This window comes from Achromobacter sp. SLBN-14 (assembly GCF_006715415.1).
In the GTDB taxonomy this organism is placed as follows: domain Bacteria; phylum Pseudomonadota; class Gammaproteobacteria; order Burkholderiales; family Burkholderiaceae_B; genus Achromobacter; species Achromobacter mucicolens.
Genome location: NZ_VFNE01000001.1, coordinates 4215543 through 4665719 on the forward strand (window position 1 = coordinate 4215543; position 450177 = coordinate 4665719).

The window sequence follows — 450177 nt, forward strand, 5'->3', positions numbered from 1 at the left end:
AGCGTCTGCATGGCCTGCTGACGCATCCGCTCTTGCGTGACCACACTGATCGACTGCGGAATCTGGCGTTGCGTGAGCGGCGTCTTGGAGCCCACCGTGGTCGGCGGGTTGTAGCGTTCGGCGGCCGAGTCGCCCGTCACCGTGACGGGGGCCAGCGTGCTGACCGACGGTGCAGCGGGCCGGATGACGAAGTGGCGTTCGCCCGTCTGTTCGGCGACCAGGCCGCTGCCCGCCAGCAGCGCCGCAAAGCCCTCGGCGATGGCGTAGGGCCCGCGCAGCGCCGGCGCCTGCCGGCCCGTGGTGAGCGACGGATCGAACGACAGGGTCACCCGCGCCGACGCGGCGTACTGGTTCAAGGCGGTCTCAAGCGGCGCGGCGGCCTGTTCGACCGTCACGCGCGCGGACTGGGCATGAACGGCGGGGGCAAGCGCCAGCGCGGCGCACAACGGAAGCAGGCGCAGAAGGCGCGTCGGGGTGGGGCGGGCAGAGCGGGACATGACGTAGGCGATCCTGGTTCAAACGGGGGTTGTCATTCCCTATGTCGAACGAGGACGCCAAAACCCGTAAACGAAATCGCCAAAAAGTTGTAACGGCATTCAGGCGGGCAGTACGCGGGTCCACAGGCCCGCGTAGCGCTCGATCCGCGTGGGCAGCGCGCGGGACAGCGTATTGAGCGCGCCCGGCAGGTCGTCCAGCAGGAAGACGCCCGACACCCGCAGATCGGCCACGGCGGGATCGCAGCTGATCCAGCCGCGCTGATAACGCGACAGTTCCTGCAGGAAGTCCGCGAGCCGCATGCCGCGCACGGTCAGCACGCCGTCGGCCCAGCTATCGGCGTCAAACGGCGCGGCGGGTTCGCGCCGTGCATCGCGGTCCGTCACGCGGTAGCGCCCGCCGGGTTCGGCGCGCGATTCCGCGCCGTGCAAGGGGGCAATGCGCAAGTCGCCGCGCTGCATGTCCAGCAGCGTGGCGTCTTCGATCGTGCGCAGCAGAAAGCGCGCCTGCGTGGCGGTGAAACGCGCCTGGCGCGTGCGCACTTCCCACGGGGCGGGCGCCGCGCCCGTGTCCATGCGCAGCTCGCCGGCCAGCAGGGTAAGGCGCCGGCCGCCCGGGTCGGTCCGCACGGCGCTGCCCGTGTTCAGCCACAGTTCGGCCCCGCCCTCCAGCGCGAACCGCCGGCGCTCGCCGACGCCGCTGCGGTAGTCGGCGGTCATGCGATCCCAGGCGCCGTCGCGCCACGCCAGTGTCGCGCCAGCGCCCACCGTTCCCAACGCCAGCATGGCAAGGACGCGGCGGCGGCCGCGGGCGGGGGCGGCGCGCAGCGCGGACGCCGCCGCAGAGCCGGACACCGTGCGCAGATCCGTCTCGATCGCCTGCAACTGGCGCCAGACCCGTTCGTGCTCGGCGTCGGCCTCGCGCCAGCGGCGGCAGGCCTCGTGCTCGGCGGCATCGGCGTGGCCCGAGTTCAGGCGCACCGCAAAGGAAATGGCGCGATCCAGCACCACGGTGCGATCAGCCATAGCGCAGCTCGTAGCAATGACGGATGGCGGCGGCCATGTATTTTTCGACGGAGCTCACCGACACGCGCAAGGTTGCCGCGATGTCGGGATAGGTCATGCCGTCCAACCGGGACATCAGGAACGCCGCCTTCGCCTTGGCGTTCAGGCCGTCCAGCATGCGGTCGATGCGCACCAGGGTTTCGAGCAGCAGGGCGCGGGTTTCGGGAGAAGGGGCCTGGGCTTCTGGCAGCAGGGCCAGCTCGTCGAGGTAGGCCCGCTCCAGCTTGCGCCGGCGGATGTGGTCCACGGCCAGACCGTGCGCCAGCGTCGTCAGGTAGGCGCGCGGCTCTTGCAGGCCGCGGGCGCGCTCGGGCGCGGCCAACAGCCGATGAAAGGTGTCTTGCGCGATATCCGCGGCGTCAAAGCCGCACCCCAGCTTTCTGCGCAGCCAGTTCACCAGCCAGCGGTGATGGTCCACATAGAGTGCGCCCACATGATGGTGATCCGGCGCCAGGCTGCGAGTCATGGAAGTGCGGCGAAAGGGGAGACGTTGGCAATCCCGGACGGAAGGTGTCGAGATTGAGAATGGTTCTTATTGTATCAGCGGTTTGCGGGGGGCGGCATCAGGGAATCCGAGGGGGGGCAGGTGTCAGGCGGGACGCTGGCTTTCCAGCTCGTGCTCGATGCCCGCTTTCAGCGCCAGCAGATCCGGGGCATGCCGCTGCGCCACCGCGGACGGCGCGTCGTCGGTGGTGAGGCTGATGTTCAGCGCCATTGCCGGGCCGCCCAGCGGGCGTAGCGGCGTGGACAGCGCCACCACGCCCGGCTGCCACGACGCCACGCAATATCCGCGCGCCGTCACCTTGGCGATGGCGCTGTCGATGTCCGCGCGGATCGGCTTCCAGGTGGCGCTGCGATAGCCCCGCCGGATCTGGTCCAGCAGGGCGTCGCGCGTGTCGGCGTCCAGCGTCGCCAGGTAGGCGCGGCCCAGCGACGTCAGCTCGATCGGAACCCGCTGGCCCGCAACGATGGTGCGCAGGGACGCCTTGCGGTTGTAGCGGATGGATTCCAGGTAGACCATGTCGGCCCGGTCGGCGCTGGCCAGGCCCACGTTCAGGCGCTGCTTGACGGACACCTCGCGCATCAGCGGCGTGGCCGCGCGCAGCACCGGAGACGAGGCGTGCATGGCGTGTCCCAGGCTGAGCACCGGCGCGGCCAGGCGATAGGCGCGCGCGCGCCGGTCGTGTTCCAGAAAGCCGCTGGTCACGAGGGTCTGCGTCAGCCTGCTGATCGTTGCCGCCGACAGGCCCGTGCGTTCGGCCAGATCGCCATTGCCCAGCAGGTCCGTGCCCGGCTTGAACGCGCGAAGGATCTCCAGGCCGCGTTCCAGCGAGCGGTTCTGGCTGACGCCGGTGAAGCGGCGGCTGGCGGCGGTAGCGGATTCGGTTGCGGCGGGCATGGTTGAAGCAATTCCACTAGATGGAAATAGGGCGGTGCATTTGCACACTGTAGCGCCTACCTTGTCGGTGTTGCCAGCCCGGCAGCCGTTGTGGATTCCGGGGCTGGCCCCGGAAACGACGGAGCACGGAAATGGCTGACTACGAATTCATCAGACTGCAGACGCGGGACGGCGTGGCGACGCTGACACTGAACCGCCCCGACAAGCGCAACGCGATCAGCGACGCAATGCGCAGCGAATTGATCCAGGCGCTGGAGCACGTCGCACAGGACCGCGCGATCCGCGCGCTGGTGCTGACGGGCGAGGGCAAGGGATTCTGCGCGGGCGGCGACATCGCGGGCATGCAGCGCAGGATGGACGCGCCGGCGGGCGAGGTCGGATTCAACGGATGGTCGCGCCAGCAGCGCGTGCACCACGCACAAGGGCTGCTGTTCAACATGCCCAAGCCGACGATCGCGGCGGTGAACGGCGCGGCGGCGGGCCTGGGGGCGGATACGGCGCTCAGTTGCGACTTCATCGTGGCGTCCGACAGCGCCTCGTTCACGTGGAGCTACATTGCGCGCGGCCTGATCCCGGACGGTGGCGGCATGTATTTCCTGCCGCGCCGCGTCGGCCTGGCGCGCGCGAAGGAATTGATTTATTCCGGGCGCAAGGTGGCGGCACAGGAGGCCCTGCAACTGGGCATCGCCGACCGGCTCGTGCCGGCCGGCACCGAAGTGGAGGCGGCCCAGGCGTGGGCGGCGGAATTGAGCCAGGGCTCGGCCACGGCGCTGGCGCTGGGCAAGTCGATCCTGGACCAGACGTTCGAACTGACGGCCGACCAGGTGTTTGCCATGGGCAGCCAGGCGCAAGGCATCTGCTACACCAGCGCCGAGCACCGCGACGCCGTGGCCGCGTTTCTGAAAAAGATGGCGCAGGCGCAGGCGGCCCGCGTTCAGGGAGAGAAGCCGTGAGCGCCCTGGACAAGCTGCTGCGGCCCCGCAGCGTGGCAGTGGTCGGGGCGTCGGCCGACCCCGCCAAGACCTCGGGCCGGCCCGTGGCCTACCTGCGCAAGCACGGGTTTCAGGGCAGCATCTACCCCGTCAATCCGAAGGCGTCCGAGATCGACGGATTGCGTTGCTACCCCGACATCCGCTCGCTGCCGCAGGCGCCCGACGTCGCCATCGTGGTGCTGGGCGCCGAGCGCACGCAGCAGGCCGTCCGCGAGCTGTCCGCCATCGGCACGGGCGCGGCCATCGTGCTGGCAAGCGGATACTCGGAAAGCGGCGAGGAGGGCGCGCGCCGCCAGCAAGCGCTGCGCGAGGCCGCTGGCGCCATGCGCATTCTGGGACCGAACACCATCGGCCTGGTCAACCTGACCGACCGGGTCACGCTGTCGGCCAGCGGCGCCCTGGAAATCGACGACCTGCAGCCCGGCGCGGTGGGGCTCGTCTCGCAAAGCGGCGGCATCCTGGGGGCGCTGCTGTCGCGCGCCGCCGCCCGCGGCGTGGGCCTGTCCAAGCTGATTTCGACCAGCAACGAGGCCGACCTGGAACTGGCCGACTTCGTGGACGCGCTGGCCGACGACCCCGCCACGCGCGTCATCGCGCTGTACGTCGAGAGCATTCGCCATCCCGCCAAGTTCCGCGCCGCCGCGCGCAAGGCGCGGGCCGCCGGTAAACCGGTGGTGGCGTTCAAGATCGGGCGTTCGGAATCGGGTGCGCGTGCGGCGGCGTCGCACACCGGGGCGCTGGCCGGCGCCGACGCCATGTACGACGCGCTTTTCGAGGATGCGGGCGTCATCCGGGCGCAGACATTCTCGGGCCTACTGGATATTCCGGCTGCGCTGGCGCACGCACGCAAGCTCCCCGGACGCCGCGTTGCGATCCTGACATCGACGGGCGGCGCCGGCACGCTGGTGGCGGACTGCCTGGGCCTCGCGGGGTTCGAGCTGCCGGCGCCTGACGACGCCACCGGCGCGGCGCTGCGCGCCCTGCAACCCGGCACGCCCGCCGCGCTGGACCGCAATCCCATCGACGTCACGCTGGCGGGCCTGCAGCCCGAACTGCTGCGCGGCGCCATCCGCATTCTGCTCGACAGCGGCAGCTATGACGCGCTGGTGGTGATCGTCGGTTCGTCCGGCGTGGCGCAGCCCGAACTGATGGCAGGCGCGTTGAAGGACACGTTGGCTGGCGCCACCAAGCCCGTGATGGCCTACATCAGCCCGCACGCGCCCCGCGCCGCCGAGGTGCTTGGCCGCTACGGCATACCGGCGTTTCACACGCCCGAAGGCGTCAGCGCGGCCATTGCGGCGATGTGGCAGGCACAGGCGCGCGTCGAGGCGGACAACACGGCGCTGCCGAACGCCGGGTTGCCGGACGGCCTGGAACTTGGGGAAGGCGGATCGCTCGACGAGGCGCAGGCCAAGGCGCTCTTTGCCCGGTTCGGGGTGCCTGGCGTCAAGGAAATCGTCGTGCAGGACGAGGCACAGGCCTCGCAGGCCGCGGCCGCGCTGGGCCCGCGGGTCGTGCTCAAGCTGCTGTCGCGCGACATCACGCATAAGAGCGACGTGGGCGGCGTAGCCGTGAACGTGGCGCAGGAGGACGTGCCCGCACGGCTGCGGCAGATGCGCGAGGACGTCCTGCGCCATACCGGCGAAGCGCCTCGCGCCTTCCTGGTCCAGGAGATGGTGACCGGCGCGGCGGAAGTGATCGTCGGCCTGCATCGGGATCCCCTGGGGTCGGCCATCCTGCTCGGCATGGGAGGCGTTGTCGCCGAACTGGTCCGGGATACGACGCTCTTGATGCTGCCCGAAGACGGGACCGGCCTGTCGCCGGCGCAGGTGATGGCCGGGCTGCGGCGGCTCAAGACCTGGCCCTTGCTGGACGGCTACCGCGGGCGCGAGCGCGCCGACGTGCCGGCGTTGGTCGCCGCCGTCGTCGCGTTCTCACGCATGGCGGGCGCGTTGGGAGACGTCCTCGTCGAAGCCGAAATCAATCCGCTCTTCGTTCGGCCTGCGGGCCAGGGCGTTTGCGCGGCGGACGGCGTGGCCGTCCTGCAAAGCCGCTTGAACTAGTTCAGGCGGGTGGATAAAAACAGGAGACAACCATGAAACAGCAAAACTTCTTCACGCGTGGCGGCATCGCCATGGCCGCGGCGGTACTGGCGCTGGGCGCATTGGCCGCGCCGCAGGCGCGCGCGGCCTACCCCGACAGGCCCTTGCGCATCGTCGTGCCGTTCACGCCGGGCGGCGGCACGGATCTGATCGCGCGCCAGTTGGCCAAGGGCCTGACGCAGGAATTGGGCCAGACGGTGGTGGTGGAAAACCGCCCGGGCGGCAGCACCATCATCGGCACGGAGAACGTGGCCAAGAGTCCGCCTGACGGCTACACCTTGCTGATGGCCACGTTTGCTCATGCGGTGAACCCGGCCATTCACAAGAAGCTGCCCTACGATACCGAGCGGGCCTTCGCGCCGGTCGCGATGATCGGCAAATCGCCCAACGTGCTGGTGGTGCCGCCGAACTCGCCGTTCAAGAGCGTGCAGGAGATCCTTACCTATGCGCGCGCCCATCCCGGCAAGCTGACGTTTGGATCCTATGGCAACGGCACCTCGGCCCATCTGGCGGGCGAGCTCTTCAAGAGCCTGGGCAAGGTGGACATCCTGCACGTGCCCTACAAGGGCGCCGGTCCCGGCATCAACGACCTGATCGGCGGGCAGATCGACATGATCTTCTCGACCTCGGCCAGCGTCAGCGGCCACATCAAGAGCGGCCAGCTGCGCGCACTGGCCGTGACCACGAAGCAGCGTTCGCCGGCCTATCCCGATGTGCCGACCGTCGCGGAAGCGGGCGAGGCGGGATACTTCGTGGATAGCTGGTATGGCGTGTTCGTGCCGAACGGCACGCCGCCCGCCGTCATCGACACGTTGAACGCGGCAATCAGGAAGGCGTCCGGCGACCCGGATTTCCGCGCGGCGCTGGAGCTGGAAGGCCTGGCGCCCGATGTGGGCACGCCCGCCGCGCTGGGCGAGTACGTGAAGGAGGAAGAGGCGCGCTGGAGCCGGATCATCCAGGACGCCGGAATCACGGATAAGCCCTGAGCGGGCCTGCCCGGTGTTCGCGGGCGTGCGTTCAATGCAGCTGGTCGGACCCTTCCGGCTGCAATTCCGACAGCGCCTTCCAGTCCGGATCCTGGAACATGCGCAATTGAATCGGATACACGGGATGCCCCGCCAGGCACTTGTTGAACGCATCCAGAAACGCCTCGACATTCGGCGTGTAGTAGCGCCACTCTTTCTGATGATTGCCCGTCAGGCAAGCCACCTGCACGCCGGCGTCCGAATTCTCGAAGCCCTGCTCGACGGCCTCTTCGAAACGGTTGGTGCGCTGCTTGTCTTCATCATTGGGCATGCCCGATTCGATGCCCTCGTACGGCCACGTGATGATGATCAGGTTCTCGTTGATCGGGCGGTCGGCCTCGGCCGGCAGACCGGTGCGAAAGCGGATGACGACCGGCAGTCCGTTGACGCGGGCTTCGCCCACCGCCCAAAGATCGCCTGGAAAAATGCTGGGCATTGCTTGAACTCCTTTTCACTACTTCGTCGAAACAGGCCACGAGTCTATCGCATGCGGTCCAGACGGGCCGCGGAGCCCTTGCAGCGGCCCTGCGAAGGGGCCCAGGGGATGTTGACGATTGTCAATTTCGGGGTTTCTGGCCGATCTATGCTGGCGCTGCGCAGGCGTTGCGCGCAGTGAATCTTGTGCAATTGGCAATCGGGTGGAGATCGATCATGAACATGAAGACTGCGGCCATTGCCGCGATGCTTGCCTTGTCGGCCCCTGGCCTGGCGCTTGCCGCGCCGCCCACCGACGCGCCCGCGCGCCCGGCCCAGCCGGCCTCGCCGGGCGGCAATGTCCAGGACTTCGACAAGCAGGCTGCGCAAGTCAGGGAGAATCTGGAAAACATGCAAAAGCAGATGGATGCGATCCAGAAGACCACCGATCCGGATGCGCGGCAGAAGCTCATGCTTGAGCACCGGCAGCTCATGCAGAACACCATGGGCATGATGCGCCAGATGTGGACGGGCGGCATGGGACCTTGCTGCGCGCAGGGTGGCGGCGGCCCCCATCATCGGGGAGGCCCGATGATGGGGTGGAACGCCATGAGAGGCAATTACTCCGGACTGACGCCTGAGCAGGTCCGGGAACATCAATACATGCGCGACCAATACATGGGAATGCAGCAGCGGATGATGGAGCAGATGCTGCAGCAGCAACTCAATTCGGCCACGCCACAACGGTGACCGCCGCGGTGGGCGCGTGCGCCTGGCAGCGGCGACGCCAGTCGCGTCGCCGCGTTATCGAGCGGCCCCGCATGGCAGCGCGCCTGCCGCGCTCAGCGGCCGGCCCAGCGGCCGCAGTCCTCGCGCCACCGGCCACACCGTCACCGCGGCCAGCAGTGCCGCCGCCCATTCCCGGAGGCCCAGCGGGCCGAATTCGAACAGCCCGCGCAGGGCAGGCCATTGCAGCGTCAGGGCCAGCAGCGCCAGCGTCGCCGCGACCGCCAGCCGGGTGGCGCCGTCCCAAGTGCCGGCGTGCCGCTGATGTGGCGAGCGGTTGTTGACCATCAAGGTCAGATTGCCCAGCACCAGCGCACAGAAGGCGGTGGCGCGCGCGGTATCCGCGGGCGTCTGGGTCTGCTGCAGCCAGGCGTAGAGAACGCCGGCGGATGCCAACAGCGCCAGCCCCTGGGCCAGGCCAATCAGGAAGGTTCGTAGTGAAAACAGCGGCTTCTCGACGGGCAGGGGAGGGCGGCGCATCAGGTCCGGCTCTGCCGCGACGGACTCGAAAGCCAGTCCGCACAGGGGGCCGATGACGATCTCCAGGAACGCCACATGGGCCGGGCGCAGCAGTTCCGGCCAGCCAAAGAGCAGTGGCAGGATCACCAGCCCGGCGATCGGCACATGCGCCGCGACGATGTAGACGATTGCCTTGGACAGGTTGTCGAACAGGCGGCGGCTTTGCCGGACCGCGTTCAAGATGTCCGAGAAATCGTCGCGGGTCAGGACCAGGTCGGCGGCTTCGCGCGCGACATCGGTGCCACGCGCGCCCATGGCGATGCCGACGTGGGCCGCTCGCAATGCGGGGGCGTCGTTGACGCCGTCTCCCGTCATTGCAACGATGGCGCCTTGCCGCTTGAGCATCTTGACCAGGCGCAGCTTCTGTTCCGGCTTTACGCGCGCGTAAACGCAGGTGCGGCCGACCAGTTCGGCCAGATGCTCGCCGCCTTCCCGCGCCAGCACATCGCCTTCAGCCACGTAGTCCGCCGGAATGCCCGCCTGGCGGGCAATGGCGCGGGCCGTCTCCGGATGATCGCCCGTCAGCATCAGCACGCGTATGCCCGCCGCATCGCACGCGGCGACCGACTCGGCCACGCCTTCCTTCAGCGGATTTTCGAGGCCCACCAAGCCCGCGAACTGCAGCGGCAGGTCGTCGGGCTGATCGGGAAGCCGCCCGTTCGGCCAGCGCCCGGTGGCGGCCGCCAACACCCTCAGCCCCGCCGCGGCCATGCGCTGGACCTCGGCCTGCAGCTGCGCCGTGCGCGCCGGCGACAGCTGGCAAAGCTTGAACACCGCCTCCGGCGCGCCCTTGCACGCGAGACGGGCGTCATCCGCTTGCGCCGTAGTCCAGACGTGGATCACAGCCAACCGTGCGGACGAGAAGGCATAGGCTTTAACCAAGGCAAGACCGCCCGCCGGCGGATGCCTGCCAAGCGACGCGGCAAAAATGCGAAAGGCGTCCTCCATTGCATCCCCGGAATCGGGCACGCTCGCCAGCGCAAGCGTTTCGGCCAAGGTCCTGGCCTCGGCCGCGCTATCCGCCGCCGTCGCGCCCGCGAGATCGGCGGCATCGATGCGCACTGAGCTAGCGTAAAGCGCGCGAACGACCATGGTGTTTGTCGTCATGGTGCCCGTCTTGTCGGCGCACAACACGGTGGTCTTGCCCAGGGTTTCGACCACGCTCAGCTTGCGGACAAGCACGCCTTCGCCCGCGATGCGCCGGGCTTCCAGCGCGGAGAAGATGGTCACGATGACGGGGAAATCCTGCGGAAGCAGACTCATCGCCAACGCGATGCCCGCCAGCATCCCTTCGAACCATCCTCCCCGCATGTAGACGTACAGGGCCCAGGTGGCCAGCGACAGGAAGAACCCCACCCACATGAACCGCAGGATGAAATGGCGGGTCTGCAATTCCAGGGGCGCGCGTTCCGGCGTCAGTTGCCGCATCGACTGCCCTAGCGCGCCCAACCGCGTGTCGTCTCCCACGGCAAGAACGCGCAGGGTGCCGGTTCCCGACAGCACCAGCGTCCCGCTCAGCACCTCGGCATCGCCCTCAACCGTGCCCGATGGCCGCTTGTAAACGGGCTGGAACTCGCCGGTAAGCGGCGACTCGTCCACCAGCAGACCCTCGCCGTCCGTCAACCGGCCGTCCGCGGGGACGCGGTTGCCTTCGGCAAGCAGCACCGCATCGCCCGGCTTCAGTTCGGCCGACGGCACCCAGTGCCGCTTGCCGTCGCGCAGCAGCAGGGCGCGGGGCGCCGCCAGACGATCCAATGCGTCAAGGGCGCGTGCGGTACGTAATGACTGCGCCACCGTCAGCGCAAAAATGACCAGTACAAAAAGCAGCAATAGCGCCGCTTCCTGCCAGGCGCCCAGAAGCGTGTACAGGCCGCCGCCGGCCAGCAGCAACGCGAACATCGGATCCTTGACCAGATCCAGGCTGATCGAGGCCAGGGTGCGTTGATGGTCCGGCGAAGGCATGGCGCATCGGCCTAGGTGATCAGCACCACCGGAATGTGAACTGTGTGCAGCACCTTCAGCGTGGTCGATCCCAGAAACAGGCTGCCGGCCGCGCCCAGTCCTCGCGACCCCATGACGATATGGTCGCAACCCTGCTCGGTGGCGTGGGCCTTGATGCATTCGGCAATGTTGCCCACCCGCGTCGCCTTTTGATAGACGATGCCCGAGCGGTCCAGCAAGGCCTCCGACTCCGCGAGGGCGGCCTTGGCTTCGTCCTCATAGAATTCCTCGATGGCATCCGGCTCAAAGAACGCCAATATCGTGCCGGAAGCAATGGGCGGCTGCACATTCAGCAGGTGGATGGCGCAAGGGCCATGTTCGCGGACCTGGTCGACCACATAGCGCACGGCGCGCAGGGAATTGCCCGATCCGTCAACGGGGATAAGCACGTTTTTCACGACCCCTCCGATAGCAGTGTCTGCCCGGGCCGCATGGCTCGGGCGTGATGCCATCATCGCGCCGATGCGGTCGTGGAAGTTGACGTCAGTCAAGCTTTCGCCCGATCGCGTGGGCGAGCGCGGCCAGGCCTGCGCGGGACCCGACGTTTGTCCCCGATTTCTCCATGACAAAGGTCAATTTGGCGATTTCAGACGGGGGCAACATGGAGAGGCGGGCGAGCCTCCCGCGTCTCATCCTCACGAAAAGGAGATAGCCATGTCGCGCTTGACGCAATACAGCCCATTTTCGAGCGAACCCTTCGCGGACGTTTTCCAGGCGTTCCTGCGGCCGATCCGGCAGAACGGGGAGGATCAGGCCCCCCGGATGGACATCGATGTCACCGAGGCAGGCGACAAGTACGTCCTGAAGGCCGACGTGCCCGGGATCGACAAGAAGGACATCACCGTGCAGATCGATGGCAACACGGTGATGATCTCGGCCAACAAGGAAAAGCACAGTGAAACGAAAGAGGCGGGAAACGTCATCCGCCGGGAGCGTTTCTGGGGCCAGGTTCAACGCTCCGTGTCGCTGGCCAGCCCCATCGATGAAGCGGCCGCCAAGGCGGTCTGCGAGAACGGCGTCCTGACCCTGACACTACCCAAATCGGCCGGAAGCCGGAACAAGACGCTGCAGATCGAATGACGGCGGTTTACAGCCATGTCCCTGTATAGACGGATCCTCATTCCCATCGACGGCAGCCAGACCGCCGAACTGGGGCTGGACGAAGCCATGCGTCTGGCCGTGTGCAACGGCGCCCGCATTCGATTGATCTGCGTGGTCGGGGAACTGCCCTTGTCCTCGCGGATCGGCGCGGATTGCTATTCCCCAAAAGAGGTGCGCATGCTGTCGCGCGAGCTTGGCGTTCAAGTGCTGCGCAACGCCGCGCGCCGGGTGCGCGCACGTTGCATCCCGGTCGATAGCGCGCTGTTCGAGGCAGGCGAACAATCCTTCGAGGAGCGCGTGGCCCAGGAGGCCGACGCGTGGGGCGCGGATCTGATCGTCATGGGCGCTCGCGGGGGCGACGGCTTTAACGCCATCCCCCGGGGCGCCGGGGCCAGGAGCGCCCGCCGCGCCGCGCCCATGCTGCTGGTGCACGAATCGGCGCGAAAAGCGCAACGCCTCTCAGTGCACGGCGGGCGTCAGGCCGAAATCGCCTCTAGGCTTGCGTATCGCGTCGACTCGTCTTGAATCCACCAGGCAGGCGAATCGGACTGCTCAATCAATGTGCGGCAGCGCGCGCCGGCACGGTCCAGCCCGGCCGGCTCTCGCGTTCGGTGTCGACGATGATCAGATAGCGTCCGGCGCCATCGGCGCGCGTCCTGCCGGGTTGCAGCACCCACGGCCGTGCAATCAGATCGGCCGCGAGCTCGTAGTCGGCGTCCAGCAATCCGTAGCTGTCGAGCAAGCGGTTCAGGGTTGCCGGAATGCGGATGCAGCCTTTGGATTGCGGCGTTCCCAGCTTGGACTCCAGCAGGACGGGATCGGTCGCGTGCATCTGCAGGCGCATCGTGCTGACGCCGCCATTGCCCCATCCCCGCAATGCCTGCTGCCAGCCGAAGTCATAGACCCGCATGCCCTTGGCGCCGTAGCCCAGGATGCCATTCGCGTTCTTCGTGCCCTGGGCGCGGAAGTCCGGATTGGCCAAGGTATGCGGGTACACGCCCGTGGGCGTTTCAAAGTGATCGAACTGGCCGATCCTGCCGGTAGACACCGGCGCCGCGCCCACATGGACGGGCATGCCGATGGCGGGCAGCCAAAAGAGGAAGACCGCCTGTACCTTTGGATTGCGGTCGACCACGAGGGCGTACTGGGGGCCCAATAGGCCGAGCCCCGCTTCCTTGAGCATCCCCAGCGCCAGGCTTGCATAGCGGATCTGCTCGTCGGCCGGAACCGTCAGCGCGGGCGCCACGCGCAGCGCAAAGGTCTGCATGACGTCCTGCGGCGTGACCTGGGCCGGTACCGGGCTGGTCATCATCGCCGACAGGACGGCGCACCACACGGCAGCCCGCGCGGTGGCGGGGCCATGGCCCGATCCCTCCACGGAACTCGGCTTGTTTTTCATGGTGTCTCCGGCGCTTTCGCGTACCAGGCCGCGGGCCTGGCCATGCAAGCATGATCGCGCGGCTGCCGCGGACGCGATTGACGCCGGTCAATCTCTCTTCCAATTGCGGCGTGCGTGCCGGCCAGGATGCGGCACGCGTGCGAAGGATCGTTCGACCAAGCCCCACCGCAAGGGCCGCCGGTCAGCGTCGAATTCGTGATTTTGGTCAACAAGCGCTTGCCAGACAGGTTCAAGATGAAACCCATGAAGACAAGCGTCCTCGCCGTGTTGCTTCACCTGATTCTGGCTCTGCTGCCGGCTAGCGCCGCGCTCGGACAGCCGGCGGATTCGTTGATGCCGGTACCGCCCGGCCTGTTGAACCGCGTTGATCAGGAAGCCGAGGCCACGCTGTCGCGGCTCTATCGTCTGTCGCCCGCGGCCAAGGCGCTGGTTGGCCGGTCATTTGGCGTGCTGGTCGTGCCGGCCTTGCACGCCGACGGAAGCATCCTGGGGATGGCCTATGGGCGCGGTGTACTGATCGACGCCGCCGAGGGGCGCTATTACTACAACGTCATCGCCAGTCCGCCGGGCTCGGTGCTTGGGCTGAACGACAAGGCGCTGATCCTGGTCTTCTCGTCCTATGCGGCCCTGCGCGGGTTCCAGGCCGGGCCTGGGTGGGAAGAGGGCGCCAGCGGAACCATCCAGATCCTGGACGAAACCGCCATGGCCGCGCGCGAGCTGGTCGTCGAACCGATCGCGGGCTTCATCCTGTCGGCAACCGAACTGGTTCGAGGCCTGTCGCTCCAGGGCATGCTGTTCGTCAAGGTCCCGGTTTACATGTGCGCCGATGAAGCCGATGCCTGCCACGGAAAAACCGGAATTCCCTTCCAACCTTGATGCTCTCGGCCATGTATAGACGGATTCTCATACCGATTGACGGCAGCTCGACCTCTGAATCGGGGTTGGATGAGGCAATACGCCTGGCCTTTCTCCATGACGGTGTCATTCGGCTGATCTGTATCGTCCAGCCTCGGCCGTCGTCCGGCGCGCTAGGCGCAAATTGCTATTTCCCGGCGGAAATTCAGGCGCTATTGTTTGAGCATGCCGCCGAACTGCTGCGCAATGCGGCAACAAAGGTGCGCGCCAACTGCATTGCCGTCGATAGCGCGCTCGTCGAAGCAGGCGAACGCTCGTTCGAGGAATGCCTGGCGGCCGAGGCCCGGGCCTGGGAGGCCGATCTGATCGTGATCGGGGCGCACCGGTCGCGCGACGTGCGCAGGATGCCGATGGCCAGCCCGGCTCCGAATCTGCCGCGCGGCGTGGCCGTCCCCTTGCTGCTCGTGCGCGAGGCTGCGCCAAAGGCCGTTCAACCACTCGTCAACAGTTGGAGGTAGGGCATGAATACCACCATGAAAGCAGTCGTCTTTGCCAGCCCGGGCCGCATTGAAATACGCGAAAAACGCATTCCGGACGTCGGGCCCAATGACGCGTTGATCAAGATCACCACCACCACCATTTGCGGCACGGATATCCACATTCTCAAGGGCGAGTATCCGGTGCAGCCGGGCCTGACGATCGGCCATGAACCCGTCGGCGTCATCGAAAAGCTGGGAAGCGCCGTGACGGGTTATTCCGAGGGCCAGCGCGTGATCGCCGGCGCGATTTGCCCGAATTTCAATTCCTACGCCGCGCAGGATGGTGCGCCTTCGCAGGACGGCAGCTATCTGGTGGCCAGTGGCATGTGCGGATGTCACGGCTACCGCGCCACCGCGGGGTGGCGCTTCGGCAACATGATCGATGGCGCCCAAGCCGAATACCTGCTGGTTCCCGACGCGCAGGCCAATCTCGCGCCCGTGCCAGACGGCCTGAGCGACGAGCAGGTGCTGATGTGCCCGGACATCATGTCCACCGGATTCAAGGGCGCCGAAAACGCCAACATCCGCATTGGCGACACGGTCGCCGTGTTTGCGCAGGGCCCGATCGGACTGTGCGCGGCGGCGGGTGCCCGGTTGCTGGGCGCCACCACGGTCATCGGCGTGGACGGCAATGCGCGGCGTCTGGAAATATCTCGCCAGTGGGGCGCCGATATCGTCCTGAACTTCCATGATTGCGACGTCGTCGAGGAAATCCTGCGTCTCACTGGCGGCAAGGGCGTGGACTCGGCCATCGAAGCGCTGGGCCAGCAAAGCACCTTTGAATCTGCCCTGCGCGTATTGAAGCCGGGAGGCACGTTGTCCAGTCTGGGCGTCTATTCCGCCGACTTGAAGATCCCGGTATCCGCGTTTGCCGCCGGTCTGGGCGACCACAAGATCAACACGGCGCTCTGCCCGGGCGGCAAAGAGCGCATGCGCCGGCTGATGAACGTGTTGCAGTCGGGCCGCCTGGATCTCGCAAAAATGGTCACGCATCGCTTTGCGCTGGACCAGATCGAGGACGCGTACGACCTGTTCGCCAATCAGCGGGATAACGTGCTGAAGGTTGCGATCCGGCCGGGGGCCTGATTCCTCTACAAGCAGCCCCGGCGGCGCCGTGGCGCGCCTGGGCGGCCGTCGTGGCGGGCCGCATCCTCGGCTGGCCTGGCCAGGTGCTGGTTGTGCGCGCACTTCAACGTAAACGCCAACCCACGGAAAATTCGCAGCAACTTTCCGCCAGTTCGGCCACGCTCTCGCAAAACGCCACGTCCGCATCCCGGCGGAACATCGCGCTGTACACCGATTGCGGCGGCGCCACGCTGGTGCGCGCAATGACGAGCTGCCGCGTGCTGACCATCTCGGCAAAATAGTCGCGCGGCAGGCAGCTCACGCCAAAGCCCGCGGCGGTCAACCCGGCCATCGCGATCAAGCTGTTGATGGTGAAAATGTTGCTTTGCGCCGTGTGGGGGCGCAGCCATTCGTCATAGATCATGTTCAGGCCGGACTCGCGGCTCTGACGCAGCAGCGGCAGGCGGGCGATGTCGGCCGGCGTGTAGACGTGGCTCGTGTCGATCAGGTCGGGACTGCCCATCCACGCAAATTCCAGGCGCTGCAACGCCACGACCTGCAGGTTCGGCTCGGCGAATTCGCCGTGCAGAAAGGCCATGTCCAGCTGCCCGGCCAGCAGCCGCTTGTGCAGGTCGCCGCCCAGATCGATATGGGGCTCCAGCGTGATGCGCGGATAGTGGACGCGCAGCAGACGGATGAGCGCGGGAAGCCAGGTCATCGCGGTGATCTCCGTGATGCCGAAGCGGAAGGTGCCCGTCAGGGTGTGCTGCCCCTTCAGGCGCGCCAGCAGGCGGTCGCGGTGACCCAGCATCTGCTCGGCCAGCGCGTAGATCTCGTGACCCCGGGCCGTCAGCTCGGCACGGTGGCCCGACCGGTCAAAGAGCGCGATGTCGAAATCGGCTTCCAGCTCCTGGATGCGCTTGGTGATTGCCGATTGCGTGGTGTGCAGCTTCTGCGCAGACGCGGAAAACGTGCCTAGCCGCACCGTCCAATACAGCGCCTCGATTTGCTTGAAAGTCAGCATGCGGTGCCCGTGAGATCGGTAGAGTTCATTCCGAATTTTCCCTTAAGGGGTAACCCCTATATTCTGAAAAGTGATGAAGTTCGCTGAAATTTAATCCCTTTTTCGGAATCGCAAAAGCTCGCACCATTCGCTCTGACTTAATTCCTGCCGACCGGATCCGCTTCAAAAAGCCGGAGAACGAGCGGCCTTCGATTCAGGACAAGCAGATCGTCATGGCTACCATTTCCACCGGCGCACGCATACTGCCGGCATCTCCCGTCGCGCCCGCCGCCATCCTGCAAGCGCTTGCAGGCATCGTCACGCCGCATCTGAGCGACAACCTTGCGCGGCGCGAGGGCATCACCGGGCTGCGGCGCTACAACCGAGCGGGCAAGCTCGTGGGCACGGCGCTGACCGTCAAGACCCGCCCCGGCGACAACCTCATGATCTACAAGGCCATGCTGCAGATCCAGCCGGGCCACGTACTGGTGGTGGACGCCGGCGGCGATCTGTCCAACGCCGTGCTCGGCGAAATCATGAAGCGCTATCTGCAGATCCACGGCTGCGCGGGCGTGGTCGTCGACGGCGCCATCCGCGACGTGGCAGCGTTCGAAGCCGACAGTTTCCCTTGCTACGCGCGCGGCCACATCCACCGCGGTCCCTACAAAGACGGTCCCGGCGAAGTCAATGTGCCCGTCTCGATCGGCGGTCAGGTCATCAATCCCGGCGATATCCTGGTGGGCGACGAAGATGGGCTGGTCAGCTTTGCCGCGTCGGACGCCGACGCGCTGATTGCCGCGGCCCATGCGCACGCCGACAAGGAAGCGCGCATCATGGCCGAAATCGCCACCGGCGAGAAAACGCAGAGCTGGATGCAGGCCGCGTTTGCGGCAAAGGGGCTGGCATGAACGCCGTCACCCCCGAATTCCTGGCGCAACGCGCGCGCGCCATCAAGCCTTCGCCCAGCATGATGGCCAAGAGCCGCGTGGATCAACTACGCGCTCAGGGCCGCGACATCATCGATTTCACGGTGGGCGAGCCGGATCTGCCCACACCTGCCCACATCGTGCAGGCCGGCATCGACGCGCTGAACAGCGGCGACATCCGCTACACCGCGTCGGTCGGCGCCAAGCCGCTGCTTGAAGCGGTGCGCGCCAAGTTCCGCCACGAAAACGGTCTGGACTACGGCCTGGATGAACTGATCGTCGGCGTGGGCGCCAAGCAATTGATCTTCACCGCGCTGGCCGCCACTGTGCAGGCCGGCGACGAAGTCATCATTCCGGCGCCGTACTGGGTGTCCTATCCCGATATGGTCCTGGTCAACGACGGCACGCCGGTCGTGGTGGCCTGCCCGGAGGCCGACGGATTCAAGCTGACCCCCGACGCGCTCGAGCGCGTCATCACGCCGCGCACCAAGTGGCTGCTGTTGAACACGCCCAGCAATCCGACTGGCGCGATGTACGGCGCCGACGAGCTGCGCGCGTTGGCGCAGGTGCTGGCGCGTCATCCGCAGGTCTGGCTCCTGACCGACGAAATCTACGAGCACCTGGCCTATGGCGGCGAGGGCCACGCGTCGCCCGCGGCCGTCGAGCCGGCGTTGGCCGCGCGCACGTTGACGATCAACGGCGTCTCCAAAGCCTACGCAATGACGGGCTGGCGCCTGGGGTACGCAGGCGGCCCGAAGGCGTTGATCAAGGCCATGGCCACCCTGATTTCGCAGAGCACCAGCTGCGTCAGCGCCATCAGCCAGTCGGCCGCGCGTGTTGCGCTGACGGCCGACCAGCAATGCGTGCGCGATGCCGCGGCCCTGTTCCACGACCGGCGCGACCGCATTGTGGCGCTGCTCAACGAGGTGCCCGGCATCCGTTGCCCGGTTCCCCAAGGCGCGTTCTACGTATATCCGTCGGTCGAAGGCCTGCTTGGCAAGACGACGCCCAACGGCCGCAAGCTGGAAAGCGACCTGGACGTCGTGATGTTCCTGCTGGACGAGGCCGGCGTCGCGGGCCTGGACGGCGCGGCCTACGGACTGTCGCCTTACCTGCGGCTCAGTTTCGCGACGTCGATGGAAAACATCGAAGAAGGCTGCCGCCGCATCCGCGAAGCCTGCGCCCGGCTGGCCTGAAAACCGGATTTTTAAGTAGCACCCATACCTACACATCAAGGGAATCCCATGAAGACGTTCATCTCCTCCTTCGTTGCCATCGTCGGCCTGGCGGCCACGCTGGCGCCCGCCGCCAATGCCGACACGCTGCAGGACATCAAGGCCCGCGGCAAATTCATCTGCGGCACCATGGGCACCGCCGAGCCGTTCAGCTTCCAGGATCCCAAAACGCGCGGCATCGTCGGCTACGAAGTGGATGTCTGCCAGGCGCTGGCCGACAGCCTGGGCGTGCCGCTGGAGCTCAAGCTGATCGCCGTCGAGGCGCGCATTCCCGAACTGATCGCCGGCCGTGTGGACGTCGTGGCCGCCAACCTGGGGTGGTCGCCCGAACGCGCCAAGCAGATCGATTACTCGCACCAGCACTTCGTGAGCCCGCAGAAGATCCTGTCGCGCGAGTCGGACAAGGACCTGAAGGCGCCGGCCGACCTGGCGGGCAAGCGGGTCAGCGCGGTGCGCGGATCGTCATCGGAGCAAGGTGCGCGCAAGAACATCCCGAACGTCGATCCCGTGACGTTCAAGGATCCCAGCGGCGCGTTCCTGGCGCTGCAGCAGGGCAAGGTGAGCGGCTTTGTCGGGTCCGAACTGATGCTGGTCAAGCTGCAACACCAGGCCGCATCCAGCGCGGTGCCCGTCAAGATCCTGGAGCCGGCGCTGTTCATCGAACCGTGGGGCGTCGGTGTGCGCAAGGGCGACACGGCGATGCTGAACCAGGTGAACAAGGTGCTGGACGGCATGGAGGCGTCCGGACAGGCCGCCAAGACCTTCGACAAGTGGTTTGGCCCCGGCACGCAGTTCAACATCAAGCGCGACTTCCGCATCGAAGAAATCAAGGGTTGACGCGCCAAGCGTCCTGGAGCCTGGTTCGATGCACTACATCTTCGACTTTGGCGCCATTTTCCAGGGTGAGTATCCTGACTGGCTGCTCAGGGGGTTGATCACCACCCTGGCGCTGGCCGGGCTTGCCTGGATCCTGGCGTTCGTTGTGGGCAGCCTGTTGGCGGTGATCCGCCTGACGGGCTCGCCCATTGCCAATGGGTTGATCGCGACGTATGTCGCGTTCCACCGCAACGTGCCCATGCTGGTGCACATCCTGTTCTGGTATTTCGGTGTGCCGGCCTTGCTGCCGGCGCCTGTCACGGATTGGCTCAACAGCCACGGCAGCGAATTCATCCTGTCGTGCATCGCGATCGGGCTGGTGATGTCCGCGTATGTCTGCGAAGACCTGCGCAGTGCGGTGCGCGGCATTCCGCCCGGCCAGGTCGAGGCCGCGCGCGCGCTGGGCCTGAGTTTTCTGAAGACCATGCGCAAAGTCGTGCTGCCCCAGGCTTTTCGCATCGCCATTCCCCCACTCTTGAATCAGACCCTGCTGCTGCTCAAGAACACCAGCCTGGCGATGGCCATCGGCGTCACCGAACTGACGGCGGCCGCGCGCGAGATCGAGAACAACACGTTCCGCACGTTCGAGGCCTACGCGGTCGTGACGGTGATCTACCTCTTGCTCTCGTTCGTCATCATGGGCGGGGGCGCAATGCTGCAACGACGCTATCGTCCGCTGGGAGTCCGCTGACATGTGGGACATACTCAAAGACAATTGGCTGCTGCTTCTGATCGGCCAATATCCGCATGGACCCATCGGCGGGCTGGTGGCCACTCTGGGCCTGGCCGCGATCAGTCTTGCCTTGGCGCTGCCGTGCGGCGTGCTGCTGGCGCTGGGCCGCATCAGCCCCTATCGCATCTTTTATTGGCCTTCGTCGGCCGTGGTCTACCTGGTACGCGGCCTGCCGCTGCTGATGTTCATCTTCTGGGCGTATTTCTTCGTGCCCCTGATCATCGGCCGTCCCGTGGCGGGCACGACCACCATGGTGGTCGCGCTTGTCTGCTACGAAAGCGCCTATCTGGCCGAGATTATCCGCGCCGGCATCCAGGCGCTGCCGCCCGGCCAGCAGGAAGCCAGCCGCGCGCTGGGCTTGTCCTACATGCAGACGATGCGCCGGGTCATCCTGCCGCAGGCGCTCTACAACATGCTGCCCAGCATGCTGAGCCAGTTCGTGTCCACGGTAAAGGAGACGTCGTTGGCCTACGTGATCAGCGTGCAAGAGCTGACCTACGCCGCCAACCAGATCAACAGCGTCCTGCTGACCAAGCCCTTTGAAGTCTTCGGGCTGCTTGCGCTGACCTATTTCGTCCTGAATTTTGGCCTGAGTCTTTTGGTGCACCTGACCGAACGCCGCATTGGCCGCCGGCGCGCCGGACCTGCGCCTACCCAGAAAGTGGTGCCCACATGATCCGATTTTCCGAAGTGCAGAAGTGGTATGGCGATTATCAGGCGCTGGCCGACGTGACCGCGCAGGTCGCCCGGGGCGAGGTCGTGGTGGTGTGCGGACCCTCCGGGTCCGGCAAGTCCACGCTGATCCGCACCGTCAATCGGCTCGAGCCCATCCAGAAAGGGGTGATCGAAGTCGACGGCAAGGACATCTACGGCAAGGACGTGCACCTGGACGCACTGCGCAGCCATATCGGTTTTGTGTTCCAGCAGTTCAATCTCTTCCCGCATCTGTCCGTGATGGAAAACCTGATGCTGGCGCCGCTGCAACTGAAGCGCGCCCGCCGCCCAGAAGCGCGCGAGCGCGCGATGCAACTGCTGGAACGCGTGGGCCTTGCGCACAAGGCCGATGCCTTCCCCGCGCATTTGTCCGGCGGCCAGCAGCAGCGCGTCGCCATTGCGCGTGCCCTGGCCATGAGCCCGCCCGTCATGCTGTTTGACGAGCCCACCAGCGCGCTCGACCCGGAAATGGTGGGCGAAGTGCTGCAGGTGATGAAAGGCTTGGCAAAGGACGGCATGACGATGGTCTGCGTGACGCACGAGATGGGCTTCGCCCGGGAAGTGGCCGATCGCGTCTGGTTCATGGACGCCGGCCGCATCGTCGAAACCGGCACCCCGGACGCGTTCTTCAACCGGCCGCAAACGGCCCGGGCGCAGAAATTCCTGGCGGAAATCCGGCACTGAAGCCTGAGGTTGCCGTGCGGCGGGCGTTACTATCGCCAGACCACAAGCCGCAAGGAAGGGAATGAATCAGAAGCCGCGCACGACCAAACGCCGCCGCATTCCGCGCATGGTCTGGGCCCCGGGTCTGGCCATCGCCGCAGGCGCGGCGGTTTATGCCTGGAATGAATCCCCGCTGGGTCCGGGCCTGACCGAAAGCAAGATACACAAGATCCTGGTCGACGCCATGGCGACGCCCACCAATGCGCCTGACAGCGCCTGCGTCAACGTGGTGGGCGTGCGTCCCTTGCCGACGGATGTCTATACCGTCTTCCTGCAAGAGCAGGACAAGATCGTGCAAGGGCTGATCAAACACCAGCTCATCACGGTCAAGCGCGTCAGCGCCGACGGCGACGGTTCACCGCCCAAACCGGGCGAGAAACCCGAAGACGCCACCAGCCACATGACGCTGACCGAAAAAGGCCGCGCGTACTACACGGACGGAGAGGCTCACATCGGTTCCAAAGTGCTCTACACCGCGAAGTTCTGCGCGCCCGGCCTGCAAGTGGGCAAGATCCTCAACTACACCAAGCCGGGCAAGAATCCGTTCGACGACAACCCCAATGCGGTTTCGGCGGTCAAGTTCGAATGGCGGCTGGATCGCGCCACCGCGGATTGGGCGGCGGACCCCGCCTTCTATCCTCAGATAAGCGGCTTTCCCCCCAAGGACCAGCCGGACGAATGGCAGACCCGCCACATCATGCTGGAACGAAAAGACGGCGTATGGGGGCTGGGAGACAGGCCCTACACGATTCGCTGGTAAGCGGGCCGGCACCCAGGGCGGGGCGGCCTATTGACGTGCCAGCAGCCTTGGCAAGCACGCTTGCCTTCAGGCGGCAGACAACGTTTTCGCTTTAAGGTGTCGTTTGCAAGCCATTAAGGAGGCCATGCCATGACACCCGCAACAGACACCGCAATCGCCATCGTTGGTCCAGGCGCCATCGGCACAACGGTTGCCGCCGCGCTGCATCAGGCCGGCCGTACGCCGCTCTTGTGCGGCCGCACGCCCCGGGACCGGCTGACGCTCCTGGATGGCGATCGCCGCGTTGACGTTCCCGGCCCTGTACTGACGGATCCAGGTCAGGCCGGCCGCAAGATGGACCTCGTTTTCCTCGCGGTCAAGGCGACGCAGACCGAGGCTGCATCGGGATGGCTCGCGGCATTGTGCCGGCCAGATACCGTGGTCTGCGTGTTGCAGAATGGCGTCGAGCAATTGGAAGCGGTTGCAACGCATGCGCCACCCGCGCGGATCATCCCCGCTGTGGTGTGGTTCCCCGCTCAGGCGCAAGCCGACGGCTCGGTACGCTTGCGCGGGGATGCGCGCCTGAGCCTGCCCGACATGCCGGCCGCTCACGTGGTGGCCGAGGCGCTGCAGGGGACTCAGTGCGCAGTGGATATCAGCGACGATTTCCAGTCTGTGGCTTGGCGCAAGCTGCTGCAAAACGCAGTCGCTGGCCTCACGGCCCTCACGCATCGCCGCGCGGGCATGTTTGCCCGGCCGGACATCGCCAAGCTCTCCTTGGCGTATTTGCAAGAGTGCCTGTCTGTCGCGCGCGCGGAAGGCGCAAAACTGGGGGACGAGGTCCCGCAGGAAATCCTCGCCAAGTTTCAAGCCGCGTCCCCCGACCTGAGCACGTCCATCCTGACGGACCGCGAAGCCGGCCGGCAACTGGAATGGGAGATACGAAACGGCGTGATCTCGCGTCGTGCACAGGCCAATGGCCTATCCACGCCGATCAGCGACATCATCGTGCCCTTGCTGGCTGCGGCGAGCGACGGGCCGGGTTGAACGTGGCCTGGGCGGCCAGAGTTCGCGCCAACGATCAACGCGGTCCGAGACTTTCGCGAATGTCCGACGACGCTGTAGACCAGCGCATTCCCATACCACGCCACTCGCCACGGTGTTCATGCCGTCAGTTTGCGCTGCTGCGAGCGGGAAAAAGGAAGCGCGAGTCAGGTGTACGGCGCGCGGCTTTCGCGGCTCGGTCGAGTTCACGGCCATGCGCTTCATCCGTGCTGCTACGCGCTTTCGCGGCTGCGGCGACGGGGCCGACCCTGTCCGGCGCAACGAATGCGGCTGCGCTCATCTGCTCTGCAACGACCGGCGGGACGCCCGCCGCGTACCGGTACGCTTGCTGAGGCAACAGGCCCTGTATCGTGCCGAGGTCATTGGCCGCGTTCGTGCGCGCCTGCTGTTTGGACATTTCTTCTTGGGCGGCCCGGTTTGCCGCCTGCGCATGCGCCACTTGCCTGGCCTGCTGCGCGTGATAGGCCTCGATGGCGAGTTTCAGGCAATGCGCCGTGTACGCCTCGCCCAGCGGATTGATGGCAGAGCGAGTCTTGGTAACGGGTTCGATGGGCAGCTTGGGGGTTGAGGCTATAGCCTCCGATGCGGCGTTACGCACGGCCGGTAGCGGTATGAACCGCGGCGCCTGTGATCGCGCCGCACGCTCTGTGTGCGTCTGGGCGCGCAGGCGCTCAACACGGTAAGGATCGCTGGCGTCGTCGGCGCGGGCCGGCGCCAGCGGGTTTAGGGCAGCTAAGCGCAAGAGAGCTCCTGGTTCAGGCGTCTTAAAGTGCATTGGTGGTTGGGACGGCTACGACCGCTGTCCGAGGACGCGCCGCTGCGATCGAATCCAGATCAACTGGGACACGGCCCCCACGACAAATACAGCCAGCCATCCCGCCAGCGCACTGCGAACCAAGTGAGATTGCGGCCCGTCGGCAAGCGGATGGGACACGGGAAGTCGCGTCAACGTTTCCGCGATTCCTGGGACCCACAGCAGGAAGAAACTGAATGAGTACCCCAATTGCGACAGATAAGGCCGCGCACGCAAAAGCAATGACGTGCGCGAGATGAGCAGGGCGGCTGACACCGACAGCAGGGCCAGGATGCCGAGCGCATGTCCGGCGTTGAACCCGCCGGAGCTGGACAGCCCAAATGATGTCAGGACGGCGGCCACCAAGCCGCCTAGATATAGCTTGCCGGCGCGAGTGGCTGCATTGATTTCGCGATAGCGTGCAAAGCTGTACAGCCCGGCTATAGCGGCTGCCAGACTGATAAGGGTGTGGGTGACGCCGAGCGCGGAAATGGGGTGTGGCATGGCAATGGTCCTTGTGGTTTATGGATGAGGGTTCATCACGAGACAGGCTGCATGGCTGCGGCAGCATTGGGCGAATGAACCAACTAGTTGGTCGGTTATGGGCGCAAAAAAAGGGCACACACCGGGGTGCGCGCCATGGTTGTGTCAGGGGGAGTTGGTCAGTTGACGGAGGGCAGCCCGCGAAATGGCCGCGAATGCCTGGGGGTCTCCACACGCTCGCGCAGTCAGCATGGCGCCGTACACGGTGGACATGAAGGCTTGGGCTTCGGCCTGCACGTTGTCACGGAGCTGAAATTGCCCTTTTGCCGCGCCGCTCTCGAGCACTGCCGCGATCCAGGCGGCCAACTCACCGAAATAAGCGCGCACCTCGTCCGCGATCGTCGTGGGAATCATGGGCAGTTCCGCCGCCAGCATCGCGCAGATACAAAGGGGCATCGTGCCCTCGCGGATGCACTGGGCCCAATACTCGGTGTAGGCCGTCAAGCGGCCGAGCGGATCAAGAACCCGCTGGTCCAGTGCCGCCAAGCCTTCTCGCGACTGACTTCGGTGCTGGACAACGACGGTGAGGACCAGGTCCGCCTTGCTGGGGAAGTGGTGGTGAATACTGGGTTTGCCAATGCGGACCCGTTCGGATATGTCGGCATAGCTAAACCCGTGGTAACCCCCCGCAGCAAGCAGTTGCTTGGCCTGTTCGACGATTTCGGCGGCACGTGGGGACAGCTCGAGGCTCATTTGGGTGGGACCTTGAAAAGGACGGCGTGCAGGGTGAAAGAGGCGCGTCCTTGGACGACTGCCGACCAATCTACTAGTTGGACGGTAGAGTGTCAAGATTTCGTTGGCCAGCCCATTGAGAGAAGGTATTCCGCGTCCAGCTCAATGGCCGCAGGAAGCGTTCAAGGCGTGGGAATGATGGAATTCGATAGCATCGCGTCGGCGATATCCAGCATTACCCGCAAGCGATCCATGTGGCGCAGGTCCTGGTGGTAGCCAACCCATATATCCCGCGTAGGCGGCTGATCCGGCGTGTCCAGCCGCTGCAATCCGGAAACTGCATCGCCCAGCGGCCTTGGCAGTACGGCGATGCCTACGCCCCGCAAGCACATCTGCGCCTGCACCGAGCGATTCGTGCTGGTAAACGCGCGCCGGCAGTGCGGAAACCTTTCCAGCACCCAAGCCACATCGGGGAAATGCGACTGTGCGGTGTTCATCAGAATGACACCCACGGATGCGGGGTTGTCCTGCAAGGCCTGGGCGGTCGCCGCCGACGCATACACCCCGTATGACATGCGCATCAGACGGCGCTGGACGATATCCGGTTCGCTGAACGGCACGATGCGAAAGGCCACGTCGGCCTCCCGCCGTGAGAGATCGAGCAAGCGATGGCTGGCAATCACTTCCGGCACGACAGCGGGATGGCGGTGTGTCAACTCGACCAGGACCGGCGCCAGGACATAGCCGGCGAACCAATCCGCTGAAGAGATTCGCAGGATGCCTTCAAGACGCTGGTCGTTGCCGGTCAGACGCCTTTCCATGGATAGCGCGGAATCCTCCATGGACTCCGCCAGCGCCCGCACAGTGTCACCGGCATCCGTGAGCACCAGGCCATCCTTTGTTCTCCGAAAGAGCGCCTGCTTGGCTTCCTCCTCAAGCACCTTGATTCGGCGACCCACTGTCGGATGACTCACGTTCAGCGCACGGGCTGCGCCGCCCAAGGATCCGCTGCGAGCGACCGCTAGAAAGATGCGAACGTCGTTCCAATCCATGCCCGTCCCACCGTACAAAAATGTACGGAAAATATACATTGATGTCAGTGGTGGAACAATATTGTTCAGAGCATCATGCGCTTCATGAAATGTCCTGGCGAACCTTCGCGCCCACGCTCAGGCACATCTGATTTGGAGCCTCAAGCTATGAATGTTCAACCCCGGCACGTCGCAGGCGCGCTCGAAGCCGCGCTGGCGTCATCCGAACACGCCGCTGGGAAACCAGCCCCTGACCCCCGTCGCTGGCTCGCTTTGGCCGTCCTGTTGACCGGCACACTGCTGCCACCTTTGGACTTCTTCGTGGTCAACGTGGCGCTACCTGCGATCAGGACGGACCTGCAAGCTTCTTCCGACGTCTCGCAATTGGTGATATCGGTGTATGCCGCTGCCTACGCCGTCACATTGATCTTGGGCGGTCGTCTGGGTGATCTGTATGGCCGCAAGCGGGTATTTATCGCTGGCATGCTCGGATTTGGCGTCGCGTCGGCGTTGTGCGGCCTGGCGCCGTCACCGGGCGTGCTTGTCACCGGCCGGCTGCTGCAAGGGATATCTGCAGCGGTCATGGCGCCGCAATCGTTGGCATCGATCCACGCCATGTTTCCGCCAAGTGAGAAGAATCGCGCGCTCAGCCGATACGGCGCGACCTTTGGCTTGGCCTCCGTGGGCGGCCAATTGCTCGGCGGAGTGCTGGTTTCCACCAGTCCTTGGGGATTGGGGTGGCGCAGTGTGTTCTTGATCAACCTTCCGATCATCATCGTTGCCATTCCAGCCGCAACAAAGTTGCTGCGCGAAAGTCGCGCCGAACATTCGCCCCGCTTGGACGTACGGGGGGCGGTGCTGCTCGCGATGGGCTTGCTGGCGCTCGTGGTGCCACTGATCGAAGGGCAGCAACATCGATGGCCGTGGTGGTGCATCGTGCCGCTGGCGTTGAGCATGCCGTTGTTATGGCGCTTCTGGCGGCACGAAAAGGCAGAGGAGAGCGCCGGCAGAACGCCGCTGGTTCTGCCATCGCTTCTTGCCGGGCGCGGGTTGCGACGCAGTCTGGCATCCACGTTCCTCTTCTATGCGCTCGCCGCGTTCTTCCTGGTATTCGCCGTGTACGAACACGCCGGCCTGGGGCACGATGCGTTGACAGCCGGCCTGGCCATCCTGCCGCTTGGCGTCGGGTTTTTCCTTGGCCCTTTTTGCAGCCCGCACATCGCTCGGCGAATGGGCTCACGAACCGCCGGCATTGGCATGGTCATGGAGGTGCTCGGTCTGGTCATGGTCGCAGCGCTGGCGTTGGCCGGTGCGTCGTCGTGGTTGACGTTGCCCTTGTTTCTGATTGGCGCAGGACAAGGTATCGCCCTACCTGCGCTCGTGCGCCTGAACGTGGACCATGTGGAAACACGCTGGGCCGGTCTGGCCTCGGGTTTGGTAAACGCCACCTTGCAGATCAGCGCCGCAGTGAGTGTTGCCTTGTTCGGTGGCCTATTCATCGCGATCGCCCCGGATGGGGCAAGCGCTCAGGACGTTCAGCGTGGGTTTGCCGTGGCTTCATTGGCGATAGGCGCGTCGCTGGCGCTGGCCGCAGCACTAATTTGGAGACGCCAAGAACCATGAGAATTCGACATTCCTTTTGCATCGTGGATGCATGCTTTCAAGAGAACACGCCGTCATGAACAATACCTTGAAAAATCCCTTGCCTGGTCTCGCCCATAAACGCGCGCTTGTAACGGGCGCGGCGCGTGGCATCGGCGCGGCCATCGCGCTCAAGCTGGCCGAAGAAGGCGCGGACATTGCTATCACGTACGAAAAATCGGTTGAGAAGGCCGAGGCGCTGGTTGCCGAAATTCGCGCCCTCGGCCGCGAAGCTATCGCCATCCAAGCCGATGCGGCAAGCCCCGATGCCGTGAAGGCCGCGGTTGCGCGCACCGCGGAAGAACTTGGAGGGCTGGACATCCTTGTCAACAACGCTGGCGTTTTGATCTCAGGCCCATTCTCCGAACAATCGCTCGAGCAGATAAGCCGGCAACTGAACGTCAACGTGCGAGGCGTATTCATGACCACCCAGGCCGCGCTGAAATATCTTCCCGATGGCGGCCGCATCATCACGATTGGCAGCAATGCCGGCCTGTCTGTGCCATTCGCGGGCATCGCGGTCTATGCGGCGACCAAGTCGGCGATGGAGAGCTTCACCCGTGGGCTGGCGCGTGAGCTGGGTCACCGTCACATCACCGTTAACCTGGTTCGTCCTGGCCCCATCGACACGGACATGAACCCCGCCGAAGGTCATCTCGCCGCCTCCATCCTGCCAAGTCTGTCTATTGCCCGCTACGGAAAGACCCGAGAGGTCGCCGAAGCCGTCGCCTTCCTGGCGGGACCTGGCGCTGCTTATGTCACCGGGTCGGGAATCCTCGTCGATGGCGGCATAAGCGCGTGATACGGAAGATCTTGACTGGCGAGCTTGCCCGCCGAGGCCGGATAACGCTCTGGGGGTGACGCTTGTTCGAGTCATCACTTTAGCCGCGATGCCGAGGTCAGGCTCAGTCGTGTAGGCCTACACACGCGATGTTGTCCGGACGCGCCGCTTGTCTGGCGATATCGAGGCGGCATGATGCTCTTGAACGCCGGCTCGGTTGGCACCGCTTCTGTGCCTTTCGGCGGCGTCAAGCATTCAGGCTACGGTCGCGAGGGTGGGCTCGGCGCTATAGTAGCGTCGCGTCAACGTAAGACTCTCACTGCCATGGCCCGCCGCGATCTACTTCCGCCACTGAATCCCGCCCGAGCGTTCGAAGCCACTGGACGCCTGCTTAGCGTATCCAAGGCAGCCGATGAATTGTGCGTGACGCCTGCGGCGGTCAGCAGGCAGGTGCGTGCGCTGGAAAGCTATCTGGGCACGCCGCTGCTTTTACGCATACGCGGCCGCCTGGAGTTGACGCCGGCGGGCGCACGTTATCTGTCGGACTTGATTCCGTTGTTCGCAACCTTGCGCGAAGCCACGCAGGCGGTTTCCGGCAGCAACGTGGGCCGGGATACCTTGCGCATCAGGTCGCCCGCCACCTTTGCCGTACGATGGCTCATCCCGCGACTGGCGAGTTTTCATCAGAAGCATAAAGACATCGACGTTCAAGTCATGACCTCGTTCGCACCACTGGATTTCCAGCGCGAAGACATCGACGCAGGCATACAGCTGGGCGATGGCCGCTGGCCGGGGATGCGCACCCTGCAGCTTGTGCGCAACGAGTTGGTTGCTGTGGTGGCGCCCACGCTTCGGCTGTCGCAAAGGAAACAACTGGCGACGCAAACCTTGCTGCATTCGATGGCCCGGCCCGACGATTGGATGCTATGGCTGCGCGCCGCAGGTTTGCGCAACGTCAACCCCGCGCAAGGCATGAAGTACGAAACCTCCTTGCTTGCCTACCAGGCAGCCATCGAAGGTCATGGCGTTGCCATTGCCCAAAAGGCCCTGATCGAGAAAGAGCTGACAGACGGGACTTTGGTGGCGCCGCTGGATCGCGTTCTGGATCGTGAGGATTACACGTATTACTTCGCGTGGCCTACGGGCAAGCCCCAATCCAGGGCGTTGCGTCTATTCCGCGATTGGCTGGTCACCCTCGTCGCCCTCTGAACCGCGCGCGCCTGCACTGACCTCTTTACAAAAAGTCAAAGCGTCCTGCCGATAAAGTCGTTTGCCGGCTAGATCGGCCCTGCCTATTCTGCCCGCATGACAAGTGATCACGACCACCTATCAGGCCGTGTCGCGCAGGAGCCAGGATATGTTCAAACGCAGCTTGCAAGGTGTGCGAGTCGTGGATTTCTCGCACGTACTCGCGGGGCCCGTCTGCACCATGATGCTCGCAGATATGGGTGCGGAAGTAATCAAAATCGAGCCGCCGGGCGGGGAACTTGGGCGGCAGATCGGCCCTCCCTGGATCGCGGGAGAAAGCGCCGTCTATTTGAGCGTGAATCGCAACAAGCGCGGCATGGCGCTGGATCTGAAGTCCGACGGCGGCCGAGAAGTCGCCCGTCGCTTGATCAACCGTGCGGACGTGGTGGTCGAAAACTACCGGCCGGGCGTCATGCAATCGTTTGGGCTGGACTACGACACGCTGGCCGACAGCAACCGCGGATTGGTGTACTGCTCGATCTCCGCGTATGGCCAAACCGGCCCGCTGCGAGGCCGGCCTGGTGTGGATGGCATCATCCAGGCCGCCAGCGGCTTGATGAGCACCTTGGGCATCGCGGGCGGAGAGCCGGTAAAAGTCGCAACGCCCGTCGCCGACATGGTCACTGCCTATATCGCGACGATTGCGATTCTGGCGGCGTGCAACGCGGCACAGCGCAGCGGCCAAGGCGAATACCTGGACATCAGCCTCTACAACGCTACGCTGATGCTGCAGCAGATCGGGTACGCATCGTTCTTCGCCTCGGACGCTGTACCCGCCAAGGCTGGCAGCGCCGCTCCCTACGCCGCACCCAATGAGGCCTACCAGACCCTCGATGGATGGATCATGGTGGCCGCCTACCATCCCCAGCGCTGGCAGGCGCTGTGCGCCGCCTTGGGGGCGGCCGAGCTGGAACATGATCCGCGCTTTGCCAGTAATGAGTGCCGTGTCGCGCATCGCGAAGAACTGCGCCGGGTGCTGACGCCGTTGTTTCGGCAGCGAGCCACCGAAGCGTGGGTAAGTCGGCTGTCCGGACTGGACATCCTGTGTGCGCCGGTAGCGAACTACGACGATGTCGTCCGCTCGCAGGAATACGCCGCTAGCGGAATCGACAGTTGGGTTGACCATCCTGTTGCTGGAAAAGTGCGCATGCCGGGCTTTGCGCCTGGGCCTGCTCACGCGGCAAGCGCGCACGACCCCATCACCGCCGCGCCAACGCTGGGCCAGCACAGCCGCCAAATCCTGAATGAATGCGGCTATGACACAGCCGAGATAGACGCCATGTTCAGTAGCGGCGTGCTGGGTAAGCCCGAACGATTTTCTACATAAGCCAAGGAGACACCGATGAAAACCAATGAATCCAGCGTCTCGGGAAGTGCCTGCGTCCCGGGTGATGTGCTGATCCGGCAAGATGTCGCCGACGGCGTTCTCACATTGAGCCTTAATGACCCGGACTCAGGCAATGTCATGTCGGTGCGCATGGCTGAGGCCATTGCCGAGGCACTGGAGCAGGCCAATACGCTGCCAGACGTTCACTGCGTATTGCTGCGCGCCAATGGCAAGTACTTCTGCACGGGCGGCAATGTGAAAGACATGGCTCGAGGATCCGACTTGATGCAGGGGTCGGTCACAGAGCTACGCGCCCGGCTGAAATCGACGCTGCATCGAATCACGCATGCAATGCAAGCACTGCAGGTGCCGTCCATTGCCGCGGTCAACGGCGCCGCGGTTGGAGCCGGCTGCGACCTGGCGCTCATGTGCGACCTGCGTGTGGCCAGCGAACGCGCGACGTTTGCCGAGAGCTTCCTGCGGCTCGGCCTGGTATCCGGCATCGGCGGCGCCTGGTTCTTGACGCGCATCGTGGGGAGGGCAAAGGCGTTGGAGCTAACGCTGACCAGCGAGTTCATCGATGCCCAGACCGCGCTGCAATTAGGCATGGTTTCCCGTGTCGTGGCACCGGAAGAGCTGGACGAGACAAGCGCCGCCTTGGGCCGCCGCATCGCATCGAACCCACCCCAGGCCTTGCGCATGGCCAAGCGCCTGGTATTGGATGCCGCCGAATCCACCTTGCCGATGGCGCTGGAGGCTGCAGCCGCCATGCAGGCGATTTTGCTCTGCGGCGATGAACACAAGACCGTCGTGCGCGAGTTTCTGGCAAAACGCGCCCGACGCGATCTCCAGCCGAAACCCGCTGGCGTGCGTTGACAGCGCAACCGCGGACGGTGGCATACGCAACGTGCGGGTCCTCGACGCCGGCACGGACAAATCACAGGAGACAAAAATCATGATCCGCATTACTGCTTTTATGATCCGCGTGGCGGCGTCGTTGTCGGCCGCCCTCGGTCTGGCCTGGGCCGTATCGGCGCAAGCGGCTGATTACCCTGCAAAACCCCTGACGTTTGTCGTTCCCTTCGGCGCGGGCAGCGCGACCGATTTGCTGGCACGCGCATTGTCAGCGTCGCTGACGCAACAAACGGGGCAGGCTGTCGTCGTGGAGAACCGACCCGGCGCGAGCGGCATGATCGCCGCGCAGCATGTTGCCCGAGCTACCCCCGACGGCTATACGGTGTTAATCACCAGCAATACGACGCAAGCCGCCAATCCGCACCTCTTCAAGAAGCTCCCCTATGACCCGGTGGGGGATTTCACGCCGCTGACAGGATTGGGACGGGGCGGCCAGATTCTGGTGGTGAAAGCCGATTCTCCGTATCGCACCGCCGATGAGTTGATTCGCGCGGCACGGCAAGCCCCGGGAAAATTGAGCTTCGGCAGCGGGAATTCGTCCAGCCGCATGGCAGGCGAAATGCTCAAGCAACTGACCGGCACCGATATCGTCTGGGTCGGCTACAACAGCAATCCCAATGCGCTCAACGATCTGCTGGGTGGTCACATCGACATGATGGTGATTGACACCGTGACGGGCTTGTCGCAGATCGAAGCGGGCAAACTGCGTCCGCTCGGCGCGTCAACCCTTGAACGCCTGCCTCAACTTCCAGAGTTGCCCACGCTGAACGAGGCCGGCATCAAAGGTTATGACATGGGCTATTGGTTCGCCGCCTACGTACCGACCGGCACACCCGCGCCGGTGGCAGCGACGCTTAGACAGCTACTGGTCAAGGCGGTCGGGAGCGACGGCGCGCAGACGTTCTTTCGGAACTCGGCAACCCAGGCGTGGACGACGACCCCCGACGGGTTGCGACAGTTTCAGGCTGCCGAGATTCAAAAATGGGGCAATGTCATCAAGGCGGCTGGAATCGAGCCGGAATGAGCTGCCACTCCAACCCAATTGCCCAGCCCCGCGCTTGCGGGGTGGGCGGGATGCTGCATTAGTCGATGCGGGCGCCGGAGATCTTGACCGCCTCGGCCCACTTCGCAATTTCCTTCTGCACGAAGGCCTGGAACTGTTCCGGCGTGCTAGGCGTGAACTCGCTACCGGCGGCGATCATCTTTTCCTTCGCCTTCGGGTCGGACATCGCTTCGCGTATGTCCGCCGAGATCTTCTCCACGAGCGGCTTGGGCGTGCCCTTGGGTGCAAAGAAGCCAGACCAGGGCGGCGCGGCATAGCCCGCAAAGCCCTGCCCAGCAACGGTTGGGTAGTCTGGGGCGCTTGCAAAACGCTCAGCCGTGGTCAGCGCCACGATCTTCAGCTTGCCGCTCTTCGCGTAGGCTTGCACGGCGGGCAGGCCGGTGATGCCTACCTGGATCTGACCGCCCAGCAGGTCGGTCACCATAGGCGCACTGCCGCGATAGGGAATGTGCGAGAGCTCGAACTTGCCCTGGCTCTTGATCAGCTCCATCCCCAGGTGCGAAGCGGTGCCGTTGCCGTCGGAGCCATAGGAATAGTGCGCATCGGGCTTTTTCAGCAGTGCGATGAGTTCTTGCAGGTTGTTGGCCGGCACGTCATTGTTGACGATGATGGCATTGGGATAGAGCGTGGCTTGCGTGATGGCTTCGAAATCCTTGATCGGGTCGTAGCGCATGTTCTTGTAGAGCGAGGTGTTGATGCCGTGTGACCCCGTAACGCCCAGCACAAGGGTGTAGCCATCGGGCGCTGCGCGCGCGACGTATTCCGAGCCAACGTTGCCGCCCGCGCCCGGCTTATTCTCGACGACGACGGATTGCCCCCATTTTTTGGACAGACCTTCGGCTACCAGGCGCGCGGTAAGATCAGTGGCGCCGCCGGCCGGGAACGGCACCACGATCGTGACCGGTCGCGTTGGAAAGTTGTCAGTACCCTGCGCAAAGGCAGGGGCGGCGACAAGCCCGACGGACCCGGCAAGCGTGACCAGCAGGCCCAGGGCTCTGCGGCGCGACATGCGCGTGTGCGTTGCGGAAGTAATCGAGTGCGTCATGATTCAAGCCCCTTGTTATGTGGTGTAAGCACTGCGTGAATAAGACGGTGACCGCGCTACTGCGCGGTGTAGCCGCCGTCGGCACGAATGTCCGTGCCGGTGATGAACGAGGCATCCTCGCTGATCAGAAAAACTGCGGTCCTTGCAATCTCTTCCGCGGTGCCAAGCCGCCCGACCGGATACTTGGTGGCTAACGCGGCGGTGGCAGCGTGTTCGCCCCCGTAGCGATCCACTAAACGGCTGGTCAATACCGCGCCGGGCGACAAGCTCAGCGCACGGACTCCGTCGGCGGCATGGTCCACGGCAATGGCGCGCGCCAGCGCGATCATGCCTGCCTTGCTCGCGCCATAGGCGCCGCGCCCTGGCGCGGCCACGCTTCCTAATTGCGAAGCAATGTTCAGCACGACGCCGCCGCCATTGCGCGCCATATGCGCAATCGCCCACTTGCTCATCAGCCATGCGCCGGTCAGGTTCACGTCCAGCGCGAGCCGCCATTGTTCAGGTGTCAGGTCAGCGACCTTCGCGCCTGGCGTGACCGTGGCGGCGTTGTTTACCAGCGTGTCGATGGCGCCCCAGTGCGTAGCGACGCGTTCCACGGCCGAACGCGAGGCGTTGGCGTCCGCGACGTCGCAGCGCAGGGCCAAGATTCGGGATGGCGCGACGGCCAACGTCCGGCAGCATTGCGCCAGCATGTCCTCATCCCGATCCAGCAAGGCCACGCGGGCGCCGGCATCCAGACAATGCTTGGCGATAGCTTGGCCTAGCCCGCCGGCGGCGCCGGTCACAATCACGATCTTTCCGTCCAGCACGAGTGCGTTCGCTGTTGTCATGCCGTCATTGCCCCCAACGAGGCGCCGCCGCAGACGTAGAGCGTCTGCCCTGTGATAGCTCCCGCCTCGTCGCTCAGAAAGAAGGCGATGGTCGCGGCAACTTCGCGCGCGTCAATCAGGCGGCCCAGCGGCAGGTCCACACTCGGCGCGGCCCCGCGCTTGGGATCATTCAGCATGGGGGTGTCCACCGCGCCGGGCGCGACGACATTGACCGTAATGCCGCGCCCGACGAGCTCCGCTGCCAGGCTTCGGGCCATGCCAATCTGTGCGGATTTGGTGGCGGCATACGCCAAGCGGTGCGCGCGACCCAGCACGGCGCGGCTGGACACCAGCACGACGCGGCCGCGGCGGTCTGGGAGTTGCGGCGCCAAGGCCTGGACCAGCGCCATCGGCGCTGCGCCATGCAGGCGCCAGAGCAGCGCTGCGTCCTCCGGTCGCGTGTCCAGCGCGCCGCCCGTGCGCACCAGGCCGGCGCAGTGCACCAGCGCAGTCGGGGCGCAATCGCCCAGACCCGCGCACAGGGCGTGCAGCGCGGCCGGGTCGGACAGGTCGCAAACGTGGTGGCAGTACTGGGCGTTGTCGTGGACGGCGGCGGGCGCAATGTCCACGCCGGTCACCCGCCAGCCCGCCGCCAGAAGCCGCTCGGTCAACGCAAGACCGATGCCGGATGCCGCGCCTGTCAGGACGCAATGCGCCGACGCGCTACGCTCGATCATGTCAGTGCCTGATTAGTTGTCCAGCGTCGTCAGGCGCTTTTCCATCGCGCGCATCTGCTCGTAGCCCATCAGTTGCATGATGTCTTCGATGCCGACCAGCAAATCGGGGCGATCCGCGGGTTCGCCCGTGGTGATCACACCTTGCATGACCTGCAGGGCCTGGCGCATGCCGTAGATGGCGGCAGCGGGCAACATGCGCGGAAGGCTGATGCGCTTGACGCCGATCTCCTTCAGGCGCGGCAGCGGAATCAGCGGCGTGGTGGGGCGGTTGCGGATGCCGAAGCCCATGTTGATGCTGACGGGGATGCCCGCGGCGTCGACAAGCCGCTTGATGTCGTCTTCGGTGCGGACCGCATCGGGGAACAACATGTCCGCGCCCGCCTGGGCGTAAGCGCGGGCACGCTTGACTGCGCCTTCAATGCCCTCGATGGCGAGCGAGTCCGTGCGGGCGATGATGACGAAATCGTCGTCACGTCGTGCGAGGCAGGCAGCCTCGATCTTCTTGACCATCTCGGCCTGGCTGACGACGTCTTTGCCGGGCATGTGACCGCAGCGCTTGGGGCTGACCTGGTCTTCAAGGTTGATGCCTGCAACGCCGGCTTCCTCGAACATCTGCACGGTGTGGTAGACATTGACGGGGTTGCCGTAGCCGGTATCCGCGTCGGCAGTAAGGGGGATGGAGACGGACCTTGCCAGGTGGCGGCAGTGGGTAACGTTTTCGGCCAGGCCCATTACGCCGATATCGGCGATGCCAAGCAGCGCATTCGACACGGCCGCGCCGCTGGTGCAGGCGGTCTTGAAGCCCGCAGCTTCAACCAGGCGAACGCTGTATCCATCGTAGACACCGGGGGACACGAGAAAAGGTTCGTTCTTCAGCAATTGCCGGAACTGGTGGCGCGGGTTGTTCATGTCGTGCTGCTCCAAAGGGCGTTATGCGGCCGAGACGGGATGTCCGGCGATGCCGGATGCCCCTTCTGCCAGGTGTTCAAAAAGGTGTTGTGCTGCGCGTTCGATGTGAGAGCGCATGAGCGACTCAGCCAGCTCAGGATCGCGCGCGCGGATGGCGCGCAAGATCTGCCAGTGTTCGGCGTAAGCGTCGTCCTTGCGTTCGAGCACGGTGCCCGAGTGCCGGCGATAGACGCGCAACAGGTGATAGAGGTCGCCGCACAGGGCATTGATGATGCGGTTGTTTCCGCTGGCCAGCACGATGCGCTCGTGAAAGTCGAAGACACGCGGAGCGGGCGCGCCGCCGCTGGCCGCGGCCAGGCGGCGCTGCCGGTCCTGTTCCAGTTCGGCGAGCAACTGCGCGATTTCCTCGTCGCTCATTCGGCGAGTGGCCAGGTTGCAGGCTACGCCTTCCAGCGCCATCCGCATTTGGAACAGTTCCAGCGCGGACTCCGCGGACAGGGTCACCACGCGCGCCTTGATGTAGGGCTCGCGCGTGACGAGTTGAATGCCTTGCAGGCGCCGCACCGCTTCACGAACCGGGCCGCGGCTGACGCCGAACTCCTGCGCCAGCGCCACCTCGTTGATGACGCTGCCCGGCGCAAGCCGGCCTTGGTAGATCGCTTCCAGCACTCGGTCAAACACCACGTCGGCCAACGGGCCGGAGGCGTCTTCCTTGGGAGTGATGGGGGCCGTGGAGATGGTCATAGTGTTAACAGCCTATCAAGGGAGTTATAAAAGTGTCAACTCTTTTGAATGAACAATCGGTTGATTAAATTCCGGGTTGGCGGGGTATTTCTACAGCGATCAGAGGATTTTACGCTTATTTATCAGGGTCTTCCCTAGGTGGGAAACAACGGATCGGATGTTGGCACTTTCGATGGGGGGTGATCGTCGCACTATTAAGCTTGCTGACGCTTTGCGTATTCTCGGCGCTAGTGTTGACACTATTGTTTTCGAGGCCGTAAGATGGCTTCAATTGATATTCTCGCGATTACGATTGCCATGATCCAGTCTTTCTCCTGTAGCGGCAGGGTGCTGCGCTACGCGGATCTGTCCGTTGCCGCCCAATCGGAAGGGCGCGACATCCAGACGTATCCTTATGTCATCCGCGTGCTGCTGGAGAATCTTCTGCGGCACCGAGCCTGGGGCGCGGCCGTATCGGATGCGGAAATCCGCAGGCTGTGGAATTGGGGAACGCACCCTGGGGCGGATTTGCCGCTGCATGTGGCCCGCGTGATCCTGCCGGACTCCAGCGGGCTGCCGGTATTGCAAGACCTGGCGGCGCTGCGCGACGCGGTCGCCCAGGCTGGCGGAGATGCCTCGCAGGTCGACACGCGAATTCCGGTGGATCTGATCGTGGATCATTCGCTTCAGGTCGACTATTGGGGCGAGTCGGGGGCGATGCAACGCAATCTGCGCCGCGAATTCGAACGTAACGACGAACGCTACCGGTTCCTGAAGTGGGCGCAGCAGGCCTTCAAGGGACTGCGCGTCATCACGCCTGGCATCGGGATCATTCATCAGGTCAACCTCGAGTATTTGGCGCCGGTGGTCGCGCGTCAGTCACGACAGGACGGCGAATGGGTCTACCCGGATTTCGTGATCGGCGGCGATTCCCACACGCCCATGGTCAACGCGCTGGGCGTGTTGGGTTGGGGCGTGGGCGGCATCGACGCCGAGGCGGCCCTGTTGGGCCATGCCTACACCTTTCCCATTCCGGAGGTGGTTGGGGTGCGGCTGCACGGCGCCATTGAGGCGCCAGCCCTCACGACGGATGCCGCGCTGCTGGTGACACAGCGACTTCGCGCCGCAGGCGTGGTGGGCAGCATGGTCGAATTCTTCGGCCCCGCGGTGGCGGCGCTCAGTGTGCCCGAGCGAGCCACGATCGCCAACATGGCGCCCGAGTATGGCGCCACCTGTGGCTTCTTTCCGATCGACGCGCGCACGCTGGAATACGCGCGCATGACCGGGCGCAATGAAGAACAACTCGCGCTGATCGAAGCCTACGCGCGCGTCAACCTGTTGTGGGGTGACGCGTCGCAAGCGGCGCCCGCCTATAGCCGGGTGATCGACATCGACTTGTCGGCGGCCCGCCCAAGCCTGGCTGGTCCGCGCCGCCCGCAGGACCGCATGGATGTGTCGAATGTTGCCGCAGACTTCCTAAGCCGTCTGAGCGTGCCGCAGTCGGAAGGCGGGTTCAATGTGACCACGGACGCCGCGCGTCCGGCGAGCCGGGACGTCGTCGGCCATGGCTCGGTGGCGCTGGCGGCGATTACCTCTTGCACCAATACCTCCAACCCCAGCGTGATGCTGGCGGCCGGGCTGATCGCACAGAAGGCGCTGGCGCTTGGCCTGACGCCGCCCGCCTGGGTCAAGCGATCGCTGGCGCCCGGCTCGCGTGCAGTTACCCGCTACCTGGAAGCCGCAGGGTTGCTGACGGCGCTGCAAGCCCAAGGCTTTCATGTGATCGGCTACGGCTGCACGACTTGCGGCGGCAAGTCAGGCCCCCTGGATTCCGCGGTGGCAGACGCTATTGTCGAACGCGGCCTGGTCGCCGCCGCCGTGCTGTCAGGAAATCGGAATTTCGAAGGTCGCATCCACAAGCTGCTTCGCGCCAACTACATCGGGTCGCCGGCGATGGTGGTGCTGTACGCGCTGGCGGGCCGCATCGACCTGGATTTCGAGCACGAGCCGCTGGGGCCGGGCGCGGACGGTGCACCGGTCTATCTGCGCGATGTCTGGCCCAGCCAGGAAGAGATCGCGGCCTTGATGCCATTTGCTTCGGCCCCTTCGCTGTTTGCCGAAGTCTATGATCCCGCCAGCCTGGACAGCGCGATCTGGCAAGACTTGTCCGCGCCGGCCGGCTTACGTTTTCCCTGGGACCCAGACTCGCAATACCTGGTCGAGCCTCCATTCTTCAAAACCGAACCGGGCCGCGACGCGCTGGACGACTTGGCGTGCGCCTTGGCGCGCGGACGGGTGCTGGCGGCGTTCGGCGATTCGTTGACCACCGACCATATTTCGCCCAGCGGTGAAATTCCCGCCGACACGCCCGCGGGCATGTACTTGATCGGCAAGGGCGTTGCGCCGCGCGATTTCAACACCTATGTGGCGCGCCGCTGCAATCATCACGTCATGACGCGGGGCACCTTCGCCAACATCCGCATCAAGAACGCGCTGACGCCGGGCGTGGAAGGCGGCGTCACCCGCCACTATCCCAGCGGCAAGCTCATGCCGATTGTCGATGCCGCGACGGCCTACCGCGATGCCGGCGAGGCCTGCGTCATCCTGGGCGGCAAAGACTACGGCATGGGAAGCAGCCGGGATTGGGCTGCGAAGGGCTCGGCGCTGTTGGGCGTGCGCGCGGTGATCGCGGAGTCGTTTGAACGCATCCATCGCGCCAATCTGGTGGGCATGGGGGTGCTGCCGCTGGCGTTCGCCCACGGCCAAGGCTGGCGTGCGTTGGGGCTGACCGGCGCGGAGACGCTGCGCTTGCAGAATGTGGCGGATGGCGTATTGAAGGGGGAACCCATCGACGTGATCGCCGAGGACGGGGATCGCCAGGTGCGCTTCCAGGCCTATGCCCAGGTGCTTACGCACGCCGAACGCAAACTCATCACGGAAGGCGGCATCCCCGCCAGCGTCCTCAACGCATTCTTGACCGACACGGCGGCCGCCGACACGGCCCATTGCTGACAACGCGCATCACTCAGGAAACTCGACATCATGCTGGACCTCTTACTGACCAATGCAAGGCTGCTGCTGCCGCAGCAAGGCCTGACCGAGGGCGTGCTGGGCGTCATTGACGGCCGCATCGCCATAATCGCCGAACCAGGCGCGCCGCTCGAGGCCCGTGAAACGATCGATTGCCAGGGACTGTGGGTGCTGCCAGGCCTGATCGATCCTCACGTTCACTTCGGCTTCGGGTCTCCGGAGACCGACTTCGAGACCGAGTCGCGCTTCGCCGCGCTTGGCGGCACCACGACAGTGCTGTCGTTCCATCGTTCCGCCGACATCCGTGAATCTTTTGAAAAGGTGCGCGACCGCGCGCTGTCGCAAAGCTGTGTCGACTTCGGCTTCCATTTCGGCATCACCAGCAATCTGCATGTGGATACGCTCGAGGAAACCTCTCGCCGATTCGGCGTGTCATCCTACAAGCTCTACATGATGTACAAAGGGGCGGCCGGACTGTCCAAGGGATTTACCGACATCGACGACGGCCTGCTGTATTCGGCCTTGCGCGCCACGGCCGCCATCCCCGGCGCAATCATGGGCGTGCACTGCGAAAACGTCGAGGTCATCCCTGTCCTGAGAGACCCCCTGCGCGCGGCAGGCCGTGACGACTTGAAGGCCTGGAACGAGCAGAGCCCGGACTTCCTGGAAGCCGAGAACGTACATCGCGTGTGCTATTTCGCGGCGAAGACGGGCGCTGCGGTCAATATTGTGCACCTGAGCAGCCGCGAAGCGCTGGACGAGGCGCGGCGCCATCGCCGCACGCCTGGCGCACCGCCCATTTACGTCGAGACCTGCCCGCACTACCTCTTCCTGAACGATGAATCGCCCGCCGGGACTTATGCGAAGGTCAACCCGCCGGTGCGAGGCCAAAGCGATGTGGAAGCCATGTGGGAAGGCGTGCTGGACGGCTCCATCACCACGATAGGCACCGACCACGTGCCCCGCAAGCGGGCCACCAAGGACACCGACATCTGGGCGGCCAGCAATGGGTTCCCGGGCACCGGCCTGATGTTGCCGATCTTGCTGCACGAAGGCTATCACCGCCGTGGCGTCCCGCTGGAAACGCTGATGAAGGTCAGTGCCGAGAGCGCGGCACGCATCTATCGCATGCCGGGCAAGGGCAGCATCGAGATCGGCAAGGACGCGGACCTGGTGATCGTCGACCCCGACCTGCAACGCACGGTCGATGCGGCCACCCTGGAATCGAACTCCGACTATTCGCCTTACGAGGGCATGACCCTGAAAGGCTGGCCCATACGCACGCTGGTGCGCGGGCGCACCGTGGCGCAGGACGGCCGCATCACGGACGCGGCCCGCGCCAATCCTGGCGGCCGCTATCTCAAGCGTCTTTGAACTGAATCCATCTCCCTTCTGACGGAAATCATTATGAGCGACACCAAGCGAATCTGGGACGACTTCCTTACCGAACGCGACAAGCAAGTGCTGGCTCAGGCCGGCTACGGCAAGCGTGGCGGCTTCGGCAAGCGCCCCGCGCTGTTCATCATCGACGTGCAATACAACTTTTGCGGCGACACGCCTCAAGACATCCTGGAAGGCCTGAAGCAATATCGCACCCATTGCGGCCGCGAGGCCTGGGACGCGGTCGCGCATATTGTCCCGTTGCTGGAACTGGCGCGCGACAAGAATATCCCCGTCTTCTATACCGAAAGCGGCCGGCGCGCCGACCTGTTGGATAGTGGCGTGCAGGTAGGCAAGAACCACCGCGGCGGTGAAAAGACCGTGCTGGCAAACACCCATGCGACGCAAACCGTGGAGCCGCTGGCGCCGCGTCCGCAAGACATTCGCATCACCAAGCAGAAGCCATCCTGCTTCTTCGGCACGATCTTCATGAGCCACCTGAATTTTCTTGACGTGGACACGCTGATCCTGGTGGGATGCACGTCGTCAGGATGCCTGCGCGCCACCACGGTTGACGCCTACTCCTACAATTTCAAGGTAATCATTCCCGAAGAGGCGGCGTTCGACCGCTTCCAGGCCAGCCACGCCATGAGCTTGTTCGATCTGAATTGCAAGTATGCGGACGTGATTCCCTCTCGCGAGGTGCAGGACTATCTGCGCGGCCTGCCCGCGCCCGCCGACGCGGCCCGTGAATGATCCGGAGAAGGATGCCGACGCCATGGCCAGCAATGCCGGACCGATTCCCGTCTACCTATTGACCGGCTTCCTGGGAAGCGGCAAGACCACACTGTTGTCGCGTCTGGTGCGCAGCCCGCGCTTTGCCGATACGGCGGTGGTCATCAACGAGTTCGGCGAGATCGGCCTGGATCATATGCTGGTCGGCAAGGCGGATGACACCGATGTCGTGCTGCTGGATTCCGGCTGCCTCTGCTGCGCGGCGACAAGCTCGCTGCAAGACACGCTTGAGTCGCTGTACTACCGTCGCCAGCGCGGTGAAATTCCGCAATTTGAGCGGGTGGTGGTAGAGACCTCAGGGCTGGCCGACCCGTGTCCGGTCATCAACACGCTATCTGCCGACCCCCTGATCGCCCGCCATTACCGGTTCGGCGGCGTTGTGGCGACGGCGGATGCGCTGCACGGGATGGCGACGCTGGACGCCTATCGCGAAGCCAGCACCCAGGTCGCCATCGCCGACCGCATTGCGCTGACCAAGGTGGATCTGGCCGGGGATGGCGCGATTCAGGCGGTAAAGGCAGCGCTAAGGGGATACAACGCCAATGCGCCAATCCGCGCTGTGTCGCCTGGCACGGTGGACGAGGACGCGCCCGCGCTGTTTGACGGCCTGCGTCCAGAACATCTGGACGCGGCTGTGTTAAAGGAGGCAGCGCCAGCCGCCTTCAAGCCGGTGGCACATGTGTTGCGCTACGGCATTGTGTCCTATGCATTCCGGCAGCATACGCCCGTAACCTGGGAAGCCTATGCGAACTGGACCCGGCACATGCAACGCCATGTCGGAGAGCGCCTGTTAAGGGCCAAGGGCGTGCTGCGTTGGGACGACGGCAGTCTGCGCGCCGCGCATGGCGTGCGGCTCGTATTCGCCACGCCCGAGCCGATTGCCGAGCCGGAAGGCGCTGCACGGGCGACGGGCGCCATGGTCGTGATCGTGCAAGACCTTTCCGCAGATGAAGTTGAGCAAGCAATGCAGCCGCTAGGCATGTGAGGTCCGGGAAGCGCTTCCCCGGATGCGTGTCTGATACCAGGCACGGGTTCGGCTGGCAGCAGCGCCAGGCAAGCAGGGCATTTCGGCCCTGGCTGAATGACAATCCCGCCTCAAAGCGGCGTCAACAGCGGTTCGCCCGCATACAGCCGGCGCGTATTTTCCAGGAATTTATCCACCATCAATTGCATGGCCTCAGGCGACCAGCCGGCAATGTGGGGGGTGAGCACCAAGTTGGTCAGGTCGGCCAAAGCCGCTGGCAGTTCGGGTTCGCCCTCATAAACGTCCAGTGCCGCGCCGGCGATGGTCCGCTGGCGCAGGGCGCGTTCCAAGGCAACGGTGTCCACGACACTGCCGCGCGCGATGTTGATCAGGTAGCCGTTGGGGCCGAGCTGGTCCAGGATGGCGCCATCGATCAGATGGTGGGTTGAATCGCCACCTGGGATGGCGACGAGCAGCACGTCGGACCACCCGGCCAGTTCGCCTACGGAAGGAAAGTAGCGGTGCGGCGACCCCGGGCGCGGGCGGCGGTTGTGGTAACCGATCTGCATCTCGAACGCCTGCGCGCGCAGCGCCACTTTTTCGCCGATACCGCCCAGGCCGATGATGCCCAGCTTTTTTCCGGAGACGTTGGGCGGCAGGGGCAGCTGCGTGCGCCAGACGCCTTGCCGCGTGAGCTGGTCCAGGCGGGGAATGCCGCGGATGACGGCGATCATCAGGCCCATGGCGTGGTCGGCGACGCAGCTGTCGTTGGTGCCCGCGCCGTTGGCGACCTTGACGCCGCGCCGCCTGGCGTAATCCAGGTCGATCTTTTCGTAGCCGGCTCCCATCGAGTAGATCAGCTTCAGGTTGGGCAGCGCGTCGATCTGGCCTGCAGTCAGGCCAATCGCGCCGATGGTCATGACCACTTCGACGCGCGGCGCGTGCTCGGCGACGGCTTGCGCATACCGCTCCGGCGTCGGGGCGAAGACGACTTCGAAGTGACGGGCGATCTGGTCCCGGTCGGCCTGCGTGACCGGGTTCATGATGATGAGCAGAGGCTTGGGGGTGGGGAATGACATGCGGATAAAGGGAGGCAGTTAAATCTGGGTGTGGCGGGCGACCAAGCCAACGCGCACGTTGCAGAGGTGCGCCTGCATCGCGGCGCGCGCGGCGTCGGGGTTGCGATCCAGGATGGCCTGCAGGACGGCCATGTGCTCGTCGCAGCCCGGAATCAGCCGTTCGGGCGCGCCGTTCTGGTCGAAGCAGCGGGCCTTGATGCGCAGGTCGTGGATGGTCTGTGCCATCAGCCGGTTGCCGCTGGCCTGCGCGATGCTGTCGTGCAGCAGGTTGTCGACCCGATGGTTCTCCTCGTGGGTGGTTTCGTTGCGGCGCCGGATCTCGCTGACTTGCTCCAGGAGGGCTGCGGCCTCCTCCGGCGCCATGCGGGTGGCGGCGGCCGCGGCGGCGTCGCCTTCCAGCAGCACGCGCATCTGGAAGATCTCCAGGTATTGCCGCAACGAAGGTTCGGGCACGATGAGCTGCCCGCGCGCCGTGCGCATGGCGAATCCGGCACCGATCAGGCGGCTCATCGCCTCGCGCAGCGGGGTGCGCGACACGCCCAGCGCGCTGGCCAGGTTGCGTTCCTGCAGCGGTTGGTTGATGGGCAACTGGCCCAGCTGGATCATGCCCAGCATGGTCGAGTAGGCCTCGTCGACCAGGTCGCGCGCGTCGTCGGCGGCCGGGGCGGCGGCCGTGGCGTTGAGCAAGGGGCTTTCCATGGCATGAATGATGGACATAGGAATCATGGAAACAGTAAGGGGAAGATGGCAAAGTTCGGGTCTGCGCGCAGGTCGTCTTCGCGGGCGTGGACCCATTCCGTGTAATCGCGCCAGCGCTGCACGGCCTGCGCCAGGTCCAGGGCTTCGAACCGTAGCGGCTGGCCCGGGCGGATCTGGGCAAGACGAGGCAGGTCGGCCGAGATGACGGTGGCGATCTTGGGGTAGCCGCCGGTGGTCTGGCGGTCGTTCATGGCAATGAGGGGTTGTCCCGCGCCTGGGATCTGGATGCTGCCCGCGGCGATGGGATCGGTGATGATGTCGGCGCCCCGGGCGTGCGCAATGGCCGGCCCATCCAGACGCAGGCCCATGCGGTCGGACTGCGGCGCCAGGCGATAGGTGGCGCCGAGAAAACGGTCGATCTCGGCGGGCGCGAAGTGATCCTGCTGCGGACCGAGGACGACACCGATGGGCGCATCCCGATAGAACCAGCCGGTGTCGCGGGCGGCCAGCCAGCGACGCAGCGAACGGCGCCGGCCGTCGCCGGTGGCAAGCACGTCGCCGCGCGCCAGCGCACGGCCGTCCAGGCCGCCCAGGCCGGCACGCGTCAGGGTGGACGCACTGCCCAGCACCGGCGCCACGGCGATGCCGCCACCGACTGCCAGATATCCGCGGACGCCGCGTTCCAGCGGCCCGATCGTCAAGGTGGCGCCCGCCGGCAAGCGGTGGGATTGCCACGGGCTCAGTGACCGCGCGGGCGAGGCGGCCGTGGCGCTGGCGTGCAGCAAGGCGTCGCCGGCGAAGGCGACGGTGCAATCCGCATCCAGCACCTGCAACGCGCCGCCCAGCAGGGTGAATTCCAGTGCGGCCAGGCCGGGTGCGTTGCCGACCAGTCCATTGGCGATGCGCAGCGCGCCGGGATCCATGGCGCCCGACGGCGGCACGCCCATGTGTTCATAGCCCGGGCGGCCCAGGTCCTGCACCGTGGTCAGCAAGCCGGCCTTTTCGACGCGAAGGCGCGCGCTCATGGGCCGTCTCCTGGCAGCGGTCGCGGCCGGCGGGCGGGGTCGTCCTGCAAGGCGGCAAGGCGTTCGAACTCGTCTTCGTCGATGGGGGTGAACACGATCTCGTCGCCGGCCTCGAATAGAAATGGATTTTCGTGGCGCAGATCGAAGCTGCGCCACGGCGTGCGCCCGATCAGGTGCCAGCCGCTGGGTCCGGGCACGGAGGCGATGGCCGTCTGCTGGCCGCCGATGTTGATGCTGCCGGCGGGCGTGTGCGCGCGAGGCATGGCGCGGCGGGGCGTGTGCAGCGCGGGATCCAGGCCGCCCAGATACGCGAAGCCCGGCAGGAATCCCACCATGTAGATCCGGTAGACCGGCGCGATGTGCCGGGCGATGACCCGCGCGGGATCAAGCCGATGCTGATCCGCCAGCGCCTGCAGGTCCATGCCGTGGGCGCCGCCATAGCAGACCGGGACTTGCCAGCGGCGCGGTGCGGGGACAGGCGCCAAGGCGCTGGCTTGCAGGCTGCGGCCGATCAGCTCGCCAATGGCGTCGTGCCCGATCAGTAGCGGATCGAAGCTCACCGCGAGCGAACGGTACGCCGGCACCACGCTCAGGAGTCCGCGGACCTTGCGCAGGCTGCCTCGCAACGCTTTCGATAGCGCGAGCACGCGCGCATTGGTCTCGGCGTCGATGCGGTCGGGAAACTCGACCAGCAGCGTGCGATCGCCCGCCGCCACGATGCGCGGCGCGGCAGTCCCGCAAGAAGTTGGCGCGTCGGTCGTCATGCTGCGTTGGCAAATTCCATGGCGTCGTCCGGATGAAAGCCCCACGTGACCGCCTGTCCGGGTGTGCGTTGGGCTGAGTCCACGTCCAGCGGCGCGTAGGCCAGGATCACCTTGTCGAAGGCTTCGATGAAGACTTTCCAGTGCACGCCGCAGAACGTCGACGCCACGACCTTGCCCGGGTGGCGCTGATCGGCGCCGGCCAGGCGGCTGCCCAGGCGCAGGTGCTCGGGGCGCACGCCCAGCACGCCGTCGTTGGCGGGCAGGAAATTGCATTCGCCCAGGAAGCCGGCGACAAAAGCGCTGGCGGGCTTGCGGTACAGGCTTTCCGGCGAGCCGGCCTCGACGATGCGGCCCTGTTCCAGGATGACGATGCGGTCCGACAGGTTCATGGCCTCTTCCTGGTCATGCGTGACGAAGACCACGGTCAGCCCCAGTTCCTGGTGCAGCCGGCGCAGCTGCAGCTGAATGGATTGCCGCAGATTCTTGTCCAGCGCGCCCAGCGGCTCGTCCATCAGCAGGATGTCGGGCGTGAACACCAGGGCGCGCGCCAGCGCGACGCGCTGCTGCTGGCCGCCGGACAGCGCGCCGGGCTTGCGGTCCTTCAGCGGCGCCAGGCTCACCAGGTCCAGCGCGTCAAATACGCGGCGGCGGATGTCCTCTTCGTTCAGGCGCCGCATGCGCAGCGCGAACGCGACGTTCTCGAACACGCTCATGTGCGGAAACAGGGCGTAGTTCTGGAACACCATGCCGATGTTGCGGTCCGCGATCGGCGTATGCGTGACGTCGCGCCCGCCGATCTTCACCACGCCGGCGTCCGGCGATTCGAAGCCGGCGATAATCTTGAGCAGCGTGGTCTTGCCGGAGCCGGACGCGCCCAGCAGCGTGCAGAACTCGCCGCGCGCCACGGTCAGGTCGACGTCGGGCAGCGCAATCGAATCGCCGTAGCGCTTGTGGATGCCGGCAAGCGTCAGCTCCTTGCCCTGGCGTTCCGGCGGGCGTTGCGGGAGGATGTCGTTGGCGATATGCATGTCAGTGTTCCTTCTTCCTGCTGATCAGCAGGTTTGCAAGCAGGATCAGCGCCGTCGCCCCGACCAGCAGGCAGGAGGCGGAGATCACGGTGGGATCGAAGTCGTTGGCCAGGCCCTCGAACATCAGCTTGGGCAAGGTGCGGTTGCGGATGGTGGTCAGGAACAGCGCCATGACCACGTCGTCGAACGAGCTGACGAAGGCAAAGACGGCGCCGCCGATCAGGCTGGGGATCAGGGCCGGTAGCATGACCAGCCGGAACATCGTCGGCCAGGAAGCGCCCATGCTCAGCGCGGCCAATTCCAGGCTGGGGTCCAGGCTGCGCAGCGCCGCCCGCATGGTGATGTAGACGTAGGGCGCGGCAAGCACGGTGTGGCCCAGAATGACCGCCATGGAATTGGCGACCCAGCCGATGGGCGCGAACAGGTAGTACAGCGCGACCGCCGTGACGATGGCCGGCACCGACATCGGGACGATGAAGAAGGCATCCAGCCAGCCTTGGTGGCGCTTTGCCAGCCGGCTGACGCCCAGCGCGGCGGCGGTGCCCAGGACCGTGGCCAGCAGCGTCACCACGACGGCGATCCGCGTACTGGAGGCCAGCGCGGCCAGCCATTTGCCGTCCGTGAAGAAGTTCTCGTACCAGCGCAGCCCGTAGCTGGGCGGCGGGAAGATGGGGAAGTCGGTGGTGCCGAAGCTCATCGGAATGACGACGACGATGGGCAGCAGCAGGAACACCGCGCACGCCACGCCCAGGAAGGCCGACATCCGGCCGCCCGGCGTGCGGCGATACCCGCTGGTGTTGCTGCCTTTGCCGGAACTGGCGCTGATCAGGCTGTTCAGGCCGAACAGCCGGTTGAACAGCCACAGCGACAGCAGCACGGTGGCCAGCAGCACGCCTGCTAGCGCCGACGCCAATCCCCAGTTCAGCTCTTCGGTGATGTTGTGCGAAATGAGTTCGGCGGCCATGCGCTGGGCGGGACCGCCCATCAGCGACGGGGTGATGTAGTAGCCCACCGCATTCATGAAGACAATGATGCCGCCGGCGACCGCGCCCGGACTGGTAAGCGGCAGGATGACCCGGCTGAAAATGCCCGCGGATCCCGCGCCCAGGCCTTGCGCGGCCTGCACCAGGCTGCCGTCCAGGGACCGGAACGACGCATACAGCGGCAGCACCACGAAGGGCATCAGCACGTGCGTCATGCCCACCATCACGCCGGTAAAGTTGTAGAGAAACGCCATGGGCTGGTCGAGGATGCCCACGGTCGTCAGCAAGGTGTTCAACGGCCCGTTCTTGCCCAGCAGCGCGATCCAGGCCGATGTGCGGACCAGCGCGCTGGACCAGAAGGGAAGGAGCACCGCGAAGAACACCACGCGCGCCACGGTCGGCGATACGGTCGCCATCAGGTAGGCGAGCGGATAGCTCAACACCACGCAGGCCACCGTGACGGCTGCGGCAATGGTGAACGTGTTGACCAGCACGATCCGGTAGATCGGCGTGTCCAGCAGGTGGCGGTAATGGTCCAGCGTCAGGCTGCCGTCCTCGCCCTTGAAGCCGTTGCCCAGCAAACCCGCAATCGGGCCGGCGAAAAACAGCAGAAGAAACAGCAGCAGCGGCAATGCAGCAAGGGCCGCGACGCGGCCGCGCCGGGAAGCGGCGGCCGGGCGCACGCTGGCGACGGGCAGGGGAAGGGCGTCGGTGCTCGTGGTCATGGCATTGGGGCGCCGGCGCACGCGCCGGCGTCTGAGTAAGGAAGCAGAAGGATCAGCGGGCGCGGACCTGGTTGTAGCGCTCGGTGATGGCGGGGCCGTGGGTATCCCAGAACTCCGAGTTCAGGAAGATGCTTTTCTTCAGGCGCTCGGTGGTCGAAGGCAGGCGCTCAAGCCGCTTGGCGTCGATCAGGGGCAGGGCCTGCTCGGTGGTCGGACCGTAGGCGATGTATTTGCTGAATTCAGCCTGGTGCTTGGGCTGGATCATGTAGTTCAGCAGCTTGATCGCCGCGTCGCGGTTGGGCGAGCCCTTCACGATGGCGAAGTAGCCGACCTGGGCGATGCTGTCGCCCCAGCCCATGGCGATGGGCAGGCCCGAGTCGATGCCGGCCTGGAAGCGGCCGTTCCAGCCCAGCGCCATCACGACTTCGCCGGTTCCCAGCGCGTTGACGGGTTCGGCGCCGCTCTTCCACCAGCGGGCGACGTGGGGCTTGATCTCTTCGATCTTCTTGAACGCGCGGTCAAGGCCCTCGGGCGTGGCCAGCACCTTGTACACATCGGCGGGCGGGACGCCGTCGGCGATGAGCGCCGCCTCGATCACCGTGGCGGGATCGTCCTGCAGGGTCCGCTTGCCGGGGAATTTCTTCACGTCCCAGAAGTCGGCGAAGGTGCTGGGTTGCGGCTTGCCGGCGGGGAAGGCCTGGGTCGAGAAGCCGATGTTGGTCGAGAAGATTTCCGACGGCACGCCATAGTCGTTGCGGGCACTGGGGATTACGTGGTCCTGGTTGACCATCTCCGGCGTGATCTTCTCGAAGACGCCCAGCTTGATGCCGCGCGTCAGGCGGGCGCTGTTCTCGGTAACCACATCCCATGTGACCGACTTGGTGTCGATCATGGCGCGGATCTTGGCGACCTGCGGATCGGTGTCTTCGTGGACGGTAATGCCGGTTTCCTTGGAGAAGGGCTTGAGCCAGGCGTCGCGGATCGCGCCCTGGTAGTTGCCGCCCCAGCTGGCGAAATTGAGTTCTGCCGCTTGCGCCACGCCAGTCGCCATCGCCAATGCTGCGGCCACGGCGCATGTGGCGTTCTTCCATTTGAAATTCATTGCTTGGACTCCGTTCATTAAAAAAACGCGGTGGGCAGACCTGCCCCGATCCTGGGCATATCGCCTCAGCAAGTCCTTGGCATGCAAATTGCATGCCAACGGTATGCCAAACATTGAATTTCGTTTTTTTCGGAGTCCTTCAGATGCGCGACGTAGACCTCAATTCCGACCTGGGAGAGAGCTTCGGCCACTACAAGATTGGTGCGGACGAGGCCATGCTGGACCTCATCACGTCGGCCAACGTGGCTTGCGGTTTTCACGGTGGTGATGCATCGGTCATGCACCAAACTGCGGCATCCGCGCTAAAGCGGGGCATCGATGTGGGCGCCCATCCGGGGTTCAACGACCTGTGGGGATTCGGCCGGCGCAAGATCGTCGGCGACAGCCCCCAGGCCATCGGCGACATGCTCGCGTACCAGATCGCCGCGATGCAGGGCATGGCCCGCGCGGCGGGCCATCGCGTGACGCATGTGAAGGTGCACGGCGCGCTGGCCACGCTGGCCTTTGAAGACCGGGCGCTGTCAGAGGCGCTGACCTGGGCCATGCGCACGCTCGATCCGGAGTTGGTGCTGGTCTGCACGCCGCACAACGAGACCGAGCGCGCCGCGCGCCGGGCCGGCATCCGCGTGGCCTGCGAGGTGTTTGCCGACAGGCTCTATGGCGACAATGGCCTGACGCTGCCGCGCAGCGAGCCCGGGGCGGTGATTCACGATCCGGCCGCGGCCGCCGCGCAGGCGGTGCGCATGGTGCGCGAGCAGGCGATCCGCACGGTGGGCGGCAAGGTGGTCGCCATGCCGGTGCACACGATCTGCGTGCATGGCGACAATCCGCAGGGCGTCGATATCGCGCGGGCCGTGCGCCAGGCGCTGCTGGAAGAGGGCGTGCGCCTGCGGCCGATCTCGCAGATGGACTTTCAGTAGGGCGCGTCTTTTTGCGCCTGCCGGATCAGCGTCTTCAGCACGGTCGCAAAGCGCTTGGCGGTGCTCGATAGCGGGCTGCTGGCCGAATGCAGCAGATGGATGGCGTGGCTCAGGGCGGGTTCGGTGGGAAGCAGCACGAAGTCTTTGCCGAAGCTGGGGTGATAGCCGAACGATTCGATCAGCGCCACGCCCACGCCTTGGCGCACGAGCGCCAGCGCCTCGGGCGTCGAGCGGATTTCGATCTGCGGTTGCACCGGCGCGGGGCCGGAGTTCAGAAAGCGGCTGGCAAGCCGCCCGAAGGGGGTGTCGGCGCCATAGCCGATCAGCAGATGACCTTGCAGGTCTTCGGCGCGAACGCGCCTGCGCACCGCCAGCGGATGGCCGCGCGGCACCGCGCAGCCCAGCCAGCCCTGGCCGATCTCTTCGCTGACGATATTGGCGTTGACCGGTGGCGGCATCGACGCGATGCCGAAATCGGCCTGTCCCAGCAGCAGATGCGGCAGCAGCGCGTCAAAAGCCAGCGGCCGGTAGCGGATGGGCGTGTCGGGATGCCGCTCGCGGAACTTCTGGATGGCGTGCGGGATGAGCCATTCGCTGAAGCTGGGACTGGACACCAGGCTGACCGTGCCTGCCGAGCCTGCGCCCAACGCGCCCGCCAGGGCATTGAACCGGTTGACGCGGCCGAAGATCTCTTCGGCCTCGACAAACAGGCGCCGGGCCTCCGGAGTGGGGTGCAGCCGCCCCTTGACGCGTTCGAACAGCCGATAGCGCAGCCGGTTCTCGGCCGAGGCCAGCACGCGGCTCACGGCGGGCTGCGTGACGGACAGCATGCGGCCCGCCTCGCTGAGCGAGCCGGTCAGCATCACGGCGTGGAAGACCTCGATCTGGCGAAGCGTCAGCGCTCCGGGCGCCGAGGGAAGGGGGCCGGCCATAGGGAAGGGGGCGTAAGTGGAAGGGATGTCAGCGCCAGCCATTTTATGGCCTGCAGGCCGGCGCGGCGTGCGCGCCACACGGGTGCCATGACGTTTTGCGCGCAGCCCATTACTAAATGCACAGTCCCGCGGCCGGCTGGAGCCTTGTCCGGCGGCGGCAAACCCTTTGTTTTCAAGGGTTGCGGGCCCGTTTTACGGCTCGCCGCGATCCGCGTCCCGCCTGGCGGACGGTCTTCCCGCGGCCGGGCGCGCACGTCATGCTGGCGTCGGATATCGCTCACACAACCCAGGATTACCACATGTCCCGCATCGTCACCGTCGCTGCCGCCCAATTGGGTCCGATTCAACGTTCCGAAGGGCGCGACGTGGCGATCGGCCGCATGGTCCGGCTGATGGAGCGCGCGCATCAACGCGGCGCCCAGGTCGTGGTGTTTCCGGAACTTGCGCTGACGACCTTCTTTCCGCGCTGGTACTGCGAGGACCTTGACGAGGCGGATGCCTGGTTTGAGCCCAGCCTGCCGTCGCCCGCCACGCAGCCGCTGTTCGACGCCATCAAGCGCTACGGCCTGATGGTGTACCTGGGATACGCGGAACTGGCCTGGGAACCGGACGAACGGGGCATCGTGCGCAAGCGCCGGTTCAATACGTCGGTTGTCATCGCGCCCAACGGCGAGATCGTGCTGAAGTACCGCAAGGTTCATCTGCCGGGGCACGCCGAGTTCGCCGAGCATCGCCAGGTCCAGCATCTGGAGAAGCGCTACTTCGAAGTGGGCAACCTGGGATTCCCGGTGGTGCGCGCGCCCGTTGCGCCCGGCGTGGACGCGAACCTGGGCATGCTCATCTGCAACGACCGGCGCTGGCCCGAGGCCTGGCGCGTGCTGGGCCTGCAGCAAGTCGAACTCGTCATGCTGGGCTACAACACGCCCAGCCGCAACCAGGATAACCGCGGCTTCGAGGCGCATCACCTGCGCGTGTTGCACTCGCACTTGTCCATCCAGGCGGGCTGCTACCAGAACGCCACCTTTGCCGCGGCCGTTGCCAAGGCCGGCACTGAGGACGGCCATGAACTGTTGGGCCATTCCATCATCGTCAACCCCCAGGGCGAAATCATCGCCATGGCCGCGACCTGGGACGATGAGCTGATCGTCGCCGATTGCGACCTGGACCTGTGCGAATTGGGCCGCAGCACCGTCTTCAATTTCGCCAAGCATCGCCGTCCCGAGGCCTACGGCCGCCTGGTCGAGCAGACCGGCAGCGTCGCGCCCGCCGTCTGGACGCCTTCGGCCTGACCCGTCCGAATTTCCCTACCTTGCTGGATAGCCTCATGACCGCGATGCTTCTGCCTCCGACCATCGAACACGAAATGCTCGGCACCCTGCGCGTGCCGCAATACGCCGACGTGACCGCCGCCGCCGAGCGCCTGGCGCCCTACGTGCGGCGCACCATGCTGTTGCGCTCGCCGGCCCTGGACGAACGGGCGCAGGCGCCCATCTGGCTGAAGCTGGAAAACCTGCAGGTGACGGGCTCCTTCAAGGCTCGTGGCGCATTCAACGCTCTGCTGAACATGGGCCCGGCGCAGCGCGAGCGCGGCGTGGTGGCCTATTCCACCGGCAATCATGGCCAGGCCGTTGCCTGGGCCAGCCGCTGCCTGGGCGTGCCGGCCACCATCGTGATGCCGGTGGATGCGCCGGAAAACAAGGTCGAGAAGGCGCTGCGCCACGGCGCCAAGGTTGTGCGCTACGACCGCACGCGCGAAAGCCGCGAAGAGATCGGGATGCGCCTGCTGGCCGAGACCGGCGCCACGCTGCTGCCGCCTGGCGACCATCCTGACGTGCTGGCTGCACAGGGCACGCTGGCCCTGGAGGCGTTGCAGGATCTGCCGGCCGCGGCGCGGGCCAACCTTGGGCTCTTTGCCACGCCTTGCGGCGGCGGCGGCATGGCGGCGGGCTGCTCGCTGGTGCTGCGCGAGCTGGCGCCGCAGGCGCGGATGGTCGCGGTGGAACCGCACGAATTCGACGACACGGTGAGGTCCCTGGCCTCCGGCAAGCGCGAAACCAACCCCGCAGGCGCCAAGACCTTGTGCGATGCGTTGCAGGCTGCGACGCCGGCGGAACTGCCTTACGCGATCAACAGTCGCTGCCTGAGCGCGGCCGTGTCGGTGAGCGATGACGAAGTCGCCAGCGCCATCCGCTTTGCGCTGGACGAATTGCGCCTGGTGGTCGAGCCGGGCGGCGCGGTGGCGCTGGCCGCGCTGCTGGCGGGAAAGCTGTCTGCCGAAGGCCGCGACGCGGTCATCGTGCTGTCGGGCGGAAACATCGATCTGCCGCTGTTGCGTCAGATCGCACTGGACTGAGCGTTCGCGCGACCGTCCAGGCCGGCGGGGCCGCAAGCCCCGCCGCGTAGTACCGGCGTCGTTCAGGCGCCGTGCAAGATCCGCGGGGGACGCAGAGCCCGCGCGGCTACACCTATAACAGTCCAAGGAAGAAAACCATGTCCACGTTCCAAAGCAGCGCCAAGCGCTGGCTCGCGGCCGCGAGCGCAGTGATGAGCCTGACCGCGGTGTCCGCCGCCCAGGCCGCCTATCCCGAGCATCCCGTGACGATCGTGGTGCCGTTCAATACCGGCACCACGCCCGACCTTGTATCGCGCCTGCTGGCCGCCGAAATGGCCAAGCAGACCGGCGGCAACTTCGTCGTGCAGAACCGCACCGGCGCATCCGGCATCATCGGCACGCAGGCGGTGGCCAATGCCGCGCCCGACGGCTACACCATCGGCTTTGCCAATGTGGCCACGCTGGCGATCAACCAAAGCCTGTACGCGAAGCTGCAGTACGACGCCGACAAGCAATTGGCGCCGGTCGCGCTGACCGGTTCCGTGCAGAACCTGCTGGCCGTGCGTCCGGGCCTGAACGTCAAAAGCGTCGCCGAGCTGATCGCCCTGGCCAAGAAGGAACCGGGCAAGCTGGTGGTGTCGTCGGGCGGCAACGGCACGACGGGCCATCTGAGCGCGGCGATGTTCGGCGCGATGGCGGGCGTGGAGTTCATGCACGTGCCTTACAAGGGCGGCGTTGAGGCGGACCTGGCCGTGCTGCGCGGCGAAGCCGACCTGGTGTTCGACAATATTTCGTCCATCGCCGCGTTCGTGGACCAGGGCAAGGTCGTGCCGCTTGCCGTGACCGACCTGCAGCGCGATCCGTCCATGCCCAATCTGGCGACGCTGGACGAGCAGGGGTTGAAGGGCTATCGCGCCGTGGCCTGGACGGGCTATGTCGCGCCCGCCGGCACCGACCCCAAGGTGCTGGACTACCTGAACGGCGCAATCAATAAGGCGCTGCAGTCGCCTGACGTTCAGGAAAAGCTCAAGACGCTGTCCTATGTGCCGAACATCGGCCCGCGCCAGCAGCTGTTTGACCGCGCACACGCCGAGCGTCCAGTCTGGGCGCAGGTGATCAAGCAAGCCAACGTCAAGATCGACTGAGCCTTATGAATCACGAACGCTACGATCTGCTGATCCGTGGAGGCACGGTGATCGACGGGACGGGCGCCGACCGCGTCCGGGCCGACGTGGGCGTGCGCGACGGCCGCATTGCGGCCATCGGCGACCTGGCGGGCGCCGTGGCCGACCAGGTGCTGGCGGCGGACGGCCGCATCGTGTCGCCCGGCTTCATCGATACGCACACCCACGACGACCGCTACCTGTCGATCGATCCCGGCATGCCCGCCAAGCTGAGCCAGGGCGTCACCACGGTGGTGACCGGCAACTGCGGCATCAGCCAGGCGCCGTGGCGTTCGGGCTGGCGCAGCGAGGTGCCTGCGCCTGTCAATCTGCTGGGCAACGACGCCGGCGATTTTCCGTACGAGACGTTCCGCGCCTATCTGGAAAACCTGGATCGCCACCCGCCCGCCGTGAACGCGGCCTGCCTGGTGGGACACACCTCGCTGCGCGCCGCCGCGATGGACGACCTGGACCGGCCGGCAACCGCCGCCGAGATCGAGTACATGCAGGCGCTATTGCACGAGGCCATGCAGAGCGGCGCCATCGGGCTGTCCACCGGCACCGCGTATCCGGCCGCCATGCCGGCGACGCTGGATGAACTGATGGCGGTGGCCAGCGTGCTGCGCGAGTATGGGGGGCTGTACGCCAGCCATATCCGCGATGAAGGCGATCGCATCTTCGCGGCGCTGGATGAAGCGTTTGCGGTGGGGGCGGCGGGCGGCGCGCCCGTGCTGATCTCGCACCACAAGCTGATCGGACCACGCAACCATGGGCGTTCGGTGCAGACGCTGGCGCACATCGGCCAGGCCAGCCAGCGCCAGGAGGTGGCGCTGGATTGCTATCCCTACGTGGCCGGATCCACGATCCTGCGCAAGGACCGCCTGGCGGTATCCAGCCGGGTCATCGTGACCAAGTCCGTCCCGTATCCGCAGTACGCGGGGCGGGATCTGGACGATATTGCCCGCGACATGGGGCTGAGTCCGGAAGATGCAGTGGATGCGCTGCAGCCGGCGGGCGCCATCTACTTCATCATGGACGAGGCCGACGTCGAACGGATTCTTGCGTACCCGGGCACGATGATCGGTTCGGACGGCATGCCTCACGATCCCGCGCCGCACCCGCGTCTGTGGGGCACTTTTCCGCGGGTGCTGGGCCACTATTGCCGCGACGTCGGGCTGTTCACGCTGGAACAGGCGGTGCAAAAGATGACCGGCAAGCCGGCCGCGTATTTCCGGCTTCCCGCGCGAGGGCGCATCGCCGAGGGTTTCGCGGCCGACATCGTGGTCTTCGACGCGGATGCCATTGCGGACACCGCCACCTGGGACGCGCCCACCCGCCAGGCGCAGGGTATCGATCACGTATTGGTCAACGGGCGCTTGGCGTGGAGCTTTGGCGCCAGCACGGGCACACATGCTGGCAGTGTCATACGACCGAAGGCGTGACGGAACGGCCCGCGCGCCTAGCCGATGACAGAGGACTTGCCGCGCACATTCACCGGGGATCCCGGCTCCCCGGTGAATTCCACTTCGATTCGGCAGGGCATGCCCATGTCCTCGCCTTGCAGGATGACGATTTCGCCATGCGCTTTGCGGCCCAGGTCGCGCAGCATGCCGGCAAAGGCCGCGGCGGCCGCGCCGGTTGCCGGGTCTTCCAGGACGCCGCCAATGGCGAACGCGTTGCGCGCGTGGAACAGGGTATCGGTCTCGCTGAACACGAACGCGATGGTTCCGATGCGGTGGGTTTGCATGAAGCGGCGTCCTTGGTCGAGGTCGTAATTCATGCGCGCCAGCGCGGCGCGTGAAATGAGCGGGACAATCAAGTGGTCGATCCCCGCGTTGGCCATGCAGGGCGCGAGCGTGGGATCCAGGTCGTCCATGGCGTAGCCGAAGAGTTCGAGCGCCTCGGTCAACAACCCTGGGCTGGCGAGTGCGCTGCGCGTCGGCGGCGAGCGCAGCACGCTTACCCATTCGCCATCCTGGATTCCAGCCGACACTTCAATTTGGGCGTTTGCCAGGGCCAGCGGATACCGGGCCGGCCCAAAGGTCTGACCGAGCACCGCGCCTAGCGCGATGGTCGCATGCCCGCAAAAGGCGACTTCGGCTTCGGGCGAGTAGTACCGGGTGCGCCACGAGCCATCGCCGTTTGGACAGGAGAAGACCGTTTCCGAATAGCCGACCTCGGCCGCCACCCTTTGCATTTCCTCGGGCGAGGGCAGTTGATCCGCAAGAACGACGCCGGCGGGGTTTCCGCCTTGACCGTGGCTGGTGAATGCAGCGATCCGGTTAATGTGCATAAGGATTTCTCTTTTGTCCTGAGGTGGCTATTGGGTATGGGGGGTAAGAATAAGGCAATGTGTCGATGTTCCGCCGGGCGGTTTCAGGCGCAGGCCAGGCACAAGCCCAAGCCCAAGCCCAGAATGGCCGCCATCGCGGCCAGCGTCCGGAGCCGCCGTGGCGCATAGCTGAGCGTGAGGGTGGTCAGGATCGCGCCGCACGACAGCATGCCCAGCCAGACCAGCGCCGCCACCGCGATGCCCCAGGCCTGCAGGCAGGCGGCCATCGCGGCAAGCGCCAGCAGCGCGGCGCTCAGACGCAAGCCGCACGTGATCCCGAAGGTTATGGTTTCGTGACCGGTTGCCTGTTCATGATGCCGGTCCATTGCCAGCGCCAGGCAGGCAAAGGTGGCAAAGGCCAGCGCCAGCGCGGCCAGGGCTGCGATCGTGGTGCTCATGCAATCCCCATCGCCCAAGCCAGCGCTGCCAGCACGGCAATGCCGGTCAGCAGCCAACGCCACGCATCCTGCGCCGCGAACACCCACAGCGCCGCCACCGTGTAGATCAGAAAGCTCAGCAGGCTGGCCACGACCACCCCGATCGCGGGGCTGACAAGGCCGCCCAGCGGCAGGATTTGAGCCAGGACGATCGCGCTCACCGTCGCCAGCGTGTAGCCGCCAAACACCGCGCAGAGCACGCGCGCCAGCACACGCCAGCGATGGCCGCGCGGCGCGGCCGTCACGCGCGCCTGCCGGGGGGAGGTCCAGTTCCCCGCCCGCAGGCGCCACGCCAGCAGGGTGAACAGGCCGCCAAGCACCACGATGGTGGACTCCACCATTGCCGCCTGCCAATTGCCGCGACGCACATAGGCCAGCGCATGTTCCCCGGTGGTCAGCACGTTGGTCACGGGCAGCAAGAGGCACAGCAGCGCGGTGCAGGCAACCTGCTCGACCCAGGCGCGCCGCACCGGCCGCACGCAGGCATGCGCCAGGCTCAACAGCCAAACCAGGAAAAAGCCCCTGATCTCCCAGGCGTCGCGGCCGGGCAGCGCTGCCGGGAGCAGGCGGTTGGCGTGGAAGTAGGCGATGCAGGCCAGACTGGCTCCCGCAATCGCCGCCACGTTGAGTGCTTCGGCAATGCGGTAGAACGCTGGCGTGGCGGCGCCGAATTCGCTTTGGCCCTTGTTGCGCCGCTTGATGGTGTAGAGGACCGCTCCCGTCGCCATCATCAGCGTGCCCGCCAGTCCGCAGACGAAGTACAGCCACTTGATCGTCCAGCCTCCATACGAGGCCACATGCAGGCGCTCCATCACTTCATGTGCGGCGTCGCCCGCTTGCCGGCCAGCGGCGGGATGCAGGGCGGAGAACGCGCCGCTGGCGCCGTCGAACACGGCGCGTCCCGCAGGGCTGGTGAGATCGCGTATCGTGGCCGCGGAATCCGGCCGGCCATACACGCTGATGCGCTCCCGCGGCTGACCCGGACGCTCCACCATGATCATGCGGGCTGGGCTTGCCAGTGCCGTCTGGGCCGCTTGCAGCAGGGCACCCAATTGCTGGCGCGCCGGCAGGCCGCCGTCCAGCTGAGGGCGTGAGGGCAACGTGGCGGCCCCGGCTTGCGGGGCCCGCTGGGCAAGCTCTGCCTGCCAGCGCGCCGCCCCTTGCTCGCCATAGACCGCGCGGAGCGGGCCTGGCATGTAGCTGGTGTAGAAGATTGCCAGCCCGGTATAGGCGATCATCAGCTGGAACGGCAGCGTGAGTACGGCCGATGCGTTGTGGCCGTCAAGCCAGGCGCGCTGGCCGCGCCCCGGACGAAAGGTGAAGAAATCCTTGAAGATGCGCTTGTGAACAACGATGCCCGACAGCAGCGCTACCAGCATACCTATCGTCAGCCAGCCCACCAGCCAGAAGCCGAACGTGCCGGCATGCAGGCTGTAGTGCAGCGTCATGAAATGGCGACCGCCTTCGCTCTTGCGTCCCCAAGGCTGGGGCAGCAGGGAGCCGTCACGCGGATCCATCGCGGCCTCGTGCGTGACGCCCGCGTTGGTGCGCCACACCAGCCGCATCGCCTGCGCCGCCGCTTCGGGCAGCTCGATGCGCCAGAAACGCGCGTCGCCTTCCTGGTCAGCCAGAAAGCGCGAGGCCGCCGCCAGCACCGCCTCCTGCGGCAGCACGTGCGTCGCGGGCGGCAAGGCGGGTTCGGCCGTCATCCAGCGCGTAATCGGCTCCCGGAACACGCTGATGGTGCCCGCCAGGAAGATCAGGCACAGCAGCCACGCGCACACCAGTCCGCACCAGGTGTGCAGCCAGCTCATGCGCTGGCGCAGACCGGTCTTCATTGTCAGAACGTGCCCCGCAGCGTCAGCATGGCATTGCGGGGATCGCCGTAATGCACGCCGTTGACCAGGTTGCCGACGGCGCTGTAGTACGTCTTGTCGAAGATGTTGTTGAGGTTGACCGTGGCGGCCCAATTGCGGTTGATCTGATACTTCGCGTAGGCGCTCCACACCGCGCGTCCGCTGGCGTGCACGGTGGTGGCGCCGATCTGGCGCGACTGCCCGCTCTGCACATTGACGCCGCCGCCCACCGTGAAGGCGTTCAAGTCGCCAGGCAATTGATACGTGGTCCAGAGCCGGAAGATGTGCTTGGGCGTGTACCACGCGAACGCCTGGCCTTCGCTGTCCTGGTCCTTCAGGTACTTGGTCGTGTTGAAGGTGTAGCCGGCAAAGAGGTTCCAGCCAGGGGTCAGCTCGCCGCTGATCTCCGCGTCAAAGCCCTGGCTGCGCACCTTGCCCGCATCGGTGTAGCAAAAATAGCCGGCAGCGCAGGTCGGGCTGGTGTTGAAATCGACCTGGGCGCGGTTGTTCTGGTTGATCCGAAAGAGCGCGAACGCGGCATTGACGCGGCCGTCCAGCAACTCGCCCTTCAAGCCCAGTTCGTAGCTTTCTCCAACGATCGGCTTTAGCGACTCACCCGCGGCGTTCACCTCGCTTTGCGGCTGGAAGATGTCGGTGTAGCTCACATACGTCGTCCATTGCGGCGACAGGTCCAGCATCAGGCCGGCATAAGGCGTGAAGTGGGTGTTGGCCTGCTTGGTCTGACCGTTGACGAGCTCGCCGGCGGTCGTCGTGTCGGTCGTCCAGACCCGGTTGGAACGGCTGAAGCGGCCGCCCAGCACCAGCTTCAGGGGATCGGCCAGTTGCAGGCGCGTGGTGCCGTAAAAGCCCAGTTCGCGGTTTGAGCCGATGCGCGCCTCGTCAGTGCCTGCGCGTATCTCGGCCGTGGTGGGCTCGGGCAGGTCCGGATTGAAGTTGAACGCGTTGAAGGTCGCGTAGTTGACCAGGTAGGCGTAGGACGTGTCGATCTTGGTGTGTCCGTAGTTGGCGCCCACCACCACCTCGTGGGTGCGGCCGAACGCACGGAACTTGCCGGTCAGATTCGCGTCCACGCCCGAGGTGTCGATGTCGGCCACCGTCCTGGCCACGCTGACTGTCGCCATCTGCGTTACGGGGTTCACCGCCCGGCTCGACGCGGTGTATTTCAGATACTGACTTTCCTGCACGTAGGCGCCGGTCATCTTGAAGCGCCAGTCGTCATTGAACGCATGCGTGAAGTCGGCGTAGAAGCCCTGGTTCGAGGTCTCCTGGCGGTTCCAGTTTGCGCCGAAGCTGGTGGACCGCTTGAAACCGACCTCTTCACCGTTGCTGTAGCGCGGCAGGCCCGACATCGAAGGGCGGCCTCGCAGGTCTTCGTAGCTGTAGCCCAGATTCACCTGCGTGCGCGGCGAGAAGTCGTATTCGACCGTGGCGTAGACGGTGGTGTTCTTCAGGTTCACCCGGTCCACGAATGAGTGTTCGTCCTGGCGGTCGATCAGGGCGCGGCCACGCAGGCTGCCGTCTTCGTTCAGCAACGCGCTGCCGTCGAGCTGCATGCCGTAGCGGTCCCAGCTTCCGGCCTGGGTCTCGACCATGAAACGGTCTTCCTGCAACGGCCGCTTGCGCACCAGGTTCACCGCGCCGCCAGGCGAACCGGAACCTTGCAGCAGGCCGGCCGCGCCGCGCAGCACTTCGACGCGGTCATAAAACGCGGTGCCGCCCGAGTAGTTGCTGGCTCGGCCATACATGCTGCGTTCCAGCGGCACGCCGTCGTACTGGATCACGCTGTTGTTAAAGCCGCGGGAATAGATGTATTTGCCGCCCTGCGGGCTCTGTTGCAAGGTCACGCCAGTGGTGTTTTCCAGCGCGTCATACACCGAGGTCAGGTTTTGCTCGTCCAGGCGTTGGCGGGTCACCACGCTGACCGACTGCGGAATGTCGCGCAGCTGCTGTTCTCCCTTGCCGATGGTGGCCGCCGACGTGGTGTAGGAGCCGGTGCCTTCGGTCATGAGGCGGTACTCCTGCCCCGTCACGGTGACCGGTTCGAGCATGGCAGCGCCGCCGCCGGGCAGGCGCCGCACGGCATAGCCACCGCTGGAAAGCCTGACCCCCTCGAATCCGGTACGGGACAGCAATGCGCTCAAGCCGCGCCCGGCGCTCCAGCGTCCTTGCAGACCCTCGGTTCGCAGCCCGCTCACCTGCGCGGCATCGAACGACACATTCACGCCGGCGGCGCGGGCAAACTGGTTCAGCGCCGGCTCCAGCGGCCCGGCGTCGATGGCGAAGGTGTATTCCGTTTCCTGCGCGGCAACACCGGCCTGCGCCTGGACAGCGGGGGCAATGAAGCCTAGGGCGGCGGCGCATAGCAGGCCGGAAAGAACGGTGGACAACACGGTCGGGACGGGCGTCAGGCGCGCCGTCCTGGAGGTACGAGCGAGGGTCATTGCGAAATCTTGATAGGCCAGGTTGAAAGATGTCTTTCCCTGTAGGCCGGTCGAAAACGCAAATCCCCTCACTTTTCATGAAAAAAAATCGTGGCAGCCGAAAAACCGGGCGGGCAAGGGCTTCACGCGGGCCCGACGGCAACCCAGTAGCGGGTCCTGTAGCGCAGCCGGATCGGCAATGTCTGGGCCAGGAACGCAAGCGTCCGATCGGTGTCGTTCACATGATAGGTGCCCGATACGCGCAGATCGGCGACCTCCGGCGCGCAACTGATGCGGCCATGGCGGTATCGCGACAATTCGGCCAGCAGGTCCGCCAGCCTCATGTCCGTGCCCTCGATCGCGCCGTCCAGCCAGGCATCGGCCACCATGGCAGGCTTGCTCGTCAGCCGTGCGCCCAGGCGGTCCAGCTGGGCGGTCTGGCCTGTCTCGGCGATCACCGGGGCGGCGCCGTCGGCGGGCCGCAGCGCAACCGCATGCTGCTGCACGCTGACCCGGGCGCAATCGTCGTCCAGTCGCACCACGAATCGTGTGCCCAGCGCCTGGACCGCGCCGTACGGCGTCTGCACGCGGAACGGCCGCTTGATGGGTGACAACGCATCGGCGCCGGTCTGGATCGAGATCTCGCCGCGATAGAGCACGAGCACGCGGTTGTCGCCTTCCATCCGGACACTCACCGCGCTGTCGGTGTTCAGCGCGAGGATGGTGCCGTCCTCCAGTGTCAGGCGGTCGCGCACGCCCACGCCGGTGCTCACGTCCGCCAGCATGCGCTGCCATGGGGTGTGCTCGCGCACGGCCCAGCCCGTGCCCGTCAGCCCGCCCAGCAGCAGCATGCCCTTGACCAGGGCACGGCGCTGCTGCCGCCGCGCGTCGTGCGCCGTTCCCATGGCGATGAGCGTGTCCAGCGCCAGCCCCTGCGGCACTGCGGTGAAATCGGCATTCAGCGCCTGCATGCGCAACCAGGCCCGTTCATGCAGGGGCGCCGCGCGGCGCCAGCGCTCGAAGGCGGCACAGGTGTCAGGATCCGGTGAGCCGAAGTTCAGCTTGACCGACCAGGCGATGGCCTCATCGACCACGGCGGCAGGAATCGCGGCAGCCTCGCTCACGCGTCACCAAACCGGTAGGCATAGCATTGGCGCAAGCCCGCCGCCACGTAGCGCTCGGCGGTGGCAAGGGACACGCCCAGACGTTCGGCGATCTGTGGGCAGCGCATGCCCTCCAGTTGCGCCCACAAAAAGGCCTGGCGCACCTTCGGCTTAAGGGAGTCCAGCATTTGATCGATCTTGATGAGCGCCTCAAGCACCAGCATCCGGTTCTCGGGCGACGGCGCCAGTTCTTCGGGCGTGCGCGCCAGCACCGCGAGCCAGGTCCGCTCGAGCTCGCGGCGGCGCCAGTGGTCCACCAGCAGCCCGCGCGCGATCGTACTGAGATAGGCGCGCGGCTCGCGCGTCTCGATCACCGCCGGCCGGCCCAGCAAGCGCAGGAAAACGTCGTGAGCCAGGTCGGCGGCGTCGGAGGAATTACCTAGTTGCTTGCGTATCCAGCCCCGCAGCCATCCGTGGTGGTCCGCATAGAGCGTCTCGACTTGGGCCTGCTTGGTAGGGGACATCGCATACGTTTGCAAATGATAATTATTATTTATTGTAGAGAACTGCCGAGGCGCAGGCAAGGCGGGAAGGGCGGGTGAACCGCGCCCCGCGGCGCTATGGTTCCGAGCCCCGGGACTTTGCGTGCCGCGCCGCAATCCATGACAAGGTGCCGACGTCGGCCCCTCCAGACTCGATGACGGTGGTGCCGGCCATCATCAATCCGTAACCGTGTTCCTCCTCCCAGGCGCAGCGGAAGTCCAGGCCGATATAAGGCCCGCCTGCGACAGGATGGAGCGTGATGCTGTGCAGACGGATCAGTTTCCGCAAGGCTTGGCCATCCCAGTGCTGCGGCAGGCGGAAGGCGTCATCGTCCAGAACGATGCCATCCTGCTCGGCGCGCAGGCGCGGCAGATCCGCCAGCATCGCCTTCATCACCGCCTGGTAGAACGCCTCGTCATGGTCCAGCAGCCAGCGCGCCGCCTCGATCATCGTTGACGCCGGCGCTTCGCCGGAGCCATCGTCATTTTCAAACAAAGCGATGACCTCCCCGGCTTGTGCGATCGCGTCGTCGCGCGCGTAGCCCTTTGAAGCGGGAAGGGCATCGGCGCCGCGCAATCGCGACGTTGCGGGCAGTGGCAACGCGGTGATCCAGACGCACCACGCGCCTTTCGGCCCATAGAGCGTGGGCAGTCCCGCTACCGAAAGCGGCACATAGTCTGATGGAATCTGGCCGGTATTCATTGAATCGCTCCTTGAATCTTTGTCGAGGCGACGCCAGCCTCAATCGCCGGTCGTGGCTGCCGCCAGGGCCGTCAGCGCCGCCAGCAACGCCGTGTCGGCACCATCAGGCGCGGAGGCTACCGCCGCGCGCACCCGTTGCGCCAAAGCGCTGTTGAAATCGGCCGCGATGTCGGTGCGCAGTGTGACCCGCCGGCCGGTCTTGTCCAGAAGCATGTCCGGCGCCACCCCCACCGAGTCCAACCGCGCGCCATCGGCGCGGTGGACGCGGGCGGTGGTGATCACCAACGCGCCCTGGTTACCGGGCAGGGACCGCACGGTCTGGATCGTGCCCGCGCCCAGGGTTGCCGTGCCGATCAGCAAGGCACGGCCGTGGTCCTGCAGCGCGGCCGCCACGATCTCCGCGCCGGCGCCCGTGCGGTGATCGACGAGCACCACTACCGGAACCCCCTGCGGCACGAGGGGGGCGCGGGCGCGCAAGGTGCGCGCATTATCAGGCGTGCGACCGCGCAAGCTGCCGATCCCGGATCCTTCGGGCAACACCATGCCGGCGACTTGTTCGGCTGCGTCGAGCAGCCCGCCGGCGTTGCCGCGCAGGTCCAGCACCAGTCCCGTCAGCGGCGCTTTGGCATGCGCGGACGCTGCGTCGAGCGCATCTTTCAACTGGCGGCCCGTTCGGCTGTCGAAAGCGGAGATCCGGATCACCGCAAGCGCGCCATCCAGGTCCCAACGTACCGTGGGAGGCGCCTGTACGGGTCCGCGCACGGGCTGCGCCGTGATCGCGCTGACCGAACTCGGCCGCAGCAGGGTGAGCGTGACGCGGGTGCCTGCCGTGCCGCGCAGCAATGCGACGGCTTCTGGCAAGGGCAGGCCTGCGGTGGCACGGTCGTCCACGTGGGTCACGATGTCGCCGGCCTGGACGCCGGCGCGTTCGCCCGGGCTGCCGGGCAGGGGCCGCACGACGGTCAGGGCACCGTCCCGGATCGACAGCTCCAGGCCGACGGATGCCGGCGGGGCTGCCAGTTCGGCGCGCGTTGCGACGCGGCTGTAGGGGTCCAGACCCGCCATCATGCCGCGCAGGGCCGCGTCCAGCGCCATCTCGCGCGGTGTGCCGTCGGCAAAACGCAGGATCTCGTCGGTCAGGATGCGGATCTGCGGTGACATGCCTTCCGTCCGATGCCCGGTCAGGACGGCCTGTTCGATCGCGGCCTTGCGCGATGGATCTTCAGCGCCTGGCAGCGCCTTGAGCGCGCTCAGGCCGTTCGCCACAAGGACACGTGAATCCAGGGGATCAACGTACTGGTTTACAACCTGAGTCATGGCAGCCGCGAGCGTGGCTTCGATTTCCTGGCGCGTCATGGCGGCGGCAGACGCGTGCACGATGGTGCACGCCCACAGCAGGGCGCAAAGCGATTGTCGCAGCGAGCACCCGTGCCCGGCGTTCGATGCCTGCTTTTTCACGGGCGCCGGCCCCGTCCCGCTCGAAGGCGGCGATCGTAAGGGCGCGCAGAGGGCGGTCCGGAACGCTTCAGCCCAAAAGGCAAAGGAAAGTTTCGTCATCCTGCGGAATGCGCCGCTTGCGCGTCGAATTTCTGAGTGCGCTGATGTTAGCAGCCATGAAAACATCGCCAATTTGCGGTGCGAGTGTCGGGTCCGGGCTGCCTGCGCCTGGGGATCGCGCAGGCAGACAGTATGACAACCACTGCTGCGCGTCGCCGCAGGCCTGGTCTCAAAGACGGTCGAGTTGATCTCGCGGGTGAAACTCGGCGTCGTCTTTGCCGTCCAGCATCGCGTCCACCATGGCGTCGAATGCGCCAGCGGCATTCCCGAACGCATCGGAAGCCAGAAACTCGGATCCGCCTATTCCGTCCAGTCCAAGCGCAGCAACGGTTTCCCGTTCGCCTTCCTCGCCCCAGATGTAATCGTGAACCACCGCAAGGCCTCGACCATCCGCCTCGAAAAAATCGGCCGCGCCACGCGCTACCGTCAGAAAAACGATGAGGTCGTAGAGATTTTCGGAATAGGTCAGCGACCCTGCAACGAAGTGCGTTTCCGAAGAATCGTAGGCCGCAACCTTGATGTTGTCGGCCTCGGCGGATTGCAGGATGGCCCGCAGCGCCGCGCGATTGTCCGAATGGCGAGCCAGCATGGCGTCGCATTCCGAAATAAGCTTGCCCAAATCCTGATCGCTGGAGGCAGCCAAATCCTTGCCTTCCGACAGATGCCACTGCCCGCCGATGGTGCGCCAATCCGACCATCTTGATGCCGCCGGCACAGGGGCAGCGAGCCATCTGGATAGATTCTCGCGGGACATCTGGAGTTTGAGAAAGGCGGAATAGGGTTCGGACATGGCAGCTATCGATCCTCAGGTGCTCAGCAACTTTGCTTTTATCAAAATGACGGTGCAAATTCTACGGTTGCGTCTTCAGCACGGCCTGCCGCAGGATGTCGTAGACCGACAGGCCCGGAAGCCGCGAGAAGAAGGTGTTCCTATCGGCGGAAGCTGTCCACGCAGACCACAGCGTCAGCACGGAAAGCTGGCCATGCTTCCATGCGACGAGCGCCTCGATGTCGCCCGCGTCGCGGCCCTTCTTGTCTTCGACGGAAAACCGGAAGGTACGCGCGGCAAACCCCTGGTCCGCCAACGCATTGTCCTCTTCGCTCGACAGCAGCACGGGCGACCGCGCGTCGGATGTCTGCTTGACGAAGTAATCCTTCACGAGCGCGGCACCGGCTGTTTCGAGGTCGGGCTTCTCCTTCATGTTTTGAACAAAGAGCCAAACCAACCCGACATCCTTTCCGTTCTTACGCCTGACCATGTGCAGCTCGGCGGGAAGTGGTCCGTGAAAATCGTTGATGGGAACGTCCCATCCTTTCGGGATGCTAATCCGGTGTTCCACGCTGCCGATACGAAGCGGGATCTCCTGCATTTCCCGTCCGAAGCTCGATTGCCGCCCATTGGCCCATGAAAGGCTGTCAATGAGCGCAGTGGCGTATCGATCGGCTTTATGCACCAGGTTGTTCGCAGCATCCATGCTGGCGGCACGGCTCACGTCGACGATGAAGAAAACGCCCACGGCCTGTTTTTCGCGGACAAAGCAATAACTGATAGCGGCGCTCTTTGGCTTGCCGTTGTCGGCTTTCTGGGCGAGAAGTCCCACTTCTGTCTGGTCATCCGAGCTTTTGGATATTCGCGGTACATACCCGAGTGCTTCCACTTCGAAAGTGCAGAGTCGCCATGCCGTGGCGGGCGCCGGGAGGTTGTAGCCCAAAATGCTGGTTTCGATTTCCGGATTGTTTATATCCGACGTGATTTTTCCAATCACCTTCACGTTGCCGATGGTGTCCTGCGGATTGGGCTCCATGGGCGCGGTCTGCACGTTCGCATCTCGTGGAACGGTGCTTTCGAAATTTAAGGCAGGTGCTGAAAAATCGAATTGCCGGGTTACCCATGGCTCACCATCAGGCGATGTGTCATTGCCTAGAGCGAAAGCCGATCCCGTGGTAGACAGCGCCAAAATTGGCACCGTGAGGATCGTGTTGGCAAGGCGAAAGTACATCTTCTTGCTGCTCACTTGCGTTTCTCGATTAGGCGGTGATGATCCAGTTGGTACCGTCGCTTGTCTCCGATCGCTGGCGGGGGCTATCACCGAAGGCGCTGAGCTGCCTTTCCCTACCGTATGCGTCTGGGCAGTTGCAGACCTTGGTGGCCGTCTGCTTGCGGCCCATTGCGGCCGTTCGCGCTCTATCGCCCCCCGTCTAGCTGGCAGCGTTACCGTCGGTTGTGCTGCCAATCTGTTAAATCCAGTTTTCTACGGCATTCCGGTCACTCGAGGTCATTGAGCGTATGTCTCCGCATGTCACTGTCCCATTGAAAGATGCAGCTTGATCAACAAGTCAGTCTTGATTCGACAGTAGAACTGCGGTGGGTGAAAGCCAGGCATTGCCGCCCGGAGGGCGTCAAGCGTGACGGGTATTTTCAATTTCTTTGAGCCAGATAGAGCCATTGCTGACGCTACAACTGCCCCGTCAAAGTAGCTCATGAACTCGGACTTGCTAAGGCCCGAGACAGGCCCATACTTTCGCCAAACGGTGCTCGGTGCGGCCGAATATGTGGTCCCCACCGTCGCAAAGCCAACCACTGCTCCAACAGGCTTTTTTACGTAGAACCAAATGGTCGAGCCTGGCTCAACATGCATGGTTCTGCGCCTGAGCTCCACTTGCTTAGTACCTGCGAGAATGTTGGTTGCATGGCGCTTGTCGAGTGAAATGAGCACATGCTGGATTGGTTGCATCAAAGACCTTTGTCTAGGATTGCCTGAACCTGCTCGGAAGACAGTCGTTGGCTGGTGATAAGTTGATGAGCTTCGCCGCATCCTATGCGTCTAAGTTCAGCCAGCGGTACAGGTCTCGGCAAGCGCAGCACGTTGTCAAAGACAGTGATGGTCTTGGTCTTCGAGACCCCAATGGTCGCAAGTTGGCTGCTGTCTAACACGGAAGGGGCCAAGTCGCCAGCCTGCATGGCAGACTCATCACGAAGGTAGGCTCGCAGTACACGTCCAACTGCAATGACCGCGCCTGCACCTTTGTTCTTCACAGACTCGTAGAAGAACAACAGATCGCCCCGAGCAAAGTTCTTCATTGCTTTCTTGTCACTTAGGTAATGGCGTAAAGGAGCTAGTTGGGCCTTTCCCCGAGGAAGGAAAGTGTCCTGCGGTGAATCCGCCAAGAGGTGCTCTTCAAATTGCTTGCGAATGGGGACCATCACACCTTGGCGCCCCGGCAAACACAAGAGCATTGGGGCCAGCAGGGACTCCAACTTGAACAGAGAGACCAAGACCTTTTGGCTATCCGGTCGGACGACTGAAATTTGCTGATCGATATGTCGGAACATGGGGGGCGTGTCGGGAAAACCGAGTTTACCCACAGCGGCCAGCGAGTCACGGCTGGCAGCCCAATTACGTTCAGTTAAACGACCCTTGGCGACGATCTTCTGTAAGTCGTTTGATATTGACGTGGATGCTACATAGCCAAACGTGGCGGCGACTTCCCGAAGCGAGGCTTGACGCGGGGGGCAGCTCAACCGTATACGGTCGACCTCGCCGGGCCTCACGATGCCCAGAACGTGTCTCAGCAAGGACTGTGCAATTTCATAAGCATCCTTCTGGTGTTCGTCGACGGCGGCATAGGCGCGAATCTCAATGCCTTGAATGTTTGCTGGCAATACAAGGTAGCCTGCAACGACGCCGTTAAGAAGCACCACGTGACGGAGGCAAGCCGAGCTACCTGAGTCCGTTGCAGCCCACTCGTTGACTTGGGTTGCTGTATCGATGCCCAAGGCAGTCAGCAGCCCCCGAACGGCCGCCGTATGAGCACCTGATGCTGCTTGTACCTCAATTATGTCGGTACTATGCGCCTCGTGAGCTACTGTGCCCGCCGTGTGGACTGGCTCCACTTGAAACAACTCTGGCGATATGGCGTCCACGCCAAACTGCTGCCTAAGCTCAGGCGCTCGATCCAAAATTCGTCCGTCGCTCGTGATAAGACCTGGAAGACCGTGGTGAATTGCGGTTGCAAGATGCATCAGATCAGACCGGTCGTTGTCTGATAGTGAGCCCGAGGCGTGGCGCTCGGGGAACACTAACGTGGCAAGTATTGGCATTAGGCGTGCCCACTCATCAGTTGGCGGCCTAGAAAACTTCGCAAGTGTTCCTACGAAAGAGAGCATTGGATCTGTCTTGCCGTCGTGGACGGTGCGGTTCAACTCCGTCTCTATCTCGCTGCTGACGGCGAGCGAACAGGCCTGCATTCTCTCGGCTCTAAAGACGCTCATGGCCAGTTCATGGCGGGGTCGACGAGGCCCTAGGTCAAAGAACACGTTCAGATCCAGCAAATAGAGTGGTTTGCCTCCTCCCCCCACGGCATCCAACCCGAGCGGGTCAGCGGCGCTGATTCCACTGGAACAAAAGAGTTGAGGAGTGTCTAGCTCATGAGCTCGTACCACTATCATCCGATTGCGGCTGGCCCCTCCTGCCTCCACCCGTTGGGCGTAAAACCCCTGTGCCTCCCAGAATATGTTGGCATCTCTTAGGTCTTCAGCGACGCGGGCATGAATTGAAATGAACTGCCCTTCGATCAGCATGCTCTTCATCGCGGCTAGCAGCTTCCGTCCGACATTCCGCCCTCGATGCGTCTTGGGCACATAAATCTGCCGCACATGCGCCTTGGGAAAACGAAGATCGAACAGCAAGTGACCTGCATAGACCTCGCCACTACTGCAGGATTCCCGCGCCACGAACAATTGTCCCCTTCGGCAGAAGCCTCCATAAACGCTGCGGGGAAAGAAACCAAGGGCATCCCTGTCGCTGTCTGCAGCGTGCACCACCGAGTCCAAAAATTCCGAGGCGGAGCTTGGCTCCGTTAGCACCTTGATCAAGCCGTCGTTGGTTGCCATAACTTTGTCTGATAATTTTTATAAATGTTACAGCAGGTGTGAGTGAGCCTGCCAAGTGAAAGAGGGCCGGTGTATTGATTTGAGTAGGCTCGCGGAATTGAGTGCTCACCGTAAGTGTTGCGGCGGTGTTGGGGCAGTCCTGCTTTCCACCGCCGACCTTTGGCTTTACCCACAGCCGACTGCCCCCCGACCGGTCCCATAGCCCCTAATGCAGTCATTCCGCATTGAAAGAATCCTTTGCTCTCATAAAAAATCGTGCTCCCTACGAATCGCGCTGGTTGACTATGTGATCCCCATCCGTTACCTTATGATACATTCAGGAGGATCACGGCAGATGGACGATAAGACAAAGGGGGCTTGGGTCATTCACCATGCGCGCAAACTCCAGGAGACTCTTAGTCAAGACTTCGACGCAATAGGCTTTGCTGGTAAGAGTGGGGCCCTACTTTCCGCTATTTCGGCGGAAAAGCAACTTCAAATTCCTCAGCGTCGGCTCGACGCGCTAGCGAAAGCCAACCACATCAGCCCTAAGACCGAACTGCCAACCATCCTCGCAGAACTGGCTCGTCAACGCCTGATCCTCCCCGGCACTGGCGCTATCGAAGTCATGGGCCTAACCGGACAAGGTGTGCTCGAATCAACCGCGCGCATCTTCAACGAGAATACCCACGAAAAGCACGAAGAGATTGTTATTGCAGTTTCTGACGCGGCTTCGGAGAATCCCCTGACGGACAAGTCGGCAGTCGAGACTCTGTCGGATGAATTCAAGCTGCCGAGCAAAGAGGTTCTAGACACCCTCCAACTGGGGTGCAATATCGGTTTTTTCGACTCAGAGGCAATTTCCTCGACCGAGAAGCTTCTATTCAATGGCAACTTGTTCCGCAGAGAGGACGCGCGCAAGATCAATGGTGTATTAAGTACCCTTGGGATGGCCGAAGCCGCCAAGTTGAATGAACTAACTGCAAGGTTGCAAGCTTCGGGCTGCCTGCCACTCCGAACCGCGACGGACATACTCGGACAAGATCTGTTTGACCGCCTGCATTCCATCGCCATGTTTGACGTCAACGTGGTCGGCAATGACCAGGGCAGGAACTACTTTGTGACGAGGCCTGCCGCCTTCTCAAAGTTCAGCGACTCTATTGCCGACGACGCTCTGGACCTCGCTAAGGCCCTTGTTTCATCGTTGACCTATGGCATGACTATCAGCAGCTATTATCGCGGCCGCATCCAGATGGTATCGGCTCTCATGAACAAGTTGATTGCTGGCGGCACAGTAGGTCCGGCGACGGCCATCGGTAACGACTATCAGGCTCTTGAATTCAAGGGGGTGCTCGAAGTGAGGCCAGCACGCGAGGGGATGTTCAACATGCGCCTACTGAAGCCTGAGGTCGGTCGATTGGCCCTCGCAGTGATCCAGCAGGGAGACATCACGGCGGAAGCTGTCGCTAATCTCCCGGGGGCCAAGGTGACTGAATACTTGGGGCCTGAAGCGACGCGTGAGGTGAAGCGCAAGCATTCCACCGAGGCAGTAAAACTAAAGGCAAGGAACCTTCTGCAAGAAATCAGAACGGGGGGACTGCGCTAATGGTCGAACAGATTCCCAAGGGGCCGGCTGCGGAAGAGGCTCTGCGCAACTACTTCTTGAATATTGGCTACTTTGTGGTTCGCGGTTGTAAGTTCACGTATAACCGCTTCGATGTGACGGACGTAGATCTTTGGTTGTACGCCCGAAACTCTCCATTGAGCCGCGAGCGGGTTAGTGTGGATATTAAAAACAAAAAGACGCCGCAGGCTCTTGAACGTATCTTTTGGGCCAAAGGATTACAAACGGTCTTAGGACTAGACGCATGTGTTGTCGCCACCACCGACAGCAGGCCCGATGTGCGTGACTTCGGGCTCCAACATGACGTGAAGGTCTTAGACGGAAAATTTCTGGCACGTCTAACTAAGAGCGCTAAGAGCCAGCAAGAGCGGATCAGCGAAGAAGCGTTTTTGCTCGCCTTGGACGATGGGTCCCTTGGACGCCTCGGTGGCGACTGGCGCGGAAGGTACGAGCTTGGAAAGTCTCGACTCCTTCATTCGCTGAACTTCGACGGCTGCAATGCTTGGTTAGAAGATATCGGCCTGCTGTTGTCCGATATCGGGGCTGGCGCGCAACGATGGAGGCTTCTCTACGTCACTTGCGCACACCTGCTAATCGCCGTCGACTTTATCCTTAGAGAGTACGTTACTTCGGATCACGATCAACGGAAGGCCATCATTGATGCTGGTATACGCTTCGGCCAATCCGGTGAGGCCTTCACGGAGAAAGTCAGTCGAATGGCGGCATCATTGATTGAAAGCGTGGCGGCGCAGCCGGGCCTAGCAAAAACGGTGAGGCAAGAGATTGAGGATCAAGCATCGCAAGTCAAGGCGGAAATTTTGGCTGAGTTCTTCGCGAAGAACACCACGGGCTTCTTCGATATCGCATTGAAGCTCGAGGCCGCTGCATTTGCTCCAGCTTTACCGCTCCCAAGCACGCTCCCAGCAACTTGTCAGGGGGTTATCGGTGTGCTGGCTGACTTTTGTAGCGTCGATCGGAAGCTAGCGATTCAATAGAAAACTTCCTGATGGCAAGCTTATGGAGTCGTAATCTTGGTGACCTGCCGAATCTACGTCCGTGGTGTCACTACAAAGGGTATGGCATGGTCATGCTCTGTGAATGGATGCTTCAAAGTTGATGGCGGGAATAGCACACTGACAATCGATATGTGATCGAGATTGAGGTTTGGCCGTGTTGCACGCGGACGTTAGTAGCCGTCCGCGCCTGGCCGGCAAGCGACAGCTTGCCGGCCAGGATGCAGCAAACCTCTGTTTTTTCAGCCATCTCAAGAGCGTGGTCGATCTCGACGCTAAGGTAGCGAACTGTGCTTTCCAGCTTCGTATGCCCAAGCAGCAGCTGTACCGCCCGAAGATTCTGCGTCCGGCGGTAGATCAGCGAGGCTTTTGTACGGCGCATAGTGTGGGTGCCATGTGCGGTATCGTCGAGGCCAATCGATGCGACCCAGCGATGCACAATCCGGGCGTACTGTCGCGTCGACAGATGCGGCGACGTATGCAAGCGGCTCGGAACAGAAAATCCGCCTTTAGTCCTCGCGCCTCGATCCATTCTTCAACGCTCTCACGGGTTTGCTCCGTTATCTCGAATTGAACCGGACGCTGAGTCTTTTGTTGCATGACGGTGGCTCTCGCGGCCACATGGCTTCCGTGACGGACGTCCTGCACCTGCAACCGAGTGGGATCGCACGCTCGAAACTTGCTATCGATTGCGAGATTGAACATCGCGAGTTCCCGGACGTTCGACGCAATCTGCAGTCTCGTTCGGATTGCCCAAATTTCTCCTAGCTTTAAAGGTGGCTTATGCCCGTTGAGTATGCCTTGTTCCATGGCACACGTCGGCCAACGGTGACATTCGCGAATTCCATGACAATCTCCTTTTGCGTAAAGGGAGATTCAGTGTGCTCCTACGGACGGTCGCTACCCGCCCCTGAGCAGCCGTTCAGCTTGACGCTCCAAAGCCGTCATTCAGCCATGATGGCCAGAAAAACTTCGATTTCCAGCTGCCCCATGTCTCGTGGATGCCGCACGCCGTGCCATTTCACGAACATGCGCATCCATTGCACGTAGGCTTGCTCAATGCGTAGGCTATAGTATTTGTAACGGATTCGCTCACGGACCTGGTCCGGCATCCGTGCGGCGCGCAACACAGCAGGAGACGCGGGTTTCATGGCTGAGTTTAGTACTGTATTTTCATGCGGTACTCCCGCCTTCAAGCCAAGCACAAAGCCTTTCCGCGTCTTGTTGTGCCGTTTTAACCGCAAGCGCCAGGTATGGTCTTCGGATTTGAGCGGTCTACCTTACGTCAGGCGCCATGAATCCCATCGAGTGGCTTGAGCAGGCAGCACCCGGCTTCAGAGATCTTCCAGAAGAAGATCGTCGGGCAATTCTCCACTTCGCCCTCCTGTGGAGCCTCTTCGAGGCCAAGGGGTTGAAAACACGCGCATCAGCGCAAGCCATCCTGGCACTTGTCCACGAGCGAAAAGCAGGAGGCCGGCTTGATGCAGCCGCTTTTCAGTCTAGCTTGGCCTACTTTCAGCAGAGATATTTCGTTGAGGGGCAGTTCACTGAGCACTTCTACGGCCTAAACCTTCGGAACAATGACAACCCAACGTTGGTGAAGCAGGTCTTAAGTGGAAGCAACAGCGATCCGGGAGATTCCGTAGCCGCATTGCTCATTGTCATCTACCGTTTGAGAAACAATCTCTTCCACGGCGTGAAGTGGGCCTACGGCATTCAAGGGCAGCGTAGCAACTTCGAGCAAGCGAACAACGCCCTGATCTGTGGTCTCACACAGTTGGTGCCCAATGGAGCCTAATCCTTCCATCGAGAGAATTTCGCCCGGCAAGCCGGTCGCCACCTTTCATGTCAACGTCAGAACTCACCATCACCATATGCCTGCACATCTCAGACATTCGTTTCCGCCGAATGTGATCAGCAAAGTCGCTGAACGCGCCGCCTACCTCTGCAGCAATCCGGAATGCCATCGGGTGACGATTGGCCCCGACAGCGCAGCAGCGCACAAGTCCATCAAGACAGGAGAAGCTGCACACATATGCGCCGCCAGTCCGGGTGGACCTCGATACGACATGTCGCAGCTCCAGTCAGAACGAAGGGGGATCGGAAACGCCATCTGGCTTTGTGCAGCATGCGCCGACCTGATTGACAAGAATAGTGGCCACAGCTATCCGGTAGAACATCTTCGAAAGTGGAAACGCGACCACGAAATACTCATGAAGGAGTGCGTTGAAGGCGGCAAACGGATCGTCCTCCAGTTCCTGCCTCACAGGCCAGATGAAGGCATCGCGCTACAGCTGATCCACATCTTGGAAGACAAGGGCGCTCTGTATCAGCCCTACGATCAAGAAGATCCGAAGCGGGTCGCGGAATCTCTTAAAGAACTTCGGACGACCCTCACGGCCCTGCGTGCCCAAGTCGCACCGGACTCACCGCTAGACGTCATCCTTGAATCCATTGCTCGGGCATGTCGCCACTACATGAACACCACGCCCGATCATCCAGATATGAAGGAACTCAGCTTTTCTTTGGGTTCAGTCCGTAAGGTGATTGGGCTTAATGTCGGTGAGCTACTGAAGCATTACAAGCTGCAAGCGAGCCCGCAACTCAAATCAATCGTCCCGCAGTAAATTCTGACCCTTCCATCGAGAGGACGTGTCCCGGCAAGCCGGGCTATGCCTCTCATGTCAAACGTCGAATGTCTGCTTCTTGATTTCATCAGCGGCGGCTCATGGCCGAGAGCGACCACTGACCACGGGAGCACGGGGGGCTTCCATGCAAGGCACGACTTTTCTCTCGTACGCTCCCAAGGTGTAGCCGAGTGCCTCGAGATATCCGTGCGCCCTCCGCAATGCCCGTATGCGCATCCCCCGAATCCGCGGGCTTAGACTCTTGCGCGAAGTTGGCCGTCTACAACTGCAAGCCCTCCGTTCGCACAGAACGAGAAGTCGCCCGCGCAATGGCGGGCATTACCACGCAAAGCCAAAAAACCGAACACCATTCCCCCCGCCCCAGGTTTCCCCTAATCAAATTCCCCTTGCGGAAAATCAATGCTCTATAGGACACTTTGTGTCATAGCGCCGCGACGGCGCATACAAGGGGAATGGCATGAAGGTCTTGGGCATGGTGGCAGCGTTGGCGATGACGGCGGGATTGGCGGGGCACGCGCAGGCGGCGTTTCCGGAGCGGCCGATCCGGCTGGTGGTGCCGTTTGGCGCCGGCGGCATCACGGATATCGTGGCGCGGCAGGTGGGCAAGGGAATGGGGGACGTGTTGGGGCAGGGGATCGTGATCGAGAACCGGCCCGGCGCGGGCGGCGTGATCGCGGCGCAGGTGGCGGCGACGGCGCCGGCCGATGGGTACACGATATTCATGGGGACAGTGGGCACGCAGGTCGTGAACCCGTTGATCTACGCCAAGCTCAGCTATGACGCGGACAAGTTTGCGCCGGTGGGCATGGTGTCCGGGTCGCCCTATTTGCTGGCCGTGCGGTCGGGTTTGCCCGCGGCGTCGTTCGCTGAGTTCGTCAAGTATGCCAAGGCCAATCCCGCCAAGCTGAATTTCGGCTCGGCCGGCAACGCCAGCTCGCCGCACCTGGGCCTGGAGCTCTTGAAGCTGACGGCGGGCGTGGACATCGTGCATGTGCCGTTCAAGAGCGGCAGCGAAGCCGTGAATGCGGCGATCGGCGAGCAGGTGGATGTGGTGATGGACGCCAGTCCGGTCATCATGCCGCACGTCGCGTCGGGCAAGTTGCGGGCGCTGGCGGTGGCGTCGGACAAGCGGCTGCCGTCTGCGCCCGCAGTGCCAACCAGCGTCGAGGCGGGCGATGCGGGCCTGCAGATCAGTTCGTGGAATGCGTTCTTTGCACCCGCCGGCACGCCGCCGGACGTGGTGGCTGCGTTGAGCGCGGCCTTGCAAAAGACGCTGGCCTTGCCCGACTTGAAGGAACGGCTGGCCGCGCAGGGCACGCAGCTCTACACGGGTACGCCCGAGGAATATCAGCGCTTCATCGGCGGCGAAAAGACCAAGTGGGCAGAAATCGTGAAGCGCGCCAATATCAAGATGGAATAGGAGACACGCAAATGGAAAGGAGCTACGCATGAATACCGGGGCGTCCCACCCGCTGGCGGGCAAGCCGCTGGAACTGGCCGATACGCTGCGGTCGGGCAACGCATGGAAGATCCGGCTGGCCTGCGGGCTGATGGGTCTGCCGCTCAAGCGGCGCACGTTCGACATCGTTCAGGGCGACCTGGAGACCGAGGCGTTCGCGCGCATCAATCCGTGGCGGCAGGTGCCGGCGCTGTTGACGCCGGAAGGGCAGTGGCTGGCGGAGTCGCAGGCGATCCTGTGGTATCTGGGCATGGGCACGTCGTGGCTGCCCGAGGACCGGCTGGCGCAGGCGCAGGTGTCGAGCTGGTTGAGTTTCGAGCAGACCCAGCACATGCACGCGTTTGCGCAGCCGCGCCTCTTGATCCACCTGCGCCAGACCGCCAAGACGGACGATCCTGACATGGTGGCGTGGCGCGCGGCGGGCATGAAGGCCGCCGCGCTGATGGACGCTCACCTGGCCGGTCGCGAGTTTCTGGTGGGCGCCTCGCCCACCATCGCGGACATCGCGCTGTACCCCTACACGAGCATGGCGGGCGAGGGCGGTTACGACCTGTCCGGCTTTGCGAACCTCACTGCCTGGCTGGCCCGCATGCGCGCCTTGCCGGGATTTACGCCGTTGATGGAAACGGCATGACGGAGACATGATGGCCGATACGATGCACCTGGGAAAGGACGAACTGATTGCGCGCGCGCAGGCCGAGATGCAGCGCCAGTTCGACACCCCGCAATGGACATTGCGCGAGCGGCTGGCGCTGACCTGCCGCATCCTCTTTGACGGCGGGCATGATTCGGGCCTGGCGGGCCAGATCACGGCGCGCGCCGACGCGCCCGACCGCTATTTCACGCAGCGTTTGGGGTTGGGCTTCGATGAGATCACGGCCAGCAACCTGCTGCTGGTGGACGAAGACCTGCGCGTGCAGGAAGGCGGCGGCATGCCCAATCCGGCAAACCGCTTTCATTCGTGGATCTACCGCGCGCGGCCCGACGTGAACTGCATCATCCACACGCATCCGCTGCACGTGGCGTCGCTGTCGATGCTTGAGGTTCCGCTTGAGGTCTCGCACATGGACAACTGCCCGCTCTACGGCGACGTGGCGTTCCTGAAGGACTGGCCGGGCGTGCCGGTGGGCAACGAGGAAGGCGAAATCATTTCCAAGGCGCTGGGTTCCAAGCGCGCCATCCTGTTGTCGCATCACGGCATGCTGATTGCGGCCGGGTCGGTGGAAGAAGCCTGCGTGCTGGCGCTGCAGTTCGAGCGTGCCGCCCGGATGCAGCTGCTGGCGATGGCCGCGGGCAAGATCCAGCCGATTCCGCCGGAACTGGGCCGCGAGGCGCACGACTGGATTCTGACGCCCAAGCGGTCGCAGGTGGGGTTCTCGTACTACGCTCGCCGCGCCCTGCGGGCGCACCCTGATGTGCTGAGCTAGGCGAAGCAGGGCGGGGCGGCTCGACGGCGGCGGGCTTTTGGGGCATTCTTGCCGGTTGTATTTGCGCCTTCCCCGCCCATGATCGACCTGCCGCACCGCCTACGCACCCTGCGCCGCCAGCAAACCCTGTCCCTGGAACAGCTGGCGCAGCGCACGGGATTGACCAAAAGCTATCTCTCCAAACTGGAGCGGGGCCTGAGCGAGCCGTCGATTTCCACGGTGCTGCGCCTGGCCGAGGCCTATGGCGTGGGCGTGTCCCAACTGGTCGGGGACGACGGCGCCGCGCAAGACGAAGTGGTCAGCGTGGTGCGCGTGGCCGACCGGGAGGCCCTGCAGCGGCGCGGCCTGGGCAGCGAGTACCATTACGAGTCGCTGGCGGGGCGGCGCAAGGTCAAGGCGATGGAGCCTTTCGTTGTGCATCCGCCGCGCGAATTTCCGGACGCCGCTGCGGTGTTTCCGCATCCGGGCGAGGAATTCCTGCTGGTGCTCAAAGGCGCCATCGAGGTCCACGTGGGCGAACGCCAGTTCCGCCTGGAAACCGGCGATTCCGTCTATTTCGACTCTGAATTGCCGCACCGCATGCGCACGGTCAGCCGGGCCATGGCCGAGGTGCTGGTGGTGGCGGCGCACTGAACGCCCGGGGCCGGCGCACTGACTCGCTATTGAAAGACACAGGATCAACCATGAAAAACGATCAATCGCGGCTTGTCCGCATCGATGCCGGCCCGATGAAGAACCCGGTGCCCGGCAAGCCGCGCCGCCCGATTTCGGGCGATGCCGCGTTTCGTACCGTGACCGCCTTTGAAGGCAACGCGGGCAAGGCCGAGGCCGGCGTGTGGGAAAGCACGGCGGGCTCGTTCCAGTCCAACACCACCGGCTACATCGAATTCGGCTATATCGTCGAAGGCGCCGCGCGTCTGGTGGACCCGGACGGCACGGTGCACGAGCTGACCGTGGGCGAAGCCTTTGTCATGCCCGAAGGCTATACGGGCCGCTGGGAAGTCGACCACTTCGTCAAGAAGATTTATTTCATCACCCGCATGGGCTGACTCGCTCGTCTACACCCCGTCCACACCCCGGAGCAATCCTCATGACCGCAATTCCCGCTGCCCCCATGCAGGGCGCAGCGCTGCCCGCCCGCACCGCGCAGGTGGATGTCGTCTCGATCCAGTCCCAGGTCGTCTACGGCTATGTCGGCAACAACGCCGCCATGCCGGTGTTCCGCAAGGCGGGGCTGCGCGCGATTGCGCTGCCCACCGTCATCCTCAGCAATACGCCGCACTATCCCACGCTGCACGGCGGCGCGGTGCCGCTGGACTGGTTCGAAGGCTTGCTGCAAGGATTGGTTGAGCGTCGCGTGAGCCAGGTGGCGCGCGCGGTGGTCTGCGGATATCTGGGGCAGCCGGGGCAGGCCGGATTGCTGGCGCGATGGCTGTCGGCCGTGCGGGCCTCGCGTCCTGAGCTGCGGGTGTTCATCGACCCGGTGATGGGCGATCGCAATGACGGGCTCTACGTGGACGAGGGGCTCGTCGCGCAGTATCGCGATCTGCTGGTGCCGCTGGCCGAGGGCATGACGCCCAATCATTTCGAGCTGGAATTGCTGGTGGGTCGCACGCTGTCGTCGGTCGACGAAGTGGTGACTGCCGCCCGTGAGTTGATCGCGCGCGGGCCGCAGTGGATCGTCGCGACCAGCGCCGCGCCGATGACGGCGGCGCCCGGCACGTTGCAATTGGTGGTGGTCACGCAGGACGACGTCACGGTGGTGACCCACCCCGAGATCGCCATTCCACCGTCGGTGCACGGCACGGGCGACGTGTTCATGGCGGGCGTGTCGTCGCGATTGCTGAACGGCCTGACGCTGGTTCAGGCGGTGCGCGAAGCGGCAGCCCAGGTCACGGTGACGCTGCAGCGCACCCGCGAACTGGGCTGGGAAGAACTGGCCGCCGAGGGCTAACCGCAGGCGCGGCCCGCCCCGCCTGGCGCGCCTTTAGTACGTCTTGTACGGCAGGAACTTGCCGCTCATCACGATCTGCACGCGGTCGCCCTTGGGGTCGGCCTCGCGCGACAGATCCATCTTGAAGTCAATGGCGCTCATGATGCCGTCGCCAAACTCTTCGTTGATCAGCGCCTTGAAGGTGGTGCCGTAGACGTTGATCAGTTCATAGAAGCGGTAAATCAGCGGATCGGTGGGCACGGTGCTGGGCAGCGAACCCTTGTAGGGCACGACCTGCAACTGCACGACGGCGTCAGCCGGCAGGTCCAGCACGCGGGCGGCGGCCTGCGCCTGTTCCTCGGTCATGGTCATCTGGCCCAGCAGCGCGGCGGTGGTCCATTCCTTGCTCTGGCCGACGGCTTCGGCGATGGCGCCCCACGAGAGCTTTTTTTCGAGCTTGCGGGTGACGACGAGTTCGGTGACTTCAGCGCGGGACATCATGGTGGTTCACTCCTTGTGGATGGCCTTGTCGACCAGGAAGTCGACGAGATGGTTTCGGATGTCGTAATAGCGGGGTTCGTGATGCAGGCTGGCGCGCGTGCGGTCGCGCGGCAGGTCCACGGTGACGGATTCGGCGATGCGGGCGTAGGGACCGGCGCTCATGAGCAGGATGCGGTCCGACAGCAGGATGGCCTCGTCGACGTCGTGCGTGATCATGAAGACGGTCTGGCGGGTTTCCTGGACGATGGCGCGCAGCTCGTCCTGGATGGCGCCGCGGGTCAGCGCGTCCAGCGCGCCAAAGGGCTCGTCCAGCAGCAGCATCTTGGGCTGGATCGCAAAGGCGCGGGCGATGCCCACGCGCTGCTTCATGCCGCCGGACAGTTCGCAGGGCTTCTTGCCGGCGGCGTGGCCCAGCCCGACCATGTCGAGGTAACGCTGACTGTGCGCGCGCACTTGTTCGCGGCTGTAGGCCGGCCAGCGCGAACGCACGCCGAATTCCACATTTTGAAGCGCCGTCAGCCACGGCAAGAGCGCGTGGGCCTGGAAGACGACGCCGCGTTCCAGCGACGGCCCCGCGATCTGACGGCCGTCCATGATGACGATGCCTTCGTTGCTATCGTCGATGCCGGCCAGCACGTTCAGGATGGTGGTCTTGCCGCAGCCTGAGTGGCCGATGACGCAGACGAACTGGCCCTTGTCGATCTGGAAATCGATGTTCTCGAAGACGGGCGGCTGCGGACGGCCATCGCGCCCCGGGTAGCGCTTGCCCAGCCCTTGGACCTGCAGGAAAGATTGGCTCATGCGCGTTACTCCCGATAGCTCACCAGCCGCGCGGCGCGCGCCAGCAGGTTGTCCAGCAGCATGCCGATCAGGCCAATGAAGACGATGGCGCAGATGATGTTGGAGATGGACAGGTTGTTCCATTCGTTCCAGACGAAGTAGCCGATGCCGGTGCCGCCGATCAGCATTTCGGCGGCGACAATCACCAGCCACGCGATGCCGACCGAGATGCGCATGCCGGTCATGATGGTGGGTGCGGCAGCGGGCAGGATGACCTGCAGCGCGGTCCGCAGCCGCGACACTTCCAGCGTGCGCGCCACGTTCAGCCAGTCCTGCCGCACGGCGCCCACGCCGAACGCGGTGTTCACCAGCATGGGCCACAGCGAGCAGATGAAGATCACGAAGACGGCGGAAGTGTTGGCGTCCTTGATGGTGTAGAGCGCCAACGGCATCCACGCCAGTGGCGAGATCGGCTTGAGCACCTGGATGAAGGGATCGAACGCGCGGTACACCGTGCGCGACATGCCGATCAAAAATCCAAGCGGTATTGCCACCAGCGCGGCCAGGCCGAAGCCCGTCAGCACCCGCGCCACGGAGTAGCCCAGCTGGATGCCGATGCCCTTGTCGTTCGGTCCGCGGTCGTAGAACGGATCCTTCAAGTGCTGCCACAGCTGCGCGCCGACTTCGGCGGGGCCGGGGAACGGCGTCTTGGAACCGCTGGCCGCGGCGTTGCCGACCAGCGCCGCATAGGCCGGGTCCACCGTCGCCTCGCCCGCATCGGGGCGGGTGGCGGCGTGCCAGAGCAACAGGAACGCCAGGAACAGGGCGATGGACAGGAATGTGGCCCGCCAGTGTTGCACGGACCCCATCAGGTCCTCCGGATCTTGAAGCTGGCGAGGTAGGCCTCGGGCTGGCTGGGGTCGAAGGGCTTGCCCATGACGCTGAAGGTCTTGCCGGTTTCGGCGGGCGGAGTGAGGCCCGCTTCGCGCATCAGGCGCACGGCGTCGGTCGCCAGGAAGACGTCGCTTGCGACCTTCTGATAATCGACGTCGCCCTTGACCTGGCCCCAGCGCTTCATCTGCGTCAGGATCCAGACGGCGAACGACTGCCAGGGCATGGGATCGAAGTCGATGCGGTTGGGATCGGTCAGCACCTTGCCCAGGCCGTCGGCGTAGGTGCCGGTCAGCACCTGCTCGACCACGGTGACGGGCTGGTTCAGGTAGTTGGGCGCGGCGATGGCGGTGGCGATTTCCTTGCGGTTGGCGGGATTGCGGGCGTAGGCGGTGGCCTCGATGATGGCTTTCAGCAGGGCCTGATAGGTGTTGGGCATGGTGGTGACGAACTCCTTGCTGGCGGAGAACGCGCAGCAGGGGTGGCCGTCCCAGATGGCCTTGGACAAGGTGTGGATGAAGCCCACGCCGTCGTACACGGCGCGCTGGTTGACGGGATCGGGCGCCAGGAAGCCGTCGATGTTGTCGGCGCGCAGGTTGGCCACCATTTCGGGCGGCGGCACGGAGCGGATCTGCACGTCGGTGTCGGGATCCAGGCCGTGTTCGGCCAGGTAGTAGCGCAACAGGTAGTTGTGCATGGAGTAGTCGAAGGGGACGGCGAACTTGAAGCCCTTCCAGTCCTTCGGGTCGCGCCGGTCCTTGTGCTTCATGGACAGCGTGATGGCCTGGCCGTTGATGTTCTCGACGGCGGGCATGGTCCACGGCACGGCGCGGCTGGCGCCGACGCCCATCGAGATGGCGAGCGGCATGGGCGACAGCATGTGGGCGGCGTCATACTCGCCGGACATGGCCTTGTCGCGGATGAGCGCCCAGCCGGCGGTCTTGACGACTTCGACGTCCAGGCCCTGTTTGCCGTAAAAGCCCATGGGGTGCGCCATGATGATGGGCGTGGCGCAGGTGATGGGGATGAAGCCGACCTTGAGCTTCTGTTTTTCCAGCGGGCCGGCGGTCTGCGCGAAGGCTTCCTTGGCGGCGGCCAACGGGAAGATCGACGCGATGGCGGCCATGGCGGTGCCGCTGCCGACGGCGCGCAGGAAGCGGCGGCGCAGCGCATCCTGCGGGAACAGGGCGCGCATGACGGCCTGTTCGACGGCGCTGCCGGCGGCGTCGCCCTGCAAGACGGCTTGCGTGGCGCGCTCGTGTTCGGCCTGCGAGGCGTGGCGTCCGCAGCCGCATGCCAGGCGGCTGTTGGCGTCAAACGGGTTGCTGAAAAGGGACATGGTGGCTCCTTCGGTCGGGAATGGAGCCATCATGGGGCTGGCCGGCGGCGGCCGGTATCGCCGGTTCAACGATACGCGTGTAGGGGCCTTACTACGTGGTGCGCGGGTTGCGCCGGGATAGTGCGGCAGGCGCTCAGATCGCACCCAACTGGTGCGTGTTGGCGTAGGCGACCAATTCCACCAGCGTGCGGACGTTGAGCTTTTCGAAGATGCGGCTGCGGTAGGTGGAGATGGTGTTGACGGACAGGGCAAGCTGTTCGCCAATGGCCGAGACGGAGCGGCCGGCCACCAGCAGCTGCAACACCTGGAATTCGCGGTTGGACAGCAATTCGTGGGGCGGGCGGGAGCTGTCCTGGCGCACGGTGTGGGCGAGCAGTTCGGCGACAGTGGGCGTGACGTACATCTTGCCGGCGGCGGCGTTGGTCAGGGCGGCAAGCAGTTCTTCAGGCTCGCACCCTTTGTTCAGATACGCATGGGCGCCGGCGCGCAGGGCGCGGACGGCGAACTGGGATTCGGGGTAGACGGAGAGCATGACGACGCCCAATCCCGGATGATCGGCGCGCACGCTTTTCAGTACATCCAGCCCGTCGCGCTCGCCAAGGGCAACGTCCAGGACGATGGCGTCGTAGTGGGCCTGGCGCAGGGCGCGCAGGGCGGCGGGGCCGTCGGCGGCTTCGTGGACAAGGGCGACGCGCGGATCTTCTTCAAGGATGCGGGCGAGGCCGCGGCGGATGATGAGGTGGTCGTCGACGATGAGCAGGTTCAGGGGCATGGCGCGGTTTCCTTCAAGCAGCCAGCGGGTTCAGGCGCAGGCGGGCGCGCATGCCGGCGCCGGGGGCGCTGTCCAGTGCAAGATCGCCGCCAATGGCGCGGGCACGCTCGCGCATGCCAAGGATGCCGAAGGTGTGGCGGTCTTCGGGCAGTTGCATGCCGACGCCGTCGTCTTCGACGGTGAGCACCAGGCCGTCGGCGCCCCAGACGGCGCTGACGCTGACGCTGCGGGCGCGGGCATGCCGCTGCACGTTGGTTAGCAGTTCCTGGACGATGCGGTAGATGGCGATTTCGGCGTTGCGGTCCAGGCGCAGGCTTTCGGTGTCGGGCGGGCAAAGGTAGCGGCACTGCAGGCCGCTGCGGGTCTGCAGGTCCTGCAGCAGGGCTTCAAGGGCGGCCCAGAGGCCAAGGTGGTCGAGGACGACGGGGCGCAGGTCGTTAAGGATGCGGCGGGTGGCGCCCATGGCGGTCTGGGTGACTTCGAGCATGCGGTCAAGGTGCGCCTGGAGGTCGGGCGCGGCGCTGAGCTGGCGGCGCAGCCAGTTCAGGTCGAGCTGCAAGGCGGTGAATGAGGCGCCAAGATCGTCGTGGATGTTGCGGGCGATGTGGGCGCGTTCTTCTTCGCGCAGGGTGCTCAGGTGCGAGGACAGGCGGCGCAGGGATTCGTGGGCAGCGCTGAGTTCGGCGGTGCGTTCGCCGACGCGGCGTTCGAGCAAGGCCTGCGTGCTTTGGAGTTCGCGCTCGATCTGTTTGCGGGCGGTGATGTCCGAGAAAGTGACGACGGCGCCGACGACTTCCTGGTCGTTGCGGATGGGGTAAGAGGCGTACTGAGCATCAAAGCAGGTGCCGTCGCGGCGCCAGAGCACTTCGTCGTCGGCGCGTTCGCCACGGCCGTCTCGGAAGGCTTTGAAGATGCGGCAGTCGTGGACGGGCATCAAGGTGCGGTTGGCGTGGGAGTGATGGATGAGGTAGTGCATGTTGCGGCCTACCAGTTCATCGGGGGTGTAGCCGAGCATGTCGGCGCCGGCGCTGTTGATGAAGATGCAGCGGCCGCGCAGGTCGATGCCGTAGATGCCTTCGCCGGCGGATTCGAGCAGCATTTCAAGCTGGCGGCGCCAGGCGGCGTGGTGCGAGAGGTGCTTCAGGTCGGCGAACATGAATGGCTTTGCTTGTGCTTTATCTGTCCGGGGCTAGCGGCCCGGATCCCCTTGGTGCGCGGTGTTTTTGGGTGCGCTTTGGGGCGGAGTTTACGGGACGGGGTTGGAGTTTCGGGGGGATTGAGGGAAATCCCTTTGTTGGTTTTCTCTGGTGGTTCTTGCGGGGTCTGGGGCGGGCTTGGTGCGGGTTCTTGAGACGCCCGGCACGGCGGCGGCCTGGGTGCGCGGGGCTACGATTGCGGTCCGGAGCCTTCGCTCCGGACTGCCCCGTCGTCATCGTCGTTGTCGCCTTCGGCGACTGCCTTCCGATTCCCTCGGGCGCATCTACACGCCCCGCGCACCCAGGCCGCCGCCGCGCCGGGCTGCGTCGTAAAAGGTCGGGCGGCCGTTGGGGAGGGTGGCTTGCTTGACCTTTTTCTACAGGTCTGTTCGGGTTCGGAAGATCTTGCGGGGCTGCCAGATGTCGGCCGCGCGGGCGGCCTTATCTGGCGTTCGGGTGTCTTGCGTCGGCGCTCGATAGCGAGGTGTCTGACACCCGTTGAATTGCGGCGGCGTTCTATAGCAAGGTGTCTGACACCCGTTGAATTGCCGTCACGGGCTGACGCCCCTCTCTCCCGGGTGTCTGACACCGTCTCGCCAACAGAGATAGACCCCAAACGCGCGCCCAAAGTAAATCGCCGGCGTTTCAAGCCGGCGATTTTCATTCAACGATTCCGTGCCGCTTTAAGCCCTTACGGAATCAGCGACAGGCCCACGCGGAACTGGCTTTCGTTGCGCTGGTTGTAGCCCAGCAGCGTTTCGCCGTAGCCGTTGAAGTACTGCAGGTGCAGGTAGCCGTTCCAGTTCAGGAACGTGCGTTGCAGCGGCCAGGCGAAGTCCAGTTGGGTGGTGCGGCGGCGTTGGTCGCCCTGGCGGTACATGGCGGTGACGACCGCGCCGTTGTCCTGGGCCCAGCGCAGTTGCCAGTCGACGTGGCCGGCGTAGGCGGAGTAGTCGCTGTTCTCGTTGGCGACGGCGAAGTAGGCCTTGACCTTGGGGGCGAAGGTGAGGGTGCTGCCGCCGTCGAAGCGGTAGTGGAAGCGCGGTTCGATGTAGCCGTCGTTCAGGGAGCGCGAGTCTTCGCCGTCCTTGCCGTTGGAGGCATGTTCGACGCCGACGTTCATGCCGATGCGCCAGTTCTGGTTTTCGGATTTCCAGACGTCGTCGGATAGCCAGAAGACGCTGGGGTTGAAGGTGGTGTCGATGAAGGGCTTGGAGTCGCTTTCCAGGTCCCAGAGCGAGGTCTGGGTGTAGCCCAGGTAGAAGTCGTCGTGCCAGGTGTCTGCGCTGCCGCGGGGGCTGATGAGGCGGTATTTGGCGCTGATCTGGAAGCGGGCAGTGGTCAGGCCGCGGGTGCCGACGGCGAAGTAGACGGGTTTGTAGGCCGAGAAGGCGCTGCGGAATTTGTCGAAGGCGGCCTGTTCGACGGTCTGTTCGACGGCGGCGGCGGGGGCGGGGCCGGCTTCGGGCGAGGCACCTGCCGCGGCGACGGCGGCGGGCGGGACGGGCTGGCCGCTGCGGGCGTCGACGACGGGGGTTTGGGCGGGCGTGGTGGCCAGGGTGCCACTATCGCGGCCGGTGGCGTCCAGCGCCATCATGGACGGTTGGCCTTCGATGGAGACGGCTTGCAGGCCGCGCGCGGTGGCGGGCACTTCGGCGGTCCAGGACATGCGGGCGAAGTTGTTGACGGGCACGCCGTAGTTGTCGCGGCCGCTTTTCAGTTTGGCCAGGCTGCGCACGATCTGGCCGTTGGGGCTGCGCCACTGGAGGACGAGTTCAGGCGGGGCCTGCCAGTCCACGCGCGAGCCCCCTTCGTTGAAGAACACGGCCTCGATGGTGACGGTTTCGCCGGGCGCCGCGGAGGGGCGGTCCAGCCGGTAAGACACGCCTGCCGCGGCGGAGCCGGCCGCGCCCAGGGCCAGGATGGCGGCGATGAGGCGGGAAGTGGGAGAGCGATGAAAGGGACGGCTGGAGGTCATTGAGGACGTGTATGGTTTTTGTGATGAGGCAATGTAGCATCGTCCCCGGCAACAGTTTGTAAGTCAGGCTAATTGGTTGTATGGGCTGTAAGCAATGCGAAAACCCCGCGCATTGTCGACAATGCGCGGGGCTTGGAGAGAGGTGTTGCGCGAAGGCGCTGCGCGGCGGATCCGGCGGGCCTTGCGGCACGATGATCGGCGGTTATTCGCCGAACTTGATGCCTTGGGCCAGCGGCAGGTTGCGCGAGTAGTTGATGGTGTTGGTGGCGCGGCGCATGTAGTTGCGCCAGGCGTCGGAACCGGACTCGCGGCCGCCGCCGGTTTCCTTTTCGCCGCCGAAGGCGCCGCCGATTTCGGCGCCAGAGGTGCCGATGTTGACGTTGGCGATGCCGCAGTCGGAGCCGGCGGCCGACAGGAAGGTTTCGGCTTCGCGCAGGTCGTTGGTGAAGATGGCGGACGACAGGCCTTGCGGCACGCCGTTCTGCATGGCGAGCGCGTCGTTGAAGTCCTTGTAGCGCATCACGTAGAGGATGGGCGCGAAGGTTTCATGGCAGACGACGTCGGTCTGGCCAGGCATTTCGGCGATGGCGGGGCGCACGTACCAGGCGTCGGGGTATTGGTCGGCCAGCACGCGTTCGCCGCCGGCGACCTTGCCGCCTTGTTCGCGTGCGGCGGTCAGGGCAGCCTGCATGGCGTCGAAGGAGGCGCGGTCGATCAGGGGGCCGACCAGGTTGCCGCTGTCGAGCGGGTTGCCGATGGGGGCGCTGGCATAGGCCTTGTGCAGGCGCTGGACCAGTTCGTCGGCAATGCTTTCGTGAACGATGAGGCGGCGGGTGGTGGTGCAGCGCTGGCCAGCGGTGCCGATGGCGCCGAAGACGATGCCGCGCGCGGCCATGTCCAGGTCGGCCGTGGGGCCGACGATGATGGCGTTGTTGCCGCCCAGTTCCAGCAGGACGCGGCCGAAGCGCTGCGCGACGCGCGGTCCGACCTGGCGGCCCATGCGGGTGGAGCCGGTGGCGGACACCAGTGCGACCGTGTGCGAGTCGACCAAGGCTTCGCCGACTTCGCGGCCGCCGATCAGGACTTCGGACAGGCCGGCGGGGGCGTCGCCAAAGCGTTGCACGGCTTGCGCGAAGAGGGCCTGGCAGGCGAGGGCCGTGAGCGGCGTCTTTTCCGACGGCTTCCAGACGACGGCGTTGCCGCAAACCATCGCCAGCGCGGCGTTCCAGGACCAGACGGCGACGGGGAAGTTGAAGGCGCTGATGACGCCGACGACGCCCAGCGGATGCCAGGTTTCCATCATGCGGTGGCCGGGGCGTTCGGAGGCGATGGTCAGGCCGTAGAGCTGACGCGACAGGCCGACGGCGAAGTCGCAGATGTCGATCATTTCCTGCACTTCGCCTTCGCCCTCGGCAACGATCTTGCCGGCTTCCAGGCTGACCAGGCGGCCGAGTTCCTGCTTGTGCTGGCGCAGGGTCTCGCCAAATAGGCGGATCAGCTCGCCTCGGCGGGGGGCGGGGACGTCGCGCCATGCCAGGCTGGCTTGGCGGGCGCGGGTGATAGCGGCGTGGGCCTGGGCCACCGTGTGCTCATGCACCTGCGCCAGCTCGGCGCCGTCGATCGGGCTGCGGGCGATCAGGGTGCCGCCGGTGAGCGCGCTGGAGTTGAGTCCAAGATTGCGCAGGATGTCTTGAGGAGTGTCCATGCCGGTTCCTTCAATGCCTAGCGAAGTCAGCGTCTTCGCTTAAGGGTTATGCCTAAGTGGCGATTCTGGAAAAAAATTTACTATACGAAACTATGACGTGAAATGCGAAATATTTTTGAGGTGCACTGCACCTGAAGGTGAATTCGTGGCCGAACCCTTGCTCGTAGTTCAGGCAGTCAGAAAGACCTATCAGCGCGACGGGCATCCCCCGCATCTGGCGTTGGACGGCATCGATTGCCAGCTCGAACGCGGCGAGGTGATGGTGGTGGTGGGTCCATCCGGCTCGGGCAAGAGCACGTTGCTGCGCACCTTGAACGGCCTGGAAAGCATCGACAGCGGCAGCATCCGCGTCAACGGCGTGTCGCTTACGGACCCGGCCACCGACGTCAACCGCTGGCGCACCGACGTGGGCATGGTGTTCCAGCACTTCAACCTGTTCCAGCACCGTACTGCGCTCGACAACGTGGCGCTACCCCAGCGCGTGGTGCGCGGGCGCAGCCGCGCCGACGCCGAGCGCTACGCCCGCGAGCTTTTGGGCCGCGTCGGCATGGCGGAATTCGGCGATCGCTATCCCAGCCAGTTGTCTGGCGGTCAGCAGCAGCGTGTGGCCATTGCACGCGCGCTGGCGATGGACCCGCAACTGATGCTGTTCGACGAAGCCACGTCGGCGCTCGATCCCGAGACGGTGGGCGGCATTCTTGAATTGATGCGCGCACTGGCGCGCGACGGCATGACGATGGCGGTTGTGACGCACGAAATGGGGTTTGCCCGCGACGTGGGCGACCGCGCGCTCTTCATGGATGCCGGCCGCATCGTGGAAATGGGCACGCCCGACGAAGTGTTCGGCCACCCCAAAGAGGCGCGCACCCGCGCTTTCCTGGAAAAGATTCTGTAGTCCCGCCGGTCCGGCTTATCCGGGCGCTGCCGGCGCGATGTGCCTTGCCCGGAACGATATGGGTCCAATCACCAAAGGGGTTAGAAATGCTGAAGATCAAACAATGGCTGGGCGTGGCCAGCGTCGCCCTGGCGGCCGCCACCGTGGCCCTGCCGGCACAGGCGGACGAACTTTCCGACATCATCAAGCGCGGTGAATTGCGCGTGGCGGTGCAGACTTCCGGGCCGCTGATGAGCTTCATGGACAAGTCGGGCAAGCGCACGGGGCTGGCAGTGGAAGTGGCCAAGCGCATGGCGGACGACCTGGGCGTGAAGCTGGTGCTGCAGGATTATGAATGGAAGGGCCTGTTGCCTGCGCTGCTGTCGGGCAAGGCCGACATGGTGGCCGCGGACATGACGCCCACGCCGCAGCGCGCCGCGCAGGTGCTGTTCTCGCTGCCCATGTTCTACGCCGACACCGTCGCCGTGGTGCCCAAGGATTCCCCGTACAAGAACTTCACCGAACTGAACAAGTCCGGCGTCACCGTCGGCGCGCTGGGCGCCAGTACCTATGCCGAAGTCGGCAAGAAGATGCTGCCGTCGGCCACGCTGAAGGAGTTCTCGGGCGGCAGCGCCCCGGTCGGCCAGGCGCTGTCCAGCGGCCGGCTGGACGCGGGGATCATGTCGCTGTCCACCGCCAACCAGTTCCTCGTGGACTTCGGCAACCTGCGCGTGCTGGAAGGCGTCATGGTGCGCGAGCCGCTGGCGTTCGCCGTCGGCCCCAACGCATTCCGCCTGAAGTTCTGGCTGGACAACTGGCAGACGCTGAAGACCGCCGACAACTCGCTGCCGGAGCTGGTGCAGTACTGGTACTCGACCGATTGGAAGAAAGACCACTGATCGGAGACGGGACCGCCCATGGACTGGCTGATCGATTTCTATAACTGGCGCATCGTCAGCCAGTACACGGGCCAATTCGCCGAAGGCCTGGCCAATACGCTGATTGCCGCGGGCGCAAGCCTCGTGCTGTCGGTGCTGGCCGGGGTGCCGCTGGCGCTTGCCCATATGTCGTCCCGCGGCGCGGTGTGGCGCCCGGTGGCGGCCTATGTGCAATTCGTGCGCTCCACGCCGCTGCTCGTGCAGATCTACCTGGTCTATTACGCGGTGCCGTACCTGGTGCCCGGCGCCAAGGGTTGGAGCGAGATGGTGCTGGGCATCATCGCCATGACCGTGCACCATGCGGCCTACATGAGCGAAATCATCCGCGTCGGCATCGAGTCCGTGCCGCGTGGCCAGATCGAAGGCGCCAAGGCCTGCGGCATGAACTACCACCAGCGCCTGCGCTACGTGGTGCTGCCGCAAGCCTTCGCCAATACGCTGCCGCCGCTGTTGGGCCAGACCGCCGTGCTGATCAAGGACACCTCGCTGCTGTCGCTGATCACGGTGTTTGAACTGGTGGCCGCCGGCGTGCAGATGAACAGCGAACGCATCGTGCCCAACGAAGCCTTCCTGACCATCGCCGCAGGCTATCTGCTGATCTACTGCGTCATGCTGCTGCTGTCCAAGGGCGTAAGCCTGTGGCTGGCCGGCCCGGCCTGGAACGCGAGGTAACCATGCTGGAATCCTATCTCTCCACCGCCGGCGTCGTCTTGCCCTTTCTGCTCAAGGGCTTCTGGGAAACGCTGAAGATCTCCTTCGTAGCCATCATCGCGGGGTCGCTGCTGGGCTTTGTCATCGGCGTGATCCGCAGCTACCGCATTCGCGGCGTGCACCAGATCCTGGGTCTATACATCCACATCCTGCGCGGCACGCCATTCCTGGTGCAGCTCTACATCTTCTACTTCGTGCTGCCCAGCTCCGGCATTGAAATGCTGCACTGGGATTCCGGCACGGCGGCCTTCGTGGCGCTGTCGGTCTACACGTCCTGCTACGTGGCGGAAATTGTCATGGGCGCCATCCAGGCCGTGCCGCGCGGCCAGACCGAAGGCGCGATGACGCTGGGACTGCGACCGCTGCAGATCCTGTGGCTGGTCATCCTGCCGCAGGCCATGCGCCTGATCGTGCAGCCCATGAGCGGCGTCTACGTGATGCTGATCAAAAGCACCGCCATCCTGTCGGTCGTCGGCATCACCGAACTGACCCGCCAGGGCGAAGTCTTCATCATCACGTTCCCGGCGAAATCGCTTTTCATCTACGGCATGATCGCCGCCATCTACTTCATCTACTGCTACCCGCTCCTGCGCCTGGCCAACTGGCTGGAAAAGCGCCTGACCGGGGGCCTGCAAGGCGCGGGCCTGCACTGAGCGGACACCATGGTCTCCGAGTACATCGACACCTACTACAAGCGCACGCTCGCCGACAGCGAAACCTACTATCCGCCGCTGGCGGGTGCGGCCAGCGCCGACGTCTGCGTGATCGGGGCGGGCCTGGCGGGCCTGTCCACCGCGCTGGAACTGGCCCGGCGCGGCCGTAACGTCACCCTGCTGGAGGCGCGGCGCATTGCCTGGGGGGCGTCGGGCAGAAACGGCGGCTCGGTGTCGCCGGCCTTTTCGGCCGGCGCCGATGCCATCCGCAAGCACGTCGACGAAGACCACTACCGCCAGCTTTACCGGCTGTCGATGGAAGGCGTCGAGATCATCCGCAACAACATCCGCGATCTGCGAATCGCCGACGCCCACAAGGTGGACGGTCGCCTGCGCGTCGTGCGCTACGAGGCGACCGACGCGCTGCGCCAGTGGTGTGACAGCCAGCAGCGCGACTTCGGGCGCGACGTGCGGCTGCTCTCGCGCAGCGAGGTCCGCGAACGGCTGGTGTCGGACGTCTACTTCCAGGGGATAGAAGACCCGTCGTCCTTTCACTTCCATCCGCTGAACTACGCCCGCGCGCTGGCCCGCGAGTGCGTCCGGCTGGGCGTTCGCATCCATGAAGACTCGCCGGTCGTGCACGCCACGCTCGACGGCGCGGTCAAGCACCTGAAGACCGAACAAGGGCAGATCGACGCCGCCAACGTCGTGCTGGCCACCGGCGGCTACACCGGCGACGTCGTGCCCGCCTTGCGGCGCGCCATGCTGCCCATCGCCACCTACATCATGCTGACCGAACCGCTGGGCGACCGCGTCCGCGAAGCCATCCGCAGCAACGCCGCCATCGGCGACGACCGGCGCGCCGGCAACTATTACCGCGTCCTCGATGGCGGCCGCATCGGCTGGGGCAGTAGAATCACCACCCGTGTCGACGACCCGCCCGATCTGGCCGAGTCCCTGCGCCGCGAATTGCTTGGCGTCTACCCGCAATTACAGGGGGTGCGCGTTGAGGCGGCGTGGTCGGGACGCATGGCCTACGCGCGGCACCTGATGCCGCAGATCGGGCTGCTGGGCCCGGGCGTCTGGTACTGCACGGCGTTTGGCGGCCACGGCATGAACACCACCTCCATAGGCGGACGCGTCGTGGCCGAGGGGATCACCGGCGACACGCAGCGCTACAAGCTCTTCGAACCGTTCGGGTTGGCCTGGAATGGCGGGAGCCTGGGCACGGCGGCGGTTCAGCTGACTTATTGGTCTTACCAGGCGCGCGATTGGTGGCGTGAACGTCAATCGCGGGGCTGATTATTGCGGGCCTGATTATTCAGGCCCGACTACTGCGGGCATGACAGGGTGTAGAGAATGCAAGGCAACAAACAGAGCGCATTGGCACAACGGCTGCGAGCCTTGCGCCAGGCGCGCGCGTGGACGCTGAAGCAGGCGGCCGAGGCCACCGGCGTGTCCGCGTCGACCCTGTCAAAGATCGAGAACAGCCTGCTGTCCCCCACCTATGACAACCTGATCAAGATCGCCGCCGGCCTGGACCTGGACGTCGCCGAACTCTTCACCGCGTCCGACGCCCACATGGGCACCGGCCGCCGCAGCCTCAGCCGCCAGGGCGAAGGCCGCCAATACGAAACCCCGTACTACGACCACCGCCTGCTGTGCACCGCGCTGTCCCACAAGCGCATGATGCCGTTCCACACGCGCGTCAAGGCCCGCTCCTTCGACGAATTCCAGGACTGGAGCCGCCATGGGGGAGAGGAATTTGTCTATGTGCTGGAGGGAGAGGTGCAGCTCTATACGGAGTTCTATGAGCCCGCGCGGTTGAAGGCGGGAGAGAGCTTCTATATAGACAGCCGCATGGGGCACCGGGTGATCAGCCTGAGCCCGGAGGATGCGATCGTGCTGTGGGTGTCCACGCATACGGACATTGGCGAGGAGTAGGGGGCGCCTGGCATAGGGCGCCCAGCTAGGGGCGCCACGCGTGGGGGCGACAAACTTTTTTCCGCAACAGGGTAAAATGCGCGGCCCGGACAGGTTCCGGGCGTCTTCACACCGCGCGGCAGTAGCTCAGCTGGATAGAGCACGGGCCTTCTAAGCCTGAGGTCGGGGGTTCGAGCCCCTCCTGCCGCGCCAGAAATAATAATTAAATAAATTGGTCGTGTCGGTGTTGGGGGGCGGGCGCTTACGCCCACATAGCGGCATTGAAGTCGGCAGTATTCCAAAAGCTCGCGGATAATCGAGCCTGCGCACGGCCCCAATTTCTTTACGAGGGGTAACACGCATCCGTTCGCTCCGGCTTTTCCCTCCCGGTGGTGGGGTTCCCCCGCATCCCGCATGTGCCGCCAGCCGGGATCAATTAAACGCGGCGGATGTCACGCAGTATCGAGCGGGGAACGCGGACTATGATGCCGTACAAGTAGGGTCAGGTGTTTGTTCATGACAGTCATTTCACTCAACCCGGCTCCACTAAACCACTGTGCTATAGCAGGTATTTAGCCTGGGGATGCCAATAGTGATGTGTAAACGCTATTAACTCTACCTGAGAATGTGAATTCGCAACGTCGCCGGCACTTGGAACACGTTGCCATTATCGTCGCGCAGGTTGAACCAATGTCTCAGCTGGACGATGCCTTCGTTGCGGGAATTGGCAATGGAGACTTCTCTAGGCGGTAGGTAGATATTGTTGTGGTAGATGCCGCGGCTATTTGCTCGAACGGGAAACGATCCCCCAAGAATTCTATTGAATCTGGTAACTGGAGATATAGGCGTTCCGTCCAGTAGTACCCATTGTGCATCCTCGCTTTCAACTTGAAAGCCAACATTGTTTAATGACTGAAACACATAATTGACGGGACGATATCCGTTAGGGTATATGCCGACGGTATCTGGATCGGCTGCTACTCTAAGTGATGCTTTGTGGTCCGAGTCATTCGACTTATTTCCACCACAATTCGCATATCCCTGCTTGGCGGCGGCAAGACTGTCCGCTCGAGATGGGTAGTCGGACGTCCCTTGCTCCAGTCGAAGCTTATAGAATAAGTCCTCTAATGTCTTGGCGTCTCCTCCAAGACTCGCAACAGCGCATCCCGCGCTCAGGTCGGCTTCTGTTTCCATTTGCAATCTTGGTATGTGTTGTCGACCCTCAAAGTGCTGGTTATAGATATGTCCCAGTTCGTGGCCCAGTAATGCAACAGCCAAAAATTTATCTGTTCCGATGGTTTCCCTCAGCCACGTATTATTTATCGCGATATACTCGCCTTCGGGGATCGGTGCATTTTTTTTCGTGGCTCGCCACGCTATTGCGGTGCGAATGTAGTTTTCGCAGTAGGTAATTTTTATGGTCCCCTGGAATGCGATGCGTCTTGCAATGTCCGAGACAATTACTTCTACCTCAGAAGGCGAAACACCGAGAGCAGGGCCCATCTTCGCTTCTCTTGCGAGGTGCGTTTGAACGCATAGCGCAACGTCATCGTTGGACCTTGCAATGCTGGGGAATGTACTAATTATGATGCTCATCGCTATAATCAAAGTACGCATTAGGGCTCCCCGATATCTATGTCATAAAGAACATCAAACGAGGGGGTGGCGCCAACCCCTGAGATGACGCATTCATCGCGCAAAAATGGACCGGTCGGAGTTCCTTTTAGCGTTCCTGCGTACAATTTTGATTCACACGATCTTCTGTCCTTCAATCCTTTTAAAATTGTGCCATTGGCCTTAATCCAACGGTTGAACTCCTGCGCTGCGAAATCATGTTTTTCTTGATTTACAAGTACTAAAAGTGTGGAGTTTTTGAAGTTCTTCTTTCCGACATTAAACGCAAATGAGGAGAGCGCGCTGAATTGGTTTTCGCTAATCGGCTTTGTAACGAGGGAATGTACGGCTTCTCTTGCGCTTTGGGTGTCAGTTTCTAATAGAAGGCGCCCGTCGCTAACGCTTAGCGGTTTTGAGAAGTTTCCCAGAGTAGAATCTTTGCATGCGCTTTTGGATATTAGATGGCCATAACCGATAGTGCAAAATCCAGCGGGATCGTCGTATGCGGTAGGGCGCCACCCTTCAAAGTCCATTAGCAATAGCATTCCGATAGGAATTAGGGTCGGGGCCGGCGGGTTGGGCGCGGCTCCCAGTGCCTTGCTGTCGAAATCCTCGATTTGACTTCTAGGAACTAAATACTGTGCTTGGGTCGTCGTTACGCAGAACAACAACACCGAAGCAAAAAAACGATTGGCCACTGTGATGTTCATTTCGCTATCCTTTGTAAATGGCAGCCCGTGAAGGCATAAAAAAATGAATGGCCGTTATTAATTTATATGAGATGGTTGGTGACCCGCATACCAAATATTGAGTATGCGCATGGTAGGGTTTTCATCACTGTTGGTGTGCAGGCGATAACGAGCAGGTCACCGCGAGCGGCACGGCCGGTTCGGTGCGTTCACGACTTGTCGATGTCGTCTCCATATGGGGCGTGGTTATCAGCCGCTTAGGATCCGGATTTGATGGCATGCGCATTGGCGTTCGCCGCTTTGCCGAGCAGGGGAATTGCTGCTGACTGCGCTGGGGCAGTGATCTTCGGTGTAGGAGGGGTAAATCGCGCCTTGGTCTTGTCGGAAAGAAAGATCATCCTTCGTAAAGATGAACATTATTATTTTCGACGCTACAAGCATACTTACCATCCGAAAAACGCTGAGGCTTGAGCATTAGTTCACTTATGCAGCGCGGGCAAAGCGTTCTTGGCGGATGGGAAGTGCGGACCATGGCTCCGAGAGCAACAGCAGCAGCACCGGCCGACTTATGCAAGAGGTGGCTCGCATCGGCGCCGCTGATTGGAAGGATCCATCAGTCGGGTCAGCCCATTTGTCCGGAATTCTGGGGCATGAGCCTGTGAACCTTCACTGGTGGCGTTGTGGCGATGACCTGTCTAACCCAATTAAATCAGGCGATCAGTCGGTGTGTGAGTCGTCAACGAGGCATCATCAGAATAAAACCTCCTCTCACGACGCCTATCGCTGACTAGGAGATGGTCATAGTGCCGAAAGACACCCTTTCTTTTTGATCCCGATTCCTCTGCGCCCCGGAGCCCCGCACACTTCGATTCGACCCATCCCCTTCGACAGATGGATCAATCAAGCCCAACCCAACCCCGCCGCCTCACCAAAATATAGTGGATTAAATCAACTAATAAGCCTATAGTCGCTCCGTGGCCGCGGCTTCTTGCGGTGACAGCAACCGAACGATCAGGAGCAGGCATGACCCGGACTTATCACACGATTCTGTTTGACGTGCAGGACCATGTCGCCACGGTGACGTTGAACCGGCCCGAGAGTCGTAACGCGCTTAGCTCGCAGATGTGCGCGGAGCTGGTGCATGTCATGGAGGCGATTGCTGCCGATTCTGGCGTGCATGTGGCGCTGATCATGGGCAACGGCCCGGCGTTTTGCGCGGGCGCTGACCTCAAGGAGCGCAAGACCATGAACAGCCAGGAGATGACGGCGCGGCGGGTGCAGGGTTTCGCCGCCTATGCCGCCATTGAACGTCTGCCGCAGCCTGTGGTGGCCGTGGTCCACGGTCCGGCGTTTGGTTCGGGGTGCGAGATCGCGGGCGCTTGCGACTTTGTGTTGGCCTCCAGCGAGGCCGTGTTCTGCTACCCCGAAGTAGGTTGGGGGACGGTGGGCGCGACGCAGCGTCTGCCGCGTATTGCTGGCGCTCGCAAGGCCAAAGAGCTGTTGTTTACCGGCCGCCGGTTCGACGCCGCCGAGGCGCGCGAGATCGGGTTGGTCAACCATGTGTATGCGCCCGATGGGCTGCGTCAGGAAGCGCTGGCGATGGCGGCGGCCATGGCCCGGGCCCAGCCGCTGACGATGCGCCTGACCAAACGCAGCATCGACCAGGGCCTTGCCACGACGCGCGAAGGCGCGATGGCCATCGAACTGCTGGCGATCGAGGAAAACCTGCGCGGCACGGATTGGCAAGGCGCCATCGCCGGCTTTGGCAAGGAGCCGCAGGCATGAAGACGATGACGCTGGCGGCCGTATTGGCGCAGACGGTGGCGGCGCGAGGCCAGCAAGAGGCCTTTGTCGCCCCGGGCGAACGTTTCAGCTGGGATGAACTGGCCACCGGGGCGCGGCTGCGCGCGCAGGCGCTGTATGCGGCCGGTGTGCGCCGGGGCGACCATGTCGGCATCTTTCTCGGCAATGGCGGCGACTGGCTGCAGCTGTTTTACGCGTGCGCCCTGATAGGCGCGCTGACGGTGCCGGTCAATACCCGGTTCAAGACGGAAGAGCTGGCGTTCTGCCTGCAACAGGCAGACGTCAAGCTGCTGCTGACCGCCGATACGTTTCTGGGCATCGACTTCCTGGATCTGCTGCAAACGGTGGAGCCCGCCCTGGCTGAAAGCCTGCCAGGCGCGGTGCTGCCGAGGCTGGAGAAAGTGGTGGTGCTGGGCGATCGCGGGCTGCCGGGCACGACCGCCTGGGCAGACTTCATCGAGGGTGCAACCCGGGCCGATGCCGCCGGTTTTGATGCCGCTGCGCGCGCCGTGAGCAGCGACGATGTGCTGCTGATTCAATACACGTCGGGCACGACGTCCTTTCCAAAGGGCGTCATGCTCAGCCATGCCAATATGCTGGGCAATGCCGCGGCGGTGGCGCAGCGCATGGGCGTGCAGCCGGAAGATCGCTATTTCAGTATCCGCCCGTACTTCCACGTGGCCGGCACCACGCTGTCCATTCTGGTGAGTCTGGTGACGGGATGCTGCCTGCTGACCTTGCCGCGTTTTGAAGTGGGCGACGCCTTGCGCATGCTGGACGAAGAGCGCTGCACGCTGACGTCCGGCAACGACACCATCTTCCTGATGCTGATGGGCCACCCCGATTTCGACCGGCAGCGGATCCATCTGCGGGGCGGTTGGGCGGCGGCAGGTCCCGAGGTGATGCAGAAGATCCGCGATGTCATGGGCGTGCCCTCGGTGTGCAACGCCTATGGGCAATCAGAGGCCTCGCCCAATATCGTCATGTCGGCCTGGGACGATGCGTTTTCGCTGCGCGCGCAGGGCTGGGCCTTGCCGCATCCCGGCATGGAAATCCGTCTGGTCGATCCGGCGACCGGCGCGGTGGTGGCGCCGGGCGGGCAGGGCGAGATCCAGGCCCGTGGCTGGAGCGTGATGAAGGGCTACTACAAGATGCCCGAGGCAACCGCTCGCGCACTGAGCGCGGATGGTTGGCTTAGCACCGGCGACCTGGGAGAAATGGATGCCGAGGGCCGCTTGCGCATGGTGGGCCGCTTGAAGGACATGTTCCGGGTCGGTGGCGAAAACGTGGCGCCCGCCGAGGTTGAAGAGGTCCTGCATGGTCATCCCGCCGTGCGCATGGCGCAGGTGGTGGGCGTGCCGGACGCCCGGCTGGGCGAAGTGCCGGCCGCTTTTGTGCTGCTACGTGAAGACCAGCAGGCCGAGACCGCCGAGCTCATCGCCTGGTGCAAAAGCCGTTGCGCCAATTTCAAGGTGCCGCGCTATCTGGAAATCGTCGATACCTTTGAAAACATCGGCATGACCGGGAGCTCCAAGGTGCAGAAGAACAAATTGCGCGCCCACGCGGTCAGCCTGTTCGGCCTGGGAGAAAAGCCATGACGCGCGACGTGGTGCTGTGCGAGTGTTTTGCCCGCGATGGCCTGCAGCATGAGCCGGATTTCATTGCGACAGGCGTCAAGACCGAATTGGTCGACGCGTTTGCGGCGCTGGGCTTCGAGCGGGTAGAGGCAACCTCGTATTCCAATCCCAAGGTGGTGCCGCAGTTTGCCGATGCCAGCGAGATGCTGGCCGCGCTGCCGCGACGGGACGGCGTCTGGTACAAGGCGACCTGCGCCAATGAGCGCGCCGTGCAGCGGGCGCTGGCGGATCTGGAGCAGGGGCAGGGCGCCAACGAGATCAGTTTGCTGATATCGGCCAGCGAATCGCATTCCGAGCGCAACCTGAAGCGCAGCCGCGCGGACCAATGGGAAAACATCGCCGGCATGGCCGCGTTGGCCAGCGGCCGATTTCGCATGATCGGCACGATCTCGGTGGCGTTCGGGTGCCCCTTTGAAGGCGCGGTCTCGGCCGATAGCGTGCTGCGCGACGCCGAGCGTTACGCCGCGCTAGGGGTGAACATCGTCACGCTGGGCGACACCACCGGCATGGCCACGCCGCAAGCCGTGCGCCAGTTGTATGGCGCCCTGCAACGCGAATTCCCGCAGCTCACGCTGGTGGCCCATTTTCATGACACCCGCGCAACCGGCCTGGTGAATTACGTGGCAGCGTTGGACGCCGGCGTACGCTGGTTCGATTGCGCCGTCGGCGGCGTGGGGGGGCATCCGGCCAAGGTGAAGTATGGCGGGGGCCATACCGGCAATGTGGCGACCGAAGACCTGGTCAATTTGTTTGAATCCATGGGGGTGCGCACGGGTCTGGACCTGGACGCGCTGGCTGTCGTGTCACAGCGTTGCCGCGCGGTGCTGGGGCGCGACCTGCACAGCCGCGTGGCCGACAGCGGCTTCAATCCGCTGATCCGCGCCGGCGCTTGAGCGGCGTTTGTATATCATGCCCTCGTCACCGCAACCGCTCCAAGAGAACTCCATGGCAACTCGAAGCAAGCTTTCCTCGGGCCGTACCGCGCCCGCCGCGCTCAAGGAGCTGTTTTCCTATCGCTTGAACCGGCTGGCCTACGTGTCCAGCCGCATTGCGGCGGGCCTGAACGAAAGCCGCTATGGCGTGGGCCCGCGTGAGTGGCGGATCCTGGCCTTGCTGGGCGCCGCGCCCAATATGTCGTTGAACGCGCTGGCCCGGGAAGCCAACATCGACAAAAGCCAGGCGAGCCGCACGGTGTCCGACCTGATCGAGCGCGGCCTGATCGAGCGCTGCGCGGATGCCCAGGATGCGCGCGGGGTCAACCTGGACCTGACGCGCGCCGGGAAGAAGCTCTATCAAGAGATGTTTCCCGCTGCCGTTGAGCGTAACGAGGAGATGCTGGCGGTGCTGAGCGAAGACGAGCGCGAAGTGCTGGAGCGAGCCCTGGAAAAGATGACGACGCACATGCTGGACATGCTCAATGACTTGAAGGCCGAAGTGCCGGCCCGCCGTGGCCGCGGCGTCCAGCCGCGCTGAGACGATTGCCTGTCCAAGACAGGCTTTCTTTTATTCATAAAGTTGATTAAGTCAATTAAATAGAGGCAAAACCATGGCTGAATTGATTGTCGAGAACCAAGGCGCGGTGCGCGTGCTTCGGCTGAATCGCCCGGAGAAGCACAATGCGCTGAACACCGCCTTGACCACCGGGTTGCTGGCCGCGCTGCGCGAGGCCGACCAGGATCCGGCGGTGCGCAGCATCGTGCTGACCGGCAATGGCAAGTCCTTTTGCGCCGGCGCGGATACGACGGAGTTTTCGGCGCTGACGCCCGAGCATCCCGAGGCCGTGCTGGCGCGCGCCAGCCTGACCACCGATCTGCATCTGGTCTTCTCGCGCATGAGCAAACCTGTCATTGCCGCCGTGCATGGCAATGCGCTGGGCGGCGGGGCTGGACTTGCGCTGGCGTGCGACATGGTGGTGATGGCCGAGGACACGCGCTTTGGCTATCCCGAACTGCGTCACGGCATCGTGGCGGCCGTGGTGATGGCCAATCTGGTGCGGCAGTTGGGCCGCAAGCAGGCCTTCGAACTGGTGGCCATGGCCGAGCCCATCGACGGCCATCGGGCGGTGGCGTTGGGGTTGGCCAACCGGGCCGTGCCCGCCGCCGACGTCATGCCACAGGCGCTGGCCTTTGCCGAGCGTCTTGCCGGGTGGGAAGCGGCGGCCATGGGCCTGACCAAGCGCGCGTTCCATCGGTGCGCGGACCTGGGGCTGGAAGACGCGCTGGGGGTGGGCCGCGATGCCAACGTCATCATGCGCGGTTTTCGTCAGGGGGCGTCGCGATGAAGCCGCTTGATGGCATCACCATCCTGGATTTGTCGCGGGTGCTGGCTTGCCCTTTTGCGTCGATGATCCTGGCCGAATTGGGCGCCACGGTGATCAAGGTGGAGCAGCCCGATGGCGGCGACGAGACGCGCGCATTTGAACCCAAGGTGCACGGCGAGGGCGGGGACGAGTCGGCGTATTACCTGGCCTTCAACCGCAGCAAGCAATCGATCACCGTCAATTTCCGCAAGCCCGAGGGCCAGGAGGTGATACGCCGGTTGGCGCAGGATGCCGATGTGGTGGTCGAGAATTTTCCGGTGGGCACCCTGGCGCGGTACGGCCTGGACAAGGCCCACATCGCGCCGGGAAACCCGGACTTGATCTATTTCTCGTGCACCGGCTTTGGGATGACCGGGCCGTACGCCCCGCGCAAGGGCTATGACACGGTGTTCCAGGCGATGGGCGGGATCATGAGTCTGACCGGCGAGCGCGATGGCGGACCGGTGAAGCCGGGATTGCCGGTGGCCGACCTGACCTCGGGCCTGTGGGCGGCGATCGGCATCTTGTCCGCCCTTGTCGGGCGCGAGCGTACCGGGCGCGGGTGCCATATCGATTTCTCGATGCTGGACGGGCAGGTGGGTCTGTTGTCGCTGGCGGCGGCGCGCTATTTCGCCTTGGGAGAGGTGCCGCCGCGCATGGGCACGGAACATCCTGGCCGGGTGCCGTCGGCGGCGTTTGAATGCCGCGATGGCAAATGGGTGCAGATCACCGGCAGCGATCAACACTGGAAACCGCTGTGTGACCTTCTGGATCTACCGCAATGGGCCGCGGATGCCGAATTGGCGCGCAATGCCGTGCGGGTAGCCCGCCGGGAGGAAGTCATGGCCGGTTTGCAGGCTTCCGTGGCCCGGCTGGATCGCGACGAGCTTTGCCGCCGTTGCGATGCGGCAGGCGTGCCGGCCGGGCCGATTCTGGATGTCGGCGAAATCCTGAATAACGAGCATGTCCGCGCGCGCGGCATGGTCTCGAGCTATGAACATCCCCGCATCGGCCGTTTTGGCGCGGTGCCGGTGCCCTTCAAGTTCGAGGGGTATGAAGATCCGCAGGTCGAACGTCCGCCATTGCTGGGCGAGCATACCGACGAGGTATTGCGCGCAAGGCTGGGGCTGACGGCCGAGGAAATCACGGCGTTAAGGCAGCTTGGCGCCATTTAGCAATACAAAAAAAGCATCCCGATGAGGATCAGGAGACAACGATGAAGACCTTGAAGCGATTGCTGTGCGGCCTGGGTGTCAGCATGATTTGCAGCGGTGCGAGCCTGGCGGCGGACGCCTACCCAACCCAGCCGATCACGCTGGTCAATCCTTATGCCGCCGGCGGCCCCGCCGATGTGCTGGGACGCGCGCTGGCGCGCGAGCTGGAAAAACAGTTGGGCAAGCCGGTCATCGTGGAGAACAAGGCCGGGGGCGGTGCGGCGATCGGCGCAAATTTCGTGGCGCGGGCCAAGCCGGATGGCTACACCCTGCTGCTGGGGACGTCGGCCGCGCATGTCGTGACGCCCTTGATGCAGCGGACGGCCTACGACGGCATCAAGGATTTTGCCTTTGTGACCATCGTGGCCAACCAGCCCAATATGCTGGTCGTGCGTTCGTCCTTGCCGGTGTCCACGTTGCCGGAGCTGATCGCGCTGGCGCGCAAGGAACCGGGCAAGATCAACTATGCGTCGGCCGGGCCCGGCAGTTCTCCGCATCTGGGCGGCGAGCTGTTCCGTCAGCAGGCCAAGGTCGACATCATGCACATTCCCTATAGCGGCGCCGCGCCGGCCATCAATGATCTGGTGGGCGGGCAGGTCGATATGGCCGTCCTGAACCTGGCGGCCAGCGTGCAGTTCATCCGCAGCGGCAAACTGAAGGCCCTGGCGTATGCCAACCCCAAGCGTTCGGCGCTGTTTCCCGATGTGCCCACCTTGGCTGAAGCAGGGGTGAGCGGCGCCGAATCGGCGTCCTGGTACAGCCTGGCCGCACCCAAGGGCACGCCGCAAGCGGTGCTTGAGAAATTGAACAAGGCCGTGCAGGCGGTGAACCAGTCGCCGGAGTATCGCAAGCTGATGGATGCCCAGGGTGTGGAGCTCTGGACCCTGACGCCGCAGGAAGCCACCCAATACGTGGAAAAAGACCAGCTTGCGATGCGCAAGCTGGTGGACAGTGCTGGTCTGACGAAGAAGTAGGGCGCGCGCGGGGTGGCGGACTTGCGCTTCACCCCAGCGCGCTAAGCCGCCGGATCGCAACCAGCGTCTCTTGAACCAGGCGCTGCATCAATTCGGCGGCCGGCACCAAGTCGCCGATCAGTCCCGCGCTTTGACCGGCTTCCACCTTGCCGAGGTCGACATTGCCTTCCAGCGCGGCCTGCTTCAGCGTGCTTTGCGCGAACAAGCCGTCCAGCGCTTCGTCGCTGCTGGTGCGTTCGGCGTTCAGGTACTGCTGTGCAAATGCGTTGCGCAGCATGCGTACCGGCGAGCGGCCGCGGCCGACCAAGGTGGTGTCGCTGATGCCGGCGGCCATCACGGCCGCCTTGTAATCGGCGTGCACGCTCGCCTCGGGCGTCAGCAGGAAGCGCGTTCCCAGTTGCGCGCCAGCCGCGCCCAGGCACAGCGCCGCGGCAATGCCGGCGCCATCCGCGATGCCGCCTGCGGCGACGACCGGCAGGTCCACGCGCTGCACCGTTGCACGCAGCAGCACCTGTGTGGTGATCTCGTCAGGGCCTGGATGTCCGCCGGCTTCCAGGCCCACCGCGATCACGCCATCCACGCCCGCTGCTTGCGCTTTCTCGGCGTGGACGGGGCTGGCAATGACCTGCAGCCATTTCATCCCGGCATCGTGCACGCGGGCCAGATGCTCTTTCGGTCCGCCTTGCGAGGCAATGATGATCGGTGCGCCTTCGGCGATGGCGATGTCCAGATGTTCGCGCGCGCGCTTGTTGTACAGCGGGATGTTGACCGCGTAGGGCGCGTCGGTCAGGGTGCGCAGCTTGCGCAGCGCGGCTTGCAGCGCCTCCGGGTACATCGGACCGGATGCCACCACGCCCAGGCCGCCGGCGGCCGACACGGCGGCAGCCAATTCCGCGTTGGAAGACGCCCAGCTCATGCCGGCTTGAATGATGGGGTATCGGATACCCAGAAGATGGGTCAGCGGGGTTTGCAAGGTCATGATGGCGTCTCGTCCGAAAGCAACCATTCTCGGACAAGTCGTTGATTTAATCAACTAAATCGCAACGTCAACCCGCCAAATTCACCGTCGCCCCATGCCGTACCACGCGCTTGGCCAAATCCCCGCCCACCCAGTAAGCCAGCTCTGCCGGATGCGCAATATCCCAAACGACAAAATCCGCCACCTTGCCCGCCTCCAGCGTCCCGTGCGTCGCTGACAAGCCCAACGCCCGGGCCCCATTCGCCGTCACGCCCGCCAGCGCTTCCTCCGGCGTCATCCGGAACAACGTGCACGCCATGCTCAGCATCAGGCGCAGCGACAGCACGGGCGACGTTCCGGGATTCAGATCCGTCGAAATGGCGATGGGTACGCCGTGTTGGCGCAGCAGATCCAGCGGTGGCAGTTGGGTCTCGCGCAGCGCGTAGAAGGCCCCAGGCAACAGCACCGCCACCGTCCCCGCCTTGGCCATCGCCCGCACATCCGATTCGGTCAGGTATTCGAGATGATCCGCTGACAGCGCCCCATGGCGCGCCGCCAGGCTTGCGCCGTGCAGCGAAGACAGTTGCTCGGCATGCAGCTTCACGGGCAGGTTCAGCCGTGCCGCGGCCTGAAACACACGCTCTACCTGAGCGGGCGCGAACGCCAGATGTTCGCAGAAGGCGTCGACGGCATCGACCAGGCCCTCGGCCGCCAGGGCGGGCAGCATGCGCTCTGCAACGTCGTCGATGTAGTCGTCCGCACGGCCTTGGAACTCGGGCGGCAGCGCGTGTGCGGCCAGGCAGGTTGCCTGCACGGTCAGGGGCAGCGTCTGGCCCAGGTGACGGGCCACGCGCAGCATCTTGCGTTCGTTTTCCAGATCAAGCCCGTAGCCGGATTTGATCTCCAGCGTGGTGACGCCATCGCGCAGCAGTTGCACGGCGCGGCGGCGGGCGCTGGCGTAGAGCTCGTCTTCGGTGGCCGCGCGCGTGGCGCGCACGGTGCTGGCGATGCCGCCGCCCTGGGCGGCGATGGTGGCGTAGTCGACGCCTTGCAGGCGTTGCTCGAACTCCCGGCTGCGGTCGCCGCCGAACACCAGGTGAGTGTGGCAGTCGATGAGGCCTGGCGTGACCCACGCGCCGCCCAGGTCATGCACGTGCGCGCCGTCCACGTTTGGCAATTGGGCTTCGGGACCGATCCACTCGATGCGCTCGGCGCGGGTCACGATGGCTGCGTGTTCGACGATGGAATACGCGCCACCCGCCATCGTGGCCGCGTGGCAATGCCGCCAGACTTGTCTCATGCACTTCTCCTTCAAGCAGCTGCCGGCCAGGGGATTGCCCCGGCAGGCGCCGCGTCGATCAATCCGAGCCCTGCGTGGCCAGCACGGGGGCGCCGCCGCCGGGGCGTTTGGGATGCACCCACAAGCGGTACGCCACGCATAGCAGCGCGATCCACACCGCGCCCACACCGAGCGCCGTCTGCGTGCCGGGGAAATATCCCAGCACGGCGATCACGAACACCATGAAGGCAATGGCCAGCAAGGGACCTAGCGGCCAGAACGGAACCGGGAACTTCAATGCGGCGACGTCTTCGGCGCGCATCTTGCGGCGCATCGCCACTTGCGAGAGCAGAATCATCAGCCATACCCATACGGTGGCGAAGGTGGCGATGGAGGCGATGAGCAGGAATACATTCTCCGGGATCAGATAGTTCAGCAACACGCCGACCAGCAACGCCACGGACATGACCACCACCGTCATCCACGGCACGCCGTTGCCCGAGACCGAGGCAAAGCCGCGCGGGGCCTGACCTTGCTGCGCCATGCCGAAAAGCATGCGGCCCGCGCCGAAGATGTCGCTGTTGATGGCCGATACGGCCGCGGAGATGACGACGATATTCAGGATGGTGGCCGCCGAGCCGATGCCCAGGCTGTCGAAGATCTGCACGAACGGACTGCCTTTGCTGCCGATCTGCGTCCACGGGAAGATGGACATCAGCACGAATAGCGTCAGCACGTAGAAGAGCAGGATGCGCATCGGGACGGCGTTGATGGCGCGGGGAATGGTGCGGCCCGGGTCCTTGGCTTCGCCGGCGGTGATGCCGATGATCTCGATGCCGCCAAACGCGAACACCACCACGGCCAGCGACGCAATCAGCCCGCCCACGCCATTGGGCATGAAGCCGCCGTGCGCCCAGAGGTTGTGCACGCCGGTCGCGGCGCTGTCCGCACCCAGTCCCAGGCCAAACAGCATGATGCCCAGGCCGCCCGCAATCATCGCAATGATGGCGCTGACTTTCAGCAGCGACAGCCAGAACTCCAGTTCGCCGAACACCTTGACGGACAGCAGGTTGATGGCGCCGATGAAGCAGACGATGGACAGCACCCAGATCCAGCGCGGCACGTCGGGATACCAGAAGCCCATGTACAACCCGAACGCGGTGATGTCGGCCAGACAGACGATGATCATCTCGAACGCGTAGGTCCAACCGGTCAGAAAGCCCGCGAGCGGGCCCAGGTATTGCGTCGCGTAATGGCCGAACGAGCCGGATACCGGATTGCGGACCGCCATCTCGCCGAGGGCGCGCATCACCATGTACACGGCGGCGCCGGCGACCAGGTACGCCAGCAGCACTGACGGTCCGGCTGCCTGGATCGCCTTGGCCGATCCGTAGAAGAGCCCCGTGCCGATGGCCGATCCCAATGCCATGAAGCGGATGTGCCGGGCATTCAGGCCCCGTGTGAGCGCCTGCGCGGGGGCCGGTGCGTCGGACTGCTTGGTTGCTTGCATTGTGTCTCTCTCGTGTTCCCTTGGACGTTCGGCATCAACCGCCGCGAGAGGCGCCTTCTGGTGGGCGCGTGCACGCGGCGTGGCAATGGCGGCCGGCGTCATCCGGCCGTCACGGACGGCATCACAGGCTGGGCAAAAGACCCGGGGGCATCAGGCCGTTCATGACCTGCGCGGCGAGCAGGCCGCTGGCCGCGGCGATGTCGGGCGCGAAGAAGCGGTCTTCTTCGTAGTGGGACACTTTTTCGCGCAGGGCGCGGCGCGCCTGTTCCAGTTGCGGAGAGGTCTTGAGCCCCTCGCGGAAATCCAGCCCCTGGCACGCGCCGAGCCATTCGATGGCCAGGATGTCGCGCACGTTGTCGGCCATGGCCCACAGACGCTTGCCCGCGTTGGGCGCCATCGAGACGTGGTCTTCCTGGTTGGCCGACGTGGGCATGCTGTCCACGCTGGCCGGATGCGCCAAGGCCTTGTTGTCGCTGGCCAGTGCCGCGGCCGTCACCTGGGCGATCATGAAGCCGGAGTTCACGCCGCCCTTGCGGACCAGGAACGGCGGCAATTGCGACATGTGCTTATCCATCATCAGCGCGATGCGCCGTTCCGACAGGGCGCCGATCTCGGCCAGCGCCAGCGCCAGGTTGTCGGCGACCAGGGCCACGGGCTCCGCATGGAAGTTGCCGCCCGAGATGACGTCGCCTTGTTCGACGAACACGAGGGGATTGTCGGACACGGCGTTGGCTTCGATCTGGAGCACCTGGGCCGCGTGGCGGATCTGCGTGAGGCAGGCGCCCATGACCTGGGGCTGGCAACGCAGGGAGTAGGGGTCTTGCACCTTGCCGCAGTCGGCATGGGAATGGCCGACTTCGCTGTCCTCGCCCAGCAGGCTGCGGTAGACGGCGGCCACGTCGATCTGGCCGGTCTGGCCGCGCGCGGCGTGAATGCGGGCATCGAAGGGCGTGCGAGAGCCCAGCATGGCTTCGACGCTGAGGCTGCCGCAAACGAGGCCGGCCGCCATCATGTCTTCGGCTTCGAACAGACCGCGCAGGGCAAACGCGGTGGACACCTGGGTGCCGTTCAGAAGCGCCAGGCCTTCCTTGGCGGCAAGCGTCAGCGGCGTCAGGCCGGCGCGCGCCAGGGCGTCGCGCGCGGGCAGCCATTCGCCCTGATGGCGCGCCTGGCTTTCGCCCAGCAGCACCATCGACATGTGGGCAAGCGGGGCGAGGTCGCCCGAGGCGCCCACCGAACCCTTGAGCGGAATGTGGGGATAGACGCCCGCGTTGACCAGGGCAATCAGGCTGTCGATGACTTTGCGGCGCACACCGGAATAGCCGCGGGCCAGGCTGTTGATCTTCAGCACCATGATGAGGCGCACCATCGCGTCGTCCAGCGCCTCGCCCACGCCGGCGGCATGCGAACGCACCAGCGAAGTCTGCAAGGCCTGCAGGTCCTCGCGCGCGATCTTGGTAGAAGCCAACAGGCCAAAGCCGGTATTGATGCCGTAGACGGTGCGGCCTTCGGCGATGATGCGTTCAACCGTGGCCACGCTGGCGTCGATGCCCTGCGCGGCGCCGGGATCCAGCGTCAGGCTTACGGGCTGCCGGTAGGCGCGCCGCAGGTCGGCCAGCGTCAGGTGGCCCGGTTTCACATGCAATTCCATTTCCTCTTCTCCCACGCCGGTTGCCCGGCTGCTTGCGATCGTTGTTGTGCGGTCAGTCGCGCTTGCCGGTCACCATGGGCAGGTTCAAGCCCTGCTCGCGGGCGCAATCGATGGCGATCTGGTATCCGGCGTCGGCGTGCCGCATCACGCCCGTGGCCGGATCGTTGGTCAGCACCCGGGCGATGCGCTCGGCGGCCGCGTCGGTGCCGTCGCACACGATGACCATGCCGGAATGCTGCGAGAAGCCCATGCCGACGCCGCCGCCGTGATGCAGCGAGACCCAGGTCGCGCCGCTGGCGGTATTGAGCAGCGCGTTGAGCAGCGGCCAGTCGGACACGGCGTCCGAGCCGTCGCGCATGGACTCGGTTTCGCGGTTGGGGCTGGCGACGGAGCCGGAATCCAGGTGGTCCCGGCCGATGACGATGGGCGCCGACAGCTCGCCCGACCGGACCATCTCGTTGAATGCCAGGCCCAGCTTGGCGCGCGCGCCCAGGCCCACCCAGCAGATACGGGCGGGCAGCCCCTGGAAGCTGATGCGTTCGCGCGCCATGCTGAGCCAGCGGTGCAGGTGGGCGTCGTCGGGAATCAGTTCCTTGACCTTGGCGTCGGTCTTGTAGATGTCCTGGGGGTCGCCGGACAGCGCGGCCCAGCGGAACGGACCCACGCCCCGGCAGAACAGCGGCCGGATGTAGGCCGGCACAAAGCCGGGGAAGTCGAACGCGTCGGCAACGCCTTCCTCCTTGGCCATCTGCCGGATGTTGTTGCCGTAGTCGAAGGTGGGGATGCCCTGCCGCTGGAATGCCAGCATGGCCTGCACGTGCACGGCCATCGACTGCTTGGCGGCCTTGATGACCGCCGCCGGCTCGCGCTGCGCGCGGTCCCGGTATTCCTGCCAGGTCCAGCCGGCGGGCAGGTAGCCGTTCAAGGGGTCGTGCGCGCTGGTCTGATCGGTGACCATGTCGGGCCTGACGCCCCGGCGCACGAGCTCGGGCAGGATCTCGGCGGCGTTGCCGCAGAGCGCGACGGACACCGCGCGGCCTGCTTGTGTGTGTTTGGCGATGCGGGCCAGGGCGTCGTCCAGGTTGGCGGCCTGTTCGTCCACATAGCGCGTGCGCAGGCGGAAATCGATGCGGCTTTGCTGGCATTCGATGTTGAGCGAGCACGCGCCGGCCAGCGTGGCCGCCAGGGGCTGCGCGCCGCCCATGCCGCCCAGGCCGGCGGTCAGGACCCAGCGCCCGGCGAGGTTGCCGCCGTAGTGCTGGCGGCCCGCTTCGACGAAGGTTTCGTACGTGCCCTGCACGATGCCCTGGCTGCCGATGTAGATCCAGCTGCCGGCGGTCATCTGGCCGTACATGGCCAGACCCTTGGCGTCCAGTTCGTTGAAGTGTTCCCACGTGGCCCAATGCGGGACGAGGTTCGAATTGGCGATCAGCACGCGGGGCGCGTTGGTGTGCGTCTTGAACACGCCGACCGGCTTGCCCGATTGCACCAGCAGCGTTTCGTCGTCGTTCAGGACCGTGAGGGATTCAACGATCTTGTCGTAGCAATCCCAGTCGCGGGCTGCGCGGCCGATGCCGCCGTAGACGACGAGCTCGTTCGGGTTCTCGGCCACGTCGGGGTCGAGGTTGTTCATGAGCATGCGCAAGGGCGCTTCGGTCAGCCAGCTCTTGGCCGTGAGTTGGCTGCCACGCGGTGCGCGAATGAGGGCGTCGCGGAATCGGGTCGAAGGCTTCAAGTGTGTCTCCTGGATCGGGTCGAGGCGCGCGGTGATCCAGCGCCAAGGTCATCGAATCTTATGATGCCTATGGTTGTATAGACAAGAGTAGATGACTTGTTTTCGAATCAGGGATTACCCCAATGAAAAATGCCGAAACCCGTGGGGATTCGGCATTGGCGAAAGAAGCAGGGGGCGCCGCAATGGCGCGGACGTCACGTCGTGAACTTGCCTTCCAGGCGGTGGCGCGAGCCGGGGTGGATCAGGCGGGCCAGCGTCACCGCGCGGTCGCCGGACCAGGTGCGCCGGCTGATGAGCAGGCATGGCTCATCGCGTTCGATCTGCAGCAATTGGCACTCGCGCGGCTTGGCCAGGATCGCCTCAACCACGTGTTCGCCCGCGCTCAGCGGCGCCACGCGGGTCAGGTATTCATAGGGCGTGCTTTGCGTGAAGTCCTGCTTCAGGTAGTCGGGCGCAAGGCGGACGTTGACGTAGCGGTCTTCCAGCTGGATCGGCACGTCGTCCTCGTAGTGGACGATGACCGAATGAAAGACCGGCTGCCCCGCGCGGATTTCCAGCGCCTGGGCTTGTTCGGCGCCGGCCGGCTCTTCAGCCAGCCGCACCACGCGGCTGTGGTGCCGGTGGTTCCGCGCCGCGATCTCGTCGGCGATGTTGTTCACGGCAAACAGGGCCGAGCGCGCCTTGGGCTGCGCGACAAAGGTGCCGACGCCTTGCATCCGCACAAGCAGGCCTTCCGATGTCAATTCGCGCAGTGCGCGGTTGATCGTCATGCGGCTGAATCCCAGTTCCTCGACCAGTTCGGCTTCCGACGGCACGCGGTAATGCGCGGGCCAGGCGCCGCTGCGGATCTGCTGCGCAATCATTTGCTTGACCTGCGCGTACAGCGGAGCGGGCGGGGCATTGGCTGGAACAGGCAATCGGGGAGGGGAAGCAGCCACGAGGATTCCTGGGTATGCAACGTGTGAGCGGTGAAAATGCGGGCTCTAGTATAGACAGGTACACATCGCGCGCGGGGGCCTGGCCTCAGCCTCGCGCCGGCCTGCTGACCCGCAGCGCGGCGACCACCAGCGAAAACGCCGGCGACGGTTGCCGCCGGCTGGGGTAGTAAAGATGGTATCCCTCGAAGCTGGGGCACCAGTCCTCCAGCACCCGGACCAGCTGGCCGGATTCCAGATAGGGCATCAGTTCGTCCTCCGGCAACAGCGACAGGCCAAGTCCCGCCAGCGCCGCGTCGATCTGGGGCTGGGTGGTGTTGAAGATCAGCGGGCCGTCCACGCGGACGTTGACCTGGCGGCCGCGGCGCTCGAAGTCCCACACATACAGGCCGCCTGAACTTTGCATGCGCTGATTGATGCAGGCGTGCTGCATCAGATCCTGGGGCACCTTCGGGACGGGCCGCGATTCGAAGTAGCCGGGCGACCCCACTACGGCCAGGCGCATTGGCGGACCAATGGGTACGGCGATCATGTCCTTGTCGATGGTCTTGCCCATGCGCACACCGGCGTCGAACCGGTCCGCCACGATGTCGCGGAATCCGTAGTTCACGTCGAACTCCAGCTTGATGTCCGGATACTCGCGCATCAGCGGCGTCAGCTTGGGCAGCAGGATACTGTGCAGCACGTAGTCGCCACAGGTGATGCGCACGGTTCCCGCCGGCTTGTCGCGCAGTTCGGTCAGCTCGTCCAGCTCTGCCTCGATCTCGTCGAAGCGGTTGCCGATGGCGTTGAGCAGCCTCTCGCCCGCCGCAGTGGGGGAAACACTGCGCGTAGTGCGCCTGAGCAGCCGGATCTGCAGGCGCGTTTCCAGGCCGCTGACGGACTGGCTGAGCGCCGATTGCGTCACGCCCAGCAGCGACGCCGCGCGGGTGAAACTGCCTTCGCGCGCGACCGTCACGAAGTAAAGGAGGTCATTGAGGTTGCGACGGGCCATGGGACGAATGAGGAAATTGATTCGCTGATCTTATAAAGCTCTTGAGGATTGATCAGCTAGCTTTCGGCTCGGCCGTTTGCGGGGATTCGCGCAAAGACAAGCGCGAATCCGGACTGGCGGCGGGCGGCGCCTGCGAGCGGCGCCGGTTCTTACCGGGCCGTGACCCCATTCTTGACCGCCAGAATGTGCGCCATGACGCTCACCGCGATCTCGGCGGGTGTCTTGCTGCCGATGTGCAGTCCGACCGGCGAGTGCAGCCGTTGCAGCGACGCTTCCGTTTCATCGAAGTGTTCCATGAACCGCTCGCGGCGGCTGGCGGCGTTGCGGCGTGAGCCGATGGCGCCCACATAGAAGGCTGGGCTGTGCAGCGCTTCCAGCAGGGCCATGTCGTCAAGCTTGGGGTCATGGCTGAGCGCCACGATGCAGGTTCGGGTATCGGGGGCGAGCGCGCGCACGGCGTCGTCGGGCATTTCGGTGGTGAAGGCCACGCCGTCCACGGACCACGTGCCCAGGTGTTCGATCCGTGGGTCGCACACGGTCACCGCGAAGTCATTGAACAGCGCCATGGTGGCGACGTATTCGGCCAGCGATCCGGCGCCGATGAGGAGCAGCCGGTATTGGGGTCCAAGCGTGCTGGACAGCGTGACGCCATCGAAATGCAGGGCCTCGGGCGCCGATGCGTCGCCAAGCGTCACGGCCCCGGACGCGCAATCCACGGTCCGCTGCACGAGGTGGCCCGCCTCAAGCCGGCGGACCAATGCGTCAAGCGCCGCGCCGTCGGGTTCGAATTCAAGCAGCAGCTCAAGCGTGCCGCCGCAAGGCAGCCCGAAGCGGTGCGCCTCGTCGGCCGTGACGCCATAGCGCACGAGTTCGGGCGCCGACTGCGGAATGGCCCCGTCGCCGTAGGCCCGCGTGTAGCGGTGGATCAGGTCGTCCTCGATGCAGCCGCCGGAGACCGACCCGATGCAGCGGCCGTCCTCGCGCAGCACCATCATCGAGCCGACGGGCCGCGGCGACGACCCCCACGTCTTGACGACGGTGGCCAGCATCAGGCGATGACCGGCCACCTGCCAATCGCGCGCCGCGCGCAGCACGCGCACATCAACACTTTCCATCATGCCACCTTGCGCACCGGCAGGCTGCGGATCCGCTTGCCTGTCGCGGCGAAGATGGCGTTGCACAGGGCGGGGGCCACGGGCGGCACCGGCGGCTCGCCCACGCCGCCCGGCGGCAACGCGTGATCGTCATTGACCAGGTGCGTGCGGATCACGCGCGGCGAGGCGTTATGGCGCAGGACTTCGTAGTCATGGAAGTTGCTTTGCTTCACGCGGCCTTTTTCGAAGGTGATTTCGCTGGTCAGCGCCAGGCCAAGGCCCATGATGGCGCCGCCTTCCATTTGCGCGCGGATGCGTTCGGGATTGATCTGCGGGCCGCAGTCCATGGCCATGTCCACGGCGACGACGCGAACCTCGCCCTTGTCGTCCACCGCCACTTCGACGACCGTGGCCGTGTAGCTCATGAAGCTGTAGCAAAAGGCCAAACCCAGGCCATGGCCCTTGGGCAAGGTGCGGCCCCAGCCTGCGCCCTTGCACGCGGCCTCGATCACGCCGCGCAGGCGGCCGGTGTCGTACGGGTAGCGTTCGGGCGACTCGGTGTAGTTCCACGTGTCGGCCATCGTGCCGGGGTCGATCTGGCGGGCCGGGCCGATGAGGTCCAGCGCGAAGGCCTGCGGATCCTTGCGCGCGCGGTGAGCCAGTTCGTCGATGAAGCACTGGGCCGCGAAGGCATGGGGAATGTTGGCGACGGACCGGAACCAGCCGATGCGGGCGTGGGCGTCGACTTCGGCGGTCTCCACGCGCACGTTCGGAATGCGGTAGGGCATGTTGATCGCCGACATGGCCGATTCGAACATCTGCTGCCCCTTGGCGCCTTGAGCGAACAGCGAGGCGATGGTGGGGGCGGCGCTGCGGTGCAGCCAGGACTGGACTTGTCCCTGCGCGTCCATGACGGCTTCCAGTCGCTCGACCGACACGGTGTGCAGATAGTCGTGATGAATATCGTCCTCGCGCGTCCAGACCAGCTTGACCGGCGTGCCGTCGGGCATGGCGCGGGCCACGATGGCGGCTTCGTCCACGAAATCGGGCTTGGACTTGCGCCCGAAGCCGCCGCCCAGCAGCAGCACGTTGACCTTGACGTTGGCCGGTTCCAGCTTCAGTCGCGCGGCGACAGCGCTTTTAGCGGCTGCCGGATTCTGCACGGACGTCCAGACCTCGGCGCTGTTGCCCTTGATCTGCACGGTGGCGACCGGCGGTTCCATCGATGCGTGCGCCAGATGCGGCACGTAGTATTCCGCGGCCACGCGCTCGGCTTCGGGCGCCTTGGCCCAGGCATTGGCGGCGTCGCCCTGGTTGCGCATCGTCTTGCCGGGCGCGCGGGCCGCCGCCTGCAGCGTTTGCCGGTAGGCGGCCGAGTCATAGCTGCCGTTCGGGCCATCGTCCCATTCGATCTCCAACGCGTCGCGTCCCTGGCGGGCGGCCCAGGTGTTGCGCGCCACGACGGCCACGCCGCCCAGCGGCTGGAATGCGGGGGCGCCTTGCATGGGGGGAATCTCGACGACCTTCAGCACGCCGGGCACGGCCAGCGCCTTGGCGCTGTCGAAACGCCGAAGCCGGCCGCCGACGACGGGAGGCCGCGCGACGACGGCATAGACCATGCCGGGCAGGCGCATGTCCATGCCGTAGGTGGCTTGCCCTTTGCCGATGGCTTCGAGGTCCACGAGGCGAACCTGGTCCTTGCCGATGTACCGGAATTCGGACCGGTCCTTGAGCTTGAGCGCGTCGCTGGCCGGCACGGGCTGCTTGGCCGCGTCCGCCGCCAGGTCGCCATAGGACAGACGACGGCCGGTGGGCACATGCAGCACTTCATGCTGTTCTGCCTTGACCTCGGCAACGGGCACGGCCCAGCGTGCTGCGGCGGCGGCTTCCAGCATCTGCCTGGCTGCGGCGCCCACGCGCCGCATCGGCATCAGGAAGTGCCGCATGCTGCGCGAGCCGTCCACGTTCTGATTGCCGTAGCGCGCTTCGTCGCCGGGCGCCTGCACGACTTTCACGCGTTCCCAGCGGGCTTCCATCTCGTCGGCCACCACCATCGGCAGGCTGGTGCGCACGCCCGTGCCCATTTCCGCGCGGTGCGCCACGATGGTGACCGTGCCGTCGGCGGCGATGCTGACAAAGACCAGCGGATCATCCACGGTGCCACCAGGCATGCTGTCGGCGCCATACGCCTTGGCGGCCGGCTCGGCGGCCACCGCGGTCGTGACCCATCCCTTGGCCGTGACGGCAAGCGTCAAGACGCCCAGGCTGCCCTGCAGGAAAGCGCGGCGCGAAAGTTGAGCGGCGGCGGTCATTGCTTGCCTCCTTGGGCGAGGCGGCTTGCGGCCTGTTGAATGGCGGCCAGGATGCGCGGGTAGGTGCCGCAGCGGCAGATGTTGCCGCTCATGGCGTCCGCGATCTCCTGTTCGGTGGGAGTGGGATTGGCCTTCAACAGGCTCACCGCCGTCATGATCTGGCCCGCCTGGCAGTAGCCGCATTGCGCGACGTTGTTGTCGACCCAGGCCGTCTGCACCGCCCGGCCGACCGGATCGGCATCCATGCCTTCAATGGTCGACAGCTGGCGGCCGGAAGCCACCGAGACGGGGGTAAGGCAGGCGCGCACGGGCGTGCCGTCGATATGCACCGTACAGGCGCCGCACAGCGCCATGCCGCAACCGAACTTGGTGCCGGTCATGCCCAGCTCGTCTCGCAGAACCCATAGGATCGGCATGTCGTCCGGGACGTTGACGTCCTGGGTCTGACCGTTGATTTGCAGTTGCGTCATGGGGGCAGTTCCTGAGAGGCACGGCGCAGTCGTCTTGCCTCGGGTGGGGGGATAACTTCTTGAGTCCGGAATTTTGCCGAAAAAATCCCGGTTTTATTCATTAGCCCTACTAATAGGCCTGTTAAGGACCGGTTATGCCTGCGCGGAAACCGGCCCCTGGTTGCGCTACGACGCGTCCGGCCGGTAAAGCACGGCGCGCATGTCGGATGAAGCGCCCAACCGGCGCGACAGGTCGTCGGCGCGTTCCAGGATCATGGCCTCGAACGCGTTGGCATCGACGGTCTTGAGCCGTGCCGAGGGGCCGGCAATGGTCAGCGCGCCGACGAAGCGGTCTTCCTGGCCGATGACCGGAACAGACCAGGACGACGTATACGGATCGCGAGCGCCGCACGAGAAGATCGGCAGGCGGACCTGATCGCGCCGTTCGCCTTGCGCCCAGATCGCAAAGACCTGACCGGTGGATGATTTGTCGGGGGGCATCACGCTGCCGGCAATGACCTGGCTGTGCAGGCCTTCGTGCGGCTGGTGCCGGAAAAGGCACAGGCGCTGGCCCGGTTCTCCGCCTTCGACGTAATACGCCGCGCTTTCACCGGTGTCTGCCGACAGCCGCTCCAGCACCGGCATGACGACGGCCTCCAGGTCGAAGCCGCGCTCGTAGACCCGCGCCAGGAACAGCACGCGCGGGCCCAGCCCATAGCGGCCGTCGGGCTCGCGCACCACATAGCCGCAGCGCGCCAGCGAATTGAGCAGGCGAAAGATCGTCGTCTTGTGCAAGGGAAGGCGGGCCGCGAAATCGGCCAGCGACAGGTGCTCCGCGCCGGGACGAAAGCAGTCCAGCACGCTGAGCGCGCGTTCAACGGCCACGACGCCATCATTGCTCATGAATTCTCCAAGAGGTGCTTTTTTGCTTGCTGATTGTACGTAATACAACATCGTTTCGTAAATTTAAAATGCACCCAGTCTGTTGATTCGGGAGGCCGGGATGGAAAATTCGATGGTGGTGGTAACTGCCCATGTGGGCGATTTCGTCTGGCGCTGCGGTGGCGCGATGGCCCTGCACGCGCAGCGTGGCGTGCAGGTGCATCTGGTCTGCCTGAGCTATGGCGAAAACGGAGAGTCCAACGCGGCGTGGAAAGGCGATACGCAGCGCGAGGCGGTCAAAGCCCAGCGTCACGCCGAGGCGCAAGCCGCCGCCCAGATCCTGGGCGTGAGCAGCGTGGATTTTCACGACCTGGGCGACTATCCGCTGCCAGACTCGCCGGACGCCGTGCGCCGCATCTCCGAGACGCTGCGCCGCACGAAGCCGTCGGTGGTGCTCACCCACCCTGAGCACGATCCTTCCAACCTCGATCACTGCCGCACGTTCGAAATGACGCTGCGCGGCCGCATGCAGGCGATGGCGCCGGGGCATGGCGCCGATTTCGTGGTGCCGCCGCAAGTGTTGTGTTTTGAGCCGCATCAGACCGAGTTGTGCGGCTTCAAGCCCAATGTGCTGCTGGACATCACGGAGGTGTGGGAACGCAAGTGGCAAGCCATGCAGGCCATGCCAACGCAAAGCAACCTGTGGGCGTACTACGAGCGTGTCGCGCTGCAACGCGGCGCGCAGGCCGGGCGCCGGGGCAAAACGGCGGGCACGCGCTATGGCGAGGCCTATCAGAGCATTTTCCCGGCCGTGGTTTCGGCCTTGATGGAGTGACCCCCATGCGCGACATCTACGAATCCGGCTTGACCAGCACACTGCTGGCGGACGCCGGCGCGCGCTATCTGCGCGCGGCGATCAAACCCCTGCGTGCGGGATGGACCGTGCGCGGCCGCGCGGTGACGGTGTCGGTCCCGGCGGGCGACAACCTGGCGATCCACGCGGCGCTCGCGCTTGCGCAATCCGGCGATGTGCTGGTGGTGGATGCGCAGGGCTACACCGAACGCGCGGTGATGGGCGGAATCATGTGTGCGCAGGCCGCCGCAAGCGGCATCGCCGGCGTGGTGATCGACGGGGCGGTGCGCGACGCGGCAGAGCTGCGCCAGGGCCTGCTGCCCGTGTTCGCCGCTGCGATTTCGCCAGCGGGGCCCGCCAAGGCCGGCGGCGGCAGTGTGAACCGCCAGATCCAGTGCGGCGGTGTGCGCGTCGATCCGGGCGACTGGATCCTGGGCGATGACGACGGGTTGGTCGTGGTCGCCCAGGCGGAAATGGACGCGATGGTTGCGGCAGCCTTGGCTAAGGCCGGCGCCGAAGCCCGCCGCATGGCCGCCATCGCGCGCGGCGAACTGCGGCCCGTGTGGCTTGACGACGCGCTGGCCAAGGCCACGCTGGACATTGGGCCGTCGCTGCCTGCGTCCGAATAACCGCTATTCAATACAACAGGAGGAAGACAATGAACTTCAAGCACACGCTGGGCGCGATCGCCCTGATGGCGGGCCTTGCGCCCTTTGCCGCGGCCCACGCCGACTATCCCGAAAGGCCGATACGCATGATCGTGCCGTTTGCGGCAGGCGGCCCCGCGGACATGGTCGGACGCGAATTCGCCAAGCTGTTTGGCGAAAAGCTGGGGCAGCCCGTGGTGGTTGTGAATGCGGGCGGCGGTCACGGCGTGCCGGCGTTGAACCAGGTCCTGGGGGCCGAAGCGGACGGCTATACGCTGCTCATGCCTGCCTCGGGCAACATGACCGTGCCGTCCAAGGCCATGCAGGGCAAGAAGGTGCTGGAAGTGCTGGCGCCCATCAGTCTCTTGACCGAAAGCCCGCACGTCCTGGTGGTGAACGCGCAGTTGCCGGTGAATTCGGTGCCGGAACTCGTCGATTACGCGCGCGCCCATCCCGGCAAGGTCAATTTCGGGTCGGCAGGCGTGGGGGGCGTGGCGTATCTGGGCATGGAGCTTTTCAAGAGCAAAGCCAAGGTGGACGTGGTGCACGTGCCTTACCGGGGTACCTCGCAGGTGCTGACCGACCTGGCGTCGGGTCAGGTTCAGGCGCTGTTCAGCAGCATGCCGTCGCTCAAGCCCATGATCGACAAGGGGTCCGTGAAGGCGCTGGCGATGAGCGCGCCCAGCAAGGGCGCGGACACGGCGAAGCTGCCCCTGATTTCGCAGACCTTGCCGGGCGTGTCGTACACCACCTGGTACGCGCTCTTTGCCAAGGCGGGAACGCCGCCCGAGGTGCTGGCCAAGCTGAACGCGGCGGTGGTCGACACACTGAAGAATCCCGAGCTGAACCAGAAGTTCGAGTCGCAGGGCGTGGAGTTCGTCTCCAGCACACCGCAGCAGCTTGCCGACACGGTGCGGCGCGACACCGCCCAGTGGACGGCGCTGATTGACGAAGCCGGCATCGAAATCGAGTAGGCATCGCGTGGCAAAGCGGGGAGGGCGGCCGCCTTACCCCGCTTTTGCTACGACTTAACACGTCTTTTCCGGCCAGGCTTTGCTATAAAAGCGCCTACAGCATTTCTGTAGGGCCGGGAAAATGTCGATTCTTACGATCAGCCGCTGCGGCGCGGCCTTGTTCTTCGTCGCGCTGGTGGCCGGTTGCTCGTCCACCAAGCCGACGGCAGAGGAAAAGGCCAGCGCGACAACTACCACGCCCGCTCGGGCCAGCAACGAGTGCAAATCCAATCGCAAGCAGTGCCTGCACGAAGGCTCTTACGATGTCGGCGAGCGGGCATACGCGGAAGACGAGGCCAAGCGCCTGAACCTGGCCGAGTCCCAGCGCCTGCGCCGCCTGTTCGATAAGTAATCCACACCGTTAAGTCTTGCCCAACGCCGTAGAACCGTCGTCGATGACCCGAAAACCGCTCGCCATCATCCAGATGGGCCGCCCGCCCGAAGACCTGCGGCAGGCGCAAGGCGAACAGTCCGACCGGATGCTGGCCGCGCTGGACGACCCGGACCTGCCGGTGCGCGTTTGCAGACCCCACGATGATGAGGCGCTGCCCGCGTGGGACGAGCTGGCCGGGGCCGTGCTGACCGGATCCTGGTCCATGGTGACGGATCGCGAACCCTGGAGCGAACGCACTGCCGAATGGTTGCGCGGCGCGCATCGCGAGCAGCTGCCGCTGCTGGGCATCTGCTACGGCCATCAGTTGATGGCGCACGCGCTGGGCGGCGTGGTCGATTTCCATCCCCAAGGCCGCGAGATCGGCCAACATGCCATCGACGTCTGCGCGGACGTCGCCGGCGATGCGTTGTTTGGCGCGCTACCGCCGCGCTTTCTTGCCAATCTCACGCATGAGCAGAGCGTGCTGACGCCGCCGCCGGGCGCCGAGGTGCTGGCGCGGTCGCGGCACGATCCGCACCAGGTCCTGCGCTATGGACCGAACGCATGGTCCGTCCAGTTCCACCCCGAGTTCTCTTCCACCTTGATGTCGGCCTGCCTGGCGCGCCGGGCGCCGGTCTTCGAGGCAGAGGGCTACGATGTGGCGGCGATGGTCGCCGGGCTGGGACCCACGCACGATGCGCGCCAACTGCTGCGCACCTTTGCGCGGCGCTTCGCCTAGCCGAATCGCATAGCCGCTTGGCATGGCGGCTTCAAATTGCAGCTTCAAATAGCGGCTTCCTGCCTTCATATCACACGCGCGTGACACGCCTGCCGGTGTGGCGCGCGCGTGCGCCGCTGTCGGTCTCGCGCCACAAAAAGACGATTGATTTGCGCTTCTTTGCGCCACATCCCTTGCGTCCCCAGAACTGACACATTGCGTCCCTAGAATTCGTTCCTGCCATGCGCCGTGTGCATCACTGTGCCACCCGCAACGCGGGTCTGGCTACCTGCGCATGTCTGTTCACATCAATGGGAATCTGTAATGAAAAAGACTCTGTTCGCCACCGCCATCTTCGCCGCGCTGTCCGGCATGGCGCAGGCGGAAACCTCGGTGACGCTGTATGGCCTGATCGATACGGGCGTGGGCTATCAGCGGATCAAGGGCGATGGCTTCCACGAATCCAAGGTCGGCATGAGCAATGGCGTTTCCAGCGGTTCGCGTTGGGGCCTGCGCGGTTCGGAAGATCTGGGCGACGGCCTCTCCGCCGTGTTCACGCTTGAAAGCGGCTTCAATTCGGCCAACGGCCAATCGGGCCAGAGCAGCCGCCTGTTCGGCCGCCAAGCCACCATCGGCCTGAAGAGCTCGTCCTGGGGCCTGTTGGAATTCGGTCGTCAGACCAACATCGCCTCCAAGTACCTGGGCGCGATCGATCCGTTCGGCGCCAGCTACGGCCAGGCCAACATCGGCAACGCGTTCAGCGCCGCCAACACCGTCCGTTACGACAACATGGTCCAGTACGCGACCCCGTCGTTCGGCGGCTTCCAGGCTGGCATCGGCTACTCGTTCAACGTCGCTGACACGACCGCGGCGCAGACGGGCTTTCGCACCGCGAACAACACCCGCGCCATCACGGCCGGCGTGCGCTACGTGAATGGCCCCCTGAACGTCGCCCTGACGTACGACCAGCTGAACCCCGCCAACCAGCTTGGCAACGATGCCACGCCCAAGTCGTGGAACGTCGGCGCCTCGTACGACTTCGAAGTCGTGAAGCTGGCCGCCGCCTTCGGCCAGACGCGTGACGGCTGGTTCACCGGCCAGAGCATCAACGCCTTCGGCAGCACCGAAACCATCGCCGATGGCTTCCGTTCGAACGTTGGCGTCGAAGACTTCAAGGCCAACTCGTACATGGTCGGCCTGACCGTGCCGCTCGGCGCCAGCTCGATCCTGGCTTCGTGGCAACGTGCCGATCCGGACAGCGATCTGCTGACCGGTGGCGATTCGGCCATGAACGTGTACAGCATCGGCTACACGTACAACCTGTCCAAGCGTACGAACGTGTACGCGCTGGGTTCCTACGCCACGGACTTCGCGTTCATCGACGGCGTCAAGAGCACGGTCGGCATGGTTGGTATCCGTCATCGCTTCTAAGCGGCAGACGTGATGAGCGGCGCGCCCGGCGCGCGCCGCTTGCGCCCTGCACCGCGGTTGCACTGAGCGGATTGGGCGTCTTACCCGGCCACAGACGCGAAAAAAGCGGCCACCTCCCTAGCTCCACTCTCAGTCCGCTCACCCGAACTTCGATCATGGCAAACCGAAGGCCCGCGCATTCTGGCGCGGGCTTTGCCATTTCTGGCTGACCATCGGCCAAGCCTTCCCACAATCCCTCATTGCGCGGCCGCGGCCCAAAAGGGCCGCGCGGGCGTTGTAGTATTGGAAGCTCAGCCTAAACATCGGATAGCTATGCAAACGCACAACGCTCGGCTCGCGGAAATGACTTTGGCGTTGGCGCTGGCCCTGACCGCAACGGCCGCGCCTGCGCAGACCCCGGATGCCTCGCCGGCTGGCGCCAAGCCGGCTGAAGCGAAGCCTGCCGAATCGAAGCCTGCCGAAGCCAAGCCTGCAGACGCTAAGCCAGCAGAGGCCAAGCCAGCAGACGCTAAGCCCGCAGACGCTAAGCCCGCAGACGCTAAGCCGGCCGAGGTCAAGCCGCCCGAAGCGAAGCCCGCGCAAAACAAGCCGGCCGAAGCCAAGCCGGCTGGAACGAAGCCAGCAGAAGCGAAGCCAGCAGAAGCGAAGCCAGCAGAAGCCAAGCCCGCCGATGCCAAAGCGTCCGGCGACCCCGCCGCCGCGCAGGATCCGAATGGCGCACCCGTGGACGCCGCGGTGGCGCCGCCGCCACCTCCACCGCCGCTGCTGGTCCTGGACGGCAAGCTCCGCGTCGCCATCCCCGCGGGTTTCGCCGAAACCGAGTTTCCGTCCGATCCGGCCACGCCCGAGGTCTCGGGCAAGATCTACCTGAACCGCGCGACCATGCAGGCCATCATCGTGATCGATGTGCCGGTTGAACAGGCTGTTGGCGATGACGACGCATTCACGCTCGGGGCGATGGCCGCGGGCTTCCAATCGCAGCAGCAGGCCGCGGTGCCCACGTTCAAGAAGACGGGCGACGGCGCGTTCAAGGTCGGCAGCATCGGCGTCTTTCAACTTGATGCAACCAGCAGGCTGTCCGGCCGTCCCGCCGAACTGACGGCGCTGTTCGCGGCGTCGGGCAAAAAGGTCGTGACCTTTTCGGTCTATACGTTGGCGCAAGAAAAAGCCCGGCATCCCGGGCTGGTCGAAGAACTGAAAAAGGGCATGTCGGTAACGCCGTAATGGGCGCGACAGGCCAGAGCGCCCGTCATGCCGGCGGGAATCAGTTCGGCTTCCAGAACACGTAATCGGCCTGGTATGCCACCTGCGTTTTCTGGCCCTTGTTGGCCGGCGAGCAGGGCGTTTGCGGCACGCCGCCGCCTGCGCGAACCAGCCGCTGAATGTACGTGACGCCGGTCAGCACGCCCACGCCTGCCGAAGGATTGGCAAGCACGAGCTGGTCGTACAGCCGGTCCGGTCCGGCATATGCGCGTACGGTTTCCATCCCCGTCAATGTCGAGCCGTCGGCGGCCCGCCAGCTTTCAGGCGGACTCTTGTACGTGCCGCGCGGCTCCGATGATCCCGCCTGGCCTGCGCCCAGCGTGGCGCTGGCGCCCGCGATGACCCAGGCGTAGCGCGCGCCGTCGGTCTGAATCATCCGGCATTCGTAGGTGATGACGCCTTCAGCCGGCGCGCGCCATGCGACGCTATTGTCTGCCGGCACCTGCATGATCTGCGGCACGTTGTCCTGGGCCGCCGCGGCGGAGGCGGCCAGGCTGGCCGCCAGGAACAGTCCGGCCAACGCCGGGCGAGGGTGAGTCGGAATGCGGTTCATCCATGCTCCTTCGGGCGGGCAGGGCGCCCGCGGTGGCAGTTGCGGGCGCGCTTGGCCCAAGGTCCGGCGGGGCCGGAATCGGGCCATTCTGCCACGATTCCCCGCCGGCGCTGGTCTCAATTGATTTGCAGCGTGTAGGCGGCTTTGCCGCGCAGCAGCGTCAACACCAGCGGCTGCGCGCCCGCGCCGCTCAAGAGGTCGCGCAGGTCGGCCAGCTTGCTGACGGGGCGCTGGTTCACGCCGATGACGATGTCGCCGCGCTGCAGGCGCGCAGCCACCGGGCCCCGGTCCGGATAGGTGGCGCTGACCGCCGCGCCGTCATTGCCCTGCACGCGCTGCGCGCGTCCCACCTCGGTGAACTCGACGCCATTGAAGCGCGCGTCCAGCGAGCCGCCATGCAGGCGCTCGTTTTGTTCGGGTTCGATGCGCAGCACGACGTCCCGCTTTGCGCCCGCGCGCAACAGCCCCAGGCGCACCTGGCGGCCCACCGGCAGCAGGCCTTCGGCGTTGCGCAACTGCGCGCTGGAACCGATCGCCTTGCCGTCGATCGACAGGATCTGATCGCGGGCCTGGATGCCGGCCTTCTGCGCGGGAGAACCATCCGCCACGCGGGCAACGGCCACGCCCGTCGATCCCGGCGCCAGGCCAAGCTGGCGCGCATTGCGCGGCGTGATGTCCAGCGTGTCCAGACCCAGTCCTCCGCGTTGCACCTGCCCGTGCTGCAGCAACTGCCGCATGACCTCGCCCGCCAGGTTGGACGGAATGGCAAAGCCGATGCCCACGTTGCCGCCCGACGGCGTGTAGATCATCGTGTTGATGCCCACCAGTTCGCCGTTCAGATTGACCAGCGCGCCGCCCGAGTTGCCGGGATTGATGGAGGCGTCGGTCTGGATGAAGTTCTGGTAGCCGGCGGCGCGCAGGCTGGACCGGTCCAGCGCGGACACGATGCCCGACGATGCAGATTGGCCCAGACCATAGGGATCGCCGATGGCGACCACGAAGTCGCCCACGCGCAAATCGCTGGAATCGGACAACGCCAGCGCTTGCAGGTCTTGCGCGGGGATGCGCAGCACCGCCAGATCGGTGTCCGGATCGCTGCCCACGACGGTGGCGTTGAAACTGCGGCCATCCTGCAACGACACGCGGATGGTGGCGGCGCCGCGAATTACGTGGTGATTGGTCAGCACGTTGCCTTGGCTGGCGTCCACGATGACGCCCGATCCGACGTTCTGGCGCATGCCGCCGGGCGCGCGCACCGGGTTGGCCGCTTGTCCGTCCGATTGCGCCGAGATGTTCACGACTGCGGGCGTGACGCGCTCGAGCATCGGGGCCAGCGAGGGCAAGGGCTGTCCGTCGACAGCCAGCGGAAGCGCGGCGCGCGCCGGCGGTAGCGGCGCGGCCAGCAGCAGGGCGCAGCAGGCCGTGGCAAGGTATGCGGGTAGGCGTCGCGCGCGGCGCAATGCGCTACGCGCGAAATGGCGGGGTTCAAGAGGCGGCAAGGCCAGGCGGGGCATATCGATCCTTCCGGCAACGAGGCGGCAGTATTCACCGTCCCCGCTGCACGCGTGTGACGACGCGCGCGGCTTGCGGCCGGCGCGCGAGCGGTCACGGATTGTCGCCGAACTTTGACGCCCGGTCCGGCGTGCCCCGCGTGGTCAGAATCCGACGGCCTGGCCGTCGCGCCGCGAGTCGGACGCCGCGACGTAGCCACCCTGCGGCAGGCGGCAGATGAGCTGGGCCGAGCCGAACTCCAGGCTGTCCACCGGTGCGACCGCCACGTTGTGGCCACGCGCGCGCAGCGTATCGACCACGTCGGCCGGCAGGTGCGACTCGACGTTCACGACAGGGCCGTTCTCGACGCGGAAACGCGGCGCGTCGCTCATGGCCTGCGGGTTCTGGCCGAATGCCGCCAGACGCGTGACCATCTGCAGATGGCCCTGCGCCTGCATCGACCCGCCCATCACGCCGAACGACATGAGAGGTTGGCCGCGGCGCGTCACGAACGCCGGGATGATGGTGTGCATCGGCTTCTTGCGCGGCGCAACCTGGTTGGCGTGACCCGGCTTGAGCACGAAGTTCAGGCCGCGATTGTGCAGGCTGATGCCGGTGCCGGGCACGACCACGCCCGAGCCAAAACCGTGATAGTTGGACTGGATGAAGGACACCATCGTGCCGCTGGCGTCGGCGGCGGTCAGGTAGACCGTGCCGCCGGTGGCCGGCGTGCCGGCGGTTGGCACGCTGGCGCGGTCCATCGAAATCAGGCGGGCCCGTTCGGCAAGATAGGCGCGGTCGAGCAGGGCACGCGCGTCGGTGCGCATGTGGCGCGGATCGGCGACGTGGTGGTGCAGGTCCGCAAACGCCAGCTTCATGGCCTCGATGCTGACGTGGTAGTAGTCGGCGCTGTCGCGGCCCATGCCTTCCAGGTCGAATTGCTCAAGCATGCCCAGCGCCATCAGCGCCGAGATGCCCTGGCCATTGGGCGGGATCTCGTGCAGCTCGTAGTCGCGGAACGATTGCGAGATGGGCTTGACCCATTCCGGCCGGTGCTCGGCGAGGTCCACCGCGCTCAGGGCGCCGCCCGTCTTGCTGGCGAAGTCCGCGATCTTGCGGGCCAGTTCGCCGCGGTAGAAGCTTTCACCACCGGTCTCGGCGATGTCGCGCAGCGTCTTGGCCTGGTCCGGAAAGCGCCACCATTCGCCGGCTTGCGGCGCGCGACCTTGCGGTAGGAAGGCGTCGGCAAAGCCGGGTTCGGCGGCAAGCTTGGGCGCCTGGTTGGCCCATTGGCGCGCAATGGTCGGCGACACAGCGAAGCCTTCTTCGGCGTAGGCGATGGCCGGTTCGAACAGCTTGGCGAAGGGCAGCTTGCCGAAGCGGTCGGACAAGGCCTTCCAGCCGGCGACCTGGCCCGGCACGGTGACCGTGCCCCAGCCGGTGCCCGGCATCGCTTCGCGGCCGTTGAAGTATTCGGGTGTCCACGCGGCCGGCGCGCAGCCGCTGGAATTCAGGCCGTGGAGCTGGCCGTCGTGCCAGACCAGGGCGAACATGTCGCCGCCGATCCCGTTCATCACGGGTTCGACGACGGTCAGGGCGATCGCGGTGGCAATGGCGCTGTCAACGGCATTGCCACCGGCCAGCAGCATGCGTAGTCCCGCCTGCGCAGCCAGTGGCTGGCTGGTCGCGACCGCGTTGGCGGCCAGGACCGGCATTTTTCGGGAAGCGTACGGAAAAGACCAATCGAAGGGGGAGGACATGGATGCTGGAACTCGTTGGAAAAATTACTGCGGGGTGATGCCGGCCTGGTCGATCAGCTGCTTGGTGCGCGGAATCTCGGCCTTGATGAAGGCGGCGAATTCCTCGCGGCTGCCGCCACGCGGCTCGGCGCCGGCTTCGGCGAGCTTACCGCGCAATGCGGGATCGGCGAGCACTTTGTTGACGGCGCGGTTGAGCTTGTCGAGGATCGGTACGGGCGTGCCCTGCGGCGCGACAAGACCGTACCACGGCGCGATGTCGTAGCCCGAAAAACCCTGCTCGGCGATCGTGGGAATGTCCGGCGCCAGCGCCGAGCGCTGCGAGTTGGACATGCCCAGCGCCAGCAGCGCGCCGCTTTTGGCCTGGGGCAGGCCGGTCATGATGGTGTCGAAGTACATCGACACCTGGCCGCTCAGGAGGGCGGGGATCGCTTCGCCCGCGCCCTTGTACGGCACGTGCAGGATGTCGATGCCGGCAACAGACTTGAGCATCTCGCCCGCCATGTGCGAGGTCGTGCCCGTGCCGAACGAGGCATAGGTCAGCTTGCCGGGGTTGGCGCGCGCATAGGCGACCATTTCGGGCAGCGTCTTGAAGGGTTGCTTGGGGTTGGCCAGCAGGATGTTCGGGGTGTAGGCCACCATCGAGACCAGCTCGAACGCGTCAGGATCGTAGGCCAGGCGCTTTTGCAGGAAGCGGTTGGTGACGACGGCGGCCGGGCCGCCCATCAGCAGCGTGTAGCCGTCTGCCGCGGACCGTGCGACAGACGCGCTGCCGATGGCGGCCGCGGCGCCGGGACGGGCTTCGATGACGAAGGGCTGACCCAGTTCGGCGGACAGCGCCGCGCCAAGCTGGCGCGAGATCAGGTCCGTGGCGGAACCGGCCTGGAAGGGCACGACGATGCGCACGGGATGCTGCGGCCAGTCCGTGGCTTGCGCGCCGGCCTGCGCCGCGAAGGCCACGGCGGCAGCGCCTGCCAGCGCCCGGATGAGACGAAATTTCATGGATTCCCCTTGATCGCGTTATGGAAAGCGTATGGGCCAGGCGGGTCTCTTGCCCCTTCCGGCCGAGCGGGCGCGGCATGCCGCGTCCTGCCCTGGATTAAACGCAAGCGGCGCGCATCCGGCCATTAGGATTTGTATTCATGGATCATTGGATCCAGTTTGTGTTATTTTCGCCGTTATCTATCATGGCGGCTTTCCAAGCCCGGGGACGAAAGTGCTGCAATTCCAGAAGACAGCCATCAGCGCCGAAGACGAGGCGTACCTGCATTTGCAGCGTGAAATCCGCCTGGGCCACTATGCGCCCGGCCAGCGGCTGGTGCCGGACGTCGTGGCGGCTGAAATCGGCACCAGCCGCATGCCGGTGCGCGGCGCCCTGCGCCGCCTGGCCTCGGAGGGCCTGGTCGAGATCCGCGCCAACCGCGGCGCCGTGGTGCGCGGCCTGAACCAGCAGGAAATGCTGGAGGTCTTTGAAATGCGCTCGGTGCTGGAAGGGCTGGCGACGCGCAACGCCGTGGCCAACATGGGGCCCGAACACATCCGCCGGCTGGTCAACATGCTGGCGCAGCTGGACCAGGGCGCGAACGAAGACCTGGACTGGACCGCCGCTCACCGCGAATTCCACGAATACCTGTGCAGTTTCTGCAAGCAGCCGCGCCTGTTGAACCAGATCTCGGAACTGCACTCGGTCGTCGAACCCTACATGCGCCTGTGGGCCGCCCAACCCGGCCGCGTGCTGCGCGTGCGCGAATCGCATCAGGAATTGATCGACGCCCTGCAAACCCGCGACGCCGCCCGCTGCGAGGCCGCCATGCGCCAACACGTCCTGAACACCGTCCCGGCGCTGCAGGCGTTCCTCGAACAGGCGGGCTGATCCGCGCCGCCGCGCCGGTTGTCCGACACCCGGCCGCCACGGCGCCATCCGCGCCTGCCAAACGGCTTCAATGCGCTGACCGCTCACCGGACAGGATTTCCATTTCCCCGTCCCCTTCGCATATAGCCGGGAGTAATATGTGACGCGTCCGGCGGCGCACGTCCGCTGGCGCGCGCAAGCCGAATCACGCCTGGTCCTTCCCACCCCCTGTCGACAGCGGAGCCCCCTCCGTGCCTGCCCTCGGTGTCTGCAAGTCCTGGCGCGCAACCGGCCATAAAAAAGAGACCGAGGAGAAGAGGAATTGGACAAGCAAGAGTCGGGCGGCTGGTATTTCGGCTGGAACATCGTTGGCTCCGCCACGGTACTCACGCTGTTTACGGTCGGCCTGCGCATGGGGATCGGACCGTTCTTTCTGCCCATGGCCGAAGGCTTGGGTTTTTCGCGTAGCCTGCTGTCGGGCATCGTGGCCATCGGCATGCTGTGCTATGGCCTGGGCATGCCGCTCGCCGGCTATCTGGTCAGCATCCGCGGCACGCGCTTCGTGCTCCTGACCGGCACGGCCATCGTCGTCGCCGCCTCCATCTGGACCGTCTTCGCGCGCAGCCCCCTCGAATTCCTGCTCGCCTTCGGTGTCGCGCTGTCCATCGGCCTTGCCTTCACCAGCCCCGTCGCGCTGACCCCGGTGATCAGCCGCTGGTTCACGCGCCAGCGCGGCATGGCGCTCTTCTTCCTGTCCACGGGGTCGATGGCCGGCATTGCGCTGATGACCCCGACGCTCACTTACGCCATTTCGGCGGCGGGCTGGCAGGAGACGCTGTTGGGCTTTGCCGTGCTGTTTGCCGTGCTGACCATCCCCATTGCGCTTTTCGTGATGCGCGACGAGGCGCCCGAGCACACCGACCTGCTGCCGCATCAGATCATCGAGAAATCCAGTTCGGCCAAGCCGGCCGCCAAGGCGCCCGCGCCGCAGCTGGGCGAGGCGCTGCGCACGTTGCCGTTCTGGCAGGTTGCGCTGGGTCTGTTTGCCTGCGGCTTCAGCATGAACCTGCTCGGCACGCATGGCATGCCCATGCTGATGGATCACGGCTTTGATCCCACCACCAGCTCGCTGGGCATTGGTCTGATTGGCCTGGTCGCCATCTTCAGCACGCTGGTGCTGGGCCGCATGTCCGATCAGGTCGAGCGCCGCAACATTCTCGCCGCCATTTATCTGGTGCGAGGCCTGGGATTCTTTGCGCTCGTCATGGTGGGTGCGCATTGGGAGCTGTACCTGGCCGCCACCATCGGCGGCATCGTCTGGGCCGGCAGCATCGCGCTGTCCTCGGCCATCCTGGCCGACGTGTATGGCATCCGGCTGGTTGGCGTGCTGTATGGGCTGACGTATCTGGGCCACCAGGTGGGCGGCATGATCAGCTCGTGGCTGGGCGGCTGGGCCTTCGAAACCTTCGGCACGCACTGGGTCGCGTTCGGGTCGGCCGGGGTGTTGCTGTTGCTGGCGGCGCTGATTTCGCTGCGCCTGCCGCCGCGCGGCGTCCTGCGGGCGCCGCCCGTGGCGGCCGCTGCCGGACGCTGAACCCGCCGCGCCGCGGCAACCGGCCAGGGATGCGGCGCACCCCGGCGCGCGGGGCGGCTAGCGGTCTTTCAGCAGCGACACCAGTTCGGGCACATAACGTTCGCCGCCGCCTTGCGTGACGGCTTGGTCGAACGTGTGCTGCACGGCGGCGCCGATCTCGCGCACGGCGCCGGCTTCGGCGGCCATGGTGTTGTAGTACGAAAGGTCCTTCTGCGCATTCGACATGAAAAAGCGCAGCGACGACGGATCCTGTTCCAGCAGATACGGCTTGATGCGCTCCAACGCCACGCCGCCGCCGCCGCCCTTTGCCAGGACCTCGGTGAAGACGGCCGGGTCGATGTCCGAGCGCAGCGCGCACGCCGCGGCTTCGGACAGCAGCGCCACCACGCCCAACGACACATAGTTGTGCAGCAGCTTCATCCGGTGGCCCGCGCCCACCGGCCCGGCATGGGTGATGTTTTCGGCAAAGCAGGCCAGCAGCGGCTTGCATTCCTCGAACAGCGCGGCATCGCCGCCCACCAGCAGGTTCAGCCGGCCCTCGGCGGCTTCCTTGGGCGTGCGCGTCATGGGCGCGTCCAGGAAGCGCCCGCCGCTCTCGGTGACCGCCTGGGCGACCTTCACGGTGGACGAGGGGATGGCGGTCGAGCAGTCGATGATGACGGTGCCCGGACGCAGTCCCTCGAGCACGCCGCCCGGCGACAGCAGCACGGCTTCGACCTGCGGGCTACCGGTCACGCACAGGATGATCACGTCCGACTGCGCGGCAAGCTCGGCGCCGCTGGCCACGCTGACCGCACCAGCAGCCTTGAGCGAGTCCAGGGGCTGATTGCCCGGATGCTCAAGCACGGTCAGCGCGTGACCGTGCTTGACCAGGTTGCTTGCAATACCGTGGCCCATGAGGCCGATTCCAACCATGCCGACTTTTGCCATCTTCCACTGCTCCTGCCATGTAGGGTGATTGTTGTGCCGTAAATCTTACCCGCAGAAGCCGCAATCGGGGCCAACGCGCACTCGCGGCCGCTCGCCGGGCGTCCGCGCGCCGATCACCGCGCTATGCCGGGGCGGGCGCGTCTGCAATACTTTCGAGGATCGTCCATCGGGACTCTTGCAGCGGCAGCCATGACAGACTCCATCCCCGCCGGTTTCACGCCCTGGTATCCCAGCAGCCAGTTCATGCGCCACCTGAACGATCTTGGCCCGTTCTACCGCCGCAAGGCCGACAACGTGCTGGGGCTGCGTGTCACCACGGCGCACGGCAACATGCACGGCATGGCGCACGGAGGATTCCTGGCAACGTTTGCCGACAGCGCGCTGGGGCTTGTCATCTCGGAAGACGCCCACGTTTCCGTCGTTACGGCGCAGATGTCCGTTGAATTCCTGAACGCCGTCAATCCGGGCGACTGGCTTGAGGCGCACGTGCAGATCGACAAGCAGGGCAAGCGCCTGATCTATGCGACCTGCCGCCTGCAGGTGGAAGGCCGCGCCATGCTCAAGGCCAGCGCCGTGTTTGCGGTCCGCCACGCCGCCGTGCCCGCCTCGGACGGCTAGCCACAGCGAGCCGCGTGCGTGATCAATGCCGGTGATCACCGCCGGGGCAGGGGGCGCTACAGATAAGGCGTGGCCAGCCAGATCACCTTGTTGCGCAGGCGCTTGGCAAAGGGCGCTTGCAGCAGGTCCTCGAGCGTCACGCGGTGCGCGTTGGCGACCAACGCATCGAAGCGCGCATCGAGCCACCGCGCCACGTCGCGGTCGTAGATCTCGGTGTCCAGCTCGAAATTCAACCGCAGGCTGCGCGGATCCAGATTCGACGAGCCGGCATACGTCCAGGCCCCGTCCACCGTCATCAGCTTTGAGTGGTCGAACGCGCCGCTCGAGCGCCAGACGCGGCAGCCCGTGCGCACCACCTGGTCCAGCTGCGCCGTCATCGCGTAATCGACCAGCCGCAGGTTGTTCTTACCCGGGATCACGATGTCCACAATGATCCCGCGGCGCGCCGCCGTGGCCAGCGCCCCGATCAGCGTCTGGTCCGGCAGGAAGTACGGCGACTGGATCCGCACGTGATGCCGCGCCACGGCCAGGGCGCCCAGCAGCATGTTGTGCGTGCTGCCCAGCGCGCGGTCGGGTCCTGACGGCACGCAGCGGATCGGCACGCGGCCCGACGGCGGCATGAAGTCGGGATCGAACCACGGCTTGGCGGGCAGCGACTCGTGCGTCGTGAAATTCCAGTCATGCGCAAACACCGACATCAGTTGCGTCACGATCGGTCCTTCCACTCGGAAATGCGTATCGTGGTTGGTGGCGTCGCCCGCCAGCGCGCTGACAAACGCCGCCCGCACGTTCATGCCGCCCGTAAAGCCCACCCGGCCGTCCACCACCAGCACCTTGCGGTGGCTGCGCAGATTGGCATAGGGCATGCGCAGCACTCCCATCGGATTGGTCATGAACCGCGCCACCGGCACGCCCGCCCGCGCCAGCATGCGCACGATCGGCGGACGGGAGTACTTGGACCCCACCGCGTCGATCAGCACCCGCACCTGCACGCCCCGCGCCTGCGCCTCGATCAGCGCCTCGGCCACTTCCCGCCCGATCGGATCGTTGTCGAAGATATAGCTCTGCATCGCCACCGTGTGACGGGCCTCGCGAATGGCCTGCAGCATGGCCGGATACGTCTCGTCGCCACCGGCCAGCGGCCGGACCTCGTTGCCGGCCAGCAGCTGAAACCGGCTGACCCGGTCACCCAGCACCTTCAGCGACGCGAACTGCTCGCCCGAGATCGCCACCACATCGACCGGCGCAGTCTCGACCTGCTCGGCATCTTCCAGCATGGCGTCGTCGCGCTGCTGCGATACCCGCGTCTTGCGGATACGGTTGATCCCGGCGACGAAATAGAAGAGCGCCCCAAGGATCGGCGAGAACATCGCCACCCCCACCCAGCCGATGGCCGCCCGCACATCCTGCTTGGTCATCGCGGCATGCACCGCCGCGCCCGTGCCCGCCACGATGCTGATGGCAAAGGCAATATGAGGCCAATATTCGATCAAAAATGCGTGTATGCGATCCATGGCGAGGGCTTGAGACGCGGCCTCCATTGGTTATCCAAGCGCAAGGATAGCAAGGCTGCCGCGGGTGGCAAACGTGCGACTTCGGGGCGATTTCACACGCTTTAAAAAAACGTGCTAGAATTCGGCCTCTTCGTTGTTGAGCTTCCTTCGAAACACGTTTCAGAGAAGTTTGCGGCGAAAGCGCTGTAGAAGTTAAGCAGTGCTTAGCAGTACCAGTGGTGGCTGTAGCTCAGTTGGTAGAGTCCCGGATTGTGATTCCGGTTGTCGTGGGTTCGAGTCCCATCAGCCACCCCAAGAATTCCTTAGAAATCAGCCGCCTAGAGCGGCTTTTTTCTTTTGTGCGTTCTGCAAAATGGTGGCAAGCATTAAGCGCTGCCCTCGATTTCGGCCACCCGGCGCCCATCATCAACGCGGTGTGTCGTTGCCGGAGTCGCGTGCGTTTCCGGGTTCTCGTCCCTGCCCACCAGCACTATCGCAAAGTAGGCGTGCAGGCCGTGAAACGTGAACCGCTCGCGGCCAGGCGTCTTAACCCAATCTCCCCTGATTTTGGAACATAGCGCCCCGAAGCCCTGTTCGGCGCATAGTTGCTGGCCATTCTGACCAGGTACACGGATTCCCGAATGGCCAATTTAACGCCCCGCGTTATTTGGTCCAACTGAGCAAGGTCGGCAAACAGTTGGCGCAGGGCCGCAGTCCATTCGATCGGGGCGCTAGCCGAGCCGGGATGTTCTCAAAGCCTGCACTGAGGAATATTGCGATGCTGGCACGAGATATTCCGATTGAGCTAGAGAGACGCCTGAAAGCTCCTGCAGAATCCCGCCCGTAACAGGGCTGGCAGAAAATCGGTGTCTATAATCGCCCCGGGCCGAAAGCAGCGGCCGCCCGATTATCACATCACGCAGATTAGAAGAACATTACGAATGTCAGACGTGCATCTGAAGTACCGGCCTGAAATCGACGGACTACGCGCTATTGCAGTGTTGGCGGTCATTCTGTTTCACGCGAAAATTCCCGGGATGGCGGGTGGTTTTGTCGGCGTTGATATTTTCTTCGTCATAAGCGGCTACCTGATCACGACGATCATCGCGCGTGAACTGGATGCCGGGTCGTTTTCGTTCGGCAGCTTTTATGAACGGCGCGCGCGGCGTATTCTTCCCGCGCTCTTGGCCGTCCTGATCGGCACCACCATTGCCGCCTGGTTTTTGCAGGGACCGTATGCACTCGTTCGTCTTGGACAGGGGCTGGTCGCGGTGACCACTTTCGTCTCCAATATCTTCTTTTGGAACACGACGAACTATTTCACCGCTGGTCTGGATAACCCGCTGCTCCACACATGGAGCCTCAGCGTCGAAGAGCAGTTCTATGTGCTATTCCCGCTGCTCATGATCGCAATTTGGCGTTTTGCGCGCAGATCCGTTGTCTGGATCTTGTTGCTTTGCGCGCTTGCATCGTTGGCGGTGAGCGAGGCGGCGGTACAGACTGGGCGTTCTCTCGCCGCGTTCTATTGGCTTCCAACCCGCGCTTATGAGCTGTTGATTGGCTCCCTCGCCGCCTTGTCCCCCCTGGGGACATTCCTGGCAACCCGTCCGAATATTCGCGGCCTCGTCGGCTGGCTGGGGGCTGCCGGCGTGTTTGGCGCCATCCTGACTTTCGACAGCGCCGTGTTCTTCCCGGGCCTGTCCGCGCTGATTCCCGCCGTGGGTTCGGCGTTCGTTCTCTTGGGCGCCACGCGGACCAATTCGCTGGGGCGGATTCTGTCGGTGCGGCCGCTGGTGTGGGTAGGGCTAATCTCCTACAGCGCCTACCTGGTCCATCAGCCGTTGTTCACGTTCGCGCACATTATCCGGCCCGGCTTCGGGATTCGGGGCAGCTTGATCTTGACCGGACTGGCGCTGGTGCTGGGCTGGATCAGTTGGCGTGTGGTCGAAAAGCCATTTCGTGACCGTGCAAAATTCAAGACCCGGCCGGCCATGTGGACCCTAGGGCTTGGATCGTTGGCCGTCTTTGGAATCGGCATGGCGCTGTGGGTCTGGCAGGGCGCCATTGTTCGTCACAACGAGGAACAGAAGCGCTGGCAGGAGTACGACAACGTCCAGGCGCAGACGCCCTACGTCATCACTCGCTTTAACGCGCTTGAGAAGGACTTCGACGAAGTCGGCAAGCGGCGCGTGCTGGTGATCGGAGACAGCCAGGCGCAGGATTTCGTGAATATGGCTGCCGAGGCCGGCGCCTGGAAGGCCGACGAGGTCCGGACTATTTACGTGCCTGCGCAATGTCAGATTGTCTGGACGGATGACGATGTGTCGGCGCACATTCCGGCCGCCGAGCGGCATATGTGTGCGAACGCCCGTTCCTTGAAGAAGTCCACGGCTCAGGTTGCGAAGGCTGACGTGATTTTCCTGGTCGCAAACTGGCATCTATGGTCCGCATCCAGGCTGCGGGAGACGATTCGACGCATGAATTTGCGTTCGGATCAGCGCTTGTTTGTGGTTGGCACGAAGGAGTTTGCTCCACCGGACATTCGCAACATGATGAGAATGACGGCAAAGCAGCGTGCCGAGGTGCGGTCTTTCCCCAACGCTGGCCACCTGGAACTCGGCCGAACGCTGCAAGAGGGCGTTGCGGGCTTTGGGACATACGTGGACTTTTTCAACGCGGTATGCGCAGATAATGGCTGCCCTGCCGTAACCCCGGACGATGAGCTGATTTCCTACGATCGCATCCATCTGACAGAAGGTGGTGCGCGCTATCTTGGCCCGATCCTTTTCAGAAACAACACACTGCGTGAATTCGCGGGAGCCGAATGAGTCGTGCGTGGCGGCCCCGTACCCTGATTGCCGTGCATTCCATCGGAACGGTATTTCAGTTCGGCCGTCCGGTGCCGTTATCTGAATATGACGATGCCTTGTCGGAGCGCAAGTAGATGAACCACATGGAAAAGTTGACCGGCGCGGATTGGGCGCTGTTTGGGCTGGCGCTTCTGTTGCTGGCCCCTCCCGTGGTGGTGATCATGTTTCTGAATGACGCCGACGCTGCTTCGTTTTTCACTTCCTCGGACGGACGGGCGTACTTTCTTTCCTATTGCTCGTTCTGGCTTGCCGCCATGGCTGGGATGACTGCGGGCCGTGGCGTCGTCCGGCATCAGCGGGGAACGCCCAAGGCAGAGCTGGCCATTGCGTCGATCCAGGATTACATCGAAAGCGGCATGTTGCTGGTCAGTTCCGCCTGCGCGCTGGCGCTGACGGCGCATGATGATCTGCTGCCGCATCGCACTTTTTTGAATCTGTTGATTGCGTATCCCCTCGTTTATGCCGGCTACCTGCTGGTCCTGAAGATTTGGGAAAAAGGGCGGCTCAAGGGGAAAAAGGCGGTTTCATTGCCATCCGCGGGACTTCGGAATGCCAGGCGTGCCTTTTTGGTAGTTGCCTCGGTTGCGGCTGTCGTGATCTGGATAATGGACCGGTCTGCCGTCCTGACCCTGATAGGGTAAATGCAGGCTCAAAACAGCAGCCAGACGATCACCGTGCCCCATGTCGTGATCAGAATATGTCCGAAGGCCACCGTGCCGGAATAGCCGATGACCGCAACGGGGCTATCGGATTTTTCTTGCACTGCGGCAAGGCCGGCGGTCATGGTTTGCACGCCGGCCAATGCGCCCAACAATAAAAGCGGCTCAAGCTTCAACAAATATCGGCCCACCAGCAAGCCAACGAACAAGGGCACCAACGTCACGACGATGCCCGCCAGAAAGATCGTCAGTCCAACTTCTTTCAGCGCGTCGACAAAAAGAGGCCCGGCTTTCAATCCGATCATGGCGACGAAGCCGGCCAGCCCGATCGACTTCATGAATTCCAGGGAAGCGTGGGATATTCGGCCGAACAACGGCTTGCCAGCGTTGCGCCAGCCAACCAAAAGGCCCAGCACCAACGTTCCGACGCTGCTTCCAATGGCGATCGGCATGCCGCCGATGGGCAATACGAGCGAGGTGCCGATCACCGCGCCAAGAAACACGCCGAAGCCCAGCGCGACGAAATCGGTGGAATCCGCTTCCTGCACCACGCTCCCCACAAGCGCGGCCACGCGCTCCACCGCCGTTTCCGGGCCAACAATGGTCAGGACATCGCCGCGTTGGAGTACGGTGCCGGGGCCAATCGGGATCTTTTCACTTCCGCGCCGGATATCTCGCAGGAATACGCCTCGCACTTCCTCGGCGCGATCAGCGATTTGAGCGACCGTTTTACCGACAAACTCTCGCTTGGACAGCACGACATCAAACATGGCGCTTGGAATGTCGAGCAGCTCTCGGTCGGCTTGTTCGATGGCGTTACGATCCAGCACTCTGAGAAGGACTTCGCTTTTGCCGGAGACCGCGATGACGTCGCCCGGTAGCAGGCGGGTTTCGGGGGTAGAGACAAGCAGACTGCCGTTACGTCTGATTCGCTCTATGAACAGGCGCTCCGGCGCGAAAAGTGATTCGGCTTGAGCGACCGATTTTCCGGCGATCGCGTGATTGTCCTGGACCAGATACGCGCGCAGGTCGAATCGTCGCCATGCGGAGGTCACGCCGGCTTTCTCGCGTTCGATGCCATAGACCTGTTCAAGCCTCGCGCCTTCAGCTTTCAAGTCAATGCGCAACAGCTTTGGTCCCAGGCTCGAGCAGAACCAGATGACGCCGAACGTACCGAAGATGTAGCACAGCGCGTCGGCCACGGCGATTTGGCTGATAAGGCGATTTTGTTCGTCGGCGCTGATGGGCAGGTGCCGGATCGCTTCGCTGCCCGTTCCGATGACCGGAGATTCGGTCAGCCCGCCTGAGATGAGGCCCACCGCATAGCCGATCTCGAGCTTCAGCAAGGTGGCAAGTGCCCACGCGGTAACTAACCCTGCAACCGGCACGACGACGCCCAGCACCGCCCATCGCCACCCGCCGTCCTTCATTCCCCGGAAGAAGCTCGGGCCCACGGAGTATCCGATTCCGAACATGAATAGTAGAAACAGCACCTGCTTTGCGGTATCCGATATCGGAACTTGAACGAAGTATCCGATCAGCAGCCCGGCCAGCAACGATCCCGTTACAGGACCAAAGCCGACGCCGCGAATCTTGAATCCACCCACCCAATAGCCGATCCCGATGGCAAGGAAAACCGCCAGTTCCGGGTTGCGCTGCAGCAAATTGCTAAAGAAGTCCATGGCATTTGTCTCCCCGTAAGAGGAAGCTCCAGCGCTTCGAGCAGGTCCGGCTTCGAGCCGGCACCGCGCTTTGATTTTGATTGTGCAGATGGCAGCGACTTGCGTCCCAAACAGTTTCAGACATGGGCCGTTGGGTATGTTGACCAATGTCAATTTCGTTGATGCGGGCTGCTCTACTCTGGCGCTGCACATCCGCGCTGCGCGGGCGTCGCACTGGATTTCCGAACCTGCATGACTCAGTGCTTTCCATTCAGGAACAGTCAAGGAGAGAATCATGAGTTGGTTTGTGGACACGCTTAAAGCCTATCCGGAAATCGCCATCTTCCTGGCGCTGGGCTTCGGATACTGGATAGGCGGCAAAAGCTTCAAGGGCTTCAGTCTGGGCGCCGTGACCTCGACGCTGCTCGTCGCAATCGTCATCGGCATACTGGGCGTCAAGATCTCCCCCAACGTGAAGTCGGTCTTTTTCCTGATGTTCCTGTTTGCGGTGGGATACGGGGTGGGGCCGCAATTTGTGCGCGGCATCGCGAAGGATGGACTACCCCAGGCGATCTTTGCCGTGGTCATGGCGCTGTTGTCCCTGGGCGCGGCCGTCGTTGCCGCAATCCTTGCCGGTTACGACCTGGGTTCCGCGGCCGGCCTCTTCGCGGGGTCGCAGACCATCTCCGCGTCCATGGGGCTGGCGACCGATGCGATCGGACGTCTTGGCCGCTCGCCCGAAGATACCCAGGCGCTGCTGGACGCCATGCCGATCGCCTATGCGGTCACGTACATTTTCGGCACCGTGGGCTCGGCGATCATCCTGGCGCAGATCGGCCCGAAGCTTCTTGGCATCGACCTGGTGGCCGCCTGCAAGGCCTACGAGGTGAAACTGGGAGCCGGGCAGGGCGGGGCGGACGCGACCAACTGGTACGAGTTCGACGTCCGTGCCTACTCGGTGGCACAGAACAGCCCGTTCATCGGCAGGACCGTCAGCGAGATCGAGGCCGGCGTGCAGCCCGGATTCCGCGCGTTTGTCGAGCGGATCCGGCGAGGCGGAAAAATCATCGAGGCAGATCCGGCAACCGTCATCCAGGCGGGGGACGTGGTCGCGATCGGCGGCAAGCGCAACCAGATGATCGAACGGCTTGGCCCCAGCGGGCGCGAAGTCGAGGACGCCGAGCTGCTCGACATCAAGACCGAGGGCGTCGACATCTACATCTCGAACAAAAATGTGGATGGCAAACCGCTGGAAGAACTGGCGCATTGGCCGGGCGCCCGTGGCGTGTTCCTGAAAAAGATCCGGCGCGGTCCGACCGAGACGGTGATACCCATCCTGCCAAAGACCCAGTTGTTCCGGGGCGACGTCATCACCGTCGTCGGGCGCACCCAGGACATCAATGCCACCGCCAAGAATCTCGGATACGTTGACCGGCCGACCACGGTGACGGATGTTGCGTTCATGTCCTTGGCCATCACGATCGGCGCGCTTGTCGGCGCCGTCGTGATCAACGTCAGCGGCATCCCGCTCACGCTCTCCACCGCGGGCGGTGCGCTGATTGCCGGCATCGTCTTCGGCTGGTTCCGCGCCATCCATCCTACCTTTGGCCGCATTCCCGAGCCCACGCTGTGGTTCATGAACTCCGTCGGGCTAAATGTGTTCATCGCCGTGGTCGGTATATCGGCGGGCCCGGGCTTCGTCGCCGGGCTGCAGAAGTTGGGCATCAGCCTCTTCCTGTGGGGCATATTCGCGACCGCCGTTCCGCTCGTGCTGGGGATGCTGATCGCCAAGTTCATTTTTCGCTTCGACCCGGCCCTGATCCTGGGCATCTGCGCCGGAGCGCGCACCACCACCGCGGCGCTCGGCATGGTCTGCGAGGCCGCGCAAAGCCAGGTTCCCGGCTTGGGATACACGGTGACCTACGCCGTCGGCAATACCCTGCTGACGATCTGGGGCATGGTGGTGATCATGATTCTTTCGTAACGACACCCACGCGCCTCGGCTGGTTGTCTGCCGAGGCTTATGCCGGCCATCTGGGGACTGCCATGACATCCGACACCAACGATCACCGCCAACTTGACCACCTGCTCTCGAACTCGGCCGCGCGCCTGGACCGGTGGCGCGACCTGAATGCCAAGGCGCAAGCCTGGGCCGCCGAAGTCCGGTGCGCCAGGACCGGCGCGGGCGCGGAACCTGTGCAGGAAGCGCTGGCGGACCTGCGCCCGATGGAGAGCTACTTCGCCTACCCTGGCGTGCGGTTGCTGCACGCGCTGGACGAGCGGATTGCAGACGGCGACGGCATGGGCGCGGCGCGTCTCATCCTGCGCATGAGCAACTCCCTGCTATCGGGCAGTTATCGCTACGACGAGGGCGAATGGCAGGCGACAGAGGAATTCTCCGCCGAAGGGCCCGACCGCACCCCGCCCGGACTGGCGGGAAGCCACTCCAGCCGGCCATACTTCGAGGCGCTATTCGTGAGCCCGGCGCCCGCCGCCCGCGCTGCGGCGATTACCCGAGAAATCCGTGAGCTGCGGCGGCACGACGACCCGCTGATCTACGAGCCCGTATTGGTCGGAAGCGTCGAAGATGCCTTGCTTGCCACGATTCTCAACGGCAAGCTGGAGGCCGTCGTCATCTATGACGGCATCCCCATCCCTTCCAAGCACGATGCCCCATTGCTGCGGGATTTTCTGAGCGTCTACGAGCACCTGGACATGACGGTCGACGCGCCGCGCGAGATCGGCGTGCGGCTGGCCCACATGATCTCCCGCATCCGGCCGGAGCTGGACATTTACCTGCTGACCGACCGAAACGTGGAACAACTGGCGGGCGACCCCAGCGCCTCGGCGATCCGCCGCGTCTTCTATGAGGTCGAAGAGCCCATGGAGGTGCACCTGAACATTCTGGAGGGCGTGCGCGATCGGCAATCCACGCCTCACTTCGACAATCTCAAGCAGTATGCTGCCAAGCCGATCAGCACATTTCATGCGCTGCCCATCGCGCGGGGCAAGTCGATCATCAAGTCCAACTGGATTCGCGACTTCGGCGAATTCTACGGATTGAACCTCTTCCTGGCGGAGACGTCCGCCACGACAGGCGGCCTGGACAGCATGCTGGAGCCCACGGGAAACATCAAGGTCGCCCAGGAGAAGTTCGCGCGCGCAGTCGGCGCGGACCACGTGTTCTTCGTGACCAATGGCACGTCCACGTCGAACAAGATGGTCTACCAGGCAGTGACGAAACCGGGCGACATCGTGATCGTGGACCGCAACTGCCACAAGTCGCACCACTACGGGATGGTTCTGTCGGGCGCGCAGCCGCTTTATGTGGAAGCCTTTCCGATGACGGAGTATTCGATGTATGGCGCGGTTCCGCTGCGCACGGTCAAAGAGGCGCTGCTGGCGCTGAAGTCGGCGGGGCGCCTGGACAAGGTGGCCATGGTCACGCTGACCAATTGCACCTTCGACGGGCACATCTACAACACCCAGCGCGTCATGGCCGAGTGCCTGGCCATCAAGCCCGACCTGATTTTCCTGTGGGACGAGGCGTGGTTCGGGTTTGCGCGCTGGTCGCCATTCTTGCGCATGCGCACGGCGATGGGCGCCGCGGCCGCGCTGCAGGCATGGCGCGACGACCCCAAGGCGCTCGAGGCCTGGCAGGCACAGTGCCGCGAACTTGGCGAGGATCTGGACCCCCAGGATCCGAGGCTGCTGGATCGCGTCCTGGTTCCCAATCCGCGGGCCATGCGCGTACGCGTCTACGAGACGGATTCGGTGCACAAATCCATGTCTAGCCTAAGACAGGGATCGATCATCGCCGTGCGCGATGAAGACTACGAGCACCATGTCTCGGCATTCCACGAAGCGGTGTTCATCCATGCATCCACCTCGCCCAATGCGCAGATCATTGCCTCGCTGGATGTGGCTCGCCGTCAGATGGAGCTGGAGGGCTACGAGCTGGTCATGCGCGCCATCGAGGTCGCCCTGGCCATCCGCCGCGAGGTCGCGAATCATCCACTGATTTCGCGGTACTTCAGCGTGCTGGGGGCCGACAAGATGATCCCCGAGGAATTTCGCGCATCGGGCTTTGCCGACTATCTGGCGCCGGGCATGAACTGGCTGACGGCCGTGAAGTCTTTCAAGGAAGACGAGTTCTGCCTGGACCCGACCCGGCTGACGCTGGTGTGCGGCACGGCGGGATACGACGGCACCACGTTCAAGAACCTGCTGGCTTCCCGCTACAACATCCAACTCAACAAGACCTCACGCAATAGCGTTTTGCTTCAGAGCAATATCAACAACACACGCAGTGACGTCGCGATGCTTATCAAGGTGCTGCTGGAAATTTCCGAGGAAATCGAATCAGGATTCAAGGAAAGCGGCGAAGCGGGCAGGGCAGAGTTCGCCGAGAAAGTCAGGAGCCTGATGGAAGATGTGCCCAGCCTTCCCAACTTCAGCCGCTTTCATGACGGCTACCGGGATGACCCGCGCAGCCCCACGCAGGAAGGCAACATGCGAGACGCCTTCTTCGCGGCCTACAACGAAGCGGATTGCGAATACCTGCCGCTGTCTAGTCAAGATATTGACAAGCGCCTGGAGGCGGGCCCCCCGCTGGTGTCAGCGAATTTCGTCATCCCCTATCCGCCGGGCTTTCCGATCATGGTGCCAGGCCAGATCATCGACGCGAACACCATTGAGTTCATGCGCAAGCTCGACGTCAAAGAGATCCATGGCTATAACGGGGCGCGCGGCATCAAGCTGATAAAGCCGTCGGTCTTCAGAGGCGCCGAAGGAAATAGAGCATGAGCAGAATCTTCGTGACGCTGTTCAAGACGCTTTTTGCAGGAAGGCGGCGCCTTGACGCTGCGTTCGGCCTTGCCCTGATCATGGCGGCCGGGCTGTTTCTTCAAGGGTGCACCGCGACACCCGCCAGGTTGCAGGCGGTGCCACACGGCTTGGTCGACCAGGTTGAAGTTCCTGGAATGCCTGGTGTGCGCTATCTGGTTGTGGCCGACTCGCCAAAAATCATTCAGGCGGCCTACGAGTCGTTGAAAAGGGAACAGGATTATCTTGCGAGGCGGGGGTATTCGGGCAAGCTGGGACCCGCTGTATTCCTTGCGATTTCTGGGGGTGGCGACAACGGGGCGTTTGCTGCGGGGTTGTTGAACGCATGGACGGAAACAGGCACCAGACCGGAGTTCAAGCTTGTGACCGGCATCAGCACGGGTGCGCTGATTGCCCCTTTCGCTTTTGCCGGCAAGAAATATGATGCGACGCTCAAGGAAGTCTATACAACGACTTCGCCAGACGACGTGATGATCAAGCGCAGTTTGCTTGGCGGCGTGTTGAGCGACGCGATGGCGGACAACCGTCCGCTATTGGCCCTGACCCGAAAGTTCGTGACCCAGGAGTTCCTGGAGGAGATCGCCGCCGAGCACGCCAAGGGGCGCATGCTGATGATCGGCACCACGGACCTCGATACCGGCCGTGGCGTCATCTGGGATATGGGGAAGATTGCCGCTTACGGCGGTCCTGCGGCATTGGACCTGTTCGTAAAGGTCATGGTCGCCTCGACGTCGATTCCGGGCGCTTTTCCTCCGATGATGATTGACGTGGAAGCCGGCGGACGACGCTACCAGGAGATGCACGTTGATGGCGGTGTGGTGGCGCAAGTTTTTGCCTATCCCGTTACCCTGCGCATCGCTGAGGAAGCGACGCTGCGCGGCGCCAATCGCGAGCGGGAACTCTATATCATCCGCAACGCCCGTCTGGACGCGGACTGGATTCAGGTGCAGCGCGCCACAATGAGCATCGCTGCGCGCGCGGTCGCGTCCATGATTCAAAGCCAAGGTATTGGTGATCTTTACCGCATCTACACGACGGCGCACCGTGATGGCGTCCAGTTCAACCTTGCGTTCATTCCATCGAGCTTTCGGGCGCCGCATCGAGAGGAGTTCGACACGGAATACATGCGATCGCTCTACGACACCGCCTATGACATGGCATTGAAGGGCTTCCCGTGGTCCCATGCGCCGCCGGGTTTCGCGTTGCCGACGGTTGATTCACCCGGCAAATAGATCGCGGGGTGCGTCGCGCGTGTCAGGGCTTGGCTCTTACGTCCCGAGACGCAGGCGCGGAGTACCAATGTTCCGGCGGCACGATCTTGGGCTGTTCGGGGTCTCCCTCGTAGGCAGGCGTCATGATTTGCACCTGGTATTCGTTGAAGACATCAATGATGTGGCGGTGCAGCTCGGCGTAGCGTTTGCCGATCATTTCTGTGTCGCGCACATAGACGTTCAGTTCGTATGAAACCGAAAAATCTCCCAGTTTGGTCAGGAGAATGAAGGGGCTCGGATCTGAAAGCACGCCGGCGGTCCGCCCGGCGGCGGTGAGCATCATCGCCTCGACCTGCCGCCACGGCACCTCGTAGCCGATTCCGACCGTGGTGTGAAGAATCAAACCTTTGGTGCCGGCAAGGGAACTGTAATTCGTGACGTCGCTGTTCAGAATCTGGGAGTTCGGTATCGTCACCTCTTCGTTTTTAGTCGTACGCAGATGCGTCACCTGAAGGCGGACGGTCACGACTTCGCCGACGACATCGCCCACCTTTACGCGATCCCCGACCTTGAAAACCCGCCGGTAGGTCATCAGGTAGCCCGCGATAAGGTTGGATATTGCCGTGGAAGAGCCTAACGACAGCATGAGGCCGATGAAGATCGAGATGCCCTTGAAGGCTGCGGTTTCGGAGCCAGGAATGTAGGGGTACGCAACGACCACCGCAAACGCCAGGATCAGCACCCGGAGCAGCTTGTAGGTCGGCATGGCCCATTCCGGTTCGAACTGCGTGAAGACGACGCGCTTTTGCTCCACTGCGGCGAAGAATTTCCGGGCCCGGGCCAGCGTAAAGCGGGTCAGGAGATAGATGATGATCAGAATCAGGACGTCGGGAATGATCTCGGCCGTGGACTTCCCAAGTCTGCGGACAGCATGGGTCGACAGGTTGAGCAAGTCGTTCGAGACAGAACGGGTCCAGGGAAAGAGCGCAAGCACGTATTGCAGGTATGCGTAGATCGACACGACGATGGTCATGATCCCGATCGCCAGGATCACGCCATGCAACGCTTTCCAGATCGTGTCCGATCGCACGACCTCGAACGACTGGATGTCCACGTCGTGAACGCGACGCTTCAGAATCCTGGAGAGGGCCTTGTCCAGCCAGCGATTGAGCAACGGCAAGACCGCAATGCCTGCCGCCAGCAGGACGGTGGCGCCGGCCGCGTGTAGGGCCGCCTTGATCAGATAGTCCGTGCTGCGGGTCAGCCGGAATTCGTCGATGGCCTGGCGAATGCGCGCCAGGTGCAAGGCCGCGAGGTTCTCGCGCGTGGTTTGCTCGAGCTGGGCGTCCGCATCCGTGACGACCATCAATGCCGTCTTGCCTGCCAGGATGACCGAGCCGGTTTCGATGGTGTCCACTTTCAGTCCGGCGCTCGCGAAGGCGGCATTGCCGGCCGCTTCCTCGATTCTTCGCCCAATGGATTGCGCCCGTTTCTCGGCGGGAAACGATGACAGCCCACGGACCGTGAACAGCACCTGCCCGTCGATCTCGACGGGGGCTGTTTCCAGCGTCAATTCAAGGGCAGGGGCCGTGGAACGCGCCTCGTCGCCAGCGGCCCCGAACGCGAGCAGGGGCGCCAACAACACGGCGGCCAGGATGAACGACTTGAGTCTGCGGGCCATTTGTGTCTCCCACGCTCACCGCATCGTTGAGTCGTGCTTCACCGGCGAGCGTGGGCGCAAGGCTCGCTCCGGACGATTCAACCGGCATGACGACCATCAGCACAGAATTGCGGATTAGGGCAGCGTCGATGTTGACTTCCATCATGAAAACGCCGACAGCAATGGATGCCGGTGCCACGCGAGGCGCCAGCGCGACGGACGGCCCAAAGAATCGAAGATTTCTGATGGGAACGCTTGTGGACGCGTTCCTATACTTCGTCACTTGCGCGCAGTGCTACCCAGATTGCCGGGATGCGCGATTTTGCGTTCTTGCCATAACAGACGATGCCGTATTCCGAACAGTCGCTGCACTGGGGGCAGTACCACCCTCGGTTTATCCATGACGCGTTCCATGCGCCGCGCGGGGTGGCGGTGCGGGCGGCCCACGCGGACCCATTTCCCATCGGCGCCAAGGCCTATATCGTCGACGAGGACGAGTCATCGGAATGGGCCGTTCGTCGGATCCTGGCCAATTTTTCCATCGACGTCATACAGAGCCGGACAGTGCGTGATTTCCTGTCTATTTATTCCGAGGGCGAGTGCGACTGCCTGATCATGGACTTTGGAAAATTGACCGCAGACAGGGCTGTCGATCGTGATTTGGCCCAGGCAAACGCCGCCCTGCCGATGATCTTCATCAAGTCCGAGCCTGAATTCGGCGACGCCGTCGAGGCCATGCGGCGCGGTGCGGTGGACTTCTTTGCCAAGCCGCTCAATTCCAGCCGTCTATCCCATGCCATTCACTTTGCGCTGCGCCTGAGCCGCCGCGCGCATCTGAATCGCGTGCGGGCGGAACAGGAAGAAGCGCGAAAGGCGCTGCTGACGCAGCGTGAGCTTGTGATCGTTCAAGGCGTGATTGCAGGTCATTCCAGCAAGGAAATCGCGGAGCATCTGCATATCTCCGTGCGAACCGTCGACAACCACAAGGCGCGCGTTTATTCCAAGCTGAATATCAATTCTTCGCTTGCGTTGGCCCGGCTGTTCATCGGTCTGATAAAGCCTGGCACTGACTGGCGCTCGAGCGAGGGGCAATCCGATTATGTGCTGGCAAAAGGGTAGTTTTACTCTCCATTCCAGCGTCTTGTTCTTGAAATAATGTGTCGCCCAGTCTTCCGATACGTCAGTGCTGATCGTGGCCTGCAGCCTTGCGCGGTTCTGCGATGTAAATGCAAAGAGACATGGCGGAGCGTCAAGTTTGTCTGAGGCGCACGCGGTTATTGGGTCTCGCAGGCCGAGCGTTTTTGCGCTCGGCCTGTTGAGTGATATTTAACGCGCAGAGCGCATCGTTGATTGAGTCACAAGGACTGTTATGAATAAAAAAATAATCTCCCGATTCGCGTGCTTGGGAGTCGCTGTTGGACTGATCGCAGTCAAGCCAGGCCAAGCCATCGCTGCCGAAGACTTCAAACCGCCCGTGGGCAAAATCTCGCAACGCGCCGCGCCCGTCAAGGGCACGCCTGCCGCCTCCCCGACGTCCACGGGCAGTCAGGAAATTGCCCGGTCCCGCGGCACGGCCATTGCTCCCGACAAGGGGCTGTCCATCACGTCGGGCGCAACGCTTAATTCGCAATTGATCCGTGTGCGTACCTCCGGCGGAACCGGCACCTTGAACTTCCGGTTGCTCGACACCAGCGGCAAGCCCGCCGAACTGCCCGCCGGCCTGGTGTTCGGATCCGACGGCTCGCTCTCGGGCGCCGCACCCTCCGTCGCCAGCCCCAAGACGCTTACCTACCTGATCCAGGTCGAAGACAGCGGTGGCGGCAAGGCCAGCCGGGCGGTGCAACTGACCATCAACCCGCCTTTGAATGTCGAAGGCGGTTCCATTCAAGCGACGGCGGGCGGCCGGATCAAAAGCCCCGTCAAGTTCATCAACGTCAGCGGCGGCACCGGCAACTACGCGGTGTCCTATTCAAACGCTGATGGCAGCGCCATGCGTATCCCGTCCGGCTTGGTGCTCGACGGCAGCGGCCGCGTCAGCGGCGCGGTGCCCAAGTCTCTGGAAAAAATGGCCGGCCTGACCGCCACCATCAGCGACGAAGGCGGCGCCCGCGTTTCCATTCCGGTCGACTTCAACCTGGCGCCCGCGCTCGAAATCTCGACCAACCCGATCGAACTCACAGCCGGCGCCACGATGCCGACGGCATTGCCGGTGGTGAACGCCACGGGCGGTAGCGGCGCGGTGCGCTACGCGCTCTTCGACAAGGACGGCACGACGCCTGCCCGACTTCCCGAAGGCCTGAAGTTCGACGAGGCCACCGGCACGCTGCGCGGTCTGGTGCCGCCCACGCCGCAAGAGGGCCGTTACGTGGTGCTGGCCCAAGACGCCGGTGGCGGCGAGGCAAGTGCCCGATTCGAATGGAAGATCAATCCCCAGCTTCAGATTTCGTTCGAGTAGCCGAAGCATTAAGTAAGAATAAAAAACCCGCCTTCCGCATTCTGGAAGGCGGGTTTTTATTTTTTGGGGACGTATTGGAATCGCGCCCTGTGGTGCTGCACCCCGGGGTTTTCCTTTTATTGCACAACCCCCCTGTGCCCCACCGCAGCGATTCAGTACGTAACATCTCTTTCCGTCTGAGCGGCTGATCCCATTTGCCGATGGCGATATGCTTGGTGCTTAACTCGTATTTACGGGAAAGCCATGAGCGCATCGATTGAAGAACAGACTGCGGCTTTCAAGCCTGAACCCCGCATTTCGACCGGTAATTCCGGGATTGACGATATTCTGGGCGGCGGTTTGGATCCCAACAGGATGTATCTCTGCGAAGGGCGTCCAGGCGCTGGCAAGACCACCATGGGCATGCAGTTTCTGCTGGAGGGTGTCCGCCAGGGCGAGCGCGCGCTGTATGTCGCGTTGTCGGAAAGTCCGGCTGAGCTCAACCTCGTCGCGCACCGCCATGGATGGTCGTTGGATGGCGTCGAGATCCTGGAAATCGTGTCGGAAGACGTGCTGGACCCCGAGCGCGAGCTCACGGTCTTGCACCCCGCAGAGATGGAGCTGACCGAAACCACGCGGCTCATTCTGGACAAGGTGGAATCGCTGAATCCGTCGCGGGTCGTCGTTGACAGCCTCTCTGAACTTCGACTGCTGGCGCAGGGCTCTCTGCGCTATCGCCGCCAGATCCTGGCAATGAAGCACTTCTTCGCGAATCGCCAATGCACCGTGATTCTGTTGGACGACCAGGCGGCCAAAGAGGACGACCTGCAGCTGCACTCCATTTCGCACGGCGTCATCGCTCTTGAGCAGGTGGCGGTCGATTACGGCGCCCAGCGGCGACGGCTGCGCGTTCTTAAAATGCGCGGCGTGGACTTTCGGGGCGGTTATCACGACTTCACGATCAAGCGGGGAGGCCTGGAGGTCTATCCGCGGCTCGTCGCTGCCGAGCATCACAGGGAGTTTCACCCGACGCCCACCCCCAGCGGCAATGCGGAGCTGGACAGCCTGTTGGGCGGCGGCCTGGACCGTGGTACCAACGCCCTGTTGATTGGCGCGGCCGGCGTGGGCAAGTCCTCGTTGGCTGCCACCTACGCGGCATCCGCAACGCAGCGAGGCGAGCATGCGGCAATTTTTGCGTTTGACGAAACCCGGTCCACATTTTTTGCGCGTGCCCGCGCGCTGGGGATGGAACTGGATACCGCGCTGGATGCCGGGTTGCTGAACTTCAAGCAAATCGACCCGGCCGAAATGTCCCCGGGCGAATTTACGGCGTTGGTGCGCCGCGCTGTCGAGCAGGGCGGCGCGCGCATCGTGATTTTCGACAGCCTGAACGGGTATATGAACGCCATGCCCGACGGACGGTTTCTGATTCTGCAGATGCACGAACTGCTCAGTTACCTTGGCCAGCAGGGGGTGACGACCGTGATGGTGCTTGCCGAGCATGGGCTGGTGGGCCCGATGGAAACGCCGCTGGACATCAGTTATCTGAGCGATACGGTAATCATGTTGCGTTACTTCGAATACGGCGGACGCGTGCGCCGTGCGATTTCGGTCGTCAAGAAACGCAGCGGCGCGCACGAACACGTGATGCGCGAGTTCACCATGTCGTCGGCAGGTCTGACCCTGGGGCCGCCCTTGACCGCCTTCCATGGACTGTTTTCGGGCACCCCGCAGTACACGGGCGAAGACCTGCGACTATTGAGCGTACCCGATGCTTCGTCCTGAGGATGCCGAAGCGCGTGTTCTGGTGTATGCCCCGATCGGTCGCGATGGCACGGCCGGCGCGCGGCTGCTGCAGCGCGCCGGCTTCTCTACATACGTGTGCAAGGATGCGGAAGACCTGCTGATGCAGGCGGAAACCGGCGCCCTGACGGCTTGCATCACCGAGGAAGGGCTGTTCGGCAAGAATCTGGACTTGGTGAGCGAATGGCTGAAGGCGCAGCCGGCCTGGTCCGGACTGCCGTTTGTCGTGCTGACCGGCAAGTCGCAGAGCGGACCCGTCGTGCGGTGGCGCAAGAAGATGACGGAGCTGCTGGGCAACGTGTCGCTGCTGGAGCGGCCGACCCAAAGCCTTGCCCTGACCACGATGGTGCAGACGGCAGCGCGCGCAAGGATGCGCCAGTATGAGATCCGTTCTCTGCTGTTGGCCGAGAAGCAGGCGGCCCAGGCGCTCGAGTCCATGGTGGCAAGCCGGACCCGGGAGCTGGAAATGGCCAATGCCGAACTTCAGCAACAGATGCTCGAGCGCAGCCGGATTGAAGAGTCGCTGCGCCAGGCCCAGAAGCTTGAGGCGCTGGGACAACTGACGGGGGGCGTGGCCCACGATTTCAATAACCTGCTGATGGTCATTTCGGGGGGACTGCAAATGCTGCAGCGTCCCATCGACGACGCGCGGCGCACACGCCTGTATGCGTCGATGCGGCAGGCGGTGGACCGGGGCGCCTCGTTGTCGCGGCAGTTGCTGACGTTTGCCCGCCGCCAGGCCTTGCGCCCACAGGTGGTGGACCTGAACACAGTCGTTCGCGACATGCTGGACATGCTGGAGCGCAGTCTGCGCGGCGACATTGTCGTGTCGCTGGCGTTGGCCGACGGCCTGTGGCCGGTGGAGGTCGATCCGGGCGAGCTTGAACTCGTCATCCTGAATTTGGCGGTCAACGCGCGCGATGCCATGCCCAACGGCGGCGTGATTGAAATCCGGACCGAGAACGTGGCCGCGCCGGGGCAGGGCGAGTTGACGGTCGACCACGTTGCGTTGCGCGTGACGGATACCGGCACGGGCATGTCCGCAGAGGTGGCGGCGCGCGTGTTCGAGCCATTCTTCACCACCAAGGATGTTGGCAAGGGATCGGGCCTGGGGCTGCCGCAAGCGTATGGATTTGCCAAGCAGTCGGGCGGCGCCATCGAGCTTTCCACACAGCCGGACATGGGAACCACCGTCTCGGTGTGTCTGCCCCGGTCGGCAAAACAAGCCGCCACGCGCGGCCGCCCGGCCGATGTGCGTGCGGTTCGGGAACGCGCCTCGACGTTGAATGTCTTGCTGGTTGAAGATGACGCCGAAGTGGCCGCGTTGACGGCCAGCATGCTGCAAGAGCTGGGTTATGCGGTCACGCCCGCTTCCAGTGCCGCCGAGGCGTTGGAAGTGCTGAACGGCGATGGCCGCGTTGACGTCATGTTGACGGATGCCATGATGCCGGGCGGTAAGAACGGCATCCAATTGGCCCGGGAAGTGCGTATCCGGAACCCGGGGCTGCCGGTGGCGCTGATGACCGGATTCATGGGCGAGGAAGTGAAAAAGGCTGGGCAGGAAGGCATTCCGCTTCTGCCCAAGCCTTACCGGCTCGAGCAACTGGCGGGCCTATTGATCCGATTGACTGGCGGGCGCGCGTCGGGGCGGACGTAGCCGTCCTGGCGCGGGAATGGCAATTGCTGCGCGAGCCCTGCCCGCCAGGCTTGACAGCCACGCGCCAAGGAGACGCCATGATTGCAGAACGATTGCGTAGATTGCGCCGCATCGCGGCCTTTGCCGCCGAACGCTCGGGGGACTATGTGGAGTTGGTGGGGATCGAGTTGTCCCTTTACCGCTCGGCGCTGGTGGCCACCGTGATCAGCAGCGTGGCCCTTGTGTTTTGCGGGTTGGGCACGCTGGGGTTTATCTCGGTGGCCGCGATTGTGAGCTTTTGGGATACCGAGCATCGCAAGCTGGCCGCGTGGCTGGTGGCCGGCGCCTGGCTGCTGATCACGATGATTTCGCTGGTCATTTCGACACGGAGCGCGCCGAAAGCGTCGCCCTTCGCGGAACTGAGTCATCAGGTGCGCCTGGATACCGCTGCTGCACGGAGCCATTATGCCCAAGACGACCACACTGGCTGATAAAGAGGCCCTGCTGGCCAAGATGGAGCGCGACCGCCAGGCGCTCGATGTTCCCATGCCGCGACGTTTACCGCTCAACAGAGCGGGCGGGGCGTGGGCCCGGACGGCCGCGCTGGCCGCCGGTGCGACGCTGGGATGGCCGCGCTTTTTGCGCCAGCCGCTGCGCGCCATGGCAGCGGTGGCCATGCGCGACCGGGTTGCGGAACTGATGGGCCGCATGCAGGTGCGGCGCGTCAGCGATCCGATGTCGGACCCGGAACTGGCCCGGTTGGAGAAGATGATGGCGGACGTGCGCGCCGCTGCCGCCAGGTCGGCCGACGACGCGGAGATCGAGCGGCTTCGGGCTCTTTTGGATCTTCAAGTGGCGCGGCTGCGCAAATTGCGTGTGCAGCAAGGTCAGCGCGCCCAGCACGTCCAGCAGTCTCAAGTCATGCAGACCATTCCGCCCACTCCGCGAACCCGGCAGACCCCTCCCGTGCCGTCCGCGCCGGCGGGCCGTGACGTTTCATCGATTCCATAGCGCAAGGCAAACGCGAGGCGCGACCGCGCCTGCTGCACGGGCGGACCCTCGCGGGTCCAATGCCCGGGCGGATCATGGCCGGTCCAAGAGCGCCCACGGACCCGCACCCCATCACTGCCGGCGGCGACTGCGTGCGCGTTGCCGATGCTGTTTCCGCGCCCGGCTTGTCAGCGCGGACGCCAGGGCAAGCAGCTTTTCCTCGTCCAGTCGTTCAGCGTCGACCAGTTGCTCGTCGGCGCCTTTCACCGCAATCAGCAGTTCGTCCAGCTTCAGGTGCAGCGCCTCGCTGTCCTTGTTCTGGCTTTGCTGAATCAGGAAGACCATGAGAAACGTGATGATGGTGGTGCCGGTGTTGATGACAAGCTGCCATGTCTCGGAAAACCCGAAGGCCGGGCCCGAGAACGCCCACACGACCACGGCGATCAGCGCGATGCCGAACGCGACAGGCGATCCCGCTCTCTTCGTGACTTGCGATGCGAAGCGGTCAAAAAAATGGGAGATCGGGTTCACTTTTCCGGCCTTCCCGGGCCGGGATTTCGGCTCGCACTTTGCTCGCCGCTTTGCTGCATTTCTCTTCGGCATGGCGCTCCATTCCTACACGCTCGGACCTGCGTGACGCAAAACCCGACAGCAAGCCTCATGCCCGATTGCTTGCGCGCCACGCGGCACGGCACGTGCTAGGCTCACGGTGTTTTTCGCCCGCCATATCGCAATGAAATCCCTACTGCAGTCTGAAATGTTCCTGCTGCTGGCCTGCGGGCTTGCGGTCGCGGGGCTCTTTGTTGAGCCGCATCTGGAAGGGCTAGGCCAAGCCGGTAGCCTCGTTGAAACGGTCGTGCTGATCGCCGCGATTCTTGCCGCGTCGCTCAGTGTTGCGCGCCATGCGGAACGAATCGCGCAGAAGCTGGGCGACCCCTACGGCAGCATGATCCTGACCTTGTCGGCCGTGCTGGTCGAAGTGATCGTGCTGGTGATCGTGTCGGCGAAGGCGGGCTCGCCGACGCTGGTGCGCGACAGCATCTATTCGGCGGTGATGCTGGACATCAACGGGATCCTTGGCGTGGCCGCGCTGATCGGCGGCTTCAAGCACGGCGAGCAGGCCTACAACGACGATTCGGCGCGCACGTACAGCGTAATGATCCTGACCGCCGTCACGGTGTCGATGATCATCCCCGAGTTCGTTCCGCAGCCAAGCTGGCGGGCCTACAGCGCTTTCACGGTGGTGTCGATGCTGCTGATGTACGGCGTGTTCGTGCGCATGCAGACCGGGCCCCACAGCTATTTTTTCAGCTACAGCTATCCGGACAAGAAGACGCGCAAGCCCGCGCCGGCGGGCGCGCAGCCAAATTGGCGCCAGTCGGCAGTCGTGATGGCGGTGGGCATTGTGGCGGTGGGCGCGCTGGCCGAACTGATGTCGCACTCGCTGAATCGCGGCCTGAAAGGGATGGATGTGCCCGTCGGCCTGATCGCACTGGTCGTCGCGGGAATCTCGGCGGCGCCCGAGATGTTGACGGCGTTTCGCGCGGCGTTGGCCAACCGCATGCAATCGGTGGTCAATATTGCATTGGGCGCGTCGCTGTCCACGGTGATCCTGACCGTGCCGGCGATGGAGGCGATGGCCTTGATCACCGGTCAGCGGATCAACATGGCGATGACGCCGCTGCAGACGCTGATGATGCTGGTCACGTTGGTTGTCGCGGCCATCAACCTGAACGACGGGCAGACGAACGCCATCGAGGGCCTGACGCACTTTGTGCTGTTTGGGGCGTTCCTGATGCTGCTGTCGCTGGGGTTGTAGCGGGCGGGCCAGGTGCAAGCGCTCGCCCGGTCATGGCTGTGCCGCTTTCCGGGCGGTAAGGGCTAGTCCTTCGGGCCAGATTTCTTGGGCAGCACGGCAGGGGTGTCGTCAGCGGGCTTGAACACTCCGCCGTCGGTATCCGCTTCCGGAGCGGGATTGCCATCGATGGCCGGCGCCTTGCCGACGGACTCGCCCTCGCGTGCGCGTTCCCGGTCATTGGCCTTGTCCAGGCCCTTCTGGACACGGTCTGCGATGTCCACCTGGTCTTCGGTTGACGGTTCCGGGGCGGGATTGCCATCCGCGTTCGCGCCTGCGTGCCGCGGATCGCGGGTGCCGGATGCATCGAGGCTGCGGGAAGGGTGTGCGTTCATGGTGCTCTCCTTGAAAACGTCCCTGGGCGGCAAGTGCCGTGCCTGCCCTCGCGCATCCCGCGCTTACCCACGCTCGGACGCCATCACGGGTTCTGCCTCGGCCTCGCCATCGGCGGCGCTGACGTGGACGATGCGTTCGGGCAGCGCCAGCGCGATGCCTGCCGCCTTGAGCGACCGCATGATGCCTAGGTTGATGGACTGCTGCGTATCCATGTAGCGGTTGTAATCCGCGCTCATCAAGTAGTAGACGGCCTCGTACTCCAGCGCGCTGTCGCCGAATCGCGCCAGGTGGGCGCGGTCGAATCGCACATCGCTCTGCTCGTTGATCCGGTCGCGCAGGATGCCGGGCACTGCCGCGGCACGTTCGACGTCGGTCTTATAGCTGATGCGTACCGAGAAGACGATGCGCCGTTGCTGCATGCGCTTGTAGTTCTGGATCGTCTGCTTGAGCAGTTCGGTATTCGAGCACACGATCTGTTCGCCGCCCAGGCTGCGGATGCGCGTGGTCTTCAGGCCGATGTGCTCGATGCTGCCGGCCACTGCCCCGAACACGATGAAGTCGCCCACTTCAAACGGCTTGTCCAGGCCGATGGAAATGGAGGCGAAGAGATCGCTCAGGATGGTCTGCACGGCGAGGGCCACGGCGACCCCGCCGATGCCCAGGCTGGCGACCAGCGCCGTGATGTTCACCCCCAGGTTGTCCAGCATGGCCAGCAGCGCCACGGCCCAGACGAAGGTGCGTAGCAGCAGGCCGAGCAGGGTGGCGGTCACGCGGCTGGCGTCGCCACGTGCTAGCACCGCGCGGCGCACCAGCACGTCCACGGCGCGCTCCAGCCACAAGGCGCCCTGCAGCGCCAGCAGCACGAACCACAGATGGCTGATGGTGGCGCCGCTCCAGGGCAGGGGCGCATCGCTGACGTCGATGCCGGCCATCAGGCACAGCAGCGCCAGCACGACCCAGTTGGTCCGCCGCAGTATCTGCGACATGGCGCTGGCGAAACCATGGCCAGGCAATTGCGCGCGCGCCTCCAGCCGCGCGCGCACCACCTTCAGCACGGTCGCAAGCACCATGAAAAGCACCGCGCCCACGCCGAGTGCGATGATCCAAAGCGCCATCGGGTGCGCGTTGAGCCAATCTCCAAATATCCATGAATTCATTACGGGGCCTCCCATGCACGGAGCGCCGACCGCAGCAAATGTTGTTCCTCGTGCGCTTGGGAAGCCGAGGCAGGCCCCCGAAGCCTGAGCCTCAGGGGCGTCGAGACATTTACTTTTTCAGACCCGCCAAGGCGTCGCGCAGCATGAGCTTGGGGTTTTCGTTGCACTGCTTGACCAGCATCGGCGTGCGGGTGCTGATGCCCTCTACGTCGACCACAGCCTCTTCGGGCTTGCCTTTGTTGTTCAGCGCTTCTGCATAGCTGACGACGACGGGACGGAAGCTCTCTTGGACGTCGAGGAAGTCCTGGCATTGCCACATGCCGAGAGGCTTTTTCGCATCAGCTGCCTGGCCGGTGACCGAAAAGGTCAGCGAGCCAATGAGACCAATCATCAGTAGGTGCTTCTTCATGTTCGAGCTCCTGGGTTGGCTTGCAGATGGAACGGCTTACAGGGATAAGTGAGCCGGGAGGCTCACCGATTTACATTACTGAAATCGGATGGGCGTCGTCAACGCGGCCGACATCCAATGGCGGAGGGGGATCCGCTTATACCGGTGACGCCGCAACGCCCGGCGACATCATTGCAGCGCCGTGTCCAGCAGCATCATGAGCACGAATCCCAGCATGAGGCCGCAGGTCGCGGGAACCTCGTGGCCTTTTCGATGGGTCTCGGGAATGATTTCGTGGCTGATGACGAACAGCATGGCGCCAGCCGCAAAGCCCAATCCCCAGGGCAAGAGCGAGGCCGACCAGCCCACAATGGCCGCGCCAAGCACGGCGCCCAGCGGCTCCACGAGCCCCGATGCCATCCCGAAGCCAACGGCGAATGCGCGCCGATAGCCCGCGGCGAGCAGGGCAATGGCCACCACCAGTCCCTCGGGAACGTCCTGGATTGAAATGCCCATGGCGAGCGAACCCGCCTGCACGGGATCGGCGCCGGCGTAGCCGACGCCGATCGCCAGGCCTTCCGGAAAGTTGTGCAGCGTGATGGCGAAGACAAACAGCCAGGTACGGCGCAGGTTGCGTGCCGGTTTGCCTTCCTTGCCCTTGATGAAATGCTCGTGGGGCAGCACGCGGTCCAAGAGCAGCAACGCCAGTGCGCCGAGCAGGATGGCGCCGGCTATGGTCAGTCCCGCGGCCCAGGGGCCGCTGCCGAGTTGCCGGGCCGCGTCCAGGCCCGGAATGATCAACGAGAACGCGCAGGCGGCCAGCATGATGCCCGCGCCGAATCCCAGCAGCGTGTCCTGCACCCGCTCGGGCACGCGTTGCGAGAACGCGACCGGCAACGCGCCCAGCGCGGTCGCGCCCGCCGCGAGCAAGCCGCCCAACAAGGCGGCGCCAACTGCGGGATGGCCGGCGTCCAGGTATCGCCATAACGCGAACACGCCCAGCCCGCACACGACGAGCAGACCCGTTCCCATCAGACCTCTCAGCATCGAGGTCCGCGGGTCCGGCAGCGCCTGGCCGGCTGGGGAAGTCTGGCGGGGCACTTAATACGATCCCGAAAAGAGGCCGCGCGCTGCCGCAAGACGTGCAAGCGCAGACGCGGTCAACGTTGAATCCGGTTGTGAGCCGTGGCATGGCCGATCCATGGATGCTCCTCAGGGTGAAGACCGGAGCTTTGTTCACCAGGGGCTGCCGGCCGGGTGTGGCCGTCGAGCCCTAGCAATGCGCGTGCCTGGGCGGCCGGTAAGTCCCATGAAAAGAGCGCCCGAAGGCGCTCCAGCGGACCGCGCGCGGCGCGCGTCAGGTCAGGCAGAACTGCGGCGTGCCGCTAGGGTCGACGCGCCGGATGCCCTTGAGAATCCACTTCGCGTGCCGCTCGGCTTCATGCTGAGCCGAAAACAGCTTGCCGCTCGGAATGGGCCAGACTGCTTGCTGGTCCTCAAGGTCGCCGTCACGCCGGGTCGTGACGTCCAACCGGTACTTGCCGCTGGGCAACTCAATGACGTCGCAGTGGACTTTGAATCCATCTACGCAAATACCTTGTTCAGTATTCATCGTGCGCTCCAGAGAGTGTGGTGTATGAGAATCGTGCTGCCACGGGATTTTCCAAAAACTGCCTCCGCCAGGGTGCAACAAAGTGCAATAATTCCCAACCAACCTCAGCATGGTTTGAGCGACCGACCAGTAGTTGGCTGGCCAGGCTGCCAGGGCCCCAAGCAATTCGGGCCCTGGACGAGGTCCAGGGCCCGGCGGGACATGCACAGCAGGCGGATACTACCTGCGCGTGCTCATGAAGGGGGACGAAGGGGCGCGGCTCACTGCCCGAGATTTGACGCCGTCTTTCCAGCCGGCTTTCCACATCTCGACGCGGCTGCGCCATTCATTGACGGATTCGCCGGTGTGCGCAGGCATGGCTGCGGTGCGAAGATAGGGGCAATCCAAAAGGGTCAACCCCTGGCGCGCGGCGTCTGCTCCCAGCTTCTGGATATCCACTTGCATGGCAACTCTCCCAAAAGATGCGAGCGCCTAGTTTGCCCAGCGCAAAACGCTCGCGCAACGAAGGGCGTGTAACTTCGCGTTTCTCTGTTACATCGCCGTAAGACCTGCCTGCCGATCCGCAAAAAAGTGCCCCGCAATGCGGGGCAAAGACTCACGGTTCAAACAAAACGCAAGGCCACAGCGACGTGGCGAGGCCGTGCCAGCCACCGGGCTCCCCAACCAGAATCCGATAACTGTGTCGCTGTGACACCTCGACGTCCGCAACTAACGTTCCCATCCCACACGTGCGCGGCCTACTGATTGCAAAGCGATTGCGCACTGCGTGACGCCCGCCTCGTGACGCGTGCGGGGTGAGGGGATTTCTACACGACCGGAAAAAATGACTGGCGTCGCGCCGCGTGCGTGAACAGCTCGCGGCACCGCCAATTGGCGCGGTTCGGTCAGGCCCGCGACTTGCGGCGCTCGGGCATCGCGTATCGACCACACGACAGGAGGACCGCATGAAGTTCACCAAAGCCACCAACGCCAAAGCGCAAGGCGACGCCATTGTGTTCGAGATGGAGACAGCCGGCGTCACGCGGCAGTTCGAAATATCCGGTGATGTGCTGCGGCGCCGTTTTGGCGCCGCGGACGATACGGCGCCGGAATTGCTGCGCGCTTTCGAGCGCAGCGAGGACGCGTTGCGCGACTTGGCGCATCGTACGCAATGGGTTCCGACCGATGGGCCGATAGCGGTGGGCGAAGGCGATTTCGGTTGAATGTGAGCCCGGCGATGCTCGCCGGGCGCGAAACGAAGCTCGCCATTGGGAATGACGTTTGCTGGAACGTGCCCGTTCGTCAGACGGCATCGCGCCGTCATCCGGCGACGCTACTTCTACTGGAGGTCCGAATGAAAAACCGTCTTTTGAAGGCAGGACTTGGCGCTGCAATTGTCCTCAGCATGGGTTCGGTTGCGCTGGCGCAGACGCCCGCCGCCCCTGGCGGGCAGGTGCCCGCCGCAACGAACAAGCTGGACAGCGAGGCTCGTGGCTTTTTGAGCGACGCGGCCGAGTCCGGTCATCTCGAGATTGCTGGCAGCAAGATGGCGCTCGAAAAGTCGCAGAACGCCGAGGTCAAGAAGTTCGCGCAGATGATGATCGACGATCACACGAAGGTGGGCCAGAAGCTCGAGGCGTTGGCCAAGAGCAAGGGTTTCGAACCGCCGAAGGACCCGTCGATGATGCAGTCCGCCAAGCTCAAGGCGATGGGCTTGCGCGACGAAGGTTTCGACAAGGCTTACGCGGACGAGATCGGCGTGGATGCGCACGAGGACGCCGTCAAGCTGTTCGAAAAGGCCTCGAAGGAAGTGAAGGATCCCGAGGTCAAGCAATTTGCGATCGAAACGCTGCCCAGTCTTCAGCAGCATCTGCAGGCCGCCAAGGCGCTGCAGCAAAGCGTGTCCGCCAAGAAGTAGCGCACACGCGTGCGCCGGCGCCCTCTCCGGCGCCGGGCCGTTCAAGCGGGCCTGCCCGCCACTCGTTGCACCAGGGCTCACCGGCATGCCCCTTGCTGTACTGGGGCTGGGCCAGGCCCGCTTTCCAATCGATCCACCTACAGGAGTGATCATGAGCCAAAAGACCTTGAAGGAATTGTTCGTGCACGAGCTGTCCGACATCTACAGCGCCGAAAAGCAATTGACGCGAGCCCTGCCGAAGATGGCCCGCGCCGCCAGCGACCCTGCGTTGGCCGACGCATTCACCGCCCACCTTGAAGAAACCCGTGGTCAGATCGAACGTATCGACAAGATCGTGGAAGGCGCGGACTTCCGTTTGAAGCGCATCAAGTGCGCCGCGATGGAAGGGCTGGTGGAAGAAGGCCGCGACGTGATTGAAGATGTCGAAGAAGGCCCGGTGCGCGATGCCGCGCTGATCGCAGCGGCGCAGAAGGTCGAGCACTACGAGATCGCCAGCTACGGAACGCTATGCACGTTTGCCAAGCAACTGGGCGAGACCGAAGCGCTGACGTTGTTGAAGGAAACGCTGGCCGAAGAAAAGGCCACCGACGAGAAGCTGAGCATGCTGGCGCTACAGCAGACCAACGCCGAGGCCGCCAAGGCAGGCAAGGCAAAGTAGTGGAAGGCGCGGCAGCGTGCCCGCTGCGGCGATGACGGCCCTGCGCGGCACTTGCGCGTGCAGGGCCGTAATTCGTACTATGCGCTGAAATGGGGCGCCCAGGAGAGCATCATGAAACCAGCAGACGAGTCACCTTCGCGCGGCCGGCCCGCGCGGCGTGGGGCCAGGACCGGCCGCGGGCCCTGGTTGATGCTTGCCTTCTGGATAGGCGCCGTCGCCGTCTTGTTTCTGGTCGGCGTATTGATCCGCGGAATGTAGCGGCCCGGCAATCATTGGCACAACCTTGACGCCACCATGGTGACGACGGTGCCATCCGGAAGCTTGTAGTGTCCGTCGCCTTCCCAGGTCACGAGCTGGCCATCGGGAAGGCAGCAGTACGAGCGGGCTTTTCCGTCGCCGAGGGGCTGCGAAGAATATCTGTCGATGCGGTAGGTATTGCCGTCGGCGGCGGCGGCAACCACTTCCATGACGCGCTTGTAGGTTGGGTTTGACATTTCTGTCTCCTGTTCATCCGGCCGGAGTATTGGGGCATGCTGCCGGTACGGGGTCAATACGCATCGCAGCATCGGTCACGTATATGCGGTGGTCAGCAAGCGTCGTTCCGTCGCGAGTGGTTCATAGGTACGGGTTTTGCTGCACGCGCGGTACGAACAGGAGGATTCCACATGCCCGCAATTCCTTTGGCCGCCTACTGGGAGCGCGATGCCGCGCAAGAGGCGGTGCAGCTCGCCCGGCCCATGTTGGAGGCCGCCCTCTCGAACACCCGCGTTGGCGAAAGCGGATTCCTGCACGTGGTGGTCATGAATCCGCTGGCGCACCCGGGCAGCTGCGAGTTCGCTGACGCGATCCTGTACGAGGAAAGCATCGGCGATCCCGCGGGGTGGGACGCGGACTATGGCGCCTACGCCCGCGGCAAGGCGCGCGTGAGCTGGCGCACGGGTTTGGGAACGCACGAGGTGATGGCGCTCAGGCCCCATCTGCTTCGCGCCCGGGATACGCAGGTCTGGGGCAGCGTGTGCCTGGACGGGATCGTGGTGGCGGTCAGCGGCGCGAACCCGTGGTTCGATGAGGCGTTTGCCGCCGCGGTCGCCTCGCTGTTCAAGGCGGCCGTGCAGGCTCGGCGGGAAGCGCTGCAGGTGCGATAGCGCGAGGCTGGTCTGCTGCGTGAGGGGCGCCTCGGAACGCCAGTTGCTGGCCCGCCGGGCTCCTCAGGAGGGCGCGAACGATGAGCGAGCCGGACAGCAGCACCAGTGATTTTTCCCGCAAGGAGGTCAATCGCACCATCCTGCGGGCGCTATGGAAATACCGCGGGCGCACGGCTGCGGCTGTAACGCTGCTTGTGGCGGCAAAGCTGCTGATGGTGGCCGTGCCGGCAGTGCTGAAGGCCATCGTCGATCTGTTCAGCGCGCCAGGACCTTTGGTGTTGCCGGTATTCCTGCTGCTGGGCTACGCACTCATGCGATTTGGGGGCGGTGTCTTCACGGAGTTGCGCGATGTCGTGTTCGCGCGGGTGGCGCTGCGCACCGTGGCGGACTTTACGGTCAGCGTGTTTTCGCGATTACAGCAGCTGGGCGCCCGGTTTCACGGCGGCAGGCCGACTGGCGCGCTGGCGCGCGACGTGGAGCGCGGCACTGCGGGCGTGGGGTTCTTGCTTGGCACGGGGCTATTCACCTTGCTGCCGACGCTGGTGGAGATCGTGTCGGTCGTGCTGATCCTGGTCATGGGGTACAGCATCTGGTTCGCCGCCATCGTGACCATCACCTTTATCGCCTATTTTTCCTACACCACGGTGCTGCTGCGCAAGCGCGTCGCCTATCAGCGCCGATTGAACGAGCTGGACTCGCGCGCAAGCGGGCAGATGGTCGACAGCCTGCTCAACTACGAGGCCGTCAAGCTCAATGCCAACGAAGCGCTGGAATCGGACCGCCTGTCGCGCGTGCTGGAGGAGTGGACGCGGGTCGGCGAGCGCAACCAGCGTTCGCTGTCGCGCCTGCACGTCGGCCAGAGCGGCATCATCGCCTGCGGCGTGGCGGCAGTCATGCTGTTGGCCGGGCAGCAGGTCGTGGGACGCGAAATGACGGTGGGCGATCTGGTGCTGGTCAACGCCTACATCATCCAGATTTGCCTGCCGTTGAATACGCTGGGCCTCATCTTCCGCCAGGCCAAGGAAGCGTTCGTCAATGCCGAGCGCGTCTGCGACCTCTTGAGATATCCGCCGGAAACGGGGGACGACGCCACGCTGCCGTCATTGCAGGCGGGAACGGGCGAAGTGCGCTTCGAAGGCGTGGATTTCGGCTATGAGCCCGGACGGCAGATCCTGTGGGGCGTGGACCTGACGGTGCCTGCGGGGACGACGCTGGCCGTGGTGGGCGGCAGCGGCTCGGGAAAATCGACGCTCGGCCGCCTGCTGTTGCGCTTCTATGACCCGGATGCCGGGCGCATCCTGATCAATGGACACGACCTGCGCGCCGTCAATGTGCGCAGCGTGAGGCGCGTGGTGGGCATCGTGCCGCAGGACACCATGCTGTTCAACGAGACCATCGCCTACAACATTGCGTACAGCCGGCCGGATGCGACGCGCGATCAGATCGTGCAGGCCGCGCGCGGCGCGCGCATCCACGATTTCATCGAAAGCCTGCCGGGTGGATACGAAACGCCCGTGGGCGAACGCGGCGTGAAGCTCTCGGGCGGCGAGCGCCAGCGCGTGGGCATCGCCCGCGCGATCTTGAAGGATCCGACGATCATGGTGTTCGACGAGGCGACCTCGGCGCTGGACACGCGTACCGAGCGGGCGATCCAGGCGGAACTGGAGCGGCTGTCGCGCGGCCGCACGACGCTCATCATTGCGCACCGGCTATCGACCATTGTGCATGCCGACAATATCGCGGTCCTGGACCGGGGCAGGGTCGTCGAGCAGGGACGCCACGACGATCTACTTGCGCGCCAGGGCATCTACGCGCAGATGTGGACCTTGCAGCGGCAGCAGTCCGCCTTGGAAGAGGCAATGGGAAGGGATACCCGGCAGCCTGTCAACCTGGTTGCCGTGGTGGCTGGCGTGCTGGATGGCTCGCGGGAAGCCGCGCAGGACAAAGGCGTGAATGTCTACACCCTGATCGGCAACGAGGCGGCGCGCATTACCGGCGACCCCAGCGCGTTGCAGCAGCTGGTGTGGGACTTGTGCCTGCATGCGATAGCGGTCACACCGCCGGGCGGGCGCATCGAGATCAGCCTGCGCCGCGAGGGCCCGCTGACGCGGCTGTCGGTCACGGACGGCCGCACTGAGCAGGACGCGGATCCCGCGCTGTTGCCCACCGATGGCATGCAGAACCCGACGGACGGCCTGCGCGTCGCGGCAGCGCTGGATCCGGCGGAATTGGCCGTGCGAGCGCAGCGCCAGGGAGGCACGTTCCACAGTACGGCCGCACCCTCGGGCGGACGCTGCTACTCCGTCGATTTTCCCGTGCGCGCCATGGAGCCAGCACCGCTGCGCGCGGATGTCAGCGTGCCAAATCTGAGCGGCGCGCAAATCATGCTGGTGGACGATCAGGCCGAGGCGCGCGAGATGGTGGCCGAAATCCTGAAGGACAACGGCGCCAACGTGACGACGTATGCGGATGGTGAAACTGCCATGGCCGCGTTCGAGTCCATGCCCGCGGCAACGTGGCCGCAGGTGCTCATCTGCGATCTTTCGCTGGGCGACGTGGACGGCTACGAGGTCGTGGCGCGGGTGCGAGCGATGGAAGCGGACCGTGGGGCGGCGCTCTCGCACCGCCTGCCTGCCATCGCGCTGTCGGGCCACGTCAGCCAGGAGTACCGCCTGCGCACGTTGCTGGCGGGCTTTCAGGTGCATCTGTCCAAACCCGTCGATCCGCACGAATTGCTGGCCACGGTGGGCGCCTTGCTGCCGGCGGCGCCGGCTCAGCAACGGCGCGAGCCCTGATGGCTCGAGTAACCCGGCACTTCTTACGCGTGCTTGTAAGAAGTGCCGGATAAAAGCGGTTCTTCCATTCGACGCGCGTGAAAGCGTATCGGCACACGACTTGCTCTTGACCCAGCGTATGCCCGATGCGGACGAATCGCGCGGAGTCCCCCCAAATGAGGTGCGCAACCCTCGTCCACGAATGCGAGCAGCCGTTGTCATCGGCATGCGCTTCTCCGTTGCGAGATCCGATGCTGGCACGGTTCCGGCTCGAATAACGGAGTTGCCCTCATGAAGAAGATTGCCATCATCAGCGAACACGCCTCGCCCCTTGCGCTGGCGGGCAGCGTGGATAGCGGTGGACAGAACGTGTATGTCGCAAACGTGGCGCGTGAATTGGCGCGCGCAGGCATGGAGGTCGATGTATTTACGCGCCGGGACAATGCGGCGCTGGATACCGAGTTTCGGTGGATGCGCAACGTCAAGGTGATTCATGTTCCCGCAGGGCCCGCCAGCTTTCTTCCGAAAGAGCAGATGCTGCCTTACATGGACGACTTCTCCGCGTATCTGATGCGGTACGTCGGCCGTCAGCCCGCGGGGTATGACGTCATCCACGCCAACTTTTTCATGTCGGCGATGGCGGCGCTGCCGGTGGCGCAGCATTATGGCGTGCCGCTGGCCGTCACGTTCCACGCATTGGGCAAGGTGCGGCGGCAGTATCAGCAGTCGGCTGATCTGTTTCCGGATTCGCGCTTCGACATCGAGGACGACATCGCGCGGCGCGCGGACCGTCTCATCGCTGAGTGCCCGCAAGACCGGCGCGATCTCATCGAGCTGTACGGGGCCGATCCGCGCCGCATCGATATCGTTCCCTGCGGCTACGACGCCGCGGAAATGACCGCGCAGCCGATGGCGCTGGCTCGCAAGGCGTTGGGCTGGGACGACGGCGTGTTTACCGTGCTACAGCTGGGAAGAATGGTGCCGCGCAAAGGCGTGGATAACGTCATTCGTGCCCTTGCGCGGCTGCGCCACCGCCATGGTGTCCAGGCACGGCTGTGCGTGGTCGGCGGCAACACGGAGGATGCCAGCGAGCTGGCCACCCCCGAGATCGGCCGATTGCGCGGTATTGCGCGCGAAGAGGGCGTGGCAGAGTGGGTCGAGTTCGCGGGGCGGCGGCGGCGCGAGGAACTGGCCGCCTACTACAGCGCGAGCGACGTGTTTGTGACTACACCCTGGTACGAGCCGTTTGGCATTACGCCCGTCGAGGCGATGGCGTGCGCACGTCCCGTGATCGGCGCGGACACGGGCGGAATACGCAGCACCGTGGTGCACGGTAGAACGGGGTTTCTCGTGCCGCCCAAGGACGCGGACAGCCTGGCCGACAGGCTTGCGGAACTGGCGGGGAACCGGGCCTTGTGCGAGCGCATGGGCGAGGCGGGACGCATGCGTGCGCGCCGCCTCTATACGTGGAAGCGCGTGGGCCAGGATTTGCAGTCCGTCTATGGGCGCATGGCGGCCGAGACGCCTCGGGAAGATCGGATCGCCGCGCGCATCGCGGCTTAAAGGAGCGGAACCATGCACGAATTCGAGAGCCTGGACGGGCGGGTAATCCTGGTCACTGGCGGCGGCAGCGGCCTGGGCGCGGCGCTTTGCGAGCAGCTGGCGGCCGAAGGCGCCCGCGTCGCGGTCAGCGACATCGACGAGCAGCGCGCCCATGCGGTCGCCACCAAGCTGAAGGAAAGCGGCGCGGACGTCATGGCCTGCATCATGGACGTCGGCGTTGCAGCAGACGTGGCCGAATGCATGGATGCCGTCGTGCGGCAGTTCGGCAAGCTGGACGCCATCGTCAATAGCGCCGGCGTTGACGTGACGGCCCCCATCGACCAGCTGGAGGCGGACGTCTGGGAGCGCGTGCTGCGCACCAATCTGACCGGACCCTTCCTGATGGCCAAGCTGGGCAAGAACCGTTTGAGCCCCGGCGGGCATATCGTCAACGTGGCGTCCACCGCAGCGCGGCGCGCCTGGCCGAACGCGTCTGCCTACCATGCCAGCAAATGGGGGTTGATGGGCTTGTCGCATGCGCTGCACGCGGAACTGCGCGGCATGGGCATCAAGGTCAGCGCCGTGATCGCGGGCGGGATGCGCACGCCGTTTCTCCTGGACCGGTTTCCCGATATCGACACCGGCACGCTGCAGGATCCCGCCAACGTGGCGCGCGCCGTGCGCTTCGTGCTGACGCAACCTCCGGAAACGGTGGTGCCTGAGGTCATGGTGTTGCCGATGAAGGAAACGTCATGGCCTTGAGGGCAGCCGTGTTTCTGGACAAGGACGGGACCGTGCTCGCGGATGTGCCTTACAACGTGGCGCCCGAGCGCATGGCGTATGCGCCCATGGCGCTGGCGGGCCTGTCCCGGCTTGCTCAGACGGACCTGAGCCTGGTGGTCATCAGCAACCAGCCGGGGGTTGCGCGGGGCCTCTTCGCGGCCGATGCCCTGAACGCGGTGGGCGTAAAACTGGCTGCAATGTTCCAAGCGGCCGGCGCGCACCTGGACGGGTTCTATTGGTGTCCACATCATCCCGAGGGCGTGGTGCAGCCTTACGCAATGGCGTGCGACTGCCGCAAGCCCAAGCCGGGGCTGTTGCTGCGGGCCGCGCAGGAGCTGGGGCTGGACCTGGCCGAGTCCTGGTTCATCGGCGACATCCTGGATGACGTGGAAGCCGGAAATCGGGCCGGATGCCGCAGCATCCTGCTTGACGTGGGCAACGAAACCGAGTGGCGCACGGGCCCAGACCGGGAGCCGTATTGCCGCGCCCCGGACCTGGATGCGGCGGCGCGGATCGTTGCCGAAGACGCCACCATGCGTCCGGGAGCGCAAGCATGAACGGGAATGCGCCGTGGCCGCGCGACGCGCATGTCCTTTGCATCCGGCTGGACAACATGGGCGATGTGCTGATGTGCACGCCGGCCATGCGCGCGCTGCGCGAGCAAGGCGCTCGCCGCATCACCCTCCTGACCTCGCCATCGGGCGCGGCCCTCGCGCCTTTCATGCCGGAAGTCGACACCGTCATGGCCTATGACGCCGCTTGGGTCAAGAACGCATCGCAGGGCCGCGAGGAAGACGTGGGCGCCATCGGCCGGCTGCGCGCGCTGCGGCCTGACGCGGCTGTGGTTTTCACGACGTTCAGCCAAAGTCCCCTGCCGGCGGCGCTGCTTTGTCACCTGGCTGGCGTGCCGCGCGTGCTGGCGCATTGCCGCGAGAACCCGTATCGGCTCATCAGCGACTGGGTGCGGGAGGTCGAGCCGCAAGAGGGTATCCGGCACGAGGTGCAGCGTCAGCTCGACCTCGTGGCTACCGTGGGCGCCCGCAGCGAAGACGATTGCATGTCGTTCAGGGTGCGCGAGCGCGACCGCGCGTCGCTGCGTGACAAGCTGCACCACGCGGGCGTCACCGAAACCGACGGATGGATCTGCGTGCATGCGGGCGCGACGGCGGCGTCGCGCCGGTATCCGGCCGCGCTGATGGTGCAGGCGCTGATTGCGTTGCGCGGCGACGGCCGGCGCATTTTGCTGCTCGGCGGTCACGAGGATCCCGCGTTGGCCGCAGCGCTGGCCGAGGGGCGGCGCTGGCTGCCGGGCCTGATCGACCTGTCGGATGGCCTGACCCTGGGCGAACTGGGCGCCGCGCTCGAAGGCGCGGCGGTGGTCATCTGCAACAACAGCGGCCCCGCGCACATCGCCGCCGCGGTCGGCGCGCCGATCGTGGACCTGTACGCGCTGACCAATCCGCAGCATACGCCCTGGCGCACCGACGCCCGGGTGCTGAGTAACGATGTGCCCTGCAAGTACTGCTATCGCAGCGTGTGCCCGCAGGGACACCATGCGTGCCTGGCGGGCGTACCGCCCGGGGAAGTCGCATTTGCGGCCCGCGAGCTGCTTGGGCATCACCCACGGTTTCAGACGGGCCCGCGCGCCGTCAAGGAGACGATTTCATGTTCACTCTAGGCATCAATGCGGCGTATCACGACTGCTCCGCCACACTGGTTCATGACGGCGTCGTGGTGGCAGCCGCCGAGGAAGAACGCTTTACCCGCGTCAAGCACGGCAAGCGGCCCGTCCCGTTCACCACCTGGCAGTTGCCGTATTACGCGATCGACTATTGTCTGTCCGCGGCGGACATTCGGCTGCGCGACGTCGATCACATCGTTTATTCCTACGACCCGGCGCTGCTGGCCGGCGGTGCGGCGCTGCCGCAGGAGATCACGCTGCCCCTGGAGCCATCGCGGGCCGGCGCCGGCGCGGAAGGCGCGTCGCCGTGGGACGCGCTGTTTCTCTCGTATCTGGTGAACGCGCCGCGCCAGCTTCTGGATGGCGCCCCGCTGCATCTGAAGTCGCCACGCTTTGACGATCTGACGCTCAAGCACATCATGGATCGATGGATCTATCTGGACCATCACCTTTCGCACGAGAGCAGCGCGTTCCTGGCGGCCCCGTGCGCGGAATGCGCGGTGCTGACGATGGACGGCCGGGGTGAGCGCACGACGACGAGCTATGGGCAGTTCGCCGGCGGCGAGTACGCGCGGCTCAAGCAGATCGACCTGCCGCACTCGCTCGGCCTGTTGTACGAGGAAGTCACCACCTGGCTGGGCTTTCTGCATTCGTCGGACGAGTACAAGGTGATGGCCCTGGCCTCGTTTGGCAAGCCCGAGTACCGCAAGGAGTTCCGCGAGATCCTTCGGCTGGAAGAAGAGGGCGGCTATTCGCTGCAACCCGCACGCCTTACCGAGCGCTTCGGCCCGGCCAGACGCCGCGGCGCGCCTTTTGAAGACCGCCACAAGAATGTGGCCAGTTCATTGCAGTATGTGCTGGAGGAAACCGCGCTGCACATGGCGCAGTGGCTGCACGAGAAGACGGGCGCGAAGAGCCTGTGCATGGCCGGCGGGGTGGCGCTCAATTGCGTGATGAATGCGCGCATCGCCCGGGACGGCCCCTTCGATGAGGTGTGGGTGCAACCGGCCGCGGGCGACGCCGGCACGTCGCTGGGCGCGGCGCTGTACGTGGACTACCATCGGCGCGGGGGCAAGCGCGCGTGGACCATGGAACACGCGTATCTGGGGCCGTCATACCCGGACGAGGAGATCGAGCGCTTCCTGGACAAGGCGCACCTTTCCTATCGCAAGTTGAGCGACGTGTCGGGCGAGGCTGCGGCGTTGCTCGCGCAGGAAAAGGTGCTGGGCTGGTTCCAGGGCCGCATGGAGTTCGGCCCTCGCGCGCTGGGCGCGCGCTCCATCCTGGCGTCGCCCCGGGACAGTGCGATGCAGGCCCGGTTAAACGGTCTGAAGGACCGCGAGGACTTTCGCCCCGTGGCGCCCGTCGTGATGGAGGAGCGGGCTGCTCAGTGGTTCGACGGACGCGGCACGGCCTCGATCTGCGCACCGTTCATGTTGTTTGTCTATGACGTGTTGCCGCACCGCGCCAAGCAGATTCCGGCGGTGCGGCACATCGACGGCACGGCACGGGTGCAGACCATCCGTCGGGATCAGAATGCACGGTATTACGACTTGCTGGCCGCGTTCGAACAGCTGACCGGCGTGCCGGTCCTGGTCAATACGTCGTTCAATACGCGGGGCGAACCGGTGGTCTGCACGCCGCGCGATGCCGTTGAATGCTTCTGGACCTCGCCGCTGGATGCGCTGGTGATCGGCTCCTACCTTGTCGAGAAGCCGCGATGACGGCCCCGGGCGCAACAGTCGCGGTATCCGTGGTGGTGCCGACCTACAAGCGGCCAGACCTGCTGGCGCGCTGCCTTGAGGCGCTCTGCAGGCAGCGGCTCTCCGTGCCGTACGAGATCCTGGTGTGCGACGACGCCGCCAGCGAGGCCACGCACCGGCAGGTTGCGGCCTATTCGGCGCGTTGGGGCGATGCGCGGGCGGTGCGGTACCTGCCGGTGTCCGGCACCCGCGGGCCGTCGGGCGCCCGCAACCTGGGTTGGCGCAGTGCCAAGGCCGAGATCATCGCTTTTACCGACGACGACACGATTCCGCATCGGGACTGGCTTGCGCAGGGACTGCGCGGCTTCGCGCCGGACGTGGCGGCGGTGACCGGCGTCACGGAGATGCCCATCCCGGACCCGCCCAGCGACTACGAGCGCGACGCCTCGGGCTTGACGCGCGCCGAGTTCATCACCGCGAATTGCTTCGTCCGGCGGTCGGCGTTGCTGGCGGTCGGCGGATTCGACACGCGCTACACGATGGCCTGGCGTGAGGACTCGGACCTGCAATTTGCGCTGCTCGATGCCGGCTTGCGCATCGCGCGGTGCGAGCACGCGCGCGTGCAGCACCCGGTGCGGCCGGTGAGTTTCGCGGCTGGACTGGGCATGCAGAAAAAGGTGATGTTCGACATGTTGCTGCGCCGCAAGTACCCCGCGCTGTATCAGGAACGCATCCGCCGGCATGGCCCGCGCTTTTACCTGAGCGTTACGGGCGCCTTTTTGCTGGCTGCTGGTTTGTTCGCAACCGGCCATGCGGCAGCGGCCATCGCGCCAGCTGTCGTATGGGCCGCGCTGACCCTGTACTTTTTCATGCGCCGTATCCGGGGAACCAGCATGTCATTGCGCAACGTTGCCGACCTGGCGATCACGTCGGCATGCATTCCGTTGCTGTCGATTTTCTGGCGCACGGTCGGGTTGCTGCGCTTTGCGAGGAGCGCCGCATGAATAACCTGCTGCTCGGATCTGCCCCCGCGCCGGCGCGTATCGCGGTCTTTCGGGCGCTGCAACTGGGCGACATGCTCTGCGCGGTCCCGGCGCTTCGCGCGTTGCGCAAGGCGTTTCCCGACGCGCACATCGCCCTGATCGGTCTTGCCAACGCGCGCGAGTTCGTCGGCAGGTTTGCCTGCTACGTGGACGAGCTGATCGAGTTTCCGGGCATCGAGGCGTTTCCCGAGCAGCCTGCCCGCGAAGAGGGGCTGCCGGATTTCTATGCGCGGGTGCGCGACGCGCGGTTTGACGTGGCGCTGCAGATGCACGGCAGCGGCGAGCAAAGCAATCCCATCGTCGGGCAACTGGGCGCCAGGCGCTGCGGCGGCTTTGTGTCGCAGGCAGACCAGGGGATTCCCGGACAGTGGATGCCCTGGCCGGACGACTTGCCCGAGCCGCATCGATACTTGGCGCTGCTCCGGCATCTTGGCGTGCCGGCTGACGACGACAAGCTCGAATTCCCGTGCACGGTGGAAGACCGGCGCGCTGCCGAAGACCTGCTGAAGGTCCATTCGCTGGATGCTGCCCGCCTGGTGCTCATGCACGTCGGCGCGCGCCTGCCATCGCGCCGGTGGCCGCTGGAGCGCTACGGCCGCACGGCGACGGCCTTGCTGCTTCAGGGATGGCAGGTGGCGCTGACCGGAACGGCGGCTGAGCGGCCACTCGCGGATGAGCTGAGACGCCTGTCGGGACGCAATCTGCCGGACCTGTGCGGCAAGACCACGCTGGGCAGCCTCGCCGCGCTGGTCGAGTCGAGTCGGCTCCTGCTGTGCAACGACACTGGGGTGTCGCACATCGCCGCGGCGGTGCGCACGCCCAGCGTCGTCATCGCCAGCGGAAGCGACGCGCGGCGTTGGGCGCCCACCAACCACGATCTGCATGTAGTGCTGGCCGGCGATGCGCCGTGCCGGCCCTGCGCCTACGAGCATTGTCCGATCGGCCACCCGTGCGCGCTGGCTGTCACGGTGCCTCAGGTGCTTCGTGAAGCGAGCCGCCAGCTTGCAAGGGGAAGACAATGACGCCTGCCGTCCACCCGCAGCGCCGCCTGCGCATTCTGACCTGGCACGTGCATGGGAATTATCTGTATGCGCTCAGTCAGGTGCCGCATGATTTCATCGTGCCGGTTCTGCCCGGCCGCGCGCCCGGCTACGGGGCGTTGGGCAACCGCATCCCGTGGGGGGCAGGCCTCACCGAGGCGCCCGCCTTCAACTTGCGGGATATGGAGTTCGACTGCGTGCTGTATCAGTCGCGCCAGAATCTGGAGGACGCGCGGCTGTTGCTCAGCGACGCGCAGCGCGCCTTGCCATCCGCGTATCTGGAACACGATCCGCCCATGCCGCATCCCACGGAGACGCGCCACGTGTTCCGGCATGACAAGGGCATGATCGTGCACGTGACCCCGTACAACGCCGTGATGTGGGACTGCGCGGACATGCCCAGCCGCGTGGTCGAGCATGGCGTGCCCGAGCCGGACGTGACCTATGACGGCGGCATCGAAAAAGGCATCGTCGTGGTCAACCACCTGGCGCGCCGTGGCCGGCGCATCGGCGTCGATGTATTCGAACACGTGCGGGCCCGCACGCCGCTGGATCTGATCGGCATGGATTCCGAGCGGCTGGGCGGACTGGGCGAGGTGCCCAACATGGAAGTGGCGGCGCTCATGTCGCGCTACCGGTATTTCTTCAGCCCCATCCGGTACGCCAGTCTGGGCCTCTCGCTGGTGGAGGCGATGCTCTGCGGTGTGCCGGTAGTGGGATTTGGCGGCACGGAACTGCCGGTGCTGATACGCAACGGCGAGAACGGCTACGTGGACAACCGCCTGGACCGGCTGGTGGAGGTGGGGCGCCAGTTGCTGGCCGAGCCCGAGCTTGCGCGGGCCTGGGGCTCTGCAGGCCGCGACATGGCGCGGCAGCGCTTCGGCATGGACCGCTTTGTGTCGGATTGGCTTGGCGTGTTCGAATCGTTGATGGAGGCAGCATGATGGATGCAATCCCCCGTACCGGCCGCGCGCTGGTCGCCGGCGGTGCCGGCTTTCTCGGCTCGAACCTCTGCGCGCGGCTGCTCAACGACGGTTGGCAGGTGGTGTGCCTGGACAATTTTCAGACTGGCAGGGCATGCAACGTCGCGGCATTGGCGTCGCATCCGCGCTTCATGGTCATTCGCCACGACGTGGTCGAACCCCTGGGGGACATGGCGGTGGACCGGATCTACAACCTGGCTTGCCCGGCATCGCCCGTGCATTACCAGGCGGATCCGCTCAAGACGCTGCGCACCTGCGTGCTGGGCGCGATGCAGTTGCTGGAGCTGGCGCGACGCACCGGCGCGCGCGTGTTGCAGGCATCGACCAGCGAGGTCTACGGCGATCCGTTGGAGCATCCCCAATGCGAAGGCTACTGGGGCCACGTCAACCCCGTCGGCCCTCGGTCCTGTTATGACGAGGGCAAGCGCTGCGCCGAAACGATATTCATGGAATACGCCCGCCACGAGGGCGTGGTGGTGAAGATTGCGCGCATCTTCAATACCTACGGCCCGCACATGTCGCCCGACGATGGCCGCGTGGTGTCGAACTTCATCGTGCAGGCCTTGGCCGGCGAGCCCCTCACCGTGTACGGGGACGGCACGCAGACGCGGTCTTTCTGCTATGTGGACGACTTGATCGACGGGCTCGTTCGTCTGATGGAAAGCCCGGTCGAGGTGGACACGCCGGTGAACCTGGGCAATCCGGTGGAGCTGACGATGCTGGAAATGGCCGACATGGTGCGCGAACTGACTGGCTCGCGCGTGCCCGTCGTTCACCGTGCCTTGCCGGTGGACGACCCTACTCATCGATGTCCGGACATCTCGCTTGCCAGGCGCAGCCTGGGGTGGTCTCCGCGCGTGCATCCCGTCGACGGCATTGCGCGGACGGTCGCCTACTTCTGTGCCGACCGCGACCGCGCGCGGCGTGAGGGCCGGGTGCCCCGGCCGAACGCCTGGGCAATGCCACAGACGCATCCTTGACCGGGCGGCCGTCCGGGCTCGGCGGCACAGCGCTTGCTGGCGCGCGATGTGCTGCGGCACGCACGCGCTCGCGTTCACGTGCCTTCGATTCACGCCTTCAATAAACCCCGCCGTGCCGCAAGGGCAGTGGCGGGGATAGGCTCACGCAGCGGTTTACGGTTGCTTGAACTCGTCGGGCGAGTTCACCTGCCCCAGTTCGGTGCCTGTCACCGGGTCGCTGCTGGGGTCGGAGGCGGTCCGTGCCGCCATTGCCTGCAAGGCCAGCGCTTCCTCTTCGGTCAGGTTCACGTTGGGCATGCCGTCGCCGTCGATGGCGCCCTGTTGCTCCCGGTCGGACACGTATTCAAAATTCGCGTCGCTGTTCCACGGTCCGCGCGTGTCGCCTTCGCCCTGCGACATGTTGAAGTAGACCGAGGCAAACCGCGGATCGCCCGGCAGCTTTCCGGGCGGGAAGTTCGGCTCCATCGAGTACAGCGCCTTTTCGAAGGAGCGCTGGTGCGACACTTCACGGGTCATCAGAAAGCCCAGGGCGTCCTTGACGCCGGGATCGTCCGTCGCGTTGATGAGCCGCTCGTAGATGATCTTGGCGCGCGCCTCGGCGGCGATGTTGGACCGCAGGTCGGCGGATGGATCGCCGATGGTGTCGATGTAGCCGGCATTCCACAGCTGGCCTCCTGAGTTGACCAGCGCGGGGCCTCCGCCGTAAAGCACCTGCGTGACGTGCGAATCGTTGCCAGGTCCGTTCAGCCGCCGGTAGATTTCCGCCTCGGATTCCGTGGCCTCGGCCAGCACACCCTTGGCGCCCTTGTTCAGCATGGCGACCATCGTGCCGATGACTTCCAGATGGCTGAGTTCTTCGGTGGCGATGTCCAGCAGCATGTCCTTGCGGCCGGGATCGTCCTCGGCCAGTGCCTGCGTGAAATAGCGACAAGCCGCGGCAAGCTCGCCTTGCGGGCCGCCAAACTGTTCCAGCAGCAGGTTGGCTAGACCTGGATTGGTCTCGCTGACTCGAACGGTGTATTGCAGCCGTTTGTTATGGGCAAACATAGTGATCTCCTGTTCCCGAGTACCTTTCGGGATTTGTGGTGCGCGGTAGCATCGAAAGCCGGCGCGCGGGATTCGGACGCCATGGTTGCCGTTGCCTATGCCTCATTCATCCTTTCGGGAAATTGGCGGGCGGCGATAGACGTGCCCCATTCGATCCGGTGCGCCGGTGCCGCAACAAGCGTTCCTGGCGGGCAGCCGGATGTGCCTTTTTTCAAGCAGGCTTGAAGATCATCAGATAGAAGATCGCCAGGAACGCGACGAAGGCGACCACCCCCAACGCGACCCACCACGCAAAGCTGCGCCAGAACCCGGAGGAAAGGGGCTCGCCGGAGCGATCCGCCGCCGCGGCAGCATCGCGCATCCGCATCTGCAGCCACACCACGGGCAACCAGCAGGCGATGGCCACGCCGTACAGCGCGAGCGACCAGCCGATCCACGGTGTGGCCAGCGGCAATTGCATGAGATGAACCAGATAGAGGCCGGTGAGCGGTTGCAGAACGGCGGTGGACGCCGTGAACAGCCAGTCGGCGATGACCACCAGCCGCGCCACGCCGGCGATCACATGGACATCGCGCCGGAGCACGACGCACAGCAGATAGAAGGCCGACCCGATGCCTGTGCCGAACAGCAGCGTGGCCGAGATCACGTGGACGAGCTTGAGGATCAGGTATTCCATTGGCGTTTCCTGGCCGTGGCGGGTTCATGCAGGTAAAGCAGTGCCAACGCTGCAAGCATCGGTAAATTTTTCGACAACGGTCCGAACGGGTGCATCCAGAATTCCGGTAGCCGCACAGTGATGATCGCGGTATAGCCCACGATGAGAACCGCCTGTGCGATCCACAGCCACTGCCGGGCGCGGCCGCGCAGCGCGAGCGTCAGCACGCCGAAGGCCAAGTCCAGCGTGGCCGCGCCATACAGCGCGAACGGCGCGAGGGAGTCGGGCACGCCGGTGCGGCGCAACAGGTCCAGGCTGGCTGCAGCCGGGTACAGGCCGAAGGACACCGCGGCCGTCCACAACCACACCAGCGCGATACTGAACCGCAGCAGAGGCAACGTGACGTCGAGCAGTGCGCTGGCACGCAGACTGTCGCGCGTCTGCGGGACGATGAAGCGGTCGGGTGCCCGCGCCGCACGCCCGAGCAAGGCAGAAAATGGGGCGGGGTCGGCGGTGTTGCCGCGCTCCAGCATCGATAGCGCCGTGGGATCGGTCAGACTGCCCGGCAGCAGCGAGGCGGCGGCAGCCAGGCCCGTTGCCATCGTCATGGGAATGGGGACGACGCGTAGCGGCGTGTCCAGGCCCAGCGAGCGGCGCAGCGTGGCCAGGTACCCGCGCAAGGTGATTGGCGTGGGGCCGCAGAACGCGATCGTCACAGGCGTCGGCGGCGGGCTGTTCAGCAACGCCAGCACGCCGTCCACCACGTCGTCCAGATGGACCGGCTGCACCGGCTGGCGTCCGCCGCCAGCGAGCGGCAGCAACGGCAGCACGGCAAGCCGATTGAAAAGCGCCGCGCTCGCGCCGCCCGGGCCATACACCAGCGATGGCTGCACAATCGCGGCGGGCATGCCGGACATGCGCAAGTCGTCGTCGGCGGCGCGCTTGCTCAGATGAAAGCCGCTGGCCGCGCCCGCGTCGGCCCCAAGCGCCGAAAACTGGATCACGCACCGGACGCCCTGCCGCCGGGCGGCGTGAAACAGCGCCTGCGGAGCGCGCACGTGCACTGCGGCGAAGTCGCCCGCGCGCCGTTCTCGAAAGAGGCCCACGGTGTTGATGACGGCGTCCACGTTTTTCAGCAGCGGCATCCAGGCGTCTTCCGACAGCGCCCCGCTGAAATCCATGGGTACGAAAGTTGCGTCGGGCGCGTTATGCCCTGACGGCGGGCGGCGCACGGGGCAGACCAGTGTGTGTCCCTCGGCCAGCAAGGCATGAACGAGGCGGCTGCCTATGAAGCCATTGGCGCCCGTCAACAAGATCTTCAAGCCAAATCTCCCTGGCGGACGCGACCGCGCGCCGCCTTTCATTGCCCGGGGCCGCAAGCTGCGTTCCCGTTCACCTCGACAAGGAATGCTCATGAACCCATGGCTCACCGCTTTGCGCGAGGGCGCGGTCAGCGGCTCTGCCGCCAGCGTGCTTTCAACACTTGTCCTGGCTGTCGCGGGACGCAGGCAGGCCGCAAGTTGGACTGCGCCGACGAATTCGACAAGCCATTGGGTGTGGGGAAGCCCGGCGCTGCGGGCCGATGCGCCCAGCTGGCGGCATACCGCCACCGGCTATGCAATCCACCATACGGCGGCGGTGTTCTGGGGCGTGCTGCATGCGCGCGCCACGCAGGCGATGCCCGCCACGTATCGGCCGGGACCGGGCGTCGTGGCCGGATTGACCGCGGCGGCAATCGCCTGCCTGGTGGATTACCGGGCGACGCCGCAACGTCTGACGCCCGGTTTTGAGCACCGGCTTGGCACGTGGGCGCTGGCGCTGGTGTATGGGGCTTTCGGGCTGGGGATGGCGCTGGGATCGCTGGCTTGGCGCGCTCGGGAGCAACGGCAGCCGGCTGGGGCTGACGGCTCCGCATATACGGCGCGAACCAGGAATGGAGATTGCTGGCCCCGCCGCCAGCGCGATTCTCGCGTTGCCAACCGGGAGCACTCAATGAAACTCAAACTGAAACCGCTACGCGACCAGGTGATGGTCATCACGGGCGCGAGCAGCGGCATTGGCGCCGCAACGGCCAGGATGGCCGCCGAGCGCGGCGCCAAGGTCGTGCTGGTCGCTCGCCAGGGAGAGGCGCTGAAGGCCGTGCTGGACGACATTGTGCGCGGCGGCGGGTCCGCCATCAGCGTGGCCGCGGACGTGGGCGTGCAGGATGATCATGATCGCATTCTGGAGCGAGCGATCCAGAGCTATGGCCGCGTCGATACGTGGGTCAACAATGCGGGCGTGTCGATCTTCGGAAAGCTCGAATCGGTACCGCTGGAAGACCAGCGAAAACTGTTCGACACGGATTACTGGGGCGTGGTCTACGGATCGATGGTGGCGGTGCGGCACCTGAAGAAATCCGGGGGCGCCCTGATCAACGTGGGCAGTGAAGTGTCGGACCGCGCCGTGCCGTTGCAGGGCGCTTATTCCGCAGCCAAACATGCGGTCAAGGGCTTTACCGACGCGCTGCGCATGGAATTGCGCGAAGAAGGCGCTCCCGTTTCCGTCACGCTTATCAAGCCCGCGTCGATTGCCACCGGCTTTACGTCGCACGCGCGCAATTACATGGACGTGCAGCCGACGCTGCCGCCGCCGGTATATGCGCCCGAAGCGGTGGCCGACGCCATCTTGCACGCGGCCGAGCATCCGGCTCGCGACCTGTATGTCGGTAGCGCGTCGCGCGCCATCTCGACGTTGGGCCAAAACATGCCGTCCCTGGCCGATCGCATGGCCGGGTGGCTGTTTCGCCAGCAACGCGGCGGCACGCCAGCTGGGGGCGGATCGGATTCGCTCTACGAAGGCGGCGGGTCGCATCCCGCGGAGCAGCAGGCAGGCCGCCGCAGCGTATATACGAAGGTCGCCATGAACCAACCCAGCACGTCGCTTGTGGCGGCTGCGGTGGTGATCGGCGGGGCGGCGTGCTGGTTATTGCGCGCGCGCCGCTGACGGTAATGGGCGGGCAGTGCTGACCAGCCGGCTGCGTCAACCGGACGCGTCAGCTCGAGGCCCCGGCCGTCAGCCATGCCGAACATCCCGCCGGCGCGACCGACCCGCTGACGTACATCGCGCCTGCCGCAAATAGGCGCAGTTTTTGCGCGGTGGGGACGGCGGTCATGACCCAGACGGATCCTTGCGGATCCGACCAGACGATGCGTGCATCGGTTGCGGCCAGCGCCTGGAACATCGCGGCGGGGGACACGTCCGGGCGCAGCGCGACCACCGTGGTGTCCGCGTCGGCACGCAAGGGAAAGAGGTTCAGCATCCCGCCCGCCAGCACGGCCGCCGCGAGCAGGCCGACGAGCGTTGTGCCGTTGCGGCCGGTGGGCGGCGGGCGGCGATGATTGCGGGTCTTCCAGCCGGCCAGCAGCGGCGCCAGGCCAAATACGACAAACCAGGCGATGTCCCAGATGAGCGGCTGTTCCGCATCCATCTTGATGCGATGAATGCCGGTGATCCAGTGCGAGAGCAGCGCATCGATGATGTGCCAGGAGCCGAAACCGATCCAGAAGTGGCCCCAGCGCGGGCGGATCGGCGTGCCCGGCGACGCGGCTGACCGGGCGCGGAACAATTCGATGAGCCCGGCGGCGGCGATGACGTACATGATGGCGTGAAAGACGCCATCGGCGGCGACCTGGGCGCCCAGCGACCCCAGCGGCCCGGCCCGCACGTTCGAGAGCAGATGGTGCCATTGCAAAATCTGATGCAGCAGGATGCCGTCAAAGAAGCCGCCCATGGCGAAACCCAGCAAAAAGCTGGCTCGCCGCAGGCGGCGAGGGGCGGCAGGGTCATCGGGAGTGCGGACGAGTTCCATGGCAGTTTCCTTGAGTGGCGTCGCAAGCGCGCCGTCGGCGGCGCGGTCCGCATGTCCTGTTCCTGCATGCGCGCGCGGGAACGCACGCCCGGGCAGGCGTTCAGGCAGGGGCGGACACCGTGCGCAGGGCTTCCTGGCCGCCGCGCCCATCATGTCCCGACTGCAGGTCCCACAGCGCGCGTAGCGGGCCGCGTGCGGCCAGCAGTTCGTCCAGCGGGCCGTCTTCCACGATGCGGCCCGCGTCCACCACCACAATCCGGTCGTAACGCGTCAGGGACGACAGGCGGTGCGCCACCGCCACGACGGTGCGGCTGCGCATCAATTCGGCCAGCGCCTCCTTGATGAGCTGCTCGGAGTAGCTGTCCAGCGCGGACGTGGCCTCGTCCAGCAGCAGGATCGGCGCATCCTTCAGGAAAGCGCGCGCGATGCCGATGCGCTGCCGCTCGCCGCCTGACAGCAACGCGCCGCGCTCGCCGACGATCGTGTCGTAGCCTTGCGGCAGCCGCTTGATGAACGGCTCGCAATGGGACTGGCGCGCGGCGGCGATCACTTCGTCCTCGGTTGCCTCGGGGCGGCCATAGCGGATGTTCTCCATGATGGAGCGGCGAAACAGACTGACGTCCTGCGGCACGACGGAGATCGCGGCCTTAAGGCTTTCCAGCGTCACGGCGCGTATGTCCTGGCCGCCGATCAGGATCCGCCCCTGCTGCGGCTCGTCGGCGCGCTGCAGAAGCGACAGCAGGGTCGACTTGCCCGCGCCGGACGCGCCGACCAGCCCCACCTTCAGCCCGGGCCGGATGGACAGCGTGATGCCGCGCAACGCGTGGCAGCCGTCCGGATAGGTGTAGTGGACCCCTTCGAAGGTGATGGCGCCGGCCGGATCGCGCAGCGGATGCGCGCCGCGTACGTCGGGCACTGAGTGCGGCCGTCCTACCAGGCGCAGCATTTCGGCAATGACCCCGAATTGCTGAGCGGTGCCCACCAGCGCCAGCGCCAGATCGCGCGAGCCGTGCAGGATTCGGAAGGTCAGCGCGCTGACCACCACCACATCGCCGGGACTGGCGCGGCCCGCCTCCCACGCCCGCAGCACCCAAAACAACATGGCGCCAGCCACGAGCCAGAGGCAGGCGTCATGGATGACGCGCGCCTTCTCGACGTACATCCAGCTTCTGCGCTGGGCGCGCGCCTCCTCGCCCAAAGCCTTTTCCAGCCGGGCGCGCTCGCGCGCCTGCGCGGAAAAGGCCTGCACGGCCCAGATATTGGAAATGGCGTCCACGATTTCGCCGCCCACGTGCGCGGCCTGCTCGCCGTACTGCTGATGCAGGCTGCGCCCGCGCGCGCCGAACGACACGATGATGGCAGCCAGCACCAGCACGAAGCCCAGCAGCGCGGCCGCCATGCGCCAGTCCACGGTGCCCAGGACCACGACGGCGCCCAGGAAATCGACGCACGGCGGCACGATGCTCCAGACCATGGCGCCGTAGATGGCGCCGGCGGCGCTGGCGGTGGACGAGATGCGGTTAGCCAGCGCGCCCGAGTGATGCTGGCGGAAATAGCGGGTCGAATGGTGGCTCAGGTGTTCGAAGACTTCGACCCGCAGCGCCGCGCAGGCGGCGACGATGTTGCGGCAGCCTAGCCATCCGCCGCATCGCCACAGCGCGGCCTCGACCGCGATCAGCCCCAGGAACAGGCCAAGCGCCCACCATACCTGCACGGACGCGGAGGCGCCCAGCGCCAAGGCGTCCACAATGAGCTTCATGGCGTATTGCACCGTGACCGAGCACACCCCGGCCAGGACGACGATCATCGCCAGCAGGCCAAAGGCCCAGGGCCGCTGGCGGACGTATCGCCAGAGAAAGGCCGCAGGCTGCGACGGTAGGGCGGGCAGGTCGGGCATGTTCAATCTCCGTCGGCGCGGGGGGCGGGCGCCGCAAGCAGGCCGCTGGGGCCGAGTCCCGCGCGTGCCGCCTGCGCGCGAACCTCGATTTCGAGCGGGGCGTACACGCTGCGGCGGCCGTCGGCGGCAGGGGCGCTCAAAAGACCGGTTGGGCAGTGGCGGTCGTCCTCCCATCCGGGGTAGTCCGTCACGGGATACAGACAGATGCCCGACACGTCGACGCCGCGTGCCCGCGCCGACGCGACCTGGTCCGCGACATACCGCATCCAGGGTGTGCGCGCCAGGCCCTCGGCGCCCGTCTCGGCAATGAAGAGCGGTTTGCCGTAACGGTGCGCGCAGCCTTGCAGGAGCTGGGCGAGCGGCGTGTAACGCGGGTCGTCCCACGGCAGCGGCGGGCCGCGGTGCAGCCACTGGTTGTGGGGGTAGTAGTTCAGGCCGACCACGTCCACATAGCGCGCGTCGCCGCCCAGATCCGCATGCGCGCGTCCGCACAGCATGTCCAGCGCCTCGAACTGCGCCTCGCTGGCGGCGGCAGCCTCACGGGCGTCGCCGGGAAGCGCCGGCTGGACGGCGATCAGCGGTTCCGCGCAGACCAGCCGGGCGGCGGGGTCGGCTTCAAGGATTGCGTCGCTGGCCTGAATCGCGGCTCGCGCCAATTGCCGCTTCAATTCAAGGCCGCGGCCCAGCGTGCACGGCCCGAAGTGCGCCATGTCGCCGCCGGCCCAGCTCCAATAAGAGATTTCGTTGATCGGGCAATACCAGGTTGGCATTCCAGTTTCTCCGGCGATCAGGCGGGCCGTGGCGGCGGCATAGCGGGCGAACGCTTCGGGAAAGGCGGACGACCAGATGTCCAGCCACGACGGCCAGCCATAGTGGCAAAGGTCCCAGATCACCTCGACGCCGCTGTCGCGGGCCGCGCGCACCAGCGGCAGGACCGCGGACCAGTCGTACACGTTGCCGGCGGGACACACGAGATGCCAGCGCACCCCGTCGCGGGCCGTCCGCAGCCCCAGCGCGGCGATGGCGGCGTAGTCCTGCGCCGCCCACCTTGCGTGCCCCGTCGATTCGATGAGATCCAGCTGCCGCCCGTCTGGAAACCGGTGGCACGAACACTCGAACCCGGCCTGCAGGAAACTTCGGAAGCGCATGCCCGGACTCATTCGGCCATCATTGCGTTGCGCGGCTCCGATTGGCGGCTTGCCATTTGCTCATACGTAGCCAGGGCCTGCGCCACGACCTGGTCCATGTTGTAGTAGCGGTAGGTGGCCAGACGCCCAACGAAGTGCACGCCCTCACACGCGTCCGCCAGTTCCTGGTACCGGCGAAAGAGCGCGGCGTTCTCGGGCCGGGGAACGGGGTAGTACGGATCGCCCTGCGCGCTGGGGTATTCGTAGGTCACCGCCGTCTTGGGATGGCGCTGGCCCGTCAGGTGCTTGTACTCGGTGATGCGGGTGTAGGGAACGTCTTCGGCCGGGTAGTTGACCACGCCCACGGGCTGGTGCCACTCTTCGTCCAGCGTTTCGTGCCGGAACTTGAGCGACCGGTAAGGCAATGGGCCAAAGCAGTAGCCGAAGTACTCGTCGATCGGGCCGGTATAGACCAGCTCGTCGTACTGGAAGGCGGACCTGGCCTCCTCGAAATCCATGCCCAGCGCCAGCGAGATGTTCGAATGGTCCAGCATGCGCTCGAACATGCGCGTGTAGCCCATGAGCGGCATGCATTGGTGCCGGTCGGTGAAGTAGCGGTCGTCTCGCGACAGCCGTGTTGGCACGCGCGCCGCCACGGACCGATCCAGCTGCGAGGGATCCAGGCCCCATTGCTTGCGCGTGTAGCCGCGAAAGAATTTCTCGTACAGGACGCGTCCGATCTGCGAGACCACGTAGTCCTCGGCGCTGGAGACGACCGACGCCGGTTCGGCCACCGTCTGCAGGAACTGCTCGGCCTGGGCCGCGGTAAAGCTGCGGCCGTTCAAGCGCTCGAGCGTGGTGAGGTTGATCGGCATCGGCACCAGCATCCCGTCGGCGCGCGCCAGCACCCGGTGTTCATAGGGACGCCACTGCGTGAACTGTGACAGGTATTGCAGAACCTTGTCCGAGTTCGTGTGAAAGATATGAGGCCCGTAACGGTGCACGAGCAGTCCCGACTCGTTATGGAAGTCGTACGCGTTGCCGGCAATGTGCGGGCGCCGGTCCACCACCATGACACGTTTGCCGCTGCCACGAGCCAGGCGCTCGGCCAGCACGCTGCCGGCATACCCCGCTCCCACGATCAAAAGTCGTAACGCTGGGAAGGCATCTTGCGTGCCATGCGAACGGCGCTTGGCCCCGCGGGGCCTTGTCGCAGACCGCGCGGGGAGCTGGTCCAGGCGCGATTCATCGCGTCGCAGATGCCTTCCCAGCTGCGTTCCCACGACATGCCTTCCAGCGCGCGGTCGGCGTGCTGGGCGACCGTGTCGGGCTTGGCCGAGGACGCGAGCGCGCGCGAGATGGCCTGCGCAAAGTCCGCCGCGTTGGCGGCGATCTGCACGATGGGGCAGCCGCCATAGGCGCGCACCACGTCCGCGATCGGCGTGGACACGACGGGCCTGCCAGCCGCCAGGTATTCCGGCGTCTTGGTGGGACTGATGTAGCGCGTCGATTCGTTCATGGCGAACGGCATCAAGGCGACGTCCCATCCCGCCAGATAACCGGGAAGCTGGTCATACCCCCGCGCGCCGAGATAGTGGATGTTGGGCGCCTGCGGCAGCGTTGCCGGATCGATCTTGACGACCGGGCCAATCAGCACGAACTGCCAATCGGGCCGCAGCCCGGCAACTGTCGCGAGCAGACCGGTATCGAAGCGCTCGTCCAGCACGCCGTAAAAGCCCAGGCGCGGCGTCGGGATTGCGAGCAGATCGGACGGGATGCTGACCGAGGTCCGGGCCCGCGCGAAATGGTCCCGGTCCACGCTGCTGGGGACGGCATGCACGTTGGGATGCAGGCGGCGCTTGGCTTCGTACAGACTGTGGCCGCCTGTGAAGACGACGTCGGCACGCGCGAGCAACTGATGTTCCAGTCCAACCAGGTCTGGCGGCGCTCCACGAAACGCGGACAGCTCGTCCATGCAGTCGTACACGACGAGCCCGGCCTCGATGTCTTCGGTAAAGGGCAGACTCATCGGCGTGTAGTACCACAGGACCGGCGCGTTGAGCCCGTGTTCATGCAAGAGGTCGCTTAACAGGCGGCGCTGGTCTTGCACCGCCTGTTCCCTCGCGACATGCGGCGTGATCACGGTGACGCCGTCCACGTGGCTGGACTCGAGCCAGCCGTGTTGTGCCGCGTCTTCCCAGACGGGCTCTTCGATATAGAAGACGGCGTGGCCACGCGCAAAGCGCGTCATCAGATGCTGCGGCCGCTGGTGCACGAAGTTCCAGCGCAAATGGGAAAAGCACAATATCGCAGGGCGCTCGCGCGTCAGCCATCCATTCGCTGCGGGTGATTGCGGCGAAGCGGAAGCGTGAGCGTGAGGCGCGCCGCCAATCGAGGCATCGACGGTACGCATGGAAACTCCAGAAAGGAAGCGGGGTGGTGATGATGGGAGCGGCTGGCGCCGAAGGGGCAACCGAAGCGTGTGCAACGTCGTCGCAAGCTACGTGCCGAAGCCCTGGGCTGCCGGGGACGGCACGTGATGCCCGGCACCCCACGCGTGGCCGCGCGGCGCGTGGGGTGTCTTGGATATTTTTTGACCGACGTTGCAAGTTCTGCGTTCATCCGCGTGCCGCGGTCACGCTCCGATGGACTTCACGAGGCGACGCGGCGGCATGGCAGTTGCTGCGCCAGGCCTGATCGCGTGTTGCGGTCACGCCAAAGGAGATTCCAATGAAAGCACTTTGCTGGCACGGCAAACACGACATCCGCTACGACACGGTGCCCGATCCGATCCTGGAGCATCCGCGCGACGCGATCATCAAGGTGAGCGCGTGCGCGATATGCGGATCGGACCTGCATCTGTTCGACGGGTTCATGCCCGGCATGAAGTCCGGGGACGTCATGGGTCACGAGTTCATGGGTGAAGTCGTGGACGTCGGCGCGCAGGCGCAGAACCTGAAGGTGGGGGACCGGGTCGTGATTCCGTTCACCATCACCTGCGGCGAATGCGACCAGTGCAAGAAGGGCAACTTTTCAGTCTGCGAGCGCACGAACCGCAACGCGGACCAGGCGGCCAAGATGTTCGGGCATACGACGGCGGGGCTGTTCGGCTACACCCATCTGACCGGCGGCTATGCCGGCGGCCAGGCGGAATACGTGCGTGTGCCGTTTGCCGATTCGACCCATGTGCAGGTGCCCGGCGAGCTGTCGGATGAACAGGTTCTTTTCCTGGGCGACATCCTGCCCACCGGTTGGCAGGCGGCCAAGCAGTGCGACATCGAATCGACCGACACCGTCGCCGTGTGGGGCGGCGGACCCGTGGGCCAGATGGCGATCCAGAGCGCGATCCTGTTGGGCGCGCGACAGGTGATCTGCATCGAATCCGTGCCGGAGCGGCTGAAGATGGCGCGCGACTGCGGCGCGGTCACGATCAACTTCCAGGACGAGGATGTGGTGGAGCGGCTAAAGGAGCTGACCCACGGCAAGGGCCCCGAGAAATGCATCGACGCGGTCGGGATGGAGTCGCACGCCAGCAGTTCGATGGAGCACCTTTACGACCGGATGAAGCAGGCAGTGGGCGCCGAGACCGACCGGCCGCACGTGCTGCGCGAGATGATGTATGTGTGCCGGCCCGCCGGCATCCTGTCGGTCCCCGGCGTCTACGGGGGAATGATCGACAAGATTCCGTTTGGCGCGTCGATGAACAAGGGACTGACGTGGCGCATGGGCCAGACTCACGTGCGGCGCTGGACGGACGAGCTGCTCGACCTGATTGTGCAGGGCAGGATCGATCCGTCGTTTGTCATCACGCACCGCGCAAAGCTTGAGGCCGGACCCGATATGTACAAGACCTTCCGCGACAAGGAGGATCGGTGCATCAAGGTGGTGCTCACGCCATGACGCGTGGCGCGCTTCAGGCCCCGGCCTGGGATGGGGTCTGTTGCGCGGCAGGCTGCACGGTGTCGCACAGGGCATCCAATTCCCGCGTGACCTCGTGCCAGGACCAGCGGATCAGATCCACCGCCACCCGTTCGTCACACGTGAAGCCGCCGCCGCTGGCGGCTTCCTGCACCACGGCGTCCAGCTGAGCAAATTGTTGACTGGTGCAGCACAGGGGCGCGTCGGCGCCCCGTTCGCGAATGGCGCGCGCCAGGCCGTCGATCTGCGTTTGCGCCGCCTGCGCAACCGCATGCAGGGCAGGGCCCAGACGGCGTGAGACGTTCTCGGTGACTTGCACGCCGCCCACGCGCTCCATCAGCGGGACGGTAAGCCATAGCTCCTCGATCCGCTCCTGCAATCGCTGCGCCTGGGTGTCGCGGCCCACAAAGTCGATGGGCAGCGATCGGGACTGGCGTGCCATGTCGATCGCCCGCCAGTGCGCGCGTTCCAGGGCGGGCTTGTCGCGCGGCCGCGGGCGTTCTCGGCCTTCGTTCAGGGCGGCGGCCCATTCGACCAGCAATTCCCCGTACAGCTGCAACGAGGCGGCAAGGTTGTAGCGCATGCTGTGACGGGCCGACAGCGGCAGCACGGCAAAGGCGGCCAGGATGCCGGCGGCCGAGCCCACGACGATCGCAAGTGTCTTGTTGACGGCGCCTGCAACGAGGTCGGCGTCCGGGGTCACGGTCAGGATGGTCGCCGTGACGAGACTGTAGTTCAAGGAGGGCCAGCGTAACGTCAGGCAAGCGGCGGCGCCTACGCCGACCACGATGCTCCATGGCGCCGGCAGGCCGGTGACCGCGGCAAGTGGCACGAGGGCAATGCCCAGCGCCACCCCGATCATTGCGCCCAGGATGCGCGCGGCTGCTTCGCCGACCGTGCCCTCCACCGTGGCCCGCACCACAAATAGCGCGGAAAAGGCGCCCCATGCCAGATCCGGCATCTGCTGCCACCGCATCCAGCCATAGGCCAGCAAGACGGCGGTAATGGTTTGCAGGGGTAGGCGGACATTGTCCTGTCCGATCGCGTCGCGATAGGCGGCGGCGCGTTTAAGAAATTGGGCGTAAAGAGGAAACATCTGAGCTTGGCCGCCCGCGCGCCAATCAGGCGTCTGCGTCGGCGGGAAAGGGAAGGTACATGGCGATGCGATGGACCAGGAAACCGCGAAGCGTGTGCGCGGTCTCCTGGGCCTTCCGGTCAGGTATGGTCAGGACTCGGATTTCTTGGGGCGTCCGTACGGATCCTTGCCCGCGGGCGCCTGGGACCCGCCGGCGGGATACCCCGAATTGGTGTCGGGGTTCTGATTGACGTCCCCCGTGGGCGGGCCGTCCTCGGTCGGTTGACCCGTGTAGCCGGTCTCTGCGCGATCCACGTGAGGCGACGGCGGCGGATTGGGCGGTGGGGCGGCTTTCGAATCGGTCATGGGGTAGGTTCCTTTGTAAAGATGGGAGCGCGTGCCCGCGCGGTCAACCCAGGTTGTGATACTTGCGTCCAATTTCCATCGTGGCACGATAGAAGCCTTCCTTGCTGCCGCAGTCGTAGCGCACGCCCTCGTATTCGAAGCCGAAGACGTTTCGGGCCTTGAGCAGGGCGGCGATGCCGTCGGTCAGCTGGATTTCTCCACCCACGCCCGCCTGGGTGCTCTCCAGCAGCGCGAAAATTTCGGGCTCCAGGATGTAGCGCCCGACGACCGCCAGGTCGGTCGGCGCATCCTCGGGCTTGGGCTTTTCCACGATGCCCGTCAGGCTCATCACGCCGTGCGCCTTGCGGCTGCCGGAGACGATCCCGTACTGGTGGGTGTTGGCTTTGGGCACCTGCTGGATCGCGAGGACGCTGCCGTCGAACTCCCGGGCTACCTTCGCCATTTCGCCGATGACGGGGGCATCCGCGTCTATCATGTCGTCCGCCAGCAGCACGGCAAACGGTTCGTTGCCTACAATGGGCGCCGCGCAGAGCACCGCATGGCCCAGCCCCAGGGCAGCCGGCTGGCGGGTGTACACGCATTTGACGTTGTCCGGAATGACGTTGCGGACGGTTTCCAGCAGGGCGTTCTTGTTTTTCGCTTCCAGGTCGTATTCCAGTTCCGGCACGCGGTCGAAATGATCTTCGATGGCGCGCTTGTTTCGGCCGGTGACGAAAATCAGTTCCGTGATGCCTGCGGCGACCGCTTCCTCGACGGCATACTGAATCAGCGGCCGGTCGACGATGGGAAGCATCTCCTTGGGCATGGCCTTGGTGGCGGGAAGAAACCGCGTGCCGAGGCCCGCGACGGGAAATACAGCTTTACGAATGGGTTGCATTGCTAAGGCCCTCTATGCCCGGACGGCGCCAGGGATGGGCCGCCCACTGATCGCTGTTACAGCAAATTTTGTGCCTGCCGGGCGGCGGCTGTAACAGAGTTTTCGGGATGGCACGCCGTTTGCTGACGGGGGCTTGAGCATGAATAGACACGCAGGTGGGGACATTGCATGACTTCTTTACCGGATTTTCCGTCCGAGGATCGCTATCGTCTGCTGGTAGGGGCAGTACGGGATTACGCCATCTACCTTTTGGACGCCAATGGCCGCGTCAGCAGCTGGAATCCGGGCGCTGAACGTTTCAAGGGCTATGGCGCGGACGAGATCATCGGGCAGCACTTCTCCGTTTTTTACACGCCGGAGGACCGGAATGCCGGCGTGCCGGGGCGCGCGCTGGAGACGGCACGGCGCGAGGGGCGCTTCGAGGCCGAGGGCTGGCGTGTGCGCAAGGACGGCAGCAGGTTCTGGTGCAGCGTGGTGATCGACCCGGTCGTTGACGATCGCGGCGAACTGGTCGGCTTCGCGAAGATCACGCGCGACATCACCGAGCAGAAAGAGCGGAACGAGCAACTGCAGGAAGCCCGCGATTCGATGCACCATGCCCAGCGCAACGAGGCCATTGGCCGGCTGACGGGTGGCGTGGCGCATGACTTCAACAATTTCCTGACGGCGATCCGGTTCTCCGCGGAATTCATCAAGCGCTATCCCGACCTGCCTGCTTCGCTGATGCGTTATGTGGGCATCATCATCGACACGACGGAAAAAGCGGCCCAGCTTACCCGGCAGTTGCTTGCCTACGCCAAGCGGCAGCCGCTGCAGCCGCACGCGTTCGACGTGCGCGACAGCCTGGCTTCGATGCGGCCGCTCTTCGAAACCACGGTGGGGTCGTCCGTGGCGGTCAGCTACGAGTTCGGGCCGGGCGACTGTACGATCTTCGCCGATCCCACCCAGCTTGAGTCGGCGCTGCTCAACCTGGTCATCAACGCGCGCGACGCGATGCCCTCGGGCGGCCAATTGAGGATATCGGCCCAGATCGTGCCCGACACTGCGACGCTTGGCGGCTTGGCGAGGCTCAATGGGCCGCAGGTGGCGCTGTCGGTGCAGGATTCCGGCAGCGGGATTGAGCCGGAGGTGCTGGCGCATGTCTTCGAACCCTTCTTCACGACCAAGGGCCAGCATGAGAACTCCGGCTTGGGGTTGAGCCAGGTGCAAGGCTTTGTCCGGCAATCGGGCGGCGACGTTACGGTGGACAGCACGGTGGGCACGGGCACGACGTTCACGCTGTACCTGCCAGCCGCGAAGGCGTCGGGCGCCACGGCCGAATCGCCCGTCTCCGTTGAGCTGGCCAACGTGCCGGTGCGCCGCGAGGTGCTGCTGGTGGAAGACAACCGCATGGTCGGCGAGGTCGTTTCTGCGTGGTTGGGGGAGCTGGGACAACGGCTCACCTGGACCGTTGACGCCGAAAAGGCCCTGAAGGAACTGGAACAGCGCGACGGCGGGTTCGACCTGGCCATTCTTGATCTGGTGCTGCCCGGCATGAACGGCATGGATCTGGCCTATCGGATCCGGGAGCGCTGGCCCGGCATCCGGATCGTGCTGGCCAGCGGTTACAGCGAGGCGATGGCAGGGCCCCGGGCGCTGGGCTTTCCGGTCATGCAGAAGCCTTATTCCGTTGAAGCCCTGATGCAGGTGCTGACCGAGGACGCGCATACGATGCCCTGAGCGCCGGGTGCTTCACGGGACCGGCGCTATACCCGGCGAAACCGGTTGTGCGTCCGACGTTTGATGACGCTGATGTCGCCATCCGGTTCGATATACGCCCGGCGCACCTCAGATAGTTCAAGCACCCCTTTGAGCCGAAGCTGGCTCATGAGCTCATCTTCGGTTAGGTATTCACGCCGGAGCGCCCGTTTGGCGATCACGCCGTCCCGCACCAGACACACGCGATCCGACTCCAGCAGGCGGCCCAGCGGCTTGCAAAAATAACTGACGCGGTCAACCAACACTGTCCAGCCGAGAATCGTGGAAATCAGCACCATCCCATCCAGGATGGATTTGTATTCACCGGCCATCGCATTTTGCGCGGCATCGGCAATCAGCACCAGCACCAGCATGTCGGCCACACCCAGCGAACCGACATCGCGTCGCCCGGCAAGCCGGAGCAGCAGGAAGATGAACCAATAAACGATTGTCCCGCGGATGAAGATTTCCAGCGGGGCCACGGAAAACGAAAACATCGTCGACCAATTCGGGTCCATTGCGGCGCCTCCTTCAAGCAAAACGCAATCCCCGGGCAAGGCGAGCAAGTTGTGTGCCTGCGCGGCCGCAGCCCAGGGGCGGGCAAACCGCTGGGCACACGGTTTGCTGCGAGGATCCGCCAGAAGCTGAAAGGAGTGAATATGCAATCCGAGAACTCGTCCTTGCGGGCGCAAGACGTCATTGCGCGCGAACTGGGCGTCACCAAGGACTTTGACGCGGCGGCAGAACTGGAAGCGCGGATCGCATTCCTGGCCGACTACCTGACTCGCGCCGGGCGCGCGGGCTATGTGCTGGGCATCAGCGGCGGGGTGGACTCCACGGTGGCCGCTCGAATGGCGCAGCTTGCCGTCGAACGTGTGCGATCCCAAGGCAGGCCGGCCACGTTTATCGCGGTACGCCTTCCCTATGGCGAACAGCGCGACGAGGAAGATGCGGCGCAGGCGCTGGACTTCATCGCGCCGGACCGCCGCATGCGCATCGACATCAAGCCGGCGGTGGACGCGCAGCGCGAGGCGCTTCGCGCAGCGGGCGTGGCCTACGCGGACGAGGCGGCCGAGGACTTCGGCGCGGGCAACATCAAGGCGCGGCAGCGCATGATCGCCCAGTACGCAATAGCCGGCGCGCTGGATTGCCTGGTCATCGGCACGGACCAGGCGGCCGAGGCGTTGATGGGTTTCTTCACAAAGCATGGTGACGGCGCGGCGGATGTGCTGCCGCTTCGTGGACTGACCAAGCGGCGGGTACGGGCGTTGGGAACGCAGTTGGGGGCGCCGGAGCGTCTGGTGATGAAGGTGCCCACGGCCGACCTGGAATCGTTGCGGCCGTTGCGCCCGGATGAGGACGCGTACGGTGTCACGTATGCCCAGATCGATGGATATCTGGAAGGCGAGGCGATTGCGCCGGACGCCGTGGCGGTGATCGAGCGGCAGTTCAACGCCACCGCGCACAAGCGTGCGCTGCCGCCGGGGCCTGCATCGTGACGTGAAGCCGCCGCGCTTTTCGCGACCTGTATCATTGCCGATACCCTTCAGCCCGTCACCCCAGGCAAAAAATGTCCGATTCGCCGTCCGTTCCGAACAACAAGCCCGGCGTCGTCCGTAGTGACCTCAGCTTTCCTGTGGTCGGCCTGGGCGCCTCAGCCGGGGGGATCGACGCGCTTAAAACATTTTTTTCGCATATGCCGGCCAAGCCCGGCATGGCCTTCGTCGTGGTGGTGCACCTGTCCGCGGATCACGAAAGCGTCCTTGACAGGATTTTGCAGTCCAGCACCGTCATCCCGGTCGCGCAGGTCACCAAGCCGGTCCCGATCCAGCGTGATCACATCTATGTGATACCCCCGGGCGCGACGCTGGCGATGAACGACGGGTATCTGCGCGTGACCGCCGCCACGCCCAGACCGGAAGGCCGCCACATCGCCATCGACACGTTTTTCCGGACGTTGGCCGACGTGCACACAACGCGCGCCGTCGGCATCGTCCTGTCCGGCGGCGGATCGGACGGGTCGGTGGGCCTTGCCCGTATCAAGGAACAGGGCGGCGTGACGTTCGCGCAGTCGCCCCAGGACGCCGAACACGACACCATGCCGCGAAGCGCGATCGCAACGGGCGCGGTGGACATCGTGCTGCCGGTGTCGATCATGCCGGATCGCCTCAGGAAAATCGCGGAGAACATGGGCAGCATCCACCTGCCGCCGCTGACCGAGGAGGAAGCCGCGGGCGCGGCCGACGCCGAGCAGGCGGTGGATGAGTCCAAGCACGATCGCAACACGTTGCGCGAGATCCTTGCCTTGCTGCGCGCCCGCACGGCGCACGACTTTCGTCACTACAAGAAAGCGACGGTGCTGCGCCGGATCGAGCGCCGCATGCAGATCACGGGCACCGCGACCCTGGCGGACTATGGAAAGCTGCTTCAGGAACGCAGCGACGAAACCCCCAAGCTGCTGTCCGACATGCTGATCGGCGTGACGCAGTTCTTCCGTGACCGGGACGCCTTCGCCAATCTGGATGAATTTGTGCTGCCCAAGCTGTTCAAGGCACTCAGCCATGCGCCGGATTCCGCGTTGCGCGCATGGGTGGCGGGTTGTTCGACGGGCGAAGAGGCGTATTCGCTCGCCATGTTGATGAGCGCGCGGGCTGCGGCGATGCCTCAGCCGCCCAGGATCCAGATCTTTGCCACCGACATCGACGAATCGGCGCTGACGGTGGGCCGGGCGGCGGCCTATCCCATGGCGATCAAGGCCGATGTGCCCGAGGCAATGCTGCAAAGCTTCTTCAGCCGCAAGGACGACGAATACCGCATCAAGAAAGACGTGCGCGAGCGTGTTCTGTTTGCCGTGCACAACATCCTGCGCGACCCGCCTTTTTCGCGGCTGGATCTGGTCAGCTGCCGCAATCTGCTGATCTACCTGGATCGCGAGGTGCAACGCGATGTGCTGCGCATGTTCCATTTTGCGCTTAAGCCGGGCGGCTTCCTTTTTCTGGGCAGCTCCGAATCGGCCGATGCGTGCCCGCAGCTGTTCCAAGTGGTAGACAAGCGCTATCGCATCTACGCCGCGCGCGAAACCCCGGCGCAGCTGAGCGGCATGCCCGAACTGACGGACGGCGGTTTCAGTCACGTGCGGCCCATCCACGCCTCCACCGCGCCGGTGCGTGAGACCAAGGTGTCGTACGCCGCGGTGCACCAGCGCGCGCTTGAAATGTACGCGCCACCCAGCGTCATCGTCGATGCCAACAGCGACATCGTGCATATCTCGGACCGCGCAGGCCGTTTCCTGCGCCATCCGGGCGGCGAGCCTTCCCGGAATCTCCCGGCGTCGGTGCATCCCGAACTTCGCACCGAACTGCGCACGGCAATGTTCCAGGCGCTGCACTCGCGCAAGAGCGTTGAGGCGCGGCGGGTCAAGATGACCTTTGGCGACCGCCAGGCCTACATCAACATGGTGGTGCGGCCGTTCCGGCACGAGGAGTCCGCCAGCGACTACATGCTGGTGCTGTTCGACGAGGTCGAAGACGTCATGAGCGCCGATGGCAGCCAGGGCCCGACGAGCGGCTCTGCCGCCGTGCTGACGCAGCTGGAGGCAGAGCTGCAGCGCACCAAGGATCAGTTGCAGGCCACTATCGAGCAGGCCGAGACCTCGACGGAGGAACTGAAGGCCTCCAACGAGGAACTGCAGGCCATCAACGAAGAGCTGCGTTCGACCACCGAAGAGCTGGAAACCGGCAAGGAAGAACTGCAGTCCGTCAACGAAGAGCTTATTACCGTCAATGCGGAACTCAAGACCAAGGTCGACGAAACCGCCAAGATCAATGACGACCTGCAGAACCTGATCGCGTCCACGGACATCGCCACGGTGTTCGTGGATCGCATGATGCGCATTCAGTGGTTCACGCCGCGCGCCTCCGATATCTTCAATGTGATTCCCAGCGACGCTGGCCGTTCGGTGCTGGACATCACGCATCGGCTGGAATATCCGGACCTGGCCAAGGATGCCGCGGGCGTGTTCGAATCGCTGCGGCCGCTTGAGCGCGAGGTGCGCAGCGCCACCGACCGTTGGTATCTGGCGCGGCTGCTGCCCTACCGCAGTGCCGAACACCGCATCGAAGGCGCGGTCCTGACGTTCATCGACATCACCGACCGGCGCAAGGCGGAAGACCGGGTTCGTCTGGGCGAAGCCCACCTGAAGCTGATGACGGAAAGCGCCCGCGACTTCGGCATCATGACACTGGATAACCAGGGCATCATCACCAACTGGAACATCGGCGCCGAGCTGATGTTCGGATACACCAGCGCCGAAGCCGAAGGCAAGTCGATATCCATCATCTTCACCGACGAGGACATTGCCGCCGGCCGGCCGGAATACGAACTCGATCGCGCCCGGCAGATCGGTTACGCGCCGGACGAGCGATGGCACAAGCGCAAGGATGGCAGCCTGGTTTACTGCACTGGCGGCGTGAACCGCATGGACGACCCGGTCTACCAAGGGTTCGCGAAGATCGTGCGCGACGTGACAGAACTGAAGCTGCGCGACGCCGAGCAGGAATCGCGGCTGGATCGCGCGCGTGCCGACAGCATGCTCAAGGACGAATTCTTCGCGGTCGTGTCGCACGAACTCAAGCACCCGCTCAATCTGATTCAGCTAAATGCCGAGCTGCTGGCCCGCACGCCAGCCGTGCGCAACCTGGCGCCGGCAGCGCGCGCCATTGATCTGATCCAGCGGTCGGTCAGGGGCCAGGCCCGCATCATCGACGACCTGCTGGACCTGTCGCGCGTGCGCACCGGCAAGCTGGCGCTGAACAAATCGATCATCGACGTCGCGGCCATCGCGAAAAATATCCTAGATGTCCTCAGGCCCGCCGCCGCCGCGGCCGGCGTCGATCTGCGCGCGGACTTCGATCCCGCCTTGGCGATCTACCTGGATGCCGACCCCGTACGCATCGAGCAGGTGATCTGGAATCTGCTGAACAACGGGATCAAGTTCACACCGGAAGGCGGGCGGGTCGCGCTCAAGCTCGCTGTTGAAGACAACCGTTTGAGGCTGGACGTGGCCGATACGGGCCAAGGCATCGACCCGAAGTTTGTCGGCCGGGTCTTCGACATGTTCAGCCAGGGTGACATGCGTCAGAAGGCCGGCACCAGCCCCGGGCTGGGTATCGGACTGGCGGTCGTCAGCGAACTCGTCGGCGCCCATGGAGGCACGATCGAGGTGCACTCGGACGGTCGGGGCGCCGGCGCGCGGTTCACGGTTTGGCTGGACTTGGCCGGGGCGCGCGAAGAACAGGACGCGCCCCAAACCGATGGCGACATGCCGCTCGACGGGTTGAATGTGCTGCTGGTCGACGATTCCGAGGACGTCCTGCAGGTCATGCGCGAACTGCTGGATCTGGAAGGGGCCATCGTGACGGCCGTCTCCAGCGGCCGCGAGGCCTTGGAACGGCTGGATCAGTCCCCGTTCGATCTGCTGCTGTCGGACATCGGCATGCCCGACATGGACGGCTATGCGCTGATGCGGGCCATCCGCGAGCGGGATGACGGCGTCGATCTGCCGTCCATCGCGCTTACCGGGTTTGGCGCCAAGGAAGACATGCGAGAGGCCGTCAGCGCCGGCTTCTCGGCGCACATCAGCAAGCCCGTGTCGTTGGACGATCTGCTAGAAGTCGTGCGCAAGATTCGTCCCCGCAGTTGAATGTCGCCGGCGGCCGCGCGCAGCGGCCGCCGCACCCCCCACCGCCGCGAAGTTTCAATTAGTGCCAATTTTCCGCTTCTGGAAATAATTAACCTGCATTGCCGTAAAGCGTGATGGCGCCTCTTTTGGGTTGCGCGCAAAGCATGCTGCGAAAATTCGCATATTTGCGACCACCAATCCGGACACGCATGCGCCAAGGTTTCGATGCAAGGCGTGAAAAATGCTGCCATGCGGGCGATTGACACCATCGAGAAAAGCTTGCGCTCAGCGTCGCCGCTACTTAAGCTGTCCCGAAACGCCGCGCCCCAGCACGTGACGTGCCAGCGTCGGCAAGCGGATCGCAGCGCCTTTCCGCCGAATGACCACGCAACACTTTGTCAGCCAGTTTCCCTTGTCCCGGACATAAAGGATCCTTGTGCGAAAGTCGATGGTCTTGTTGGTATCACGATGCGGCCGGCGCACGCCCGGCACGCATCGGCCTTGCCCAGTTGGGCAGGTTCTTCCTGGATCGGTTGTTTCCCGATCGGGCCCTCCTCCCTTTTCCGGCGCGTTATTCCCTTTGCGCCGCGTCGCGCCCGTAATCCACAATAAATACGCTGAACCGGCGCACCCGCCGCGCCATTGAGCTGTCCGAGCTGGGCCCTTTCCACCGGTGGGGGGAGAGGGAAGTGGGACCTTGAGTCCGACCGCCTGGGAGTAGGGGATGATGCAAGCGAGCAGCAATGTCCGTCGTGTCGTGTTGTATGCGTTGAGTGCTTGGACGATGGTGTTGGCGGGGTGTGGGGACCGGAACGATGCGGCTGCCGTCCCCCTGGCGCCCGTAAAGGTTTTCGTGATGACCGTGGGGAGCCAGCCGGTCGATCTGAACGTGGATCTGCCGGGCCGGATCGAACCCATCCGCACGGCCGAAGTGCGGGCGCGCGTGGATGGCATCGTTGAGAAGCTGCTGTACACCGAGGGCAGCGACGTAGAGGCCGGCGACCCGCTGTTCCAGATCGACCCGAGCGACTACAAGGCGCAGCTGGCGCAGGCCAATGCCATGCTGCAGCGCGCACAGGCCGTGCAGAAGAACGCGCGCTCGGTCACCGAGCGGTTCCGCCCGCTGGTGCAGCGCCAGGCGGTCAGCGCACAGGAGTACGAGGCGGCGCTCGCCGCCCTGGGCCAGGCGCAGGCCAATGTCGCCGATGCGCAGGCCGCGGTCACGCTGGCGCAGTTGCGCCTGGACCGTTGCACGGTCAGGGCGCCCATCGCCGGGCGGGTGGGACGCGCGCTGGTCACGGAAGGGGCGCTGGTCAGCGCATCCGGCGCAACGCTGCTGGCGCAGGTCAACCAGCTTTCGCCGATCAGCGCCACGTTCACCAAATCCAACACCGCCATCATGGACCTGACCGACTACGCGCGCTCGGGCGCGCTGGCCACGGCGGGCAACACATTTCCGGTGCGTCTTATGCTGGCCAATGGCCGCGAGTTCGGCGAAACGGGCGTCGTCGACTTTGCGGACCTGAGCGTGGACCGGACGACCGGCGCTCAGACCATACGTGCCCGCTTTGACAACGCCAAGCGGGAACTGCTGCCGGGGCAGTTCGTGACCGGGCAGATCCTGGTGGGCGTGCGCAAGGAGGGCATCCTGATCCCGGCGCGGGCCGCGCGGTTGAACGGCGACACGGCCACCGTGTTCGTCATCGGGCCGGGCGATACGGCGGTGCCTAAACAAATCCAGGTCGGCGAGCAGGTCGCCGGCAACTGGCTGGTGCGTAGCGGCCTTGAACCCGGAGAGCGGGTGGTGGTGGACGGCTGGCACAGAATCAGGCCCGGTCAGCAGGTCGATCCAGTCGAACAGCAAGCCGCGAAACCCTGACGGAGCCGGCCATGGGTTCATTCTTCGTGTTGCGGCCGGTATTCGCCTGGGTAGTGGCGCTTTTCGTCCTGTTGTTCGGCCTGATCTCGGTGGTGCTGCTGCCCGTCGAGCAGTACCCGAATATCGCGCCGCCTTCGATCACCATCCAGGCGACCTTCCGGGGCGCCGATACCACCACCATCGATCGCACCGTCACCTCCATCATCGAGGAGGAAATGAACGGGGTCGACAACTTCCTGTACATGGCGTCGGTCAGCCGCGCCAACGGCACGGCGCAGATTACGGTGACGCTGGAGCCGGGCACGGACCTGGACGTGGCGCGCAGCCAGGTGCAGGACCGCCTGAGCCGGGTCGAGCCGCGGCTGCCGCAAGAGGTGCGCCAGTTGGGCGTGGCCGTGACCAAGGCGTCATCCGGCTTCCTGATGCTGCTGGCATTGCAGTCCGAAAGCGGCAACGTCAGCGCCGTCGAGATGGGCAATTTCGCGTCCAACAACATCCTGAATGAGCTGCGCCGCATCCGTGGCGTGGGCGATGTGCAGCTGTTTGGCTCGTCTTACGCCATGCGGATCTGGCTGGACGAGCGCAAGCTGGCGAGTTTTCAGATGTCGGCCAGCGACGCGATGCGCGCGGTGCAGGAGCAGAACGCGCAGACGATCGGCGGTTCGCTGGGCGACCTGCCGCTGGCGCGCGGCGCGGACTTCAACGCGCAGATCGTCGCGCAGAGCCGTTTTTCCACGCCCGAGCAGTTCCGCCAGGTCATCCTGCGCGTGAACAACGACGGCTCGCTCGTGCGGTTGGGCGACGTGGCGCGGGTGGAACTGGGCAACGAAAGCTACAACTTCCGCCTCAGCGTCAACGGCAAGGAGGCCGCCGGCATCGCCATCCAGCTGGCCAATGACGCGAACGCGCTGGACGTCGCGCGCCAGGTCCGCCAACGCATGACGGAGCTGGAATCGGTCTTTCCGGCGGGCGTCGGCTGGACGGTGCCGTTCGACACCACGCCCTTCATCACGACCTCGATCAGTTCGGTGCTGGTAACCATGGTGGAGGCGCTGCTGCTGGTCACGGCGATGGTGTTCCTGTTCCTGCAAAGCTGGCGCAGCACGCTGATCCCGACGCTGATCGTGCCGATTGCGCTGATCGGCACCTGCGCGGGCCTGTTCCTGTTTGGCGCATCCATCAACCTGCTGTCGCTGTTTGGCATGGTGGTGGCGATCGGCGTGTTGAACGACGACGCGATCGTGGTGTCCGAGAACGTGGCCCGCATCATGCAGGACGAAAAGCTCTCCGCGCCGGAGGCCACGCGCAAGGCGGTCGGCCAGGTGTGGGGGCCGATCATCGCCAGCACGCTGGTGCTGGTGGCGGTGTTCGTGCCGATGGCGATGTTTCCGGGGTCCAGCGGCGCGATCTACCGCCAGTTCTCCATCACCCTGTCGGTCGCCATCGTCGTGTCCACCGTGCTGGCGCTGTCGCTGGGCGCCGCGTTGTGCGCAACGCTGCTCAAGCTGCCGGACGGCAAACCGCCGAAGGGACGGGTGTCCAAGGCCAAGCAATGGGTGTTCGACAAGTTCAACGCGGGCTTTGACGCCATGACGCGCCAGTACGTGCGGGCGGTCGAGCACATGCTGGTGCGGCCGCTGCGCTGGATGCTGATCTTCCTGGGCGTGTGCGGCCTGACGATCTTCTTGTTCTCGCGCTTGCCGGGCGGCTACCTGCCGCTGGAAGACCAGGGCTATTTCTTCGTGTCGTACACCGGCGCGCCCGGCACCACGGCCGACCAGACCGAGGTGGCCGTGCAACAGGCCGAAAGCCTGCTGCGTGAGCAGCCTGCCGTGCGCAACGTGGCGTCGGTGGTCGGGTTCAACTTCTTCGGCCAGGGGCAGACGGCCGCGCTGTCGTTCGTGGACCTGTACCCGTGGAGCGAGCGCACGGATCGCAGCAAGGCGGTCGATGCGCTGGTCGGGCGCAGTAACCTGGCCTTCCGGCAGATTCCCCAGGCGATGATCTTTGCGCTCAATCCGCCGCCGATCCCGTCGATGGGCAACGCGTCGGGCTTTTCCATGAAAGTGCAGGACCGCACGGCGCAGGGTGGCGCGGGTCTTGCCGCCACGGGCGCGGCGATGATCGCGGCCGCCGCGGCCAGTCCCCTGCTGACGGGCGTGCGGCTGGACGGCATGCCGCCGGGACCCCGCCTGTATGTCGAGATCGACCGCGTGCATGCCCGCGCGCTGGGACTGCAGGTGGCACAGGTCAACCAGGCGCTGACGCTGGCGTTCGGCTCGAACTACGTCAACGACTTCCTGCACGATGGGTCGGTGCAACGCGTGTTCATCCAGGCCGAAGCCGACCAGCGCATGCAGCCGCAGGACATCGCCGCCTTGCAGTTGCCGAACGCCCGTGGCGAGATGGTGCCGTTCTCGGCGTTTTCGCGAATGCGCTGGATCGACGGTCCGCAGCAGCTGGAACGCTACAACGGCTTTCCCTCCATCACGATTTCGGGCGAAGCCGCGGCGGGCCGCTCCAGCGGCGTGGCGCTGGCCGAAATGGAGGCCATCGCCGCGCGGGTCCTGCCGCAAGGGATCACCTACGAGTGGACGGGGACGGCGTACGAGGAACAGCAGGCGGGCAACCAGGTGGCGTTGCTGCTGGCCCTGTCGCTGGTCGTGGTGTTCCTGCTGCTGTCCGCGCTGTACGAAAGCTGGTCCGTGCCGGTGTCGGTGCTGCTGATCCTGCCCTTTGGCATCCTGGGCGCCGCCGCATTCACGTTGGGGCGCGGCATGTCGGCGGACATTTACTTCAACATCGGGCTGGTGACCATCATCGGGCTGGCCGCCAAGAACGGCATCCTGATCGTGGAATTCGCGCTGAAAGAGGAGCTTGAAGGCCGCGACCGCAAGGAAGCGGTGGTCGATGCGGCCCGCCAGCGCCTGCGGCCCATCATCATGACCAGCGTCACCTTCGTGCTGGGCATGCTGCCGCTGGTGCTGGCGACCGGCGCGGGCGCGGCCAGCCGGCAGGCGGTGGGCACCAGCGTGATGGGCAGCATGCTGACCGCCACGCTGTTCGGGGTGTTCTTCACGCCACTTTTCTACATGGTGGCGCGGCGCTGGTCCGGGCCCCGGAAACCTGCGCCCAAGCCTGGCGAGAGCGGTCCGGCCAAGGCCGAAGAGCGGGGAGAGAATCCATGACCCCCGCCCGCCTTGCCGCCGCCGCGCTGCTTATCGGTGGGCTGTCCGCGTGCAATTTTGCGCCCGAGCACCGCCGGCCCGAAGTGGCCACGCCCGCCATGTTCCCGGGCGAGGTCCCCCCGGATGCCAAGGCGGCGCAGGACGTGACCTGGGAGCAGTTCTTTGGGGATGCGCAGCTCAAGCGCCTGATTGCACGGTCGCTGGAGCTGAACCAGGACCTGGCAGCGGCCACGGCCCGGATCGAGCAGGCCCGCGCGTTCTACCGCATCGAGCGCGCCAATCAGCTGCCGCAACTGGACGCCGGCGCGGCGGCGTCGCGCAACCAGCAGCCGCTGACCGTGCTGGACCCGGCGCTGGCCGGGTCACGGCAGACCGTGCAATTCAATCAGTTCAACGCGCAGGTGATGGTCTCGTCGTTTGAGCTGGACTTCTGGGGGCGGGTGCGCAATATGACCGCCTCGGCGTTGCAGCAGTACCTGGCGACGGTGGAAGGCCGGCGCGCGTTCCGCCTGTCGCTGATCGCAAACGTGGCCTCGACCTATTACGACGCCCAGGCAGGCGAAGAGGGCATCGCGCTGGCGCAGCGCACGGTGGAGACGCGCAGCTATGCGCTTCGCGTGGCCAAGGACCGCCTGGACGCTGGCGTCACGTCGCGCGTCGACTTCGAGCAGTCCGCCATCCTGCTGACCCAGGCGCAGACCCAGCTTGCCGAATGGCAGCGCGCCACGGCGGGGCATTGGAACCGGCTGTGGGTGCTGGTCGGCGAAGACCTGCAGCAGGAGATGGCCGCCGGCCAGCCCATCGAGGCCGCAGGGCAGTTCGATGCGCTTAGCCCCGGATTGCCGTCTTCGCTGCTGGTGGTCAGGCCGGACATCCGGCAGGCAGAGAACCGCCTGCGCAGCGCCAATGCCAACATCGGCGCGGCGCGCGCGGCACTCTTTCCGCGCATTGCGCTGACCGGATCGCTGGGCTACGCGTCCACCGAGCTGTCGGACCTGTTCTCCTCGCCCAGCCAGATCTGGAACATCGGCGCGGGGATAGGGTGGCCGATCTTCGACTACGGGCAGCGGCGGGCGGCGGTTGACCTGGCCACGGCGCAGCGCGACGAGCTGGTCGCCAATTACCGCAAGACGGTGCAGACCGCGTTCAGCGAAGTGGCGACCGCGCTGGAAAACCGCAAGCGCTTCCAGGAACAGGTCGCCGCGCAGGAGACGGCGATCCAGGCGCAGCGCCGGCTGGCTGAAACCGCCGAGTTGCGCTACATGAACGGCATCTCCATCTATCTGGAAGTCGTCGATGCGCGGCGCGGCCTGTTCAATGCGGAGCAGCAGATGCTGACGCTGCGGGCCTCGCAATTGCAGAACGGCGTGTCGCTGTACGTGGCGCTGGGCGGCGGGGACGAGCAGCCGGAAGTGGTCATGGCGGACGCGCCGCCCGCGGCGGGCACCACGTCCACGCCCGTTCTGCCGGCGGGGGCAGATTCTTCCTCCTCGGGAGCCGCGCAGTGAACACCGGCAAGCCCACCGACGCCGTCCAGCGCCCGCGGTGGCGCCGGCTGCGCAAGGCCTTGTTCATCGTGGCCGGGGTGGCGTTGCTGGTCGTCTTCACGCTCATGGGCGTGCGCCTGTACGACATCCAGCAGGGGCCGCCGCTGGCGGCGTGGCACACATATGTGCCGCAGGAACTGGACGCCGAGCGGCTGGACCGCAGCACCTGGGACGATTACCTGGCGCATGAGGATCAGCTTTTTGCGCTGGTCAGGCAGAACGTGGGCGACAAGCTGCTGCCGGAGGACAAGGTGGACAGCAACCGCTATTTCGCGGACGCGAAGGTGTACCCCGAGCATTTCGCGCATGACTGGAACCGGTCGTTCATGCTGCTGCCGGCGGGCGAACCGCGGGGCGTGGCCGTGCTGCTGCATGGCCTGACGGATTCGCCTTACAGCCTGCGCCACGTCGCCGCCCATTACCAATCCGTCGGCTACGTGGCGATCGCCATCCGGATGCCGGGCCACGGCACAGTGCCCGGCGGGCTGACGGACGCGCATTGGGAAGACTGGGCGGCGGCCACGCGCCTGGCCGTGCGCGAAGCCCGCCGCCGCGTGCCGGCGCCCAAACCGCTGCACATGGTGGGCTTTTCCAATGGCGGGGCGTTGGCGCTGATGCACGCGCTGGATGCGCTGGACAACCCCAAACTCGACAAGCCCGACCGCCTGGTGCTGATCTCGCCGATGGTCGGCATCACGTCGTTTGCGCGCTTCGCGGGCTTGGCGGGCCTGCCGGCCATCCTGCCCGCGTTTGCCAAGGCCGCGTGGCTGAGCATCGTGCCGGAGTTCAATCCCTTCAAGTACAACTCTTTCCCCGTCCACGCGGCCCGCCAGTCGTTCGAGCTGACGCAGACGCTGCAGGACAGGCTGGTCGCGCAGCAGCGCGCGGGCGGCCTGGAACGGTTGCCGCCCATCATCACGTTCCACTCCGTGCTGGATTTCACCGTCAGCACGCGCGCGCTGATCAACGCGCTGTATGCGCGGCTGCCGGCCAACGGCAGCGACCTGGTGCTGTTCGACCTGAACCGGGCTACCAAGCTTGGGCCGCTGTTCCGGCGCGGTGTCGCCTGGCAACTGGCGGGCACGCTGCCCGGCGAAAAGCGCAACTATCGCCTGACGCTCGTCACCAACGCCAGCCCCACGTCAAGCGCCATGATCGAGCGCGTCATTGAGCCGAACGCCACCGCCGTCGTGGAACGGGCCATCGGCATGGACTATCCGCGCGAGGTCTATTCGCTGTCGCACGTTGCGCTGCCGTTCCCGACCGACGACGCGCTGTACGGCACGCATCCGGACAACATCGAAGAATTTGGCATCAGCCTGGGCGCCATGTCCATGCGCGGCGAAGTCGGCGCCTTCGTGATCGGCATGGACACGTTGACCCGGCTGACCTCCAATCCGTTCTATGCCTATCTGGTCAAGCGCGTTGATGGGGTGATACCACGATGACGTCCTTCGCAATGTCCGGCATCTTTGCCCTCCTGCTGCTCGGCCTGCTGTATTTGGCCAGCCCGATCTTCGTGCCGTTGGCGTTTGCGTTGTTCGTCATCTGCCTGGTTGCGCCGCTGCGCCAGTACCTGGGCCGCAGGATGCCGGCGCCGCTGGCCGCGATCCTGGCGCTGGTGGTCACGGTGGTCGTGTCGGTGGTGTTCCTGTCGCTGGCGGCCTGGGGCTTCAGCCTGGTCGCGCAGTGGGTCATGGCCAATGCCGCGCGCTTCCAGCGTCTGTTCACGCTGGAGACCGAAACGCTGCACCCGCATGGCGCGATGGCGATCCAGATGTTCCAGGACAGCTTCAACGTGTCGTGGCTGGTGCGGGCGATCCAGGAGGTGGCGCTGCGGATCAACAGCATGCTGGGCATGATTTTCATCGCCTTTGTCTTCATTGCGCTGGGCCTGTTCGAGCTTGACGAGGCGCCAGCGCGGCTGATCCGCCTGCTGGGCGAGGCCCGGGCGCAGCGCTGGATGGCGATCGGGCGCGAGGTTGCCGCCAAGCTGCGCTGGTACATGGTGATCCGCACGATCGCAAGCGTGCTGACGGGCGTGACGGTCTGGCTGTTTGCGATCTATGCCGGCCTGGAACTGGCGACCGCCTGGGGCGGGCTCGCGTTCCTGCTGAACTACATCCCGTTTCTCGGGCCGCTGGTGGCGACGGTGTTTCCGGCTTTCTTCGCATTCGTGCAGGTGGGATCGCTGCAGACCAGCATTGCGGTGCTCGTCGTCCTGAACTGCATCCAGATCGTCTACGGCTGTTATCTGGAGCCCAGGCTTGCCGGCAGCGCGTTTGCGCTATCGCCGCTGATGGTGATGTTTGCTGTTTTTTTCTGGGGGTTTGTGTGGGGCATTCCGGGCACGTTCATTGGCGTGCCCCTACTTATCACGATGACCACCGTGTACGGCGCAGGCCGCAGTTCACGCGTTGCCCGCAGCTGAGCCGGCCGGTCCGGGCCACGCCCGGCAAGCTGGCCGACCCGCTCACGTCTTTGCTCATTACTGGAGGTGCATGATGGAAAGCAGTACTCCCAAGAAGCTTGGATTGCTTGCCTTGACCGGCATGGTGGTGGGGTCGATGATCGGCGCCGGGATTTTCTCGCTGCCCAGGACCTTTGGCGGGGCGACGGGCGTCGTCGGCGCGGTGATCGCGTGGATTATCGCGGGGGCGGGCATGTACACGCTGGCGCGCGTGTTCCAGGCGCTGGCCGAGCGCAAACCCGACATGGACGCGGGCGTCTTTGCGTACGCCAAGGCGGGCTTTGGCAACTATATGGGCTTTCTGTCCGCGTTTGGCTACTGGATCGGCAGTTGCATCGGCAACGTGTCGTACTGGGTGCTGATCAAGTCCACGCTCGGCGCCTTCTTTCCCATTTTCGGAGACGGCAACACCGTCATCGCGATCGCGGTGGCATCGGTGGGGATCTGGCTGTTTCACTTCATGATCCTGCGCGGCGTGCAGCAGGCGGCGTTCATCAACGCGGTCGTGACGGTCGCCAAGATCATTCCGATCCTGGTGTTCATCGTCGTGCTGTTCGTGGCGTTCAAGGTCGACCTGTTCCGCATCAACTTCTGGGGCGAAATGAGCGGCTACAGCCTGTTCGAGCAGGTGCGCAGAACCATGCTGGTGACCGTCTTCGTATTCCTGGGGATCGAGGGCGCAAGCGTGTACTCGCGGTTCGCGTCCAAGCGCTCGGACGTGGGGGTGGCCACGCTGATCGGCTTTGTGACGGCGTTGCTGCTGATGGTGCTGGTGTCGCTGCTGCCCTATGCGGTCATGCAGCAGAGCGACATCGCCGGGCTGCGCCAGCCGTCGATGGCCGGCGTGCTGGAATCGGTGGTGGGTCCGTGGGGCGCGGTATTCGTCAGCGTGGGGCTGTTGATCTCGGTGCTGGGCGCCTATCTGGCCTGGTCGCTGATCTGCGCGGAAGTGATGCACGCGGCTTCCAAGAACGAAGACATGCCGCGCGCGTTCGCCCGCGAGAACAAGAACGGCGTGCCGGTCGTGGCCCTGTGGGTGACCAACATCATCGTGCAGCTTTTCGTCATCAGTACGTACTGGTCGCGCGACGCCTTTGCGCTGATGCTGAGCCTGACCAGCGCGATGTCGTTGATCCCCTACCTGCTGGTCGCCGGCTTCGGCTGGCAGCTTGCCAAGCGCGGCGAGACGTATGTCGACGGCAAGGACCGCAAGCGCGATCTGACGCTTGCCAGCATCGCGGCCATCTACACCGTGTTCATGATTCTCGCCGGCGGATTGAAATTCCTGCTGCTGTCGGCGCTGTTGTACGCGCCCGGGTCTGTCCTGTACTTCTGGGCCCGGCGCGAGCAGGGCAGGTCGTTCTTCACAGGTTGGGAGTTGGTCGTATTCATCGTGGCATGCGTCGGAGCTTTGGCCGCCATCGTCGGCCTGATCTACGGCTGGATCGCCATTTAACGTCTGGGAGCTAGTCATGGCTGATACCGAGGAATTTGGAGTCCATTCAGAAGTCGGGCAATTGCGCACGGTGATGGTCTGCGCGCCAGGACGCGCCCACGAAAGATTGACGCCCTCCAATTGCGATGCTTTGCTGTTCGACGACGTCATGTGGGTCGACAACGCCAAGCGGGACCATTTCGACTTCATGACCAAGATGCGGGACCGCGGCGTGGACGTGCTGGAAATGCACAACCTGCTGGCCGAAACGGTCGCGATACCCGAAGCAAAGAAGTGGATCCTGGACAACCAGGTGGTGGCGAACCAGGTCGGGCTGGGATTGCTCGATGAGATCCGCAGCTACCTGGACGGGCTGGCGCCGCGCAAGCTCGCCGAGACGCTGATCGGGGGGCTGTCGACCGACGAGTTTCCCGAGTCGGTGGGCGGCGAACAGCTCATGCTGATCAAGGAGGCCGCGGGCGTCACGGAATACCTGCTGCCGCCGCTGCCCAACACGCTGTACACGCGTGACACGACCTGCTGGATCTACGGCGGCGTGACGCTCAATCCGCTTTACTGGCCCGCGCGGCACGAAGAGACGATCCTGACGTCGTCCATCTACAAGTTCCATCCGCGCTTTGCCGGCAAGGTGAACGTCTGGTGGGGCGATCCCACGGCCGACCACGGGCTGGCCACGCTGGAAGGCGGCGACGTCATGCCGATCGGCAACCGCACGGTGATGATCGGCATGAGCGAACGCACGTCGCGCCAGGCCATCAGCCAGCTGGCGGCCACGCTCTTTGCCAAGAACGCGGCCGACCGGGTGATCGTGGCGGCCATGCCCAAGCTGCGGGCGGCCATGCACCTGGATACCGTGCTGACCTTCGCGGACCGTGACTGCGTGCTGATGTACCCCGACATCGTCAACAACGTCCAGGCGTTCTCCTACCGGCCGGGCAACACGCCGGGCTCGCTGGAGCTGCACAAGGACAAGGGCTCGCTGGTGGACGTGATCGGCGAGGCGCTGGGCGTCAAGAAGATGCGCGTGGTCGAGACCGGCGGCAACGCCTATGTCCGCGAGCGCACGCAGTGGGACAGCGGCGCCAATCTGGTCTGCATCTCGCCCGGGGTGGTGCTGGCCTATGACCGGAACGTCTACACCAACACGCTGCTGCGCAAGGCGGGCATCGAGGTCATCACCTTCGTCGGCGCGGAACTGGGCCGGGGCCGCGGCGGCGGGCATTGCATGACGTGCCCGATCTCGCGGGATGCCGCCTAGCGGGGGATCGGCGCGCGCGGCCGTCCCGGCGGGGGACGGCTGCGCGGGCAGGGCAAGCACTGGGTCTCTTTCAGGAGAAGATCGTGAGCGGGGAAACTGCCAAACTTTCTCGCATGGCGCTTGCCGCCATGGTGGTGGGTTCGATGGTGGGAGCGGGGATCTTTTCGCTGCCCAGCGTGTTTGCGCGCAATACCGGTCCGGTGGGCGGCTTGGTGGCCTGGGCCATCGCCGGCACGGGCATGTTGACGCTGGCGATGGTCTTCCAGTTCCTGGCGCGCCGGCGTCCCGATCTGGATACGGGCATCTTCGCGTACGCCAAGGCCGGCTTCGGGCTGTATCTGGGGTTTCTGGCGGCGCTGGGCTACTGGACGGCCGCGTGCCTGGGCAACGTCAGCTACTTCGTCATCTTCAAGGGAACGCTGGGCGCCGTGCTGCCATTTTTCGGCGACGGCGACACCGTGCCGGCGGTGCTGGTGTCTTCGGTGCTGTTGTGGTCCACCCATTTCCTGATCCTGCGCGGCATCCGTCAGGCCGCCGGCATGAACACGGTCGTCACCATCGCCAAGGTCGTCCCGATCGCGATCTTCATCGTCTTTGCCGCCTTTGCCGTCGACCTGGACGTGCTGCGCGCGAACATCGCCGAGGGGCTCAGCGGTGAAGGCAAGGGCAGTCTTTTCGAGCAGGTGCGCAACACGATGCTGGTCACGGTGTTCGTGTTCCTGGGCGTGGAGGGCGCCAGCGTCTATTCGCGCTACGCCAAGCGGCGCGAGGACGTGGCGGTGGCGACCATTGTGGGTTTTCTGCTGGTGCTGGCGCTGCTGGTGATGGTGACGATGCTGTCGTACGGCGTGCTGCCGCGCGCGGAGATCGCGGCGCTGCGCAACCCGTCCATGGCGGGCGTGTTGCGCGCGGTGGTCGGGCCGTGGGGCAGCATGCTGGTCAGCGTGGGGCTGATGGTGTCGGTGGCAGGCGCCTATCTGGCGTGGATCCTGCTGGCGGCCGAAGTGCTGCGCGCCGCGGCCGGCGCGGGCATCATGCCGTCGTTCCTGGGCCGCGAAAACCGGCACGGCGTGCCGGCAGCCGCGCTCTGGCTCAGCAACGGCATCGTGCAGCTCTTTCTGATCGTCACGCTCTTTACCGAAGACACCTTCGTGCTGCTCAAGAACATGGCCAGTTCGATGAGCCTGATGCCGTATTTCTTCGTGGCCGCGTTTGGGCTGATGCTGACCGTGCGCGGCGAAACCTATAACGGCTGGAGCGGGCGGCGCAAGGTCGAGCTGGCGCTGGCGGTGGCCGCCACGGTCTATGCGGCCGGGCTGGTGTATGCGGGCGGCTTCCGGTATTTCGTCCTGTCTTGCGTCATCTATGCGCCTGGCACGATCCTCTTTCTGATCTCCCGCCGGGAGCAGCGCGGCAACATCTTTGCCCCGTATGAATGGCCGATCCTGATTCTGGTGCTGGTGTCGTGCGGCATCGGCGTGTGGGCGATCAGCACGGGCAACACGGCGTTCTAGGGACGCGAAGGAGCCGCACGGCAATGGTCAGCGAACTGGCAATCGTCCTCACCATCCTCTGCGCGGCTGTCGTGCTGTTTGTCATCGGGCGGCCCCGGTCGGATGCCGTGGCGCTGCTGGTCATGCTGCTGTTGCCCCTGAGCGGCACGGTGACCTACCGCGAGGCGCTGGACGGATTCTCCAATCCCAACATCATCCTGATCGCCTGCCTGTTCGTCGTGGGCGAGGGGCTGGTGCGCACGGGCGTCGCGCAGGCCGTGGGCGACCTGCTGCTGCGGCATGGCGGCAAGAGCGAGGGATGGCTGGTGCTGCTGGTGATGGGGGCCGTCGGCTCGATGGGCGCGGTGATGAGCTCCACGGCCGTGGTCGCCATCTTCATTCCCATCGTCCTGCGGATCGCGCGCAAGTCCGGCATGGCCAGCCGCCGGATCCTGATGCCCATGGGCGCGGCGGCAGCCATGAGCGGCATGCTGACGCTGGTGGCAACCACGCCGAACCTGGTGCTCAACAGCGCGCTGGGCTATGCGGGCTACGAGGGCTTTCGCTTCTTTGACTTCACGCCGATCGGCATTGTGGTCCTGGCCGGCGGCATCGCCTACATGCTGTTTGCGCGCAATCTGATCGACGCGGGCCAGGGGCCGCGCGCCGCGAACCGGCCCAGCTTCGGCGACTGGGCCACCAAGTATTCCCTGCAGAACCGGGCCTGCCGCCTGCTGGTGCAGGACGATTCCGATCTGGCCGGGCGTCAGCTTGGCATGTGGGCGGGCGAACTGGGCAAGGCGGCGTTCGTCATCGCCATCGAGCGGCACTCGCGCTTCGCCCGGGCCGTGATGCGCCCCACGGCGGACGACGTGCTGGAAGCGGGCGACATCCTGTTGCTGGACATGGACGCCGAGGGTTTCGACATCGACGGATTCTGCGCCCGGCATCAGGTCAAGCGGCTGGCGATGTCCGGGGTGTACTTCACCGATCAGGCGCGCGACGTGGGCATGGTGGAGGTCATCATCCCCTCGGAGTCGCGGCTGGAGGGCGCAAATGCCCGCGAATCCGTGGTGCTGGCGCGGCACGGGCTCTTTGTTGTCGGCCTGTGGCGCGGCAAGGAGGCCATGCGGGACCTGCCGAATGTAAAGATGCGCGTGGGCGACACGCTGCTGGTGGTCGGCCCGTGGGCAGGCATTTTCTCGCTGCAGGCCGAAGAGCACGATCTGGTCAGCCTGGCCATGCCGGTCGAAGCCGATTCGCTGGTGCCGGTGCCCAATCGCGCCCTTCACGCGCTGTTCTCGCTGGCGACGGTCGTGTTCCTGATGCTGACCGACTGGGTGCCCAACGTGATGGCGGGCCTGATCGGCGGCCTGATGATGGGCCTGTTCGGCTGCGTGACGCTGGACGTGGCGTACCGGTCGATCAACTGGCGCGCGCTGATCCTGATCGTGGGCATGCTGCCTTTTGCGCTGGCGCTCAAGCGCAGCGGCGGCGTCGATATGGCCGCGCAGTTCCTGCTGCACTATTCGGGCGACTGGGGCATCTACGGACAGCTGGCGCTGGTGTTCGTGGCGACCGTCACGTTGGGCGTGGTGGTGTCGGGCACGGCCACTGCCGTGCTGATGGGCCCCGTGGCGATCAGCATCGCCGAAAGCCTGCATGCTTCGCCCTACGCGTTTGCGATGACGGTGGCCATCGCGTCGTCCGCGGCGTTCATGTCGCCGGTGTCCACGCCTTCCAATGCGCTGGTCAGCGTGGCGGGGGGCTTTGGCTTTGCCGATTATTTGAAGATCGGAACGCCATTGACCTTGTTTTCCCTGGTGGTCAGCGTGTTGCTGATCCCGATCCTGTTTCCGTCCTGAGGGCGGATGACTTACCCAGAGGCGCGATCATGGTTGTCAGGACTGGTATTGCATTCACGGCGGCATTGCTGATTTTCGGGGCTGCTTCGGCGCATTCCCATTCCTTGCCCGCGGCCCAGGCGGCGCCGCCGCCGGGCGCGCAGGCCGCGGCCGATTCCCGGATCCTCTTCGAAAATGTGCGCATCTTCGACGGCGTGTCGGGCGAGCTGAGTCCGGCGAGCAGCGTGCTGGTCCACGGCAACGTCATCGAGAAGGTGTCGCGCGACAAGGTGCCGGCCGACGGCGCGCGGGTCATCGACGGCGGCGGGCGCACGCTGATGCCGGGGCTGATCGACATGCACTGGCACAGTATGTTCGTCGGCGTGCCGCTGGCCGTGGCGATGACCCAGGATCCGACCTACCTGAACATTGTCGCGGGCGTGGAGGCGGGCAAGACGCTGATGCGCGGCTTCACCACGGTGCGGGACCTGGGCGGCTCGGCATTCAGCCTGAAGCAGGCGGTGGACCAGGGCGTGATCCCGGGCCCACGCATCTACCCGTCCGGCGCGATGATCAGCGTGACCAGCGGGCATGGCGATTTCCGTTCGATGGCGGACCTGCCGCGCACGCTAGGGGCGCCAGCGTCGCGGCACGATCTGGCCGGCGACAGCACCATTGCCGACAGCCCCGACGAAGTGCGCCTGCGCACGCGCGAGCAACTCATGCAGGGCGCGACGCAGATCAAGCTGACCGGCGGTGGGGGCGTGTCGTCGCCGCACAGCCCGCTGGACGTCGTGACGTTCACCGAGCCCGAGCTTCGCGCGGCGGTGGAGGCCGCGACGGATTGGGGCACCTACGTGGCGGTGCACGCCTACACGCCCACCGCCATCCAGCGGGCCATCAAGGCGGGCGTGCAGAGCATCGAGCACGGCAGCATGATGGACGAGGAAACGGCGCAGCTGATGGCCCGATCGGGCGCATGGCTTAGCACGCAGCCCTTTCCGGACGAACTGGCAGACGCCTTTCCCCGCGGCTCGGACCAATGGCAAAAAGCGCAGGAGGTCTTTGCCGGCACCGACCGGACCTATCAGCTGGCGATCAAGTACAAACTGAAGACGGCGTTCGGCACCGACATCCTTTTTTCCAGCCAGCTGGCGGCGCAGCAGGGCAGGATCCTCGCCAGCCTCACGCGGTGGTACACGCCGGCACAGACGCTCATGATGGCGACCGGCACGAACGCCGAATTGCTCAAGTTGTCGGGCAAGCGCAATCCTTACCGCGGCGACCTGGGCGTGGTGCGCGAGGGAGCGCTTGCCGATCTGCTGCTGGTCGATGGCAATCCCATTGAAGACATCTCGCTGATCGGTGACCCGGAGAAAAACTTCCTGGTCATCATGAAGGACGGTGTGCTTTACAAGGACACCGTGCCGGTACGCTGAGCGTTTCAGGCGGGCGGCGCGCGTGTGATGCCCCACGGCGCGCGCCGTTATCAGCGCGGCGCCGCCGTCAGAAGGTGCCGACGGTCACCAGTTGGTCCGACGCGAACATGGCGGCCGGCGAGATGATGGGTTCTTCCCAGGGAATGCGCTTGCCGTAGCGTTCCTGCATCTTGGCCTGCACGGCGGGCGAGGCCAGATCGAAGCTTTTCAGCGGGGCCAGCGCGCCAATCTGCACGCCGAGGACGCGCTCGTAGATCTTCCAGACCAGTTCGGAGCAATAGATCTGGTCGTCCGACCAGGCGAACACCAGATCGTAGGGCTTGCCCACATAGGCGGCGCCCGCCTTGGCCAGGCGGGCGCGCGCGTCGGGCGTGAGCTGCGATGCGTCGCGCAGCCGCTTGACGACGTAATGGCCGCGCTCGCCTTGCGCGATCCATTGCGAGAGGGGGGTGTAGCTGACGCGCGCCGCGGCCTCGAGCACGTAGGCCTGGCCTTGGCGCGTCACGATCATGCCCATGTGGCTATAGGGCGAATGCGTGGCCTGTTGGATGGCCAGGCTTTGCGCCGATCGCGACTGCTGGAAAACCATGTCGCCCGTCTGCAGGTCGGGCGTTGCGGCGGCGGCCATGGACAGCGCGCAAAGCGCTGCCCCGGCGGCCGCACAGACCTTTGCCGCCAGCCTCACGGGCGAGCCCGTCCTGTCGCAGGCGTCTGCTTTTTGGCGCGCGGTTTGGCCGCGGGCTTTTCTTCCTTGGGCGGCGTGTCGAACTCTTGTTTGTTGCGCTCGCCGCGTGGCGTGTTTTCGGGGTGGGGTTTGGGAAATGCCCAGGGCTTTGTTTTCTGATCCATTGCATGTACTCCTTGCACAGGCGGAACAGTAGCATTAGCCGTGGTCCCTGGGTAAGTGAGGGTTGACGTCAATATTCATCACATCGTGATATGCAGCGGGAAATGGTCACCCGCGCATCACGGCGTTTTGGGAATTTCCGCGACCCAGATGCGGTCGAACTGCTCGCGAACCCGGCGCGCCCAGTCGTCGATGGCGCCTTGCACGTCGGCCGCCGTGGGCTTGCGGCTCTCGGGCAGGTTGCTGCCCGTGACGGCGCCCATCGAGGCGATCAGCAGCTGGTTGGTGGAGGCATCGCGCGCCGAGGCTTCGATCAACAGCCGCGCCGATTGATCGCGCAGGCCCGCGGCCTTGGCCGTCTGGCCCAGTACGTAGCCGATCGGCACGTATTCGCCCGGGCGCGGATCGCGATCGTTGCGGAAGGTGCCCGTGATGGCGGCCCGCAGCCGCACCGAGCGCGGCGCGGGCGCCGATATCAGCTGATAGCCGGCCTGCGAAAACTCCCGGCGCAAGGCGGCGTTCATGTAGTCCAGCACGCGCTGCCGCAGTTCGGCATTGTCGCGAAAGTCCAACTCGTCAGGCCGGTCGCCGGGAATGTAGGTCACATTCTCCAAGAGCAGCTTCTTGTCGAACTGGCTGCCGATCGGCGGCCCCGGCCGGACCCAGATGCGGCCGCCGCTCCAGTTCGGGTCCTGCTGGAGCTGGCTTTGGGGTTCGCCAAGCGCGGTGGAATAGTCCTTGGCCTTGGGAAGATTGGTGCAGCCGGCCAGTCCGATGAGTGCGCAGCAGGCCGCGCGCAGTGCGAGGTTGGGCTTCATGGGGGCTTTCCTTTTCAGGCAACGGCGTCCGCGGCGGCGGACTCACGACCGGCACGATTCATGCTGGCAATTATCTGCCCGAAACTCGCGCTGCCGCGGCTATTTTTTTGGCTGCGGGTATCGGCTGCGCGCCTGGCCGCATCATCCTTCTGGCCATGCGAAAACGCTGTCTTGCCGGCTGTGGCCAGCGCTACGATGGGCATGTGCACATAGAAGGAGACATCTATGGACACCGCCAACGAATGGTATGCCGCCGTCAAGGAATGGCAGCGGGCCCGCGATGAACTGACCGAAGCGATCGCCGCGATCCAATGGCCCAGTCCCACGCCCGGCTGCCTACAAAACTACGACCGCGCCTTTGCGCATGAAACCGAGGCCCGCGAACGCATGAACGCCGCTTACGCGCGATCCCGACGATAGCAGCGAGACGCATTGGCGGCGCCAATTGGCGCACGAGGTGCTTGGCTCCATGAAACGCGGAAGGTGTGGCTCTTTCAGTGGGGCCACGCGCGCGGTATGTTGTCGCTTTTCCGACCTTTTCATCGCGCCGCCATCATGTACCTGCCGTCCGCCTTTCGCGAAGATTCGCTGGATATCCAGCACGAGTTCATCCGCGCCCACCCGCTGGGCGTCGTCTGCACCAGCGGCGACGGCGGGCTGATGGCCAATCACATTCCCTGTCTGCTCTATCCCGAAGGCCCGCATGGCGTCCTGCGCCTGCACGTGGCGCGCGCCAATCCGCAGCTCGCCGAACTGGCTTCGGGACGCGAGTGCCTGGTGGCCTTCCACGGGGCGCAGGCCTACATCACGCCGTCCTGGTACGCGACCAAGGCGGAGACGCACAAGGTGGTGCCCACCTGGAATTTCGTGGCTGTCCACGTGTGGGGCACGCCTGTCATCCAGGACGATCCGGCGTGGCTGCGCGCCCAGCTGGAGGCGCTGACCGACAGCCAGGAGCGTGCGCGCGCCCAGCCGTGGCGCGTGGACGAGGCGCCCGCCGATTTCATCGCGGCGCAGATGCGCGCCATCATCGGCGTGGAAATCCCCATCGCGCGCATCGAAGGCAAGTGGAAGGTCAGCCAGAACCGCAACGCGGCCGATCGCGAGGGCGTGGCCGAGGGGCTGGTCAACGAACGCGGCGACGCGGTCATGGCCGGCCTGGTGGCGCGGCGCGGCGGCGGCGCCTGAGGCGCCAGAGGCGTCAGAGCGCGCCGCGCCTGGCGTGGGCGCCACGACCCGCGGAAAAGCACAGGATGGCGGCCAACTGCAATACGGCGGCGGCGGCCAGGAAACCCGGCAGCGCCAGCCCCGTCGGCTGCAACAGGGTCCGCAGCGCCCCGAATGCGGCCGGCGCAAAGGCATAGGCGCCTTGCGACAGCGCCACGATCAGGGGCACCACCCGGGCAGCGTCCTCGCGCGCGAATTCCGCCTGCGCGATCAGGGGCGGCAGGGACGTGGCGTTGCCGATGCCCGACCCGAACAGCACCACGCCCGCCCACACCGCCCACGCGTGGTCCCCGGCCAACATGAGCACCAGCGACCCGGCGATCTGCACGGCATAGGCCGCGCAGGCGATCCGGCGGCGGTCGGCCGCCGGAGGCATCAGCCAGCCGACGAGCGAGCGTCCGGCGATGGCGCTGGCGGTGGCAAGTCCCATTGCCAGTCCCGCCGTCTGCGCGCCCAGCAGCGGCGCCAGCAGCGACAGCAGGTGCGCGATCAGGCCGATCTGGGCGAACAGGCCCAGCGCCATGCCGGCGGCCAGCGTCACGAACGCGCGGTCGCGGCGCAGCGGGCCGGCGGCCGCCGGCGCGGTCTGGGTGGCGGTGGGCGGCTTGCCCCCCGCGTCGCCGTCCGGGGCCTGGCCAAGCTGTCGCGGCGTCACTGAAAACACCTTGCGCGACAGCACGCCGATGACAACGACCATCGCCAGCCCGACCCACAACGCCGCCTGCGCAAAGCCGGCGTGCGCGATCAGGAACACCCATAGCGGTGAAAAGACGACGCCGCCGACGCTGGCGCCGTTGTAGGCCATGCCCAGGGCGGCCGGACGCCGCCGCACGAACCAGGGGGCAATCAGGGCGTTGACGGCGGCGGCGCCCAACGTCACCCAGCCCATCCCGCTGCACGCCGCGGCGGCATACAGCTGCGCGGGCGTCTGCGCCACCGCCCATCCGGCCACGCCCACGGCCAGCAGCGCCGCGCCGCCGGCGGTCGTGCGGGCGACGCCGATGCGGCGGTAAAGGCGCGGCAGGTTGGCCACCACCACCGTGCCGGCCAAAAAGTGCAGCGTGACCGCGCCCGATACCAGCGCGACGCTCCAGCCGGTTCGCTGGACGACGGCGTGCAGGAATACCGGCGGACCGTAAAAACCCACGCCCCAACCGAAGACGGCGAGCACGAAGGTAGCGCAAAGGACTTTCCAGCCGAAAAAGGGAGGGGAGGCGGACATGGTCTGGGCGATTGATGCGAGTTTCGATGCGGCGAAGTATGCTTACGGCCTACACACAATACTTTGGCCAATATCGAATCATGGATTCCGAGTTCGCCGACATCAACCTGTCCGCCGTGGCAGGCGCCATCGCCGATCCCGCGCGCGCACGCATGCTGTGCCTGTTGCTGGACGGCCGCTCGCGCACCGCCACGGAACTGGCCGCGGCCGCCGACATCGGCGCGTCCACGGCCAGCAGCCATTTCCAGCGCCTGCGCGATCAGGGCCTGGTGGAAATGGCCGTGCAGGGCAAGCACCGCTACTACCGCCTGGCCAGCGGCGAGGTCGGCCACGCGCTGGAGGCGCTGCTGGTGGTGGCGGGCGCCGAGCGCGCGCCGTTCAAGCCGACCACGCCGTCCGCGCTGCGCGACAGCCGCACCTGCTACGACCACATGGCCGGCACGCTGGCCGTGCGCATCCACGACGCGATGCTGGGCCGGCATTGGCTGACGCCGGACGGGCGCGCCTATGTGCTCACGCCGCTGGGCGAAGCGTCGCTCGCGCAAGTGGGCGTCGACGTGGCCCAGGCGCGCCAGCGCCGCCGCCGCTTCGCCTGCGCGTGCCTGGACTGGAGCGAACGGCGTTTCCATCTGGGCGGCGCCTTGGGCGCGGCGCTGCTCGATGCGCTGCTCGCGCGCGGCTGGGTCGCAAAGGACCTGGACTCGCGCGCATTGCGCATCACGGCCAAGGGCGAGCGGCAATTTCCGGCATTTTTTGGTCTGGCGGGCGACCAGCCCGCAGCCCAAAGGGACACGCATGCAGCAGCGTGATCGATTCCTCGCCTGGCCCCATTCACCGCCCTGACCGGCGGTGCACCCGCACACAACTTTTCAAGCCGCGGATGCGGCTTTTTTTACGTCTCCCGTCCCTCGCGGACCGTTCTTCAACCCTGTACAGGAGGTGGCCTTGCCTACGCTGGCCTTGCACGCGTTCCGTCACGTCATGTCGATCGTGACGGAATTGCGCATCGACGTTAACCATAGTCCCCAGGAAGTGGACAAGGAGCTCGATGCCATCCACAACCGCATGAATCGTCCGATGGACCGCTTGCATGGATTGCCGGAGGTCAAGACCGACATTCCTGGCATCGTGCTTCGCTATCGCGAGGCCGACGGCGAGTATTACGTGTATGTGGTGGACGTGCGGCGGGACCGGCTGGCGGGCTATACGGTGTTCAACCGGCTGATCGAAGTGGGCCGGCGTGCCGATCCCTACGTGCGCGCGCCGCATTCGAAGTACGCAGCGCCCTACCAGGGCATGGGCCTGGCCACCGCGGTGTACCGGTGGGCGCTTGACGCTGGCCTGTGCATTCTTAGCGGCGCCCGCCAGTCCGTCGGGGCGCACCGCCTGTGGATGGGGTTGTCGCGCCACTACGCGGTGGGTTACGTGGACCTGCGCTGCAAGCAGCTCACCTATCTGGGGCGCGAGGTGGCGCCCCGCGTGCGCGATGACCTGCATACCCGCATGATCCTGCTCGGCAAGGGCTGGCGGTTGGACGACTACATGCGCGTGACAGGGATGAATATGTCCGAGGATGCGCTTTCGCAACAGACCCTAGGGTAATCCCCCGGAATCGGCGGTGGGCGCCATTGCGTGCAGCGCAGGCGCCGGCTCGCAAGCCGCGCCGGCGCTACCTTTCAGGCATGAAAGCGGATTCGCTTCTCAACATTTGAGAAACGGGGACACGCCTGCGTTGGCGCAACAGTGTTTCTATTTTCTGCTTGAGTTACAAAACTTATCCGGATTGTCATGAAATCACGGAGTATGCTCGACGGCAGATAGAGGACTACCGAAGTGCATCAGAACAACTTGATCTACAAGGGATACCGCCTCACGGCCAAGGTGTCCCGGGGCGGCGGCGCTATCGTGCCCCCGCCCGAAGCCAGCGGCCCTGTCTTCACTGCCTCGGTGATGGTTGTCCAGGCAGGCGCCATACTCGAAGGCGGCGACGAATACCCCGTGCCCCAGTTTGCGGGCGGCGGCTTCGTCTATAGTCCGCGCGAGGCCGTGCATGCGGCCATCGTGCACGGCCGCGAAATCGTCGACGGCCTGACCAACACGCCGTCCTGAGACGGCTAGGCCGAAAACACCTCTCGCCAGTCACGGGTCTTGGCCAGCGTCTGCACGGTGGCGGACTGCTCCAGGATCGTCACGGCCTTCTTGAATTCCTCGGCCGAAGCGCCGTCTTCCAGAATCACCATGCGCGAGTTGCGCGCATCGGCCATCTTCACATCCGACATCTTGCCGTGGGTCTGGTAGACCTGCGTCCAGTCCATCTTCTTGCCCGCTTTCAGGGCGATCGGCTCGATGTAGGTGAGGGCGGTGCTGCCCGCCGCGCGCACCGCGTACGCAAAGTCCGCCGTGTGGCCGCTGCTGCCCTTGGCGCGCGCGCCCTTGACCATGCGGTTCACGCCCACGCCTTCGGCCAGCGCGCGGCCCACCTGCGCGCGGAATCGCAGCTGGCTGAACCGCGGCATCCATTTCGCGCATTGGAACGACAAGGCCATCGCCAGCTTCACCGCGTCCCACAGCGCTTCCTGCAACTGCTCGATCGGACCTTCGGCCACGATGGCGCCGGACCGGTCGAAATGGGCGAGCGTGACGCCCGGCGTTTCGTTCAGGATGTCGATGCGCTTGGCCGCCACGTCGATGCCAAAGCTGGACGCATGCATGGCGGTCTCACAGGCGTCGGTCAGGTAGAACGACGACTCATCGGGATGCGCGATGAAAAAGGCGGCGTGCTGGCCGTCCAGGCCCAACGTCATGGGAGAGACGGCGCGAATGGCGTGTTCGCCCGCCGGCAGGACGGTCCAGCCGGAGGCTTCCAGAAAATTGCTCATAGGATCAGTTCGATTTGGCGGCCTTTGAGGGGATGCGCAAAGCCGCCGGCCAGCGTCAGGTTCGCTCGCGGCAGGAAATACTGCATCAGCGCGCCGATGGTGTCCAGCGCGGGCACGATGGGCTCGGCATAGCCTTCGCCTTCCTCGACCCAGATGTGTTCATGGCTGCGGTCGGCAAGCGGCTTGCGGTATTGCGGCCGGTCCGCGCCCACCAGGCTGGTGTGGAACGAATCGTCGGTATCGACGCCATACACCCGGTGCGGGCCCACGAAGAGACTGGCGCAGAACGCCTCGGTCAGGAAGATGGTGGCCTGCCCATGCACCGCCGTGCGGGCGCCCCGGTACATGACGCGGAAGATCACGTCTTCGCGCACCTCGCCCTTGATCTTGCATGGACAGCTGAACTCCATCCACTGGGCATTGCCCGCGGCGGGTTTCGGCAGCCAGAGGATCGGCTTGGCGGTTTCCTTGGGTTCGGCAAGAATCTCTTGCACCTCATCAACGGTGATTAGCGGTTCGAACTTGTTGGCCATGGAAACGAATCTAGGGTCTGGGGGCGCGCGAAGCAAAACGTGCATGCGGCATGCGCTGCGCCCCGCCGCGCCGCGGTGAAGACACGCGCGCGCAGCATTGCGAGGGGGCGTAATCTTACAAGATGAAGACGGCCGGGGTCTGTGGCCTGGATGGATATACAGGTGTTGGCGCCGTGCGGCCCGGAGCGGGCGAGGGCCGCGCAGCGCCGGGCGTCACAGAGACGTCGCGCCAAACGTGTCGCACTGCTTGATGCTGCCGCTTTCCAGGCCGCGCTTGAACCAGCGCACGCGCTGCGCGGAGCTGCCGTGCGTGAAGGCGTCGGGCACGACGTATCCCTGGCTTTGCTTCTGCAGGCGGTCGTCGCCGATCGCGGTGGCGGCCGCCAGCGCTTCTTCGACGTCGCCGCCTTCCAGAATGTTGCGCGCGGCATCCGCGCGCTGCGCCCAGAGGCCGGCAAAGCAATCCGCCTGCAGTTCCAGCCGAACCGACAACGCATTGGCCTGCGACGGGTTGCGCCGGCGCAGTTGGTCGACCTGGTCCGAGATGCCCAGCAGGTGCTGCACATGATGGCCGACTTCATGCGCAATCACGTACGCCTGCGCGAAATCGCCGGGGGCCTTGAACCGGTTCTGCAGTTCGTCGAAGAACGACAGGTCTATATAGACCTTGCTGTCGCCCGGACAGTAGAAGGGGCCCATGGCGGATTGGCCGGTGCCGCAGGCCGTGGGCGTGGCGCCGCGAAACAGCACCAGCTTGGGCTCGACGTACTGGCGGTTCAGTTCCTTCTGGAAGATACCGGTCCACACGTCTTCGGTTTCGCCCAGGACCTTGGACACGAAGACGGCCTGGGGATCGTTGGCCGGCGGGGCCGAGGCGGGCGCCTGCTCCTGCACGGCCGGGCCTTCCGCCATGTCCAGGACCACGCGCGGATCGACGCCGAAGTACATCGCCACCAAGGCAAGTACTATCGTGCCTATGCCAATGGTCCCGCGGCCGCCGATTCGTGGGCCGCTGGAACGGCGGTCTTCCACATTGTCGCTCTGGCGCGAATTATCGAGGCGCATACTGGTTCTCCGGGCGGATCGTCATTACCGCCATTTTGCATCGCCGCGCTATTGGGCGGCCTTCAAGGATGTTAGGATAAACCCATGGCTTTGTATTTCTCTGTCCACCCCGCAAATCCCCAGCCGCGGCTGCTCAAGCAAGCCGCGCAATGGCTCAATGACGGGGGCCTGGTGGCCGTGCCCACCGACTCCAGTTACGCCGTCGTCGCCCGCCTGGACGACAAAAGCGCCGCCGACGGGCTGCGCCGCCTGCGCGGACTGGACGAACGTCATCACCTCACCCTCCTGTGCCGCGACCTGGCCGAAATCGGCCACTTCGCCCGCGTCGACAACAAGCAATACCGGCTGCTGAAAGCCGCGACGCCCGGCCCCTGGACCTTCATCCTCGAAGCCACCAAGGAAGTGCCGCGGCGCGTGTCGCATCCCTCGCGCAAGACCATCGGCATCCGCGTGCCGGATCACGCCGTCCTCTTGGGCTTGCTGGAACAGGCGGGTTCGCCGCTGCTGTCCACCACGCTCATCCCCAAGGATGAAACCGAGGCGCTGAACGACGCCGAGGAAATCCGCGAGCGCTACGACCACGATCTGGCCGCCATCATCGATGCGGGCGCCTGCCCGCAAGCGCCCACCACCGTGATCGACCTGACCGGCGACGAGCCGGTCGTCGTGCGCCTGGGCCGCGGCGATCCCGCTACCCTCGGACTTGTCTGATATTCCCCCTCGCCACGATGCACGAGACGCGCCGCGCTGGCGCGCGGCTCATCTACAATCCGGTTCGCCATGAATGACATCATCCAAACCATTGCGGTCTACGCGATACCGGTTATCTTCGCCATCACCCTGCATGAGGCGGCGCACGGCTACGTGGCGCGCATGCTGGGCGATCCGACCGCCTACCAGGCCGGACGGGTCAGCCTGAATCCCGCACGCCACATCGACCCCGTCGGCACGCTGCTGGTCCCGGTCGCCATCCTGCTTGCCTCCAAGCTCATGGGCAGTCCCGGCTTGCTCTTCGGTTGGGCCAAGCCGGTGCCCGTGGACTTCGGCCGCCTGCGCCGTCCCAAGAAAGACATGGCCTGGGTCGCGCTGGCCGGACCGGCCGCCAACCTGTTCATGGCCATTTTGTGGGCGCTGTCGCTGCGGCTCTTCATGGAAAGCGGCCTGCACGAAAGCTTCTGGTTCGAAATGGCGGTGGCGGGCGTCAACGTCAACCTGGTGCTGATGGCGCTGAACCTGCTGCCCATCCTGCCGCTGGACGGCGGACGCGTTCTCTTCAGCCTGCTGCCCAATCGCCTGGCCTGGCAATACTCGAAAATCGAGCCGTATGGATTGATCATCGTCATAGTCCTGCTGGTCACCGATGTGCTCTGGTTATTGATGCAACCGGTGCTCGGGCTGGGAACGACGATCGTTCAGTGGTTTCTGTAAGATTCCACCCAATATCCGTTAAACTCAGCGGTTTCACTGAATCAGGCCCTGGGGCAATCCCGCCGCGGGGTTTTGGAGCCCGACATCTATGGCATCCCCTGCTACCGCCGCAGGCGTTAATTTCCAGGGCAGCTTGGTGGCCTTGGTCACCCCAATGCAACCCGATGGCAGCCTGGACTACGCTGCCTACCGGTCGCTGATCGACTGGCATGTCCAGGAAGGCACCGACGCGCTGGTGGTGGTGGGCACCACCGGGGAGTCGCCCACGGTCTCCATGGAAGAACACGCGGAACTCATCCGCGTTGCGGTCGAACATGCCGCCGGCCGCATTCCGGTCATTGCCGGCGTGGGCGCCAACTCCACCGACGAAGCCATCCACCTGACCCGCCACGCCAAGGCAGTGGGCGCGCAGGCTGGCCTGTCGGTCGTTCCGTACTACAACAAGCCGTCGCAGGAAGGCCTGTACCGCCACTTCCGCACCATCGCCGAAGCCGTCGACCTGCCCACCATTCTTTACAACGTGCCGGGCCGCACCGTTGCCGACATGAGCAACGAGACGATCCTGCGCCTGGCGCAGGTGCCGGGCATCATCGGCATCAAGGACGCCACCGGCGACATCGCCCGCGGCGGCCTCTTGCTGCGCGAAGCGCCTGCCAGCTTCCAGGTCTTCAGCGGCGACGATCCCACCGCTGCGGCCCTGATCCTGCTGGGCGCGCGAGGCAACATTTCCGTCACGGCCAACGTGGCGCCCAAGCTCATGCGCGACCTCTGTGCCGCCGCCCTCGCGGGCGATGTGCCCAAGGTCCGTGAACTTAACGCGTTCCTGGCGCGTCTGAACAAGGTTTTGTTCGTCGAAGCCAACCCCATCCCCGTCAAGTGGGCGTTGGCCCAAATGGGCCGCAGCGCGCTGGGCTACCGGCTGCCGCTGGTCGAACTGAGCGCGCAGCATCACGCAGCGGTGCGCAATGCGCTCCAGGAAACGGGACTGCTCTAAATATCGTGAGGAAACGTATGAACAAACGTCATGCCGGTTTGTCGGCATTGATGTCTCTGGTGTTGCTGGCCGGGTGCTCCGAGGTCAACCAATTCCTGGGCAATGAAGAATCGGTCGACTACAAGAGCGCGGTAAACCAGCGTGGAGAGCCTCTCAGCATTCCGCCCGACCTGACGCAGGCCAATAGCGATCCCCGCTACCGCGCGCCGGCCTCGGGTTCCACCACCTTCTCTGAATTCCAGCAACAGGGTGTGGCCCAGGCCAGCGCCCCGAAGACCAGCAACGTGCTTCCCAACCGTTCGGACATGCGCGTCGAACGCGACGGCGATCTGCGCTGGCTCGTCGTGGACCGTCCGCCCGAGCAGGTTTTCCCCCGCCTGATCGACTTCTGGACCGAAAGCGGCTTTACCGTCGCCACCAACAATCCCGGTGCCGGCCTGATCGAAACGGACTGGGCCGAGAACCGCGCCAAGATCCCCGAAAGCTGGCTGCGCCAGGCGCTGGGGGCGGTGCTGGAATCGGCGTGGGATAGCGGCGAGCGCGAGAAATTCCGCACCCGCGTCGAACGCGTCAACGGTCACACCGAAATCTACGTCAGCCACCGCCAGATGCTCGAAAAGCGTGTCGGCTCCGACGGCTCGCAGGTGCAGTGGCAGAACGGCAAGGAAGACCCGGGCCTGAACGCCGCCATGCTGGCGCGCATGATGGTCTTCCTGGGTACCGACGTCGACAACGCCCGCAAGCTGGTGCAGCAGGCCGAGGCCTCGCCGCAGCGTCCCGCCGTGCAGCAGGACGTTCGTGCCCAGGGCGCGTCGCTCATCGTCAGCGAATCCTTCGACCGCGCCTGGCGCCGTGTCGGCGTGGCGCTCGATGGCGGCGGCTTCGCAGTCGATGACCGCGATCGTTCCTCCGGCGACTACTTCGTCCGCTATGTCGACACCGACACCGGCGAAAAGATGGAACAGCCCGGCTTCTTCAGCCGCATGTTCTCTGGCGACAAGAAGGCCCAGGCTGCTCAGTACCGTATCCACCTGGTGGGCAACGGCGAACAGACGACCGTCTCGGTCCTGGACGCCAACGGCACGCCGGACAGCAGCCCGACCGCGCAGCGCCTGCTGAGCGTCCTGAAGGACAAGATGTAATTGAACCGCCGGGCCGCGCGCTCACGCGCAGCGGCCGCCGGCAGGGTCCCCAGTCGGGGCCCCATGCCCGGCCGGCGGCAAGCGCGGACTTTCGTCGCTTACGTTCCGGCAAGGCACAAAAAAACCCTGGCATCACATGCCAGGGTTTTTTTTGCGTCTTCAGTGCGGGGGTTCGTGCCTGAAGGATTACGACGCGGGGGTGGTCGAGCCGCCCGGGGTGGTCGAACCGGAGCCAGGCGTCGTGCCCGGGGCCGCCGGTGCGGGCGAGGCCGGCGGCGTGCCGCCAGGTGCGGGCGTGGTGGCGCCGGGAGTCGGGCTGGTCGCCGGCGCCGGGGCATCTTCCTTCTTGTTGCAAGCGCTGAGCGCGACGGCCAGCACCGAGGCAATAATCAAGGTTTTGCTCATCATTATTTGAACTCCTGTAGATGACGACTCTTGAAACCCCGTTAGGGGAAACCAGAACTCAGGCTACAGGAAGGTTCAGGCCGATCGCGTAGGAAAGTTAAATCGTTCGCATCCCAACGGCAACAAACCTTTCAGCTTGGTGTTATGTCTTTCTTGATGTGACCCGGTTTACAGACCTGATTTCTTTCTGTGTGACACGGATACGCGAACGTTTCCAGATACTACTCGGCTCGGTAATGAATCCAGCCCGAGTCCAGCCAATCGGCCAAACATGCCCGTGCTTCGTCGGAAAGACGGGCGCAGGCGGGATGCGCACAATCCAGGCTACGTGAATCGGCCAGCAGGCGCAACGCCGCATCCGCGGGCGTCATGGCGGTTTCTCCATTGATGAACAGCTGTTTGCCGCGATAGAGCATGCGGCTGCGGCGGTCCAGCACCAGGCGTCCCGACGTGGGCCAGTCTTCCTCCAGATCGACGTCCATCCCCTCGGGCGCGTCGAACACGCTGAGGTTGCTGGGCTCGGTCAGCCAGCAACCCAGAAAGCGCGACGCCAGCGCGTCGTCAAAGCGCAGCTTTTCCACCGTTTCCAGCGTGGCGGCCACCAGTGCGTCGGGTAGCGCCGCGGGCGTATCCACGGCCGGCTGGGCCGGATCGTGGTAGACGGCCGACAGCTTCGGGCCGGGCAGGGCGGGCTCGCCATAGGGACCACCCAGAAGGCCCACGCGGGCCATGACCTGGTCCGCGGCCGCTTCCAGGAGGCCGCGTGCCAGCGTCGCCTGCGTCGGCGCCCGGAAACCGATGGAGATCGTCATGCAGCCATCGCCCATGGCAATGCCGTCGTGGGCGGCCTGCGGCGGCAGGTACAGCATGTCGCCGGGCGCCAGCACCGCCTTTTCCTCGGGCTGGAAGTTGCTCAGGATCTTGAGCGGCAAGTCCGGTTCCAGTGACAGATCCTTCTGGCGGCCATAGCGCCATTCGCGCTCGCCCGCCGCCTGCAGCAGGAACACGTCGTAGCTGTCGAAATGCGGGCCGACGCCGCCGCCTTGGCTGGCGATGCTGATCATCACGTCGTCCAGCCGGGCATCGGGAATGAACCGGAACTGGGCCATCAGCTCGGCGGCCGCATCGCTATGCAGGTCCACGCTCTGCACCAGCAGCGTCCAGTCGCCCTCGTTGTCCTTGGGCAGACGCGCAAAGGGGCCGTTTTCCATCTGCCATTCGCCGTTCTCGCGCCAGATGAGGCGCGACTCCACGTCGTCGCGGCGCGCGAGTTTCTTGATGGCCGCGATGGTGACGGGCGGCTTGAACGCCGGAATGGCCTGGCGGATCAGCAGCGGCTTCTTCTGCCAGTAACGGCGCATGAAGTCGTTGGGGCTTTGATTGCCCAGGAGCGCAAGCGGATGGTCGAGGTTCATTGGAGGTGCTTCTTCAAGCGGTAAAGGGCATCCAGCGCTTCGCGCGGCGTGAGGCTGTCGGGATCGATGGCGGAAAGCTCCTCGCGCAGGGAGTCGAGCGCCTCGATGGTGTCTGCGCGTTCGGCCTGCGCATACGCCTGGGCGTCGGCCTCGGCAGCAGCCGAGAACAGCCCCAGCTGCGGCGTGGGGGCGCCTTGCGCTTCCAGGCGTTCAAGTTCGCGCGTCGCCTGCCGGATGACGGCGGCGGGCACGCCGGCGCGCTGGGCCACCTGAATCCCGTAGCTGCGGCTGGCGGGGCCTTCGCGCACTTCGTGCAGGAAGACGATGCCGCCCGCCGACTCGGCCGCGGCCAGGTGGACGTTGGCGGCCGTGGGCTGCTCGGCGGGCAGACGGGTCAGTTCAAAGTAGTGCGTGGCAAACAGCGTCAGCGCGCGATTGTGCGACAGCAGGCGGCACGCAATGGCCCACGCAAGCGCCAGGCCGTCATACGTGGACGTGCCGCGTCCGATTTCGTCCATCAGCACCAGGCTGTTGGGCGTGCTGGCCGACAGGATGGCCGCGGCCTCAGTCATTTCCATCATGAAGGTCGAGCGTCCGCCCGCCAGGTCGTCGGCCGCGCCGATGCGGGTGAAGATGCGGTCGATCTTGCCGATCCGGGCGCGCGAGGCCGGCACGAAGCTGCCAATGCGCGCCAGCAGCACGATCAACGCCACCTGCCGCATGTATGTCGACTTACCGCCCATGTTCGGGCCAGTGATGAGCAGCATGCGCCGCGCGGGATCCAGGCGGCAGCCGTTGGGGGTGAAGCGTTCGATGGCGCGTTCCACCACCGGATGGCGGCCGGCCTCGATGTCGATGTCGGCCTGCTCGGACAGCTCGGGCGCGATCCAGTCGTGGCGCTGCGCGTGTTCGGCCAGCGCGGCCAGCGTATCCAGCTCGGCCAGCGCCGCGGCGCAGTTGGACAGCGGACGCACGTGCTCGGCCAATACGTCCAGCAATTGCTCGAACAGCCATTTTTCGCGGGCCAGCGAGCGGTCCTGCGCGGACAGCACCTTGTCCTCCCAGGTCTTGAGCTCGGGTGTGATGTAGCGCTCGGCATTCTTGAGCGTCTGGCGGCGGCGGTAGTCTTCGGGCACCTTCGCCGTCTGGCCCTTGGTGACTTCGATGTAGAAGCCATGCACGCGGTTGAACTCCACGCGCAGGTTGCTGATGCCGGTGCGCTCGCGCTCGCGCGCTTCGAGCTGGACAAGGAAGTCTCCGCCGTCCGCAGCCAATGCGCGCAGCTCGTCGAGTTCGGCGTCAAAGCCGGCTGCCAGCACGCCGCCATCGCGGATGGCCACGGCAGGCTCAGGCGCGATGGCGCGCACCAGCAGGGCGGCCAGGGCAGGGTCCACGGACAGATGCGAGATCAGTTCGCCGATGCGCGGCGAGGCGGACATCGGTTCGACCAGGTCGGCAAGCGCGGGCAAGGCCTGCAGCGCGTCGCGCAGGCTGGCGAGCTCGCGCGGGCGCACCGACCGAAGCGCCAGGCGCGCGGCAATGCGCTCGATGTCGGGAAAGGCATTCAGGGCGGCGCGCAGCGCTTCCAGCAGACCGGCCGAGCCAAAGGTCTGCTCCACGTCCATGCGCCCGGCCAGCAGCGCCGAAATGGCCTGCTGGCGCGCCAGCGCCTGGTCGTTTTCGCGCAAGGGGTGATGCAGCCACCGGCGCAAGAGGCGGCTGCCCATCGGCGTGCGGCAGCCGTCCAGCAGCGAAAACAGCGTGGGCGAATCCTCGCCCGACAGCGTCTGCGTCAGTTCCAGGTTGCGCCGTGTGACCGGATCCAGCAGCACGAACTGCCCGGGCCGCTCGGCCGACAGGCTCTGCACGTGCGCCAGCGCCTGCGACTGCGTGCGCGCCGCATAGCGCAGCAAGGCGCCGGCCGCGCAGATGCCGGCCGGCATGTCTTCGATGTCAAAGCCCGCCAGCGTGTCCGTCTTGAAATGCGCCAGCAGGTGCGCGCGCGCGCCGTCGCTTTCGAAGTGCCAGTCCGGCACGCGGGAGCGGGCGCCTTCGAACGGAAAGTCGAACTCTGCGGTGTCGGCGCAAACGATCTCCGCCGGCGCAATGCGGTGCAATTCCGATTCCAGCTGCGCGGGCGCGCATTCGGTCACCCGGAACTCGCCGCTGGCCAGATTCAGCCACGCCAACCCCGCGCGCGGCGCGCGAGCACTGCCGCTGACGCAGATGGCCGCCAGCGCGCGATCCGCCTTGGCCGGCAGAAGGGCGTCGTCGGTCAAGGTGCCGGGCGTCACGATGCGCACGATGCGGCGCTCGACCGGCCCCTTCGAGGCGGCGGGATCGCCGATCTGCTCGCAGATGGCGACGGATTCGCCCATCGCCACGAGCCGGGCCAGGTATTGCTCCATGGCATGCACAGGCAGGCCAGCCATGGGGATGGGCACGCCGTTGGACGAGCCCCGCTTGGTCAGTGTCAGATTGAGCAGCCGCGCGCCACGCTCGGCGTCTTCGTAGAACATTTCATAGAAGTCGCCCATGCGATAGAACAACAGCAACGGCCCGGCCTCGGCTTTGAGGCGCAGGTACTGTTGCATCATGGGAGTATGTTGTGAATCAATGACTTGCGACATGCTTATATTAGACAGTCTAAAACTCAGGCGGTTTTCTTTACTCGGCGGCTGAACGAGGGGCCATCAACTACAGGCACTTCACGCAGCCGGATGTATCGGTCAGTCATGGCCGCGGTCGTGTGGCCAGCCAGCATTTGCGCGTCCTTGCCCTGCCGTTTCGCATCCGTCAGGGATTTTGCGCGCAGGTCATGGATGTTGGCATCTTCGACGCCGGCAGCAGCCACAGCTTCACGCCAACGGTCTCTGGTGGCGCCATAAGAAGGCGCTCCCTTGGCATGGGACCGGGTGCGAAACAGGGTGGGGGCCAGCACGTTACCATTCAGGGCGTTTGCTCGAGCGATCGCCTCGCGTAGCTCAGGCGTCCAGCGAACCAGCAGTTTCGCGCCGGTCTTCTGTTGGTCGAACGCTATGCCCTCGTCGTTAATGTCAGACCGTTTGATAGCGAGTACATCCCCGACGCGCTGCCCGGTAAGGTACAGCAAATCCATGATGACCTGCATCCGAGGGTTTGCTTTTGCGTAAATGGCGGCGTATTCGTCGTCGGTGATGTAGCGTTGACGTTTGCCCTCAGCATGACGGCGGATCCCGACGCAAGGATTGCTGTCGACCAGTTGCCATTCGACGGCATAGCTAAAAACCGTCTTCAGGAACGATAGAACCCGGTTCGCCATGTTTGGCGTATCGGACATGTCCATCTTGAGCGCGGCAACGTGCTTCGGCCGGATCTGGTCCGGAGCGAACTCGGCAAACGTCTCTTTGATCCGCGCTGCAGCGATCTTGTACTGGTCGATGGTGTTCTTCGACAGCTTGGGAGACATGTGGGTCAGGACCTTCTCGACAAGCTCCGGCATGCCTCCACGTGGGTTGTCGAACCGACGTGCGTACTCGGCCAAAGCGGCAGGCAGATCCGCCGCTAGGCGAGTCCACTTACCGGCTTTGACGTAGTAGTAAGCGCCGTGCTTTTCGTAGACGCAGGGCGGCAAATGCTTGTCAGATTTGCGCGGACGGCCCATTTCTCAGCCTCATTTGCGGTTCCCGAGTCGGGATTGTATCGGTGTGGCCCTTGTCCACGTATCGACGGTAGACCAACAGTGAGCCATCAGGCCTGACTTGATACCGGATTCCCAAGGCTTTGAGGACCTTCATCTGGGCCGGTCGGCGCTGGCGAGCGGTGATCTCGCCGATTTCTTTCTCGGTAAGGGTCAGCATATCGCCTCCAAAAAGAAGCCCACACTTGGCGGGCTGAATCCAGCAATGAGACATTGACGGGGCTTTTGCGTCATAAATGAGGCATTTCCTCCAGCAGCGCCCTCGAGTCGGCATAGGCCCGCATGGCGCGCTGCTCGTCGATCTGGTCGGCCCCGAGGGTTTCGGCGCACTCGCGGAGCTGGGCAGCCAGTCGTTCGATCAGGTTAGGCATACACAGCGCCTCCGTCGTTGTGCTTCTTGGGTGGGGCATCTATCAGTCTCCACACATGCAGTCGGCCAGGGCCTCATCCTCACTCTCGATGTAGGGCAGGGTGTTCTGGCGTGATTGGAATTCAGCCTCGCGGGCCAGTTCGGTATATCGCGGGCGGTCTGATCTGAACGTGGCGCCACTCGGGCGCGATTCCTGTCTAGCCCACCAGACGTGGCGGGCCGGTTCTCGACGGATGGCGGCCACGACCTTTGCGCGCGACTTCAAAAAGCACAAATCGCAGTTGCCAAGGTCCCCCGCCGGATCCAAGCGAAGATCGAACGCTTGTGCCCCCCAGAAGGCCAGGACGTCAGCCTTACGGACCCTTGACCTTGCCAGTGGCAGATATGGAATGCCTGCGCTGTTGTCGCGCTTAGGATTGCTCAGCCTGGCGATGCGGGTCGGCTCGTCGGCCCGGATTCCCATGACGGAATCCCATTCGACGTACCCGCGGGCGATCATCCACGCCTTGCTCGTCTTCACCTTAAGGTTTGCGGTGCAGGTGCGAGCAACGGGGTTCGGGAGCAGTCCCAAAGCGTCCATCATGCGCTCGAACGGCTCGCCGTCTCTGCTGGCGGTCGTAAAGTCGACGATACGGAACAGGCAGCGGGAGCGGCTGCCATTCTCAAAGCCGTCCCACTCCATCCAGGTGATGGGCACCCGCCAGCGCTGGCTGCATTCCTCGATGAAAGCTAGAGTTTCCTCCCGCTCCTTGCCCGTGTTCTGGAACGCCACATGCACGTCATCGGGCAGTTTGCCTTCGTGCGCGTCCAGTATTTGGCGCAACATGTAGGCGCTTGTCCGGCCGCCGCTAAATTGGATCAGTGCCGGCCCATCTATTTGATAGGGGTTCATGTGCCTTCCTTCTTCTGTGCGCTGGGTTGTGCGGACAGGGCGGCGCGGGCCTGCCACGCGCGTTTCTCTCGGCTGTTGCAGATCATTTGTTTGCCGCAGTACGATTTAGCGGTCCAAAGGAGAAGCAGATGCAGTACTGGTGGGTGAACCATGGCACGTCCTATAAGCGGGAACTAGCAGGGGGGTACATTTGGTGCCCTCAGGTTGGCGATGGTGACCGCCGCCGGGAGAGCTGGGAGGTAATGCAGTCAGTGAAGCCCGGCGATCTTGTCGTCTCGCATGCCAAGCAGGCGGTTCGGGCGGTGGGAATAGCTCAGTCCGCGCCATTCGACTCTCATCCGAGAGACGGATACGCCGCGAACGGTTGGAATCAGCTTGGGTGGGAAGTGTCTATTCTGTGGACGGCGCTTCCGGACAGGCTCTCTCCGAAAGAGCACATCGCCGAAATAGCAGAGTGGCTGCCCAAGCGATACTCGCCTCTTAAGCCGAATGGCGACGCAAACATGACCTACCTTCATAGGATCGAGAAGGGGTTAGCGGATTGGATAGTCGCCACTTCTGGCCTCGACACTCAAGCCTTGGAGGACGAGGTTGAGGTTGCTGAGATTCGTGGGCGCAATATTCCCGCCGCGGAAAAGCTGCGCTTGCAGAAGGCGCGACTCGGGCAGGGAGCGTTCCGGGCAGATCTTCTTAAAGTGGAGCCCAAATGCCGCCTGACGGGGACTTCGGATGCTTCGTTCCTCATTGCCAGCCACATCAAACCATGGAGTGCCTGCGACACAGACGAAGAACGTTTGAGCCCACACAACGGCTTCATGTTGGCGCCCCACGTGGACAAATTGTTTGATCGCGGTTGGATATCGTTTGAAGACAACGGCGACTTGATTGCCCACGAGCGTGTGAAAACGCTGCTCCCGTCGTGGGGCATCGCTTACCCCGCCAACGTCGGTGCTTTTCACCCTCGACAGAAGGAGTTTTTGAAAGTGCACAGAGAGCAGGTTTTCCAAAAGCCCATAGGGCTAAATCAAGACTAGGCCGGCCCGCCAGTTCGATCCGATGGGGCAGGCCGAGCACGGCGAGCCACCAGCTCTTCCCAGAGCTCTCCATCCCAGCAAGAAGGACAAAGCGTGTCCCAGGACATGCCGGAGAATGCGCCGCGGCAGATAGCGCACTTCTGGCCGGGGGCGGAAGGCGACGTTTCGGGCGTCCCGAGGGCCGCGCCCAGGAAACTGCGGAGGGGAGCGTCTGCGGCGTCGAGTGCGTCGCGATAGCGCTGGCGCTCTTCCGGGGTCATCTTTGCGACCATGTCGTGCAGCACACGGGTGGACAGCGCGGCCAGGTCAACGTCGTCCAGGTCGTCGAGGTTTTGGAGGGCGTTCATGCGTGGGCATCCTCTGTGGTGGGGATTTCGGCCTGACTGGCCGTTGCCGCGGCCTCTGCCTGGCGGCGCTGCTTCTCCGCCTGCTTGGCGCGGACGGTTTCGACGGCGCCGTGGGCCTGGAACAGTTCAAGGAGAGCGGCGGCCGGGATGGTGATCGTTTCGCTGGCTACGCGGCCTTCCTGGATGTCCAAGAGGGTCGCGCGCTGGTTGGCGTCCAGTCCCTGCATGAACGTGTCCACGCCCCTGATGAGCGGGGACACGACTTTGCGCGGCAGGGCGCGGCCGTGGATGGTGCTGGCAGTCACTTTCGCTTTGCCGGCCGCTCTGGCCTGGTCCACTTTGCCGGTCAGAAACTCCCCGGCTTGAGTGCCATGCTTGCGTATCGCGTCGATTGCGACCTCGACAGAGACAGCGCCTTTGCGGATCAGCGCATGCACATCAGGTTCAGCATCCGCCAGAACGAGATAGTTTTCGATGTGGGGCCGGCTGCGGTGGACGAGCGCCGCAATTTCCTCTGTATCCAGGCCCATCCCGCGGAACCGCTTAAAGCCGAGTGCCGCTTCAAGCGGGCGTAGCTTGACGCCTTCGTTGCTGGTGTAGATGCGCGCTCGGCGCTCTATCTCATTGCCCTGGAACCCGACGACGGACACCCATTCAATGGGGGCGCCGCGCCGGATCGCCCGTCCGATCGCGTCATAGCGACGGTGACCGTCTACCACCTCTACGCCGGAACCGTCCGGCAGGGCGATGACTTCGAGCGCGGGAAACGTGCCGCCAGCCAGAATGTAGGAGGCCAGGGCTTCAATACCGGTTTCGTATTCGTCATCCAAGTCGCGGAGGTTGAAACCCTCTTTCACGCGGATGTCGGAATAGCGGACTTTCATTGCGTCGGCGCGTTTGATCGTGCCGTCCTTGATCATCGTCTTAAACGATGCGGGGGGATGGGTCATATGACACCTGGGAAGTGGTTGGGATACGATGCCTCCAACATTGGGAGGCGTGCATATGAGTGAAGATTGGCACCCACAAGAAACCTACAAGTCGATGATTTCGATATCGACAGAAGGCTTTAAGCTGTTGGCGCTGTTGAACGGCGGGGCGGCAGCCGGAATGCTGGCCGCGTTCCCACATCTATCGAAGTCCATCCCACCGTTCGCCCTGCAAATCTCGATCGCATGCTTCGCGATAGGGCTGGTCTTTGTGGGGGTGGCCTTTCTGGCCGCTTATGCGACTCAGAACGCGCTCTATAACGAGTCGATGAAACGTCCCATGCCGAAGTCCCACGTGGTTTATTTGAAGCGTGCGTTCCGCGCGTGCGTTTTCAGCTTGGTGTTCTTTCTTGGGGGCGCTTTGACTGCGGTTTTCTCTATAGACGCCGAACGCCATCAGCAGAGCCACAGCGAAGGCGCGGAGGCTGCCCCCGCTGAATTCACGGGACCATAGCCAGGTTGAACCCGTTTCGAGCGTCAAATAGGAGGCATTATGGAAAGCACTCGATCTACCTCTTGCGGAGAGGCATTAATTGGATTGGGGTTTATCGCGATGTGCATCGCGTTCGCGTTGCATTACCCCACCAATTCTGATCACTGGGCGGCGTGGATCCAGGCGTTCGGTTCCGTAGCGGCTATTGCGGCTGCAATCTGGGTGTTCCGCAGCGAAGCCGAGCTGCAAAGAAAGCGAGATACCGAGCATGCGCGAGTTGAGCAGATCGTCATGCTTGAAAGTTTGGCCACAGAAATTGAAGCTGTTTGGGCGAACTTTGATGCTGCCGTCGGCGCGGCACTAGAACGCGAGACGAAAGGTCCTAGGGATTGGACGTTTGCATACTCGGACTCCCTGTTCCCGGTATATCAGGCCCAGGTTCCACGAATTGGAGTTATCGAAAATGATGACTTGAGACAGCGGATTCTCCACTTGTACTCATCGGCCAAAGCGTATCTCCTGAAAATGAAGCTCCACAACGAACTGTCTACGAAAGAAGAGGAGCTCACTTTCAGACGGGCAACTGCGTCTCGCTCTTCTGTGCCAAGTGATGCCGGCCAAGCTATTTCCTCGGAGTTTGACGAGATTTCGAAGAAGCTGGACCGCACACGGGAAAAGCTGAACGCAAATGGACAGCAAATCGTGGACGGCGTTGGGCTGCTACGTATAGAGGTTGATGCTGCCCTTGCCCATATCAGGACTGCCAAGAGCAAGCTGAAGGAAGCGGGAAATTTGTCTGAAGCTGACTGCTAGACGATGTTGGTGAAACGGGTGACAACGCTCAGTCGATGCGCTCCTTCACTTCGAAGCGCTGCGTTCAAACGATTATCCTTAGCATCCAGCCCAGCAACTGCGGGCCGAAGAGGAAGAACGCGGCCAGCGCCAGGCTGGCGGGCCAGGCCCACAGCGGGATATCCGCGTCGTCGTTCCAGTTGCCCTTGCCGGCATGGTCGCGGGGAGCAATCAGGGCGCCGAGCTTCCGTGCGGCCTGTTTGATCGTGATGGGAAGGCGGGGGCGCACCGGTGACGCGCTTGCGCTGACGGTGTTCATGTCGGGTTCCAGGGATCTGCCGCGGCGTGGCGGCGGGAGAGGTAGTCGCCGAGGGGTGCCAGCACAAGCCGCGCGAACGCGAGCAGGCCCAGGCCCCAGGCGAGGGTTTCAGTCAAGGTCATGGGAATCTGCGCAGAGTTGCGCGGTGGTCAGCTTGGGGGAGCGGGCCGGAAGCCCGGTTAGATCCTGAAAGTCACTTTCAGCGCCGGTGACGTTGCGGCGCCGGTCCGCTCTCCGAAGCCGCCCCGGTGCCGGGGCAGGCGGTGCTGCTACTTGCTGATCGAGCTTCCGAAGTTAAAAACGTCGATCAGTTCTTCGATAAAGCGTACGAGTGCTTCGAGCATGCGGGGTCCTTTGGGAGTTGCCGGGCACGCGACATCCCTGCCCAGGTTGGTTGATGTAACATAATGCGTCCAAAGCCAAAAAAGTGACGAGAATGAACGCGGGTCAGAAGCTTGGTTTTTTTGTAATGGGCGTTGCGATATTGCTCGCCCTTGGCTTGTGCGTGGCTGCGGGGTGGATGTTCGATTACCCCATATCGTGGGCAGAGTTCACGCTGGCAAGCTGCTCTGCCTGGCGGGAGAATCAGTCCGTTTGGTGTGGCCTAGCCTCGTATAGCAATGGCGGCTCAGCAAGGGTGGCAATACCATTGACCTATCTGCTGTGGGTTTGCGCTGGGATCTTCTTTTATGGCCTTTGCACGTATAAATCTGTGATCTCGTACGAAAGTCAACGTGCCTTTATTGGCCGAATTGTTCATCGCACAAAGAACATGCCAAAACCGCCTCGGCGTGAAGCCTAGTCCGTATCGAGGGGCCGCCGATACCCCGCACGCGGGGCATGAGCCGGGACTGTCAAGTTTGCCAGTAGGTGATGTCTTCGCGGACGGCTTCAGTTGGCGTCCATCCGTCAGGCCGGTAGTCGTCGGCCAGCGCGCCAGCGAAGCCCCATGCTTGCGTGAGCGTGAGGCCAGTGATGCGGCGATAGGCAAGCGCGGCGCGCATGCGCCAAATCAGTTTCAGCATGGTCATTTCCTCAGTGTTTAGACTGGGGTTCAACCCGCCCGAACCGTGGCACGAAGCATCCAGTCAGCCGGCCGGTGGCGCGGTCCATATGGGAGTCGATGCCGTACAGGTCATGAACAAAATTGAAGTCATCAGCGGCAAGCCAGTCGGCCAGACGCAATGGCGTGCCGTTCAGGTGACAAGCCGCAATGTCCATTTCGCTGTTAAGGCGGTTGGGCTTCTTCAGGTGGCCCATCCTTTCTGCGCGGTTCAGGATCTGACTAATCAGTTCCCTATCGTCGTCTGTGATTTCCCAGTTGATTCCGTAAGGTTCAGGGTTGGGCATGGTGATTTCCTCTGGGGTTGGCTTCGGTAAGCGCTGACTCGCAGCGCTGGCCGAAACCCGCTTTTCAGCGGTTCGGATGGCCGGGGTTATCGTCGCCACGCCCGGCTGGGCGTTGCCTGGCTGTGAGAGCCCAAGCACACAGGGACCGGGGGCGCGCTGGCGCGTGGTTGGTTGTCCTGTTTCGCCCGTCGTCCCTCTCGGGGGCGGGCGGCCTCGGTTGTTAAAGAGCGGTGCTCGCCTTCCCCATCCGACTTCGTGGCGGTACGTCTCCCTCTTGAGGCGATGCCCTGACTGCTGGCTGAGGGTCCGTGGGGGTTCTTGCTGCGCCGTGTTTGCAGCGCGTCAATGGAATTAAACACTACGTTTATTGTTGAAGTCAACATCGTGTTTAATTGGGGGCGCCAAAAAGCCCGCTCGAGGCGGGCGTGAAGGGGGAAAGGTGGCTTAGTAGGCTGGCTGTCCCCAGAGGGCCAGTACCAGCGCTACCGCCACCCAGATGATGACTTTCATCATGCGGGCTCCTGCATCTGGGCCGGATTGCCCAGGTACATGGATAGTCATGATCAATTCGGGCTACTCATGGCCCCAAAAGAAAAGCCACCCGGAGGTGGCTTTATCCTGTTTACGCAGCGCCTCCTGGTGGGCAAAAGTCTATGGTGCGTTGACCGAAACCGAATTGAGCGAGAATTCGTCTTTTCATCGAAAGGCACTCGGATTGCACGTGCTTGCCTTCGGCTGCGTCTTGCTCGTCCTGGCAAAGCTGAACTAACCCACGCAAGGAAGGGGGCTCGTCAGCCTCGACCACATGGTACTCATGCCGAAGCTGGCTCACTTCATCCAGGGTGTTTTTGGCGAGCACTGCTCGTGAAAGGATTGCGTTAAATCGGTTGGCCAGACTGCCATGTTTTCCTGCCATGCCTGGGCAATCAACCACAATCGTTGCGATGGTAAATACACCGCTGACAATCGCTGCGCCCAACGTAAATGCATTCGCGTCGAATCCAATGGACGCTAGAGCAATTAAGGACACCGCCTTCGAGGAAGCATCCAGCACGCGAAAGAAGCTTTCCCTTTTGCGGTGATAGCTTATGCTGAGCTTTGCGTCATACAGGATTTCGTCGATGGTGTCGCTCATTTGCCTATCGTCCGTTAGATCCGCCTCCGGAACCGCCGCCACTACTGCCGCCGCCGTCGCGCCTTGGCTGTACACGAGATACGGTGTTGCCATGATCACTTCGTTCCTGGACCCTGCCAGGAATATACGTTGGCCTCTGGTCCTGGCCAAATCCGGTGTCTCGATTGGGAACAGGGCTCTTATTGTTGCCGCCTGATCCGGGTTTTGTAGCCATTATTGCCTCTCCTGTGAAAATTCGCTATCGACCGGCGATGCGTGCTGTGCCAGTTGTCAACCTCCACGTTACGACCGCACCCACTGTCCCGCCTCATCATCCCGCAGCTTGGCTCCAGCCCAGACGACTTGGCCAAGCACACGTACGGGGTGACCGTTTTCCAGCGGGATGTCCAGATAGGCCGGATTGAAAGAGCGCGCAACCCAGCGCCCTGTGAGCCTATCCCGGGTCACGGTCTTGACGAGCATCTTCCCGTCGTAGTTGATTGCGTACACCCCGCCACTGGCCACATCTTGCAGCGTCAGGTTCTCGTTAGGCACGACGAGCAGGGCGGCGCCGTCACGAATGACCGGCTCCATGCTGTCGCCTTTCGCATACACCACCCTTGCCTTTCCGTTGTCAGCGCCCACCGCCTTGAGGAAGGAGCGGCGGAACTGGATCATGCCGGTCTGGTCTTCGCTGTGGTTCTCGATGCCGTCGCCCGCGGCCAGGCGCACCTCAGCCAGCTCCGGCACTTTCTCAAATCTGTCATTGGCGGCGTGCGGCTCGCCCGGTCCGGCGTTCGCCGTCACGCCCGTTTGCGTGCTGATCCTGATCTTCGGATTGCGCTCGGCCTGGAACGTGGTGTGGCCGCCTTCCCACGGAGCAGGCGGCAAGCCCGCAATTCGCATAGGGAAGGGGTCATCAGCATGGTCCATGTCGACCAGGCCGCCAGGCTTGTGAGCCCGCAAAGGAATGACGTTGCCCGACGGAGCAGCGGGCGGTGGCGACACTTGGATCCCTAGCTTCATCTGGGCGATCGCGAGTGCGATGGCGCCCTCGAGCGCATTGAGCTGCGACTCGGGCAATGCCCGCAACTGGTCCTCGGGGATCGTGCGGAAGGGCCACGGCTGCGCCTTCGCCGGTTCAGGCTCGGCCGATGCCTTGGCGGGTGCGGACGTCGTGAACATTGCGCCTTCGCCAGTCATCACCCAGGTGGCATTGACTCCCAGGACGTTTTGGGCAGCCAACATCCCTTCCTTCGATGGACCGCGGCGCTCCCAATTGTTGACGTTCTGCTGGGCGACGTTCAACAGCCGCGCCAGATTCGCTTGCTCTGGGCCGCTCACCAGCATCCCCGAGGCTCGCGCAGCCTCGTAGATCCTCGCCATCTGTTCGTGCATTTGCTTCATAGGGCGATTGTTGCCGGGATAAACGCGTTGTTGATACACGCCGTGTTGACCCAAAGATTAAACATGGTGTTTAATTGGGCGCATATGGAGAAACGAATGGAACAACTTCATCGGGACGCGGCGCGGATAGATGCCTTTGGCGGACCCACAAAGGTTGCCGAGCGGCTCGGCATCGCTGAAGAGCCCGGCGCAGTCCAGCGCGTTAGCAACTGGAAGCGCCGGGGCATCCCGTCGAGCGTCCTGCTGGCGCATGAATGGTTGCGTGCCCCTGCGCCGGTGCAGCAGGAGGCGGCATGACATCAATGCACCGCCTCGGTTTGCGTTCGGCTGTCGCTCGACAGGAGCCCCCCAATGCATAGCCTCTACATCCGCTTCGTGCTGTGGCTGATTCGAGCCGCCGCTGAGCGCATTGCCGACGAGCGTATCGCCGCGGCAATGCAGCCTGGCGGCGCTATTTGGCGCAATCGATCAACTTCGACGCGAGTTGAGCGCGAGCGGATTCGATGATTTTTGCGAGCGTCATTTCCGATGCTTCCCGAAGAGGAATCGAGATCTGCGCCTTTCCGACGAAGTGGGGTGGAACCGCCGTGAAATCCGACTCGAGCATGAACTTCACGTCGACAAACTCCGAATCTTCGGTGGGCTGCACGATGGATACAAACTTCAAAGTCATGGTCGGCCCCCTCCTTACTGGGGCGGGTGTCTTGTGTGAGAGCAACCATTCTAAGGGGCTGACCACCCATTTTCAGGAGGGAGCGCATGGATAGCGCTACGACGCCGGCGCCGCCGGCACCGCAGCCGGCGGCACCGGCAAAGCCTAGCGACAAGGTCCAGATCGGGCCGTTGGACGTGTAGGGCGCAATTCGTCTTTCCATGCAGCGCATCGTAAGGCCGCTGCTCAGCAATAGATACGTTCAGGAAATTCACATATGAACATCACCACTGCGGCCGATCTGACGGTGCATGACTACAAGGGCGGCAGCGAGGCTTTGGGGGCGGTTATCGGCATGTCGCCGGCCGTGCTGCGCAACAAGGTCAACCCCAACAACACCACGCATCATCTGACGCTGGCTGAGGCCGACCGCATTGTGCGGATGACGGGCGATGTGCGCATCCTGGCCGCGTTCGCGCACGGCAACGGCTATCTGCTGGTCAAGGCGCCCGAGTCATGCGGCGAGAGCGACATGTCAGTGCTGGAGCAGGTCGCGGCGTTGATGATCGCGCATGGCAGGTTCGGTCATGAGGTGTATGACGCCCTGGCTGACGGGGGCGTTGACCAGCAAGAAATGCAGCGCGTCGACGCCGCGGGCCGCGCCCTGATGGAGGCGGTCGCAGGCGTCGCGCGCCGGCTTAGCGGGATGGCCGAGCAATGATTCAGCGCGGAACATCCGGAGTACCGGTGCGGGAGCGTGTCGCGTCCACGATGCGTAGGGGGGCGGCGCTGTCCCGCGCGGCTGCAATGATGTGCAACGGCGCGAAGTTCCAGCGGTGGGTTGTGTCCCGTATCGGCGCCGCCCCTGATGGCGTGAGCGCGAGCCAGCACGCGGCGCAATTCGTTCGGAACGCATGCGGGATCACAAGCCGCGCGCAGCTGGACCACAACGCTCAGGCTGCGGCCTTGTTTCACGAGGCGGTGCGCAAGCCCTTCGTGAAGTGGAGCGGCATCTATGGCTGACTGCCTGCACATGTTTCGCGGCTACCAGGTGCCACCTGAAACGGTGGAGCAGGTCCGTCAGGCAATCCTTGATACGCGGGGCCGTGTCGACTTGGCTGCATTGCGGGCCATCGTGCAGCCTGCCATGAAGGCCGTGGACCCGTGGTCCAGCACGTCCCGGGAAGTCGCTGCGGCATGCGCGGTCGATTCGATCGTTTTCGACGCAGCACGTGCCGGCCTGGTTAAGCGTCGCGTGAACGCGTGGAAGTTCCCCGCATGGTATCGGGTCAAGAAGCAGACGGGGGCGGTATGTCGCTGACGCGCAAGGCCCCCCTGAAGCAAAAGACGCCGCTGAAGCGTGGTGCGCCGATGATGCGCGCAACGCCCATGCCGCCGCCACGTGCCGCCATGAAGGCGCGCAAGAAGGGCAAGAAGCCGCCCAAGACCGTCTACCGCAATCAGGCGCTGCTGGACCTTGCCGAAGGCGAGGAATGCTTGCTGCGCGTGCCGAGGTACTGCCAGGGCGGCACCGATACCACTGTGGCCTGCCATTCAAACCTGCTGCGCGACGGCAAGGGGAAGGGCATCAAGGCGCACGACTGGGCCATTGCGTTCGGATGCGGCCCTTGCCACTGGTTCATAGACCAATCGCCAGCACCGCTGGCACAAAAGCTCACCTATTTCATCCCCGGCTTGCGCCTTACGCGCTTGCGAATCATCGCCATGGGCAAATGGCCCGAAGAGGCGGAGCGCGGGTATCAACTTTTGTATGGAGGTGCGCAATGAGCGCAAAGGTATTCGGCGCTGTGTTCGAGCGCTACCGCAACGGAGGGGGCGAGCTGCTGCTTGCTCTTGCCCTGGCGGACCACGCGCACGATGACGGGACGCACATTTTTCCCTATGTGGAGACCTTGGCCGTCAAGACCCGCCAGTCCGTTCGCGCGGTGCAGTATCAACTGAAGAGCATGCGCGAAGCCGGCTGGCTGATTGCTGTGAACTCTGGGAACGGTGGGCGCAGCCAAGCTTCGGAGTATCGGATTTCGCCGGAGTGGCTTGCCGGGGGAGAAGCAATTCCGCCTGCAAAGAAAGACGAAAAAGGGGCAGACGAAAAAGTTGCACCCTTTTCGGAGGGCACGGAAAAGGGTGCAAACGGCAGCACAAAGGGTGCAACTGACGGCGCAAAGGGTGCAAACGACGACGCAAAAGGGTGCAGTGGGTTGCACCCGCATATAACCGTCAAGAAACAAAAGAAGAACCGTCAAGAACCGTCACCCGCGCGCAAGCGCTCGTCGGGATTCGATCCGATGCGTGTGGAGTTGCCCGCCTGGTTGGATGCGGAACTGTGGGAGCGCTGGGTGCGCCATCGCATCCAGTTGCGCAAACCACTGACCGAGGAAGCCGCACGGCAGCAGGTCAAGGACCTGGCGACCTTTCGCCAGCAGGGGCACACGCCCGCCGCAGTTATCGAAAACGCCATCGGCAAAAGCTGGCAAGGCCTGTTCGCCCCGAGCGGCACCGCAGTTGGGGGCGCGCAGCGTCCCGGCAAGTTCAACCCGACCGACTACGTAAATCGCAATCGCACCCAGGGAGGCCCCGACTATGACGACGGTCGCACAATCGACGAGTGAGCGAGCTGGCTGGGCCGTGCCGCTGGCGAAGCTGGAAGGCATTTCCCTCATCGACCACCTGTGGAATCGGCTCTCGGGCACGTACGGGGGGCGTTGGCTGAAGGACTTCCCGGACATGCAGAGCATCGAGAACTGGAAGGCGGCATGGGCCGAGGCGCTGGACGATGATCGCGTGACGCCGCAGGAAGTGGCCGAAGGGCTGCGCATCTGCCGCCGCATGTTCCCCGACTGGCCGCCTGCAGTGGGTGAGTTCATCCGGGCATGCCGTCCGGGCCTGATTCCTGAGAACGCCTTTCACGACGCCGTTGCCGGGATGACCGCGCGCCGTCGCGGCGAAATGGGGCAGTGGACTCATCCGGCGGTGTACTGGGCTGCTGTCCGCGTTGGGTCGCACGACCTGCTGAATTGCGGTTACTCGGTCATGCAGTCCCGCTGGGAGCGGGCGCTTTCGGAGGAACTGAGCCGCAGCGATTGGGCTGCCATCCCAGCGCCGGCGGTCGCGTTGCCAGCTCCGGGCGCCACGCACGCCACGCCCGAAGAGGCAGCGAAGGCCCTGAAGGCAATGGGCGCGAGCGCAATCCTGAACGATTCTGGTCGCGATCCCCGCCGCTGGGCAAAGCGCATCCTGGCCGAAGCACAGCGGAAGGGCGGGCGGGTGCCATCCCTGGCGGTGCTGGGCATGGCACAGGCCGCAGTGGGCGCGCCGATCGACGCCGGGGGCGCGGCATGAGTGCGATGCAACGGAACAAGGGCGCGGCCTTTGAGCGCAAGGTTGCCAACCTGCTGACCGACGCGACCGGAACGACCTGGCGCCGTCGCGTGCGCAACCAAGCTGGTGACAGCGACGTGGTGGCCGATGAGCCAGCCTTTGCCGGGATCAGCATCGAATGCAAGCACGCGAATGTGCTGTGCCTGTCCGCTTGGTGGCGCCAGGCCGTGGAACAGGCGGGGCTGGCTGGCGTGCCGGTACTGATCTACAGGCAGACGGGGGCGCGCGGCGAAATGGTGATGGTCGACGCGCACGACGTGAACCCCAAGATTTTTCCCGTCCGGGGGCGGCACACCGTCACCTTGGGATGGGACGCAGCAATGCAATGGATGCGGGAAATGCTGCCCGCGAAAGTGACTTATTCCCCGGGGATTATCTGATGACTACGACGACACTCGAACGCCCGACCGTGGCGGGCCACACACCGATCAACAACGAGCCTCTCTTCCGCAGCGCCCACGCCGCGCTGGTCTTCGCATTCAACTTCACGATGCAGCAATACGACCGGCCGCTCATGAACAAGGTTGCCAGCCGGGATGCGCAACATGAAGGCAAAGGACTGTCTGGCCAGGACGGAGCCGCGCAGGCGGGCATGATTCGCCGCCGCCTTTCGACTCTTCCGCCGTTGCAGCAGGCAATCATGGTATCTCGGACTGCGCCGCCGTCGCTGGTGTGCAGCTGCGGAGCGCCATGCTGCCAGGGGCGTCAAGCGAATCTCGAATGGAGCGCAGCTGTTCGCCTGGTTGCGGACTACGCAGAAAGGGAAGCCTTGGCAGACTGCTCGATCAAACGCGCGTTGACGCTACAACTGCTTGCCCGTCTGTTTGGGCATGCCAAGGGCAGGAAAATGAGCGAGATCGCAGAGGACGCGGCAGTTTCCGTCAACACTGCGACTAATCACCTTTCCAGGCTGAAGCTTTGGCTTCACGGGAACCGAGAGCAGGGCGGTGCGCTGGAAGGCCAGGAGGCAATCGCAGCTGGCGCGGCGCACTGGGCATTAACGAACGCGGGCATTGTGGGCGTGTCTGACGATATTCATTGACCGTTGGGAATTTCTCACGCAGAATACGCCCAATCCTGATACGGTCTATCAGTGCGTCCAGAAAGAGCCCGCGAGCGAAAGCAGCGGGCTTTTTGCATTTTGCGCGCTTGGCCGAGCGGTCGGACTGCGGCGATCCAAGCCGCCTACGCGGATTCAATTCCTGCGGCCTGTTGCAACTACCCTGGATCAACCACCGCCTGAAAACGGCGAGTTGTTGCGCCGTTGGCGCATTCGCGTCACGCACCTTCAATGTTTGGCTTAGATGCGATGAAGCCTTGAAGCATGGCAGGTGTGGCCGCTCCCAAATGCAGGGCCAAAACTAAGTTCAGGGGCGTGCCGCTCTTAAGGTACAAAACGACGGCCAGACCGCCCAACACGATCATGCCGAGGGTTATCAGCCAATAGAACTTCGATGTGATCCACGCCGGCTTGTTCCTGTGGAAGTCTTCACGAAGTTTGTAAAGGGCATAGACCTCGGGTAGTGCTCCGCCACCCATGCCCAAAAAAAAACCGTCCCAAACATCCATTATTTAAATTTCTCGAAGCTGATTGCTCGTACCGCCGACCATGCGTCTTTTATCGCAGATACCTTCTTTCTGTCGGCGAATAGCTTTGATCCGTCGGCGCGTCGGATTGCCGACACTCGAACGACATCGGAGCGAGACGTAAGCGTCTCTTCAACTTGTGCAACCGGTAGACGAACTTCCTTTGCGATGCCTTTCGCGGTGCGGTACTCAAATTCGCTCGACCGTAAGGCTTCAAGGACGCGCTCAGCGGCGCCTCGGAGTGTCTTTACCGGTGCGGTTTTCGGCTTTTTTTTCATATTTATTCCCTAGAAGCGCGCCCTTCGGGTGCGTGTCAATCTAGAAACAGACGGCGACACGAGCGAAATCGCGAGTTCCGCAAGTGACAGCCAATCACGGATTGGACCCGTGAACGACCCAAGGCCGCCCGACCTGTACAGGCGGGGGCAAGTTTACATGGACGCTCACAAGTGGCAAAACCGATCATTCCCTGGCTCGGCGGCAAGCGCCGTCTGGCCGACAAGATTCTCCCCCATTTCCCCAAGCACACCTGCTACGTCGAACCCTTCGCCGGGGGCGCGGCTTTGTTGTTCGCGCGGCCGGAACCCGCCAAGGTTGAGGTGTTGAACGACATCAACGGCGACCTGGTGAACCTGTATCGCGTGGTGCAGCACCACTTGGAAGAGTTCGTGCGTCAGTTCAAATGGGCGCTGTCCAGCCGGCAGATGTTCAAGTGGCAGAAGGAAACGCGGCCCGAAACGCTGACTGATATTCAGCGGGCGGCACGCTTCTACTACCTTCAGCAAAACGCTTTCGGCGGAAAGATCGATGGCCAGAACTTCGGCACGGCTACGACCTCACCGCCTGGACTGAACCTCCTGCGGCTTGAGGAAACGCTATCGGCGGCACATCTGCGCTTGGCGCGCGCTTATCTGGAGCATCTGTCTTGGCGCGACTGCGTGAAGCGCTACGACCGGCCGCACACTCTGTTTTACATGGACCCGCCGTACTGGGGCACGGCTGGCTATGGCATCGAGTTCGGTCTTGACGAGTACGTGGCGATGGCCGGAGCGATGCGCACAATGAAAGGCCGCGCCCTGGTCAGCGTGAACGACAACCCGCAGATGCGTGAGGTCTTCGCTGGCTTCCCGATGCGAGTGCTGGATATCCGGTACATCGTCGCCGGGGGCGCAGGAGTGCCCCGCACGGAACTGCTGATTCAGAGCTGGCCGAAGGATACTCAGCCGTCGACCTGATCGAACTGAAGCCCAAGCGCGGCGGCGATTCGCTCCCGCGTAGCTTTACGCGGGCGGGCGTCGGTCGCCTCCATGGCTGCATAGCTGGGCTGACGAATGTCCAGGCGCGCCGCCATTTCCATCTGGGTCACGCCCAGGTACTCGCGCCAGGCGCGGATGAGGCTCCAATCGTTTTCGGTCATCAGCAAGACGACCTCATGCGGAATGCTCCCATCGGCGGGAATGCGAGTGTCGGGGCGTGCAGGGGCGACGTACGTACGGGTTAGCTCAACGTATTCAGCGTAGGGCAGCACGACGAAGGCCGGCTTGCCGTCGGCCTCCACAATGGTGGGATGCAGGTTCATGGCTGGTTCCTCTCAGTAGGTGTTGCTGTCGCGCTTCTTCACTTCTTGGATTTCTACGATGCGGATGACGGTATCAGCATCGAACAGGACTCGGTAGTTGCCAACCCGGAGGCGGTAGCCGTATTCGTGATTCGTCAGGGCCTTCACATTCTGGGCATTCGGCAGATCAGCCAGGGCGGTGACAGCGGTGGCGATGCGGTTGCGGTCTTGGCCGTCAACCTTCGCAAGTTGCTTCACCGCCTTCTTGTTCCAGTTGATCTTGAACATCCCGCTCTCCGTTTGGTATGAAAGCATTATAGCTAAAGCTATATAGTTTTGCAATGAATTTATAGGTTTTCAGCCGCTCTTTCGCTATCAAGGGTCTGCACGCTGGGCATGGCTTGCGGGGATTCGGTCATCGCCGCCGGGCGATGTGCAGTAGGTAGCACCCGGCACCCAATCAACTAGAGGCCACGTGCAATGAACATCAGAACCACGAAGCTGGATCGAGACGTTCACCAGGCGACGGTGGACCAGGATGTCGCTCTGCGCATCGTCGCGGAACGCGTGGCGGAAAAGCTCGGGCTGAGCCTTGACTCTCCCGGGGTTTCGTTCCATGCCCGCGTGGATACGTGCGACACCAGCACTGGATTTCGGAAGGACGTGTTTGTCGAGATTGTCGATGACCGCGCGGCCAAAGTGACGGCGGCATAGGAATGGCAAAGCTTAAGACACTCAAGCCCCGCATTGCGATGGCTGGATCAAGGTTGGCCGCTGCGCCTACGCCCAGCACCAAGCGCTTGGCGGGCCGCAAGCTGCAAGACCGCCGGTTACGTGTCTGGTCTGCCGATCCGCACTGCGCCCACTGCGGCGCGCTGACCGTGTACCCCGATGGGTTCGAGCTGGACCACAAGGTCAGCCTGAACGATGGCGGTGCGGATACCGACGAGAACTCGCAGGTGCTGTGCGTCTCGCGCGATGTGCACGGTCGCAAGGTCGGTTGCCACGACGCCAAGACGCGCCAGGACATGGGGTACAGGAGCCGCACGTAATGGCACAGATCACGGTCAAGCTTTCCTTTCGCGTCGCGTGGTGGGTGCGCTGGTACCTGGCGGGCGTCGCCATCGCGGCACGGCTGACTGGCGCAACCCCGGACATGACGAAGGTGGGACGGTGGATCAGGCGCGGCCTGTCCGTCCACGCCAGCAGGACGCCGTAGAGCGCCGCGGCATAGAGGCTGGGTCTGCGGTTCGCCCGGCTATCGTCGCGCCCTGCAGGGCCTCTGCGCGGCTCCCTGCGCCATCGGCAGAGGGGAGGCGGACGGCGGTCAGGCGGCAGGCAGGGGGGGGCGTGTCGAAAGTCTAGGGTGGCTCGACACTGGAAACCACCTGTTCCCTCACGCACAGAAAATTTCCCCGTTTCGGAAAATTGTTAACCCAATCTTGTTAACCAAAACCTATGGCATTAACCGACAAAAAGCGCCGATTCGTCGATGCGCTGCTGTCGGGTCTAACCGGTGCGAAAGCCGCTATCCATGCGGGCTACAGCGAAAACGGGGCGGCCCAAGCAGCCGCCCGACTGATGCGTGACAAGCATGTTCTGGCCGCCGTGGGGCGCATTGCCCAGGTTAACAAATCAGTTAACAAAAATCGGATTAACAAAAAGGCCGAATCACCGAATCCCAAGGAGCCGGATTCTCCGGCAAGCGGACCGCAAGCCACAGCCGCCGACACTGATCTCATCGACGGAATCGGCCTGAAAGCTCTCGGGCTTACCTCAGATCCGCGGGCTGTTCTCGTGGCGATCATGAACGACGCGGGGGAAGAGCCGAAACTTCGGCTGGAGGCCGCCAAAGCGCTCATGCCGTTCACGCACGGGAAAATTGCGGAACAGGGCAAGAAGGGCGCGAAGCAGGAGGCGGCAAACAAGGCTGCTACCGGTGGGCGATTCGCGCCGCCACCGCCTCCCACGCATCTACGCGTTGTCGGGAAGGGGTAAACCATGGCCTGGACAACCGCGTGCCCTGATTGGGCGGCACGCCTGCGCGCGCGACAGTCGATCATTCCGCCGCCGATCTACCCAGACCAGGCCGAATATGCGCTCGGCATCTTCAAGCAGCTCAAGGTCGTAGATCTGGCGCAGGTCTACGACGAGGCCATCGGGGCGTACCGACACCAGACCTTCGGGGAGTGCTCCGAAGAATGGGTATTCGACTTTGTGCGGGCGATCTTCGGCGGATATGACGCCGCCACCGGCAAGCAACGGATCCGGGAATATGGCCTGTTGATCAGCAAGAAGAACACGAAATCGACTATCGCCGCCGGCATCATGCTGACGGCGGTAATCATCTGCTGGCGCCAGGAAGAGGAACACTTGATCCTGGCCCCGACCAAGGAAGTCGCAGACAACAGCTTCAAGCCAGCAGCCGCGATGATTCGGGCGGACGAGGAACTGTCCGACATGTTCCACGTTCAGGACCACATCCGCACCATCACTCACCGGACGACGCGCAATAGCCTCAAGGTGGTGGCCGCCGACACCGATACGGTATCGGGCAAGAAGTCCGGCCGCATCTTGGTCGATGAATTGTGGCTATTCGGCAAGCGCGCTAACGCGGTGGCGATGTTCCTGGAGGCGCTCGGCGGCCAAATATCGCGTGATGAAGGCTGGGTAATCTACCTGACCACACAGAGCGACGATCCGCCGGCGGGGGTCTTCAAAGAAAAGCTCGCCTACTGGCGCGACGTGCGAGACGGGCGGGTGGTCGATCCGAAGACGCTGGGCATCCTGTACGAGTTTCCGGAAGAAATGGTCGAGGCAAAAGCCTATCTCGACCCGGCCAACTTCTACATCACCAATCCGAACCTCGGCCGCTCGGTCAGCGCCGAATGGTTGGGGGATCAGCTCAAGCTATTGCAGGCAAGAACGGACGGAGCATTCCAACAATTCCTTGCCAAGCATCTGAATATCGAGATTGGGCTGAACCTGCGTTCTGACCGCTGGGCGGGTGCTGATCACTGGCTAAAGCGGGGGAAGCGCGTACTGACACTTCGCGCGCTGATGGAGCGTTCCGAAGTTGTCACGGCCGGTATCGACGGCGGCGGCCTGGATGACCTGCTGGGCCTGGCATTTCTAGGGCGCGAGCGTGGGACGGGAAACTGGCTGCATTGGGCGCGAGCCTGGGCACACCCGTCTGTTCTGGAGCGCCGCAAAGAGATTGAGGCCAGGTTGCGCGATTTCGAACGGGCTGGCGAGTTGGTCATAGTCAAGCAGATCGGCGATGACACCGCAGAACTGGCGGCTCTCATCCGCCAGGTGTATGACGCGGGTTTGTTCCCCGATAAATGTGGAATCGGTGCCGACCAAAACGGCGTGACCTTCAATGACGCGCTGGTAGAGGCTGAAATCCCCGAGGAATTGATCGTCGGTGTGTCGCAGGGCTGGAAGCTGGGCGGCATCATCAAGACAGTGGAGCGCAAGCTTGCCGAAGGCACCTTCGTACATGGCGATCAGGCTCTGATGGCTTGGGCTGTGGGCAATGCCCGTATAGAACTGCGCGCCAACGGCATCTTGATTACCAAGCAGGCCAGCGGCACCGCAAAGATTGATCCCTTGATGGCGACATTCGATGCAGCGCAATTGATGGTCCTTAATCCCGAGGCCTCCGGCCGGTCGGTATACGAGTCCCGCGGGATTCGATTTATCTGAGAGAACCCATGAAATTACTGGACCGCTTTCTGGGCGGCTCGGCGGACGAGTCGGCGCCTGAAGCCGGCCCACGGCTGGAGCCCACCATTGCGCTAGAAAGCGCGCAGGCGTCGGCGCAGCCCCGGGGGCAGGCGTTCCGAGGCTTGGATGATCCAGCGCTGCTGGAGTACATCCGCAGCGGCGACTACAACAGCCGGGTGGAGTCGCTACGGAACATGGCCGCGTTGCGGTGCGTGTCGCTGATTGCCACTTCGCTTGGCATGCTGCCGCTCAACCTGATTCGAAATGACGCGTCCAAGGCACCAGCGAAAGACCACCCGGGCTATCGGCTGATGAAGCTGAAGCCGAATGGGTGGCAAACGCCCTTCGAATTCAAAAGCATGATGCAGCTGCATGTCCTGCAGCAAGGCAATGCCTACGCCAGGGTTATCTGGTCAGCTGGCAGGCCGATCGCCCTAGTGCCAATGGCGCTCGGTTCCGTCAAGGCCGAGCTTGTGGGCTGGGAGATGCGTTACACGTACACCCGGCCGGATGGACAGCAGGTAAAGCTATCGCAGAAGGAGGTGTTCCACCTGCGGGACATAACCGTAGATGGGGTGGAAGGGCTGGGCCGTATGAAGCTCGCGCGCGATGCCATCTCACTGGCGCGAGACGCCGAGCGCGCCGCTGGGCGCGTATTTCGGACGGGCAACCTGGCGGGCGGCGCCGTGGAGGTGCCGAAGGCGCTATCGGACACGGCCTACGGGCGGATGCGCAATTCCCTGGACACCGATTTTGCGGGCGCGGAGAACGCTGAGCGCTGGATGTTGTTGGAAGAGGGCGCCAAGGCAAACAAGTTCAAGGTGACCGCAGCCGAAGCGCAGCACATCGAGAACCGCAACGCCCAGATTGAAGAGGTAGCGCGCGCCTTCGGCGTGCCGCGGCCCCTCTTGATGATGGACGACACCAGTTGGGGGTCGGGCATCGAGCAGTTGGGAATCTTCTTCGTGCAGTACGGGCTGCAGTTCTGGTTCACGGCGTGGGAACAGGCGGCGATGCGCACCTTTCTGACTGACGAGGAACTGGACCAGCTGGCCTACAAGGTCAACGAGCGGGCTCTGATGCGCGGCACGTTGAAGGACCAGGCGGACTACTTCGCCAAAGCGTCCGGCGCGGGTGGTCATGCCCCGTGGATGTGGCAGAACGAGATCCGCGACCTGTCGGACCTACCGGCGAGCGATGACCCGCAGGCAAACAAGCTACGCGATCCCATTACCCAAAAAGGAAAATCCAATGAGCCTGCTGCAACTGCCTGAGATCAAGGCGGACGCCCGTCTGGGTGCCGCCGACTTCGATCTGCGCCCGGACGCGCTGGAGCGGTGGGCGCCCCACGTGCGCGCCGCCGGCACGGACGAAGACGCCACCATTTCCATCTACGACGCCATCGGGGAAACCTGGGATGGCAGCGGCGTAACGGTCAAGCGTATTCAGGCCGCGCTGCGTTCTGTCGGGGCCCGTGACGTGACGGTGAACGTGAATTCACCCGGCGGCAATTTCTTCGAAGGGGTCGCGATCTACAACGCGCTGCGCGAGCACAAGGCCAAGGTCACCGTCAAGGTGTTGGGCTTGGCTGCGTCAGCGGCGTCGGTAATTGCGATGGCGGGCGACGAAATCCTGATGGGTCAGGGATCGTTCCTGATGATCCATAACGCCTGGGCAGTAGCTATCGGGAACCGCCACGACCTGATCGACGCAGCCGCGAAGTTGGAGCCGTTTGACGAGGCGATGGCACAGGTTTATGCGGCTCGAACGGGCATGACGCCGAAACAGGCCGCAGCCCTCATGGACAAAGAAACCTGGATCGGCGCGGATCAGGCAGTCGAGGATGGCTTCGCCTCCGGGCTCCTGGATGGCACCGCAGTCACCGAGCAGCCGCAATCGAGCGGCGAACGGCGGGCCCTGGCCCAGGTGGAGGCGGCCATGGCTCGCGCCGGATATAGCCGCTCGTCTCGCCGCGACACCTTCAAGGCACTTTTCTCCGGCAAGCCGAGCGCTGCCACAACCACCACGCCGTGCGCTGGTGACGACGTAGCAGCCCTGCTGCAAACCACACTTACAACCCTGCGAGGTTAAACATGAAGCAACAATCGAATGCCCGCGTCCCCCGCGGGCTGGTTTCCGTACGCGCCGACGCCGGCAGCCCGGGCGAGGTGAAGGCCCTCATCGAACAGCTGAACCAAGCGTTCGCCACGTTCAAGGACGAACACTCCAAGCAGCTGGATGAGGTCAAGAAGGGTACGCATGACGCACTCCAGGCCCTCAAGGTCGAAAAGATCAACGCGGACATCTCCCGGCTTCAATCGGCCATCGACGACGCCAACATGAAGATTGCGTCGGCGCAGATGGGCGACGGCACCGGCCATCGCCTGCAGGACTCGGAATACAGCAACGCCTTCAACGCGCACTTCAAAAAAGGCGACGTGCAGGCCGCGCTGAACAAGGGCGCCGCAGATGAAGGTGGCTATCTGGCCCCCGTGGAGTGGGATCGCACCATCACCGACAAATTGGTGCTGGTGTCGCCGATGCGCCAGTTGGCGCACGTTCAGCCGGTGTCCGGGGCGGGCCATTCCAAGCTGTTTAACATGGGCGGCACCGCGTCTGGCTGGGTTGGTGAAACCACGGCACGGCCGCAAACTGGGGCGGGTACGTTCGCATCGCTGGGCTTCGGCTGGGGCGAAATCTACGCAAACCCCGCCGCGACGCAGCAGATCCTGGACGATGCGGCGATCAATCTGGAATCGTGGTTGGCAGGCGAAGTCGAAACCGAGTTTGCCAAGCAAGAAGGCTTGGCATTTGTGTCGGGTGATGGGACCAACAAGCCCTTCGGCATCCTGACCTATGTGACTGGCGGCGCGAACGCCGCGAAGCATCCGTTCGGCGCCATCAAGGCCGTTAACAGCGGGGCGGCGGCGGCGATCACCTCTGATGGTTTGATCGACCTGATCTACGACCTGCCGTCGGCCTTCACTGGCAATGCGCGGTTCAGTATGAACCGCAAGACGCAGGGAACCATCCGTAAGCTCAAGGACGGGCAGGGCAATTACTTGTGGCAGCCGTCGTATGTCGCCGGCCAGCCGGCAACGCTGAGCGGTTTCCCGATCACCGAGGTCCCGGATATGCCGGACGTTGCTGCCAACGCCATTTCAGTGTTGTTTGGCGACTTCAAGCGCACCTACACGGTCTATGACCGCGTGGGAGTGCGGGTGCTGCGGGATCCCTACACGGCGAAGCCGTATGTGCTGTTCTACACGACGAAGCGTGTGGGGGGCGGCGTCCACAACCCCGAGCCGATGCGCGCGATGAAGATCGCCGCGGCCTAAACACCCCAAGGGAGGGCGGCAGCTTGACGCCCTCCCGTATGTGAGGAGATTTACATGCCGAAGCTGATCAAGGCATTCCGTGGTGTCCCGAAGGGCGCCATTTACCCCGTGGCCTATGAGGCGGGCCAAGATTGCCCGCCTGAACTGGAGGCCGGTGCGCGTGAGTTGGGCGCGCTGGAGGGGGCTGAGGAAGAGTCCGACGAAAAGAAAGACCTGATGGCCCAACTGGATGCGGCGCAAATCAAGTATGACAAGCGTTGGGGGCTGGACAAGCTGCGAGCCGCGCTCGCAGAAGGCCAGAAGGACTGATCATGCCGCTGCTGACGCCTGAAGAGTGCATTGCTCATTGCAACGCCGATCCTGCGGACGCGTCTTTGCTGACCGACTTGCTCGCCGCTGCCGAAAGCGCGGTGGCAGGCCATCTCAATCGCGCATTCTTTTCGGCGCAAGCCGACCTCATCGCCGCGCAGGACGCGCTGCCGCAGGCTGCCGGCGACGCTCAGGACGCATATGAGGCTGCGATGGCCGCTGCGGCGGAGCTTCTCAACCCGGCTGCGCGCCAAATGGCAACCGCACTTGCGACGGAGCGGTTGAAAGAAGCGAAGATCGGCTTTCAGCGCGTGCTGTTCGGCATGGTGGCGACACCTCGTGTCAGGGCCGCGGTGCGATTGACGCTCGGCAATCTGTATGCCAACCGCGAAGAGGTGGTTGTCGGTGCGAGCGCGGCTCGGCTTCCCCAAGGGGTGCCGGAACTCCTGCGCGCTGACAGGCGGGAGATGATGCCATGAGGGCTGGGACGCTGCGTACCTGGATTCGGATCGAAAGGCGGGAAGATGGGCAAGACGACGCGGGGCAGCCGAATGGATCCTGGGTGGAAGTTGCAACAGTACCGGCAGATCCTCGCGGTCAGACCGGTATGGGTGCCATTACCCGCAATCAGGAAAACATTGGCGCGTCTATCAACGCATACAGTTTCCGGATCCGGTTCCGCCGCGGCATCGACCAGGGGATGCGCGTCCTGGAGCTTTACGACGGGCAGCCGGTGGGCGAACCCTTTGACATCAAGAACGTGCGGATGGACCTTGCCCGACGGCAGTGGACGGACTTGATCTGCGAGCAGGGGGGCAGCGATGGCTAGGGGGCTTCAGGCAAGTTTCGACACATCGGGCTGGGCGGTGGGCTTGGATCGGTTGCTGGGACCCGCACGGGTCAGCTTGGCGCGCTCCATGGCCGTTGCTGGCGGCGAGGTGCTGCGGGATGAGGCCAAGGCGCGGGTGAATACGCACAACGGTGTTTTGGGCGCCGCCATCTACCTTGCTTTCCGGGAACGGTACTCGACGGATCAAGAAGTCCAGTACGCCGTCACCTGGAACAAGCGTAAGGCGCCTCACGGCCACCTGGTGGAGTTCGGGCACTGGCAGATCTATCCGGTGATCAAGAAGGCCGACGGAAGCTATGTGACCGACAAGCGCCGCAAGCTTGCGTCACCGAAATGGGTGCCCGCCTATCCGTTCTTGCGGCCGGCGTATGAGGCGGCTGCGGCCCGCGCCCAGACTGCAATGATTCAGCGGGGTCGACAACGGTTGCCTGAGCTTTTGGCAGGACAGGAGGTGCGCGATGTCACTTGAAGCGCAATTGCTCGCAGTGCTCGGGCCGTTGGTCGGCGGGCGTGCCTATCCAGATGTCACCCCGGACAAGCCTGTGTTTCCGTTGATCGTTTACCAAGGCGCGGGCGGGCAAGAACAGTGGTATGTGGAGCGCAAACGCCGCGAGAAGCAGCATCAGCGCGTGCAGGTATTCGTATGGGCCGCGACGCGGGCGCAGGCAAGTGGAATCGCGTACCAGATCGGCACCGCCTTGTGTGAAAGCGACTTTCCTGCTGTTGAGCCGTATGGCTCGCCCACCAGCCTCTACCAAGAGGCAATCAAGAAGTACGGCACCCGCCAGGACTTCGGTATCTGGTTTCTTCACTCCTGACCTTTCCCCCCGCTTCTACATCGAACCCGGCCACGCGGCGGGTTTTTTCATTTGAGGAACACAAATGTCTTCCATCTTCATCAACGGCACGCGGTATTCCATCTCGACGGCGCTTGCCGCGGCCGCCGCCATCTCGGCCATCTCCAATGCGAATCCGGCTGTTGCCTCCGCGGTCGCCCCGCCGGAAGACGGCTCCATCCTGGTTCTGAAATCGGCGTGGACCAATCTGAGCGAGACCGTGGCGCGCAGCGCCAATGCAGACACCGACAGCTTCGAGCTGGAAGGCGTGGACACCACGAGCACCGTCCTGTTCCCAGCAGGCGGGGGCGCTGGCTCCTATCAGAAAGTCAGTTCCTGGGTAGATCTGGACCAGGTGCGCGACGTGGTGATGGCCGGCGGCGATCAGCAGTTCTTCAACTATCAGTACGTCGAAGATCCGACCAGCCGCCAGCGCCAGAAGCCGACCTTCAAGAACGCGATGACTATGACGGTCTCGCTGGACTACGACCCGGACAAGCCTTGGTATGCGGCGCTGATCGAGGCTGACCGCCTGCGCGAGCCCGTCGTCGTGCGCGGGGTGCTGCCCAACGGCTCGACGCTCTTCTACTACGCCTATCCCTCGTTCAACAAGGTCCCCGTCGGCCAAGTGAACGAGAACCTTCAGAACACGGCGGTTTTCTCTCTCATCGCCGATCCCATCCGCTACGAGGCCGCGTAATGACGTTCAAGATCAAATCCGACCCCACCATCAACGCCAGCATCACCATCATCGGCCAGGGGCGCGAGCAGCAACTGAACGTCACGTACCGCCACAAGACCGGCAAAGAGTACGACGCGTTGATGAAGCAGCTGGCCGCCGGCGAGATCTCGACCGCCGACCTGCTGCTCCTGCTGATCGAGAACTGGGACGCGGACATGCCCGTAAGCAAGGAGTCGGTCGACTTGCTCTGCGAGCACCAGCCCGGCGCCGACCTCGCGATCGCGAGCGCCTTCAACGACGCAATCCGGGTTGAGCGCAAAAAAAACTGACTGAGGCTGTGGCGGCCTTCCTTTGGGAGCCGCCATCAGCCGCAACGTTAGCGAAGGCGGGGTTACGGCTCACCGACTTTCCCCGGCCTCGCGCAGAACTATGGCCGGAGCATGTGCCGGCGTTCAACCTGTTCACGCGCAACTACACGCAGTGGCGCGTGGGGGCGGGAGGGCCGATAGGGCTGGATTACGGGGTCCTGTATCACGATCTGGACCGTCAAGAGCTTCCCAGGGCGGAGCAGCAGGAAATCATGGACGTTCTTCGGATCATCGAGCGGGCGGCCCTGGAAATCTTCCATAAGAGTTGAACATGGCACAGGAAAGCATTGGCACCGCGCGGCTAGATATCGTCGTCGATACCTCGCAATTCGACGCTGCGATCGCTTCGGCCAAGCGCGGAACCAGCGACATGTCTCAGTCCGCGCAGGCGGACTATACGAAGCTGGCAACCGCTGAGCGCCGTCGCGTTGACGCCCTGGTGAACCAGGCCAACACCATCGGCATGACGCGGAAGGAGCAGATCCTTTACAACGCCGCCCTGCGAGGTGTGCCGACTTCGATCTTGGACGAGCTTAAGACCAAGCTGTCGGCGACGGGGACCGCCGCAGTCGGCGCCACCAAGCAGTTGAATCAGTACGGGGTGAGCGCCGCACAGCAGGCTGCAGCGCTTCGCGGCGTTCCTGCGCAGATCACCGACATTGTGGTTTCGTTACAGGGCGGTCAGCAGCCCCTCACGGTGTTGCTGCAGCAGGGCGGCCAGTTGAAGGACATGTTTGGCGGCATCGTGCCGGCGGCGCGGGCTCTCGGCAGCACGATCCTGGGACTGGTGAATCCCTGGACGGTCGCCGCAGCAGCGGTCGCCGTCTTCTCAACTGCGCTCGTGTCGGGCAAAGGCGAGCTGCCGGAGTTCACCAAGACGCTGATTCTGAGCGGTAACGCAGCCGGGCAGACTGCCGCAGGTATGTCCAACCTGGCCACGCGCATCGCGGACGTGGCGGGGTCTCGCGGGAAGGCCGTTGATGCGCTCAACCAGATCGCGGCTTCGGGCAAGATTGCGGGGCAGAACTTCGCGGTGGTTGGAGAAGCGGCGGTTGCAGCGAACCGCGCCACCGGAAAGGCTATTGCCGACACCGTGCAGGAGTTCGAAACGCTCCGCGGCAAGCCGGCGGAGGCAATCGCCGCACTGAACGAGCAGCAGCATTTTCTGACGCTGGAGGTCTATCAGCAGATCGCCAGCCTGGAGCGCCAAGGACGTACTCAGGAAGCTGCCGCGCTGGCGCAGCGGACCTATGCGGACGCCGTTAAGCAGCAGGCCGAGGAAGTACGGCAGAGCCTTGGCACGCTTGAAACGGCGTGGAACGCAGTCACGCAGGGGGCCAGCAGCGCGTGGGAGGCCATGAAGAGTTTCGGCCGGGCGCCGACCTTCGACCAGATCACGGCACAGCTCAGGACCGTCAACGCGGAGCTGAAGCAGCTTCGCGATAACGCGGCTCCTCAAGACGACGAAACCAAGGCATTCGTTGGAGATGGCGGACGTGCGGCGCGGCGTCGGGCGAAACCGCTCGAGCGGGACCAAAATCGACTGATCGCAGAGGCTGCAGCGCTTCAGGATCAGGCCGACCAGGCCGCAGTTGTGGGCTGGCAGAAGCGCCAGGAAGCGGAAAAAATCGCAGCTGAGGCCCGCCTCTCATCCCTCGCCAAGGAAACCGAGACAAATCGGCAGAAACGCGAGCGCGAGATCGCCCAGGTCAAGAAGGATGCCGAGATCACAGGGGCGACTCTCGAGACGCAAAAGAAGCTGATCGACCAGATCAACGAGAAGTACAAGGACCCTGCGGTAAAGGCGTACACGGAAGACGCCGCTACTAAGCTCTTGCAGCAATACCGTGAGGCGGGTGCCTCCCTTCAGGCCCAGATCAGCAGCGAAAGCAGGCTGGCCACCTGGGGGCAAAAGCGTGCCGAGTTCGAGCAGCAGATTGCGGACCTGAAGGACAAGAAGGTCCTGACGGCGGATCAAAAAAGCCTGCTCGCCCAGCGAGACCTGCTGCGCCGCCAGCTTGATCTGAATGTTGCCGCAGAGAAGGAGCTACGCACCAAGCAGGAGACTGCCAAAGTCGAAGCCCTGCGCGCCAGCCTGGCCGCGACCCGAGACCTGGAGCAGCAGCAGTATGCGGACCAGGTGACCGGGGTGGGGCTGGGTGACCGCGCGCAAGAGGAGCTTCGCGCGCGTCAGGCGATATTGCGCGACTACCAGCGCCAGCAGGCACAGTTTGACCGCTCGATGGCGTCTGGGCAGATGCTGCAGGAGACCTACCAGAGCCAGACTGCTCTCCTGCAGGAACACCTGGATCTGCGTCTGTCGATGCAGCAGCAGTACTTCGACCAGGTCCGCGAAGCGCAGGGCAACTGGAAGAACGGGGCAACCTCGGCGCTGGCCAACTATCTGGACTCCGCCGCGAACGTAGCCGGGCAGACGAAGACGTTGTTTTCGAATGCCTTCCAGGGGATGGAAGATGCGATCGTGCGATTCGCCACGACCGGCAAGCTTTCTTTCAAGGACTTCGCCACGTCGGTCATCGCTGATATGGCGCGGATTGCGGCGCGCCAAGCCGCCGCCGGGCTTTTGGGCAGCATCTTTACCACTGTTGCCGGCGCTGCAATCGGTGGTATTACCGCGGGGGCAGGATATCAAGGCTCCGGCATGGCCGCCGTGGGCAGTACCGATGGCATGACGGGAAACTGGGGCGCTGTCGCCGGGGCTAGAGCTTCCGGCGGCCCCACTGCCGCCAACTCGCTTTATCGCGTCAACGAGCTGGGTCCAGAGCTGTACTCGGAAGGCGGGGAAACCTACCTGATGAGCGGTGCAAACGGTGGCTTCGTCACCCCGCTGAAGCAGGCGGCTGCAGGTTCCAGTGGCGGAAGTGTCGTCAACGTCCAGGTCAATGTGAGCTCCGACGGAAACGTCAGTTCGTCGGCTTCGTCCGATCAGTACCGATCGTTCGGCGACGATCTGGGCAGGTTCGTGGATGAGCGGATTCAGCAGTTCCAGGTGCAGAGCTACCGCCCCGGGGGCTTGGCCTGGCGCCAACAAAACGGAGGGCTATCTTGACCAGGGAAACATTCTCGTGGCGGCCGATCAACTCGCCGCAGGGCGAGATCAAGTTCCGGCGCACCGTGGCCCAGTTTGGTGACGGATACAGGCAGGCGGTCGGCGATGGCATCAACAACAAGATGCAATCCTGGCCCCTGCAGTTCCAGGGCAGCGCGGCGGAGCTGGCGCCGATGTTGGACTTCTTGGACCGTCACGCTGGCGTTATGGCGTTCTATTGGACCCCGCCACTCGGCGTCCAAGGTGTGTACGAGGCGGTCGGCTACAACCCGGTTCCGGTGGGTGGTGGTGTTTACACCGTTTCCGTCACGTTTCAACAGATCGGCGCAGTGTGAGGTGAGGTTATGTCAGTTCCAGTCGAAGTACAGAAGCTGGATGCCGGAAACCTGTTTGTGGGTTTCGAGATCGACTGCACCGGCATCGGTGGCAGCACTGAGCGCTACCACAATCACCGAGACGGGCCTATCGTCTGGCAGGGAAAGACGTACCTCCCGTGGGCAATCGAGGGTCGAAATTTCGAGCGAACCGGCAATGGAGAGCAGCCCCTCCCCGAGGTGTCTGTGGGCAACATCGGACAGGACGACGACGGGAACCCGATACCGGGAGTCGTCACGGCGCTCTGTCTCGCGCTCGACGACCTGGTCGGTGCGAAGCTGATCCGCCGGCGCACGTTCACCAAGTATTTGGACGCGGAGAATTTCGAGGGGGGAAACCCGAGCGCGGATCCTACGGCGCATCTGCCGGACGAGGTATGGACCGTCTCCCAGAAACGGCTGGAGACCAAGCAGGCCGTGACGTTCGTGCTGACCTCTCCATTTCAGTTCGAGGGCGTTCAGTTGCCGCGACGGCAGATCATCGCAGGCAAGTGCGGCTGGCTCGTCATCGACGGGCCTGAGGGAGGTTACCGCGGCGCCTATTGCGGATACACCGGCAGCGCGATGTTCGATCGTGATGGAAACCCAGTTTCTGACCCGTCGCTCGACAAATGCGGTGGGCGTGTCTCCGACTGCAAGCGACGTTTCGGGGAGTGGCAACCCCTTTCTTTTGGCGGCTTTCCGAGCGCCGATAGGATTCGATGATGCGCGCAGCGATCAGAAGGAAAATCGAAGCGCATGCCTTGCGCGATTACCCGCGCGAGGCGTGCGGATTGCTGGTCGCCGATGGCGCCAAACAGCGGTTCATTGCCTGCAGGAACATAGCCGAGGATGGGCAAGACTTCATCATCTCGGCTGAGGATTACGCAGCGGCAGAGGACCAGGGCCAGGTCATCGCCGTTGTTCATTCGCACATCGACAGGGACGCGACCCCGACTGAAGTCGATTTGGTCAGTTGCGAGGCGACGGGGCTGCCGTGGCACATCGTCAGCGTGAAGAAGAACGCGGGCGATGAAGCGCCGGCGATCGCGCACTGGCAGTCGTTCGCGCCGAGCGGATACGTGGCGCCATTGGTGGGGCGGAATTTCCATCATGGATCTCTGGATTGTTACGGGCTGATCCGAGACTTCTATCAGCGCGAGATGGGCATTACGTTGCCTGACTTCGTTCGCCCAGATCGCTGGTGGGAAAAACCGGAGTGCGGCGAAATCTACCTGGACAACTTCCAAGCAGCCGGGTTCGTTCAAGTCAGTGACGGGCCCCGGTATGGCGATGTCTTGCTGATGCAATACCGCAGCGATCGCACAAACCACGGAGGCGTGTTTCTTGGCGACGCCGATCTTAAGTCGCAGCCGGGCTTGCACCGCGTGCCGGGCGCGATGCTGCATCACGCCATGCCGCGGCTGTCGGAGAGGGTGGTGTACGGCGGATATTGGGCCGACATAACCCGAATGATAGTGAGGTATGCGAGATGACTGCAGCAACGATGGGACAGCCCGCTTCGGCGGGCTTTTTTGCGCCCGATCGAGTGCGGACGATCCGTCTGTACGGCTGGCTGGGCGCAAAATTCGGCCGGGTCCATCGGTTCGTGTGCAACGACACTGCAGGCGCTATCCGCGCGCTGTGCCAGATGGTCCCGGGATTTCAGGCCGCCCTCTACGACAGCAAGGACCGGGGTATCGGATATGCCTGCTTCATTGGCAAGGAGAACATTGCCGAGGGCGGGCTGAGCTTTCCTGTTGGACATGATGACATCCGCATCGCTCCAGTGATCCAGGGGTCCGGTCGTGGGGGCGCATTCCAGATCATTCTGGGCGCCGTCCTGGTGGCGGCGGCATTCTTCACCGGGGGCGCGTCAATTGCCGCTGGCGGCGCGATTGCCTTCTCCAGCGTGGCGGGGCAGATGGCCTTCATGCTGGGCGTGGGGATGATCCTGGGCGGCGTGTCACAGCTTCTGACGAAGCAGCAGGGCGGATTGTCGAGCGTTGACAGCCCGGATAACGGCGCCTCCTACAACTTCAATGGGCCCGTCAACGTCACGGCGCAAGGAAACCCGGTTCCGGTCTTCTACGGCGAGATGACCATCGGGTCCGTGACGGTGTCCGGCGATATGTATTCGGAGGATCAGCAATGACGGTTGAGCTGCTTGAGCGCAAAGGCGGGATGCGCATCGTGGGCTCGGGGGGCGGCGGGAAGGGGGGCGGCAGCGCTCGAACTCCCGTTGAGCAGCCCGACAGCCTGCATAGCACCGCCTACGCCGTTCTGCTGGACGTGATCAGCAACGGCGAGGTGTTTGGGCCGGTCCACCCGGGAGAGCCACTGCGGTGCATCTATTTGGATGGAACGCCTATCCAGAACGAGAACGGCACGCTCAACATTCCCAATGTGCAGGTCGAGATTCGCTACGGCACGCAGGACCAGGAGCACATTGCCGGCTTCCCCGCGTCGGCAGACGTGACCGCGGTGGGCGCGGATGTGAAGACCACACAGCCGTGGACGCAGCTCATCACCAACCCCGAGCTGTCGGCGGTGCGCGTGACCCTGCAATGGCCACAGCTCATGAAGGCGATCGAGTCTGGCAAGAACGTTGGCGATCGAGTCGGCTACGTCATCGAGTACGCAATCGACCTCGCTGTCGGCAGCGGCGCCTTCGAAAACGTTCTGACCACCACCGTCGATGGGAAGTCGGTGGGCGGGTATAGCCGAACGCACCGGGTCGAGCTGCCGGCCACGAACGCCGGTTGGACAATTCGCGTGCGCAGGTTGACGGCAGAGGCGAATAACACCGCCATTGCCGACGCCATGAAGGTGATGAGCTTTGCGGAGGTGATTGACGGCAAGTTCCGATATCCCATGACCGCGCTTGTCGGCATCAAGATCGATGCCGCGCATTACCAGAGCATCCCGACCCGGGCGTATCGCTGGAAGGGTCAGATCATTCGTGTCCCGAGCAACTACGACCCGGAGACTCGCGCCTATACGGGGGTGTGGGATGGATCGTTCAAGCGCGCCTGGACTGACAACCCGGCGTGGATTTTTTACGATCTTGTCACGAGCAAGCTGTACGGACTTGGCGACCGGATCGACGCGTCGATGATCGACCGCTACGCCCTGTACCAGATCGGAGCATATTGCGACCAGTTGGTGTCCGATGGACAGGGCGGGCAGGAGCCTCGCTTCACGTGCAACTGCTACATCCAGGGCCGGGCCGATGCTCTCAAGGTCATCAACGATCTGGCGAGCGTCTTTCGTGGCATGGCGTATTGGGCGAATGGCCAGGTTCTGGCCGTGGCAGATGCGCCCGGCGATCCGGTCTACACCTACCCGAATGGCAAGGTGCTTAATTCCGAATTCAATTACACGGGGGCCGACATCTCGACCCGCAACACCGTGGCGTTGGTGTCCTGGAACGATCCGAGCGACTTCTACCGTGCCAAGGTCGAGGTGGTGAATGACGATGACGGGATTTTCCGATTCGGTATTCGCAAAACCGAAGTCACGGCCTTCGGGTGTACGTCCCGAGGCCAGGCCCAGCGCGTGGGGCTGTATCAGCTCTACACGTCGCGCTTGGAGACCGGCGGGGTGTCGTTCTCCGTGGGCCTCGAGGGCGTGATTCCCCAGCCGGGGAGCATCATTCAGATCGCTGATCAGAACAGGGCCGGGCGTCCGATCGGCGGCTTGGTGCGGCAAGCCTCGGCCTCGACGGTGACGCTGGATCGAGATCACCCGATCCAGCCCGGCAACACTCTGACCGTGATTTTGCCGAGCGGCCAGGCAGAGCGGCGCCGGGTGGCGCTGGTATCCGACCGGGTGGTCACTGTCAGCCCAGCTTTTTCGGCGGCACCGGTTGCGGACGCCAGTTGGTCCGTGGACGCGGATGATCTCGTCGCTCAGTATGTGCGGGTCATTTCGGTGAAGGAACGGAACGAGGGCACGATCTTTGACGTGTCCGGGGTGTTTCATCACCCGGGAAAGTTCGCCGCCATTGACAACGGCGCACGGCTGGACCCGCTGCCCGTCAGCGTGGTACCGCCACGGTCCCAGCTTGCGCCCGACAACGTCATGATCGCCGAGTTCGCGACGTTTCACCAAGGCATCACGCGGCACAATGCCGAGATCACCTGGGAGGCAGCCGAGAACGCGGTGTCCTATGACGTGCAGTGGCGCCGCGACAGTGGTGACTGGGTGCAGATGCCGCGCACGGGAACCTTGCTCGCGGAAGTCCTGAATATCTACTCCGGGGATTATGTGGTGCGAGTCCGCGCCATCAACGGGTTGGATGTTCCGTCGCTGTGGGCCTATTCGCCCTTGACGACGCTGTCCGGCGTAATCGGCAGTCCGCCGGTTGTCACGTCGCTCGTCACGACTGGCGAGATTATGGCGATCCGCTTGAACTGGTCCTACCCGGACACGCCAAACATCCTTGAGAAGGCGGAGATCCGCGCGAGCCTGACGAACAACTTCTTTGACAGCTATGTGGTTACCCAGGTGTCCTATCCGGATACCTCTTACACGCTGTACGGCCTGGGATACTCCACCGAGATGTGGTTCTGGATCCGGCTGATCGACAAGAACGGCACGGCCGGACAGTGGTATCCGGCTTCGTCCGGCGCCGGCGTGTTTGGGAAGCCGAACCAGGACCCCGAGACCATCTTGGACTACCTGGAAGGCCGACTCGGGGAGGGCCAATTCGCACCTGGAGTGATCAGGGAGATTCAGGCAGGCGTTACCGAGGACGTGCTGGAAAAGATCATTGGCGACCTCGCCGGTGACGACGTACTCGATCAAAAGTGGTTCGCAGGCGACGATGGCGACAGCTTCGTCGGAACGGTGACGACGACCTCTGTGATCAACGAGGGCGATTACCGCGAGGCAAAGCGTACGACCTCCCTTGCCGCGCAGACGGCGGGAAACCTGGCGATCATTCGTCAAGAGCTTCAGGTGACGGCGGATCTGACCCAGGCAACTGCCAATAGCCTGACGGTGCTGTCCGCGGCGGTGACTGGGATGGAGGCGACCGTCGAGGAAGCGGCCTCTGTTGTCGCGAGTCTGGATGGCGCGTTGTCGTCGAGCTGGCAAGTGAAAACGCAGGTTCGAACCGATGGGCGGGTCGTACAGACCGGTGTGGCGCTGGGCGCTGCGATTAACCCCGACGGCACCAGTCGTAGCGAGTTCCTTGTGATGGCCGACACGATTGCATTTCTCAATTCGATCAATGGCCAACTGCACGCCCCTTTCATCTTTGACGTAGCAAACGACACGGCGTTCTTGAACAGCCTGTTCATCAAAAACGGGACCATCACGAACGCCATGATCGGCGCCTACATTCAGTCCGACGACTACGTGGCAGGCGTGACCGGCTGGCGTCTCTCGAAGACTGGCACATTTGAACTGAACTCGCCGCTTCCTGGCGGTGGTCGCATGCGTATTACTCCGCAGCAGGTGATCGTGTACGACAACAACGGTATTGATCGCTGCACGCTGGGATGGCTTGCATAGGAGATTTTTCATGCCTTACGGCTTGCGTATCAAGGACGCCTTGGGCGCGGTGCAGGTGGAATACACCTCCACCCTGCCTCGGATCCTTGGTCAGTTTGATACGGGCGTGGCCGATGGTTCTATTTCCACACCCGGGCTGGCTGGTGGGACACCCTTTTTCCTTATTCTTAGCTCCCCAGGTGTGGCCAGTTTTCTGAATCTTCCTGTCATCGTTCCAGGCGCTTCCTCTTTCTCCTGGTACTTCGTTTCTCCGCAGGAACGCGTGTCTGCGCGTGTTGCATACGGGAGGATCGGCTAGATGGCAGACTATGGTTTGCAAGTCCGGAACGAAAGCAATCTGATCCAAATAGACAGCACATTCCAGAACCTAGCTTTTTGGACGAAAGGCGTTGCAGTGGCCAGTCAAGCCACGGGGTTTTCTTCCTGGCGCTCTGGGACAATTACTGTCCCATATACCCCGGCCAGTGCTTTCGCTTTCAGGGCAGATTTCCCCACTTTTATCTTGAATACGGTGATCTCGGGCTCCACGATGCAGGTGGATTTCCTTTCCTACATCGTCGGCGGATCCGCCGCCACCATCTACTGGTATCTTTTCGCGCCGCCCAACTTTACGGGGTTCCCTGCCGGCCAGAACTACGGGCTTCGGGTTAAGAATGCTGCCGGCGTTTCTTCGTTCGATTCCCGCAATCAATACATGAAATATCTGGCATCGCTGAGTGGCATTGACACAGATCTCCCTGTTACGCAGGATAATGCGCCGCCCCAATTCTTGAGCTACACGATGCCTGTGGGTGCGGTTCCTGCGGTCCTGCAGGGGAATTTGGCCACGAACATAGCTGAGGTTCCAACCGGGGTGAGCCTGCCCGATTTTATGTTTTTCTGGCAATCCTCTTGCGTCCGTCAGTCTGGATCTGTCATCGGCGTTGCCAGCTGCGTGCGCGTCCAAGGGCCTTACCAGCAGCCGATAAACCCGCCGCAGATGCGCAGACAGCCGTGGAATTACACGGTTATAGACGTGGGCGGACTCTAAAACACTACCGCCTGCAGGCGGTTTATTTTTGGGCACAGCAAAACATGCAACAGGAAATTCATCAGGTCCTTCTCCAGAACATGGGCAATCGCTTGACCCACGAGCTCATCAATGGGCTGACGGCCCGATTGGAGATGATCGCCAGGCAGGGCATCGCCGACGCGATCAAGGCGCAGGAGGCCGCGAGGATGCCCACGGGAGAAGGCGATGCCTGATTACTCCGACTTTCAGATCGATCTGGATACGCCGCAGGTCGGAGGAGGGCGCGGAGAGTCTCCCCGATCGGCTTTTACGAAGATCAACGGGTTGATCGATGTGCTCGCGAACGGCTTCAGCGAAATCATTTTTGCTGGAACGAATGCCAACGACGTGGTGCGCCCAGGCTTCTACGTCATCCAGTCCGATGCGAACGCCACCGCAGCGCTCAACTGGCCCATTCAATTAGCTGGCACGCTCATAGTGGAGGCTTCGAACGCGGGCAATATGCAGGTGACGCAGGCGTACACCACGCGAACAGGCCGCACATTCAGGCGCGTGCGCTTTACCTCCAGCAAGGTCTGGGAGGGATGGCAGGAGAATGCCCGAATCGCGGACCTGGGAGCCATCAATGCGCTTGGCATCGGGCAGTCTTGGCAGAACGTAGGGGCCTCTCGCGCGCCAAATACAAACTTCACGAACTCAACCAGTAAGCCCATATTAGTGATGGCTTCTGTCGCGCTGAATGCCGCGAATGGCCGCATCATCATGTACGTGGATGATCGGCTTGCGCAAGACTCTTTCAATCCTACGTCGGCCGCGAGCCTGGGCGCCCAGGTAGTTGTTCCCGCCGGTTCCACATACCGGATAGTGCCCGTGGCAAGCGCCATCTCCGCATGGTGGGAATACCGATAAATGCAAACATTCAAAGACACCGAAACCGGCCAGTATTGGCAGTTCGAGGATGATGTTTCAGTGGTCGAAGTGGACGCCGGGCTGAGGTTCGTTGCGGTTCATGGCGCTGAACTTTCCGTTCCTCAAACCCTTGTCCGGAGCACTCCGCCTCCGCCATATGTCCCTCCCGAGCCCGAGCCTTTGCCAGTGTCTCGTTGGCAAGGGCGCGAGGCCATGCGAGCTACGCCCTACGGCGACATACCGCTAGAGGAAGGTGGCATTTCGCTGTTCGAAGCCACCGAGCAACTACTTGCCCGGCCTGAGACGCCGGCGTACTACCGGACCGCTTGGGAAGAGATGCAGGTGTTCGACCCGACCAGCCCGATGCTCAGCGCGATCGCCGACACACTGGGCCTGGCTGCCGCGGACCTTCGCGCCTTGTTCCTCTTCGCCGCGACCTTGAAGGCGTGACGGGTGCAAGTGGCACCGCAGCGACCTCGATCTCAATTCATCCCGCCAAGGCGGGATTTTTTTCGTCTCAAGGAGACGCGATTGAACATCCAAGACTTTGACGCCTTTGCGGCCAAGTTCGCCGGCGTCCTGGGCGCAGCTGTGTCCATGCGCTACCTGCAAGGCAGTTGGCCGGCGCGCATCAGCATGGCCGTCAGCGGCTCGCTGGTGGCCTATTACGCTTCGCCGTACTTGTCCCTCGCGCTGGGCATTCCCGAAGGTCTGGCGGGCTTCCTGATGGGCATGTTCGGCATGGCCATCGTCTCGCGCGCGTGGGAGGCGGTTCAGTCCGCGCCCATCGCCGCGCTTTGGCAGGCAGTCATCGACCGCGTACGCGGCAAGGGGGCATGACATGGACAGCACCATCTATCTGACGCTGTGGGCAGTTCTCGCGTTCGTCTGCTGGCTGGTGGTAGCCGGGGGCGCCGGCCTGGCCGTGTTCGCCCGAGCCATCAAGGACACCACGCTTGAACGGATCGGCCTGTCGGCCATCTGCCTGACGGCTACGGGTGCCGCTTGCCGCATCTTCGTGGCGGGCTGGGCCAGCGCGGGGGACGCGGCGTTCGCGGCCTCTGCCGCCTTCTACGTGGCTGCCGTGACGGCCAAGCACATCAGGAGCCCCAAGCAATGACGCTATCCGAAATCATCGCCGCCGGCATCAACCCGGCGCTGGCGCTGCTGCCCGCCGGCATGGACACGCCCGAAGCGCGCATCATGCTGCTGGCGATCGGGCTGCAGGAATCGCGCTTCGAACATCGGCGCCAGCTCGTGGGCAACCCGCCGCGCCCGGTCGGGCCCGCGAAGAGCTTCTGGCAGGCCGAGCAGGGCGGCGGGATGGTACATGGCGTCCGGCTGCACGTCGCCACCAGCGCTGCGGCCGCGCACCTTTACCAGGCGCGGGGCGTGCCGGCTCGCGACGCCGCTATCTGGGATGCCATCGAGCACGACGACGTGCTGGCGGCTGGCCTGGCGCGCCTGCTGCTGTGGAGTGACCCCGGTCGGCTGCCTGCGGTCGGCGATAAGCAGGGGGCCTGGAATCTCTACCTGCGCACCTGGCGTCCGGGGAAACCGCATGCGGCGACGTGGCCGGCCCTTTACGCGCGGGCGGTGGCCGAGGTGACACGATGAATCCGCTCCTGCGCGCGGCGCTGCCATACCTGATCGGCGCGGCGATGCTCACTGCCGTCGTCTTCGGGGTGCGCTGGTATGGCGCCAGCCAATATCAGGCCGGCGTCGACAAGGCGAATGCGGATCACATGCTGGCCGAGCTCACTGAGTTCAAGAATCAGACCGCGCGCCTGGGCGGAATCTCCGACACCCTGGAGGGCGCCTTGGTGGCGCTGCGCGATTCCGAGCCCAAAACCATCGAAAGGTACACCCGTGTCGAAGTTCAGACCCCTTTGCCTGCTAGCTGCCGCCTTGATGCTGAGCGGCTGCAGCACATCAACGAAGCCGGCCGCCTGGCCAATACTGCCCGCCAACCTGGCCCAGCTGTGCCTGCCGGTGCCGGAGGTGACAAGCGATAGCTGGGACGACTTCGCGCGCAGTTACATGGCGCTGGCGCTCCGGTATGGGGAATGCTCGGCCCGGCATCGGGCTACTGTGGAGGCGTGGCCGAGATGAGCACGTGCAGATACACGGCACAGACCAGTACGCGCTGGATCACCCTCGTAATGAGGTCGGCGATGCGCAGGTAGGATTCGAGTCGTTTCATGGGGTCGCCTCAGAGGTAAGGACGACCTAAATACTATTGTCACGACTTGGGAAAATCCTCTTGGGGGTTTTCCGCCGCAGATGTTTGGGTCGTTATGTGGCTTTCGCCACACATCCCTCAAAACCGACGGTTTGTGCTAGACCTTCCGGCAAGTGACCGCACAACTGGCAGCGTGTCAGGCCCGGCTGCCCTAGCCGTCGTTGCTCTTTTGACGCTGCGATGGCTGATCTTCAGGCGCCAGCGAGAATCTGTATCCCTGGCGAGGCACCGCGAGGATCGGCAATTTGATCCCGTGTCGGGAAAACTTGGCCCGCATCTTCGAGATGTTCACTCGAAGCCGCAGGTTGAGCTCGTCGGGTTGGGCGTCACCGCTCCATCGGGCTAGCAACGAGTGAAATTCCCCGCTTCTGATCAAATCACCAGGTGAGGCCAGAAGCCGGGCGAAGATCATCAATTCCACGGGTGCAAGGCGAACATTCCAGCCGGACACGCTGACGCATTTCTTCTGGAAGTTGATGCTCCATCCGGCCACGGAGAGACCTTCGGTTCGACAGGACTTGCCCCACTCGGCGCTGGCGTCGAGGAGCGCGAGGAGCGGTGTCGGCTTTGGTGGCCCGCTGATTGAGCGGGATTTTTTCGCCGGGCCAGCGACGCCACTACCTGGCTTAGTTGATCTGGAGGTCATACATGACCCCTGCATCATCCATACAGGCGCCGGAGCCGATTTCGTTCCGGGGATTGAGCGCGAACACGCAACGCAGGCCGCTGTTGTCGGCGGAGCGCGCGAAAAAGGTCCCGTTGCCGCCAACAAATCCAAGATTCTTTTTCTTCTCCTCCATCGCGGGCGGCAGGTTGTCCGCGAGCGATATGGAGGGCACCGAAATGGTCCGATTCGGGCTGTAGCGAAATTCCCCGGTGTAGATCTTGCCGGCGAGATCGACAGTTGCGTCGGCGCCGTTCCATTTTGCGAAGCCACGGCCGGTGGTGCCGCTTTTCTGGTCCATGAGGGCCATGTCATAGGTCGAGCAGCCGGATAGGGCGACGACGGATACAAGCAGCGCTATTCTTTTCATTATGTGTCTCTCTTCGTTGTTGATGCACGTGGGAGGCGACATAATTATTACATTAATTACTTTATGAAAATGGGGTTGAATTCCATTTTCAATAACGGCCTAACCTTCGAGCCATTGCATCCACCATCCCTGGTAGTAGCGCCGTCCGTCGATCTCTTCGAAGCCACAGACCATCATGCCCCTGTCGGAGCAGAAGGTGAGTAGCTCCGGTTCCAGCAGGTCGGGGATCGGACCCTTCGCGGTCGCGCCGAACTTCGCCAGGCCGTCCATTGTCATGACGCGCACCTGACGGCGCATGTCCTCGCGCGTGATCGAGTACATCCGCACAGTGCCGGTCACCGCTGGCGCGGGGTCATTGTCCCGACGCTTCTGGCCGAGGTAGTGGGTGCGGACGACGGAGCAAAGCATGATTCTGCTGTGATCTTGCTGTATGGATATACAGTATATGGCAGCAGAATCGGGGTCAGGCCATCGGCGTGGCGACGAGCTTGTCGGAGGGGAAGGGCACGAGGAAGTCGCGGCTTTGGTCGGCGCTGGCGGTGAGCCAGTCTCCATAGGCGCCCTCGGGCAGAATCACCACCATGCGTTTTTCTTTGTTTGGCTGGTGGTAGTCGCGGAAGAGCGGATCGTGATCGGCGTTGATGGTGAGCATGGTGTAGCTGTCCTGCCACTGGCCGGCCGCATCCCGGTAGCGGTCCCACAACCCGGCTATGCCCAGCGGCGCGCCGTCGGCCCGGGTGAATCGCGTAGCCACCGCCTTGCCGGATCGCCAGTCGGGCTCGAAGATTGCATCTGCAGGGATGATGCAGTGCTGCGCCCGGCGCCAGGCGCTGCGGAAGGTGAAGGCGTTGGCGACGCGGTCGTCGCGTGCGTTGAAGGTGGACAGCTTCTCCGCGCCAGGTAGCGCGTCCGGCCGGGTAGATCCCGAGATTAGGCCCCAGCGGCCCATGATGGCCTCCACCCTCGGCACCGCCTCGTCACCGGCGTCATGCTCCGGTGGCCGGCGGACAAAGATGCCTTGATAACGCGGCCACATCTCGTATTTGCCGAGGATTCCGGGCCGGGTCACGCCGAACTTTTTCAGCAGCAGTTCGGCGTCCTTCAGCGTTTGGTAGTGGCTACACATAGCGAATTAGCTCGCCGAAAGAATGCCGAAGATTTTATACATGCCGTAACCCGCCCACAGACACGATGCGGCGGAACCGTATGCACAAATTGTCTGTGCAAACTCCCAGCATCCGACCTTTCGTTTGTTGGTCAGTTCGGTATCTTGGTCGTCGAACGATTCCGCATAGTTGTTCGCGGTTTCTTTCCAGCCGTCGGATCCGGCTGAGTGCATATATCGACCGAAAGTCAGGCTGGCCACCGCGAGTATGATCCCCAACGAAAATGGCAAGAACGGAAGGGATTGGCGAGGTATGGAGGTCTGGGCAAGGGTGAAAACACCCGCCAATCCCGCAGCGTTCAGCAAAAAGAGGGTCTTTAAGACCTCAATTCCCCATACATCCGTCGCACGTAGGTGATATTGGTGCGCGTCTACGAGCTGCCGGTGCATTACCACTCTGCGGTCTTCGAAGGGAGGGATCATGTGTCGCGAGCCTTCCTTATATATTGGCCAAGTGGACAGTATACGAGCGGCAGCCCCAAGCTTTAAGGCCAATCAAACGTGGGGCGGCTCGGGCAGGTGCAGCAGCCTCTTGGGCGCTCGAACAGGTAATGAAGTAGGACATTCCCTGCGTCTAATACACGCAGAGTCCACTAGGAAACATGCGGGACTACGCTGTGTTAATTAGGCACAGATTATTAGACGTGTAGCGCGATTAGTCGTGGCAATTCAAAGAGTTAGGCAAACTTTCGCGCATGATGTTGCATCATGGGGGTGTGGCCCGCGTGGGCGTCGGCGGCGGTATTTTGCAGTGCAGAATTCATGCCCGTGATTGTATCGGGGCGGACAAGTCCCCGCCGAGCCGGGGCGTGGCGATTTGGCGGTGGGTTGCGATTTTTCGCATGACTGCGCACCTGGACGAATGGTGCGCATACGAAACAGGCTGAATCGCGCCGAAATCGGCTGAAATAACCTTCGGAAATGGACGCGCATTTGCCCGCGATAAATGTCGCTATGGTTGTCGCCTGGCCGCACAACAACGCGGTGAGATGACATCGACCTCCACGCCATCGGGATCAAAATGAAAGTCAAATCCATGCTGTCTTTCGTCGTGCTTTCCTTGCTCGCCGCCGCGGGCGCCCAGGCAGACAACTGCCGGGCCAATTACCAAGGCGGGGAAGATTGCCGGTACGACGATGGCACCACGTCGTCGAGCCGCTCCAACTACCAAGGCGGCTTCGATACGACCTATAGCGATGGCAGGACCTCCACCAGCCGGAAAAACTACACTGGCGGTTTTGATACCCGCTACAGCGATGGCAGCAACTCCACCAGCCGGTCAAATTACACCGGCGGCTACGATACGCGTTATAGCGACGGCTCGTCCTCTTCCAGCCGGAAAAACTACACGGGCGGTTACGACACCCGCTATAGCGATGGCTCATCGTCTTCCAGCCGGAAAAACTACAACGGCGCGCTGGACACCCAAGCCCGGCGTGACAAAGACGGCAAGGCCGATACCCGCCGCCCGGCCGGCGCCCGCTGAATAATGTTTGTGTCTGACACCGGCGACGGCCACCCAGCCCCGCGGGGGCAAGACGCCGTAGCGCGCATGGCTTCCAAGAATGCGTTCAGTGGCATCGCCGGCACATGCGTCATTTAGTAACGGTCATATCTTTGTGGCTGCGAATGACCCATAGTGCGTGCAGGGATATTTTTCCCTGGAAAATCTAGGACTTACATTGAAGATTGAAACTGGTATTGTGAAGTGGTTCAACAACGACAAGGGCTTCGGCTTTATCATGCCGGAGCTGGGCGGTAAGGACCTCTTCGCTCACTACTCTGAGATTCAGGGCAGCGGGCACAAATCTCTTGAAGAGAACCAGCGTGTATCGTTCGTCGCCGGCCAAGGACAGAAAGGTCCGCAGGCGACAATGATCAAACCGATTTAAGAACTGGCTGGCTTGCCTTAAGGCAAGCGGGCTGGCACCTAGCAAGTGGGGCCGAATCCTTTGAAGCAAGGGATTCGGCCCTTTGACTTTTGGACGACCGCGGATTACTTGCTGATCGCATCGCCGAAGTTGAAGACGCGATGGGTTCTTCGGTGGGCGGCTCTTACAATCGCCGTTTCCCATCAATAACCTGCCCAGCCGTGAACACAAGCGAAAAGTTGAAGGCCTGGGCCAGGCGCATCAAGCGTGACGGTGTGACGCTGTGGTTCGCCGGCAAGCATCCGCGAACGCCTTGGTACGCGAAGGCACTTGGCGTGTTCGTGGTGGCTTATGCCTTGAGTCCGATCGACCTGATTCCCGACTTCATCCCGGTGCTGGGATATGTCGATGACGTCCTGCTGCTTCCCGTCCTGATTTGGCTGACGATCAAGTTGCTTCCTGCGGATGTCGTTGCCGAATGCCGCCTGCGCGCGGACGAATGGATGCGGGAAAAGGGTGCGAAGCCCAGAAGCCGCCTTGGCGCGATATTGATCGTGGCGATCTGGATATCCTTTGGTGTGGCGGCCTGGTTGTGGTGGGGTGCCCGAGGCGCGTGAGCGGCGCCCCGGCTACGCCAACTTGCAGCCCCAACGCGCAGCCGGGCACAATCTTCCCGGCGTGGCGCGTGTGGACGCCGCGGGAGTTTCAACGCCATGCCCGATATTGCCGTTCCTGACGTGCTGGATGCCAGCGAGCGCGTGTCCATTTCCAGCGGCGACCACCAGGCCGAGTTCGCGCCCGGCGGCGGTGGGCGGCTGGCGCGGCTGTCCACCGGCGGACACGACTGGATCGTGCCGCTGACCGCCACCGAATGGCCGGCGGGCCGATGGCCGCGTGCCGGATCCTATCCGCTGGCGCCGTATTCCAACCGGATCCGCGATGGCGTCTTCACGTTCAACGGCGCCCGCCACGCATTGCAGTCCGTGCCCAACCGGCCGCAGGCGATTCATGGCTCGGGGCTGTTCCAGTCCTGGCAGGTCCGCAATCTGACGCCCGACAGTGTCGATCTGGTGCTGGATCAGCCGGCCGGCGTGCTGGGCTGGCCCTGGCCGTTTGAATGCGTGCAGCGCTGGCGGCTGGACAGCCGCGGGCTGAGCCTGAAGATGGCCATCACCAATCGAGGCGACACGCCGATGCCGTGCGGCATGGGCATCCATCCGTATTTCACGGCGCAGCGCGTCACGCTGCACGCCCGGCGCATCTGGCCGTCGGACGAGAATGGCTTGCCCACGGGCAGCAAGACGACGACGGTGCGAGAGCTGCGCCAGTCCGCCGACGGCTGCGACACGTACCTGTCGCAGTGGCAGGGCCGCGCGACGCTGCACTGGCCCGGCGGCCACGAACTGGCGCTGCATGCCGACCCGGCGTTCGCGCATCTGGTGGTGTACACGGCGCCGGGTGCGGAGTTCCTTTGCGTGGAACCGGTCAGCAACGTGGCCGATGCGTTCAATCTGGCGGCGGCGGGCGAGACCCGAACCGGCATGCAGGTGCTGGAACCTGGAGAGCGTTTTGCCGCCACGCTTCTGCTGGGGCTTGCGCCAGCGCGGAAAAAGTGAATGGCAGCTTGGTAAGCGCCGCACCCTGCGGCGATAATCCGCTCAAACCAGAATCAGGAGTCGTTACGTGAAAAAGCTCAGCACCGAACAATTGCAGGCTGCGGTCGAGACGCTTCGCCGGACGCAGGCCAAGCTGGCTCGCGCGGGCAACCTGCCGCTTGAGCCCACCATCTACGCCAGCGCCAAGGGTTTTCGCCGCAACGTGCCCGATTATGTGTGGTCCTGGCTGTCCGGTCTGCTGGCGCCTCACAAGAGCCTGTCGGCCTGGATGGACACGCACCAGCCGGGCTGGCGCGAGGGCAAGACGCCGGCGGCCGCCGTCTATGCCCGCACGGAAAACGGCTGGTTCCAGTGGCTGATCGCCGAACTGGAAGCCGAAATCAACGACCCGCACGCGCGCGCCAAGCGCGAAGGCCGAGGCTGATTGGCCTGATCGCGCCCGGCGCGGCGCGCCGGCGCACGCGATCCCGTTCGGGATCGCCGCGTTTCTAGAACCCTTCCAGCACGATCTTGCCGCGCGCCTTGCCGCTTTCGATGAAGGCGTGGGCGCGGCGCAGGTTTTCCGCGTTGATCTTGCCGTAGTGCTCGCCCAGCGTGGTGCGCAGCGTGCCGTTGTCGATCAGGCGGGCAGCCTGATTCAGCAGTTCGTGCTGCGCGATGAGGTCGGGCGTGTTGTGCAGCGGCCGGGCAAACATGAATTCCCAATGCAGCGAGGCTGACTTGCCCTTGAGCAGCCGCACATCGATGGCGGCCGGGTCGTCGATCAGCGCAATCTTGCCCTGCGGTGCAATCGCTTCGGCCATCTGCGGGAAATGCGCGTCCGTGTGCGTCAGGCCGGCGATGTAGCTCACATTGTCATAGCCGATGCGCTTGAGTTCGCCGGCCAGTGGTTGGGTGTGATCGACGACGTGATGCGCGCCCAGGTCGCGCACCCAGGCTTGGGTCTCGGGACGCGACGCCGTGCCGATCACGGTCAGGCCGGTGAGCTGTCGCGCCAGCTGCACCAGGATCGAGCCAACCCCGCCTGCCGCTCCGATGACGAGCAGGCTGCGCTGGCTGGGCGCGGCATTATCCAGGACCCGCAAGCGGTCGAACAGCAGTTCCCACGCGGTGATCGTGGTAAGGGGCAGGGCGGCCGCCTGCGCAAAATCCAGGCTCTTGGGCATGTGGCCGACGATGCGCTCGTCCACGACATGGCGTTCGCTGTTGGCGCCCGGACGGGTCAGGGCGCCGGCATACCAGACGCGGTCGCCCGGCTTGAAGAGGCTGGTGCGCGCGCCGACCGCGCGCACGATGCCGGCGGCGTCCCAGCCGATGATTTCGGGCTGGCCGTCCTTGGGCTTGCGGTTGGCGCGGATCTTGACGTCCACTGGGTTGACCGAGATGGCGTGCACGTCCACCAGCAGGTCGTGGTCGCCCGGCACGGGTTCGGGGGCGGTGATGTCCTGCAGGGCGTCGGCGTTGTCGGCGGGCAGGTTCTTGAAGTAGGCAATGGCTTTCATGGCGGGAGCATCCGGCGGTTCAGGGGTTCAGATGATGGAGCGGACCACGCCGCCGTCCACGCGCAGGGCCGCGCCGTTGGTGGCCGACGCTTGGGTCGAGCAGGTGTAGACGACCATGTTGGCCACTTCTTGCACGGTGGCCAGCCGGCGCAGCAGCGAGGTGGGGCGATGCTGGGCGATGAAGTCCTGCTCCATCTGCGCTTGCGAGACGCCTTGCTCCTTGGCCATTTCCGCGAAGAAGTCGGCGACCCCGTCGGACCGGGTGGGGCCGGGCAGCACGGCGTTGACGGTGACGTTGGTGCCCGCGGTCAGCTCGGCCAGGCCGCGCGAGACCGCGAGCTGGGCGGTCTTGCTGACGCCGTAGTGGATCATCTCGGGCGGGATCTGCACGGCGGATTCGCTGGAAATGAACACGATTCGGCCCCAGTTGGCAGCCAGCATGCGCGGCAGGTAGTAGCGCGACAGCCGGATGCCGCTCATGACGTTGGTGTCCATCATGGACTGCCAGTCGTCGTCGGTGATTTCGGTGAAGGACTTGGGCGTGAAGGTGCCGGCATTGTTGACCAGGATGTCCACGTCGGGATGCGCGGCGCATACCGAGGCGGCGCCGTCCGCGGTGGCCAGGTCCGCCTGCACGGTCGTGACCTGGGCGCCTGCAACTTGCTGCGTGACGGTCTCAGCGGCTTGCGCCAGCTTGGTTGCATTGCGGCCGTGCAGGACGACCTGCGCGCCGGCCTCGGCCAGTCCAATGGCAATCGCCAGCCCAATGCCGCCGGAGGATCCGGTGACAAGCGCCTTCTTGCCCTTCAGTTCGATTTTCATGCGGGGACTCCTTGCGTGTCGGGGGAATGAATGCATGATTACCCACTCCGCACCGATGAAAAACGGGCTAGCATCGCAGGCAGTTTCAATAAATTTTTGAAAATGAGGCCGAAGTGGTCCGATTCGAGGATTTGAAGATCTTTGTCGCCGCGTCGGATCTGGGCAGCTTTTCGGCCGCCGCGCGTGAGCTAGACCTGACGCCAGCGGTGGCAAGCGCCGCGCTCAAGCGGCTGGAAGAGGCGTTGGAAACGCGGCTTTTCGTGCGCTCGACACGTAGTCTACGTTTGACCAGCGATGGCGAACGCTACCTGGAATACGCGCGCTCGGCGCTATCCACCCTGGAAGCCGGCAAGAACGCAATGGCGCGCGACAAGACGGACATTGCCGGCACCTTGTCGGTATCGATCCCGTCCGACCTGGGCCGCCACGTGCTGCTGCCGTGGCTGGACGAGTTCCAGCGCCAGCACCCGCGCGTCAACTTCCAGCTACGCATCAGCGACCGGCTGGCGGACCTGTACAGGCAACCGGTCGACATCGCGGTGCGTTACGGCACGCCGAACGATTCCGGCCTGGTCGCACTGCCGCTATCCGAACACAACCGGCGTGTCGTATGCGCGGCGCCCGCGTACCTTGCGCGGCACGGGGTGCCGCAAACGCCGGCGGACCTGCGCCGGCACAACTGCCTGTCGTTCGTGCTGGGCGAAACGCTGCACGATCGCTGGACCTTCGAGCACGAGGGGACCAGCCTCACCATTCCGGTCAAAGGCGATCGTGTGGGCGACGACGGTGACCTGGTGCGGCGTTGGGCGCTGGCTGGGCACGGCATCGCGTACAAATCGCGCTACGACGTGCTGAGCGACTTGCGCGCGGGCCGGCTGGTCGAACTGCTGGCCGGATATGGCAGCGAGCCGTCGCCGCTCTATCTGCTGTGCGTGCACCGCATGCTGCTATCGCCCGCGGTGCGGCGCTTGCGGGAATTTCTGCAGGAACGGTTCAAGGCATTCGAGGCGGGCTAGCCGCACGTTCAGGAATTGCTGCGGTATCGCCACGCAGCATCGGTTCGCCTATGTCAGACCGCCATATCAATGCGCCGCATGATGCCCGCCTGCGGCCTGCTTGTTCGCTGCACGCGTGCGTGCCGCCTTCTTGGCAGCGGCTGAGCGTCCAGCCGCACCCTTGGTCGCGGCTGCCTTGCGCGCGGCGGCCGAGCGGTCCGCAGCCGTGCGCTTGCTGGCCGTCTTGGTCGCGTTGCGTGACAGCGCGGACTTCGACGCGGGCTTGGTGCTTTCCTTCTTCAGGGCTTTGGTCGTGGCCTTGGAGCGCGTGCTCGACTTGGCATGGCCGTCGTGCGCCGCGCGGGTGTCCTGCGCTGCCTTGCGTTTGGTCTCGGCGCTGGCGTTCTTGGGCGTACCCAGCTTCACCCCGGCGCGGCGCGCCTTGGACAGGCCAATTGCGATCGCCTGCTTGCTGGATCGCACGCCATGCTTGCCCTCGCGCACATTGTCGATTTCCTCGCGCACGAATTCGCCGGCTTGCGTCGATGCTGATTTGCCTTCGCGCTTGTCTCGCTTCGCGCGCTCGATGGTCTTTCGTTCAGGCATGGTGGTCTCCTTTGCTTCGCATTGCAAAAGTGATTCCGTCGCCGGTCGAGACCGCGCGACGGAACTCGTAACACCACTCTATCGCTGCGCAGGTATCCTGTGTGTTCGAATGGATTGCCGGTCGTAAGCGCCGGAACACGGCGAAAGTACCGACGATTCACGACTCACCCCCTATGCGGAGACGAGCTATGTCGAATCATGTCTACAAGCAGATCGAGTTGGTGGGCTCTTCCACCAAGTCCACCGACGATGCGATCGCGAAAGCCATCGAGCGCGCGTCCGAAACTTTGCGCAACCTGGATTGGTTCGAGGTGACCGAAGTGCGCGGCCACATCAAGGACGGCAAGGTGGCGCACTGGCAGGTAGGGTTGAAGATCGGCATGCGCCTGGAAGGCGATTCCTGATCCCGCCGCTGGTCATTGCTTGACCACGCCTCGCAAGTGACTGTCGCATAACGAGTTTCTGTACTTGTTGTGCGACTGTTCAGAGGCTTGTCCACATTCCATGGGGACAAGCCTGTCCGCTTGTCCACCGTCCCATCTCGTCCTCATCCCGCGCGCTGCGGCGGCGGCACGGTGAGCGATTCTTGCCCGCACCCTGCAAGTCGATGATCTGCAAGGCTTTTGGCAGAGTACTCGCAGACTGTCCTCAGGCTTATCCACATTTGGCGGGGACAACCCCAGCACGGTTAAACCGCGTTTGGGCCTTTCTTGACCACGCTATGTAGGGCATTGATATGAAACGGGATTTTCCACCTGCCCTCATACTGTCCTCATCCTTGTCCACAGAAGGCGGGGACAAATCCACACTTGGGCGCGCGCCATCGCCCTGACACCCCCAACAACGCCGAAAACCGGGGATAACTCCATCAGAAATCGTCCATAAGGATGATTGCGCATTTATTGACCGCGCGTCGCAAGTGCTTGCCGAGACAGGGAATTTTTGATCTGCCCCAAGGCTGTCCTCACCTTTCTCCACAGTTGGAGGGGATAAGTGGGGGCGAGCCGGAAGATGCGATGGTGTCTGGCACCCAACGATAAAAAAAGCCCCTCGACGCATCGAGGGGCTTGATCGCCCGGAGGTAGATCGGGCGATCGGCGCCGGCACGCGCGGGGCGTGGCCGGCGTCGGCGGCAGATCAGGCGTTCATTTTCTTGATCCAGTCGACGTAGCGGTCCACCCAGCCCTGCAGGAACTTGCGGGTGCCTTCGTTGGTGATGGTGAACTGGTCGTCGACGAGGCCTTCGGAATACTGCAGGAAGACTTCCGGTGTGGTGAGCGCGTTGGCGCCTTCGGCGGCCAGGATGTTGCGCAGGTGTTGCTGCATCATGGCCGTGCCCGCGGCGCTGGGCGATGCGCCCAGGATGCCGACGGCCTTGCCGGTCCACGAGTTCTGACCCCACGGACGCGAACCCCAGTCGATGGCGTTCTTGATGGCGGCCGGGACCGAGCGGTTGTGCTCAGGAGACACGAACAGGATGCCCTGCGCGTCGGCGATTTGCTGCTTGAGCTTGGCGGCGGGGGCGGGCAGGTTGTTTTCGTTGTCCTGGTTGTAGAGCGGGATGTCGCCCAGGCTCACATACTCGAACTTGAAGTCGGCCGGAACCAGCTTTTCCAGCGCACGCGCCACGCGCAGATTGATCGAGGCGGCGCGCAGGCTTCCGACGAAAACCGCAATCTTGTATGTGCTCATGAGCAGGGGCTCCAACAAGGAAAAGGGAACGGCCAGTGTAGACCTGCAGAAGTCCGGGCTCAATGCCGTTTGCGAATATTCACAAGGCGTTCGGTAATGTAGGCCTTATGCCCGCAGGGCCCGCGCGCCTTGACGGTACGCGGGCGATCGACGATGTCACGTCATCAGACTGACATGGGCGGCGACGACGCGCCAGCCTTCGGGGGTGCGCATCCACGTCTGGCTCTGGCGTCCGGTGCGGGCGCTACCCTCGCGCTGGAATTCCAGGTTGGCGGTGGCGAAGTCCCGGCCATAGGTGGTGATGGCGGTGCGCAAGACTTGTCTTGCCAGGCCTTGCGGCGAACGCTGTGCGCGGAAGGCACGGATCTCGTCGTAACCGTAGAGGTTTTCGCCGGCGCCGTAACGCAGGGTATGAGGGCTGTTCCAGAACAGGGTGTCCAGCACCTCCACGTCGTTGGAAACCAGCGCCGCTTCGTAGCGTTCGACAACCGCGGTGACCTCGGCCACGACGTCGGGCAGATTGATGTCCATTGCTGCTTATCTCCGGTATGCACCAGCTTGGTGCGTGAGGTAGGGGTAATCACCAATATGGGGTGTGTTGCGGTGCGCAAATATCCACGCGCCGGACCCCGGAAGTCCTCGCAAGGCGGGATTGCTGCGCTGCAAGGCTGGCACGCCGTTTGCTAGGGTTAACGTGCATAACACGCTGCACGCTGCCCCAGGAGTATCACCATGTCCGCATCCGCCGTTTCCGTTCCGGTCACCATGATGGTGACGCGGCACATCGCGCCCGAACGCTATAGCGATTTCCTGTCCTGGATGCGCCAGGGCGAAATCCTGGCGGCGGGCTTCCCGGGGTTTCTGGGATCTGGCGTGCTGCAACCGCCCGAAGGCGGCGACGAATATCAGATCTTGCTGCGCTTCACGGACGAGGCGAGCCTGAGCCGGTGGGAGAAATCCCTGCCGCGCCGCATGTGGCTGGAGCGCGGCGCCAGCCTGGTGCGGGCGAGCCACGAGCATCGCGTGAAGGGCACGGAAGGCTGGTTTGCGCCCAAGGCCAGCACGCCGCCGCGCTGGAAGCAGGCGGTCAGCATCTGGCTGGCCTACTTTCCGGTGCTGCTGGTGTTCTCGATGCTGGTGAGCGAACACTTGAACATCCTGCCGGTGTTCTGGCGCGTGCTGATCACGAGCGTGATACTTACGCCCATCATGGTGTTCTTCTGCATTCCATTCATCTCGCGCGTGCTGCATCGCTGGCTGCGCGCCGGCTGAGGCCGCGGGGGCGCTGAGCCGCGCGCCGGGCGCGGCGGTGTCCTTCACCTTCACGCGGCCTTGGCGCGGCGGGTCGAGTACAGCCGGTGCAGCGTGATCTTGCGCACGGCGTTCTGGCTGTCCTGGATATGCGCGCGCAACAGTTCCGCCGCGCCCACGGCATCGCGCGCCAGGATGGCGGACAGGATCGCGGCGTGTTCCCGGTACGTGGTGCCGATGCGGTCGGGTTGTGTGAAATCCAGCCGCCGCACGATGCGTATCCGCTCGGTGGCGGCGCGGTGCACGCGTGCGATCTCCGGGTTGCCGGCGGCCGCCACCAGCTCGACGTGAAAGCGTTCGTCCAGGTCCGCCAGCCATTCGCAATCGCTGGAACGGTCGTTTTCGTCCACCAGCCACGTCTCGGCAAGCGGACGCAGCGCCAGTAGCGGATCGGGCGACTGACCCGGCGCGCACAGCGCATGCACCGCGGCCGCTTCCAGCACGCTGCGCAGCTCATAGAAATGATCCAGCGTTTCGAAATCCAGCGGCTTGACCAGCCATCCATTGCGCTGGCGCACCTCTAGATAGCCTTCCCGCTCCAGCCGGAACAACGCCTCGCGCACGGGCGTGCGGCTGACCTGCAGGCGATCCGCGATCTCGGTCTCGGTGAAGCGGTCGCCCGGCGCCAGGCGGAAATCCAGGATGTCGCGCTTGAGCGTGGTGTACGCGGAGTCGGCCAGCGTGCGCGGCATGTCGATGGCGGCGAAGGCGGTGTCCATGTCGAGGCTCCAGGCGTTGCGGGTGGTGGGGCGGGATGGGCGGTCAGACTGGCCGGACGCGGGCTGCGCCGGCTTGTTCCAGCGCATGGGCTGCGCGCAGGCAGTCGATCTCACGCCACGGGGCGGCGATAAGCTGCACACCCAGCGGCAGATGGCCGTCCTCGTCCAGCTCCGGCCACGTGGGCGCGGTGCAGACCGGCAGGCCGATCGCGGAAATCGGTTGCGTCAGCAGGCCCATGCTGGCGCGGGCCGGCAGTTGCTTGCCCGCCAGCGTCAGCCAATCCGCGCCGATGGGCGTGGCGCTGACGGGCGTGGCCGGGGCGATGAGGACGTCGTAGTGTTCGAAGAGGGCCAGCGCTTCGAGATAGGCGCGATGGCGCACGCGCTGCGCCTGCTGCACCCAGGCCGCGGGGACCAGGCTGCCGGCCACCAGGCGGTCACGCGAATGCGGTTCGTAGTAGTCGTAGTGCGTGACGAGCCGGCGGCGGTGCAGCGCCCCGCCTTCGGCCGCGGTGATGACGAAGGCGGCGGCGCGGGCTTGCGCCGCGGCGGCAAAGTCGACCTCATCGGTGGCGCCCAGCGCGCGCGCGGCAATCTCAACGGCGCGGCGCGCCTGCGGCCCCGCCCATTCCGAAAAATACCCGCCCAGCACCCCGACGCGCAGCGCGCCCGCGCCCTCGGAAAGGGCCGGCAATGTGGGCGTGGCGGGGCGCTGCGCGCAGGCGATGTCGGCCTCGTCCGGGCCTTGCAGCGCGTCGTAAGCTGCGGCCAGATCGCCGGCGGTGCCCGCGAAGGGCCCCAGATGATCCAGGCTGCCGACAAAGGGGAAGGAGCCCGTGCGCGGCAGGCGGCCGAAGGTGGGCTTCAGGCCGAAGACGCCGCATAGCGAGGCCGGCACGCGAATCGAGCCGTTGGTGTCCGACCCCAGGGTCAGCGGCACCAGACCGCCGGCCACCGCGGCGGCGCTGCCGCCGGACGAGCCGCCCGCGATGCGGGCCGTGTCGTGCGGGTTGCGGCACGCGCCGTAATGCGTGTTTTCCGTGGTGAAGCCGTAGGCGTGTTCATCCATGTTCAGTGCGCCGATCAGCACGGCGCCCGCCTCGCGCATCCGCGCCACCAGCAGCGCATCGCGGCTGGCGGGCGGATTGGACGCGTTGACGCGTCCGCCGGCCAGCGTGACTTCGTCGGCGACATCAAAGAGGTTCTTCACGGCGTAAGGCACCCCGGCCAGCGGCGGCAGCGTGTCGCCGCGCGCCCGGCGCGCATCGATGGCCAGCGCTTCCTGCCGCGCGCGGCTTTCCGTCAGGGCCGTGAAGCAGTTGTAGCGGGGATCGCGCTCGCGCACGCGGGCGAGGGTGGCGTCCAGCACCGCCACGGCGCTGCGTTCGCCGCTGCGCACCTGGCGGGCGATATCGTGAGCGGGGCCGGTCACGGGCGGAACACCGAGGCCGATTCCAGTTCCACCGGCAGCGGCTCGTCTGCAAACGCGGCGGCGATGTCGTGGATGCGGGCGAACTGCTGCGCGACCTGCTCGGTGGCGGACTCGCGCAGCGCATACCCCGACAGCGCCAGCGCGCTGCGCACGTATTGGTCGATGGTTTCCTGTGTCATGGCGGATGCTCCCGGTGATGGCGTGGGTTACTTGCGCACTTCGCGCTGGAAGATCTCCAGGCTCAGTTTCTTCATCTGGATGAAGCTGGGCTCGGACAGCGTCTCGACTGTGCGAGGGCGCGCATCCGTGTAGTCCAGGATCTCGGCGACCCGCGTGGGGCGCTTGGTCAGGAGCAAAACCTGGTCGGCCAGGTACACGGCTTCCTCCAGGTCATGCGAGACCAGCAGCATGGTGGTGCCGGTCTGCAGGAAGACTTCCTGCAGCTTCTCGCGGATGAAAAGCGTCATCTCGAAGTCGAGCGCCGAAAACGGTTCGTCCAGGAACAGCACCTCGGGCCCGGGCGCCAGTGCGCGCATGATCGAGGCGGTCTGCTGCTGGCCGCCGGAAAGTTCGTAGGGATAGCGGTTCAGATCGAACTTCACGTCGAACGAGGCCACCAGTTCCTCGACGCGCGCGTCGACCTGGGCCTTGCTGCGGCCTTCCAGCCGCAGCGGATAGGCGATGTTGTCGATGGTGCGCAGCCACGGAAACATGGCTTCGCGGTAGTTCTGGAAGACGTAGCCGATCTTGGTCTGCGCCAGCGATTTGCCGTCGAACAGGATTTCGCCGGCATCGATGGGGATGAGGCCCGCGATCATGTTGATCAGCGTGGACTTGCCGCAGCCGTTGGGACCGAAGACCGATACGATCTTGCCCTTGGGAATGTCCAGGTTGAAGTCTTCATACAGCGGCCAGCCGGCGAAATACTTGGTCAGGCCGCGGATGGTGATGTGCGTGCCCAGCGGGCCCGGCTGAAAGGGCGCGGCGGCCGGTCCGGGCGCGATGGCGGGATTGATGACGGTGGACATTATCGGCCGCTCCAGTGAACCACGCGCTTTTCCAGCACGAGAAAGAGAATGTTGAGCACATAGCCCAGTGCGCCGGCCGCCAGGATCGCGGCATACATCTCGCGCACGTTCAGCACCTGCTGCGCATTGATGATCCGGTTGCCCAGGCCGCTGTCCGAGCCGATGAACATCTCGGCCACGATCACGATGACCAGCGCCATCGACACGCCGCTGCGCAGGCCGACGAAGGTGGGCTGCAGGCTTTCCCAGATCAGCACGTCCTTGAAGATCTGCCAGCGCGAGGCGCCCATCACGCGCGCCGCCATCACCCGCTGCTTGCGGGCATTGATGACGCCGTAGGCGCTGTTGAACAGGATCACCAGCACGGCCGCGAAGGCGGCGATGGCGATCTTGTTCATATCGGTCACGCCGAAGATCATCAGGAACAGCGGGATCAGCGCGGAGGACGGCGTGGAGCGGAAGAAGTCCACCAGGAACTCGACGCTGCGGTAGGCCTTTTCATTGCTGCCCAGCAGCACGCCCAGCGGCACGCCAATCACGCCGGCGATCAGAAAGGCCTGGACCGTGCGGTTCAGCGAGGACAGGAAGTCGGCCAGCAGCGGGCCGCCCGCCATGCCCTTGACGAGCGCCACGATGGTGGCGCTGGGCGTGGGCAGCAGCACGGGGCTGACCAGCTGCAGCCGCACCACCAGGTCCCACACGATGAACAGCGCCAGCGGGCCGATCAAAGGAAGCAGGCGCGCGCTGTTGAACTTGCGCGGCGGTTTGGACATGGCCGGCTGCGCCTTGGGTGGCGCGGTGCTGGAGGCCGTGGAAGGGGCGGGCGTGGCGCCCGTAGCCGTGGTCGCGGTCATGGATCAGCCCTTGTAAAGCATGGTCGAGACGTCGACCTTTTGCGCGAAGATGCCCTTGTCGGTGAAGAGGTCGAAGAACTTCTGGAAGTACTGCACGTCGCTGGGCGTGAACTCGTTATGCAGCGTGTAGGCGGCCAGCGGCACTTCCTCGGTCATCGGACCTTCGATGGCGGTGTAGCCCTTCAGGAAGGGGCGCGCCTCGGCGGGGTTGGTGCGGATCAGTTCGATGCCGCGCGCGTACGCGGCGATGAATTTCTTGCTTTCCTCGGGATGCTTTTTCAGGAAGGCGGTGGTGAGCGAGGCCGAGCCGCCGAACCACGGCGCCATGGGATCGCCCAGCACGTATTTGGCGATCACGCCCGTTTCCAGCACGCGGGTCGTGCCGTTCAGGCGGCCCACCGTGCCCGTGGGTTCAAGCGTGTAGCACGCATCCAACTGGCCGGCGGCAACCGCGGCGACGTGCTGGCTGATCGCCAACTCGACCACGGTTGCTCCGGTTGCGCCGGCGCGCTCCAGTACTGCCTTGGCCAGCGTGGAATTCTGGATGCCGGGACCAGAACCGACCTTTTTCCCCTTGAGGTCTGCGATGGATTTGATGGGACTGTCTTTCGCGACGATGAACTCGTCCAGCACGTTCTTTACGTTGCTGGGGTTGGACGCAAAAATCTTGAACAGGCCGGGCGAGGCGATCTCGCCGATGGCCAGGTTGGCCGAGCCCGTGCCGTTGGCGCTGCCGTCGGCACGGCCCGCGAGCATGGCTTCCATGACCTGCTGCGCGCCGGCGAACTTCAGCGCCTCGACGTTCAGGCCCGCTTCCTTGAAGTAGCCTTTCTCGATGGCGGCGTAGAACGGCAGGCCTGCGGCCACGGGCCAGAAGCCGATGCGGATGACCGGACCCGATTGCGCGCGCACCAGCGCCGGGGCGGCGAGCGCCGCGGCGCCCATGGCGGCGCCCTGGATCAGGCGGCGGCGGGTGGCGTTGAAGGCGTAGGGTGCGTTGCGATCGATCATGTGAGGCTCCTGGGCTGCTTGAGTGGGGGCGCTTGTAGACAAGCTTGCATACCAGTCATCAAGCAATACCCGTGCCAGGTTGCGCGCGGGAGGGTTTGCCCCGTGGTGCGCCCCTTGCCGCTTCAGGCTGGTGCCCGCCGTGAACCAAAATGGTGCAAGGCGCACCACATAAGGGGACATAGCGCCTCGCCGCGCAGTCGGGCACGCGCGGCCGCCGGGATGGCAGTAGCATGTGGCCCATGAACACGCGTTTTGTCGAAGCCTTTCTGTGGTCCGCCCGGCTGGGCAGTTTCCGCGCCGCCAGCGACCGCCTGCACATCACGCAGGCGGCGGTGGCAAACCGCGTCGCGTCGCTGGAAGAAGACATTGGCGCGCGCCTGTTCGAACGCGACGCCAAGGAGCTGAAGCTCACCGCGGTCGGCACGCGGCTGCTGGACTACGGCGAGCGTCTGCTCGAGATCCGGCAGCAGATCCTGTCGCTGGGCAAGCGGGGCGACGAGGTCGCCGGCCTGGTGCGCATCGGTGCGATCGAAACCGTCGTGCATACGTGGCTGATCGGTTTTCTGACGAACCTGCGGTCGACGTATCCGGGCATCGAGGTGCAGCTCACGTCGGAAACCACGCGCGCCCTGCATCGCGGCCTGCGCGAGGGCACGCTGGACATCGCGTTTCAGACGGATGTGCTGAACGACACGGGCATCATCAGCATGCCGTGCCTGCCGATGGAAATGGGCTGGGTCGGGCCGGCGGGGGGTGAAGACGCCATGACGGTGCATGACCTGCTGGGCGAGCCGGTTTTGACGATGAGCCCGGGCTCGCAGCCGCACGAGGCGCTCAAGGCGCTGTACCGCGAGGTGGGCATGCCGCAAGGCAAGGTGCATTTCGTCAGCTCGATCTCGGCGCTGGCGCGGCTGGTGCGCAGCGGGTTCGGCCGCGCGCTTGTGCCGTTGCCGCCCATCTACGAATACGTCGCGCGCGGCGAGATCCAGGTGATCCGCACCGACCTGCCGGCGCCGCCGCAGCTGCTGGTGGTGAGCTACCTGGAAAGCGGCGGGTCCGACGCCATCCGGCTGGTTGCCGAGCTGGCCTGCCGCGCGTCGGATCAATTCACGGCCGCAGTGGTGGCCCCGCAGGCCGAACCGGCCCGTTGGCAAGGGTGAAAACCCCGGATCGCCTTCAGTAATTCTGTTGCCGGGCGCAAGATTTATTGGTTTGCCGCGCGGCGGCCTGCGCCCGAAGATGAGGCCTTGCTCATCCCGACCCTCTGACGCCATGACGCCTGATTCCGAATTCCCGCTTGTGCCCAACGGGCTGCTTTTCGTCGCAACCGACGTCGATCCCGCCGATGAACCGGATTTCAACCGCTGGTACGACCGCGAGCATGTCGAGGAACGCGTGCGGATTCCCGGCTTCCTGTCGGGCGCGCGCTATGTGTCCGTGCAGGGCGGGCGCAAGTATCTGGGCCTGTACCGCACCCAGTCGCTGGGCGCGTTCACCACGGCGGCTTACCGCGCCGCGTTCGAGCGCCAGACCGCCTGGTCGGTGGCCAACCTGGACCGCATGCGCGATCCGATGCGCCGCGTGTGCGCGGTGGAAGCGGTGACCGGCGCGGGCAGCGGCAGCCAGCTTGTGGTGCTGCCCTTGCCGGTGGGCTGTGCGGGTGCGCCGGTGGGACGGGCGCGTAATGCCGGCGCCGAATTGCATGAGGTCGAAGGCTTCGTGCGGTCTTGTCTGCTGGTGCCCGACGCGGCGCTCAGCACGCCCCTGCCGCGAGAGTCCGCCAGCGGCCGCGTGCTGTCGCCCCTATTTGTTGTCGAGGCCAGCACGCCGGCCGCGGCGCGAATCTTGCGCGATGGCGCCGCCGCGGCCTTTGATGCCGATCCCGCCGCAGCGTGGTGGTACGCGCTGGGGTGGAAGCTGGAGGGGGCGGACCTCGCGTAGCGGCTTGCCGCTTGCGGCCCAGCGCGTCAATGCGCCTGCGGATCGAACTTCTTGACCAGCACGGCCCACTTGTCGTGTTCGCTCTTGATGAAGGTGGCGAACTGCGCCGGCGTGCCGCCGACCGGCTCGGCGCCTTCACGCAGCATCTGCTCGTTCAAGGCGGGCAGCGTCGCGTTGACTTCGCGGTTGACCAGATCGACCACCTGCTGCGGGGTGCCCTTGGGGGCGAAGAAGCCAAACCACGAACCCGCGTCAAAACCCGGATAACCGGATTCCGCGATGGTCGGCAGCTCGGGCAGGGTGGCGGACCGTTGCTGCGTGCTGACCGCCAGCGCGCGCAGCTTGCCGGCGCGAATGTGCCCGATCACGGACGGAATGGTGGCGAACATGAAGTCGATGCGGCCGGCCAGCAGGTCGTTCACGGCGTCCGCGCCCTTGTACGGCACGTGGGTGGCGTTGACCTTCAGTTCGTCCATCAGCATGTAGCTGGACAGGTGCGACGACGTGCCCACGCCGGTGGAGCTGTAGTTCAGATCGCGCGCGGACTTCACGTATTTCAGAAAGCCCTGGATGTCCTTGGCGGGCGAGGAGGGCGGCACGACCAGCACGTTGGGCACGGTCGCGATCTGCACCATCGGCACCAGGTCGGTGAGCGGATCGTAGGACAGCTTGTTCAGCGACGGGTTGACCGCGATGGGGCCGACCGAGTTCACGATCAGCGTGTGGCCGTCGGGCGCGGCGCGCACCACGTACTCGGTGCCGATGTTGCCGCCCGCGCCGGGTTTGTTTTCCACGACGAAGGGCTGGCCCAGCTTCTGCGTGAGCGTGTTCGTGACGCTGCGGGTGAGCGTGTCGGTGGTGCCGCCGGGCGAGAAGGCCACGATGACCTTGACCGGCCGGTCGGGATAGCCGGCGGCGATGGCGGCGGGCGCGGTACAGGCGCCCGCCAGCGCCGCGCAAGCGAGCAGGGCTTGGGCAGTTTTCATGATGTCTCCTCGCGTGGTCGTTGTCGTGTGATGAGGGCCCCGTGCCGCCACGCCGGCCGGGACGCTGAAAAATCGGAAGGTCAGTCGCGGTAGCCGGGATCGATCCGGTCCAGCTTGCGCAAGAGCGCGGGCCACTCCATGACGCCGTAGGGGCGGCGGGTGCCAGGCTGGTAGTTGTTCCAGGTTTCTTCCAGCACCGGTTGCGGCACGGGCTGAAGCCGAGCGCCCGTTGCCATGGCCGCCAGTTGCGAACGGCAGGCCAGTTCCAGGCGGTGCATCCAGTTGAAGGCCTCGCCCACGGTGCGGCCCACGGTCAGCGCGCCGTGATTGCGCAGGATCAGCGCCTCGCCCTGGCCCAGATCGGCCAGCAGCGAGGCTTGTTCGTCGGTGCCCAGCACCACCCCCTGGTAATCGTGGTAGCCGATCTTCAGAAAGCGCATGGCGGTCTGCGTCAGCGGCAACAGGCCGCATTCCAGCGACGACACGGCCATCGACGCCCAACTGTGGGTGTGGATGACGCAGTCCACCTCGTGGCGGTGGGCATGCACCGCGCTGTGGATCACATAGCCGGCCTTGTTGATGCCGTAGTTCAGATCGCCGAAATCGGGCTGGGACAGGATGGTGCCGTCCAGGTCGACCTTGATGAGGCTGGACGCCGTGATCTCCTCGTACATCATGCCGTAGGGGTTGATGAGGAACGCGTTGTCCTCGCCGGGCACGCGGGCCGAAATGTGGTTGGCCATCATGTCGGCCATGCCGTAAAGCTCGACCAGCCGGTAACAGGCCGCCAGGTCCACGCGGGCTTGCCACTCGGCGTCGGAGCAGTGGGGGCGCATGGAGGAAATGCCCAGCTGGCCGGGGCGATTCGGAGTAGTGGTCATCGGATTTCGTGAAGGTAAATCGCCGCGGCACGCTGCCGCGACTTGATGTGGATCAATTTATCTTCTAGAAAACCGACCGCCTAGGGATCCTAAGCGTATGGGGGCATCACGAATCGAGAAGGGTGGCGCCTGGCCAGCCGCCGTGCCGGACCAGGGCGCGCATGGCGTCCAGCAGCACCACGCGCGCGGCCAGGGCCGCGGGCGAGAGTTCGTCGTCGCTGATGCAGTAGATCTGGTTGCGGCGAAAGAGATACGGGTCGTCGATGGGGTGCATGCTGAGCAGCCCGGTTTCGACGCGGGCCACGGCAGCGCCGGGCTGGATCGTCGCGATGGGATGGGCCTGGACCAGGTCCATCAGCGTGGTCAGGCCGTCGACCTCGACGCCGATCCAGGGCTCGATGCCGGCCCGCTCGAAAGCCGCCTCGACCCACGCGCGCAGCCCGTGCGCCTTGCTGGTGACGGCAAGCGGCAGCCCCGCCAGATCGGCCATGCGGACGGGTTCGCCATCGGGACGCTCCATCATGCCGCGCGGGGCCAGCAGGAACAGGCGTTCGTCCAGCACCGGCACCACGCTGCGGCCTTGCGCGCTGTCGTTCTGAAACAGGACGGCCAGATCCAGCCGGCGGGCGTTGAGCAGGTCGCCCAGGTTGCCCGACAGGCCCTCGACCAGATGCAGCCGCACGTTGGGATAGCGCTCGGTCATGGCGGCATAGAACGGACGCGCCAGCAGCGACGCGGTGGTGGGCGCGAAACCGACGCTGACCGTGCCGGCCAACCGCGCCTCGCGCGCGGCCGCAATGGCGCTTTCCGCATGCCGCAGCGTCAGCTGCGCCTGCCGCAGGAAGGCCGCGCCGGCGGGCGTGGTGGTCACGCCCGTGGTGCTGCGCGTGAGCAGCCGCGTGGCCAGCTCGCTTTCCAGCCGGCTGATCTGCTGGCTGAGCGCCGAGGCCACCACGCCCAGGTCTCGCGCGGCCCGGCCAATGCTGCCCAGTTCGGCGACGCGGACGAAGTAACGGAGTTGGCGCAATTCCATGGGGCGAATTCCAGAGTGAAAAAGCAGGGCCGGCAAGACCATTTGCGGCCTGCCGCAGCATACTTTTTTTGTTCAAAAAGTTGTCAGCTATCTGAACAGGGCCTGAATAACAAACGAAAATTGTTTACACTCGCATCCACAAAATTCAAGCCGGAACGGTCCGCCGCGGGGGCGAGCCGTCCGGATTACGGGAGAAATTCGATGCGCAAGTTGCTTTTGGGGGCGGTGCTGGCTGCTGCGGTGTATGGCGGAACGGCGATGGCCGCCGTCGAACCCAAGGCCGTGGTCGCCACGTACTCCGATCTGGCGCTGGCCGGCTACGAGGATTCGCTGACGGCAGCCAAGAAGCTGCGCGAGGCCATCAATGCGCTGGTCGCCAAGCCCAGCGCCGACACCCTGAAGGCCGCGCGCGAAGCGTGGATCGTGGCGCGCGTGCCCTACCAGCAGACCGAGGCCTACCGTTTCGGCAACCCCATCGTCGACGACTGGGAAGGCCGCGTGAACGCTTGGCCGCTGGATGAAGGCCTGATCGACTATGTCGACGCGTCCTACGGCACCGAAAACGACGAGAACGCCTTCTACGCCGTCAACGTCATCGCCAATTCCAAGATCTCGGTGGGCGGCAAGACGGTCGACGTCAGCAAGATCACGCCCGAACTGCTGTCCGAAGTGCTGCACGAGGCCGACGGCAACGAAGCCAACGTGGCTACGGGTTATCACGCGATCGAATTCCTGCTGTGGGGCCAGGACCTGAACGGCACCGGCGCAGCGCCCAAGGACCGCAAGGGCACGCCGCAGGAGCGCCATTCCGGCAACCGCCCGCACACCGACTTCGATCCCAAGCAGTGCACCGGCGGCCACTGCGAACGCCGCATCGAATTCCTGAAGGCCGTGACGGACCTGCTGGTGACCGACCTGGAAGAAATGGTGGGCAACTGGAAGAAGGACGGCGCCGCGCGCAAGGCCGTAGAAGAGGATCCGAAGGCGGGCCTGATCGCCATGCTGACCGGGCTGGGCAGCCTGTCGTACGGCGAACTGGCGGGCGAGCGCATGAAGCTGGGCCTGATGCTGCACGATCCCGAGGAAGAGCACGATTGCTTCTCGGACAACACGCACAACTCGCACTATTACGACCAGATCGGCATCCGCAATGTCTATCTGGGTTCGTACACCCGCATCGACGGCAAGACCGTGTCGGGCGCGAGCCTGTCGGAACTGGTCAAGGCCAAGGATCCCAAGCTGGACGCCGAGGTGCGCGCCAAGCTGGACGCCACGGTCGCGGCCATGCAGGCCATGAAGACCCGCGCCGAGACGGTCGAGACCTATGACCAGATGATCGCGGACGGCAACAAGGAGGGCAACGCGGTGGTGCAGGCAGCCATCGACAGCCTGGTGGCGCAGACGCGCAGCCTGGAGCGCGTGATTACGTTGCTGGAACTGGGCAAGGTCGCCATCGAAGGTTCCGACAGCCTGGACAAACCTGACGCCGTATTCAAGTGAAACTCGTATTAGCCGCCGTACTGGCGGCGTCGGCCCATGCCGGCGCCGCCGCCGCGCCCGCCGCGTCCGGCGGGCGTGACGACCTGACGCCCGAAGACCAGAAGCGCGTCACCGCCATCACGGCGCCCACGCAGGATTTCTCGAAGATCGAATCGTTCGAGACCATGCAGGCCGGCGCCGCCACCACCAACAAGCTCATCAACGCCGACATCTTTTCGCAGCCGTCGGCCAACATGAGCTTTGAAGGCCGCCAGGAATTCCAGGTCGGCAACGGCCTGTTCCGCAAGGACTGGGTGTCCGCGCCCGCGTCCACGCAGGCGTCCGACGGCCTGGGACCGCTCTTCAATGCGCGCTCCTGTCAGGCCTGTCACACCAAGGACGGCCGCGGCACGGTGCCGGGCTTCGATCCGCTGGAACGCACCGACGCCGTCGCCTTGCTGCTGCGCCTGGCCGTGCCGCAAGGCGCGGACCGGGGGCATCCCAAGCTGGGCGCCGGCGAGATCGCGGCCTTGCCGGAACCCGTCTACGGCGTGCAGCTTCAGAATTTCGCGGTCGCGGGCCTGCCCGCCGAAGGCCGCATGGAGATCGAGTACGAACCCGTGCCGGTCGCGCTGCGCGGCGGCGAGACCGCCACGCTGATGAAGCCTACCTACCGCATCGAGAACCTGGGCTACGGGCCCATGCGCGCGGACACGCAGATCTCGCCGCGGCTGGCGCCGCCGATGATCGGCCTGGGCCTGCTGGAATCGATCCACGAGGCCGACATCCTGGCGAACATCGGCGCGGACAAGCGCGACGGCATCGTCGGCAAGGCCAACTGGGTCACCGACGCGCGCACCGGCCAGCGGGCGCTGGGCCGCTTCAACCTGAAAGCCGGACAGCCGACGGTCGAGCAGCAAAGCGCCGCGGCGTTCTCCAATGACATGGGCCTGTCCACGCCGATGTTCCCCAAGCATTCCGGCGACTGCACCGCCGCGCAGCCGCAATGCCTGGACATGCCGCATGGCGCGCAGCCGCGCTTCGGCCCGGAGGAAGTGCCAGCCAAGCTGATGGACTTCATCACCACCTATTCGACGAATCTGGCGGTGCCGCAGCGGCGCGATGCGGACGACGCGCGCGTGCTGGCCGGCAAGAAGCTGTTCTACGAGGCCAATTGCGTGGCCTGCCACGTGCCCAAGTACGTGACCAGCCGCAATGCCAAGCAGCCGGAACACCGCTTCCAGCTCATCTGGCCGTACACCGACATGCTGGTGCACGACATGGGCGACGACCTTGCCGACGGCGTGAGCGACGGCATGGCCACCGGCCGCGAATGGCGCACGCCGCCGCTGTGGGGCATCGGCCTGACCAAGACCGTCAATCCCAATGCGACCTGGCTGCATGACGGGCGCGCCCGCACGCTGCTGGAAGCCGTGCTGTGGCATGGCGGCGCGGCCAAGCCCGCGCGCGACCGCGTCGTGAACATGACGCCCGACGAACGCGCGGACCTGATCCGCTTCCTGGAGTCGCTGTGATGGCCCGTTCTGTCCGCCTTCCGTTCAAGCGCGCCGCGGCCGTGGCGCTGATGCTGGCGGCGCCGCTGTCTGCGCCGAGTTCCGCGCAGGCCGCCTTGCCCGGCGACCTGGGTGAACGCCTGGCGCGCGATTACGCGCGGCCGGCGGTGGCCAAGATGACGGACGCCGCCGTGGCCCTGGAAGGGGCGCTGGGCGGCTGGTGCGCCAAGCCTGACGCGGCAGGCGCCAAGCGCGTCGGCGATGCCTTCGGCGCGCTGGCGCACGCGTGGTCCGGTGTCGAGATCCTGCGCTTCGGCCCGCTGGTGCAGGCCAACCGCTTCGAACGGCTGGCGTTCTGGCCCGATACGCGTGGCGTGATGCCCCGCCAGGTGCAGGCGCTGATCGCGGCCAAGGACGACGCGCTGCTCCAGCCCGGCGCGCTGGCCGGACGCAGCGTGGCGGTGCAAGGGCTGCCCGCGCTGGAATATGTGCTCTATGGCGAACCGGATCTGCTCAAGCAGACCGGCGCGCCCGGTTTTGCCTACGCCTGCGGCTATGCCACGGCCATCGCGTCCAACGTGGCGAGCATCTCGCGCGATGTGGGCGAGGCCTGGAGCCCGCAGGGCGCGTTCGGCCGCCAGTTCGCTGCGCCCAAGCCGGGCAACGACCTGTACCGCAGTTCGCAGGAGGTGGCGGCCGAGGCCATGAAGGCCTTGTCGACCGGACTGCAGTTCGCGCGCGACGTCAAGATCGAACCGGTGCTGGGCGATTCGCCGCAGGCCGCGCGGCCCAAGCGGGCGGCGTTCTGGCGCAGCAATCTGTCGACCAGCCTCTTGGCCGCCAACGTGGATGCGCTCAAGGCGTTCTATGTGGCGGGCGCGTACCCGTTGCCGGCGGGCGAGGGCTGGATGGATGCGTCGGTGCGGGGCGAGCTGTCCAGCGCGGCGCACACGCTGCGCGATGTGCCGGTTCCGCTGGATGCGGCGCTGGCCAGTGAAGAGGGACGCCGTCTGCTCATGCTGGCATCGCTGACGCTCAAGAACGCCAAGGCCATCGTCGACGAGAACCTGGCGCCTGCGCTGGGCGTGACCATCGGGTTCAATGCGCTCGATGGTGATTGACCGGCGCCGGTTCCTGGCGCTGGCCGCCGCGCTGGGCTTGCCGCCCGCCGCCGCGCGCGCCGCCATGCCCGCCGATGGCGGGCCGCTGTACCTGACCGCGCGCAAGCGCGGCGGGCGCGACGAGGCCGTGGTGCTGGACGAGACCGGCCGCGACCGCCTGGCCATCCCGATGCCCGCCCGCGGCCACAGTTTTGCGATCGATGGCGCCACGGGGCGCGCGGTCGTATTTGGCCGCCAGCCGGGCTTTTTCGCGCTGGGGTTTTCGCTGGCCGGGGGCGAGCCGGTGGCGCTGGCGCTGCCCGACGATCGCCATTTCTTCGGCCACGGCGCGTTCGTGCAAGGCGGGCGGCTTCTGGCCGCCACGGAAAACGACTTCGAGGCCGGGCGCGGCGTGCTGGGTCTGTACGACGCCACGCCGGGCGGCGATTACCGGCGCGTGGGCGAGTTCGACGCCGGCGGCATCGGTCCGCACGAAGTCGTGCTGCTGCCTGACGGCAAGACGCTATGCGTGGCCAATGGCGGCATCCTGACGCATCCGGACTACGGCAAGCTGGAATTGAACCTGGACACCATGCGGCCGTCGCTCGCGTATATCGACGCGGTCACCGGCCAGCTGCAGGAAAAGGTGGAGCTCGCGCCATCGCTGCATCGGCTGTCGATCCGGCATCTGGCGCTGGCGGCCGATGGCGCGGTGTGGTTCGGTTGCCAATACATGGGGCCGGCGGCCGACCGGCCCGCGCTGGTCGGACGGCACCGCCGCGGCGCGGCCCTTGAACTGTTCGAAGGACCGCCCGAGACGCTGCGCAACATGCGCAACTACGTCGGCTCCGTCGCGGTCGATGCCGCAGGCGGCATCGTGGCCACCTCCAGCCCGGTTGGCGGGCAGGTGATCTACTGGGATGCCGCCAGCGGCAAGTGCCTGGGGACCACCGCGCTTGCCGACGGCTGCGGCGTCGCGCCCGCCGCGCAAGCGGGCTTCCTGGTCACGAACGGTTTGGGCGCGATGATCCGCACTGACGCTCAAGGCAAGGAAAAGCCGGTCCTGCCGCCGTCGCGCGATGTCTCCTGGGACAACCACTTTCGCATCGTGCCTGCGTAACGCGGCTTTGCCTGCTGGCGCCGGAAGACCTATGCTGCAGGTCGGTTCTCTTTACAAAGCCTGACACTCCCGCCAGGCGCCGCGCCGTTTTGCGCAAGCCGCTTCTGATACATTCTTCCGTCGATTTTTTTTCGCAGGAGGTTCCTCCATGGATGAGGCCGTAAAAGAGTTCTATCTGTGGGCGCCCAGGCTGATGGACATGGGCATCAATCTGCTGGTTGCCTTGCTTATCCTGGGCATCGGCTGGTGGGTGTCTTCGTTGCTGGGCGGTTGGGTCCGCCGGGCCGCCACGCGGTCGCCCAAGATCGATCCCACGATCGTTCCCATGTTCTCCACGACCGTGATCTGGGCGGTACGCATCTTCACGGTGATCGCGGTGCTGGCGCGCTTTGGCGTGCAGACGGCCAGCCTGATCGCGGTGCTGGGCGCCGCCGGTCTTGCCGTCGGTCTGGCCTTGCAGGGCACGCTGCAGAACATCGCGGCCGGCATCATGCTGCTGATCCTGCGCCCCATCCGCGCCGGCGAATACATCGCCCTCAGTTCGGGCGCCGACGGCACGGTCGAGGAGGTGGGCCTGTTTCTCACGCGTCTCGTGCAGGGCGATGGCATTCATCTCACGCTGCCCAACAGCACGGTTTGGAACGCCACCATCACCAACTACAGCCGCAACAAGACGCGCCGTCTGGATATCCCCGTGCCGGTGCGTTATGGCGACGATCTGGATGCGGTGGTCGCCAAGCTGCAGCAGATCGTGGATGCGCGTCCCGATGCGTTGAAGGATCCGGCGCCGCAGGTCAAGGTGTTCGACTACAAGGAAAACGGCGTCACCGTGAACGTGCGCGTGTGGGCCGAGTCGGGCAAGTACTGGGAATTGCGCTGGAGCCTGTACCAGGAAATCCGCCGCGCGCTCGAAGAGGCCGGTTTCCAGGCCCCGATCCCGCTGCGCGAGATCCAGAATCCCAAAACCGGCGCCGCGGCTTCCTGAACGAGGCGCGCAGGGCGTCGGGCATGAAAATGGGAGCCTCGCGGGGCTCCCATTTTTTTACGTCGCAGCATTGTGGCTTTCTTCAGTGCATGAAAGCGACGAGGCCGATCCCCGGTTCAGGCCGGCATCGCCAGCCGGGCCAGTTCCGTCTTGATCCAGCCCGCGATCTCGCGCTGGCGCTGCGCGGGCATGCGGTCGATGATGGCCGTCACGCTGACCGCCAAGAGGGGCGCGCCCTGTGCGTCCAGCAGCGCGCAACCCACGCCCAGGGCGCCGCGTACCGCATGGTTGCCCACCACGGAATAGCCGCGCGCACGGGTGTTTTCGATGAGGCGGAACATCTCTTGCGGCGTCATGCCGCCGTACTCGTCCAGCCTGCCTGAGTTGCGTTCGACGATGCCGCGCGCCACGTCGTCGGGCAGGGCCGCCAGCAGCGCCATGCCGCCCGATCCCACGCCCAGCGGCTGGCGCTTGCCCGCGTACGTGGCCAGGATCTGCACGGGATAGCTGCCGATCTCGCGATGCAGGCTGATGGAATCGTCTTCTTCGCGCACCACCAGGAACACGGCGTCGCCGGTGCGGTCGGCCAGGCGGCGCAGCACGGGCAGCAGCTGTCGCACGCGCGGGTCGCGCGAACGCGTGTCCGGGTCCACGGCGAGCTGGGCGCGGTACTTCTTGGTGCCCGTGACCGGCAACACCAGGCCGGCGTCCAGCAGCGCTGCCAGCAACCGATAGATGGTGGGACGCTGAATGCCGGTCAACCGGGCAATGTCGGTCACGCTCAGGCCGTCCGGGCCTTGGTCTCGCAGGGCTGCCAGCACGGCCAAACCACGGCGTAGCGTGCGTGGGCCGGCGGACGCGGCATCGCTGTCTTGCATGCAAATCTCTGAAAACTAAGGGTTATCAACGAACGGACGAGGGAAAACCATTGTCCGTAGGGTGGACTCTACCTTGATGCCATCCGCATGTATAGCGCAGAATGCGTTCATCCAATAATTCAAATCGTCCATCTAATGGACAGTACCTGCACGGAGACACTATGACTACAGGTCACAAGCCTGGCATGCGGCGTCTGGCCGCCACCCTTCTGGCCACCGCCGCAAGCGCATTTGCAATGGGTTCCGCCCACGCTGCCTATCCCGACAAGCCCGTCCGTATCGTGGTCGGTTTCTCGGCCGGCGGCACCACCGACGTGATCGCCCGGATCATGGCCAAAGAACTGACCGAGTCGCTCGGCCAGTCATTCGTGGTTGAAAACAAGCCGGGCGCCGGCAGCAATATCGCCACCGACCAGGTCATGCGCGCCACGCCCGACGGCTACACGCTGCTGTTCGTGGCGGTGACCAGCGCGATCAACCAGACCCTGTACAAGAACGTTTCGTTCGACCTGACGAAGGACTTCGCACCGGTCGCCCTGGGCGCCAAGGTGCCGAATATCCTGGTGGTCAATCCCCAGGTGCCGGTCAAGTCCGTGAAGGAATTGGTCGACTACGCCAAGAAGAATCCGGGCAAGCTGGCTTTCGCCTCGTCCGGCAGCGGCACCTCCATCCACATGGCGGGCGAGCTGTTCAAGATGAAGGCGGGCATCGACGTCCTGCACGTGCCGTACAAGGGCAGCGCCCCGGCCATGACCGACCTGATCGGCGGCCAGGTGCAGTTCATGTTCGACAACATGCCGTCGGCCTGGCCGCACGCCCAGTCGGGCAAGCTGAACGCGCTGGCCGTGACCACGCGTGAGCGCTCCAAGAGCGCGCCGGACCTGCCGACCATGCAGGAATCGGGCTTTGCGGACTTCGACGTGTCGTCCTGGTTCGGCCTGCTGGCCCCGGCCGGCACGCCGCCGGAAGTGATCAACAAGCTCAACGCCGCCATGCAGCAGGCGCTGGACAAGCCCTCTGTGCAGACCAGCTTTGAAAAGCTGGGCGCCGTGGGCGTGAAGACCACGCCGGCCGAATTCGGCCAGTTCATCAAGTCGGAAGTCGACGGCTGGGCCCCCGTGGTCAAGGCCTCGGGCGCCAAGGTGGACTGACCGGCATGACCGCCGGCGAGCTGCCGGCGGACGGGCCAAACAAGAAGGGACGGGCAATGCCCGTCCCTTTTTTATTCGTGCATTTGGCAATGCCGTTGCCGGCCTGCCGGTCCGGGCGGCTATTTCTTCTTGACCGCGTTCAGCATCGCCGTGCAGACGCCACGCATCATGTCCACCTCGTCGCGGGTGAGCGACAGGCGCGAATACAGATGGCGCATGCGCGGCATCAGCTTCTTGGGATGGGAGGGGTCCAGGAATTGGACGCCGACCAGCGCTTCTTCCCAGTGGGCCAGAAAGGCCTGGACCGCCTCGCTGGAGGCAGGGGCCGCGCCGCGCGCGGGCTCCTGGGCGGTGGAACGGGGCAGCAGCTCGGCCCCCTGGTCCACCAGCAGGGCGTAACGCAGCTCCCAGGCGGCTAATTGCAGCGCCTGGGCGACGTTCAGCGAGCTGTACTCGGGATTGGCCGGGATATGGCAGATACGGTGGCACAGCGCGATCTGCGCGTTCGTCAGGCCGGCGCGCTCGGTGCCCAGCACCACGGCGGCCACGCCCTCGGCCGTGTCCGCCAGATGCGCGCAGGCCAGGTCGGCCGCCTGCCGGATGTCGCAAGGCGGAGGGCCCAGGTCACGGACCCGGGCAGTCAGCGCAAACGCCAGCGTGACGGGCGCCAGGGCTTCTTCCAGCGTCGGGTAGATGCGGGCGTTTTCAAGCACGTCCAGCGCGCCGCTGGCCAGCGCCACGGCCTCCGGCTGGCTTGTTACATCCGGGAATTTGGGGTCCACCAGGACCAGTTCCGAGAAGCCCATCGTCTTGATTGCGCGGGCCGCGGAACCGACGTTTCCGGGGTGGCTGGGGTTCACCATTACGAAGCGAACACGTGAAAATGCTTGAGTCATTTAAAATGGCACGTTTGGCTTCGTGCCTTCCTGGTTTTTTGGGTCGATTTCCCCGTGGGGGCGACGGCGCGGCGGGGGGCGGCAAGCGGCCTATCATCAAGCCAACTCATCGCATACGTACGGAATTTTATGCACCCGATGCTCAACATCGCCATCAAGGCGGCCCGGCGTGCCGGCACCATTATCAACCGTGCCAGCATGGATTTGGAACGACTCAGCGTGGCTCGCAAGGGTCCGCGCGATTATGTCACGGAAGTCGATCGGGCCGCCGAAGAGTCCATCGTCGAAACGCTGCACGCGGCCTATCCGGACCACGCCGTTCTGGGCGAGGAGTTCGGCCTGCAGGGTCCTGACCAGGCGGAATTCCAATGGATCATCGATCCGCTGGACGGCACCACGAACTTCATCCACGGCCTGCCCAACTACGCCGTGTCGATCGCGCTGACGCAGCGCGGCCAGGTCACGCAAGCGGTCATCTATGATCCGTCGCGCAACGAACTCTTCACGGCCAGCCGCGGCAGCGGCACGTTCCTGAACGATCGCCGCGTGCGCGTTTCGGGCCGTACCCGCTACCACGACGCGCTGTTGGGCGCGCACTGGCCCAACGCCGGCGACCCCGAACAGGGTTCGCAGCGTTTCCGCCAGATGGCCGAAGGCGCCACGGGCGTGCGCCGCCTGGGTTCCACCGTGCTGGATCTGGCCTACGTGGCCACCGGCCGCCTGGACGGCTTCTGCGGCGTGGGGCTCAAGCCCTGGGATCTGGCCGCGGGCAGCCTGATGGTCCTGGAAGCCGGCGGCCTGGTCGCCGATTTCGACGGCGAACAAGGCTGGATGGACAGCGGCAACGTGCTGGCCGCCAGCCCCAAGATCTTCACGCAGATGCTTGCCACGCTGAACCCGCCGTCCGCCGCCTGATCGGCGCGGCACAAAGAAAAACCGGCCCTCGTGGCCGGTTTTCTTTTTATCAATCGGGCCGATCAGGCGTCGCCGTTCTGCGTAATGAGCTGTCCGTCGGGCAGCACCATCCACGCTTGCACACCCAGGCGTCGCACCAGCTGCGCGGTGCGATCCAGCGGCATGTTCGAGAACGCGGTCGACAACGCATCGGCCGCGGTTGCCGTGGACGCCATGACCGACACGCTGCGGTACAGCGGCCGCGCCCGGCCGCTGTGCGGATCGAAGAGATGCGAATACCGTCCCTCGGCATCGAACGGCGTGCCGTAGCCGCCGGACGTGGCAAGCGCCTGGTTGCTGATCGGCACCTGCGTCAGGATCTGTTCCGGGGACAACGGGTCGGCCAGCCCGACGCGCCAGCCCGTTGCGCCGGCCGATGCATCCAGGCCGCGGATTTCGCCCATATCGACCAGCGCGCGCTCCAGCCCGGCATGGCGAAGCAGGTCCGTCACGCGGTCCGTGATGTAGCCCTGGGCGATGCCGTTCAGCGTAAGCGCCATGCCCGGCTGCAGGCCGATGCGTTGCGGGTCGATCTCGATGCCTTGGTACGAGACGCGCTGCAGGGCCGCTGCGATGTCGGCCTGCGCCGGCCCGGCCGCCGATGCCCCCGGCCGCGCGAAGTGATCGGCATACACACGCCACAACGGCTGCACGGAGGGATCGAAGAGGCCGCCGGTCAGTTCGGCGTAGTGCCGGCTTTCGCTCAGCAGCCGGACAAGATCGGACGGCGGATCGGCCAGATACCCCTGGCGGTTCAGGACCGACAGCGCGCTGTCGTCGCGATACAGGCTGAATACCCCTTCCAGCCGCCGAAGTTCTTGCAGCGCCTGTTCGATCAGCCGTTCGGCCGCCTGGCGGTCGGGATGGTACAGCCGCAATTCCGCATCGGCGCCCAGCGCCACGCCTTGCCAGCGCGTGGGTGCGATGGCCGCTTGCGCGCGGCGCCATAAGCTGGGGGCGAGGGCCAGCGCGGATGACGCGGCGACGATACCGAGGAAGCGGCGGCGGGTGGGACGGTTCATGGCGTTATCTACTGAAAGGGCGCAAGGGGCAGGGACGCTTCGAGGCAGGGCGGCGGCCGATCGCTATTGGGCAAACACGTAGTCCTCGGGCACGTCGGCAAAGCGCACAACGCGGCCGCCGTGGGTCTGGGCAAAGGCAAGCGCCCGGGATTGATCCGAAAACGGCATGGCGTCTTCGGCGCCCATGCCGCCAAGGAAGCTGGAACCAATGACATAGAACGCCTCGCGGGCGTCCACCCAGGCTTTCGGGTCGGCGGCGCCGTCGGGCCCCGCGGCCGCCATGTCGTTGACGTAGATGGCGGCAAGCCCCTTGGGTTCCTCGGGCAGCCGGGTGTAGGCAAAGACCTGTTTGATCGACGAGAACCACACGGGCGCCGCGCGGCCCTTGACGAATATCTGGCCCTTCGGCCCCGCATGGTCCTTGAGCATCATCCCGCAGTAGTGGCCGACGGCGTCGGCGGACACCGCCTGAGGCGCGGGCGGCGGCGCGGCGGGTTCGTCGCCGCCGCAGGCCGAAAGCGCCAGCATGATGGCCGAGAAGGCCGTCACTGCGGCCCAACGTTGTAGTGTCATAGCTGTTTCCTCCGGAAGCAGAAGGCGGCCAGAAGGAACGGCACCGCGATCCACAGCAATTGCGCCGCCACCAGCAGCGGCACGGGCATCTGGGCCTGGTCGCTGACCCCCGCCATGCCCGCGTACATCGAGATGTTTTCGAAGCCCGTCAGGTTCAGCAGGCGGTACACGTCGGACGGGTTGGCCAGCAGCAGCGCGTTGAGCATGCCCGGCGTGACGTGACGGCCCTGGTCCGCCGCCAGCACGCCCAGCAGGCCCATGTCGTAGATGACGACAAAGAACAGCCACACGCCCAGCGCGATGCCCGCGGCGGTCGCGCGTTCGCGCACCAGCGTGCTGATGAGGTAGCCCATCGCCAGAAAGCTCGCGCCCAGCAGCACGCTGGCCCCGATCAGCATGGCAAAGGGTCGCCACGCGCCGGCATCCATGCCGCCATAGACCCATTGCAGCGCCAGTCCCGCAGACCCGTAGCCCGCGCCGGTGGCAATGGCCAGGATGGCCAGGTGCCCGATGAACTTGCCCATGATGACCTGCCATCGCGACACCGGATAGCTGAGCAGCAGGGCCATGGTGCCGCGGTCGACCTCGCCGACGATCGCGTCATAGGCGAGCAGCATGGCGATGAGCGGCACCAGGAAGATCGACAGGCTGGACAGGCTGACCACCGTGACGGTCAGGGGATCGACCTTGACTGCGCCAGTGGGAGCGCTGCCCAAGAGGCCCAGCGCCAGCGCCAGCGCGGCCAGGAGGACTGAGGTGGCAAGGACCCAGCGGTTGCGCAAGCCGTCGCGGATTTCCTTGCCGATGATTGTGCTTACGGCGTTCATGCGTCTTCCCGTTCAAGCAGGTGGGCGTAGATGTCGTCCAGCCCGGGAACCTGGATGTCCAGGTCGCCGATGGGCGCCCGGATGGCGCCGATGCTGCGGATAGCCTCGACTTTGTCCGATTCGTGGCACAGCCGCTCGTAGCGGCCGGCTTCGACCTGTCGCCAGGACGAGGAGGGCGGGGGGGCGGACGCATCGTCCGGCCCGAGCGTAACGCTGATGCGGATCGGCAGGCCGGTATCGCGGCGCAACGCGGACATGCCGCCGTCGGCGATCTTCACGCCCGCCTTCATGACGACGATGCGGTCGGCATGGCCAGCCAGTTCCGACAAGGCGTGCGTGCTGAGCAGGATGGTCGCGCCGCTGGCGCGCAATTCATGCACGATCTCGTAGAACTTGAGCCGCGACGCGGGGTCCAGGCCGGTAGTGGGCTCGTCGAACAGCAGGATGCGCGGTTCGCCCAGCAGGGCCTGCGCCAGCGCCAGCCGTTGGCGCATGCCTTTTGAATAGCCGCCCACGCGGCGGTGCGCCGCGCCGGAAATGCCCACCTTTTCAAGCAGTTCCGCGTTGCGCGATAACGGCTGACGCTTCAAGCGCGCATAGAACGCCAGGTTTTCGGCGCCCGTCATCGCGGGATGCAGCGCCACGGTTTCAGGCAGGTAGCCGATCCGGTCCCGCAGGCGCGCGGCAGCCGGGCTGTGCGCGTCCTGGCCAAACAGCGTGACGCGCCCGTGCGTGGGGCGGATCAGTCCCAGGATCAGCTTGATCAGCGTGCTTTTGCCCGCGCCGTTGTGACCGGCCAGCGCCACGCATTCGCCTTCGCGCAGGTCCAGGTCCAGGACGCTGATGGCCCGGTGGTCGCCATAGTGTTTGCTGACGCCCGAAAGCGTCACCAGTGGATTGCTCATTGGATGTCCTCGGCGCGTTTCGCGCCGGTTTTTGCGCCGCGCGGCCTGGCGGGCTTCATCAGCGGAGCGCTGTCGATCACGCCGCCCGGCAGGATCGCGGGGAACTGCGATTGCGCCCAGCGCACCACCGAGATGGCGGGGCTGTTGAGCAGGATGCGCGCAGCCGGGGCGCGCCACAGCAGCTGGTCCACCACGTCGTTAGGGCGGTAGGCCGTGTCGGCGATGCCATCGCCGTCCAGGTCGAAGGCGGTGTTGTCGCTCCAGTAGTTGCCGCGGCCGCCGTCCGACCATTCCATCACCCGCGTGCCCACGTACTTGACCTGGTTGCGGTTGTTGATGAAGGCGTTGCCCGAGATGCGGTTGCCTTCGGAGCCCGCGGTGAAATGGATGCCGATGCCGCAGTTGGAAAAATGGTTGTCCGCAAAGCGGTTCTTGTTGGCGTTGTAGATGAACACGCACTTGGCCGCGCCATCGACGGTGTTGCCCGAGATGTCCGAGTCGTTGGCGTAGTTCATCATCAGGCCCTGCTCGACGTTGTTCACGGCCTCGTTGCCGGTGACGACCAGGCGGTGCGAATACATGATGGCAAAGCCGATGTCGTTGCCGGTGGACACGTTGCCGCTGATCTCGCTGTCGTTCGTGTACATGTAGTGCACGCCGTAGCGCAGGTCGTGGAAGCGGTTGCCGGTGAAGCGGTTCTGCTTGCTGGTGTTCACGAAGATGCCGTCGCGGCCGGCGGAAATGTCGTTGTCCACCACCGCGCTGCCGGGCGTGTTCCACAGGGACACCCCGTTGCCGCGCTCGGCCACGCGCAGTTCCTGATTGCCCACGATGCGGTTGCCCCGCACCATCGCATCTTGCGGACCCCACACATACACGCCGAACAGGTTGTCCAGGATGTCGTTGTGTTCCACTACGGCGCGATGCGCGGTGCGGTCCAGGAAAATGCCCGCGTCCATGGCGGGCAGATCCAGCCCCGAGCGCGTGACGGTCAGATGGCGCAGCGATACGTCCGCGGCCTTGACCCACAGCGTGCGTCCTTGGCGCGTGCCCGCGATGATCGCGGATCGGTCCTGCGGTCCTTCAAGGGTGAGCGGCTTGTCGATGACGACGGCGCCCGCGTAGGACCCCGGCGCCAGACGCAGCGTGTCGCCCGGTTGCGCCGCGGCGACGGCCTGCGCCAGGTCCGCGCCCGCCGCCACGTCCAGCGTGGCGGCCGCGGCGGCCCCGTTTAGGGCCGGGCCGAAGCCGGCCAGCACGAAGCCGGCCGCGGCCCATGCCGCGTGTCGCAAGGTTGCGATGGCAGCCATGGATCGTTACGCGGACTTCTTGGGGTGCACGATCATCTGGCCGGACATTTCCATGTGCAGCGCGTGGCAGAACCACTGGCAGTAGTACCAGTAGATGCCCGGGCGGTCTGCCTTGAACGTCACGGACGACGTGGCCTGGGGTCCGATTTCCATTGCGATGCCGTGGCCTTCCAGCGTGAAGCCGTGCGTCAGGTCTTCGATCACTTCCATGTTGGTCACGAACACCGTGACTTCGTCGCCCTGGTTGACCTCGAACTGCTTCAGGCTGAACATCGGCGCCACCGCCATCATGTACACGCGCACCTTGTTGCCGTCGCGCACCACCTTGGCGGCGTCTTCCAGCGACACACCGTCCTTCTTGGCGATCTGGCGGGCGTCTTCCCACATGGGGTCGTCGCGCTTCCAGACGCTGATCGGGTTGATCTTGGAGCGGTGCACCAGGCACATGTCGTGCGGCTCGGCAAAGCTGGGGCCATCATGCACAAGCTTCATTTCGTCGCCGGAAATGTCGATGAGCTGGTCGTTCTCGGGCTTGAGCGGGCCCACGTTCAGGAACCGGTCCTTGGAGAACTTGTTCAGCGACACCAGCCACTTGCCGTCGGCTTCCTTGGTTTCGCCCATGGTCGAGTGGTTGTGGCCGGGCTGGTAGTGCACGTCCAGCTTCTGGATGATCGGGTCGACCTTTTCGCCCTTGTAGGCGCGCTTGGCCTTGTCGATGTTCCACTTGACCATCTGGCTGTCGATGAACAGCGTGGTGTAGGCATTGCCGCGGCCGTCGAACGCGGTGTGCAGCGGGCCCAGGCCAAGCTGCGGTTCGGCCACGACGCAGTCGCGCGGCTTGATCTTGTCGGCGAACAGGTCGTCCAGCTTGCGCACGTCGATCACCGTCACGGTGGGCGACAGCTTGCCGTTCAGCATGAGGTGGATGCCGTCGGGCGCGGCGTTGCAGCCGTGGGGCGAGTTGGGCACCGGGATGTAGCGCGTGTACTTGGAACCGTGGCGGCCATCGACGACCGGCACGCCGCCCATCGTCTTGAAGTCGCCGTCCTTGACGGCCTGCTCGATGCGCTTGAGGTCGAAGACCACGACCCAGTCCTGCTCGTTGGCCGACATCTCTTCAACGGTGACGCCTTTCTCGGAGTTGTAGCAGGTGGCAAACGAATACTTTCCCTGGTAGTCGGCATCGCCGTTGTCCAGGTTGCCGTCGACCAGCACCTGCCACGCCACCTTCATCGTGTCGCCGTCCAGCGCCGTGTAGACGGAGAAGAAGTTCTTCTTCGGGTCGTCCAGCACCTTGCCGTCGTTGGGCAGCGGAATGATGTGCTCGCCGTTGGCAAACACGTAACCGGTGCGCGGATAGCGCTGCGGACGCAGGCCGTGCACGCCCGACACGTTGGGCAGCTCGGTGATCTTGTCGGTCTTCATCACGTCCAGGCGGATGCGCGCGACGCGGTTGTTGGCCTTGTCGTTGATGAAGAGGTAGCGGCCGTCGTAGGTCTGGTCGGTGAACGACAGGTGGGGGTGGTGGGCGTCGCCGTTGGGGAACACGCCGCCCTTGTCCTTCAGGAACTCGCGGGTTTCGGGCGTGAGGCCGTCGGTCAGGATCTTGCGGCTTTCGTTGGTGCGGCCCCAGCCCGTGGCGCTGCATTGATTGAAGACGGGGATGCGCACCAGTTCGCGCATCGACGGCAGGCCCAGCACGCGGACTTCGCCCGACTGGCCGCTGGAGTTGAACGCGTAGTATTCGTCCAGTTCACCCGGCGCGACGTGCCCGAGCACGCCGCCGTTGCCGGACTTGGCGTCCTTGCCGTGCGCGGTGGACATCTGCGCCCCGGCAACGAGGCCGGCCGCGCCGGTGATGGCTGCGGTGCCCAGGAAGCTGCGGCGGGTAAGGCCGGCTTTTTCGGGGGTCTTGTCGGACATGGATAACTCCTAGGTAGTGGCGGCGCGGTGCGCCGCGGTACGAAAATCGTGTTTCACGATTCCGGGTTGGGGCGATTCGCCGGGTTGGGGCTGGGCATGCGGTGCAGAACGACTTCGTGCACCGCCGGCTCCGGGGGCGGCGCCGGGCGCCGTTCGCGCTTGGCCTGCTTCTGGATCAGGTGAGGGCACTTCTGCTTGTGGTGGTACAGCATCTGGCAATGCAGGCACTGGATGCACTCGTTCGGGTTGATTTCGCCGGATGGGTCGATGGCCTGGACGGGGCATTCGATGTTGCAGCGCTGACAGGGGTTGCCGCAGTCGCGGTAGCGCTTGAGCCAGTTGAAGATGCGCAGCCGGGCGGGGATGGCCAGGGCGGCGCCCAGCGGGCACAGGTAGCGGCAGAAGAAGCGCTCGATGAACAGGCCCGCGACAAGCAGCGCCACGGCGAACAGCACGAAGGGCCAGTGACGCACGAAGTGCAGGATGATCGCGGTCTTGAAGGGCTCGACTTCGGCGAGCTGCTCGGCGACCGCCAGGTCATACAGCGAGAAGCCGAAAAGCAGCAGGAAGATCACATACTTGAACGTGGACAGCCGCTGCGCCACGCCGTGGCGGATCTTCAGCTGGCGCACGCCCAGCCGCCGGGCGATGCGGTTGGTCAGTTCCTGCAGCGCGCCGAACGGGCACAGCCAGCCGCAGAACGCGCCGCGGTTCCAGAACACCATGGAGATGGCGGTGGCGCACCACAGGATGAACACCAGCGGGTCCATCAGGAAGTATTCCCAGCGGAAGTCGGTGCGCAGGGCAGAGAAGAACGTCAGCACGTTCACGATGGACAGCTGCGCCTGGCCGTACCAGCCGATCCAGAACAGCGCGAAGGCAAGGAACGCCAGGCGCAGGCGGTCGTGCAGCAGCGGGCGCGACGTGAGCTGGTCCTGGAAGAAGAAGATGCCGACGAGCACCGTCAGGGCGACGGTCAGGATGGCGATCTGGCCGGCCTTGCCGTGCCAGATCTGTTTCCATAGCGCGGGCGCGGAATCGGCCTCGGGCGCGGTCGCGGGCGAGGCTTGCGCCGGGCTGGGCGCGGAGGCGGCCGGGGGCGCGACGGAGCGGGTGTAGGGCTGGGGAAGTTCGTAGGGCAGATCGAACGTGACGAACGCCTTGTCCGACACGCTGAGCACGCGCTGCACCATCAGTTGCAGGCGCCACGGTTTGACCGGGTCGAGGGACGCGTCTTCGGGCACCACAAAGAGGGCGACTTCGCGCAGCGCCGGCGCGCCCTTGGCGTTGACGTCGGCCAGACGCTGGTGGTTGCGGTCGCGAAAGCGGAAGGCGCTTTCGTCCTGGATGACCTCGATGCGGTCGAAGATGCCGCCGCGCACGTAGCCCGATCCCTTGAAGGAATACAGGCCGTTGCCCGCCACCAGCACGGCCTGCTGGCCGGGCTTCAAGCGTTCTTTCAGTCGCTGCCAGCCGATGTCGCCCAGCAGGCTGCGGCCGATGGACGGCGCGCTGACCAGCGCCGCATACAGATCGATGAAGGTGTCGTCGGGGCCGCCTTCGCCGTGTTCGGCGGCGTCTTTGCGGCCGGATCGCAGGAACGCCTGATTGACGTCGTCGGGCGTCAGGCGCAGGTTCTTCACGGCGCCCGCGTCGAGCAGTTCCTGCCAGCTCTGCACCGTGTCCTTGTCCTCGTCCAGCACGCGCGTGGCGGCCGGCTGCGCCGCCGGGCGCGCCGCGCCGGACTTGTCGATGCCGTGCGCGCGCGCCACCGCGATGGCCGATCGGGTGATCGTGTCGCCGATCACCATCAGCGTGACGGTGGCGCCGCTGACGATGTCCACGGGCGGCGGCGCGCCGTGGCGGGGCGGGGCCTCAACGAAGTTCAGGCCGACGTAGCCCTGGATGAAGTGGTCGACCTTGGACTGGGGAATGCCGATCAGCACGATGGGCTCGTGGTGTTCGACGAGCTTTGCGCCCATGATGCGGCCGTCGTCCGAAAGCCCCACCAGCACGTCGATCGGCTTGCTGGAGTACCCGCGGGTGTTGACCACGTCGGTGGTGAGATAGACCAGACCCAGTTGTTTGCCGCCCGCATAGACGCGGGCGACGGCGGGCTTGCCTTCGACGGGGCCGGTGCGGTCGGCGCCGGGAAAGATCTCGGTGATGGGCGTGGCGGCCAGGAATTCAGGCAGGCGTTGCGCCTGCGCCGCTGGCGCCAGGAACAGGCAGGAAAGCCAAAATGCAATCAACGCGGCTTGAACGTATCGTGCGACCCGGTGGTGTACTTCGGTACTGCCGCGCATGCTGAACTCTATTCGTCGTGTTTGCTTACAGGCATCCTACGAACATGCACTCCGCGGCGGATTGCGGTTTGTCAATTTGGCCTTTTGAATGCGTAATAGCCCTACGAAATGTAGGGGAAGTTCCCTAGTTTTGGGGGGTATGCGGGGTTGGGCTTGATGGATGTCAAGAGAGCGATGCGAAGGCGGTCCTACACTGGTCCGCGGCGGCAACGGCGTCTGCATATGGCTGGCGTACGTGCATCGACCGCTGTGTCATCGGAGAATTTCATGCTGGCAAAAGCCACCCTCGCCATCCTTCTTTCCGCCACCAGCCTGCCCGTGCTGGCCGCGCAATGTGAAGCCACCGTCGAAAGCAACGACGCCATGCAGTTCAACGTCAAGGAAATCGTCGTCGACAAGAGCTGCAAGGAATTCACGGTCACCCTCAAGCACGTCGGCAAGATGGCCAAGGTCGCCATGGGCCACAACTGGGTGCTCACCAAGGAAGCCGACAAGCAGGGCGTCGCCACCGACGGCATGGGCGCCGGCCTCGCACAGGATTACGTCAAGGCGGGCGACACCCGCGTCATCGCGCACACCAAGGTCATCGGCGGCGGCGAATCCGACTCCGTCAAGATCGACGTCTCCAAGCTCGCCGCGGGCGAAAACTACGCATTCTTCTGCTCCTTCCCCGGCCACTGGGCCATGATGAAGGGCACGCTTAAAGTCGGCGGCTGATACGCCGGCGGGTCTGTTGAGACAAGCAAGAGCCGGCCGGGGGGCCGGCTTTTTCATTGCCGGGCCGCCCCGTTCAGGCGCTTGCAAGCCTTAGTCCTTTCGGGCCAAAGCCTCTGTCCATCAGGCTTACGGAGGGGATACGTCACCGGCATGTCACGGATTTTCCATGTACGATTACCGGTCGTGTAACTTCTGGAGCTCCTGATGGAGTGGCTGCTGGACCCCGCTGCGTGGGTCGGCTTGCTTACCCTGGTCGTCCTAGAGATCGTCCTGGGCATTGATAACCTGATTTTCATCGCCATCCTGGCGGACAAGCTGCCGCCCGCGCAGCGCGATCGCGCACGCATCATGGGCCTGAGCCTCGCGCTGATCATGCGCCTGGGCCTGCTGTCCGTCATGTCCTGGCTGGTCACCCTGACCACCCCGCTGTTCAATATTGGTCCCCTGTCGCCCTCGGGGCGCGACCTGATCCTGATGGTGGGCGGCCTGTTCCTGTTGTTCAAAGGCACCATGGAACTGCACGAGCGCCTGGAAGGCAGCGCCCATACCGGCGCGTCCGGGCCGCGCGTCTATGCCAGTTTCTGGGTGATCGTCACGCAGATCGTGGTGCTGGATGCGGTGTTCTCGCTGGACTCGGTCATTACCGCCGTCGGCATGGTGGATCACCTGGCCATCATGATGATCGCGGTCATCATCGCCATCGGCATCATGCTGATCGCGTCCAAGCCGCTGACGCGCTTTGTCAACGCCCACCCCACGGTGGTGGTGCTGTGCCTGGGCTTTTTGCTGATGATCGGCTTTTCGCTCCTGGCCGAAGCCTTCGGCTTCAAGGTGCCCAAGGGTTATTTGTACGCTGCCATCGGCTTTTCGGTCGCCATCGAGGCGCTGAACCAGGTGGCCCGTCGCAATCTGCTCAAGCTGGATGCGCGCCGTCCGATGCGCGAACGCACGGCGTCGGCCGTGCTGCGCATGCTGGGCAAGCGGCCGCCCGCCAGCGACGAACCCGACCTGCCGCACGCCGACGGCCCGTCCGTCCAGGCGTTCGGGGTCGAGGAACGCAACATGGTCAGCGGGGTACTGACCCTGGCCGAGCGCTCCATCCGGTCCATCATGACGCCGCGCACCGACGTGTCCTGGATCAACATCGACGACGATCCCGAGAACATCCGCCGACAGCTCACCGAAGCGCCCCACAGCTTTTTCCCGGTGTGCCGCGGCTCGTTCGACGAAGTGCTGGGCATTGGCCGCGCCAAGGACCTGATTGCCGACCTGATCACCGAGGGCAGGGTGCGCCGCAACCGCCTGCGCGATCCCATCATCGTGCACGAGTCGATCGGCATCCTGCGTCTCATGGACACCCTCAAGCGCTCGCGCGGCCAGCTTGTGCTGGTGGCCGACGAATTCGGCGCCATCGAAGGCCTGGTGACGCCGATTGACGTCTTCGAGGCCATCGCCGGCGAATTCCCCGACGAGGACGAACTGCCCGACATCGTGGCGGACGGCGAAAACACCTGGAAGATCGATGGGGCGGCCGACCTGCACCACGTCGAACAGGTGCTGGAAACCGAAGGCCTGGTCGACGACGCCCAGGACTTCTCCACGCTTGCGGGCTATCTGCTCTCGCGCTTCGGACATCTGCCCAAGCCGGGCGACGTCTGCGAATACCAGATTCACCACCAGCATTTCCGTTTCGAAGTCCTGGAAATGGACGGCCGCCGCATCGCGCTCGTGCGCGTCGAAAAGCGCCCGCAAGAGCATTTCCCTGACGAATCCTCCCTAGCCAACGACTAACAGAAAGAGACCCCAGCCCGTGACCGAGAACACGCTCTATCTGATCAAAGCATTCATCCTGGGCATCCTGGAAGGCCTGACGGAATTCATTCCCGTGTCCAGCACGGGCCACCTCATCCTGGTCGGCGACTGGTTGAATTTCGATTCGGGCGACGGCAAGGTGTTCGAGGTGGTCATCCAGCTGGGATCCATCCTTGCCGTGATGTGGGTCTTCCGGGCCCGACTGCTCCAGCTGATTCGCGGCACGCTGACCGGCGTGCCCAGCGAGGTGGCCTTCACTCGCAACCTGATCCTGGCCTTCCTGCCCGCGGCGGTGATCGGCGCGATCTTCATCAAGACCATCAAATCGGTGTTCTACCACCCGGCAGTGGTGGTGGTGACGCTGGTGCTGGGCGGGCTGATCATGCTGTACGTCGAACGCCGCACGCGCCATACGCCGGGCGACGCGCCGGGCGCGGCGGACGACACCGCATCTGACGAGCGCGCATCGGCCCACACGCTGGAGCAGATCACCTGGAAGCAGGCGCTGGGCGTGGGCGTGGCCCAGTGCTTTGCCATGATTCCAGGCACCTCGCGCTCGGGCGCCACCATCATCGGCGGCATGATCGCGGGCATCCAGCGCAAGACGGCCACCGAGTTCTCGTTCTTCCTGGCCATGCCGACCATGCTGGGCGCGGCGGCCTACGACATGTACAAGAACTTTGGCCTGCTGACCCAGCATGACCTGTCCGGCATCGCCGTGGGCTTCGTCGCCGCATTCCTGAGCGCCATGGTGGTGGTGCGCGCCGTGCTGCGCTTCGTGGCCAACCATACGTACCGTGTCTTTGCGTGGTACCGGATCATCTTCGGCGGCGTCGTGGCCGCCTGGATCTTCACACGCTGATGCCTCCCCGCCACGGCGGGGCGCAGAAAACACAAGGGCCGCTTTTTCAAGCGGCCCTTGTGTTTGACTTGCGCGGTACGGCAGCGGCTACGCTTCCGTTTCCAGATCGTAGAACTGCAGTCCGTCGCGGTCGATGACCAGCCAGCCGCCGCGCGGAGGCGACACGTGGTCGCAGTCCCAGTCGGGGAGCACCCAGCGTTCGCGTTTTTCGCCGTCGACCTCCAGCACGTGGCGCGCGGGGCGATGCGTGTGGCCATGCACCAGCACGCGCACGCCCGATTCGCGGAAGATCGATTCGATGGCGCCCGCGTTGACGTCCATGATCTCCATGGACTTCGTCTGGTTGGCCGCCTGGCTTTCGCCGCGCGCCTGCTGCGCCATGGCCAGCCGCTCGGGGATGGTCTTGGCCAAAAATTCGGCCTGCCATTGCGGATTGCGGACCATCTGGCGGAATTGCTGATAGGCGGCGTCGTCCGTACAGAATTCGTCGCCGTGCGTCAGCAGGATCGAGCCGAAATCGGTTTCCAGCAGCGCCGGCTCGGGCAGCAGTTGCGCGCCCACGGCCTTCGCCAGTTCCTCGCCGATGAGGAAATCGCGGTTGCCGCGTCCCAGCCAGACCGGGATGCGGGCTGCCGTGGTCTTCAACGCCGCCAGCACTGAGGCAAGCCACGGCGGGGCGGCGCGGATCACGTCGTCGCCGATCCAGGCGTCGAAGATGTCGCCGGGCAGCAGCAGGGCTGCCGCCTCTTCTTGCGCAACCTGCAGAAAGGCCAGGAAGGCCTCCGAGGTGGCCGGCGTGGCCGGCCCCAGGTGCAGGTCCGATGCCAGCCAGACCGGGCCGGGCAGCGTGATCTTATTCAAGAACTTCGGCCTTCTCGATGATGACGTCTTCGTTCGGCACGTTCTGGTGGAAGCCCTTGTTGCCGGTCTTCACGCCCTTGATCTTGTCGACCACGTCCTGGCCTTCGGTGACGGCGCCGAACACGGCATAGCCCCAGCCGTTCGGCGTGGGCGACGTGAAGTTCAGGAAGTCGTTGTTGGACACGTTGATGAAGAACTGGGCGGTGGCCGAGTGCGGGTCGCTGGTGCGGGCCATGGCCAGGGTGTACTTGTCGTTCTTCAGGCCGTTGTTGGCCTCGTTTTCGATCGGGGCGTGGGTTTGCTTTTGCTTCATGCCGGGCTCGAAGCCGCCGCCCTGGATCATGAAGCCGTCGATCACGCGATGGAACACCGTGCCGTTGTAGAAGCCTTCCTTGACGTAGGTCAGGAAGTTTTCGACGGACTTGGGCGCCTTGGCGGCGTCCAGGGTGATGACCATGTCGCCTTGGTTCGTTTGAAGCTTGACGCGGGGATTGGTGCTCATGGTTTTGGTGCCTTCGGAGGTGGAGGGGGAAGAAGAGGCTGCCGGGGCGGCGCTGACCAGCGCCGGTGCGAATGCAGCCAGCGCGAACGAGCACGCCGTCAGGCGCAGCAGGTGTAGAGGGGAGTAACGGGACATCATTTGCCTTGTTTATCCTTCAACATTGTTTCAACTTCGCGGACCTTTTCGCGCATGCCGGGCACGCCGTCGCCGGCGGCTTCCTTGTAGGTGCGCAGGGCCTGCAGCAACTGCAGGTCGCCCAGGTTGGCGCGGGCAGCCGCGTAGTTCGGGTCGGCGCGCAGGGCCATCTGCAAGGCATCCTGCGCCCGGTCGAGTTCACCGCGGCTTGCATATAGAGCCGCCAGGTTGTTCCAGGGTTCCGGCAATTCGGGGAACCGCGTCGTCATGTCGTTGTAGATGTCGATGGCTTCGTTCGTGCGCTTGAGCGCCGCCAGGGCGCGCGCATGCTGGAACATGAGCTGGACATCGGTGCCGCGCTGGTCCTTGATCTCGGCCTCGCGCTTTTCGATCATCGCCAGCGCCTTCTCGTTATCGCCGCGGTTCAAGAGAAGCTCGATGTGCGTCGTGATCTGGGAGGCGGACGGGGTCAGGCGCGTATCCACGCTGGGCTTGGCGGCCTCCAGCAGCTTGGCCAGGGCGTCCCAGCCGCCTTCGGGCGGGATGGGGTCCAGGGTGGTGCGAGTGGCGTTGGGGTTTTCGCCCGCGCCACCGCTCATCGACTGGGCGATGGCGACGCCCGCGGGCGAGCTGGCCAGGGCCAGGGCGAGCAGGGCAACGCAAAAACGCGGCTTGATAGTCACGTGTGGGTTCCGTTAAAAGTCTTGGCCGGCCGGCGCTTACGCGCTCGACCGGGCCGCTTGCTATACTTGACGACCACCATTTTAGCCCCGGTTGGGTTTTGGCTCGACCATCGCGTTCAGGGCAGGAAGGGAAAGCAGGTCGCGAAGTCATTCTTTTTACGCGAACCCGCCTGCCAAAGTGCAATGGGACGACGCTGAAGGACGACCCTGAGCAATGGAAGCCCCCTGCAAACGGGTCGGCACTGTAAATGGGGCGGCACGCGTCGGCGGATCTTCCGCCGACTGCAATTTTCCGAACCGCCACGGAACACTAATCGAAGCCTATCGCGCCATGCTGCAAATCTACAACACGTTATCGCGTACCAAAGAACCGTTCAAACCGGCCCAGGCCGGCCAGGTGCGCATGTACGTGTGTGGCATGACCGTCTACGACTTCTGCCATCTGGGCCACGCTCGCATGCTGGTGTCGTTCGACGTCGTGCAGCGCTGGCTGCGCGCCAGCGGCCTGGCTGTCGACTACGTGCGCAACATCACGGACATCGACGACAAGATCATCCGCCGCGCGGTCGAGACCGGCCGCCGCATTGGCGAAGTCACCGAGTTCTATATCGACGCCATGCACGCCGACGAGCGCGCGCTGGGCGTTGAATCCCCCGACCGCGAGCCGCGCGCCACGCAATACGTGGGCGAGATGCTCGACATCATCGGCAAGCTCGAACAAAACGGCCTGGCCTATCAAGCCGAAGACGGCGATGTGAACTACGCCGTCCGCGGGTTTGCCGGCTACGGCAAACTGTCCGGCAAGACACTGGATGACCTGCGCGCCGGCGAGCGCGTGGCCGTCGGCTCCGGCAAGCGCGACCCCCTGGATTTTGTTCTCTGGAAGTCCGCCAAGGCCGAAGAACCGGCTGACACCAAGTGGGAATCGCCCTACGGCCTGGGCCGCCCGGGCTGGCACATCGAGTGCTCGGCCATGAGCAAGTCGCTGCTGGGCCTGCCCCTGGATATCCACGGCGGCGGTCCGGACCTGAAATTCCCGCACCATGAAAACGAGATCGCGCAGACCGAAGGCGCGTTCGGCGGCACGCTGGCCAACATCTGGATGCATTGCGGCCCGCTCATGGTCGATTCGGACAAGATGTCCAAGTCGCTCGGCAACTTCCGGACCATCCGCCAGACCATTGCCCAAAGCGATCCGGCAGCCGACCAGTCCGATTACGCGGTGAACCCGCGCGAAGCCGAAATGGTGCGCTTTTTCATCGTGCGCAACCACTACCGCAGCCCGCAGAACTACACGCCGGATAACCTCGTCGACGCGCAGAACGCGCTGGATCGCCTGTACCAGGCCTTGCAGAACGTGCCGGCCGACGACCAGGGCATCGACTGGAACGAGCCGCAGGCGCAAGCCTTCAAGGCGGCCATGGACGACGACTTCAATAGCTCGGGCGCCGTGGCCGCGCTGTTCGAACTGGCCTCCGAGGCCAACCGTACCAAGAGCGCGCGCAGCGCCGGACAGATGAAGGCGCTTGCCTCGCTGCTGGGTCTGTTGCAGCAAGCCCCGGCCGCCTACTTCCAGTCCGCCACCCGCTACTCGGCGGTCGCCATGGAGCAGGGCGCGCGCAGCACGCTCGACGCCGACGCCATCCAGACCCTGATCGACGCGCGCGCGGCCGCCAAGGCCGCCCGCAACTTTGCCGAGGCCGACCGCATCCGCGCCGAACTGCGCGATGCCGGCATCGAGCTGGACGACAAACCGGGTGGCCTCACGCAATGGCGCCGCGCGTGACCAAGCAGGATACGCCGGCCATGTCCACCGCAGATCTCGACATTCCCAAGCCTGAATATTGGGAAGCCGCCGTCGCGCACTTGATGCGCCGCGACCGCATCCTGAAAAAGATCATCCCTCAGCACCCCGAGGTCTGGCTGACCTCGCGGGGCACGCCGTTCATCACGCTGGCGCGGGCGATCATCGGGCAGCAGATTTCCCCCAAGGCGGCCGATGCCGTCTGGACCAAGTTCATCGACGCCGTGGGCAAGCGCCCCACGCCCGTCGCCGTGCTGCGCGTGGGCGTGGACGGCCTGCGCAAGGCCGGACTGTCCCAACGCAAGGCCGAATACGTGCTCGACCTGGCCGTGCATTTCGGCGAACGCCGGGTCCACCCCGAGAAATGGGCGGCCATGGACGACGAGGCCGTCATTTCTGAACTGGTCGCCATCCGCGGCATCGGACGCTGGACGGCGGAGATGTTTTTGATTTTCAATCTACAGCGGCCTGATGTCCTGCCGCTGGATGATCCTGGGTTGCTCAAGGCAATCTCGCTACACTATTTCAGCGGCGAGCCTGTCTCTCGCTTCGAGGCTCGCGAAGTCTCGTTGGCGTGGCAACCCTGGCGTACCGTGGCAACCTGGTATCTGTGGCGCAGTCTGGAACCGACGCCGGTCCAATACTGACGCAAACCAGGCAGCCCATCTACGGAACCACACTACATGCGCAATACATTTCTGGAATTTGAACAGCCGCTCGCCGAGCTTGAGAACAAGATCGAGCAGCTGCGCTATGTGCAGGCCGATTCGGCGGTAGACATCTCCGATGAAATCGGACGTCTGCAGCAGAAGAGCCAGACGCTCGCCAAAGAGATCTACGCCAAGCTCACGCCCTGGCAGACGGCGCTGGTCGCGCGCCACCCCCAGCGTCCCTACACGCTGGACTACGTGCGCGAAATGTTCACCGACTTCCATGAACTGCATGGCGATCGCATGTATGCCGACGACCAGTCCATCGTGGGCGGCCTGGCGCGCTTTAACGGCACGCCTTGCATGGTCATCGGCCACCAGAAGGGCCGCGACACCAAAGAGCGCGCCGCGCGCAACTTCGGCATGCCGCGTCCCGAGGGCTATCGCAAGGCCCTGCGCCTGATGCGCCTGGCCGAAAAATTCGGCATTCCCGTCTTCACGTTCGTGGACACCCCCGGCGCCTACCCCGGCATCGGCGCCGAAGAGCGCGGCCAGTCCGAAGCCATCGGCCACAACCTGTACGCCATGGCCGAACTCAAGGTGCCGGTGATCTGCACGATCATCGGCGAAGGCGGTTCGGGCGGCGCGCTGGCCATTGCCGTGGGCAATGCCGTGCTGATGCTGCAATACGCCACCTATGCCGTGATTTCGCCCGAAGGCTGCGCCTCGATCCTCTGGCGCAGCGCCGACAAGGCCCCCGAGGCCGCCGATGCGCTGGCCATCATCGCTCCGCGCCTCAAGGATCTGGGCCTGGTGGATCGCGTCGTCAACGAACCCGTGGGCGGCGCCCACCGCGACCCCCGCGTCATGGCGCGCCTCTTGCGCCGCGCGCTCGGCGACGCCCTGCGCCAGCTTCAGGGCCTGACGCCCGAACAGCTCGTCGAGCAGCGCGTGCAGCGCGTGCTCTCGTACGGCGCCTTCCAGGAAGTGCGCGCGTAGAGCGGGCAGGGCGCCGGCCCCCAGTGCCGGCGCCGCGGCCCCCGCGCCTTCTGCCATGACCGACGTCCCGCCGCCCGGCATCTCCCCTCGGGCCGACGCGGGCGGCAGTTTCTCCTTGCCTCTTTGCGCCGCGCTTGCCGCGGCGTTGCGTCAGGCGCTCACGGCATTGCCCGAGCGTCCGCGCCGCATCGCCATCGCCTTCAGCGGCGGGGCGGACTCGGCCGTGCTGGCCGTTCATGCAGCCGCTGTTGCGCCGGCGCTTGGCATCGAGGTGCTGCTATTCCATGTGCATCACGGCCTGCAGGCGCAGGCGGACGCCTGGGCGCGGCATGGCCAGGACCTGGCCGCACGGCTTGCGCTGCCGCTATATGAAGCGCGCGTCCAGGTGGAGCCGGCCGCCGGCAAGGGCATCGAGGCCGCTGCACGCGACGCGCGCTATGCCGCGCTGGCCGGGTTGGCGCGCCAGCACGAAGTCCATCACATCCTCCTTGCCCACCATCGCAACGATCAGGCCGAAACCGTGCTGCTGCGCCTGCTGCGCGGCACCGGACTGGCCGGCATGGCCGCCATGGCGCCGGTGGCGCAGCGCGATGGCGTGACTTACTTACGGCCGTGGCTGGAGCGGGATCGCAGCGAGATCCTGGGCGCGGCGAACGACCTCGAAGCCGCCATCGGCTGGCGCGCCGTGCAGGACCCCACCAACGCCGATCCGCGCTACACCCGCGCCGCGCTGCGCGAATTGCTGGCGCCCGTGCTGGATGCGCGGTGGCCCGGCTGGCGCGCCATCGTCGCGCGCCATGCGCGGCACATGGCCGAGGCGGCCGAGATCCTGGACGAAGTCGCGGCCGAGGATTTTGCGCGGCTGGACCCCAGCCCTGACGGCGTGAGCTTTTCGCTACAGGCATGGCGCGGTCTGTCGCCCGCCCGGCAGGCGCACGTGCTGCGCCATTGGCTGGCGTGCAACGGCGCCCGCATGCCGACCGATGCGCGCATGGCCGATCTGTTGCGGCAGTTGCGGGGGCTGCACAGCCTGGGCCACGACCGGCAGTTGCGGGTGGAGCAGGCAGGCCACGTGGTCCGGTGCCATCGCGGCCGCGTGTGGGTCGAGGCCCGGGACGGTTCGGATTCGTAATCGGGGCGCGGCGATGCGGGATCGCAGGTTTTAACGTGGCTGCCAGCGATTTTGCGCGCGGAATGGACATAAATTTCCGCAATCTGCGCAAATTTTTACCGTCGCGCTAGAATATATGGTTTTGCCCGTCAACACTTGCGGCGGGTGTCCAGCCAGAGTACGAGATGTCCCTGATCGTTCACAAATATGGCGGTACTTCGATGGGCTCGGTCGAGCGCATCAGAAACGTGGCGCGTCGCGTCGCAAAGTGGCACGCCGCCGGCCACCAAGTTGTTGTTGTCCCGTCCGCCATGGCGGGTGAGACGAATCGTCTGCTGGGTCTGGCGCGCGAGATTTCGCCCCAGCCCGACGGCCGCGAGCTCGACATGATCGCCGCCACCGGCGAGCAAGCCAGCAGCGGCCTTCTGGCCATTGCGTTGCAGGCCGAAGGCGTGCCCGCGCGCAGCTATGCCGGTTGGCAAGTGCCCGTGCGCACCGATTCGTCGTTCACGAAAGCCCGCATCACGTCCATCGACGACGCCCGCGTGCGCGCCGACCTGGACGCCGGCCGCGTGGTCATCGTGACGGGCTTTCAGGGCATCGACCCCGACGGCCACATCACCACGCTGGGCCGCGGCGGCTCCGACACCTCGGCCGTGGCCGTGGCGGCTGCCATCAAGGCCGACGAATGCCTGATCTACACCGACGTGGACGGCGTCTACACGACCGATCCGCGCGTGGTGCCTGAAGCGCGCCGCATGGCCGTCGTTTCCTTCGAGGAAATGCTGGAAATGGCTTCGCTGGGCTCCAAGGTCCTGCAGATCCGCTCGGTCGAATTCGCCGGCAAGTATCGTGTTCCGGTCCGGGTCCTGTCCTCGTTGACCGACCCCCTTATCCCGCTCGAGGAAGAAATGGTCTCGGGCACGCTGATTACTTTTGAGGAAGACGAAAAAATGGAAGCCGCCGTTGTCTCCGGCATCGCCTTCAGCCGCGACGAAGCCAAAATCACCCTGCTGGGCGTTCCCGACAAACCCGGCATCGCATTCTCCATCCTGGGCCCCGTCGCCGCCGCCAACATCGACGTCGACATGATCGTGCAGAACCAGTCCGTGGCCGGCACGACCGACTTCTCGTTCACCGTGAACCGCAATGAATTTGCGCGCGCCGTGGACTTGCTCAAGCGCGAAGTCATCCCCGCCGTGGGCGCGCGTGAACTGTCCACCGACGAAAAGGTCGCCAAGGTCTCCATCGTCGGCATCGGCATGCGTTCGCACGTCGGCGTTGCCAGCCTGATGTTCCAGACGCTCTCGCAAGAGGGCATCAACATCCAGATGATCAGCACGAGCGAAATCAAGACCTCGGTCATCATCGACGACAAGTACATGGAACTGGGCGTGCGCGCGCTGCACAAGGCCTTCGGTCTGGACCAGGCGCCCGCCACCAAGGTCTGACGAATCAGGTCCGGCACGATTTTTTTGCGTGAATGCCCGAAACGCGGGCGAGAGCCAAAAAAATCGTGCTAGAATCTCGTTCTCTTTTCGGAGACGTGCCCGAGAGGCTGAAGGGGCTCCCCTGCTAAGGGAGTATGTGGCTAAAAACTGCATCGTGGGTTCGAATCCCACCGTCTCCGCCAAAGACACTTGCACCAGTGACACAAGGTTGCCTCAAGACCCGCATAGCTTATTGCTCTGTGGGTTTTTTGTTTTGTGCGGTCCACTGCGGGCCGCAGTTGTGCCGACTTAAAGCAAGGCGCGCTGCGATTCACCCCAGCCTGTCAATCAGCGTTTGCGCCTGCTTGATGACATCGGCGTCATTCGGCCGGAAATCCAGCCGCTCGGCGCGTGGCAGATTCACAAAGTGCGACTGTGAGCTACGCGCGTACGCCGGGTCGTAATGGCGGTCGATGAGTTCGCGCGCGAGGTCTTCGCGGCGGCCTTCGTCCACCAATGTCATCCAGCCCTTGATGGTGTCTCGGCTGTGCAGCCCGACCATGCGCTGCAATTGCGCCTTTAGCCAATCCGGCGTCTCAAAGAGCTGTGCATAATCCTGTTGCAGGAAGCGCGCGCGGTCTTCGCGGCTGGCGCGTACGTCAATGCATTGGCCGTGATGCATGGCGCGCAGCAGCGATGCGGGAATTTCCACTGCGCCAATCTTGCGGCTTTCGGCTTCGATGAACACCGGCTGGCTGGCATCGAGTTCGCGCAGTCGCACCGCAAGCAGCGTGTCGAAGCGCTTTTGCGTGGGCTGCTCAGCGTGCGGCCATGCGCCCAGCAGCGAGCCGCGGTGCGAGGCAAGCGCTTCCAGATCCAAGGTCTGCGCGCCTGCTTCGCGCAGGGCGTGCAATAGCCGCGTCTTTCCGCTGCCGGTGGGGCCGGTCAGGACGACAACACGCAGTGGTTGCGGCAGCGTTTGCAGGTCGTCCAGCGTGGCGCGGCGGTAGGTCTTGTAGCCGCCGTCGAGCTGCCGGGCGCGCCAGCCGATCATATTGAACATCAGCGTCATCGATCCCGAACGCTTGCCACCGCGCCAGCAATACACGAGCGGACGCCACCCTTGCGGGCGGTCCGCGAAGGTGGTCTCCAGATGGCAGGCGATGTTGCGCGCAACGATGGCCGCGCCTGCGCGGGACGCTTCGAACGGTGAGACCTGTTTGTACATCGTGCCGATCAGCGCGCGTTCTTCGTTGTTCAGCACCGGTGCGTTGCAGGCGCCTGGAATGTGGTCGTCGGCGTATTCAAGCGGCGTGCGCACATCGATGATTTCGTCGAAATCATGCAGCCTTTCCAGGCTGACAAGCAGGTGTTTCACGAAGACCGCCTCGGTGGAAGAATCGGAAGATTTTCGCACGCGGTGCGGTGGGGATGGGGTGGAGGACAACTGAAGCGGACACCATTGAATTGAAGACGCATGTGCATCTCAGGGGCGATGGCATCCGGCCGTTCATCGAACTGGAGGCGACGAGCCATCCCTTGGCTATCGAGCAGCGGGAGGGGATCACGACCGGCCGTGTCGCGCAGATTTACGCGCTGCTGGTGCACGGACAGGCGGGCCCGGGGTAGGCGGGCCCGCGTGCCATCCGACTTGCGCAACCTTCGAAACAACGCTATTATTCAAGGCTTGCTTTTTCAAGCGCCCGTAGCTCAGCTGGATAGAGTACCTGGCTACGAACCAGGGGGTCGTAGGTTCGAATCCTGCCGGGCGCGCCAAGTTATTTCGCGGTTGTTTGCGCTATGCGCAATGTCTGCGAGACCGATGAAAAAGCAGGGTTTGTAGTGAAGAGAAGTTATGCGTCACTACAAACATGGCAAGATTATTCTGATATAATTTTGCCTCTTTGCCGGAGCGCCCGTAGCTCAGCTGGATAGAGTACCTGGCTACGAACCAGGGGGTCGTAGGTTCGAATCCTGCCGGGCGCGCCAAACCATCACGGTTTAAACATCGCGATGTGAATGCGGCAAAGAAAAAAGCAGTAAAGAAAGTGCAGTAAACAAAATGGAAAGGCCTTTGATCTTGCATCGAAGGCCTTTTTGTTTTGGCGCGCGGTTTTTTATGCGTGGGTCTGTAGTGCCGGTTGCCGTTGATACTTGTGCTTGTGCTTGCTACTTGCCCCGCACGGCAACATCGCAAACGTGCAGGGGCGGCAGTGCCGGGCTTCCTCCCCGATCAATGCCGATCAATGCGCGGCGCTTTCTTCCGCGCTTTCCTTCTCTGCATCCTTCGATTTTTCGTCCGCGTTGTCGAAGCCCCAATCTCCGAACAGATACCAATCTTCGCCCAGCGATTCCGCCGGGTGCATGGTGCGCCCAGAGCCGTTGCCGCAGGCCATGGAGTCGGTGGAACAGTAGCGGTCGCAGCCCCAGCATATGCGTTCGGGGTGCTTCGGGTGGAGAGGAAACTTCTTGGCCATGCTGTCTGCCTGATGTTCTTGTTGAACTCAGCGTACTGCTGTCGGGGCCTGCGATTCATTGACATCGCGCAAATGCGGGGTCGCCACGTGTGCCGAGTCTCGGTTTAAACGGGGTCGATTTGCATGGTGTGATTCTTTCGTGTTATAAACACGCCTCTTTCGGGGCGCCCGTAGCTCAGCTGGATAGAGTACCTGGCTACGAACCAGGGGGTCGTAGGTTCGAATCCTGCCGGGCGCGCCAACTTATTCGAGATCATGCTGCACAGCGTGGTTTCCGCAGAAAAAACCGCAGCAATGCGGACGCGAAAAGCGGCTTGATGAATTCATCAAGCCGCTTTTTTTTCGTGGCGCGGATCACTGGCGCGGATCACTGGCGAGGATCACCACACGCGGTACACGCGTCCCGTCTGCGCGCCTTCGACGCTGCGGCTGAAGGCCAGCGCCACGCGGCTGGCCGGGGCCGCCTCGAAGCCCTGGAAGTAGGGGCCATAGCTGTCCAGCGACTCCTGCAGCACGGTAGGGCTGACCGCGTTGATGCGGATCCCTTGCAGTTCGACTGCCGCGCCGCGCACGAAGCCATCGATGGCGCTGTTCACGGCGGCGGCGTTGGCGCCATAGCGGATGGGCTCGTCGCTCAGAATGCCGCTGGTCAGGGTGATCGAGCCGCCCGCGTTGACGTAGTGCTGGCCGATGAGGGCCAAGTCGACCTGTCCCAGCAATTTGTCATGCAGCCCGATCTTGAACTGATCCGCCGTCATGTCGGCAAGCGGGCCGAAGTGCAGGCTGCCGGCGGCGGACACGATCGCGTCAACCTTGCCGACCCGTTCGAAGAGGTCGCGAATGCTGTCGCTGCGGGTCATGTCGACCTGATATTGGCCGCGGCGCTTGCCCAACGCGATGATGTCGTGACGTTGGCCCAGTTCGCGGGCGACAGCGCTGCCGAGCGTGCCATTTGCGCCGATGAGGATGATCTTCATGGAGTTCTCCGTGGAATGCCGTTTGGGGTGGCGCCGGCGGGTCCGCCAGCGCATGAACGCATTCTGCGCGTCGCATTCCGCAAGAAAAATCCTAGAATTGTCGGATCAGTCAACACTCAGGGTACGGAATCCATGGATCGCCTGCTTAGCATGGAAGTCTTCGTGGTGGTGGTCGAGCTGGGCAGCCTGACGGCCGCCGCGGCGCAGCTGGACATGTCGCCCGCGATGGCCGCCAAGCACGTCAAGGGGCTGGAAGACCGGCTGGGACTGCGGCTGATGAACCGCACGACGCGCCGCCAGAGCCTGACCGAGGCAGGCCAGGCCTACTTTGCGCGCTGCAAGGCCATCCTGGCGGACATTCGCGATGCGGAGCAAGGCGCCGAGGCGCTGCGATCGGCCCCGCGCGGCCATCTGCGCATCACGTCGTCGGTGTCGTTCGGGTCATTCGCGCTGGCGCCGGTGATCGCCGATTACCTGTCGATCTATCCGGACGTGAGCGTGGAACTGTCGTTGAGCGATAGCGTGGAAGACGTGGTAGCGTCGCGCTTTGACGTCGCGCTGCGTATTGGCGAGCCCGCGGATTCGGGCCTCGTGGCGCGGCGCATTGGGCTTTATCAGATGATTGTCTGCGCCGCGCCGGCGTATCTGGCCCGCTACGGCACGCCCGCCACGCCTGGCGATCTGGCCCGGCATCAGTGCCTGGATTTTTCGCATTGGAGCCGGCGCACGGGCTGGCGGCTGGGCACGGATGAGGGCGGGGAAATGGGGTATCCCACGGGGCGGTTCGTGTCGAACAATGGGCAGGCGCTGCGGCAGGCGGCGCTGGCCGGCTTTGGCATCGTGTTGCAGCCCGAACTGCTGCTGACTGACGACGTGCGCGCCGGCCGCCTGGTGCCGATTCTGCAGCCTTATTGGCCGGTCGCCCGGCCCATCACGCTGCTGTATGCGAAGGATCGCCAGGCGCCGCCCAAACTCACGACCTTCGTGGATTTCGTGGTGACGCGGTTTGCGCGGTAGCGGCAGGGCATCAGGCGCGTCGTCGGTCCACCGCCGTCAGGGATGTGCCGCTTTTGAGAAGCTGATAGGTCTGGCCGCCCAGCCACGCGACCTTTTCACCGGAGCTGGTGCGGCAGACGCAATGCGTCTTCGGGTCAAAGCGTGGCGTGCCCAGCGCGGAATACGCATCGGGATCGGAAACGAAACGTTCGATGCGATACAACGTGCCATCCGGCGATGTGGCGAGCACATCGGTCAATCGTCTTGCGGTGCCGAGCATATTCAATACCTCCATGCGCGGGCCGTCAGGTGTCGGCGCCAAAGTCGTCTGAACAATTCACGGCGGGAGCGCGAGGCAATGCCTTGCGCGCGACGCTAATGAAACTGTCCTCCTAACAATGAATCATCCAGTTGGTCTGGCGATACGCCCAGGGCCTCCGATACACGGTCAAGAATGACCTGCCGGGGCCGCGGGCGCGGCCGTTCCAACTCGATATAGATGGAGTGATCGACGCCAAGCCGGGCAGCCATCTCAGCAGTGCTGATGTTCAGATGCTCGCGCCAGGCGCGTATCAAGCTCCAATCGTTGCCGGTTTTTAGATTGACTACAGCTGGCGGCAGGCGCGCCTTGGGCCCTGCAACTTTCTTGCGAGAGGCGCGCGGCGCGGATGCCGCCTTTTCATCGCCCGGGACCGCGCCGCTGTGCCGCGATTCGCCCCGGGGTGTGGTGTGTGCCGTGACGGCAAGAAAGATGGCGCCGCCGTTCAGTTGGCGATACTTGTCGTTGCCCATCCAGCACAGCGTTTCGCCGTTGTCGAGCTTGCATTCGCAATCCAGGTGGGTATTGCTGGGCATGCCTTCGAGCTTGGCGATGGTTTCCGTGGTCGTGGCGTGACGCACCACACGGTGCAGCACACCGTCCGGCGAACGTACGAAGACGTCAGGAAGTCTCCAGGAAAACGGAATGATCATCTCCACAAACGAAGCCCATTACACCACTGTATAGCGCGGATGTAATGGTGAATTTGAGGGTTTTCCTGGAAGTGTCGCGCAAGTGTCATAGGCCTGTGGTTGGACGCCACGGATGCTCACAAAACCTCGCCGCCGCCCGGTGTTGCCGGCGTGGCCGGCAGGCTCGGGGTGAATTGCGCCGCCGCCAGCACGGCGGGCATGATCTGGGCAGCGGCGCCGCGCAGGTTGTGATGGGCGATCGCGTCCAGCGGCGTTGCGGCCGGGTTGACCTGCACGACCGTGGCGCCGCCCGCGACGGCCAGCCGCGGCAGTTCGGCCGCGGGATACACGAGGGACGAGGTGCCGATGCTGAAAAGCAGGTCGCACTGCTGCACGGCAAGGGTGGCGTCACGCCAGGCCTGCGCGGGCAGGCTTTCGCCGAACCAGACGACGCCGGGCCGTACCGGCGCGCCGCATTCCGTGCACGCGGGCGGCGCCAGCCGCCGGCCGGCGTCGGGCTCTTGCGGCAGGCCGGGGGCAAACGCTTGCGGAGCGCCGCAACGCGAACAACGCGGCGCATGCAGGCTGCCGTGCAGATGCGTGACGGCGCGGCTGCCCGCGCGCTCGTGCAGATCGTCCACGTTCTGCGTGATGACGCTCAACTCCGGGACATGGCGCGCCAGCGCCGCAATGGCGTGGTGTGCGGCGTTGGGCGCGGCGCTCAGGACCTGCGCGCGCCGCCATTCGTACCAGCCCCATACCAGGTCGGGATGTTCGCGGAATGCTTCGGGCGTGGCCAGCGCTTGGGCGTCAAAGCGCGACCAGAGCCCGGTCAGGGCATCGCGGAACGTGGCGATGCCGCTTTCGGCGGACACCCCGGCGCCCGTGAATATGACGACGCGGCGCGCGCTGCGCAGGGCCTGCGCCAGCGCGGGCGGAATATCGTGATGCGTGTTTTTCATTTCCAACCTTGCAGACAGTTCGATACGCTGCACGCGCCGGCAAGGCGCTGTCAAGGGTGGACACACGGCGCCGCGCGGGCCAGCAAGCGGGACGCGCGTGCGTCCGCGTCCCGAATCGTGGATACTGTTTTTTCAATCTGGGATTTCATCCCGCCTTGGAGAGCTGAGAATGCCTGAATCGAACACCGGCCTGGAACGGCTGCGCCGTTTTATTGCCACTGCGACGCGGCTGGCTTCGCCGCAGGCGCTGGACCAGGGCCCCGAGCTGGCGGCCGCGTTCGCGGACCTGGTGGGTCACGACGATTGGCTGCCCGACGCCTGTACCGCCCCACATCCGCAGTTCTACCAGCAGTACCTGCTGCATTGCGATCCGCTGGAGCGTTTCTCGCTGGTGAGCTTTGTCTGGGGGCCGGGGCAGTCCACGCCCGTGCACGATCACGAGGTCTGGGGCTATGTGGGCATGCTGCGCGGCGCCGAGATCAATCAGCGGTTCACGCGCGATGGGGACGGCCGGTTGGCGTTGGCGGGCGAAGCGACCACGCTTCGCCCAGGCGACGTCGAGCGCCTGTCGCCGGCCGAGGGCGACATCCATCGCGTGTCCAATGCCTATCCGGATAGGGTGTCCATCAGCGTGCACCTGTATGGCGGCAATATCGGCGCGGTGTCGCGTCACGTGTATGACCCCGATACCGGCCAGGCCAAGCCGTTCGTCTCGGGCTATTCGTCGCCTAGCCTGCCCAATCTGTGGGATCGGTCCGCCGCCGTGCGCGCCACGCTGGGCTAGCGTATCCGCCGGGCGGAATTTGCTGTTCCCGCACCGCGTCCCGTGCTATGTTCCCGTCCTAAATATTAGGAAAAATCACGAATGGACAAGACGCTGCTCAAAGGGCTGATGGTGTTGGAAGCCGTGACCGATGTGGACAATCCGCCGCGCACCATCGACGCGCTGGCGGCCCGCGTGGGTCTGACCCGCAGCAATACGCATCGCACCTTGCAGACGCTGATACATGCCGGCTACGTGATCAAGGACGACGACGGCGGCGGTTACCGCGGGGCCGTGCGCCTTTTCGAACTGGCGGCGCGGCAACTGGCGCAACTGGACGTGCGCAAACTGGCCGCGCCCCACATGCGCACGCTGGCGGATCAGACAGGCGAAACCGTGCACTTGTCGGTGCTGGATGGCTTTGACGTGGTGTACGTGGACAAGATCGACAGCCCGCAACCCATTCGCGCGTACTCGATGGTGGGCGGCCGCGCGCCCGCCTATGCGGTGGCGACCGGCAAGGCGCTGCTTGCGTATCAGCCCGAGGGCTACGTCGAGCGCTACGCGGAGCAGATGGTGCGGCACACGCCGTCCACGATCGTGTCCATGCCGCTTTTGAAAGACGAGCTGCGCAAGATCGCGCGCGCCGGTTATGCGGTGAATCGCGGAGAGTGGCGCGAAGGGGTGGGCGGGCTGGCGGTGACGGTGTTCAACAGTCTGGACCAGCCCGTGGCCGCGGTGGGCATCTCTGGCCCCCTGGATCGCCTGAGCGCCGCTAGGATGAAGCAGCTTGCGCCGGATGTGGCGGCCTGTGCGCAGTCCATCTCTCAGGGAATGGGCTATCGCCGCGGGTTCCTGGATCAGTGAGGGGCGTGGCGCGCAGGGTGGCCGCGATCCGCTCGGCCTGATCGCGCGCCAGGCGGGCATTGACGTCCATGGACGTGGTCCAGAAGTAGGTGCCTCCGGCCAGGCTGCCCAGCACCGAGACGCCAGCCACGTGCTGGCCGGCGCCATTTATCAGGCAGCCCGTGTCGTAGTCCAGCGTCAGTCCGCCGTGCGGATCGGCCTGCGCGTGGCCTTCGCGCAGCAGTTCAGACACCAGCGGATCGTCCGTGCGCGCTGCGTCCACCGAGAAGCTCGTGGCGTTGATCAGATGATGGCTCAGGTATTCGATCTGGCCGTCCGCCGTGCGTAGCCGCGTGCGGAACAGGCCACTGGCCGGGTCGTGTTCGCAGCCGGTAAAGCCCGCCGCAACGCTGAGCTGATTCGCGCCGAACAGTGCCTGCAATTTCAAGGCGTTGCGCATGGGGAAGGTTGCGCGCCGGGCCATCCATAGCGATCGCCATTGCGACTGGAAGCGGCGCCGTTCGGTATCGGGCAGCAAGTGCCAGATCTGATCGACCGCCGCGTTGGTGGCTGCGGCCACCGCCTGCCACGGACGCGGGGCGGCAGACGACCGGCGGATCTCGTCTTCCAGCGCGGATCGCGCGTCGCTGTCCATGCCCAGCACCTCGTCGGGGTCCAGAGAACCCTGCAACGCCAGCACTTCATCGCGCAGGGCTTGCCAGATGAGGTCCAGCGTCAGCGTTCCCCCGTGCTGTGCGGCCAGGGCGAGGGCGCCGTCTCGGCTCAGGCGTTGCAGCGTGTCCGGCGGACGGTTGTGCGGGCTGCGCACGGACGGCAAGCGGCCGTTGCGCGACACGCACAGGATCGGGCCTTGGTGTCCGGCCTGTTGCAGTGCGGCCACGGCGTCCACCGCGCTCAGGCTGGTGCCGACGATGCACACGGACGCATCGGGTGCGATGTCCTGCGCTAGCGCCGACACCGGATACGGGCTGTTGAAGTAACCGGCCACGCCTTCCAGCGAGGGAAACGCCTGCGAGGGCAGGTTGCCGTTGCACAGCACGGCGTGGCGCGCGTGGCGCAGCGCGCCGTGTTCGGGCTGGATGATCGCGCCGCCGTCCGGCTGCGGCGCCACGCGGTGCACGCGGCTGCGCACGTGTTCCAGCGTCACGCCCAGGGACCGGGCGAGCTGGCGGCAGCGTTCGTAGACCGCGCCCATGTAGGCGCCGAAGAGCGGACGCGGCAGAAAGTCGGCGGGATCGATCGCGGTGACGCCGTAGCCGCCGAGCCAGCCGGCATCCTGCGCGCGCAGCCAGTCGACAAAGTCCAGCCGATGGTCGGCGCGCGCCGACATGTTGCCGGCGGGGATGTTGAGCAGGTTGCTGCGCAGGTCGTCCTGGTATGCGCCGCCCGGGCCGGGCACAGCCTGCGGTTCGAACAGATGGATCACCGGCGGCCGTGCCTCCCGCGCGGGGGGCGCGGCCTGCAGCGCCAGCAGGAACTGATACAGGAAGCTGACGCCGACCGAGCCGCCGCCGACGATGGCCAGGTCGATTGCGGCCGGCCGGCCCGATGCGGGGGCGTGCGTCATTTCGCCACCGACAGGCGCACCACGTCGGCCCAGCGCGAGGTTTCCTGCTTGAGCATCCGGCTGGTGTCGGCGGGTGTGGTGGCGATGGCGTCGGCGCCGAGCTTCAAGGCGGCCTGCTGCACGGAGGGCATCGCGGCGGCGCGGCGCATCCCGTCCGACAGCTTCTCGACGACCGCGGGCGGCGTGCCCGCCGGCGCGAGCAGGGCGTACGTGGTGGCGACCGAATAGTCTTTCACTCCCTGTTCCATCAGTGTCGGCAGGTCGGGCAGGGCCGTGGCGCGCTTGGCGGTCGTGACGCCCAAGAGGCGGATCTTGCCGCTGGCAACCTGCGGCAAGAGGGCGGGCAGGGTTTCGATGACCATGTCGATCTGGCCGCCCAGCAGATCCGTGATGGCCGGCCCGCTGCCGCGGTAAGGCACGTGCATCAGCCGCGTGCCGGTCACCGCCTGGAAGAGTTCGCCCGCCATGTGCTGCGAGGTGCCCGGGCCGGCCGATCCGAACGTGATCGTGCCGGGTTTGCTTTTGGCCAGCGCAATCAGTTCCTGCACGTTCTTGGCGGAGATCTTGCTGCTGTTGACCGCCACCGCCATCGGCATGCTGGTGGCCATCGACACGCCGACGAAGGCCGTGCCGAAATCGTAGCCCGGCTTGTCGGGCATGGCCGCGTGGATGGCGTGGCTGCCCACGGCGCCCATCAGCAGCGTGTAGCCGTCGCCCGCGGACTTGGCGACGAACTCCGCGCCGATCTCGCCACCCGCGCCCGCCTTGTTTTCCACGACCACGCTCTGGCCGAGAAAGTCTCCCAGATGCTGCGCATAGATGCGCGCGGCGGCGTCCGTGGCACCGCCCGGCGGAAACGGCACCACCATGCGCACGGGTTTCGTTGGCCAGTTATCCGCGGAAGCGGGATTGGCCGACAGCGCCAGCACCGTGCTGGCCAAGGCAATACGCCACAACAGTCTCATGCAAGTCTCCTCGGTGGGTGGGCCAGCATGCGACAGGCGCCGTGCGTATCGCCGGCGACTTGACCGCTGCAGTCCTCTTCTACTAAATCCTAAAATATAGGATCGACGTTCCAATAAATGGTTTACGTAGAATTCCACACGGTGCTATGCTGGTCAACAATTAACCGCGACACCTAGGGATTGCACTAGGCTTAGCCAGGAAATCAACGGCTTCCCGTCTTGGTCGGACTGGATGATGCCACCGTTGAAAGCCGCGTCTTATACTGTTTTTCTTATCCCAAATATTGAATTTTCATAACGAGAGGTCAGACATGACACCCAGTTCGGCGCTAACCGGCATCACAGTGCTGGAGATTTGCAACGTCGCGGCGGGACCCTTTTGCGGCATGTTGTTGGCGGACATGGGCGCGGACGTCATCAAGGTGGAGCACCCCGAAGGCGGCGATACGCTGCGCAGCTGGCCGCCCATCTCCGATGGCTACAGCGAGAACTTCGCTTCGCTCAACCGCAACAAGCGCTCGGTGACGCTGAACCTGAAGGATCCCGGCGACGTGGCCTTGGCGCGCGAGCTGGCGCTGCGCGCCGACGTGCTCATCGAAAACAACCGGCCGGGCGTGATGGATCGGTTGGGCCTGGGATACCTGCAGCTGCGCGAGGCCAATCCGCGCCTGGTCTATTGCTCGATTTCCGCCTACGGCCAGTCCGGACCGCGCTCGCAGGAAGGCGGCTTTGACCTCACCATCCAGGCCATGAGCGGGATCATGAGCGTGACGGGCGAGGCCGGCGGCGAACCCGTCAAATGCGGCGTGCCGCTGGCCGATTTTTCGGCCGGGCTGTATGGCGCGTTTGCCATCGCGTCTGCGCTGCGCGCGGCGCAGGCAAGCGGGCAAGGCACGCACATCGACGTGCCGATGCTGGGCGCGACGCTGGGCATCGCTGCCTTGCAGACGTCCGAGTTCTTCGGCAGCGGCAAGGATCCCGTCAAGCTGGGGTCGGCGCACCCGCGCAACGCGCCGTATCAGGCATTTCGCTGCAAGAACGGGTATTTCGGCATGGCCGCCGGCAACCAGGCGCTGTGGAAAGCCGTGTGCGCCACGGTGGGACGCGACGACCTGCTGGCCGATCCGCGCTTTACCGACACCAGCGCCCGCGCGCGCAACCAGACCGCGCTGCGCGACATCCTGGAAGCGATCTTTGCGGAACACGAGGCGCAGGAATGGCTGGCGCGTTTCCGCGCGGCCGGCGTGCCGTGCGCGCCCATCAACACGTATTCCGAGGTGCTGGACGATCCGCAGGTCGCGCACATGGGCTGGGTCCAGCCGCTTGAACTGCCCAACGGCGTGCAGACGCGCACGTTCGGGCTGCCGGTGCGGTTCGACGGCGAGACGACGGCGCTGCGGCGCAGGCCCCCGGCGCTGGGCGAACACAACGACGAAGTGCTGGGGCCGCTGCGTGCGGGCGGCAAAGGGAGCGCGGCATGAGCGTCCTGCGTATCGACCGGCAAGGGCCGCGCCACGTGCTGACGCTGGCGCGCCCCGAAAAGATGAATGCGCTGTCGGCCGACCTGGTCGAGGCGCTGATCGCGGCGCTTGACGAGGCCGAAGGCCAGGGCGCCAAGGTCATCGTGCTGCAAGGCGAAGGCAAGAATTTCAGCGCGGGCTTTGACTTCGGCGATTGGCAGACGCAGAGCGAAGGCGATCTGCTGCTGCGCTTCGTGCGGATCGAAACCCTGCTGCAGCGGCTGGCGGCCTCGCCGTGCCTGACCGTCGCGCTGGCGCACGGGCGCAATTTCGGCGCGGGCGTGGATGTGTTCGGCGCCTGCAAATGGCGCGTCAGCGCGCCGGACGCCACGTTCCGGATGCCCGGTCTGAAGTTTGGACTGGTGCTGGGCACGCGGCGGTTTGCGTCGCTGGTGGGCGCCGAGCGCGCGCGCACGGTGCTTGAGCAGGCCGCCACGTTCAATGCCGAAGACGCATTGCGCGACGGCTTTGCCAGCCGGCTTGCGGCGCCGGCCGACTGGACGCGGATCGGCGACGAGGCGCTGGAAACCGCCGGCGCGCTCACGGACGACAGCCGCGTGCAGCTTTACGCAGCGCTGTCGCAGGAGACGCCGGACACGGACCTGGCACGGTTGGTGCGCTCGGCATCGGCGCCCGGGCTGAAGGACCGCGTGGCGGCATATCTGCAGGCGCGCTAGGCGCGTCCCATCAAGCAGGGAGGAAGACAATGGCTTCAGGATTCAATCAGAAGAACAAGCAGTGCAGCTTGCAGGAACTGGCGGCGCTGGTGCCTAACGGGGCATCGATCGCGCTGGGCGGCAGCTTCCTGCATCGCGGCCCGTTCGCGTTCGTGCGTGAACTGATCCGCCAGGAAAAGCGCGATCTCGAACTCATCAAGCAGTCGCCGGGGTACGACGTCGACATCCTGTGCCGGGCGGGCGTGCTGCGCCGCGTGCGCGCGGGCATCGTCGCGATGGAGGGCAACTTCGGTCTGGCGCCCTGGTACCGGCGCGCCGTGGAACGCCACGAGATCGAGCTGGAGGAACATGCCTGCGCCAGCCTGACTGCGGGCCTGCGCGCGGCGGCCTTCGGCGTGCCGTTTCAGCCCTGCGGCGGCCTGCATGGCAGCGGCCTGCCGGAACTGAACGGCTGGAAGTGCCTGGAAGACCCCTACGGCAGCGGCGAGAAGACCTGGGTGGTGCCCGCGATCCGGCCGGACTTCGCGGTGATCCAGGCGTCGGAGGTGGATGCTCAGGGCAACGTGCGCGTGCATGGCACCGCACATTGGGACCGGATCATGTCGCGTGCCGCCGGCAGCGTGCTGGTGGTGGCCGAAAAGCAGGTGGATAGCGCCGTGTTCGAGGCGCAGCCCGAGTCCACGCTGGTGCCGTATTTCATGGTGCAGGCCTATGCGGTCGTGCCGGGGGGCGCGTGGCCGGGATCCTGCTGGCCCGATTACGCCATCGACTATCCGGCGGTGGAAACCTACATGGACAAGAACAGCGATCTGCGCGCGCACCTGGCTGCGGCGCCCGAAGCGCGGGAGGGAAATCATGGCTGAGCAATGGTCGGGCTTTTCGTACATCGTCACCAATCTGGCGCGCTTCATCCGCCCCGATGAAATCACGTTCAGCGGCGTCAATTCCACGATGCCCATGCTGGCGTGCCTGCTGGCCAAGCGCGCGTATGACTGGGACTTCGTCTACATCAACGTGGCCGGCGGCGTGAACCCGCGGCCCTCGCACATTCCGTTGTCCAGCTCCGATCCGGTGCTGGCCGAGCACACGGCGTCGATCTTCTCGAACGAAGACTTCTACGACCTGTGCACGCGCGGCCGCATGGACCTGACGTTTCTGGGCGCTGCGCAGATCGACGGCGCGGGCTGCGCCAACAACTCGTGCATTGGCGACTGGCACGAACCCAAGGTCCGCCTGCCCGGCGGCGGCGGAGGGGCGGTGATGCTGCCCACGGCGCGGCGCGCCTGCACGTGGCGCACCGAGCATTCGCGCCGCACATTTGTGCCCAAGCTGGACTTCATGACGTCGTGGGGCGGCTTTCATGGGGTGGTCACGCCGATTGCCGTGTTCATCAAACGCGACGGCCGGCTGGCGCTGCAATCGTGGCATCCGGAGTCCAGCCTGTCCGAGGTGCGCGAGCGCACGGGCTTTGAGTTCGACGCCGCCGGCGCGGGGCCGACCGAACCGCCGACCGAGCGCGAAGCCCTTGCCTTGCGCGAACTGGACGCGGACGGGCAGTTCGAACGCGACGCCGCCGTCGCGCTGCGCTGAACGCGCATCCACCCATCACATCGAGCCCGGTACAGGGGGAATCAGTCATGTCGATTGCCGATGCCACGGTCGTGGCGGCGTTTGCACGCTTGTGGGACCAGCCGGAATGGGCCGCGCGCCCTGCGCTCGTGACCGCCGAGGAAACCGTCACCTACGCGGACCTGCGCCGCCGGGTGGGGCAGGCCGCGGGCGGCCTGAGGGCTGCCGGCGTTGCGCCCGGCGACTACGTCGGCGTGGCGATGGAGCGCTCGCTGGCGCAGGTGCTGGCCATTCTGGGCGTCATGGCGGCGGGTGCTTGCCCGTGCCCGCTGGAGCCGCGGCTGTCGGTTGAGGAAACCGCGCGGCGGGTGGCGGCAGTGGGGCTGACGTGGATGCTGGCCGATAGCGACAACGCCGACACCGCGCGCGGCTGCGGCCTGCCGGCGGCGCGCGTGCTCGATGCGGCCAAGATCGCGCAGGGCGGGCAGGACTGGTCCGGCGCGGATGTCGCGCCAGCGGCGCCGGGGCTGTTGCTTTTTACGTCCGGCAGCACGGGCAGTCCGAAGGGCGTGCTGCTCAGCCATCGGGGGATCGTGAACAACGCGCGCGGCGTTCTGGCGCATACGGGTCTGACGCCCGGCGATCGCCTGCTGCACGTCATGCCGCTGCACCACACCAACGCGCTCAACAATCAGATCTTCACGCCGCTGCTGGCGGGGGCGAGCGTGGCGCTGGCCGGCCGGTTCCGCGCGCAGGACATGCCGGGTCTGCTGGCCGCCTTCCGGCCTACGATCATCACTGGCGTGCCGACGATGTATGCGCGGATGCTGGAATTGACGTTCGATCCGGACAGCCTGGCCGGCCTGCGCTTTGCGCGTTGCGGCTCGGCGCCCATCACCGAGACCTTGCACCGCCGGATCGAAGCCTTCCTCGGGTGTCCGCTGGTCGTGTCCTATGGCCTGTCGGAGGCCACGTGCACGTCCACCATGAATCCGCCCGCGGCGCGGCGCGTGGGATCGGTTGGCACGGTGCTTGAAGGGCAGGACGTGAGCCTGCGCCTGCCCGACGGCAGCCTGGCGCCGGCAGGCGCCGAAGGCGAGATCTGCATTGCGGGCGACAGCCTGATGCTGGGCTATCTGGGCGTGGACAGTGCGGATGCGGGCGCGCCGCGGCTGCTGCGCACGGGCGACCTGGGCCGCTTCGACGCAGAGGGTTATCTGATGATCACCGGCCGCATCAAGGACGTCATCATCCGCGGCGGCGAGAACATTTCGCCCGCGCTCATCGAAGGCGTGGTGACGGGCATGCCCGGCATCGCCGCCTGCTGCGTGGTGGGGGCGCCGGACGAGGATCTGGGCGAGACGCCGGTGATCTTCGTGCACGGCAATGGCGACGCCGCGCCTGACGCGGCCGCGATACAGGCCGAGGTGCTGGCGCGGCTGGGCCGGATCTACGTGCCGCGTGACGTGATCTGGGTCGACCGTTTGCCGGAGAACGCGGTGGGCAAGGTGGACCGCAAGGCGCTGGCCCGGCAAGCGGCGGGGCGCGAAACGGTGCAATGAAAAAGGGGGCTCGAAGCCCCCCGATAGCAGCTACGTTCCGCTCGTCATTCGACCTTGCCGATCCGCTTGACCGCCACTTCCAGCGACGCGGAGTCCTTTTTCCAGTAGTCGTCGAACGCCGGCGCGTCCAGGTACTGCACCGGGCTGCCGGTGCCGGCGATGCGCGCCTGCACCGCGGGATCGTCCGCGATCTGCTTGACGGCATCGCGCAGCTTGTCGATGACGGCGGGCGGCGTGCCGGCCAGCGCGAAGATGCCGGACCACTGCACGAAGCTCGCGTCAAACCCCTTGGACTTAAGCGATGGCACCTGCGGCAGGCTCTCCAGCTTGCCATCGCCCCAATGCGCCAGGGGGCGGACACGTCCAGCTTGAATGAGCTGCATGACGCTGGACGGGCCGGTGGCCAGGGCGTCAACCTGCCCGCCGACCAGCGCCTGCACCGCGGGACCCGCGCCGGTGAAGGGCACGTGCATCATCTTGATGCCGGCGGCGTTCTGCAGCATTTCCATCGGCACGTGCATCGTGCCGTAGATGCCCGAGCTGCCGTAGCTCAGCTTGCCGCCCTGTTTCCTGGCCGCCTCAAGGAATTCGTCCAGCGTCTTGTAGGGCGCGTCCGCGCGCACCACCAGCACGGTGGGATCGGCCGTGATGCGGGCGATCGGCACGAACTGGTCCAGCTGATAGGCGGGTTTGCGCTCCAGCAGCCGGTCGGCCGCGGGCAGGATGGAGATCGACGACAGGCTCATCAGCAACGTGTAGCCATCGGGCTTGGCGCGGCCCGCCTGGCCGATGCCGATGGCTCCACCGGCGCCGCCCTTGTTTTCGATGACGATGGGTTGGCCCAGCTTGTCGCCCAAGGCCTGGGCAATGGGGCGGGCGATGGTGTCGGCCACGCCGCCGGGCGGGAAGGGCACCACCAGCGTGACGGGGCGTTCGGGGTAGCCGGCGGCCAGCACGGTCATCGTGGCCGTCGCACTCAGGCATAGCAAGGCAGCCGCAGCCACCTGTTTGCAGCGCAGTTTCATGTCTCACTCCTTATGGGCTTGCGTGCTGCGCGGCGCCGGTTTCATTGACCGGCGCTCATTGGCGCGGGCGTCAGACGAATCGGTTCTCGATCCTTCCAATGCCGTCGATTTCAATGCGGACGACGTCCCCGTTCTTGAGGAATTGCGGCGGGTTCAGGCCCTGGCCCACGCCTGCGGGCGTGCCCGTGGCGATGACGTCGCCCGGGTACAGCGTGATGCCGCGCGAGCAGGTTTCGATGAGCGTGGGAATGTCGAAGATCAGGTCTTCCGTGTTGCCGTCCTGGCGCAGCTCGCCGTTTACCCAGCAGCGCACGCGCGTGTTGCGTCCGTCCAGCTCGTCGGCGGTGACCAGCCACGGACCCATCGGGCAGAAGGTGTCGAAGGATTTGCCCAGGTCCCACTGCTGGTGGCGCATCTGCACGTCGCGTGCGGTGACGTCATTGACCACGGTGTAGGCGATGACGTGGCTCATGGCTTCGGCGCGGGAAATGTTGCGACCGCGCTTGCCGATCACCACCGCCAGTTCGGCTTCGTAGTCGATCTTGTCGGAGATGCCCGTGGGCAGCGTCACGTCGGACCAGGGGCCCACCACGGTTTGCGGCACCTTGGTAAAGACGATGGGCCAGGACTCCGGGTTGGCGTCGTTGTCCTTGAAGACGGAGTCGCGCAGTTCCTTGGCATGGGCGTGATAGTTGCGGCCCACGCAGAACAGGTTGCGCGGCTGCGCCGGCAGGGGCGCTTCGTGCTCGACCTGATCCCAGCGATAAGACGGTCCCGTCCGGGCGGGCAGGGCGCGACCCTCGGCCAGCCACCGCACCGCCGTCAGTGCGCCGGCCGTGGCCAGTTCGGGCGCGAAGTCCAGCGCGGTAACCGTGCTGCCGTCGTCCGAGACCACGCCCACGCGCCGTTCACCATTGACTCGAAATACCGCGATTTTCATGCTTGCTCCTACGGGGCTTACGCCGCCCGTTGATGAAATACCAAAACATACCAATTTGAATAAATTAGGCCCAATTGGTGCTGTTCGGCAGGATAAACCAAAATTCTCCGCAGGCGAATCGGTTTATTGCCGGATAAGCAGGAATTTATTGGACTGATTTGGTATCATCGCGGCATTCATCCTGGAGTCCTCATGGACAAAGCCTCCGCCATGCGGGCGGTCATCATCGAAAACCTGCAGTCGGGCATCTGGCCCGCCGGCCATCGCCTGCCGACCGAGCGCGCGTTAAGCGAGGAATTCGGCCTCAGCCGGTCTACCGTGCGCCGCACGCTGGCGCAGTTGAAGGACGATGGACTGATCTCGCAGCGCGTGGGCAGCGGCACCTACGCCAACCCGCCTTCGACGCTGGCGCAGACCGAGGCGTTCTTGCGTGGCGAAGTGCTGTCCACGAGCCCCGCCGAACTGATGGCCGCGCGCCTGGTGCTGGAACCGGCCATTGCGGCGTTGGTGGTGCAGCACGGCACGCCGGCCGATTTCGCCGCCATGCAGCATGCGTGCGACGAGGCGGAGGCCGCGGCCAGCTTTGAAGCGTTCGAGGTGTGGGACGCGAAACTGCACGAACTGATGGCCACGGCCACGCACAATCTCTTCATCGAAAAGGTCTTCGCGTTGATGACCGCGGCGCGCTCGCAGGCGACTTGGGGCGCGCTCAAGCGCAAGAGCCTCACCCCCGAACGGCGCGCGGCCTACCAGGCTGAACACCGCGAAATCGTCGAGGCGCTACATGACCGCGACGCAGACCGCGCCATGGCAGCGGTGCGCCGGCATCTGGTGCACGTCAGGGAGAACTTGCTGGGGTGAGCCAGGGCGTGCGCCCGGGGTGCGGGCGCCTAGTTCGCGCGCAGATGCCGTTGCAGCGTATCCAGAAACACCTTCGCCCGCGCCGGCGTCACGCGGTTGTCGGAGAGCGCGTAGATGGTCGCCGGGGGCAGTTTCCAGTCTGGCAGGATCTGTTCCAGATCCAGTTCCCGCAGCGTTTGAGACAGCGCCAGGTGGCTGGGCATCCAGGCAATGCCCAGCCCGGCGATGGCAAGCTGCACGCCCAGCGCCGAGCTATTGGTGCCGATGTGGGTGGGGCCGCGGACGTTCAGCAGGCTCTCGCCTTCCCCCAGTGTCCAGTCCTGCAGGTCGCCGGTGATGATGCGCTCGTGCAGGCCCAGGTCTTCCGGGCAGGTCGGCCGGCCGAATCGGTCCAGGTAGCTGCTGGCCGCCACCAGCACCCACTGCACCTGCGCGACGTGCTTCTGGATGAACGCCGAATCCGCCAGCTCGCCTGAGCGCAACATCAGGTCGAAGTGCTGGCCATTGCGGCCCGTGTCGGCCAAGCCAAGCTCCACCTCGAACGAGATCTGCGGATAGGTTTCGCGCAGCTCTTTCAGCACCGCCGGCAGGATCGTCGTCAGGCCGGGCATGACCGACACGCGCAGCGTGCCCGCCAGGTGGTTCAAGCGTGAATTGATGATTTCGTGCGCCGACAGGGCGCCTTCGACGTGTTCCGCGCAATGATCGAAATACTGCTGTCCGATGGCCGTCAGGCTGACGCGGCGCGTCGTGCGGTTCAAGAGCTTGTAGCCCAGCGCCTGTTCCAGCTGCGTGAGCCGCCGCGACAGCGTGGCGACGGGGATGCCGAGCGCGGCGGCGGTGGCGGACAGCTTTCCACGCTTGGCGACTTCGACGAAGTAATGGATGTCCTGCATCGAGATATCGTTTCTGTTCATGATGAGTTCCGGGCGCGTGCCTTGATTGCCTGCCTATTGTCGGCGTGACCGCGCCTGCCGATTGTTGCCATTGCGGCAACATCATGGTCCCCGCGCCGGGGCTACTGCGGTCCGACGGGCCGGCCTACGATTTGGGCGTCGAACAAGCAAGCGCCGCGCCCGGCAACCCGATCGGGAAGCGCCCAACCCACCCAGGAGCCATCATGAGCCCACGTCTCAACGCCTTTGCCCAATCGCCGGAACTGTTCAAGAAGTTTGTCGAATTCACCATGCTGGCCAAATCCGGCACCATCGAAAAGTCGATCCTTGACCTGGTCGACATCCGCGCCTCGCAGATCAACGGCTGCGGCTTCTGCCTGGACATGCACATCAAGCAGGCCAAGCTTGCCGGCGAGCGCGAACTGCGCCTGCACCATGTCGCCATCTGGCGCGAATCCAATCAATTTTCGGCGCGCGAGCGCGCCTGCCTGGCCTGGACCGAAGCGCTGACCACGCTGGGCGTGCATGGCGTGCCGACCGAAGTGTACGAGCGCGTGCGCGGCGAACTGTCCGAAAAGGAAATCTCGGACCTCAGCTTTGCCGTCATGGCCATCAATGGCTGGAACCGGCTGAACGTGGGATTCCAGACCGTGCCCGGCTCGGCCGACAAGGCGTATGGGCTGGACAAGGCCCAATTCAACTAAGGATCGATCATGAAAATCCTCGTCATCGGCGGCACGGGCCTGATCGGCTCCAAGCTCGTCAAACTGCTTGCCGAACGCGGCCATGAGGCCATCGCCGCCTCGCCCGCCACCGGCGTGAACACCATCACCGGCGAAGGCCTGGACGCGGCCCTGGACGGGGTCGAGGTCGTGGTCGACGTGGCCAACTCGCCGTCCTTCGAAGACAAGGCCGTCCTGGAATTCTTCCAGACCTCCGGCCGCAACCTGCTGGCCGCCGAAAAGCGCGCGGGCGTGCGCCATCATGTCGCGCTGTCCGTGGTGGGCACCCGCCGCCTGGCCGAAAGCGGCTACTTCCGCGGCAAGATCGCGCAGGAAGACCTGATCGAAGCCGCCGGCATTCCGTACACCATCGTGCACAGCACGCAGTTCTTCGAGTTCCTGGGCGGCATCGTGCAGTCCGGCACGCAGGGCGAAGAGGTGCGGCTGTCCTCCGCCTACGTGCAGCCCATCGCCTCGGACGACGTAGCGCTGGCCATGGCCGACGCCACGTTGGGCGCGCCCGTGAACGGCATTGTCGAGATCGCCGGTCCGGAAAAGGTCAGGTTGTCCGAACTGGCCCAACGCTACATGAGTAGAATCGGGGACACCCGCACCGTGCACGCGGACGCCGGCGTGCGCTATTTCGGCGCGCTGCTGGACGACAGCACACTGGTGCCGGGAACCATCCCGCGTCTGGGCAAGATCGGCTTTGACACCTGGTTCAGCCGTTCGGGTGCAAGAAAGTAGCGGCGGTCACAAGGACCTACATGAGCAAACTGCGGCCTCCTCCCCAAAGCCTCCTGGACAAGTACCGGGGCGGCGCCTTCCGTCCCCTGTACACCACCAGCGTGACAGTACGGGGCGGGGAGGCCGCGCATGGCCGCGCCTCGGGCATCGCCATCTCGGACGACGGCGAACTGCTTGTGGAATTACGGTTGCCCGTCGAACTGGGCGGCACGGGCGGCGGAACCAACCCCGAGCAGCTCTTTGCCGCCGGTTACGCAGCCTGCTTTCACGGTGCGCTCAGCATGCTGGCCCAGCGGTCCGGTCTGTCCATTCCCGACGCCTCGGTTACCGCCACGATCGCGTTCGGACGCGACCCCGTCGATGGCCTGTTTGCGCTGAAGGCGGACGTCAACATTCACCTGCCCGGCCTGGACAAGGCCATTGCCGAAGAACTGGTGCGCAACACCGAGCGCCTCTGCCCTTATTCCAAGATGACGCAGGGCGGCATCGAAAGCGTCGTCGCGCTGACGCAATAGCGCCGCTTGCCGGGGCGCCTTTCCACGCGCCTTGCTGCCTTGCGCTTCACGCCGGCTTGACCAGCAGGCTGTCCAGTATCTGCAGGTCCATCGCGCGTATGTTCTCCGTCATGTAATCGATGAACACGCGCATGCGCACCGGCAGGTGCTGGCGGCTGAGAAAGCACAGGTAATGCCCGCGGTCGTCCGGCGCATATTGCGGCAGGCAGGCCACCAGCCGGCCCGCCCGCAGATGGTCGCAGACCTGATAGGCCGCCATCTGCGCGATGCCGTGTCCGTCCAGCACCGATTGCAGCACCAGGTCCGCGTCGTTGAAGGTCAGCATGCCGGGCGGCGCCACCTTGCGCATCTGTCCGCCCACCTTGAACTCCCATTCGAACACGCGGCCGGACGCCAGCTTGAAATTCACGCAAGCATGGTCCGCGATGTCCTCGACGCTGGCGGGCAGTCCGTGGCGCGCGGCATAGGCTGGCGACGCGCACAGCAACATCTGCATCGGGATCACCTTCTTGGCAATCACCTGGCTGTCTTCCATGCGCCCGTTGCGAAAGGACACGTCCACGCGGTCGGTCGTGAAGTCGGTAGGGCCGTCGTCCAGCAGCAACTCCACCGAGATGCCCGGATTGGCCTCGCGAAATCCCTTCAACAGCGGCGCGACGATCTTGCGGCCGAAGCCCACGGTGGCGCACACGCGTAACTGGCCCGACGGCGGGCCCTCGCGAAGGTCGCGCATGTCGTCCAGCGCCTGGATGATGCGTTCAACCCCCGGGTGGCATTGCTCGTAGAAGCGCTGGCCCTCGGGCGTGAGCGACGTGCTGCGCGTGGTGCGCACGAACAGTCGCGTGCCGAGCTGATCTTCAAGCTTCTGCACGCTGCGGCTGACGGCCGAGCGGCCGATGCCAAGCCGGTCGCCCGCCTTGGCGAAATTGCCTTCGGCGGCGACGGCGATGAAGGCCATGACACCGGCATAGCTGGTGGCAAAGCTGTCGGCCAGGGAGTCCGGTCCGGCCGAAGCAGCGGTTTCCGAGGGGGCAGGGTGGGGTGTCGACATGGTGGCGGCGCCGCAAGTGGGTTGATCCTACAGCTAAGACGGCGCAGCCTGCAATCTTGTGACATCACGCGCAAAAAAAAGGCTTTCCCCCGAGGGGAAGGCCTGGCGGGGCGACGTAGGGCTCCCGCCGCGTGCCGGGCGTCCCTATTTGACCGGGGTCAGGGCGGGCGCGCCTTGCTTCTTGATGAGGACGACCAGGAACTTGGCCGGCTGGGTCTGGCTGGCATTACGCCCCACCGTGTGAACGTCGTCCGGCCCTTCATAGAAGGTTTGCCCGGGCGTCAGCGTGACTTCCTTGCCGCCCTTGACCTGCATGACGATGCTGCCTTCCAGCACATAGACAAAACCATACGCATCGTGGCGGTGAATGGGATCGGCCCCGCCGGGCGGATAGTCGACGATGAGCATCAACGCGTCCTTGCCGGGAATGTCCGGCAGGGCCTTGGTCATCAGTTCGGTGACGATGGGATCCGCGGCCGTGGCGCCGGACGATGCGTGATGGGAGGCGGCGTAAACGGGCTGGCCGAGCAGCGCCGCCGCGGCGATGAAGGGCAATCCGAACTTGGTGGTCTTAGACATGGCCTGTCCTTGCGTGTGTGAGTGATGACAGGTCCATCGTAGAAGCGCGGCCCGCGAGGCGGTAGGCACGCACAGGGGATCACCGTGTTGCCTGCCAGGCACCAACGCATCAGGCCGCCAGTGGCGGCGCGTAGCCAGGGCCGCTGGCGGTGTCTGACACCCTTGGGACATGAACTTGGTATGAAGCGAATCTCACAAGGGTGTCAGACTGGAGTTACCAGGGTTCAGTGGACAAGAGTAGTATCTGAACCGATTGGGGATGATCCATGTCTGCGAACAAGACGCCAAGCAAAGTAAGGCGAGCATACAAGTTCATTGAAGCCCATAGCGACGAGTACAGCATTTCGGCTATGTGCCGGGTTCTTGGCGTGGCGCGTGCTGGCTACTACGCTTGGCTAAGTGATCCAATTTCTGATCGGACGCAGGAGGACGTTCGGCTTCTCCGTTTGATTCGTGCCTCTTTCACGGCGAGCCATGGCATCTACGGCGCTCCCCGCGTCTTGCAAGACTTGCGAGAACGCGGAGAGACGTGCAGTAAGCATCGAGTGGCTCGACTCATGAGAGAGAACGGCTTGCGGGCGTTGCATGGTTATCGCACAAGACATATTCCGGCACCCAAGCCATCACCACTGATCCCCAACCTGTTGCAGCGGAAATTTACCGTTTCGAAGCCCAACGAGGCCTGGGTGACAGACATCACCTACATTCGAACGTGGCAAGGATGGCTTTACTTGGCCGTAGTTATGGATCTTTTTTCCAGAAAGGTCATTGGTTGGGCCACAAAGCCAACGATCCATCGAGAATTAGTCTTAGACGCTGTGATCAAAGCCGTACGACATCGACGTCCTCGGGGCACGCTGATCCATTCAGACCAAGGCACTCAGTATGGCAGTGATGCTTGGCGGCGCTTTTGCAAGGTCAATCACCTTGAGCCGAGCATGAGTAGGCGGGGAAACTGTTGGGACAACGCTGTAGCCGAGTCCTTCTTTAGCAGCCTGAAGAAGGAACACATCAAAAGGCATATCTACTCTGATCGAGATGCTGCCCGAGTGAGCTTGGCGGAGTACATTGATGATTTCTACAATTCCGTGCGACGGCACAGCTACCTCGGCGGAGTTAGTCCGAATGAATTCGAAGCTGCACATAGCAAGCGGAAATAGGCTGTCCACTGAACCCTGGTAACTCCAGACACCAAGAGCGGAAGCAGCCACACGCGAAGCGCCATCGCCACGACGCAAGACGCCGCGTAAGCCCACGAAGGCCGCCCGCGCGGCCGCCCGGGGGCGGGCCCCGCAAGACGCTTCTCTTCCACCCCGTCGCATGCAAGAACCTTAAGAACCCAACTCGCCCCGCTGTCCGACAAGATTCAACGGCAGAGCCCGGTGTGGCGTGGGCCTGGGGTGGGCGGGGCGTTTAGATGCGCCCGGCGGAAACCGAAGGGAGCCGAAGGCGGACGAGGTTGAGCGCGGGGCAGTCCGGAGCGAAGGCTCCGGACCGCAATCGGAGCCCCGCCCGCCCCAGGCCCACGCCGCGCCGGGCGTCTCAAGAACCCAGCCGAATCCCATGCAAACCCACCCAGTCCGCAACTCGATGCAGCGCAATTCCCCTTCCACGCCACCCGCGCGCATCAAGAAAGCTTGAGCGCCGCGGCAACGCCCGCAAGCTTGTCCGGATTTCGCTGCACCAGCACCCGCGTCAGCCGTTCGCCATCGGTCTCGTAAGACTGCACGGATTCGAGATCGCCGTCGATGAAGCGCAAGAGGGTCCATTGCCCGTTCACCTGCACCACCCGGACATCCAGCGCGTCGCGATACCGGCGCTTGCCCGCATAAAAGAGCTGCGCCAGCCGCTTGCCGCCCACCAGACTGGCAAACGCGGTCACCTTGTCGCCGCCGTCGCCGATCAGTTCGGCGTCGTCGCTCAGGAGCGCAAGCAGTCCGTTGAAATCGCTGCGCTGCATCGCGTCGGCAAACGCCTGCAACAGGCGCTGCAGCGTCGCGCGCGGCACGGCCTCGCGCGGCGCGCCCTGGCGCAGTTGCTGGCGCGCGCGCCGCACCATCTGGCGCACGGCCGCCGGGTTCTTGTCCAGCGTTTGCGCGATGTCTTCGTAGTCCGCATCGAGCACGTCGCGCATGAGAAACGCCGCGCGGGCATCGGGCGACAGGCGTTCCAGCATGAACAGAAACGCCACCGACACATCGTCCGCCTGCTCATGGATCTGTTCGGGCGTGGAGGGCGTCGCCATCAGCATGGGTTCCGGCAGCCAGACCCCGACGTAGTGTTCGCGTTCAGCCTTGACAGCGCGCAAGCGGTCGATCGACAGGCGCGTGGTCACCGTGACGAGCCATGCTTCGGGATTCTGGATGACCGCGCGGTCAGCGTCGTGCCAGCGCAGCCACGCTTCCTGCACGACGTCTTCGGCCTCTGCCACGGCCCCCAGCATGCGATAGGCAATGCCATAAAGGCGGGAACGGTGCTGGTCGAAGAGGGCGGAGTCGGTCATGGAAAGGGCCAGCGCCGGGCGAGGCGCAAGGAAGGCAAACATTTTGCCGTAGCGACCAGGCTGCGACAAGCGCGCGCGACGTGCACGCGGTTCTCATGTCCTGCCCGGTGCGATGGCCCAAACCTGATCGGTGGTTCCGTGTCCGTGGCCGCCGTGCGTTGCTGCGCCCCGCCTACGCGCTCTCGCGCGTCACGATGCGAAAACCGATTTCCACCACCGACTGCGCGGGAAGCTGGCCGTTGGCGCGCAAGCCGATCATCTCGGCCGCCTGCGCGCCGATCGCGGCGCCGTCCACGTGCACGGAGGTGATGGCCGGAGACATCGACGCGGCGATGTCCATGTCGCCAAAGCCCATCACCGCCAGTTGCCCAGGCACGTCCAGCCCTTGCGCCGCGGCCTCGGTCAGCACGCCGGCCGCCATCATGTCGGAACTGCAAAACACCGCGTCGATGCCTTGGCCCGAACGCTGCAGCGCGCGCAGCCCTTCGCGGCCTTGCGCGTGCGTTGTCGGCGCGGGCATGTAGTGCACCAACGGTTCGGGCAGGCCCGATTCCAGCGCCGCGCGAACCAGGCTTTCGGCGCGCAGCCGGGCGCGGTGGTCGTCGCCGCTCAGCACCGCCTGCCGCGTCTTGCCCGCGTCGCGCAGGTAGTGGCTGACGGCCGCGCCGATCGCCTCGTGCGACAGGCTGAGCAGCATGTCGATGGGGGCGTCCGTGGCATCCCATGTTTCGACGATGGGGATGCCCGATGCCTTGAGCAGCTGCCGGCCCTGCGGCGAGTGCATCACGCCCGTCAGCACGATGCCGTCCGGGCGCCGTCCGATGATGGCGCGCAGCAGCGCGTCCTCGCGGGGCGAGTCGTAGCCGCTCTGGCCCACCATGAGTTGAAAGCCCTTGGCTTCGAGCGACTGCGTCAGCGCGGTCAGCATCCCGCCAAAGAGCGACCCGGCGATCGAGGGCACCAGCACCATCACCAGGTTGCTGCGCGACAGGCGCAGGCTGCCGGCCATCAGGTTGGGCACATAGCCCAGCGCCTGGATCGCGGCGTTGACCTTGTCCAGCGTGGCGGGCGAGACCTGCTGCGGCGTGTTGATGGCGCGCGAAACGGTAATCATCGACACCCCAGCCGCTTGCGCCACCTCGCGCACGGTGACGTTGGCGCGCTCCGGGGAGCGGGAAGGGGAGTCGGCGGACGGCATGCGGGGCGGGTGCATCAAAAAGGGAGTCGAAAACGGCGGGGTGCAATTGGCGTCAAGCCTAACCGCAGACGCACGCCTTGCGGGCCAGATGGTGTCAGGGTTTGTCCGGATGGCGAACCGTCGGCGCCCCGAAATATTCTAAAAAAGCCGTCATGTTAACGTTAACAAAGGAAATGTTAACGTTAACGTAAATAAAAGAATCCAATCCGGAGACAGTAATGAAGACCAATGCGCGCAAGTGGATGCTTGGATTGACCCTGATGGCCGCCGCAGGCGCGGCGCAGGCCTGGCCTGACAAGGCCGTCACCGTCGTCGTCCCATTCCCGCCCGGCGGCGCAACCGACTCGGTGGCGCGCGCGCTGTCCAACAAGCTGGGCGAACAGCTCAAGCAATCCTTCGTCGTGGAAAACAAGGCGGGCGCCACCGGCACCATCGGCGCGTCGCAGGTGGCCCGCGCCGCGCCGGACGGCTACACCCTGATGGTCACCTCGCTGGCCCCGCTGGTCGTGGCCCCGCACCTGATGAAGGGCATCACCTACGATCCGGCCAAGGATTTCACGTATCTCACCGTGGCCGTGCAGACGCCCAATGTGCTGGTGGTCAGCCCCAAGCTCGCGCCCCAGGTCAACAGCGTGCAAGACGTGCTGAAGCTGCTGAAGGACAAGCCGGGCGCGATCAGTTTCGCGACCTCCGGCGCGGGCTCGTCCGACCACCTGACCGCCGAACTCTTCTGGCAGAAGACCGGCACCAAGGGCCTGCATGTGCCCTACAAGGGCGGCGCGCCCGCCATTTCCGATCTGCTGGGCAACCAGGTGGACATGTCGTTCCAGAACGTGAACGCCGTGCTGCCGCATATCAAGTCCGGTAAGCTCAAGGCCATCGCCGTTACCGGTTCCAAGCGCTCGCCCGTGCTGCCCGACGTGCCCACGTTCGCCGAAGTCTCGGTGCCCGGCGTCGACGTCTATGCCTGGCAGGCCGTCGTGGCGCCCAAGAACCTGCCCGCCGACGTGCGCGACAAGCTGTCCGCCGCCCTGACCGCCGCGCTGAAGGATCCGGCGCTCAGCAAGCCCTTCACCGACATCGGCCTGGAGGTCGTCGCCAACTCGCCCGAAGCCTTCACCAAGTTCCAGCAGCAGGAAAGCGCCCGCTGGAAGCAGGTCATCGAGACCGGCGGCATCTCCGTGCAATGACGCAACGCGCCCGGCCCCGCCGGCCGGGCATTTTCTAGAAGCAATCATGACTCTTCACGCATCGCAAGCCTCCCAGACGCCCACGATTACTGGCATGCGCGTCGTGCCGGTCGCCGGCCAGGACTCCATGCTGCTCAACCTGAGCGGCGCCCACGCGCCTTACTTCACGCGCAACCTGGTCATCCTGACCGACAGCGCGGGCAACACCGGCGTCGGCGAAGTGCCTGGCGGCGAAAAGATCCGCGCCACGCTGGAAGACGCGCGCGCCCTCATCGCGGGCAGCTCCATCGGCAACTACCAGCACACGCTGAACCAGATGCGCCAGGCCTTCGCCGGTCTGGACAGCGCGGGCCGCGGCGCCCAGACCTTCGACCTGCGCGTGGCGATCCATGCCGTGACGGCGGTGGAGTCTGCGTTGCTGGACCTGCTGGGCCAGCACCTGGGCGTTCCCGTGGCCGCGCTGCTGGGCGAAGGCGTGCAGCGCACCTCCGTGCAGATGCTGGGATACCTGTTCTACGTGGGCGACTCGTCGCTTACGCCGCTGCCTTACCAGACGGCGCCCGACGCCGACGGCTGGCTGCGCGTGCGGCACGAAAAGGCCATGACGCCCGAGGCCATCGTCCGCTTGGCCGAAGCCGCTCATGACCGCTATGGCTTTCAGGACTTCAAGTTGAAGGGCGGCGTTTTGCGCGGCGAAGAAGAGGTCGAAGCCATCCGCGCCCTGCACGAGCGCTTCCCCGAAGCGCGCGTCACGCTCGACCCGAACGGCGGCTGGCTGCTCAAGGACGCCGTGCGTCTGTGCCGCGACCTGCACGGCGTGATGGCCTATGCCGAAGACCCGTGCGGCGCCGAAGGCGTGTTTTCCGGCCGTGAGGTCATGGCCGAGTTCCGCCGCGCCACCGGCCTGCCCACCGCCACCAACATGGTCGCCACCGACTGGCGCGAAATGGCACATGCGCTGTCGCTGCAGTCGGTCGACATTCCGCTGGCCGATCCGCATTTCTGGACCCTGCAAGGTTCGGTGCGCGTGGCCCAGACGTGCCAGGCGTTCGGCCTGACGTGGGGCTCGCATTCCAACAATCACTTCGATGTGTCGCTGGCGATGTTCACGCACGTGGGCGCCGCCGCGCCGGGCCGCGTCACCGCGATCGACACGCACTGGATCTGGCAGGACGGCCAGCACCTGACCCGCAACCCGCTGCAGATCCGCAACGGCTACGTCGAACTGCCGCAGACCGGCGGACTGGGCATCGAGCTGGACATGGACGCGATTGAACGCGCGCATCAGCTCTACCTTCAGCATGGCCTGGGCGCGCGCGACGATGCCACGGCGATGCAGTATCTGGTGCCGGGTTGGAAGTTCGACAACAAGCGGCCTTGCATGGTGCGCTGAGCGCATCAAAAAAAATCGGGGCGGCAATATGCCGCCCCGATTTGTTTCCAGCCCGCGTTCCGTGGTTCAGGACTGCCCGCGCAAGCGTTCCAGTTCCGCCGACAGCTCCGCCACCAGCGCCTGGGCGCGCGCCAGCGGATCGTGTCCGTTGACCGGCGCCTGCGGTTCCGGGGCGGGGTCATGCAGCCGCGGCTGCACGCTTTCGTGTCCCATGCTGACGTCCACGTCGAACACCAGTTGTTCGGCGCGGTGCCAGGTGGTGAACCATTCCAGGGGTTTGCCGTGCTGGTCCATGCCCTGGCCTTGCAGCATCAGCAGCGGCGTGCCGGTCTGCGTGTCGAGCAGCCTGGCGAGCTTGTCGTCGGCCGCGACGGCGCGGATCTGGTTGCGCCCCGCGCCGGGGCGCAGGCCGAACTGCCGCGTCAGCACGCCGTGCAGGGAGGCGTCGGCCAGATGGTCGGCGACGAGGCCCAGCACCGCGTCGGCGGGCAGCCAGGTGCGCACGTAGGCCAGCGGCGCTTCGGCCACGTGGCGCAGGCGTTCCAGCAATAACAGGCGGGTGGTGCCGAAGAACTCGGCTACGTCGGCGGGCGGCTCGGCCGGGCCCAGCGCCAGCACGCGCGTGCGCAGCGCGACACCTGATTGGGCGAACTGTTCGTAAAGACCGGTGGACCGCTGTACCAGGCGGCGGTGTTCCTGCGGCGCCGCCACGGTGGCGGGACGGCCGGTCTCGCGTTGAATGAGACCCTCGGCGGCCAGCGCCGCCAGGGCCTGGCGCACCACGCTGCGCGCCACGCCGAAGCGGTCGCAAAGCGCCGCCTCGCTGGGCAGCACGGCGCCTGCCGCGAGCTTGTTCGTGCGGATGTATCCGCGCAACCGCGACGCCACCTGGGCGTGCAGCGGGATGTCTCCCGCGCGGTCAAGATCGGGCAATGCGTCGTGCGTGGCGGGCGCCATGGGAATCAACCTCCGGTTTGTGCCCGCGCAGTTTCCCATACATGCGTCCAGCCCGGGGCCAGATGCGCGGCGCGCTCGGCGGCCAGGATCAGGCTGTCTTCGCGCGCGATGCCCTTGCCGGCAATGTCGAACGCGGTGCCGTGGTCCACGGACACGCGCACGACCGGCAGGCCCACGGTGATGTTGACGCCGTCGTCGCCGTACACGGACTTGAAGGGCGCGTGGCCCTGGTCGTGGTAACAGGCGATCACGAACTTCCACTTGCCGCGCACGGCCTGCGGGAACAGCGCGTCGGCCGGGATGGGACCCGCGGCCAGGATGCCGGCGGCGTTGGCTTCGGCCACGGCGGGCGCCAGGATGTCGGCGTCTTCGCTGCCGAAGATGCCGTTCTCACCGGCGTGCGGGTTCAGGCCCGCGACCGCCACGGGTTCGTCGGCACGGCCCAGCGCGGTGGCGAACGAGCCGGCCAGCCGCAGCACGGCGCGCATGCGGGCTGGGTTCACGTCTTCGATGGCCTGGCGCAGCGACACGTGCGTCGTGGCGTGGAAGATGTAGAGGTCGCCGGCCGACAGCACCAGCGAGAACGTCTTGACGCCGAACTCATGTGCCAGCAGTTCGGTGTGGCCGGGCCACTTGTGGCCGGCGGCGTGCATGGCGGCCTTGTTCAGCGGAGCGGTGACGATGCCGTCGATCTCGCCGGCGCGCGCCAGGGCGCAGGCCGTCGTGACAAAGCGGACCGAGCCGTCGCCGGCGTCCGCGCTGATCTCGCCCAGCTTCACGTGCGCCAGCGACGGGCCGGCCTGCAGGACTTCGATCAGGCCCGGGGTGTTGGTCGCGTCGGCCGGGCGCTCGATCTTGCGCACGATGGCAGGGTCGGCGCCCAGATTGCGCACCGCATTGGCCATGACGTCTGCATCGCCGACCACGAAGAGGCGCGCCTTCTGGCGCAGTTCGTCGTGGCCCATGAGCATCTTGGCCGTGATTTCCGGCCCGATGCCCGCTACGTCGCCCAAGGTCACAGCCAAGAGGGGCAGCTTCGCGGGAGGGGTTTGTGTCATCGCTTGAATCTCCTGTCGCGGATCGCGCGCACCGCGCGAACCAGTACGTCTTCGGTGCCAAAGCCGCCGGCCTTGGTCACCACGGGCAGGCCTGCGGCCGTGCCTCCGGTCAGCGTGCCCAGAGGCACGCCGCCCATCACTTCGTCCACCAGCGCGATGCCGTTGGCTTGCAGCGCCAACAGTACGCTGCGCGCGCCATCGCCGCCGGTGGCGACCACGCCGGCCGCGCGCGAGGCGGCAATCAATTGCGCGGCCAGGCTGCCGAGGCGGTCGGCGACCTTGTCGGAATCCAGGCCGGCGCGCTGGCCTTCTGGGGCCAGCAGCAGAATCGTGCCGGCTTCCAGCGGGGCCTGCGCGTGCGCCTGCAGCAGCGGCTGGCTCCATGCCTGCCATTGCGCGTCGTCAGCAAGTTGCTCGAGCGACGGGCGCCAGGTGTCGGCGCCCGCAGCCTGCAGCGCGGCGGCCTGGCCGCGCGCGGCGCTGTGCTGCGAGGTCACCACGACCACGACAGGCGCGGTCTGGTCGGCGCCTGCCCACACGCGGGCAAGCGGCACGGCCAGTCCGCCCGCGCCCACGGGCAGGGCGCGCTCGCCCAGCAGTCCGACAGCGCGCGCCAGCCGTTCCAGGTCGTCATCGGTGGCGGCATCGACCACCACGGTGGCGCCGGCCTGCGCGATGCGCGCGGCCAGCGTTTCAGGCGTGTCGTCCGCCAGCGGCGCCACGTGGGCGCTGCCGAGCAAGGTCGGAATATGGCTTTCGGTTACCGGCGTCACGGGGTCGGTGGCCGCCGAGGTCTCGGTGACCGGCTTGCCGTTCACATACAGAATGCCTTGCTCGACCGTGCGGCCCGTGGCCGGAAAGGCGGGGCAGACCACCGCGATGGCGTCGTCGCGCCAGGCGTCGCGCGCCGCGTCGATCTCGGCCTTGAAGGCACCGCGCAGGGTCGAATCGACCTTCTTGTACAGGCGCGACACGCCGGCTTCACGCAATTGCCGCACGTTGCGGCCGATGACGTCGGCGGCATCGGCGGCGCTGAACGCCCGGCTGTTGGTCGTGACGGCCAGCACCTCGACGTCGTCGTGCGCGGGACCGGCCAGGGCCTCGTCCGCGCCGCCGATGGACAGGTGCGTGCACCAGCCAGCCCGCACGAATTGCACGGCGGTGTCGCCGGATCCGGTCAGGTCGTCGGCGACGATGGCGATGGCGGGTTTCACAAGGCCTCTCCGCGGGCTTCGGTCAGGGGCGGGGCAACGGTGGCATCGGCGTCCTCGGACTTGAGCTCACCGGCGCGCTTGAGGAACCAGGATGCCAGCACCGGGGCCAGAATGGAACTGATCAGCACGCAGGCCGCGACCTGCGCGGTGGCAGCCGACACGTATTGCTGGAAGTTGGGGTCGGCTGCCGCGACCACGGCGGGCGTGGCGATGGCGTTGCCGGCGGTCGTGCCGGCCGCAAAGCCTAGGCCGCTCTTGCCGCCGCGGCGCAGGATCAGGCGGTAGCCCAGGTAGACCAGACCGCCGGTGATGGGGCTGATGATCAGGCCCAGGATCAGACCGCTGATGCCGCCGCTGACGACCGCGCCCAGATTGATGCCGGTGCCCAGGGCAAAGGCGAAGAACGGGATGACGATATTTGGCACGGGCTTGAGCACGTCGCGCCACTTCGGGTCCAGGTTGCCCACGACCACGCCCAGCAGGAAGGGCACCAGCGCGGCCACCAGGGCGATCATCGGAATGTCGGCAAGGCCCGACGCGCCCAGGAACAGCAGGCTGAAGAAGGGGCCGTCGTTGACCGCGCTGGCCACGTAGGCGCCGCGATCGCGGGCATCGCCGTACTGGCCGGTGTAGGCCAGCCACAGGCCGCCGTTGCTGTTGTCGAAGGCGGCGAGCATCGCCAGGATCGACACGCCCCACAGGCCGTCAAGACCGACGTAGCTGCCCAGGATGATGATGAGGGTGGCGGGCACCAGCGTCTTCATCAGCAGGATGGTGCCGGCGGTGGCCAGGATGGGACCGCCCGTGCGGGCGTTGACGTGCGTGCCGGTTGCGAAGATCAGCAGCGCGATCAGCGGCAGTGCGCTGTTCTTGAAGAGTGCAGTGGTGAAGCCGCCGATGGCGAGCGCATCGGGGGCAAAGGTGCCGATCAGGGAACCCAGGATCAGCGGCACCAGCATCAATCCACCGGGGATTTTCTGCATCGTGCCAAAAAAGGGCGAGCGGGTAGTTGCGGTCGACACTATCGGGGTCTCCAGGACGATTTTTCTGGGTTGCAGACGTTCATATGCGCGTCTGTCGGACGGTTGAAAAAATCGTAGTGTACACCTGTACGTACAGCATGTACGTACAGGTTGACCCGAGGTGTCCGTCCCGGATATGGGGACGGTTTGGGCGTCAGAAGCGGTAGGCGCCGCTCAACATGACCGTGCGGCGCGCGCCGTAGAAGCAGTCTCCGCGGTCCAGGCACACCACTTCATACGTGCGGTCCGCGATGTTGTTGACGTTGAGCGCGTAGCGCCACGGTCCGTTCGTGTAGCTGACCATCGCATCGAACAGCGTCACCGACGGCGTTTCCGGCGCGCCGCCGTCGCGGAACTTGGACAGGAAGCGGGTGCCGGCGCCGACCGCGAAGCCGGGCTGGCCCGCGAGCGTGAAGCGGTATTTGCCCCACAGCGACGCCATGTGCTTGGGCATGCCTTCAAGCTGCGGATCGATGTCGGTGTAGATGTAGTTGGCGATCACGTCCACATTCTGGGTGACGCGGCCGCGCATCTCCAGTTCGACGCCGCGCGTGCGCGTCTTGCCTGCCTGGATCTGGTTGTTGGGGTTGTCCGGATCGTTGGTCTGGCGGTTGCTTTCGCGCAGGTCGTACGCCGCTGCCGTGAATTCCAGGTCGGCGCCGGGCGGCATGTACTTCAGTCCCACTTCCCACTGCTTGCCGCGCATGGGCTTCCAGCGCTGGTTGTAGAAGTCCGCGCCCGCGATGGGGGTGAAGGACTCGCTGTAGCTCACGTAGGGCGACCAGCCGTTGTCGGCCGCGTACATCAGGCCGAAGCGCTTGGTGGTGGCTTGGTCGGTTTCCTTGTCCTGGCCCTCGGTCGTGCTTTCGACACGATCGCGGCGGATGCCCGCCAGCAGGATCCAGTTCTTGTCGAACGTGATCTGGTCCTGCGCGTAGAAGCCTATTTGCTGCTGCCGCTGCTTGGGCGTGTCGGTCAGCGTGTAGTCCGGCGCGTTGCCGTATACCGGGTGGTACAGGTTCAGCGGCGATCCCAGCCCGCTGTCGGACTGGCCGGTTTCGCGGTAGCGCGTGTAGTCCATGCCCACGATGACGGTGTGCTGCGTGCGGCCCCAGTTCAGCTTGCCTTCCAGGTTCTGGTCGGCCAGCAGGGTGCGCATGCGGGGCTTGTTGATGTAGTAGTAGCGGTCGACGGTGGTCTGCGCGGCGTCGATGTACGAATCGCCGCGGCGGTCGCCATAAACGTTCGGATAGAGCGACTTGTAGTCGACGCTGCTGACCGTGTTGCGAAAGCTCTGGCGGACCTTCCAGGTGTCGTTGAACTGGTGTTCGAACAGCCAGCCCACGTTGAATTGCTCGGTGTCGTAGGCGTCAAAGCCCGGCTCGCTGGCGAAGCGGCGCGTGGGGATGCGGCCGTTCGGATTGTGGTCGACGGTGCCGCTCCAGGGCAGGAACGACTGCGTCGTGCCGGACCGGTCCTTCTGCCACGAGGCCAGCAGCGTGAGCGAGGTGGCCGCGCTGGGCTGCCACGTGAGCGACGGGGCAAGAAACATCCGGTCGTCCTGCGCGTACTGCACCTGCGTGTCGCTGTCGCGGCCCAGGGCCACCACGCGGTACAGCCACTGGCCGTCCTCGGTCAGCGGACCGGTGATGTCCGCCTGGATTTCGCGGCGGTTGAAGTTGCCCAGTTGCACGCCGATTTCGCCCTGCTGTTCGGCCTGCGGGCGCTTGCTGACCAGGTTGACGATGCCGCCCGTGCTGCCCTGTCCGTACAGCATCGACGCCGGGCCGCGCAGCACCTCGACGCGTTCCAGGCCGTAGACCTCGGTGCGCGGGTTGTTGTAGTTGAAGAACTGGCGCAGGCCGTCCAGGTACTGCACGGGCTCCACGCCGCGCACGCGCACGTAATCGCCGCGGTTGTCCACGCCGTAGGCATTCGGACGCACGCCCGCCGCGTAGTTCATCGTGTCCTGCACGTTCTGCGCGCCCTGGTCGATGATCTGCTCGCGCGGGATCACGGTGATCGCTTGCGGCGTCTCGGACAGCGGCGTGTCGGTCTTGGTGCCGGTGGCGCTGCGCCGGGCCACGTAGCCGTCGACGGGGCCGGTGGCGGTCTCGCCGGTGCCAAGGACCTGCACGGCGGGCAGCGTGGCGGGCTGCTCGGGTTGCGCGTGCGCGGCGCCCGCGCCCAGGCAGGCGGCCAGCGCGGCGGCGGCGGGAACACGGGGGCGCAGCCGCGCGCGCAGGGCGGCCGGAGTGTGATGGCGTTTCAAAAGGATCTCCCCACTGGCGCGGCTAAGGGCGCGAACAGTTACTCATAGAAATAACAACGATAACTATTATTAATTGTGTTGATGGACACAGCCAATAGCGGACGTCGGGGAAGATGTAAAAAAGCCCTGCGGCAGCGCGGGGCTTTGGGAATTGCCGAAGAAAAGCCTTGCGAATTCAGCGGGTTGACGCGCAGGACCGCGCCCGGGGCCGACGCGGGCGCTGTTGCCCGCGTGCGACAGTGCCGCGTGGGCCGAAAGGCGGCGCGCCCGCGGCGATCAGTCCTGGCCGGTCGCCTGGCGGGTGATGGCGGGAGCGGGAGCGGCGGCGTTGCCGATGGCGTCGGTCGCCGCGTGGGACGCAATGGCCGGCGCCCCGCCTTGCGCGTCCGGGCGCAGTTCGCGCCGCAGGATCTTGCCCACGGTGGTGCGCGGCAGGTCGTCGCGGAATTCGATGTACCGAGGCACCTTGTACCCCGTGAGCTGCGTGCGGCAATGCGCGATCAACGTGTCCGCGTCCAGCGTGGGATCCTTGCGGATGACGTAGAGCTTGACGGCCTCGCCGGAGCGCTCGTCAGGCACGCCCACCGCCGCCACCTCGCGCACGCCCGGGTGCAGCGCTGCCACGTCCTCGACTTCGTTCGGGTACACGTTAAAGCCCGACACCAGGATCATGTCCTTCTTGCGGTCGACCAGATAGACATAGCCCGTCTCGTCGACGTAGCCAATGTCGCCCGTGCGCAGGAAGCCGTCCGGGTACATGACCAGCGCCGTCTCGTCCGGCCGGTTCCAATAGCCCTTCGTGACCTGCGGGCCGCGCACGCAGATCTCGCCGTTTTCCCCGACCCCCAGTTCGCGGCCGGCGTCGTCGCGGATCGACAGGTCGGTGGAGGGCACGGGCAAGCCGATGGACCCGTTGAAGATCTTGGTGTCCAGGGGATTGATGGTGACGGCGGGCGACGTTTCCGTAAGCCCGTAAGCCTGCGCGATCGACACGCCCGTTGCGGCGCGCCAGCGGTCTGCGACCGAGCGCTGCACCGCCATGCCGCCGCCCATCGTCAAGCGCAGCCGCGAGAAATCCAGGTGGGCAAAATCCGGGTGGTTGAGCAGCGCGTTAAAGAGCGTGTTCACGCCAGTGAATGCCGAGAACGGCACCTTGCCCATCTCTTTTATCAGCCCCGGAATATCGCGCGGATTGATGATGAGCAGGTTGCTTGCGCCCAGTTTCATGAACGTCAGGCAATTCGCCGTCAGCGCAAAGATGTGATACAGCGGCAGGGCCGTGACGATGCATTCCTCGCCGTCTTTCACCAGGGGCCTGACCCACGCGTAGGCCTGGCTGACGTTTGCCACCAGGTTGCCGTGCGACAGCATGGCGGCTTTGGCCACGCCGGTCGTGCCGCCCGTGTACTGCAGAAACGCCAGGTCGGCAGCCGTGAGCGGCACGTCGGTGAACGGCAGGTCGCGGGCTTGGCGCAGCGCATCGCCCAGTTTCTGCGAGCCGGGCAGCGACCACGCCGGCACCATGCGCTTGACGCGCCGCACGGCAAAGTCCACAAGACGCCCCTTGATGGGACCCAGCATCTCGCCGATGGACGTCACCAGCACGCGTTCGATTTGCGTGGCGGGCAACGCCTTTTGCAGCGTGGCCGCAAAGTTGTCCGCGACCACGATGGCGCGCGCGCCCGCATCGGCAAGCTGGTGTTCAAGCTCGTGCGCGGTGTAGAGCGGGTTGCAGTTCACCACGATGCAGCCGGCGCGCAGGGCGCCGAAGAGGCAGACGGGATACTGCAGCAGATTGGGCATCATCAGCGCGACGCGGTCGCCGCGGCCAAGGCCGTGCGCGTGCAGCCATGCGGCGAAGCGTCGCGTCAGCGCGTCCAGTTCGGCATAGGTGATCGATTTGCCCATGCTGATGTAGGCCGTCTTGCTGGGAAAGCGCCGGAAGCTCTCCTGGATGATCGTCACCAGGGTGGTCGCGCTGTCGGTCCCGATCTCGGCGGGCACACCGTAGGGATAGCTCTTGTGCCAGATTCGTTCCATGTCTTGCGGTTCCGTTGGGGCGCAAGGCCCTAGTTGCCCAGCAGGGCTTTCTTCAGGGAGGCCTGCGCGGGGCTGTCGCCCAGCCAGACGCGAAGCAGGGCGCGGGCGAAGGCGGGATCGTCGATGCGCCCGCGCGGCTTGCCGTTGCTGGCAATGGCGACGCCGCGGGCATCGAAGTCCAGATCGATGACGTCGCCCTCGCGCGCGGCGCCGATGTCGCTCATCAAGCGTGACAGGCGCTCGGCGGGCGCTTTCAGCGCGGCAAGTTCCTGCGAGGTCGTATTGTCTCGCAATCCGTCCTGCAGCGCGCCGTCCAGGCTCTTGCTGTCGACGTCGCGCAGCATCCGCAGCCGCATGCGGCGCGGCTGCGTGCTGTCAATAAGTGCCGCGGCGTCGTGGCTTTTCGTGGTGACGTACAGCGCGGCCACGTAGACCTTCACGACGAAACGGGTGCGCAGGCCCGCGCCGTTCAGCGTCAGCGCCTGGCTGCCTTCGGCAAGCTGTTCGGGCACGCGCACGCCGGCAACGTCCACGTCGGCAAAGGCGGGCGCGCCCGCCAGGCAGGCCGCGAGAATCAGGCTCAGGGCGGCGGTGCGCCCTCCGGGGTTGAAACGCATTTGTCACCTCCAGTGTTCTTCTGCTTGTAGAACTTCTTGTCTGCGATGTAGATCGTGCGTTCCACGACGGCGTACACGACGTCGTCCTTGTCTTTCAGTTCGACCGTGTAGGTGCGGGTCGTTTCGTGGTGCGTGGCGAGCAAGCGCCGGATTTCGGCGATCTCGCCCGGCGGCAGCCGGAAGTCGACATACAGCGTGGTGTAGGCGGGCTTGCGGAAACGGATGCTGGCCGCCTTGTCCCAGACGATGTGATCCGGGCCCAACGCCGACATCAGCATGGTCGGGTGGGCGCCGTCGGTTACCGCAAAGAGCGAGCCGCCGTACATCGACCCCACGATGTTGCGGGTGCGGCGCAAGAGCGGCAGCTTGATGCGTATGTGCTGGAAGTCCGGCGACACGTGCAGCACGCGGCCGCCGGTGGCGCGAAAGGCCGGATGCAGGTTGAAGCCCACCCGCATCAGCCGCGCGCGCCACTCGGGCGACAGGTTCTTGAACCAGTAGGGCTTCACGCTGGCCGCCGTTTGGTTACATGGCCTCGAACAGGCCGGCCGCGCCCATGCCGGTGCCGATGCACATCGTGACCAGCCCGTACTTGCCGCCGGTGCGGCGCAGCCCGTGCGTGATCGTCGCGGTGCGGATCGCGCCCGTGGCCCCCAGCGGGTGGCCCAGCGCAATGGCCCCGCCCAGCGGGTTGACCTTGGCCGGATCCAGGTTCAGCTCGCGGATCACGGCCAGCGACTGGGCCGCGAACGCTTCGTTGAGCTCGATCCAGTCCAGCGCGTCCTGCTTGATGCCGGCGCGTTCCAGCACCTTCGGGATGGCGGCGACGGGGCCGATGCCCATGACCTCGGGCGGCACACCGGCCACGGCAAAGCCCACGAAGCGCGCCAGCGGGCTCAGGTTGAATTCGCGCAGGATGCGATCGGACACCAGGATCACGGCCGCCGCGCCGTCCGACATCTGCGAGCTGTTGCCCGCCGTGACGCTGCCGCGCGTGGAGAAGACCGGCTTGAGCCGCGCCAGCGCTTCCAGGCTGCTGTCGGGACGCGGGCCTTCGTCGACCTCGACGAGGCGGCGCGCGACGCGCACCGCGCCGCTGGCGCCGTCCGGCAGGTGCGTGACGACCTCAAAAGGCGTGGTCTCGGCGCGGAAGTGGCCGGCGGCAATCGCCGCGCAGGCCTTCTGGTGCGAGGCCAGCGCAAAGGCGTCCTGATCCTCGCGCGACACCTTCCAGCGTTCGGCGACCTTTTCGCCGGTCAGGCCCATGCCGAACGCCATGCCGATGTTTTCTTCGTGAGCGAAGATGGCAGGGTTCATGGACACCTTGTTGCCCATGATCTGCGGCATGGCGCTCATGGATTCGGTGCCCGCGCCGATCATGATGTCGGCCTCGCCCAGCCGAATGCGGGCGGCGGCATCCGCCACGGCCTGCAGTCCCGACGCGCAGAAGCGGTTGACGGTGACGCCCGCCACGCTTTGCGGCAGGCCGGCCAGCAGCAGGCTGATGCGGGCCACGTTCATGCCCTGTTCGGCCTCGGGCATGGCGCATCCGGCGATCACGTCGTCGATGCGGGCGGCGTCCAGCCCGGGCGCCTGCGCCAGCGCGCCGTTCAGCGCGGCGGCCAGCATGTCGTCGGGGCGGGTGGTGATGTAGGCGCCATTGCGCTTGCCCACCGGCAGGCGCGTGGCGGCAACGATGTAGGCGTCTTGGATCTGCGTGCTCATATCCATTTCCTTTAAGCTAGTTCCGTAGCGGCTTGCCGGTTTCCAGGGTGTGGCGGATGCGCGCCTGGGTCTCAGGCGTGCGCAGCAGCGCCACGAATTCCTTGCGCTCCACGGCCAGCAGCCATTCTTCGTCGACCTTGGTGCCGGTCTCCACCTCGCCGCCGCACAGCGCGACGGCCGCGCTGCGGGCCACGCGGTAGTCGTGCGCGCTGATCATGCCGCCTTCGCGCATGTTGACCAGCACCATCTCGAAGTTGGCGATGCCGTTGCGGCCGGCCACCGGCACGTTCTGCAGGCGGGCAGGCGGCGTGTAGCCTGCCTGTGCCGCGGCGCGTGCCTGGCCGATGGCCACATACAACAGTTCGCCGGGATGGAACAGCACGATGTCGTGTTCGCGGGCAAAGCCGGCCTCGATGGCTTCCAGTGCGCTCTTGGCGACCTGGGCCATCGCAATGGTCTGGAAGACCGGTTGCAGGTAGGGGAAGACTTCGCCGGGCGTGGCCGTCTTGGCCGCCAGCGCCGCCGCGCGCGCGGCGAACTCCTTGCTGCCGCCGCCCGCCGGAATGAGGCCGACGCCGGCCTCGACCAACCCGATGTAGCTTTCCAGCGCCAGCACGCGGTGCGAGGCGTGCATCAGGAATTCGCAGCCGCCGCCCAGCGCCATGCCCTGCACCGCGGCAAAGGTCGGGATCTGCGCGTACTTGAACGACTGCGAAGCCCGCTGGAATTTTTCGACCGTGGCTTCCAGCATGTCCCACTGGCCCGCCGCGCAGGCTTCAACGACCTGCTGCAGGTTGGCGCCCACCGCAAACGGCGCGTCGTGCCAGATGACCAGGCCGTCGAATTCACGTTCGGCCTTGGCCACCGCCTGCAGCACGCCTTCCAGCACCTCGGCGCCCAGCGTGTGGTTGCGCGACGTGACCGACAGGATGGCGATGCCGGCGTCGACCTGCGGCAGATTCCACAGGCGCACGCCTTCGTTTTCCCAGACCGTGACGCCGCGGTCGTCGGCGGCTTCGCCCACGACGCGTTCCGGGAACAGCTGTCGCGCGTACACCGGCAACGTCGAGCGCGGGTGCAGCTTGCCCGTGCGGGCGGAGTACGAGCCTTGCGGCGCATGCACGCCCTGGCGGTCCGGTTCCAGCACCCAGGCGGGCAGGGGCGTGTCGCTCATGGCGCGGCCGGCGGCGATGTCCTCGGCCACGGCGGCGGCGATGGCCTGCCAGCCCGCGGCCTGCCAGGTTTCGAACGGGCCTTGCGACCAGCCGAAGCCCCAGCGCATGGTCAGGTCCAGGTCGCGCGCGTTGTCGGCCACGTGCTCGAGCTGCACGGCGCTGTAGTGGAAGATGTCGCGGAACAGGCTCCACAGGAATTGCGCCTGCGGATGCTCGCTGGCGCGCAGGGCGGCAAAGCGCTTGGCCGGGTCGCGTTCCTTGAGCAGCGCGGCCACTTCATCGGCCAGCTTGCCCGTTCCTGGCGCGTAATCCTGCTTTTTCAGATCCAGCACCTGGATCTCTCGGCCCTGCTTGCGGTAGACACCCGCGCCGCTCTTCTGGCCCAGCGCGCCCTTGGAGATCAGCGCCGACAGCCAGTCCGGCAGCGCGAAGTACCGGTGCCACGGATCGTCCGGCAGGTTCTTTTCCATCGTGCCCACCACGTGGGCCAGCGTGTCCAGCCCCACCACGTCGGCGGTGCGGTACGTGGCGCTCTTGGGGCGGCCGATCTTGGGACCGGTCAGCGCGTCGACTTCGTCGAAGGCCAGGCCCAGCCGCGCGGTATGGTGCATGGCGGCCAGGATCGAAAACACGCCAATGCGGTTGGCAACGAAGTTCGGGGTGTCCAGCGCGCGGATCACGCCCTTGCCCAGCGCGGAGGTCAGCCAGGTTTCCAGCTGGTCCAGCACGTCCGGTTGCGTGTGCGAGGTGGCAATGATCTCCACCAGGCGCATGTAGCGCGGCGGATTGAAGAAATGGATGCCGCAGAAGCGGTCGCGCAGCCCGGCGGGCAGCGCGTTGGCCAGCGCGTCGATGGACAGGCCGGACGTATTCGAGGCCACGATGGCGCCGGGCGCCACGTGCGGCGCGATGCGCTCGTACAGTGCCGTCTTCCAATCCATGCGCTCGGCGATGGCTTCGATGACGAGATCGCAGCCGCTCAGGCGGGCGAGGTCGTCATCGTAATTGGCGGGCGTGATGAGCGCCAGGCGCGAGGCGCCGGCCAGCGGCGCCGGTTCCAGTTTTTTCAGGCCGGCCAGCGCCTTCTTGACGGTGCCGTTGCGGTCGCCTTCGCGGGCGGCCAGGTCGAACAGCGTGACCGGCACGCCGGCATTGGCCAGGTGGGCGGCGATCTGCGCGCCCATGACGCCGGCACCCAGCACGGCGACGTTTTTGACGACGAACTTGCTCAAGGGAGTCTCCTGAAAAAGCGGGGGACGGCGCGCGGCCGTCCCCCGGTTCACGGCTAGAAGCGGGACGAGAGTTGCAGGCCGAGGATGTGGCCGCTGCTGTCGTAGGTGCCCGCGACACGGCCCTTGGTGGCCGCGCTGCCGGACGTGGTGTCGATGTCCGTCTTGCGCAGGTACAGATAGGTGTAGCCCAGATCGATCGTGGTGTCCTTCGTGGCGGCCCATTGCACGCCGGTCGAGAACCAGTAGCGGTCGTTGTCGGGCAGGGACGTGGGACGGTCGGCGGCGTCATGCACCGGCGACTGATCGAACGCCAGGCCGAACTTCCACTTCCAGGCGGGGGCGAACTTGTAGTTGGTGCCCACGGCAACGCGCCAGGTATCGCGGAAGTTGAGCGGCAGCACATCGTCGCGCGCGCCCGGACCCGAGTTCTTGATCTTCAACTGGGGGATGCTGCTCCAGCCGGTCCACGACACGTCGCCCAGCAGTTCCCATTTTTCGTTGAGCTGGTGCGTGGCGCTAAGAATCAACGTGTCGGGCAGGTCGACGTTGGCCTTGGCATCGAACGACACGGACTGGCCGGTGGGGCCGATGTTGTCGATGTCGGTGTCGCCCTTGGCCGAGTGCTTGATCTTCGAGCGGTACGACAGGCCGATGCGCGTGTCTTCGGTGGGTTGCAGCATGAAGCCGACGTTCCAGCCCCACGCATCGCCCTTCAGGTTCAGGTCGGCGTCGCCATTGGTGGCCAGCGGCAGCCCGGCGATGGGCACCACGGTTTTTTTCTTGTAGGTGGCGTCGATGTGTTGCCAGTTCACGCCGAAGCCCATCGAGAATTTCTCGTTGACCTTGTAGGCGATGGACGGGTTGACGTTGATGGTCTTGATGTCGAACTTGTTCGAGTGGTATTGACCGACCCAGCCGTCGTCGTATTCGGTCATCAGGCCGAACGGTGCGCCGACGCCCAGACCGATGTACCACTGCTCGTTCAGTTGCCAGGAGGCGTAGAGGTTGGGCACGACGCCCAGATGGCCCGCGTCCCCGCCATTGCCGCCGGTGGGAACCGAACCGTTCAAGCCCGATCCGGGAATGCCCGGCGCGCTGGGGTTGCGGCTGTTTCCGTTGTCCGAAAACTTGAACGACGGTTTGATCAGGTTTACCCCGCCGGAGAAATTAAGGCCCGGCAGATAGGTCAAGCCTGCCGGGTTGAAATACATGATGCTGGCATTCTCCGGGTTTGCCGCCGAGCCCGCATACGCGTTGCCCAGGCCGCTGGCGTTCTGCTCCAAGAGCTGAAAACCGGCGCCGTAGGACGTTGCGGATGCGCCCAGGCCGACCAGGATGGCCGACAGGGTGCTCAGGGACAATGGACGTCTGCGCATGGTACTGCCTCCTCGAGTTGGATGTGTGTCTCTCTTCCACTGCCGGCCTGGTTTCGCCGGTCTAATCGGCGCGAGCCGCTGTGCTGCGGTCCTGCTTGGTGCTGCCTGCTTCGTAATGCAAGGGGCCTCCCGTGAATGGCGCGAAGCCCGTCCCAAAAATCACGCCGGCATCCGCCAGATCGGCGTCGGCCACGATGCCGCCCGCGACCCGTTCCCGCGTGGCGTCGATGAGCGGCTGGATCAGGCGCTGGGCCAGGCCGGCGGGCGCTGCGGCGGGATCCGCGCTGCGCTGCTTGACCGGCTTGCCATCGCGCCAGGTGTAAAAGCCCTTGCCGCTCTTTTTGCCCAGCTCGTTGCGCGCCAGGCGCTCGGCCAGGCAACGTGGCGGCTCGGCGCCGCCGGCCAGTTGCGCGCCGGCGTCGCGTGCGATGTCCAGGCCCACGGTGTCGGCCAGCTCCAGCGGCCCCATCGGCATGCCGAAGGCCACCATCGCGGCGTCCACGGTTTCCGGCGCGACGCCTTCGTCCACGCTGCGCATGGCCTGCAGCAGGTAGGGCGCCAGCACCGCATTCACCAGGAAGCCGGGCGCGCTCTTGACCGGCATCGCCAGCTTGTCGATCTGCCCCACGAAGGCGCAGGCGCGGGTCTGGGCGTCGGGGTCGCCGCCTTGCGCGTGCACGACTTCCACGAGCGGCATCTTGGCCACGGGATTGAAGAAATGAATGCCCAGCAGACGCTCCGGCCGCGCAAGGCCTTCGCGCAGCGTTTCAAGCGACAGGCTGGACGTGTTGGTGGCCAGCAGCGCATCCGGCTTCATGCGCGGTTCCAGCGACCGGTACAGCGCGCGTTTGGCGTCGGGCTGCTCGCTGATGGCCTCGATGATAACGTCGGCCAGCGGCACGCCGTTGCCTTCCGGGTCCGGCACCAGCCGGTCGAAGGCGGCGCGCGCCAGTCGCGGGTCTTTCAGGCGGCGCGTGTAAAGCGCTGCGGCGCGCTTGAGGGCCGGCGCGATGCGGGACATCTCCTGGTCCTGCAAAGTCACGGTCATGCCCTTGTACGCGCACCAGGCGGCAATGTCGCCGCCCATTACGCCCGCGCCCACCACGTGCACATGGCGCGCAGGCGCAACGCCGGGCTGCTTGCCGTTGGCCTTCAGACGCTCTTGCAGGCGGAACACGCGCAGCAGGTTGCGCGCCGTGCCGGACGAAATAATGCGGTCGATGAGGTCGGGCGCCTTGAGCGCATTGCCGCCATGCTTTTCCCAGATTTCCACGATGGCGGGCGCGGCCGGGTAATGGCCCAGCGGATCCTTCGCGGCAATCTGCTTGCGGGCGCGGTTGGCGACGATGGCTTTCAGTGGCCAGCGGTTCAGCAACGCGCCCAGGCCGCGCGCGCGCCGGGCGGGCTTGCGCGACAGGACCGTCTGGCGCGCCGCGGCCAGCAGCAGGCGTGGCGGCACGCGCGCGTCCACCAGCCCCAACGCGGCCGCGCGGCGGGCATCGGCGCCGCGGCCGGTCAGCATCATGTCCAGCGCAGCCGGCGCGCCGATCACCTGCGGCAGGCGCAGCATGCCGCCCCAGCCGGGAAAGATGCCAAGCATGACTTCGGGCAGCGCCAGCGAGGCGCCGGGCTGGTCCGCCACCAGCCGGTAGCGGCAAGCCAGCGCCAGTTCCAGGCCGCCGCCCAGGCAATGCCCCTGGATCAGCGCCAGCGTCGGATAGCGCACGCCCGCCAGGCGGTTCATGAGATTCCAGCCGCGCGACACCAGCCCGCGCGCCTGTTCGGGCGTGTCCAGCGTGGCGAATTCGTTGACGTCGGCGCCCACGATGAAGCCCGTCGCCTTGCCGGACTGGATGATGAGGCCCTGGGGCGGATCGCGGTCCAGCGCGTCAAGCACCACCGAGAGTTCGGCCATGGTATCGGCCGACAGGGCGTTGACCGCGCTGCCCGCGCGGTCGAAGGTCAGCCAGGCGACGCCGTCGGGGTCGCGGTCCAGGCGCCAGTGGGAAAGCGTATCCAATGTCGTCATGGGCGGTCCTCGTCCAGGGTTTCGACCAGCATCGCGCCGCCTTGGCCGCCGCCGATGCAGATGGCAGCCATGCCGCGCCGCGCGCCGCGGCGCTTGAGCGCATGCAGCAGATGCAGCACGATGCGTGCCCCCGAGGCGCCCACCGGGTGTCCGATGGCAATGGCGCCGCCGTCGACGTTGAGGCGCGCGGGGTCCAGTTCGCCCCAGGCGGGCGTGCCGAAGTTTTCCTGGCAGTAGGCCTCGTCCCGCCACGCGGCCAGGCAGCCTAGCACCTGCGCCGCGAAGGCTTCGTTGATCTCCCACAGGTCCAGGTCATTCAAGCCCAGCCCATGGCGCTGCAGGATCGGCGTGGCCGCATGCACGGGGCCCAGGCCCATGATCGCGGGGTCCAGCCCGGCCCATTGCGAATCGATGATGCGGCCCAGCGGGCGCAGGTTCCATTTGCGCACGGCTTCTTCCGAAGCCAGCACCAGCATGGCCGCGCCGTCGGTGACCTGAGAACTGTTGCCTGCGGTGATGTTGCCCCACGGCTTGTCGAACACCGGCTTGAGTTTGGCCAGCTTGTCGGGCGTGGAGTCTTCGCGTACACCGTCGTCCGCGGCGTGCAGTGTGCCCTGCGTGTCGATGACCGGTGTGACCTCGGGCATGCCGGCGGCGCGGGCCGCCAGCGCGCGCTGGTGGCTGCGCGCCGCGTATGCATCCATGGCGGCGCGGTCGATATTGAACAGCGTGGCGACGTTCTCGGCGGTCTGACCCATCGACAGGCCCACAACCGGGTCCGTCAGGCCCTTGAGCAGGCCGATCACGGGCGCCAGGTGCTTGGGCCGGAAACCGCCCAGCGCCTTGAGCTTGGCGCCCACGCCGCGCGCGGCGTACCAGCGCGACAGCCAGCGCACCATGCCGTCCGAAAACAGCACCGGCGCGCGCGACAGCGCATCGGTGCCGCCGGCCAGCACCAGGTGCGACCGGCCGTTCTGGATGTTTGCAATGGCCGAATCCAACGCTTGCATGCCCGATGCGCAGTTGCGCATGACGGTCCAGCCGGGCACCCGATCGCCGCAACCTAGCCGCAGCGAAATCACGCGGCCGATGTTGACCTCTTCGGGCGAGGGCGCCGCGCAACCCACGATGACCTCGTCCAGGTCGGTGGGCGCGTAGGGCTGGCGCAGCAGCAGGGCGCGGCCGGCCTGCACCGCCAGATCCCCGGCAGAGAAGGGGCCCGGGCCCGTGCGGGCCTTCAAAAAGGGCGTGCGTGAACCGTCGACGACGTAAACCGGTTTGAATGCCATCCGCTACCTCCCTCAGGCGACCTTGCGTTCGGCCGTGGGCCGGTCCGCGTCGGCGGCGCCGAGGTCAAAGGGGAAATCATCCACTTTCACCACGGTGTCGCGCAAGCGGTTGCGGCGCTTGACCACCGCGTACTCTTCCGCGGTGATGCCGCCGATGGCCACTGCCGCGTCGGCGATGTCGCGCACATTTGCTTGCGGATTTCCGTCCAGCACGCCGCGCTTTTCCAGTTCGCGGATCTTGGCCTCGATCGGCTCGGCGTCCAGCGTGGCGGCCAGCGCCTGCTCGATCGCGCCCACAGGCTCGTCCGCGGTGGCGGGCAGATGGCAGCCGGCGGTCAGGCGGTCGCGCGTGGCGCTGGGGCTGATGAGCAGCCGGGCCACGTCCTGGCCAAGCTGGTCCGACGGCGGGATCTGGCTGTGGCCCCACGGAAACACAATGCGGCGAATGATCCAGGCCACCGCACGGTTCGGGAAGTTGTCCAGCACGCCGTCAAAGGCTTCCTGCAATTTGCACAATGCGTCCTGGATGGACCAGTGCGCCAGCGGCGCGTCGGCGGCCTGCCGGCCTTCGTCCTCGAAACGCTTGAGCGTGGCGCTGATCAGGTACATCTGCGACAGCACGTCGCCCAGCCGCGCCGACAGGCGCTCGCGCCGCTTCAGGCTGCCGCCCAGCACCAGCATCGAGGTGTCGGCCAGCATCGCGAATGCCGCGGAATAACGGCCCAGCAGCTGGTAGTAGCGCTTCATGGCGGGCGAGACGTCGGCGTTCACGGCGGCAAACCGCGCGCCGGTCAGCGACGTGCCCAGCGCACGGAAGGTGTTGCGCACCACGAAGCCCGCGTGGCCCCAGAACGCGGCGTCGAAATCATCCAGCCCCCGCTTGCGGTCCGGCGATTGCGCTGCCTGCATTTCGGCAAGCACGTAGGGGTGGCAGCGGATCGCGCCCTGGCCGAAGATGATGAGGCTGCGCGTCAGGATATTGGCGCCTTCGACCGTGATGCCGATGGGGATCTGCTGGTAGGCGCGGCCCAGGAAGTTGGACGGTCCCAGGCAGATGCCCTTGCCGCCGATCACGTCCATGCCGTCGTTGACGACCTGGCGCGCGCGCTCCGTGACGTGGTATTTGACGATGGCTGACACGACCGACGGCTTTTCGCCCAGGTCCACCGCGCCGGCCGTCATGGTGCGCGCAGCGTCCATCATGTAGGTGTGTCCGCCAATGCGCGCCAGCGCCTCTTCGACGCCTTCGAACTTGCCGACCGGCATGCGGAACTGGCTGCGCACGCGCGCATAGCCGCCCACCGCGCGCGCTGTCAGCTTGGACATGCCGGTGTTCGAGGAAGGCAGCGAGATCGAGCGGCCGGCGGCCAGGCATTCCATCAGCATGCGCCAGCCCTGGCCGGCCATGGCGGGACCGCCGATGATGAAGTCCAGCGGCATGAAGACGTCGGCGCCGCGCGTCGGGCCGTTCATGAACATGGCGTTCAGCGGGAAGTGGCGCCGGCCGGTGTCCACGCCGGGGTGGTCGTGCGGCACGAGCGCGCAGGTGATGCCCAGGTCCTTCTTGCCGCCCAGCAGGCCGTCCGGGTCGTACAGGCGGAACGCCAGGCCCAGCAACGTGCAGACGGGCGCGAGCGTGATGTAGCGCTTGTCCCAGGTGACGCGCATGCCGATCACCTCGCGGCCCTGCCATTCGCCCTTGCAGACGATGCCGCTGTCGGGAATGGCGGCCGCATCCGAACCCGCCCACGGGCTGGTCAGCGCAAACGCCGGCACTTCCTCGCCGCGGGCCAGGCGCGGCAGATAGTGGTTCTTCTGTTCCTCGGTGCCGTAATGCAGCAGCAGTTCGGCCGGACCCAGCGAGTTCGGCACCATGACCGACACGGCCAGCGCGGAAGAACGCGTGGATAGCTTGGTCACGATTTCGGAATGGGCGTAGGCGGAGAACGCAAGGCCGCCGTACTGCTTGGGAATGATCATGCCGAGGAAACCCTCGGTCTTCAGATAGTTCCAGACGTCGGCGGGCAGGTCGAAGCGCTCTTGCGTGACGTGCCAGTCGTTGACCATGCGGCACGCGGTCTCGGCCTGGTTGTCCAGAAAGCGCTGCTCTTCGTCGGTCAGTTGCGGGCGGGGATAGGCCAGCAGACGGCTCCAGTCGGGCCGGCCGCGAAAGAGCTCGCCTTCCCACCAGACGGTGCCCGCCTCGAGCGCATCGCGCTCGGTGTCCGACATCTGCGGCAACACCTTGCGATACAGGTTGAAGATCGGCGCGGACAACAGCGCCCGCCGGATGGGGCGCACGCCCAGCAACACGGCGGCCAGGAGCGCAATGACAACCAGCGCGACGATGACTGCGTACATTTTCTTGTCTCCTCGTTGTTCTTCAGGTGCGTGGCGGCCTTCGAAGGAGGGCGCGCCGGCCGGGCGGGCGGTGGACGGCGGTCAGGCGCCTCCGGGGCTTGCGTTCACGTGCGGCAAGGGCGAACGCAGTCCGCCCAGCAGAAAACTCATCAGGCGCGGCAGAAGCAGTTCGCGGTCGTTGGGCTGCTCGGCTTCGTCGCCGGCCAGGCCGGTGACCGAACGCAGCAGGTCGGTGCCCATGATTGCGTACGACGTCGCGCCCAGCATGAACTGGAAACGCCAGATGATCTCGGCGCGGGGGACGTCCGGCAGGGCGGCGAACAGGGCGTTGCGGTAGCGCGCGAGCACGTCGGCGTATTCCTCGGCGAATAGGGCCCGGATGAAATCCGTGGGATCGGTCATCGTGCGTTCCAGCAGCGGCAGGAACGTGCTGCCGGCCTGCGCGGGATCGGCGGCCAGGCGCAGCAGCGTGCCGAAGAACGCATCGACGATCTGCGAGGGCTTCAGGGGTTTGCCGCCGGATTGCGCCTCCAGTTCGTCCAGAAGGCGCATGCGCTCGCGATTCAGCACTTCCAGGCGGCGTTTGAGCACCGCCTGCACGAGTGACTCCTTGGAGCCGAAGTGATAGTTCACCGAAGCGAGGTTCACACCGGCCGCGCCGGTGATCTGGCGCATCGACGTCGCTTCGTGTCCTTGTTGCGCGAACAGGGACTCGGCGGTGTCCAGGATGGCTTCTCTCGTGGGTGTGGAGCGGATTTCTTGCATAAGGTTGAATTCAAACGTTTGTTTCAATGCATTATGCGGGAGCCTTGGATGAGAGGCGAGCCTCTGCTATCCCCAATAGGGTTTACCCCTAAGCGCTAGAGGCCGTGGTGTTGCTTTGGCCGCGTGCGCGCTTCGCATCGTGCGTACGGACGAGGCCCTGCCGCGAAGAAGCATGAGGCGCGGCCCGCGCGGGAGGTTGAGATTTAGCCGAATGTCCTCGGACACCAGTCCTAGGATGAATGCGCTCTGGAACGCACGCTCAAAAGCCCGCAGTATCAGCGCGAGAACATAAAAGCATTGCCCCGGGTGTGTGCCGGGCGAGGCCCTGCGCAGTCACGGCGCGGCAGGCCAATCGCCCTGATACAGGAGCACGAGAAATGACGACGTACAAGGTGGGATTGCTGGTTGACGGGTATGAGCAACCCGGCTGGATGCACGAGATGGTTGAGTGGCTACTCCACAGCCAGGAGTTCGAGCTCACGGCGTTGCTGGTGATGAACGGTGAGGTCGCCGACAGTGCACCGAGGCTGAGCGTGAAGGCGCTGTTCGGCACGCTGTCGCGCCTGGAAGGCAAGCTGCTGCCGCAGAAGCAGCGCGACATGCTGGCGTGCCGCGACATGCGCGACAGCCTGCAGCAGGCCGGCACGGCGGTGATTCCGCTGGCGCCCGGCGATGAGGATCCGCAGGCGCGCCGCGAGGTGCAGGCGCTGGGGCTGGACCTGGTGATCACGCTGGGCGCGTCGCTCGCGACGCGCTCGCAACTTTCCAGCTGGTCGCGGCTGGGCGTGTGGCAATTGAGCTATTCGGATATTGCGGTGGCAACCAGCCGTTATGCCGGCTTCTGGGAGGTCTTTCAGCGCGAAGATCACACCACCGTGAAACTCTGGCGCATCGGCGCGCGGCAGGAAGACGACGAACTCCTGGACCAGCGCAGTTTCAACACGGAAGTGTTCTGGCTGAAGAATCAGGCCCGCGCATTCAGTTTGGGAAACTTCATGGTCTATGACGCCTTGCAGGCGCTGGCCCATGACCGGCCGGGCGTCGCGCCGCCCGCCATGCAGATCATGAGCGGCCCGCGCCGCGCCGACCCGGCAGAGTGGGACAGCGCCGCATATATTGCGCGCCAGGCGTGGTTAATGTCGGATCTGGTTGTGCGGCGCATCATGAAACGCAATGTCCGGTGGCGGATCGGTATGTTTCCCTCCGCGCGGCAGCAGGCGGTGGTATCGGAGGCGATGGTATTGCAGCCGCCCAAGGGGCGTTTTTTCGCAGACCCCTTCGTTTATACGCACGACAAAAAACCATATATATTTTTCGAGGACTATGATTTTACGTCCCGCAAGGGCACGATCTCCGTCGCGACATACTCCGACGGGGCTTTCCGGCTGTTGGGCACCGCGCTGAACCTGCCTTATCATCTTTCATTTCCGTATATTTTTGAACACGAAGGCGTGACATACATGGTTCCGGAAACGTGCGGAAATCGCAGTATCGAGCTATGGAAATGCACGGAATTTCCGCTGAAATGGGAGCTGGATGTTAATCTGATGACCAATATTTCTGCCGTGGACACCATTATTTTTAAACACGGCGAATACTGGTGGCTATTAACAAATATCGACCGGACTGACGGCCAGAGCCACTGCGACGAGCTGTTCGCGTTTTTCTCGGATTCGCCCCGCTCGACGTCCTGGACGCCCCACGCCTGCAACCCGATCGTGCGCAACCCGATGCGCGCCAGAAACGCCGGAATCGTTGTCTCGCCTGGCGGAGACGTGATCCGGTGCGCCCAGTACCAAGGCTTCTGTCACTACGGCAAGGGCGTCTCGCTGAACAAGATTGAGGAGCTTTCGCCTTCCACTTACGTCGAAACCGATGGCGAGATCCACTACGCTAACTTCCTGAGAAAACGCCATGCTTCAATGCACCATTGGCATCATCAGGGGGGGCACACGGTATTCGACTTCGCCTATATGGAGTAAATACGCCTGCGGGCGTAAAAATAAAAATGTTACCGTTATTTCGATTGCAGGGATCGCTCACCGGCGTGATGTGTCGACAGATACAAGTTGACAGCTTTCCCTCCCCATCCGGCACCCCAAGGCCGCGTCAGGCAGATGCCCCGACGTGGCTTTTTTTCGTCTGTAACACGGGCATTCCGGGCGTGGCAGGCCGGCAAACCGAGGCCGTGTCATAGGGAGAGCCGCGGGTGCAACGGGTTGATGCTGGTGAAAACCCTAGCGGTAAAAAGGACGAGATGAGGTTCCTCATCCGTATTTAGGAACATGATTAAGGCTAACGATTGATTTCTGATTTTGTCGGATTATATCGCCCTGAAACGTCTTGATTTTGACAAATCCGAACCATAAGATGGGTTCCATGCCATCCGTTATGTTGGCTACCAAAGTCGACCAGCCTAAACGTCCCGGTTCAGCTTCATTAGATATTCCGGGATATGCGGACCACCCCCGCAGGGCTGGATAAATAATATCTTCAGCACAGCGAAGATCCCTTCTAGGCCCGTCGAAAAACCGGGAGGACACCATGGCCAAGATGGTCCTGATTGAAGCCCATCCGCTACTGCGGTTGGGGTTGTGGCAAATTCTTAGCAAGTTGGATGATGTGTGGGAGATCGAGGGGATGGGCCTTGCGGACGTGTCCAAGGCCGACGGCGTGCACGCGGGCGCCGATCTTCTGATCTATGGATTGCCAGTGGATACCGATGAAGCATGGAGCGCCTTGCACGAGATTCAGCGCGTGCTGACGCCCAAGCGGATTCTGCTTCTGACGGACGTCATGCCCTTGCCCATGCCGGTGCAAGGCCTGCCTGGCGCCAGTGTGTACGGTTGCCTGATGAAGACGGCTTCGGTCGAGATCCTCGAGGCCGCCATCCGCCTGGTAATGGCGGGCGGGCAATGCTTCCCGAGCGAACAGGCGCTGCAGGCTCCGGCCTCCGCCGTATGCGCCTTGCCGTCGCGGGATGCGGAAGAAGGCGGTGCGAAGGGCGCCATGCCGGTCAGCGCGGGCGCACAGCTCCTGCAGATCACGCCGCGCCAGTACGAAGTGTTGGTGTTGCTTGCAAGGGGCTATCCCATCAAGACCGTAAGCCGGATGTTGAACATTTCGGTGGCAACCGCGAAGACGCACGCGTGCACGCTGTACCAACGCCTGCATGTCAAGAACAAGGGCGAAGCCGTGTACGCGGCGCTGCAACGCGGCGCGACCCTTGAATGGCATGAACCGAATGGTCGCGAAGTGGATGCCGGGCAGATCTATGGGCGCAAGCTCGGTTAAGCAAGGTTTGCGCTGCCTGCCCGGCAGCAGGAACGCCCGTTCCAACGCTGCCGGGACCGCGCATAGCCAATACGGCTAAGGCATAGAAAGCAGGTGTTCACGTCGCTGTCGCCTCGCTTTCCGCCACCAATCATCCTCCTGAACGAGATTCAGCGAACGTAGCCGCTGATAGCATGAGTTGTGTCCGCAAGCATGGATTGATAGGGCGAATCACTTAGTCTCGCCACTGCAATCCCAAGGCTGCGGACAGGATTCCCCTGAACCTGGCGACGCGCGTGAACCCGCGCATTGCGCGGCGTCGCGCCAGCGTCATGGGAACCGTAATGGGCCATGCGTCACAAGGTTCTTCCCGGGATGACAACCGTACTGATCGAAGACTACGCTCTGCTTCGTGTCGCAATTCAGCATGTGCTGGAACGTGTGCGCAACGCCGACGATATCCTGGCCATCTCGCCAGCCCACCTCCTTAATATGTCCAGCTCGATCAACAAGCCAGTGGAGTTACTGGTGATCGGTTGCAGCGGCACCGCGGAAGAGGACATCGGCCTTCTATCGCAGGCCATGGCCTTTTTCATGCCCAGGCTGGTGCTGGTGCTGTATTCAGCGCTGGACCAGAGCGTGATGGCCGCGTGTGCGCGCGCCGGGGTCGCGGGCTATCTGCCCAAGGCTTCCAGCCCCGATGCGCTGGCCGCGGCAGTCAGCCTGGTGATTGCGGGTGGCGAATGCTACCCGCAACCCGCCGGCCGGCCGCCCAGCACCGCGCACGCGTCCGTGCAAGAGCTGCGCGAGCTCACGCAGCGGCAGGAGGAAATCCTGCAACTGCTCGTGCAAGGTAAGACCATGCGCGAGATCGGCCAGCAGGTCGGCATCTCGGTCGCCACCGTCAAGAGCCACGCGCGCACGCTCTATTGGAAGCTGAACGCACGCAACCAGGCCGAGGCCGCGTACATCGCGGTGCAGATGGGACTGGTGCGCAGCTCGAATGGGCAGCCTGCGCCCGCCAAAGGCGACGCAAGCTGAAACGAGGACGTGAGGCAGGGCCTGTGCGGGTGGCGCTGCCGCCCGCACAGGCCCTGGCTTTTTTGCGCGCCTGACAGTTGTCGCAATAGAAGCTGACGAACTTCAAAATCGTACTTGTCTGATACCCAAGCCTGGGCGGGCGTGCCGTAATGGGCGCGCGCAGGCTGGGCACGCATTGGTGGTGTGGAAGGCCTGTGGTTTCCGGGAGCCCGACATTCCTATCCAGTCCGATTTCGCTTCGCAGTTGCCATCGACGACAAGTCCTTCGACGTCGTCGTGTACACCTTGCGGGAAGGTCTGTCCAAGGCCTTCGTGTTGCCTGTGGGCCATGAGGCCCCCGCTATGACAACGCCCCACAAGAAAGCGCTGGGTCCCGACCGCCCTAATGAAAAACAACTGGGCAAGGCCATCTCACCGCCATCGTGTCAGCGGTGTGTGCCCATCTACCCTTTGCGCTACGGCGTTGCAGAGCGCACCTGGGATAAAGACGTGTTTCCCACGCTAAGCGCTGAGGGCTATCCCGCGCTGACCGCCGGCAAGGCATACGGTCTGCGCGTGCTGCGTCCAGGCTCCTACGTTTACCTCTGCTACTTCCAGAACGGCCGGATGTGGACGCAGCACTATCAAGTCACCGACGACATGCGATTTGCGCGCATCTGGTGGAGTCCTGCAGACGAAGACGATGCCATCCCCGGGCGGCTCGCTCGCCCCGAAACGGTCAGCGCCAAACCTTATCTATCTGCCCCAGCGACCCAAGAAGCAGACGTCGTCTACCTGCTGACCAGCGAAACGATGCTGACCCATGCCAGACTCTGGAGCATCGAGAACGATAGCGGTGGCATCCGCTCCAGGTTGGCGACAAGGGTCAGGCACGCTGGTGGTGTTGAGCAACCCCATGTGTTCAACATCGCGTTGCTTGCTTACGCGACGCCGGAACTGCGACGACCCGACTTGAGTGGCAGGTCGGAGCCTCGGTTAGTGAAGATACCCGTAATGTATAACGGTGAGATTTGGGCGAGCCATATCTGGGCTTGGCTTCATCGTTTCATGGATAACGTTGAAGACCTACCTCCACCAAAAATCATTACGCTTCCTGAAAGGCCGAGTGATGTGCTGATGCGTTACGGTGGCCGCTGGATAAAATGGTCCCTGACTACAAAGCAGGGGCGGCTATGGTTGCCTTTGATGATCTGGGTTGATCTCGCGATTCTGCTGCTATATATGCCGTCCTGGAGCTTGCCCCAACTGATTGTTCTTCTGTATCCGGAGATCGAATTTCCGGAACAGAACAATCGACATTGTGGTTTTTCAACGGGCTAAGCAAAACGCGCGGGGCAAGTCGCTCTCCATGCCGCCCCCGCACCCGCCAACACCTGCGCCCATTCCCTCCCACTCAACCCTCAAACATCCCCCTCACTCGCCCGCGTTCCCGCCGGCGTCGCGCGGCCCTTGTTTTTCGCAATTGCCATGAACTCCCGCTCCGCCGCGCCCAGCACCGCATCCACGTGCAGGTGCGCCATTGCATATTGACGTGCGGCGGCGCCCAGGGTTTCGCGGATCTGTGCGTTGTAGCTGAGCTTGCGTACGGCTTCGGCCATCGCTGCGGCGTCTTCGGGCGGGGTCAGCAGGCCGCAGCGCGACACCACGTTGGCAAGCTCGGTGCCGCGCGCCGCGCCGCAGACTACGGGGCGGCCGGTGGCCAGCATGCCTGTCAGCTTGGACGGCATGACCAGGTCAGCCGCGCCGGCGCGTTGCGGCAGCAGGTGGATGTCGGCCGTGCCTAAAAGCGCGCCCAGGCGTTCGGCCGGTTGCAAGTCCAGGAAGATGACGCGCGTCAGGCCGCGGCACTTTTCCTCCAGCGCCGCGCGTTCGGGGCCCTGGCCGCAGAACAGGAACCACAGGCGGTCTTCGCGGTTCAGGCGGCGTGCCACGTCGGCGAGGATCTGCAGGCCCTGCTTGCCGCCCATGTTGCCCGAATACAGCGCGACGATGGCGTTGTCCGGAATGCCGAGCTGCGCGCGATAGTCGCCGCCTTCTGCCAAGGGCGTGATGGCATTGACGTCGATCCAGTTGGGCAGCAGCACGGCGCGTGCGGGGTCGATGCCTTTGGAAAGCGCCAGGTCCAGCATGCGGTTAGAAATCGTGGACACGCGGTCAAACCTGCGCATCAGCCAGCGTTCGGCGCGCTTGACCATCGATCGCAGGACGCCGCCCTTGAGCAAGCCCAGTTCGAACGCCGCGTCGACTTCGAAGTCCTGGATGTGCAGCCAGGCGCGGGCGCCGGTCAGGCGTGCGGTCAGCCACGCGGCCGGGGCGCAGAAGAGGGCGGGTTCGACGACCAGGATGATGTCCGGGCGCCGCATTGCCGCGCGCAGCAGCGACGGCAGGCTGGACAGCGCGAAGCTGGCCAAGTGCACCAGCCGCTTGGCGCCGCCCGGTCTTTCGGGGACCCACAACGGCGCGCGCCGCACGGTCACGCCCCGGCGCGTTTCCTTGGTGTAGCGCGTGCCGCGGTAGCCGTCGTGGACCCGCCATTGCGGGTAGTAGGGCGGGGCGGTGACCACGTTGACTTCGTGCCCGCGCGCGGCCAGCCACTCGGCCAGTTCGGCGGTGTATTTGCCAGTGCCGGTCAGTTCGGGCGCGTAGTTGATGCCATAGATGAGTATTTTCATGTTGGCGTGGCGGTGCGTGGCCGGATGGGACGGCACGGGTTGCCGTGGCACACCATCGCGGCGGGCATGTTGCGAAACACCGAGCTGCGCGCGCCGATCACGGCCTCGCGTCCGATGGTCACGCCCGGACCGACGAACACGTCCGTGGCCACCCATGCGCCGTCTTCGACACGCACGGCGCGTTCGCGCAGCGGAAAATCGGGCCGGCCGGCATCGTGATCGGCTGCGCACAGATAGCTGCGCTGCGACACCACGGCGTGCGCGCCGATGTGGATAGGGCCCAGGCTGTAGATCACGGCGTCGTCGCCGATCCAGGCGTAGTCGCCGATTTCCACTTTCCAGGGATAGGTGACCGTGGCCGTGGGCCGGATCAGCACCTTGTGCCCGACGCGCGCGCCGAAGCGGCGCAGCAGCCAGCGGCGAAAGCCGTAGGCTACCTGCGGCGACCAGCGGAACAGGGTGCCCTGCACTATCCACCACAACTGCACGGTCAGCGCCGACCGTCCGCGCTGACCCGGCGCCAGCGCGAACTGGTCCAGGCGTTGCAAGGTGCTCATTTGGCCGCTCCCGCAACGGCATCGCGCCGCGATGCGGCCTCGCTGGCCTGGCGCGCCTTCAGGATCTCTTCGGTCTTGATGCGGATCTGCCAGTAATACATGGCGCGCGCGACCGCATAGTCGTAGCCGGCCTTTCCATCCAGGAATCCCAGTTTGAAGACATAGGAGTGCAGGAACGAGATCGGCGCCTTGAATGGCATGGCCTGGAAGATGCGCTTGAGCAAGGCCCGGCCGCCGACGTTGGCCTCTCGCGGATCGTTCATCAGGCCCTTGGTGCGCAGGTTCGCTTCCCAGTCCGAATAGCGGTTGTGCTTGTCGAAGTAGTGATACAGCGAGTCGTGGTCGTTGTGCACCATGCGCTGGCGCAGCGCAAAGGTCTCGCCCTGGACCTGCGGCTGGTAGTGACCCTCGACCTCCCACATGTTGGCCACGTCCAGGTCGTCGTAGTCCAGAAAGCGCGAGCGGTCGCGCGCCAGGAGCGCCAGCTTGTAGACGCGATGGCCATGTTCCAGCTTCTTGCCGCAGAACACGTAGTCGAAGGGCACGAAAGCGCCGCCAGCCCCCGCGGCAAAGCGCGGCAGGACCTCGCGGATCTCGGCGGCCAGGCCCGGCGTCATTTCTTCGTCGGCGTCCACGTACAGCACGACGGGGTGCGTAAAGGGAAGCTGCTCCAGGCACCACTGCTTTTTCTTCGGATACTTGCCGTCCCACTGGAAATTCGAAACACGCGCGCCCATCGCCGTGGCGATCGAGCAGGTCGCGTCCGTGCTGTTGGAGTCCACGACGAAGACTTCGTCGAACTCCACCAGCGCCTTCAGGCACTTCGCGATGTTGCGTTCCTCGTTCTTGGTCATCACCACGACGGATACCGGTATCTTCTGCATGATGCTGTCCTGTTCAGGGCGTTCCGCGCTGCATGAGCGGGCGGAAGAGATCGATGACGTTGCGGCAGTGCCGCTCGAGGGAAAAGGCGTCCGCGCGCTCGGGGCCCTGGGCCGCAAGCTTCTCGCGCATCTCGCCGTCGTAGGCCAGTCGACGCACCGCCTCGGCCAGTGCCTCGGCGTCGCCTACCGGCACCAGCAACCCGTAGCGGCCGGCGTCCAGGATCTCGGCGGGGCCGTGCGGGCAGTCGGTGGAAATGACGGGCACGCCCAGGCACAGGGCCTCGACCAGCACGTTGCCGAAGCTTTCGCGCACGGAGGTGAGCGCGAAGGCGCCGGCGCCGGCAATGACCGGAAACGGATTGTCGATGTGGCCGGCCAGCGTGACCTGCGTGCGGGACGGCCGGTCGTCGATGCGCTTTTGCAGGGCGGCGTGCTCGGAGCCTTCGCCCAGGATCGTGAACGCAATGCGCGGATCGTCCAGCAGCGCGGCCGCGTCGATCAGCGTGGCGTAGTCCTTGACGGCCTCGAGCCGGCCCACGGCCACCACGTGATAGGGCGAATCGCCGCCATCGGCCGTCTTCGGCTGGGCGCCCTGGCGCCGCACGTTGTCCAGCGGCACGCCGTTGTAGATGGTGTGCACCTTGCCGCGCAGCGGCGGAAACATGCTGACCAGGTCTTCCTTGACGCCGCGCGACACCCCGACCACCGCGTCGTGCCGCCGGTAGGTCTGGCTGACCAGCCAGCACTTCAGGCGGCGCATCTTGGAGGCGCCGTAGTGGATGGCCGGGCTGCTGTGTTCGAAGGCCACCGTGCGGAAGTTGCCGCGCAGGATCTTTCTGGCCAGCACGACCAGCATGTTGCACAACAGGCCGTGCGAGCAGACGATGGCGGGCTTTTCGCGGCGTATGTGCTGCAGCAGCTTGAAGAACGCCACGGGCAGGGCCAGCCGCAGCTTGGTGGGAGACTCGATGATCGGAAATGCGCGGGTGACCTTGGGGTTGGCGATGGGATACTCGCGGTTGCGCGAGCGCAGCAGGAACAGGGCGGAGTCCACCCCCTGTTCCGGCAGCGCATCCACAATGAAGGCGACGCATCTTCCGACGCCGCCATGCAAGTCCGGTGCGACAAACAAGACATCAGACATGGGGTATTACTCGCGTGGGTGGCGCCCGGCGCACGATGTCCGGGCGGGGGCTGGGAGCGGGAGATTCTTGGCGAGGCACGGGCATGATCTGGGCATTTCGCATCAGCGAAAGGCAGTAACACAGCAGAAAGCCGGTAAACGCGGTCTTGGGCGCATAGGCCAGGCCGCCGGACATCGAGTCGATGAAGATGTAGATGGGCGCGGTGGCGAGCAGGTATCGCCGGTGCATCTCCAGCCCGGGATGGGCGTAGCGCCGAAATAGCGAGAACAGCAGGATGAGCAGCGGCGGCAGCATGATCATGATCGTGCCGACCACGCCGAATTTCATCAGGTAGAACGCCCAGGAGTTGTGCGCGAACGTGCTGAGTTCAAAGCCGTTCTCGCCCATCACCCAGCTGCGAAAGCCCGCACCCTTGCCAAAGACGGGGCTTTCGGCAAAGAACTGCATCTGGCCTTCCATTTCCTGCACCCGCGCGCCATAGCTGGAGTCTTCGTCCAGGCGTTCGACGCTGAAGATGCGTTGGGTCAGCACGTCCAGGTAGCCGATGCTGGCGAAGATCAGCACGCCGGCCACGGCGGCGGGCGCGAAGATCATGACGGCGCGGCGGCGGATGTCGGCATTGCCTGCCAGCAGCACGGCGATGACCACGGAGATGGCAAGCTGCAGGTATTGGCTGCGGTTCAGCGAGAACACCAGCGCCATCACCATGTACAGCGTCAGCGCGTAGGCCTTGGGGCCCGACACGTTCAGCGTGCGCCGAAAGTACAGCAGCGACACCACGCCCATCGGAATCGCCCAGACGCCCAGGCGCACGTTGCGCAGCGGGTTGGCGACGCTGAAGCCCGTCGCCTGCTCCGCCAGCATCAGCGTGGCGACCGCCAGGCTGGCCGCCACGATGTACTTCTGCAGGATGGCATAGGCGTGGGGACTGTCGATGTCCTTGTAGCAAAGGAACGGCGTGCACAGGAAGTAGAAGACGATGCGCAGATCGCGCGCCACGTCGCCGGTCTCGATGCCGGGATGGTGGGCGGAGACCACCAGCAGATAGATCACCGAAATGGCCTGGATGCCGAGCAACACGCCCAGCGCGCCGCGTGGCAGCGCGTAGGCGCCCGGGTGGGCCAGGCGCAGCGCCTTGACGCCCAGCATGGCCACGAACAGCAGGTCGAAGGGCGACAGCTTGAAGCTGCCCACCCCCACGATGAACCTGTCGTCGTTCAGCGCCAGCGCGGTGAAGACGAACAGGCCCAGGAGATGCAGGGTGGAAAGGCGGCGCGTGGTCATTGCGGTTCCGTATCAGTGAGGGCAGCCTAGTGCGCGGCCCAGTCGTCCCGGCCGAAGATCTTGGTGGTCAGCTTTTCCAGCAGGTAGGTCAGATCGCCCTGCCGGGCATGCGCGGCCACCTTCGAGGCGCGGCACGACAGTTCGAACAGCTTTCCCAACCCCGGCTCGGTCCGGCGGATGCGGCTGACGATCTGTTCGCGCTCTTCAAGCAGCACGTCCTGCATCAGGGCGGTCTTGGTCTCGTCGTGGGCGGTGTACACGCCCAGCGCGTCGGGAACGATCAGGTTCTTGCCCTCGCGCAGCAGCCGGCTCCACAGTTCGAGGTCCATGCAGTACCGCATGCTTTCCTGCAGCAGGCCGTACTTGCGCAGCAGGTCACGGCGGAAGATGGCGGACTGGTTCGGGATGGAGGCCTTGACCACCGTCAGCGTGCCGCGGTTGACGGGCGTGTAGTGGATCTTGCGGAAGATGCGGTTGTCTGCATCCGCCACGAAGAGGTTGCCGCTGACGATCGGCGCGCGGCCCTTGGCCGCGGCGGCGCCCAGTTTGCGCAGCGCGCCCGGGAAATACAGGTCGTCCGAGTTCTGCCAGCCTACGTAGTCGCCCGTGGCGCGTTCGAACCCCTTGTTGATCGCATGCGACTGGCCCCGGTCGGGGGTGCTTTCCCAATAGGACAGATAGCGCTCGTACTTCTTGATGATGTCCACGCTGCCGTCGGTGGAGCCGCCATCGATGATGATGTATTCCAGCCGCGGATACCCCTGGTTCAGCACGGACAGGATGGTGCGCTCCAGGAACTTGGCCTGGTTGAACGAGGGCGTCACGATCGTCACCTTGGGCAGCAGCCCGCTGGCGATGGGCGCCGGCGGACGAAGCTCGCGGACGAAGTCGATGAGCTGGCGTGAATACTCGTTATGGCGCTTGCGCATGTAGGACCTCAGCATGTTGGTTATCGGGTGGCCGCAGGCATGGCGCCCGGAAAGTCGGGGCGGGATTGACGGATGGCGAGGGCCACGCCGGCCAGCGTGATCGCCGCGTAGGCCATGCGGCCCCAGGCTGCGGCGTGTTCCCCCGCCACGTGAACCAGTCCCGCCATGACGCACAGCATTGCCAGGCCGCCCAGTCCGTTCAGGATTGCGACAGCGCGGGAATTGCCGAGCCCCAGGAGGGAGAAGTGCGCCGCGGCGTTCAGGGACAAGAGGCCCGATGCCACGATCAGCAACTGGAAGGTGCCCAGATGGCCGCTGGCGACGTTCTCGCCCAGCAGCACGTTCAGAAGCGGCTTGCTGACCGCCAGCACGGCCAGCGTGGCGCTGGCGGATAGCGCCAGGTTCCACAGCATCATGCGGCGGATTTCGCGTTCCGCGGCGCCGGGGTAGGGCGGCGAGACGGACAGGCGCGTCACGCGCGGCATCGCCTTCTGGAAGATGGCGACGGACGCCGTATGGATGATCTGGCCGACCTGCACGCCGACGGTGTAGATCGCCAGCGCCGCCGGTCCCATCAGGCTGCCGACCAGCACCCGGTCGACCGAGCCGAAAGCCAGCGCGCTCAGGCTGTTCAGCCACGACCAGCGCGAGAAGCGGAAGGCGGCCATCATGGCGCCGCGGTCGCGCACGGGCCGCACGATGAATCGGTCATAGGCGCGCGAGAACACCCGCATCTTCACGCTGCCCGCGATGAGCAGGCCCAGCGCCTGCGCCAGGCCGGTCCAGGTGGGCGAGGCGGTGTACCAGGCGGCCGCGCACGCCAGCGCCATCGTGCCGGTGCGGCTGAAGACCTCGCACAGCGCGGTGGCGCGAAAGTCCTCGCGTCCCTTCAGGCAGCCGGAAAAGAGCTGGTCATACTGCTGCGTGAGGTAGATGGCCAGGGCGGGCATGGCCAGCATCGTGACGGCCACGCCGCCAAACGTGGCGTCCGGCCAGCCCAGCCCCACCACGCCCCACAGCAGCACGGCGGCCAGGGTGACGACGGCCAGCGCACAGCCGATCAGCGACATGCTGACGCCGGCCGCGCGATAGGCGCCGCCGGGCTCGTGCACGCTCTCGGAGACGAGCTTGGTCGCGGTCACCGCCGCGCCCAGGTTCGCCGCGTTGCCGAACCCGGCCAGCGCGATGATCATGGAATATTGGCCGAAGCCGACCGTGCCGAGCTGGCGAAAGAGGATCGGCAGCGCCACCAGCGCCGCGACGGGACCGATGCCGTATTCCACCAGCCCCCAGAAGGAAGCATTGCCGGCGATGTGTTTCTTCACGAATCCAAGCATCGGTAACCCTGTCTGTCATGCTGGCGCGGCCGTCAGGCGACCGGCAGCGCCTGTTGCGTGCGCTCGCGCAGGAAATGGCCGTAGGCCAGCGTGATGCCGTGCGTCAGGGAGATCTCCGGCCGCCAGCCCAGCGCCTGCACGCGCGACGAGTCCATCAGCTTGCGCGGCGTGCCGTCGGGCTTGGAGGTGTCGTAGACGATCTTGCCCTCGTAGCCGATCACGCGCGCCACCAGCCGCGCCAGGTCCGCGATGGAGATGTCCTGGCCGGCGCCGATGTTGTAGATGCCCTCGGCGTCCGGATGCTCCATCAGCATGACGCTGGCTTGCGCCAGGTCGTCGACATACAGAAACTCGCGCAGCGGCGCCCCGGTGCCCCAGATCGTGACGCTTTCCGCGCCGGCCTCGCGGCCCTCGTGGAATTTGCGGATCAGGGCAGGCAGCACGTGGCTGCTGTGCAGGTCGTAGTTGTCGTGCGGGCCGTACAGGTTGGTCGGCATGGCGCAGATGAAGCGCGCGCCGAACTCGCGCTGGTAGGCCTCGCACAGCTTCAGGCCGGCGATCTTGGCGATGGCGTAGGGCTCGTTGGTGGATTCCAGCGGACCGGTCAGCAGCGCGTCCTCGCGGATGGGCTGCGGCGCCTCGCGCGGATAGATGCATGACGAACCCAGGAACAGCAGCTTGCGCACCCCGGCCGCATACGCGGCGCGGATCACGTTGCACTGGATCATCAGGTTCTTGTACAGAAAGTCCACCGGATGCGTCTGGTTGGCCAGGATGCCGCCCACCTTGGCGGCGGCCAGGTACACCACATCGACCGGCGTGGTCGAAAAGAAGCGGTGCACCTGGTTCTGGTTTTCCAGGTCCAGTTCGGCGCGGCTGCGGGTCAGCACGTTCTCGTAGCCGCGCCGGTGCAGTTCGCGGGTGATCGCCGCGCCCACCATCCCGCGGTGGCCGGCGACGAACACGCGTTGGTCCAGGTTCGTCATGGCGGGCTACTCCTTGTACGCGTAGATTTCGTAGCCGTTCTGTTCGACCAGCGCATCGCGCCGCGCTTCCTTCAGGTCGCTCTCGACCATTTCCTTGACGAGCTGCGCGAACGAGGTGCGGGGCGTCCAGCCGAGCTTCTCGCGGGCTTTGGTGGGATCGCCCAGCAGGGTTTCGACCTCGGTCGGACGGAAGTAGCGCGGGTCGACGCGCACGATCACCTGGCCCGCCTTGACGTCGTGCACCGGCGAGAACAGCACGGTCGCCGTCTCTTCCAGGCCTTCGCCTTCCCATGCCAGCAGGATGCCCAGCTCGCGCGCCGCGGTGTTGATGAACTCGCGCACGCTGTATTGCATGCCGGTCGCGATGACGTAGTCCTCGGGCGTGTCCTGCTGCAGCATCAGCCACTGCATTTCGACGTAGTCGCGGGCGTGGCCCCAGTCGCGCAGCGCGGACAGGTTGCCCAGGTACAGGCATTCCTGCAGCCCCAGCACGATGCGCGCCAGGCCGCGGGTGATCTTGCGCGTCACAAACGTTTCGCCGCGCTTGGGCGATTCGTGGTTGAACAGGATGCCGTTGCAGGCGTACATGCCATACGCTTCCCGGTAGTTGACGCTGATCCAGTAGGCGTACAGCTTGGCGGCGGCGTAGGGGCTGCGCGGATAGAAGGGGGTGGTTTCCTTCTGCGGCGTTTCCTGCACCAGGCCGTAGAGCTCGGACGTGGACGCCTGGTAGAAGCGCGTCTTGTTTTCCAGCTTCAGGATGCGGATCGCTTCCAAGAGGCGCAGGGTGCCCAGGCCGTCGGCGTTGGCCGTGTATTCCGGTTCCTCGAACGAGACGCCCACGTGGCTTTGCGCGGCCAGGTTGTAGATCTCGTCGGGCTGCACCGACTGGACGATGCGGATGAGGCTGCACGAATCCGTCATGTCGCCGTGGTGCAGCACGAAATTACGGGGCTGGTCGTGCGGATCCTGGTACAGGTGGTCGATCCGCGCGGTATTGAACAGCGAAGCGCGCCGCTTTATGCCGTGGACCTCATAGCCCTTGGCCAGCAGAAGCTCCGCCAGATAGGCCCCGTCTTGGCCAGTTACGCCGGTAATCAGTGCCCGTTTTGGCATGGTTGTGTCCTTAAGACTTAGTGACTGCACGAAAGGAGCCGATGGCTGCGTTACCAATGTGCAAAGAGATTACTGTTGCACCAGCCGCTGAGATATCGGCCAAAAGGTCTAAGAGATCCGCCTGCCGGTAGGGAAAAAAGGATTGGATTGATTCATCCAGCGCGCCCAGCGCGGTAACCGCCAGCATGGCCACGAGCGCGGGACGCCGGTTCACCGACAGGTAGATCAGCGCGGTCAGGCAGGCGTAGGCGGCCAGGTGCAGCCGCTTGTCGCCAAAGGCATCGGACATGTCTGCCGCCAGCCCAGGCAGGTTGCCCACCGTGACCAGCACGATGAAAAACAGGGCCGCCGCGGGCAGGCAAATCCTTGCCATGCCCGGGCGCCAGAAGGGAACTGAAACCTGCTCAGACACGACCGTACATATCCTGGAATCGCACGATGTCGTCTTCGCCGAGATAGGCGCCCGATTGCACCTCGATGATCTCCAGCGGAATCTTCCCGGGGTTCTCCAGGCTGTGGATCTCGCCCAGCGGGATGTAGGTCGACTGGTTCTCGGTCAACAGGTACTGCTTGTCGCCGTTGTAGATGCGGGCGGTTCCGGACACCACGATCCAGTGCTCGGCACGGTGATGGTGCATCTGCGAGGACAGGCGCGCGCCGGGTTTCACGGTGATGCGCTTGACCTGGTAGCGCGGCCCCTGGCCAACGGAGTCGTACGACCCCCAGGGCCGCTGGACCTCGCGGTGGTGGTTGAGCTCGCTGCGGTGCTGCGCCTTGAACACCTCGACCAGGCGCTTGACGTCCTGCGAGCGCGACTTGTGCGCGACCAGGACCGCGTCGGCCGTCTCGATGACGACGATGTCGTCCAGGCCCACCGAGGCGACCAGCCGGCTGGTCGAATGGATGAGGCAGTTGCGCGAATCCTCCACCATGACGTCGCCCGTGGTGGAGTTGCCTTCCACCGACTTCTGGGCGATGCCCCAGACGGCGTCCCACGCGCCCACGTCGCTCCACGAGGCCGCCAGCGGGATGACCACCGCGCTGTCGGTGCGCTCCATGATGGCGTAGTCCATCGAATCGCTGGGGCACGCCTCGAACGCCGGGCCGTCCAGGTGAAAGAGCCCGTTGTCGCCATGCCCGGTGAGCACGGCGGCCTCGGCCTGCTCCAGGATCTTGGGCGCCAGCCGCCCCAGTTCGGCCAGGAAAACCGAGGCCTGGAAGGCGAACATGCCGCTGTTCCAGTAATAGCCGCCGTCATCGATGAAGCGCTGGGCGACCTCGGGCGACGGTTTTTCCACGAACCGGCGCACGCGGCGCGCGGGCGCCATGGCGCCGGGCTCGTCGGCCTGGATGTAGCCGTATCCGCTGAGCGGCGCGGTCGGCTTGATGCCGAATGTCACCAGCGCGCCCTGACGGGCGGCGTCGTACGCCTGGGCGAAGGCCGCGCTCAGCACTTCGCCATCCTCCAGCACGTGGTCCGACGGCATGATGAGCATGATCGGGTCCTCGCCATCCTGCATCGCCCGCAGCGTGGCGGCGGCGATGGCCGGCGCGGTGTTACGCGCGAACGGCTCCAGGATGACCTCGGCGTCCTTGATGCCCAGCTCCTCGGCCTGTTCCGCCGCAATGTAGCGGTGCGCCTCGTTGCAGACCAGGATGGGACGGGCCTGCGCGCCGGCCGAGTCCAGCCGCCGCAGGGTGTTCTGCAACAGGCTGCGGTCATCGGTCAAACGGATGAACTGCTTCGGCAGCAGCTCGCGCGACAGCGGCCACAGGCGCGAGCCTGAACCGCCGCAAAGAATCACAGCCCGGTACGGGGGACGGGGGTTGGTCATGGCTCTCACTCCTTGAAGTAGGCCTGGGTGTACGGATGCACGCCGGGATCGGCGGCGATCACTTCCCCGGGCAGCCAGCGGTAGCCGCTGTGCTGCGCCAAGGGAAGGCTTGCGGTATCCAGAGAAAGCTCGGCCTCGTAGGCGAGGACGACGTAGTGGGTGGAGCGTCCCGCCTCACCCGCGAAATTCGTGCCATAGAAGTGCTCGTACACGCCGCGCGGCGTCCAGGCGAGATCGGGCAGCGAGAGGCCCAGCTCGTCCTGGACGATGCGGCGCAGCGCGCGCTGCAGGGATTCGTTCTTGCGGATCCGGCCGCCGGGCACGAACCACGCGCCCTGCGCGGGCGGATTGGCGCGCAGCCCGGTCAGGTAGTTGCCGGCGCCGTCGCGCAGCAGCAGGTCGATCGACACCAGCGGCAGCATCTCAACCGCCTGGCGGAAGTCCGCGCGGGCCAGCACTCCACCCCGCGGCGCTGGCGCTTCGCGCACAGGCCATCCCAACGGTTTAGTAGACATTGCGGCCCGTCCAACCCGATACCGCCGTGCGCGCGATGATCAGCAGATCCATCCGGAACGTCCAATGCTGGATGTAGTAGATGTCGTGTTCGACCCGGTCGCTCATCTTGCGCAGCGTGTCGGTCTGCCCGCGAAAGCCGTTGACCTGCGCCCACCCGGTGATGCCCGGCTTGACGCGATGGCGCATCATGTAGCGCTGCACCAGGTCCTTGTACATTTCGTTGTGCTCCAGCGCATGCGGACGCGGGCCCACCACCGACATGTCGCCCATCAGCACGTTCAGGAACTGCGGCAGTTCGTCCAGGCTGGTGCGGCGCAGGAAACCGCCGATGCGCGTGACGCGGCTGTCGTTGCGCGTGGCTTGCGTGACCACGCCCTGTTCCTGGTGCACGGTCATGGTGCGGAACTTGTAGACGTGGAACACCTTGCCGTCCACGCCCAGACGCGGCTGCGTGAAAAAGACCGGGCCGCGCGAGGTCAGCTTGATCAGCAAGGCCACGGTCAGCATTACGGGCGCCAGGCCAATCAGCGCGCACAGCGCAAAGCTGCGGTCGAAGGCTTCCTTGGCCCAGCCGCGCACGCCTGCGGCCGGCAGACTGTTCAACTGGATGGCGGGCAGCCCCAGGAATTCGCCGATGCGATGGCCCAGCAGCTGAATGGACATGACATCGGGAATCCAGCGGATGTCCACCAGGTCGTTGCGCAGGTGATAGAGCACCTCGCGCAGCTCCTGGCCGGCTTCCATCGGCAGCACGATCCAGATTTCGCGCACGTTGTTTTCGCGCACGAAGGTGGTCAGGTTGTCCAGATCATGCAGACGGCGGACCTGCGGCGGCAGGATCTCATGCGGTTCGGCGTAGATCCCCGATATCTGGTAGCCGGCCTCGCGGTACTTTTCCACGCGGCGCCACATGTCGTGGCCCAGCGCGCCAAAGCCCACCAGCAGCACGCGCTTCTTGTCCATGCCGCGATCGCGCGCCGCGCCCAGCGCCGCATACACGGCGATGCGCACGCCGGCCAGCGCCAGCGCCGTCATGCCGAACCAGGTTGCAGCCCATAAGCGGGATATCGCGCCGGTCTGGTGCATGAGAAAACTGACGAAGATGCCCAACGCGAACACGGTGGCCCACGCAGCCAGGCTGCGCACCACCAGATCGGTCAGGAGGCGTCCGCGCCACGACACATACAGGCGGAAGGCCGGGAAGATCGCGATCGCACCCAGGCCGCAAAGGTAGATCAGGAACAGATGAATCTGCGGAGGATCCGTCAAGGCCTCTTCCGAGAATTTCAAACCGGTGGCAGTCAGGCCGCAGGTGATGACGATCGCGGCGTCGAGCAAGCGATACAGATAGCTTGCTCCGCTGAACCTTGCCGACGTGTCCGTTTGGGACGGGTCCATCGCGCACTCCTGTTCGGGGGGAAGCGCCCTGCGGCAAGCAACGACTGTGCAGTGCCGCAAAGCATGTGGCTACCGACAAAATCTTATTGAGAGCGCAACTCACCCGAAACCTCCAAACGATGTAGGAGAAGGCTTAGGGCATCCGTCGAATGTGCGGGACTAGGAAAAGCGTGTGGAATGTCGCAACCCGTTACGCATCGGGCTCCTTTCCAAGCAACGAAGTCATTCACAGTGGATTCGCCATGACTACACTTTTCGGAACGTTGAGCCGAGCCATAGCCGCTATCGCGCTCGTGTCCTCGCTGAGCGCTTGCGCCTTGTCTCCCGGCATGACGTTCAGCGCCAATCAACTCGCGGATCCGCTGGACCCGAACTCCAAGGCTGTCATCAAGGAAATCACGCCGTCGCTGGTGCTCGATGAGCAGCGCGCGCGTGAAGCGCTGCTCGACAACGAAGGCATTGGCCACCTGGTCGGCAAGCCCGGTCCCTACCTCATCGGGCCTGGAGACATCCTGTCGATCGTCGTGTGGGATCACCCCGAGCTCGTGCTTCCGACGCAAACCTACGCCATCGGATCGGGGGCAACGGAATTAGCCATCGGGGATACCGCCTCGGGCATTCCGGGCTATACGGTCTCATCCACTGGATATATCCAGTTTCCGTATACGGGACTGCTGAAAGTGGCGGGGTTGACTGAACTTCAGGCGCGCAATCTCATAGTCAACAGTTCTAGCAAGTACATACAGGACCCGCAGATCACCGTACGCGTTCTGGGATTTCGCAGCAAGCGCATCTTCGTCGATGGCGAGGTAACGACGCCGGGTACGGTTGCGATCAACGATGTTCCCATGACCCTGTTGGAAGCGCTCAACAGGGCCGGAGGCATTCTGCCTACCGGCGATCGCAGTGCGGTCTATGTGATCCGCGATGGCCGTCGTACTCGCGTGAACCTTCCCGCGCTGATCGAGCGCGGCCAGGATCTGAACCAGGTCATGCTCAAGGCAGGGGACATCGTGAGAGTCACGCCGCGCGACGACAGCAAGGTGTTCGTGATGGGCGAAGTCTTCCTGCCCGGCGCCTCGGTCATGCGCGATGGCCGCATGTCGCTGACCGAAGCACTGGGCCTGGCGGGCGGGCCGAACCAGCTCACGGCCGACCCTTCGCAAATTTTCGTCGTGCGCGCCACGGAGGAGGCAAAGCCTTTGGTCTACCACTTGAACGCCGCATCGCCGCAAGCCCTTGCGGTAGGCGCGAAGTTTGAATTGCAACCCAAAGACGTCGTGTTCGTGGATACGGCCAGCCTGGTGCGGTGGAACCGCTTCATCAGCAACCTGTTCCCGAGCGCGCAAACCGTACAGACCGTCAAGTCCATCGATTAGTCCGCCTGAAAAACCCGCCTTTGGGGGCGCCGCAACCGCGGCGGCGCCCTCTCCTGGAGAGCTGCATGTCGTTGCCCATCGAATCCTTCGAGCCGTCAGTACCGGCCCGTCAGCAGGAAACCCCCTTGTCGTCCCACGTGGACGCCATTTTTTCCAACCGCTGGATGATCGTTGCGATCACCCTGTTTGCGTTTCTCGGCGCGCTGGCCTACGTGATGGTGACGCCGTCGGTCTATTCGGCTGACATCATCGTGCAGGTCGAGGAGGAGCTTCCGAACGGGCAGGCGCGAAGCCTGCTGGGCGATGTGTCGTCGATGTTCGACACCAAGGCGGAAACGTCCGGCGAAATGGAAGTGCTGCGGTCGCGCATGGTCGTCGGTCCCGCTGTCGACAAGTTTCTGCTCTACATCCACGCCAAGCCGCGCTATTTCCCGGTGGTGGGCGAGTGGCTTGCACAGCGTTATGAGAGCCTGCCGTATCCGTCCGGCTTGCCGCGCGGCGGCTATGCGTGGGGCGGCGAGACCATCGCGATCTCGCAGCTGGACGTGCCCAACGAATGGCTGGGCAAGCCGTTTCGCCTGACCACGCTGGGCGAAGGCCGCTACACGCTTAGCGACAAGCTGACCGGCGCGACCTTCACCGGCACGGTGGGCAAGCCCGAACGCTTCCTGCTGCCGGGCGGCGGCGCCATGGACGTGCATGTCGACGCGCTGTCGGGCCGTCCGGGCACCGAGTTCACGGTGTCGCGCAGCTCGCGCCTGGCGGCCATCGAGAACGTGCAGTCACACATGGGCATCTTTGAACGCGGCCGCGCCTCGGGCGTGATCGGCGTCACGCTGGAGGGCAACGATCCGGCGCTGACGACCGCGGTGCTGAACCAGATCGGCCAGGAATACGTGCAGCAGAACGTGAACCGCAAGTCGGCCCAGGCCGAGAAGTCGCTGGTGTTCCTGGAACAGCAACTGCCGCAACTGAAGGCCGAGCTCGACGCCGCGGAAACCAAGTACAACCAGTTGCGCAACAAGCGCGGCACGATCGACCTGAGCGAGGAAGCCAAGCTGATCCTCGCGCAGTCGGTGGACGCGCAGACCCGCGTGATGGAACTGCGCCAGAAGCGTCAGGAACTGATCACGCGCTTTGCGCCGACGCACCCGAGCATCGTGGGCATCGACCGTCAGATCGCATCGCTGACCGGCGACGTCAACCGCCTGGGCAACAACATCAAGCAGCTGCCGGATCTGGAACAGGACGTGGTGCGCCTGGTGCGTGACGTGCGCGTCAACACCGAGCTGTACACGGCGCTGCTCAACAACACGCAACAGCTCAAGCTGATCCGCGCCGGCAAGGTGGGCAACGTGCGCATCCTGGATGCGGCCGTGCAGCCCGACAAGCCGGTGCGTCCGAAGGCCGCGATCATCATTGGCGTGGCCACCGCGGCCGGCCTGATCTTCGCCATCCTGTGCGCGTTCGTGCGCAACGCCCTGTTCGGCGGCCTGTCCGAGCCGGAAGACGTCGAGCGCCATACCGGCTTGCCGGTGCTGGCGGCCATTCCGTACAGCGACGTGCAGGACAAGCTGTGGCGCCGCAGCCGGCGCAAGAACGCCACCGTGCCCGCGCTGCTGGCCCAGAGTCAGGGCAACTCGCCACCCATCGAAAGCCTGCGGTCCTTCCGCAACGTGCTGCAGGCCTCGCTGCGCCAGTCGGCCAACAACATGGTCATGTTCACGGGGCCGGTGGCGGGCGTGGGTAAATCCTTCCTGTCTGCAAATTTTGCCTTCATCCAGGGCGGCGTCGGCAAGCGCGTGCTGCTGATCGATGCCGACTTCCGCAAGGGCCAGCTCAACCGCTACTTCGGCGTGCCCAAGGAAGATGGCCTGTTCGAAGTGCTGACCGGCACGATCCCGCTCAGCCGCGTCAGAAAGCACAGCGTGTCCGAGGGCGTGGACTTCATCGCCACGGGCGCCGTCACCTTCGATCCGTCCGAACTGCTGGCCTCGCCCGTCTTCGGCGAAACCCTGCGGGAACTGGCCACGCAGTACGACATGGTGATCCTGGACACGGCGCCCGTGCTGTCCTCGCCCGATGCGGCCGTGGTCGGCACGCATGCCGCGGCCGTGATGGTGGTGGTGCGGTCCGGCATGAACACCGTGGGCGAGATCCGCGAGACGGCCAAGCGCCTGATCCAGGCGGGCGCCCCGGTGGACGGCGTGCTCTTCAATGGCTTGAAGCTGATGCCGGAACGCTTTGGCTTCCGGTCCAAGTACGGTGGTTATCGCTACTCCCGTGCGGCGTACTACGGTGATTTCAAACACAACGGTCCCAAGTGAACGCCACCCGGAGAAACTGGCATGCACGGAACTTTTGGCTGGGACACGCCGCAGATTCTGGATGCGGTTTTCAAGGCCTACGACATACGGGGAACAGTACCGGACGAATTGGATGCAAGGTTTGCCCACAGCCTGGGGATGGCGGTGGGCGCCAAGGCCCACGAGCAGGGGGTGCGGTCGATCGTGGTGGGGCGCGATGGCAGGCTGAGCAGCGTCGAACTGTCCGCGGCGCTGCAGGCGGGGCTGCGTTCGGCGGGCATGCACGTCATCGATATCGGCATGGCGACCACGCCGATGGTGTATTTCACGACCCGGCTGATGGACACCGGCACCGGCATCGCAGTGACGGGCAGCCATAACCCGCCCACGCACAACGGCTTCAAGATCGTGATGGAGGGCGGTTCGTTGTACGGCGACGGCCTGACGGCGCTGCGCGATGCGATGCGCCAGCCGATCGATTCGGCGCCGGTGCCGGGCGGGCGCACGCAGATGCAGATCACCCCCTGCTATGCGGCGCGCCTGGTGGGCGACATCCGCATGGCGCGGCCCATGAAGATCGCCATCGATTGCGGCAGTGGCGTGGCGGGCGCGGTGGCGCCGGGGCTCTTTCGGGCGCTTGGATGCGAGGTCACCGAACTGTTCTGCGAAGTGGACGGCTCTTTTCCGGGGCATCACCCGGATCCGGCCGATCCCCAGAACCTGCAGGACCTGATCTATTGCCTGCGCTATTCGGATTGCGAGGTGGGCCTGGCGTTCGACGGCGACGGCGACCGGCTGGGCGTGGTCACAAAATCGGGACAGATCATCTGGCCGGATCGCCAACTGATCCTGTTCGCCCGCGACGTGCTGGCGCGCAACCCGGGCGCCGAGGTGATCTACGACGTGAAATGCAGCCGCCATGTGGCCCGCGCCATCACCGAGGCGGGCGGCAAGGCGACCATGTGGAAGACAGGGCATTCCCTGATAAAGGCCAAGATGCGGGAGTCGGGAGCGCTACTTGCTGGAGAGATGAGCGGCCACATTTTCTTCAAGGAGCGCTGGTATGGCTTTGACGACGGCATCTACGCCGCCGCCCGCCTGCTGGAAATCCTCTCGTCGGCGCCGGACCCCTCGGCTTTGCTGGAAAGCTTGCCGCAGTCCTGCGCCACCCCCGAATTGAAACTGGAGACCACGGAAGGCGTCGAGCTTGTGCAGGCGCTGCGCGACCAAGGGGAATTCCCCGGCGCAGTGTCGATCAACGAGCTCGACGGGATCCGTGTGGATTACGCGGATGGCTTCGGCCTTGCGCGACCGTCCAACACCACGCCAACGGTGGTACTCCGGTTCGAAGGAGACAACGTGGCCGCGCTGGCTCGTATCGAGGAGGACTTTCGCAAGGCGTTCAAGCGCATTGCACCTCACATTCGTTTACCGTTCTAAGGAGCATCACGCGATGGGAAAGGCTCAACAGGCGATTGAGGCGTTAAGGGCAGACTCCGGACTGGCAAACAGCCCCGAGTGGATGGCTTTCGCGCAGGCTGCGCAGAATGCCGAACTGGACGCCAGTGCGCTCAAGGTGATCGAGGCGGCAGGGTTGTGCGTGGACCTGACCATGCAACGCCAGTCGCCGTCGCTGGACGGCGCCGGCATGGCGCTGCTGCAGGCGCGCGGACTGGAAGAGGCGCGCCGCGCGCTGTTTGCCGGGGAACCGGTCAACTGGACTGAAAACCGCGCGGCATGGCATACCGCGCTGCGCGCGGGACGCACGCGCGAACAGCCCGAAGGGCAGGACGCGGATTCCGTCTGCGAGTATTCGCGCATGACCGACTTTGTGCGGCGCGTGGACCAGACGGCGGACTTCTCCACCGTCCTGCACATCGGCATCGGCGGCAGCGACTGGGGCCCGCGCCTGGCGGTGCAGGCCTTCGGCGGACCGCTGCAGCGCCGGCAGATCCGCTTTGTCTCCAACATCTGCGGCCATGCGTTCCATGACGCGGTGGCCGGGCTGGATCCGCGCCGCACGCTGGTGGTGGTGTCGTCCAAATCCTTCACCACGACGGAAACGCTGCACAACGCTCGCGCCGCCATTGCATGGCTCAAGCAGGGCGGCGTGGCCGACGTGTCCGACCATCTGGCGGCCGTCACCGCCAATGCGCCGGCCGCGCGCGCGCTGGGCGTGCCGTCCAGCCAGGTCTTCAAGATGTGCGACTGGGTGGGCGGGCGCTATTCCGTGTGGTCGGTCGCCGGCCTGTCCATCGCGTTGACGGTGGGCGTGGACGTGCTGATCGGCATGCGCGCGGGCGCCGAAGCGATGGATCAGCATTTCCTGCAGACGCCGTTCGCGGCCAACGCGCCGGTGCAACTGGCGCTGGCCGGGCTGGTCAATTGCAGCGTGCTGGGATTCAACTCGCTGAACGTCGCGGCCTATAGCGGGCGCCTCTTGCACCTGGTGACCTATCTGCAGCAGCTGGAGATGGAATCGCTGGGCAAGCGGGTCGCGGGCGATGGCTCGGCAGTCGGCGTGCCGACGGCCCCCATCATCTGGGGCATGCCGGGCACCGACGGCCAGCACACGTTCTTCCAGTGGCTGCATCAAAGCGAGGAAGGCGCGCCGGTCGACTTCATCGCCAGCCTGCAAGGGCATGCCGACAGCCCCGATGCGCATCGCATGCTGCTGGCCAACTGCCTCGCGCAGCGCCAGGCGCTGTTGCGCGGCAAGAGCCTGGAGCAGGCGATGCTGGACGTGGCGCACATCGACAACCAGGAGCGCGCGCTGACGTTGGCGCAGCACATGGTGCATCCGGGCGGCCGGCCGTCGACGCTGATCGTCCTGCGCCAGCTCGATCCGCGCAGCCTGGGCGCGCTGCTGGCCCTGTACGAGCACAAGGTGTTCGTGCAGAGCGTGGTCTGGGGCATCAACCCCTTCGACCAATACGGCGTGGAACTGGGCAAGCGGCTTGCCAGCGGCATCGAGCGCGAGCTGGCGGTGCCGGTGTCGGCGGGCGTGGTCGACTGGGGCCATGATGCCTCCACGTCGTACTGGATCGACCGCTACCGCAGCCATGCGCAGGCCCCGCGTCCCCGCCATGCGTGGGTGCCGGGCATGGCGGCCCATCTCTGACGGAGCATCGACATGCCGGACACGCACGTGCTGGTGACGGGCGGCGCAGGGTATATCGGCACCCACACGCTGGTGGCGATGATCGCCGCCGGCCTGCGGCCGCTGGTGCTGGACAACTTCAGCAACGGCAGCCGCGAGGCCGTGCGCCGCGTGGAGCAGCTTTGCGGCACGCCGATCCCGCTGGTCGAAGGCGACATCCGTTCGCCCGGGCTGGTGGCCGGCGTGCTGGCGCAGGCGGCGGCACGCGGCATGCCGGTGCAGTCGGTGCTGCACCTGGCCGGCTGCAAGGCGGTGGGCGAATCGGTGGCGAACCCGCTCAAGTATTACGACAACAACGTGCAGGGTTCGCTCGTCCTCTTGCGCACCATGCGTGAGGCGGGCGTGTCGCGGCTGGTGTTCAGCTCGTCGGCCACGGTGTATGGCGAACCGCAATACCTGCCGTTCACCGAGGCCCATCCGCTGGCGCCGGCCAATCCCTATGGCCGCACCAAGCTGATGGTCGAGGAAATGCTGAAGGACGTATGCGTGGCCGATCCCGCGTTCAGCGCCGTCACGCTGCGTTACTTCAATCCCATCGGCGCGCATCCCAGCGGATTGATCGGTGAGAGCCCGCGCGACCTGCCCAACAATCTCTTTCCGTTCATCACGCAGGTGGCGGTGGGGCGCCAGCCGTTTCTGCGCGTGTTCGGCGACGACTACGACACGCCCGACGGCACCGGCGTGCGCGATTACCTGCACGTCATGGATCTGGCGCGTGGCCATGTGCAGGCGCTGACCTATGCGGAAACCCATCCCGGGTTCGTGGCGGTAAACCTGGGAACGGGGCAGGGCACCAGCGTGATGGAACTGGTGCACGCGTTCGAGCGCGTCAATGGCTGCAAGATTCCGCTGCGCGTCCTGCCGCGGCGGCCGGGCGATGTCGAGCGAATGTGGGCCGATCCGGCGCTGGCGGCGTCGCTGTTGGGCTGGTCCAGCACGCACGGGGTGGACGCCATGTGCGCGGACGGGTGGCGCTGGCAGCAGGGCAATCCGCAGGGCTACGAGGTCGAGCCGGCAACGGCATAACCCCAACGCCATATCGGATGACTTTCGGCCTGCGCGCCAGAGCGGTTACAGTTGACGGAATTATTGCGAAGCAGCATTGCCCGGCGCTCTGCCCCGGGGGCTTCGCACCGTCAGCGAGGCAAACCCATGTTCGTTATCCATCCGACTGCCGGAACCGCCGGCTCCCTGTCCGGAGCCCGGCAATGAGCGGCCCCACCCATTTCCCCACCGCGCACTGGAACCTGGACGGCATCGTGTCCGGCCTGCGCGAGGCCCGCGTCGCCTGGCGCGGCCCGCGCGGCCGCCTGCGCGACGATGCCGGCCTGCGCGAGTTCCCTTCTCAAGAGAGCCTGCGCCAGATCGTCAAGGATCTCTGTGGCGCCTTGTTCCCGATGCGCCTGGGGCCCATCGACCTGCGCGAGGAAGTCGAGGACTTCTACGTCGGTCACACCATTGGCGCCGCGCTCGATGCGCTGCTGCATCAGGTCTGTCTGGAACTGCAATACGAAGGCCGTCATGACCCGGCCCTGCAGGCGGACACGCAACAGCGTGCCACGGAGATCGTGCGCCAGTTCGGCGCCCAGCTGCCGGCCGTGCGCGCCGCGCTCGACCTGGATGTGATGGCCGCCTATCAGGGCGACCCGGCCGCGCACAACGTGGACGAAGTGCTGCTGTGCTATCCGGGCGTGGCGGCAATGATCCATCACCGTCTTGCCAATGTCCTGTATCGCCTGGGCGTGCCGATGCTGGCGCGCATCGTCGCCGAGATCGCCCACGCCGACACCGGCATCGACATCCATCCGGGCGCGACCATCGGCCGCAGCTTTTTCATCGACCACGGCACGGGCGTCGTGATTGGCGAAACCGCCATCATCGGCGACCGCGTGCGGCTCTATCAGATGGTCACGCTGGGCGCCAAGCGCTTCCCGCCCGGCGAAAACGGTGAACTCAAGAAGGGCCTGGCGCGCCACCCGCTGATCGAGGACGATGTCGTGATCTACGCGGGCGCCACGATCCTGGGCCGCGTGACGATCGGCAAGGGGTCGACCATTGGCGGCAATGTCTGGCTCACGCGCAGCGTGCCGCCGGGCAGCAATGTGACGCAGGCCAGCCTGGTCAGCGACATGCCCGATTGCGGGCTGGGCGGCTGAGGGCCGCGGCCCGCGCGGCGCGAGCTGCGGCGCGCGGGCGCGGCAATCGCGGGTGCGTCAATTCGAGGAGCGAGTATTGGATACAGCAGTTCCGGAGCTGGCCGCGCTGCGCGGCTTCATCGACCGCCATCCGCGGCTCTTCGTCCTGACCGGGGCCGGCGTCAGCACCGACTCGGGCATCCCTGACTATCGCGACACCGAAGGCGAATGGAAGCGCCAGCCGCCCATGACGCTGCAGATGTTCATGGGCGGCGAACTGGCCCGCGCGCGCTATTGGGCGCGCAGCATGGTGGGCTGGCGCCGCTTCGGGCACGTTCGGCCCAACGCGTCGCATCTGGCGCTGGCGCGTCTGCAGGCGCGCGGCAACGTCGACATCCTGGTGACCCAGAACGTGGACGGCCTGCACGAGGCCGCGGGCAGCCGCGATGTCGTGGACCTGCACGGCCGCCTGGACGCCGTGCGCTGCATGAACTGCGACTGGCGGGGCGGCCGCCACGACTGGCAGGAAAAGCTGCACGCGCTGAATCCGGATTGGATGCAGCTGGAGGCAAGCGATGCGCCCGACGGCGACGCCGACCTGGACGGCCACGACTTTTCGCGGTTCGCGGTGCCGCCCTGTCCGCGCTGCGGCGGCATCGTCAAGCCCGACGTGGTGTTCTTCGGCGAGACAGTCCCGCGCGAGCGCGTGGAGCGCGCCAATGCGGCCCTTGAAAGCGCCGACGCGGTGCTGGTGGTGGGCTCGTCCCTGATGGTGTATTCGGGCTACCGCTTTGTCACCGCCGCGTCGCGTGGCGGCTTGCCCATCGCCGCCATCAATCTGGGACGCACCCGCGCCGACAGCCTGCTGACCTTGAAAGTGGAACTGCCCTGCGCGGTGGCGCTGGAAGCGCTTTAAGAAGAAGCGGGTCGGCCGGTTTTTGAGCGGTCTAAGCAAGTGCTTGCCCGGCAACGCTTTTTTCGGCCGGTTACAGACCTTTCCATAGGGTTGTCCACAGGAACTGGGGATAACTCCTAGGGATAACCCCAGTTTTTCGGGGTGGTTTCGAGCGCGCTGTCAAGTCTCGATGGATTCCAATGCGTCCCCCAGCAGCGCCTTGCGCGCCGCATGCCAGCTTCCGGCGTCGGGGGCGTACAGCAATCCGCCCGTGCGGTGGGTGGGCTTGTAGGGCGAGCCGTCGAAATGCGCTGCATAGCCGCCCGCTTCCCGATGCAGCAGCCAGCCGGCAGCGTGATCCCAGGCGGTCAGCTGGTTGTACAGCGCCACATGGCAATGGCCCGCGGCAAGCATGCGGTATTCGTGCGCGGCGCAGCGCAGCGAGGCCGTGCTGCCCAGCTGCGAGAGGTTGCCGTTGACGGTCGTGCGCAGCGGCTCGGGCAGGGCGCCGGTGGAGATCATGCCGTCCATGTCATGCGGGGGCGCGGGGCTCGCAACCGCCAGCGGCGCCCGCTTGCCGTTTTCGAATTCCAGCCAGGCGCCTTCGCCGCGCACCGCCAGCGCGCTGTCGCGGCTGACCGGGTCGTAGATCACGCCGGCGATCACGTCGCCGCGATGGCAGGCCGCGATCATCATGCCGAACAGCGGCAGGCCCGCGACGTAGTTGCGCGTGCCGTCGATGGGGTCGATGAGGAATGCGAGGTCGGCGTCGACCAGCATGTTCAAGAGGGCGGGATTGCGCGCCGAGGCTTCTTCGCCGATCAGCACGGCGCCGGGATGCAGCTTGGCCAGGCGCGTGGCGATCAGGCGTTCGGCGGCCTCGTCGGCGTCGGTGACCAGATCGCGCGGGGAGGTCTTGCCGCGCACGACGCCTTCGGGCAGGTTGCGAAACCGCGGCATGACTTCCGCCTGCGCGGTTTCCGCCAGGATGGCCGCCAGCCTGCGGGTGTCCTCAAGGGTGAAGGTTCTGCTCATACGGACTCTTCCAGGGAACGCGCAAATCTAACACGCCTGGATGGTATCGGAATGAACACGGCGCGCACATCGGCCACGCGGTCGACAGGCGCGCGCGGCGGGCCGCCGCGCGCGCCTGGTTTCATGCGCCGAGGTCGACGCAGAGGTACTTGATCTCCAGGTACTCTTCGATGCCGTACTTGGAGCCTTCGCGGCCAAGGCCCGACTGCTTGACGCCGCCGAACGGGCCGACCTCGTTGGAGATGAGACCGGTGTTGATGCCGACGATGCCGTATTCCAGCGCTTCGGACACGCGCCAGATGCGGGCGTAGTCGCGCGTGAAGAAGTACGCGGCCAGGCCGAAGATGGTGTCGTTGGCCATGCCGATGACTTCGTCCTCGGACTCGAAGCGGAACAGCGGCGCGACCGGGCCGAAGGTTTCCTCGCTGGCAAAGCGCATCGATTGCGTCACGTCTCGCACCACGGTGGGTTCGAAGAACGTGCCGCCCTTCGCGTGCGGCTTGCCGCCCGCGATGACCTTGGCGCCGTGCGAGGTGGCGTCGGCGATGTGCTCCTGCACCTTCTCGACCGCGTTGCGGTCGATCAGCGGACCCTGCGTCACGCCGTCTTCAAAGCCGTCACCCACCTTCATGGCGTTGACCTTGTCGACCAGGCGCTTGGCGACTTCCTCGTACACGCCGGCCTGCACGTAGATGCGGTTGGCGCACACGCAGGTCTGGCCGGCATTGCGGTACTTCGAGGCCAGAATGCCGTCGACCGCGCGGTCCAGGTCGGCGTCGTCGAACACGATGAAGGGCGCGTTGCCGCCCAGTTCGAGCGACAGCTTCTTGATGGTAGGCGCGCATTGCTCCATCAGCGTGCGGCCCACTTCAGTCGAGCCGGTGAAGCTCAGCTTGCGCACCACGTCGCTTTCGCACAGGGCCGCGCCGATGTCGCGCGAGCTGCCGGTGATGACGTGAAAGACGCCGGCCGGCACGCCGGCCTCTTCGGCCAGCACGGCCAGCGCCAGCGCGGTCAGCGGCGTCTGCTGGGCGGGCTTGACGATCATGGTGCAGCCGGCGGCCAGGGCCGGGCCGGCCTTGCGGGTGATCATCGCAGCGGGGAAGTTCCAGGGCGTGATCGCAGCGGTGACGCCGATGGGCTGCTTGAGCGCCATCAGGCGTTGACCGGCCTTGGGGCTTTGCAGGATGTCGCCGTCGACGCGCTTGGCTTCCTCGGCAAACCACTCCAGGAACGAGGCCGCGTAGGCGATTTCGCCGGCCGCCTCGGTGACGGGCTTGCCCTGTTCGGACGTCATGATGGCAGCCAGGTCCTTCTGGTTCTGCATCATCAGTTGCGCCCACTTCAGGAGGATCGTGGCGCGTTCCTTGCCGGTCTTGGCGGCCCAGGCGGGCAGGGCGGCCTGGGCGCTCGCGATGGCCTGTTCGGTTTCCTTGCGGCCCAGCTTGGGCACGGACACGATGGTCTTGCCGGTGGACGGATTGTCGACGGGGATCGATGCGCCTTCGCCGGCGCCAACCCACTTGCCGTCGATGTAGCAGGCGTCGCGCAGCAGGTCGGGACGGGCGAGGGGATGGGACAGTGCTGTCATTTGGGAGTCTCCTTGATGGGTGCGGCGGGCCAAGCGACGACGGGCGCGGCAGGGTTCAGGCTTGAGATCCAAGCCGGGAACCTGCTACGCCCGCAATCGTTATGCCCGCCGGCCGAATAACCGGTTAGTCAGGGCTCGCGCCTCAAGCGGCAAGCGCCTCGGACAGGATGTCCAGCGCGCGTGCGAACTGGGCGTCGGGAATGGTCAAGGGATACAGGAAGCGCAGGACGTTTCCGTATACACCGCAGCTTAGCAAAATCAGGCCGGCGTCGAGGGCGCGCTTCTGCACGCGCTTGACCGCTTCGGCGTCGGGCTTGCCCGCCGCGTCGTTCAGTTCCAGCGCGACCATCGAACCCAGGCCGCGCACGTCGGCGATGCCGGGCACCTTGCCGCGCAGGCCTTCCAGGTGGGCGCGCAGCTTGTCGCCCAATTGGGTGGCGCGTTCGCACAGCTTTTCCTCGGCGATGACGTCCAGCACGGCGTGCGCCGCGGCCACAGCCAGCGGATTGCCGGCGTACGTGCCGCCCAGGCCGCCCGCGGCGGGGCCGTCCATGATCTCGGCGCGGCCGACGATGCCGGAGATGGGGAAGCCGCCGCCCAGGCTCTTGGCCATCGTGATGATGTCGGCCTGCACGGTGTGATGCTCCATCGCGAACAGCTTGCCGGTGCGGCCAAAGCCCGTCTGGACTTCGTCGGCGATCAGCAGGATGCCGTGCTCGTCGCAGACCTTGCGCAGCGCCGTCATCAGTTCGGGCGGCGTGATGTTGAAGCCGCCTTCGCCCTGCACGGGCTCGATGATGATGGCCGCGACGCGCTTCGGATCGATGTCGACCTTGAACAGCAGGTCCAGCGCCTTGAGCGAATCGGCCACGCTGATCGATTGCGTGGCGTTGGGGAACGGCACGTGATAGATGTCGCCGGGCATGGGGCCGAACGACAGCTTATAGGGGGCGACCTTGCCGGTCAGCGCCATGCCCAGCATCGTGCGGCCATGGAACGAGCCGGAGAAGGCGATAACGCCCGAGCGGCCGGTGGCCGAGCGTGCGATCTTCACGGCGTTCTCGACGGCTTCGACGCCGGTCGTGAAGAAGGCGGTCTTCTTCAGGCCATCGATGGGGGCCACGCGGTTGATGCGCTCGGCGAGCGAGATGTAGCCTTCGTACGGCACGATCTGATAGGCCGTGTGCGTGAAGTTGTCCAGCTGCGCGGTGACCGCGGCCTTGACCTTCGGGTGCAGGTGGCCCGTGTTCAGCACGGCGATGCCGCCTGCGAAGTCGATGTATTCCTTGCCTTCGGCATCCCACAGCGTGGCGTTTTCCGCGCGCACGGCATAGAAGTCGCACATGACGCCGACGCCGCGCGGCGTGGCCAGGGAACGGCGGGTATTCAGATCCTGATTCTTCATCTCGGTCTCGATGAGAGTGATGGGCGGTAAAGCACTTATTTAATGCTACGATGGCCCCACTTGTGGGAACCACTTTAATAAATCAGGTAGAACCAATTGCGGTCCATCGTCGGTGACTTGCTGCTTCTGCGCCTGGCCGATGGCGCCAGCGAGCCCATGAACAAGCGGCTCTACCGCGGCATCCGTGAAGCCATCCTGGATGGATCCATTGCCGCGGACTCGCGCCTGCCCGCCACGCGGGACCTGGCGGCCGAGCTGGGCATTGCCCGCAACACGGTCGTGCACGTCTACAGCCAGCTGCTTGCCGAGGGCTATACCCGCAGCCGGCAGGGCAATGGCACTTTCGTCAATGCGTCGGTGCCGGACTCCTACCTGGCCAGTGGCCGCCGCGCGCGCCAGGCGCACGAGGCGGCTTCGCGTCCCTCGCTGTCGCCGCGCGGCGCGGCTATCGTCGATGGGGTGTCGGCCTCGCCCTACCAGTGGGGGGCGTTCATGCCGGGCGTGCCCGACCTGACCGAGTTTCCGCACAAGAAGTTTGGCCGCATCTTCAGCGCGCTATGGCGCAACCCCGCGCCGGACCTGCTGACGTATTCCTACGGCGGCGGGCTGCCGGCGCTGCGCGAGGCGCTGGCGCAGCATCTGGCGCTGACCCGGTCGATCGACTGCGATCCCGAACAGATCATCATCACCGAAGGCTCGCACCAGGCCATCGACCTGGCCACGCGCATCCTGGGCGAGGCGGGCGAAACGGCGTGGGTCGAGGACCCCGGCTACTGGGGCGCGCGCACCATTCTGCAGGCCAACGGACTGCGCACGGTGCACCTGCCCGTGGACGAAGAAGGCATGCGGCTGCCGGACACCGTGGGCACGCCGCCGCGGTTCATCTTCGTCACGCCTTCGCACCAGTATCCGCTGGGGCCGGTCATGTCGCTGGCCCGCCGGCGGCAACTGCTGGCGGTGGCGCGGCAGTGCGGCAGCTGGATCATCGAGGACGACTACGACAGCGAATTCCGCTTCTCGGGCAGGCCGATCGCGTCGCTGCTGGGCCTGGAGTCCGACGCGCCGGTGATCTACATGGGCACGTTCAGCAAGACGCTGTACCCCGGCCTGCGCGTGGGCTATCTGGTGCTGCCCAAGCCGCTGACCGCGGCGTTCCAGGCCGCGCACGCCGAGCTGTACCGCGAGGGTCACCTTATGACGCACGCGGCGCTGGCGACGTTCATTTCCGAAGGCCATTACGCGGCGCACATCCGCCGCATGCGCATGCTGTACGGCCGCCGCCGCGCCATGCTCGTCAACCTGATCGAGCGGCGGCTGGGACCGGACTGGCTGCATCGCGACGCCAGCATGGCCGGCCTGCATCTGGTGCTGACCCTGCCGCCCGACATGGACGACCTGCGCGTGGTCGAGGTGGCCCGCAGCAAGGGCGTGCTGACGCGGGCGCTCTCGCGCTACTACGTCAACGACGAAGGACGCCGGCCGGGGCTGCTGCTGGGCTACGCCTGCGTGCCGGAGCACGACATCGCGCGCAAGTTCGAGGTGCTGCTGGAGAGTCTGGCCGAAGTGGCACGGCCCGTGGCGCGGCCTGCCGCCAAGGCGGGCGCCTGATACCCGTTCACACGCCCGGCAGCGTCAGCGCCGAGGCAAAGGCGGCGGCGTTGTTCATGCCCTGGTCTTCGAAGTTGGTGTTGAACACCGCGTGGGCCTGTCCCGATTGCGAGGCCAGCCGGGTGAAGCGGGCGACCAGTTCGGCCAGTTCCGCTTCCGAGTACTCGTACTGGAACCTTCCCGACGACGCGGCGCCCGAGGCGTTCCAGGTGGCCGCGTTGCGCCCGTGCAGGCGCAGCAGCGTCAGGTCAGGATGGGTGCTTTCCCAGACCGCGGGCACGGTGTTGTCGAAGCCTTGCGGGGCGTCCACGACGGTGTGCACCACGCCCAGATCGCGCTCGAAGGCCAGCGTGCCTGCCGTCGCATCGGCGGTCTCGAACCAGCTGCGGTGGCGGAATTCCACGGACACCAGGTGTTCCTCCATGCGCCGCGCGCAGTCGGCCACGCGCGCCATGCCCCGGGCGTCCCGCCGTATCCACGGCGGAAACTGGAAATGCACCGCGCCCAGCTTGCCCGGCATCCGCAAGGGCTCGATGGCCAACTGGTAGCGCCGCCAGAGTTCGTCGCGCAGGTCGGCGGGCATTCGGTCGTGGTAGATGACCGGATCCGGCCAGTCGGCCAGTTCGCGCTGGATGTCGCCGGGCAGGGCCGAGAGCGGCGTCTGGTGGCCGGTGAACAGCCGGAAGGCCTTGATGTTGAAGACGAAGTCGTCCGGCGTACGCGTGGCCCACCGGTGTGCGTTGTCGGGGGTGGGCATCGCGTAGAAGCTGGAGTCGACCTCGGCCAGCGAAAAGCGCGACGCGTAAAAGCGCAGCCGGGATTCGGCGCTGCGGGCGTCGGGCGGATAAAAGCGGCCGCAGGCCAGCAGGGTAGGGTCGGTCCAGGAGGCGGTGCCGGTCAGGATGCGGGGGAAATCGGGCATGGCGCCAGGGCGGTTCAGACGGATTCGCAAAAATTCTGTATAAATATACAGTGTTCATCCGGAGCCAGCCTTGGCTCCTTCCTTTTTTGCGGCCGCAGCGCTGCGGCTCCGCGACATGCCAGACCAAGATCCTCTTTCGCATACTCCCGACAACGACAACGCCGCCGCGCGAGCTGCCGAGCGGCCCGATCCGTTGGCCGACCTGAATCCCGCCCAACGCGAAGCGGCCGAATTCGGCGTGGCAGGCGCGCCCGGCACCGATGGCCCGCTGCTGGTCATCGCGGGGGCGGGGTCGGGCAAGACCAACACGCTTGCGCATCGCGTGGCCCACCTGATCCTGAACGGGGCGGACCCGCAGCGCATGCTGCTGCTGACGTTTTCGCGCCGAGCGGCGCTGGAAATGGAGCGGCGCGTGGGATCGGTGCTGCAGCGGGTGATGAACCTGCGCGCGTCGCAGCAGGCGCCGTCGCTGCCGTGGGCGGGCACCTTCCATGCGATCGGCGCGCGGCTCTTGCGCGACTGCGCCCAGCGCATCGGTCTGTCCGAGGCCTTCACCATCCACGACCGCGGCGATGCCGAGGACCTGATGGGCATGGTGCGCCATGAACTTGGCCTGTCCTCCACCAAATCGCGCTTTCCGCTCAAAGGGACGTGCCTGGCGATCTATTCGCGCGTGGTCAACAGCCAGACGCCCGTGGGCGACGTGCTCAAGACCTCGTTTCCGTGGTGCGCCCAATGGGAGGACGAGCTCAAGAACCTGTTCCGCGCGTACGTCGCGGCCAAACAGGATCAGCAGGTGCTGGACTATGACGATCTGCTGCTGTACTGGTCCGAGATGATGTCGGACGAGGAAATCGCGGCCGACGTGGGCGCGCGCTTCGACCACGTGCTGGTTGACGAATACCAGGACACGAACCGGCTGCAATCGGCCATTCTTTTGGCCATGAAACCGGACGGCCGGGGCTTGACGGTGGTGGGCGACGACGCACAGTCCATCTATTCGTTCCGCGCGGCCACGGTGCGCAACATCCTGGACTTTCCCAATCTCTTTCCCGCGCCGGCGCGCGTCATCACGCTGGACCGCAACTACCGGTCCTCGCAACCCATCCTGAACGCCTCGAACGCGGTGATCGCGCAGGCGACCGAACGCTATGCCAAGGACCTGTGGACCGATCGCAAGTCCTCGCAGATGCCCGAACTGGTGACGGTGAGCGACGAGGCCGGCCAGGCGCGCTGGGTGGCCGACCAGGTGCTTGCGCAGCGCGAGGGGGGCGCGACGCTCAAGTCGCAGGCGGCGCTGTTTCGCACGGCCAGCCACAGCGCCGCGCTGGAACTGGAGCTGACCCGTCGCAACATCCCGTTCGTCAAATTCGGCGGGCTGCGCTTTCTGGAAGCGGCGCACGTCAAGGATCTGCTGTCGATCCTGCGCTGGGCCGAGAATCCGCGCGGCCGCATGGCGGGTTTCCGGGTTGCGCAGCTGATGCCGGGCATCGGGCCGGCGACGGCGGGCAAGCTGATGGACGCCATGTCCGCCTCGTCCGAGCCGCTGCGCACGCTGCGCGAATTCAAGCCGGGCGCGGCGGCCCAGGAAGAGTGGGGCGCTTTTGCCGACACCTACGCCGCTTTGTGCGACCCCGCCCTGAAGTGGCCCGCTGACGTGGACCTGGCGCTGCGCTGGTACAGCGGCCAGCTCGAGCGCCTGTATGACGATGCGCGCGTGCGCAAGACCGATCTGGACCAGCTGGTGCGCATCGCATCGGGCTACCCGTCGCGCGAGCGCTTCCTGACCGAGCTGACGCTGGACCCGCCCGACGCCACCAGTGACGAATCCGGCGCGCCGCTGCGCGACGAGGACTACATGATCCTGTCCACCATCCATTCGGCCAAGGGCCAGGAATGGAAGGCGGTGTATGTGCTGAACGTCGTGGATGGCTGCATTCCGTCGGACATGAGCACGGGCACCGCCGAAGAAATCGAGGAAGAGCGCCGGCTGCTTTACGTGGCCATGACGCGGGCCAAGGAACGGCTTCAGCTCGTCGTGCCGCAGCGCTTTTATGTGCATCAGCAGACAGGCATGGGCGACCGCCACGTTTATGGATCGCGCACGCGGTTCATCACCAACGCGATGCTGCCGCTCTTTGACCATCTTCCCAAGCTGCCCGACCTGCCGCCCGGACGGGCCGAGCCGCGCGAGCCGCAGGCCCCGCGCATCGACGTGGCCAAGCGGGTGCGCAGCCTTTTCTGAGCCAGCGGCCCGTCAGCGGGCTGGGCTATCATCGGCCGATAACCACACGCTGCGCGGCAGGGATCGATTTGTCCGAGGAAGTCTATGTCTACTGAAGCACAAGCCGCCGACGCGCCCAAGGGCGAGGTCGTGGCATCGATCGCCTACGTGAACGGACGGCGGGACCGTGAGGTGCCCATTGCTGAAGCCGGCCAGTACGTCGCCCAGCGCCAGGGCCAGAGCATGTTGTGGATCGGCCTGCGCAACCCCAGCCCCGAAACGCTTGCCAAGGTGTCGCGCGAACTGGGCGCTTGCGACAAGAACCAGGAAGAGATGCTGGAAACCCACCGGCGGCCCAAGATCATCGACTACGGCAACATGATCCTGATCGTCGCCATCACGGTCGAGGTCGAGGCTGAACGTCCCATCTTTGGCGAGACGCAGTTCCTCATCGGCGACGGCTTTCTGGTCACGGTGCGGCGCGGCGCCACGGCGGCCCACAGCCCGCTGCGCGAGCGCCTGGAGGCCTCGCCCGACCTGCTCAAGCGCGGCAGCGATTATGTGGCGTCCGAACTGCTGGATTGGCTGGTGGACCGTTATGTCTCGGCGGCCGTCAAGATCGAGAGCGTCGTCGAGGGCGCGGAGCAAAAGCTCCTGATCCGCGGCGCCAAGGACTCGGATATCCGCAGGCTGTACCGTCAGCGCCGCGACCTGCTGCGCATCCATACGGTGGTCTCGCCGCTGGCCGAGATCTGCCGCCGGCTGGCGCGGGTCGAAATGTCCGCCGTCGACGAGCACGCGCGGCCCTACTTCGGCGAAGTGGCCGACCGGGTGCTGCGCGTGGACGAACTGTTCAATTCACTGCGCGAGTCGCTGGCGTTCGCCTTTGAAGCCAGCCTGATGATCGGGCAGGCGGCGCAGAACGACACCACGCGCAAACTGGCCTCCTGGGCCGCCATCCTGGCCGTGCCTACCGCCATCGCCGGCATCTATGGCATGAACTTCGAATTCATGCCCGAACTTAAGTCTCCGTGGGGGTATCCGATCACGCTGGGCGTCATCGCGTCCATCTGCTCGGTGCTGTACTGGCGGTTCCGCAAGTCCGGCTGGTTGTGATGCGCCGCAAATCTCCCTTTCGTGGCGGCAGCAAGCTGACCGCCCTTGTCGTTGCCCTGGTTCTGGCGGTGGCGGGTGCCATCGCGAACTGGCTTGAACCGCAGGATTCGGCGCCGCAGCGCCCGGGGCCGACGGCAAGCGGCAAGCCCTCGGCGCCGGCCGCAGGCAAACCGTCGGCCGTGGCGCCTGCGGGTGGTGTGCCGCCGGGGAGCTTCACCCTGACCGGCACGATCGTGAACGTGGCGGATGGCGACACCGTGACGCTGCGGGCGCCTGACGGCCAGCGGCGTATCCGGATGGACAGCATCGACGCGCCGGAGGAGGGCCATGGCACGGACCAGCCCGGCCAGCCCGACGCCGAGGCGTCGCGCAAGCACCTGGCAGATCTGGTGGCCGGCAAGACGCTCACGGCGCAGTGCTACGAGCAGGACCAATATGGCCGCGATGTCTGCGCGCTGATCCTGGCCGACGGCCGCTCGGCCAACCGCGTGCAGGTCGAAGCCGGCTACGCCTGGGCCTACACGGCCCGCAAGGGCGATTACCTGCGCGACAAGGCCATGCCGGACCTGCAGCGCCAGGCCAAGGCGGCTGGCCGCGGGGTGTGGGCGCGTCCGGACCCCGTGCAGCCCTGGAAGTGGCGCTACGACTGCTGGCGCCAGCGCCAGTGCGGCTGAAGGCCGCCAGCCCCGCATTTCGTCCCTAGGGGGATGCCGGGGTACTTCCCCGGCCCCCCATTTGCTATCCTCTGTCGCTACGAAACGACGGGAAGGTTTCCATGGGTGTACTGAAGCGGCTCTGGGCGTCGGCCATGCTGCTGTCGCTGGCGTTGGCGGGCTGCTCGCAGGAAAGCCCCATCAACAGCCCCTATCCATCCGGCGCCGAAAGCCAGAACACGCTGTATTCCGCTTTCGTCAAACGCTCGCCCAAATACCTGGACCCGGCCAGCTCCTATTCCGGCGACGAGACGCCCTACACCTACAACATCTATGAGCCGCTTTACGGGTATCACTACCTGAAGCGGCCCTACGAGCTGGTGCCGCGCGCGGCGGCGTCGATCGATCCGCCGGTCTACCTGGACAAGGCGGGCAACCCGCTGCCCGAGGACGCGCCCGGCGAGCAGATCGCGCAAAGCGTCTACGACATCAAGATCCGTCCCGGCATACGCTTTGCGCCGCACCCGGCCTTTGCCCGCAAGCAGGACGGCAGCTACGCCTACTATCCGCTCGCCCCGGGCGAACTGGACGACAAGTTCCACATCCCCGATTTCCCCCTGACGGGCACCCGCGAGCTCACGGCCCACGACTACGCCTATGCCTTCCGGCGCCTGGCCAGCCCGCGGGTCGTGTCGCCCATCTATTCGCTCATGGCCGAGCACGTGCAGGGCCTGAAGGACTACGGCGACCGGCTGCGCCAGCGCGACCAGGATCTGCGGCGCGACGTGCCGGGCGGCAGCGGCACGCTGCCCTGGCTGGATCTGCGCGAGGACGACGGCTTTACGGGCGTCGAGGCGCTGGATGACCACACGCTGCGCATCCGCGTCGACGGCAAGTATCCGCAGTTCAAGTACTGGCTGGCCATGACCTTCACCGCGCCCATTCCCTGGGAGGCGGACCGTTTCTACAGCCAGCCCGGCATGGCCGCGCACGACCTGTCGCTGAACACCTGGCCGGTCGGCACCGGCCCGTACATGCTGGTCGAGTCGCTTCAGAACCGCCGCCACGTGCTGGGCCGCAACCCCAATTACCACGGCGAGCCCTATCCCTGCGAAGGCGAACCCGGCGACAAGGCCGCAGGCCTGCTGGCCGACTGCGGCAAGCCCACGCCCTTCATCGACCGCGCCGAGTTCAGCGTCGAAAAAGAAGCCATTCCGCTGACCGGCAAGTTCATGCAGGGCTATTACGACGTGCCGCAGATCGAGCGCGGCGAATACGGCGTGGCGATGCTGGTGGCGGCCGGCGACAGCCAGGACAAGGCGCGCAAATACCAGGAACACGGCATCAAGCTGCCCACCACGGTCGAGACCGCCAACTGGTACATGGGGTTTAACTGGCTGGATCCGGTGGTGGGCAAGGGCGACACGCCCGAACAACAGGAGCGCAACCGCAAGCTGCGCCAGGCGATCAGCATTGCCTTCGACTGGGAAGAATACGTGGCCGTGTTCGAGAACAGCCAGGCGTCCGTCGCATACGGCCCGGTGCCGCCCGGCGTGCTGGGCTATCGCGACCCGCCCGAAGGCATCAATCCGGTGGTGTATGACCTGGTCGATGGCAAGCCCGTGCGCAAGTCCATCGACGTGGCCAAGCGGCTGCTGGCCGAGGCCGGCTACCCCGATGGCCGCAACGCGCAGACGGGCGCGCCGCTGGTGCTGTATTTCGACTCGATGAGCGGAGGCGGGTCCAACCCGCAGTTCGACTGGATGCGGCGCCAATTGGCCAAGATCGGCGTGCAGCTCGACGTGCGCGCCACCGACTACAACCGCTTCCAGGACAAGATGCTTCGCGGCGCCGCGCAGATCTTCCTGTGGGGCTGGAACGCCGACTACCCCGACGCCGAAAACTTCCTCTTCCTGCTCTACGGCCCGAACGCCAAGGCCAAGGGCGGCGGCGAAAACGCGGCCAACTACGCCAGCCCCGAATTCGACAAACTGTTCGAGCAAATGAAATTCCTGGACGACGGCCCCGAAAAGGCCGAACTGATCGCCCAGATGATCGCCGTCGTCCAGCGCGATGCGCCGTGGATGTTCGGCTACTTCCCGATGTCGGGCGGGGCCTACCAGCAGTGGGTCGGCAACGCCAAGCCCACGCAGATGGTGCGCAACACGCTGCAGTACATGAAGATCGATCCGGCCTTGCGCCAGCAGAAGATCGACGAATGGAATTCGCCGATCTGGTGGCCCATCGGCGTTTTCATTCTGCTGCTGGCGCTGGCGATCTGGCCTTCGTACGTGGCGCTCAAGCGGCGTGAACGCCAGACGGCATTCGTGCCGCCCGAACGCAAGGAGCATCAATCATGATCGGCTATGTGATCCGCCGGCTGCTGTATGGCGTGCTGATTCTGATCGGCGTCAATCTCTTCACCTTCATCCTGTTCTTCGCTGTGAACACGCCGGACGACATGGCGCGGCTGGCCATCGGCGGACAGCGCGTCAGCCAGGACGCCGTCGAAAAATGGAAGGCCGAGCGCGGCTACGACAAGCCGCTGTTCTTCAACGCCCAGGCCCAGGGCACGGCGCAGTTGACGGACACGGTGTTCTACCGCCGCTCGGTGCCGCTGCTGGTCATGGACTTTGGCGCCTCCGACGGCGGCCGCGACATCGGCCGCGAGATCAAGACGCGCATGGGGCCCAGCCTGGCGCTGGCGGTGCCCACCTTCTTTCTGGGCCTGTTCGCCAGCATCGTGTTTTCGTTGACGCTGGTGTACTTCCGGGCGACGCGCCTGGATTTCTGGGGCGTCGTGCTGTGCGTGATGCTGCTGTCGATATCCAGCCTGTTCTACATCATTGCGGGCCAATGGCTGTTCGCCAAGCTCTTGCGGCTGGTGCCGTTCTCGGGCTATTCGGGCGGCCTGGACGTGATCAAGTTCCTTGCGCTACCGGTGCTGGTGGCAATCGTGTCTCGGTTGGGACCCGAGGCGCGCTTTTACCGCACGCTGTTTCTTGAAGAAATCGGCAAGGATTACGTGCGCACCGCGCGTTCCAAGGGGCTGGCCGAGCGCGTCGTGCTGTTCCGCCATGTGCTGCGCAACGCGATGCTGCCCATCCTGACCAGCACCGTCGCCGCGCTGCCGCTGCTGTTCATGGGCAGCCTGATCGCCGAGTCGTTCTTCGGCATTCCCGGCCTGGGCAGCTACACCATCGACGCCATCAATGCGCAGGATTTCTCGATCGTGCGCGCCATGGTGTTCCTGGGCGCGGCCCTGTACATCGTGGGGCTGATCCTGGCCGACATTTCCTACACGCTGGCCGATCCCCGCGTGCGTTTCGAGTAGCCGCCATGCCCAAGTTCGTCTTTCTCTGGACCGATATCGCGCTGTGGCTGATGGTGGCCGGCGCGCTGGCCTATGTGTGGCACGTGCGCCGCAGTCCCAACCTGCGCGCCACCTGGGCGCGCGTGGCGCGCGATACCCCCGCCATGTGCTCGGCCGTCATCCTGGTCGCGTTTTCGGTGATCGGCCTGCTGGATTCCGTGCACTACCGTCCGCTGCTGCCGCCCGCGCCGGGCGCGGCCGCCGATGCCCCGCCGGTGTATGCGCCGGCGGTGCGGTCGGCGCTGGACGGCCTGTTGGCCGGCACCGTGCTGACCCGCCCCGAAAAAACCTATTCCGAACCGCTGGCCGCGCATCAGTTCACCAAAGAGACCATGCTGATCGACGACAAGCCGGTGCGCGACTTTCCGCGGCTGCGCGGCGCCGCGCTGCACCTGACCGATCCGGAGAAGGAACGCGGGGGCGACATCGCCATGCGGCTGGGTTGGGGCCTGGCCGCCGGGCTGGGCGTGGCGCTGGCGGGCGCGGTGCTGCTGTTCGCGTGCCTGGCGCGCGCCACCGGGTCGGCGTCCCACGCCGCCGAGGAATTGCTGGCCGGCCGGGCCGATATCCCGTGGCGTGCCATGACAATCACCTTTGCGCTGTTGTGCCTGGCCGTGGGCGCGCTGGCCGGCCTGTCCAGCGGCTACCACGCGTTGGGCACCGACCGCATCGGCAACGACGTGCTGTGGCAGGCGCTGAAAAGCATCCGCACGGCGCTCGTCATCGGCAGCCTCACCACGCTGGCGATGCTGCCGCCCGCCATCGTCTTCGGCATCGCGGCCGGGTATTTCAAGGGCAAGGTCGACGACGCCATTCAATACCTTTACACCACCATCACGTCGATTCCCGGCGTGCTGCTGGTGGCCGCCTGCGCGCTGATGATGCAGGTCTACATCGACAACCATTCTGACCTCTTCGACACGTCCGCCGCGCGCGCCGACCTGCGGCTGTTCCTCTTGTGCATGATTCTCGGACTGACTGGCTGGGCGGGGCTGTGCCGCCTGCTGCGCGCCGAGACCCTCAAGCTGCGCGAGCTGGAATACGTGCAGGCCGCGCGCGCGTTCGGTGTTTCGCATTGGCGCATCATGACGCGCCACCTGCTGCCCAACGTCGCGCATCTGGTCCTGATCACCGTGGTGCTGGAATTTTCGGGGCTCGTTCTGTATGAAGCCGTGCTGTCCTACCTGGGCATCGGCGTGGATCCCAGCATGAATTCCTTCGGCTCGATGATCGACGGCGCGCGGCTGGAAATGTCGCGCGATCCCATGATCTGGTGGAACCTGATGACCGCTTTCATCTTCATGCTGGCGCTGGTGCTGGCCGCCAACCTGTTTGCGGACGCGGTGCGCGACGCCTTCGATCCGCGCACACGCCGCTACAAGCCCAGCCGCCTCGCGCGCCTGGGCTTTATGGGCCGCCGGCCGGAAGCCATGCTGGCGGCCGACGGCCGCGCCTCCAAGACCGGGGAGGCGCCATGAGCGACGGCACCCCTTTGTTGACCGTGCAGGGCCTGGATGTCGACGTCGCGGGCGAAACCGGCATCACCCACGCGGTCAAGCGCCTGGCGCTGGCCATCTCCCAACGCGAGACCTTCGCGCTGGTGGGCGAATCGGGCTGCGGCAAGAGCATGACCGCGCTGGCGCTGTTGCGGCTGCTGCCGGATGCCGGACGCATCGTGGGCGGGCAGATCGACCTGGACGGCGAAGACCTCAACCGCCTGCCCGAGAGCGCCATGCGCGGCGTGCGCGGCGGACGTATCGGCATCATCTTCCAGGAACCGTCCACCAGCCTGAATCCGGTCATGCGGGTGGGCGACCAGATCATCGAAACGCTGACCGCGCACACGCCCCTGCGCGGGGCGGCTGCGCGCGCGCGGGCCATCGACTGGCTGCGCCGGGTCGGCATCCCCGAGCCCGAGCGCCGCATCGACGACTATCCCTTCCAGTTTTCCGGCGGCCAGAAGCAGCGCGTCATGATCGCCATCGCACTGGCGGCTGAGCCGCTGCTGCTGATCGCGGACGAGCCCACCACTGCGCTGGACGTGACGGTGCAGGCGCAGGTGCTGGACCTGCTGGCCACCATCCAGCAGGAAATGGGCATGGCCGTGCTGCTGATCACGCATGACCTGGCCGTGGTCAAGAACGTGGCGCACCACGTCGCCTTGATGCGCGGCGGCGAGATCGTCGAGAGCGCCAGCGCCGAGGAATTCTTCCGCGCGCCGCGTCATCCCTACGCCAAACAGCTCTTCGAAGCCATCCCCACGTTCGACAAGCGCGGCGTGCCGCTGACCGAACACGGTCGCGCCGCGGCCGCGCAGGAGCGCGCGCGGGGCGAACCGGCCAAGGCGGGCGGCGTGGTGCTGGACGTGCAGGACCTGAAAGTCCATTACCCGGTGCGCAAGGGGCCGCTGCGCCGCATCGTGTCGTGGGTCAAGGCCGTGGACGGCGTGACCTTCACCTTGCGCGCGGGCGAAACCCTGGCCCTGCTGGGCGAGTCCGGCTGCGGCAAGACCACCACCGGCAAGGCGCTGCTGCGGCTGATCGACGGCGCGCGCGTGTCGGGCCGCGCCATGCTGCAAGGCCAGGACCTGCTGACCGCCGACCGGCGCCAGTTGCAGCGCCTGCGCCAGGACATCCAGATCGTGTTCCAGGACCCGTATGCGTCGCTGGACCCGCGCATGCGCATCGGCGAGATCCTGGACGAGGGGCTGGCGTCGCTCAAGCGCGGCATGAGCCGGCCGGACCGCGAGAAGCACGCCGCGCAGCTCATCGAGCGGGTCGGGTTGCCGGCCAACACGCTGACGCGTTATCCGCACGAGTTCTCGGGCGGACAGCGCCAGCGCATCGCGATCGCCCGCGCGCTGGCGGTCGAACCCAAGGTGCTGATCTGCGACGAGCCCACATCGGCGCTGGACGTGTCGGTGCAGGCACAGATCCTGGACCTGCTGCGCGAACTGCAGGCCGAACTGGGCATCGCCTATCTGTTCATCACCCACAATTTCGGGGTGGTCGAATACCTGGCGGATCGTATCGCGGTCATGGACAAGGGCCGCATCGTCGAACTGGGACAGGCCGAGTCGGTGTTGCTGGCGCCCCGCCAGGAAGTCACCCGCCGCCTGCTGGCCGCGGTGCCGCGCTTGCACTTCGGGCCGCCCGAAGCGGCCTGATCCGGTTATCGAGGCGTCCCGACAGAAGTGGGGACGTCTTGCAGCGCCGGCCAATCAAATCTTGTATTCTGCGTGCGGAACTCCATATACCCGCCATGGCACTGAAAGTTTTTGACCTCGAGTGCGACCACAGCCACATTTTTGAAGGCTGGTTCGGGTCGCACGAAGACTACGATGCGCAGCAGGCGCGTGGCCTCGTCACGTGTCCGGTCTGCGGGTCGGCCACCATCACCAAGCGCCTGTCCGCGCCCCGCCTGAACGTCGCGCACCTGCATGCGCCTGCCGCTCAGCCCCTGGTGCCGCCCGGCGCGTCCGACGCCGAAAAGATGGCCGCCCTGCAGGCCGCCGTCATGCGCCAGGTCCGGGCGCTGGTGCGCAGCACTGAAAACGTCGGCCCGCGGTTTGCCGAAGAAGCGCGCCGCATCCACGAAGGCGATGCCGACGACCGCCCGATCCGCGGCACCGCCACTGTGGAAGAGCGCGAAGCCCTCGCCGAAGACGGCATTGAAGTCATGGCCGTGCCCGACTTCCTGGACGACGAACGGCTGCAATAACGCGCCGGGGTGTCCGTCCCCTGAAGAGATGATCTGCAGCTTGCGGCAAGGTGTTTGACTCCCAGAGGAGTTGATGCAGCTTGTGGCAAGGTGTCTGACACCCTGGGGAGTTGATCTACAGCTTGACGCAGCGTCCCAGAGGGTGTCAGACACCTTGCCGCACTATGCCAAGCGCCAAAAAAAAGCCAGACCGCAAGGTCTGGCTTTTTTGACGCTGGGCCGGATCAGTTGTTGACGCGGCTGCGGTATTCGTTCGTGCGGGTGTCGATTTCGATCTTGTCGCCGATGGCGCAGAACAGCGGCACGTTCAGTTCGTAGCCGGTGTTGATCTTGGCCGGCTTGGTCACCTTGCCCGACGTATCGCCACGGACGGCGGGTTCGGTGTAGGTGATTTCGCGCACGAGCGTGGTGGGCAGTTCAACCGAGATGGCGCGGCCGTCGTAGAAGACCACTTCCACGGGCATCGCTTCTTCCAGGTAGTTCAGGGCGTCGCCCATGCTTTCGGCTTCGATTTCGTACTGGTTGTACTCTTCGTCCATGAAGACGTACATCGGGTCGCCGAAGTAGGAATACGTGCATTCCTTGCGATCCAGTTGAACGACTTCGAACTTTTCGTCGGCCTTGTAGACCGATTCGCTGGCCGAGGCGGTCAGCAGGTTCTTGAACTTCAGCTTGACGACGGCGGCGTTACGGCCCGACTTGTTGTATTCGGCCTTCTGGACCACGAGGGGATCCTTGCCGACCATGACCACGTTGCCGACTCGCAATTCCTGAGCGGTTTTCATCGATAAAACTCCGGGGGTGATGGGTGCACTCGCCGTGCTTGCATAAGCCGCATCAGGCTTTTGCACACCCCGGGAGGCGTCATAGTTGAGGCCCGACACATTCAGGGCGACTCAGAAAACTCTCTATTCTAGCGTTTCTTGGCCAACTCTGCGCAGAATGCGGCCAGATTTTCCGCCAGACCGGGTAGCGCGGACTGGCTGGCGTTCCAGGCGTGCGCCGCGTCCACCCATGCCTGCCAGGCGTCGGGCGCCAGCGCGGCCGTGATGGCCGGGGCCGTGCTGCCCGGTTCGGACTGGTTCCAGGCGCGGATCAGCGCGTGGGCGGATTCGGGGGCCGGATAGCGCGCCAGCCAGGCCTCCAGTTTTTCCAGATGGACGTTTTCGTCCTGCGGATAGATCTGCCAGACCAGCGGGCGCGCGGCCCACGCGGCGCGCACGAAGGAATCTTCGCCGCGCACGAAATTGAGGTCGGCGCACCACAGCAGGCGGTCGTAATCGGGCTGGGCAAGAAAGGGCAGGCGGACGACGCGTGGCGATCCTGCCGTCTGGCAGGCGGCTTCCAGCGCCGGCGCGACGCCTTGCGGAACCAGCAGCAGGGTGGAGCGCGCCTCGGCCGCCAGCGCCTGCGCCAGTTCACCCGCCGGTGCGGACGGGTAGCAAAACAGGGACACGGTACGGGCGCCATCGCGCCGCAGGGCCAGCGCATCGTCCGGCACCCCGGCCGATCGCAGGAAGGCCTCCTGCAAGCCGGCCGACCCTTGCAGCGCTTCGCGTTCCGCGGCCAGGGCCGGCTCGCGCAGCAGGCCGCCGGTGGCCGGTGTGAAGCCGGGGAAGAAAAAGTGCTTCACCAGACCGTCCGGCCGCTGCGACGGCAGGCCGTGGCAGCTTTCGACCCAGGCCTCGGCGCTCAGGTATTCCAGGTTGATCCAGACGGGATGGGTGCGGCGCATGGACGCAATGAATGCCTCGGGCGGGTCGCACGCGAACGCTTCGATCACGACGTCGCGCGCCTGCAGCGCGGCGTCGGGCGTTTCCGGCCAATGCACGATATCGACGCCTGCCAGTTGCTGGCGCGCGGCGCCTGGCACGATGCCGGGCTGGATGTGCGCGAAACTGGCCAGGTCATCGACCCACAGGCGGACATCCCAGTGGAAATCGCGCGCAAGCTGGCGCGCCAGGCGCCAGCACACGCCGATGTCGCCGTAGTTGTCGACGACCCGGCAGAAGATGTCCGCTTGCATGGCAGGCCTAGTGGAACTGGGCGGGCGCGGCCTCGGCGTCCTCGGGCAGCTCGGCGTGCACCAGTTCGCCCAGGGGATTGGGGAAGTAGGGCGCGCCGCAGTCCTCGCAGTATTCGGGCGGGAGCACGCCGGGGATGCGGCGCACGTCGGTCACGCCGTATTCCTTCAGCAGCGCCGCGATCTCGTCGACCACGTCCGGCTGGCCTTCGTCCATGACCAGGTCTTCCTCGCGGCCGTACAGCGGCCAGACGCAGCCGTAGTACACGTCGTTGCTGTTGCGCGCGGTAAAGCCGATGCGGTATTCGTCGATGCGGCCTTCGCCGCAGCCGGCCACGACCGCACGCAATTGCGCGGCTTCGAGGTTGACGGCGCCTTCCAGCCAGCTGACCGCCGCGCGCAGCGACAGCGGACGAACCTGACGATCGGCTTCGCGGTTGCTGACGTAGTAGGCATCGGGTAGCAGGGCTTCAAAACCGCAGCCGGGCAGCAGCGCGGCCAGGGTGGGCTGCGCTTGCGCCGCCCATTGCGCCAGGCACGCATCGCGGCTGGCGTCGGCATCGCCCACGTGTTCCTGCCAGCGGAAGATCGGCTCGCCCTCGGGGACGGCCACCGTGCCGACGATGTAGCGCGTGTCGGCCAGCATGTTGGCCGTTTCGGTGTCGGTATTAAGCGCCGGCTTGGTGGTTTCGGCGCCCAGTGCTTGTGCGCCCAGGCGTTGCAGCCACTGCCAGGTCTCGGAGAACGTGCGCGGCATCTGGTCCACGCTGACCAGCATGGGCATCAGCGCGGTGCGCGCGTTGCTGGAAAGGACGTGCCCATGCAACTGCGCCAGCAGGGCCTGCTGCGCGTTGGCGGAAATCGGGCCGGTCGGAATGGCATAGCGGGTCCACGCGACGATGGGCGCGACGATCAGCAGTACGTCGTACCGGACGCCGTTTTTCTCGATCTTCATCGATTCGGACAGGGTTTCGGCCTGTTCGATCAGGACCTCGTAGGCGCCTACGTCGCTTTGGGCAAGGTGGTCCAGCGCCGCTTCAAGCGGCGCATCCTGACCGGCCTTGAGCAGCTTCGGGATCGCTTCGCCAAGCTGGGTCTCCCAAAAGACGTCTTCGACGCGGCTGCCCGAGCGATTCAGCGACTGGGCAAGCGCGACCAGCCGGGTGGCGTCACGGGTCATGCGGGGAGCGGATTGGCTGCGGGATCGGGCCATAACTTCGGGGGACGTCCATTCAGTGTGTAACGACGTAGTTTAACGCCCGCCACTCGCGGCGGGGGCGCGAGGTTCGCCCTGCGCCGGCCGCCGTCGCCGGGGCGGCCGGCAGTATCTGCAAGATGACGGATTGATGCTGATCGGGCAACAGACAATCCCCACGAAGGGGATTTATTGCGCATTTGAATCGGCTGACAATGTGAGCATCGTTAATTGCTTCTGGAGGCATCGCCATGCGTTGGCCTACGCTTTTCGTTTCCCACGGTTCTCCCATGCTGGCCGTCGAGCCCGGCCGGACCGGCCCCGCGCTGGCCGATTGGAGCGCCGCGCAGGGCCGCAAGCCGCGCGGCATTCTGGTGGTTTCGCCGCACTGGATGGGCGAAGGCCTGGCGCTGTCGACCCGTGACCAGCAGGTTGCCTGGCACGATTTTGGCGGATTCCCGGCCGAGCTCTATGCGCTGCAATACGCCGCGCCCGGATCGCCTGAACTGGCCGCGCGCGTGCAGGCGCTGCTGGCGGAATCGGGCATCACCGCCGACCGCGATCCGCGGCGTCCGCTGGACCACGGCGCCTGGGTGCCGCTGCGCTACCTGTATCCCGATGTGGACGTGCCCGTCGTGCAACTGTCGCTGGACATGGGCCGCGACGCGGCCGGCCAGATGGAACTGGGCCGCGCGCTGACGCGCCTGCGCGACGAAGACATCCTGATCATTGGCTCAGGGTCGCTGACGCACAACCTGCGCCACGTCCGCATGCCGCAGAACGCGCCCGCGGCGGACTACGTGCCGGGATTTCAAGCGTGGTACGCAGACAAGCTGGCGCGCCACGACGTGCCCGCGCTGCTGGACTGGCAGGCGCAGGCGCCCGGCGCGATGCAGGCGCACCCGCACGACGACCACCTGATGCCGCTGTACGTGGCGCTGGGCGCGGGCGGAGAAAAGGCAAAGCGCCTGAACGACGAGGTGTCGTACGGGGCGCTGGCGATGGACGCCTATCAGTTCGATTAAAGATGACCAGGGGTCAGACACCTGCCGAATCATGACGCAGGGCCAATGAAAAACGCCCCGGAACCGCAAGGTCCCGGGGCGTGTTTGTTGACGCGAACCCGCTGTCGGTCAGGCCGCCAGCAGCTGGCGCAACACGAACGGCAGGATGCCGCCGTGCTGGTAGTAATCCACCTCGATCGGCGTATCGATGCGCAGCAGCACGGTCACGTCCTGCTTGGAACCGTCCTTGCGCGTGATCGTCAGCGTCACGTCCTGCATCGGCTTGATGCCGTTTTCCAGGCCGGAGATGTCGTACGTTTCTTCACCCGTGATGCCCAGCGATTGCACGCTGTCGTTGCCCTTGAACTGCAGGGGCAGCACGCCCATGCCCACCAGGTTGCTGCGGTGGATGCGTTCGAAGCTGCGGGTGATGACCGCCTTGACGCCCAGCAGCTGGGTGCCCTTGGCGGCCCAGTCGCGCGACGAGCCGGTGCCGTACTCTTCGCCGCCGAACACCACGGTGGGTGTGCCGGCTGCGACGTACTTCATGGCGGCGTCATAGATCGACATCTGTTCGCCGGTGGGCTGGAACAGCGTTTCGCCGCCTTCGAAGCGGCTGCCGTCGGGCAGCGCCGGGATCATGAGGTTCTTGATCCGCACGTTGGCGAACGTGCCGCGCATCATGATTTCGTGGTTGCCGCGGCGCGAGCCGTAGCTGTTGAAGTCGGCCTTCATGACGCCGTGTTCTTTCAGCCACTTGCCCGCGGGCGAGCTTTCCTTGATGGAACCGGCAGGCGAGATGTGGTCGGTGGTGACCGAATCGCCAAACACCCCCAGCGCGCGCGCACCCTTGACCGTGGGCATCGCGCCCGGGGTCATGCCGAAGCCCTCGAAGAAGGGCGGTTCGGCGATGTAGGTGGAATCGGGCCAGTTGTAGGTGTCGCCGGTGACGCCCTTGATGTTTTCCCAGAGCTTGCCGGGATTGCTCTTGACCTGGCCGTAGTTGGCTTCGAAGGCTTCCGGGTCCAGCGCGTACTTGAGCAGCGCGTCGATTTCCTCGGTGGTCGGCCAGATGTTGCCCAGCCACACGTCGCCGTTCTTGCCGCGGCCCACGGGCTCGGTCATCAGATCGCGCGTCACGGTGCCGGCCAGCGCATAGGCCACGACCAGGGGGGGCGAGGCCAGGAAGTTGGCCTTGATGTTCGGGTGAATGCGCGCCTCGAAGTTGCGGTTGCCCGAGAGCACGGCCGAACACACCAGGTCGTTGCTGATGATGGCTTCGTTCAGGTCCGGGGTCAGGTCGCCGGCGTTGCCGATGCAGGTCGTGCAGCCGTAGGCGGCCACGTCGAACCCGAGCTTTTCCAGGTAGGGCAGCAGGCCCGTCTTGGTCAGGTATTCGGTGACGACGCGGGATCCGGGGGCGAGCGAGGTCTTGATGTGCTTGGGCACGGTCAGGCCGGCTTCCACGGCCTTTTTGGCCAACAGACCCGCCGCCAGCAGCACGCTGGGGTTGGACGTGTTGGTGCAGGACGTGATGGCCGCGATCAGGATGTCGCCGTTCTTGATCTTGGTGCCGGCGCTGGTCGTGAAGGTCTGGTCGAGCTTTTCGGCGGGCTGGTTGAAGCCGTTTTCGGCCACCGGCTTGGAGAACAGGTCGATGAACGTGTTCTTGACGTTGCCGATCTCGATGCGGTCTTGCGGCCGCTTCGGGCCCGCCAGCGACGGCGCGACGGTGGACAGGTCCAGCGTCAGCAGCTTGGTGAAATTGATGTCCTTGGACGCGGGCACGCCGAACATCTTCTGCGCCTTGAAATAGGCCTCGAAGGCGGCGATTTCCTCTTCGGTGCGGCCGGTGCCGCGGAAGTAGTCGATGGTGCGTTCGTCGACCGGGAAAAAGCCCATGGTGGCGCCGTATTCCGGTGCCATGTTGCCGATGGTGGCGCGTTCGGCCACGGTTAGGCTGGCGGTGCCTTCGCCGCAGAATTCGACGAACTTGCCCACCACCTTTTCACGGCGGAGCATTTCAGTGATGGTCAGCACCAAGTCGGTGGCGGTGACGCCGCCGCGCAGCTGGCCCTTGAGCTCGACGCCCACCACGTCCGGGGTCAGGAAGTACACGGGCTGGCCCAGCATGCCGGCTTCGGCCTCGATGCCGCCCACGCCCCAGCCGACCACGCCGATGCCGTTGATCATCGTGGTGTGGCTGTCGGTGCCCACCAGCGAGTCGGGGTAATAGACGTTGTTTTTCTTGTCCTGGTGCACGCCGCGCGCCAGGTATTCCAGGTTGACCTGGTGGACGATGCCAAAGCCCGGGGGCACGACGCCAAAGGTGTCGAATGCCTGCATGCCCCACTTCATGAACTGGTAGCGCTCTTGATTGCGCTTGAACTCCAGCTTCATGTTCAGGTCCAGCGCGTTCTTGGTGCCGAAGTAGTCGATCATGACCGAGTGGTCCACCACCAGGTCCACGGGCACCAGGGGCTCGATGCTCTTGGGGCTCTTGCCCATCTTGTCGGCAACCGAACGCATGGCGGCGATATCGGCCAGCAGCGGCACGCCGGTGAAGTCCTGCAGCACGACGCGGGCGACCACAAACGGAATTTCATCTTCGCGCTTGGCGTTGGCTTGCCAGTTGGCCAGCTGACGGACGTGTTCTTCGGTGACCTTCTTGCCGTCGCAGTTGCGCAGCACGGATTCCAGCACGATGCGGATGGAGACCGGCAGCCGCTGCACATCGATGCCAAGCGACTTGCCCAGCGCCGGCAGCGAATAGAACTGACAGGACTTGTTGCCGATCTTGAAATTCTTGAGTGTGTCTAGGGTGTTGTGCGGCATGATGGACTCCGTGGTTTTGCCCAGGCTGAAGGCGGCATTTTCAGGCGTTTCGGCGAGTTTGTCATTGTCTCTTGGACAAGTTTGCCGAGGGTCTATATCTTGGTTTGTGTCTTATATCTTATATAAGACTTGAGCGGCACGTCAAAGTTCCGGCACCGTATCGCGCCAGACCGGTTCGGATTCGGCGAAACCCTTACTTTGGCGGACGCGCGCCAAGCCTGCAAGGCCCTGTGCTCCGGAAGCCGCGCTTCAGGTCAGGTGCGCGGGCAATTCAGCCGCCGTGAATTCAAGAAAGCGCTTCAAGGCCAGCGGCTCGCCGCAGCGCGCCGGCATGACGGCATAGATCCGGGCGGGCGCGGGCGTCCAGTCGGGCAGGATGCGCGCCAGCCGGCCTTGATCGAGATCGTCGCCGCACAGATAGCGCGGCACCAGCGCCAGACCCAGGCCCGCCGCCGCCATGGCGCGCAGCGTGTCCATATTGCTGCTCAGGCTGCGGGGCTGGAATTCCACCGCTTCCATTTCGCCGCCCGGGCCGGTCAAGCGCCAGGTGTGCAGGCCGTCCTGCGTGCCGTGGGCAAGCAGGGGCAGGGTGGCCAGGTCGCGCGGGTGACGCGGCGGGGATTTGGCCATCGCCGGGCTGCACACCAACGCCATCGGCACGGCGGAGATTTCGATCGCATTCAACCGGGCGTCGGTCAGCGACGATGACTGGGCGCGAAAGCCCAGGTCGTACCCTTCGCCGACCAGGTCGATGATCTGGTCTCGCGTGTCCAGCAGCACGCGCACGCGGGGGTGCTCAGCGCAGAAGCGGGCGACCAGGCCGCCCAGAATCCGGGTCGCAAGCGGCGAGGGCGCGGTGATGCGCAGCATCCCGGCGGGCGCATCGCCCATGGACGCGGCCAGGTCGAAGACACTGCGCGCTTCGCGGGCCAGCGCTTTGGCGTGGGCATGAATCTGTTCGCCCATCGGGGTGAGCGACACGCGCCGCGTATTGCGCTGAAGCAGGCGCACCCCCAGGCGCGCTTCCAGCTCGGCGACTCGGCGGCTCAGCTTGGAACGTTGCATATTCAACACACGTGCGGCCGCCGAGAAGCCGCCTTTTTCAACGACTTCGCTGAAAAGCAGCAGGTCTTCAAGGCGGTGAACGTAGTTAGGCATACAGCGTTTTAATAGGGGAATTCGGAATATTTGCTGGCATTGTCCTGACGGACGGGACAATTATTCCTGAAATTGGCCCCTACTGTCCGGCAGTCCGAACTCATAAGCTGTCGCGGCAATACATGTTCAGCAACCAGCAAGGCAGCATTTTTGACTCTTCACCTTAGCGCCGTCGTTCCGGGCTCCAGCCGCTACATGGGCGACGCCTGCACCATCCGCCAGTTTCGCCATACCGATTTCTCGCGGTGCATCTCGCCCGTGGTGCTGGTGGATCACTTCGTCATGACGGGGCCGACCTTCGAACCGCACACGCACGCGGGCATCAGCGCCGCGACCCTGATGCTGGAAGACAGCACCGGCGTCATGCAAAGCCTGGACGGCATCGACAACAACCAGGACATTCACGCGGGCGACCTGCACTGGACGCAGGCCGGGCGCGGCATCGTGCACGCGCAGCGGCCGGTGGGCGAGGCCCGGCTGCACGGCCTGCAGATCTTCATCGATCATCCGGCGCACCTGAAATCCTTGCCGCCCATGACCTCGATGCTGCGCGCCGCGGACATGCCTGCCATCCAGGCGCCATCGGGCAAGGTCCGGGTCGTGTCCGGCAGCTTCGGGGGGCTGAAGTCGCCTTTGCGCACGCCCGAACCGTTGCTGATCCTGGACGGCTGGCTACGGCCCGGCGCAACCACCCTGGTGCCCATGCCGCCCGGCTGGAACGCCTGGTTTTACGCCATCCAGGGCGACCTGGGCGTGCGCGCCAGGCATTGCAGCAAGGGGGCGGGGCCGCTGCCCAAGGTGGCGGGCGGCGATCCGGATTTTGCGATCGTGCCCGCCGGCAGCGCCGCGGTAGCGGGCGCCACGCGGGATGGTGAAGAAGGGGTCCTGCTGCTGATGGCCGGCAAGAAGCCCGTGCACTTCGTGCTGGTGGCGGGATCGGCGGTGGGGGAAGTGCCGCAGCAGGGGGACGCAGCGTTGCCCGACGCGGACGGGGCGCTTGCCGAGGCGTTGGCGGCGTATGGGGAAACCGAACCGGCCGATGCGCTGACGACCTGCTGAATCGTCGCGGGATATGTTGCTTGGCCGCAACGCCGAGCCTCAATTCTGTTTGAGAGAATCAATGAGAACGATTCTCTTTTGGTAACATCGTCGCGGTCAGACCTCAAGACCCCAACCGCGAATGAGCTTGGATGGCGCCGGTCACCCCGGATAGCCACGCGATTCGAATCGGGTTTTTGCGGATCTCCCCACCGCAACGCGGACCCGCTTCCGCTTTACCAGCGCCCCGATATGAAAATCAGAACTCTCGCTTGCATGGCCGCCGCCTTGCCGTGCTTTGGCGCCGTCCACGCCCAGACCGCTCCCCAGACCTCTCCCCAGACCGCACCCCAGACCGCTCCCCAGACTCAGCCCGCCACGACCAGCGGCTCCGTGACCTCGATGGACGCCATCCGGGTCGAGGCCAGCGCGGACGCATCGGCCGGCGGTCTTTCTGCGCCGTTCGCGGGCGGGCAGGTGGCCCGCGGCGGCCGTGTCGGCATCCTCGGCACCGAGGACTTCATGAACACGCCGTTCAGCGTGACCAGCTACACCAACGAGCTGATCCAGGACCGCCAGGCCAAGAGCGTGGCGGATGTGCTGCAGAATGATCCTGGCGTGCGCGTGGCGCGTGGCTTCGGCAATTTCCAGGAGTCGTATTTCATCCGCGGCTTCATCACCAGCTCGGATGACGTGGCGTATAACGGGCTCTACAACTTGCTCCCTCGGCAGTACATCGCGACGGAACTGTTTGAACGTGTGGAGGTGCTGCGCGGGGCGTCCGCCTTTCTGACGGGTGCCACCCCTGGGGGAGGCGGTATTGGCGGCATGATCAATCTAGTGCCCAAGCGTGCTCCCAATGAACCTTTGACCCGCGTCACGACGGGTGTCTCCAGTGGCGAGCAGTTCCTGCTTTCGACTGACATTGCACGAAGGTTTGGCCCCGACGATAGTACCGGCATCCGGCTCAATGCTGCCCAGCGTACCGGTGGCACTGGGATCGATGATGAACGCATGAGAACGAGCGTGCTGTCGCTTGGATTGGATTGGCGCTCTGCCGACACGCGTTTGTCGGCTGATATTGGTTGGCAGAACAATAGGCTCAAACGCGCGCGTCCCAACGTGACGCTTAGAGGGGTGACTACGGTGCCTGACGCACCAGATGCGAGCTCCAATTATGCGCAGCCCTGGTCGTATTCCAATGAGCGGGACGTTTTTGGTACGGTGCGTGCGGAACATGACTTCAGCGACAAACTGACTGCTTACGGTGCCTTTGGCATGCGAAGAAGCGACGAAGCGAATTCGCTGGCCAACGTAACGGTGACCAACGGAAGCACGGGCGCTGGCAACTTTTACCGGTTTGACAACACGCGCGAAGACCGCGTGAATACAGGCGAGGTGGGCCTGCGCGCCAAAGCTCGTACTGGCTCAGTGGGTCATGAAATCGTTGCTTCCGCGTCCTTCTTCGATCTGAAGAAGTACAACGCGTACGTGATGGACTTCTCGAACACGTTCCCCACAAATATCTACGACCCGATTTCCTATCCTAAGCCCGCGTTCAGCACCGGGGCACTGCGTGGCAATGATTTGGACAATCCGGCGCTCCAGGGCCGCGTTCGTCTTAGCAGCTATGCGATAGGCGACACCATGTCGTTCTTCGACGATAAAGTGCTGCTGACACTAGGCATTCGCCATCAACGACTTTCTAACCAGAACTACTCCTACGAGACGGGAAAGAACGACGGAGGTGTGGAAAGCTCCTACAACGCCAGCCACAACTCACCGGCGGCCGGCTTGGTGTTTAAGGTTTCTCCGAGCGTCTCGCTCTATGCCAACTATATTGAAGCGCTTGTCGCCGGAGACACCGCGCCGTTGAACGCGAATGGGCGGCCGGTAACCAACGCGGGGGAAAGCCTCCAGCCCTTCGTGTCGAAGCAAAAGGAAGTCGGCATCAAGTACGAGGGCGAGAGCTTGGGCGGCGGATTGGCGTTGTTCACCACCGACAAGCCACGCGCCACCTACACCGCGGATAACACCTTTACCAATTCAGGCAAGGACCGCCACCAAGGCGTCGAGCTGACCGTATTCGGCGAACCCGTGCGCAGCGTGCGCCTGCTGGGCGGCCTGACCTGGCTCGATGCCAAGCAGGTGTCGACGGGCACCGCCTCGCTGAACGGCAACCGCGTGATCGGCGTGCCGCGCTTCCAGGCCAACATGGGCGTGGAATGGGACATCCCGGGCGTCGAAGGCCTGGCCATCGACGGCCGCGTGGTCTACACCGGCTCGTCGTATGCCAATGACGCCAACACGCTCAAGGTTCCGGGCTGGACGCGCTTTGACGCCGGCCTGCGCTACATGATGGACGTGGACGGCCACGTACTGACGCTGCGGGCCCGCGTGGACAACATCGCCAACCGCAACTACTGGTCGTCGGTGGGCGGCTATCCGGGCAATGGCTACCTCGTCCTGGGCGGCCCGCGCACGTTCTCGCTGTCGGCCAGCATGGACTTCTGATCGCGGCGGGCGAGCGTCCACGCAGAAAAAATCCCGGCCCGCCGGGATTTTTTTTCGTTCATGCAGCAGAGGCGGGTTGGGGGTGTGTTGAAGGTTTCTGACACCCTGGGGAGATGATCTTCAGCCTGCGGTGACGTCTCAGGGGGTGTCAGACACCGGGGCAATTCAGCGGGTGTCAGACTCCCGGGCGATTCAACGGCCCTTCACCAGAACCAGCCGCCCCGCGACAGGCTCGATTCGCAGCTCTTGTACTGCGCCGTGAACTTCTCGGCGCGCGCCTGCACTTTCTGCGAGACGGTCTTCAACCATGCCTTGCGGTCGTAACTGCGGTTGCGGTAGCCGGTCCAGCCCTCGTGGTAGTTCAGATACTGCCCATACGCATCCCACTTCGAGATGCCGTTGATACGCTGCGTCTTGTTCATATACCAGCCCATGAAGTCCAGCGCGTCGGCGAAGTTGTCACGGCTGGAGGTCCAGCCGCCCGCTTCGCGCTTGTAGTCGGCCCAGGTCTCGTCCTTGGCCTGCGCATAACCGTACGCCGAGCTCACGCGGCCCCACGGGATGAAGCCCAGGAAGTAATAGCGTGGCGGCAGCGCGTCGTGCTTGAAGGAAGACTCCTGGTACATCATCGCGATCGGCACCGGCACCGGGGCGCCCCATTTCTTCTGCACATCCAGCGCCGCGTCGTGCCATTCCGGTTTCTCGCGGAAGATGGCGCAGATGTTGTCGGGATTCGAGGGCGGCGCGGTGGCGCAGCCGGCTAGCGTCAGCAACAGCGTCGGCGGCAATAGCCGGATCATTGGCAGGCTTCCTCCAGGAAAAATGCGCCGGGGCTTTCCCGGCGATGGCGGTCGACGTCTCACCGGCATGCCTGGATTGTATTGAAACGTTTCGTTATACAGGCTGCCTGATGATCCCAATCGCTCGGACAGAGGCAAAAAAAACGGCCCCGGGCGATTGCACGGGGCCGTTGTTCAGGCCGCGAGGCCTGGCTGGGGGATCAGGATCAGACCTCGATCACGTCCGCCACGTCCTTGTAGTCGGGGATCTTGTCGAAGTTCAGGTACTGGTAGATCTGGTCGCCGCTCTTGTTGATGACGCCCATGTCGGCCATGTACTCGTCCTTGGTCGGGATGCGGCCAAGCTTGGAGCAGATCGCGGCCAGTTCGGCCGAGCCCAGGTACACGTTGGTGTTCTTGCCCAGGCGGTTCGGGAAGTTGCGGGTGCTGGTCGACATGACCGTCGCGCCTTCGCGGACCTGCGCCTGGTTGCCCATGCACAGCGAGCAGCCCGGCATTTCGGTGCGGGCGCCGGCCGTGCCGAACACGCCGTAGTGGCCTTCCTCGGTCAGTTGCGTGGCGTCCATCTTGGTCGGAGGAGCGACCCACAGCTTGACCGGGATGTCGCGCTTGCCTTCCAGCAGCTTGGACGCCGCGCGGAAGTGACCGATGTTGGTCATGCAGCTGCCGATGAACACTTCGTCGATCTTGGCGCCGGCGACTTCGGACAGCGTCTTCACGTCGTCGGGGTCGTTCGGGCAGGCGACGATGGGTTCATGCACGTCGGCCAGGTCGATCTCGATGACCGCGGCGTATTCGGCGTCGGCGTCCGGCTCCAGCAGCTTGGGGTCGGCCAGCCAGGCTTCCATCGCCTTGATGCGGCGGCCCAGCGTGCGCTCGTCTTCGTAGCCGTTGGCGATCATCCACTTGAGCATCACGATGTTGCTGTTGATGTACTCGATGATCGGTTCCTTGTTCAGGCGCACCGAGCAGCCGGCGGCCGAACGTTCGGCGGAAGCGTCCGACAGTTCAAAGGCTTGTTCGACCTTCAGGTCGGGCAGGCCTTCGATTTCCAGGATGCGGCCGGAGAAGATGTTCTTCTTGCCTTGCTTGGCAACCGTCAGCAGACCTTGCTTGATGGCGTACAGCGGAATGGCGTTGACCAGGTCGCGCAGGGTGACGCCGGGCTGCAGCTTGCCCTTGAAGCGCACCAGCACCGATTCCGGCATGTCCAGCGGCATGACGCCCGTGGCGGCGGCAAAGGCCACCAGGCCCGAGCCGGCCGGGAACGAGATGCCGATGGGAAAGCGCGTGTGCGAATCGCCGCCGGTGCCGACGGTGTCGGGCAGCAGCATGCGGTTCAGCCACGAGTGGATGACGCCGTCGCCCGGACGCAGCGACACGCCGCCACGGGTGCTGATGAATTCCGGCAGCGTGTGGTGCGTCTTGACGTCCACGGGCTTGGGGTAGGCGGCGGTGTGGCAGAACGACTGCATCACCAGGTCGGACGAGAAGCCCAGGCAGGCCAGGTCCTTCAGTTCGTCGCGGGTCATGGGGCCGGTGGTGTCCTGGCTGCCGACCGAGGTCATCTTCGGTTCGCAGTAGGTGCCCGGGCGAATGCCGCGGCCTTCCGGCAGACCGCAGGCGCGGCCGACCATCTTCTGGGCCAGCGTGAAGCCGCGGCCGGAGTCGACCGGATCCTTGGGCAGGCGGAACAGCGTCGAGGGCGGCAGACCCAGGGCTTCACGGGCCTTGGCGGTCAGGCCGCGGCCGATGATCAGCGGAATGCGGCCGCCGGCGCGCACTTCGTCGAACAGCACGTCGGACTTGACTTCGAATTCGGCGATGACCTCACCGTTCTTGATCGCCTTGCCTTCGTAGGGGCGCAGCTCGACCACGTCGCCCATTTCCATCTTGGACACGTCCAGCTCGATCGGCAGGGCGCCGGCGTCTTCCATCGTGTTGTAGAAGATCGGGGCGATCTTGTTGCCCAGGCACACGCCGCCAAAGCGCTTGTTCGGCACGAAGGGGATGTCTTCGCCCGTGAACCACAGCACCGAGTTGGTGGCCGACTTGCGCGACGAACCCGTGCCGACCACGTCGCCCACGTAGGCGACCAGATGGCCCTTTTCCTTCAGGGATTCGATGAACTTGACCGGGCCGCGCTTGCCGTCTTCTTCCGGCTCGAACGCGGCGCCGTCGCGCTTGTTCTTGAGCATCGCCAGGGCGTGCATCGGGATGTCGGGACGGGTGGTGGCGTCGGGAGCGGGCGACAGGTCGTCGGTGTTGGTTTCGCCCGGGACCTTGAAGACCGTGATGGTCAGGCTTTCCGGCAGTTCCGGACGGCTGGTGAACCATTCGGCGTCGGCCCAGCTTTGCATCACGGACTTGGCGTTGGCGTTGCCCTTGTCGGCCTTTTCCTTCACGTCGTGGAAGGCGTCGAACATCAACAGGGTCTTCTTGAGCGCATCGGCGGCGATGGTGCCGATTTCCGCATCATCCAGCAGGTCGACCAGCGGGCCAATGTTGTAGCCGCCGAGCATCGTGCCCAGCAGTTGCGTCGCCTTGGCACGGCTGATCAGCGCACAAGCTTCCTTGCCCAGGGCCACGGCGGCCAGGTAGGAGGCCTTGACCTTGGCGGCGTCATCCACGCCGGCCGGCACGCGGTGCGTCAGCAGCTCGACCAGATTCTGCTCCTCGCCAGCGGGCGGATTCTTCAGCAGTTCGATCAGTTCAGCGGTTTGTTTGGCCGTAAGGGGCAGCGGGGGAATCCCCAGAGCCGCGCGTTCGGCAACGTGTTGGCGGTAAGTATCCAGCATGTGAGGCCTGCTCAAAGTCGGGTTGGAAGAAGGGTTGTCGGCCGGAATTGTAGAAGCAAGTGGGGGCAGGTAGCAAATGTCTTATATCTTATATAAGACTTGACCCGATAGCCTGTTGCTCGGCGGCGACGTCCGGGAGGGCAGGGCGGCGCTCACGGGCCGGATATCAGGCCGGGCGCCATGAAAAAGGGCGGCCGCATGGCCGCCCCGGGGAAACGCCTTTCAGTCGGGTGATCAGGGCGCGGTGGCGTCGTAGACCACGCCAACGCGGGCGAAATTGCCGCCGTACTGCTTGACCTCGACCTCGAAGGGCGCGCTGTCGCCAGGCGGCAGGCGCGGCACGCGCAATTCCTTGAAGGTGGCGCCGGTGAGCTGGTCCTGGGCGTCGTACAGGCTGACCCACACGCGCACCTTCTCGACCTCGCGTTCGCTGTCGTTGCGCACCCGGCCATGCACCGTCACGTACTTGTAACGGAAGCGGTAGGTGAAGTTCAGCGTGCCGGTGCCAATGGCGGCCTCGGTGTTTTCCACGGTCACGGCAAGCTGCGGCCGCGGGCCGGGCAGGGCGGCGCGCTTGGCGGGCAGCCAGTTCGTCTTGACCTCGGAAAAGCGTTCCACGCGCCCGGTCAGCGCCACGGGCACGCGCTCGCCGGGATACAGATACGTCGGCAGGCTCCAGGACTGGCGCAGATCCAGCGGGCGCGAACCGTCGAACACCGCGATCTCGGCCCGCGGCGACAGCGCCACGTATTCCTTGCTGGTGTTGACCAGTTCCGCATACAGCACGGGCCGTTCGATCTCGTCGAGCAGGCGGCGCGGCGCCGACAGCTTAAGCGCCCCGGCGTCGAACAGCGCGAAGTCCGGGTCCAGCAATTCCTCGGTGGTCAGACGGACATGGTCGATGACCCGCGTGTTGGCCGGGCTGACGCGCACAATGCGGCTGGCGGGCGGTTCGGCCGCAGCCGGCGCGGCCTTGGCGGCGGTTTGCGCGGGGGGCTGGCTGCGCGGCCCGAGGGCGGTGAACTTCCAGGCGGCGTAGGCGCCCGCGGCAAACAGGATAAGCGCCAGCGCGGCCAGGGCCGGCCGCGACAGGCGCCGGGAGGGGGAGCGATCAGCTTTCACTTTGCACCATGTAATCGTAGGCGGCGACCTCGCCGTCGCGCAGCATCTCGCAGCGCACGTCAAACGACGTCAGCGCATCCGGGGCCAGCGGGCTGGCGGTGGCGTAGCCGTTGCCGGTGCCGATCAGCCTGCCGTCGGCGCCGTACAACATGACCGTGATCTGCGTGCTGCTGGCCGGCTGGACGCCCTGGTTGCGGATCAGGCCAACCAGTCGGTAGGTGCCGTCGTTGCGGACGAGCTGCACCTTGCTGGCGGCCACGTCGTTGTTCTTGCCACGCGCCGGCGACGGCGTGGCAACCTGCAGGTCATAGCGGCTGAACGCCTTGTCCGGCGCAGAGATCTTCAGGGGCGTGTATTCCCCCGGTTGCAGCGAGCGCGCGGGCGCCGAGCCCGACACGGTGGCCAGCGACAGGTCGCCCTGGAAGAACGATGCCGATACACGCGGCACGTCGATCTTGCGGCCCGTTTCGTTGCGCACGATCATGACGAGTTCGGTGCGCCCGCGGGTCTTGATTTCCTGCACGTCGGTCAGCTTGACCAGCGAGGCGTCGATGGGCGGTTCGGCAATGCGGGTGGGCGCGGATGACGGGCGCGAACCCAGCGTGGAGACGACCAGGGGGACGATCACCGCGGCCAGGATCGCCACCGAGATCGCCACGATCGCCACGGGCTTGATGGGCGCCGGCTGAGGCTTCTGGATGTTGCGCAGGATTTTTTCCAGGCGCTGCGCCACGTTGTCCTCGACCAGCGTGACCGCGTGGCAGTGGCTGCACTGGTATTCGTTGGTGTCCAGCTTGGTGAACTGGGCGCTGCCGCAGGTGGAGCAGGTCAGCGTCACCGTATTGATGGTGGTCTGTTTGGGCGTCATTCTCGGTACGCAGGCGGGCCGCCAGCGCTGCGCGAACGAGGTTTGCGCGGCGGACGGCAGGGGATAGCCGGGCGGCAAGGATAGCGGCCGAGCGGCATGGCCGGGGTGCATGAGCGCATCAGATTGTGACCAACTGTGTGCATTCGGCGCGAAGGGGGCCGGATCACCGCATTTCCCCGGTGCTATCATTCCCGCCGAAAAGCATTAGCCCGTTAACTCGTTAACCTGTTACCACGCCGTTTCCCGTCGATCCGCTCACTGCCGCCCCGGCGCGCAGCCGGGCAGAGCCGAGGTCTGGCTCCACCCGTCGCATGAGCATCGATCAACACCTGCTGTTTTTGGCCTGCGTGGCGCTTGCCACCTATGCCCAGACGATGACGGGCTTTGCGTTTGGCCTGGTGCTGCTGGGTCTGTCGGGCGTATTTCAGCTGGCCTCGGTCGCCGAGGTCGCCAACGTGGTCAGCGTGCTGTCGCTGGTCAACGCGGGTGTCACGCTGCTGCGCGCCAGACCGCAGGTGAACTGGTCGCTGCTGACGCCCGCCGCGGTCAGCAGCCTGGCTGGCGTGGGGGTGGGCGTGGCCGCGCTGACGTGGATCAGCGGGTCCATGGCGGTGCTGTTGCAACTGCTGCTTGGCGTCACCATCCTGGCGTGCGCCATCTTGCTGGTGACGCGTACCCAGCCGCTGGCGCAGTTGTCTTCACGCACGTCCAGCGTGTTTTTCGGCGGCGTGTCGGGCGTGCTGGGCGGCCTGTTTTCCAGCGCCGGTCCCCCCATGGTCTATCACCTGTACCGCCAGCCGCTGCCGCTGGCCACCATCCGCAACAGCCTCTTGATCCTCTTTTCGCTTAACGCCACGGTGCGGCTTGCGCTCGTGACCGGGCAGGGCGCCTTCATGGCGTCGTCTTTCTGGATGAGCGTGCAGGCGCTGCCGGTCGTGATTGGCGTGACGTGGTTCGCGCGCCGCTACAGCACCGAGAATTCGATGAAGACGGTCAAGCGCATGGTGTTCGTGCTGCTGCTGGCCGCGGGACTGGGACTGATCGTCCCCGCGTCGAGAATGTTGGCGGCCGGCTAGGCGCGGCCGGCTAGGTGCAGCCGGCCAGCCCTCTCCTTTAACCCCGTTCGCCCGTGATGTAGCGTTCCAGTTCGTGGATGATGAACTTCTGCTCGCTCATCACGTCCTTGACCAGGTCGCCGATGGACAGCAGGCCGATGAGCTTGTCGTTGTCGATGACGGGCAGGTGGCGGAAATGCCGTTCGGTCATCATCGCCATGCAGTGTTCCCGCGTGTCGGCGGGACCGACGTAGTAGACCGACTCCGTCATGATGTCGCGCACCTTGGTCGTGCGAGATGAGCGGTCCTGCAGGACGATCTTGCGCGCGTAGTCGCGTTCGGTCAGCATGCCCAGCACCACGTCGCCTTCCACCACCACCACCGCGCCGATGCCGCGGTCGGCCATCGTCTTGATCGCGTCAAAGACCGACGAATCCGGAGAAACCGTCACGACGGCGTGATTGGCCTTTTCCCTGAGAAGCTCAGCAACTGTCTTCACGATGTGCTCCCGAAACGAACCATGCTCCATCCTAAGCCTGCCTGCGGGATTGCCGCAAGCGCGACGCGTTGTTTCGCGTTGTTGTCGCGAAACGCGTGGCGTGGCTAGGCGGCTGGCCGGGCGTACAACGCCGTGCGCAGGTAGGTCAGCGCATCGGCCCCGCTGGCGATCGCGTCCGCCCCGATGCGCTCGTGCCAGTGGGCTTCCGATCCCGCCGCCAGCCGCCAATCGCGCAGCCGGCGGGTGTAAAGCTGCAAGTCATATTCCTCGGTGACGCCGATGGCGCCGTGCACCGCGTGCGCGATGTCGGCCACCTGCGCCACGGCCTGGCTTGCGCGGGCCTTGCCCAACGCGGCAAGCAAGGGGCGGGGCAGGCCATCGTCGCCTTGAAAGGCCAGTTCTGCCGCCATGCGGGCGGCCCACACTTGTTCGGCCATCACGCTGATCTGCTGTTGCACCGCCTGAAAGCGGCCGATGGGCTTGCCGAACTGCGCGCGCTGGTTCGCGTACGCAAGCGTCATCGCCAGCACCCGGTCCATCGCGCCGGCGATCAGGCCGGCATAGGCGGCGGCTGCAAGCGTGTCCAGCGGCGCGGGACCCTCGATACGTTCGGCGTCGCCAAGCGCCCACGACGCGCCGCCGTCCAGGCTGCCGTGCACGCCGTTCGGTTCGACGCGCGCCGCCTGCATGGGCAGCAGCCAGGTCTGGCCGCCGATGCCCGCCAGCACGTAGTCCGCGCTGCGCGCCCAGGCCACGCTGACGCCGGCGATGCGTCCGCCATCGATGGCAAGGCCGTGCGGCGCAAGCGCGATCGACCCGGCCGCTTGCGGACGCTGCGCGCGGCTCAGCCAGGCGCGCGCGAGCAGGGTGTGGGCAATGGGGTAGGGGCACAGGTGCCGGCCCGCCGCCAGCACGACCGGCAGCGCGTCTGCGAGGCCCAGGCCCGCGCCGCCATGCGCTTCCAGAACCAGCGCGTCCGCAAAGCCCGCGTCCTCGCAGGCCTGCCACGCGGCGGCGGGCGGCTGGCCCTGTTCGGTCCGGCGGATCACCTCGGGCGTGCAGGTCTGGGAAAAAAGGCGTTCGGCGGCATCGCCAAAAATGTTGTCCATGGCGGTCGTCCTTATCGAAGGCCAAGTCCGCGGGCGATGATCCCGCGCAGGATTTCACGGGTGCCGCCGCGCAGCGAAAACGTGGGCGCAATCTGTTCCAGATACGCCAGCGTACGCAGCAGCGGCAGGGGAACGGGCCGGTCCGGATACCGGCCCAGCGTATCGCCGATGAGGCGCGGGATGGCCTGTTCAAGCTCGGTGCCCAGGTCCTTGACCAGCGATGCCTCCGTGGCGGGGCTCAGGCTGGCGGCCAGCTTGCCGGCAACCGCCAGCGACATGGCGCGCAGCACCGCCATCTGCGACAGGATGGCGCCCAGCGTGGCGCGGCTTGCGGCGTCGGCGTCGCGCTCGCGGCAGTGCGCCAGCCAGCATTCCAGCAGCGCGATGCTGGAATACAGACGCTCGGGGCCGCTGCGCTCGAAGGCCAGTTCGGCATTGACCTGCGTCCAGCCGGCGCCTTCCTCGCCGATCAGCGCATCGGCCGGCAAGGCCACGTTGTCGAAGAACACTTCCGAAAAATGCGCGTCGCCCGCCAGGTCTTCGATGGGCCGCACCGACACGCCGGGCAGAGACAGGTCCACGATGACCTGCGACAGCCCCTGATGCCGATCGTCCACGGTGCCCGAGGTGCGCACCAGCGCGATCATGTAGTGCGAGCGGTGCGCGTTGGTCGTCCAGATCTTGCTGCCGTTCAGGCGCCACCCGCCGCCATCGTGCTCGGCCCGCGTGCGGATGCTGGCCAGGTCCGAACCGGAGCCCGGTTCGCTCATGCCGATGCAAAAAAAGGCCTGCGCGGCGCAGATGCGCGGCAGGTAGAAGTCCCGTTGCGCCGGCGTGCCGTACTTCAGGATGAGGGGTGCGCTCTGGCGGTCCGCGATCCAGTGCGCCGACACGGGCGCGCCCGCGCCCAGCAATTCTTCAGACAGCACGAACCGCGCGAAATGGCCGCGCGCCGCGCCGCCGTATTCGCGCGGCAACGTCAGACCCAGCCAGCCGCGTTCGGCAAGCTGGCGGCTGAATCCGGCGTCAAACCCCATCCACGAGCGCGCGCGCTCGTCGGGCTCCAGCCCGTCCAGCGCATCGGCCAGGAAGGCGCGCACCTCGGTGCGCAAGGCTTCGTCCTCGGGGGGAATGGCAGTCAGTTCCAGCGTATCGATCATCAGGCGCTCCGGGTCGGACAACGGCGCCGCAAGGGGCGCCGGTGGCCACTATCGGGGAACGCGTCGAACGCTGTCCAATAGTATTTTTTGCCTTTCTGATATGGCTTCGGTATCGGCGGCCGAAACGCGGGCGCGGCGGCCCGGCAGTATGATTGACCGCACTTCAAGCCACGCATCGCGCGACTCAAAACGCACCCCAAGGAGGAAACACCATGAATGAAGTCATCGTCGCTTCGGCCGTCCGCACCGCCATCGGGGATTTCGGCGGCGCGCTCAAGGATGTGCCGCCCTGCGATCTGGGCGCCACCGTCATCCGCGCCGCGCTGGAACGCGCGGGCGTCTCGGGCGACGAAGTGGGCCATGTCGCCGTCGGCCACGTCATCAACACCGAGCCGCGCGACATGTACCTGTCGCGCGTGGCCGCCATGAATGCCGGCATCTCCAAGGAAACGCCCGCCTTCAACGTCAACCGGCTGTGCGGCTCGGGCCTGCAGGCCATCGTGTCGGCCGCGCAGTCGATCATGCTGGGTGACGCCGACATCGCCGTGGGCGCCGGCGCCGAGAGCATGAGCCGCGCGCCGTACATCGCCCCGGCCCAGCGCTGGGGCGCGCGCATGGGCGACAGCGTCATGCTGGACATGATGACCGGCGCGCTGTCCGACCCGTTCGGCAAGATGCACATGGGCGTCACGGCGGAAAACGTGGCCGCAAAATTCGGCATCAACCGTCAGGACCAGGACGCCTTGGCCGCCGAATCGCACCGCCGCGCCGCGGCCGCGATCGATGCCGGCCACTTCCGCGACCAGATCGTGCCCGTGAAGATCAAGTCGCGCAAAGGCGAGATCGTGTTCGACACCGACGAACACGTGCGCCGCGACGTCACGGCCGACAGCCTGGCCGGCCTGAAACCGGTGTTCCAGAAGGAAAACGGCACGGTCACCGCGGGCAACGCGTCCGGCCTGAACGACGGCGCGGGTGCGCTGGTGCTGATGAACGCCTCGGTCGCGGCCAAGCGCGGCATCAAGCCGCTGGCGCGCCTGGTCGCCTACGCCCACGCCGGCGTGGACCCGGACATCATGGGCATCGGCCCGGTGCCCGCCACCCAGGCGGCGCTCAAGCGCGCGGGCCTGACGGTCGACCAGCTGGACGTCATCGAGGCCAACGAGGCATTTGCCGCCCAGGCGTGCGCGGTGTCGCGCGAGCTGAAGCTGGACGCGGCCAAGGTGAACCCGAACGGCAGCGGCATCGGCCTGGGCCACCCCATCGGCGCAACCGGCGCCATCATCGCCACCAAGGCCTTGCATGAGCTGCAGCGCGTGCAAGGCCGCTATGCGCTTGTCACCATGTGCATCGGCGGCGGCCAGGGGATCGCGGCGATCTTCGAACGGATCTGATTCTTTTCGCGCCGCACGCGCGCAACGTCCCGGTAGCGCCGGGGCGTTGCGGGCTTTTTACTTGGCGTCCTGACCCAGGTAGTCCTTGGCCCACGCCTGGCACTCGGCGTGCAGCAGGGCGCCCATCTGCGCGCGCCGGGGCGCGTCGAGCCGGCTGCTGATGGCGCCAAAGCTGAACGCCACCCACGTCAGCTCGGACACGGGAAACGCCACGCCCACGCCCGATACGCCCGGCGTGATGGTGTCCACGATCTCGGCGTAACCCGCGGCCCGGGTCTGCCGGACCGCCTTCATCAGCGCGGTGCTGGACACGCGGATGTGCGCGTAGCTGGCGGCGTGCCGGGCGTACAGCGCGGCGATCTCCTCGTCGGGCAGTGCCGCCATCAGCGCCAGGCCGCCCGCGCCCACACCAAGAAGGCGGCGCTCGCCCTGGTCGATGGTGAAAACCTTGACCGGGAACGAGCCGGCCTCGCGCAGCAGGCATAGCGCGTAGTCGCCCTGGCGGATCACCAGGAAGACCGTGTCGCCCGACAGGCGCGCGAGCTTCTGCGCGAAGGGCCGCAGCGCGTCCAGCAGCGGCGTGCGGCGCAAGGCGGCAAACCCCAGTTGCATCGAATCCACGCCCAGCCGATAACGGCGGGTGGCGCGGTCGCGTTCGGCGAATTGTTCTTCCAGCAGGCAACTGAGCAGGCGGTGGGCGGTGGAGCGCTCCAGGCCGGTCGCGGTCATCACGCCTTGCAGATCGATGCCGTCCTCCTGGTGCTGCGCCAGCACGCGCAGCAGGCCGAGCGCGCGGCGCATGCTTTGGGTTCCCCCGGTTGATCCTGTCGTGTTCATATAGTGGGAATAATTGATTGAATATTTTGTATTTTAGGATTCGTGGTGCGTTAATTCAATCCAGCCGATCGCGCCGCACTCGATGGCGCGGCATTACAAGGACGAGGAGACCATGGAATACGCCACCCTGGCCGTCGAACGGTTTGACGCGGTATGCCGCATCAGCCTGGCCCGCGAATCCGCGCGCAACGCGCAAAGCCAGCAGATGCTGGACGAGCTGGACCACGCGCTGGCGCGTGCTGAAGAGGACGACGACATCCGGGTGGTGATCCTGGCCGGACGCGGCGCGCATTTCTCGGCCGGGCACGACCTGAAGGAAGCGCAAGCCAAGCGCGCGGACTTTACCGTCGAGGAACGCTGGGCGTACGAGTCGCGCCGCTACTACGGCTATTGCCTGCGCATCTGGGACTTTCCCAAGCCCGTCGTGGCGCAGGTGCAGGGCGCGTGCGTGGCCGGCGGCTTCATGATCGCCAACATGTGCGACCTGGTGGTGTGCGCCGACACTGCGTACTTTTCTGACCCGGTGGGGCATACCCTGGCCGCGGCCGCCACCGAGGTGCTGATCCATCCCTGGGTGATGGGGCTGCGCAAGGCCAAGGAAATGCTCTACACCGGCGAAAAGGTCGGCGCCGAGGAAGCGCTGCGCATCGGCATGGTCAACCGGGTGGTGCCCGAGGCGGATCTGGAGGCTGCGACACTTGAACTGGCGCAGCGCATCGCGCAGGCGCCTCCCTTCGGGTTGCGCCTCCTGAAGCGTTCGCTGAATCGCACGGCCGACGCGCAGGGCTTTCGCACGGCCTTGTCGGCCCATTTCGATACGCACCAGCTCTCTCACCTTACCGAGGAATTCCAGGCGGTGCGCCAGCGAGGCCTGGCCCAGGCCATCCAGCGCAACAAGGACCTGCCTGCCCGCGATGCAAACAAGGCGGCCGAACAGTCCGGCGCGGTCTCGGGAAAGACGGGTGAAGCCGCATGACGTCCCGCCTTGAACCGTTGCTTAATCCCCGTTCGATCGCCATGATCGGCGCCAGCGGCAATCCGGGCAGGATCGGCGGTATGCCGCTCGAATTGCTGACCCGCTTCGGCTTTGAGGGCGGCATCTATCCCGTCAACCCGAAGTACCAGGAAGTCTTTGGCCTGCGTTGCTGGCCTGACATCGAAGCCGTGCCCGAGCCGGTCGACCTGGCGGTGCTGGCCATCGCGGCGGCGGAGGTGACGCCCATGCTGCGCCGCTGTCACGCCAAGGGCATTCCCGCTGCCATCGTCTATGCCGCGGGCTTTGCCGAGGCGGGCGGCGGGGGCGCGCGCCTGCAGGCCGAGCTGGAAGCCTTTGCGGCGGAAAGCGGCATGGCGGTTGCCGGCCCGAACTGCATGGGCTTCGCGAACCTGAATACGCAGGCGCACACCGCCTTTGCCTCGGTGTTCAAGACTGCGCCCGCGCAGGACGGGCCGGGGTCGGTCAGCCTGCTGACGCAGAGCGGCAACGTGTGCGCCGCGGTGTACGCAATCGCGCGCCGTGTGGGGCTGCCGTTTTCGCACTTCATCAACACGGGCAACGAGGCCTGCCTGGATTTTTCGCAGTATCTGGAATATCTGGCGGCCGATCCGCAGACCGAGATCGTGCTGGGCTACATCGAACAGCTG

Annotated in this window: 430 protein-coding genes, 6 tRNA genes and 2 pseudogenes (2 of these 438 running past the window's edge); 233 read left to right on the forward strand and 205 right to left on the reverse strand. The window is 64.9% G+C overall.

Features of this window, described 5'->3' with window-relative positions:
• From FBY20_RS19180 to FBY20_RS19195, 4 genes are all read right to left on the reverse strand, one after another.
• Window positions 1-497 carry the beginning of a TonB-dependent receptor gene (locus FBY20_RS19180; RefSeq protein ID WP_142054016.1) on the reverse strand. It extends 1894 nt beyond the left edge of the window, so the window shows 497 of its 2391 coding nt (coding positions 1-497); the start codon lies at window positions 495-497; its stop codon lies off the left edge, out of view.
• A 99-nt stretch (window positions 498-596) separates the two neighbouring features.
• Window positions 597-1520 (reverse strand): FecR domain-containing protein, encoded by a 924-nt coding sequence (locus tag FBY20_RS19185; RefSeq protein WP_142054018.1) that lies wholly within the window; start codon window positions 1518-1520, stop codon window positions 597-599.
• Window positions 1513-2025 carry a sigma-70 family RNA polymerase sigma factor gene (locus FBY20_RS19190; protein WP_062842238.1) on the reverse strand — a complete coding sequence of 171 codons (513 nt, stop codon included), beginning with the start codon at window positions 2023-2025 and terminating at the stop codon, window positions 1513-1515. Before FBY20_RS19190 ends, FBY20_RS19185 begins: the two co-directional genes overlap by 8 nt.
• A gap of 123 nt (window positions 2026-2148) precedes the next feature.
• Window positions 2149-2958, reverse strand: coding sequence for an IclR family transcriptional regulator (locus FBY20_RS19195; protein WP_142054020.1), 810 nt, complete (start codon window positions 2956-2958; stop codon window positions 2149-2151).
• A 131-nt stretch (window positions 2959-3089) separates the two neighbouring features.
• Between FBY20_RS19195 and FBY20_RS19200 the strand changes: the two genes are divergently transcribed.
• From FBY20_RS19200 to FBY20_RS19210, 3 genes are read left to right on the forward strand one after another with little or no spacing between them, the layout of a single operon-like run.
• Window positions 3090-3911 (forward strand): enoyl-CoA hydratase/isomerase family protein, encoded by an 822-nt coding sequence (locus FBY20_RS19200; RefSeq protein ID WP_142054022.1) that lies wholly within the window; start codon window positions 3090-3092, stop codon window positions 3909-3911.
• Window positions 3908-6013 carry an acetate--CoA ligase family protein gene (locus tag FBY20_RS19205; RefSeq protein WP_142054024.1) on the forward strand — a complete coding sequence of 702 codons (2106 nt, stop codon included), beginning with the start codon at window positions 3908-3910 and terminating at the stop codon, window positions 6011-6013. The genes FBY20_RS19200 and FBY20_RS19205 overlap by 4 nt, the downstream gene beginning before the upstream one ends.
• A gap of 32 nt (window positions 6014-6045) precedes the next feature.
• The gene (locus tag FBY20_RS19210; protein WP_142054026.1) at window positions 6046-7038 is read left to right on the forward strand and encodes a tripartite tricarboxylate transporter substrate binding protein; all 993 of its coding nucleotides are present in this window, start codon (window positions 6046-6048) and stop codon (window positions 7036-7038) included.
• Window positions 7039-7069: 31 nt separating this feature from the next.
• Here the strand turns inward: FBY20_RS19210 and FBY20_RS19215 are convergent, their stop codons facing one another.
• Window positions 7070-7513: a DUF695 domain-containing protein gene (locus tag FBY20_RS19215; protein ID WP_142054028.1), complete on the reverse strand. Its 444-nt coding sequence runs from the start codon at window positions 7511-7513 to the stop codon at window positions 7070-7072.
• 215 nt (window positions 7514-7728) lie between these two features.
• Here FBY20_RS19215 and FBY20_RS19220 point away from each other — a divergent pair, with 215 nt between their 5' ends.
• Window positions 7729-8241, forward strand: coding sequence for a hypothetical protein (locus FBY20_RS19220; protein ID WP_255452400.1), 513 nt, complete (start codon window positions 7729-7731; stop codon window positions 8239-8241).
• Window positions 8242-8295: 54 nt separating this feature from the next.
• On the opposite strand, the gene FBY20_RS19225 is transcribed toward FBY20_RS19220, so the two are convergent.
• Together FBY20_RS19225 and FBY20_RS19230 are read right to left on the reverse strand one after the other, a co-directional pair.
• Window positions 8296-10758 carry a cation-translocating P-type ATPase gene (locus tag FBY20_RS19225; protein WP_142054030.1) on the reverse strand — a complete coding sequence of 821 codons (2463 nt, stop codon included), beginning with the start codon at window positions 10756-10758 and terminating at the stop codon, window positions 8296-8298.
• Window positions 10759-10769: 11 nt separating this feature from the next.
• Window positions 10770-11195, reverse strand: coding sequence for a universal stress protein (locus FBY20_RS19230; RefSeq protein WP_062842231.1), 426 nt, complete (start codon window positions 11193-11195; stop codon window positions 10770-10772).
• Window positions 11196-11451: 256 nt separating this feature from the next.
• Between FBY20_RS19230 and FBY20_RS19235 the strand changes: the two genes are divergently transcribed.
• Both FBY20_RS19235 and FBY20_RS19240 read left to right on the forward strand, forming a co-directional pair.
• The gene (locus FBY20_RS19235) at window positions 11452-11877 is read left to right on the forward strand and encodes an Hsp20/alpha crystallin family protein (protein WP_056322922.1); all 426 of its coding nucleotides are present in this window, start codon (window positions 11452-11454) and stop codon (window positions 11875-11877) included.
• Between the two features lie 15 nt (window positions 11878-11892).
• Window positions 11893-12423: a universal stress protein gene (locus tag FBY20_RS19240; RefSeq protein ID WP_056322924.1), complete on the forward strand. Its 531-nt coding sequence runs from the start codon at window positions 11893-11895 to the stop codon at window positions 12421-12423.
• Between the two features lie 31 nt (window positions 12424-12454).
• On the opposite strand, the gene FBY20_RS19245 is transcribed toward FBY20_RS19240, so the two are convergent.
• Window positions 12455-13297 (reverse strand): L,D-transpeptidase, encoded by an 843-nt coding sequence (locus FBY20_RS19245; RefSeq protein WP_255452401.1) that lies wholly within the window; start codon window positions 13295-13297, stop codon window positions 12455-12457.
• Between the two features lie 243 nt (window positions 13298-13540).
• Here FBY20_RS19245 and FBY20_RS19250 point away from each other — a divergent pair, with 243 nt between their 5' ends.
• The 3 genes from FBY20_RS19250 to FBY20_RS19260 are packed head-to-tail and all read left to right on the forward strand — an operon-like array spanning window position 13541 to window position 15777.
• Window positions 13541-14173 (forward strand): hypothetical protein, encoded by a 633-nt coding sequence (locus FBY20_RS19250; protein ID WP_142054032.1) that lies wholly within the window; start codon window positions 13541-13543, stop codon window positions 14171-14173.
• A complete protein-coding gene (locus FBY20_RS19255) occupies window positions 14173-14670 on the forward strand; it encodes a universal stress protein (protein ID WP_056322930.1) in 498 nt (165 codons plus the stop codon). The genes FBY20_RS19250 and FBY20_RS19255 overlap by 1 nt, the downstream gene beginning before the upstream one ends.
• 3 nt (window positions 14671-14673) lie before the next feature.
• Window positions 14674-15777, forward strand: coding sequence for an NAD(P)-dependent alcohol dehydrogenase (locus FBY20_RS19260; protein ID WP_056322931.1), 1104 nt, complete (start codon window positions 14674-14676; stop codon window positions 15775-15777).
• Between the two features lie 103 nt (window positions 15778-15880).
• On the opposite strand, the gene FBY20_RS19265 is transcribed toward FBY20_RS19260, so the two are convergent.
• A complete protein-coding gene (locus FBY20_RS19265; protein ID WP_056322933.1) occupies window positions 15881-16780 on the reverse strand; it encodes a LysR family transcriptional regulator in 900 nt (299 codons plus the stop codon).
• A gap of 212 nt (window positions 16781-16992) precedes the next feature.
• Between FBY20_RS19265 and FBY20_RS19270 the strand changes: the two genes are divergently transcribed.
• The 8 genes from FBY20_RS19270 to FBY20_RS19305 all read left to right on the forward strand — a co-directional run bounded on the left by FBY20_RS19270 (window position 16993) and on the right by FBY20_RS19305 (window position 23752).
• Entirely contained in the window at window positions 16993-17667 is a 675-nt protein-coding gene (locus tag FBY20_RS19270; RefSeq protein ID WP_056322936.1) for an RraA family protein, read from the forward strand.
• Complete coding sequence (locus FBY20_RS19275; RefSeq protein WP_056322938.1) at window positions 17664-18881, forward strand: aminotransferase class I/II-fold pyridoxal phosphate-dependent enzyme; 1218 nt, start codon at window positions 17664-17666, stop codon at window positions 18879-18881. Before FBY20_RS19270 ends, FBY20_RS19275 begins: the two co-directional genes overlap by 4 nt.
• 48 nt (window positions 18882-18929) lie before the next feature.
• Entirely contained in the window at window positions 18930-19757 is an 828-nt protein-coding gene (locus FBY20_RS19280; protein WP_056322942.1) for an ABC transporter substrate-binding protein, read from the forward strand.
• Window positions 19758-19785: 28 nt separating this feature from the next.
• Window positions 19786-20487: an amino acid ABC transporter permease gene (locus FBY20_RS19285; protein WP_142054033.1), complete on the forward strand. Its 702-nt coding sequence runs from the start codon at window positions 19786-19788 to the stop codon at window positions 20485-20487.
• A gap of 1 nt (window position 20488) precedes the next feature.
• On the forward strand, window positions 20489-21205 hold the full coding sequence (locus tag FBY20_RS19290) for an amino acid ABC transporter permease (protein ID WP_056322947.1): 717 nt from the start codon (window positions 20489-20491) through the stop codon (window positions 21203-21205).
• The gene (locus FBY20_RS19295) at window positions 21202-21927 is read left to right on the forward strand and encodes an amino acid ABC transporter ATP-binding protein (RefSeq protein WP_142054035.1); all 726 of its coding nucleotides are present in this window, start codon (window positions 21202-21204) and stop codon (window positions 21925-21927) included. The genes FBY20_RS19290 and FBY20_RS19295 overlap by 4 nt, the downstream gene beginning before the upstream one ends.
• Window positions 21928-21988: 61 nt before the next feature.
• A complete protein-coding gene (locus FBY20_RS19300) occupies window positions 21989-22726 on the forward strand; it encodes a hypothetical protein (protein WP_142054037.1) in 738 nt (245 codons plus the stop codon).
• A 129-nt stretch (window positions 22727-22855) separates the two neighbouring features.
• Entirely contained in the window at window positions 22856-23752 is an 897-nt protein-coding gene (locus FBY20_RS19305) for an oxidoreductase (protein ID WP_142054039.1), read from the forward strand.
• A 124-nt stretch (window positions 23753-23876) separates the two neighbouring features.
• Here FBY20_RS19305 and FBY20_RS19310 read toward each other — a convergent pair whose 3' ends face one another.
• The 4 genes from FBY20_RS19310 to FBY20_RS19325 form a co-directional block, all read right to left on the reverse strand.
• Window positions 23877-24512, reverse strand: a complete 636-nt coding sequence (locus FBY20_RS19310; RefSeq protein ID WP_175236381.1) for a hypothetical protein — start codon at window positions 24510-24512, stop codon at window positions 23877-23879.
• 48 nt (window positions 24513-24560) lie between these two features.
• Complete coding sequence (locus FBY20_RS19315) at window positions 24561-25067, reverse strand: hypothetical protein (protein WP_056322956.1); 507 nt, start codon at window positions 25065-25067, stop codon at window positions 24561-24563.
• A gap of 144 nt (window positions 25068-25211) precedes the next feature.
• The gene (locus FBY20_RS19320) at window positions 25212-25799 is read right to left on the reverse strand and encodes a TetR/AcrR family transcriptional regulator (protein WP_142054041.1); all 588 of its coding nucleotides are present in this window, start codon (window positions 25797-25799) and stop codon (window positions 25212-25214) included.
• Between the two features lie 161 nt (window positions 25800-25960).
• Entirely contained in the window at window positions 25961-26830 is an 870-nt protein-coding gene (locus FBY20_RS19325) for a LysR family transcriptional regulator (RefSeq protein WP_056324524.1), read from the reverse strand.
• A 147-nt stretch (window positions 26831-26977) separates the two neighbouring features.
• Between FBY20_RS19325 and FBY20_RS19330 the strand changes: the two genes are divergently transcribed.
• The 6 genes from FBY20_RS19330 (at window position 26978) to FBY20_RS19355 (ending at window position 33745) form a co-directional block, all read left to right on the forward strand.
• Window positions 26978-28432 carry an MFS transporter gene (locus FBY20_RS19330; protein ID WP_142054043.1) on the forward strand — a complete coding sequence of 485 codons (1455 nt, stop codon included), beginning with the start codon at window positions 26978-26980 and terminating at the stop codon, window positions 28430-28432.
• A gap of 79 nt (window positions 28433-28511) precedes the next feature.
• Window positions 28512-29252: an SDR family NAD(P)-dependent oxidoreductase gene (locus FBY20_RS19335; protein WP_369818552.1), complete on the forward strand. Its 741-nt coding sequence runs from the start codon at window positions 28512-28514 to the stop codon at window positions 29250-29252.
• Window positions 29253-29555: 303 nt separating this feature from the next.
• A complete protein-coding gene (locus FBY20_RS19340; RefSeq protein ID WP_142056091.1) occupies window positions 29556-30440 on the forward strand; it encodes a LysR substrate-binding domain-containing protein in 885 nt (294 codons plus the stop codon).
• A 148-nt stretch (window positions 30441-30588) separates the two neighbouring features.
• Window positions 30589-31806, forward strand: coding sequence for a CaiB/BaiF CoA-transferase family protein (locus tag FBY20_RS19345; RefSeq protein WP_142054047.1), 1218 nt, complete (start codon window positions 30589-30591; stop codon window positions 31804-31806).
• Between the two features lie 15 nt (window positions 31807-31821).
• Window positions 31822-32682 carry an enoyl-CoA hydratase-related protein gene (locus FBY20_RS19350; RefSeq protein WP_142054049.1) on the forward strand — a complete coding sequence of 287 codons (861 nt, stop codon included), beginning with the start codon at window positions 31822-31824 and terminating at the stop codon, window positions 32680-32682.
• 79 nt (window positions 32683-32761) lie between these two features.
• On the forward strand, window positions 32762-33745 hold the full coding sequence (locus FBY20_RS19355) for a tripartite tricarboxylate transporter substrate binding protein (RefSeq protein WP_142054051.1): 984 nt from the start codon (window positions 32762-32764) through the stop codon (window positions 33743-33745).
• A 58-nt stretch (window positions 33746-33803) separates the two neighbouring features.
• Here FBY20_RS19355 and FBY20_RS19360 read toward each other — a convergent pair whose 3' ends face one another.
• Genes FBY20_RS19360 through FBY20_RS19380 form a run of 5 tightly spaced genes read right to left on the reverse strand, consistent with a single transcriptional unit; the run spans window position 33804 to window position 38028 of the window.
• Window positions 33804-34829 carry a tripartite tricarboxylate transporter substrate binding protein gene (locus FBY20_RS19360; RefSeq protein ID WP_142054053.1) on the reverse strand — a complete coding sequence of 342 codons (1026 nt, stop codon included), beginning with the start codon at window positions 34827-34829 and terminating at the stop codon, window positions 33804-33806.
• Between the two features lie 56 nt (window positions 34830-34885).
• Window positions 34886-35659 carry an SDR family NAD(P)-dependent oxidoreductase gene (locus tag FBY20_RS19365; protein WP_082586293.1) on the reverse strand — a complete coding sequence of 258 codons (774 nt, stop codon included), beginning with the start codon at window positions 35657-35659 and terminating at the stop codon, window positions 34886-34888.
• The gene (locus tag FBY20_RS19370) at window positions 35656-36375 is read right to left on the reverse strand and encodes an SDR family NAD(P)-dependent oxidoreductase (RefSeq protein ID WP_056322975.1); all 720 of its coding nucleotides are present in this window, start codon (window positions 36373-36375) and stop codon (window positions 35656-35658) included. Before FBY20_RS19370 ends, FBY20_RS19365 begins: the two co-directional genes overlap by 4 nt.
• A gap of 12 nt (window positions 36376-36387) precedes the next feature.
• Complete coding sequence (locus tag FBY20_RS19375; RefSeq protein WP_056322978.1) at window positions 36388-37284, reverse strand: oxaloacetate decarboxylase; 897 nt, start codon at window positions 37282-37284, stop codon at window positions 36388-36390.
• Window positions 37285-37305: 21 nt separating this feature from the next.
• Window positions 37306-38028 (reverse strand): GntR family transcriptional regulator, encoded by a 723-nt coding sequence (locus FBY20_RS19380; protein ID WP_056322981.1) that lies wholly within the window; start codon window positions 38026-38028, stop codon window positions 37306-37308.
• A 297-nt stretch (window positions 38029-38325) separates the two neighbouring features.
• On the opposite strand from FBY20_RS19380, the gene acnA (FBY20_RS19385) reads away from it, so the two are divergent.
• Genes acnA (FBY20_RS19385) through FBY20_RS19400 form a run of 4 tightly spaced genes read left to right on the forward strand, consistent with a single transcriptional unit; the run spans window position 38326 to window position 44197 of the window.
• Window positions 38326-41019, forward strand: coding sequence for an aconitate hydratase AcnA (acnA, locus tag FBY20_RS19385; RefSeq protein ID WP_255452402.1), 2694 nt, complete (start codon window positions 38326-38328; stop codon window positions 41017-41019).
• Between the two features lie 30 nt (window positions 41020-41049).
• Window positions 41050-42411: a dihydroorotase family protein gene (locus tag FBY20_RS19390; protein WP_056322986.1), complete on the forward strand. Its 1362-nt coding sequence runs from the start codon at window positions 41050-41052 to the stop codon at window positions 42409-42411.
• A gap of 33 nt (window positions 42412-42444) precedes the next feature.
• A complete protein-coding gene (locus FBY20_RS19395; protein WP_056322987.1) occupies window positions 42445-43173 on the forward strand; it encodes an isochorismatase family protein in 729 nt (242 codons plus the stop codon).
• Between the two features lie 22 nt (window positions 43174-43195).
• On the forward strand, window positions 43196-44197 hold the full coding sequence (locus tag FBY20_RS19400; RefSeq protein WP_056322990.1) for a GTP-binding protein: 1002 nt from the start codon (window positions 43196-43198) through the stop codon (window positions 44195-44197).
• A gap of 110 nt (window positions 44198-44307) precedes the next feature.
• Here the strand turns inward: FBY20_RS19400 and FBY20_RS19405 are convergent, their stop codons facing one another.
• From FBY20_RS19405 to FBY20_RS19435, 7 genes are read right to left on the reverse strand one after another with little or no spacing between them, the layout of a single operon-like run.
• Window positions 44308-45255 (reverse strand): 2-hydroxyacid dehydrogenase, encoded by a 948-nt coding sequence (locus tag FBY20_RS19405; protein ID WP_142054057.1) that lies wholly within the window; start codon window positions 45253-45255, stop codon window positions 44308-44310.
• An 18-nt stretch (window positions 45256-45273) separates the two neighbouring features.
• Window positions 45274-45972 carry a GntR family transcriptional regulator gene (locus FBY20_RS19410; protein WP_255452403.1) on the reverse strand — a complete coding sequence of 233 codons (699 nt, stop codon included), beginning with the start codon at window positions 45970-45972 and terminating at the stop codon, window positions 45274-45276.
• 5 nt (window positions 45973-45977) lie between these two features.
• Window positions 45978-46979, reverse strand: coding sequence for a biotin-dependent carboxyltransferase family protein (locus FBY20_RS19415; protein WP_142054060.1), 1002 nt, complete (start codon window positions 46977-46979; stop codon window positions 45978-45980).
• Entirely contained in the window at window positions 46976-47743 is a 768-nt protein-coding gene (gene pxpB / locus FBY20_RS19420) for a 5-oxoprolinase subunit PxpB (protein WP_142054062.1), read from the reverse strand. Before pxpB ends, FBY20_RS19415 begins: the two co-directional genes overlap by 4 nt.
• Window positions 47740-48771, reverse strand: coding sequence for an ABC transporter ATP-binding protein (locus FBY20_RS19425; protein WP_142054064.1), 1032 nt, complete (start codon window positions 48769-48771; stop codon window positions 47740-47742). The genes pxpB and FBY20_RS19425 overlap by 4 nt, the downstream gene beginning before the upstream one ends.
• A gap of 1 nt (window position 48772) precedes the next feature.
• A complete protein-coding gene (locus FBY20_RS19430; protein WP_142054066.1) occupies window positions 48773-50479 on the reverse strand; it encodes an ABC transporter permease subunit in 1707 nt (568 codons plus the stop codon).
• Window positions 50480-50531: 52 nt separating this feature from the next.
• Window positions 50532-51581, reverse strand: coding sequence for an ABC transporter substrate-binding protein (locus tag FBY20_RS19435; protein ID WP_056323009.1), 1050 nt, complete (start codon window positions 51579-51581; stop codon window positions 50532-50534).
• Between the two features lie 143 nt (window positions 51582-51724).
• Here FBY20_RS19435 and FBY20_RS19440 point away from each other — a divergent pair, with 143 nt between their 5' ends.
• Entirely contained in the window at window positions 51725-52501 is a 777-nt protein-coding gene (locus FBY20_RS19440) for a LamB/YcsF family protein (RefSeq protein WP_142054068.1), read from the forward strand.
• Here FBY20_RS19440 and FBY20_RS19445 read toward each other — a convergent pair.
• A complete protein-coding gene (locus FBY20_RS19445; protein WP_056323015.1) occupies window positions 52495-53433 on the reverse strand; it encodes a LysR family transcriptional regulator in 939 nt (312 codons plus the stop codon). The two genes, FBY20_RS19440 and FBY20_RS19445, sit on opposite strands and share 7 nt — an antisense overlap.
• Window positions 53434-53732: 299 nt before the next feature.
• Between FBY20_RS19445 and FBY20_RS19450 the strand changes: the two genes are divergently transcribed.
• The 4 genes from FBY20_RS19450 (at window position 53733) to FBY20_RS19465 (ending at window position 58370) form a co-directional block, all read left to right on the forward strand.
• Window positions 53733-54722 carry an N-carbamoyl-D-amino-acid hydrolase gene (locus tag FBY20_RS19450; protein WP_056323018.1) on the forward strand — a complete coding sequence of 330 codons (990 nt, stop codon included), beginning with the start codon at window positions 53733-53735 and terminating at the stop codon, window positions 54720-54722.
• A gap of 35 nt (window positions 54723-54757) precedes the next feature.
• Window positions 54758-55786, forward strand: a complete 1029-nt coding sequence (locus tag FBY20_RS19455; RefSeq protein ID WP_174245432.1) for a threonine/serine dehydratase — start codon at window positions 54758-54760, stop codon at window positions 55784-55786.
• Window positions 55787-55923: 137 nt separating this feature from the next.
• The gene (locus tag FBY20_RS19460) at window positions 55924-56910 is read left to right on the forward strand and encodes a tripartite tricarboxylate transporter substrate binding protein (RefSeq protein ID WP_142054070.1); all 987 of its coding nucleotides are present in this window, start codon (window positions 55924-55926) and stop codon (window positions 56908-56910) included.
• 5 nt (window positions 56911-56915) lie between these two features.
• Window positions 56916-58370 carry an amidohydrolase family protein gene (locus tag FBY20_RS19465; protein ID WP_142054072.1) on the forward strand — a complete coding sequence of 485 codons (1455 nt, stop codon included), beginning with the start codon at window positions 56916-56918 and terminating at the stop codon, window positions 58368-58370.
• Between the two features lie 17 nt (window positions 58371-58387).
• On the opposite strand, the gene FBY20_RS19470 is transcribed toward FBY20_RS19465, so the two are convergent.
• From FBY20_RS19470 to FBY20_RS19520, 11 genes are all read right to left on the reverse strand, one after another.
• Window positions 58388-59221: a PhzF family phenazine biosynthesis protein gene (locus tag FBY20_RS19470; protein ID WP_142054074.1), complete on the reverse strand. Its 834-nt coding sequence runs from the start codon at window positions 59219-59221 to the stop codon at window positions 58388-58390.
• An 83-nt stretch (window positions 59222-59304) separates the two neighbouring features.
• Window positions 59305-59658 (reverse strand): DUF3325 domain-containing protein, encoded by a 354-nt coding sequence (locus FBY20_RS19475; protein ID WP_142054075.1) that lies wholly within the window; start codon window positions 59656-59658, stop codon window positions 59305-59307.
• On the reverse strand, window positions 59655-61535 hold the full coding sequence (locus tag FBY20_RS19480) for a PepSY domain-containing protein (RefSeq protein ID WP_142054077.1): 1881 nt from the start codon (window positions 61533-61535) through the stop codon (window positions 59655-59657). Before FBY20_RS19480 ends, FBY20_RS19475 begins: the two co-directional genes overlap by 4 nt.
• A gap of 2 nt (window positions 61536-61537) precedes the next feature.
• Window positions 61538-64015, reverse strand: a complete 2478-nt coding sequence (locus FBY20_RS19485) for a TonB-dependent receptor (protein WP_142054079.1) — start codon at window positions 64013-64015, stop codon at window positions 61538-61540.
• A gap of 122 nt (window positions 64016-64137) precedes the next feature.
• Complete coding sequence (locus FBY20_RS19490) at window positions 64138-65118, reverse strand: FecR domain-containing protein (RefSeq protein WP_142054081.1); 981 nt, start codon at window positions 65116-65118, stop codon at window positions 64138-64140.
• The gene (locus FBY20_RS19495; RefSeq protein WP_142054083.1) at window positions 65115-65621 is read right to left on the reverse strand and encodes a sigma-70 family RNA polymerase sigma factor; all 507 of its coding nucleotides are present in this window, start codon (window positions 65619-65621) and stop codon (window positions 65115-65117) included. The genes FBY20_RS19490 and FBY20_RS19495 overlap by 4 nt, the downstream gene beginning before the upstream one ends.
• 94 nt (window positions 65622-65715) lie before the next feature.
• Window positions 65716-66342: a hypothetical protein gene (locus tag FBY20_RS19500; protein WP_255452405.1), complete on the reverse strand. Its 627-nt coding sequence runs from the start codon at window positions 66340-66342 to the stop codon at window positions 65716-65718.
• A gap of 39 nt (window positions 66343-66381) precedes the next feature.
• The gene (locus FBY20_RS19505) at window positions 66382-67800 is read right to left on the reverse strand and encodes a S41 family peptidase (protein ID WP_160144419.1); all 1419 of its coding nucleotides are present in this window, start codon (window positions 67798-67800) and stop codon (window positions 66382-66384) included.
• 268 nt (window positions 67801-68068) lie between these two features.
• Window positions 68069-68689: a hypothetical protein gene (locus FBY20_RS19510; protein WP_142054087.1), complete on the reverse strand. Its 621-nt coding sequence runs from the start codon at window positions 68687-68689 to the stop codon at window positions 68069-68071.
• 61 nt (window positions 68690-68750) lie between these two features.
• Window positions 68751-69914, reverse strand: coding sequence for a hypothetical protein (locus FBY20_RS19515; protein ID WP_142054089.1), 1164 nt, complete (start codon window positions 69912-69914; stop codon window positions 68751-68753).
• Between the two features lie 719 nt (window positions 69915-70633).
• Complete coding sequence (locus FBY20_RS19520; RefSeq protein ID WP_142054091.1) at window positions 70634-72793, reverse strand: GNAT family N-acetyltransferase; 2160 nt, start codon at window positions 72791-72793, stop codon at window positions 70634-70636.
• Window positions 72794-73127: 334 nt separating this feature from the next.
• Between FBY20_RS19520 and FBY20_RS19525 the strand changes: the two genes are divergently transcribed.
• Window positions 73128-74378: a hypothetical protein gene (locus FBY20_RS19525; RefSeq protein WP_142054093.1), complete on the forward strand. Its 1251-nt coding sequence runs from the start codon at window positions 73128-73130 to the stop codon at window positions 74376-74378.
• Window positions 74378-75391 (forward strand): hypothetical protein, encoded by a 1014-nt coding sequence (locus FBY20_RS19530; protein ID WP_142054095.1) that lies wholly within the window; start codon window positions 74378-74380, stop codon window positions 75389-75391. The genes FBY20_RS19525 and FBY20_RS19530 overlap by 1 nt, the downstream gene beginning before the upstream one ends.
• A 247-nt stretch (window positions 75392-75638) precedes the next feature.
• Here the strand turns inward: FBY20_RS19530 and FBY20_RS19535 are convergent.
• Window positions 75639-76257 (reverse strand): annotated as a pseudogene (locus FBY20_RS19535) (tyrosine-type recombinase/integrase); the annotation flags it as partial.
• 96 nt (window positions 76258-76353) lie between these two features.
• On the reverse strand, window positions 76354-76560 hold the full coding sequence (locus FBY20_RS19540; protein ID WP_142054097.1) for a phage integrase N-terminal SAM-like domain-containing protein: 207 nt from the start codon (window positions 76558-76560) through the stop codon (window positions 76354-76356).
• A gap of 143 nt (window positions 76561-76703) precedes the next feature.
• Here FBY20_RS19540 and FBY20_RS19545 point away from each other — a divergent pair, with 143 nt between their 5' ends.
• From FBY20_RS19545 to pdxK, 8 genes are all read left to right on the forward strand, one after another.
• Window positions 76704-77207 (forward strand): hypothetical protein, encoded by a 504-nt coding sequence (locus tag FBY20_RS19545; RefSeq protein WP_222119271.1) that lies wholly within the window; start codon window positions 76704-76706, stop codon window positions 77205-77207.
• On the forward strand, window positions 77197-78036 hold the full coding sequence (locus tag FBY20_RS19550) for a hypothetical protein (protein ID WP_222119272.1): 840 nt from the start codon (window positions 77197-77199) through the stop codon (window positions 78034-78036). Before FBY20_RS19545 ends, FBY20_RS19550 begins: the two co-directional genes overlap by 11 nt.
• 478 nt (window positions 78037-78514) lie before the next feature.
• Window positions 78515-79477, forward strand: a complete 963-nt coding sequence (locus FBY20_RS19555; protein ID WP_056323105.1) for a tripartite tricarboxylate transporter substrate binding protein — start codon at window positions 78515-78517, stop codon at window positions 79475-79477.
• A gap of 28 nt (window positions 79478-79505) precedes the next feature.
• Complete coding sequence (locus FBY20_RS19560) at window positions 79506-80150, forward strand: glutathione S-transferase family protein (RefSeq protein WP_056323107.1); 645 nt, start codon at window positions 79506-79508, stop codon at window positions 80148-80150.
• A 10-nt stretch (window positions 80151-80160) separates the two neighbouring features.
• Window positions 80161-80943 (forward strand): aldolase, encoded by a 783-nt coding sequence (locus tag FBY20_RS19565; protein ID WP_056324545.1) that lies wholly within the window; start codon window positions 80161-80163, stop codon window positions 80941-80943.
• Window positions 80944-81021: 78 nt separating this feature from the next.
• Window positions 81022-81576: a helix-turn-helix domain-containing protein gene (locus FBY20_RS19570; protein WP_056323110.1), complete on the forward strand. Its 555-nt coding sequence runs from the start codon at window positions 81022-81024 to the stop codon at window positions 81574-81576.
• A 50-nt stretch (window positions 81577-81626) separates the two neighbouring features.
• A complete protein-coding gene (locus FBY20_RS19575) occupies window positions 81627-81992 on the forward strand; it encodes a cupin domain-containing protein (RefSeq protein ID WP_056323113.1) in 366 nt (121 codons plus the stop codon).
• 41 nt (window positions 81993-82033) lie between these two features.
• Window positions 82034-82897 (forward strand): pyridoxine/pyridoxal/pyridoxamine kinase, encoded by an 864-nt coding sequence (pdxK, locus tag FBY20_RS19580; protein ID WP_056323120.1) that lies wholly within the window; start codon window positions 82034-82036, stop codon window positions 82895-82897.
• A gap of 33 nt (window positions 82898-82930) precedes the next feature.
• On the opposite strand, the gene cynS is transcribed toward pdxK, so the two are convergent.
• From cynS to FBY20_RS19620, 8 genes are all read right to left on the reverse strand, one after another.
• Window positions 82931-83374 carry a cyanase gene (cynS, locus tag FBY20_RS19585; RefSeq protein WP_056324548.1) on the reverse strand — a complete coding sequence of 148 codons (444 nt, stop codon included), beginning with the start codon at window positions 83372-83374 and terminating at the stop codon, window positions 82931-82933.
• A gap of 9 nt (window positions 83375-83383) precedes the next feature.
• Window positions 83384-84178, reverse strand: a complete 795-nt coding sequence (locus tag FBY20_RS19590; protein WP_056323122.1) for an ABC transporter ATP-binding protein — start codon at window positions 84176-84178, stop codon at window positions 83384-83386.
• Window positions 84179-84183: 5 nt separating this feature from the next.
• Complete coding sequence (gene ntrB, locus FBY20_RS19595; RefSeq protein ID WP_056323123.1) at window positions 84184-85026, reverse strand: nitrate ABC transporter permease; 843 nt, start codon at window positions 85024-85026, stop codon at window positions 84184-84186.
• Window positions 85026-86387, reverse strand: a complete 1362-nt coding sequence (locus FBY20_RS19600; protein ID WP_056323124.1) for a CmpA/NrtA family ABC transporter substrate-binding protein — start codon at window positions 86385-86387, stop codon at window positions 85026-85028. Before FBY20_RS19600 ends, ntrB begins: the two co-directional genes overlap by 1 nt.
• Window positions 86388-86520: 133 nt before the next feature.
• Window positions 86521-87159: a response regulator transcription factor gene (locus FBY20_RS19605; protein ID WP_062842204.1), complete on the reverse strand. Its 639-nt coding sequence runs from the start codon at window positions 87157-87159 to the stop codon at window positions 86521-86523.
• A 13-nt stretch (window positions 87160-87172) separates the two neighbouring features.
• Window positions 87173-88315: a PAS domain-containing sensor histidine kinase gene (locus tag FBY20_RS19610; RefSeq protein WP_142054100.1), complete on the reverse strand. Its 1143-nt coding sequence runs from the start codon at window positions 88313-88315 to the stop codon at window positions 87173-87175.
• Window positions 88316-89046: 731 nt separating this feature from the next.
• The gene (locus FBY20_RS19615) at window positions 89047-90333 is read right to left on the reverse strand and encodes a phospholipase A (RefSeq protein ID WP_142054102.1); all 1287 of its coding nucleotides are present in this window, start codon (window positions 90331-90333) and stop codon (window positions 89047-89049) included.
• Window positions 90334-90535: 202 nt separating this feature from the next.
• Window positions 90536-92038, reverse strand: a complete 1503-nt coding sequence (locus FBY20_RS19620; protein ID WP_056323135.1) for an aldehyde dehydrogenase family protein — start codon at window positions 92036-92038, stop codon at window positions 90536-90538.
• Between the two features lie 145 nt (window positions 92039-92183).
• Here FBY20_RS19620 and FBY20_RS19625 point away from each other — a divergent pair, with 145 nt between their 5' ends.
• The 7 genes from FBY20_RS19625 (at window position 92184) to FBY20_RS19655 (ending at window position 97350) form a co-directional block, all read left to right on the forward strand.
• Window positions 92184-92933 (forward strand): amino acid ABC transporter ATP-binding protein, encoded by a 750-nt coding sequence (locus tag FBY20_RS19625; protein WP_056323137.1) that lies wholly within the window; start codon window positions 92184-92186, stop codon window positions 92931-92933.
• Between the two features lie 86 nt (window positions 92934-93019).
• On the forward strand, window positions 93020-93811 hold the full coding sequence (locus tag FBY20_RS19630; RefSeq protein WP_056323140.1) for an ABC transporter substrate-binding protein: 792 nt from the start codon (window positions 93020-93022) through the stop codon (window positions 93809-93811).
• A gap of 18 nt (window positions 93812-93829) precedes the next feature.
• Complete coding sequence (locus FBY20_RS19635; protein WP_056323141.1) at window positions 93830-94522, forward strand: amino acid ABC transporter permease; 693 nt, start codon at window positions 93830-93832, stop codon at window positions 94520-94522.
• Between the two features lie 2 nt (window positions 94523-94524).
• Entirely contained in the window at window positions 94525-95214 is a 690-nt protein-coding gene (locus tag FBY20_RS19640; protein ID WP_056323142.1) for an amino acid ABC transporter permease, read from the forward strand.
• Window positions 95215-95223: 9 nt separating this feature from the next.
• A complete protein-coding gene (locus FBY20_RS19645; RefSeq protein WP_056323143.1) occupies window positions 95224-96516 on the forward strand; it encodes an FAD-binding oxidoreductase in 1293 nt (430 codons plus the stop codon).
• A gap of 57 nt (window positions 96517-96573) precedes the next feature.
• Window positions 96574-97158, forward strand: coding sequence for a helix-turn-helix domain-containing protein (locus tag FBY20_RS19650; RefSeq protein ID WP_056323144.1), 585 nt, complete (start codon window positions 96574-96576; stop codon window positions 97156-97158).
• A 115-nt stretch (window positions 97159-97273) separates the two neighbouring features.
• Window positions 97274-97350, forward strand: a tRNA-Arg gene (locus FBY20_RS19655).
• Window positions 97351-97752: 402 nt separating this feature from the next.
• Here the strand turns inward: FBY20_RS19655 and FBY20_RS19660 are convergent.
• Window positions 97753-98754 (reverse strand): M48 family metalloprotease, encoded by a 1002-nt coding sequence (locus tag FBY20_RS19660; protein ID WP_142054104.1) that lies wholly within the window; start codon window positions 98752-98754, stop codon window positions 97753-97755.
• Window positions 98754-99461 carry a lysozyme gene (locus FBY20_RS19665; protein ID WP_082586301.1) on the reverse strand — a complete coding sequence of 236 codons (708 nt, stop codon included), beginning with the start codon at window positions 99459-99461 and terminating at the stop codon, window positions 98754-98756. Before FBY20_RS19665 ends, FBY20_RS19660 begins: the two co-directional genes overlap by 1 nt.
• Before the next feature lie 1002 nt (window positions 99462-100463).
• Here FBY20_RS19665 and FBY20_RS19670 point away from each other — a divergent pair.
• The 7 genes from FBY20_RS19670 (at window position 100464) to FBY20_RS19700 (ending at window position 107367) form a co-directional block, all read left to right on the forward strand.
• Complete coding sequence (locus FBY20_RS19670; RefSeq protein ID WP_142054105.1) at window positions 100464-101225, forward strand: enoyl-CoA hydratase/isomerase family protein; 762 nt, start codon at window positions 100464-100466, stop codon at window positions 101223-101225.
• Window positions 101222-102841, forward strand: a complete 1620-nt coding sequence (locus FBY20_RS19675; protein ID WP_142054107.1) for an AMP-binding protein — start codon at window positions 101222-101224, stop codon at window positions 102839-102841. The genes FBY20_RS19670 and FBY20_RS19675 overlap by 4 nt, the downstream gene beginning before the upstream one ends.
• A complete protein-coding gene (locus FBY20_RS19680) occupies window positions 102838-103773 on the forward strand; it encodes a hydroxymethylglutaryl-CoA lyase (protein WP_142054110.1) in 936 nt (311 codons plus the stop codon). The genes FBY20_RS19675 and FBY20_RS19680 overlap by 4 nt, the downstream gene beginning before the upstream one ends.
• A 52-nt stretch (window positions 103774-103825) precedes the next feature.
• A complete protein-coding gene (locus FBY20_RS19685) occupies window positions 103826-104353 on the forward strand; it encodes a MarR family winged helix-turn-helix transcriptional regulator (protein ID WP_063954389.1) in 528 nt (175 codons plus the stop codon).
• 73 nt (window positions 104354-104426) lie between these two features.
• A complete protein-coding gene (locus FBY20_RS19690) occupies window positions 104427-105161 on the forward strand; it encodes an enoyl-CoA hydratase/isomerase family protein (RefSeq protein WP_056323161.1) in 735 nt (244 codons plus the stop codon).
• A complete protein-coding gene (locus tag FBY20_RS19695) occupies window positions 105158-106354 on the forward strand; it encodes a CaiB/BaiF CoA-transferase family protein (RefSeq protein ID WP_142054112.1) in 1197 nt (398 codons plus the stop codon). Before FBY20_RS19690 ends, FBY20_RS19695 begins: the two co-directional genes overlap by 4 nt.
• Before the next feature lie 41 nt (window positions 106355-106395).
• Window positions 106396-107367 carry a tripartite tricarboxylate transporter substrate binding protein gene (locus FBY20_RS19700; RefSeq protein WP_062842189.1) on the forward strand — a complete coding sequence of 324 codons (972 nt, stop codon included), beginning with the start codon at window positions 106396-106398 and terminating at the stop codon, window positions 107365-107367.
• 28 nt (window positions 107368-107395) lie between these two features.
• Here FBY20_RS19700 and FBY20_RS19705 read toward each other — a convergent pair whose 3' ends face one another.
• The 11 genes from FBY20_RS19705 to FBY20_RS19755 all read right to left on the reverse strand — a co-directional run bounded on the left by FBY20_RS19705 (window position 107396) and on the right by FBY20_RS19755 (window position 121187).
• Window positions 107396-108346: a nitronate monooxygenase family protein gene (locus tag FBY20_RS19705; RefSeq protein WP_142054114.1), complete on the reverse strand. Its 951-nt coding sequence runs from the start codon at window positions 108344-108346 to the stop codon at window positions 107396-107398.
• 67 nt (window positions 108347-108413) lie between these two features.
• Window positions 108414-109625: an imidazolonepropionase gene (hutI, locus tag FBY20_RS19710; RefSeq protein WP_142054117.1), complete on the reverse strand. Its 1212-nt coding sequence runs from the start codon at window positions 109623-109625 to the stop codon at window positions 108414-108416.
• Between the two features lie 58 nt (window positions 109626-109683).
• Window positions 109684-111114 carry an amino acid permease gene (locus FBY20_RS19715; RefSeq protein ID WP_142054119.1) on the reverse strand — a complete coding sequence of 477 codons (1431 nt, stop codon included), beginning with the start codon at window positions 111112-111114 and terminating at the stop codon, window positions 109684-109686.
• Window positions 111115-111235: 121 nt separating this feature from the next.
• Entirely contained in the window at window positions 111236-112765 is a 1530-nt protein-coding gene (hutH, locus tag FBY20_RS19720; protein ID WP_056323184.1) for a histidine ammonia-lyase, read from the reverse strand.
• A 52-nt stretch (window positions 112766-112817) separates the two neighbouring features.
• Window positions 112818-114500 carry a urocanate hydratase gene (gene hutU, locus FBY20_RS19725; protein ID WP_142054121.1) on the reverse strand — a complete coding sequence of 561 codons (1683 nt, stop codon included), beginning with the start codon at window positions 114498-114500 and terminating at the stop codon, window positions 112818-112820.
• 194 nt (window positions 114501-114694) lie between these two features.
• A complete protein-coding gene (gene hutC, locus FBY20_RS19730; protein ID WP_255452406.1) occupies window positions 114695-115438 on the reverse strand; it encodes a histidine utilization repressor in 744 nt (247 codons plus the stop codon).
• 85 nt (window positions 115439-115523) lie between these two features.
• Complete coding sequence (locus tag FBY20_RS19735; protein ID WP_142054123.1) at window positions 115524-116429, reverse strand: LysR family transcriptional regulator; 906 nt, start codon at window positions 116427-116429, stop codon at window positions 115524-115526.
• A 149-nt stretch (window positions 116430-116578) separates the two neighbouring features.
• Window positions 116579-117544, reverse strand: a complete 966-nt coding sequence (locus tag FBY20_RS19740; protein ID WP_056324552.1) for an XdhC family protein — start codon at window positions 117542-117544, stop codon at window positions 116579-116581.
• Window positions 117544-119835, reverse strand: coding sequence for a xanthine dehydrogenase family protein molybdopterin-binding subunit (locus FBY20_RS19745; RefSeq protein ID WP_142054125.1), 2292 nt, complete (start codon window positions 119833-119835; stop codon window positions 117544-117546). Before FBY20_RS19745 ends, FBY20_RS19740 begins: the two co-directional genes overlap by 1 nt.
• Window positions 119832-120305 (reverse strand): (2Fe-2S)-binding protein, encoded by a 474-nt coding sequence (locus tag FBY20_RS19750; RefSeq protein WP_056323189.1) that lies wholly within the window; start codon window positions 120303-120305, stop codon window positions 119832-119834. Before FBY20_RS19750 ends, FBY20_RS19745 begins: the two co-directional genes overlap by 4 nt.
• 165 nt (window positions 120306-120470) lie before the next feature.
• Complete coding sequence (locus FBY20_RS19755) at window positions 120471-121187, reverse strand: IclR family transcriptional regulator (RefSeq protein WP_142054127.1); 717 nt, start codon at window positions 121185-121187, stop codon at window positions 120471-120473.
• A 100-nt stretch (window positions 121188-121287) separates the two neighbouring features.
• On the opposite strand from FBY20_RS19755, the gene FBY20_RS19760 reads away from it, so the two are divergent.
• The 7 genes from FBY20_RS19760 (at window position 121288) to FBY20_RS28075 (ending at window position 127425) form a co-directional block, all read left to right on the forward strand.
• On the forward strand, window positions 121288-122001 hold the full coding sequence (locus tag FBY20_RS19760) for a PIG-L deacetylase family protein (protein ID WP_142054129.1): 714 nt from the start codon (window positions 121288-121290) through the stop codon (window positions 121999-122001).
• 5 nt (window positions 122002-122006) lie between these two features.
• Complete coding sequence (locus tag FBY20_RS19765; protein WP_142054130.1) at window positions 122007-122648, forward strand: RraA family protein; 642 nt, start codon at window positions 122007-122009, stop codon at window positions 122646-122648.
• A 29-nt stretch (window positions 122649-122677) separates the two neighbouring features.
• The gene (locus FBY20_RS19770; protein ID WP_142054132.1) at window positions 122678-123640 is read left to right on the forward strand and encodes a tripartite tricarboxylate transporter substrate binding protein; all 963 of its coding nucleotides are present in this window, start codon (window positions 122678-122680) and stop codon (window positions 123638-123640) included.
• Window positions 123641-123761: 121 nt separating this feature from the next.
• Entirely contained in the window at window positions 123762-124031 is a 270-nt protein-coding gene (locus FBY20_RS19775; protein ID WP_174245433.1) for a hypothetical protein, read from the forward strand.
• 43 nt (window positions 124032-124074) lie between these two features.
• Window positions 124075-124791 carry a glutamine amidotransferase gene (locus FBY20_RS19780; protein ID WP_142054134.1) on the forward strand — a complete coding sequence of 239 codons (717 nt, stop codon included), beginning with the start codon at window positions 124075-124077 and terminating at the stop codon, window positions 124789-124791.
• Between the two features lie 303 nt (window positions 124792-125094).
• A complete protein-coding gene (locus tag FBY20_RS19785) occupies window positions 125095-126201 on the forward strand; it encodes a porin (protein WP_062842174.1) in 1107 nt (368 codons plus the stop codon).
• Window positions 126202-126555: 354 nt separating this feature from the next.
• A complete protein-coding gene (locus FBY20_RS28075; protein ID WP_304503147.1) occupies window positions 126556-127425 on the forward strand; it encodes a hypothetical protein in 870 nt (289 codons plus the stop codon).
• Window positions 127426-127465: 40 nt separating this feature from the next.
• On the opposite strand, the gene FBY20_RS19800 is transcribed toward FBY20_RS28075, so the two are convergent.
• From FBY20_RS19800 to FBY20_RS19815, 4 genes are all read right to left on the reverse strand, one after another.
• Window positions 127466-128017 (reverse strand): DUF3455 domain-containing protein, encoded by a 552-nt coding sequence (locus tag FBY20_RS19800; RefSeq protein WP_082586302.1) that lies wholly within the window; start codon window positions 128015-128017, stop codon window positions 127466-127468.
• Window positions 128018-128133: 116 nt separating this feature from the next.
• On the reverse strand, window positions 128134-129531 hold the full coding sequence (locus FBY20_RS19805; protein WP_142054138.1) for a trypsin-like peptidase domain-containing protein: 1398 nt from the start codon (window positions 129529-129531) through the stop codon (window positions 128134-128136).
• A 141-nt stretch (window positions 129532-129672) separates the two neighbouring features.
• A complete protein-coding gene (ggt, locus tag FBY20_RS19810; protein WP_142054140.1) occupies window positions 129673-131268 on the reverse strand; it encodes a gamma-glutamyltransferase in 1596 nt (531 codons plus the stop codon).
• A gap of 24 nt (window positions 131269-131292) precedes the next feature.
• Window positions 131293-132267, reverse strand: coding sequence for a tripartite tricarboxylate transporter substrate binding protein (locus FBY20_RS19815; RefSeq protein WP_056323220.1), 975 nt, complete (start codon window positions 132265-132267; stop codon window positions 131293-131295).
• Between the two features lie 214 nt (window positions 132268-132481).
• On the opposite strand from FBY20_RS19815, the gene FBY20_RS19820 reads away from it, so the two are divergent.
• Together FBY20_RS19820 and FBY20_RS19825 are read left to right on the forward strand one after the other, a co-directional pair.
• Complete coding sequence (locus tag FBY20_RS19820; protein ID WP_063954363.1) at window positions 132482-133138, forward strand: GntR family transcriptional regulator; 657 nt, start codon at window positions 132482-132484, stop codon at window positions 133136-133138.
• Window positions 133139-133439: 301 nt separating this feature from the next.
• Entirely contained in the window at window positions 133440-134711 is a 1272-nt protein-coding gene (locus FBY20_RS19825) for an MFS transporter (RefSeq protein WP_142054142.1), read from the forward strand.
• Between the two features lie 57 nt (window positions 134712-134768).
• Here FBY20_RS19825 and FBY20_RS19830 read toward each other — a convergent pair whose 3' ends face one another.
• Entirely contained in the window at window positions 134769-135641 is an 873-nt protein-coding gene (locus FBY20_RS19830; RefSeq protein ID WP_056323227.1) for an NAD(P)-dependent oxidoreductase, read from the reverse strand.
• A gap of 189 nt (window positions 135642-135830) precedes the next feature.
• On the opposite strand from FBY20_RS19830, the gene FBY20_RS19835 reads away from it, so the two are divergent.
• Window positions 135831-136259 carry a PaaI family thioesterase gene (locus tag FBY20_RS19835; protein WP_056323229.1) on the forward strand — a complete coding sequence of 143 codons (429 nt, stop codon included), beginning with the start codon at window positions 135831-135833 and terminating at the stop codon, window positions 136257-136259.
• A 56-nt stretch (window positions 136260-136315) separates the two neighbouring features.
• Here FBY20_RS19835 and cls read toward each other — a convergent pair whose 3' ends face one another.
• Complete coding sequence (gene cls, locus FBY20_RS19840) at window positions 136316-137773, reverse strand: cardiolipin synthase (protein WP_142054144.1); 1458 nt, start codon at window positions 137771-137773, stop codon at window positions 136316-136318.
• Between the two features lie 218 nt (window positions 137774-137991).
• Here cls and FBY20_RS19845 point away from each other — a divergent pair.
• The 3 genes from FBY20_RS19845 to FBY20_RS19855 all read left to right on the forward strand — a co-directional run bounded on the left by FBY20_RS19845 (window position 137992) and on the right by FBY20_RS19855 (window position 141263).
• Window positions 137992-138067: transfer RNA gene (locus tag FBY20_RS19845), tRNA-His, on the forward strand.
• A 626-nt stretch (window positions 138068-138693) separates the two neighbouring features.
• Window positions 138694-140580 (forward strand): acyltransferase family protein, encoded by a 1887-nt coding sequence (locus FBY20_RS19850; protein ID WP_142054146.1) that lies wholly within the window; start codon window positions 138694-138696, stop codon window positions 140578-140580.
• 116 nt (window positions 140581-140696) lie between these two features.
• On the forward strand, window positions 140697-141263 hold the full coding sequence (locus tag FBY20_RS19855) for a hypothetical protein (RefSeq protein WP_142054148.1): 567 nt from the start codon (window positions 140697-140699) through the stop codon (window positions 141261-141263).
• A gap of 8 nt (window positions 141264-141271) precedes the next feature.
• Here FBY20_RS19855 and aspT (FBY20_RS19860) read toward each other — a convergent pair whose 3' ends face one another.
• Window positions 141272-142963, reverse strand: coding sequence for an aspartate-alanine antiporter (gene aspT / locus FBY20_RS19860; protein WP_142054149.1), 1692 nt, complete (start codon window positions 142961-142963; stop codon window positions 141272-141274).
• A gap of 274 nt (window positions 142964-143237) precedes the next feature.
• Between aspT (FBY20_RS19860) and aspT (FBY20_RS19865) the strand changes: the two genes are divergently transcribed.
• The 3 genes from aspT (FBY20_RS19865) to FBY20_RS19875 all read left to right on the forward strand — a co-directional run bounded on the left by aspT (FBY20_RS19865) (window position 143238) and on the right by FBY20_RS19875 (window position 149019).
• On the forward strand, window positions 143238-144926 hold the full coding sequence (gene aspT / locus FBY20_RS19865) for an aspartate-alanine antiporter (protein ID WP_142054151.1): 1689 nt from the start codon (window positions 143238-143240) through the stop codon (window positions 144924-144926).
• A 62-nt stretch (window positions 144927-144988) separates the two neighbouring features.
• Window positions 144989-147748 (forward strand): beta-eliminating lyase-related protein, encoded by a 2760-nt coding sequence (locus tag FBY20_RS19870; protein ID WP_142054153.1) that lies wholly within the window; start codon window positions 144989-144991, stop codon window positions 147746-147748.
• Window positions 147745-149019: a patatin-like phospholipase family protein gene (locus tag FBY20_RS19875; protein ID WP_174245434.1), complete on the forward strand. Its 1275-nt coding sequence runs from the start codon at window positions 147745-147747 to the stop codon at window positions 149017-149019. Before FBY20_RS19870 ends, FBY20_RS19875 begins: the two co-directional genes overlap by 4 nt.
• A gap of 22 nt (window positions 149020-149041) precedes the next feature.
• Here the strand turns inward: FBY20_RS19875 and FBY20_RS19880 are convergent, their stop codons facing one another.
• Complete coding sequence (locus FBY20_RS19880) at window positions 149042-150679, reverse strand: mechanosensitive ion channel family protein (RefSeq protein WP_142054155.1); 1638 nt, start codon at window positions 150677-150679, stop codon at window positions 149042-149044.
• Between the two features lie 324 nt (window positions 150680-151003).
• Between FBY20_RS19880 and FBY20_RS19885 the strand changes: the two genes are divergently transcribed.
• The 6 genes from FBY20_RS19885 to FBY20_RS19910 all read left to right on the forward strand — a co-directional run bounded on the left by FBY20_RS19885 (window position 151004) and on the right by FBY20_RS19910 (window position 157542).
• Window positions 151004-151777, forward strand: coding sequence for a response regulator transcription factor (locus FBY20_RS19885; protein ID WP_142054157.1), 774 nt, complete (start codon window positions 151004-151006; stop codon window positions 151775-151777).
• 283 nt (window positions 151778-152060) lie between these two features.
• Window positions 152061-153113: an Ig domain-containing protein gene (locus FBY20_RS19890; RefSeq protein WP_142054159.1), complete on the forward strand. Its 1053-nt coding sequence runs from the start codon at window positions 152061-152063 to the stop codon at window positions 153111-153113.
• A 243-nt stretch (window positions 153114-153356) separates the two neighbouring features.
• On the forward strand, window positions 153357-154877 hold the full coding sequence (locus tag FBY20_RS19895) for an ATPase domain-containing protein (protein ID WP_056323253.1): 1521 nt from the start codon (window positions 153357-153359) through the stop codon (window positions 154875-154877).
• Window positions 154864-156552, forward strand: coding sequence for an ATP-binding protein (locus tag FBY20_RS19900; protein ID WP_142054161.1), 1689 nt, complete (start codon window positions 154864-154866; stop codon window positions 156550-156552). The genes FBY20_RS19895 and FBY20_RS19900 overlap by 14 nt, the downstream gene beginning before the upstream one ends.
• A 77-nt stretch (window positions 156553-156629) precedes the next feature.
• Window positions 156630-157022, forward strand: a complete 393-nt coding sequence (locus FBY20_RS19905) for a phage holin family protein (protein ID WP_056323258.1) — start codon at window positions 156630-156632, stop codon at window positions 157020-157022.
• Window positions 156997-157542 (forward strand): hypothetical protein, encoded by a 546-nt coding sequence (locus FBY20_RS19910; RefSeq protein WP_142054162.1) that lies wholly within the window; start codon window positions 156997-156999, stop codon window positions 157540-157542. The genes FBY20_RS19905 and FBY20_RS19910 overlap by 26 nt, the downstream gene beginning before the upstream one ends.
• Window positions 157543-157653: 111 nt before the next feature.
• Here FBY20_RS19910 and FBY20_RS19915 read toward each other — a convergent pair whose 3' ends face one another.
• Window positions 157654-158124 carry a low affinity iron permease family protein gene (locus FBY20_RS19915; RefSeq protein ID WP_142054164.1) on the reverse strand — a complete coding sequence of 157 codons (471 nt, stop codon included), beginning with the start codon at window positions 158122-158124 and terminating at the stop codon, window positions 157654-157656.
• A gap of 130 nt (window positions 158125-158254) precedes the next feature.
• Here FBY20_RS19915 and FBY20_RS19920 point away from each other — a divergent pair, with 130 nt between their 5' ends.
• A complete protein-coding gene (locus FBY20_RS19920) occupies window positions 158255-159340 on the forward strand; it encodes a calcium:proton antiporter (RefSeq protein WP_056323262.1) in 1086 nt (361 codons plus the stop codon).
• A gap of 62 nt (window positions 159341-159402) precedes the next feature.
• On the opposite strand, the gene FBY20_RS19925 is transcribed toward FBY20_RS19920, so the two are convergent.
• The 6 genes from FBY20_RS19925 to FBY20_RS19950 all read right to left on the reverse strand — a co-directional run bounded on the left by FBY20_RS19925 (window position 159403) and on the right by FBY20_RS19950 (window position 163313).
• Window positions 159403-159711, reverse strand: a complete 309-nt coding sequence (locus FBY20_RS19925; RefSeq protein ID WP_186350995.1) for a hypothetical protein — start codon at window positions 159709-159711, stop codon at window positions 159403-159405.
• Between the two features lie 63 nt (window positions 159712-159774).
• Window positions 159775-160869 (reverse strand): mechanosensitive ion channel family protein, encoded by a 1095-nt coding sequence (locus tag FBY20_RS19930; protein ID WP_254595368.1) that lies wholly within the window; start codon window positions 160867-160869, stop codon window positions 159775-159777.
• 109 nt (window positions 160870-160978) lie between these two features.
• Window positions 160979-161278 carry an acid-activated periplasmic chaperone HdeA gene (hdeA, locus tag FBY20_RS19935; RefSeq protein ID WP_056323268.1) on the reverse strand — a complete coding sequence of 100 codons (300 nt, stop codon included), beginning with the start codon at window positions 161276-161278 and terminating at the stop codon, window positions 160979-160981.
• 168 nt (window positions 161279-161446) lie between these two features.
• The gene (locus FBY20_RS19940) at window positions 161447-162304 is read right to left on the reverse strand and encodes a ZIP family metal transporter (protein WP_082586306.1); all 858 of its coding nucleotides are present in this window, start codon (window positions 162302-162304) and stop codon (window positions 161447-161449) included.
• A 310-nt stretch (window positions 162305-162614) separates the two neighbouring features.
• Entirely contained in the window at window positions 162615-162869 is a 255-nt protein-coding gene (locus FBY20_RS19945; RefSeq protein WP_056323270.1) for a hypothetical protein, read from the reverse strand.
• Between the two features lie 219 nt (window positions 162870-163088).
• On the reverse strand, window positions 163089-163313 hold the full coding sequence (locus tag FBY20_RS19950) for a CrpP-related protein (protein ID WP_056323273.1): 225 nt from the start codon (window positions 163311-163313) through the stop codon (window positions 163089-163091).
• 398 nt (window positions 163314-163711) lie between these two features.
• Between FBY20_RS19950 and FBY20_RS19955 the strand changes: the two genes are divergently transcribed.
• The 3 genes from FBY20_RS19955 (at window position 163712) to FBY20_RS19965 (ending at window position 165424) form a co-directional block, all read left to right on the forward strand.
• On the forward strand, window positions 163712-164071 hold the full coding sequence (locus FBY20_RS19955; RefSeq protein ID WP_254595367.1) for a DUF1488 family protein: 360 nt from the start codon (window positions 163712-163714) through the stop codon (window positions 164069-164071).
• Between the two features lie 131 nt (window positions 164072-164202).
• On the forward strand, window positions 164203-164766 hold the full coding sequence (locus tag FBY20_RS19960; protein ID WP_062842148.1) for a DUF4142 domain-containing protein: 564 nt from the start codon (window positions 164203-164205) through the stop codon (window positions 164764-164766).
• Window positions 164767-164917: 151 nt separating this feature from the next.
• Window positions 164918-165424, forward strand: coding sequence for a ferritin-like domain-containing protein (locus tag FBY20_RS19965; RefSeq protein ID WP_056323281.1), 507 nt, complete (start codon window positions 164918-164920; stop codon window positions 165422-165424).
• A gap of 269 nt (window positions 165425-165693) precedes the next feature.
• On the opposite strand, the gene FBY20_RS19970 is transcribed toward FBY20_RS19965, so the two are convergent.
• Entirely contained in the window at window positions 165694-165918 is a 225-nt protein-coding gene (locus FBY20_RS19970; RefSeq protein WP_056323283.1) for a hypothetical protein, read from the reverse strand.
• A gap of 171 nt (window positions 165919-166089) precedes the next feature.
• Between FBY20_RS19970 and FBY20_RS19975 the strand changes: the two genes are divergently transcribed.
• The 11 genes from FBY20_RS19975 to FBY20_RS20025 all read left to right on the forward strand — a co-directional run bounded on the left by FBY20_RS19975 (window position 166090) and on the right by FBY20_RS20025 (window position 179098).
• Window positions 166090-166569, forward strand: coding sequence for a hypothetical protein (locus tag FBY20_RS19975; RefSeq protein WP_142054168.1), 480 nt, complete (start codon window positions 166090-166092; stop codon window positions 166567-166569).
• 80 nt (window positions 166570-166649) lie between these two features.
• Window positions 166650-169364, forward strand: coding sequence for an ATP-binding cassette domain-containing protein (locus FBY20_RS19980; protein WP_142054170.1), 2715 nt, complete (start codon window positions 166650-166652; stop codon window positions 169362-169364).
• A 270-nt stretch (window positions 169365-169634) separates the two neighbouring features.
• The gene (locus tag FBY20_RS19985; protein WP_142054172.1) at window positions 169635-170906 is read left to right on the forward strand and encodes a glycosyltransferase; all 1272 of its coding nucleotides are present in this window, start codon (window positions 169635-169637) and stop codon (window positions 170904-170906) included.
• 12 nt (window positions 170907-170918) lie between these two features.
• Complete coding sequence (locus FBY20_RS19990) at window positions 170919-171647, forward strand: SDR family oxidoreductase (protein ID WP_056323292.1); 729 nt, start codon at window positions 170919-170921, stop codon at window positions 171645-171647.
• Window positions 171638-172225 (forward strand): HAD-IIIA family hydrolase, encoded by a 588-nt coding sequence (locus FBY20_RS19995; RefSeq protein WP_056323294.1) that lies wholly within the window; start codon window positions 171638-171640, stop codon window positions 172223-172225. Before FBY20_RS19990 ends, FBY20_RS19995 begins: the two co-directional genes overlap by 10 nt.
• The gene (locus FBY20_RS20000) at window positions 172222-173346 is read left to right on the forward strand and encodes a glycosyltransferase family 9 protein (protein WP_142054174.1); all 1125 of its coding nucleotides are present in this window, start codon (window positions 172222-172224) and stop codon (window positions 173344-173346) included. Before FBY20_RS19995 ends, FBY20_RS20000 begins: the two co-directional genes overlap by 4 nt.
• Window positions 173334-175073, forward strand: a complete 1740-nt coding sequence (locus tag FBY20_RS20005) for a carbamoyltransferase C-terminal domain-containing protein (RefSeq protein WP_056323299.1) — start codon at window positions 173334-173336, stop codon at window positions 175071-175073. Before FBY20_RS20000 ends, FBY20_RS20005 begins: the two co-directional genes overlap by 13 nt.
• The gene (locus tag FBY20_RS20010; RefSeq protein WP_062842140.1) at window positions 175070-176056 is read left to right on the forward strand and encodes a glycosyltransferase family 2 protein; all 987 of its coding nucleotides are present in this window, start codon (window positions 175070-175072) and stop codon (window positions 176054-176056) included. The genes FBY20_RS20005 and FBY20_RS20010 overlap by 4 nt, the downstream gene beginning before the upstream one ends.
• Complete coding sequence (locus FBY20_RS20015; RefSeq protein WP_056323303.1) at window positions 176053-177117, forward strand: glycosyltransferase family 9 protein; 1065 nt, start codon at window positions 176053-176055, stop codon at window positions 177115-177117. The genes FBY20_RS20010 and FBY20_RS20015 overlap by 4 nt, the downstream gene beginning before the upstream one ends.
• The gene (locus FBY20_RS20020; protein ID WP_056323306.1) at window positions 177114-178079 is read left to right on the forward strand and encodes a glycosyltransferase; all 966 of its coding nucleotides are present in this window, start codon (window positions 177114-177116) and stop codon (window positions 178077-178079) included. The genes FBY20_RS20015 and FBY20_RS20020 overlap by 4 nt, the downstream gene beginning before the upstream one ends.
• Window positions 178076-179098: a UDP-glucuronic acid decarboxylase family protein gene (locus FBY20_RS20025; protein ID WP_370458346.1), complete on the forward strand. Its 1023-nt coding sequence runs from the start codon at window positions 178076-178078 to the stop codon at window positions 179096-179098. Before FBY20_RS20020 ends, FBY20_RS20025 begins: the two co-directional genes overlap by 4 nt.
• Before the next feature lie 153 nt (window positions 179099-179251).
• On the opposite strand, the gene FBY20_RS20030 is transcribed toward FBY20_RS20025, so the two are convergent.
• The 3 genes from FBY20_RS20030 to FBY20_RS20040 form a co-directional block, all read right to left on the reverse strand.
• A complete protein-coding gene (locus FBY20_RS20030) occupies window positions 179252-180145 on the reverse strand; it encodes a manganese catalase family protein (RefSeq protein ID WP_056323310.1) in 894 nt (297 codons plus the stop codon).
• Window positions 180146-180356: 211 nt separating this feature from the next.
• On the reverse strand, window positions 180357-180821 hold the full coding sequence (locus FBY20_RS20035) for a DUF2269 domain-containing protein (RefSeq protein WP_056323312.1): 465 nt from the start codon (window positions 180819-180821) through the stop codon (window positions 180357-180359).
• Window positions 180809-182122, reverse strand: a complete 1314-nt coding sequence (locus tag FBY20_RS20040) for an SDR family oxidoreductase (protein ID WP_142054177.1) — start codon at window positions 182120-182122, stop codon at window positions 180809-180811. The genes FBY20_RS20035 and FBY20_RS20040 overlap by 13 nt, the downstream gene beginning before the upstream one ends.
• A gap of 91 nt (window positions 182123-182213) precedes the next feature.
• Here FBY20_RS20040 and FBY20_RS28150 point away from each other — a divergent pair, with 91 nt between their 5' ends.
• Window positions 182214-183785, forward strand: a complete 1572-nt coding sequence (locus tag FBY20_RS28150) for an SDR family oxidoreductase (RefSeq protein ID WP_370458347.1) — start codon at window positions 182214-182216, stop codon at window positions 183783-183785.
• A gap of 49 nt (window positions 183786-183834) precedes the next feature.
• On the opposite strand, the gene FBY20_RS20050 is transcribed toward FBY20_RS28150, so the two are convergent.
• The 5 genes from FBY20_RS20050 to FBY20_RS27795 form a co-directional block, all read right to left on the reverse strand.
• The gene (locus tag FBY20_RS20050; protein ID WP_142054179.1) at window positions 183835-184650 is read right to left on the reverse strand and encodes a DUF2243 domain-containing protein; all 816 of its coding nucleotides are present in this window, start codon (window positions 184648-184650) and stop codon (window positions 183835-183837) included.
• A gap of 100 nt (window positions 184651-184750) precedes the next feature.
• Window positions 184751-186547, reverse strand: coding sequence for an ABC transporter ATP-binding protein (locus FBY20_RS20055; RefSeq protein ID WP_142054181.1), 1797 nt, complete (start codon window positions 186545-186547; stop codon window positions 184751-184753).
• Window positions 186548-186549: 2 nt separating this feature from the next.
• Window positions 186550-187695, reverse strand: coding sequence for a beta-glucosidase (locus FBY20_RS20060; protein WP_142054183.1), 1146 nt, complete (start codon window positions 187693-187695; stop codon window positions 186550-186552).
• Between the two features lie 8 nt (window positions 187696-187703).
• Entirely contained in the window at window positions 187704-188813 is a 1110-nt protein-coding gene (gene glf, locus FBY20_RS20065; protein WP_370458348.1) for a UDP-galactopyranose mutase, read from the reverse strand.
• Window positions 188814-188815: 2 nt separating this feature from the next.
• Window positions 188816-190087: a glycosyltransferase family 1 protein gene (locus tag FBY20_RS27795; protein WP_222119275.1), complete on the reverse strand. Its 1272-nt coding sequence runs from the start codon at window positions 190085-190087 to the stop codon at window positions 188816-188818.
• Window positions 190088-190404: 317 nt separating this feature from the next.
• Between FBY20_RS27795 and FBY20_RS20070 the strand changes: the two genes are divergently transcribed.
• The gene (locus FBY20_RS20070) at window positions 190405-191574 is read left to right on the forward strand and encodes a zinc-dependent alcohol dehydrogenase (protein WP_142054187.1); all 1170 of its coding nucleotides are present in this window, start codon (window positions 190405-190407) and stop codon (window positions 191572-191574) included.
• 13 nt (window positions 191575-191587) lie between these two features.
• On the opposite strand, the gene FBY20_RS20075 is transcribed toward FBY20_RS20070, so the two are convergent.
• From FBY20_RS20075 to galU, 3 genes are all read right to left on the reverse strand, one after another.
• Window positions 191588-192688, reverse strand: coding sequence for an aromatic acid exporter family protein (locus FBY20_RS20075; RefSeq protein ID WP_255452411.1), 1101 nt, complete (start codon window positions 192686-192688; stop codon window positions 191588-191590).
• A gap of 129 nt (window positions 192689-192817) precedes the next feature.
• Window positions 192818-193033, reverse strand: coding sequence for a hypothetical protein (locus FBY20_RS20080; RefSeq protein ID WP_056323330.1), 216 nt, complete (start codon window positions 193031-193033; stop codon window positions 192818-192820).
• A 43-nt stretch (window positions 193034-193076) separates the two neighbouring features.
• Window positions 193077-193910: a UTP--glucose-1-phosphate uridylyltransferase GalU gene (galU, locus tag FBY20_RS20085; protein WP_056323333.1), complete on the reverse strand. Its 834-nt coding sequence runs from the start codon at window positions 193908-193910 to the stop codon at window positions 193077-193079.
• A 168-nt stretch (window positions 193911-194078) separates the two neighbouring features.
• Between galU and FBY20_RS20090 the strand changes: the two genes are divergently transcribed.
• Window positions 194079-195629 carry a PAS domain-containing sensor histidine kinase gene (locus FBY20_RS20090; protein WP_142054189.1) on the forward strand — a complete coding sequence of 517 codons (1551 nt, stop codon included), beginning with the start codon at window positions 194079-194081 and terminating at the stop codon, window positions 195627-195629.
• 26 nt (window positions 195630-195655) lie between these two features.
• Here FBY20_RS20090 and FBY20_RS20095 read toward each other — a convergent pair whose 3' ends face one another.
• Window positions 195656-196165 (reverse strand): DUF421 domain-containing protein, encoded by a 510-nt coding sequence (locus FBY20_RS20095; RefSeq protein WP_142054191.1) that lies wholly within the window; start codon window positions 196163-196165, stop codon window positions 195656-195658.
• Window positions 196166-196306: 141 nt separating this feature from the next.
• Here FBY20_RS20095 and nadE point away from each other — a divergent pair, with 141 nt between their 5' ends.
• The 12 genes from nadE (at window position 196307) to FBY20_RS20155 (ending at window position 217901) form a co-directional block, all read left to right on the forward strand.
• A complete protein-coding gene (nadE, locus tag FBY20_RS20100; RefSeq protein ID WP_056323343.1) occupies window positions 196307-197146 on the forward strand; it encodes an ammonia-dependent NAD(+) synthetase in 840 nt (279 codons plus the stop codon).
• A 71-nt stretch (window positions 197147-197217) separates the two neighbouring features.
• The gene (locus FBY20_RS20105; RefSeq protein ID WP_142054193.1) at window positions 197218-201348 is read left to right on the forward strand and encodes a CheR family methyltransferase; all 4131 of its coding nucleotides are present in this window, start codon (window positions 197218-197220) and stop codon (window positions 201346-201348) included.
• 835 nt (window positions 201349-202183) lie between these two features.
• Window positions 202184-203206: an efflux RND transporter periplasmic adaptor subunit gene (locus FBY20_RS20110; protein ID WP_230965040.1), complete on the forward strand. Its 1023-nt coding sequence runs from the start codon at window positions 202184-202186 to the stop codon at window positions 203204-203206.
• An 11-nt stretch (window positions 203207-203217) separates the two neighbouring features.
• Window positions 203218-206394 carry a multidrug efflux RND transporter permease subunit gene (locus FBY20_RS20115; protein ID WP_142054195.1) on the forward strand — a complete coding sequence of 1059 codons (3177 nt, stop codon included), beginning with the start codon at window positions 203218-203220 and terminating at the stop codon, window positions 206392-206394.
• A complete protein-coding gene (locus FBY20_RS20120) occupies window positions 206391-207902 on the forward strand; it encodes an efflux transporter outer membrane subunit (RefSeq protein WP_142054197.1) in 1512 nt (503 codons plus the stop codon). The genes FBY20_RS20115 and FBY20_RS20120 overlap by 4 nt, the downstream gene beginning before the upstream one ends.
• Window positions 207899-209389, forward strand: a complete 1491-nt coding sequence (locus tag FBY20_RS20125; protein ID WP_222119276.1) for a carboxylesterase — start codon at window positions 207899-207901, stop codon at window positions 209387-209389. Before FBY20_RS20120 ends, FBY20_RS20125 begins: the two co-directional genes overlap by 4 nt.
• Window positions 209386-210372, forward strand: a complete 987-nt coding sequence (locus FBY20_RS20130; RefSeq protein WP_056323357.1) for an AI-2E family transporter — start codon at window positions 209386-209388, stop codon at window positions 210370-210372. The genes FBY20_RS20125 and FBY20_RS20130 overlap by 4 nt, the downstream gene beginning before the upstream one ends.
• A 73-nt stretch (window positions 210373-210445) precedes the next feature.
• Complete coding sequence (locus FBY20_RS20135) at window positions 210446-211867, forward strand: basic amino acid/polyamine antiporter (protein WP_142054199.1); 1422 nt, start codon at window positions 210446-210448, stop codon at window positions 211865-211867.
• A 16-nt stretch (window positions 211868-211883) separates the two neighbouring features.
• Window positions 211884-213125 carry an arginine deiminase gene (gene arcA / locus FBY20_RS20140; protein WP_056323362.1) on the forward strand — a complete coding sequence of 414 codons (1242 nt, stop codon included), beginning with the start codon at window positions 211884-211886 and terminating at the stop codon, window positions 213123-213125.
• Between the two features lie 83 nt (window positions 213126-213208).
• Window positions 213209-214639: a basic amino acid/polyamine antiporter gene (locus tag FBY20_RS20145; protein ID WP_223576324.1), complete on the forward strand. Its 1431-nt coding sequence runs from the start codon at window positions 213209-213211 to the stop codon at window positions 214637-214639.
• A gap of 23 nt (window positions 214640-214662) precedes the next feature.
• Complete coding sequence (locus FBY20_RS20150) at window positions 214663-216483, forward strand: SLC13 family permease (RefSeq protein ID WP_062842120.1); 1821 nt, start codon at window positions 214663-214665, stop codon at window positions 216481-216483.
• 29 nt (window positions 216484-216512) lie between these two features.
• On the forward strand, window positions 216513-217901 hold the full coding sequence (locus FBY20_RS20155; RefSeq protein WP_233462066.1) for an amidohydrolase family protein: 1389 nt from the start codon (window positions 216513-216515) through the stop codon (window positions 217899-217901).
• A gap of 67 nt (window positions 217902-217968) precedes the next feature.
• On the opposite strand, the gene FBY20_RS20160 is transcribed toward FBY20_RS20155, so the two are convergent.
• From FBY20_RS20160 to FBY20_RS20165, 3 genes are all read right to left on the reverse strand, one after another.
• Window positions 217969-218586: a YiiX family permuted papain-like enzyme gene (locus tag FBY20_RS20160; RefSeq protein WP_255357265.1), complete on the reverse strand. Its 618-nt coding sequence runs from the start codon at window positions 218584-218586 to the stop codon at window positions 217969-217971.
• Window positions 218583-218750, reverse strand: a complete 168-nt coding sequence (locus FBY20_RS27800; protein ID WP_174245436.1) for a hypothetical protein — start codon at window positions 218748-218750, stop codon at window positions 218583-218585. Before FBY20_RS27800 ends, FBY20_RS20160 begins: the two co-directional genes overlap by 4 nt.
• Before the next feature lie 117 nt (window positions 218751-218867).
• Window positions 218868-219566, reverse strand: a complete 699-nt coding sequence (locus FBY20_RS20165) for a DUF3313 domain-containing protein (RefSeq protein ID WP_142054201.1) — start codon at window positions 219564-219566, stop codon at window positions 218868-218870.
• A 225-nt stretch (window positions 219567-219791) separates the two neighbouring features.
• Between FBY20_RS20165 and FBY20_RS20170 the strand changes: the two genes are divergently transcribed.
• Window positions 219792-219986, forward strand: a complete 195-nt coding sequence (locus tag FBY20_RS20170; protein WP_062842115.1) for a hypothetical protein — start codon at window positions 219792-219794, stop codon at window positions 219984-219986.
• 135 nt (window positions 219987-220121) lie between these two features.
• Window positions 220122-220754, forward strand: coding sequence for an FMN-binding negative transcriptional regulator (locus FBY20_RS20175; protein WP_142056113.1), 633 nt, complete (start codon window positions 220122-220124; stop codon window positions 220752-220754).
• 13 nt (window positions 220755-220767) lie between these two features.
• Here FBY20_RS20175 and FBY20_RS20180 read toward each other — a convergent pair whose 3' ends face one another.
• Window positions 220768-222015 (reverse strand): MFS transporter, encoded by a 1248-nt coding sequence (locus FBY20_RS20180; protein WP_142054203.1) that lies wholly within the window; start codon window positions 222013-222015, stop codon window positions 220768-220770.
• 80 nt (window positions 222016-222095) lie between these two features.
• On the opposite strand from FBY20_RS20180, the gene FBY20_RS20185 reads away from it, so the two are divergent.
• From FBY20_RS20185 to FBY20_RS20195, 3 genes are all read left to right on the forward strand, one after another.
• Window positions 222096-222824 (forward strand): helix-turn-helix transcriptional regulator, encoded by a 729-nt coding sequence (locus FBY20_RS20185; RefSeq protein WP_142054205.1) that lies wholly within the window; start codon window positions 222096-222098, stop codon window positions 222822-222824.
• A gap of 136 nt (window positions 222825-222960) precedes the next feature.
• Entirely contained in the window at window positions 222961-223617 is a 657-nt protein-coding gene (locus FBY20_RS20190) for an N-acetyltransferase (RefSeq protein ID WP_142054206.1), read from the forward strand.
• Between the two features lie 231 nt (window positions 223618-223848).
• Window positions 223849-224124, forward strand: a complete 276-nt coding sequence (locus FBY20_RS20195; protein ID WP_056323383.1) for a hypothetical protein — start codon at window positions 223849-223851, stop codon at window positions 224122-224124.
• A 5-nt stretch (window positions 224125-224129) separates the two neighbouring features.
• Here the strand turns inward: FBY20_RS20195 and FBY20_RS20200 are convergent, their stop codons facing one another.
• From FBY20_RS20200 to FBY20_RS20210, 3 genes are all read right to left on the reverse strand, one after another.
• The gene (locus FBY20_RS20200; protein ID WP_142054209.1) at window positions 224130-224894 is read right to left on the reverse strand and encodes a DUF1828 domain-containing protein; all 765 of its coding nucleotides are present in this window, start codon (window positions 224892-224894) and stop codon (window positions 224130-224132) included.
• Window positions 224891-225427, reverse strand: a complete 537-nt coding sequence (locus FBY20_RS20205) for a hypothetical protein (protein ID WP_056323388.1) — start codon at window positions 225425-225427, stop codon at window positions 224891-224893. The genes FBY20_RS20200 and FBY20_RS20205 overlap by 4 nt, the downstream gene beginning before the upstream one ends.
• Window positions 225428-225640: 213 nt before the next feature.
• Window positions 225641-226492, reverse strand: coding sequence for a neutral zinc metallopeptidase (locus FBY20_RS20210; RefSeq protein ID WP_128828751.1), 852 nt, complete (start codon window positions 226490-226492; stop codon window positions 225641-225643).
• A gap of 84 nt (window positions 226493-226576) precedes the next feature.
• Between FBY20_RS20210 and FBY20_RS20215 the strand changes: the two genes are divergently transcribed.
• The 4 genes from FBY20_RS20215 (at window position 226577) to bamC (ending at window position 230056) form a co-directional block, all read left to right on the forward strand.
• On the forward strand, window positions 226577-227203 hold the full coding sequence (locus FBY20_RS20215) for an L-threonylcarbamoyladenylate synthase (protein WP_056323394.1): 627 nt from the start codon (window positions 226577-226579) through the stop codon (window positions 227201-227203).
• Between the two features lie 69 nt (window positions 227204-227272).
• A complete protein-coding gene (locus FBY20_RS20220; RefSeq protein WP_056323397.1) occupies window positions 227273-227920 on the forward strand; it encodes a site-2 protease family protein in 648 nt (215 codons plus the stop codon).
• Window positions 227921-228008: 88 nt separating this feature from the next.
• The gene (gene dapA, locus FBY20_RS20225; protein WP_142054213.1) at window positions 228009-228914 is read left to right on the forward strand and encodes a 4-hydroxy-tetrahydrodipicolinate synthase; all 906 of its coding nucleotides are present in this window, start codon (window positions 228009-228011) and stop codon (window positions 228912-228914) included.
• A 17-nt stretch (window positions 228915-228931) separates the two neighbouring features.
• Window positions 228932-230056, forward strand: coding sequence for an outer membrane protein assembly factor BamC (gene bamC, locus FBY20_RS20230; RefSeq protein ID WP_056323402.1), 1125 nt, complete (start codon window positions 228932-228934; stop codon window positions 230054-230056).
• 186 nt (window positions 230057-230242) lie between these two features.
• Here bamC and FBY20_RS20235 read toward each other — a convergent pair whose 3' ends face one another.
• From FBY20_RS20235 to FBY20_RS20260, 7 genes are all read right to left on the reverse strand, one after another.
• Window positions 230243-230464, reverse strand: coding sequence for an endopeptidase (locus FBY20_RS20235; protein ID WP_081101139.1), 222 nt, complete (start codon window positions 230462-230464; stop codon window positions 230243-230245).
• A 218-nt stretch (window positions 230465-230682) separates the two neighbouring features.
• Window positions 230683-231876, reverse strand: coding sequence for a cupin domain-containing protein (locus FBY20_RS20240; RefSeq protein WP_142054215.1), 1194 nt, complete (start codon window positions 231874-231876; stop codon window positions 230683-230685).
• Window positions 231873-234473, reverse strand: a complete 2601-nt coding sequence (gene mutS / locus FBY20_RS20245; RefSeq protein WP_142054217.1) for a DNA mismatch repair protein MutS — start codon at window positions 234471-234473, stop codon at window positions 231873-231875. The genes FBY20_RS20240 and mutS overlap by 4 nt, the downstream gene beginning before the upstream one ends.
• 56 nt (window positions 234474-234529) lie before the next feature.
• The gene (locus FBY20_RS20250) at window positions 234530-235519 is read right to left on the reverse strand and encodes a tyrosine-type recombinase/integrase (protein ID WP_142054219.1); all 990 of its coding nucleotides are present in this window, start codon (window positions 235517-235519) and stop codon (window positions 234530-234532) included.
• On the reverse strand, window positions 235497-235829 hold the full coding sequence (locus FBY20_RS20255; RefSeq protein WP_370458349.1) for a DUF4224 domain-containing protein: 333 nt from the start codon (window positions 235827-235829) through the stop codon (window positions 235497-235499). The genes FBY20_RS20250 and FBY20_RS20255 overlap by 23 nt, the downstream gene beginning before the upstream one ends.
• The gene (locus tag FBY20_RS27725; protein ID WP_160144421.1) at window positions 235786-235926 is read right to left on the reverse strand and encodes a hypothetical protein; all 141 of its coding nucleotides are present in this window, start codon (window positions 235924-235926) and stop codon (window positions 235786-235788) included. The genes FBY20_RS20255 and FBY20_RS27725 overlap by 44 nt, the downstream gene beginning before the upstream one ends.
• A 42-nt stretch (window positions 235927-235968) precedes the next feature.
• The gene (locus FBY20_RS20260; protein ID WP_142054223.1) at window positions 235969-236817 is read right to left on the reverse strand and encodes a hypothetical protein; all 849 of its coding nucleotides are present in this window, start codon (window positions 236815-236817) and stop codon (window positions 235969-235971) included.
• Window positions 236818-237059: 242 nt separating this feature from the next.
• On the opposite strand from FBY20_RS20260, the gene FBY20_RS20265 reads away from it, so the two are divergent.
• A complete protein-coding gene (locus FBY20_RS20265) occupies window positions 237060-237851 on the forward strand; it encodes an HNH endonuclease (RefSeq protein WP_160144422.1) in 792 nt (263 codons plus the stop codon).
• Here FBY20_RS20265 and FBY20_RS20270 read toward each other — a convergent pair.
• Window positions 237848-238198: a hypothetical protein gene (locus FBY20_RS20270; protein WP_142054227.1), complete on the reverse strand. Its 351-nt coding sequence runs from the start codon at window positions 238196-238198 to the stop codon at window positions 237848-237850. The genes FBY20_RS20265 and FBY20_RS20270 overlap by 4 nt on opposite strands.
• On the reverse strand, window positions 238195-239148 hold the full coding sequence (locus tag FBY20_RS20275; protein WP_142054229.1) for a hypothetical protein: 954 nt from the start codon (window positions 239146-239148) through the stop codon (window positions 238195-238197). The genes FBY20_RS20270 and FBY20_RS20275 overlap by 4 nt, the downstream gene beginning before the upstream one ends.
• A 55-nt stretch (window positions 239149-239203) precedes the next feature.
• Between FBY20_RS20275 and FBY20_RS20280 the strand changes: the two genes are divergently transcribed.
• Window positions 239204-239641, forward strand: coding sequence for a hypothetical protein (locus FBY20_RS20280; RefSeq protein WP_142054231.1), 438 nt, complete (start codon window positions 239204-239206; stop codon window positions 239639-239641).
• Window positions 239642-239680: 39 nt separating this feature from the next.
• A complete protein-coding gene (locus FBY20_RS20285) occupies window positions 239681-240433 on the forward strand; it encodes a hypothetical protein (RefSeq protein ID WP_142054233.1) in 753 nt (250 codons plus the stop codon).
• 64 nt (window positions 240434-240497) lie between these two features.
• Here the strand turns inward: FBY20_RS20285 and FBY20_RS20290 are convergent, their stop codons facing one another.
• The 6 genes from FBY20_RS20290 to FBY20_RS20305 all read right to left on the reverse strand — a co-directional run bounded on the left by FBY20_RS20290 (window position 240498) and on the right by FBY20_RS20305 (window position 244602).
• Window positions 240498-240731 (reverse strand): hypothetical protein, encoded by a 234-nt coding sequence (locus FBY20_RS20290; protein ID WP_142054234.1) that lies wholly within the window; start codon window positions 240729-240731, stop codon window positions 240498-240500.
• Complete coding sequence (locus FBY20_RS28020) at window positions 240728-240853, reverse strand: hypothetical protein (RefSeq protein ID WP_255452413.1); 126 nt, start codon at window positions 240851-240853, stop codon at window positions 240728-240730. The genes FBY20_RS20290 and FBY20_RS28020 overlap by 4 nt, the downstream gene beginning before the upstream one ends.
• A gap of 732 nt (window positions 240854-241585) precedes the next feature.
• Window positions 241586-241756 (reverse strand): hypothetical protein, encoded by a 171-nt coding sequence (locus tag FBY20_RS27730; RefSeq protein ID WP_160144423.1) that lies wholly within the window; start codon window positions 241754-241756, stop codon window positions 241586-241588.
• Between the two features lie 10 nt (window positions 241757-241766).
• Complete coding sequence (locus FBY20_RS20295) at window positions 241767-242081, reverse strand: hypothetical protein (protein ID WP_142054236.1); 315 nt, start codon at window positions 242079-242081, stop codon at window positions 241767-241769.
• Window positions 242082-242703: 622 nt separating this feature from the next.
• Window positions 242704-243216: a hypothetical protein gene (locus FBY20_RS20300; protein ID WP_142054238.1), complete on the reverse strand. Its 513-nt coding sequence runs from the start codon at window positions 243214-243216 to the stop codon at window positions 242704-242706.
• 282 nt (window positions 243217-243498) lie between these two features.
• A complete protein-coding gene (locus FBY20_RS20305) occupies window positions 243499-244602 on the reverse strand; it encodes a S24 family peptidase (RefSeq protein ID WP_142054240.1) in 1104 nt (367 codons plus the stop codon).
• Between the two features lie 96 nt (window positions 244603-244698).
• Between FBY20_RS20305 and FBY20_RS20310 the strand changes: the two genes are divergently transcribed.
• Window positions 244699-244899: a hypothetical protein gene (locus FBY20_RS20310; RefSeq protein WP_142054242.1), complete on the forward strand. Its 201-nt coding sequence runs from the start codon at window positions 244699-244701 to the stop codon at window positions 244897-244899.
• 154 nt (window positions 244900-245053) lie between these two features.
• On the opposite strand, the gene FBY20_RS20315 is transcribed toward FBY20_RS20310, so the two are convergent.
• Window positions 245054-245275, reverse strand: coding sequence for a hypothetical protein (locus tag FBY20_RS20315; protein WP_142054244.1), 222 nt, complete (start codon window positions 245273-245275; stop codon window positions 245054-245056).
• Between the two features lie 256 nt (window positions 245276-245531).
• Here FBY20_RS20315 and FBY20_RS20320 point away from each other — a divergent pair, with 256 nt between their 5' ends.
• From FBY20_RS20320 to FBY20_RS20355, 8 genes are all read left to right on the forward strand, one after another.
• Window positions 245532-245975 (forward strand): phage regulatory CII family protein, encoded by a 444-nt coding sequence (locus FBY20_RS20320; protein WP_063955520.1) that lies wholly within the window; start codon window positions 245532-245534, stop codon window positions 245973-245975.
• An 86-nt stretch (window positions 245976-246061) separates the two neighbouring features.
• The gene (locus FBY20_RS20325; RefSeq protein ID WP_142054246.1) at window positions 246062-246277 is read left to right on the forward strand and encodes a hypothetical protein; all 216 of its coding nucleotides are present in this window, start codon (window positions 246062-246064) and stop codon (window positions 246275-246277) included.
• A complete protein-coding gene (locus FBY20_RS20330; protein ID WP_142054248.1) occupies window positions 246270-246575 on the forward strand; it encodes a hypothetical protein in 306 nt (101 codons plus the stop codon). Before FBY20_RS20325 ends, FBY20_RS20330 begins: the two co-directional genes overlap by 8 nt.
• The gene (locus FBY20_RS20335; protein WP_142054250.1) at window positions 246566-247042 is read left to right on the forward strand and encodes a nuclease domain-containing protein; all 477 of its coding nucleotides are present in this window, start codon (window positions 246566-246568) and stop codon (window positions 247040-247042) included. Before FBY20_RS20330 ends, FBY20_RS20335 begins: the two co-directional genes overlap by 10 nt.
• Entirely contained in the window at window positions 247039-247884 is an 846-nt protein-coding gene (locus tag FBY20_RS28025; protein WP_255452414.1) for a helix-turn-helix domain-containing protein, read from the forward strand. The genes FBY20_RS20335 and FBY20_RS28025 overlap by 4 nt, the downstream gene beginning before the upstream one ends.
• Window positions 247856-248614: a replication protein P gene (locus FBY20_RS20345; RefSeq protein WP_142054252.1), complete on the forward strand. Its 759-nt coding sequence runs from the start codon at window positions 247856-247858 to the stop codon at window positions 248612-248614. Before FBY20_RS28025 ends, FBY20_RS20345 begins: the two co-directional genes overlap by 29 nt.
• A complete protein-coding gene (locus FBY20_RS20350) occupies window positions 248611-249033 on the forward strand; it encodes a hypothetical protein (protein WP_224776927.1) in 423 nt (140 codons plus the stop codon). Before FBY20_RS20345 ends, FBY20_RS20350 begins: the two co-directional genes overlap by 4 nt.
• Window positions 249033-249695, forward strand: coding sequence for a hypothetical protein (locus FBY20_RS20355; protein WP_142054254.1), 663 nt, complete (start codon window positions 249033-249035; stop codon window positions 249693-249695). Before FBY20_RS20350 ends, FBY20_RS20355 begins: the two co-directional genes overlap by 1 nt.
• Window positions 249696-249931: 236 nt before the next feature.
• Here the strand turns inward: FBY20_RS20355 and FBY20_RS20360 are convergent, their stop codons facing one another.
• Entirely contained in the window at window positions 249932-250222 is a 291-nt protein-coding gene (locus FBY20_RS20360) for a hypothetical protein (RefSeq protein WP_142054256.1), read from the reverse strand.
• Between the two features lie 467 nt (window positions 250223-250689).
• Between FBY20_RS20360 and FBY20_RS20365 the strand changes: the two genes are divergently transcribed.
• A complete protein-coding gene (locus tag FBY20_RS20365; protein ID WP_142054258.1) occupies window positions 250690-251475 on the forward strand; it encodes a DNA adenine methylase in 786 nt (261 codons plus the stop codon).
• Here FBY20_RS20365 and FBY20_RS20370 read toward each other — a convergent pair.
• Together FBY20_RS20370 and FBY20_RS20375 are read right to left on the reverse strand one after the other, a co-directional pair.
• On the reverse strand, window positions 251460-251819 hold the full coding sequence (locus FBY20_RS20370) for a helix-turn-helix domain-containing protein (protein WP_142054260.1): 360 nt from the start codon (window positions 251817-251819) through the stop codon (window positions 251460-251462). The two genes, FBY20_RS20365 and FBY20_RS20370, sit on opposite strands and share 16 nt — an antisense overlap.
• A gap of 12 nt (window positions 251820-251831) precedes the next feature.
• Window positions 251832-252086 (reverse strand): type II toxin-antitoxin system RelE/ParE family toxin, encoded by a 255-nt coding sequence (locus FBY20_RS20375; protein ID WP_142054262.1) that lies wholly within the window; start codon window positions 252084-252086, stop codon window positions 251832-251834.
• 192 nt (window positions 252087-252278) lie between these two features.
• On the opposite strand from FBY20_RS20375, the gene FBY20_RS20380 reads away from it, so the two are divergent.
• The 31 genes from FBY20_RS20380 to FBY20_RS20520 all read left to right on the forward strand — a co-directional run bounded on the left by FBY20_RS20380 (window position 252279) and on the right by FBY20_RS20520 (window position 274789).
• Window positions 252279-252512, forward strand: a complete 234-nt coding sequence (locus tag FBY20_RS20380; protein WP_142054264.1) for a hypothetical protein — start codon at window positions 252279-252281, stop codon at window positions 252510-252512.
• A 53-nt stretch (window positions 252513-252565) separates the two neighbouring features.
• Window positions 252566-252850: an HNH endonuclease signature motif containing protein gene (locus FBY20_RS20385; RefSeq protein ID WP_255452415.1), complete on the forward strand. Its 285-nt coding sequence runs from the start codon at window positions 252566-252568 to the stop codon at window positions 252848-252850.
• On the forward strand, window positions 252850-253017 hold the full coding sequence (locus FBY20_RS27805; RefSeq protein ID WP_174245437.1) for a hypothetical protein: 168 nt from the start codon (window positions 252850-252852) through the stop codon (window positions 253015-253017). The genes FBY20_RS20385 and FBY20_RS27805 overlap by 1 nt, the downstream gene beginning before the upstream one ends.
• Window positions 253018-253256: 239 nt before the next feature.
• Window positions 253257-253796, forward strand: coding sequence for a terminase small subunit (locus FBY20_RS20390; protein ID WP_142054268.1), 540 nt, complete (start codon window positions 253257-253259; stop codon window positions 253794-253796).
• A gap of 3 nt (window positions 253797-253799) precedes the next feature.
• Window positions 253800-255506 carry a terminase large subunit gene (locus FBY20_RS20395; RefSeq protein WP_142054269.1) on the forward strand — a complete coding sequence of 569 codons (1707 nt, stop codon included), beginning with the start codon at window positions 253800-253802 and terminating at the stop codon, window positions 255504-255506.
• 8 nt (window positions 255507-255514) lie between these two features.
• On the forward strand, window positions 255515-256801 hold the full coding sequence (locus tag FBY20_RS20400; protein WP_142054271.1) for a phage portal protein: 1287 nt from the start codon (window positions 255515-255517) through the stop codon (window positions 256799-256801).
• Window positions 256779-257618, forward strand: coding sequence for a head maturation protease, ClpP-related (locus FBY20_RS20405; protein WP_142054273.1), 840 nt, complete (start codon window positions 256779-256781; stop codon window positions 257616-257618). The genes FBY20_RS20400 and FBY20_RS20405 overlap by 23 nt, the downstream gene beginning before the upstream one ends.
• 2 nt (window positions 257619-257620) lie before the next feature.
• On the forward strand, window positions 257621-258865 hold the full coding sequence (locus tag FBY20_RS20410; RefSeq protein WP_142054275.1) for a phage major capsid protein: 1245 nt from the start codon (window positions 257621-257623) through the stop codon (window positions 258863-258865).
• Between the two features lie 54 nt (window positions 258866-258919).
• Window positions 258920-259174 carry a hypothetical protein gene (locus FBY20_RS20415; protein WP_142054277.1) on the forward strand — a complete coding sequence of 85 codons (255 nt, stop codon included), beginning with the start codon at window positions 258920-258922 and terminating at the stop codon, window positions 259172-259174.
• A 2-nt stretch (window positions 259175-259176) separates the two neighbouring features.
• Entirely contained in the window at window positions 259177-259653 is a 477-nt protein-coding gene (locus FBY20_RS20420) for a phage gp6-like head-tail connector protein (protein ID WP_142054279.1), read from the forward strand.
• The gene (locus FBY20_RS20425; protein ID WP_142054281.1) at window positions 259650-260003 is read left to right on the forward strand and encodes a head-tail adaptor protein; all 354 of its coding nucleotides are present in this window, start codon (window positions 259650-259652) and stop codon (window positions 260001-260003) included. Before FBY20_RS20420 ends, FBY20_RS20425 begins: the two co-directional genes overlap by 4 nt.
• Window positions 259996-260493 (forward strand): HK97 gp10 family phage protein, encoded by a 498-nt coding sequence (locus FBY20_RS20430; protein WP_142054283.1) that lies wholly within the window; start codon window positions 259996-259998, stop codon window positions 260491-260493. Before FBY20_RS20425 ends, FBY20_RS20430 begins: the two co-directional genes overlap by 8 nt.
• Window positions 260483-260842, forward strand: a complete 360-nt coding sequence (locus tag FBY20_RS20435; RefSeq protein ID WP_142054285.1) for a DUF3168 domain-containing protein — start codon at window positions 260483-260485, stop codon at window positions 260840-260842. The genes FBY20_RS20430 and FBY20_RS20435 overlap by 11 nt, the downstream gene beginning before the upstream one ends.
• Window positions 260843-260906: 64 nt before the next feature.
• On the forward strand, window positions 260907-261560 hold the full coding sequence (locus FBY20_RS20440; protein ID WP_142054287.1) for a phage tail protein: 654 nt from the start codon (window positions 260907-260909) through the stop codon (window positions 261558-261560).
• Window positions 261560-261871: a phage tail assembly chaperone gene (locus tag FBY20_RS20445; RefSeq protein ID WP_142054288.1), complete on the forward strand. Its 312-nt coding sequence runs from the start codon at window positions 261560-261562 to the stop codon at window positions 261869-261871. Before FBY20_RS20440 ends, FBY20_RS20445 begins: the two co-directional genes overlap by 1 nt.
• A gap of 8 nt (window positions 261872-261879) precedes the next feature.
• Window positions 261880-262179, forward strand: a complete 300-nt coding sequence (locus FBY20_RS20450; RefSeq protein ID WP_142054289.1) for a DUF1799 domain-containing protein — start codon at window positions 261880-261882, stop codon at window positions 262177-262179.
• 2 nt (window positions 262180-262181) lie between these two features.
• The gene (locus tag FBY20_RS20455; protein ID WP_142054290.1) at window positions 262182-264980 is read left to right on the forward strand and encodes a phage tail tape measure protein; all 2799 of its coding nucleotides are present in this window, start codon (window positions 262182-262184) and stop codon (window positions 264978-264980) included.
• The gene (locus FBY20_RS20460) at window positions 264977-265315 is read left to right on the forward strand and encodes a phage tail protein (protein ID WP_142054291.1); all 339 of its coding nucleotides are present in this window, start codon (window positions 264977-264979) and stop codon (window positions 265313-265315) included. The genes FBY20_RS20455 and FBY20_RS20460 overlap by 4 nt, the downstream gene beginning before the upstream one ends.
• Before the next feature lie 9 nt (window positions 265316-265324).
• Window positions 265325-266059: a phage minor tail protein L gene (locus tag FBY20_RS20465; protein ID WP_142054292.1), complete on the forward strand. Its 735-nt coding sequence runs from the start codon at window positions 265325-265327 to the stop codon at window positions 266057-266059.
• Window positions 266059-266829, forward strand: coding sequence for a C40 family peptidase (locus tag FBY20_RS20470; protein ID WP_174245438.1), 771 nt, complete (start codon window positions 266059-266061; stop codon window positions 266827-266829). The genes FBY20_RS20465 and FBY20_RS20470 overlap by 1 nt, the downstream gene beginning before the upstream one ends.
• Window positions 266826-267488 carry a tail assembly protein gene (locus FBY20_RS20475; protein ID WP_255452417.1) on the forward strand — a complete coding sequence of 221 codons (663 nt, stop codon included), beginning with the start codon at window positions 266826-266828 and terminating at the stop codon, window positions 267486-267488. Before FBY20_RS20470 ends, FBY20_RS20475 begins: the two co-directional genes overlap by 4 nt.
• Window positions 267485-270853 carry a host specificity protein J gene (locus tag FBY20_RS20480; protein WP_142054294.1) on the forward strand — a complete coding sequence of 1123 codons (3369 nt, stop codon included), beginning with the start codon at window positions 267485-267487 and terminating at the stop codon, window positions 270851-270853. The genes FBY20_RS20475 and FBY20_RS20480 overlap by 4 nt, the downstream gene beginning before the upstream one ends.
• 10 nt (window positions 270854-270863) lie before the next feature.
• Complete coding sequence (locus FBY20_RS20485; protein ID WP_142054295.1) at window positions 270864-271151, forward strand: hypothetical protein; 288 nt, start codon at window positions 270864-270866, stop codon at window positions 271149-271151.
• The gene (locus FBY20_RS20490) at window positions 271152-271883 is read left to right on the forward strand and encodes a hypothetical protein (RefSeq protein ID WP_142054296.1); all 732 of its coding nucleotides are present in this window, start codon (window positions 271152-271154) and stop codon (window positions 271881-271883) included. It abuts the gene before it with no gap.
• A 44-nt stretch (window positions 271884-271927) separates the two neighbouring features.
• The gene (locus FBY20_RS27735) at window positions 271928-272098 is read left to right on the forward strand and encodes a hypothetical protein (protein WP_160144424.1); all 171 of its coding nucleotides are present in this window, start codon (window positions 271928-271930) and stop codon (window positions 272096-272098) included.
• On the forward strand, window positions 272091-272774 hold the full coding sequence (locus FBY20_RS20495) for a pyocin knob domain-containing protein (RefSeq protein ID WP_142054299.1): 684 nt from the start codon (window positions 272091-272093) through the stop codon (window positions 272772-272774). Before FBY20_RS27735 ends, FBY20_RS20495 begins: the two co-directional genes overlap by 8 nt.
• A gap of 213 nt (window positions 272775-272987) precedes the next feature.
• Window positions 272988-273224, forward strand: a complete 237-nt coding sequence (locus FBY20_RS20500; protein WP_142054301.1) for a hypothetical protein — start codon at window positions 272988-272990, stop codon at window positions 273222-273224.
• 81 nt (window positions 273225-273305) lie between these two features.
• On the forward strand, window positions 273306-273614 hold the full coding sequence (locus FBY20_RS20505; RefSeq protein ID WP_142054303.1) for a hypothetical protein: 309 nt from the start codon (window positions 273306-273308) through the stop codon (window positions 273612-273614).
• A gap of 1 nt (window position 273615) precedes the next feature.
• Window positions 273616-273894 carry a hypothetical protein gene (locus FBY20_RS20510; protein ID WP_142054305.1) on the forward strand — a complete coding sequence of 93 codons (279 nt, stop codon included), beginning with the start codon at window positions 273616-273618 and terminating at the stop codon, window positions 273892-273894.
• Window positions 273891-274391: a hypothetical protein gene (locus FBY20_RS20515; protein ID WP_142054307.1), complete on the forward strand. Its 501-nt coding sequence runs from the start codon at window positions 273891-273893 to the stop codon at window positions 274389-274391. The genes FBY20_RS20510 and FBY20_RS20515 overlap by 4 nt, the downstream gene beginning before the upstream one ends.
• Window positions 274388-274789, forward strand: a complete 402-nt coding sequence (locus FBY20_RS20520) for a hypothetical protein (protein ID WP_142054309.1) — start codon at window positions 274388-274390, stop codon at window positions 274787-274789. Before FBY20_RS20515 ends, FBY20_RS20520 begins: the two co-directional genes overlap by 4 nt.
• Window positions 274790-275167: 378 nt before the next feature.
• Here the strand turns inward: FBY20_RS20520 and FBY20_RS20525 are convergent, their stop codons facing one another.
• From FBY20_RS20525 to FBY20_RS20545, 5 genes are all read right to left on the reverse strand, one after another.
• Window positions 275168-275662 carry a helix-turn-helix domain-containing protein gene (locus FBY20_RS20525; RefSeq protein WP_142054311.1) on the reverse strand — a complete coding sequence of 165 codons (495 nt, stop codon included), beginning with the start codon at window positions 275660-275662 and terminating at the stop codon, window positions 275168-275170.
• Window positions 275643-275981, reverse strand: coding sequence for a hypothetical protein (locus FBY20_RS20530; protein WP_142054313.1), 339 nt, complete (start codon window positions 275979-275981; stop codon window positions 275643-275645). The genes FBY20_RS20525 and FBY20_RS20530 overlap by 20 nt, the downstream gene beginning before the upstream one ends.
• Before the next feature lie 168 nt (window positions 275982-276149).
• The gene (locus FBY20_RS20535; RefSeq protein ID WP_226848515.1) at window positions 276150-276458 is read right to left on the reverse strand and encodes a hypothetical protein; all 309 of its coding nucleotides are present in this window, start codon (window positions 276456-276458) and stop codon (window positions 276150-276152) included.
• A 55-nt stretch (window positions 276459-276513) separates the two neighbouring features.
• Window positions 276514-277176, reverse strand: coding sequence for an SOS response-associated peptidase (locus FBY20_RS20540; RefSeq protein ID WP_142054315.1), 663 nt, complete (start codon window positions 277174-277176; stop codon window positions 276514-276516).
• 6 nt (window positions 277177-277182) lie between these two features.
• Complete coding sequence (locus tag FBY20_RS20545; protein WP_142054317.1) at window positions 277183-277638, reverse strand: hypothetical protein; 456 nt, start codon at window positions 277636-277638, stop codon at window positions 277183-277185.
• Window positions 277639-278236: 598 nt separating this feature from the next.
• Here FBY20_RS20545 and FBY20_RS20550 point away from each other — a divergent pair.
• The 5 genes from FBY20_RS20550 (at window position 278237) to FBY20_RS20570 (ending at window position 281126) form a co-directional block, all read left to right on the forward strand.
• Window positions 278237-278701 carry a hypothetical protein gene (locus tag FBY20_RS20550; protein ID WP_056323407.1) on the forward strand — a complete coding sequence of 155 codons (465 nt, stop codon included), beginning with the start codon at window positions 278237-278239 and terminating at the stop codon, window positions 278699-278701.
• A 196-nt stretch (window positions 278702-278897) separates the two neighbouring features.
• Window positions 278898-279107, forward strand: a complete 210-nt coding sequence (locus FBY20_RS20555) for a cold-shock protein (RefSeq protein WP_056323411.1) — start codon at window positions 278898-278900, stop codon at window positions 279105-279107.
• A 200-nt stretch (window positions 279108-279307) separates the two neighbouring features.
• Entirely contained in the window at window positions 279308-279703 is a 396-nt protein-coding gene (locus tag FBY20_RS20560) for a YkvA family protein (protein WP_174245483.1), read from the forward strand.
• Window positions 279704-279799: 96 nt separating this feature from the next.
• Window positions 279800-280702, forward strand: a complete 903-nt coding sequence (locus FBY20_RS20565) for an aldose 1-epimerase (RefSeq protein WP_142054319.1) — start codon at window positions 279800-279802, stop codon at window positions 280700-280702.
• Window positions 280703-280769: 67 nt separating this feature from the next.
• Window positions 280770-281126: a hypothetical protein gene (locus FBY20_RS20570; protein ID WP_056323418.1), complete on the forward strand. Its 357-nt coding sequence runs from the start codon at window positions 280770-280772 to the stop codon at window positions 281124-281126.
• A gap of 64 nt (window positions 281127-281190) precedes the next feature.
• On the opposite strand, the gene FBY20_RS20575 is transcribed toward FBY20_RS20570, so the two are convergent.
• A complete protein-coding gene (locus FBY20_RS20575) occupies window positions 281191-282204 on the reverse strand; it encodes a zinc-binding alcohol dehydrogenase family protein (protein WP_142054321.1) in 1014 nt (337 codons plus the stop codon).
• 27 nt (window positions 282205-282231) lie between these two features.
• Window positions 282232-283026, reverse strand: coding sequence for an SDR family NAD(P)-dependent oxidoreductase (locus FBY20_RS20580; RefSeq protein WP_142054323.1), 795 nt, complete (start codon window positions 283024-283026; stop codon window positions 282232-282234).
• Between the two features lie 113 nt (window positions 283027-283139).
• Between FBY20_RS20580 and FBY20_RS20585 the strand changes: the two genes are divergently transcribed.
• Window positions 283140-284042: a LysR family transcriptional regulator gene (locus FBY20_RS20585; RefSeq protein ID WP_142054325.1), complete on the forward strand. Its 903-nt coding sequence runs from the start codon at window positions 283140-283142 to the stop codon at window positions 284040-284042.
• A 66-nt stretch (window positions 284043-284108) separates the two neighbouring features.
• Here FBY20_RS20585 and FBY20_RS20590 read toward each other — a convergent pair whose 3' ends face one another.
• Window positions 284109-284627 carry a DUF6496 domain-containing protein gene (locus tag FBY20_RS20590; protein ID WP_056323428.1) on the reverse strand — a complete coding sequence of 173 codons (519 nt, stop codon included), beginning with the start codon at window positions 284625-284627 and terminating at the stop codon, window positions 284109-284111.
• A 188-nt stretch (window positions 284628-284815) separates the two neighbouring features.
• Here FBY20_RS20590 and FBY20_RS20595 point away from each other — a divergent pair, with 188 nt between their 5' ends.
• Window positions 284816-285031 carry a dodecin gene (locus tag FBY20_RS20595; protein WP_062842102.1) on the forward strand — a complete coding sequence of 72 codons (216 nt, stop codon included), beginning with the start codon at window positions 284816-284818 and terminating at the stop codon, window positions 285029-285031.
• A gap of 733 nt (window positions 285032-285764) precedes the next feature.
• Here FBY20_RS20595 and FBY20_RS20600 read toward each other — a convergent pair.
• Together FBY20_RS20600 and hpxZ are read right to left on the reverse strand one after the other, a co-directional pair.
• Window positions 285765-286319: an NADPH-dependent FMN reductase gene (locus FBY20_RS20600; RefSeq protein WP_056323434.1), complete on the reverse strand. Its 555-nt coding sequence runs from the start codon at window positions 286317-286319 to the stop codon at window positions 285765-285767.
• 156 nt (window positions 286320-286475) lie between these two features.
• On the reverse strand, window positions 286476-286850 hold the full coding sequence (hpxZ, locus tag FBY20_RS20605) for an oxalurate catabolism protein HpxZ (RefSeq protein WP_056323436.1): 375 nt from the start codon (window positions 286848-286850) through the stop codon (window positions 286476-286478).
• A 201-nt stretch (window positions 286851-287051) separates the two neighbouring features.
• On the opposite strand from hpxZ, the gene FBY20_RS20610 reads away from it, so the two are divergent.
• Window positions 287052-287591 carry an antibiotic biosynthesis monooxygenase gene (locus FBY20_RS20610; protein WP_056323439.1) on the forward strand — a complete coding sequence of 180 codons (540 nt, stop codon included), beginning with the start codon at window positions 287052-287054 and terminating at the stop codon, window positions 287589-287591.
• A gap of 50 nt (window positions 287592-287641) precedes the next feature.
• Here FBY20_RS20610 and FBY20_RS20615 read toward each other — a convergent pair whose 3' ends face one another.
• Genes FBY20_RS20615 through FBY20_RS20640 form a run of 6 tightly spaced genes read right to left on the reverse strand, consistent with a single transcriptional unit; the run spans window position 287642 to window position 292674 of the window.
• Window positions 287642-288349, reverse strand: coding sequence for a GntR family transcriptional regulator (locus tag FBY20_RS20615; protein ID WP_056323441.1), 708 nt, complete (start codon window positions 288347-288349; stop codon window positions 287642-287644).
• A 43-nt stretch (window positions 288350-288392) separates the two neighbouring features.
• Complete coding sequence (locus FBY20_RS20620) at window positions 288393-289781, reverse strand: AtzE family amidohydrolase (RefSeq protein ID WP_056323445.1); 1389 nt, start codon at window positions 289779-289781, stop codon at window positions 288393-288395.
• On the reverse strand, window positions 289778-289960 hold the full coding sequence (locus tag FBY20_RS20625; protein ID WP_056323446.1) for a DUF4089 domain-containing protein: 183 nt from the start codon (window positions 289958-289960) through the stop codon (window positions 289778-289780). Before FBY20_RS20625 ends, FBY20_RS20620 begins: the two co-directional genes overlap by 4 nt.
• A gap of 27 nt (window positions 289961-289987) precedes the next feature.
• Window positions 289988-290809: an ABC transporter ATP-binding protein gene (locus FBY20_RS20630; RefSeq protein ID WP_056323449.1), complete on the reverse strand. Its 822-nt coding sequence runs from the start codon at window positions 290807-290809 to the stop codon at window positions 289988-289990.
• Entirely contained in the window at window positions 290809-291663 is an 855-nt protein-coding gene (locus tag FBY20_RS20635) for an ABC transporter permease (protein WP_370458350.1), read from the reverse strand. Before FBY20_RS20635 ends, FBY20_RS20630 begins: the two co-directional genes overlap by 1 nt.
• 3 nt (window positions 291664-291666) lie before the next feature.
• Window positions 291667-292674, reverse strand: a complete 1008-nt coding sequence (locus tag FBY20_RS20640) for an ABC transporter substrate-binding protein (protein ID WP_056323453.1) — start codon at window positions 292672-292674, stop codon at window positions 291667-291669.
• A 239-nt stretch (window positions 292675-292913) separates the two neighbouring features.
• Between FBY20_RS20640 and FBY20_RS20645 the strand changes: the two genes are divergently transcribed.
• Together FBY20_RS20645 and FBY20_RS20650 are read left to right on the forward strand one after the other, a co-directional pair.
• On the forward strand, window positions 292914-293834 hold the full coding sequence (locus FBY20_RS20645; RefSeq protein ID WP_056323455.1) for a LysR family transcriptional regulator: 921 nt from the start codon (window positions 292914-292916) through the stop codon (window positions 293832-293834).
• A gap of 112 nt (window positions 293835-293946) precedes the next feature.
• Entirely contained in the window at window positions 293947-294615 is a 669-nt protein-coding gene (locus tag FBY20_RS20650) for a DUF4286 family protein (RefSeq protein WP_142054327.1), read from the forward strand.
• Between the two features lie 26 nt (window positions 294616-294641).
• Here the strand turns inward: FBY20_RS20650 and FBY20_RS20655 are convergent, their stop codons facing one another.
• From FBY20_RS20655 to FBY20_RS20665, 3 genes are all read right to left on the reverse strand, one after another.
• Window positions 294642-295601, reverse strand: coding sequence for a tripartite tricarboxylate transporter substrate binding protein (locus tag FBY20_RS20655; RefSeq protein ID WP_056323460.1), 960 nt, complete (start codon window positions 295599-295601; stop codon window positions 294642-294644).
• 80 nt (window positions 295602-295681) lie between these two features.
• Window positions 295682-296482 (reverse strand): class II aldolase/adducin family protein, encoded by an 801-nt coding sequence (locus FBY20_RS20660; protein WP_142054329.1) that lies wholly within the window; start codon window positions 296480-296482, stop codon window positions 295682-295684.
• A gap of 106 nt (window positions 296483-296588) precedes the next feature.
• The gene (locus FBY20_RS20665) at window positions 296589-297515 is read right to left on the reverse strand and encodes a LysR family transcriptional regulator (RefSeq protein ID WP_056323466.1); all 927 of its coding nucleotides are present in this window, start codon (window positions 297513-297515) and stop codon (window positions 296589-296591) included.
• Between the two features lie 201 nt (window positions 297516-297716).
• Between FBY20_RS20665 and FBY20_RS20670 the strand changes: the two genes are divergently transcribed.
• The 5 genes from FBY20_RS20670 (at window position 297717) to FBY20_RS20690 (ending at window position 303713) form a co-directional block, all read left to right on the forward strand.
• On the forward strand, window positions 297717-299015 hold the full coding sequence (locus FBY20_RS20670; RefSeq protein WP_056323468.1) for an imelysin family protein: 1299 nt from the start codon (window positions 297717-297719) through the stop codon (window positions 299013-299015).
• Window positions 299012-300529: a di-heme oxidoredictase family protein gene (locus tag FBY20_RS20675; RefSeq protein WP_142054331.1), complete on the forward strand. Its 1518-nt coding sequence runs from the start codon at window positions 299012-299014 to the stop codon at window positions 300527-300529. Before FBY20_RS20670 ends, FBY20_RS20675 begins: the two co-directional genes overlap by 4 nt.
• Window positions 300529-301629, forward strand: a complete 1101-nt coding sequence (locus FBY20_RS20680) for an imelysin family protein (RefSeq protein ID WP_142054332.1) — start codon at window positions 300529-300531, stop codon at window positions 301627-301629. Before FBY20_RS20675 ends, FBY20_RS20680 begins: the two co-directional genes overlap by 1 nt.
• Window positions 301619-302728, forward strand: a complete 1110-nt coding sequence (locus FBY20_RS20685; protein ID WP_174245484.1) for a DUF1513 domain-containing protein — start codon at window positions 301619-301621, stop codon at window positions 302726-302728. The genes FBY20_RS20680 and FBY20_RS20685 overlap by 11 nt, the downstream gene beginning before the upstream one ends.
• A gap of 148 nt (window positions 302729-302876) precedes the next feature.
• Window positions 302877-303713, forward strand: a complete 837-nt coding sequence (locus FBY20_RS20690) for a mechanosensitive ion channel family protein (RefSeq protein ID WP_056323479.1) — start codon at window positions 302877-302879, stop codon at window positions 303711-303713.
• Window positions 303714-303829: 116 nt separating this feature from the next.
• Here FBY20_RS20690 and FBY20_RS20695 read toward each other — a convergent pair whose 3' ends face one another.
• A complete protein-coding gene (locus tag FBY20_RS20695; RefSeq protein WP_056323481.1) occupies window positions 303830-304591 on the reverse strand; it encodes an IclR family transcriptional regulator in 762 nt (253 codons plus the stop codon).
• A gap of 161 nt (window positions 304592-304752) precedes the next feature.
• Here FBY20_RS20695 and FBY20_RS20700 point away from each other — a divergent pair, with 161 nt between their 5' ends.
• Window positions 304753-305742 carry a tripartite tricarboxylate transporter substrate binding protein gene (locus FBY20_RS20700; protein WP_056323484.1) on the forward strand — a complete coding sequence of 330 codons (990 nt, stop codon included), beginning with the start codon at window positions 304753-304755 and terminating at the stop codon, window positions 305740-305742.
• A 119-nt stretch (window positions 305743-305861) separates the two neighbouring features.
• On the opposite strand, the gene FBY20_RS20705 is transcribed toward FBY20_RS20700, so the two are convergent.
• The gene (locus tag FBY20_RS20705; protein WP_142054336.1) at window positions 305862-306638 is read right to left on the reverse strand and encodes an RNA methyltransferase; all 777 of its coding nucleotides are present in this window, start codon (window positions 306636-306638) and stop codon (window positions 305862-305864) included.
• A 129-nt stretch (window positions 306639-306767) separates the two neighbouring features.
• On the opposite strand from FBY20_RS20705, the gene FBY20_RS20710 reads away from it, so the two are divergent.
• Window positions 306768-307553, forward strand: coding sequence for an inositol monophosphatase family protein (locus FBY20_RS20710; RefSeq protein ID WP_056323489.1), 786 nt, complete (start codon window positions 306768-306770; stop codon window positions 307551-307553).
• 62 nt (window positions 307554-307615) lie between these two features.
• Here FBY20_RS20710 and FBY20_RS20715 read toward each other — a convergent pair whose 3' ends face one another.
• The 7 genes from FBY20_RS20715 to FBY20_RS20745 all read right to left on the reverse strand — a co-directional run bounded on the left by FBY20_RS20715 (window position 307616) and on the right by FBY20_RS20745 (window position 316458).
• A complete protein-coding gene (locus tag FBY20_RS20715; RefSeq protein ID WP_142054338.1) occupies window positions 307616-308614 on the reverse strand; it encodes an FAD:protein FMN transferase in 999 nt (332 codons plus the stop codon).
• Window positions 308615-308677: 63 nt separating this feature from the next.
• Window positions 308678-309187 (reverse strand): nitrous oxide reductase accessory protein NosL, encoded by a 510-nt coding sequence (locus tag FBY20_RS20720; protein ID WP_142054340.1) that lies wholly within the window; start codon window positions 309185-309187, stop codon window positions 308678-308680.
• Window positions 309184-310014, reverse strand: coding sequence for an ABC transporter permease (locus tag FBY20_RS20725; RefSeq protein WP_056323496.1), 831 nt, complete (start codon window positions 310012-310014; stop codon window positions 309184-309186). The genes FBY20_RS20720 and FBY20_RS20725 overlap by 4 nt, the downstream gene beginning before the upstream one ends.
• A complete protein-coding gene (locus tag FBY20_RS20730) occupies window positions 310011-310919 on the reverse strand; it encodes an ABC transporter ATP-binding protein (protein ID WP_142054342.1) in 909 nt (302 codons plus the stop codon). The genes FBY20_RS20725 and FBY20_RS20730 overlap by 4 nt, the downstream gene beginning before the upstream one ends.
• The gene (locus tag FBY20_RS20735) at window positions 310916-312229 is read right to left on the reverse strand and encodes a nitrous oxide reductase family maturation protein NosD (protein ID WP_142054344.1); all 1314 of its coding nucleotides are present in this window, start codon (window positions 312227-312229) and stop codon (window positions 310916-310918) included. The genes FBY20_RS20730 and FBY20_RS20735 overlap by 4 nt, the downstream gene beginning before the upstream one ends.
• A gap of 6 nt (window positions 312230-312235) precedes the next feature.
• Window positions 312236-314152 (reverse strand): TAT-dependent nitrous-oxide reductase, encoded by a 1917-nt coding sequence (nosZ, locus tag FBY20_RS20740; protein WP_142054346.1) that lies wholly within the window; start codon window positions 314150-314152, stop codon window positions 312236-312238.
• Between the two features lie 53 nt (window positions 314153-314205).
• Window positions 314206-316458, reverse strand: coding sequence for a NosR/NirI family protein (locus FBY20_RS20745; protein ID WP_142054348.1), 2253 nt, complete (start codon window positions 316456-316458; stop codon window positions 314206-314208).
• Window positions 316459-316725: 267 nt separating this feature from the next.
• Here FBY20_RS20745 and azu point away from each other — a divergent pair, with 267 nt between their 5' ends.
• From azu to FBY20_RS20760, 3 genes are all read left to right on the forward strand, one after another.
• Window positions 316726-317175 carry an azurin gene (azu, locus tag FBY20_RS20750; RefSeq protein WP_056323506.1) on the forward strand — a complete coding sequence of 150 codons (450 nt, stop codon included), beginning with the start codon at window positions 316726-316728 and terminating at the stop codon, window positions 317173-317175.
• 204 nt (window positions 317176-317379) lie between these two features.
• Window positions 317380-318966: a TerC family protein gene (locus FBY20_RS20755; protein WP_056323509.1), complete on the forward strand. Its 1587-nt coding sequence runs from the start codon at window positions 317380-317382 to the stop codon at window positions 318964-318966.
• Between the two features lie 19 nt (window positions 318967-318985).
• Complete coding sequence (locus FBY20_RS20760) at window positions 318986-319849, forward strand: undecaprenyl-diphosphate phosphatase (RefSeq protein ID WP_056323512.1); 864 nt, start codon at window positions 318986-318988, stop codon at window positions 319847-319849.
• Between the two features lie 87 nt (window positions 319850-319936).
• Here the strand turns inward: FBY20_RS20760 and FBY20_RS20765 are convergent, their stop codons facing one another.
• The 3 genes from FBY20_RS20765 to FBY20_RS20775 form a co-directional block, all read right to left on the reverse strand.
• Window positions 319937-320710, reverse strand: a complete 774-nt coding sequence (locus FBY20_RS20765) for a UDP-2,3-diacylglucosamine diphosphatase (RefSeq protein WP_142054349.1) — start codon at window positions 320708-320710, stop codon at window positions 319937-319939.
• A complete protein-coding gene (locus FBY20_RS20770; protein ID WP_056324586.1) occupies window positions 320703-321212 on the reverse strand; it encodes a peptidylprolyl isomerase in 510 nt (169 codons plus the stop codon). Before FBY20_RS20770 ends, FBY20_RS20765 begins: the two co-directional genes overlap by 8 nt.
• Before the next feature lie 134 nt (window positions 321213-321346).
• A complete protein-coding gene (locus tag FBY20_RS20775; RefSeq protein WP_142054351.1) occupies window positions 321347-322030 on the reverse strand; it encodes a tetratricopeptide repeat protein in 684 nt (227 codons plus the stop codon).
• Window positions 322031-322361: 331 nt separating this feature from the next.
• Here FBY20_RS20775 and cysS point away from each other — a divergent pair, with 331 nt between their 5' ends.
• From cysS to FBY20_RS20805, 6 genes are all read left to right on the forward strand, one after another.
• The gene (cysS, locus tag FBY20_RS20780; RefSeq protein ID WP_142054353.1) at window positions 322362-323816 is read left to right on the forward strand and encodes a cysteine--tRNA ligase; all 1455 of its coding nucleotides are present in this window, start codon (window positions 322362-322364) and stop codon (window positions 323814-323816) included.
• Between the two features lie 20 nt (window positions 323817-323836).
• Window positions 323837-324481, forward strand: a complete 645-nt coding sequence (locus FBY20_RS20785) for a DNA-3-methyladenine glycosylase (RefSeq protein WP_056324588.1) — start codon at window positions 323837-323839, stop codon at window positions 324479-324481.
• Window positions 324482-324517: 36 nt separating this feature from the next.
• Window positions 324518-325483, forward strand: a complete 966-nt coding sequence (locus FBY20_RS20790; protein WP_056323524.1) for an acetyl-CoA carboxylase carboxyltransferase subunit alpha — start codon at window positions 324518-324520, stop codon at window positions 325481-325483.
• 145 nt (window positions 325484-325628) lie between these two features.
• Entirely contained in the window at window positions 325629-326615 is a 987-nt protein-coding gene (tilS, locus tag FBY20_RS20795; RefSeq protein WP_370458369.1) for a tRNA lysidine(34) synthetase TilS, read from the forward strand.
• 164 nt (window positions 326616-326779) lie between these two features.
• The gene (locus FBY20_RS20800) at window positions 326780-328045 is read left to right on the forward strand and encodes an aspartate kinase (RefSeq protein ID WP_056323526.1); all 1266 of its coding nucleotides are present in this window, start codon (window positions 326780-326782) and stop codon (window positions 328043-328045) included.
• Between the two features lie 89 nt (window positions 328046-328134).
• A tRNA-Ser gene (locus FBY20_RS20805) sits at window positions 328135-328227 on the forward strand.
• A gap of 128 nt (window positions 328228-328355) precedes the next feature.
• On the opposite strand, the gene mnmH is transcribed toward FBY20_RS20805, so the two are convergent.
• On the reverse strand, window positions 328356-329402 hold the full coding sequence (gene mnmH / locus FBY20_RS20810; protein ID WP_142054356.1) for a tRNA 2-selenouridine(34) synthase MnmH: 1047 nt from the start codon (window positions 329400-329402) through the stop codon (window positions 328356-328358).
• Between the two features lie 53 nt (window positions 329403-329455).
• Here mnmH and FBY20_RS20815 point away from each other — a divergent pair, with 53 nt between their 5' ends.
• From FBY20_RS20815 to FBY20_RS20825, 3 genes are all read left to right on the forward strand, one after another.
• On the forward strand, window positions 329456-329653 hold the full coding sequence (locus tag FBY20_RS20815; RefSeq protein WP_142054359.1) for a DUF2199 domain-containing protein: 198 nt from the start codon (window positions 329456-329458) through the stop codon (window positions 329651-329653).
• Window positions 329654-329723: 70 nt separating this feature from the next.
• Window positions 329724-329800: transfer RNA gene (locus tag FBY20_RS20820), tRNA-Arg, on the forward strand.
• Between the two features lie 136 nt (window positions 329801-329936).
• A tRNA-Arg gene (locus tag FBY20_RS20825) sits at window positions 329937-330013 on the forward strand.
• Between the two features lie 254 nt (window positions 330014-330267).
• On the opposite strand, the gene FBY20_RS20830 is transcribed toward FBY20_RS20825, so the two are convergent.
• Window positions 330268-330501, reverse strand: a complete 234-nt coding sequence (locus FBY20_RS20830; RefSeq protein ID WP_056323539.1) for a DUF3079 domain-containing protein — start codon at window positions 330499-330501, stop codon at window positions 330268-330270.
• A gap of 164 nt (window positions 330502-330665) precedes the next feature.
• Between FBY20_RS20830 and FBY20_RS20835 the strand changes: the two genes are divergently transcribed.
• Window positions 330666-330742 (forward strand) — tRNA-Arg (locus tag FBY20_RS20835).
• Window positions 330743-330881: 139 nt separating this feature from the next.
• Here FBY20_RS20835 and FBY20_RS20840 read toward each other — a convergent pair.
• Window positions 330882-331478, reverse strand: coding sequence for a short chain dehydrogenase (locus tag FBY20_RS20840; RefSeq protein ID WP_142054361.1), 597 nt, complete (start codon window positions 331476-331478; stop codon window positions 330882-330884).
• 132 nt (window positions 331479-331610) lie between these two features.
• On the opposite strand from FBY20_RS20840, the gene FBY20_RS20845 reads away from it, so the two are divergent.
• Window positions 331611-332495 (forward strand): LysR family transcriptional regulator, encoded by an 885-nt coding sequence (locus FBY20_RS20845; protein ID WP_160144425.1) that lies wholly within the window; start codon window positions 331611-331613, stop codon window positions 332493-332495.
• A gap of 10 nt (window positions 332496-332505) precedes the next feature.
• Here FBY20_RS20845 and FBY20_RS20850 read toward each other — a convergent pair whose 3' ends face one another.
• The 3 genes from FBY20_RS20850 to FBY20_RS20860 all read right to left on the reverse strand — a co-directional run bounded on the left by FBY20_RS20850 (window position 332506) and on the right by FBY20_RS20860 (window position 334387).
• Window positions 332506-332754 (reverse strand): hypothetical protein, encoded by a 249-nt coding sequence (locus tag FBY20_RS20850; protein ID WP_172802127.1) that lies wholly within the window; start codon window positions 332752-332754, stop codon window positions 332506-332508.
• A gap of 95 nt (window positions 332755-332849) precedes the next feature.
• On the reverse strand, window positions 332850-333452 hold the full coding sequence (locus FBY20_RS20855) for a helix-turn-helix domain-containing protein (RefSeq protein WP_142054366.1): 603 nt from the start codon (window positions 333450-333452) through the stop codon (window positions 332850-332852).
• 110 nt (window positions 333453-333562) lie between these two features.
• On the reverse strand, window positions 333563-334387 hold the full coding sequence (locus FBY20_RS20860) for an NAD-dependent protein deacylase (RefSeq protein ID WP_142054368.1): 825 nt from the start codon (window positions 334385-334387) through the stop codon (window positions 333563-333565).
• Between the two features lie 169 nt (window positions 334388-334556).
• On the opposite strand from FBY20_RS20860, the gene FBY20_RS20865 reads away from it, so the two are divergent.
• Together FBY20_RS20865 and FBY20_RS20870 are read left to right on the forward strand one after the other, a co-directional pair.
• Window positions 334557-335171, forward strand: coding sequence for a cysteine dioxygenase (locus tag FBY20_RS20865; RefSeq protein ID WP_056323555.1), 615 nt, complete (start codon window positions 334557-334559; stop codon window positions 335169-335171).
• An 81-nt stretch (window positions 335172-335252) separates the two neighbouring features.
• A complete protein-coding gene (locus tag FBY20_RS20870; RefSeq protein WP_056323557.1) occupies window positions 335253-336017 on the forward strand; it encodes an IclR family transcriptional regulator in 765 nt (254 codons plus the stop codon).
• On the opposite strand, the gene FBY20_RS20875 is transcribed toward FBY20_RS20870, so the two are convergent.
• Window positions 335926-337584, reverse strand: coding sequence for an FAD/NAD(P)-binding protein (locus tag FBY20_RS20875; RefSeq protein ID WP_142054370.1), 1659 nt, complete (start codon window positions 337582-337584; stop codon window positions 335926-335928). The two genes, FBY20_RS20870 and FBY20_RS20875, sit on opposite strands and share 92 nt — an antisense overlap.
• Window positions 337581-338549: a tripartite tricarboxylate transporter substrate binding protein gene (locus tag FBY20_RS20880; protein WP_056323564.1), complete on the reverse strand. Its 969-nt coding sequence runs from the start codon at window positions 338547-338549 to the stop codon at window positions 337581-337583. Before FBY20_RS20880 ends, FBY20_RS20875 begins: the two co-directional genes overlap by 4 nt.
• Before the next feature lie 311 nt (window positions 338550-338860).
• Between FBY20_RS20880 and FBY20_RS20885 the strand changes: the two genes are divergently transcribed.
• The 5 genes from FBY20_RS20885 to FBY20_RS20905 are packed head-to-tail and all read left to right on the forward strand — an operon-like array spanning window position 338861 to window position 343877.
• Window positions 338861-340030 (forward strand): CaiB/BaiF CoA-transferase family protein, encoded by a 1170-nt coding sequence (locus FBY20_RS20885; protein WP_056323567.1) that lies wholly within the window; start codon window positions 338861-338863, stop codon window positions 340028-340030.
• Window positions 340027-340746 (forward strand): enoyl-CoA hydratase/isomerase family protein, encoded by a 720-nt coding sequence (locus tag FBY20_RS20890; protein ID WP_056323570.1) that lies wholly within the window; start codon window positions 340027-340029, stop codon window positions 340744-340746. Before FBY20_RS20885 ends, FBY20_RS20890 begins: the two co-directional genes overlap by 4 nt.
• Before the next feature lie 29 nt (window positions 340747-340775).
• Window positions 340776-341609, forward strand: coding sequence for a CoA transferase subunit A (locus tag FBY20_RS20895; protein WP_056323572.1), 834 nt, complete (start codon window positions 340776-340778; stop codon window positions 341607-341609).
• Window positions 341602-342336: a CoA-transferase subunit beta gene (locus FBY20_RS20900; protein WP_062839197.1), complete on the forward strand. Its 735-nt coding sequence runs from the start codon at window positions 341602-341604 to the stop codon at window positions 342334-342336. Before FBY20_RS20895 ends, FBY20_RS20900 begins: the two co-directional genes overlap by 8 nt.
• A gap of 47 nt (window positions 342337-342383) precedes the next feature.
• Window positions 342384-343877 carry a class I adenylate-forming enzyme family protein gene (locus tag FBY20_RS20905; protein ID WP_142054372.1) on the forward strand — a complete coding sequence of 498 codons (1494 nt, stop codon included), beginning with the start codon at window positions 342384-342386 and terminating at the stop codon, window positions 343875-343877.
• A 44-nt stretch (window positions 343878-343921) separates the two neighbouring features.
• Here the strand turns inward: FBY20_RS20905 and FBY20_RS20910 are convergent, their stop codons facing one another.
• Entirely contained in the window at window positions 343922-344902 is a 981-nt protein-coding gene (locus tag FBY20_RS20910; protein WP_142054375.1) for a tripartite tricarboxylate transporter substrate binding protein, read from the reverse strand.
• Between the two features lie 70 nt (window positions 344903-344972).
• Window positions 344973-345842: a fumarylacetoacetate hydrolase family protein gene (locus tag FBY20_RS20915; protein ID WP_142054376.1), complete on the reverse strand. Its 870-nt coding sequence runs from the start codon at window positions 345840-345842 to the stop codon at window positions 344973-344975.
• A gap of 192 nt (window positions 345843-346034) precedes the next feature.
• On the opposite strand from FBY20_RS20915, the gene FBY20_RS20920 reads away from it, so the two are divergent.
• Window positions 346035-346703, forward strand: coding sequence for a FadR/GntR family transcriptional regulator (locus FBY20_RS20920; RefSeq protein ID WP_142054379.1), 669 nt, complete (start codon window positions 346035-346037; stop codon window positions 346701-346703).
• A gap of 29 nt (window positions 346704-346732) precedes the next feature.
• On the opposite strand, the gene FBY20_RS20925 is transcribed toward FBY20_RS20920, so the two are convergent.
• A complete protein-coding gene (locus FBY20_RS20925; protein WP_142054381.1) occupies window positions 346733-347620 on the reverse strand; it encodes a LysR family transcriptional regulator in 888 nt (295 codons plus the stop codon).
• A 203-nt stretch (window positions 347621-347823) separates the two neighbouring features.
• Here FBY20_RS20925 and FBY20_RS20930 point away from each other — a divergent pair, with 203 nt between their 5' ends.
• Genes FBY20_RS20930 through FBY20_RS20940 form a run of 3 tightly spaced genes read left to right on the forward strand, consistent with a single transcriptional unit; the run spans window position 347824 to window position 349583 of the window.
• Window positions 347824-348303 carry a carboxymuconolactone decarboxylase family protein gene (locus FBY20_RS20930; protein WP_142054383.1) on the forward strand — a complete coding sequence of 160 codons (480 nt, stop codon included), beginning with the start codon at window positions 347824-347826 and terminating at the stop codon, window positions 348301-348303.
• A gap of 9 nt (window positions 348304-348312) precedes the next feature.
• Window positions 348313-349068, forward strand: a complete 756-nt coding sequence (locus FBY20_RS20935) for an SDR family oxidoreductase (protein WP_056323596.1) — start codon at window positions 348313-348315, stop codon at window positions 349066-349068.
• Between the two features lie 20 nt (window positions 349069-349088).
• Window positions 349089-349583, forward strand: coding sequence for an Ohr family peroxiredoxin (locus tag FBY20_RS20940; RefSeq protein WP_142054385.1), 495 nt, complete (start codon window positions 349089-349091; stop codon window positions 349581-349583).
• A gap of 46 nt (window positions 349584-349629) precedes the next feature.
• On the opposite strand, the gene FBY20_RS20945 is transcribed toward FBY20_RS20940, so the two are convergent.
• Entirely contained in the window at window positions 349630-350634 is a 1005-nt protein-coding gene (locus FBY20_RS20945; RefSeq protein WP_142054387.1) for a LysR family transcriptional regulator, read from the reverse strand.
• 144 nt (window positions 350635-350778) lie between these two features.
• Window positions 350779-351213, reverse strand: a complete 435-nt coding sequence (locus FBY20_RS20950; RefSeq protein ID WP_142054388.1) for a cupin domain-containing protein — start codon at window positions 351211-351213, stop codon at window positions 350779-350781.
• Between the two features lie 296 nt (window positions 351214-351509).
• Between FBY20_RS20950 and FBY20_RS20955 the strand changes: the two are divergent.
• Window positions 351510-352373 (forward strand): annotated as a pseudogene (locus FBY20_RS20955) (IS3 family transposase); the annotation flags it as partial.
• 467 nt (window positions 352374-352840) lie between these two features.
• Here the strand turns inward: FBY20_RS20955 and FBY20_RS20960 are convergent.
• On the reverse strand, window positions 352841-353716 hold the full coding sequence (locus FBY20_RS20960) for an RNA polymerase sigma-70 factor (protein WP_142054389.1): 876 nt from the start codon (window positions 353714-353716) through the stop codon (window positions 352841-352843).
• Between the two features lie 172 nt (window positions 353717-353888).
• Window positions 353889-354914 (reverse strand): LacI family DNA-binding transcriptional regulator, encoded by a 1026-nt coding sequence (locus FBY20_RS20965; RefSeq protein ID WP_174245439.1) that lies wholly within the window; start codon window positions 354912-354914, stop codon window positions 353889-353891.
• A gap of 218 nt (window positions 354915-355132) precedes the next feature.
• Between FBY20_RS20965 and FBY20_RS20970 the strand changes: the two genes are divergently transcribed.
• Both FBY20_RS20970 and gudD read left to right on the forward strand, forming a co-directional pair.
• Window positions 355133-356104, forward strand: a complete 972-nt coding sequence (locus FBY20_RS20970; protein ID WP_142054391.1) for a tripartite tricarboxylate transporter substrate binding protein — start codon at window positions 355133-355135, stop codon at window positions 356102-356104.
• A gap of 46 nt (window positions 356105-356150) precedes the next feature.
• Complete coding sequence (gudD, locus tag FBY20_RS20975) at window positions 356151-357497, forward strand: glucarate dehydratase (protein WP_056323626.1); 1347 nt, start codon at window positions 356151-356153, stop codon at window positions 357495-357497.
• 66 nt (window positions 357498-357563) lie between these two features.
• On the opposite strand, the gene FBY20_RS20980 is transcribed toward gudD, so the two are convergent.
• From FBY20_RS20980 to FBY20_RS28030, 15 genes are all read right to left on the reverse strand, one after another.
• Window positions 357564-358454, reverse strand: a complete 891-nt coding sequence (locus FBY20_RS20980; RefSeq protein ID WP_142054393.1) for a GntR family transcriptional regulator — start codon at window positions 358452-358454, stop codon at window positions 357564-357566.
• A 5-nt stretch (window positions 358455-358459) separates the two neighbouring features.
• Window positions 358460-359512 carry a 4-hydroxythreonine-4-phosphate dehydrogenase PdxA gene (gene pdxA / locus FBY20_RS20985; RefSeq protein WP_056323631.1) on the reverse strand — a complete coding sequence of 351 codons (1053 nt, stop codon included), beginning with the start codon at window positions 359510-359512 and terminating at the stop codon, window positions 358460-358462.
• Window positions 359509-360726, reverse strand: a complete 1218-nt coding sequence (gene dtnK / locus FBY20_RS20990) for a D-threonate kinase (protein ID WP_142054395.1) — start codon at window positions 360724-360726, stop codon at window positions 359509-359511. The genes pdxA and dtnK overlap by 4 nt, the downstream gene beginning before the upstream one ends.
• Window positions 360723-361709: a 2-keto-3-deoxygluconate permease gene (locus tag FBY20_RS20995; protein WP_276558103.1), complete on the reverse strand. Its 987-nt coding sequence runs from the start codon at window positions 361707-361709 to the stop codon at window positions 360723-360725. Before FBY20_RS20995 ends, dtnK begins: the two co-directional genes overlap by 4 nt.
• A 193-nt stretch (window positions 361710-361902) precedes the next feature.
• Entirely contained in the window at window positions 361903-364020 is a 2118-nt protein-coding gene (locus tag FBY20_RS21000) for a TonB-dependent siderophore receptor (protein WP_370458351.1), read from the reverse strand.
• 276 nt (window positions 364021-364296) lie between these two features.
• On the reverse strand, window positions 364297-366060 hold the full coding sequence (locus tag FBY20_RS21005; protein ID WP_142054398.1) for an AMP-binding protein: 1764 nt from the start codon (window positions 366058-366060) through the stop codon (window positions 364297-364299).
• Window positions 366061-366089: 29 nt separating this feature from the next.
• On the reverse strand, window positions 366090-366677 hold the full coding sequence (locus FBY20_RS21010; RefSeq protein ID WP_142054400.1) for a chalcone isomerase family protein: 588 nt from the start codon (window positions 366675-366677) through the stop codon (window positions 366090-366092).
• On the reverse strand, window positions 366641-367186 hold the full coding sequence (locus FBY20_RS21015) for a DUF4442 domain-containing protein (RefSeq protein WP_056323642.1): 546 nt from the start codon (window positions 367184-367186) through the stop codon (window positions 366641-366643). The genes FBY20_RS21010 and FBY20_RS21015 overlap by 37 nt, the downstream gene beginning before the upstream one ends.
• 16 nt (window positions 367187-367202) lie before the next feature.
• A complete protein-coding gene (locus tag FBY20_RS21020; RefSeq protein WP_056323645.1) occupies window positions 367203-368402 on the reverse strand; it encodes an acetyl-CoA C-acyltransferase in 1200 nt (399 codons plus the stop codon).
• 16 nt (window positions 368403-368418) lie between these two features.
• Complete coding sequence (locus FBY20_RS21025) at window positions 368419-370809, reverse strand: 3-hydroxyacyl-CoA dehydrogenase/enoyl-CoA hydratase family protein (RefSeq protein ID WP_142054402.1); 2391 nt, start codon at window positions 370807-370809, stop codon at window positions 368419-368421.
• 53 nt (window positions 370810-370862) lie between these two features.
• A complete protein-coding gene (locus tag FBY20_RS21030; RefSeq protein ID WP_056323651.1) occupies window positions 370863-372185 on the reverse strand; it encodes an OmpP1/FadL family transporter in 1323 nt (440 codons plus the stop codon).
• A 61-nt stretch (window positions 372186-372246) separates the two neighbouring features.
• A complete protein-coding gene (locus tag FBY20_RS21035) occupies window positions 372247-374214 on the reverse strand; it encodes a 3-hydroxyacyl-CoA dehydrogenase NAD-binding domain-containing protein (protein ID WP_142054404.1) in 1968 nt (655 codons plus the stop codon).
• Entirely contained in the window at window positions 374211-375503 is a 1293-nt protein-coding gene (locus FBY20_RS21040) for an acetyl-CoA C-acetyltransferase (protein WP_142054406.1), read from the reverse strand. Before FBY20_RS21040 ends, FBY20_RS21035 begins: the two co-directional genes overlap by 4 nt.
• A gap of 12 nt (window positions 375504-375515) precedes the next feature.
• Window positions 375516-377864, reverse strand: a complete 2349-nt coding sequence (locus FBY20_RS21045; protein WP_142054409.1) for an acyl-CoA dehydrogenase — start codon at window positions 377862-377864, stop codon at window positions 375516-375518.
• An 81-nt stretch (window positions 377865-377945) separates the two neighbouring features.
• Window positions 377946-378629: a TetR/AcrR family transcriptional regulator gene (locus tag FBY20_RS28030; RefSeq protein ID WP_056323661.1), complete on the reverse strand. Its 684-nt coding sequence runs from the start codon at window positions 378627-378629 to the stop codon at window positions 377946-377948.
• A 377-nt stretch (window positions 378630-379006) separates the two neighbouring features.
• Here FBY20_RS28030 and FBY20_RS21055 point away from each other — a divergent pair, with 377 nt between their 5' ends.
• The 4 genes from FBY20_RS21055 (at window position 379007) to FBY20_RS21070 (ending at window position 384263) form a co-directional block, all read left to right on the forward strand.
• Window positions 379007-380611 carry a hypothetical protein gene (locus FBY20_RS21055; RefSeq protein WP_142054411.1) on the forward strand — a complete coding sequence of 535 codons (1605 nt, stop codon included), beginning with the start codon at window positions 379007-379009 and terminating at the stop codon, window positions 380609-380611.
• Window positions 380612-381173: 562 nt separating this feature from the next.
• The gene (locus FBY20_RS21060; RefSeq protein ID WP_056323666.1) at window positions 381174-381923 is read left to right on the forward strand and encodes a response regulator transcription factor; all 750 of its coding nucleotides are present in this window, start codon (window positions 381174-381176) and stop codon (window positions 381921-381923) included.
• A gap of 354 nt (window positions 381924-382277) precedes the next feature.
• A complete protein-coding gene (locus FBY20_RS21065) occupies window positions 382278-382943 on the forward strand; it encodes a response regulator transcription factor (protein ID WP_056323669.1) in 666 nt (221 codons plus the stop codon).
• Between the two features lie 342 nt (window positions 382944-383285).
• The gene (locus tag FBY20_RS21070) at window positions 383286-384263 is read left to right on the forward strand and encodes a toxin VasX (protein ID WP_142054413.1); all 978 of its coding nucleotides are present in this window, start codon (window positions 383286-383288) and stop codon (window positions 384261-384263) included.
• An 80-nt stretch (window positions 384264-384343) separates the two neighbouring features.
• Here FBY20_RS21070 and FBY20_RS21075 read toward each other — a convergent pair whose 3' ends face one another.
• Genes FBY20_RS21075 through FBY20_RS21135 form a run of 13 tightly spaced genes read right to left on the reverse strand, consistent with a single transcriptional unit; the run spans window position 384344 to window position 397602 of the window.
• Window positions 384344-385615 carry a glycosyltransferase WbuB gene (locus FBY20_RS21075; RefSeq protein ID WP_056324601.1) on the reverse strand — a complete coding sequence of 424 codons (1272 nt, stop codon included), beginning with the start codon at window positions 385613-385615 and terminating at the stop codon, window positions 384344-384346.
• A complete protein-coding gene (locus tag FBY20_RS21080) occupies window positions 385612-386172 on the reverse strand; it encodes a putative colanic acid biosynthesis acetyltransferase (protein WP_108007478.1) in 561 nt (186 codons plus the stop codon). The genes FBY20_RS21075 and FBY20_RS21080 overlap by 4 nt, the downstream gene beginning before the upstream one ends.
• Window positions 386169-387056, reverse strand: a complete 888-nt coding sequence (locus FBY20_RS21085; protein ID WP_056323685.1) for a glycosyltransferase family 2 protein — start codon at window positions 387054-387056, stop codon at window positions 386169-386171. The genes FBY20_RS21080 and FBY20_RS21085 overlap by 4 nt, the downstream gene beginning before the upstream one ends.
• Window positions 387057-387069: 13 nt before the next feature.
• The gene (locus FBY20_RS21090) at window positions 387070-388200 is read right to left on the reverse strand and encodes a glycosyltransferase (RefSeq protein ID WP_142054415.1); all 1131 of its coding nucleotides are present in this window, start codon (window positions 388198-388200) and stop codon (window positions 387070-387072) included.
• Window positions 388193-389485, reverse strand: coding sequence for an O-antigen ligase (locus FBY20_RS21095; RefSeq protein WP_142054417.1), 1293 nt, complete (start codon window positions 389483-389485; stop codon window positions 388193-388195). Before FBY20_RS21095 ends, FBY20_RS21090 begins: the two co-directional genes overlap by 8 nt.
• 26 nt (window positions 389486-389511) lie before the next feature.
• Window positions 389512-390429: a glycosyltransferase family 2 protein gene (locus FBY20_RS21100; protein ID WP_226846353.1), complete on the reverse strand. Its 918-nt coding sequence runs from the start codon at window positions 390427-390429 to the stop codon at window positions 389512-389514.
• 5 nt (window positions 390430-390434) lie between these two features.
• The gene (locus FBY20_RS21105; protein ID WP_235512728.1) at window positions 390435-391739 is read right to left on the reverse strand and encodes a lipopolysaccharide biosynthesis protein; all 1305 of its coding nucleotides are present in this window, start codon (window positions 391737-391739) and stop codon (window positions 390435-390437) included.
• Between the two features lie 44 nt (window positions 391740-391783).
• Window positions 391784-392737: a GDP-L-fucose synthase gene (locus FBY20_RS21110; protein WP_056323700.1), complete on the reverse strand. Its 954-nt coding sequence runs from the start codon at window positions 392735-392737 to the stop codon at window positions 391784-391786.
• 6 nt (window positions 392738-392743) lie between these two features.
• Complete coding sequence (gene gmd / locus FBY20_RS21115; protein ID WP_056323703.1) at window positions 392744-393853, reverse strand: GDP-mannose 4,6-dehydratase; 1110 nt, start codon at window positions 393851-393853, stop codon at window positions 392744-392746.
• A 10-nt stretch (window positions 393854-393863) separates the two neighbouring features.
• Complete coding sequence (locus FBY20_RS21120; protein WP_056324604.1) at window positions 393864-394226, reverse strand: VanZ family protein; 363 nt, start codon at window positions 394224-394226, stop codon at window positions 393864-393866.
• A gap of 31 nt (window positions 394227-394257) precedes the next feature.
• Entirely contained in the window at window positions 394258-395688 is a 1431-nt protein-coding gene (locus tag FBY20_RS21125; RefSeq protein ID WP_056323706.1) for a mannose-1-phosphate guanylyltransferase/mannose-6-phosphate isomerase, read from the reverse strand.
• Window positions 395689-395693: 5 nt separating this feature from the next.
• Entirely contained in the window at window positions 395694-396146 is a 453-nt protein-coding gene (locus FBY20_RS21130; protein ID WP_056323709.1) for a GDP-mannose mannosyl hydrolase, read from the reverse strand.
• Window positions 396147-396192: 46 nt separating this feature from the next.
• A complete protein-coding gene (locus FBY20_RS21135; protein ID WP_056323712.1) occupies window positions 396193-397602 on the reverse strand; it encodes an undecaprenyl-phosphate glucose phosphotransferase in 1410 nt (469 codons plus the stop codon).
• 242 nt (window positions 397603-397844) lie between these two features.
• Between FBY20_RS21135 and FBY20_RS21140 the strand changes: the two genes are divergently transcribed.
• The 7 genes from FBY20_RS21140 to FBY20_RS21170 all read left to right on the forward strand — a co-directional run bounded on the left by FBY20_RS21140 (window position 397845) and on the right by FBY20_RS21170 (window position 407498).
• Window positions 397845-398981, forward strand: a complete 1137-nt coding sequence (locus FBY20_RS21140) for a polysaccharide biosynthesis/export family protein (RefSeq protein ID WP_062839163.1) — start codon at window positions 397845-397847, stop codon at window positions 398979-398981.
• A gap of 65 nt (window positions 398982-399046) precedes the next feature.
• The gene (locus tag FBY20_RS21145) at window positions 399047-401308 is read left to right on the forward strand and encodes a GNVR domain-containing protein (RefSeq protein WP_056323719.1); all 2262 of its coding nucleotides are present in this window, start codon (window positions 399047-399049) and stop codon (window positions 401306-401308) included.
• Window positions 401309-401329: 21 nt separating this feature from the next.
• The gene (locus tag FBY20_RS21150; protein WP_142054419.1) at window positions 401330-402727 is read left to right on the forward strand and encodes a phosphomannomutase/phosphoglucomutase; all 1398 of its coding nucleotides are present in this window, start codon (window positions 401330-401332) and stop codon (window positions 402725-402727) included.
• Between the two features lie 13 nt (window positions 402728-402740).
• Window positions 402741-404408, forward strand: a complete 1668-nt coding sequence (pgi, locus tag FBY20_RS21155; RefSeq protein WP_056323725.1) for a glucose-6-phosphate isomerase — start codon at window positions 402741-402743, stop codon at window positions 404406-404408.
• Between the two features lie 12 nt (window positions 404409-404420).
• Entirely contained in the window at window positions 404421-405473 is a 1053-nt protein-coding gene (galE, locus tag FBY20_RS21160) for a UDP-glucose 4-epimerase GalE (protein ID WP_056323728.1), read from the forward strand.
• A 182-nt stretch (window positions 405474-405655) separates the two neighbouring features.
• On the forward strand, window positions 405656-406603 hold the full coding sequence (epsC, locus tag FBY20_RS21165) for a serine O-acetyltransferase EpsC (protein ID WP_056323730.1): 948 nt from the start codon (window positions 405656-405658) through the stop codon (window positions 406601-406603).
• Between the two features lie 76 nt (window positions 406604-406679).
• Window positions 406680-407498 (forward strand): NAD-dependent protein deacetylase, encoded by an 819-nt coding sequence (locus FBY20_RS21170; protein ID WP_142054421.1) that lies wholly within the window; start codon window positions 406680-406682, stop codon window positions 407496-407498.
• A 159-nt stretch (window positions 407499-407657) separates the two neighbouring features.
• Here the strand turns inward: FBY20_RS21170 and FBY20_RS21175 are convergent, their stop codons facing one another.
• The 3 genes from FBY20_RS21175 to FBY20_RS21185 form a co-directional block, all read right to left on the reverse strand.
• Window positions 407658-408512, reverse strand: coding sequence for an inositol monophosphatase family protein (locus FBY20_RS21175; RefSeq protein WP_142054423.1), 855 nt, complete (start codon window positions 408510-408512; stop codon window positions 407658-407660).
• A gap of 121 nt (window positions 408513-408633) precedes the next feature.
• Complete coding sequence (locus FBY20_RS21180; RefSeq protein WP_142054425.1) at window positions 408634-410103, reverse strand: NAD-dependent succinate-semialdehyde dehydrogenase; 1470 nt, start codon at window positions 410101-410103, stop codon at window positions 408634-408636.
• 142 nt (window positions 410104-410245) lie between these two features.
• Window positions 410246-411508 (reverse strand): 4-aminobutyrate--2-oxoglutarate transaminase, encoded by a 1263-nt coding sequence (locus FBY20_RS21185; RefSeq protein WP_056323744.1) that lies wholly within the window; start codon window positions 411506-411508, stop codon window positions 410246-410248.
• Window positions 411509-411604: 96 nt separating this feature from the next.
• Here FBY20_RS21185 and FBY20_RS21190 point away from each other — a divergent pair, with 96 nt between their 5' ends.
• Window positions 411605-413116, forward strand: a complete 1512-nt coding sequence (locus FBY20_RS21190) for a PLP-dependent aminotransferase family protein (protein ID WP_370458352.1) — start codon at window positions 411605-411607, stop codon at window positions 413114-413116.
• Between the two features lie 7 nt (window positions 413117-413123).
• Here FBY20_RS21190 and FBY20_RS21195 read toward each other — a convergent pair whose 3' ends face one another.
• Complete coding sequence (locus tag FBY20_RS21195) at window positions 413124-414038, reverse strand: DUF72 domain-containing protein (RefSeq protein WP_142054427.1); 915 nt, start codon at window positions 414036-414038, stop codon at window positions 413124-413126.
• 115 nt (window positions 414039-414153) lie between these two features.
• Here FBY20_RS21195 and FBY20_RS21200 point away from each other — a divergent pair, with 115 nt between their 5' ends.
• The 8 genes from FBY20_RS21200 to FBY20_RS21235 all read left to right on the forward strand — a co-directional run bounded on the left by FBY20_RS21200 (window position 414154) and on the right by FBY20_RS21235 (window position 425124).
• The gene (locus tag FBY20_RS21200; RefSeq protein ID WP_255452432.1) at window positions 414154-416283 is read left to right on the forward strand and encodes an ATP-dependent helicase; all 2130 of its coding nucleotides are present in this window, start codon (window positions 414154-414156) and stop codon (window positions 416281-416283) included.
• 84 nt (window positions 416284-416367) lie between these two features.
• Entirely contained in the window at window positions 416368-417378 is a 1011-nt protein-coding gene (locus FBY20_RS21205) for a magnesium and cobalt transport protein CorA (protein WP_142054429.1), read from the forward strand.
• Window positions 417375-418052: a thermonuclease family protein gene (locus FBY20_RS21210; protein WP_174245440.1), complete on the forward strand. Its 678-nt coding sequence runs from the start codon at window positions 417375-417377 to the stop codon at window positions 418050-418052. Before FBY20_RS21205 ends, FBY20_RS21210 begins: the two co-directional genes overlap by 4 nt.
• Before the next feature lie 101 nt (window positions 418053-418153).
• On the forward strand, window positions 418154-420391 hold the full coding sequence (locus tag FBY20_RS21215) for an ABC transporter substrate-binding protein (protein ID WP_142054433.1): 2238 nt from the start codon (window positions 418154-418156) through the stop codon (window positions 420389-420391).
• Window positions 420388-421365 (forward strand): ABC transporter permease, encoded by a 978-nt coding sequence (locus tag FBY20_RS21220; RefSeq protein WP_056323758.1) that lies wholly within the window; start codon window positions 420388-420390, stop codon window positions 421363-421365. The genes FBY20_RS21215 and FBY20_RS21220 overlap by 4 nt, the downstream gene beginning before the upstream one ends.
• A 5-nt stretch (window positions 421366-421370) precedes the next feature.
• The gene (locus FBY20_RS21225; RefSeq protein WP_142054435.1) at window positions 421371-422882 is read left to right on the forward strand and encodes an ABC transporter permease; all 1512 of its coding nucleotides are present in this window, start codon (window positions 421371-421373) and stop codon (window positions 422880-422882) included.
• Window positions 422879-424570, forward strand: coding sequence for an ABC transporter ATP-binding protein (locus FBY20_RS21230; RefSeq protein WP_056323763.1), 1692 nt, complete (start codon window positions 422879-422881; stop codon window positions 424568-424570). Before FBY20_RS21225 ends, FBY20_RS21230 begins: the two co-directional genes overlap by 4 nt.
• 95 nt (window positions 424571-424665) lie before the next feature.
• The gene (locus FBY20_RS21235; protein WP_056323766.1) at window positions 424666-425124 is read left to right on the forward strand and encodes a DUF1178 family protein; all 459 of its coding nucleotides are present in this window, start codon (window positions 424666-424668) and stop codon (window positions 425122-425124) included.
• Window positions 425125-425348: 224 nt separating this feature from the next.
• Here FBY20_RS21235 and efp read toward each other — a convergent pair whose 3' ends face one another.
• From efp to FBY20_RS21250, 3 genes are all read right to left on the reverse strand, one after another.
• Window positions 425349-425909, reverse strand: a complete 561-nt coding sequence (efp, locus tag FBY20_RS21240; RefSeq protein ID WP_006225610.1) for an elongation factor P — start codon at window positions 425907-425909, stop codon at window positions 425349-425351.
• 128 nt (window positions 425910-426037) lie between these two features.
• Complete coding sequence (gene earP, locus FBY20_RS21245; RefSeq protein WP_142054437.1) at window positions 426038-427150, reverse strand: elongation factor P maturation arginine rhamnosyltransferase EarP; 1113 nt, start codon at window positions 427148-427150, stop codon at window positions 426038-426040.
• Between the two features lie 7 nt (window positions 427151-427157).
• Window positions 427158-428360: a DUF2863 family protein gene (locus FBY20_RS21250; protein WP_056323772.1), complete on the reverse strand. Its 1203-nt coding sequence runs from the start codon at window positions 428358-428360 to the stop codon at window positions 427158-427160.
• 233 nt (window positions 428361-428593) lie between these two features.
• Here FBY20_RS21250 and FBY20_RS21255 point away from each other — a divergent pair, with 233 nt between their 5' ends.
• Window positions 428594-429367, forward strand: a complete 774-nt coding sequence (locus FBY20_RS21255) for a class III extradiol ring-cleavage dioxygenase (RefSeq protein ID WP_082586320.1) — start codon at window positions 428594-428596, stop codon at window positions 429365-429367.
• Between the two features lie 108 nt (window positions 429368-429475).
• Here FBY20_RS21255 and acnA (FBY20_RS21260) read toward each other — a convergent pair whose 3' ends face one another.
• Both acnA (FBY20_RS21260) and FBY20_RS21265 read right to left on the reverse strand, forming a co-directional pair.
• Window positions 429476-432181, reverse strand: a complete 2706-nt coding sequence (gene acnA, locus FBY20_RS21260; RefSeq protein ID WP_056323778.1) for an aconitate hydratase AcnA — start codon at window positions 432179-432181, stop codon at window positions 429476-429478.
• Between the two features lie 249 nt (window positions 432182-432430).
• Window positions 432431-433339, reverse strand: a complete 909-nt coding sequence (locus tag FBY20_RS21265) for a LysR substrate-binding domain-containing protein (protein WP_142054441.1) — start codon at window positions 433337-433339, stop codon at window positions 432431-432433.
• A gap of 150 nt (window positions 433340-433489) precedes the next feature.
• Here FBY20_RS21265 and FBY20_RS21270 point away from each other — a divergent pair, with 150 nt between their 5' ends.
• Together FBY20_RS21270 and FBY20_RS21275 are read left to right on the forward strand one after the other, a co-directional pair.
• Window positions 433490-434398: a pirin family protein gene (locus FBY20_RS21270; RefSeq protein ID WP_056323784.1), complete on the forward strand. Its 909-nt coding sequence runs from the start codon at window positions 433490-433492 to the stop codon at window positions 434396-434398.
• Window positions 434399-434629: 231 nt separating this feature from the next.
• Window positions 434630-436891 carry a TonB-dependent siderophore receptor gene (locus FBY20_RS21275; RefSeq protein ID WP_142054443.1) on the forward strand — a complete coding sequence of 754 codons (2262 nt, stop codon included), beginning with the start codon at window positions 434630-434632 and terminating at the stop codon, window positions 436889-436891.
• Window positions 436892-437094: 203 nt separating this feature from the next.
• Here the strand turns inward: FBY20_RS21275 and FBY20_RS21280 are convergent, their stop codons facing one another.
• The 4 genes from FBY20_RS21280 to FBY20_RS21295 form a co-directional block, all read right to left on the reverse strand.
• Window positions 437095-437691, reverse strand: a complete 597-nt coding sequence (locus FBY20_RS21280; protein WP_142054445.1) for a hypothetical protein — start codon at window positions 437689-437691, stop codon at window positions 437095-437097.
• Between the two features lie 206 nt (window positions 437692-437897).
• Window positions 437898-440489, reverse strand: coding sequence for a bifunctional aconitate hydratase 2/2-methylisocitrate dehydratase (acnB, locus tag FBY20_RS21285; protein WP_056323792.1), 2592 nt, complete (start codon window positions 440487-440489; stop codon window positions 437898-437900).
• A 234-nt stretch (window positions 440490-440723) separates the two neighbouring features.
• Window positions 440724-441611: an FxLYD domain-containing protein gene (locus FBY20_RS21290; protein WP_056323795.1), complete on the reverse strand. Its 888-nt coding sequence runs from the start codon at window positions 441609-441611 to the stop codon at window positions 440724-440726.
• Window positions 441601-442479 carry an FxLYD domain-containing protein gene (locus FBY20_RS21295; protein ID WP_056323798.1) on the reverse strand — a complete coding sequence of 293 codons (879 nt, stop codon included), beginning with the start codon at window positions 442477-442479 and terminating at the stop codon, window positions 441601-441603. Before FBY20_RS21295 ends, FBY20_RS21290 begins: the two co-directional genes overlap by 11 nt.
• A 311-nt stretch (window positions 442480-442790) precedes the next feature.
• On the opposite strand from FBY20_RS21295, the gene FBY20_RS21300 reads away from it, so the two are divergent.
• Window positions 442791-443555 (forward strand): TSUP family transporter, encoded by a 765-nt coding sequence (locus FBY20_RS21300; RefSeq protein ID WP_056323801.1) that lies wholly within the window; start codon window positions 442791-442793, stop codon window positions 443553-443555.
• A gap of 37 nt (window positions 443556-443592) precedes the next feature.
• On the opposite strand, the gene FBY20_RS21305 is transcribed toward FBY20_RS21300, so the two are convergent.
• The 3 genes from FBY20_RS21305 to FBY20_RS21315 form a co-directional block, all read right to left on the reverse strand.
• Window positions 443593-444033, reverse strand: coding sequence for a CBS domain-containing protein (locus tag FBY20_RS21305; RefSeq protein ID WP_062839245.1), 441 nt, complete (start codon window positions 444031-444033; stop codon window positions 443593-443595).
• A 104-nt stretch (window positions 444034-444137) separates the two neighbouring features.
• Complete coding sequence (locus FBY20_RS21310; RefSeq protein WP_056323804.1) at window positions 444138-445142, reverse strand: acyl-CoA dehydrogenase; 1005 nt, start codon at window positions 445140-445142, stop codon at window positions 444138-444140.
• Window positions 445143-445153: 11 nt separating this feature from the next.
• Window positions 445154-446302, reverse strand: a complete 1149-nt coding sequence (locus FBY20_RS21315; protein WP_142054447.1) for an acyl-CoA dehydrogenase family protein — start codon at window positions 446300-446302, stop codon at window positions 445154-445156.
• A gap of 212 nt (window positions 446303-446514) precedes the next feature.
• On the opposite strand from FBY20_RS21315, the gene FBY20_RS21320 reads away from it, so the two are divergent.
• Entirely contained in the window at window positions 446515-447696 is a 1182-nt protein-coding gene (locus tag FBY20_RS21320) for an acetyl-CoA C-acyltransferase family protein (protein WP_062839119.1), read from the forward strand.
• Between the two features lie 57 nt (window positions 447697-447753).
• Here the strand turns inward: FBY20_RS21320 and FBY20_RS21325 are convergent, their stop codons facing one another.
• Window positions 447754-448533, reverse strand: a complete 780-nt coding sequence (locus FBY20_RS21325) for an IclR family transcriptional regulator (RefSeq protein WP_142054449.1) — start codon at window positions 448531-448533, stop codon at window positions 447754-447756.
• 112 nt (window positions 448534-448645) lie between these two features.
• On the opposite strand from FBY20_RS21325, the gene FBY20_RS21330 reads away from it, so the two are divergent.
• Window positions 448646-449509, forward strand: a complete 864-nt coding sequence (locus FBY20_RS21330; RefSeq protein ID WP_142054451.1) for an enoyl-CoA hydratase — start codon at window positions 448646-448648, stop codon at window positions 449507-449509.
• On the forward strand, window positions 449506-450177 hold the 5' portion of the coding sequence (locus tag FBY20_RS21335; protein ID WP_142054453.1) for an acetate--CoA ligase family protein. 1413 nt of this gene lie beyond the right edge of the window; only the first 672 of its 2085 coding nucleotides appear in the window; the start codon lies at window positions 449506-449508; its stop codon lies beyond the right edge, outside the window. The genes FBY20_RS21330 and FBY20_RS21335 overlap by 4 nt, the downstream gene beginning before the upstream one ends.

What these genes read in the sequence shown, in the direction of transcription:
- FBY20_RS19995 (WP_056323294.1), top strand. Translation starts at nt 171,638, where the DNA reads ATGGCCTTGAGGGCAGCCGTGTTTCTGGACAAGGACGGGACCGTGCTC.
- FBY20_RS20755 (WP_056323509.1), top strand. Translation starts at nt 317,380, where the DNA reads ATGGAGTGGCTGCTGGACCCCGCTGCGTGGGTCGGCTTGCTTACCCTG.
- FBY20_RS19375 (WP_056322978.1), bottom strand. Translation starts at nt 37,284, where the DNA reads ATGAACAACCCGCGCCACCAGTTCCGGCAATTGCTGAAGAACGAACCT.
- FBY20_RS20405 (WP_142054273.1), top strand. Translation starts at nt 256,779, where the DNA reads ATGAGCCTGCTGCAACTGCCTGAGATCAAGGCGGACGCCCGTCTGGGT.
- FBY20_RS20270 (WP_142054227.1), bottom strand. Translation starts at nt 238,198, where the DNA reads ATGAACGCCCTCCAAAACCTCGACGACCTGGACGACGTTGACCTGGCC.
- FBY20_RS28020 (WP_255452413.1), bottom strand. Translation starts at nt 240,853, where the DNA reads ATGACCTTGACTGAAACCCTCGCCTGGGGCCTGGGCCTGCTCGCGTTC.
- FBY20_RS21100 (WP_226846353.1), bottom strand. Translation starts at nt 390,429, where the DNA reads ATGCTGAGGTCCTACATGCGCAAGCGCCATAACGAGTATTCACGCCAG.
- FBY20_RS20390 (WP_142054268.1), top strand. Translation starts at nt 253,257, where the DNA reads ATGGCATTAACCGACAAAAAGCGCCGATTCGTCGATGCGCTGCTGTCG.
- FBY20_RS19685 (WP_063954389.1), top strand. Translation starts at nt 103,826, where the DNA reads ATGGCAACTCGAAGCAAGCTTTCCTCGGGCCGTACCGCGCCCGCCGCG.
- FBY20_RS19895 (WP_056323253.1), top strand. Translation starts at nt 153,357, where the DNA reads ATGAGCGCATCGATTGAAGAACAGACTGCGGCTTTCAAGCCTGAACCC.
- FBY20_RS19855 (WP_142054148.1), top strand. Translation starts at nt 140,697, where the DNA reads ATGAACCACATGGAAAAGTTGACCGGCGCGGATTGGGCGCTGTTTGGG.
- FBY20_RS19510 (WP_142054087.1), bottom strand. Translation starts at nt 68,689, where the DNA reads ATGTCCGAACCCTATTCCGCCTTTCTCAAACTCCAGATGTCCCGCGAG.
- FBY20_RS19815 (WP_056323220.1), bottom strand. Translation starts at nt 132,267, where the DNA reads ATGAAATTTCGTCTCATCCGGGCGCTGGCAGGCGCTGCCGCCGTGGCC.
- hpxZ (WP_056323436.1), bottom strand. Translation starts at nt 286,850, where the DNA reads ATGGACATCAATCTGCCCGACGTCGTGGCCGAGGTCACCGCGGTTGTC.
- FBY20_RS20980 (WP_142054393.1), bottom strand. Translation starts at nt 358,454, where the DNA reads ATGGCGCCCGCCACGCACGACGCATTGCCCGATCTTGACCGCGCGGGA.
- FBY20_RS20475 (WP_255452417.1), top strand. Translation starts at nt 266,826, where the DNA reads ATGACTGCAGCAACGATGGGACAGCCCGCTTCGGCGGGCTTTTTTGCG.
- FBY20_RS20610 (WP_056323439.1), top strand. Translation starts at nt 287,052, where the DNA reads ATGTCCGCATCCGCCGTTTCCGTTCCGGTCACCATGATGGTGACGCGG.
- FBY20_RS19670 (WP_142054105.1), top strand. Translation starts at nt 100,464, where the DNA reads ATGACCCGGACTTATCACACGATTCTGTTTGACGTGCAGGACCATGTC.
- FBY20_RS19590 (WP_056323122.1), bottom strand. Translation starts at nt 84,178, where the DNA reads ATGAGCCAATCTTTCCTGCAGGTCCAAGGGCTGGGCAAGCGCTACCCG.
- FBY20_RS19435 (WP_056323009.1), bottom strand. Translation starts at nt 51,581, where the DNA reads ATGAATTTCAAATGGAAGAACGCCACATGCGCCGTGGCCGCAGCATTG.
- FBY20_RS19780 (WP_142054134.1), top strand. Translation starts at nt 124,075, where the DNA reads ATGACCCGAAAACCGCTCGCCATCATCCAGATGGGCCGCCCGCCCGAA.
- nadE (WP_056323343.1), top strand. Translation starts at nt 196,307, where the DNA reads ATGCAATCCGAGAACTCGTCCTTGCGGGCGCAAGACGTCATTGCGCGC.
- FBY20_RS20010 (WP_062842140.1), top strand. Translation starts at nt 175,070, where the DNA reads ATGACGGCCCCGGGCGCAACAGTCGCGGTATCCGTGGTGGTGCCGACC.
- FBY20_RS20830 (WP_056323539.1), bottom strand. Translation starts at nt 330,501, where the DNA reads ATGGCCAAGAAGTTTCCTCTCCACCCGAAGCACCCCGAACGCATATGC.
- FBY20_RS20430 (WP_142054283.1), top strand. Translation starts at nt 259,996, where the DNA reads ATGGCTAGGGGGCTTCAGGCAAGTTTCGACACATCGGGCTGGGCGGTG.
- FBY20_RS20080 (WP_056323330.1), bottom strand. Translation starts at nt 193,033, where the DNA reads ATGACCGATTCGAAAGCCGCCCCACCGCCCAATCCGCCGCCGTCGCCT.
- FBY20_RS20500 (WP_142054301.1), top strand. Translation starts at nt 272,988, where the DNA reads ATGCGAGCTACGCCCTACGGCGACATACCGCTAGAGGAAGGTGGCATT.
- FBY20_RS19500 (WP_255452405.1), bottom strand. Translation starts at nt 66,342, where the DNA reads ATGAATACCGGCCAGATTCCATCAGACTATGTGCCGCTTTCGGTAGCG.
- FBY20_RS19745 (WP_142054125.1), bottom strand. Translation starts at nt 119,835, where the DNA reads ATGACCGCCGCCGCTCAACTTTCGCGCCGCGCTTTCCTGCAGGGCAGC.
- gmd (WP_056323703.1), bottom strand. Translation starts at nt 393,853, where the DNA reads ATGCCAAAACGGGCACTGATTACCGGCGTAACTGGCCAAGACGGGGCC.
- FBY20_RS19620 (WP_056323135.1), bottom strand. Translation starts at nt 92,038, where the DNA reads ATGGACACTCCTCAAGACATCCTGCGCAATCTTGGACTCAACTCCAGC.
- FBY20_RS20000 (WP_142054174.1), top strand. Translation starts at nt 172,222, where the DNA reads ATGAACGGGAATGCGCCGTGGCCGCGCGACGCGCATGTCCTTTGCATC.
- FBY20_RS19675 (WP_142054107.1), top strand. Translation starts at nt 101,222, where the DNA reads ATGAAGACGATGACGCTGGCGGCCGTATTGGCGCAGACGGTGGCGGCG.
- FBY20_RS19570 (WP_056323110.1), top strand. Translation starts at nt 81,022, where the DNA reads ATGATCGACCTGCCGCACCGCCTACGCACCCTGCGCCGCCAGCAAACC.
- FBY20_RS20645 (WP_056323455.1), top strand. Translation starts at nt 292,914, where the DNA reads ATGAACACGCGTTTTGTCGAAGCCTTTCTGTGGTCCGCCCGGCTGGGC.
- FBY20_RS19315 (WP_056322956.1), bottom strand. Translation starts at nt 25,067, where the DNA reads ATGCCACACCCCATTTCCGCGCTCGGCGTCACCCACACCCTTATCAGT.
- FBY20_RS19650 (WP_056323144.1), top strand. Translation starts at nt 96,574, where the DNA reads ATGCAAGGCAACAAACAGAGCGCATTGGCACAACGGCTGCGAGCCTTG.
- FBY20_RS28025 (WP_255452414.1), top strand. Translation starts at nt 247,039, where the DNA reads ATGAGCGCAAAGGTATTCGGCGCTGTGTTCGAGCGCTACCGCAACGGA.
- FBY20_RS20565 (WP_142054319.1), top strand. Translation starts at nt 279,800, where the DNA reads ATGCCCGATATTGCCGTTCCTGACGTGCTGGATGCCAGCGAGCGCGTG.
- FBY20_RS20300 (WP_142054238.1), bottom strand. Translation starts at nt 243,216, where the DNA reads ATGAGCGACACCATCGACGAAATCCTGTATGACGCAAAGCTCAGCATA.
- FBY20_RS20380 (WP_142054264.1), top strand. Translation starts at nt 252,279, where the DNA reads ATGAACATCAGAACCACGAAGCTGGATCGAGACGTTCACCAGGCGACG.
- FBY20_RS20275 (WP_142054229.1), bottom strand. Translation starts at nt 239,148, where the DNA reads ATGACCCATCCCCCCGCATCGTTTAAGACGATGATCAAGGACGGCACG.
- FBY20_RS20155 (WP_233462066.1), top strand. Translation starts at nt 216,513, where the DNA reads ATGGTTGTCAGGACTGGTATTGCATTCACGGCGGCATTGCTGATTTTC.
- FBY20_RS19475 (WP_142054075.1), bottom strand. Translation starts at nt 59,658, where the DNA reads ATGAGCACCACGATCGCAGCCCTGGCCGCGCTGGCGCTGGCCTTTGCC.
- FBY20_RS20870 (WP_056323557.1), top strand. Translation starts at nt 335,253, where the DNA reads ATGGACAAGACGCTGCTCAAAGGGCTGATGGTGTTGGAAGCCGTGACC.
- FBY20_RS19630 (WP_056323140.1), top strand. Translation starts at nt 93,020, where the DNA reads ATGCTGAAGATCAAACAATGGCTGGGCGTGGCCAGCGTCGCCCTGGCG.
- FBY20_RS20020 (WP_056323306.1), top strand. Translation starts at nt 177,114, where the DNA reads ATGACGCCTGCCGTCCACCCGCAGCGCCGCCTGCGCATTCTGACCTGG.
- FBY20_RS19970 (WP_056323283.1), bottom strand. Translation starts at nt 165,918, where the DNA reads ATGTCAAACCCAACCTACAAGCGCGTCATGGAAGTGGTTGCCGCCGCC.
- FBY20_RS19380 (WP_056322981.1), bottom strand. Translation starts at nt 38,028, where the DNA reads ATGACCATCTCCACGGCCCCCATCACTCCCAAGGAAGACGCCTCCGGC.
- FBY20_RS19740 (WP_056324552.1), bottom strand. Translation starts at nt 117,544, where the DNA reads ATGGAAAGTGTTGATGTGCGCGTGCTGCGCGCGGCGCGCGATTGGCAG.
- FBY20_RS20400 (WP_142054271.1), top strand. Translation starts at nt 255,515, where the DNA reads ATGAAATTACTGGACCGCTTTCTGGGCGGCTCGGCGGACGAGTCGGCG.
- FBY20_RS20545 (WP_142054317.1), bottom strand. Translation starts at nt 277,638, where the DNA reads ATGATCCCTCCCTTCGAAGACCGCAGAGTGGTAATGCACCGGCAGCTC.
- FBY20_RS27800 (WP_174245436.1), bottom strand. Translation starts at nt 218,750, where the DNA reads ATGGATCAGAAAACAAAGCCCTGGGCATTTCCCAAACCCCACCCCGAA.
- FBY20_RS19735 (WP_142054123.1), bottom strand. Translation starts at nt 116,429, where the DNA reads ATGGCCCGTCGCAACCTCAATGACCTCCTTTACTTCGTGACGGTCGCG.
- FBY20_RS20250 (WP_142054219.1), bottom strand. Translation starts at nt 235,519, where the DNA reads ATGGGCCGTCCGCGCAAATCTGACAAGCATTTGCCGCCCTGCGTCTAC.
- FBY20_RS21135 (WP_056323712.1), bottom strand. Translation starts at nt 397,602, where the DNA reads ATGGACCCGTCCCAAACGGACACGTCGGCAAGGTTCAGCGGAGCAAGC.
- azu (WP_056323506.1), top strand. Translation starts at nt 316,726, where the DNA reads ATGCTGGCAAAAGCCACCCTCGCCATCCTTCTTTCCGCCACCAGCCTG.
- FBY20_RS20025 (WP_370458346.1), top strand. Translation starts at nt 178,076, where the DNA reads ATGATGGATGCAATCCCCCGTACCGGCCGCGCGCTGGTCGCCGGCGGT.
- FBY20_RS20070 (WP_142054187.1), top strand. Translation starts at nt 190,405, where the DNA reads ATGAAAGCACTTTGCTGGCACGGCAAACACGACATCCGCTACGACACG.
- FBY20_RS20440 (WP_142054287.1), top strand. Translation starts at nt 260,907, where the DNA reads ATGTCTTCCATCTTCATCAACGGCACGCGGTATTCCATCTCGACGGCG.
- FBY20_RS20130 (WP_056323357.1), top strand. Translation starts at nt 209,386, where the DNA reads ATGACGTCCTTCGCAATGTCCGGCATCTTTGCCCTCCTGCTGCTCGGC.
- FBY20_RS21185 (WP_056323744.1), bottom strand. Translation starts at nt 411,508, where the DNA reads ATGAAGAATCAGGATCTGAATACCCGCCGTTCCCTGGCCACGCCGCGC.
- FBY20_RS20730 (WP_142054342.1), bottom strand. Translation starts at nt 310,919, where the DNA reads ATGAGCAATCCACTGGTGACGCTTTCGGGCGTCAGCAAACACTATGGC.
- FBY20_RS21310 (WP_056323804.1), bottom strand. Translation starts at nt 445,142, where the DNA reads ATGGACAACATTTTTGGCGATGCCGCCGAACGCCTTTTTTCCCAGACC.
- FBY20_RS20360 (WP_142054256.1), bottom strand. Translation starts at nt 250,222, where the DNA reads ATGGATGTTTGGGACGGTTTTTTTTTGGGCATGGGTGGCGGAGCACTA.
- FBY20_RS19930 (WP_254595368.1), bottom strand. Translation starts at nt 160,869, where the DNA reads ATGAATTCATGGATATTTGGAGATTGGCTCAACGCGCACCCGATGGCG.
- FBY20_RS21220 (WP_056323758.1), top strand. Translation starts at nt 420,388, where the DNA reads ATGATCGGCTATGTGATCCGCCGGCTGCTGTATGGCGTGCTGATTCTG.
- FBY20_RS20930 (WP_142054383.1), top strand. Translation starts at nt 347,824, where the DNA reads ATGAGCCCACGTCTCAACGCCTTTGCCCAATCGCCGGAACTGTTCAAG.
- FBY20_RS20445 (WP_142054288.1), top strand. Translation starts at nt 261,560, where the DNA reads ATGACGTTCAAGATCAAATCCGACCCCACCATCAACGCCAGCATCACC.
- FBY20_RS20700 (WP_056323484.1), top strand. Translation starts at nt 304,753, where the DNA reads ATGACTACAGGTCACAAGCCTGGCATGCGGCGTCTGGCCGCCACCCTT.
- FBY20_RS19460 (WP_142054070.1), top strand. Translation starts at nt 55,924, where the DNA reads ATGTCCACGTTCCAAAGCAGCGCCAAGCGCTGGCTCGCGGCCGCGAGC.
- pdxK (WP_056323120.1), top strand. Translation starts at nt 82,034, where the DNA reads ATGACCGCAATTCCCGCTGCCCCCATGCAGGGCGCAGCGCTGCCCGCC.
- FBY20_RS19285 (WP_142054033.1), top strand. Translation starts at nt 19,786, where the DNA reads ATGCACTACATCTTCGACTTTGGCGCCATTTTCCAGGGTGAGTATCCT.
- mutS (WP_142054217.1), bottom strand. Translation starts at nt 234,473, where the DNA reads ATGATGCAACAGTACCTGCGCCTCAAAGCCGAGGCCGGGCCGTTGCTG.
- FBY20_RS19540 (WP_142054097.1), bottom strand. Translation starts at nt 76,560, where the DNA reads ATGAAACCCGCGTCTCCTGCTGTGTTGCGCGCCGCACGGATGCCGGAC.
- cysS (WP_142054353.1), top strand. Translation starts at nt 322,362, where the DNA reads ATGCTGCAAATCTACAACACGTTATCGCGTACCAAAGAACCGTTCAAA.
- earP (WP_142054437.1), bottom strand. Translation starts at nt 427,150, where the DNA reads ATGCAAGCGGACATCTTCTGCCGGGTCGTCGACAACTACGGCGACATC.
- FBY20_RS20345 (WP_142054252.1), top strand. Translation starts at nt 247,856, where the DNA reads ATGACGACGGTCGCACAATCGACGAGTGAGCGAGCTGGCTGGGCCGTG.
- hdeA (WP_056323268.1), bottom strand. Translation starts at nt 161,278, where the DNA reads ATGAAGAAGCACCTACTGATGATTGGTCTCATTGGCTCGCTGACCTTT.
- FBY20_RS19975 (WP_142054168.1), top strand. Translation starts at nt 166,090, where the DNA reads ATGCCCGCAATTCCTTTGGCCGCCTACTGGGAGCGCGATGCCGCGCAA.
- FBY20_RS19605 (WP_062842204.1), bottom strand. Translation starts at nt 87,159, where the DNA reads ATGCCCCTGAACCTGCTCATCGTCGACGACCACCTCATCATCCGCCGC.
- FBY20_RS20960 (WP_142054389.1), bottom strand. Translation starts at nt 353,716, where the DNA reads ATGACCGACTCCGCCCTCTTCGACCAGCACCGTTCCCGCCTTTATGGC.
- FBY20_RS19875 (WP_174245434.1), top strand. Translation starts at nt 147,745, where the DNA reads ATGAGCAGAATCTTCGTGACGCTGTTCAAGACGCTTTTTGCAGGAAGG.
- FBY20_RS21280 (WP_142054445.1), bottom strand. Translation starts at nt 437,691, where the DNA reads ATGATCCGGCTATTGCCGCCGACGCTGTTGCTGACGCTAGCCGGCTGC.
- FBY20_RS19900 (WP_142054161.1), top strand. Translation starts at nt 154,864, where the DNA reads ATGCTTCGTCCTGAGGATGCCGAAGCGCGTGTTCTGGTGTATGCCCCG.
- FBY20_RS20875 (WP_142054370.1), bottom strand. Translation starts at nt 337,584, where the DNA reads ATGACGCACGCCCCCGCATCGGGCCGGCCGGCCGCAATCGACCTGGCC.
- FBY20_RS20370 (WP_142054260.1), bottom strand. Translation starts at nt 251,819, where the DNA reads ATGAACCTGCATCCCACCATTGTGGAGGCCGACGGCAAGCCGGCCTTC.
- FBY20_RS20110 (WP_230965040.1), top strand. Translation starts at nt 202,184, where the DNA reads ATGACCGTGGGGAGCCAGCCGGTCGATCTGAACGTGGATCTGCCGGGC.
- FBY20_RS19415 (WP_142054060.1), bottom strand. Translation starts at nt 46,979, where the DNA reads ATGAGCGCGCGCCTTCGCGTCGAAAAGGCCGGCTTGCTGACCACGGTG.
- FBY20_RS20165 (WP_142054201.1), bottom strand. Translation starts at nt 219,566, where the DNA reads ATGAAGCCCAACCTCGCACTGCGCGCGGCCTGCTGCGCACTCATCGGA.
- FBY20_RS19480 (WP_142054077.1), bottom strand. Translation starts at nt 61,535, where the DNA reads ATGAAGACCGGTCTGCGCCAGCGCATGAGCTGGCTGCACACCTGGTGC.
- FBY20_RS19425 (WP_142054064.1), bottom strand. Translation starts at nt 48,771, where the DNA reads ATGCATATCGCCAACGACATCCTCCCGCAACGCCCGCCGGAACGCCAG.
- FBY20_RS20625 (WP_056323446.1), bottom strand. Translation starts at nt 289,960, where the DNA reads ATGACACAGGAAACCATCGACCAATACGTGCGCAGCGCGCTGGCGCTG.
- FBY20_RS19925 (WP_186350995.1), bottom strand. Translation starts at nt 159,711, where the DNA reads ATGAACGCACACCCTTCCCGCAGCCTCGATGCATCCGGCACCCGCGAT.
- FBY20_RS20480 (WP_142054294.1), top strand. Translation starts at nt 267,485, where the DNA reads ATGACGGTTGAGCTGCTTGAGCGCAAAGGCGGGATGCGCATCGTGGGC.
- pxpB (WP_142054062.1), bottom strand. Translation starts at nt 47,743, where the DNA reads ATGACGACCGACGCGCCAACTTCTTGCGGGACTGCCGCGCCGCGCATC.
- epsC (WP_056323730.1), top strand. Translation starts at nt 405,656, where the DNA reads ATGAGCGGCCCCACCCATTTCCCCACCGCGCACTGGAACCTGGACGGC.
- FBY20_RS20800 (WP_056323526.1), top strand. Translation starts at nt 326,780, where the DNA reads ATGTCCCTGATCGTTCACAAATATGGCGGTACTTCGATGGGCTCGGTC.
- FBY20_RS21090 (WP_142054415.1), bottom strand. Translation starts at nt 388,200, where the DNA reads ATGTCTGATGTCTTGTTTGTCGCACCGGACTTGCATGGCGGCGTCGGA.
- FBY20_RS19450 (WP_056323018.1), top strand. Translation starts at nt 53,733, where the DNA reads ATGTCCCGCATCGTCACCGTCGCTGCCGCCCAATTGGGTCCGATTCAA.
- FBY20_RS21320 (WP_062839119.1), top strand. Translation starts at nt 446,515, where the DNA reads ATGAATGAAGTCATCGTCGCTTCGGCCGTCCGCACCGCCATCGGGGAT.
- FBY20_RS19980 (WP_142054170.1), top strand. Translation starts at nt 166,650, where the DNA reads ATGAGCGAGCCGGACAGCAGCACCAGTGATTTTTCCCGCAAGGAGGTC.
- FBY20_RS21230 (WP_056323763.1), top strand. Translation starts at nt 422,879, where the DNA reads ATGAGCGACGGCACCCCTTTGTTGACCGTGCAGGGCCTGGATGTCGAC.
- FBY20_RS27795 (WP_222119275.1), bottom strand. Translation starts at nt 190,087, where the DNA reads ATGCGTACCGTCGATGCCTCGATTGGCGGCGCGCCTCACGCTCACGCT.
- FBY20_RS19765 (WP_142054130.1), top strand. Translation starts at nt 122,007, where the DNA reads ATGCGCGACATCTACGAATCCGGCTTGACCAGCACACTGCTGGCGGAC.
- FBY20_RS19345 (WP_142054047.1), top strand. Translation starts at nt 30,589, where the DNA reads ATGTTCAAACGCAGCTTGCAAGGTGTGCGAGTCGTGGATTTCTCGCAC.
- FBY20_RS19830 (WP_056323227.1), bottom strand. Translation starts at nt 135,641, where the DNA reads ATGGCAAAAGTCGGCATGGTTGGAATCGGCCTCATGGGCCACGGTATT.
- FBY20_RS19235 (WP_056322922.1), top strand. Translation starts at nt 11,452, where the DNA reads ATGTCGCGCTTGACGCAATACAGCCCATTTTCGAGCGAACCCTTCGCG.
- FBY20_RS21010 (WP_142054400.1), bottom strand. Translation starts at nt 366,677, where the DNA reads ATGCGTTTCAACCCCGGAGGGCGCACCGCCGCCCTGAGCCTGATTCTC.
- FBY20_RS19545 (WP_222119271.1), top strand. Translation starts at nt 76,704, where the DNA reads ATGAATCCCATCGAGTGGCTTGAGCAGGCAGCACCCGGCTTCAGAGAT.
- FBY20_RS19715 (WP_142054119.1), bottom strand. Translation starts at nt 111,114, where the DNA reads ATGCAAGCAACCAAGCAGTCCGACGCACCGGCCCCCGCGCAGGCGCTC.
- FBY20_RS20510 (WP_142054305.1), top strand. Translation starts at nt 273,616, where the DNA reads ATGGACAGCACCATCTATCTGACGCTGTGGGCAGTTCTCGCGTTCGTC.
- FBY20_RS20595 (WP_062842102.1), top strand. Translation starts at nt 284,816, where the DNA reads ATGTCGAATCATGTCTACAAGCAGATCGAGTTGGTGGGCTCTTCCACC.
- FBY20_RS20465 (WP_142054292.1), top strand. Translation starts at nt 265,325, where the DNA reads ATGTCAGTTCCAGTCGAAGTACAGAAGCTGGATGCCGGAAACCTGTTT.
- FBY20_RS19330 (WP_142054043.1), top strand. Translation starts at nt 26,978, where the DNA reads ATGAATGTTCAACCCCGGCACGTCGCAGGCGCGCTCGAAGCCGCGCTG.
- FBY20_RS20005 (WP_056323299.1), top strand. Translation starts at nt 173,334, where the DNA reads ATGTTCACTCTAGGCATCAATGCGGCGTATCACGACTGCTCCGCCACA.
- FBY20_RS28030 (WP_056323661.1), bottom strand. Translation starts at nt 378,629, where the DNA reads ATGCAAGAAATCCGCTCCACACCCACGAGAGAAGCCATCCTGGACACC.
- FBY20_RS20670 (WP_056323468.1), top strand. Translation starts at nt 297,717, where the DNA reads ATGCGCAAGTTGCTTTTGGGGGCGGTGCTGGCTGCTGCGGTGTATGGC.
- FBY20_RS19245 (WP_255452401.1), bottom strand. Translation starts at nt 13,297, where the DNA reads ATGAAAAACAAGCCGAGTTCCGTGGAGGGATCGGGCCATGGCCCCGCC.
- FBY20_RS19950 (WP_056323273.1), bottom strand. Translation starts at nt 163,313, where the DNA reads ATGCAAGTGGATATCCAGAAGCTGGGAGCAGACGCCGCGCGCCAGGGG.
- FBY20_RS20455 (WP_142054290.1), top strand. Translation starts at nt 262,182, where the DNA reads ATGGCACAGGAAAGCATTGGCACCGCGCGGCTAGATATCGTCGTCGAT.
- FBY20_RS20530 (WP_142054313.1), bottom strand. Translation starts at nt 275,981, where the DNA reads ATGGACCAGAAAAGCGGCACCACCGGCCGTGGCTTCGCAAAATGGAAC.
- FBY20_RS19280 (WP_056322942.1), top strand. Translation starts at nt 18,930, where the DNA reads ATGAAGACGTTCATCTCCTCCTTCGTTGCCATCGTCGGCCTGGCGGCC.
- FBY20_RS20205 (WP_056323388.1), bottom strand. Translation starts at nt 225,427, where the DNA reads ATGGCCAACAAGTTCGAACCGCTAATCACCGTTGATGAGGTGCAAGAG.
- FBY20_RS27730 (WP_160144423.1), bottom strand. Translation starts at nt 241,756, where the DNA reads ATGCTGAAACTGATTTGGCGCATGCGCGCCGCGCTTGCCTATCGCCGC.
- FBY20_RS19940 (WP_082586306.1), bottom strand. Translation starts at nt 162,304, where the DNA reads ATGCTGAGAGGTCTGATGGGAACGGGTCTGCTCGTCGTGTGCGGGCTG.
- FBY20_RS20950 (WP_142054388.1), bottom strand. Translation starts at nt 351,213, where the DNA reads ATGTCTAAGACCACCAAGTTCGGATTGCCCTTCATCGCCGCGGCGGCG.
- FBY20_RS20710 (WP_056323489.1), top strand. Translation starts at nt 306,768, where the DNA reads ATGCACCCGATGCTCAACATCGCCATCAAGGCGGCCCGGCGTGCCGGC.
- FBY20_RS20615 (WP_056323441.1), bottom strand. Translation starts at nt 288,349, where the DNA reads ATGGACACCGCCTTCGCCGCCATCGACATGCCGCGCACGCTGGCCGAC.
- FBY20_RS20890 (WP_056323570.1), top strand. Translation starts at nt 340,027, where the DNA reads ATGAGCGTCCTGCGTATCGACCGGCAAGGGCCGCGCCACGTGCTGACG.
- FBY20_RS21040 (WP_142054406.1), bottom strand. Translation starts at nt 375,503, where the DNA reads ATGGCATTCAAACCGGTTTACGTCGTCGACGGTTCACGCACGCCCTTT.
- FBY20_RS19290 (WP_056322947.1), top strand. Translation starts at nt 20,489, where the DNA reads ATGTGGGACATACTCAAAGACAATTGGCTGCTGCTTCTGATCGGCCAA.
- FBY20_RS20600 (WP_056323434.1), bottom strand. Translation starts at nt 286,319, where the DNA reads ATGAGCACATACAAGATTGCGGTTTTCGTCGGAAGCCTGCGCGCCGCC.
- FBY20_RS20220 (WP_056323397.1), top strand. Translation starts at nt 227,273, where the DNA reads ATGAATGACATCATCCAAACCATTGCGGTCTACGCGATACCGGTTATC.
- FBY20_RS19465 (WP_142054072.1), top strand. Translation starts at nt 56,916, where the DNA reads ATGAATCACGAACGCTACGATCTGCTGATCCGTGGAGGCACGGTGATC.
- bamC (WP_056323402.1), top strand. Translation starts at nt 228,932, where the DNA reads ATGAACAAACGTCATGCCGGTTTGTCGGCATTGATGTCTCTGGTGTTG.
- cls (WP_142054144.1), bottom strand. Translation starts at nt 137,773, where the DNA reads ATGGATCGCATACACGCATTTTTGATCGAATATTGGCCTCATATTGCC.
- FBY20_RS20175 (WP_142056113.1), top strand. Translation starts at nt 220,122, where the DNA reads ATGTACCTGCCGTCCGCCTTTCGCGAAGATTCGCTGGATATCCAGCAC.
- FBY20_RS21150 (WP_142054419.1), top strand. Translation starts at nt 401,330, where the DNA reads ATGCACGGAACTTTTGGCTGGGACACGCCGCAGATTCTGGATGCGGTT.
- FBY20_RS20170 (WP_062842115.1), top strand. Translation starts at nt 219,792, where the DNA reads ATGGACACCGCCAACGAATGGTATGCCGCCGTCAAGGAATGGCAGCGG.
- FBY20_RS20310 (WP_142054242.1), top strand. Translation starts at nt 244,699, where the DNA reads ATGGAACAACTTCATCGGGACGCGGCGCGGATAGATGCCTTTGGCGGA.
- FBY20_RS19645 (WP_056323143.1), top strand. Translation starts at nt 95,224, where the DNA reads ATGGTCTCCGAGTACATCGACACCTACTACAAGCGCACGCTCGCCGAC.
- FBY20_RS20915 (WP_142054376.1), bottom strand. Translation starts at nt 345,842, where the DNA reads ATGAAAATCGCGGTATTTCGAGTCAATGGTGAACGGCGCGTGGGCGTG.
- FBY20_RS20665 (WP_056323466.1), bottom strand. Translation starts at nt 297,515, where the DNA reads ATGGAATTGCGCCAACTCCGTTACTTCGTCCGCGTCGCCGAACTGGGC.
- FBY20_RS19240 (WP_056322924.1), top strand. Translation starts at nt 11,893, where the DNA reads ATGTCCCTGTATAGACGGATCCTCATTCCCATCGACGGCAGCCAGACC.
- FBY20_RS19405 (WP_142054057.1), bottom strand. Translation starts at nt 45,255, where the DNA reads ATGTCATTCCCCACCCCCAAGCCTCTGCTCATCATCATGAACCCGGTC.
- dapA (WP_142054213.1), top strand. Translation starts at nt 228,009, where the DNA reads ATGGCATCCCCTGCTACCGCCGCAGGCGTTAATTTCCAGGGCAGCTTG.
- FBY20_RS19635 (WP_056323141.1), top strand. Translation starts at nt 93,830, where the DNA reads ATGGACTGGCTGATCGATTTCTATAACTGGCGCATCGTCAGCCAGTAC.
- FBY20_RS20540 (WP_142054315.1), bottom strand. Translation starts at nt 277,176, where the DNA reads ATGTGTAGCCACTACCAAACGCTGAAGGACGCCGAACTGCTGCTGAAA.
- FBY20_RS20185 (WP_142054205.1), top strand. Translation starts at nt 222,096, where the DNA reads ATGGATTCCGAGTTCGCCGACATCAACCTGTCCGCCGTGGCAGGCGCC.
- FBY20_RS21225 (WP_142054435.1), top strand. Translation starts at nt 421,371, where the DNA reads ATGCCCAAGTTCGTCTTTCTCTGGACCGATATCGCGCTGTGGCTGATG.
- FBY20_RS20655 (WP_056323460.1), bottom strand. Translation starts at nt 295,601, where the DNA reads ATGAAAACTGCCCAAGCCCTGCTCGCTTGCGCGGCGCTGGCGGGCGCC.
- aspT (WP_142054149.1), bottom strand. Translation starts at nt 142,963, where the DNA reads ATGGACTTCTTTAGCAATTTGCTGCAGCGCAACCCGGAACTGGCGGTT.
- efp (WP_006225610.1), bottom strand. Translation starts at nt 425,909, where the DNA reads ATGAAAACCGCTCAGGAATTGCGAGTCGGCAACGTGGTCATGGTCGGC.
- FBY20_RS20290 (WP_142054234.1), bottom strand. Translation starts at nt 240,731, where the DNA reads ATGAACACCGTCAGCGCAAGCGCGTCACCGGTGCGCCCCCGCCTTCCC.
- FBY20_RS19445 (WP_056323015.1), bottom strand. Translation starts at nt 53,433, where the DNA reads ATGGCCGGCCCCCTTCCCTCGGCGCCCGGAGCGCTGACGCTTCGCCAG.
- FBY20_RS20515 (WP_142054307.1), top strand. Translation starts at nt 273,891, where the DNA reads ATGACGCTATCCGAAATCATCGCCGCCGGCATCAACCCGGCGCTGGCG.
- FBY20_RS20925 (WP_142054381.1), bottom strand. Translation starts at nt 347,620, where the DNA reads ATGAACAGAAACGATATCTCGATGCAGGACATCCATTACTTCGTCGAA.
- FBY20_RS21205 (WP_142054429.1), top strand. Translation starts at nt 416,368, where the DNA reads ATGTCTACTGAAGCACAAGCCGCCGACGCGCCCAAGGGCGAGGTCGTG.
- galE (WP_056323728.1), top strand. Translation starts at nt 404,421, where the DNA reads ATGCCGGACACGCACGTGCTGGTGACGGGCGGCGCAGGGTATATCGGC.
- FBY20_RS20895 (WP_056323572.1), top strand. Translation starts at nt 340,776, where the DNA reads ATGGCTTCAGGATTCAATCAGAAGAACAAGCAGTGCAGCTTGCAGGAA.
- FBY20_RS19800 (WP_082586302.1), bottom strand. Translation starts at nt 128,017, where the DNA reads ATGAACCGCATTCCGACTCACCCTCGCCCGGCGTTGGCCGGACTGTTC.
- FBY20_RS20410 (WP_142054275.1), top strand. Translation starts at nt 257,621, where the DNA reads ATGAAGCAACAATCGAATGCCCGCGTCCCCCGCGGGCTGGTTTCCGTA.
- FBY20_RS19775 (WP_174245433.1), top strand. Translation starts at nt 123,762, where the DNA reads ATGTCGATTCTTACGATCAGCCGCTGCGGCGCGGCCTTGTTCTTCGTC.
- FBY20_RS21120 (WP_056324604.1), bottom strand. Translation starts at nt 394,226, where the DNA reads ATGGCAAGGATTTGCCTGCCCGCGGCGGCCCTGTTTTTCATCGTGCTG.
- FBY20_RS19270 (WP_056322936.1), top strand. Translation starts at nt 16,993, where the DNA reads ATGGCTACCATTTCCACCGGCGCACGCATACTGCCGGCATCTCCCGTC.
- FBY20_RS21295 (WP_056323798.1), bottom strand. Translation starts at nt 442,479, where the DNA reads ATGACGCCCAAACAGACCACCATCAATACGGTGACGCTGACCTGCTCC.
- FBY20_RS19215 (WP_142054028.1), bottom strand. Translation starts at nt 7,513, where the DNA reads ATGCCCAGCATTTTTCCAGGCGATCTTTGGGCGGTGGGCGAAGCCCGC.
- FBY20_RS19390 (WP_056322986.1), top strand. Translation starts at nt 41,050, where the DNA reads ATGCTGGACCTCTTACTGACCAATGCAAGGCTGCTGCTGCCGCAGCAA.
- FBY20_RS19870 (WP_142054153.1), top strand. Translation starts at nt 144,989, where the DNA reads ATGACATCCGACACCAACGATCACCGCCAACTTGACCACCTGCTCTCG.
- FBY20_RS20415 (WP_142054277.1), top strand. Translation starts at nt 258,920, where the DNA reads ATGCCGAAGCTGATCAAGGCATTCCGTGGTGTCCCGAAGGGCGCCATT.
- FBY20_RS27805 (WP_174245437.1), top strand. Translation starts at nt 252,850, where the DNA reads ATGGCACAGATCACGGTCAAGCTTTCCTTTCGCGTCGCGTGGTGGGTG.
- FBY20_RS20685 (WP_174245484.1), top strand. Translation starts at nt 301,619, where the DNA reads ATGGTGATTGACCGGCGCCGGTTCCTGGCGCTGGCCGCCGCGCTGGGC.
- FBY20_RS21045 (WP_142054409.1), bottom strand. Translation starts at nt 377,864, where the DNA reads ATGTACGCAGTCATCGTCGCGCTGGTTGTCATTGCGCTCCTGGCCGCC.
- FBY20_RS20325 (WP_142054246.1), top strand. Translation starts at nt 246,062, where the DNA reads ATGATGTGCAACGGCGCGAAGTTCCAGCGGTGGGTTGTGTCCCGTATC.
- FBY20_RS19395 (WP_056322987.1), top strand. Translation starts at nt 42,445, where the DNA reads ATGAGCGACACCAAGCGAATCTGGGACGACTTCCTTACCGAACGCGAC.
- FBY20_RS19185 (WP_142054018.1), bottom strand. Translation starts at nt 1,520, where the DNA reads ATGGCTGATCGCACCGTGGTGCTGGATCGCGCCATTTCCTTTGCGGTG.
- FBY20_RS20575 (WP_142054321.1), bottom strand. Translation starts at nt 282,204, where the DNA reads ATGAAAGCCATTGCCTACTTCAAGAACCTGCCCGCCGACAACGCCGAC.
- FBY20_RS20885 (WP_056323567.1), top strand. Translation starts at nt 338,861, where the DNA reads ATGACACCCAGTTCGGCGCTAACCGGCATCACAGTGCTGGAGATTTGC.
- FBY20_RS19705 (WP_142054114.1), bottom strand. Translation starts at nt 108,346, where the DNA reads ATGACCTTGCAAACCCCGCTGACCCATCTTCTGGGTATCCGATACCCC.
- FBY20_RS19360 (WP_142054053.1), bottom strand. Translation starts at nt 34,829, where the DNA reads ATGACGCACTCGATTACTTCCGCAACGCACACGCGCATGTCGCGCCGC.
- FBY20_RS20090 (WP_142054189.1), top strand. Translation starts at nt 194,079, where the DNA reads ATGACTTCTTTACCGGATTTTCCGTCCGAGGATCGCTATCGTCTGCTG.
- FBY20_RS19485 (WP_142054079.1), bottom strand. Translation starts at nt 64,015, where the DNA reads ATGACCCTCGCTCGTACCTCCAGGACGGCGCGCCTGACGCCCGTCCCG.
- FBY20_RS19755 (WP_142054127.1), bottom strand. Translation starts at nt 121,187, where the DNA reads ATGAGCAATGATGGCGTCGTGGCCGTTGAACGCGCGCTCAGCGTGCTG.
- FBY20_RS20305 (WP_142054240.1), bottom strand. Translation starts at nt 244,602, where the DNA reads ATGAAGCAAATGCACGAACAGATGGCGAGGATCTACGAGGCTGCGCGA.
- FBY20_RS19365 (WP_082586293.1), bottom strand. Translation starts at nt 35,659, where the DNA reads ATGACAACAGCGAACGCACTCGTGCTGGACGGAAAGATCGTGATTGTG.
- FBY20_RS21145 (WP_056323719.1), top strand. Translation starts at nt 399,047, where the DNA reads ATGTCGTTGCCCATCGAATCCTTCGAGCCGTCAGTACCGGCCCGTCAG.
- FBY20_RS19610 (WP_142054100.1), bottom strand. Translation starts at nt 88,315, where the DNA reads ATGTTCGCCGACCTGAAGCACCTCTCGCACCACGCCGCCTGGCGCCGC.
- FBY20_RS20965 (WP_174245439.1), bottom strand. Translation starts at nt 354,914, where the DNA reads ATGCCGTCCGCCGACTCCCCTTCCCGCTCCCCGGAGCGCGCCAACGTC.
- FBY20_RS19370 (WP_056322975.1), bottom strand. Translation starts at nt 36,375, where the DNA reads ATGATCGAGCGTAGCGCGTCGGCGCATTGCGTCCTGACAGGCGCGGCA.
- FBY20_RS20845 (WP_160144425.1), top strand. Translation starts at nt 331,611, where the DNA reads ATGGATCGCCTGCTTAGCATGGAAGTCTTCGTGGTGGTGGTCGAGCTG.
- FBY20_RS21125 (WP_056323706.1), bottom strand. Translation starts at nt 395,688, where the DNA reads ATGACCAACCCCCGTCCCCCGTACCGGGCTGTGATTCTTTGCGGCGGT.
- hutH (WP_056323184.1), bottom strand. Translation starts at nt 112,765, where the DNA reads ATGGAATTGCATGTGAAACCGGGCCACCTGACGCTGGCCGACCTGCGG.
- FBY20_RS19550 (WP_222119272.1), top strand. Translation starts at nt 77,197, where the DNA reads ATGGAGCCTAATCCTTCCATCGAGAGAATTTCGCCCGGCAAGCCGGTC.
- FBY20_RS20255 (WP_370458349.1), bottom strand. Translation starts at nt 235,829, where the DNA reads ATGCCGACTCGAGGGCGCTGCTGGAGGAAATGCCTCATTTATGACGCA.
- FBY20_RS20135 (WP_142054199.1), top strand. Translation starts at nt 210,446, where the DNA reads ATGGAAAGCAGTACTCCCAAGAAGCTTGGATTGCTTGCCTTGACCGGC.
- FBY20_RS21070 (WP_142054413.1), top strand. Translation starts at nt 383,286, where the DNA reads ATGACAACGCCCCACAAGAAAGCGCTGGGTCCCGACCGCCCTAATGAA.
- FBY20_RS20790 (WP_056323524.1), top strand. Translation starts at nt 324,518, where the DNA reads ATGCGCAATACATTTCTGGAATTTGAACAGCCGCTCGCCGAGCTTGAG.
- FBY20_RS28150 (WP_370458347.1), top strand. Translation starts at nt 182,214, where the DNA reads ATGAACCCATGGCTCACCGCTTTGCGCGAGGGCGCGGTCAGCGGCTCT.
- FBY20_RS20420 (WP_142054279.1), top strand. Translation starts at nt 259,177, where the DNA reads ATGCCGCTGCTGACGCCTGAAGAGTGCATTGCTCATTGCAACGCCGAT.
- FBY20_RS20095 (WP_142054191.1), bottom strand. Translation starts at nt 196,165, where the DNA reads ATGGACCCGAATTGGTCGACGATGTTTTCGTTTTCCGTGGCCCCGCTG.
- FBY20_RS19805 (WP_142054138.1), bottom strand. Translation starts at nt 129,531, where the DNA reads ATGCCCCGCCTGGCCTTGCCGCCTCTTGAACCCCGCCATTTCGCGCGT.
- FBY20_RS20355 (WP_142054254.1), top strand. Translation starts at nt 249,033, where the DNA reads ATGACTACGACGACACTCGAACGCCCGACCGTGGCGGGCCACACACCG.
- FBY20_RS20880 (WP_056323564.1), bottom strand. Translation starts at nt 338,549, where the DNA reads ATGAGACTGTTGTGGCGTATTGCCTTGGCCAGCACGGTGCTGGCGCTG.
- FBY20_RS21315 (WP_142054447.1), bottom strand. Translation starts at nt 446,302, where the DNA reads ATGATCGATACGCTGGAACTGACTGCCATTCCCCCCGAGGACGAAGCC.
- FBY20_RS19440 (WP_142054068.1), top strand. Translation starts at nt 51,725, where the DNA reads ATGCGCGACGTAGACCTCAATTCCGACCTGGGAGAGAGCTTCGGCCAC.
- FBY20_RS21215 (WP_142054433.1), top strand. Translation starts at nt 418,154, where the DNA reads ATGGGTGTACTGAAGCGGCTCTGGGCGTCGGCCATGCTGCTGTCGCTG.
- FBY20_RS20265 (WP_160144422.1), top strand. Translation starts at nt 237,060, where the DNA reads ATGCAGTCAGTGAAGCCCGGCGATCTTGTCGTCTCGCATGCCAAGCAG.
- FBY20_RS20640 (WP_056323453.1), bottom strand. Translation starts at nt 292,674, where the DNA reads ATGATCGATCGCAACGCACCCTACGCCTTCAACGCCACCCGCCGCCGC.
- FBY20_RS21300 (WP_056323801.1), top strand. Translation starts at nt 442,791, where the DNA reads ATGAGCATCGATCAACACCTGCTGTTTTTGGCCTGCGTGGCGCTTGCC.
- FBY20_RS19275 (WP_056322938.1), top strand. Translation starts at nt 17,664, where the DNA reads ATGAACGCCGTCACCCCCGAATTCCTGGCGCAACGCGCGCGCGCCATC.
- FBY20_RS19920 (WP_056323262.1), top strand. Translation starts at nt 158,255, where the DNA reads ATGAAATCCCTACTGCAGTCTGAAATGTTCCTGCTGCTGGCCTGCGGG.
- FBY20_RS19260 (WP_056322931.1), top strand. Translation starts at nt 14,674, where the DNA reads ATGAATACCACCATGAAAGCAGTCGTCTTTGCCAGCCCGGGCCGCATT.
- FBY20_RS19615 (WP_142054102.1), bottom strand. Translation starts at nt 90,333, where the DNA reads ATGACCTCCAGCCGTCCCTTTCATCGCTCTCCCACTTCCCGCCTCATC.
- FBY20_RS21195 (WP_142054427.1), bottom strand. Translation starts at nt 414,038, where the DNA reads ATGCCCGATTTCCCCCGCATCCTGACCGGCACCGCCTCCTGGACCGAC.
- FBY20_RS19195 (WP_142054020.1), bottom strand. Translation starts at nt 2,958, where the DNA reads ATGCCCGCCGCAACCGAATCCGCTACCGCCGCCAGCCGCCGCTTCACC.
- FBY20_RS20425 (WP_142054281.1), top strand. Translation starts at nt 259,650, where the DNA reads ATGAGGGCTGGGACGCTGCGTACCTGGATTCGGATCGAAAGGCGGGAA.
- FBY20_RS19910 (WP_142054162.1), top strand. Translation starts at nt 156,997, where the DNA reads ATGCCCAAGACGACCACACTGGCTGATAAAGAGGCCCTGCTGGCCAAG.
- FBY20_RS20150 (WP_062842120.1), top strand. Translation starts at nt 214,663, where the DNA reads ATGGTCAGCGAACTGGCAATCGTCCTCACCATCCTCTGCGCGGCTGTC.
- FBY20_RS19495 (WP_142054083.1), bottom strand. Translation starts at nt 65,621, where the DNA reads ATGTCCCCTACCAAGCAGGCCCAAGTCGAGACGCTCTATGCGGACCAC.
- FBY20_RS19700 (WP_062842189.1), top strand. Translation starts at nt 106,396, where the DNA reads ATGAAGACCTTGAAGCGATTGCTGTGCGGCCTGGGTGTCAGCATGATT.
- FBY20_RS20840 (WP_142054361.1), bottom strand. Translation starts at nt 331,478, where the DNA reads ATGAAGATCATCCTCATCGGCGCAAATGGCACGCTCGGCAGCGCTGTC.
- FBY20_RS19850 (WP_142054146.1), top strand. Translation starts at nt 138,694, where the DNA reads ATGTCAGACGTGCATCTGAAGTACCGGCCTGAAATCGACGGACTACGC.
- FBY20_RS21095 (WP_142054417.1), bottom strand. Translation starts at nt 389,485, where the DNA reads ATGACCACGCGCCGCCTTTCCACCCTGCATCTCCTGGGCCTGTTCGTC.
- FBY20_RS21200 (WP_255452432.1), top strand. Translation starts at nt 414,154, where the DNA reads ATGCCAGACCAAGATCCTCTTTCGCATACTCCCGACAACGACAACGCC.
- FBY20_RS19915 (WP_142054164.1), bottom strand. Translation starts at nt 158,124, where the DNA reads ATGCCGAAGAGAAATGCAGCAAAGCGGCGAGCAAAGTGCGAGCCGAAA.
- FBY20_RS19680 (WP_142054110.1), top strand. Translation starts at nt 102,838, where the DNA reads ATGACGCGCGACGTGGTGCTGTGCGAGTGTTTTGCCCGCGATGGCCTG.
- FBY20_RS20905 (WP_142054372.1), top strand. Translation starts at nt 342,384, where the DNA reads ATGTCGATTGCCGATGCCACGGTCGTGGCGGCGTTTGCACGCTTGTGG.
- FBY20_RS19750 (WP_056323189.1), bottom strand. Translation starts at nt 120,305, where the DNA reads ATGACGCAACTGCAAATCAACGGTCAGACCCAGGACGTCAACGTCCCG.
- FBY20_RS20695 (WP_056323481.1), bottom strand. Translation starts at nt 304,591, where the DNA reads ATGCAAGACAGCGATGCCGCGTCCGCCGGCCCACGCACGCTACGCCGT.
- FBY20_RS20910 (WP_142054375.1), bottom strand. Translation starts at nt 344,902, where the DNA reads ATGAAACTGCGCTGCAAACAGGTGGCTGCGGCTGCCTTGCTATGCCTG.
- FBY20_RS19455 (WP_174245432.1), top strand. Translation starts at nt 54,758, where the DNA reads ATGACCGCGATGCTTCTGCCTCCGACCATCGAACACGAAATGCTCGGC.
- acnA (WP_056323778.1), bottom strand. Translation starts at nt 432,181, where the DNA reads ATGCCGCACAACACCCTAGACACACTCAAGAATTTCAAGATCGGCAAC.
- FBY20_RS20715 (WP_142054338.1), bottom strand. Translation starts at nt 308,614, where the DNA reads ATGAACCGTCCCACCCGCCGCCGCTTCCTCGGTATCGTCGCCGCGTCA.
- FBY20_RS19660 (WP_142054104.1), bottom strand. Translation starts at nt 98,754, where the DNA reads ATGCGTACTTTGATTATAGCGATGAGCATCATAATTAGTACATTCCCC.
- FBY20_RS20105 (WP_142054193.1), top strand. Translation starts at nt 197,218, where the DNA reads ATGTCCGATTCGCCGTCCGTTCCGAACAACAAGCCCGGCGTCGTCCGT.
- FBY20_RS19985 (WP_142054172.1), top strand. Translation starts at nt 169,635, where the DNA reads ATGAAGAAGATTGCCATCATCAGCGAACACGCCTCGCCCCTTGCGCTG.
- FBY20_RS20295 (WP_142054236.1), bottom strand. Translation starts at nt 242,081, where the DNA reads ATGCCCAACCCTGAACCTTACGGAATCAACTGGGAAATCACAGACGAC.
- FBY20_RS21020 (WP_056323645.1), bottom strand. Translation starts at nt 368,402, where the DNA reads ATGAGCACGCAGATCCAAGACGCCTACATCGTTGCCGCCACGCGCCTG.
- FBY20_RS20650 (WP_142054327.1), top strand. Translation starts at nt 293,947, where the DNA reads ATGACGCCTGATTCCGAATTCCCGCTTGTGCCCAACGGGCTGCTTTTC.
- FBY20_RS20490 (WP_142054296.1), top strand. Translation starts at nt 271,152, where the DNA reads ATGGCAGACTATGGTTTGCAAGTCCGGAACGAAAGCAATCTGATCCAA.
- FBY20_RS20535 (WP_226848515.1), bottom strand. Translation starts at nt 276,458, where the DNA reads ATGCTTTGCTCCGTCGTCCGCACCCACTACCTCGGCCAGAAGCGTCGG.
- FBY20_RS21180 (WP_142054425.1), bottom strand. Translation starts at nt 410,103, where the DNA reads ATGACAGCACTGTCCCATCCCCTCGCCCGTCCCGACCTGCTGCGCGAC.
- pgi (WP_056323725.1), top strand. Translation starts at nt 402,741, where the DNA reads ATGGGAAAGGCTCAACAGGCGATTGAGGCGTTAAGGGCAGACTCCGGA.
- FBY20_RS21005 (WP_142054398.1), bottom strand. Translation starts at nt 366,060, where the DNA reads ATGGAACGAATCTGGCACAAGAGCTATCCCTACGGTGTGCCCGCCGAG.
- acnB (WP_056323792.1), bottom strand. Translation starts at nt 440,489, where the DNA reads ATGCTGGATACTTACCGCCAACACGTTGCCGAACGCGCGGCTCTGGGG.
- FBY20_RS20050 (WP_142054179.1), bottom strand. Translation starts at nt 184,650, where the DNA reads ATGGAACTCGTCCGCACTCCCGATGACCCTGCCGCCCCTCGCCGCCTG.
- FBY20_RS20470 (WP_174245438.1), top strand. Translation starts at nt 266,059, where the DNA reads ATGCGCGCAGCGATCAGAAGGAAAATCGAAGCGCATGCCTTGCGCGAT.
- FBY20_RS20900 (WP_062839197.1), top strand. Translation starts at nt 341,602, where the DNA reads ATGGCTGAGCAATGGTCGGGCTTTTCGTACATCGTCACCAATCTGGCG.
- FBY20_RS19265 (WP_056322933.1), bottom strand. Translation starts at nt 16,780, where the DNA reads ATGCTGACTTTCAAGCAAATCGAGGCGCTGTATTGGACGGTGCGGCTA.
- FBY20_RS19640 (WP_056323142.1), top strand. Translation starts at nt 94,525, where the DNA reads ATGCTGGAATCCTATCTCTCCACCGCCGGCGTCGTCTTGCCCTTTCTG.
- FBY20_RS20035 (WP_056323312.1), bottom strand. Translation starts at nt 180,821, where the DNA reads ATGGAATACCTGATCCTCAAGCTCGTCCACGTGATCTCGGCCACGCTG.
- FBY20_RS19530 (WP_142054095.1), top strand. Translation starts at nt 74,378, where the DNA reads ATGGTCGAACAGATTCCCAAGGGGCCGGCTGCGGAAGAGGCTCTGCGC.
- FBY20_RS20940 (WP_142054385.1), top strand. Translation starts at nt 349,089, where the DNA reads ATGAGCAAACTGCGGCCTCCTCCCCAAAGCCTCCTGGACAAGTACCGG.
- FBY20_RS20725 (WP_056323496.1), bottom strand. Translation starts at nt 310,014, where the DNA reads ATGAACGCCGTAAGCACAATCATCGGCAAGGAAATCCGCGACGGCTTG.
- FBY20_RS20120 (WP_142054197.1), top strand. Translation starts at nt 206,391, where the DNA reads ATGACCCCCGCCCGCCTTGCCGCCGCCGCGCTGCTTATCGGTGGGCTG.
- FBY20_RS20180 (WP_142054203.1), bottom strand. Translation starts at nt 222,015, where the DNA reads ATGTCCGCCTCCCCTCCCTTTTTCGGCTGGAAAGTCCTTTGCGCTACC.
- FBY20_RS19600 (WP_056323124.1), bottom strand. Translation starts at nt 86,387, where the DNA reads ATGTCCCTTTTCAGCAACCCGTTTGACGCCAACAGCCGCCTGGCATGC.
- FBY20_RS20115 (WP_142054195.1), top strand. Translation starts at nt 203,218, where the DNA reads ATGGGTTCATTCTTCGTGTTGCGGCCGGTATTCGCCTGGGTAGTGGCG.
- FBY20_RS20315 (WP_142054244.1), bottom strand. Translation starts at nt 245,275, where the DNA reads ATGACTTTGAAGTTTGTATCCATCGTGCAGCCCACCGAAGATTCGGAG.
- acnA (WP_255452402.1), top strand. Translation starts at nt 38,326, where the DNA reads ATGATCCAGTCTTTCTCCTGTAGCGGCAGGGTGCTGCGCTACGCGGAT.
- FBY20_RS20200 (WP_142054209.1), bottom strand. Translation starts at nt 224,894, where the DNA reads ATGAGCAATTTTCTGGAAGCCTCCGGCTGGACCGTCCTGCCGGCGGGC.
- FBY20_RS21065 (WP_056323669.1), top strand. Translation starts at nt 382,278, where the DNA reads ATGACAACCGTACTGATCGAAGACTACGCTCTGCTTCGTGTCGCAATT.
- FBY20_RS19200 (WP_142054022.1), top strand. Translation starts at nt 3,090, where the DNA reads ATGGCTGACTACGAATTCATCAGACTGCAGACGCGGGACGGCGTGGCG.
- FBY20_RS21080 (WP_108007478.1), bottom strand. Translation starts at nt 386,172, where the DNA reads ATGAGCACCTTGCAACGCCTGGACCAGTTCGCGCTGGCGCCGGGTCAG.
- cynS (WP_056324548.1), bottom strand. Translation starts at nt 83,374, where the DNA reads ATGTCCCGCGCTGAAGTCACCGAACTCGTCGTCACCCGCAAGCTCGAA.
- pdxA (WP_056323631.1), bottom strand. Translation starts at nt 359,512, where the DNA reads ATGACACAAACCCCTCCCGCGAAGCTGCCCCTCTTGGCTGTGACCTTG.
- FBY20_RS19295 (WP_142054035.1), top strand. Translation starts at nt 21,202, where the DNA reads ATGATCCGATTTTCCGAAGTGCAGAAGTGGTATGGCGATTATCAGGCG.
- FBY20_RS20735 (WP_142054344.1), bottom strand. Translation starts at nt 312,229, where the DNA reads ATGGCTGCCATCGCAACCTTGCGACACGCGGCATGGGCCGCGGCCGGC.
- FBY20_RS19560 (WP_056323107.1), top strand. Translation starts at nt 79,506, where the DNA reads ATGAATACCGGGGCGTCCCACCCGCTGGCGGGCAAGCCGCTGGAACTG.
- FBY20_RS19190 (WP_062842238.1), bottom strand. Translation starts at nt 2,025, where the DNA reads ATGACTCGCAGCCTGGCGCCGGATCACCATCATGTGGGCGCACTCTAT.
- ggt (WP_142054140.1), bottom strand. Translation starts at nt 131,268, where the DNA reads ATGTCCTCCCCCTTCGATTGGTCTTTTCCGTACGCTTCCCGAAAAATG.
- FBY20_RS21175 (WP_142054423.1), bottom strand. Translation starts at nt 408,512, where the DNA reads ATGAGCAGAACCTTCACCCTTGAGGACACCCGCAGGCTGGCGGCCATC.
- FBY20_RS20815 (WP_142054359.1), top strand. Translation starts at nt 329,456, where the DNA reads ATGGGGTGGAGGACAACTGAAGCGGACACCATTGAATTGAAGACGCAT.
- FBY20_RS20690 (WP_056323479.1), top strand. Translation starts at nt 302,877, where the DNA reads ATGGATGAGGCCGTAAAAGAGTTCTATCTGTGGGCGCCCAGGCTGATG.
- FBY20_RS20520 (WP_142054309.1), top strand. Translation starts at nt 274,388, where the DNA reads ATGAATCCGCTCCTGCGCGCGGCGCTGCCATACCTGATCGGCGCGGCG.
- FBY20_RS20580 (WP_142054323.1), bottom strand. Translation starts at nt 283,026, where the DNA reads ATGAAAATCGAACTGAAGGGCAAGAAGGCGCTTGTCACCGGATCCTCC.
- FBY20_RS21085 (WP_056323685.1), bottom strand. Translation starts at nt 387,056, where the DNA reads ATGCAGAAGATACCGGTATCCGTCGTGGTGATGACCAAGAACGAGGAA.
- FBY20_RS20320 (WP_063955520.1), top strand. Translation starts at nt 245,532, where the DNA reads ATGAACATCACCACTGCGGCCGATCTGACGGTGCATGACTACAAGGGC.
- FBY20_RS19320 (WP_142054041.1), bottom strand. Translation starts at nt 25,799, where the DNA reads ATGAGCCTCGAGCTGTCCCCACGTGCCGCCGAAATCGTCGAACAGGCC.
- FBY20_RS21060 (WP_056323666.1), top strand. Translation starts at nt 381,174, where the DNA reads ATGGCCAAGATGGTCCTGATTGAAGCCCATCCGCTACTGCGGTTGGGG.
- FBY20_RS19565 (WP_056324545.1), top strand. Translation starts at nt 80,161, where the DNA reads ATGGCCGATACGATGCACCTGGGAAAGGACGAACTGATTGCGCGCGCG.
- FBY20_RS21255 (WP_082586320.1), top strand. Translation starts at nt 428,594, where the DNA reads ATGCGTTGGCCTACGCTTTTCGTTTCCCACGGTTCTCCCATGCTGGCC.
- FBY20_RS19400 (WP_056322990.1), top strand. Translation starts at nt 43,196, where the DNA reads ATGGCCAGCAATGCCGGACCGATTCCCGTCTACCTATTGACCGGCTTC.
- FBY20_RS19690 (WP_056323161.1), top strand. Translation starts at nt 104,427, where the DNA reads ATGGCTGAATTGATTGTCGAGAACCAAGGCGCGGTGCGCGTGCTTCGG.
- FBY20_RS19555 (WP_056323105.1), top strand. Translation starts at nt 78,515, where the DNA reads ATGAAGGTCTTGGGCATGGTGGCAGCGTTGGCGATGACGGCGGGATTG.
- FBY20_RS19325 (WP_056324524.1), bottom strand. Translation starts at nt 26,830, where the DNA reads ATGGATTGGAACGACGTTCGCATCTTTCTAGCGGTCGCTCGCAGCGGA.
- gudD (WP_056323626.1), top strand. Translation starts at nt 356,151, where the DNA reads ATGACTCTTCACGCATCGCAAGCCTCCCAGACGCCCACGATTACTGGC.
- FBY20_RS19760 (WP_142054129.1), top strand. Translation starts at nt 121,288, where the DNA reads ATGGAAAATTCGATGGTGGTGGTAACTGCCCATGTGGGCGATTTCGTC.
- FBY20_RS19250 (WP_142054032.1), top strand. Translation starts at nt 13,541, where the DNA reads ATGAAGACAAGCGTCCTCGCCGTGTTGCTTCACCTGATTCTGGCTCTG.
- FBY20_RS20495 (WP_142054299.1), top strand. Translation starts at nt 272,091, where the DNA reads ATGCCTGATTACTCCGACTTTCAGATCGATCTGGATACGCCGCAGGTC.
- FBY20_RS20280 (WP_142054231.1), top strand. Translation starts at nt 239,204, where the DNA reads ATGAGTGAAGATTGGCACCCACAAGAAACCTACAAGTCGATGATTTCG.
- FBY20_RS19255 (WP_056322930.1), top strand. Translation starts at nt 14,173, where the DNA reads ATGCTCTCGGCCATGTATAGACGGATTCTCATACCGATTGACGGCAGC.
- FBY20_RS20770 (WP_056324586.1), bottom strand. Translation starts at nt 321,212, where the DNA reads ATGAGCACCAATCCCCGCGTCAAGCTTCAAACGAACCAAGGCGACATG.
- FBY20_RS19835 (WP_056323229.1), top strand. Translation starts at nt 135,831, where the DNA reads ATGACAGACTCCATCCCCGCCGGTTTCACGCCCTGGTATCCCAGCAGC.
- FBY20_RS19410 (WP_255452403.1), bottom strand. Translation starts at nt 45,972, where the DNA reads ATGTCCATCATTCATGCCATGGAAAGCCCCTTGCTCAACGCCACGGCC.
- FBY20_RS19430 (WP_142054066.1), bottom strand. Translation starts at nt 50,479, where the DNA reads ATGACCACGAGCACCGACGCCCTTCCCCTGCCCGTCGCCAGCGTGCGC.
- FBY20_RS20590 (WP_056323428.1), bottom strand. Translation starts at nt 284,627, where the DNA reads ATGCCTGAACGAAAGACCATCGAGCGCGCGAAGCGAGACAAGCGCGAA.
- FBY20_RS20745 (WP_142054348.1), bottom strand. Translation starts at nt 316,458, where the DNA reads ATGCGCGGCAGTACCGAAGTACACCACCGGGTCGCACGATACGTTCAA.
- FBY20_RS19210 (WP_142054026.1), top strand. Translation starts at nt 6,046, where the DNA reads ATGAAACAGCAAAACTTCTTCACGCGTGGCGGCATCGCCATGGCCGCG.
- FBY20_RS21140 (WP_062839163.1), top strand. Translation starts at nt 397,845, where the DNA reads ATGACTACACTTTTCGGAACGTTGAGCCGAGCCATAGCCGCTATCGCG.
- FBY20_RS20015 (WP_056323303.1), top strand. Translation starts at nt 176,053, where the DNA reads ATGAATAACCTGCTGCTCGGATCTGCCCCCGCGCCGGCGCGTATCGCG.
- FBY20_RS19525 (WP_142054093.1), top strand. Translation starts at nt 73,128, where the DNA reads ATGGACGATAAGACAAAGGGGGCTTGGGTCATTCACCATGCGCGCAAA.
- FBY20_RS20945 (WP_142054387.1), bottom strand. Translation starts at nt 350,634, where the DNA reads ATGTCGACACCCCACCCTGCCCCCTCGGAAACCGCTGCTTCGGCCGGA.
- FBY20_RS19340 (WP_142056091.1), top strand. Translation starts at nt 29,556, where the DNA reads ATGGCCCGCCGCGATCTACTTCCGCCACTGAATCCCGCCCGAGCGTTC.
- FBY20_RS20285 (WP_142054233.1), top strand. Translation starts at nt 239,681, where the DNA reads ATGGAAAGCACTCGATCTACCTCTTGCGGAGAGGCATTAATTGGATTG.
- FBY20_RS21235 (WP_056323766.1), top strand. Translation starts at nt 424,666, where the DNA reads ATGGCACTGAAAGTTTTTGACCTCGAGTGCGACCACAGCCACATTTTT.
- FBY20_RS20630 (WP_056323449.1), bottom strand. Translation starts at nt 290,809, where the DNA reads ATGTCCACCGTCATCAATCCCGCCATCGCGCCCGGACCGGCCGCCGCG.
- FBY20_RS19770 (WP_142054132.1), top strand. Translation starts at nt 122,678, where the DNA reads ATGAACTTCAAGCACACGCTGGGCGCGATCGCCCTGATGGCGGGCCTT.
- FBY20_RS21035 (WP_142054404.1), bottom strand. Translation starts at nt 374,214, where the DNA reads ATGACGACATTGGATACGCTTTCCCACTGGCGCCTGGACCGCGACCCC.
- FBY20_RS20330 (WP_142054248.1), top strand. Translation starts at nt 246,270, where the DNA reads ATGGCTGACTGCCTGCACATGTTTCGCGGCTACCAGGTGCCACCTGAA.
- FBY20_RS20865 (WP_056323555.1), top strand. Translation starts at nt 334,557, where the DNA reads ATGCCTGAATCGAACACCGGCCTGGAACGGCTGCGCCGTTTTATTGCC.
- FBY20_RS19220 (WP_255452400.1), top strand. Translation starts at nt 7,729, where the DNA reads ATGAACATGAAGACTGCGGCCATTGCCGCGATGCTTGCCTTGTCGGCC.
- hutI (WP_142054117.1), bottom strand. Translation starts at nt 109,625, where the DNA reads ATGAGACAAGTCTGGCGGCATTGCCACGCGGCCACGATGGCGGGTGGC.
- FBY20_RS19470 (WP_142054074.1), bottom strand. Translation starts at nt 59,221, where the DNA reads ATGCACATTAACCGGATCGCTGCATTCACCAGCCACGGTCAAGGCGGA.
- FBY20_RS20435 (WP_142054285.1), top strand. Translation starts at nt 260,483, where the DNA reads ATGTCACTTGAAGCGCAATTGCTCGCAGTGCTCGGGCCGTTGGTCGGC.
- aspT (WP_142054151.1), top strand. Translation starts at nt 143,238, where the DNA reads ATGAGTTGGTTTGTGGACACGCTTAAAGCCTATCCGGAAATCGCCATC.
- arcA (WP_056323362.1), top strand. Translation starts at nt 211,884, where the DNA reads ATGGCTGATACCGAGGAATTTGGAGTCCATTCAGAAGTCGGGCAATTG.
- FBY20_RS19575 (WP_056323113.1), top strand. Translation starts at nt 81,627, where the DNA reads ATGAAAAACGATCAATCGCGGCTTGTCCGCATCGATGCCGGCCCGATG.
- FBY20_RS20260 (WP_142054223.1), bottom strand. Translation starts at nt 236,817, where the DNA reads ATGAACCCCTATCAAATAGATGGGCCGGCACTGATCCAATTTAGCGGC.
- FBY20_RS20055 (WP_142054181.1), bottom strand. Translation starts at nt 186,547, where the DNA reads ATGCCCGACCTGCCCGCCCTACCGTCGCAGCCTGCGGCCTTTCTCTGG.
- FBY20_RS21325 (WP_142054449.1), bottom strand. Translation starts at nt 448,533, where the DNA reads ATGAACACGACAGGATCAACCGGGGGAACCCAAAGCATGCGCCGCGCG.
- FBY20_RS19355 (WP_142054051.1), top strand. Translation starts at nt 32,762, where the DNA reads ATGATCCGCATTACTGCTTTTATGATCCGCGTGGCGGCGTCGTTGTCG.
- FBY20_RS20850 (WP_172802127.1), bottom strand. Translation starts at nt 332,754, where the DNA reads ATGCTCGGCACCGCAAGACGATTGACCGATGTGCTCGCCACATCGCCG.
- FBY20_RS27735 (WP_160144424.1), top strand. Translation starts at nt 271,928, where the DNA reads ATGCAACAGGAAATTCATCAGGTCCTTCTCCAGAACATGGGCAATCGC.
- FBY20_RS20525 (WP_142054311.1), bottom strand. Translation starts at nt 275,662, where the DNA reads ATGACCTCCAGATCAACTAAGCCAGGTAGTGGCGTCGCTGGCCCGGCG.
- FBY20_RS20395 (WP_142054269.1), top strand. Translation starts at nt 253,800, where the DNA reads ATGGCCTGGACAACCGCGTGCCCTGATTGGGCGGCACGCCTGCGCGCG.
- FBY20_RS19960 (WP_062842148.1), top strand. Translation starts at nt 164,203, where the DNA reads ATGAAAAACCGTCTTTTGAAGGCAGGACTTGGCGCTGCAATTGTCCTC.
- FBY20_RS20485 (WP_142054295.1), top strand. Translation starts at nt 270,864, where the DNA reads ATGCCTTACGGCTTGCGTATCAAGGACGCCTTGGGCGCGGTGCAGGTG.
- FBY20_RS20660 (WP_142054329.1), bottom strand. Translation starts at nt 296,482, where the DNA reads ATGACCACTACTCCGAATCGCCCCGGCCAGCTGGGCATTTCCTCCATG.
- ntrB (WP_056323123.1), bottom strand. Translation starts at nt 85,026, where the DNA reads ATGGGGTCCGTGCAACACTGGCGGGCCACATTCCTGTCCATCGCCCTG.
- FBY20_RS21030 (WP_056323651.1), bottom strand. Translation starts at nt 372,185, where the DNA reads ATGCGCAGACGTCCATTGTCCCTGAGCACCCTGTCGGCCATCCTGGTC.
- FBY20_RS19945 (WP_056323270.1), bottom strand. Translation starts at nt 162,869, where the DNA reads ATGAATACTGAACAAGGTATTTGCGTAGATGGATTCAAAGTCCACTGC.
- FBY20_RS20635 (WP_370458350.1), bottom strand. Translation starts at nt 291,663, where the DNA reads ATGACCGCGACCACGGCTACGGGCGCCACGCCCGCCCCTTCCACGGCC.
- FBY20_RS20705 (WP_142054336.1), bottom strand. Translation starts at nt 306,638, where the DNA reads ATGACTCAAGCATTTTCACGTGTTCGCTTCGTAATGGTGAACCCCAGC.
- FBY20_RS19665 (WP_082586301.1), bottom strand. Translation starts at nt 99,461, where the DNA reads ATGAACATCACAGTGGCCAATCGTTTTTTTGCTTCGGTGTTGTTGTTC.
- FBY20_RS21055 (WP_142054411.1), top strand. Translation starts at nt 379,007, where the DNA reads ATGACGACGTACAAGGTGGGATTGCTGGTTGACGGGTATGAGCAACCC.
- FBY20_RS19225 (WP_142054030.1), bottom strand. Translation starts at nt 10,758, where the DNA reads ATGCCTTCGCCGGACCATCAACGCACCCTGGCCTCGATCAGCCTGGAT.
- FBY20_RS19880 (WP_142054155.1), bottom strand. Translation starts at nt 150,679, where the DNA reads ATGGCCCGCAGACTCAAGTCGTTCATCCTGGCCGCCGTGTTGTTGGCG.
- FBY20_RS19990 (WP_056323292.1), top strand. Translation starts at nt 170,919, where the DNA reads ATGCACGAATTCGAGAGCCTGGACGGGCGGGTAATCCTGGTCACTGGC.
- FBY20_RS20075 (WP_255452411.1), bottom strand. Translation starts at nt 192,688, where the DNA reads ATGTTTCCTCTTTACGCCCAATTTCTTAAACGCGCCGCCGCCTATCGC.
- FBY20_RS20210 (WP_128828751.1), bottom strand. Translation starts at nt 226,492, where the DNA reads ATGCGCCTCGATAATTCGCGCCAGAGCGACAATGTGGAAGACCGCCGT.
- FBY20_RS27725 (WP_160144421.1), bottom strand. Translation starts at nt 235,926, where the DNA reads ATGCCTAACCTGATCGAACGACTGGCTGCCCAGCTCCGCGAGTGCGCC.
- FBY20_RS20375 (WP_142054262.1), bottom strand. Translation starts at nt 252,086, where the DNA reads ATGTTCAAGATCAACTGGAACAAGAAGGCGGTGAAGCAACTTGCGAAG.
- FBY20_RS20860 (WP_142054368.1), bottom strand. Translation starts at nt 334,387, where the DNA reads ATGAAAAACACGCATCACGATATTCCGCCCGCGCTGGCGCAGGCCCTG.
- FBY20_RS21110 (WP_056323700.1), bottom strand. Translation starts at nt 392,737, where the DNA reads ATGACGAACCTGGACCAACGCGTGTTCGTCGCCGGCCACCGCGGGATG.
- FBY20_RS20680 (WP_142054332.1), top strand. Translation starts at nt 300,529, where the DNA reads ATGGCCCGTTCTGTCCGCCTTCCGTTCAAGCGCGCCGCGGCCGTGGCG.
- FBY20_RS20215 (WP_056323394.1), top strand. Translation starts at nt 226,577, where the DNA reads ATGGCTTTGTATTTCTCTGTCCACCCCGCAAATCCCCAGCCGCGGCTG.
- FBY20_RS20235 (WP_081101139.1), bottom strand. Translation starts at nt 230,464, where the DNA reads ATGATGAGCAAAACCTTGATTATTGCCTCGGTGCTGGCCGTCGCGCTC.
- FBY20_RS20720 (WP_142054340.1), bottom strand. Translation starts at nt 309,187, where the DNA reads ATGACACTACAACGTTGGGCCGCAGTGACGGCCTTCTCGGCCATCATG.
- FBY20_RS20970 (WP_142054391.1), top strand. Translation starts at nt 355,133, where the DNA reads ATGAAGACCAATGCGCGCAAGTGGATGCTTGGATTGACCCTGATGGCC.
- FBY20_RS20785 (WP_056324588.1), top strand. Translation starts at nt 323,837, where the DNA reads ATGTCCACCGCAGATCTCGACATTCCCAAGCCTGAATATTGGGAAGCC.
- FBY20_RS20935 (WP_056323596.1), top strand. Translation starts at nt 348,313, where the DNA reads ATGAAAATCCTCGTCATCGGCGGCACGGGCCTGATCGGCTCCAAGCTC.
- FBY20_RS21275 (WP_142054443.1), top strand. Translation starts at nt 434,630, where the DNA reads ATGAAAATCAGAACTCTCGCTTGCATGGCCGCCGCCTTGCCGTGCTTT.
- FBY20_RS21330 (WP_142054451.1), top strand. Translation starts at nt 448,646, where the DNA reads ATGGAATACGCCACCCTGGCCGTCGAACGGTTTGACGCGGTATGCCGC.
- FBY20_RS20240 (WP_142054215.1), bottom strand. Translation starts at nt 231,876, where the DNA reads ATGAACCTCGACCATCCGCTTGCGCTCCTGGGCAATCAAAGCCCCAAC.
- FBY20_RS19785 (WP_062842174.1), top strand. Translation starts at nt 125,095, where the DNA reads ATGAAAAAGACTCTGTTCGCCACCGCCATCTTCGCCGCGCTGTCCGGC.
- FBY20_RS20995 (WP_276558103.1), bottom strand. Translation starts at nt 361,709, where the DNA reads ATGCAGAAAATCCCCGGTGGATTGATGCTGGTGCCGCTGATCCTGGGT.
- FBY20_RS21075 (WP_056324601.1), bottom strand. Translation starts at nt 385,615, where the DNA reads ATGAAAATACTCATCTATGGCATCAACTACGCGCCCGAACTGACCGGC.
- FBY20_RS21250 (WP_056323772.1), bottom strand. Translation starts at nt 428,360, where the DNA reads ATGGCCCGATCCCGCAGCCAATCCGCTCCCCGCATGACCCGTGACGCC.
- FBY20_RS20550 (WP_056323407.1), top strand. Translation starts at nt 278,237, where the DNA reads ATGAAAGTCAAATCCATGCTGTCTTTCGTCGTGCTTTCCTTGCTCGCC.
- nosZ (WP_142054346.1), bottom strand. Translation starts at nt 314,152, where the DNA reads ATGTCCGACAAGACCCCCGAAAAAGCCGGCCTTACCCGCCGCAGCTTC.
- FBY20_RS19350 (WP_142054049.1), top strand. Translation starts at nt 31,822, where the DNA reads ATGAAAACCAATGAATCCAGCGTCTCGGGAAGTGCCTGCGTCCCGGGT.
- FBY20_RS20350 (WP_224776927.1), top strand. Translation starts at nt 248,611, where the DNA reads ATGAGTGCGATGCAACGGAACAAGGGCGCGGCCTTTGAGCGCAAGGTT.
- FBY20_RS19885 (WP_142054157.1), top strand. Translation starts at nt 151,004, where the DNA reads ATGCCGTATTCCGAACAGTCGCTGCACTGGGGGCAGTACCACCCTCGG.
- FBY20_RS20060 (WP_142054183.1), bottom strand. Translation starts at nt 187,695, where the DNA reads ATGCGCTTCCGAAGTTTCCTGCAGGCCGGGTTCGAGTGTTCGTGCCAC.
- galU (WP_056323333.1), bottom strand. Translation starts at nt 193,910, where the DNA reads ATGCAACCCATTCGTAAAGCTGTATTTCCCGTCGCGGGCCTCGGCACG.
- FBY20_RS19305 (WP_142054039.1), top strand. Translation starts at nt 22,856, where the DNA reads ATGACACCCGCAACAGACACCGCAATCGCCATCGTTGGTCCAGGCGCC.
- FBY20_RS20030 (WP_056323310.1), bottom strand. Translation starts at nt 180,145, where the DNA reads ATGTTTGCCCATAACAAACGGCTGCAATACACCGTTCGAGTCAGCGAG.
- FBY20_RS20920 (WP_142054379.1), top strand. Translation starts at nt 346,035, where the DNA reads ATGGACAAAGCCTCCGCCATGCGGGCGGTCATCATCGAAAACCTGCAG.
- FBY20_RS19695 (WP_142054112.1), top strand. Translation starts at nt 105,158, where the DNA reads ATGAAGCCGCTTGATGGCATCACCATCCTGGATTTGTCGCGGGTGCTG.
- FBY20_RS19300 (WP_142054037.1), top strand. Translation starts at nt 21,989, where the DNA reads ATGAATCAGAAGCCGCGCACGACCAAACGCCGCCGCATTCCGCGCATG.
- FBY20_RS21265 (WP_142054441.1), bottom strand. Translation starts at nt 433,339, where the DNA reads ATGCCTAACTACGTTCACCGCCTTGAAGACCTGCTGCTTTTCAGCGAA.
- FBY20_RS20335 (WP_142054250.1), top strand. Translation starts at nt 246,566, where the DNA reads ATGTCGCTGACGCGCAAGGCCCCCCTGAAGCAAAAGACGCCGCTGAAG.
- FBY20_RS19520 (WP_142054091.1), bottom strand. Translation starts at nt 72,793, where the DNA reads ATGGCAACCAACGACGGCTTGATCAAGGTGCTAACGGAGCCAAGCTCC.
- FBY20_RS19965 (WP_056323281.1), top strand. Translation starts at nt 164,918, where the DNA reads ATGAGCCAAAAGACCTTGAAGGAATTGTTCGTGCACGAGCTGTCCGAC.
- FBY20_RS19905 (WP_056323258.1), top strand. Translation starts at nt 156,630, where the DNA reads ATGATTGCAGAACGATTGCGTAGATTGCGCCGCATCGCGGCCTTTGCC.